At 70.5% G+C, this 454,051-nt stretch carries 422 protein-coding genes, 7 tRNA genes and 1 pseudogene (1 of these 430 cut by a window edge); 177 read left to right on the top strand and 253 right to left on the bottom strand.

Annotated elements, in window-relative coordinates; translation table 11 throughout:
* A protein-coding gene (locus tag JYK18_RS10195) for a GreA/GreB family elongation factor (RefSeq protein ID WP_206801850.1) crosses the window boundary here: on the top strand, window positions 1–342 show its 3' portion. 153 nt of this gene lie to the left of the window's left edge; 342 of the gene's 495 nt are visible here — the last part of the coding sequence; its start codon lies beyond the left edge, outside the window; it ends in the stop codon at window positions 340–342.
* 69 nt (window positions 343–411) lie between these two features.
* On the opposite strand, the gene JYK18_RS10200 is transcribed toward JYK18_RS10195, so the two are convergent.
* The 4 genes from JYK18_RS10200 to JYK18_RS10215 form a co-directional block, all read right to left on the bottom strand.
* Window positions 412–2,796, bottom strand: a complete 2,385-nt coding sequence (locus tag JYK18_RS10200; protein ID WP_206801851.1) for a Tex family protein — start codon at window positions 2,794–2,796, stop codon at window positions 412–414.
* A 450-nt stretch (window positions 2,797–3,246) separates the two neighbouring features.
* A complete protein-coding gene (locus JYK18_RS10205) occupies window positions 3,247–3,852 on the bottom strand; it encodes a response regulator transcription factor (protein ID WP_206801852.1) in 606 nt (201 codons plus the stop codon).
* The gene (locus JYK18_RS47970) at window positions 3,849–4,985 is read right to left on the bottom strand and encodes a sensor histidine kinase (RefSeq protein WP_206801853.1); all 1,137 of its coding nucleotides are present in this window, start codon (window positions 4,983–4,985) and stop codon (window positions 3,849–3,851) included. The genes JYK18_RS10205 and JYK18_RS47970 overlap by 4 nt, the downstream gene beginning before the upstream one ends.
* Window positions 4,982–5,740: a hypothetical protein gene (locus JYK18_RS10215; protein ID WP_206801854.1), complete on the bottom strand. Its 759-nt coding sequence runs from the start codon at window positions 5,738–5,740 to the stop codon at window positions 4,982–4,984. Before JYK18_RS10215 ends, JYK18_RS47970 begins: the two co-directional genes overlap by 4 nt.
* Window positions 5,741–5,881: 141 nt before the next feature.
* Between JYK18_RS10215 and JYK18_RS10220 the strand changes: the two genes are divergently transcribed.
* A complete protein-coding gene (locus JYK18_RS10220) occupies window positions 5,882–6,382 on the top strand; it encodes a pyridoxamine 5'-phosphate oxidase family protein (protein ID WP_206801855.1) in 501 nt (166 codons plus the stop codon).
* On the opposite strand, the gene JYK18_RS10225 is transcribed toward JYK18_RS10220, so the two are convergent.
* Window positions 6,339–7,124 (bottom strand): metal-dependent hydrolase, encoded by a 786-nt coding sequence (locus JYK18_RS10225; RefSeq protein WP_206801856.1) that lies wholly within the window; start codon window positions 7,122–7,124, stop codon window positions 6,339–6,341. The genes JYK18_RS10220 and JYK18_RS10225 overlap by 44 nt on opposite strands.
* Window positions 7,125–7,210: 86 nt before the next feature.
* Window positions 7,211–7,705: a GNAT family N-acetyltransferase gene (locus JYK18_RS10230; protein ID WP_307795848.1), complete on the bottom strand. Its 495-nt coding sequence runs from the start codon at window positions 7,703–7,705 to the stop codon at window positions 7,211–7,213.
* A 118-nt stretch (window positions 7,706–7,823) separates the two neighbouring features.
* Between JYK18_RS10230 and JYK18_RS10235 the strand changes: the two genes are divergently transcribed.
* From JYK18_RS10235 to JYK18_RS10245, 3 genes are read left to right on the top strand one after another with little or no spacing between them, the layout of a single operon-like run.
* The gene (locus JYK18_RS10235; protein ID WP_206801857.1) at window positions 7,824–8,060 is read left to right on the top strand and encodes a hypothetical protein; all 237 of its coding nucleotides are present in this window, start codon (window positions 7,824–7,826) and stop codon (window positions 8,058–8,060) included.
* Window positions 8,041–8,340, top strand: a complete 300-nt coding sequence (locus JYK18_RS10240) for a type II toxin-antitoxin system PemK/MazF family toxin (protein WP_307795849.1) — start codon at window positions 8,041–8,043, stop codon at window positions 8,338–8,340. Before JYK18_RS10235 ends, JYK18_RS10240 begins: the two co-directional genes overlap by 20 nt.
* The gene (locus JYK18_RS10245; RefSeq protein WP_206801858.1) at window positions 8,337–8,957 is read left to right on the top strand and encodes a DUF2238 domain-containing protein; all 621 of its coding nucleotides are present in this window, start codon (window positions 8,337–8,339) and stop codon (window positions 8,955–8,957) included. The genes JYK18_RS10240 and JYK18_RS10245 overlap by 4 nt, the downstream gene beginning before the upstream one ends.
* Here the strand turns inward: JYK18_RS10245 and JYK18_RS10250 are convergent.
* Window positions 8,929–9,921, bottom strand: coding sequence for an aldo/keto reductase (locus JYK18_RS10250; RefSeq protein WP_206801859.1), 993 nt, complete (start codon window positions 9,919–9,921; stop codon window positions 8,929–8,931). The genes JYK18_RS10245 and JYK18_RS10250 overlap by 29 nt on opposite strands.
* A 65-nt stretch (window positions 9,922–9,986) precedes the next feature.
* Between JYK18_RS10250 and JYK18_RS10255 the strand changes: the two genes are divergently transcribed.
* A complete protein-coding gene (locus tag JYK18_RS10255; protein WP_206801860.1) occupies window positions 9,987–10,418 on the top strand; it encodes an SRPBCC family protein in 432 nt (143 codons plus the stop codon).
* 117 nt (window positions 10,419–10,535) lie between these two features.
* Here the strand turns inward: JYK18_RS10255 and JYK18_RS10260 are convergent, their stop codons facing one another.
* Window positions 10,536–11,033: a hypothetical protein gene (locus JYK18_RS10260; protein ID WP_206801861.1), complete on the bottom strand. Its 498-nt coding sequence runs from the start codon at window positions 11,031–11,033 to the stop codon at window positions 10,536–10,538.
* A gap of 226 nt (window positions 11,034–11,259) precedes the next feature.
* Complete coding sequence (locus JYK18_RS10265; RefSeq protein ID WP_206801862.1) at window positions 11,260–11,718, bottom strand: hypothetical protein; 459 nt, start codon at window positions 11,716–11,718, stop codon at window positions 11,260–11,262.
* Between the two features lie 312 nt (window positions 11,719–12,030).
* Here JYK18_RS10265 and JYK18_RS10270 point away from each other — a divergent pair, with 312 nt between their 5' ends.
* The 6 genes from JYK18_RS10270 (at window position 12,031) to JYK18_RS10295 (ending at window position 17,883) form a co-directional block, all read left to right on the top strand.
* Window positions 12,031–12,903 (top strand): helix-turn-helix transcriptional regulator, encoded by an 873-nt coding sequence (locus JYK18_RS10270; protein WP_206801863.1) that lies wholly within the window; start codon window positions 12,031–12,033, stop codon window positions 12,901–12,903.
* Window positions 12,904–13,021: 118 nt separating this feature from the next.
* On the top strand, window positions 13,022–13,657 hold the full coding sequence (locus tag JYK18_RS10275) for a 2OG-Fe dioxygenase family protein (protein WP_307795850.1): 636 nt from the start codon (window positions 13,022–13,024) through the stop codon (window positions 13,655–13,657).
* A gap of 191 nt (window positions 13,658–13,848) precedes the next feature.
* Window positions 13,849–14,583 carry a GntR family transcriptional regulator gene (locus tag JYK18_RS10280; protein ID WP_206801865.1) on the top strand — a complete coding sequence of 245 codons (735 nt, stop codon included), beginning with the start codon at window positions 13,849–13,851 and terminating at the stop codon, window positions 14,581–14,583.
* 137 nt (window positions 14,584–14,720) lie between these two features.
* Window positions 14,721–15,713, top strand: coding sequence for a M14 family zinc carboxypeptidase (locus JYK18_RS10285; protein WP_206801866.1), 993 nt, complete (start codon window positions 14,721–14,723; stop codon window positions 15,711–15,713).
* 88 nt (window positions 15,714–15,801) lie between these two features.
* Window positions 15,802–16,641 carry a hypothetical protein gene (locus JYK18_RS10290; RefSeq protein ID WP_307795851.1) on the top strand — a complete coding sequence of 280 codons (840 nt, stop codon included), beginning with the start codon at window positions 15,802–15,804 and terminating at the stop codon, window positions 16,639–16,641.
* Window positions 16,642–16,809: 168 nt separating this feature from the next.
* Window positions 16,810–17,883 (top strand): aminotransferase class I/II-fold pyridoxal phosphate-dependent enzyme, encoded by a 1,074-nt coding sequence (locus tag JYK18_RS10295; protein WP_206801867.1) that lies wholly within the window; start codon window positions 16,810–16,812, stop codon window positions 17,881–17,883.
* Between the two features lie 7 nt (window positions 17,884–17,890).
* On the opposite strand, the gene JYK18_RS10300 is transcribed toward JYK18_RS10295, so the two are convergent.
* Genes JYK18_RS10300 through JYK18_RS10315 form a run of 4 tightly spaced genes read right to left on the bottom strand, consistent with a single transcriptional unit; the run spans window position 17,891 to window position 23,274 of the window.
* A complete protein-coding gene (locus JYK18_RS10300; RefSeq protein WP_206801868.1) occupies window positions 17,891–19,399 on the bottom strand; it encodes an SWIM zinc finger domain-containing protein in 1,509 nt (502 codons plus the stop codon).
* A 22-nt stretch (window positions 19,400–19,421) separates the two neighbouring features.
* Window positions 19,422–20,558, bottom strand: coding sequence for a YDG/SRA domain-containing protein (locus JYK18_RS10305; RefSeq protein ID WP_206801869.1), 1,137 nt, complete (start codon window positions 20,556–20,558; stop codon window positions 19,422–19,424).
* Window positions 20,555–21,781, bottom strand: a complete 1,227-nt coding sequence (locus tag JYK18_RS10310) for a hypothetical protein (protein WP_206801870.1) — start codon at window positions 21,779–21,781, stop codon at window positions 20,555–20,557. The genes JYK18_RS10305 and JYK18_RS10310 overlap by 4 nt, the downstream gene beginning before the upstream one ends.
* The gene (locus JYK18_RS10315; RefSeq protein WP_206801871.1) at window positions 21,778–23,274 is read right to left on the bottom strand and encodes an AAA family ATPase; all 1,497 of its coding nucleotides are present in this window, start codon (window positions 23,272–23,274) and stop codon (window positions 21,778–21,780) included. Before JYK18_RS10315 ends, JYK18_RS10310 begins: the two co-directional genes overlap by 4 nt.
* A gap of 107 nt (window positions 23,275–23,381) precedes the next feature.
* Between JYK18_RS10315 and JYK18_RS10320 the strand changes: the two genes are divergently transcribed.
* Window positions 23,382–24,365: a hypothetical protein gene (locus tag JYK18_RS10320; RefSeq protein WP_206801872.1), complete on the top strand. Its 984-nt coding sequence runs from the start codon at window positions 23,382–23,384 to the stop codon at window positions 24,363–24,365.
* 83 nt (window positions 24,366–24,448) lie between these two features.
* On the opposite strand, the gene JYK18_RS10325 is transcribed toward JYK18_RS10320, so the two are convergent.
* The 7 genes from JYK18_RS10325 to JYK18_RS10355 all read right to left on the bottom strand — a co-directional run bounded on the left by JYK18_RS10325 (window position 24,449) and on the right by JYK18_RS10355 (window position 29,806).
* A tRNA-Arg gene (locus JYK18_RS10325) sits at window positions 24,449–24,521 on the bottom strand.
* Window positions 24,522–24,580: 59 nt separating this feature from the next.
* Window positions 24,581–24,670, bottom strand: a tRNA-Ser gene (locus JYK18_RS10330).
* 85 nt (window positions 24,671–24,755) lie between these two features.
* Entirely contained in the window at window positions 24,756–26,717 is a 1,962-nt protein-coding gene (locus JYK18_RS10335; RefSeq protein ID WP_206801873.1) for an acetoacetate--CoA ligase, read from the bottom strand.
* A 10-nt stretch (window positions 26,718–26,727) separates the two neighbouring features.
* Entirely contained in the window at window positions 26,728–27,504 is a 777-nt protein-coding gene (locus tag JYK18_RS10340) for an ESX secretion-associated protein EspG (RefSeq protein ID WP_206801874.1), read from the bottom strand.
* Complete coding sequence (locus JYK18_RS10345) at window positions 27,497–28,615, bottom strand: WXG100 family type VII secretion target (RefSeq protein WP_206801875.1); 1,119 nt, start codon at window positions 28,613–28,615, stop codon at window positions 27,497–27,499. Before JYK18_RS10345 ends, JYK18_RS10340 begins: the two co-directional genes overlap by 8 nt.
* Entirely contained in the window at window positions 28,612–29,082 is a 471-nt protein-coding gene (locus JYK18_RS10350) for a hypothetical protein (RefSeq protein WP_206801876.1), read from the bottom strand. The genes JYK18_RS10345 and JYK18_RS10350 overlap by 4 nt, the downstream gene beginning before the upstream one ends.
* 79 nt (window positions 29,083–29,161) lie before the next feature.
* Window positions 29,162–29,806: a dienelactone hydrolase family protein gene (locus tag JYK18_RS10355; protein ID WP_206801877.1), complete on the bottom strand. Its 645-nt coding sequence runs from the start codon at window positions 29,804–29,806 to the stop codon at window positions 29,162–29,164.
* Between the two features lie 104 nt (window positions 29,807–29,910).
* On the opposite strand from JYK18_RS10355, the gene hisC reads away from it, so the two are divergent.
* Window positions 29,911–30,981, top strand: coding sequence for a histidinol-phosphate transaminase (gene hisC / locus JYK18_RS10360; RefSeq protein ID WP_206801878.1), 1,071 nt, complete (start codon window positions 29,911–29,913; stop codon window positions 30,979–30,981).
* Here hisC and JYK18_RS10365 read toward each other — a convergent pair.
* A complete protein-coding gene (locus JYK18_RS10365) occupies window positions 30,974–31,738 on the bottom strand; it encodes a sulfite exporter TauE/SafE family protein (RefSeq protein WP_206801879.1) in 765 nt (254 codons plus the stop codon). The two genes, hisC and JYK18_RS10365, sit on opposite strands and share 8 nt — an antisense overlap.
* A gap of 161 nt (window positions 31,739–31,899) precedes the next feature.
* On the opposite strand from JYK18_RS10365, the gene JYK18_RS10370 reads away from it, so the two are divergent.
* The 5 genes from JYK18_RS10370 to JYK18_RS10390 are packed head-to-tail and all read left to right on the top strand — an operon-like array spanning window position 31,900 to window position 36,803.
* Window positions 31,900–32,337, top strand: a complete 438-nt coding sequence (locus JYK18_RS10370) for an ATP-binding protein (RefSeq protein ID WP_206801880.1) — start codon at window positions 31,900–31,902, stop codon at window positions 32,335–32,337.
* Complete coding sequence (locus JYK18_RS10375; protein ID WP_307795852.1) at window positions 32,334–33,122, top strand: SigB/SigF/SigG family RNA polymerase sigma factor; 789 nt, start codon at window positions 32,334–32,336, stop codon at window positions 33,120–33,122. Before JYK18_RS10370 ends, JYK18_RS10375 begins: the two co-directional genes overlap by 4 nt.
* A 51-nt stretch (window positions 33,123–33,173) precedes the next feature.
* The gene (locus tag JYK18_RS10380) at window positions 33,174–33,992 is read left to right on the top strand and encodes a class I SAM-dependent methyltransferase (protein ID WP_206801881.1); all 819 of its coding nucleotides are present in this window, start codon (window positions 33,174–33,176) and stop codon (window positions 33,990–33,992) included.
* A 21-nt stretch (window positions 33,993–34,013) separates the two neighbouring features.
* Entirely contained in the window at window positions 34,014–35,840 is a 1,827-nt protein-coding gene (ligD, locus tag JYK18_RS10385) for a DNA ligase D (RefSeq protein WP_206801882.1), read from the top strand.
* Window positions 35,841–35,855: 15 nt separating this feature from the next.
* Window positions 35,856–36,803 carry a Ku protein gene (locus JYK18_RS10390; protein WP_206801883.1) on the top strand — a complete coding sequence of 316 codons (948 nt, stop codon included), beginning with the start codon at window positions 35,856–35,858 and terminating at the stop codon, window positions 36,801–36,803.
* Between the two features lie 11 nt (window positions 36,804–36,814).
* On the opposite strand, the gene JYK18_RS10395 is transcribed toward JYK18_RS10390, so the two are convergent.
* On the bottom strand, window positions 36,815–37,312 hold the full coding sequence (locus JYK18_RS10395; protein ID WP_206801884.1) for an FBP domain-containing protein: 498 nt from the start codon (window positions 37,310–37,312) through the stop codon (window positions 36,815–36,817).
* A gap of 88 nt (window positions 37,313–37,400) precedes the next feature.
* On the opposite strand from JYK18_RS10395, the gene JYK18_RS10400 reads away from it, so the two are divergent.
* The gene (locus tag JYK18_RS10400) at window positions 37,401–38,900 is read left to right on the top strand and encodes an adenylate/guanylate cyclase domain-containing protein (RefSeq protein WP_206801885.1); all 1,500 of its coding nucleotides are present in this window, start codon (window positions 37,401–37,403) and stop codon (window positions 38,898–38,900) included.
* Window positions 38,901–39,025: 125 nt separating this feature from the next.
* Here the strand turns inward: JYK18_RS10400 and JYK18_RS10405 are convergent, their stop codons facing one another.
* The 3 genes from JYK18_RS10405 to JYK18_RS10415 all read right to left on the bottom strand — a co-directional run bounded on the left by JYK18_RS10405 (window position 39,026) and on the right by JYK18_RS10415 (window position 42,171).
* A complete protein-coding gene (locus JYK18_RS10405) occupies window positions 39,026–40,027 on the bottom strand; it encodes a beta-ketoacyl-ACP synthase III (protein ID WP_307795853.1) in 1,002 nt (333 codons plus the stop codon).
* 297 nt (window positions 40,028–40,324) lie between these two features.
* Window positions 40,325–40,960, bottom strand: a complete 636-nt coding sequence (locus tag JYK18_RS10410; RefSeq protein WP_206801886.1) for a response regulator transcription factor — start codon at window positions 40,958–40,960, stop codon at window positions 40,325–40,327.
* The gene (locus tag JYK18_RS10415) at window positions 40,948–42,171 is read right to left on the bottom strand and encodes a sensor domain-containing protein (protein ID WP_206801887.1); all 1,224 of its coding nucleotides are present in this window, start codon (window positions 42,169–42,171) and stop codon (window positions 40,948–40,950) included. Before JYK18_RS10415 ends, JYK18_RS10410 begins: the two co-directional genes overlap by 13 nt.
* Before the next feature lie 80 nt (window positions 42,172–42,251).
* On the opposite strand from JYK18_RS10415, the gene JYK18_RS10420 reads away from it, so the two are divergent.
* The 3 genes from JYK18_RS10420 (at window position 42,252) to JYK18_RS10430 (ending at window position 44,708) form a co-directional block, all read left to right on the top strand.
* Window positions 42,252–43,361 (top strand): winged helix DNA-binding domain-containing protein, encoded by a 1,110-nt coding sequence (locus JYK18_RS10420; protein WP_206801888.1) that lies wholly within the window; start codon window positions 42,252–42,254, stop codon window positions 43,359–43,361.
* Between the two features lie 9 nt (window positions 43,362–43,370).
* Window positions 43,371–43,970, top strand: a complete 600-nt coding sequence (locus tag JYK18_RS10425; RefSeq protein ID WP_206801889.1) for a TetR/AcrR family transcriptional regulator — start codon at window positions 43,371–43,373, stop codon at window positions 43,968–43,970.
* Window positions 43,971–44,045: 75 nt separating this feature from the next.
* On the top strand, window positions 44,046–44,708 hold the full coding sequence (locus tag JYK18_RS10430; protein WP_206801890.1) for an NAD(P)-dependent oxidoreductase: 663 nt from the start codon (window positions 44,046–44,048) through the stop codon (window positions 44,706–44,708).
* Here the strand turns inward: JYK18_RS10430 and JYK18_RS10435 are convergent.
* From JYK18_RS10435 to JYK18_RS10450, 4 genes are all read right to left on the bottom strand, one after another.
* On the bottom strand, window positions 44,705–46,279 hold the full coding sequence (locus JYK18_RS10435) for a thiamine pyrophosphate-binding protein (RefSeq protein ID WP_206801891.1): 1,575 nt from the start codon (window positions 46,277–46,279) through the stop codon (window positions 44,705–44,707). The genes JYK18_RS10430 and JYK18_RS10435 overlap by 4 nt on opposite strands.
* Window positions 46,276–48,306, bottom strand: a complete 2,031-nt coding sequence (locus JYK18_RS10440; protein ID WP_206801892.1) for an acetate--CoA ligase family protein — start codon at window positions 48,304–48,306, stop codon at window positions 46,276–46,278. The genes JYK18_RS10435 and JYK18_RS10440 overlap by 4 nt, the downstream gene beginning before the upstream one ends.
* Complete coding sequence (locus JYK18_RS10445) at window positions 48,303–49,469, bottom strand: acyl-CoA dehydrogenase family protein (protein WP_206801893.1); 1,167 nt, start codon at window positions 49,467–49,469, stop codon at window positions 48,303–48,305. The genes JYK18_RS10440 and JYK18_RS10445 overlap by 4 nt, the downstream gene beginning before the upstream one ends.
* 300 nt (window positions 49,470–49,769) lie before the next feature.
* Window positions 49,770–50,570, bottom strand: a complete 801-nt coding sequence (locus JYK18_RS10450; protein WP_206801894.1) for an alpha/beta hydrolase — start codon at window positions 50,568–50,570, stop codon at window positions 49,770–49,772.
* 340 nt (window positions 50,571–50,910) lie between these two features.
* On the opposite strand from JYK18_RS10450, the gene JYK18_RS10455 reads away from it, so the two are divergent.
* Together JYK18_RS10455 and JYK18_RS10460 are read left to right on the top strand one after the other, a co-directional pair.
* Complete coding sequence (locus tag JYK18_RS10455) at window positions 50,911–53,865, top strand: AAA family ATPase (protein ID WP_307795854.1); 2,955 nt, start codon at window positions 50,911–50,913, stop codon at window positions 53,863–53,865.
* Between the two features lie 86 nt (window positions 53,866–53,951).
* Entirely contained in the window at window positions 53,952–55,133 is a 1,182-nt protein-coding gene (locus JYK18_RS10460) for a S8 family peptidase (protein ID WP_206801895.1), read from the top strand.
* A gap of 65 nt (window positions 55,134–55,198) precedes the next feature.
* On the opposite strand, the gene JYK18_RS10465 is transcribed toward JYK18_RS10460, so the two are convergent.
* The 5 genes from JYK18_RS10465 to JYK18_RS10485 all read right to left on the bottom strand — a co-directional run bounded on the left by JYK18_RS10465 (window position 55,199) and on the right by JYK18_RS10485 (window position 58,128).
* Window positions 55,199–55,774 carry a hypothetical protein gene (locus JYK18_RS10465; protein ID WP_206801896.1) on the bottom strand — a complete coding sequence of 192 codons (576 nt, stop codon included), beginning with the start codon at window positions 55,772–55,774 and terminating at the stop codon, window positions 55,199–55,201.
* Between the two features lie 216 nt (window positions 55,775–55,990).
* A complete protein-coding gene (locus JYK18_RS10470) occupies window positions 55,991–56,755 on the bottom strand; it encodes a hypothetical protein (RefSeq protein ID WP_206801897.1) in 765 nt (254 codons plus the stop codon).
* 181 nt (window positions 56,756–56,936) lie between these two features.
* Window positions 56,937–57,113, bottom strand: coding sequence for a hypothetical protein (locus JYK18_RS10475; RefSeq protein WP_206801898.1), 177 nt, complete (start codon window positions 57,111–57,113; stop codon window positions 56,937–56,939).
* Window positions 57,114–57,209: 96 nt separating this feature from the next.
* Window positions 57,210–57,902, bottom strand: a complete 693-nt coding sequence (locus JYK18_RS10480; protein ID WP_206801899.1) for a Crp/Fnr family transcriptional regulator — start codon at window positions 57,900–57,902, stop codon at window positions 57,210–57,212.
* A gap of 37 nt (window positions 57,903–57,939) precedes the next feature.
* Window positions 57,940–58,128, bottom strand: a complete 189-nt coding sequence (locus JYK18_RS10485) for a DUF1918 domain-containing protein (protein ID WP_153036700.1) — start codon at window positions 58,126–58,128, stop codon at window positions 57,940–57,942.
* 120 nt (window positions 58,129–58,248) lie between these two features.
* On the opposite strand from JYK18_RS10485, the gene JYK18_RS10490 reads away from it, so the two are divergent.
* The gene (locus JYK18_RS10490) at window positions 58,249–58,539 is read left to right on the top strand and encodes a DUF2277 domain-containing protein (RefSeq protein WP_206801900.1); all 291 of its coding nucleotides are present in this window, start codon (window positions 58,249–58,251) and stop codon (window positions 58,537–58,539) included.
* A 90-nt stretch (window positions 58,540–58,629) separates the two neighbouring features.
* Here JYK18_RS10490 and JYK18_RS10495 read toward each other — a convergent pair.
* Window positions 58,630–58,717, bottom strand: a tRNA-Ser gene (locus JYK18_RS10495).
* A 24-nt stretch (window positions 58,718–58,741) separates the two neighbouring features.
* Window positions 58,742–59,209, bottom strand: a complete 468-nt coding sequence (locus JYK18_RS10500; protein WP_206801901.1) for a MarR family winged helix-turn-helix transcriptional regulator — start codon at window positions 59,207–59,209, stop codon at window positions 58,742–58,744.
* Between the two features lie 531 nt (window positions 59,210–59,740).
* On the opposite strand from JYK18_RS10500, the gene JYK18_RS10505 reads away from it, so the two are divergent.
* Window positions 59,741–60,646, top strand: coding sequence for a neutral zinc metallopeptidase (locus JYK18_RS10505; protein ID WP_206801902.1), 906 nt, complete (start codon window positions 59,741–59,743; stop codon window positions 60,644–60,646).
* A 57-nt stretch (window positions 60,647–60,703) separates the two neighbouring features.
* Here the strand turns inward: JYK18_RS10505 and JYK18_RS10510 are convergent, their stop codons facing one another.
* The gene (locus tag JYK18_RS10510; protein ID WP_206801903.1) at window positions 60,704–62,239 is read right to left on the bottom strand and encodes a M28 family metallopeptidase; all 1,536 of its coding nucleotides are present in this window, start codon (window positions 62,237–62,239) and stop codon (window positions 60,704–60,706) included.
* 202 nt (window positions 62,240–62,441) lie between these two features.
* Between JYK18_RS10510 and JYK18_RS10515 the strand changes: the two genes are divergently transcribed.
* Complete coding sequence (locus tag JYK18_RS10515; RefSeq protein ID WP_206801904.1) at window positions 62,442–63,419, top strand: NAD(P)H-quinone oxidoreductase; 978 nt, start codon at window positions 62,442–62,444, stop codon at window positions 63,417–63,419.
* Between the two features lies 1 nt (window position 63,420).
* On the opposite strand, the gene JYK18_RS10520 is transcribed toward JYK18_RS10515, so the two are convergent.
* On the bottom strand, window positions 63,421–64,620 hold the full coding sequence (locus JYK18_RS10520; protein WP_206801905.1) for a cysteine desulfurase-like protein: 1,200 nt from the start codon (window positions 64,618–64,620) through the stop codon (window positions 63,421–63,423).
* A 90-nt stretch (window positions 64,621–64,710) separates the two neighbouring features.
* On the opposite strand from JYK18_RS10520, the gene JYK18_RS10525 reads away from it, so the two are divergent.
* The 7 genes from JYK18_RS10525 (at window position 64,711) to JYK18_RS10555 (ending at window position 70,029) form a co-directional block, all read left to right on the top strand.
* A complete protein-coding gene (locus JYK18_RS10525; protein WP_206801906.1) occupies window positions 64,711–65,271 on the top strand; it encodes a bacterial proteasome activator family protein in 561 nt (186 codons plus the stop codon).
* Window positions 65,272–65,373: 102 nt separating this feature from the next.
* Entirely contained in the window at window positions 65,374–65,922 is a 549-nt protein-coding gene (locus JYK18_RS10530) for a hypothetical protein (RefSeq protein WP_206801907.1), read from the top strand.
* Window positions 65,923–65,933: 11 nt separating this feature from the next.
* The gene (locus tag JYK18_RS10535; RefSeq protein WP_206801908.1) at window positions 65,934–66,332 is read left to right on the top strand and encodes a hypothetical protein; all 399 of its coding nucleotides are present in this window, start codon (window positions 65,934–65,936) and stop codon (window positions 66,330–66,332) included.
* Between the two features lie 205 nt (window positions 66,333–66,537).
* Window positions 66,538–67,305: a class I SAM-dependent methyltransferase gene (locus JYK18_RS10540; protein ID WP_206801909.1), complete on the top strand. Its 768-nt coding sequence runs from the start codon at window positions 66,538–66,540 to the stop codon at window positions 67,303–67,305.
* A 45-nt stretch (window positions 67,306–67,350) separates the two neighbouring features.
* Complete coding sequence (locus tag JYK18_RS10545) at window positions 67,351–68,301, top strand: ABC transporter permease (RefSeq protein WP_206801910.1); 951 nt, start codon at window positions 67,351–67,353, stop codon at window positions 68,299–68,301.
* Window positions 68,302–68,311: 10 nt separating this feature from the next.
* Window positions 68,312–69,127 (top strand): ABC transporter ATP-binding protein, encoded by an 816-nt coding sequence (locus tag JYK18_RS10550; RefSeq protein WP_206801911.1) that lies wholly within the window; start codon window positions 68,312–68,314, stop codon window positions 69,125–69,127.
* A gap of 2 nt (window positions 69,128–69,129) precedes the next feature.
* Complete coding sequence (locus tag JYK18_RS10555) at window positions 69,130–70,029, top strand: glycosyltransferase family 2 protein (protein WP_307795855.1); 900 nt, start codon at window positions 69,130–69,132, stop codon at window positions 70,027–70,029.
* Between the two features lie 85 nt (window positions 70,030–70,114).
* Here the strand turns inward: JYK18_RS10555 and JYK18_RS10560 are convergent, their stop codons facing one another.
* The 6 genes from JYK18_RS10560 to JYK18_RS10585 form a co-directional block, all read right to left on the bottom strand.
* Complete coding sequence (locus tag JYK18_RS10560; RefSeq protein ID WP_206801912.1) at window positions 70,115–70,561, bottom strand: hypothetical protein; 447 nt, start codon at window positions 70,559–70,561, stop codon at window positions 70,115–70,117.
* Window positions 70,558–70,920, bottom strand: coding sequence for a hypothetical protein (locus JYK18_RS10565; protein WP_206801913.1), 363 nt, complete (start codon window positions 70,918–70,920; stop codon window positions 70,558–70,560). The genes JYK18_RS10560 and JYK18_RS10565 overlap by 4 nt, the downstream gene beginning before the upstream one ends.
* On the bottom strand, window positions 70,917–75,329 hold the full coding sequence (locus JYK18_RS10570) for a DUF6531 domain-containing protein (protein ID WP_206801914.1): 4,413 nt from the start codon (window positions 75,327–75,329) through the stop codon (window positions 70,917–70,919). Before JYK18_RS10570 ends, JYK18_RS10565 begins: the two co-directional genes overlap by 4 nt.
* Before the next feature lie 60 nt (window positions 75,330–75,389).
* On the bottom strand, window positions 75,390–76,853 hold the full coding sequence (locus tag JYK18_RS10575; protein ID WP_206801915.1) for a hypothetical protein: 1,464 nt from the start codon (window positions 76,851–76,853) through the stop codon (window positions 75,390–75,392).
* A gap of 11 nt (window positions 76,854–76,864) precedes the next feature.
* Window positions 76,865–77,275, bottom strand: coding sequence for a hypothetical protein (locus tag JYK18_RS10580; protein ID WP_206801916.1), 411 nt, complete (start codon window positions 77,273–77,275; stop codon window positions 76,865–76,867).
* A 126-nt stretch (window positions 77,276–77,401) separates the two neighbouring features.
* Complete coding sequence (locus JYK18_RS10585; RefSeq protein WP_206801917.1) at window positions 77,402–78,178, bottom strand: ESX secretion-associated protein EspG; 777 nt, start codon at window positions 78,176–78,178, stop codon at window positions 77,402–77,404.
* Between the two features lie 118 nt (window positions 78,179–78,296).
* Here JYK18_RS10585 and JYK18_RS10590 point away from each other — a divergent pair, with 118 nt between their 5' ends.
* Window positions 78,297–78,542, top strand: a complete 246-nt coding sequence (locus JYK18_RS10590; RefSeq protein ID WP_206801918.1) for a hypothetical protein — start codon at window positions 78,297–78,299, stop codon at window positions 78,540–78,542.
* A 48-nt stretch (window positions 78,543–78,590) separates the two neighbouring features.
* Here JYK18_RS10590 and JYK18_RS10595 read toward each other — a convergent pair whose 3' ends face one another.
* The 3 genes from JYK18_RS10595 to JYK18_RS10605 all read right to left on the bottom strand — a co-directional run bounded on the left by JYK18_RS10595 (window position 78,591) and on the right by JYK18_RS10605 (window position 82,116).
* Complete coding sequence (locus tag JYK18_RS10595) at window positions 78,591–79,589, bottom strand: acyl-CoA dehydrogenase family protein (protein WP_206801919.1); 999 nt, start codon at window positions 79,587–79,589, stop codon at window positions 78,591–78,593.
* Window positions 79,590–79,630: 41 nt separating this feature from the next.
* Complete coding sequence (locus JYK18_RS10600) at window positions 79,631–81,592, bottom strand: glycosyltransferase (protein WP_206801920.1); 1,962 nt, start codon at window positions 81,590–81,592, stop codon at window positions 79,631–79,633.
* Between the two features lie 86 nt (window positions 81,593–81,678).
* A complete protein-coding gene (locus JYK18_RS10605) occupies window positions 81,679–82,116 on the bottom strand; it encodes a GtrA family protein (protein ID WP_206801921.1) in 438 nt (145 codons plus the stop codon).
* 94 nt (window positions 82,117–82,210) lie between these two features.
* Here JYK18_RS10605 and JYK18_RS10610 point away from each other — a divergent pair, with 94 nt between their 5' ends.
* From JYK18_RS10610 to JYK18_RS46575, 3 genes are read left to right on the top strand one after another with little or no spacing between them, the layout of a single operon-like run.
* On the top strand, window positions 82,211–83,593 hold the full coding sequence (locus tag JYK18_RS10610) for an FAD-binding oxidoreductase (RefSeq protein ID WP_206801922.1): 1,383 nt from the start codon (window positions 82,211–82,213) through the stop codon (window positions 83,591–83,593).
* On the top strand, window positions 83,590–84,345 hold the full coding sequence (locus JYK18_RS10615; RefSeq protein ID WP_206801923.1) for a decaprenylphospho-beta-D-erythro-pentofuranosid-2-ulose 2-reductase: 756 nt from the start codon (window positions 83,590–83,592) through the stop codon (window positions 84,343–84,345). The genes JYK18_RS10610 and JYK18_RS10615 overlap by 4 nt, the downstream gene beginning before the upstream one ends.
* The gene (locus JYK18_RS46575; RefSeq protein WP_242579055.1) at window positions 84,264–85,577 is read left to right on the top strand and encodes a hypothetical protein; all 1,314 of its coding nucleotides are present in this window, start codon (window positions 84,264–84,266) and stop codon (window positions 85,575–85,577) included. The genes JYK18_RS10615 and JYK18_RS46575 overlap by 82 nt, the downstream gene beginning before the upstream one ends.
* A 10-nt stretch (window positions 85,578–85,587) precedes the next feature.
* On the opposite strand, the gene JYK18_RS10625 is transcribed toward JYK18_RS46575, so the two are convergent.
* Window positions 85,588–86,505, bottom strand: a complete 918-nt coding sequence (locus JYK18_RS10625; protein WP_206801924.1) for a hypothetical protein — start codon at window positions 86,503–86,505, stop codon at window positions 85,588–85,590.
* A gap of 179 nt (window positions 86,506–86,684) precedes the next feature.
* Here JYK18_RS10625 and JYK18_RS10630 point away from each other — a divergent pair, with 179 nt between their 5' ends.
* Window positions 86,685–87,203 carry a YceI family protein gene (locus tag JYK18_RS10630; RefSeq protein WP_206801925.1) on the top strand — a complete coding sequence of 173 codons (519 nt, stop codon included), beginning with the start codon at window positions 86,685–86,687 and terminating at the stop codon, window positions 87,201–87,203.
* On the opposite strand, the gene JYK18_RS10635 is transcribed toward JYK18_RS10630, so the two are convergent.
* From JYK18_RS10635 to glf, 5 genes are all read right to left on the bottom strand, one after another.
* A complete protein-coding gene (locus JYK18_RS10635) occupies window positions 87,191–88,753 on the bottom strand; it encodes a hypothetical protein (RefSeq protein ID WP_206801926.1) in 1,563 nt (520 codons plus the stop codon). The genes JYK18_RS10630 and JYK18_RS10635 overlap by 13 nt on opposite strands.
* Window positions 88,754–88,817: 64 nt before the next feature.
* Entirely contained in the window at window positions 88,818–90,368 is a 1,551-nt protein-coding gene (locus JYK18_RS10640) for a hypothetical protein (protein ID WP_307795856.1), read from the bottom strand.
* Between the two features lie 73 nt (window positions 90,369–90,441).
* On the bottom strand, window positions 90,442–91,443 hold the full coding sequence (locus JYK18_RS10645; RefSeq protein ID WP_206801927.1) for a decaprenyl-phosphate phosphoribosyltransferase: 1,002 nt from the start codon (window positions 91,441–91,443) through the stop codon (window positions 90,442–90,444).
* Complete coding sequence (locus JYK18_RS10650) at window positions 91,440–91,955, bottom strand: phosphatase PAP2 family protein (protein ID WP_206801928.1); 516 nt, start codon at window positions 91,953–91,955, stop codon at window positions 91,440–91,442. Before JYK18_RS10650 ends, JYK18_RS10645 begins: the two co-directional genes overlap by 4 nt.
* Window positions 91,948–93,174, bottom strand: coding sequence for a UDP-galactopyranose mutase (glf, locus tag JYK18_RS10655; protein WP_206801929.1), 1,227 nt, complete (start codon window positions 93,172–93,174; stop codon window positions 91,948–91,950). The genes JYK18_RS10650 and glf overlap by 8 nt, the downstream gene beginning before the upstream one ends.
* A gap of 79 nt (window positions 93,175–93,253) precedes the next feature.
* On the opposite strand from glf, the gene JYK18_RS10660 reads away from it, so the two are divergent.
* A complete protein-coding gene (locus tag JYK18_RS10660) occupies window positions 93,254–95,218 on the top strand; it encodes a DUF6541 family protein (RefSeq protein WP_206801930.1) in 1,965 nt (654 codons plus the stop codon).
* Window positions 95,219–95,447: 229 nt separating this feature from the next.
* Here JYK18_RS10660 and JYK18_RS10665 read toward each other — a convergent pair whose 3' ends face one another.
* A complete protein-coding gene (locus JYK18_RS10665) occupies window positions 95,448–96,335 on the bottom strand; it encodes an LLM class flavin-dependent oxidoreductase (protein ID WP_206801931.1) in 888 nt (295 codons plus the stop codon).
* A 79-nt stretch (window positions 96,336–96,414) separates the two neighbouring features.
* Here JYK18_RS10665 and JYK18_RS10670 point away from each other — a divergent pair, with 79 nt between their 5' ends.
* Window positions 96,415–97,230: a Cof-type HAD-IIB family hydrolase gene (locus JYK18_RS10670; protein WP_206801932.1), complete on the top strand. Its 816-nt coding sequence runs from the start codon at window positions 96,415–96,417 to the stop codon at window positions 97,228–97,230.
* A gap of 86 nt (window positions 97,231–97,316) precedes the next feature.
* Here JYK18_RS10670 and JYK18_RS10675 read toward each other — a convergent pair whose 3' ends face one another.
* Window positions 97,317–98,051: a 1-acyl-sn-glycerol-3-phosphate acyltransferase gene (locus JYK18_RS10675; RefSeq protein ID WP_206801933.1), complete on the bottom strand. Its 735-nt coding sequence runs from the start codon at window positions 98,049–98,051 to the stop codon at window positions 97,317–97,319.
* Between the two features lie 43 nt (window positions 98,052–98,094).
* A complete protein-coding gene (locus JYK18_RS10680; protein ID WP_206801934.1) occupies window positions 98,095–99,750 on the bottom strand; it encodes a hypothetical protein in 1,656 nt (551 codons plus the stop codon).
* A gap of 220 nt (window positions 99,751–99,970) precedes the next feature.
* Here JYK18_RS10680 and JYK18_RS10685 point away from each other — a divergent pair, with 220 nt between their 5' ends.
* Window positions 99,971–101,914, top strand: coding sequence for a DUF6541 family protein (locus JYK18_RS10685; protein WP_307795857.1), 1,944 nt, complete (start codon window positions 99,971–99,973; stop codon window positions 101,912–101,914).
* 110 nt (window positions 101,915–102,024) lie between these two features.
* Entirely contained in the window at window positions 102,025–103,947 is a 1,923-nt protein-coding gene (locus JYK18_RS10690; RefSeq protein ID WP_307795858.1) for a DUF6541 family protein, read from the top strand.
* Between the two features lie 491 nt (window positions 103,948–104,438).
* Here the strand turns inward: JYK18_RS10690 and JYK18_RS10695 are convergent, their stop codons facing one another.
* The 8 genes from JYK18_RS10695 to JYK18_RS10730 all read right to left on the bottom strand — a co-directional run bounded on the left by JYK18_RS10695 (window position 104,439) and on the right by JYK18_RS10730 (window position 111,815).
* Complete coding sequence (locus JYK18_RS10695) at window positions 104,439–105,419, bottom strand: lysylphosphatidylglycerol synthase transmembrane domain-containing protein (RefSeq protein ID WP_206801936.1); 981 nt, start codon at window positions 105,417–105,419, stop codon at window positions 104,439–104,441.
* 29 nt (window positions 105,420–105,448) lie between these two features.
* The gene (locus tag JYK18_RS10700; protein WP_206801937.1) at window positions 105,449–106,693 is read right to left on the bottom strand and encodes an acyl-CoA reductase; all 1,245 of its coding nucleotides are present in this window, start codon (window positions 106,691–106,693) and stop codon (window positions 105,449–105,451) included.
* A complete protein-coding gene (locus tag JYK18_RS10705; RefSeq protein ID WP_206801938.1) occupies window positions 106,690–107,742 on the bottom strand; it encodes an acyl-protein synthetase in 1,053 nt (350 codons plus the stop codon). Before JYK18_RS10705 ends, JYK18_RS10700 begins: the two co-directional genes overlap by 4 nt.
* Complete coding sequence (locus JYK18_RS10710; protein WP_206801939.1) at window positions 107,739–109,136, bottom strand: AMP-binding protein; 1,398 nt, start codon at window positions 109,134–109,136, stop codon at window positions 107,739–107,741. Before JYK18_RS10710 ends, JYK18_RS10705 begins: the two co-directional genes overlap by 4 nt.
* The gene (locus tag JYK18_RS10715) at window positions 109,133–109,864 is read right to left on the bottom strand and encodes an SDR family NAD(P)-dependent oxidoreductase (protein WP_206801940.1); all 732 of its coding nucleotides are present in this window, start codon (window positions 109,862–109,864) and stop codon (window positions 109,133–109,135) included. Before JYK18_RS10715 ends, JYK18_RS10710 begins: the two co-directional genes overlap by 4 nt.
* The gene (locus JYK18_RS10720; RefSeq protein WP_206801941.1) at window positions 109,861–110,100 is read right to left on the bottom strand and encodes an acyl carrier protein; all 240 of its coding nucleotides are present in this window, start codon (window positions 110,098–110,100) and stop codon (window positions 109,861–109,863) included. Before JYK18_RS10720 ends, JYK18_RS10715 begins: the two co-directional genes overlap by 4 nt.
* Window positions 110,101–110,181: 81 nt before the next feature.
* Window positions 110,182–110,766 (bottom strand): HAD family hydrolase, encoded by a 585-nt coding sequence (locus tag JYK18_RS10725; RefSeq protein WP_206801942.1) that lies wholly within the window; start codon window positions 110,764–110,766, stop codon window positions 110,182–110,184.
* Window positions 110,745–111,815 (bottom strand): hypothetical protein, encoded by a 1,071-nt coding sequence (locus JYK18_RS10730; protein ID WP_206801943.1) that lies wholly within the window; start codon window positions 111,813–111,815, stop codon window positions 110,745–110,747. Before JYK18_RS10730 ends, JYK18_RS10725 begins: the two co-directional genes overlap by 22 nt.
* A gap of 197 nt (window positions 111,816–112,012) precedes the next feature.
* Between JYK18_RS10730 and JYK18_RS10735 the strand changes: the two genes are divergently transcribed.
* Window positions 112,013–113,119 (top strand): DegT/DnrJ/EryC1/StrS aminotransferase family protein, encoded by a 1,107-nt coding sequence (locus JYK18_RS10735; protein ID WP_206801944.1) that lies wholly within the window; start codon window positions 112,013–112,015, stop codon window positions 113,117–113,119.
* Entirely contained in the window at window positions 113,116–114,078 is a 963-nt protein-coding gene (locus JYK18_RS10740) for a Gfo/Idh/MocA family protein (RefSeq protein WP_206801945.1), read from the top strand. Before JYK18_RS10735 ends, JYK18_RS10740 begins: the two co-directional genes overlap by 4 nt.
* A 31-nt stretch (window positions 114,079–114,109) precedes the next feature.
* Here JYK18_RS10740 and JYK18_RS10745 read toward each other — a convergent pair whose 3' ends face one another.
* The 11 genes from JYK18_RS10745 to JYK18_RS10795 all read right to left on the bottom strand — a co-directional run bounded on the left by JYK18_RS10745 (window position 114,110) and on the right by JYK18_RS10795 (window position 128,336).
* Window positions 114,110–114,568, bottom strand: a complete 459-nt coding sequence (locus JYK18_RS10745; protein WP_206801946.1) for a hypothetical protein — start codon at window positions 114,566–114,568, stop codon at window positions 114,110–114,112.
* Complete coding sequence (locus tag JYK18_RS10750; protein WP_206801947.1) at window positions 114,565–115,197, bottom strand: hypothetical protein; 633 nt, start codon at window positions 115,195–115,197, stop codon at window positions 114,565–114,567. The genes JYK18_RS10745 and JYK18_RS10750 overlap by 4 nt, the downstream gene beginning before the upstream one ends.
* 397 nt (window positions 115,198–115,594) lie before the next feature.
* Complete coding sequence (locus JYK18_RS10755; RefSeq protein ID WP_206801948.1) at window positions 115,595–121,153, bottom strand: DUF11 domain-containing protein; 5,559 nt, start codon at window positions 121,151–121,153, stop codon at window positions 115,595–115,597.
* A gap of 85 nt (window positions 121,154–121,238) precedes the next feature.
* Window positions 121,239–121,880 carry a DapH/DapD/GlmU-related protein gene (locus JYK18_RS10760; protein ID WP_206801949.1) on the bottom strand — a complete coding sequence of 214 codons (642 nt, stop codon included), beginning with the start codon at window positions 121,878–121,880 and terminating at the stop codon, window positions 121,239–121,241.
* Complete coding sequence (locus tag JYK18_RS10765; protein ID WP_206801950.1) at window positions 121,881–123,080, bottom strand: glycosyltransferase family 4 protein; 1,200 nt, start codon at window positions 123,078–123,080, stop codon at window positions 121,881–121,883. It lies immediately after the preceding gene.
* A 38-nt stretch (window positions 123,081–123,118) separates the two neighbouring features.
* Window positions 123,119–124,066, bottom strand: a complete 948-nt coding sequence (locus JYK18_RS10770; protein WP_206801951.1) for an NAD-dependent epimerase/dehydratase family protein — start codon at window positions 124,064–124,066, stop codon at window positions 123,119–123,121.
* Between the two features lie 38 nt (window positions 124,067–124,104).
* Entirely contained in the window at window positions 124,105–125,244 is a 1,140-nt protein-coding gene (locus JYK18_RS10775) for a DegT/DnrJ/EryC1/StrS aminotransferase family protein (protein ID WP_206801952.1), read from the bottom strand.
* Window positions 125,245–125,350: 106 nt separating this feature from the next.
* Complete coding sequence (locus JYK18_RS10780) at window positions 125,351–126,070, bottom strand: ESX secretion-associated protein EspG (RefSeq protein ID WP_206801953.1); 720 nt, start codon at window positions 126,068–126,070, stop codon at window positions 125,351–125,353.
* Between the two features lie 15 nt (window positions 126,071–126,085).
* Window positions 126,086–127,345 carry a hypothetical protein gene (locus JYK18_RS47490; protein WP_206801954.1) on the bottom strand — a complete coding sequence of 420 codons (1,260 nt, stop codon included), beginning with the start codon at window positions 127,343–127,345 and terminating at the stop codon, window positions 126,086–126,088.
* Between the two features lie 5 nt (window positions 127,346–127,350).
* A complete protein-coding gene (locus tag JYK18_RS10790; protein ID WP_206801955.1) occupies window positions 127,351–127,962 on the bottom strand; it encodes a DUF3558 domain-containing protein in 612 nt (203 codons plus the stop codon).
* Window positions 127,959–128,336: a hypothetical protein gene (locus JYK18_RS10795; protein WP_206801956.1), complete on the bottom strand. Its 378-nt coding sequence runs from the start codon at window positions 128,334–128,336 to the stop codon at window positions 127,959–127,961. The genes JYK18_RS10790 and JYK18_RS10795 overlap by 4 nt, the downstream gene beginning before the upstream one ends.
* Before the next feature lie 226 nt (window positions 128,337–128,562).
* Here JYK18_RS10795 and JYK18_RS10800 point away from each other — a divergent pair, with 226 nt between their 5' ends.
* The 3 genes from JYK18_RS10800 to JYK18_RS10810 all read left to right on the top strand — a co-directional run bounded on the left by JYK18_RS10800 (window position 128,563) and on the right by JYK18_RS10810 (window position 133,158).
* Window positions 128,563–129,192 carry a DUF4360 domain-containing protein gene (locus JYK18_RS10800; RefSeq protein ID WP_206801957.1) on the top strand — a complete coding sequence of 210 codons (630 nt, stop codon included), beginning with the start codon at window positions 128,563–128,565 and terminating at the stop codon, window positions 129,190–129,192.
* Window positions 129,193–129,352: 160 nt separating this feature from the next.
* A complete protein-coding gene (locus tag JYK18_RS10805) occupies window positions 129,353–129,985 on the top strand; it encodes a DUF4360 domain-containing protein (protein WP_206801958.1) in 633 nt (210 codons plus the stop codon).
* An 86-nt stretch (window positions 129,986–130,071) separates the two neighbouring features.
* Window positions 130,072–133,158: a BTAD domain-containing putative transcriptional regulator gene (locus tag JYK18_RS10810; RefSeq protein WP_206801959.1), complete on the top strand. Its 3,087-nt coding sequence runs from the start codon at window positions 130,072–130,074 to the stop codon at window positions 133,156–133,158.
* On the opposite strand, the gene JYK18_RS10815 is transcribed toward JYK18_RS10810, so the two are convergent.
* Together JYK18_RS10815 and JYK18_RS10820 are read right to left on the bottom strand one after the other, a co-directional pair.
* Window positions 133,121–133,627 carry a nuclear transport factor 2 family protein gene (locus JYK18_RS10815; protein WP_307795859.1) on the bottom strand — a complete coding sequence of 169 codons (507 nt, stop codon included), beginning with the start codon at window positions 133,625–133,627 and terminating at the stop codon, window positions 133,121–133,123. The two genes, JYK18_RS10810 and JYK18_RS10815, sit on opposite strands and share 38 nt — an antisense overlap.
* A complete protein-coding gene (locus JYK18_RS10820; RefSeq protein ID WP_206801960.1) occupies window positions 133,624–134,235 on the bottom strand; it encodes a TetR/AcrR family transcriptional regulator in 612 nt (203 codons plus the stop codon). Before JYK18_RS10820 ends, JYK18_RS10815 begins: the two co-directional genes overlap by 4 nt.
* A gap of 78 nt (window positions 134,236–134,313) precedes the next feature.
* Here JYK18_RS10820 and lhgO point away from each other — a divergent pair, with 78 nt between their 5' ends.
* Window positions 134,314–135,492, top strand: coding sequence for an L-2-hydroxyglutarate oxidase (lhgO, locus tag JYK18_RS10825; RefSeq protein WP_206801961.1), 1,179 nt, complete (start codon window positions 134,314–134,316; stop codon window positions 135,490–135,492).
* Window positions 135,493–135,563: 71 nt separating this feature from the next.
* Here lhgO and JYK18_RS10830 read toward each other — a convergent pair whose 3' ends face one another.
* The 7 genes from JYK18_RS10830 to JYK18_RS10860 form a co-directional block, all read right to left on the bottom strand.
* Window positions 135,564–136,514: a DUF3558 family protein gene (locus JYK18_RS10830; RefSeq protein WP_206801962.1), complete on the bottom strand. Its 951-nt coding sequence runs from the start codon at window positions 136,512–136,514 to the stop codon at window positions 135,564–135,566.
* Window positions 136,511–137,473: a DUF3558 family protein gene (locus tag JYK18_RS10835; protein ID WP_206801963.1), complete on the bottom strand. Its 963-nt coding sequence runs from the start codon at window positions 137,471–137,473 to the stop codon at window positions 136,511–136,513. The genes JYK18_RS10830 and JYK18_RS10835 overlap by 4 nt, the downstream gene beginning before the upstream one ends.
* Before the next feature lie 4 nt (window positions 137,474–137,477).
* Entirely contained in the window at window positions 137,478–138,743 is a 1,266-nt protein-coding gene (gene serS, locus JYK18_RS10840) for a serine--tRNA ligase (protein ID WP_206801964.1), read from the bottom strand.
* Entirely contained in the window at window positions 138,736–139,665 is a 930-nt protein-coding gene (locus JYK18_RS10845; RefSeq protein WP_206801965.1) for a haloalkane dehalogenase, read from the bottom strand. Before JYK18_RS10845 ends, serS begins: the two co-directional genes overlap by 8 nt.
* A 33-nt stretch (window positions 139,666–139,698) precedes the next feature.
* Entirely contained in the window at window positions 139,699–140,151 is a 453-nt protein-coding gene (locus JYK18_RS10850; RefSeq protein ID WP_206801966.1) for a DUF350 domain-containing protein, read from the bottom strand.
* A gap of 64 nt (window positions 140,152–140,215) precedes the next feature.
* Window positions 140,216–141,379 (bottom strand): glutathionylspermidine synthase family protein, encoded by a 1,164-nt coding sequence (locus tag JYK18_RS10855; RefSeq protein WP_206801967.1) that lies wholly within the window; start codon window positions 141,377–141,379, stop codon window positions 140,216–140,218.
* A gap of 1 nt (window position 141,380) precedes the next feature.
* On the bottom strand, window positions 141,381–141,935 hold the full coding sequence (locus JYK18_RS10860; RefSeq protein ID WP_374195005.1) for a hypothetical protein: 555 nt from the start codon (window positions 141,933–141,935) through the stop codon (window positions 141,381–141,383).
* A 154-nt stretch (window positions 141,936–142,089) separates the two neighbouring features.
* Between JYK18_RS10860 and JYK18_RS10865 the strand changes: the two genes are divergently transcribed.
* From JYK18_RS10865 to JYK18_RS10895, 7 genes are all read left to right on the top strand, one after another.
* Window positions 142,090–143,187 (top strand): septum formation family protein, encoded by a 1,098-nt coding sequence (locus JYK18_RS10865; RefSeq protein ID WP_206801969.1) that lies wholly within the window; start codon window positions 142,090–142,092, stop codon window positions 143,185–143,187.
* Window positions 143,187–143,537 (top strand): metallopeptidase family protein, encoded by a 351-nt coding sequence (locus JYK18_RS10870; RefSeq protein ID WP_206801970.1) that lies wholly within the window; start codon window positions 143,187–143,189, stop codon window positions 143,535–143,537. The genes JYK18_RS10865 and JYK18_RS10870 overlap by 1 nt, the downstream gene beginning before the upstream one ends.
* Before the next feature lie 63 nt (window positions 143,538–143,600).
* On the top strand, window positions 143,601–144,071 hold the full coding sequence (locus JYK18_RS10875; RefSeq protein WP_206801971.1) for a YkvA family protein: 471 nt from the start codon (window positions 143,601–143,603) through the stop codon (window positions 144,069–144,071).
* 44 nt (window positions 144,072–144,115) lie between these two features.
* A complete protein-coding gene (locus tag JYK18_RS10880; protein WP_206801972.1) occupies window positions 144,116–145,066 on the top strand; it encodes an SDR family NAD(P)-dependent oxidoreductase in 951 nt (316 codons plus the stop codon).
* Window positions 145,063–146,658: an alkaline phosphatase D family protein gene (locus tag JYK18_RS10885; protein WP_206801973.1), complete on the top strand. Its 1,596-nt coding sequence runs from the start codon at window positions 145,063–145,065 to the stop codon at window positions 146,656–146,658. The genes JYK18_RS10880 and JYK18_RS10885 overlap by 4 nt, the downstream gene beginning before the upstream one ends.
* 20 nt (window positions 146,659–146,678) lie before the next feature.
* Window positions 146,679–148,010: a DUF2252 domain-containing protein gene (locus JYK18_RS10890; RefSeq protein ID WP_206801974.1), complete on the top strand. Its 1,332-nt coding sequence runs from the start codon at window positions 146,679–146,681 to the stop codon at window positions 148,008–148,010.
* 68 nt (window positions 148,011–148,078) lie between these two features.
* Window positions 148,079–148,486, top strand: coding sequence for a hypothetical protein (locus tag JYK18_RS10895; protein ID WP_307795860.1), 408 nt, complete (start codon window positions 148,079–148,081; stop codon window positions 148,484–148,486).
* 76 nt (window positions 148,487–148,562) lie between these two features.
* Here the strand turns inward: JYK18_RS10895 and JYK18_RS10900 are convergent, their stop codons facing one another.
* A complete protein-coding gene (locus tag JYK18_RS10900; protein ID WP_206801975.1) occupies window positions 148,563–149,195 on the bottom strand; it encodes a DUF4232 domain-containing protein in 633 nt (210 codons plus the stop codon).
* Window positions 149,196–149,276: 81 nt separating this feature from the next.
* On the opposite strand from JYK18_RS10900, the gene tenA reads away from it, so the two are divergent.
* Window positions 149,277–149,963 carry a thiaminase II gene (gene tenA, locus JYK18_RS10905; RefSeq protein ID WP_206801976.1) on the top strand — a complete coding sequence of 229 codons (687 nt, stop codon included), beginning with the start codon at window positions 149,277–149,279 and terminating at the stop codon, window positions 149,961–149,963.
* A gap of 1 nt (window position 149,964) precedes the next feature.
* Here the strand turns inward: tenA and JYK18_RS10910 are convergent, their stop codons facing one another.
* Window positions 149,965–150,579, bottom strand: coding sequence for a histidine phosphatase family protein (locus JYK18_RS10910; RefSeq protein WP_206801977.1), 615 nt, complete (start codon window positions 150,577–150,579; stop codon window positions 149,965–149,967).
* Window positions 150,576–151,484 (bottom strand): prephenate dehydratase, encoded by a 909-nt coding sequence (gene pheA, locus JYK18_RS10915; protein WP_206801978.1) that lies wholly within the window; start codon window positions 151,482–151,484, stop codon window positions 150,576–150,578. The genes JYK18_RS10910 and pheA overlap by 4 nt, the downstream gene beginning before the upstream one ends.
* A gap of 86 nt (window positions 151,485–151,570) precedes the next feature.
* Here pheA and JYK18_RS10920 point away from each other — a divergent pair, with 86 nt between their 5' ends.
* From JYK18_RS10920 to JYK18_RS47495, 3 genes are all read left to right on the top strand, one after another.
* Window positions 151,571–152,182, top strand: coding sequence for a macro domain-containing protein (locus JYK18_RS10920; protein ID WP_206801979.1), 612 nt, complete (start codon window positions 151,571–151,573; stop codon window positions 152,180–152,182).
* Between the two features lie 142 nt (window positions 152,183–152,324).
* Window positions 152,325–153,257, top strand: coding sequence for a type I pantothenate kinase (gene coaA / locus JYK18_RS10925; RefSeq protein WP_206801980.1), 933 nt, complete (start codon window positions 152,325–152,327; stop codon window positions 153,255–153,257).
* Between the two features lie 152 nt (window positions 153,258–153,409).
* Window positions 153,410–153,541, top strand: a complete 132-nt coding sequence (locus JYK18_RS47495) for a hypothetical protein (protein ID WP_277992154.1) — start codon at window positions 153,410–153,412, stop codon at window positions 153,539–153,541.
* Between the two features lie 3 nt (window positions 153,542–153,544).
* On the opposite strand, the gene JYK18_RS10930 is transcribed toward JYK18_RS47495, so the two are convergent.
* From JYK18_RS10930 to JYK18_RS10945, 4 genes are read right to left on the bottom strand one after another with little or no spacing between them, the layout of a single operon-like run.
* Window positions 153,545–155,026 carry a hypothetical protein gene (locus JYK18_RS10930; protein ID WP_206801981.1) on the bottom strand — a complete coding sequence of 494 codons (1,482 nt, stop codon included), beginning with the start codon at window positions 155,024–155,026 and terminating at the stop codon, window positions 153,545–153,547.
* A gap of 19 nt (window positions 155,027–155,045) precedes the next feature.
* The gene (locus JYK18_RS10935; RefSeq protein ID WP_206801982.1) at window positions 155,046–156,221 is read right to left on the bottom strand and encodes a hypothetical protein; all 1,176 of its coding nucleotides are present in this window, start codon (window positions 156,219–156,221) and stop codon (window positions 155,046–155,048) included.
* Window positions 156,222–156,264: 43 nt separating this feature from the next.
* Window positions 156,265–156,984, bottom strand: coding sequence for a class F sortase (locus JYK18_RS10940; RefSeq protein ID WP_206801983.1), 720 nt, complete (start codon window positions 156,982–156,984; stop codon window positions 156,265–156,267).
* A gap of 1 nt (window position 156,985) precedes the next feature.
* On the bottom strand, window positions 156,986–157,456 hold the full coding sequence (locus JYK18_RS10945; RefSeq protein WP_206801984.1) for an excalibur calcium-binding domain-containing protein: 471 nt from the start codon (window positions 157,454–157,456) through the stop codon (window positions 156,986–156,988).
* A 112-nt stretch (window positions 157,457–157,568) separates the two neighbouring features.
* Here JYK18_RS10945 and JYK18_RS10950 point away from each other — a divergent pair, with 112 nt between their 5' ends.
* On the top strand, window positions 157,569–157,886 hold the full coding sequence (locus JYK18_RS10950) for a nucleotide pyrophosphohydrolase (protein ID WP_206801985.1): 318 nt from the start codon (window positions 157,569–157,571) through the stop codon (window positions 157,884–157,886).
* Here the strand turns inward: JYK18_RS10950 and JYK18_RS10955 are convergent.
* Window positions 157,883–160,591, bottom strand: a complete 2,709-nt coding sequence (locus JYK18_RS10955; RefSeq protein WP_206801986.1) for a hypothetical protein — start codon at window positions 160,589–160,591, stop codon at window positions 157,883–157,885. The two genes, JYK18_RS10950 and JYK18_RS10955, sit on opposite strands and share 4 nt — an antisense overlap.
* A gap of 129 nt (window positions 160,592–160,720) precedes the next feature.
* On the opposite strand from JYK18_RS10955, the gene JYK18_RS10960 reads away from it, so the two are divergent.
* The 4 genes from JYK18_RS10960 to JYK18_RS10975 all read left to right on the top strand — a co-directional run bounded on the left by JYK18_RS10960 (window position 160,721) and on the right by JYK18_RS10975 (window position 163,865).
* The gene (locus JYK18_RS10960) at window positions 160,721–161,941 is read left to right on the top strand and encodes a hypothetical protein (protein ID WP_206801987.1); all 1,221 of its coding nucleotides are present in this window, start codon (window positions 160,721–160,723) and stop codon (window positions 161,939–161,941) included.
* Window positions 161,942–162,009: 68 nt separating this feature from the next.
* Window positions 162,010–162,672: a DUF4328 domain-containing protein gene (locus JYK18_RS10965; RefSeq protein WP_206801988.1), complete on the top strand. Its 663-nt coding sequence runs from the start codon at window positions 162,010–162,012 to the stop codon at window positions 162,670–162,672.
* A gap of 10 nt (window positions 162,673–162,682) precedes the next feature.
* Window positions 162,683–163,312, top strand: a complete 630-nt coding sequence (locus tag JYK18_RS10970; protein ID WP_206801989.1) for a response regulator transcription factor — start codon at window positions 162,683–162,685, stop codon at window positions 163,310–163,312.
* 7 nt (window positions 163,313–163,319) lie between these two features.
* Window positions 163,320–163,865: a cysteine hydrolase family protein gene (locus JYK18_RS10975; RefSeq protein ID WP_206801990.1), complete on the top strand. Its 546-nt coding sequence runs from the start codon at window positions 163,320–163,322 to the stop codon at window positions 163,863–163,865.
* Here the strand turns inward: JYK18_RS10975 and JYK18_RS10980 are convergent.
* The 5 genes from JYK18_RS10980 to cutA all read right to left on the bottom strand — a co-directional run bounded on the left by JYK18_RS10980 (window position 163,862) and on the right by cutA (window position 172,021).
* Window positions 163,862–164,998 carry a GAF domain-containing protein gene (locus JYK18_RS10980; protein WP_206801991.1) on the bottom strand — a complete coding sequence of 379 codons (1,137 nt, stop codon included), beginning with the start codon at window positions 164,996–164,998 and terminating at the stop codon, window positions 163,862–163,864. The genes JYK18_RS10975 and JYK18_RS10980 overlap by 4 nt on opposite strands.
* Before the next feature lie 13 nt (window positions 164,999–165,011).
* A complete protein-coding gene (cydD, locus tag JYK18_RS10985; RefSeq protein ID WP_206801992.1) occupies window positions 165,012–168,377 on the bottom strand; it encodes a thiol reductant ABC exporter subunit CydD in 3,366 nt (1,121 codons plus the stop codon).
* Window positions 168,374–169,381 (bottom strand): cytochrome d ubiquinol oxidase subunit II, encoded by a 1,008-nt coding sequence (gene cydB, locus JYK18_RS10990; RefSeq protein ID WP_206801993.1) that lies wholly within the window; start codon window positions 169,379–169,381, stop codon window positions 168,374–168,376. Before cydB ends, cydD begins: the two co-directional genes overlap by 4 nt.
* Window positions 169,382–170,092: 711 nt before the next feature.
* Window positions 170,093–171,574 (bottom strand): cytochrome ubiquinol oxidase subunit I, encoded by a 1,482-nt coding sequence (locus JYK18_RS10995; RefSeq protein ID WP_206801994.1) that lies wholly within the window; start codon window positions 171,572–171,574, stop codon window positions 170,093–170,095.
* Between the two features lie 126 nt (window positions 171,575–171,700).
* Window positions 171,701–172,021 (bottom strand): divalent-cation tolerance protein CutA, encoded by a 321-nt coding sequence (gene cutA, locus JYK18_RS11000; protein WP_206801995.1) that lies wholly within the window; start codon window positions 172,019–172,021, stop codon window positions 171,701–171,703.
* Window positions 172,022–172,170: 149 nt separating this feature from the next.
* Here cutA and JYK18_RS11005 point away from each other — a divergent pair, with 149 nt between their 5' ends.
* Both JYK18_RS11005 and JYK18_RS11010 read left to right on the top strand, forming a co-directional pair.
* Window positions 172,171–172,770, top strand: a complete 600-nt coding sequence (locus JYK18_RS11005) for a TMEM165/GDT1 family protein (RefSeq protein WP_206801996.1) — start codon at window positions 172,171–172,173, stop codon at window positions 172,768–172,770.
* A gap of 145 nt (window positions 172,771–172,915) precedes the next feature.
* Window positions 172,916–173,500 carry a DUF998 domain-containing protein gene (locus JYK18_RS11010; RefSeq protein ID WP_206804154.1) on the top strand — a complete coding sequence of 195 codons (585 nt, stop codon included), beginning with the start codon at window positions 172,916–172,918 and terminating at the stop codon, window positions 173,498–173,500.
* Here JYK18_RS11010 and JYK18_RS11015 read toward each other — a convergent pair.
* Complete coding sequence (locus JYK18_RS11015; RefSeq protein ID WP_206801997.1) at window positions 173,481–174,107, bottom strand: IclR family transcriptional regulator; 627 nt, start codon at window positions 174,105–174,107, stop codon at window positions 173,481–173,483. The genes JYK18_RS11010 and JYK18_RS11015 overlap by 20 nt on opposite strands.
* A 7-nt stretch (window positions 174,108–174,114) precedes the next feature.
* On the bottom strand, window positions 174,115–174,969 hold the full coding sequence (locus tag JYK18_RS11020) for a hypothetical protein (protein ID WP_307796002.1): 855 nt from the start codon (window positions 174,967–174,969) through the stop codon (window positions 174,115–174,117).
* Window positions 174,970–175,075: 106 nt separating this feature from the next.
* On the opposite strand from JYK18_RS11020, the gene JYK18_RS11025 reads away from it, so the two are divergent.
* The 4 genes from JYK18_RS11025 (at window position 175,076) to JYK18_RS11040 (ending at window position 179,684) form a co-directional block, all read left to right on the top strand.
* A complete protein-coding gene (locus tag JYK18_RS11025) occupies window positions 175,076–176,248 on the top strand; it encodes a homogentisate 1,2-dioxygenase (RefSeq protein WP_206801998.1) in 1,173 nt (390 codons plus the stop codon).
* A 75-nt stretch (window positions 176,249–176,323) separates the two neighbouring features.
* The gene (locus JYK18_RS11030; RefSeq protein WP_206801999.1) at window positions 176,324–178,138 is read left to right on the top strand and encodes a substrate-binding and VWA domain-containing protein; all 1,815 of its coding nucleotides are present in this window, start codon (window positions 176,324–176,326) and stop codon (window positions 178,136–178,138) included.
* A gap of 8 nt (window positions 178,139–178,146) precedes the next feature.
* The gene (locus tag JYK18_RS11035) at window positions 178,147–178,842 is read left to right on the top strand and encodes a hypothetical protein (RefSeq protein ID WP_206802000.1); all 696 of its coding nucleotides are present in this window, start codon (window positions 178,147–178,149) and stop codon (window positions 178,840–178,842) included.
* A gap of 53 nt (window positions 178,843–178,895) precedes the next feature.
* Window positions 178,896–179,684, top strand: coding sequence for a DUF2470 domain-containing protein (locus JYK18_RS11040; RefSeq protein ID WP_206802001.1), 789 nt, complete (start codon window positions 178,896–178,898; stop codon window positions 179,682–179,684).
* Here the strand turns inward: JYK18_RS11040 and JYK18_RS11045 are convergent.
* From JYK18_RS11045 to JYK18_RS11055, 3 genes are read right to left on the bottom strand one after another with little or no spacing between them, the layout of a single operon-like run.
* Entirely contained in the window at window positions 179,671–180,159 is a 489-nt protein-coding gene (locus JYK18_RS11045; protein ID WP_206802002.1) for a hypothetical protein, read from the bottom strand. The genes JYK18_RS11040 and JYK18_RS11045 overlap by 14 nt on opposite strands.
* On the bottom strand, window positions 180,156–181,211 hold the full coding sequence (locus JYK18_RS11050) for a MerR family transcriptional regulator (protein ID WP_206802003.1): 1,056 nt from the start codon (window positions 181,209–181,211) through the stop codon (window positions 180,156–180,158). The genes JYK18_RS11045 and JYK18_RS11050 overlap by 4 nt, the downstream gene beginning before the upstream one ends.
* Before the next feature lie 38 nt (window positions 181,212–181,249).
* On the bottom strand, window positions 181,250–181,714 hold the full coding sequence (locus tag JYK18_RS11055) for a PPOX class F420-dependent oxidoreductase (RefSeq protein WP_206802004.1): 465 nt from the start codon (window positions 181,712–181,714) through the stop codon (window positions 181,250–181,252).
* Window positions 181,715–181,751: 37 nt separating this feature from the next.
* Here JYK18_RS11055 and JYK18_RS11060 point away from each other — a divergent pair, with 37 nt between their 5' ends.
* Window positions 181,752–182,552: a CPBP family intramembrane glutamic endopeptidase gene (locus tag JYK18_RS11060; RefSeq protein ID WP_206802005.1), complete on the top strand. Its 801-nt coding sequence runs from the start codon at window positions 181,752–181,754 to the stop codon at window positions 182,550–182,552.
* On the opposite strand, the gene JYK18_RS11065 is transcribed toward JYK18_RS11060, so the two are convergent.
* Both JYK18_RS11065 and JYK18_RS11070 read right to left on the bottom strand, forming a co-directional pair.
* On the bottom strand, window positions 182,549–183,310 hold the full coding sequence (locus JYK18_RS11065; protein WP_206802006.1) for a DUF899 family protein: 762 nt from the start codon (window positions 183,308–183,310) through the stop codon (window positions 182,549–182,551). The two genes, JYK18_RS11060 and JYK18_RS11065, sit on opposite strands and share 4 nt — an antisense overlap.
* A gap of 93 nt (window positions 183,311–183,403) precedes the next feature.
* Window positions 183,404–183,967: a DM13 domain-containing protein gene (locus JYK18_RS11070; RefSeq protein ID WP_206802007.1), complete on the bottom strand. Its 564-nt coding sequence runs from the start codon at window positions 183,965–183,967 to the stop codon at window positions 183,404–183,406.
* 134 nt (window positions 183,968–184,101) lie between these two features.
* On the opposite strand from JYK18_RS11070, the gene JYK18_RS11075 reads away from it, so the two are divergent.
* Together JYK18_RS11075 and JYK18_RS11080 are read left to right on the top strand one after the other, a co-directional pair.
* Window positions 184,102–185,289: an arginine deiminase gene (locus JYK18_RS11075; RefSeq protein ID WP_206804156.1), complete on the top strand. Its 1,188-nt coding sequence runs from the start codon at window positions 184,102–184,104 to the stop codon at window positions 185,287–185,289.
* A 150-nt stretch (window positions 185,290–185,439) separates the two neighbouring features.
* The gene (locus JYK18_RS11080; protein WP_206802008.1) at window positions 185,440–185,991 is read left to right on the top strand and encodes a ferritin; all 552 of its coding nucleotides are present in this window, start codon (window positions 185,440–185,442) and stop codon (window positions 185,989–185,991) included.
* A gap of 61 nt (window positions 185,992–186,052) precedes the next feature.
* On the opposite strand, the gene JYK18_RS11085 is transcribed toward JYK18_RS11080, so the two are convergent.
* The 5 genes from JYK18_RS11085 to JYK18_RS11105 all read right to left on the bottom strand — a co-directional run bounded on the left by JYK18_RS11085 (window position 186,053) and on the right by JYK18_RS11105 (window position 189,505).
* Window positions 186,053–186,904, bottom strand: coding sequence for a hypothetical protein (locus JYK18_RS11085; RefSeq protein ID WP_206802009.1), 852 nt, complete (start codon window positions 186,902–186,904; stop codon window positions 186,053–186,055).
* The gene (locus JYK18_RS11090) at window positions 186,901–187,413 is read right to left on the bottom strand and encodes a SigE family RNA polymerase sigma factor (RefSeq protein ID WP_206802010.1); all 513 of its coding nucleotides are present in this window, start codon (window positions 187,411–187,413) and stop codon (window positions 186,901–186,903) included. The genes JYK18_RS11085 and JYK18_RS11090 overlap by 4 nt, the downstream gene beginning before the upstream one ends.
* A gap of 211 nt (window positions 187,414–187,624) precedes the next feature.
* On the bottom strand, window positions 187,625–187,972 hold the full coding sequence (locus JYK18_RS11095) for a DUF952 domain-containing protein (protein ID WP_206802011.1): 348 nt from the start codon (window positions 187,970–187,972) through the stop codon (window positions 187,625–187,627).
* Window positions 187,972–188,853, bottom strand: a complete 882-nt coding sequence (locus JYK18_RS11100) for a DUF5926 family protein (RefSeq protein WP_206802012.1) — start codon at window positions 188,851–188,853, stop codon at window positions 187,972–187,974. Before JYK18_RS11100 ends, JYK18_RS11095 begins: the two co-directional genes overlap by 1 nt.
* 94 nt (window positions 188,854–188,947) lie before the next feature.
* On the bottom strand, window positions 188,948–189,505 hold the full coding sequence (locus JYK18_RS11105) for an NUDIX hydrolase (protein ID WP_206802013.1): 558 nt from the start codon (window positions 189,503–189,505) through the stop codon (window positions 188,948–188,950).
* Between the two features lie 40 nt (window positions 189,506–189,545).
* Between JYK18_RS11105 and JYK18_RS11110 the strand changes: the two genes are divergently transcribed.
* A complete protein-coding gene (locus tag JYK18_RS11110) occupies window positions 189,546–190,724 on the top strand; it encodes a cytochrome P450 (RefSeq protein WP_206802014.1) in 1,179 nt (392 codons plus the stop codon).
* Here JYK18_RS11110 and JYK18_RS11115 read toward each other — a convergent pair.
* Both JYK18_RS11115 and JYK18_RS11120 read right to left on the bottom strand, forming a co-directional pair.
* A complete protein-coding gene (locus tag JYK18_RS11115; RefSeq protein WP_206802015.1) occupies window positions 190,708–191,649 on the bottom strand; it encodes a DUF4328 domain-containing protein in 942 nt (313 codons plus the stop codon). The genes JYK18_RS11110 and JYK18_RS11115 overlap by 17 nt on opposite strands.
* 2 nt (window positions 191,650–191,651) lie before the next feature.
* Entirely contained in the window at window positions 191,652–191,987 is a 336-nt protein-coding gene (locus JYK18_RS11120) for a rhodanese-like domain-containing protein (protein WP_206802016.1), read from the bottom strand.
* An 87-nt stretch (window positions 191,988–192,074) separates the two neighbouring features.
* Here JYK18_RS11120 and JYK18_RS11125 point away from each other — a divergent pair, with 87 nt between their 5' ends.
* Both JYK18_RS11125 and JYK18_RS11130 read left to right on the top strand, forming a co-directional pair.
* A complete protein-coding gene (locus JYK18_RS11125) occupies window positions 192,075–192,695 on the top strand; it encodes an L-2-amino-thiazoline-4-carboxylic acid hydrolase (RefSeq protein WP_206802017.1) in 621 nt (206 codons plus the stop codon).
* Window positions 192,692–193,231 carry a PadR family transcriptional regulator gene (locus JYK18_RS11130; protein WP_206802018.1) on the top strand — a complete coding sequence of 180 codons (540 nt, stop codon included), beginning with the start codon at window positions 192,692–192,694 and terminating at the stop codon, window positions 193,229–193,231. Before JYK18_RS11125 ends, JYK18_RS11130 begins: the two co-directional genes overlap by 4 nt.
* Here the strand turns inward: JYK18_RS11130 and JYK18_RS11135 are convergent.
* From JYK18_RS11135 to JYK18_RS11170, 8 genes are all read right to left on the bottom strand, one after another.
* On the bottom strand, window positions 193,194–194,795 hold the full coding sequence (locus tag JYK18_RS11135) for a cation acetate symporter (protein WP_206802019.1): 1,602 nt from the start codon (window positions 194,793–194,795) through the stop codon (window positions 193,194–193,196). The genes JYK18_RS11130 and JYK18_RS11135 overlap by 38 nt on opposite strands.
* On the bottom strand, window positions 194,792–195,106 hold the full coding sequence (locus tag JYK18_RS11140) for a DUF485 domain-containing protein (RefSeq protein WP_242580427.1): 315 nt from the start codon (window positions 195,104–195,106) through the stop codon (window positions 194,792–194,794). The genes JYK18_RS11135 and JYK18_RS11140 overlap by 4 nt, the downstream gene beginning before the upstream one ends.
* Window positions 195,107–195,228: 122 nt before the next feature.
* Complete coding sequence (locus tag JYK18_RS11145) at window positions 195,229–197,016, bottom strand: cation acetate symporter (RefSeq protein WP_206802021.1); 1,788 nt, start codon at window positions 197,014–197,016, stop codon at window positions 195,229–195,231.
* Window positions 197,017–197,046: 30 nt separating this feature from the next.
* Window positions 197,047–197,580, bottom strand: a complete 534-nt coding sequence (locus JYK18_RS11150) for a hypothetical protein (RefSeq protein ID WP_206802022.1) — start codon at window positions 197,578–197,580, stop codon at window positions 197,047–197,049.
* A gap of 2 nt (window positions 197,581–197,582) precedes the next feature.
* Entirely contained in the window at window positions 197,583–198,413 is an 831-nt protein-coding gene (locus JYK18_RS11155; RefSeq protein ID WP_206802023.1) for a LytTR family DNA-binding domain-containing protein, read from the bottom strand.
* Window positions 198,414–198,497: 84 nt separating this feature from the next.
* Window positions 198,498–199,889: a glycoside hydrolase family 16 protein gene (locus tag JYK18_RS11160; RefSeq protein WP_206802024.1), complete on the bottom strand. Its 1,392-nt coding sequence runs from the start codon at window positions 199,887–199,889 to the stop codon at window positions 198,498–198,500.
* 128 nt (window positions 199,890–200,017) lie between these two features.
* Window positions 200,018–200,863, bottom strand: coding sequence for a S49 family peptidase (locus JYK18_RS11165; protein WP_206802025.1), 846 nt, complete (start codon window positions 200,861–200,863; stop codon window positions 200,018–200,020).
* Window positions 200,864–200,872: 9 nt separating this feature from the next.
* Window positions 200,873–202,240 carry a sensor histidine kinase gene (locus JYK18_RS11170; RefSeq protein WP_206804157.1) on the bottom strand — a complete coding sequence of 456 codons (1,368 nt, stop codon included), beginning with the start codon at window positions 202,238–202,240 and terminating at the stop codon, window positions 200,873–200,875.
* A 161-nt stretch (window positions 202,241–202,401) separates the two neighbouring features.
* On the opposite strand from JYK18_RS11170, the gene JYK18_RS11175 reads away from it, so the two are divergent.
* Window positions 202,402–202,692, top strand: a complete 291-nt coding sequence (locus JYK18_RS11175) for a hypothetical protein (RefSeq protein ID WP_206802026.1) — start codon at window positions 202,402–202,404, stop codon at window positions 202,690–202,692.
* Here the strand turns inward: JYK18_RS11175 and JYK18_RS11180 are convergent, their stop codons facing one another.
* From JYK18_RS11180 to JYK18_RS11190, 3 genes are all read right to left on the bottom strand, one after another.
* Window positions 202,693–203,544: an Fpg/Nei family DNA glycosylase gene (locus JYK18_RS11180; protein ID WP_206802027.1), complete on the bottom strand. Its 852-nt coding sequence runs from the start codon at window positions 203,542–203,544 to the stop codon at window positions 202,693–202,695.
* 3 nt (window positions 203,545–203,547) lie between these two features.
* Complete coding sequence (locus JYK18_RS11185; RefSeq protein ID WP_206802028.1) at window positions 203,548–203,988, bottom strand: DUF983 domain-containing protein; 441 nt, start codon at window positions 203,986–203,988, stop codon at window positions 203,548–203,550.
* 94 nt (window positions 203,989–204,082) lie between these two features.
* Window positions 204,083–205,519, bottom strand: a complete 1,437-nt coding sequence (locus JYK18_RS11190; protein WP_206802029.1) for a sigma-70 family RNA polymerase sigma factor — start codon at window positions 205,517–205,519, stop codon at window positions 204,083–204,085.
* A 201-nt stretch (window positions 205,520–205,720) separates the two neighbouring features.
* On the opposite strand from JYK18_RS11190, the gene JYK18_RS11195 reads away from it, so the two are divergent.
* Both JYK18_RS11195 and JYK18_RS11200 read left to right on the top strand, forming a co-directional pair.
* Window positions 205,721–205,796, top strand: a tRNA-Gly gene (locus JYK18_RS11195).
* Between the two features lie 658 nt (window positions 205,797–206,454).
* Window positions 206,455–207,048, top strand: a complete 594-nt coding sequence (locus tag JYK18_RS11200; protein ID WP_206802030.1) for a lytic polysaccharide monooxygenase — start codon at window positions 206,455–206,457, stop codon at window positions 207,046–207,048.
* 63 nt (window positions 207,049–207,111) lie between these two features.
* Here JYK18_RS11200 and JYK18_RS11205 read toward each other — a convergent pair whose 3' ends face one another.
* From JYK18_RS11205 to JYK18_RS11220, 4 genes are all read right to left on the bottom strand, one after another.
* Window positions 207,112–207,522 (bottom strand): Imm7 family immunity protein, encoded by a 411-nt coding sequence (locus JYK18_RS11205; protein ID WP_206802031.1) that lies wholly within the window; start codon window positions 207,520–207,522, stop codon window positions 207,112–207,114.
* Between the two features lie 69 nt (window positions 207,523–207,591).
* Window positions 207,592–208,152 carry a PIN domain-containing protein gene (locus JYK18_RS11210; RefSeq protein ID WP_206802032.1) on the bottom strand — a complete coding sequence of 187 codons (561 nt, stop codon included), beginning with the start codon at window positions 208,150–208,152 and terminating at the stop codon, window positions 207,592–207,594.
* Entirely contained in the window at window positions 208,149–208,613 is a 465-nt protein-coding gene (locus tag JYK18_RS47500; protein WP_206802033.1) for an excisionase family DNA-binding protein, read from the bottom strand. Before JYK18_RS47500 ends, JYK18_RS11210 begins: the two co-directional genes overlap by 4 nt.
* A gap of 54 nt (window positions 208,614–208,667) precedes the next feature.
* Window positions 208,668–209,264, bottom strand: coding sequence for a hypothetical protein (locus tag JYK18_RS11220; RefSeq protein WP_242579057.1), 597 nt, complete (start codon window positions 209,262–209,264; stop codon window positions 208,668–208,670).
* 236 nt (window positions 209,265–209,500) lie between these two features.
* On the opposite strand from JYK18_RS11220, the gene JYK18_RS11225 reads away from it, so the two are divergent.
* On the top strand, window positions 209,501–210,871 hold the full coding sequence (locus tag JYK18_RS11225) for a M28 family peptidase (protein WP_206802035.1): 1,371 nt from the start codon (window positions 209,501–209,503) through the stop codon (window positions 210,869–210,871).
* A 4-nt stretch (window positions 210,872–210,875) separates the two neighbouring features.
* Here JYK18_RS11225 and msrA read toward each other — a convergent pair whose 3' ends face one another.
* Window positions 210,876–211,490 (bottom strand): peptide-methionine (S)-S-oxide reductase MsrA, encoded by a 615-nt coding sequence (gene msrA, locus JYK18_RS11230; protein WP_206802036.1) that lies wholly within the window; start codon window positions 211,488–211,490, stop codon window positions 210,876–210,878.
* Window positions 211,491–211,554: 64 nt separating this feature from the next.
* Here msrA and JYK18_RS11235 point away from each other — a divergent pair, with 64 nt between their 5' ends.
* Genes JYK18_RS11235 through JYK18_RS11250 form a run of 4 tightly spaced genes read left to right on the top strand, consistent with a single transcriptional unit; the run spans window position 211,555 to window position 215,478 of the window.
* On the top strand, window positions 211,555–212,202 hold the full coding sequence (locus JYK18_RS11235; RefSeq protein ID WP_206802037.1) for a hypothetical protein: 648 nt from the start codon (window positions 211,555–211,557) through the stop codon (window positions 212,200–212,202).
* Window positions 212,199–213,086, top strand: coding sequence for a hypothetical protein (locus JYK18_RS11240; RefSeq protein WP_206802038.1), 888 nt, complete (start codon window positions 212,199–212,201; stop codon window positions 213,084–213,086). Before JYK18_RS11235 ends, JYK18_RS11240 begins: the two co-directional genes overlap by 4 nt.
* The gene (locus tag JYK18_RS11245; RefSeq protein WP_206802039.1) at window positions 213,083–214,216 is read left to right on the top strand and encodes an acyltransferase; all 1,134 of its coding nucleotides are present in this window, start codon (window positions 213,083–213,085) and stop codon (window positions 214,214–214,216) included. The genes JYK18_RS11240 and JYK18_RS11245 overlap by 4 nt, the downstream gene beginning before the upstream one ends.
* Window positions 214,217–214,269: 53 nt before the next feature.
* Window positions 214,270–215,478 (top strand): hypothetical protein, encoded by a 1,209-nt coding sequence (locus JYK18_RS11250; RefSeq protein WP_206802040.1) that lies wholly within the window; start codon window positions 214,270–214,272, stop codon window positions 215,476–215,478.
* Here the strand turns inward: JYK18_RS11250 and JYK18_RS11255 are convergent, their stop codons facing one another.
* Window positions 215,479–217,131, bottom strand: coding sequence for a hypothetical protein (locus JYK18_RS11255; protein ID WP_206802041.1), 1,653 nt, complete (start codon window positions 217,129–217,131; stop codon window positions 215,479–215,481).
* Between the two features lie 205 nt (window positions 217,132–217,336).
* Between JYK18_RS11255 and JYK18_RS11260 the strand changes: the two genes are divergently transcribed.
* From JYK18_RS11260 to JYK18_RS11285, 6 genes are read left to right on the top strand one after another with little or no spacing between them, the layout of a single operon-like run.
* Window positions 217,337–218,731 (top strand): flagellar basal body-associated protein FliL, encoded by a 1,395-nt coding sequence (locus JYK18_RS11260; RefSeq protein ID WP_206802042.1) that lies wholly within the window; start codon window positions 217,337–217,339, stop codon window positions 218,729–218,731.
* A complete protein-coding gene (locus JYK18_RS11265; protein ID WP_206802043.1) occupies window positions 218,732–220,252 on the top strand; it encodes a class I SAM-dependent methyltransferase in 1,521 nt (506 codons plus the stop codon).
* The gene (locus JYK18_RS11270; RefSeq protein WP_206802044.1) at window positions 220,249–221,013 is read left to right on the top strand and encodes a trans-aconitate 2-methyltransferase; all 765 of its coding nucleotides are present in this window, start codon (window positions 220,249–220,251) and stop codon (window positions 221,011–221,013) included. The genes JYK18_RS11265 and JYK18_RS11270 overlap by 4 nt, the downstream gene beginning before the upstream one ends.
* A complete protein-coding gene (locus tag JYK18_RS47975) occupies window positions 221,010–222,617 on the top strand; it encodes a glycosyltransferase family 4 protein (protein ID WP_307795861.1) in 1,608 nt (535 codons plus the stop codon). Before JYK18_RS11270 ends, JYK18_RS47975 begins: the two co-directional genes overlap by 4 nt.
* Window positions 222,610–223,179, top strand: coding sequence for a hypothetical protein (locus JYK18_RS11280; protein WP_206802046.1), 570 nt, complete (start codon window positions 222,610–222,612; stop codon window positions 223,177–223,179). The genes JYK18_RS47975 and JYK18_RS11280 overlap by 8 nt, the downstream gene beginning before the upstream one ends.
* Complete coding sequence (locus tag JYK18_RS11285) at window positions 223,179–224,945, top strand: glycosyltransferase family A protein (protein ID WP_206802047.1); 1,767 nt, start codon at window positions 223,179–223,181, stop codon at window positions 224,943–224,945. The genes JYK18_RS11280 and JYK18_RS11285 overlap by 1 nt, the downstream gene beginning before the upstream one ends.
* Window positions 224,946–225,252: 307 nt before the next feature.
* On the opposite strand, the gene JYK18_RS11290 is transcribed toward JYK18_RS11285, so the two are convergent.
* The 5 genes and pseudogenes from JYK18_RS11290 to JYK18_RS11310 form a co-directional block, all read right to left on the bottom strand.
* Window positions 225,253–225,699 carry a hypothetical protein gene (locus JYK18_RS11290; protein WP_206802048.1) on the bottom strand — a complete coding sequence of 149 codons (447 nt, stop codon included), beginning with the start codon at window positions 225,697–225,699 and terminating at the stop codon, window positions 225,253–225,255.
* 104 nt (window positions 225,700–225,803) lie between these two features.
* A pseudogene (locus tag JYK18_RS11295) lies at window positions 225,804–227,013 on the bottom strand (SulP family inorganic anion transporter).
* Between the two features lie 35 nt (window positions 227,014–227,048).
* A complete protein-coding gene (locus JYK18_RS11300; RefSeq protein ID WP_206802049.1) occupies window positions 227,049–227,717 on the bottom strand; it encodes a response regulator transcription factor in 669 nt (222 codons plus the stop codon).
* On the bottom strand, window positions 227,714–228,859 hold the full coding sequence (locus JYK18_RS11305) for a sensor histidine kinase (protein ID WP_206802050.1): 1,146 nt from the start codon (window positions 228,857–228,859) through the stop codon (window positions 227,714–227,716). Before JYK18_RS11305 ends, JYK18_RS11300 begins: the two co-directional genes overlap by 4 nt.
* A 75-nt stretch (window positions 228,860–228,934) precedes the next feature.
* Window positions 228,935–229,765 carry a helix-turn-helix transcriptional regulator gene (locus tag JYK18_RS11310; RefSeq protein ID WP_206804158.1) on the bottom strand — a complete coding sequence of 277 codons (831 nt, stop codon included), beginning with the start codon at window positions 229,763–229,765 and terminating at the stop codon, window positions 228,935–228,937.
* 110 nt (window positions 229,766–229,875) lie between these two features.
* On the opposite strand from JYK18_RS11310, the gene JYK18_RS11315 reads away from it, so the two are divergent.
* On the top strand, window positions 229,876–231,300 hold the full coding sequence (locus JYK18_RS11315; protein ID WP_307795862.1) for an MFS transporter: 1,425 nt from the start codon (window positions 229,876–229,878) through the stop codon (window positions 231,298–231,300).
* A 5-nt stretch (window positions 231,301–231,305) separates the two neighbouring features.
* Here JYK18_RS11315 and JYK18_RS11320 read toward each other — a convergent pair whose 3' ends face one another.
* On the bottom strand, window positions 231,306–232,292 hold the full coding sequence (locus JYK18_RS11320) for a LysR family transcriptional regulator (protein WP_242579059.1): 987 nt from the start codon (window positions 232,290–232,292) through the stop codon (window positions 231,306–231,308).
* Window positions 232,293–232,454: 162 nt separating this feature from the next.
* Between JYK18_RS11320 and JYK18_RS11325 the strand changes: the two genes are divergently transcribed.
* Window positions 232,455–233,012 carry a hypothetical protein gene (locus JYK18_RS11325; RefSeq protein ID WP_307795863.1) on the top strand — a complete coding sequence of 186 codons (558 nt, stop codon included), beginning with the start codon at window positions 232,455–232,457 and terminating at the stop codon, window positions 233,010–233,012.
* Here JYK18_RS11325 and JYK18_RS11330 read toward each other — a convergent pair.
* Window positions 233,000–233,569 (bottom strand): hypothetical protein, encoded by a 570-nt coding sequence (locus tag JYK18_RS11330; protein WP_206802052.1) that lies wholly within the window; start codon window positions 233,567–233,569, stop codon window positions 233,000–233,002. The two genes, JYK18_RS11325 and JYK18_RS11330, sit on opposite strands and share 13 nt — an antisense overlap.
* 76 nt (window positions 233,570–233,645) lie before the next feature.
* Between JYK18_RS11330 and JYK18_RS11335 the strand changes: the two genes are divergently transcribed.
* Window positions 233,646–234,161, top strand: coding sequence for an RNA polymerase sigma factor (locus JYK18_RS11335; RefSeq protein ID WP_206802053.1), 516 nt, complete (start codon window positions 233,646–233,648; stop codon window positions 234,159–234,161).
* Window positions 234,158–235,036, top strand: coding sequence for a VOC family protein (locus JYK18_RS11340; RefSeq protein WP_206802054.1), 879 nt, complete (start codon window positions 234,158–234,160; stop codon window positions 235,034–235,036). The genes JYK18_RS11335 and JYK18_RS11340 overlap by 4 nt, the downstream gene beginning before the upstream one ends.
* A gap of 4 nt (window positions 235,037–235,040) precedes the next feature.
* Here JYK18_RS11340 and JYK18_RS11345 read toward each other — a convergent pair whose 3' ends face one another.
* Window positions 235,041–236,813 carry a gamma-glutamyltransferase family protein gene (locus tag JYK18_RS11345; protein ID WP_206802055.1) on the bottom strand — a complete coding sequence of 591 codons (1,773 nt, stop codon included), beginning with the start codon at window positions 236,811–236,813 and terminating at the stop codon, window positions 235,041–235,043.
* A 20-nt stretch (window positions 236,814–236,833) separates the two neighbouring features.
* Entirely contained in the window at window positions 236,834–237,406 is a 573-nt protein-coding gene (locus JYK18_RS11350; protein ID WP_206802056.1) for a TetR/AcrR family transcriptional regulator, read from the bottom strand.
* 77 nt (window positions 237,407–237,483) lie between these two features.
* Here JYK18_RS11350 and JYK18_RS11355 point away from each other — a divergent pair, with 77 nt between their 5' ends.
* Entirely contained in the window at window positions 237,484–238,371 is an 888-nt protein-coding gene (locus JYK18_RS11355; RefSeq protein WP_206802057.1) for a DMT family transporter, read from the top strand.
* On the opposite strand, the gene JYK18_RS11360 is transcribed toward JYK18_RS11355, so the two are convergent.
* Window positions 238,310–239,620 (bottom strand): UDP-glucose/GDP-mannose dehydrogenase family protein, encoded by a 1,311-nt coding sequence (locus JYK18_RS11360; protein ID WP_206802058.1) that lies wholly within the window; start codon window positions 239,618–239,620, stop codon window positions 238,310–238,312. The genes JYK18_RS11355 and JYK18_RS11360 overlap by 62 nt on opposite strands.
* A 142-nt stretch (window positions 239,621–239,762) precedes the next feature.
* Here JYK18_RS11360 and JYK18_RS11365 point away from each other — a divergent pair, with 142 nt between their 5' ends.
* Window positions 239,763–240,521 (top strand): SDR family NAD(P)-dependent oxidoreductase, encoded by a 759-nt coding sequence (locus tag JYK18_RS11365; RefSeq protein ID WP_206802059.1) that lies wholly within the window; start codon window positions 239,763–239,765, stop codon window positions 240,519–240,521.
* Here the strand turns inward: JYK18_RS11365 and JYK18_RS11370 are convergent.
* On the bottom strand, window positions 240,518–242,149 hold the full coding sequence (locus JYK18_RS11370) for a TM0106 family RecB-like putative nuclease (RefSeq protein ID WP_206802060.1): 1,632 nt from the start codon (window positions 242,147–242,149) through the stop codon (window positions 240,518–240,520). The genes JYK18_RS11365 and JYK18_RS11370 overlap by 4 nt on opposite strands.
* A gap of 33 nt (window positions 242,150–242,182) precedes the next feature.
* Window positions 242,183–243,085, bottom strand: coding sequence for an RICIN domain-containing protein (locus JYK18_RS11375; protein ID WP_206802061.1), 903 nt, complete (start codon window positions 243,083–243,085; stop codon window positions 242,183–242,185).
* 120 nt (window positions 243,086–243,205) lie between these two features.
* Between JYK18_RS11375 and JYK18_RS11380 the strand changes: the two genes are divergently transcribed.
* Window positions 243,206–243,670, top strand: coding sequence for a DUF6474 family protein (locus JYK18_RS11380; RefSeq protein WP_206802062.1), 465 nt, complete (start codon window positions 243,206–243,208; stop codon window positions 243,668–243,670).
* 62 nt (window positions 243,671–243,732) lie between these two features.
* On the opposite strand, the gene JYK18_RS11385 is transcribed toward JYK18_RS11380, so the two are convergent.
* The 5 genes from JYK18_RS11385 to JYK18_RS11405 are packed head-to-tail and all read right to left on the bottom strand — an operon-like array spanning window position 243,733 to window position 249,070.
* Entirely contained in the window at window positions 243,733–244,701 is a 969-nt protein-coding gene (locus tag JYK18_RS11385) for a glycine betaine ABC transporter substrate-binding protein (RefSeq protein WP_206802063.1), read from the bottom strand.
* A complete protein-coding gene (locus JYK18_RS11390; protein ID WP_206802064.1) occupies window positions 244,698–245,480 on the bottom strand; it encodes an ABC transporter permease in 783 nt (260 codons plus the stop codon). Before JYK18_RS11390 ends, JYK18_RS11385 begins: the two co-directional genes overlap by 4 nt.
* Window positions 245,477–246,673, bottom strand: a complete 1,197-nt coding sequence (locus tag JYK18_RS11395) for an ABC transporter ATP-binding protein (protein ID WP_374195006.1) — start codon at window positions 246,671–246,673, stop codon at window positions 245,477–245,479. Before JYK18_RS11395 ends, JYK18_RS11390 begins: the two co-directional genes overlap by 4 nt.
* Window positions 246,660–247,307 (bottom strand): ABC transporter permease, encoded by a 648-nt coding sequence (locus tag JYK18_RS11400; protein WP_206802065.1) that lies wholly within the window; start codon window positions 247,305–247,307, stop codon window positions 246,660–246,662. Before JYK18_RS11400 ends, JYK18_RS11395 begins: the two co-directional genes overlap by 14 nt.
* Window positions 247,304–249,070 (bottom strand): BCCT family transporter, encoded by a 1,767-nt coding sequence (locus JYK18_RS11405; RefSeq protein ID WP_206802066.1) that lies wholly within the window; start codon window positions 249,068–249,070, stop codon window positions 247,304–247,306. Before JYK18_RS11405 ends, JYK18_RS11400 begins: the two co-directional genes overlap by 4 nt.
* Window positions 249,071–249,391: 321 nt before the next feature.
* Here JYK18_RS11405 and JYK18_RS11410 point away from each other — a divergent pair, with 321 nt between their 5' ends.
* The 5 genes from JYK18_RS11410 to JYK18_RS11430 all read left to right on the top strand — a co-directional run bounded on the left by JYK18_RS11410 (window position 249,392) and on the right by JYK18_RS11430 (window position 254,485).
* Window positions 249,392–249,943: a hypothetical protein gene (locus tag JYK18_RS11410; protein ID WP_307795865.1), complete on the top strand. Its 552-nt coding sequence runs from the start codon at window positions 249,392–249,394 to the stop codon at window positions 249,941–249,943.
* Between the two features lie 45 nt (window positions 249,944–249,988).
* Window positions 249,989–250,765, top strand: coding sequence for a YcnI family protein (locus JYK18_RS11415; protein WP_206802067.1), 777 nt, complete (start codon window positions 249,989–249,991; stop codon window positions 250,763–250,765).
* Window positions 250,762–251,301 (top strand): copper resistance CopC family protein, encoded by a 540-nt coding sequence (locus JYK18_RS11420; protein ID WP_206802068.1) that lies wholly within the window; start codon window positions 250,762–250,764, stop codon window positions 251,299–251,301. The genes JYK18_RS11415 and JYK18_RS11420 overlap by 4 nt, the downstream gene beginning before the upstream one ends.
* Window positions 251,298–252,320, top strand: a complete 1,023-nt coding sequence (locus JYK18_RS11425; RefSeq protein WP_206802069.1) for a copper resistance D family protein — start codon at window positions 251,298–251,300, stop codon at window positions 252,318–252,320. Before JYK18_RS11420 ends, JYK18_RS11425 begins: the two co-directional genes overlap by 4 nt.
* 113 nt (window positions 252,321–252,433) lie before the next feature.
* Complete coding sequence (locus tag JYK18_RS11430) at window positions 252,434–254,485, top strand: tetratricopeptide repeat protein (RefSeq protein ID WP_307795866.1); 2,052 nt, start codon at window positions 252,434–252,436, stop codon at window positions 254,483–254,485.
* A gap of 187 nt (window positions 254,486–254,672) precedes the next feature.
* Here the strand turns inward: JYK18_RS11430 and JYK18_RS11435 are convergent, their stop codons facing one another.
* Window positions 254,673–255,560, bottom strand: coding sequence for a phosphotransferase enzyme family protein (locus JYK18_RS11435; RefSeq protein ID WP_206804164.1), 888 nt, complete (start codon window positions 255,558–255,560; stop codon window positions 254,673–254,675).
* Window positions 255,561–255,602: 42 nt separating this feature from the next.
* The gene (locus JYK18_RS11440) at window positions 255,603–256,913 is read right to left on the bottom strand and encodes a helix-turn-helix transcriptional regulator (RefSeq protein WP_242579061.1); all 1,311 of its coding nucleotides are present in this window, start codon (window positions 256,911–256,913) and stop codon (window positions 255,603–255,605) included.
* 405 nt (window positions 256,914–257,318) lie between these two features.
* On the opposite strand from JYK18_RS11440, the gene JYK18_RS11445 reads away from it, so the two are divergent.
* Window positions 257,319–257,630 carry a hypothetical protein gene (locus JYK18_RS11445; protein ID WP_206802071.1) on the top strand — a complete coding sequence of 104 codons (312 nt, stop codon included), beginning with the start codon at window positions 257,319–257,321 and terminating at the stop codon, window positions 257,628–257,630.
* A gap of 13 nt (window positions 257,631–257,643) precedes the next feature.
* Window positions 257,644–258,045, top strand: a complete 402-nt coding sequence (locus JYK18_RS11450; RefSeq protein ID WP_206802072.1) for a hypothetical protein — start codon at window positions 257,644–257,646, stop codon at window positions 258,043–258,045.
* 331 nt (window positions 258,046–258,376) lie between these two features.
* Here the strand turns inward: JYK18_RS11450 and JYK18_RS11455 are convergent, their stop codons facing one another.
* Together JYK18_RS11455 and JYK18_RS11460 are read right to left on the bottom strand one after the other, a co-directional pair.
* Window positions 258,377–259,621: an MFS transporter gene (locus JYK18_RS11455; RefSeq protein ID WP_206802073.1), complete on the bottom strand. Its 1,245-nt coding sequence runs from the start codon at window positions 259,619–259,621 to the stop codon at window positions 258,377–258,379.
* Window positions 259,608–260,939: a GH1 family beta-glucosidase gene (locus JYK18_RS11460; RefSeq protein WP_206802074.1), complete on the bottom strand. Its 1,332-nt coding sequence runs from the start codon at window positions 260,937–260,939 to the stop codon at window positions 259,608–259,610. The genes JYK18_RS11455 and JYK18_RS11460 overlap by 14 nt, the downstream gene beginning before the upstream one ends.
* A gap of 173 nt (window positions 260,940–261,112) precedes the next feature.
* Here JYK18_RS11460 and JYK18_RS11465 point away from each other — a divergent pair, with 173 nt between their 5' ends.
* Window positions 261,113–261,745 (top strand): TetR family transcriptional regulator, encoded by a 633-nt coding sequence (locus JYK18_RS11465; RefSeq protein ID WP_307795868.1) that lies wholly within the window; start codon window positions 261,113–261,115, stop codon window positions 261,743–261,745.
* Between the two features lie 12 nt (window positions 261,746–261,757).
* Here JYK18_RS11465 and JYK18_RS11470 read toward each other — a convergent pair whose 3' ends face one another.
* Window positions 261,758–262,945, bottom strand: a complete 1,188-nt coding sequence (locus tag JYK18_RS11470) for an amino acid deaminase/aldolase (RefSeq protein WP_206802075.1) — start codon at window positions 262,943–262,945, stop codon at window positions 261,758–261,760.
* Between the two features lie 255 nt (window positions 262,946–263,200).
* On the opposite strand from JYK18_RS11470, the gene JYK18_RS11475 reads away from it, so the two are divergent.
* Window positions 263,201–264,508: a D-arabinono-1,4-lactone oxidase gene (locus JYK18_RS11475; protein WP_206802076.1), complete on the top strand. Its 1,308-nt coding sequence runs from the start codon at window positions 263,201–263,203 to the stop codon at window positions 264,506–264,508.
* Here JYK18_RS11475 and JYK18_RS11480 read toward each other — a convergent pair.
* The 5 genes from JYK18_RS11480 to JYK18_RS11500 all read right to left on the bottom strand — a co-directional run bounded on the left by JYK18_RS11480 (window position 264,505) and on the right by JYK18_RS11500 (window position 272,438).
* Window positions 264,505–265,155, bottom strand: coding sequence for an SDR family oxidoreductase (locus tag JYK18_RS11480; RefSeq protein ID WP_206802077.1), 651 nt, complete (start codon window positions 265,153–265,155; stop codon window positions 264,505–264,507). The two genes, JYK18_RS11475 and JYK18_RS11480, sit on opposite strands and share 4 nt — an antisense overlap.
* 22 nt (window positions 265,156–265,177) lie before the next feature.
* Window positions 265,178–265,819, bottom strand: coding sequence for a hypothetical protein (locus JYK18_RS11485; protein WP_206802078.1), 642 nt, complete (start codon window positions 265,817–265,819; stop codon window positions 265,178–265,180).
* Window positions 265,820–266,047: 228 nt separating this feature from the next.
* The gene (locus JYK18_RS11490) at window positions 266,048–268,318 is read right to left on the bottom strand and encodes a serine/threonine-protein kinase (RefSeq protein WP_307795869.1); all 2,271 of its coding nucleotides are present in this window, start codon (window positions 268,316–268,318) and stop codon (window positions 266,048–266,050) included.
* Window positions 268,315–270,489: a serine/threonine-protein kinase gene (locus JYK18_RS11495; RefSeq protein ID WP_206802080.1), complete on the bottom strand. Its 2,175-nt coding sequence runs from the start codon at window positions 270,487–270,489 to the stop codon at window positions 268,315–268,317. Before JYK18_RS11495 ends, JYK18_RS11490 begins: the two co-directional genes overlap by 4 nt.
* Entirely contained in the window at window positions 270,486–272,438 is a 1,953-nt protein-coding gene (locus JYK18_RS11500; RefSeq protein ID WP_206802081.1) for a serine/threonine-protein kinase, read from the bottom strand. Before JYK18_RS11500 ends, JYK18_RS11495 begins: the two co-directional genes overlap by 4 nt.
* A gap of 104 nt (window positions 272,439–272,542) precedes the next feature.
* Here JYK18_RS11500 and JYK18_RS11505 point away from each other — a divergent pair, with 104 nt between their 5' ends.
* Genes JYK18_RS11505 through JYK18_RS11520 form a run of 4 tightly spaced genes read left to right on the top strand, consistent with a single transcriptional unit; the run spans window position 272,543 to window position 277,040 of the window.
* Complete coding sequence (locus JYK18_RS11505; protein ID WP_206802082.1) at window positions 272,543–273,601, top strand: CoA ester lyase; 1,059 nt, start codon at window positions 272,543–272,545, stop codon at window positions 273,599–273,601.
* Window positions 273,598–274,452: a CoA ester lyase gene (locus JYK18_RS11510; RefSeq protein WP_277992157.1), complete on the top strand. Its 855-nt coding sequence runs from the start codon at window positions 273,598–273,600 to the stop codon at window positions 274,450–274,452. Before JYK18_RS11505 ends, JYK18_RS11510 begins: the two co-directional genes overlap by 4 nt.
* Before the next feature lie 38 nt (window positions 274,453–274,490).
* Window positions 274,491–275,771 (top strand): aminotransferase class I/II-fold pyridoxal phosphate-dependent enzyme, encoded by a 1,281-nt coding sequence (locus tag JYK18_RS11515; protein ID WP_206802083.1) that lies wholly within the window; start codon window positions 274,491–274,493, stop codon window positions 275,769–275,771.
* 39 nt (window positions 275,772–275,810) lie between these two features.
* Window positions 275,811–277,040, top strand: a complete 1,230-nt coding sequence (locus JYK18_RS11520) for an MFS transporter (RefSeq protein ID WP_206802084.1) — start codon at window positions 275,811–275,813, stop codon at window positions 277,038–277,040.
* Here the strand turns inward: JYK18_RS11520 and JYK18_RS11525 are convergent.
* The 8 genes from JYK18_RS11525 to JYK18_RS11560 are packed head-to-tail and all read right to left on the bottom strand — an operon-like array spanning window position 276,991 to window position 285,333.
* Window positions 276,991–278,373, bottom strand: coding sequence for an amidase (locus tag JYK18_RS11525; RefSeq protein WP_206802085.1), 1,383 nt, complete (start codon window positions 278,371–278,373; stop codon window positions 276,991–276,993). The two genes, JYK18_RS11520 and JYK18_RS11525, sit on opposite strands and share 50 nt — an antisense overlap.
* A gap of 16 nt (window positions 278,374–278,389) precedes the next feature.
* A complete protein-coding gene (locus JYK18_RS11530; RefSeq protein ID WP_206802086.1) occupies window positions 278,390–279,154 on the bottom strand; it encodes an SDR family NAD(P)-dependent oxidoreductase in 765 nt (254 codons plus the stop codon).
* Complete coding sequence (locus JYK18_RS11535; RefSeq protein WP_206802087.1) at window positions 279,151–280,587, bottom strand: aldehyde dehydrogenase family protein; 1,437 nt, start codon at window positions 280,585–280,587, stop codon at window positions 279,151–279,153. Before JYK18_RS11535 ends, JYK18_RS11530 begins: the two co-directional genes overlap by 4 nt.
* A complete protein-coding gene (locus tag JYK18_RS11540; RefSeq protein WP_206802088.1) occupies window positions 280,584–281,342 on the bottom strand; it encodes an ABC transporter ATP-binding protein in 759 nt (252 codons plus the stop codon). Before JYK18_RS11540 ends, JYK18_RS11535 begins: the two co-directional genes overlap by 4 nt.
* Window positions 281,339–282,103, bottom strand: a complete 765-nt coding sequence (locus JYK18_RS11545) for an ABC transporter ATP-binding protein (RefSeq protein ID WP_242579066.1) — start codon at window positions 282,101–282,103, stop codon at window positions 281,339–281,341. Before JYK18_RS11545 ends, JYK18_RS11540 begins: the two co-directional genes overlap by 4 nt.
* Complete coding sequence (locus JYK18_RS11550) at window positions 282,093–282,899, bottom strand: ABC transporter permease (protein ID WP_206802089.1); 807 nt, start codon at window positions 282,897–282,899, stop codon at window positions 282,093–282,095. Before JYK18_RS11550 ends, JYK18_RS11545 begins: the two co-directional genes overlap by 11 nt.
* Entirely contained in the window at window positions 282,896–283,843 is a 948-nt protein-coding gene (locus tag JYK18_RS11555) for an ABC transporter permease (protein WP_206802090.1), read from the bottom strand. The genes JYK18_RS11550 and JYK18_RS11555 overlap by 4 nt, the downstream gene beginning before the upstream one ends.
* A complete protein-coding gene (locus JYK18_RS11560) occupies window positions 283,840–285,333 on the bottom strand; it encodes an ABC transporter substrate-binding protein (RefSeq protein WP_206802091.1) in 1,494 nt (497 codons plus the stop codon). Before JYK18_RS11560 ends, JYK18_RS11555 begins: the two co-directional genes overlap by 4 nt.
* Before the next feature lie 83 nt (window positions 285,334–285,416).
* On the opposite strand from JYK18_RS11560, the gene JYK18_RS11565 reads away from it, so the two are divergent.
* The 3 genes from JYK18_RS11565 (at window position 285,417) to tcmP (ending at window position 288,779) form a co-directional block, all read left to right on the top strand.
* Window positions 285,417–286,169 carry a FadR/GntR family transcriptional regulator gene (locus JYK18_RS11565; protein WP_206802092.1) on the top strand — a complete coding sequence of 251 codons (753 nt, stop codon included), beginning with the start codon at window positions 285,417–285,419 and terminating at the stop codon, window positions 286,167–286,169.
* Window positions 286,170–286,173: 4 nt separating this feature from the next.
* On the top strand, window positions 286,174–287,226 hold the full coding sequence (locus JYK18_RS11570; protein ID WP_307795870.1) for a patatin-like phospholipase family protein: 1,053 nt from the start codon (window positions 286,174–286,176) through the stop codon (window positions 287,224–287,226).
* Window positions 287,227–287,414: 188 nt separating this feature from the next.
* The gene (gene tcmP, locus JYK18_RS11575) at window positions 287,415–288,779 is read left to right on the top strand and encodes a three-Cys-motif partner protein TcmP (RefSeq protein ID WP_206802093.1); all 1,365 of its coding nucleotides are present in this window, start codon (window positions 287,415–287,417) and stop codon (window positions 288,777–288,779) included.
* Between the two features lie 8 nt (window positions 288,780–288,787).
* Here tcmP and JYK18_RS11580 read toward each other — a convergent pair whose 3' ends face one another.
* The gene (locus JYK18_RS11580) at window positions 288,788–289,537 is read right to left on the bottom strand and encodes a DUF5131 family protein (RefSeq protein WP_206802094.1); all 750 of its coding nucleotides are present in this window, start codon (window positions 289,535–289,537) and stop codon (window positions 288,788–288,790) included.
* 197 nt (window positions 289,538–289,734) lie between these two features.
* Here JYK18_RS11580 and JYK18_RS11585 point away from each other — a divergent pair, with 197 nt between their 5' ends.
* Window positions 289,735–290,148 carry a PPOX class F420-dependent oxidoreductase gene (locus JYK18_RS11585; RefSeq protein ID WP_206802095.1) on the top strand — a complete coding sequence of 138 codons (414 nt, stop codon included), beginning with the start codon at window positions 289,735–289,737 and terminating at the stop codon, window positions 290,146–290,148.
* Here JYK18_RS11585 and JYK18_RS11590 read toward each other — a convergent pair.
* The 3 genes from JYK18_RS11590 to JYK18_RS11600 are packed head-to-tail and all read right to left on the bottom strand — an operon-like array spanning window position 290,134 to window position 295,414.
* Entirely contained in the window at window positions 290,134–291,192 is a 1,059-nt protein-coding gene (locus tag JYK18_RS11590) for a PLP-dependent aspartate aminotransferase family protein (protein ID WP_206802096.1), read from the bottom strand. The genes JYK18_RS11585 and JYK18_RS11590 overlap by 15 nt on opposite strands.
* Window positions 291,193–291,241: 49 nt before the next feature.
* Window positions 291,242–292,192: an SGNH/GDSL hydrolase family protein gene (locus tag JYK18_RS11595; protein WP_206804169.1), complete on the bottom strand. Its 951-nt coding sequence runs from the start codon at window positions 292,190–292,192 to the stop codon at window positions 291,242–291,244.
* Window positions 292,193–292,210: 18 nt separating this feature from the next.
* The gene (locus JYK18_RS11600; RefSeq protein WP_206802097.1) at window positions 292,211–295,414 is read right to left on the bottom strand and encodes a penicillin acylase family protein; all 3,204 of its coding nucleotides are present in this window, start codon (window positions 295,412–295,414) and stop codon (window positions 292,211–292,213) included.
* A gap of 172 nt (window positions 295,415–295,586) precedes the next feature.
* Here JYK18_RS11600 and JYK18_RS11605 point away from each other — a divergent pair, with 172 nt between their 5' ends.
* The 5 genes from JYK18_RS11605 to JYK18_RS11625 all read left to right on the top strand — a co-directional run bounded on the left by JYK18_RS11605 (window position 295,587) and on the right by JYK18_RS11625 (window position 300,070).
* A complete protein-coding gene (locus JYK18_RS11605) occupies window positions 295,587–295,961 on the top strand; it encodes an FKBP-type peptidyl-prolyl cis-trans isomerase (RefSeq protein ID WP_206802098.1) in 375 nt (124 codons plus the stop codon).
* A gap of 186 nt (window positions 295,962–296,147) precedes the next feature.
* On the top strand, window positions 296,148–298,271 hold the full coding sequence (locus JYK18_RS11610) for a serine/threonine-protein kinase (RefSeq protein WP_206802099.1): 2,124 nt from the start codon (window positions 296,148–296,150) through the stop codon (window positions 298,269–298,271).
* Between the two features lie 16 nt (window positions 298,272–298,287).
* Window positions 298,288–298,926 (top strand): hypothetical protein, encoded by a 639-nt coding sequence (locus JYK18_RS11615; protein WP_206802100.1) that lies wholly within the window; start codon window positions 298,288–298,290, stop codon window positions 298,924–298,926.
* On the top strand, window positions 298,923–299,258 hold the full coding sequence (locus JYK18_RS11620) for a hypothetical protein (protein WP_206802101.1): 336 nt from the start codon (window positions 298,923–298,925) through the stop codon (window positions 299,256–299,258). Before JYK18_RS11615 ends, JYK18_RS11620 begins: the two co-directional genes overlap by 4 nt.
* Before the next feature lie 20 nt (window positions 299,259–299,278).
* Window positions 299,279–300,070, top strand: a complete 792-nt coding sequence (locus tag JYK18_RS11625; RefSeq protein WP_206802102.1) for a hypothetical protein — start codon at window positions 299,279–299,281, stop codon at window positions 300,068–300,070.
* 156 nt (window positions 300,071–300,226) lie between these two features.
* Here the strand turns inward: JYK18_RS11625 and JYK18_RS11630 are convergent.
* Window positions 300,227–300,309, bottom strand: a tRNA-Leu gene (locus tag JYK18_RS11630).
* 133 nt (window positions 300,310–300,442) lie between these two features.
* Between JYK18_RS11630 and JYK18_RS11635 the strand changes: the two genes are divergently transcribed.
* The 9 genes from JYK18_RS11635 to JYK18_RS11675 all read left to right on the top strand — a co-directional run bounded on the left by JYK18_RS11635 (window position 300,443) and on the right by JYK18_RS11675 (window position 311,548).
* A complete protein-coding gene (locus tag JYK18_RS11635; protein WP_206802103.1) occupies window positions 300,443–301,747 on the top strand; it encodes a DUF3662 and FHA domain-containing protein in 1,305 nt (434 codons plus the stop codon).
* A 102-nt stretch (window positions 301,748–301,849) separates the two neighbouring features.
* Window positions 301,850–302,314, top strand: coding sequence for an FHA domain-containing protein (locus JYK18_RS11640; RefSeq protein WP_153028404.1), 465 nt, complete (start codon window positions 301,850–301,852; stop codon window positions 302,312–302,314).
* A complete protein-coding gene (locus tag JYK18_RS11645) occupies window positions 302,311–303,753 on the top strand; it encodes a PP2C family serine/threonine-protein phosphatase (RefSeq protein ID WP_206802104.1) in 1,443 nt (480 codons plus the stop codon). Before JYK18_RS11640 ends, JYK18_RS11645 begins: the two co-directional genes overlap by 4 nt.
* Window positions 303,753–305,207, top strand: coding sequence for an FtsW/RodA/SpoVE family cell cycle protein (locus tag JYK18_RS11650; RefSeq protein WP_206802105.1), 1,455 nt, complete (start codon window positions 303,753–303,755; stop codon window positions 305,205–305,207). The genes JYK18_RS11645 and JYK18_RS11650 overlap by 1 nt, the downstream gene beginning before the upstream one ends.
* Window positions 305,204–306,673 carry a penicillin-binding protein 2 gene (locus JYK18_RS11655; RefSeq protein WP_206802106.1) on the top strand — a complete coding sequence of 490 codons (1,470 nt, stop codon included), beginning with the start codon at window positions 305,204–305,206 and terminating at the stop codon, window positions 306,671–306,673. The genes JYK18_RS11650 and JYK18_RS11655 overlap by 4 nt, the downstream gene beginning before the upstream one ends.
* A gap of 4 nt (window positions 306,674–306,677) precedes the next feature.
* Window positions 306,678–308,027: a serine/threonine-protein kinase gene (locus JYK18_RS11660; RefSeq protein ID WP_206802107.1), complete on the top strand. Its 1,350-nt coding sequence runs from the start codon at window positions 306,678–306,680 to the stop codon at window positions 308,025–308,027.
* Window positions 308,024–309,988 (top strand): Stk1 family PASTA domain-containing Ser/Thr kinase, encoded by a 1,965-nt coding sequence (gene pknB / locus JYK18_RS11665; protein ID WP_206802108.1) that lies wholly within the window; start codon window positions 308,024–308,026, stop codon window positions 309,986–309,988. The genes JYK18_RS11660 and pknB overlap by 4 nt, the downstream gene beginning before the upstream one ends.
* A gap of 4 nt (window positions 309,989–309,992) precedes the next feature.
* Window positions 309,993–310,400: a YciI family protein gene (locus tag JYK18_RS11670; protein ID WP_206802109.1), complete on the top strand. Its 408-nt coding sequence runs from the start codon at window positions 309,993–309,995 to the stop codon at window positions 310,398–310,400.
* An 8-nt stretch (window positions 310,401–310,408) separates the two neighbouring features.
* A complete protein-coding gene (locus JYK18_RS11675; RefSeq protein WP_206804170.1) occupies window positions 310,409–311,548 on the top strand; it encodes an RNA polymerase sigma factor in 1,140 nt (379 codons plus the stop codon).
* Here the strand turns inward: JYK18_RS11675 and JYK18_RS11680 are convergent.
* From JYK18_RS11680 to JYK18_RS11690, 3 genes are all read right to left on the bottom strand, one after another.
* The gene (locus JYK18_RS11680; protein ID WP_206802110.1) at window positions 311,532–312,941 is read right to left on the bottom strand and encodes a caspase family protein; all 1,410 of its coding nucleotides are present in this window, start codon (window positions 312,939–312,941) and stop codon (window positions 311,532–311,534) included. The two genes, JYK18_RS11675 and JYK18_RS11680, sit on opposite strands and share 17 nt — an antisense overlap.
* A 1-nt stretch (window position 312,942) precedes the next feature.
* Window positions 312,943–313,296 carry a hypothetical protein gene (locus JYK18_RS11685; RefSeq protein ID WP_307795871.1) on the bottom strand — a complete coding sequence of 118 codons (354 nt, stop codon included), beginning with the start codon at window positions 313,294–313,296 and terminating at the stop codon, window positions 312,943–312,945.
* 99 nt (window positions 313,297–313,395) lie between these two features.
* Entirely contained in the window at window positions 313,396–314,037 is a 642-nt protein-coding gene (locus JYK18_RS11690) for an aminodeoxychorismate/anthranilate synthase component II (protein ID WP_206802112.1), read from the bottom strand.
* Window positions 314,038–314,184: 147 nt separating this feature from the next.
* Here JYK18_RS11690 and JYK18_RS11695 point away from each other — a divergent pair, with 147 nt between their 5' ends.
* A complete protein-coding gene (locus tag JYK18_RS11695; protein ID WP_206804171.1) occupies window positions 314,185–315,501 on the top strand; it encodes a pyridine nucleotide-disulfide oxidoreductase in 1,317 nt (438 codons plus the stop codon).
* Window positions 315,502–315,507: 6 nt separating this feature from the next.
* Here the strand turns inward: JYK18_RS11695 and JYK18_RS11700 are convergent, their stop codons facing one another.
* Together JYK18_RS11700 and JYK18_RS11705 are read right to left on the bottom strand one after the other, a co-directional pair.
* On the bottom strand, window positions 315,508–315,663 hold the full coding sequence (locus JYK18_RS11700) for a hypothetical protein (RefSeq protein WP_194239994.1): 156 nt from the start codon (window positions 315,661–315,663) through the stop codon (window positions 315,508–315,510).
* A complete protein-coding gene (locus tag JYK18_RS11705; protein WP_307795872.1) occupies window positions 315,663–316,526 on the bottom strand; it encodes a class E sortase in 864 nt (287 codons plus the stop codon). The genes JYK18_RS11700 and JYK18_RS11705 overlap by 1 nt, the downstream gene beginning before the upstream one ends.
* A gap of 141 nt (window positions 316,527–316,667) precedes the next feature.
* On the opposite strand from JYK18_RS11705, the gene crgA reads away from it, so the two are divergent.
* Window positions 316,668–316,934, top strand: coding sequence for a cell division protein CrgA (crgA, locus tag JYK18_RS11710; protein ID WP_153028395.1), 267 nt, complete (start codon window positions 316,668–316,670; stop codon window positions 316,932–316,934).
* Window positions 316,935–317,000: 66 nt separating this feature from the next.
* Window positions 317,001–317,429 (top strand): PH domain-containing protein, encoded by a 429-nt coding sequence (locus tag JYK18_RS11715; protein ID WP_206802113.1) that lies wholly within the window; start codon window positions 317,001–317,003, stop codon window positions 317,427–317,429.
* Here the strand turns inward: JYK18_RS11715 and JYK18_RS11720 are convergent.
* On the bottom strand, window positions 317,412–318,404 hold the full coding sequence (locus tag JYK18_RS11720) for a rhomboid family intramembrane serine protease (protein WP_206802114.1): 993 nt from the start codon (window positions 318,402–318,404) through the stop codon (window positions 317,412–317,414). The two genes, JYK18_RS11715 and JYK18_RS11720, sit on opposite strands and share 18 nt — an antisense overlap.
* A 48-nt stretch (window positions 318,405–318,452) precedes the next feature.
* Window positions 318,453–318,998, bottom strand: a complete 546-nt coding sequence (locus JYK18_RS11725; RefSeq protein WP_206804173.1) for a peptidylprolyl isomerase — start codon at window positions 318,996–318,998, stop codon at window positions 318,453–318,455.
* Between the two features lie 92 nt (window positions 318,999–319,090).
* Between JYK18_RS11725 and JYK18_RS11730 the strand changes: the two genes are divergently transcribed.
* Window positions 319,091–319,783, top strand: a complete 693-nt coding sequence (locus JYK18_RS11730; RefSeq protein WP_206802115.1) for a hypothetical protein — start codon at window positions 319,091–319,093, stop codon at window positions 319,781–319,783.
* Window positions 319,784–319,840: 57 nt separating this feature from the next.
* Here JYK18_RS11730 and JYK18_RS11735 read toward each other — a convergent pair whose 3' ends face one another.
* Both JYK18_RS11735 and JYK18_RS11740 read right to left on the bottom strand, forming a co-directional pair.
* On the bottom strand, window positions 319,841–320,293 hold the full coding sequence (locus tag JYK18_RS11735; RefSeq protein ID WP_206802116.1) for a hypothetical protein: 453 nt from the start codon (window positions 320,291–320,293) through the stop codon (window positions 319,841–319,843).
* Between the two features lie 165 nt (window positions 320,294–320,458).
* Window positions 320,459–320,983 carry a DUF2020 domain-containing protein gene (locus tag JYK18_RS11740; RefSeq protein ID WP_206802117.1) on the bottom strand — a complete coding sequence of 175 codons (525 nt, stop codon included), beginning with the start codon at window positions 320,981–320,983 and terminating at the stop codon, window positions 320,459–320,461.
* A 47-nt stretch (window positions 320,984–321,030) separates the two neighbouring features.
* Between JYK18_RS11740 and JYK18_RS46600 the strand changes: the two genes are divergently transcribed.
* A complete protein-coding gene (locus JYK18_RS46600) occupies window positions 321,031–321,816 on the top strand; it encodes a hypothetical protein (RefSeq protein WP_242579069.1) in 786 nt (261 codons plus the stop codon).
* On the opposite strand, the gene JYK18_RS11750 is transcribed toward JYK18_RS46600, so the two are convergent.
* Window positions 321,810–322,253, bottom strand: a complete 444-nt coding sequence (locus JYK18_RS11750; protein ID WP_206802118.1) for a DUF4262 domain-containing protein — start codon at window positions 322,251–322,253, stop codon at window positions 321,810–321,812. The two genes, JYK18_RS46600 and JYK18_RS11750, sit on opposite strands and share 7 nt — an antisense overlap.
* 110 nt (window positions 322,254–322,363) lie before the next feature.
* On the opposite strand from JYK18_RS11750, the gene JYK18_RS11755 reads away from it, so the two are divergent.
* Complete coding sequence (locus JYK18_RS11755) at window positions 322,364–323,002, top strand: PAS domain-containing protein (RefSeq protein WP_307795873.1); 639 nt, start codon at window positions 322,364–322,366, stop codon at window positions 323,000–323,002.
* Window positions 323,002–323,952: a pyridoxal-phosphate dependent enzyme gene (locus JYK18_RS11760; protein ID WP_206802120.1), complete on the top strand. Its 951-nt coding sequence runs from the start codon at window positions 323,002–323,004 to the stop codon at window positions 323,950–323,952. Before JYK18_RS11755 ends, JYK18_RS11760 begins: the two co-directional genes overlap by 1 nt.
* Here JYK18_RS11760 and JYK18_RS11765 read toward each other — a convergent pair.
* Entirely contained in the window at window positions 323,949–324,722 is a 774-nt protein-coding gene (locus tag JYK18_RS11765) for a sporulation protein (protein WP_206802121.1), read from the bottom strand. The genes JYK18_RS11760 and JYK18_RS11765 overlap by 4 nt on opposite strands.
* Before the next feature lie 84 nt (window positions 324,723–324,806).
* Here JYK18_RS11765 and JYK18_RS47980 point away from each other — a divergent pair, with 84 nt between their 5' ends.
* Together JYK18_RS47980 and JYK18_RS11775 are read left to right on the top strand one after the other, a co-directional pair.
* Window positions 324,807–326,729: a helix-turn-helix transcriptional regulator gene (locus JYK18_RS47980; protein ID WP_206802122.1), complete on the top strand. Its 1,923-nt coding sequence runs from the start codon at window positions 324,807–324,809 to the stop codon at window positions 326,727–326,729.
* 215 nt (window positions 326,730–326,944) lie between these two features.
* Window positions 326,945–328,123, top strand: coding sequence for an aromatic acid exporter family protein (locus JYK18_RS11775; protein WP_206802123.1), 1,179 nt, complete (start codon window positions 326,945–326,947; stop codon window positions 328,121–328,123).
* Here the strand turns inward: JYK18_RS11775 and JYK18_RS11780 are convergent.
* From JYK18_RS11780 to JYK18_RS11790, 3 genes are all read right to left on the bottom strand, one after another.
* Window positions 328,120–328,341, bottom strand: a complete 222-nt coding sequence (locus JYK18_RS11780) for a nitroreductase/quinone reductase family protein (protein ID WP_242580515.1) — start codon at window positions 328,339–328,341, stop codon at window positions 328,120–328,122. The genes JYK18_RS11775 and JYK18_RS11780 overlap by 4 nt on opposite strands.
* Window positions 328,301–328,373: transfer RNA gene (locus JYK18_RS11785), tRNA-Ala, on the bottom strand. The genes JYK18_RS11780 and JYK18_RS11785 overlap by 41 nt, the downstream gene beginning before the upstream one ends.
* 35 nt (window positions 328,374–328,408) lie before the next feature.
* Window positions 328,409–328,594, bottom strand: coding sequence for a DLW-39 family protein (locus JYK18_RS11790; RefSeq protein WP_113695284.1), 186 nt, complete (start codon window positions 328,592–328,594; stop codon window positions 328,409–328,411).
* Between the two features lie 135 nt (window positions 328,595–328,729).
* Here JYK18_RS11790 and JYK18_RS11795 point away from each other — a divergent pair, with 135 nt between their 5' ends.
* The gene (locus JYK18_RS11795) at window positions 328,730–328,963 is read left to right on the top strand and encodes a CsbD family protein (protein WP_206802125.1); all 234 of its coding nucleotides are present in this window, start codon (window positions 328,730–328,732) and stop codon (window positions 328,961–328,963) included.
* Window positions 328,964–329,076: 113 nt separating this feature from the next.
* On the opposite strand, the gene JYK18_RS11800 is transcribed toward JYK18_RS11795, so the two are convergent.
* The 10 genes from JYK18_RS11800 to dnaN all read right to left on the bottom strand — a co-directional run bounded on the left by JYK18_RS11800 (window position 329,077) and on the right by dnaN (window position 341,134).
* Window positions 329,077–329,577, bottom strand: a complete 501-nt coding sequence (locus tag JYK18_RS11800) for a hemerythrin domain-containing protein (protein ID WP_206802126.1) — start codon at window positions 329,575–329,577, stop codon at window positions 329,077–329,079.
* Window positions 329,578–329,668: 91 nt separating this feature from the next.
* Window positions 329,669–330,406, bottom strand: coding sequence for a hypothetical protein (locus JYK18_RS11805; protein WP_206802127.1), 738 nt, complete (start codon window positions 330,404–330,406; stop codon window positions 329,669–329,671).
* Between the two features lie 1,091 nt (window positions 330,407–331,497).
* Window positions 331,498–331,571 (bottom strand) — tRNA-Ile (locus JYK18_RS11810).
* Window positions 331,572–331,621: 50 nt separating this feature from the next.
* Window positions 331,622–332,416: a DUF3566 domain-containing protein gene (locus JYK18_RS11815; protein ID WP_206802128.1), complete on the bottom strand. Its 795-nt coding sequence runs from the start codon at window positions 332,414–332,416 to the stop codon at window positions 331,622–331,624.
* A gap of 31 nt (window positions 332,417–332,447) precedes the next feature.
* Window positions 332,448–334,958, bottom strand: a complete 2,511-nt coding sequence (gyrA, locus tag JYK18_RS11820; RefSeq protein WP_206802129.1) for a DNA gyrase subunit A — start codon at window positions 334,956–334,958, stop codon at window positions 332,448–332,450.
* 39 nt (window positions 334,959–334,997) lie between these two features.
* Window positions 334,998–336,965, bottom strand: coding sequence for a DNA topoisomerase (ATP-hydrolyzing) subunit B (gyrB, locus tag JYK18_RS11825; protein WP_206802130.1), 1,968 nt, complete (start codon window positions 336,963–336,965; stop codon window positions 334,998–335,000).
* A 199-nt stretch (window positions 336,966–337,164) separates the two neighbouring features.
* Window positions 337,165–337,680: a DciA family protein gene (locus JYK18_RS11830; RefSeq protein ID WP_206802131.1), complete on the bottom strand. Its 516-nt coding sequence runs from the start codon at window positions 337,678–337,680 to the stop codon at window positions 337,165–337,167.
* A 227-nt stretch (window positions 337,681–337,907) separates the two neighbouring features.
* Window positions 337,908–339,065 (bottom strand): DNA replication/repair protein RecF, encoded by a 1,158-nt coding sequence (gene recF, locus JYK18_RS11835; protein WP_206802132.1) that lies wholly within the window; start codon window positions 339,063–339,065, stop codon window positions 337,908–337,910.
* A gap of 10 nt (window positions 339,066–339,075) precedes the next feature.
* Window positions 339,076–339,966, bottom strand: coding sequence for a phosphogluconate dehydrogenase (NAD(+)-dependent, decarboxylating) (gnd, locus tag JYK18_RS11840; RefSeq protein ID WP_206802133.1), 891 nt, complete (start codon window positions 339,964–339,966; stop codon window positions 339,076–339,078).
* A 34-nt stretch (window positions 339,967–340,000) separates the two neighbouring features.
* Entirely contained in the window at window positions 340,001–341,134 is a 1,134-nt protein-coding gene (gene dnaN, locus JYK18_RS11845; RefSeq protein ID WP_206802134.1) for a DNA polymerase III subunit beta, read from the bottom strand.
* Window positions 341,135–341,989: 855 nt separating this feature from the next.
* Between dnaN and JYK18_RS11850 the strand changes: the two genes are divergently transcribed.
* On the top strand, window positions 341,990–342,595 hold the full coding sequence (locus JYK18_RS11850) for a CGNR zinc finger domain-containing protein (RefSeq protein ID WP_206802135.1): 606 nt from the start codon (window positions 341,990–341,992) through the stop codon (window positions 342,593–342,595).
* Window positions 342,596–342,649: 54 nt separating this feature from the next.
* Here the strand turns inward: JYK18_RS11850 and dnaA are convergent, their stop codons facing one another.
* The gene (gene dnaA, locus JYK18_RS11855) at window positions 342,650–344,332 is read right to left on the bottom strand and encodes a chromosomal replication initiator protein DnaA (RefSeq protein WP_206802136.1); all 1,683 of its coding nucleotides are present in this window, start codon (window positions 344,330–344,332) and stop codon (window positions 342,650–342,652) included.
* 529 nt (window positions 344,333–344,861) lie between these two features.
* On the opposite strand from dnaA, the gene rpmH reads away from it, so the two are divergent.
* From rpmH to JYK18_RS11900, 9 genes are all read left to right on the top strand, one after another.
* The gene (rpmH, locus tag JYK18_RS11860) at window positions 344,862–345,005 is read left to right on the top strand and encodes a 50S ribosomal protein L34 (protein WP_113695296.1); all 144 of its coding nucleotides are present in this window, start codon (window positions 344,862–344,864) and stop codon (window positions 345,003–345,005) included.
* Window positions 345,006–345,022: 17 nt separating this feature from the next.
* Window positions 345,023–345,427: a ribonuclease P protein component gene (rnpA, locus tag JYK18_RS11865; RefSeq protein WP_206802137.1), complete on the top strand. Its 405-nt coding sequence runs from the start codon at window positions 345,023–345,025 to the stop codon at window positions 345,425–345,427.
* Window positions 345,418–345,738, top strand: a complete 321-nt coding sequence (gene yidD, locus JYK18_RS11870; protein ID WP_153037746.1) for a membrane protein insertion efficiency factor YidD — start codon at window positions 345,418–345,420, stop codon at window positions 345,736–345,738. Before rnpA ends, yidD begins: the two co-directional genes overlap by 10 nt.
* Window positions 345,739–345,742: 4 nt before the next feature.
* Window positions 345,743–346,903 carry a membrane protein insertase YidC gene (yidC, locus tag JYK18_RS11875; protein ID WP_206802138.1) on the top strand — a complete coding sequence of 387 codons (1,161 nt, stop codon included), beginning with the start codon at window positions 345,743–345,745 and terminating at the stop codon, window positions 346,901–346,903.
* A gap of 26 nt (window positions 346,904–346,929) precedes the next feature.
* Window positions 346,930–347,484 carry a R3H domain-containing nucleic acid-binding protein gene (locus JYK18_RS11880; RefSeq protein WP_206802139.1) on the top strand — a complete coding sequence of 185 codons (555 nt, stop codon included), beginning with the start codon at window positions 346,930–346,932 and terminating at the stop codon, window positions 347,482–347,484.
* A 124-nt stretch (window positions 347,485–347,608) separates the two neighbouring features.
* Window positions 347,609–348,307 carry a tyrosine-protein phosphatase gene (locus JYK18_RS11885; protein ID WP_206802140.1) on the top strand — a complete coding sequence of 233 codons (699 nt, stop codon included), beginning with the start codon at window positions 347,609–347,611 and terminating at the stop codon, window positions 348,305–348,307.
* A 115-nt stretch (window positions 348,308–348,422) separates the two neighbouring features.
* Window positions 348,423–349,091, top strand: a complete 669-nt coding sequence (gene rsmG / locus JYK18_RS11890) for a 16S rRNA (guanine(527)-N(7))-methyltransferase RsmG (protein WP_206802141.1) — start codon at window positions 348,423–348,425, stop codon at window positions 349,089–349,091.
* Window positions 349,092–349,154: 63 nt separating this feature from the next.
* Entirely contained in the window at window positions 349,155–350,069 is a 915-nt protein-coding gene (locus JYK18_RS11895) for a ParA family protein (RefSeq protein WP_374195007.1), read from the top strand.
* The gene (locus JYK18_RS11900; protein ID WP_206802143.1) at window positions 350,066–351,049 is read left to right on the top strand and encodes a ParB/RepB/Spo0J family partition protein; all 984 of its coding nucleotides are present in this window, start codon (window positions 350,066–350,068) and stop codon (window positions 351,047–351,049) included. The genes JYK18_RS11895 and JYK18_RS11900 overlap by 4 nt, the downstream gene beginning before the upstream one ends.
* 119 nt (window positions 351,050–351,168) lie before the next feature.
* Here the strand turns inward: JYK18_RS11900 and JYK18_RS11905 are convergent, their stop codons facing one another.
* Window positions 351,169–352,113: a D-alanine--D-alanine ligase gene (locus JYK18_RS11905; protein ID WP_206802144.1), complete on the bottom strand. Its 945-nt coding sequence runs from the start codon at window positions 352,111–352,113 to the stop codon at window positions 351,169–351,171.
* Between the two features lie 28 nt (window positions 352,114–352,141).
* Entirely contained in the window at window positions 352,142–353,464 is a 1,323-nt protein-coding gene (locus tag JYK18_RS11910) for a PLP-dependent aminotransferase family protein (RefSeq protein ID WP_206802145.1), read from the bottom strand.
* Between the two features lie 197 nt (window positions 353,465–353,661).
* Between JYK18_RS11910 and JYK18_RS11915 the strand changes: the two genes are divergently transcribed.
* Window positions 353,662–354,297 carry a GNAT family N-acetyltransferase gene (locus JYK18_RS11915; RefSeq protein WP_206802146.1) on the top strand — a complete coding sequence of 212 codons (636 nt, stop codon included), beginning with the start codon at window positions 353,662–353,664 and terminating at the stop codon, window positions 354,295–354,297.
* Window positions 354,298–354,423: 126 nt separating this feature from the next.
* Here JYK18_RS11915 and JYK18_RS11920 read toward each other — a convergent pair whose 3' ends face one another.
* From JYK18_RS11920 to JYK18_RS11975, 12 genes are all read right to left on the bottom strand, one after another.
* Window positions 354,424–355,563: an N-acetylmuramoyl-L-alanine amidase gene (locus tag JYK18_RS11920; RefSeq protein ID WP_206802147.1), complete on the bottom strand. Its 1,140-nt coding sequence runs from the start codon at window positions 355,561–355,563 to the stop codon at window positions 354,424–354,426.
* 252 nt (window positions 355,564–355,815) lie between these two features.
* Entirely contained in the window at window positions 355,816–356,139 is a 324-nt protein-coding gene (gene trxA / locus JYK18_RS11925; RefSeq protein WP_153036660.1) for a thioredoxin, read from the bottom strand.
* 30 nt (window positions 356,140–356,169) lie between these two features.
* Complete coding sequence (gene trxB / locus JYK18_RS11930) at window positions 356,170–357,162, bottom strand: thioredoxin-disulfide reductase (RefSeq protein ID WP_206802148.1); 993 nt, start codon at window positions 357,160–357,162, stop codon at window positions 356,170–356,172.
* A 135-nt stretch (window positions 357,163–357,297) separates the two neighbouring features.
* A complete protein-coding gene (locus JYK18_RS11935; RefSeq protein ID WP_206802149.1) occupies window positions 357,298–358,095 on the bottom strand; it encodes a hypothetical protein in 798 nt (265 codons plus the stop codon).
* Complete coding sequence (sigM, locus tag JYK18_RS11940) at window positions 358,092–358,742, bottom strand: RNA polymerase sigma factor SigM (RefSeq protein WP_206802150.1); 651 nt, start codon at window positions 358,740–358,742, stop codon at window positions 358,092–358,094. Before sigM ends, JYK18_RS11935 begins: the two co-directional genes overlap by 4 nt.
* Before the next feature lie 43 nt (window positions 358,743–358,785).
* Window positions 358,786–360,339 carry a protein kinase family protein gene (locus JYK18_RS11945; protein ID WP_206802151.1) on the bottom strand — a complete coding sequence of 518 codons (1,554 nt, stop codon included), beginning with the start codon at window positions 360,337–360,339 and terminating at the stop codon, window positions 358,786–358,788.
* A 110-nt stretch (window positions 360,340–360,449) separates the two neighbouring features.
* The gene (gene murJ / locus JYK18_RS11950; RefSeq protein WP_374195008.1) at window positions 360,450–362,267 is read right to left on the bottom strand and encodes a murein biosynthesis integral membrane protein MurJ; all 1,818 of its coding nucleotides are present in this window, start codon (window positions 362,265–362,267) and stop codon (window positions 360,450–360,452) included.
* A 904-nt stretch (window positions 362,268–363,171) separates the two neighbouring features.
* On the bottom strand, window positions 363,172–363,981 hold the full coding sequence (locus JYK18_RS11955) for an amino acid ABC transporter permease (RefSeq protein ID WP_206802152.1): 810 nt from the start codon (window positions 363,979–363,981) through the stop codon (window positions 363,172–363,174).
* Window positions 363,978–364,622: an amino acid ABC transporter permease gene (locus JYK18_RS11960; RefSeq protein WP_206802153.1), complete on the bottom strand. Its 645-nt coding sequence runs from the start codon at window positions 364,620–364,622 to the stop codon at window positions 363,978–363,980. The genes JYK18_RS11955 and JYK18_RS11960 overlap by 4 nt, the downstream gene beginning before the upstream one ends.
* A 2-nt stretch (window positions 364,623–364,624) precedes the next feature.
* Window positions 364,625–365,548 carry a glutamate ABC transporter substrate-binding protein gene (locus JYK18_RS11965; protein WP_206802154.1) on the bottom strand — a complete coding sequence of 308 codons (924 nt, stop codon included), beginning with the start codon at window positions 365,546–365,548 and terminating at the stop codon, window positions 364,625–364,627.
* A gap of 109 nt (window positions 365,549–365,657) precedes the next feature.
* Window positions 365,658–367,823, bottom strand: a complete 2,166-nt coding sequence (locus JYK18_RS11970) for a DUF6049 family protein (protein WP_206802155.1) — start codon at window positions 367,821–367,823, stop codon at window positions 365,658–365,660.
* Window positions 367,820–368,350: an NUDIX hydrolase gene (locus JYK18_RS11975; RefSeq protein WP_206802156.1), complete on the bottom strand. Its 531-nt coding sequence runs from the start codon at window positions 368,348–368,350 to the stop codon at window positions 367,820–367,822. Before JYK18_RS11975 ends, JYK18_RS11970 begins: the two co-directional genes overlap by 4 nt.
* 101 nt (window positions 368,351–368,451) lie before the next feature.
* On the opposite strand from JYK18_RS11975, the gene JYK18_RS11980 reads away from it, so the two are divergent.
* From JYK18_RS11980 to JYK18_RS11990, 3 genes are all read left to right on the top strand, one after another.
* Window positions 368,452–369,912 (top strand): CCA tRNA nucleotidyltransferase, encoded by a 1,461-nt coding sequence (locus JYK18_RS11980; RefSeq protein WP_307795874.1) that lies wholly within the window; start codon window positions 368,452–368,454, stop codon window positions 369,910–369,912.
* A 91-nt stretch (window positions 369,913–370,003) separates the two neighbouring features.
* The gene (locus JYK18_RS11985) at window positions 370,004–371,311 is read left to right on the top strand and encodes a sensor histidine kinase (RefSeq protein WP_206802157.1); all 1,308 of its coding nucleotides are present in this window, start codon (window positions 370,004–370,006) and stop codon (window positions 371,309–371,311) included.
* Window positions 371,305–372,168 (top strand): class I SAM-dependent methyltransferase, encoded by an 864-nt coding sequence (locus JYK18_RS11990; protein WP_307795875.1) that lies wholly within the window; start codon window positions 371,305–371,307, stop codon window positions 372,166–372,168. The genes JYK18_RS11985 and JYK18_RS11990 overlap by 7 nt, the downstream gene beginning before the upstream one ends.
* Before the next feature lie 66 nt (window positions 372,169–372,234).
* Here the strand turns inward: JYK18_RS11990 and JYK18_RS47505 are convergent, their stop codons facing one another.
* The 12 genes from JYK18_RS47505 to JYK18_RS12055 form a co-directional block, all read right to left on the bottom strand.
* Window positions 372,235–374,151, bottom strand: a complete 1,917-nt coding sequence (locus JYK18_RS47505) for a TNT domain-containing protein (RefSeq protein WP_206802158.1) — start codon at window positions 374,149–374,151, stop codon at window positions 372,235–372,237.
* Between the two features lie 84 nt (window positions 374,152–374,235).
* Entirely contained in the window at window positions 374,236–377,877 is a 3,642-nt protein-coding gene (locus tag JYK18_RS46615; protein WP_242579070.1) for an ADP-ribosylglycohydrolase family protein, read from the bottom strand.
* A 3-nt stretch (window positions 377,878–377,880) separates the two neighbouring features.
* A complete protein-coding gene (locus JYK18_RS12010) occupies window positions 377,881–379,947 on the bottom strand; it encodes a YrhB domain-containing protein (protein ID WP_206802159.1) in 2,067 nt (688 codons plus the stop codon).
* The gene (locus JYK18_RS12015; protein ID WP_206802160.1) at window positions 379,920–382,043 is read right to left on the bottom strand and encodes a YrhB domain-containing protein; all 2,124 of its coding nucleotides are present in this window, start codon (window positions 382,041–382,043) and stop codon (window positions 379,920–379,922) included. Before JYK18_RS12015 ends, JYK18_RS12010 begins: the two co-directional genes overlap by 28 nt.
* A 2-nt stretch (window positions 382,044–382,045) precedes the next feature.
* A complete protein-coding gene (locus JYK18_RS12020; RefSeq protein WP_206802161.1) occupies window positions 382,046–383,821 on the bottom strand; it encodes a TNT domain-containing protein in 1,776 nt (591 codons plus the stop codon).
* A 67-nt stretch (window positions 383,822–383,888) separates the two neighbouring features.
* The gene (locus JYK18_RS12025; protein WP_206802162.1) at window positions 383,889–384,323 is read right to left on the bottom strand and encodes a hypothetical protein; all 435 of its coding nucleotides are present in this window, start codon (window positions 384,321–384,323) and stop codon (window positions 383,889–383,891) included.
* A 9-nt stretch (window positions 384,324–384,332) separates the two neighbouring features.
* Window positions 384,333–384,773, bottom strand: a complete 441-nt coding sequence (locus JYK18_RS12030; protein WP_206802163.1) for a hypothetical protein — start codon at window positions 384,771–384,773, stop codon at window positions 384,333–384,335.
* A gap of 3 nt (window positions 384,774–384,776) precedes the next feature.
* Window positions 384,777–385,211: a hypothetical protein gene (locus JYK18_RS12035; RefSeq protein WP_206802164.1), complete on the bottom strand. Its 435-nt coding sequence runs from the start codon at window positions 385,209–385,211 to the stop codon at window positions 384,777–384,779.
* Window positions 385,211–393,400, bottom strand: a complete 8,190-nt coding sequence (locus tag JYK18_RS47510; protein ID WP_206802165.1) for a toxin glutamine deamidase domain-containing protein — start codon at window positions 393,398–393,400, stop codon at window positions 385,211–385,213. The genes JYK18_RS12035 and JYK18_RS47510 overlap by 1 nt, the downstream gene beginning before the upstream one ends.
* Before the next feature lie 15 nt (window positions 393,401–393,415).
* The gene (locus tag JYK18_RS12045; RefSeq protein WP_206802166.1) at window positions 393,416–393,754 is read right to left on the bottom strand and encodes a WXG100 family type VII secretion target; all 339 of its coding nucleotides are present in this window, start codon (window positions 393,752–393,754) and stop codon (window positions 393,416–393,418) included.
* Complete coding sequence (locus tag JYK18_RS12050) at window positions 393,754–394,413, bottom strand: YbaB/EbfC family nucleoid-associated protein (protein WP_307795876.1); 660 nt, start codon at window positions 394,411–394,413, stop codon at window positions 393,754–393,756. Before JYK18_RS12050 ends, JYK18_RS12045 begins: the two co-directional genes overlap by 1 nt.
* Before the next feature lie 92 nt (window positions 394,414–394,505).
* A complete protein-coding gene (locus JYK18_RS12055) occupies window positions 394,506–395,798 on the bottom strand; it encodes an MFS transporter (protein WP_206802167.1) in 1,293 nt (430 codons plus the stop codon).
* A 216-nt stretch (window positions 395,799–396,014) separates the two neighbouring features.
* Here JYK18_RS12055 and JYK18_RS12060 point away from each other — a divergent pair, with 216 nt between their 5' ends.
* Window positions 396,015–396,596, top strand: coding sequence for a YqgE/AlgH family protein (locus JYK18_RS12060; RefSeq protein ID WP_206802168.1), 582 nt, complete (start codon window positions 396,015–396,017; stop codon window positions 396,594–396,596).
* Here the strand turns inward: JYK18_RS12060 and JYK18_RS12065 are convergent.
* A complete protein-coding gene (locus JYK18_RS12065) occupies window positions 396,565–396,993 on the bottom strand; it encodes an SdpI family protein (protein ID WP_206802169.1) in 429 nt (142 codons plus the stop codon). The two genes, JYK18_RS12060 and JYK18_RS12065, sit on opposite strands and share 32 nt — an antisense overlap.
* Before the next feature lie 65 nt (window positions 396,994–397,058).
* Here JYK18_RS12065 and JYK18_RS12070 point away from each other — a divergent pair, with 65 nt between their 5' ends.
* The 3 genes from JYK18_RS12070 to JYK18_RS12080 all read left to right on the top strand — a co-directional run bounded on the left by JYK18_RS12070 (window position 397,059) and on the right by JYK18_RS12080 (window position 401,928).
* A complete protein-coding gene (locus JYK18_RS12070; RefSeq protein ID WP_206802170.1) occupies window positions 397,059–398,078 on the top strand; it encodes an esterase-like activity of phytase family protein in 1,020 nt (339 codons plus the stop codon).
* Window positions 398,079–398,261: 183 nt separating this feature from the next.
* A complete protein-coding gene (leuS, locus tag JYK18_RS12075) occupies window positions 398,262–401,099 on the top strand; it encodes a leucine--tRNA ligase (protein ID WP_206802171.1) in 2,838 nt (945 codons plus the stop codon).
* Between the two features lie 91 nt (window positions 401,100–401,190).
* Window positions 401,191–401,928, top strand: coding sequence for an SDR family oxidoreductase (locus JYK18_RS12080; RefSeq protein ID WP_206802172.1), 738 nt, complete (start codon window positions 401,191–401,193; stop codon window positions 401,926–401,928).
* Here the strand turns inward: JYK18_RS12080 and JYK18_RS12085 are convergent, their stop codons facing one another.
* From JYK18_RS12085 to JYK18_RS12095, 3 genes are all read right to left on the bottom strand, one after another.
* A complete protein-coding gene (locus JYK18_RS12085) occupies window positions 401,929–402,675 on the bottom strand; it encodes a TetR/AcrR family transcriptional regulator (protein ID WP_206802173.1) in 747 nt (248 codons plus the stop codon).
* A 69-nt stretch (window positions 402,676–402,744) separates the two neighbouring features.
* Window positions 402,745–403,029: a hypothetical protein gene (locus JYK18_RS12090; protein ID WP_206802174.1), complete on the bottom strand. Its 285-nt coding sequence runs from the start codon at window positions 403,027–403,029 to the stop codon at window positions 402,745–402,747.
* A 310-nt stretch (window positions 403,030–403,339) separates the two neighbouring features.
* The gene (locus JYK18_RS12095; protein WP_206802175.1) at window positions 403,340–405,253 is read right to left on the bottom strand and encodes a DUF2339 domain-containing protein; all 1,914 of its coding nucleotides are present in this window, start codon (window positions 405,251–405,253) and stop codon (window positions 403,340–403,342) included.
* 98 nt (window positions 405,254–405,351) lie between these two features.
* On the opposite strand from JYK18_RS12095, the gene JYK18_RS12100 reads away from it, so the two are divergent.
* The 3 genes from JYK18_RS12100 to ptsP are packed head-to-tail and all read left to right on the top strand — an operon-like array spanning window position 405,352 to window position 408,702.
* Window positions 405,352–406,221, top strand: a complete 870-nt coding sequence (locus tag JYK18_RS12100; protein ID WP_206802176.1) for a ribokinase — start codon at window positions 405,352–405,354, stop codon at window positions 406,219–406,221.
* Window positions 406,222–406,257: 36 nt separating this feature from the next.
* Window positions 406,258–407,061, top strand: a complete 804-nt coding sequence (locus JYK18_RS12105) for a hypothetical protein (RefSeq protein WP_242579071.1) — start codon at window positions 406,258–406,260, stop codon at window positions 407,059–407,061.
* Window positions 407,062–407,064: 3 nt separating this feature from the next.
* Window positions 407,065–408,702 carry a phosphoenolpyruvate--protein phosphotransferase gene (gene ptsP / locus JYK18_RS12110; protein ID WP_206802177.1) on the top strand — a complete coding sequence of 546 codons (1,638 nt, stop codon included), beginning with the start codon at window positions 407,065–407,067 and terminating at the stop codon, window positions 408,700–408,702.
* Here ptsP and JYK18_RS12115 read toward each other — a convergent pair.
* The 5 genes from JYK18_RS12115 to JYK18_RS12135 are packed head-to-tail and all read right to left on the bottom strand — an operon-like array spanning window position 408,686 to window position 413,056.
* The gene (locus tag JYK18_RS12115; protein WP_307795878.1) at window positions 408,686–409,300 is read right to left on the bottom strand and encodes a DUF1707 domain-containing protein; all 615 of its coding nucleotides are present in this window, start codon (window positions 409,298–409,300) and stop codon (window positions 408,686–408,688) included. The two genes, ptsP and JYK18_RS12115, sit on opposite strands and share 17 nt — an antisense overlap.
* Window positions 409,297–410,064 carry a DUF1707 domain-containing protein gene (locus JYK18_RS12120; RefSeq protein ID WP_206802178.1) on the bottom strand — a complete coding sequence of 256 codons (768 nt, stop codon included), beginning with the start codon at window positions 410,062–410,064 and terminating at the stop codon, window positions 409,297–409,299. Before JYK18_RS12120 ends, JYK18_RS12115 begins: the two co-directional genes overlap by 4 nt.
* Window positions 410,065–410,121: 57 nt before the next feature.
* On the bottom strand, window positions 410,122–410,754 hold the full coding sequence (locus JYK18_RS12125; protein WP_206804180.1) for a response regulator transcription factor: 633 nt from the start codon (window positions 410,752–410,754) through the stop codon (window positions 410,122–410,124).
* Between the two features lie 14 nt (window positions 410,755–410,768).
* Window positions 410,769–411,911 (bottom strand): MacS family sensor histidine kinase, encoded by a 1,143-nt coding sequence (macS, locus tag JYK18_RS12130; RefSeq protein ID WP_206802179.1) that lies wholly within the window; start codon window positions 411,909–411,911, stop codon window positions 410,769–410,771.
* On the bottom strand, window positions 411,908–413,056 hold the full coding sequence (locus tag JYK18_RS12135; protein WP_206804181.1) for an AI-2E family transporter: 1,149 nt from the start codon (window positions 413,054–413,056) through the stop codon (window positions 411,908–411,910). Before JYK18_RS12135 ends, macS begins: the two co-directional genes overlap by 4 nt.
* A gap of 310 nt (window positions 413,057–413,366) precedes the next feature.
* On the opposite strand from JYK18_RS12135, the gene JYK18_RS12140 reads away from it, so the two are divergent.
* Together JYK18_RS12140 and JYK18_RS12145 are read left to right on the top strand one after the other, a co-directional pair.
* Window positions 413,367–414,311, top strand: coding sequence for a hypothetical protein (locus tag JYK18_RS12140; RefSeq protein ID WP_206802180.1), 945 nt, complete (start codon window positions 413,367–413,369; stop codon window positions 414,309–414,311).
* Window positions 414,312–414,514: 203 nt separating this feature from the next.
* A complete protein-coding gene (locus JYK18_RS12145; RefSeq protein WP_206802181.1) occupies window positions 414,515–417,772 on the top strand; it encodes a chaplin family protein in 3,258 nt (1,085 codons plus the stop codon).
* A gap of 67 nt (window positions 417,773–417,839) precedes the next feature.
* On the opposite strand, the gene JYK18_RS12150 is transcribed toward JYK18_RS12145, so the two are convergent.
* A complete protein-coding gene (locus JYK18_RS12150; RefSeq protein ID WP_206802182.1) occupies window positions 417,840–418,619 on the bottom strand; it encodes a dioxygenase in 780 nt (259 codons plus the stop codon).
* A gap of 137 nt (window positions 418,620–418,756) precedes the next feature.
* On the opposite strand from JYK18_RS12150, the gene JYK18_RS12155 reads away from it, so the two are divergent.
* The 3 genes from JYK18_RS12155 to JYK18_RS12165 are packed head-to-tail and all read left to right on the top strand — an operon-like array spanning window position 418,757 to window position 420,915.
* Window positions 418,757–419,344, top strand: a complete 588-nt coding sequence (locus JYK18_RS12155; protein WP_206802183.1) for a PadR family transcriptional regulator — start codon at window positions 418,757–418,759, stop codon at window positions 419,342–419,344.
* Window positions 419,345–419,395: 51 nt separating this feature from the next.
* The gene (locus JYK18_RS12160; RefSeq protein WP_206802184.1) at window positions 419,396–420,088 is read left to right on the top strand and encodes a hypothetical protein; all 693 of its coding nucleotides are present in this window, start codon (window positions 419,396–419,398) and stop codon (window positions 420,086–420,088) included.
* A 59-nt stretch (window positions 420,089–420,147) separates the two neighbouring features.
* The gene (locus JYK18_RS12165) at window positions 420,148–420,915 is read left to right on the top strand and encodes an SDR family oxidoreductase (RefSeq protein ID WP_206802185.1); all 768 of its coding nucleotides are present in this window, start codon (window positions 420,148–420,150) and stop codon (window positions 420,913–420,915) included.
* Here the strand turns inward: JYK18_RS12165 and JYK18_RS12170 are convergent.
* The 4 genes from JYK18_RS12170 to JYK18_RS12185 all read right to left on the bottom strand — a co-directional run bounded on the left by JYK18_RS12170 (window position 420,900) and on the right by JYK18_RS12185 (window position 425,103).
* Window positions 420,900–421,304, bottom strand: a complete 405-nt coding sequence (locus JYK18_RS12170) for a VOC family protein (RefSeq protein WP_206802186.1) — start codon at window positions 421,302–421,304, stop codon at window positions 420,900–420,902. The two genes, JYK18_RS12165 and JYK18_RS12170, sit on opposite strands and share 16 nt — an antisense overlap.
* A gap of 42 nt (window positions 421,305–421,346) precedes the next feature.
* A complete protein-coding gene (locus JYK18_RS12175) occupies window positions 421,347–422,834 on the bottom strand; it encodes an alpha/beta fold hydrolase (RefSeq protein ID WP_206802187.1) in 1,488 nt (495 codons plus the stop codon).
* A 31-nt stretch (window positions 422,835–422,865) separates the two neighbouring features.
* Window positions 422,866–423,951: a serine hydrolase gene (locus tag JYK18_RS12180; protein ID WP_206802188.1), complete on the bottom strand. Its 1,086-nt coding sequence runs from the start codon at window positions 423,949–423,951 to the stop codon at window positions 422,866–422,868.
* A 96-nt stretch (window positions 423,952–424,047) separates the two neighbouring features.
* On the bottom strand, window positions 424,048–425,103 hold the full coding sequence (locus JYK18_RS12185) for an amidohydrolase family protein (protein ID WP_242579073.1): 1,056 nt from the start codon (window positions 425,101–425,103) through the stop codon (window positions 424,048–424,050).
* A 32-nt stretch (window positions 425,104–425,135) separates the two neighbouring features.
* Here JYK18_RS12185 and JYK18_RS12190 point away from each other — a divergent pair, with 32 nt between their 5' ends.
* Window positions 425,136–425,732, top strand: coding sequence for a TetR/AcrR family transcriptional regulator (locus JYK18_RS12190; RefSeq protein WP_206802190.1), 597 nt, complete (start codon window positions 425,136–425,138; stop codon window positions 425,730–425,732).
* Here JYK18_RS12190 and JYK18_RS12195 read toward each other — a convergent pair.
* A complete protein-coding gene (locus JYK18_RS12195) occupies window positions 425,724–426,404 on the bottom strand; it encodes a TetR/AcrR family transcriptional regulator (RefSeq protein ID WP_206802191.1) in 681 nt (226 codons plus the stop codon). The two genes, JYK18_RS12190 and JYK18_RS12195, sit on opposite strands and share 9 nt — an antisense overlap.
* A gap of 68 nt (window positions 426,405–426,472) precedes the next feature.
* Here JYK18_RS12195 and JYK18_RS12200 point away from each other — a divergent pair, with 68 nt between their 5' ends.
* A complete protein-coding gene (locus JYK18_RS12200; RefSeq protein WP_206802192.1) occupies window positions 426,473–427,579 on the top strand; it encodes an NAD(P)/FAD-dependent oxidoreductase in 1,107 nt (368 codons plus the stop codon).
* Here the strand turns inward: JYK18_RS12200 and dnaB are convergent.
* The 12 genes from dnaB to JYK18_RS12260 form a co-directional block, all read right to left on the bottom strand.
* Window positions 427,576–429,018, bottom strand: a complete 1,443-nt coding sequence (gene dnaB, locus JYK18_RS12205) for a replicative DNA helicase (RefSeq protein ID WP_206802193.1) — start codon at window positions 429,016–429,018, stop codon at window positions 427,576–427,578. The two genes, JYK18_RS12200 and dnaB, sit on opposite strands and share 4 nt — an antisense overlap.
* Before the next feature lie 360 nt (window positions 429,019–429,378).
* Complete coding sequence (locus JYK18_RS12210) at window positions 429,379–430,173, bottom strand: ESX secretion-associated protein EspG (RefSeq protein ID WP_206804182.1); 795 nt, start codon at window positions 430,171–430,173, stop codon at window positions 429,379–429,381.
* A gap of 78 nt (window positions 430,174–430,251) precedes the next feature.
* Complete coding sequence (locus JYK18_RS12215; protein WP_374195009.1) at window positions 430,252–431,634, bottom strand: hypothetical protein; 1,383 nt, start codon at window positions 431,632–431,634, stop codon at window positions 430,252–430,254.
* Window positions 431,635–431,637: 3 nt separating this feature from the next.
* The gene (locus tag JYK18_RS12220) at window positions 431,638–432,285 is read right to left on the bottom strand and encodes a DUF3558 family protein (RefSeq protein WP_206802194.1); all 648 of its coding nucleotides are present in this window, start codon (window positions 432,283–432,285) and stop codon (window positions 431,638–431,640) included.
* Window positions 432,285–432,638: a hypothetical protein gene (locus JYK18_RS12225; RefSeq protein ID WP_206802195.1), complete on the bottom strand. Its 354-nt coding sequence runs from the start codon at window positions 432,636–432,638 to the stop codon at window positions 432,285–432,287. The genes JYK18_RS12220 and JYK18_RS12225 overlap by 1 nt, the downstream gene beginning before the upstream one ends.
* Before the next feature lie 154 nt (window positions 432,639–432,792).
* Entirely contained in the window at window positions 432,793–433,248 is a 456-nt protein-coding gene (gene rplI, locus JYK18_RS12230) for a 50S ribosomal protein L9 (protein WP_206802196.1), read from the bottom strand.
* Window positions 433,249–433,262: 14 nt separating this feature from the next.
* A complete protein-coding gene (gene rpsR, locus JYK18_RS12235) occupies window positions 433,263–433,511 on the bottom strand; it encodes a 30S ribosomal protein S18 (protein WP_113695352.1) in 249 nt (82 codons plus the stop codon).
* 34 nt (window positions 433,512–433,545) lie between these two features.
* Window positions 433,546–434,049 carry a single-stranded DNA-binding protein gene (locus tag JYK18_RS12240; protein WP_153036613.1) on the bottom strand — a complete coding sequence of 168 codons (504 nt, stop codon included), beginning with the start codon at window positions 434,047–434,049 and terminating at the stop codon, window positions 433,546–433,548.
* Between the two features lie 17 nt (window positions 434,050–434,066).
* Window positions 434,067–434,387: a 30S ribosomal protein S6 gene (gene rpsF, locus JYK18_RS12245; RefSeq protein ID WP_206802197.1), complete on the bottom strand. Its 321-nt coding sequence runs from the start codon at window positions 434,385–434,387 to the stop codon at window positions 434,067–434,069.
* A gap of 80 nt (window positions 434,388–434,467) precedes the next feature.
* Window positions 434,468–435,352, bottom strand: coding sequence for a hypothetical protein (locus JYK18_RS12250; protein ID WP_206802198.1), 885 nt, complete (start codon window positions 435,350–435,352; stop codon window positions 434,468–434,470).
* Window positions 435,353–435,470: 118 nt separating this feature from the next.
* The gene (locus tag JYK18_RS12255; protein ID WP_206802199.1) at window positions 435,471–436,343 is read right to left on the bottom strand and encodes a hypothetical protein; all 873 of its coding nucleotides are present in this window, start codon (window positions 436,341–436,343) and stop codon (window positions 435,471–435,473) included.
* A gap of 122 nt (window positions 436,344–436,465) precedes the next feature.
* Entirely contained in the window at window positions 436,466–437,287 is an 822-nt protein-coding gene (locus JYK18_RS12260; RefSeq protein WP_206802200.1) for a hypothetical protein, read from the bottom strand.
* Window positions 437,288–437,385: 98 nt separating this feature from the next.
* On the opposite strand from JYK18_RS12260, the gene JYK18_RS12265 reads away from it, so the two are divergent.
* Both JYK18_RS12265 and JYK18_RS12270 read left to right on the top strand, forming a co-directional pair.
* The gene (locus JYK18_RS12265) at window positions 437,386–438,162 is read left to right on the top strand and encodes a deoxyribonuclease IV (RefSeq protein ID WP_206802201.1); all 777 of its coding nucleotides are present in this window, start codon (window positions 437,386–437,388) and stop codon (window positions 438,160–438,162) included.
* Complete coding sequence (locus JYK18_RS12270; protein ID WP_307795879.1) at window positions 438,159–439,496, top strand: glycosyltransferase 87 family protein; 1,338 nt, start codon at window positions 438,159–438,161, stop codon at window positions 439,494–439,496. Before JYK18_RS12265 ends, JYK18_RS12270 begins: the two co-directional genes overlap by 4 nt.
* Here the strand turns inward: JYK18_RS12270 and JYK18_RS12275 are convergent.
* On the bottom strand, window positions 439,456–441,021 hold the full coding sequence (locus JYK18_RS12275) for a glycosyltransferase family 87 protein (protein WP_206802202.1): 1,566 nt from the start codon (window positions 441,019–441,021) through the stop codon (window positions 439,456–439,458). The two genes, JYK18_RS12270 and JYK18_RS12275, sit on opposite strands and share 41 nt — an antisense overlap.
* A gap of 46 nt (window positions 441,022–441,067) precedes the next feature.
* Window positions 441,068–442,138, bottom strand: a complete 1,071-nt coding sequence (locus JYK18_RS12280) for an ROK family transcriptional regulator (protein WP_307795880.1) — start codon at window positions 442,136–442,138, stop codon at window positions 441,068–441,070.
* 55 nt (window positions 442,139–442,193) lie between these two features.
* Between JYK18_RS12280 and JYK18_RS12285 the strand changes: the two genes are divergently transcribed.
* Window positions 442,194–443,252 carry a Gfo/Idh/MocA family oxidoreductase gene (locus tag JYK18_RS12285; protein WP_206802204.1) on the top strand — a complete coding sequence of 353 codons (1,059 nt, stop codon included), beginning with the start codon at window positions 442,194–442,196 and terminating at the stop codon, window positions 443,250–443,252.
* Window positions 443,253–443,296: 44 nt separating this feature from the next.
* Window positions 443,297–444,169 carry an amidohydrolase family protein gene (locus JYK18_RS12290; RefSeq protein ID WP_206802205.1) on the top strand — a complete coding sequence of 291 codons (873 nt, stop codon included), beginning with the start codon at window positions 443,297–443,299 and terminating at the stop codon, window positions 444,167–444,169.
* Between the two features lies 1 nt (window position 444,170).
* Here the strand turns inward: JYK18_RS12290 and JYK18_RS12295 are convergent, their stop codons facing one another.
* Complete coding sequence (locus JYK18_RS12295) at window positions 444,171–446,822, bottom strand: transglycosylase domain-containing protein (RefSeq protein ID WP_307795881.1); 2,652 nt, start codon at window positions 446,820–446,822, stop codon at window positions 444,171–444,173.
* A 79-nt stretch (window positions 446,823–446,901) separates the two neighbouring features.
* Window positions 446,902–447,306 carry a DUF5318 domain-containing protein gene (locus JYK18_RS12300; RefSeq protein ID WP_206802206.1) on the bottom strand — a complete coding sequence of 135 codons (405 nt, stop codon included), beginning with the start codon at window positions 447,304–447,306 and terminating at the stop codon, window positions 446,902–446,904.
* A gap of 265 nt (window positions 447,307–447,571) precedes the next feature.
* Between JYK18_RS12300 and JYK18_RS12305 the strand changes: the two genes are divergently transcribed.
* Entirely contained in the window at window positions 447,572–448,147 is a 576-nt protein-coding gene (locus JYK18_RS12305) for a PadR family transcriptional regulator (protein ID WP_206802207.1), read from the top strand.
* A 52-nt stretch (window positions 448,148–448,199) separates the two neighbouring features.
* Window positions 448,200–449,285: an inositol-3-phosphate synthase gene (locus JYK18_RS12310; protein WP_206802208.1), complete on the top strand. Its 1,086-nt coding sequence runs from the start codon at window positions 448,200–448,202 to the stop codon at window positions 449,283–449,285.
* A 46-nt stretch (window positions 449,286–449,331) separates the two neighbouring features.
* Here the strand turns inward: JYK18_RS12310 and JYK18_RS12315 are convergent, their stop codons facing one another.
* Window positions 449,332–449,976 carry a hypothetical protein gene (locus tag JYK18_RS12315; RefSeq protein ID WP_206802209.1) on the bottom strand — a complete coding sequence of 215 codons (645 nt, stop codon included), beginning with the start codon at window positions 449,974–449,976 and terminating at the stop codon, window positions 449,332–449,334.
* A 155-nt stretch (window positions 449,977–450,131) separates the two neighbouring features.
* Here JYK18_RS12315 and JYK18_RS12320 point away from each other — a divergent pair, with 155 nt between their 5' ends.
* Both JYK18_RS12320 and JYK18_RS12325 read left to right on the top strand, forming a co-directional pair.
* Complete coding sequence (locus tag JYK18_RS12320; protein WP_206802210.1) at window positions 450,132–450,560, top strand: hypothetical protein; 429 nt, start codon at window positions 450,132–450,134, stop codon at window positions 450,558–450,560.
* On the top strand, window positions 450,560–450,988 hold the full coding sequence (locus JYK18_RS12325; protein WP_206802211.1) for a hypothetical protein: 429 nt from the start codon (window positions 450,560–450,562) through the stop codon (window positions 450,986–450,988). The genes JYK18_RS12320 and JYK18_RS12325 overlap by 1 nt, the downstream gene beginning before the upstream one ends.
* A gap of 7 nt (window positions 450,989–450,995) precedes the next feature.
* Here JYK18_RS12325 and JYK18_RS12330 read toward each other — a convergent pair whose 3' ends face one another.
* On the bottom strand, window positions 450,996–452,381 hold the full coding sequence (locus tag JYK18_RS12330) for a carotenoid oxygenase family protein (RefSeq protein WP_206802212.1): 1,386 nt from the start codon (window positions 452,379–452,381) through the stop codon (window positions 450,996–450,998).
* Between the two features lie 71 nt (window positions 452,382–452,452).
* Between JYK18_RS12330 and JYK18_RS12335 the strand changes: the two genes are divergently transcribed.
* Window positions 452,453–453,127 (top strand): TetR/AcrR family transcriptional regulator, encoded by a 675-nt coding sequence (locus JYK18_RS12335; protein WP_206802213.1) that lies wholly within the window; start codon window positions 452,453–452,455, stop codon window positions 453,125–453,127.
* Here the strand turns inward: JYK18_RS12335 and JYK18_RS12340 are convergent.
* On the bottom strand, window positions 453,124–453,762 hold the full coding sequence (locus JYK18_RS12340; protein ID WP_206802214.1) for an HAD family phosphatase: 639 nt from the start codon (window positions 453,760–453,762) through the stop codon (window positions 453,124–453,126). The genes JYK18_RS12335 and JYK18_RS12340 overlap by 4 nt on opposite strands.
* Window positions 453,763–454,051: the final 289 nt, after the last annotated feature.

Genomic DNA, 454,051 nt, shown 5'->3' on the forward strand with positions numbered 1-454,051 from the left:
GCGGACGTGATCGAGCGCGCGGAGACCACCGCGTTCATCGACCGGCGCATCCGCGAGGTGACCGACCTGCTGACGCACGGCAAGAGCCAGACGTCAGCGGCCAAGGAAGGCCTGCTGCCGGGCGGGACCGAGGTGACCCTGCGCTTCGCCGACGGGGACGAGGAGACCATGCGGGTGGTCGACTTCGCCGATGAAGCCACCGCGCCGGACGCCTCCGCGCTGACCAGCGACAGCCCGTTGGGGCGGGCCCTGGTCGGCCGCAAGAGCGGCGACACGATCACGTACCGCACCCCGGGTGGCGACCTGAGCGCGGAGATCGTCGCGCTGAAGCCCCCGGCCTGATCGGCGCACCCGTCCGGCACTTCCCCAGGCCCCGCGCACCCGGTGCGCGGGGCCTGAGCGTGCTTCGGGTCAGCGGTAGCCGGCGCGCTTGAGCGCGTCGGCCAGTGCGCCGCCACCACCGCTGTTGCCACCGCGGTTGTTGCCGCCGCGGTCGTTGCCACCGCGTCGCTGGCCACCACCACCGCCGCCGCCCTGACGCCGCGGCTGCTGCTGACGGCGTTCGTTCGAGCCGCGTTCGGTACGGCCGCCCGGGGTGGGCTCGTCGTCCAGGCGCAGCGTGAGCGAGATGCGCTTGCGCGGCACGTCCACGTCGAGCACCTTCACCCGCACGATGTCACCGGGCTTGGCCACCTCGCGCGGGTCCTTCACGAAGTTCTTCGACATCGCCGAGACGTGTACCAAGCCGTCCTGGTGCACACCGACGTCGACGAAGGCACCGAACGCCGCGACGTTGGTGACCACGCCTTCCAGCGTCATCCCCGGCTTCAGGTCGGACAGCTTGTCCACCCCGTCGGCGAAGGTGGCGGTCTTGAACGCCGGGCGCGGGTCGCGGCCCGGCTTGTCCAGCTCGGTCAGGATGTCGGTGACCGTCGGCAGGCCGAAGGTGTCGTCGACGAACTTCCGCGCGTCGAGCTGCTTGAGCACCGGCGAGTTGCCGATCAGCGCGGGCAGCTCCTTGCCGGTGGCCGACAGGATGCGGCGGACCACCGGATAGGCCTCGGGGTGCACCGCCGAGCTGTCGAGCGGGTCGTCCCCGCCGGGGATCCGGAGGAAGCCGGCGCACTGCTCGAAGGCCTTCGGCCCCAGGCGTGCCACGTCCTTGAGCGCGGTGCGCGAGCGGAAGGGCCCGTGCTGGTCGCGGTGCGCGACGATGCTGTCGGCGAGGCTGGAGCCGATCCCGGACACGCGCGTGAGCAGCGGCGCGGACGCGGTGTTGACGTCCACGCCGACGCCGTTCACGCAGTCCTCGACCACCGCGTCGAGCGAGCGCGACAGCGAGATCTCGGACAGGTCGTGCTGGTACTGCCCGACGCCGATGGACTTCGGGTCGATCTTGACCAGCTCGGCCAGCGGGTCCTGCAGGCGGCGCGCGATGGACACCGCGCCACGGATGGACACGTCCAGCGAAGGCAGTTCCTGCGCGGCGAAGGCCGACGCCGAGTACACCGAAGCGCCCGCCTCGGAGACCATCACCTTGGTCAGCTTGAGCTCGCTGAACTTCTTGATCAGGTCGCCGGCCAGCTTGTCGGTCTCGCGCGAGGCAGTGCCGTTGCCGATGGCGATCAGTTCGACGTTGTGCGCGTGCGCCAGCTTGGCGAGCTTGGCCAGCGCCTCGTCCCAGCGGTTGGCCGGCTGGTGCGGGTAGATGGTGTCGTGGGCGACCACCTTGCCGGTCGCGTCGACCACGGCCACCTTCACCCCGGTGCGGAAGCCGGGGTCGAGGCCCATCGTGGCGCGGCTGCCGGCCGGCGCGGCGAGCAGCAGGTCGCGCAGGTTGGCGGCGAACACCGCCACGGCGTCGTCCTCGGCCGACTGGCGCAACCGCATCCGCAGGTCGATGCCCAGGTGCAGGAGGATCTTCGTGCGCCACGCCCAGCGGACGCAGCCGAGCAGCCAGCTGTCGGCCGCGCGCCCCTTGTCCGCGACGCCGAAGCGCTGCGCGATCCGCACCTCGAACTCGCCGGGCCCGGCGATGACCTCGCCCTCCGGGGTCTCGTCCGGCTCCATGGTGAGGTCGAGGATCTCCTCCTTCTCACCGCGGAACATGGCGAGGATGCGGTGCGAGGGGAGCTTGGTGTACGGCTCGGAGAAGTCGAAGTAGTCGGCGAACTTGGCGCCCTCTTCCTCCTTGCCCTGGCGCACCTTCGAGCTGAGGCGGCCGCCGGTCCACATCTTCTCGCGCAGCTCGCCGAGCAGGTCCGCGTCCTCGGCGAAGCGCTCGACCAGGATCGCGCGCGCCCCGTCCAGCGCGGCCTGCGCGTCGGCGACGCCCTTGTCGGCGTCGACGAAGGCGGCCGCGGCGGCCTGCGGATCGGTCTCCGGCTGGCTGAGCAGGCCGTCGGCCAGCGGCTCGAGCCCGGCCTCGCGCGCGATCTGGGCCTTGGTGCGGCGCTTGGGCTTGTACGGGAGGTAGATGTCCTCCAGGCGCGCCTTCGAGTCGGCGGCGAGGATCTGCGCCTCGAGCGCCTCGTCGAGCTTGCCCTGCGAGCGGATCGAGTCGAGCACCGCGGTGCGGCGGTCCTCCAGCTCGCGGAGGTAGCGGAGGCGGTCCTCGAGGGTCCGGAGCTGGGTGTCGTCCAGCATGCCGGTGACCTCTTTGCGGTACCGCGCGATGAACGGCACCGTCGAACCGCCGTCGAGCAGCCCCACCGCGGCGGTGACCTGCCGCTCCGCCACGCCGAGCTCCTCGGCGATCTTGCGCTCGATGCTGACCGTGCCACTGGAAGTAGCCAAAACCCTGAACCGCCTCTACCTAGTACCGACTGCGCGGAAGCATTCTCCCCACTGCCCACGCCGCCCGGCCACCCTATCCCGCGGCGGCGACGGTCCCGGGAAATCGACGCGAGTTGTCCACAGTTGGGCCCACCTGTGGACAACTCCTGGGGACAGTCGGCGGAGCCGCTATGGTTGATTTCAGTAGCAGCGAGCGCGCGCAGTCCGCGTGCCGAAGCGTGAAGATGATCGATCCGCCGACCCGCGAACGCAGACGCGGGATGGCGTGCGCCCTGGTAGACCACGGCCGCGCCGCCTTCGGCCAGCAGCCGCTACCCGTGACGATGATCGATCCCCGTCCAGCACCACGATGCCCTCCTGCGTGCCGAATGAGGCCACGTACCCGGTGCATCTCCGTGACCCAAGAAATGAGGAATTCCGTTGCCACACTTGGTTTTCTCCCGGACGCGACTACAGCCAGCCCGCGTCCCTGGCGATGCGGATGGCGTCGATCCGGTTGCGCGCGCCGACCTTGCCGATGGCGTTGGACAGGTAGTTCCGCACGGTCGCCGGGGACAACGACAACCGCCGGGCTATCTCGCCGGTGGCGATACCGCTGTCGGCGGCACGCAGGACGTCGGTTTCGCGCGGGGTCAACGGGCTCGAACCGGTTTCCAGCGCCATCGCCAGCAGTTCCGGGTCGATCACGCGCTCCCCCGCGGCGACCCGCCGGACGCCGTCGGCCAGGGTTTCGGCCGGGGCGTTCTTCACGATGAACCCCCGGACGTGCGCGGACAGCGCCCGCAACAGGTGCCCCGGCTGGTTCATCCCGGTCAGCACCAGCGTCCGGCAGTCCGGCAACTGCTCGTGCAACGCCTCCGCGGCGCTGAGCCCGTCGAGCCCCGGCAGGCCGATGTCCAGCACCGCCACGTCCGGGCGGGTCCGCAGCGCCGCCGGCACGATCTGATCGCCGCGGTCCAGCTCGGCCACCACCTCGACGCCGTCCTCCATCGCCAGCAGCGCGGTCAGCGCGCCGCGGATCATGTGCATGTCCTCGGCGATCAGGACCCGGATCACGTTGCCTCCCGCGGAATCTCTACCGACAACCGGAACCGGCCGTCGCCGGTGTGCTCGGCCACCGCCGAACCGGACAGCGCGGCCACCCGGTCCGACAACCCGGCGAGCCCGCTGCCTTCCCCGAACCCGTCGCCCGCGCCGTCGTTGACGATCTCCAGTGCGTACCGGCCGTCCCGCGTCCGCCCGGTGATCGCGCACCTGCTGGCCTGGCTGTGCCTGAGGATATTCGTCACCCCCTCGCGCAGGGCCCAGGCGAGCGTGGCGTGTACCCGGTCGGGCAGTTCGTGCGGGGGTGGCAGGTCCAGCTCGATCCGCGCGTCGATGCCCGCCGCCGCCAGCAGGGCCGCCGCGCCGTCGGTCTCCTTCGGCAGCGACGCCACGTGCTCGTCCCGCGTCACCGCCCGCACCCCGCGCAGGGCCTCCTGCGCCACCTCGACCAGGCTCTCGATCTCCGCCTTCGCCTTGCCGGGCTCCTGCCTCAGCAGGCGGATGGCCAGATCCCCCTTGAGCGACACCGCGAACAGGCTCTGCCCCAGCAGGTCGTGCAGGTCGCGGGAAAGGCGCAGCCGCTCCCGCTCGGCCGCCAGCTCCCCGAGCTCGGTGCGAGCGGCCTGGAGTTCGTCGACCAGCCGGACCAGCCGTGCCGCGCCGTAGAGGGCCACGGCGATGATCGAAAGGAGGATCCCGGACAGCACCATGTAACCGAACTGGAGCACGTCGTCCTCCGGGCCGGCCTGCAGCGCCGAGGAGACCGCGGTGACCACCAGCGGCACGGCGGCCACCGGCACCGCGCACCGCCGGGGCACCACCATCAGCGCCGACGCGGCGAGCAGCACCTGCGCGTCCAGCCACGGACTGCCGAACCAGACGAACGGGAGGTACGCCAGCACCGCCATCGCGGCCAGCGTCCACTGCCAGCCGGCCGGGCGGTCGCCGCGGGCCGCGGCCATGCTGTGCCGCACCTCCAGCGCGGCCAGCAGCAGCCCGAGCGCGATCGGGATCACCGCCGGGTACTCCGTCGGCGGGGTGGTCGGGGTGCCGACGATGGTGAACACCGGTGGTGCGACCGCGATCGGCAGGTTGACCACGACCAGGAACAACCCGGTCCGCCGGGTGGTCCAGAAGGGGTTCACCGATCGCCGTCCGAAGCGCTCAGCCCGCGCGCGATCCGGCGGCGCACCGCGGTCAGCGTGGCCCTCGACCGCAGGGCCAGCGCCCGCAGTTCGGCGTCGGCGGCATCCGGGTTGCCGGTCAGCGCGGCGGCGCGGGTGCCCTGCTCGACGATGCCCTCCAGCTCGACGCCGACGGTGCGGCGCACGTCCCGGTCGATCCGGATCCGCTCGCGCACGGCGGCCTGGTCGGCCAGTTCGAGCCGGGCTTCGTGCAACTGCCGCGCGGTGGCGATCACCCAGGTCAGGAGGGCCAGCGACAGGGCGAGGAACAGGGCGTCGAGCACCAGCGAGATCGCCCACTCCAGGTGCCCGGAGACCGAGGCGAGCGGCACCAGCGCGGCCGCCACCCCGGCGAAGGTGAAGAAGGACAGCGGCGGCGGGATGACCAGCAGCACCGAGGCCGCGAGCGCGTAGAGCGCGCCGAGCCAGTCGATGCCCGCCACCGGGATGGCGCTGATGATCAGCGCCATCATCACGCCGACCGTCCACAGTGAGCGCGGCGGGCGCTCGCCGCGGGCGGCGTAGAGCACGTTCCGGATGTGCGGAGGGAGGTAGCAGATGGTGAAGATGAGCGCGGGCAGCACGCGCACGGTGTCGATCGGCACGGTGGCCACGCGGTAGATGGTCAGCACCGGGGCGACGGCGCCGTAGAGCACCACGCCCACTGTCGCCAGCCGGATCATCCGGCTCGACCGCTGCTGATCGTTCAGCTCCATCACCCGTGATCGCCCGAGGGGCCGCCAGAATAGGCGGACCGGCTCCAGCGGGGCCAGGGCGTAGATCACTCCGGCCAGCTTGCCAGCGCCTCTCGCCGAACGGGCAGATGCGGATGTACCCGGCGCGGCATGATGTTCGTCATGGACGGACCCAGCTTCGACCTGCCGGGCTTCCTCGCCGAGCGCCTCCGCCCGGCGAGCGTGGCCACCACCGGCCGGGCGGGTGGACCGGCGCTGGCGACCATGTGGTTCCTCGCCGAGGACAACCGCTTCTGGTTCAACACCCCGAACGACCAGCCGAGCCCGTTCCTCGCCGCGGCACGGGCCGGGCGCGAGGTCGCCGTGCTGGTGTCGACCTTCGACCCGCCCGGCGACGTGCGGCAACTGCGCACGACCGGCCCGGCGCGGATCGAGGCCACCGACGCCGAGCGGCTGCGCCGGCTCTACCTCCGTTACGTTCCACAATGGACAGACGAGTGGGCGGCGCACGCGCTCTCGCCGAAGTTCACGCTGTGGTCCATGTCGCCGGAACGCGGGATGGCGGTGGCCTTCCCCGACCTCGCCGACAGCCCGACCTTCCGCTGGTCGGAGCCGCTGGTCACGGGACCGCCTGCACCTCGGCGGGACTCGTCAGCCGGGTGAAGTTGTCCACCAGGAACTCCCACACGCCGGGCACCAGCAACACGGCCAGCACCAGGAACACCGGGAAGACCAGGCGGTTCTCCACGTTCTTGCCGGTGCGGAACCGCAGCTTGCGCGGCGGCCGGATCTCGTACCAGGTCTCGCCCTTGATCAGCAGCGGGAACAGGAACGGGCAACCGGATTCGGTCAGCGAATCACCGAGGCAGTGCGTGAAGCAGCCCGCCGCGACCGCGATGCCCAGCCAGCCGGAGATCTGCTCCAGCTCGCCGAACGCGTCCGGCCCGACGCTGAAGATCCACCAGACGATCGCCACCCCGGCCACCGGGAGCACCCAGTCGCCCAGCGCGTCCTCGGCCAGCAGCAGGCCGAAGATCACCACGCCGGCGACCGCCCAGTGCCCGCCCGCTTCGGTGCCCCACGCGGTGAGCAGGCCGAGCGCGGCGGCGAACAACACGGTGTGCGACAGGTGCCGGTGCGTACCGGTCCGCCGTTCGTCCTTGGGCCCCTTGGTCACCTTGTAGAGCGCGGCCGAGGCCCGGCGCAGCAACCACGACAACCCGCCGGTGATCGGCCCGAGCAGCTTCGACGCCCGGGCGCCGGGGTGGTCGAGATCGGGCAGCAGGGCGAAACCCGCGGTGGTGGCGGCGAACGCGACCGCCTGGTGCACCGTGCCCGCGCCGACCACCGGCGCCAGTCCCAGCCCCGCGCACCAGCCGGTGAGCGCGTGCGTCCGCCCCATCATTTCCGCGCATCCCCCAGCAGTCCCGGCAGCCCCTTCAGTCCCACCATCTAACCGGGAATCGGCCGGGCGTCACACCACCGGGTGAGTCAAAGCCCCTTGCCGAACCAGTGCTCGGCGTACGGATCGTCGCCGTAGGGCGGAATCGGCTGGTAGCCGCGCCGGGCGTAGAGCGCCCGCGCCTCGACCAGGTCGTCACGGGTGTTGAGCCACATGGACTTCGCGCCGAACTCGCGTGCCGCGTCCTCGGCCGCGCGCATCAGCACCCCGGCGCACCCGGACCCGCGGTGGGCGCCGTCGACGAACATCCTGGTCAGCTCGGCGATCTCCGGGGAGTACACCCGGACCCCGACGCACCCGGCCACCTCGCCGTCGAGCCGCGCGAGCAGGAATGCGCCGGTCGGCGGCGCCAGGTCGTCACTGGGGAAGTCGATCATGATCTGCTCGACCTCGCCCGGTTCCATCGGCCGCCCGTAGTACCTGCTGCCGATCTCGTCGTAGTAGCGGAACAACGCCCGCAGCGCTTCGGGCTCGGTGGGCGCGACGCGGGCCACCGACCAGTTGAGCAGCTGGTTTCCAGTCACAGTGCCGATTGTCGGACGGTCGTCCACCGGTTTTTCGCCGCGGCGCCCACCCGCCCCCGCCACGCCGTCCGGCCACGCCGTCCACCGGCGCCACGAACCGGCGTCGTAGCATGGCGCGATGTCGAAGCGCCTTGGCCTCAACCTGCCCGACGACACGCACGCGCAGATCAAGGCCCGTGCGGACGCGGCGGGCGTCTCGGTGCACTCGTGGATCATCGCCGCGCTCGAGCGCGAGAACTTCCGCCAGCTCTGCCAGGACACCAACGACTGGTGGGCGAACCGGCCCGAGGCCGCCGAGCGGCAGGTCGCCGAATACCGCCTCCGGCAGGGCGGCCGTGACTCCTCCGCCGCGTAGGGGCGAGATCCGGCGGGTCGCCGGTGACTCCGGCCGCCGGGTGCTCGTCTACTCGGGCAACATGTTCAACGACCTGCCGGACGTGCCGTACGTGATCACCATGGAGATCACCTCGGTACCGGAACCGATGGACGTCGCGCTGGCCGACGGCGCGCGGGTCGCCTACACCCGGCTGGACCACCTGCCGAAGTCGCTGCTCGGCGACCGGCTCGGCACGGTGCCGCACGAGGTGATGGAGCGGATCAACACCCGGCTGTTCATGGTGCTGGCCACGCAATGATCCGCCGCGCCGAAGTGCTCATCGCGCTGGCCGTGGTCGCGGCCGCGCTGCTGTGGTCGGGGATCGGCGCGAAGAGCCCGCTGACCTGGTTGCTCGAAGTGGTCTGGATCTTCATCGGCGGGGCGCTGCTGCTGGTCTACCGCAAGCGCTTCCCGCCGACCCGGCTGCTGCTCTGGTTGCTCGTCTTCCACGCGCTGGTGCTCTGCTACGGCGGCCACTACACCTACGCCGAAACCCCGCTCGGCAACTGGGTCCAGGAAACCTGGGGCACCTCGCGCAACCACTACGACCGGTTCGCGCACGTCGTGCAGGGCTTCGTGCCCGCCATCCTGGTGCGTGAACTGCTGCTGCGGCTGACCCCGCTGCGCCGGGGCGGCTGGACGTTCGTGCTCACCGCAAGCGTTTGCCTCGCCTTCGCGGCCTGCTTCGAGTTCGTCGAATGGGGTTCGGCCGTGGTGCTCGGCGGTGGCGCCGACGACTTCCTCGGCACCCAGGGCGACATCTGGGACACCCAGTGGGACATGTTCCTCTGCCTGTGCGGCGCCGTCGCGGCCCAACTGCTGCTCCGGCGCCCGCACGACCGGCAGCTCAGTGCTCTGAGTCCAGGTGCTCCATGAGCGGTTCGGGGTAACGCGGTCCGGCGGCGGCACCGGCGGGCACGGCGCCCTCGATCGCGGCGAGGTCCTCGTCGGTCAGTTCGAGGTCGACCGCGGCCAGCGCTTCGGTCAGCCGCTCCGGCTTGCGCGCGCCGACCAGCGGGATCACGTGCTCGCCGCGGGTGAGCACCCACGCGATGGCCACGGCCGCCGGCGTGGCGCCCTTGGCTTCGGCGACCCCGCGCAGCGCGTCGGCGAGTTCGAGGTTGCGGCGCAGGTTCTCGCCCTGGAAGCGCGGGCTGATCGCGCGGAAGTCGTCGGCGGGCAGGTCGCGCCCCGGGGTCCAGTGCCCGGACAGCAGTCCGCGCGAAAGCACGCCGTACGCGGTCAGGCCGATGCCGAGTTCGGCGCAGGTCGGCAGGATCTCGCGCTCGATGTCGCGTGACAGCAGCGAATATTCGATCTGGAGGTCCGCGATCGGGTGCACCGCGGCCGCCCGGCGCAGGGTCTCGGCCCCCACTTCGGACAGTCCGATGTGCTTGACGTACCCGGCTTCGATCATCTCCGCGATGGCCCCGACGGTCTCCTCGATCGGCACCGCCGGGTCGAGGCGGGCCGGGCGGTAGATGTCGATGTGGTCGACGCCCAGCCTGCCCAGCGAGTACGCCAGCGCGTTCTTCACCGCTTCGGGGCGGCCGTCGAAGCCGAGCCAGTCCCCGGACGGGCCACGCAGCGCGCCGAACTTCACGCTGATCACGGCCTTCTCCCGGCGACCGCGCAGCGCCCGCTCGATGAGCAGCTCGTTGTGCCCGGCGCCGTAGAAGTCACCGGTGTCGAGCAGCGTGATGCCCGCGTCGAGCGCCGCGTGGATGGTGGCGATCCCGTCGTCGGCGACGGCCGGGCCGTAGAGGTCCGACATGCCCATGCACCCCAGTCCCAGCACGGGGAGCTCGGGGCCGGTGGTGCCGAGTGAACGGGTGCGCATCACAGACTCTCCTCCATCGGTCGACAGGCGCACACAGTAATTGCCCCGGCGGGTAACCTGCGCCGGTGGCCAAGGTGAGCGTGTCGGCTCGAATCGCTTCGACGCCGGAACAGACCTGGTCGGTGGCGGCCGACCTGACCAGGTTCGACGAATGGCTGGTGCTGCACGAAGGCTGGCGCAGCCCGATCCCGCCGGAGATCACCCACGGCACCACGTTCACCTCGGTGGTGTCGGTAAAGGGCTTCCGAAACCGAATCACCTGGCGGGTGGACAGCTACGACGAACCGAGCGCGCTGTCCATCTCCGGGGACGGTGTCGGTGGTGTGCGCATCGCGCTGGCGCTCGGGATCCGGCCGGTGGCCTCGGGCTCGGAGGTCAGCATCGACGCGGACGTGCGGGGAAAGCCGGTGTTCGGCCCGGTCGGCATGGCCATCAGCCGCGCAGTCCGCGGCGAGCTACGACGCTCGATCACCAACCTGAGCGCCCTGATCGGCTGACGCCCAGCCGCCCGACTCAGCGAATCATCGGCTGACGCCTGGCCGCCTGACCCAGAAAATCGCCGTGCTGACCGCGCCAATCGGCCAGCACCCGGCCCACCGCCCCGGCCCATCGCCTCAGCAGATCAGCGGCCAGAGCACGCACTTCGTCGTCGTGGTCGTCGGGGGTTTATTCGACGTGGTGGTGGTCGTGGGGTCCGTGCCGCCGCCGGGGTCGGTCGTTTCGTTCGTCGTCGTGGTGGTCGGCTTCTTCGAGGTGGTCGTCGGCGGGGTGGTGGTTTCCCGCTCGCGGGTGGTGGTCTCTTCCTCGTACCAAGCGCCCCCGCCCGGCACCAGTTTCGGTTCGTCGGACGCGACCGTGGCCTCCGGGCCGGCCACCCCGCTGGGCGTGCGCGCCGGCGGCTGGACGATGCCGACGTCCTCGACGATGGTTTCCGCGCGGTGTTCCGGCGACGGCGCGTGGACCACGCGGACCAGCAGCGCGGCGATCCCGCACCCGATCACCACGGCGGCCATCACGGACAACAGCTGCAACCGCGAACGCGATTTCGGCCGGCGTCTGGCGTCCCAACCCTCGCGTTCCAGCAGCTGCGCGACCGTCACTTCGTGTTTCACGCGGAGACCCCTCGAGGTAGAAGACGCGCAGAGACCGTCTTTTTACCGGAAACCAGGGCCTGGTGGGTGCATTTCTCACAAAGTCGGACCAAGATACTAGGCCGAACGTTGTCACGCAGCCTCAACCAGACGGATCCACCCTATCGGGCTGACCCTCCGTGGTTGATGACCCTCCGTTACATCACCGCTGGTGACGGACTCGCGGACACCCGCGAGTCCGCCGGAGTCAGCCAGCGGCAAGGGTTTCCGGCAGTTCGGCCGGTACGACGCAGCCCGGCACCAGGTCGGTGGTGGCGGTGAATCCCGGACCGTCCAGGAAGTGCGCCGAGGCGAACCCGGTCCGCCCGTCGAAGGTGCCGCGCAACCAGAGGTCGTCGCCGTCCACCGCCGTGCCGGAAACCCAGCAGTGAGCGGCGAACCGGCCTCCGCCGGCGACCAGTCCGACCTTCGCGCAGGCCGGTTCGGGGCAGTCGCGGACGTTCAGCGCCGCGGTGCCACTGAGCGAAAATTCGACACTCGGCAGTTCGCCGAGGGCCAGTTGCCCGACCGGGGCGCTCGGCGCCGGGTCACCGGAGGCGGGCTCCGCGGTCTGCGGCCAGAACAACAGGAGAACCAGAAAGCCGACGAGCAGTGCGACAACTGCCGCGGCGCGAACCAGCGACCCTAACCGGAGTGCGACGAGCATGATCAGTCCTCTCCGCCGGGCGGCGCCACCGCGGGGGTGCGCTGACGCCGAAGTGGTGGGATCGACAGGGTTAGCATCCCGCATCGCACGCCCGCTGTGCAATTCCCAAAACGTCGATCCCGTAACGAACTGCCCAACAAGAGCAACCCACCGCACCCTGTTCACTCGGTCAGCCCAGTGCTTTCGCTTCAGACACGCATTAGCCGACCCCAATCACGCTCGACCGCCGTGGTGTACGCTCCCGCTCTGGGATTCCCACGAGGTACATCCCTCAGCGAGATAGTCACCGGCGGCACTCCCCAACGAGGTCCCATGGCAACGATCCAAGGCCCGGTCATCCCGCGGCGGCGCATCGCCGAGCACCTGCGCCGACTGCGCGAGGAAGCCGGGCGCACGCTCGAAGAGGTCGCCTCGGAGCTGTTGATCTCCACTTCGAAGCTGTCCCGGCTGGAGAACGCCCAGGGCAGCCCGCAGTCGCGGGATGTCAGGGACCTGATCCGGCTCTACGGCATCGAAGGCACCGAACTGGCCGACAAGCTCATGCGCTGGGCGCGCAACGCCGGCAAGCAGGGCTGGTGGGCCGACTACTCGCAGACCCTGCCCAGCGGCCTCGACTCGCACATCGCCTACGAGACCGAGGCCTCGGTGGCCAGGGTCTACACCATTCCGATGCTGCCGGTGCTGTTGCAGACCCCCGCCTACATCCGGGCCATCTACCGCAGCGCGGAACCCTGGTGGTCCGACCACGACATCGAAGAACTGCTCAAGGTGCGCCTGCTGCGGCAGTCCGCGCTGACCTCCCGCGAGAACCAGCCGCCGCTCAAGCTCATCGCGATCACGCACGAGTCGAGCGTCCACCAACTGGTCGGCACCAAGGAGATCATGCGCGAGCAGCTGGACCACCTGGTCGAACGCTCCACCGAGCCGAACATCGAGTTCCGGATCTTCCCGTTCTCGTCCCCACCGCTTTTCACCAGCACCTGCATGTACGCGTACTTCGAATACAGCGACGCGATGGATCGCGACGTGGTCAACGTCGAAACCCACGCCGGATTCCGCTACATCGAAACCACCGAACAGGTCGGCCAGTACCGGCGGTACTACGAAGACCTCTACAACCACTCACTGCCACCGGAAGAAACACGCGCACTGATCCGTTCGGTGCAGGAGAAACTGTTCTCCTAGCCCTTCCGGCCAGGCACCCCGACATTCACTGGAAAACACCATGATTCCTGGTCTGCTGCCGAGACTCGACCGTGAAGCCGTTGAGCTGGCTCGGAAAACCCTCAGCCGTGAGGGTTATGTGGTCATCACCGATCGCGAACTCGGCCTGCCCGGTTCCGTTCGGGAGAACATCCACCGCGACTTCTTCCAGAGCGGAGTGCTGCGGAACTACCCCGGTGACATCCCGGCCGACCGCGAGCGCGCCCGCGACGTGATCCGGTACGACTGGCACGGCGACGAATTGAGCCTGCGCGAACACGACTGCGTCGCCATCGACAGGCGCGGTGACTGGAGTTCGGAGCGCCGGGAATTCGAGCAGGTACCGCTGCTCGGCCACGCCGATTGCGCCAGCTGGATCCACGCGGCGATCTCGCTGGTACCCGAGCCGCGGCGCCAACCGCGCGGCACCTTCGGTGTCAACCTGTTCCGCACCCACACCAACGTGGTCACCCGGCCGCACCAGGACGAGGAGGAGTTCATCTTCGTCTACGTGGTGGACAAACGCGGCAGCGGCGCGGAAACCGTGTTGCTCGACGTCGAGTCGGACGCGGTGGTCCTCGAGGAAACGCTGGACCCGGGTGATCTGCTGGTCTTCGAAGACAGCCGCTTCCGCCACGGCACCACACCGATCATTCCGCCCGTAATCGGTACAGCCCGCCGCGACGCACTGGTCTGCACCATCAACTTCCCGCACACGTACCCGCTCGAAGACTGAGCTCGAACCCCGGAGGACGCACTCAGAGTTCAAGTCCTCCGGGGTGAAGTCATCCATTGGGAGTAGTGCGGCCGTCAGAAAACGCGTGAACCTCCGGCGCGGAAGCACCGGAGGTGGAAAGTTCGCTGCTAAAGTCCGAACAACTGTGCCACTTACGTGTGTGCTGACACCCACACAGACCCGGGACGTGCATGCCGGACAACACTGACGGAACTCCGAAATACCACCAGATCGCGAACAGCATCCGCCAGCAGATCATCACTGGCGAGCTGAAGCCTGGGGACAGCGTGCCGTCGGAGCGCCGCCTCGAAAAGGACTGGAACGTCGCCAGGCCGACGGCCGCGGACGCACTGCGCCTGTTGCGACATCAAGGATACGTGGAGAGCCGCCACGGTTCGGGCACCTACGTGCGCGCCGATCTCCCCGGCGGTCACGGGCGCCGGTTCGCGCAACCGCGCACGATCGACGTGAGCTTCAGCGGCGTGCTCGAGGTGCTGCTGGCCGAGGAGACCTCGGTGCCTTCGCACGTCGCCGACGCGTTCGGCCAGCATGCCGACGTGCCCGCGGTGCGGCGGCAGGTGCTCGTCAACGACGAGAACGGCACCCCGTCCGAGCTGCGCACCTCGTGGTTCACCAAGGAGCTCGCCGAGCAGGCGCCACTGCTGCTCGACCGCACCAAGTCACCAACCACGATCGACGAGTACGTGACGGCGCAGACCGGCCGCAAGCCCTCCTACGGCCGCGACCAGGTGTCCGCCCGGCTCGCCACGGCGAACGAACAGGCGCGGCTGACCCTGCCGAACCCGTCGGCCGTGCTCGAACAGCACCTGATCCTGTTCGACGCCGAGGGCAACGCCATCCGGTTCGACGAATCGGTGTACCCCGCCGAGGTGTGGAAGCTGCTCTACCCGTACCCCCTCTCCTGACCTTCCCCGGTTGATCAGTGGACTAGGCCACCTTACAACAGAGGTGGCATAGTCCACAACCCGGAGTCGCCGTCCCGGCACTGATCGCGATCATCGGCGGTTCCGGCGGGCGGGTCGCGCTGGCAGACTCGGCTGCCATGAAGCGGATCATCGGCGTACTCGCCGCTCTCGTGTTCACCACCGCGGTCGCCGCACCGGCCCAGGCCGCCGGGGAACGCAAGCTCGACCCACGGCCCAGCACGGCGAAACTGGCCTGGGAACTGCAGAAGCTGCCCTGGCAGAGCCACGGCAGAGTCCAGGTCGGCAAGATCGGCAAGTCCAACGAAGGCCGCCCAGTCTGGCACGCCAAGGTCGGCACCGGCCCGCTGCGCATCCTCTACGTCACGCAGCAACACGGCGACGAACCGCTCGGCACACCGGCCGCGCTGGAGTTCCTGCGCCAGGTCGGCACCGGCAACGGGAGTTGGCAGCGCAAGCTCCGTTCGCAGGTCACCGTGGACATCGTGGTCCGCGCGAACCCGGACGGGCACGAGCGCGACTGGCGCTTCAACTACGACCCGGACGCCGATCCCGAGTACGGCGAAAAGGGCAAGGGCTACGACATCAACCGCTACCACGACCCGGCAGTGGCGCCGGAGGACAACCCCGCCACCGAAGCGGGTCTGATCCAGCGGCACGCCGCGGCCTTCAAGCCGTCCATCGTGGTCGACTACCACATGCAGGGCCGCTACCGCGGTGACGACGGGCGCGAGATCACCGCGTCCGCGATGTGGCCGACCCACCCGGATGTGGAGCCGGCCGCGGTCGACTACGCCAAGCAGCTCACCGTGCTGGCCCAGCGGGCAATGGACGCCGGTGGCGGCAACGTCTCGCAGTACCCCGGCGGTGACTACCAGGGCATCGCGCGCAACGGCTACGGCCTGACCGGCGCCGGCAGCGTGTTGATCGAGCTGAGCGACATGGGCCCCGAGCACGAACAGGCGCAGATCCGCTCGGCGCTGGCGGCCATGCTGGCCATCGCGAAGGGTGCCGGTGACGGCTCGGTCGACGACATCGACCCGGCACTGGCCGAGCAGATCCCGCCGCGGGGTGCCCCGATCGGGTCGGCGGACGCTGCGCACCACCACTGATTCAGGCAGGGTTGAAGAGGGCTGCGAGCCGCGAAACCCCCGGAGTACGGTCCCGCGTTACCAAGTGACCAGAACTGGGGTGTATATCGTGATCAGTTTTCGCAAACTGGCTCCGGCCTTGGCCGCGGCCACCATGGCCGCAGCCCTCTTCGCGCCGCCCGCCGCCGCGGCGATCGACCTCCCGCCCGGCATGACGGCCAGCTACCTGACCATCGACCGCGCCTCCGGCAAGAGGGTGGCGCAGGACGAGCACGTGCAGTTCCGCTCGGCGTCGTTGGTCAAGGTGCTGATCGCGCTCGACTACCTGGAAACCCTCGGCGCCGGGAACCCGATCCCGCCCGCCGACGCGGCGCTCATGCAGCCGATGCTCCGCAGCAGCGCCAACGACCCGGCCAGCGAACTGTGGGTGCGCGGCGGTTCCGGCGCGGTGGTCGACCGGATGGTCGCCAAGCTCGGGCTGACCGACACCGCTCCCCCGGCCGACCCCGGCATGTGGGGCTTCACCGCGACCAGCGCGGCGGACATCGCGAAGACGTACGAGTACATTTTGGACAGTGCGGACGCCGGGCACCGCGACTTCATCATGGGCCACCTGCGCGCGTCGACCAAGTGCTCGGACGTGTGGGACCAGTCGTGGGGAATCCCGAGCGCGGTGAGCGATCCGTGGGCGGTCAAGCAGGGCTGGTCGGCCTGGGGCGAGGCACCGCCCGCCGGCGAGGAGTGCGCGGGCGGGCGCGGCGACCTCGCCCCGGAAGGACCGTCCACTTCGGACGTCGACCTGACCAGCCCGCTGATGCACACCAGCGGCACCGTCGGCGGCAACGACGAGAAGATCGTGGTGGTGTTGACGTTGCAGGCGAAGGACACCCCGTTCCGCGAATCGGCCAACCGGATTACCGAACTCACCAAAACGGTCGTTTCCTCCTGAACCTTCCACTGACCGGTCGTCATTGACGATCTTCCCAGAAATGGCTTACCCGATCGGAAATGCGGGAATTCCCGCCGGGCGGGTTATGGTGCCGTATGCGGAGGATGGGATGGGCCGGGTGGACACGATGAAACAGCCGCGCGACGACGGCCGCCGCGTGCCCGCGAGGTGAACCGGCGCCGGGCGGATTTCACGTCGTCGCTCTACCTGGGCATGCGGCACGCGAGCACGGAACTGCCCGGCTGGTCGGCGCTGACCACCGGGCGGCCCGCCGTGCTGGGGCTGCCCCCGATCGCCGAGGGCGTGGCGAAGGCGCTGGCCGAGTTGCAGGGCACGGAGACGGCGTTGCTCGCGCGCTCGACCCTGCACGCCTTCGCCGACTCACTGGAGGTGCTCGCCGGGGAGCAGACCGGGATCGTGCTGGACGTGGCCGCCCACCCGGTCGCGCGCTGGGCGGTCCGGCGGGCGGCCGGGCTGGGCCGTCCGGTGCTGCGGATCCCGCACCAGGACCTCGGTTCACTGGCCGCCGCGCTCGACCGGCTGCACGCGCGCGGGCTGCGGCCGCTGGTGGTCGCCGACGGCGTGTGCGGTGGGTGCGGGAAGCCGTTCCCGCTGGCCACCGCGGCCAGCAGGCTGCCGGCCAAGAACGGCCTGCTGCTGCTCGACGACAGCCAGTCGCTCGGCCTGTTCGGCGACCGGCCGGGGCCGGGTCACCCGTTCGGCGACGGCGGTGGCGGTTCGTTGCGGCTGGCCGGTACCAAGGGCCCGGTGGTGCTGGTGTCCTCGCTGGCCAAGGCCTTCGGCGCGCCGATCGCCGCGATCGCCGGGCCCGCCGTGCTGACCGAGAAGATCCGCAAGCACGGCGGCAGCGCCATGCACGCCAGCCCGCCGTCCACAGTGGACATCGCGGCGGCGGCGCACGCACTGCGGTTGAACCAGGTGGAGGGCAACGCGCTGCGGGAACGGCTGGCCGCGCGCGTCCGGTTGCTCCGGCGCACCTGCGGGGAGCAGGGCCTGCCGCTGTCCGGCGGGTTGTTCCCGGTGCAGGCAACCCCGCCGGTCGCCGCGCGGCGCGGCAAACGGCTGCTCGACCGGCTGGCCGCGGCCGGCATCGACGCGTTCCTGCGCCGCGACTGCCGCGGGGGCACGGCGCTGGCGCTGATGGTCACGGCGTCCCACACCCCCGGTGAGATCACCGAAACCGCGGCGGTGCTCAGCGCCGCGTGGAACCGCGAGGAATGATTCTTTTTCAGAGCCCGGCTTTGCGCAATTCGTCGAGGAACGCGGGCTTGCGCTCGTTGTCGCGGCGCAAACCGTCCACGTAGTCGTCGAACTCCTCGTCGCTTTCCAGGAGTTCGTGCACCCGGCGAAGTTTTTTCAACAGCACCACGGCCTGGCGGTAACCGTCGCGGCTGGCCTGCTTGACGCAGTCGGCGGCGAGCAGGCGGTAGACCCCGGCGACCTCGGCGGGCCGGTCCTCGGCGACCCGGTCGGCGACGCGCAGCCAGGCCGACTGCGAGCAGCCGAACTCGGCGGCGGCGTCCCACGCCTGCGTGGCCTCGTCCTCGGCGAGGAGGACGTCGATGAGCTGGTCGGCCTGGCGCTCGCGGGCCGAGGCGCGGAGCACCCGGAGCACGCGCTTGCGGGGTTCGGGCCAGGTGCCGATGCGCTCGCAGAGTTCCTTGAGCTGGTCGTAGGCCTGTTTGGTGGGCGAGCGCCAGAGGAAGCGCTCGAGCACCGCGGAGGCCTGCGCCGGGCGGTCGGCTTCGAGGTGCACGCCGACCAGGAACTCGGCCAGCTCGCCGCAGCGGGTGGCGGGGAGTTCGGTCATGCTGTGCTCGGCGCGCTCGATCGCCTCGTCCACGCGGCCGGCGTCGTAGAGCGCCTTGGCGATCCGGACGTGGTCGACGCGGGGGTCCTCGGCGAGCAGGCTCACGAGTTCGTCCACGTCGCCGAGCGCCTCGACGGCCTGCTCGCGGAACTTGCGATCGTCGCCGGCAAGTTCGACGAGGTGGCGGAGCCCGTCCTCGCCCAGTGCCTCGGCGAAGGGGCGGATCTCCAGCCAGCCGGGCAGCTTCTTCTCGAAGCCGGCAATCCACTCGGGCAGTTGTTCGGGGGCGTCGGGGACGCAGGCGCGCGCGTACAGCGCGATGGCCCGGAGGAGGTGAGCGGCCGCGGCGCCGGACTCGTCGTCGATGTCGGGCGCCACCTCGGCCATCACCTCGACGGCCCGCCGGATGAGGTCGCGGTTCGCGTTGAGGTCCTCCTCGAGCAGGTCCAGCACGTCGCGCGCGTCCTCGAGGAACACCTGTTCCTGGGCGAGCGCGTCGACGCGTCCACTCAACGTGCCGGTCTGCTTGGCCATGGCCCGGAGGGAGAGGCGCCTGAGCAGCGAGGCGTCCCTGGCCGCCTCGTTGGCGACCAGCTCGACGAGCTCTTCCTTGTCGAGTTCGTCGAGGTACTTGCGCACGAGCCCCTGATCCCCGACCGGTTTGACCCCGCGCAGCCACGCCAACCCCACGGCGACGGCGTGCTTGCAGAAAGCCCCGTCGGCCGCGAAGGGACACGTGCAGCGGGCCTCCACGGTCCCCTGGCGCTGCTTGAGCCCCACCCGATACGGCTCCGACCCCACGACGACGGCGGTCACCCCGTCGACCAGGCCGCCGAGGTCCTCCACCTTCCCCACCATGCCCCGGCCCCGCTGGAAGACAGCATTACCGGCAAGGGCGCGGAGCTCGTCCTCACTGAACCAAGTCACGTCCACCATTGAACCAAGCCCCTCAACCGTGTCGAGCCCGGTGATAGTCCACGTGCTCCTGCTTCACCACGTGGTCGGGGTGCTGGGCCAGCTGCCTCGTGGTGCCGTCCAGAGTGAAGGAAAGATCGCTTTGGAGCACCACTTCGCCGTGGTCGAAGCGCACGTGGCAATTCGGGCACAGGCAGAGCACGTTCTCCGACTCGTCGGGTCCGTTGTGCGGTCGCCCCAGCGCGCGGATGTGCGCGCCTTCCGAGTATCCGCGTCCCTGGACGGTCAACCGGATCCCGCACAGCTGGCAGGTGTGGTCGTGGATCTGCTTGACGAAGTCGGCGACTGCCGTGTTGCGCACGACCCGCTGCACCTCCGTGGTGCGGCGGACGGGTTTCGCATTGCCCACCGGAGCGACCGGCTTGACCTCGACCAGGTCGTCCGGCCGGAACTTGGTCAACCGGAAGCGACAGACGGTGAACCCGCTCCGTCCCGTTGCCAGCCAGCTCTCCTCGACCCGGAAAAGCCCGTCGTAGCTGCACCCCGTTGCCTTGTTGCCGCGGATCACCCGCACCGGCGTGCCGAAGAGCGCGCTTGTCTGCAGAGCCGCATTTCCGTTGCTGGCGAAGGTCTGGTCAGCGATTTGCTGGCCGTTTTCGCCTCGGCCGCCTTCCCCGGTGTAGGTGATCTCGTCGCCGTAGTCCTCGTCATCTTCATAACCACCGGAAACGACGATCGATTCCGCGCCGTCGCGCCTGTTGCCGACGATCCCACCCTGCGGGTTCCGATGAACTCCCCGATCCGACGCCTCCTGGCGATCGACAAACGTGGTGCCCTCCGGCACCCCGTCGATCTCGCCGCGCACCACCACGGCCTTCTTCTTGCTGGCCTTGGGCCGCCGATCGTGGACGGCAAAGCCCAGGCTCTTGACCTTCGCCACCACGGTGGCCTCGCCGCCGCTGAACTCCGCTGCCCTGAGCGGCACCCCGGTGGCGTATTTGTGCGCCACCCCGAGCAACGCCTTGGAGTCGTACTCGCTACCCGACTCCACCACGAAGTAGCGAAGGGAGGCTCGAAAGCCGTACTGGCCCAAGAACTTTTCGCGCCCCAGGTCGTCGTACTCCGCCATCGCGTCGAGCACGTTGTCCCGCGAGATGTCCGCGATGCTCATGCGACGGCCTCCCGCAAGACATCCGCGAGGTCGTTCTGGAAGGTCTGCGAAGAACAGAAGGTGACGCGCCCTGAGTGGGTCACCCCCGTCGACGTCTCGGTGATCATTTCCTGCGGGCCAACCACAAAAGCTTCTCCCGCGTCGGCAAAGTGCATCCTGAGCTCGGAAAGGTAGGTGACCACCTGACTGTACCCCTCACGAATATAGCTCGACTCCGAGCTCAACTTGCACTCAACGACAACGGTGAATCGCCGCTTCCGTTCGATCAACAAGAGGTCGGGCGCCTTCACCTTCCCCGATTGGCGCACACCGGCCGTCGCGGCGACGTAGGGCTCCTTCACCTTGGCCCGCCTCCAGATCGCCCCTGCCTCGAACCACAACTCCCACGAGCCACCACCGGGATCGACGAGCTCGAAGGCCGGGCCTGGCTTCTTCGCGCCGGAGAGCGGTCGAAGGCTGAAGACCTGCCAGCTCAACTGCCGTACGGCCCCCAACACGAGGCCGAGAACGCCGAGGTGGAACAACCGGTAGCGGAGTTCGTCGTCCGGCTCGATCTGCTCTCGGGACAGGCGAAGCAGATCTTGGGTGTCTTCCAGACGCAGCAAATCGGCGAGCTGCGACGTGTGTCGCCAAAGCGCCCCAGATCGGCCGAGAGCGGAGAGCGTCACGCGGTCCGGAATCGCCAAGGCGGTCGAGCCTGCGCCAAGTTCAGCTGAGGCCTCGTGGAGCGCCGCCAGCTGTGGCTGCACGTCCTTGTCGATGTCCCTCTCCACCCGCGCGGCGTCGTCCTGCACCTTGGGCAACCGGTGCGCCACCCAGTGGAACACCGAGACCGCGATCGGATCAGAACGCCGGGTTCGGGTCCGGCCTTCGAAGGTTCGCGGCGACCAACCGTGTCGGCGCGTGGCCACCCAATCCGTGCCCGAGCTCGGCGCGCTTCCGCGGTAGCGCAGCCGAGTCGAGGTGACCGGCAGCTCGGCCAACCACTTGTCAGCCGTGGTTGGCAGGTGCGGGATCACCTCCAAGCACCTTTGGAAGAGAATCCGATGGGCCCGTCGTCGCACGTCGTCGTCGGACCAGCGGCGCCCATCATCATCGGCCACCGCGGCGAGCCCGGCGAACAGCGCCCCTTTGCCCGACCAGTACCGAAGGAGTTCCTGAACGCCCTCCCAGGGCAGGGCCAACCGCCGCGTTCTGGTCTTCCGGCTTTCCCTGTCGGTCACCGCAAGCCGCCGAGCTTGGTCTCGATCCAGTCCCACTGGTCGCCGAGCACGTCGGCCTGCCGGAGCGTCTCTTGCATGCGCGCGAGTGACTCGTCGTCCAGCGTGGCCAGCCAGGTCCCCATCCCCATGAGGTAGGCCTCCGCAATGCGCTGCCGGAGCTCGGTCGGTGAGGTGGCCAGGTCCTTGGCGTCGAGGTACTCGGGTATCGACAGCAGCGCCGCCGGCCCCATTTCGACGCCAGACAACCCCACGTGCGCACGGTAGAGGCGCTGCAACACGGAAATCAGCTCCGTCTGCACCGGGTCTTCCAACGGTGTGGGCAAGGCGGAAAGTCGGTTCCTCAACGCCTGGCTGAACCCCTCCGTCGAGGGCATTTCGATGGGCACGTGCGCAAAGCGGCGTCCCAGCGCCAGCCCGAAGCGGAACACCCGTTGCGCATCAACGGCGTTGTAGGTGCCGAACATGCGCCATTCCTTGCCGGCGAGGTAGTGCACCGCGCCCTGACCGTTGTCCGCGGTGTCGGACCGGAGCAGCTCAGCACCGATCACCTCGCTCTTCGGGCCGTCGGCCCAGCCCAGGAAGATCGGACTGGACTTGGGATCACCGCTCACCCGGCCGACGATCACCGTGTTGCCGGTCAACCAGGTGAACAGCGCGGAGAAGATGCGGTCCAGGTCCGCGCGGTTCGCCTCGTCCAGCACCAACCACCGGTCTTCGGCGATCGCTTCCAGCACGTAACCAGGGCTGAACCGGAGCTTGGAGTTGTCGTCGACCGTTTCACCGCCGACCAGTTCTCGGGCACTCCACGATTCGTCCGGCGTCACCACGAGGTAGTCGTGCGCCATGGTCATCCCGTAGCGCTCCGGCTCCTTGGCCACGTCGTCGATCACTTCACCGACCAACTGGGTCTTGCCGGTTCCCGGCGGTCCGACCAGCATTACCGCACTGCGCGAAGCCACCGCACCACGCAGCATCCGGCGGGTTCGGTCGTCGATAACCAACGGCTGGTCAGTGGCGCGCAGGGATCGCCCCGGCCACTTCCTCGCCGGTTGGGCCTCGACGCGCTCAACCCGGAGCGACAGGTGCCCGGCCAACTCGGTCACCTGCCCGGCGTACTCCTCCTTATCGGCCTGCATGGCCAGCCAGGAAGACGCCCACCCGCCGGCGGAACGGCGCACCAACACCAAGGCAGCCGGCACTCCGCCGCTGCTCAGGTAGCGCTTGGTCGCCTCCTGCACGGCTGCGAGTTGGTCAGCATCTTTGACCACCACAGCCAGCAGAACAGCGTGGTTCGCTGGCACCGACTGGACCTGACTGGCCAATTCAGCAGCGCGATCGACCGCCACCGCGTACACCTGGTGGCGCGGGAGTTGGATCAGCGTCGCGAGCACGTACTCGAACTCGGCGAACTTGGTGGTGCTCGGCGAGTCAAGATCAACGTCATCGAGTGCCGCGCTGAGCTCGCCCGCTTCCCCCGCGTGTGGATCAGTCATGGCCCGACCGTACTGGCTCTGCACCCGCTCAGCGGTCAAGACGCAACTCCTAGTCGAAGCTATGATCACACCCAAGCGTGACGGGGACCGCAGGGGTGTGAAGTTCAGTGAACGAGAGCGAATTCTTCGACCAGTTGCGTAATTTACGCACCGCAAACGGTCGAGCGATTCACAAACCCCTGCTCCTGCTGTGGCTCTTTGCCCGCCAGGTCAAGAACAAGACGACCCAGACCACCTACGCCGAAGCAGAGGAAGCCGTCGGCCAGCTCATTGACGAGTTCAGCCCAGCCAGCCAGCGCGGTCAGCGCGATCGAGCCGCAATGCCTTTTGTGCACCTGGAACGCAGTCTCTGGAGCTTGCAAGACGGAGCCGGCAACCCGATCCCGCCCACGCCGTCCCGGACTGGCAGTTGGTTGCGCGACAACTCCGCCCGTGGCCGGTTGCGCCCCGAGGTGGCTGATCACGTTGAACGACCGCAAACGCTCTCAACGGCAATAAAGTTGCTGTTCGAGCTCTACCTCGACGAGCACCAGGCCGACCAGATCATCAAGGCGGCGGGCCTGCACCGGGTCTACCGCCAGAAATCTCCGGTGGTCGCCCTGTCCACCACCACCGCAACGAAGCCGATCAAGTCAGTCATCGACACCACGGACTACGACGGTCGTCTTCGGCGCCACGCGTTCGAGTGGCTGGCCGAGTTGAACGAGGAGCACGGGGGCCGCATTCCGTTCGGTCTGCTGCAGGAGTTCAGGTTCGAGGGCAAGCGGATCGCCCTGATGGACCAGCAGGCCGGCATTCGCAAGCCGAAGGAGCTCAGCGCGGCGTTGTCGCTGCGGACCTCTTACACGCCGCCGAGCAAGCAGCGCCCGTACGAGGACGAACTCGATGAGAACGGCCTCATCCGCTACTACATGTACCGGGGCACCGATCCGCAGCACTTCCACAACGTGGCCATGCGCCGGGCCTTCACCGAGAAGCGGCCGATGATCTGGTTCAAGGGCGTGGCGAGCGGTCTCTACGAGCCGCACTTCCCACTCCTGCTGACCAAGGACGAGCCGGAGAACCTGCGCTTCTTGATCAGCTTCGCGTGATCCCGCGGTAGCGCTTTCGAGGGACCGACACAAAGAAAAGAACCCCCTGTTGCCAGGGGGTCCTTCGCTGTCTCAACCAGACGCGCGCCCGAAGGGATTCGAACCCCTAACCTTCTGATCCGTAGTCAGATGCTCTATCCGTTGAGCTACGGGCGCTCGTGTTCAGTTGTGCCGGTCGGACGACCGGGTGTGGGGCTCGGCGAACCGAACTCCAGCGGAGGCTCCGGGATTTGAACCCGGGAGGGGGGGTTACCCCCAACCGCATTAGCAGTGCGGCGCCATAGACCAGACTAGGCGAAGCCTCCCAGGTCGAACGACCACTGCTCGTAAAGATTACACACCGCCCCCCGGTCGCGTGAAGGCACCCCCCGAACCTGCCGTATCCGCAGGTCAGCGGGCAGCCAGGGCCACGAACGGGGTCAGCGCGTCCGGGTTCAGCAGGGCGTCGCGGCTCACCGCGCGGTCCGGGGCCACGCCGGACAGGATCTTCTTCACCGGCACCTCGCACTTCTTGCCGTTCAGCGTCCTCGGCACCTCCGAAACCACCACGAACCGGTCCGGTACGTGACGCGGCGACAATGCGCTGCGCAGCTCTTTCCGCAGCGAGGGCTCGACCTCCTCCAGCGACGCCCCCGGCGCCAGCACCAGGAAGCACAGCAGCTCCCCCTCGGCGCCCGCGGCGGAGGTGTCGATCACCAGCGAGTCCGCGACCTGCTCGAAGTTCTCCACCACCCGGTAGAACTCCGCCGTCCCCATGCGGACGCCACCGCGGTTCAGCGTCGAGTCACTGCGGCCGTAGATCACCGCCGAGCCGCGGGATGTGATCTTGATCCAATCTCCGTGGCGCCAGATGCCCGGATACACGTCGAAGTACGCCTCACGCAGGCGACTGCCGTCGGGATCGTTCCAGAAGAACACCGGCATGGACGGCATCGGCTCGGTCATCACCAGCTCGCCCACCTCCTCGACGACCGCGTTCCCGGCTTCGTCGAAGGCCTGCACGGCGGCGCCCAGCGACCGGTTCGACAGCTCACCCAGCCACACCGGCGTGTCCGGCGACGACCCCACGAACGCCGTGCACAGGTCCGTCCCGCCCGAGACCGAGCAGATCTGCACCTTCCGCCCCACCTCGTCGGCGATCCAGCGGAAGCCCTCCTGGCTCAGCGGCGCTCCGGTCGACCCGAGTGCGCGCATCGCCGTCAGGTCGTAGTCGCGCGACGGCGAGATGTGCGCCTTCAGGCAGCTCTGGATGTACGGCGCCGACGTGCCGAAGTAGGTCACGCGGTGCTGCTCGGCCAGGTGCCACAGCGCGTTCAGGTCGGGGTACCCGGGACTCCCGTCGAACAGCACGATGGTCGACCCCACCAGCAGCCCGGAGATCAGGAAGTTCCACATCATCCAGCCGGTGGTGGTGAACCAGAAGAACCGCTCACCCGGCCCCAGATCGCTCTGCAGCGCCAGCGCCTTCAGGTGCTCCACGACGATGCCGCCGTGCCCGTGCACGATGCCCTTCGGCAACCCGGTGGTGCCCGACGAATACAGCACCCACAACGGGTGCGCGAACGGCACCGGCTCGTAGGCCAGCTCGGCGCCGGCATGCGAGGCCAGCAGGTCGTCCCAGTCGTGCGTGCCGGCCAGCGGCCCGCCCGCGTAGTCGACCAGCACGGTCGCCTTGAGCCCCGGGATCTCCTCGCGCAGCTCGGTCACCGTCGGCCGCGTGTCGAACCACCGGCCGTTGTACGCGTAGCCGTTCACTGCGATCAGCACGACCGGCTCGATCTGCGCGAACCGGTCCACGATGGCCCGCACGCCGAAGTCCGGCGAGCACGACGACCACACCGCGCCGAGGCTGGCCGCGGCCAGGAAGGCGATCAGGGTCTGCGGGCAGTTCGGCGCGAGCGCGACCACGCGGTCGCCCTTGCGCACGCCCAGCTCCTTCAACGCCGACCGCGCGGCGGCCACCTTCGCGCGCAGGTCGCCGTAGGTCAGCTGCGACGCCAGCCCGTCCTCGCGGTGGAAGATCACCGCCAGCTCGTCGTCGGCCTTGGGCGCGCCCGCGACCCCGGGGCTCAGCGCGTGCTCCGCGTAGTTCAGCGTGCCGCCCTCGAACCAGCGCGCGGTCGGCATCTCACCGGAGAGCACCTCGGTCGGCTCGTCGTGCCAACGAACGCCCAGGTACTCCGCGGTCGCCGACCAGAAGTCCGCGGGCTCGCTGGTGGAGAACTCCCACAGCGACTGGTAGTCCTCCGTCGTGACACCCCGGTTGTCCCGCAGCCACCTGCGGAAGTCCTCGACCTTGGTGTCCCGGTTCGCATCCGGCCGCCACAGCACTTCAGGGGTGTCGCTGGTCATGCGGCGGAGCCTAGCTACCGACGAGCTCCCCGACCATGTCCTGAGCCCACACCCTCAGCCGTACGGGGTCGACCGGCGTCGCGGTGAGCCAGCCGCCACGCGTGCGCAGCGCGTACCGGCCCTCCTCGGTGTCCACCCAGTTGACCACGCTCCCGGTCCGCGACCAGCGGCCCGACCGCCCGCGCACACCGGCGCCGATCTGCCCGCCACCGGTGCGCCCGGTCAACAGCTTCAGCAGGACGCCCGCCTCCCCACCGCGGACCCCGCTGTCCTCCAGCCTGCCGAGGAACCCGGACCGGCCGTCGCGCTCACCTTCGGCGCAGGCGTCGTGGAAGTCCTCCACCCGCACGTTCGCCGGACCACCGGGTGCCGCGGGCAGCGGCTTGAGCGCGTCGAGCATGGTCGCCACCAGCATCGGCTCGCGGACCACGCCGACCCGGACCTCCCGGCCGACCACCTCGGCGGTCGCGGCGCCCTGCCGACCCGCGGCCGAGAACGACCGGACTTCACCGCCGTCGCCCGCGACGTGCAGGTCGAGGCGCAGCTCGCTCTCACCGAGGATCTTCAGCGCCTGCACCAGGTCGGGCGCGGGATAGTCCAACGTGCCGAGGTCGCGCGCGCTCAGTTCGGCGTCGGCCGCCTCGGCCTGCCAACGGCGTGCGGCGACCGTGCGCCCGACGTGACCGATGCCGAGCACCGGAGGCGGTTCACCCAGCCCGAGCCGCGTCCACAGCAGGAAGAACTCGTTGGGGTAGAGCCGAATCCACCCGGTTTCCGGATCACGCACGGCGACGCGGCCCCTCTTCCCCGAGCACCGGCGGCGCGACCTTCAGATCGGCCGCGAAGATGTTCTCCTCCTCCTGGAGGTACCCGGGCAGCTTGTGCTCGACGTCTTCCTGCCGCGCCCCACCGGCACCCATCGGCATCGCACCCATCGGCATCCCGGCCATACCGCCCCGCGGGGCAGCGGAGGCGGCAGCAGCGGGAGCGACACCGGGGCCGGGGGCACCAGGGTGGCTGCCCGCCCGGCCGCCCGGCGCCGGGTCCTGCATGGCCCCGCCGACCTGGGCACCCCCACCGCCGACCATCGGCACCGGCGTCGCGGGCGCCGGCTCACGCGGCGCGTAACCGCCGATCACGCCGTCGATCGGGCCGTCGCCGCCGGTCACGCCACTCGCGCCGGTCGAGTCGTCGGGCTGCTCGGGCTCCTCCTCCGGTTCGGGTTCCGGCTGCTTGGGCTGGTCCGGCGGCACCTCGGGATCGCGGTAGATGATCGGGTCGCCGGCCGGCGTGCTGAACTCCGGGACGGTGCCGTAGACCTCGTAGGAGTCCTGCTGGAACTGCTTCATCACGTCGGCGGCCCGCTGGTGCAGTTCGTCGCTGCCGCGGCGGCCCTCCTCGTCGTCCGCGACGAGCTCCGGCCCCGCCGAGAACGACATCGCCGCCGTGCCACCGGCAGGCATCGGGTACGGCAGCACGGTCATCCGCGGTTCGGGCATCGCGTTCTGCGCCACCCGCACGTTCTCCGCCTGCCTGGTCACGCACGCGCAGACCTCGGTCGCCCGGACGCCCGTCTCGTCACACCAGGCGGAGAGCCGTTCCACGGTCTCCTTGGTCTTCTCCGCGCCCGCCCCGGTCCAGCCCTGGCTCGCCTTCGCCATCGCGGCGCGGAGGTCGTTGGCGATCTCGGTCAGCTTGTCGCCGATGGTGGCCCAGGTCGCGGCGACCGTCTGCGCGCCGACGAGGTCCACCTCCTCGTGCACCATGGTGTACAACTCGGGGTGCTGGTAGGTCAGCCAGTCCACCGGGGTGCCCAGGTCACCGCCGACGGGGTCGGGCTCGTCGGGTGGGTAGGGCGAGGGGTAGGGCAGGCACTGGACTTCGTCGGGGCGGTTCACTTCGCCTCACCGCCGTAGCCGTGCACGTCGTCCAGCCTGCGACGCGCGTCCGCCAGCAGGTCCTGGGCGTCGGCATCGGTGGTCTTGAAGTTCTTCCGCGCCGCGCGCACGGTCAGTTCGAGGTCGTTGAGCACGCTGCCGAAGTCCTGCAGCACCGGCGTCGCCGCCGAAGTGGCCGCCTCGCGCAGGCGCTCGCTCATCGTGCGGCCGACGAAGTTGGCACCCAACCGCAGCGGCACGTCCAGCTCCTGCGAATCCCGGACGAGCTGGTTGACCGTGGCCTGGATCTCGGCGAGCGCGCCGAGCAGGCCCTCCGCGGCCTCGTCGCTGAGCTGCAGGCTCCCCTTCTTGGCCTGCATCTTGACGTCCCGGACCTGGCCGGCGATCGGGACGAGCGCCCCGCCGGCCGCCGGCGCGAAGGCCGGCGGCGGGGTGCTCGAACCCGTCGGTTTGTTCACAGCAGCCATTTCGAATCCCCACCCTGCGTGACACTCAAAGCTGAACTGTACCGGGCTTGGACGCGGGCGGGGACCCGTTCGCTCCCGGTCAGCGCAGATGCGCGTCGAACCAGCTCAACGTGCGTTGCCAGGCTTCCGCGGCGGCCCCCGGATCGGCGTCGAACCGGTGGTTGGCGCCCGGGTAGCGGACCACGTTCGTGGCCACCTTCGACGAAGCGGCGACCTCGCGCAGGCGCTCCACCTCGGCCACCCCGCTCTCGTCGCCGGAGTCGCCGTAGATGCCGAGCCACGGACTGGTCAGCTTGCCCGCGATGTCCACCAGCGCGGGCAGGTCGTTCGCCGAGGACTGCCCGCCGACGCTGACCGCCGCCCCCAGCTTCCGGCTCGAGGCCACCACCAGCGCGGCGGTGCCGCCGAGGTCGAAGCCCACCACGCCGAGCAGATCGGCCTGCACCCCGCGCTCGACCAGCCAGGCGAGCGTGATGTCGGTGGCGGCGAGCACGTCCTGCCCGGTGAGCTTCCCGTTCTGGGCGCCGTCGTAGATGTGCGGGGCCACCGCCAGCCAGCCCTCCTCGGCCAGGCTGGACACCAGGAAGCGCACGCCATCGGTGACGCCGTCCGCTTCGTGCAGCACCACCAGTCCGCCGCGGACCACGCCGTCGGGCTCGGCGAAGGTCAGGCGCAGCGCGCGGCCGTCGGCGCGCCGGTAGTCGTCGGTGTGGGTTTGCGTCATGCGCCTACTCAACCACTGGTGGGTGAACGTGAGTCAACCTCAACCTGCGGATCCAGCCGGGTTAACGTGGCAGGAGCAGACCAAGTGACCCACGAGGAGCCTTGATGTCCACTCCGTCCGTCGTGCCGACCCGCGCCGGTCTCGAGTCGCTGCCGAAGTACGTGCCCGGCCGGTCCGTGCCGGGAGCGATCAAGTTGGCCAGCAACGAGGTTCCGGCTGGTCCGCTGCCCAGCGTCGCCTCGGCGATCGCGGCGTCGGCGGCTGACATCAACCGCTACCCCGACATGGGCGCGTGGGCGCTGGTCGACCGGATCGCCACCCGGTTCGAGGTGCCGCAGGAGCGGATCGCCGTCGGCTGCGGTTCGGTCGCGCTCTGCCAGCAGCTGATCCAGGCGCTGTGCGAACCGGGCGACGAGGTGATGTTCGCCTGGCGTTCGTTCGAGGCCTACCCGATCCTCACCCAGATCGTCGGCGCCACCGCGCTGCCCCTGCCGCTGGACGCCGGGCACACCCACGACCTGGACGCCATGCTCGCCGCGATCACGCCGAAGACGCGGCTGGTCTTCGTGTGCAACCCGAACAACCCGACCGGGACCGCGGTGCGCCGTCCCGAGCTGGAGCGCTTCCTCGACGCGGTGCCGCCGCACGTGCTGGTGGTGCTGGACGAGGCCTACCGCGAGTTCGTCACCGACCGCGAGGTGCCGGACGGCCTGGAGCTGGCCGCCGGACGCGGGAACGTGGCCGTGCTGCGCACCTTCTCCAAGGCGTACGGGCTGGCCGGGCTGCGGGTCGGGTACGCGGTCGCGCCGGAACACATCACCGCCGCGCTGCGCCAGGTCTACATCCCGTTCAGCGTGAACTCGCTGGCCCAGACCGCCGCGATCGCCTCGCTCGACGCCGAGGAGGAGCTGCTGGCGCGCTGCGCGAAGATCGTCGCCGAGCGCTCGCGCGTGCGCGACGCCCTGCTGGAGGCCGGCTACCAGGTCCCGGAGACGCAAGCGAACTTCGTCTGGCTGCCGCTGGGCGAGAAGACCGTCGACTTCGCCGAGCACGCCCTGGCGAACAAGGTGATCGTGCGCCCGTTCGCCGGCGACGGCGCCCGCGTGACCATCGGCCACCCCGACGAGAACGAGGCCTTCCTCGCCGCCGCCCGGTCGTTCCCGGCGCTTACCTGAGCACCAGCTGCACGATCGCGGCGATCCCGACGGCCACGATCACCCCGCGCAGCACCACCGGGGACAGCTTCCGCCCGATCTTCGCGCCGAGCAGGCCGCCGAGCACCGAGCCGGCGGCCAGCAGGCCGACCACCGCCCAGTCGACCGGGGCGACGAAGGCGTAGATGGTGCCCGCCACCACGTTCACCACGGCGGAGAGCACGTTCTTGATGCCGTTGATGCGCTGCACCGGATCGGACAGCAGCATGCCCATGCAGGCCACCATCATGATGCCCTGCGCGGCGGTGAAGTAGCCGCCGTAGATGCCGACGAGGAACAGCAGGAAGAGCAGGAGCGGGCCGTAGGTCCTCTCCGGCTTTTCCTTGCGTTCCCGGCGCGCGCTCACCCAGCCGGCCACCTTCGGCTGGATGATCACCAGCACCACGGCCAGCCCGACGAGCACCGGCACCACGGTCTCGAAGGCGTCCTTGGGCAGGGCGAGCAGCAGCATCGCGCCACCGACCGCGCCGAGGAAGGACGCGACGCCGTAGATGGCGAGGCGCTTGCCCTGCCCGCGCAGCTCGTGCCGGTAGCCCCAGGCACCGCTGATCGTGCCGGGGGCCAGCCCGATCGCGTTGGAGGTCGTCGCGGTCACCGGCGGATAGCCGAAGGCGACCAGCACCGGGAAGGTGACCAGGGTGCCCGAACCGACGACCGCGTTGATGGTGCCGGCCCACACCCCCGCCAGCGCGATCAGGATCGCATGCCACCAAGTCACTGGGTCATCACAACCGGCACCCTAAGCATCGGCAGGCTCGTGCACGCAGCGGGTGTGTTCCGCTAGACAACGTGATGAGCGTCCCAGGAGGATCGGTACGGGTTTCGGGATTTCGCTCGCGGGGTAGCAATGCTTCGCAACGGTCGAGTGACGAGGTGGACGTGACGAACGGCAAACAGCCCGCGTTGGACGAGATCGGGCCGTTGGACGACATCGAGGTACGACTGGGCGCCGATCTGGCCCACCTGCCGATCATCCGCGCGCTGGTCTCCAATCTCGCCGTCCGCGCGGACTTCGATCTGGACACCATCGCCGACCTCCGGCTGGCGATCGACGAGGCCTGCTCGACGTTGATCACCCGTGCCCAACCCGGCAGCCTGCTGACCTGCCGCTTCGTGCTCGAAGACGGCCAGCTGCGCTTCCGCGGCACGGTGCCGTCGGCCGACGGGGAAGCACCGAGCACCGGCTCGTTCGGCTGGCGCGTGCTCACCACGCTGGCCGATTCGGCGGCCAGCTGGGTGGACGAGCCCGCCGGTGGTGAGCAAGTAGTCCACATCGAACTCGCCAAGCGTCGCGCCGACGTACGGCCGGGCGCGTGACGGGTATCCAGCCGCCGGACACCAACGGGTACGAGCACCTCGCACCACTGTTCGGCGAGATGGCCGCGCTGGCCGTAGACGATCCGCGGCGCGGTGAGGTGCGCGACAAACTGGTGACCGGGTACCTGCCGCTGGCCGAGCACATCGCCCAGCGCTTCGCCGGTCGCGGGGTGGCCAAGGAGGACCTGGTCCAAGTGGCCAGGGTCGGCCTGATCAACGCGGTGGACCGGTTCGACGCCGAACGCGGCTTCGACTTCCTGTCCTTCGCCGTGCCGACGGTGATGGGCGAGGTGCGCCGGCACTTCCGCGACACCGGCTGGGTGATCCGGGTCCCGCGGCGGCTCAAGGAACTGCACCTGACGATCAGCAACGCCAGCACCGAACTGGCGCAACGGCTGGGCCGCGCGCCCACGCCGAGCGAGCTGGCCTCGCACCTCGGCATCGACAAGGACGAGGTGTACGAGGGCCTGGAGGCGGGCAACGCCTACCACTCGATGTCGCTCGACGAGGTGCTCTCGGGGGACACCGACAACGTCTCGCTCGGCGACACGCTCGGCGAGGAGGACAGCGCGCTCGCGGACGTGGAGAACCACGAGATGCTCCAGCCGCTGATCCGCGACCTGCCCGAGCGCGAGCGGAAGATCCTGGCACTGCGGTTCGTGCACAACCTGACGCAGACGCAGATCGCGGAGAAGATCGGCGTCTCGCAGATGCACGTCTCGCGCCTGCTCGCCCGCACGCTCACCCAACTCCGTGAAGGGCTCAGCCACCGCCCCGGCGAATGAGAGTACGCTCGATTCACAATGTTGTGAAACTTGTGATTGGGGTGATGGAGCATGGTGCGAGTGCAGCTCACCGGGACCAAGGAGACGATGCTCGCCACGCTCTGGGGGCGGGCCCTGGACAGCCGGGCGGCGCGACCGGTGCTCGGGGACACCGCCGCGGACGAGGCGATCAGCAGGCTGGACTACGACTTCGGCAAACTGATGAAGCCCAGCATGGCGCTGAGCGTGGCGATGCGGGCGAAATCGATCGACGCCTGGGCGCGCGAGGCGCTCCAGGCCCAGCCGGGGGCCACCGTGCTGCACCTCGGCTGCGGCCTGGACACCCGGGTCTTCCGGCTCGACCCACCACCGGAGACCCGGTGGTTCGACGTGGACTTCCCGGAGATCGCCGAGCTGCGCCACCAGCTGTGGCCCGAACTGGACGAGCGGCCCGGCTACCGGCTGATCGCCTCGTCGGTGACCGATCCGGCCTGGCTGGACGAGGTGCCTGCCGACAAGCCGGTGGTGGTCGTCGCCGAGGGCCTGACCATGTACCTGCGCGAAGCCGAGATCGAGGCGCTGATCCGGCGGATCGTCGACCGCTTCCCGTCCGGTGAGTTCGTCTTCGACCTGTTCAGCAAGCTGGGCATCAAGGCGCAGAAGATCAACCCGGTCGTGCGCAAGAGCGGCTCGACGCTGTACTGGGGCGTGGACGACTCGCGCGAGCTGGAGCGCTTCGGGCTCGAACTGGTCGACGAGCACAACGCGGCCCAGTTCGCGTCCGAAGAGGACCTGCCGAAGGTGGGCGTGGTGCCCCGGCTCCAGCTCAAGGCGTTGCGGTGGTTCCCCGCGGTGAACAGGATGGGGCGCATAGTCCGCTGCCGGTTCTGACAGTTTCGCGGGGGTACGCCGATGAACGTCCAGCGTGAGCCGATGCTGGCCACGTTGTCCGACCGCCCGTTCACCGATCCGAACTGGATCTTCGAGCGGAAACTGGACGGCGTACGGGCGCTGATCGTCCGGGAAGGCGGTGGCGAGCCGCAGCTGTGGTCGCGCAACCAGAAGCTGATGAACGGCGCCTACCCGGAGATCGTCGCGGCGCTGGCCGAGCAGGGCGGGCCGGACTTCGTCGTCGATGGCGAGGTGGTGGCCTTCGACGACCAGGGGCACACCAGCTTCGCCCGCCTGCAGCACCGGATGCACCTGCGCGACCCGAAGGCCTCGGTGGCCACCGGGATCGAGGTCTTCCTGTACGTGTTCGACCTGCTGGCCTTCGGCGGGATGGAAGCCACCAGCCTGCCGCTGCGCCAGCGGAAGCAGCTGCTCGCGGACGCCTTCGACTTCGACGACCCGCTGCGGTTGTCCGAGCACCGGGACACCGAGGGCGAGAAGTTCCTGGCCGAAGCCCGCGACGAGGGCTGGGAGGGGTTGATCGCCAAACGCGCCGACGCGCCGTACCGCGCCGGGAGGTCCTCCGACTGGCTGAAGTTGAAGTGCGTGCGCGAGCAGGAGGTGGTGATCGGGGGGTACACCGACCCGACCGGCACCCGGGCGGGATTCGGCGCGCTGCTGGCTGGGTACTACGAGGGCGAAGTGCTCCGGTACGCCGGCAAGATCGGCACCGGGTTCGACCAGCGCACGCTGCGCGAGCTGCACGGGCGGTTGCGGGAACTGTCCAGACCGGACTCCCCGTTCACCGGCGAGGTCCCCGAGCGGCGGCCGCACTGGGTCGAGCCGGAGCTGGTGGTGCAGGCGGGGTTCGCCGAATGGACCTCGGACGGCCGGATGCGGCACGCCCGGTACCTCGGGCTGCGGACGGACAAGGCACCGCGGGAGGTGGAGAGCGAGATGCCCACCCTGGACGTGAAGACCACGCGCCTGGACAAGGTGTACTACCCCGCCGACGGGGTGACCAAGGGCGAGGTGATCGAGCACTACCGGACCGTGGCCGAGGTGATGCTGCCGCACCTGCGCGCCCGCCCGCTGACCATGCGCCGCTACCCGCACGGCGTCGGCGGGGAGAACTGGTTCCAGAAGGAAGCGCCGTCGCACTGGCCGGATTGGATGCGCACCGAAGACGTCCCGCAGCACGACGGCCGGGACACCACCCGCCACGTGTTCGCCGAGGACCCGGCGACCCTGGTCTACCTGGCGAACCAGGCCGCGCTGGAGTTCCACATCTGGACCTCGACCTGGGACGCGCTGGACCACCCCGACCTGGTGGTGATCGACATCGACCCGCCGAACGGGACCGCGGTGGACTCGTTGCGCGAGGTCGCGCGGGCGGTGCGGGAGCTGTACAAGGCCGTCGGTCTGACCGCGTACGTGCAGGCCACCGGCGGTCGCGGGTACCACGTGGTGGCTCCGCTGGACCGCAAGAGTCCACATGAGACCGTGGTCGCGTTCGCCCGCGAGGCGGCGGACTTCCTGGCCTCGAAGGCGCCGGCCATGCTCACCACGGAGTTCCGGAAGAACAAGCGCGGCAAGCGCATCTTCCTGGACACGGCGAGGAACGGGTACGCGCAGACCTTCGTCGCGCCCTATTCGCTGCGCGGACGCCCCGGCGCCAGGGTGGCCACCCCGCTCGACTGGGACGAGCTGGGCCGGACCGAACCAGATGCCTACGACATCCCGAAGCTGCGCCGCCGCCTGGCGCAGAAGGAAGACCCCTGGCAGGACATGCCCGAGCACGCGGGCTCGGCCGAGGCGGCCAGGGCGCAGCTCGCAGAGTTCCGCTGAGTTCTGGAGGCTCGCATGGCACGACCGATCTGGTCCGGCGCGGTGAACTTCGGCCTGGTCACGGTGCCGGTCGAGTTGTACAGCGCCACCGAGGACCACACCATCCACTTCCGCCAGTTCGAACGTGGCACCTCGGACCGGATCCGGTACCGCCGGGTGAACGAGCGCACCGGCAAGGAAGTCGACTACAGCGACATCGTCAAGGGCTACGAACTCGACGACGGTGACTACGTGCTGATCGAGCCGGAGGAACTGGACGAGATCGCGCCTGGCCGGTCGCGCGCGCTGGACATCGAGGCCTTTGTGGACCTCGACGAGATCGATCCGGCCTACTTCCAGAAGACGTACTGGCTCACGCCGTCGAAGGAGGAGTTCGACCGCGCGTACACGCTGCTGCTGGCCGCGATGGACAAGACGAACAAGGCGGCGATCTCGAAGTTCGTCATGCGGGGCAAGGAATACCTGGCCGCGGTGCGGGCCGGCGACGGCGTGCTGGTGCTGAACACCCTGCACTTCCCCGCCGACCTGCGGGATCCGTCGAAGGAACTGCGCAAGCTGCCGTCGAAGCAGAAGCCACGCGGCAAGGAACTGGACATGGCGGTGGCGCTGGTCGACTCGATGTCCGAGCCGTGGAAACCCGAGGACTACGAGGACACCTACACCGCGCGGGTGGAAAAGCTGGTGCGGGACAAGAAGGCCGGGCGCACGGTCACGCCGGAGGAGGAGCCCGCCCAGGCCACGCAGGTGGTGGACCTGTTCGAGGCGCTGTCGAAGAGCATCAAGGGCCGGAAGCCGTCGACCGGCAAGCCCTCGACGGACCTGTCTTCGCTCAGCAAGTCCGACCTGGACAAAATGGCCCGTGAGCTGGACATCAAGGGCCGCTCGAAGCTGAGCCGCGCCGAACTGGAGAAGGCGGTGAAGAAGGCCTCCACCAGTTCGGGCAAGCAGAAGAAGGCGTCCTGACCACCCCGGTCTCAGCGGGTTTCCAGCACCTGCGCCACGAACCGGTGCAGTTTCCCTTCCAGCCGTTCGATCCGCTCGTCCAGCGTGACGGTCTCGTTGGGCTGCGGCGTGTCCGGTTTGAGCTTCCCGCGCAGGTAGTCCGAGCAACGCAGGTTCGCGCAGATGTACAGCCCGAGCGTGTTGCCGTCCTTTCCGGACTTGCCCGCCCGCCGCGCGGAGAAGAGCGCCACGTCGATCAGGCCGTGCGTGGTCGTGCACAGTCCGCACATCCCGCTGCGCAACCGGCTCTTGGGCGGGTCGGTCGCCCGCAGGGACATGCCGATCACCTCGCCGTCGTGCCGGGCCACCAGGTACGCGCGCTGCGGCGCCCGCGGGTCCCGCCAGGCCAGGAAATCCAGGTCCGACCAGCGGATCTCCTCCGTCCGGGCCGGTAGCGTCAGCCCCTTCGCCTCGCCTTTCGAGCAGTTGACGAACGACGCCCTGATCTCGGGCTCCGTGAGCGGCTCCACCGCGTTTCCCCTTTCGCGTCCAACGACCGGCCAGGGTAATTTCCGCTGCGCGGCGCGGCCACGCATTTTCTCTCCGTACGATCACCATGTGCGCACCAGCCGCCTCCGCCAGAGCCTTCCTCCGCGGTTCCCCCTGTTGTTGCGCACCAGCCTCGGCTTCGCCGCGCTCGGCGTCGGATCCAGCGTGTGCGGTTCGGGCGTGGTGTTCCTGCTGCTCGCGCTGCAGGGCATTCCGCACGACGTCGGCGAGCACGGCTGGACGATGGCCATCTGCGCCGCCGCGTACACGCTGTTCTCCCTGCTCGCCGGTTCACTGTGGACAGCGCTACTGCAGCGCCGGACCGCCGTCTGGTTCCTGTTCGACCGGGAACCCACCGAGGACGAGGTTCGCCGCGCGCTCCGCATCCCGATCGATCTCGCGCTGGTCAGCGGCACTTTGTGGCTGACCGGCTCGCTGGTGCTCGGCACGCTCGCCTGGGTGCTGGGCTCGGTGTGGGACGCGATGGGCGTCGGGCTGATCATCCTGCTCGGCGGCCTGACCACGGCCGGCCTGACGTACCTGCTCGCCGAGCGGCTGGCCCGCCCGGTGATGACGCTGGCGCTGAAGGCCCGCCCGGCCGACGGCACGCTCTCGGTGACCGTGCTCACCCGGCTGGTGCTGACCTGGGCGCTGGCCAGCGGCGTGCCGATGCTCGGCGTGCTGCTCGTGGTGTTGCCGCCGAACCTCGGCACCCGCGATCCGGGCCCGAGCCTGGTCCTGCTCTCGGCGCTCGGCCTGGTGATCGGGGCCATCACGACCGCACTGCTGGCCCGCTCGGTCGCCACGCCGTTGCACCAGCTCAAGGTCGCGCTGGACCGCGTCGCCCGTGGGCGCACGGACGTGCGCGTCCCGGTCGACGACTCCAGTGAGATCGGCAAGCTCCAGGCGTCGGTCAACGACATGGTGGACGGGCTGCGTGAGCAGGCCCGGCTGCGTGATCTGTTCGGCAGGCACGTGGGCGCGGACGTGGCGCGGCACGCGCTCGAGTACGGCGCCTCCCTCTCGGGGGACGTGCGCGAGGTGACCGCGCTGTTCGTGGACGTGGTCGACTCGACGGCGATGGCGTACCAGTCGCCGCCGGTCGAAGTGGTGCGCAAGCTCAACCGCTTTTTCGCCTCCGTGGTCGACGCCGTGGGCACGCACGGCGGATTGGTCAACAAGTTCCAGGGCGACGCGGCCCTGTGCATCTTCGGTGCGCCGACGCGGCTGGCTGATCCGGCGACGGCGGCACTACAGGCGGCCCGGTCCATCCGGGACTCCGTCCGCGAAGCCGGTGAGTTGGACCTGGGCATCGGCGTGGCCAGTGGCCGGGTGTTCGCCGGGCAGCTCGGGTCGAGTAGTCGGTTCGAGTACACGGTGATCGGTGACGCGGTCAACGAAGCGGCCCGGCTCACCGACAGCGCGAAGAAGGTGCGCCACCGGATCCTGGCCAGCCAAGTCGTTGTCGAAGCCGCCACCACCACCGAACGAGGTCGCTGGCGCCGTCACCGACGCCTGCAACTCCGCGGACGACAACAGCCTACGGTCACCTACACACCGACTGCCTGAATCCGCCCCGAGTTGTCCACAGGTGGGGTGGTTGTCCACAGATTTGCCCCGGCCGGGGCCGACGCGTTCCGCCGAGGCGCGCTGCAGCGCACAGTCAGGGAGTGCTCCGAGAAATCAGAACGGCCTCACGCCGTCGCCAAGGTGGGCCAGCGCAACAACGTCGCGCCCCAGGTCAGGCCGGCGCCGAACGCGCTCAGCAGGACCCGCTGACCGGCGATCAGCGTGCCGTCGCGCTGCGCGTCGGCCATCGCGAGCGGGATGGACGCGGCACTGGTGTTGCCGGTCCGCTCGATGTTCACCACGAGCGCGTCCTGCGGCAGGCCGAGGTACTTCGCGGTGGCCTGCAGGATGCGGATGTTGGCCTGGTGCCCGATGAACCGGTCCACGTCGCCGACGGTCCAGCCCGCCTGGTCCAGCACACTGCGCGAGGCCTCGGCCATCCGCGTACCGGCCTGCCGGAACACGGCCTGCCCGTGCATGTCGAGGAAGTAGTCGTGCGGGTTGTCCGACCGCCGCTGCTTCGCGCCGCCGGCGGGGACCATCAACAGGTCCGCCAGCGCACCGTCGCTGTGCAGGGCGAACGGGCCGAGCGCGCCGAGTTCGTCGGCGTCGCCGGCCCGCAGCACCACGGCACCCGCGCCGTCCCCGAAGATCGGCACGGTGCCGCGGTCGTCCGGATCGACCAGCGTGGTGAAGGTGTCCGCCCCGATCACCAGCACCCGCCGCGCGATCCCGCCCGCGATGAACCCGCTCGCGGTCGCCAATGCGTAGAGGAACCCGCTGCACACAGCGTTCACGTCGACCGCGTTGACCTCACCGAGGCCGAGCCGGGCGGCCACCTGCGGCGCGCTGGCCGGGCACACCTGGTCCGGCGTGGCGGTAGCCAGCACCACCGCGTCGACCTCGGTCGACCCGGCCGAGTCCAGCGCCTGCCTGCCCGCGGCCACTGCCATGTCCACAGTGGACGTTCCAGCCTCGGCCACCCGCCGCTCGGCGATGCCGGTACGGCTGCGGATCCACTCGTCGGAGGTGTCGAGCCGGGCGGCGATCTCCTCGTTGGCGAGCACGCGCGGCGGCAGCCACGCGCCGAGTCCACAGAGCACGGCGGCCACTACAGATTCCTCCACCGGCCAGAGGGAGGGAAAACCTGGCCGCTCCTCTCTTTTAAGACCTACCTCTCGGTATACCGGTGGGTTGTGTCCCAGGTCTCAATTCGAAGAAATTTCGCATTCCTTGCCGGGGTACCGGAATGGTCATTCGTCCCGCGCGATTCACGATCACCGGAACCAGCGTGGCCTCAGTGTTCGACGGGAACGGGCGGGAGGAACAGGTCCGCGAGGTCGCCGGGCGCGTGCGTGACGGAGCCCACCCGCGCCGGGTCGGCGCGGGCATCCGGGAAGTACGACAGCACCGCGGGCCGGGAGTCAGCCGAGGAAGGCCAGTACCGCCAGTACGCGCCGGTGCCCGGTCTCGTCCGGCGGCAGGTCGAGCTTCGCGAAGATGTTGCCGACGTGCTTGTGCACCGCCCGATCGGTGACCACCAGCCGCCGGGCGATCTCACCGTTGGCGAAGCCCTGCGCCATCAGTTCCAGCACCTCGCGCTCACGCGCGGTCAGAGCGGCCAGCGGGTCGTGGCGCTTCGTCAGCAACTGCGCGACCACTTCCGGGTCCATCGCCGTGCCGCCACCGGCCACCCGCTCGAGCGCGTCCAGGAACTCCGCCACCCGGGCGACCCGGTCCTTCAGGAGGTACCCGACCCCGCCCTCCCCGCTGGAAAGCAGCTCACCGGCATAGGTCTGCTCGACGTACTGCGAAAGCACCAGCACCGGCGAGCCCGGCGTCTCCTTCCGCACACGCAGCGCGGCCCGGACGCCCTCGTCGGTGAACGACGGCGGCAGCCGGACGTCCACAATGGACACGTCGGGCCGGTGCCGCGCCGCCGCCTCGATGAAGGCCGGGGCGTCGGTGACCGCGTCGACCACCTCGTGGCCGGCGGTGCCCAGCAGCAGTTTGAGGCCTTCGGCCAGCAGGACGTTGTCCTCGGCGATCAGGACGCGCACGGGCAGTCCATCGCCACCACGGTCGGGCCGCCCACCGGGCTGTCCACCACGAACTGCCCGTCCAGCGCGGCGATCCGGCGCCTCATCCCGGCCACGCCGGTTCCCCTCTCCTCGCTGATGCCGCCGCGCCCGTTGTCCAGCACGACCACGCTCAATGTATCGCCGATGCGGGTGACGGTGACCTGCGCGCCAGTCGCGCCGCTGTGCTTGACCACGTTCGTGAGCGCCTCGTTCACCACGAAGTACGCGGCGGCCTCCACCGGGGCGGGCACCTTGCCGAGCGAGGGCACATCCAGTTCCACCGGCAGCGGGCAGTTCGCCGCGACCGCGGCCAGCGCGCCCTCCAGCCCCCGGTCGGCCAGGATCGGCGGGTACATCGAGCGCAGCACCCCGCGCAGTTCGGTCATCGCCTCCTCGGCGCCCTCCCGTGCTTCGGCGAGCAGGGCGGCGACGGCCTGCGGATCCCGCGCGAGCTGCTGTTCGGCCAGACCCAGCCGCATCGCGATGGACACCAGCCTGGCCTGCGTGCCGTCGTGCAGGTCGCGTTCGATGCGCCGCAGTTCGGCACCGTGGGCGTCGACCGCACCGGCCCTGGTCTCCTCCAGCGTCTCCACCCGCTCGGTCAGCTTCTCCCTGGCCGACGGCGCCAGCAGCAGCCCCGAGACGCGGGCGCTCAGGTCGGCGACCAGCGGGGCCACGAACACCGCCAGGCCGAAGCACAGCACGAGCTGCACCAGTCCGAGCCCGGCGGCGCTGCCCCAGCTGGTCACCGGGATGTTCGCGATCACCCGCATCGGGTCGTCCTCCGGGAACAACCACCACAGCGAGATGGCGGGCACGGCGATCAGCGGCAGCACCGCGAGGCTGGTGCCGAACGTGCCCAGCACCAGCCCGCTCAGCATGTTCGCCGGCAGCCAGCGCAGATCGCGCAGGGTGGCCGGGTCGGCGAGCTGCGCGCGCAGGTCACCGTCGGACCGCTCGTGGCCGGGGATCTCCCGGCCGAGCCGGGCGCCGGCCCGCCGCCGCTCGAAGTCGGCGGTCCGGCCGAGCCACCGCAGTTCGTGCGGCAGCGCCACCAGCCCGATGCCGAGCAGGCTCACCGCGGCGGTGAAGAGCATCACCGGCAGCATGAAGGCGGTGACGATGCCCGTACCCAGGGTGCCGAGGCAGTACCGGAAGGCCGCGACCGCACGCCGCCACAGGTTGTCCATACCGCTGATTCTTCACCGCCTCACCCCCTCAGCGCGGTGGGACTGGCTACACCATTCGCCGCGGAATCTAGGCTCGGTGCATGTCGACTGGGGACGTACTGACCACGCGTGCGCTGAACCGCGCCACCTTGAGCCGTCAGCTGCTGCTGGAGCGGGAGCGGATGTCCGCGTACGACGCGGTGGAGCACCTCGCCGGGCTCCAGGCGCAGTCCCCGTCTCCGCCGTACTTCGCGCTGTGGACGCGGCTGGTCGGCTTCCAGCCGGACGAGCTGGCGCAACTGCTGCTCGACCGCCGGGTGGTCCGCATCGTCACCATGCGCGGCACCGTGCACCTGCTCACCGCACGCGACGCGCTCGACTGGCGGTCGCTCACCCAGCCGATCATGGAGACCGATCTCCGCGGCAACACCCAGCACTCCCCGCACTGGCAGGACCTGGACTTCGCCGCCGTGGCGGCACACGCGCGAGAACTGCTCGCCGAGGAGCCACGATCGGCCAAGGTGCTCGGGGAGGCACTGGCCGAGCGGTGGCCCGGACGCGCGCCGTCCTCGCTCACCCAGGTGGCCAGGAACCTGCTGCCACTCGTGCAGATCCCGCCGCGCGGTCTGTGGGGCAAGTCGGGCCAGCCCACCTACGTCACGCTGGACGACTGGATCGGCGAGGCCATTCCCTCGAACCCATCGCCGGAGGACTTCGTGCTCCGCTACCTGCGCGCGTTCGGTCCGGCGAGCGTGCAGGACGTGCAGGCCTGGTGCGGCCTGACCAGGCTCGGCGAAGTAGTCGATCGGCTGCGGCCGCGACTGCGCTCCTTCCGCAACGAGGCCGGACGCGAGTTGTTCGACCTGCCCGGCGCCCCGCGTCCGGATCCGGACACCCCGGCGCCGGCTCGCTTCCTCGGCGGTTTCGACCAGAACGTGCTCTCCTTCGCCGACCGCACCCGCGTGCTCAGCGAGGAGTACCGCAAGCGGATCTTCACCAAGAACGGGCTCATCCCGCAGGTGGTGCTGGTCGACGGCTTCGTGTGCGGCCGGTGGAGCCTCGGCCGGGACAAGGGCATCGCCACGCTGGCCGTGGAACCGTTCGAGAAGATTTCCAAAAAGGACATCCGGGCGCTGGAAAAGGAGGGCGCGGAGTTGCTCCGGTTCGCCGAACCCACCGCGAAGGGCCACGATTTCCGGATCGATTGGTAGCGTCTGATCATGCCCCGTCCCAGCGTGGAAGCCGAGCGGCGCGCGCAGATCCTGCGGGCGGCGTGCGCGGTCATCGCGGACAAGGGGTTCGCGCGGCTGCGAGTGTCCGATGTGGCGGTGGCGGCCGGGGTCAGCGGCGGCACGGTGCACTACTACTTCGACACCAAGCAGGATCTGGTGCACGCCGCGTTCGAGGACAACTACACGCGTTCCCTGCAACGGCGTCGGTGGATCCTGGACACCACCGACGATCCGGTGCAGAAACTGCGCCTGGTGGTGGATTCGTACCTGCCCGACGGCGACGAGACGACCGAGGCCTGGAAGGTCTGGGCGGAGCTGTGGTCGCAGGGCATGCACCAGCCGGAGCTGCGCGAACTGCACGACCGGATGTACGGCGACTGGCGGCGCATCGTGGCCGGGGTGATCCGCGACGGGCAGCGCGGCGGGCAGTTGCGGCCGGGCAACGCTGTGCACCTGGCGAACATGCTCATCTCGATGATCGACGGCCTCGCCTACCAGGTACTGCTCGGCTCGACGGCGATGCCGGTGAGCCGGATGCGGGCCACCTGCCTCGCCTTCCTCGACGATCTGAAGGTTCCCTCGGGGTAACTGACTTTCGTTGCAGTAACGGATTTTTCCTGAATACGTTCGGTGCGGTCCGCGACGAACGAGAGGAAGAACCGGATGAGCGCAATCGTGGTTTTTGGGGCCGGCGGCCGGGCGGGCCGGGCCATCCTCGCCGAGGCGACCAGGCGGGGACACCGGGTGACGGCCGTGGTGCGGGATCCGGCGAAATACCCCGACCTGGCCGCGGGGACGACCGACGGCACGGGCGATATCAGCGTGGTCGCCGGGGACATCGGCAGTGCGAGCAGCGTCGCCGGGGTGGTGGCGGGACACGACGCCGTGGTGCACGCTGCGGCCGCATTGGCTCGACCGGCCGACCTGGTTTTCGCCGAGGCGGCGTTGGCGCTGCTCGACGGGTTGCCGCGGGCGGGGGTCAGCCGGCTGGTGGCCATCGGCATGGCCGCCAACCTGGAGGTCTCGCCAGGGGTGCGGCTGATGGACGAGCCGGACTTCCCGGCCGAATACTTACCGTTCGCGCTGGGGCACACCGCCGGGTTGCACGTGCTGCGAGCCGCGCCGGCCGAGGTGGACTGGGTCATGCTCACCCCGCCGATGGTGCTCGACGAGGGCCCGTGCACCGGCCGCTACCGCACCGGCGGCGACGAGGTCCTCACGCCCGGCGAGCCGGGTCACCTGTCCTACGCGGACCTGGCGATCGCCGTACTCGACGAGATCGAAACGCCCAAGCACCACCGCACCCGGATCGCCGTCGGCGACTAACCACGCAGGTGGATCACCGTGGGGCGGTCGGCGTCGAAGGCGTCGTGGAGGACCTCGGTGAGGCCGTCGTAGTCGGGCAGGGTGAGGCCGTGGCAGCCCAGGGACCGGCCCAGTTCCGCGAAATCGGGGCTGGGCAGGTCGACGGCGAGCGGGAGGTCACCGCGTTCGGCCATTTCGTCGCGGATCTCGCCGTAGCCGCCGTTGTCCACCACGAGCACCGGCAGCGGAAGTTGGAGAGCGGCGGCCGCGGCCAGTTCCGCCACGGTGAACATGATGCCGCCGTCACCGTGGAGAGCCGCGACTCGCGCGGTCGGGCGTCCCACGCGGGCGCCGATGGCGGCGGGCAGGCCGTAGCCGAGGGTGCCGAGGCCGGTCGGGTACAGGAAGGAGCCGGGGGTGTAGCGCGGCAGGTTCGACAACGCGCCGTAGTAGCAGACCATCGCGCTGTCGGCGGCGAGAATGCCGTCGCGGCCCAATGTTTCGTCGAGGGCGGCGAGGATCGGCAACCACGGGCCGCCCTGTCGCGTCGCCTCGGCGAAGATCTGCTGGCGCCAGCGCGCGACCCGCTCAAAAGAATCCGAAATAGAAACTCGGGTGATGCCGTCGAGCAGGGCGCGCAGCGTGCTCGCGGCGTCGCCGACCAGCGGCACGTCCGGATTGGCGTTGGTCACCACGCCAGCCGGATCGATGTCGATGCGGATCAGGCGACCGGGAAAGCGCAGCGGGCCGTTCCACAGGTCGGCGGGTGCCAGCTCGGTGCCGACGGCAAGCACCACGTCGCAGTCGGCGGTGAAGTCCGCGGCGGACAAATGATGCAGCCCGGCGCCCAGTGCGCAGGCGTGGTCCTCGGGCAGGATTCCCTTGCCGTTGGCCGAAGACAGCACCGGGGCGCCCAGGCGGGCGGCGAGTTCGGCGAGTGGTTCGGCGGCACCTCGCGCACCACCGCCGACCAGCACGCCGGGCCGTTCCGCCGCGTTCAGCAGTTCGAGCGCCCTGGCCAGCGCTTCCGGCGCGGGTACCGGCCGCGCGACCGGGATCGGGGGCACCGGGTCGACGTCGTCCGCCTCGTCGATCAGGTCGAGCGGGAGTTCCAAGTGGACGGGACGCGGCCGTCCGGATCCCAGCTGCGCGAACGCCTGCGCCACCGCGGCCGGAAGCTCGGCCACGCTGGTCACCCGGTGGCTGCCCGCGGTGACCGCCGCCATCGCGCCGGTCTGGTCGCGCACCTCGTGCAGGATTCCGTTGCCACGCCCGGGATGCCGTACCGGCGGGCCGGGCGAGATCACCAGCACCGGCACCGAGTCGGAGTACGCCTGCGCGGCCGCGGTGGCCGCGTTCAGCACGGCCGGACCGCTGGTGGTCAGGCACACGCCGGGCTTGCCGGTGACGCGTGCGTAGCCGTCGGCGGCGAAACCGGCGCCCTGCTCGTGCCTGGTCAGCACGTGCCGGACGCCGTACCGGCCGAGTTCCGCGTAGATCCCGAGGTTGTGCGTGCCGGGAATGCCGAACAGCACCTCGACGCCGTGCGCGGCCAGCGACTCCACCAGCGCGGCTCCACCGCTGAGCTTCACGTGCGTTCCTCTCCGGCCCTGGTGAGCAGCGCGTCGACGGCGACCACACCGTCGGCGCCCACCCGCACCGGGTTCAGTTCGATCTCGGCCACCGCTGCGCAACCGGCCAGCACCGAGGAGACCGCCGCTACCGTCTCGGCCAGCGCCTTCACGTCCAGCGGTTCTCGCCCGCGCCAGCCGTCCAGCAGCGGATAGCACCGGAGCCTACGCAGCATCGTCATCGCGCGCTCGGTGTCGACCGGGCCGAGTTCGATGGTGGTGTCGCGCTGCAGTTCCGCGTCCGTACCCCCGGCGCCGACCAGCACCAACGGCCCGAACGCCGGATCGCGCCGGGCGCCGATGATGATCTCCACTGTGGACTCGCGGGTGTCCATCTCCTCCAGCACGTACCGGCCGGGGCCGAGCTTGTGCAGCATGTCCTCCAGCGTCCACACCGCCGACATGGCATCCGTCAGCCCGAGCGCCACCCCGCCGGAATCGCTCTTGTGCGCGAGGAAGTCCGCCTTGAGCGCGTACGGCGGTTGCAGGCGTTCCGCGGCGGCCAGCAGGCTTTCGCGATCGGTCACCGCTTCACCGGCGGGGAACCGCACCCCCGCCGACGCCACCAGGTCGCGGGCGGCGAGATAGCCCTCGCCGACCGGGGCGGCGCTGCCCCACACGAGCGGCAACGGCCACGGCGGCGCGAACTGCGAGGCGGTGCCGAGCGCGCCCGCCGCCGCCTCGACGGTGTGGTACGTCGGGACGCCGCAGTCCCGCAGCGCGCGCACCGCGTCGGAATCGGCCGACATGCTGTGCACCACCACCGGGATCCCGGTGCGGTGCACGGCGAAGCCGAGTTCGGCGACCACCCCGAGTTCGGTCTCGCGCAGCGTCGGCGTGTCCTCGCCGTAGCTGCCGAAGTACCCGGTGAGCAGCACCGAATCCACCTCGCCGCTGCCGGTCAGCTCGCGCACGACGCGGGCGTAGCTGCGCAGGTCCTGCTCGCCACCGCCGGCCAGGTCGATCGGGTTGATCGAGTTCGCCGCGTCCGGCAGGCCCGCTTCGATCCGGGCCGCCAGCACCGCGGGCAGCGGCGTGACCCGCAGGCCGGCGCGCGCGGTCACGTCGGCGGCAACCGCGCCCTGTCCGCCGCTGTCGCCGACGATGGCCACCCGCTTGCCCTTGGGTCGCGTGGTCAGTTGCAGGTAACGGGCCAGGTCGACCACCTCGGCCGGGGTGCGCACGCGGACCGCGCCCGAAGCGCGGCAGGCCGCGTCGACCACGTCGAGCGAGGAGGTCAGCGCGCCGGTGTGCGACCTCGCCGCTGTCCGCCCGGCGTGGCTCTCGCCCACGGTCAGCACCACCACCGGCTTGTCGGCCTCGGTCAGCCGGGTGATCGTGCGGACCAGCTCGCGGCCGTCGCCGAAGCTCTCCGCGTAGATCGCCACCACGCGCGTGGACTCGTGCTCGACCAGTTCGCCGACCATCTCCTCCAGCGTCAGGTCCGCCTGGCGGCCCACCGAGACGAACCGCGAGACGCCGATGCCCGCCGACGCGGCGAGCCCGGCCAGCTCCAGCCCGACCTGGCCGCTCTGCGAGACGATGCCGAGCGCACCCGGTTCGAACTGGCCCCAGGCCAGCTCCAGCTGGGTTTCCGCGTCAAACAGGCCGAGGCAGGCCGGGCCCAGCAGCCGCGCGCCGCCCGCACGCACCCGGCGCGCGAGCTCGTAGTCGTCCTCGATGCCGTCGCTGATCCCGACCAGGCCGCGGGCGCCCAGCTCCAGCGCTTCGTCGACGATCTCCGGGACCGCGCGGGCCGGCACGCTGAACACCACCAGCTCAGGCGGTTCCGGCAGGTCACTGAGACTGGCGTAGGGCACGCGGCCGACCACGGCGCCGCCGCGGGAGTTGACCAGGTAGACGCGGCGGCGGTCCTCGCCGGTCAGCGCGCCCCTGGCCAGCCAGTGCCCCCACTTGGCCGGGTCCGCGCTCGCGCCGACCACGGCGACCGACGCCGGATCGCTGAAGGGCCGGGGTTCCTCGCTCATGCCCTGGCCAGCCTTCTGGCGATGACCAGCCGCTGGATGTCCGAGGTGCCTTCCTCGATCTCTTCGAGCTTGGCGTCGCGCATCCACTTCTCCACGAGGAATTCCTGTGAGTAGCCCCAGCCGCCGAGCGTCTGCACAGCCGCCCAAGTGCACCACATAGCGTTCTCCGAACCAACCAGCTTGGCCGACGCGGCCTCGGCGGTGACCGGTTCCCCGGCGTCGAACAGCCGGGCCGCGCGCTGCGTGAGCAGGTGCGAGGTGTCCACCTTGACCGCCATGTCGGCGAGCCGGAAGGCTACCGCCTGGTGCTCGATGATCGGCACCCCGAACTGGATCCGGCGGCCGGCGTAGTCGAGCGCGAGGTCCAGCGCGGCGCGGGCGAGGCCGGTGGTGGCCGCGCCGATCAGGATGCGCGAGGCGTCGAAGGTGCGCATCAGCCCGTAGAAACCCCGCCCCTCCTCGCCGAGCCGGTCGGCCACCGGCACACGGACGTCGTCGAGGAAGACCTCCGCGTTCACGATCGCGCGCTGGCCGAGCTTGCGCATCGGCTTGCCGACGGACAGGCCGGGGGTGTCCCGGTCGACCACGAACGCGGTCACGCCCTTGGCCCCGCGCCCGGGATCGACCGTGGCGAACAGGACGAACCACTTCGCGTAGGGCGCGTTGGAGATCCACGCCTTCTGTCCATTGAGGACGTAACTGTCGCCGTCGCGGACGGCGCGGGTGCGCAGCGAGGCGGCGTCGGAACCGGCGTCGGGCTCGGTGACGGCGAGCGCGGTCAGCGGCGGATCGTCGCCGGTGAGCGGGGTGAGCCAGCGGTCGCGCTGCTCCGGGCTGCCGAGTTCGAGGATCGGGTCGGCGAAGAAGCCGTTGGAGGTGATCAGGTTGCCGATGCCGATGTCCCCGTGGCACAAGGCTTCCTGCACCAGCGACTGGGTGACCAGATCGGTCACGCCGCCACCGCCGGCGGACTCCGGCAGCATGAACGAGGTCAGGCCGACCGCGGCCGCGCGGCGCCACAGCTCCAGCGGCGATTCGGTCTGCGCGTCGTCGACCGCCCTGGCGATCGGGCGGATCTCCCTGGCCGCGAACTCGGTGGCCAGCTCGCGGAACTGGCGCTGCTCCGGGGTCAGCGGCACGGCGTCGCGAAGGACGTGGGGCATCGGCTTTCTCCTGTCGACGACGGCGGCGAGAGGATAGTTAACTGACGGATCAGTTATTCTCGAGGGTCACCCGCCAGGCCGACGCCTGTCAAGGGCTGAGGGGCCACTGCGGCGAGACCAGCACCGCGGGCGGCCTCGCGGGCAGGCAGCGCGGGAACGAGGCAACTGTCCCGGCGATCAGTGCGAGAACGAAGGCGGCCGCGCCCCACGATTAGCGCGAGAACGGGACGGAAACCACGGCGGTGGTCAGTGTGGGGCGACGCAGACACCATCCGCCGTCGCGGCGGTTGAGGGGGATCGCTAAGGGGTTACGACGGCATCGATCAGTTGGGGGCCATCGAGCAGGGAGCGGTCGTTGTGGTCCGCGCCGTGAACCGGGACGGCGCGTGCCCGGCCCGCGGCCGCCACCTCGATGCTCTGTTCCGGCGGCACAATCGAGTCCGCATCCCCGTAGATCACGACGACGGGGGCGTTGATGCGCCGAACATCCTCGGCCACCGGGAAGCGGTCCCACATCATCGACCGCACCGGGAGGAAGGGGTACTGCAGCTCTCCCACCGACGGCAGGTCGACGAACGGCGAGCGCAGGATCAGCGCCGCGGGCGGGTGCTCCGTCGCCAGCTTCGTCACCAGCGAGCACCCGAGGCTCTCGCCGTAGTACCGCAGCCGGTCCGCCGCCACGCCCTCGCCGACGAGGAACCGGTGCGCCGCGCGGATGTCCTGCGTAAGCCCCTCCTCGCTCGGCGAGCCCGGGTTGCCGCCGAAACCGCGGTAGTCGAAGAGCAACACGCTCAGCCCGCGCCCCGACAACGCGCGCGCCAGCGGCGCCCGCATCGACCGGTCACCGGCGTTGCCGGGCGCGACCAGCACGGTGAACCCCGTGTCCGGTCCGCGCGCCGGCACGAACCAGCCGCCCAGTCGCAGGCCGTCCTCGGTGTCGAAGGTGACGTCCCGCGCGCCCGGCAGGACCGACGCCGCCGGCGGCACCGCACCCGGTGAAGGCAAGTAAATGATCTTGCGCTGGAACGCGTACAACAGGGTGACCAGGAGCAGCGCCACCGCGGCCAGACAGCCCAGTCCGATCAGCCACGGCCGCCACATCGGCTCAGTGTGCCATGTGGCCACCGTGGCAAGAGTGTTATTCGATATTCACCCGAACGTGTGGGTCCGTACGTAGGAATTTTGGTCGCTTACTGGACGTGACATCTCGCCTCACACGTCCGAGGGAGTTACCGCCGGAACAGGTGAAGAACACCAGTTGACTACTCAGTGTCATCCGGGGTCCACCGGAAGTCGGCAAAACGGTGACATTCCGTTCCGAATCGACCTTTTCACCAGGAGATTCGCCGGGCTGTACAAGGTTTACCCGGGGGTGCCGGACTGCCTAGGCTCCGCTCAGCGCGGTGACCTGCCCCAGTCACCCGTTGTCGAGGAGCGAGCCATGATGTGGATGGCCCAACGCCCTGCAACCGCCGTGCCGACGGTGCCGCTGATGCCGCCGTTGTCGTCGGTGCTGTCCGTGCGGACGAGTTCACCCGTGCTCGTCGGCCGGGACACCGAGCTGACCACGCTCGTCGAGCTGGTCACCGAACGCCCGTCGGCCGTGCTGCTGGAAGGCGAAGCCGGCATGGGCAAGACCCGGCTGGTGCAGGAGCTGCTGCGGCGGCCCGAACTGGCGGGCACGCGCGTGCTCACCGGCTCGTGCCAGCCGCTGCGAGAACCCTTTCCCTACGGCCCGGTGCTGGAAGCGCTGCGCGGGGTCGCCGATTTCCCGATCGGGCCGCTGAGCCCGGTGGCCGGCGTGCTCCGGCCACTGCTGCCGGAGATCGCCGACCTGCTGCCGCCGCGCCCGCAACCGCTGGCCGACACCGCCGCCGAACGGCACCGCGAGTTCCGCGCCATCCGCGAACTGCTCGGCGCCTGCGGTCCCGCGCTGCTGGTCATCGACGACCTGCACTGGGCCGACGAGCGCACGCGCGACCTGCTGTGGTTCGTGCTGTCGCGCCCGCCGGAGCAGCTCGGCGTGGTGGTCACCTACCGCAGCGAGGACCTGCGCACCGGTGGCCCGCTCGGCGTGCCGTACCGCCCGGCCGAGGGCGTGCGCGCGGCCCGCGTGCAGCTCGGCCCGCTGGACGTGCCCGCGGTGCGCATGCTGGCGTCGACCATTCTCGACGCGCCGCGCGTGGCCGAGGAGTTCGCCGCGAAGCTGCACGAGAGCACCGCGGGCATCCCGTTCGTGGTGGAGGAGACCCTGCGCGCGCTGCGCGGTCCGGCCGGTGCGGTCGAGGTCGATCGCGCCACCGGGCACCGGCTGCTGGACAGCCTCGAAGTGCCGGTGCTCCTGCGCGAGGCGATGACCGAGCGGATGAGCACGCTGTCCGACACCTCGGTGCGCGTGGCGCGCTCGGCCGCCGTGCTCGGCGTGCCCGCCGAGATCTCGCTGCTCGGCGCGCTGGCCGGGTTGCGCGGGCGGCCGTTGTCCACCGCGCTGGCGCAGGCGCTGGACGCCGGGGTGCTGCGCGAGGTGACCCGCGACCGCTACGGCTTCCGGCACGCGCTGGCGATGAAATCGGTCTACGACGCGATCAGCGGCCCGGAAAGACAGTTGCTGCACGCGCGCGCGATGCGGGCGCTGGCAGCTACCGAACCCCCACCACTGGTGCAGCTGGCCGGGCACGCGAAGGCGGCCGGTCGCATCGGCGAATGGCAGCGGTACGCCGAGGCGGCGGCGGACCAGGCAGTCGAACTCGGTGAGACCTCACTGGCCATCGACGCGCTGCAGGCAGTGCTCGACGGCACCACGCCCGCGGCCGAGGACGCGGGCCGGATGGCCGAAAAACTCAGCCGGGTGGCGTTGCGCGGGCTGCGCCCCGACGTCACCAGGACGCTGGAGAAGGTGATCGGCCAGTACGAGCTCTCCCCGGTGGTGCGCGGCACCATTCGGATGAACACCGGCCTGCTGCTGGTGCGCAAGAGCGGTGAACTGTCCCGCGGGCGCGCCGCCGTGCAGAAGGCCATCGACGAACTCGCCGGCGACCCGGAACTCGCCGCCCGCGGCATCAACCTGCTGGCCCAGCCGATCGACGGCACCACCCCGCTGGCCTGGCACCAGCGCTGGATGGACCGCGCGCGCCAGGTCCACGACCAGCTCGACGACCCCGAACTGCGGCTGGCGCTGACCGCCGACCGCATCGCCGGGCGCGCGCACATCGGCGACGGCTCGGCGTGGGACGAGTTCGAGCGGTTCAAGTCCGAGGCGGGCGAGGTCGCGGTGACCGTGGCCGAACGCGTGCAGCAGGCGCGGTTCTGGTGCAACCTCGCCGACGCCGGCGCCTGGGTCGGCCACTTCGACCGCGCCGCGCTCCTGCTCAAGGACGGCCTGCGCATCGCGAACTGCGCCGGCGCGCTCTTCGTCACCGGCAACGGCCAGTCCACCAGGGCGCGGCTCGACTGGCTGACCGGCAACTGGTCCGGGCTCGCCGAATCCGCCGAAGCGCTGCGCGAGAAGTACCGCGACCTCGCGGCGATCACCTCGGAGTCGGCGCTCGTGCTGGCCGGGCTCGCGTGCGTGCGCGGTGAGTTCGAGGAAGCCGAAAAGCACCTGGCGGCAACGAACCTGCTCAACCCCGACCAGGGCGTGATGACCGTGGTGCTCAGCGCGGCGGGCATGCTCTCGCGGGTGCGCCTCGCCGCCGGTGACCTGCCCGGCGCGTGCGCGGCGGCCGACCACGGCATGGCGACCGCGCGGCGCAAGGAGATCTGGGTGTGGGCGGCGGAGTTGGTGCCGTCCGCGGTCGACGCCTACGTGCACGCCGGGCGCCTCGACGACGCGGAGCGGGCGATCGAGGACTTCGCCAGAGGCATCGCCGGGCGCGACGCACCGGCGGCCTCGGCGGGACTCGCTTCCGCCCAGGCCGTTTTGCTTGCCGCACAAGGGAAGCACGCGGAAGCCGCGGAACGCTTCGCGAGCGCGCGCGAGCTGGCGGACGCGATGCCGATGCCGTACCTGGCGCACTGGGCACGGGAACGCGGTGCGCTGTCCCGTCTCGAAGCGGGTGACACGAGCATCGCGCTCACCGAATTGAGCGCCGCCGCCGACGGTTACGAAACGCTCGGTGCGGCGCGTGACGCGGGCCGGTGCCGCCACCGGTTGCGCGAACACGGCGCCTGGGCCCCGTCACAACGCGGCAGGCGCGGTTACGGACAGCAATTGTCGCCGCGCGAGAAGGAGGTCGCGGAAATGCTCGCGGCCGGGCGCACCAACCGGGAAATCGCGAACGGCCTATTCCTGTCGCCACGCACCGTGGAGCAACACGTGGCGAATGTGCTGCGAAAACTCGGCGCGCGGTCACGCACCGAAGTCGGTCGGAAAACTTCTTTAAATACGTACCCCTAGTGAAAGTTTTGCGGATTGTTCGCCTGGTGGCCCCGGGTGAGGATTTTTCGTGAGGGACCCCAGCCACCGGATCGAACGGAGTACCCATGGTGAACATCCGCAAGCCCCTGTACGTGGGCCTGCTGGCCGCGGTGACCGGCCTGACCGTCGCGGTCGGCGGAACCGCCACGGCCCAGCAGCCGGAGGGGCAGATCAAGGGCGCCGGCAGCGAAGCCGCCATCGCGGGCAGCTACGTGGTCAAGCTGAAGGACCAGATCGGCATCAGCTCGGTCGACGGCACCGCGGCGGAGTTGACCGCGAGACACGGTGGTTCGGTCGGCCACACCTACACCGCGGCGCTGCAGGGCTTCTCGGTGAACATGAGCGAGAAGCAGGCGAAGCGGCTGGCCGCCGACCCGCGGGTGGAGTACGTCGAGCAGAACGCGGTGCTGACCATCCAGGGCACGCAGAACAACCCGGTGTGGGGCCTGGACCGGATCGACCAGCGCAACCTGCCGCTGAGCAAGACCTACACCTACCCCAACGGCGGTGAGGGCGTCACCTCGTACATCGCGGACACCGGGATCTACCTGCAGCACCCGGACTTCGGTGGCCGTGCGACCAGCGGTTACGACTTCATCGACAACGACACCAACGCCTCCGACTGCCAGGGCCACGGCACGCACGTGGCGGGCACCGTCGGCAGCACGACCTACGGGGTGGCCAAGTCCACCAGCCTGGTCGCGGTGCGCGTGCTGAACTGCTCCGGTTCCGGTTCCTACGCCCAGATCGTGGCCGGCATCGACTGGGTGGCCAAGAACGCGAAGAAGCCCGCGGTGCTGAACATGAGCCTCGGCGGCGGTGCGGCCTCCACTGTGGACACCGCGGTGCGCAACGCCAGCAACGCCGGCGTGACCGTGGTGGTGGCGTCCGGCAATTCCAACGCGAACGCCTGCAACTACAGCCCGGCCCGCGCGCCGGAGGCGATCACGGTGAACGCCACCGACTCCAGCGACAACCGCGCGAGCTTCTCCAACTACGGCACCTGCTCGGACATCTTCGCGCCGGGCGTCAGCGTCACCTCCACCCGCAACGGCGGTGGCACGGCGTCGATGTCGGGTACGTCGATGGCTTCGCCGCACGTGGCCGGTGCCGCCGCGATCTACCTGTCGGCCAACCCCTCGGCCACCCCGGCCCAGGTGCAGACCGCGCTGAAGAACGCCGCGACCAACAACGTGGTGAAGAACCCGGGTTCCGGTTCGCCGAACAAGCTGCTCTACGTCGGCTGATCCGTCCACGCACGACACCGGCCCGCCGCATTTCCCCTGCGGCGGGCCGGTTCTTGTCGTGGCGGCTAGCGGCCGCCCCTGGCCTGGGACACCATCTGGTCGAACACCGGGCCGATGAACTGCTCCACCTGGTCCTCGAACTGCTCGACCGGGTTCTTCGGTTTGGGCTGGGTGGTTTCCGGCAGGTCGTCACGGGCCTCGCCCGCGCTCGCCGCGGCCGGCTTCTTCTTCTCGGGCTTCTTCTTCGTCTCCGAGGCGGCGACCACCGCGGTGGCCGGCTTGGGCGCCGCCTTCGGTTCCGTCGGCGGCGTTTCCGGTTGCACCGGCGGCTTTTCCACCACCGGCTCGGGCTGGGTGACCACCCGCGGCGGCGCCTGGACCGGCGCCTGCGCGGTTTCCAGCGGCGTGGGCACCGATTCCACCCCGTGCGTGCCGAGCCAGCCGACGAAGAACAACGCCGCGGCCGCGCCCATCACCAGTGCGGCGTGGCGCAGGCCACCGCGTTCGGCCGGGTTCGTCGGCTCACCGGCGCGGCGGCCCGCTTCGCTCGCCCCGATGATCCCGGTGCGGTCGTGCAGGTTCGCGGGTGCGGGCGTGCCACTGGGGAGCCGTCCCTGCCGCTGCCGAAGAGTCCGCGTCACCAGACCAAACCTCCGATGCTTGGTGTCACCGGCTTTGCGCCGACAGTGACCACGCGAGTGAGGCGAAGCTACCAGCGCGTTCAGCCCGGGCGGAACCGCACCCGCCCCACTTCCACGGCCGGTGCGCCGAGAACAACTCGATCGGGTGACGAGGAAATCGGTGAGCCGGCGGGCCGTTCGCCCCCCTTCGGCGAACGGACCGCCGGCTCAGCTCGTTCAGTGGTGCTGGTTGTTCTGACGCAGGTGCGCGATCAGCCGTTCCCGCAGGGCGGCACCGGCGGGCTCCACCGCGGGCTCCGCCCGGTGCTTCGGCGGGTGGGAAATGGTCGGGATCCGCTCGTGCTCCACGTCGACCCCGGCGAGCAGGCGGGCGGCCAGTGCCGGATCGCCGCTGGTGACCAGCCTGCCCAGGGCACCGCGGTGCATCTGCCCCATGCGGAGGCGGCCCCGCGGGTGCCCGGCGCGGCCGCGCACCGCGGGGTCGACCCGCAGCCGCACCACGCAGGGTCCAATGTGGAGCGCGGGGTCGGCGGTGAAGAACTCCAGCTGCGCGTTGAGATCCGCCTCCGCGTCGGCGTAGTCGGAAATGTCGTAACCGGCGGAGATCCGCCGCAGGAACGCGGCCAGTGCGGGCCGCACGGTGGCCGCCGCGTCGCGCACGCGGCGCCGCACCACCTGGCCGGGGCTGTCCACCCGGCAGGTGCAGCGCACCTCGGCGTCGAAGAGCAGGTCCGGGTCCTCGGCGGGCAGTGGTTCGGTGAACCCGAGTTCGTGGTCGGCCAGGTCCACCACCCACGACCGCAGGTAGTTGCCCAGCCAGGCGTCGGGGACGCGCCCGTCGGCGTCCACCACCACCGGTTCCCCCTCACGGGGTTCGAGCACCAGGGCGGTGCCGCGCCGCGGCGGCGTGATCGGCGCGAACAACCGGACCGCACGGGGGCGGCGCACTTCCAGGATCGGGTCGAAGGTCGGATCCGCCACCAGCACTCCATTCTCGGAAAAGCGCCAACGCACCATGCGGACCGGAAATGAATCTCCGGTCCTGCGCTGAATGCCGTACGCGGCCAGTCTCAAAGAGAGTAGTGGGAAAAAACAAGGCCATACCGCTGGCAAAAAAGATGACGTTTCGGGGACAACTACCGCCGAGCGGAAGCGGGACCGCTCACCGGCCGTCGGCCTGCTCGTACACCGTCGGCGCCACCGGGGTGTAGCCCGCCGAAACCGGTTCGCCGAAAACCGGGTTGAGCTGCACACCGAGCACGAAACCACTGATCAACCCGACCAGCAGGGCGGTGGCGACAATCCTGATCATCACCGCCGGGGCGCACATCATTCGCATCGGGAATCACCTTTTCCGGTAGCCATTTACCGTCGCAAGATCACGATATCCCGGCTACCGGAAACCTTCTGCGTCAAATGACGTGCAACGCGGAACTCAGCGCGCACCCTCGTCCAGCACGGCCCGCAGGGACGGCACGTGCACCCGGATCCAGCCCCGGCCGGTGGACACCACGCCCCGCCGCCGGAGTTCCTCCAGCACCCTGGTCACCGAAACCAGTGACGCGAGCACCATGTCCGCCAGTTCTCGCTGAGTCAAGCGAATCGTCACCAGTTCCCCGGATCGGCTCTCCGCGCGCGCCAGTTCGAGCAGGCACTGCACGGTGCGTCGCCGGGTGTCGAGGCGGTGCTGGTGGCGGTGGAGATCGCTGTCGCGCAGGCGGGCCACCGCGTTGGTCAGCACCGGCCAGGCGATGCGGGGCCGTTCGCGGCACAGCGCGGCGAATCGGACGGCGGGCACCACCAGCGCGCGGACCTGCCGCAACACCTGGACCGTGGCGGAAACCGGGCCGCCGTCGACCGCCGCCATGTCGCCGACGATCTCACCGGCACCGCGGCGTGTGAGGACCGTCCGGTTGCCGCTGGAGTCGGCTCGGTAGACCTCGACCAGTCCGCCGTAGAGCACGAATACTCCATCGGCGGCTTCGCCTTCGCGACAGAGCGTAGCCGGACGGGGATAGGAGCACAGCGCGCCCGCGCCCGCGAGCGCCTGCCGGTCGGGGGGCTCCAGCGCACCCCAGAAGGTGTTCGGGCCGGCCTTCGGGAGCGGATCCCGCCAGGTCACGGGCATGACGGAGTTCCCCCTCCCGCCGGCCGGTGGCGCCCGCTCAGGCGTCCCGGTTGCGCACCACGGAGTCGGCTCCGGGGCTGACCAGCGCTTCGTGCCCGTCGGGGAAACGCACGCGGTAGGGCGGCGTGCCGTCCGCGCCGAGCACTTCGACGATCTCGGCGAACCGGTCCTGCTGGCCGACCACCCGGCCGTGGGTCAGCAACTGGTCGCCGACGCTTGCCTGCATGGTTCCTCCCATCTTCGCCGGTTGTTCCAGAATGCCCGGTGAGCCGTCGCGAGCACAGGGTGCGCCAGGGTGAACTGCGTTTTCGAGCCACTCCCGAGCCCGGCGACGTACCCTGGTGCCATGTGCCGCAACATCACGAACCTGCGTGGTCTGGAGCCGGTCGCCACGGACGACGAGATCCAGGCCGCGGCCGAGCAGTACGTCCGGAAGGTCGGCGGGGTCAGCTCCGTCTCGAAGAACAACCGCGAGGCGTACGAGACCGCCGTCGCCGAAATCGCCGCGGCGACGGAGAAGCTGATCAACGCCCTGCCCGCGCGGCGGAAGCCGCCGGCCGTGGTGCCCCCGCTGCGGCGGCCCGAGGTGCAGGCGCGGATCGCCGCCCGAGAGGCAGCGAAGGCCGCTCAGGGCTGATCGCGCGTTTCACTTCCGGTACCGGCGACGCCTGATTCGGAAGCTTTCTGAGCGGTCCGTCCGACCGATTCCGGTGGCGACTCGACCCCATGGCGGAAGCGGAGGGATTTGAACCCCCGGTTGGTTTCCCAACGCTCGCTTTCAAGGCGAGTGCATTCGGCCGCTCTGCCACGCTTCCCTGCCCCGAGCCTAGCGCCTCGCCCTACCAGGCGCCCCCGAGGTGGTTGTTCACCCGGCTGAACGCCTCCCCCAGCACCACCTGCTCCTCTTCGGTGAGCAGATCGATCAGGTGCGCCCGCACCCCCGTCACGTGCGTGGGGGCCGCCCTCCGCAGCAGGGCCCGGCCGCTCTCCGTGAGCACCGTGACCACCCCGCGCCGGTCCGCCGGGTCGCGTTCGCGCTGGACGTGGCCTTCGTGCTCCAGGCGCCCCACCTGGTGCGACAGCCTGCTCTTCGTCGACCCCAGCATGGCCGCCAGGTCCGACATCCGCGCCCGGCCGTCCTCACTCGCCGACAGCGCCACCAGCACCTCGTAGTCGATGAGCGAGAGGTCGTGCTCCTCGGCGAGCTCCCGGTGCAACCGCTGCCGCAGGTGCAGGGTGGCGACGATGTACGACCGCCAGGCGAGCATCTCGCGCTCGCTCAGCCACCGCGGCTCTTCCTCGCTCATGCTACGCAGAGTAGATCCCGCACCCGCCTCCTCCGCAGCGGGGATCTTCCGCCGAAAGTGGCTGCCGAAACGGTTGTCTCACCGCCGTCGGAGGCGCATTCTGGTCGCAAGCGGATGGCACGACCCGAACCGCGGCACACCGGCCAGGCGCGCCGGGACGGGCCTCCACCCGGGAGAGGGTTAGGTGGTGCAGTGACGGATGATTCCTCGCGGTTGACCGACGGCTGTGTCCCCACGACCGGGGCGGCCCGATTGGCGACCAGGTCGTGATTGTGAACAGTGCGAGCGCGGGTATTCCACGTGCGCTCGGGTCTTGAAACGCGCATTTCGGCGTCGTTCGAGCTCGTGTTCGGTGTGGCCTCCGTGCCCACACCGCCGGTGCTCAACGCCGGCCCGGCACTGCGGCCGACCGCGTTAGTTTTTCCATGACAACCTCGGTAGTCCTGGGTGCACGCCCCCGCTGCGGGTGCGTGCACCCAGGCTTTTTTCTTGCCCAGGCGGGGTTTCCCGGCGAGGACTAGGCTTTGCCGCGTGCGATTCGACGAAGGTGCGGGCCTCGACCTGTCCGAGGTCTCCGATCAGCGTGGCGGCGGCGGGATCGGCGGCCGGGTCGCCCTCGGCGGTGGTGGGCTCGGCGTGCTCGGCCTGGTGGTCTACTTCCTCCTCGGCCAGTTCGGCGGGGTCTCGCCGAGCGGCTCCGGGTTGTCCGGCATCGGGTCCGGCCAGCAGACCGACAACACCTCGCTCTCCTCGGAGTGCCGCACCGGCGCCGACGCCAACCGGAACCAGGACTGCGCCACGGTCGCGGTGATCAACTCCATCCAGGACTACTGGGCCGCCGAGTTCGCCCGCTCCGGCCAGACCTACCGCAAGGCCACCACGAACTTCTTCAGCGGCGGCGTGCGCACCGGCTGCGGCAGCGCCAGCTCCGACGTCGGCCCGTTCTACTGCCCCGCCGACTCCGAGGTCTACATCGACCTCGCGTTCTTCCAGGAACTCCGTTCGCGCTTCGGTGCGCAGGGCGGCCCGTTCGCCGAGGCGTACGTGCTGGCCCACGAGTACGGCCACCACGTGCAGAACCTCAACGGCACCTCCGACCGCGTGCGCAGCCGCAGCGGCCCCGCCTCCGACTCGGTCCGGCTGGAACTCCAGGCCGACTGCTACGCGGGCGTCTGGGCCAACCACGCCACCACCACGCCCACCGAGACCGGCAGGCCGCTGGTCACCGAGATCACCCAGGACGACGTCAAGCGCGCACTGGACACCGCCGCCCGCATCGGCGACGACTACATCCAGCGCGAACTCGGCGGCGGCCGGGTGGACCAGTCGAAGTTCAGCCACGGCAGCTCGAAGCAGCGCGAGAAGTGGTTCACCACCGGCATCACCACCGGCGACCCGGCCCGCTGCGACACCTTCAGCACGCGCGACCTGGGCTGAGCGCACGAAGAGGGGGCCGTGAGCACCTGGCTCACGGCCCCCGGAAACCACTGCCGATCAGGCGGCGACGTCGTGCGTGTGCTCGGCGTGTGCCGAGAAGCTGCGCTGCGCCTTCCGCTGGTCAGCGGTCGCCTTCTTGTTCTTCGCGCCCTGCGGGCCGACCCCGTTGACCTCCTCGGTGCTGATGCCGTAGGTGGCGGTCACCCAGGCCAGCGCGTCGGAGTTGCGGTCGAGGGCCTTGCGGTCCACGTTCCCGAGGTTGTCGCACGGCTGGTGGTAGCACGGGTCGTAGGCCACGCCCGCCTTGCCGCCCCACTTCGCCGCCTGCGCCTCGGTCTTGATGCCCTCGGCACCGGTGAACAGGCCACCGGCCGGGATGCCCAGCGCGATGAAGCCGCCGTAGTCGGAACGGCCGCTGAAGTCGGTGTCCTCCACCGGGATGCCCTGCGAGCCGAGGTAGCCGACGAACTGCTGCTCGATCTGCGCCGAACCGTACGGGCCGGGGCCCGAACCCTCACCGGCCGAGTCGTCGCCGTCGTAGGCGAAGTACGCCGCGTTCGGCGAGCCGATCATGTCGAAGTTGAGGTACAGCGCGATGTCCAGCTGCTGCTCGAAGCTCAGCTGCGCGGTGTAGTAGTCCGAGCCGACCAGGCCGAACTCCTCGGCACCCCACCAGGCGAAGCGCACCGCGTTGTTCACCTTCGGGCTGCCGCCCAGCTGCAACGCGGTCTCCAGCAGCCCGGCCGAGCCGGTGCCGTTGTCGTTGATCCCGGCGCCGCCCGGCACGCTGTCCAGGTGGGCACCGGCCATCACCACGTTGTCCTTGCGGCCGGTCTTGGTCTCCGCGATCACGTTGTAGGTGCTGCGCTGCTCCTGGATGGTGCGCAGCTCCAGGGTGACCGAGGCGCCGTTCTGGCTCGCCAGCGACTCGCCGGCGGCCTTGGTGATGCCACCGGTCGGGATCTTCGCCGCGGTCGGGTCACCGAGCGTGCCGTTCAGGTCGCCGTCGGTGTTGTTGTAGATGACCGCGCCGACCGCACCGGCTTCCGCGGCGGCCTGCTGCTTCTGCGCGAACGAGCACGCCCCGCGCGAGACCAGCACGATCTTGCCGGTCACCCCGCTGTAGTCGGTCGCCTCGCAGCCCGGCGTGGCGTCCGACGGGACCACGGCCAGCGGTGCGGTGATGCCCCCGACCGGCGTGGACGGGCTGTAGGTCATCACGATCACCGGCACGTCCGCCCCGGCCACCTTGAGGCTCTCGGCGAGCGTCTCGGAGTAGGTGAACGGGAACTGCTGCCGGGTCACGGTGAAGCCAGCGGACTCCAGCTTGGCGGCCACGTACTCGGCGGACTTGTCGTAGCCCGGCGTGCCGGCGGCCCTGGTCCGGCCGTTCTGGTCGGAAATGCGCTGGAGGGCGATCAGGTGCCGGTTCACGCCACCTACGTCGACCTTCTTCACCAGCTGCTTGGCCAGTGCAGGCCCGTCCGGCACCGCCTGCGCCTGCGCGCCTGCGGCCGGGGCGGTGCCCAGCGCCAAGCCCGCGCAGGCCGCCAGAGCGACCGCGGGCGCGAGCTTTTTTCTCACGGATGACATCGAGCGGTTCCCCAATCTCACGTGGAATCGGCAGCCGGCTCCGCATGTCCCCCGACACAGCCGGTTGCCGCAGTGCGCATCACCTTCAGGTGTTTTCCGTTCCCGGTCAAGATGCATTCGTTGGATTCCGGGACAGTAACCGTTTAACCGCCGTTTACGGGCGCTGGTAACGAATTGACATTGTGGGTTTATGGTCGACGGTATGCACGCGATCACGATCACCGAACCAGGCGGACCGGAGAACCTTCGCTGGACCGAGGTCCCCGACCCGGAACCAGGCAGCGGGGAGGTGCTGGTGGAGGTCGCCGCCAGCGCGGTCAACCGCGCCGACCTGCTGCAACGCCGCGGGCTGTACCCGCCGCCGAAGGGCGCCAGCGAGATCATCGGCCTGGAGTGCTCCGGGGTGATCGCCGAACTCGGTGAGGGCGTCGAGGGCTGGTCCGTCGGCGACGAGGTGTGCGCGCTGCTGGCGGGCGGCGGCTACGCGGAGAAGGTGGTGGTGCCCGCCGGGCAGCTGCTGCCGGTGCCGGGTGAGGTCAAGCTGATCGCCGCCGCCGGGCTGCCCGAGGTGGCCTGCACGGTCTGGTCGAACGTGGTCATGCACGCGGGACTGGCCGAGGGCGAGGTGCTGCTGGTCCACGGCGGCGCGGGCGGCATCGGCACGCACGCGATCCAGGTGGGCAAGGCGCTCGGCGCCACGGTGGCGGTCACCGCGGGCTCGGCGGACCGGCTCGACCGCTGCCGCCAACTCGGCGCCGACCTCACCATCAACTACCGCGACCAGGACTTCGTCGAGGTGCTGCGCGCGGAAACCGGCGGCGCGGACGTCATCCTGGACAACATGGGCGCGTCCTACCTCGGCCGCAACGTCGACGTGCTCAAGCCGGACGGACGGCTGATGGTGATCGGCATGCAGGGCGGGGTCAAGGGCGAGCTGAACCTCGGTGCGCTGCTCGGCAAGCGCGCCAGCGTGACCGGGCTCGGGCTGCGTGGCAGGCCGGTCGAGAACAAGGCACGCATCGTCAGCGCGGTCCGCGAGCACCTGTGGCCGCTGGTCGAGCGCGGTGAGGTGGCGCCGGTGGTGGACCAGGTGCTGCCGATGGCCGAGGCGGGCACCGCGCACGCCGCGCTGGACGAGGGCGGCGTGTTCGGCAAGATCCTGCTGGCCGCGCGCTCCTGAGTCAGCGCAGTTCTTCGAGGACGCGCACCAGCTGGTTGATCTCGAAGACGTTGGAGTAGTGGGCGAGGCCGATGCGGACCGCACCGCCGACCTCGCCGACTCCCAGCGCCCAGAACACCCCGCTGGTGCCGTCGTCGGCGAACGCGCAAAGTCCCTGCGAGGCAAGGTATTCGGCCACTTCGGGCGACTTCTTGCCGGCCACGGTGAAGGCGAGCGACGGGATCCGGCGCATCGCGTCGCCGATCACCATCACGTGCCGCAGCGAGCGCAGTTCCGTGCTCAGCTGGGCGAGCAGGCCGGCGTGGTACGACTTCGCCGAACCGAGCGAGGTGACCAGCTTCTCCCGCCGCGAGCCGATCGCGGCGTCGTCCAAACCGGACAGGTAGTCCACCGAGGCGACCAGCCCGGCGAGCAGCGGGTAGGCGTGCGGGCCCAGTTCGAGCCGGGCCGGGCCGCGCGCGTTGGCCTCCAGTGAGGCCGACGGCAGCCGCTCCAGCAGTTCCGGATCGCGGAAGACGAGGGCGCCGACCGCGGGCCCGCCCCAGGCCTGCGCCGAGACGACCATGATGTCCGCGCCCAGCTCCTGCAGGTCCAGCGGCACGAACGGGGCCGCGTAGGTGGCGTCCACCACCACCAGCGCGCCGACCCGCTTGGCGAACTCGATGATCGTCGGCACGTCGGGGCGGGTGCCCACCGAGCCCGACGCCAGCGTCACGGTGACCACCTTGGTGCGCGCGGACACCAGGTTCTCGTACTGCCAGGCGGGCAGTTCGCAGGTCTCGATGTCTATCTCGCCCCAGCGCACCACCGCGCCGACGCGCTTGGCCGCCCGCCGCCACGGCGCCAGGTTCGCCTGCTCGTCGAGCCGGGAGACGACCACCTCGTCGCCGATGGTCCACCGCTCGGACAGCGCGTCGACCAGGCGCTGGATCAGCACCGACGCGCTCGCGCCGAGCACCACGCCGGTCGGTTCCGCGCCGACCAGGTCGGCCACCGCCCGCCGGGCCGCGGACACGATGCTCTCGGCGCGCTGCGAGGCCGGGAAAGCGCCCCCGGGCCCGGAAACCGGGGCCCGCATCGCCGTGGAGACCGCCGAGGCCACCTGCTCGGGCACCAGCATCCCGGCCGCGCCGTCGAAGTGAATCCAGCCATCACCCAGTGCGGGGAACAACCCGCGAATCCGAGCGACGTCGAAGGCCATGGGCACACGGTACGGAGCCCGGGAATCACCGTGTGCTCCGGGGTTGGCCTGGGAACCGCGTGACCAGCCACGGACCAGTAGGCTCGGGGCATGACCGAGCCGAATTACCCGAAAGCAGACACGAACGGCGAGTCCGCCCAGCACGTCGTGGTGGTCGGGCCGGACGGGTCCCCGGTCGGCACGGCCAGGATCGCGCCGAGCGAAGAGGCCGAGCAGAGCGAAACCGTCGGTGACCTCGTCGAAGAGCCCGCCAAGGTGATGCGCATCGGCACGATGATCAAGCAGCTGCTCGAAGAGGTCCGCGCGGCACCGCTCGACGACGCCAGCCGCAACCGGGTCCGCGAGATCCACGAGACCTCGATCAAGGAGCTGGAGCAGGCACTCGCGCCGGAGCTGCGCGACGAGCTGGAACGCCTCGTCTCGCCGTTCACCGAGGACACCACGCCCACCGACGCCGAACTGCGGATCGCGCAGGCGCAGCTGGTCGGCTGGCTGGAGGGGCTGTTCCACGGCATCCAGACCGCGTTGTTCGCCCAGCAGATGGCCGCGCGGGTGCAGCTGGAGCAGATGCGCCGCGGGCTGCCGCCGGGCGCGTCGGCGGGCGGCGACAACCCCGGCCCCGGCATCAGCGGCACCGGCCAGTACCTCTAGTCGGTCAACTACAAACCGTTGATCTTGCTACTTGGTCAACGACCAACATAGACTCGGTTCCCCCCGTCGATCGGTTCCCCACCACGACGAAGGGAACCGAAGATGCGGAACGCAGTCCGCGCCCTGGCCGTCGCGCTGATCGTGGCGCTGGGCGCGTCGGCGGGCGTCAGCCCGGCCGTCGCGGAGGTGCAGCGGGTCGCACCCGGCCCGCTGCCCAGTGACACCGGCGAAGCCGCGCCCCAGGTGTACGAGGTCGTGGCGAACATCCCGGTCGAGCTCACCAACGACGAGCAGGCCGCGGGCAACTGGGTGCGCGGCGAGTTCGAGAAGCGCGGGTACATCTGCCTCAAGTGCTACGCCGACGTGGCGCCGAGGGCGGACGTCGGCAAGTGCCTGTCCGGCATCGCCGCGGCGATCGGGTTCAACCTGTTCGCCGCGGGCAAGGTGCTCAAGCTGTGGAAGCTGGTCAAGGACCTCGGCGGGCCGCGCAAGATCGTCGACCTGATCAACAAGGCCTTCGCGCGCTCGAAGGAGCAGGACAAGGACGCGCTCGACGCACTCCGCGAGGTGTTCGAGGAAGCCGGCCAGGGCGTCGGCGCGATCGCCGCGGAGGTGCTCAGCATCGACGGGATCCTGGACAACTGCTTCTAGGGGGTGGGGCCATGCGCGGCCTGGACGGCCCCGCGCTCGCGCTGTTCTACGTGCTGCTCCCGGTGGCCACGCTGGTGGTGTGCGCGCTCGCCGTGCGCACCACCGTGCGGGCTCGTGCCGGGGGCAGCACCTGGGGTGACTCGGTCATCTCGGCGCAGGAGCGGTGGCTGCCCACGCGGCTGGCCGTCGCCTTCGCCGCGTTCGTGCTCACCGCCCTGGTTTCCTCGCTGGTCCAGGACGTGGCGCGGCCCACCATCACCGAACTCGTCGTGGTCGGCGCGCTCGCCGCCATCCCGTTCACCGCGCTGGACTCCTCCGCGCGGCAGCGGCGCACCGTTCCCGCCCTGGTCTCCGGCGCCGCCGCGGTTCTCGTTCCCGCGGGGCTCGGCTGGCTCTTCGCCGCCGGCTGAGCCGGCGGGCCGGGGAAATAAGGCGCCCTATAACGCAACTACCGGTTCACGGCGAGTCGGCGCGTGCGTACACTCCTGGCTTTCGGCGCGGCCAAGGCATCGGGGCGATTGGGGGCCCCACCTGCCGAGCCTGCGAACGAGGGAGGCCCCTGCGGTGCGCGAAAGAATCCATCAGCTGCTCAGAGGTGAAGCAGTGCGCCGGTCGATGCGCGAGAAGTTCCTCCGCGCCATGGCCGAGGTGATGGAACCGTGGCAGAACGAGCAGCGCGAACGCCTCGACCGGCTCGAACACGAGCTGCGCCAGGACGCGAAACACGCCTTCGACCGCCTGGTCGAGTTCGAAATCCGCAGCAGGCGGGACATCGTCTACGCGGCCGACCAGGAGGCCGCGATCGAGGCGAACCGCTTCGTGCGCAACCACATGCCGACCGCCCCGCACTTCGGCGACCCGCACGCCACCCTGGAGCACGCGCTGTCGCTGGCCCCGGCCGAGGGCATGGCGCTGGAGTTCGGCGTCTACACCGGGACCACGCTGAAGATCATCGCCGCCGCGCGCGCCGGTGAGGTGTACGGCTTCGACTCGTTCCAGGGCCTGCCCGAGGACTGGCGCAACGGTTTCCCGGCGGGCACCTTCACCGTCGACGGGCTGCCGGACGTCTCCGGCGCGGAGCTGGTGCCCGGCTGGTTCGACGAGACGCTGCCCAAGTTCCTCGACGAGCACCCCGGCCCGGTGGGCTTCCTGCACGTGGACGGCGACCTGTACAGCTCGGCGAAGACCGTGCTGGACCTGGTCGGCCCCCGACTGGTCGAGGGCAGCATCGTGGTCTTCGACGAGTTCTTCAACTACCCGGGCTGGCAGCGGCACGAGTACCGGGCGTGGATGGAGTACGTCGGCGCGACCGGCGTGGAATTCACCTATGAGGGTTACACCTACTCCGACGAGCAGGTCATCGTCCGCATCGGCGGGCGGTGAGGGCTGGTCTCAGTCAGGTCGAGCCCGTCGGTACCCTCGTATCTCGTGCACGCCACCAGCACCATCGAACAGGTTCCCGCGCCCCCTGCGGTCTCCGACAGCCGCACGTTCAAGCGCGCCATCCGCGATCTCAAGCAGGGCTACGCCAATCGTGAGCTCTGGAGCCATCTCGGCTGGCAGGACATCAAGCAGCGCTACCGCCGCTCCGTGCTCGGCCCGTTCTGGATCACCATCAGCCAGGGTGTCATCGCGCTCGGGCTCGGGGTCCTCTACGCGGTCCTGTTCGGCGCGCCGGTGGCGACCTTCCTGCCGTACGTGGCCACCGGCCTGATCGTCTGGACGTTCATCAGCGGCTGCCTCACCGAAGGCATGGAGTGCTTCATCTCCAACGAGGGGCTGATCAAGCAGCTGCCCTCGCCGCTGTCGGTGTACGCACTGCGCACGGTGTGGCGCCAGATGCTGATGTTCGCCCACAACATCATCGTCTACGTGGTCATCATGCTGATCTACGTCGGGACGCTGAGCGGGCCGTACACGCTGACCGGCGACGGCACCTGCGGTGGCGTGAACACCGCGTGGACCTGCCACCCCGGCATCGGCTTCGACATCCTGCTGGCCATCCCCGGCTTCATGCTGGTGGCGCTGAACGCGGGCTGGGTGACCATGCTGCTCGGCATCATCTCCACCCGCTTCCGCGACATCCCCCAGGTGATCAACGCGCTGGTCCAGCTGCTGTTCTACCTGACCCCGATCGTCTGGCCGCTGGACCAGGTCAGCGCCGTCGGCGGCAACCGGCACCAGCTGGCCGAGACCGTGCTGCCGATCATCCAGCTCAACCCGATCTACCATCTGGTCCAGGTGGTCCGCGCGCCGCTGCTGGGCCAGCACCTGAGCATCTACAGCTGGCTCGCGGTCGCCGGGATGGCGATCGTCGGCTGGGCGCTGGCGCTGGTCGCCATGCGCAACTACCGTGCCCGCGTCTCGTATTGGGTGTGACAGGAAACCAATGGTCAGCATTGAAGTTCGCAACGCCTACGTCGACTTCCCGATCTTCGACGCGAAAACCCGGTCGCTGAAGAAGAAGGTGATCGGGAAGGTCGGCGGCAAGATCGGCACCGGCAGCCGGATCCCGATCATCGAGGCGCTGCGCGACGTGACGATCTCGCTCTCCGAGGGCGACCGGGTCGGCCTGGTCGGGCACAACGGGGCCGGCAAGTCCACCCTGCTTCGCCTGCTGTCGGGCATCTACGAGCCCACCCGCGGCTCGGCCCGCGTGGTCGGCAAGGTGGCGCCGGTGTTCGACCTCGGCGTCGGCATGGACCCGGAGATCTCCGGCCTGGAGAACATCATGATCCGGGGCCTGTTCCTCGGCATGACGCGCAAGGAGATGGAGAAGCGGGTCGACGACATCACCGAGTTCACCGAACTCGGCGACTTCCTCCAGATGCCGCTGCGCACCTACTCGACGGGTATGCGGGTGCGCCTGGCGCTGGGCATCGTCACCTCGATCGACCCGGAGATCCTGATCCTGGACGAGGGCATCGGCGCGGTGGACGCGGCGTTCATGGCCAAGGCGCGCGACCGGCTCAAGGACCTGGTCCGCCGGTCCGGCCTGCTGGTCTTCGCCAACCACTCCGACGAGTTCCTCGCCGAGTTCTGCGATTCGGCGATCTGGATGGACGAGGGTGAGGTCAAGCAGCACGGCTCGCTGCGGGAGGTGCTCACCGCCTACAAGGGCCGGGACCCCTTCCAAAACCTGAGCCCCGAGGTGCTGGAGCGGATCGGGCAGGCCCCGGTCCTGAGCGGGAACGGCGGCGAGTAGACGTGGAGCAAGCGCTGGCGGCGGGTTCGGTGGTGGCCGTGGTGGTCACGCGCCACCGGCGTGAACTGCTCGCGGACTCACTGAAGATCATCGCCGCGCAGACGCGGCCGGTGGACCACCTGGTGGTGGTGGACAACGGGCCGGACCAGTCCGCCGAAGACGTGGTCGCCGGTTTCCCGTTGCCGTACACGTACCTGCCCTCCCACCGGAACCTCGGTGGGGCGGGCGGGTTCGCGCTGGGCATGCTGCACGCGCTCTCGCTGGGCGCGGACTGGGTGTGGCTGGCCGACGACGACGGCAGGCCTGCCGACGAGAACGTGCTGGCGGTGCTGCTGAAGGTCGCCGAGGAGCGCGACCTCGCCGAGGTTTCGCCGGTGGTGTCGAACATCGAGAACCCGGACAAGCTGGCGTTCCCGTTGCGGCGCGGCCTGACCTGGAAGCGCTCGGCTTCGGAGCTGGGCGAGGACTTTCTGCCGGGCATCGCCTCGCTGATGAACGGCGCGTTGTTCCGTTCGTCCACTTTGGACGTTGTCGGCGTGCCGGACCTGCGGCTGTTCTTCCGGGGCGACGAGGTCGAACTGCACCGGCGGCTGGTGCGCTCGGGGCTGCCGTTCGGTACCTCGCTGCGCACCACCTACCTGCACCCGGACGGCTCGGACGAGTTCAAGCCGATGCTGGGCGGGCGGTTCCACGCGCAGGACCCGTCGAACGAGGTGAAGCGGTACTACACCTACCGGAATCGCGGGTACCTGCTGTCGCAGCCGGGGATGCGGAAGATCGGCGCGCTGGAGATCGTCCGGTTCGGGCTGTACTTCGTCGGCGTGAAGCGGGACCCGAAGGCTTTCGTGCAGTGGCTGAAACTGGTGCGGCAGGGGCAGCGGGAGCGCTTCTTCCGCTACTGAGGCTTCTCAGGTGGTGTAGGGGGTACAGCCCCCGGTTCGAGCTCGACGGAGACCCACTGGCCAGGGGTCGCCGGTTCTCATCGCATCATTCCTCGCGGTACGGCGAGGGCCAGTTCGGCTCGACGAACAGGCCCGGCCCGGCCAGCTCCCGATGGGCGTCCACTGTGGACCCGACGTACAGGTAGAAGTCGTTGCCCACGTGCGCGTAGAACCGGTCGTCGTCCTCCAGGCGGCACCAGATGCCCGCCTCCCGCAGCATCGCCCGGCACACCTCGACCGCCTCGTCCAGCGAAAGCCACTGCCCCTCGCGGATCGCCGCGTCCTCGCCTTCCAGGCCGCGGACCCGCACCCGCGTCACCCCGGAAAGCTCGGCCGCGGTCCGCACCGCCTGCAGGTACAACCCCTCGACGCGCTCGTACTCAGCGCGGTCGACCAGCTCCCCGATGTCGGAGTACGCGGTCCACTCCTCCGGGTCGTGGGCCTCGCCGTACTTCGTGACCTTGTACTGGTGACCGCGCCGGCTGGTTCTCATCGCTTGGGGGTGAAGGTTTGCGGCAGCACGCCGGAATCCCAGAGCGCGTCGAGGTGGTCGAGCAGGGCCATCAGGTCCTTGTCCCGGAGAGCCCGCAGTTCCGCCGACTTCTCCCCTGGATCGTCGAACTCGAAATCCGGGTGGAGCGGCGGTCCCGTCGACGACGCGTAGCGGCGGCAGTTCGCACACCACACGTACGACATGGCGACCCGGCGCGGCCCGTCGTGGTCGTAGAGGTACCGGCGCACGGCCTTCTTGCCGCACGCCGGGCACACGCGCTCCACCGCCTCGGTGAGCGGCGGCGCCGAGCGCCCCAGCGCCTCGATCTCCCGCGGTGAGTAGGTCCGCCACCGGCTCATGACCGGCCGGTCCTCCGGTTGAATTCGGCCAGCATGCGCTGACCGTACTCCTCGGCCTGCGCCTCGGTGCCACCGTGACCCCAGAGCCGTCGCGAGTCCTGGTGGTAGATCTCGTGGAACAGGCTGGCGATCGCGGTGTCGCGGTTCTCCAGGCCCCGATCGGTGATCTCGATCAGCGGCCGCCCGCGCGGACCGGTCATCGGGACGTCCGGATCACGCGGGTCCACACCGGCGTTCGCCGGGGAACGGGCGTAGGCCGGTCGCCCGTCCGGCCCGATGATCTCGGGTACGTGCACGATGTCGTAGTCGCGCACGCTCATCCCGGCCCGCCCGAGATCCATCCTCAGCTGGTTGATCCGGCAGGGCGTCAGCCCCAGCGGATCGGCGAACACGGTGGTGTTGGGCACGTAACCGTGCGGGTTGAAGCCACCGGCCAGCCCCAGCGGGTCGCTCGAGTAGTAGTTCCCCAGCGCGGTGTCGTAGTACCGGAAGAGGTTGTACTCCAGCCCCGTCTCCACGTCGTGGTACTGCCCGGGGAAACCGAACGGCGTGCCCGGTGCCTCCTCCGCCCGCTTCCCCCAGGCCGTGCTCGTCCGCCGCCAAGCGAGCCTGCCGTCGTCGGTGATCAGCTCGGCCGGGGTACCGAGCAGATCCGTGACGATGGAGTAGAACTGCTCGTCGAACCATTCCGCCGAGCCGGGCGAGGTGGACCGCTCGAACTGGACGAGCGGCGCCACGCCACCCGGTGCCCGCTCCCAGGTGGTCGTCCGGACCGGGGCGAGGTCGTCCCGCCAGTGGGACTGCTCGGCCAGAGTCGTTCCGTCCCAAGCGAAATCCACCTGCTCGCGCACCGATCCGTCGGCGGCGAGGCGTTGCTTGGCGATCCTCCTGCCGAGCGGGTCGTACCGGTAGCGCCACCTCGTGCCGTCCGGGGTCACGACCCCGGTCAGCCGGTCCTGCGCATCCCAGGAGTACTGCCAGCTCGCCGGTTTCGCCGAGAGCCGCTTCTGCTGCTTCGCCACGACCCGGCCCTGTGCGTCGTGGTGGAGGCTGACCCCGCCCGCGGCACGGAGGCGGCTGCCCTCGTACTCACGTGCTTCGGGCTGCGCGGGTGCCCCGGCGGTGGCGATGTTGCCCGCCGCGTCGTACGAATACCGCTCGATCGAAGCGCCGTCGACGCCGGTGATCCGGCCGACCGGGTCGAGCTGGAACCGCCGCGTCCCGGCGAGGTGGTCGTCGATCGAGCTGACGTACCCGTCGGACCGGTAGTGGTACCGCCGCCGCTGCAACACCTGAGCCCGCGGGTTCGTGCCGCCCACCACGGACACCGTCTGCGATTCGAGCCGGCGCCCGGTGTCCCAGGTCTGGGCCACCACGGTGCCCGAATCGAGCAGCCGCTCCACCTCGTGCCCGGTGACGTCGTAGCCGAAGCTCAGCGCGTGCCGCGCGGTGGTCAGGCCGACCGGCTGGTGGTTGGCGTCGTAGGTCCAGGTGCTCTCGACCCCGCCGGGGGTTATGCGGGCCACCCGCCTGCCGATGACGTCGTACCGGGAGGTGACCGTGCGGCCGTTCACCGACTCGGTCAGCACGCTGCCCCGGACGTCACGTGTGTAGCTCAGCTCGGCATCCGGGCTCGTCGCGCGGACGAGCCGCCCGGCCGGGTCGTACTCGAACCTGGTGACCTCGCCCGCCACCCACTGCTCGATCACGTTACCGAGGGCGTCACGCACCAGTTCCGTCGTTTCACCGACGCCGTTGGTGCGGGCGATCAGGCTGCCCGCCGCGTCGTAGCGGTAGGTGAGCTGCCTGCCGTCGAAGTCGGTCTCGCTGACCACGTTGCCCGCGGCGTCGTAGGTGTACTGCCAGACCGCGCCGTGGGCGTTGGTCACCGAGATCAGCTGGAGCGTTTCGTCGTAGGCGAACCACACGGTGCTGCCGTCCGGGTCGGTGCGGCTCGCGGGCAGGTCGAAGTGCGTGGTGCTCATCCGCGTCACCCGCCCGGCCGGATCGACGTGCTCCACCTGGTTGCCCTCGCCGTCGTACCGCCACCGGTCGACCCCGCCGTCGGGATAGGTCCGCGTCAGCGGCCGCCCCTCCACCGTCCAGGTCAGCGTGGTCACCGCGCCGAGCGGATCGGTCACCGAGCTGACCCGGCCGAACTGGTCCCTGGTGTACCGCACGGCCGCCCCCAGCGGGTCCACCGTCGCCACGGCCAGGCCCGCGGCGTTCGTCTCCACCCGGCGCTCCCCGCCCGCGGCGTCGGTCATCGAAGTCAGGTGGCCGCGCTCGTCGTAGGCGTACCGGGTGGTCGCCCCGGCCGGATCGGTCAGCGCGACCAGGAGCCCGCGGTGGTCGTAGTCCTGCCGCCAGACGGCGCCGTCCGGCGCGATGACCGTGGTCGGCCTGCCGAACCGGTTGTACTCCGACAACGCCTGGCTGCCGTCCGGCCGGGTCAGCGCAACCAGGTTGCCCGCTTCGTCGTAGGCGTACCGGGTGGTGCGCCCGAGCGGGTCGGTGCGCGAGCGCAGCTGGTCGAGTTCGTCCCACTCCTGCGTCGTGGTGTGGCCGAGCGGATCGGTCTCGGCGATCACGCGCCTGGCTTCGTTGTAGCGGTAGGTGGTGGTGCGGCCGAGCGCGTCGGTGAACCTGGTGAGCAGGTTTTCGGGTTCGTAGGTGAAGGTGCCGTTGAGGAAACCGCCGGAACCCTGGTTGGCCACGCACCGCCCGTCCCCGTCGTACAGGTAGCGGTACCACTCGCCGTTGCGGTCGGTCCACCCGACGATGCGACCGGCGTGGTCGTAGTCGAACCGCATCGCCGAATTCGACGAGTTGATCACTTCGGCCAGGTGCCCGGTGTCGTGGTAGGTGAAGCGCACCAGCGAAATGTCGTCGCCCGCGTCGCTGTGCAGCCGCAGTTCGCGCACCCGGCCGTCACGGCTGTCCACCTCGATCCGGTAACCGCCGTCGTGCCGCACCGAAGTCGGCATTCCCGAGTCTTCGCGGTCGAAGTGGATGCGGACGCCTGCCCGGTTTTCGACCGCACCGAGCCAATGCACCCGGTCCCGGCCCGGTTCGAAGTGCAGCACATCGGCTTGCTGGGGCCGGGTGATCGCGAATCCCGTCGCCGTGCGGGCCAGCGGCCAGCGCGGTCCGACCCGGGGCAGCACTTCGCCGTCGACCGGCGGGTCCGGGTAGACCAGCAGCATGCCGTCCTCACCGACGTAGACCACGCCCTCGTCGTCGAACTCCAGCCGTTGGTCCATTGTGGACGCCCAGGACCGGCCGAAGAGCTGCCCGGCGCGGTACGAGGAAACGTGGGTTCGCCGCAACACCAGCGGCAGCACCGCGTCGAGGCGCACGTCGGTCTGCCCGAGCACCATCTCCCCGGTGACCACGTCGATCGGGTCGTTGCAGGTTTGCCGGTCCTGCTCCGGCGTTTTGGTGTCGTCCGCGTCCTTCGGGCGGTTGTTCCCGTTGCCGCGGTCCGACTGGCCGGGACCGTCCTTCGTGGGTGTCGTCCCCGGTGTGTCCGCGCCGGACGGGGTGTCCGTCGAGTTCGGCGTGGTGTCCGGGGAATTCGGGGTGGTGTCCGGGGTCTTGGTGGTGTTCGGCTTCGCGCTCGACGGGGTCGTGCTGCTCCCGGGTTTCCCGCCCTTGCGCAGCATTTTCGACAGCTTCTCGATGATCTCGCCGAGTTTGTCGATGATCTTGCGGATCTTCGGCGAGACGTTGCCGATCGTCTTGACCAGTTTGCGGATGAACTCGCTGATCTTGTTGATGGTCTTCGTGATCGCCGTCGTGGCTTGGACGGCGATCACCGGGGTGGCGAAGCCGAGGGTGCCCGCGGCTTCCAGGGCCCAGGTGATCAGCTTGCCGACGAGTTCGGCCACCAGGTCGCGCACCAGCTCACGCACGGCGGCGACGACGGTGCCCATGATCATCACGCCCGCCGAGATACCGTCGGCCAGCGAGGCGGCTCCGGCGAGGGCGTCGGCCTGCTCGGCGGCCGCGCCTCGGTAGGCCTCAGCGCCTTCGCCCTGCCAGCCCGCCGTGCCGTTGGTGACCTCGTTCCCCAGGTCTCCGGCGATGGCGTTGACCTCGGCGGCGACGTTCGCCCAGGTGTCGGAGAAGGACTGGATCACCGGCGGATCACCCGCCAGCCAGTCCAGCGCCTCCTTCAACGGCTGGACGTGCTCGATCAGCCAGGACACGCCGTACGACGCCAGCGTGCCGATCGGATCGACCACCAGCGAGAGCACTTCGAGCCCGACGCCGACCGCGCCGAGTCCGGCTTCGACCCACGAACCATCGGACACACCGTTGGCCAGATCGACCGCGGACTCCGCGATCCCGATCCCGGTCACCCCGGTCGTCTGCGACTGCGCCTGCGCTACCAGCGGATTGCTCATCCGTCCCCCTCAGCGACACCTGAAGGGTATGACGGTCAGCGGGGTACCCGCGGTTCCCGTTTACTCGCCGATCACCGGGGGTGCGGTGCGCTGGTCGGTGCCGAAGATCTCGTCCGGGTCGCCTTCGAGCAGGTAGGCGGGCCGGGTGTGTTCCTGGTCCTCCTCGCCCTGGCCACCGCGGCCACCGGCACCACCCATGCCACCGCCCATACCGGCACCACGACCGGCGGCGGCCCCACCGGGACCACCCATGCCGCGACCAGCGGCCTCGGCCGCACCGACCCCACCCGGCTTCGCCAGGCCGGCGCCGGAGGACGCACCGCTACCGCCACCGCCGGGGCCGAAGCCCGGGGTGCCCGCGCCGCCGCCACCGCCGCGGCCGATCTTGCTGTTGTAGTCACCGGACCCGCCACCACCGGGCCCGAACTGGTTCATACCGCCCATCGGCATCGGCGCGTACGGGCTGGGGTTGCTGGTGTTGAGGTTCTGCCCACCGGGGTTGCCGAAGTTCGGCGGCTGGTAGCCGGCCGGGTTCGTGTTCGACGGCAGCGAACCGGCGCCGATCTTCGACCCGTCCTGCATCGGCGGCGGGGTGCCGATCGACCCACCACCGATGCCACCGGAACCCGAGCCACCCCCGGCACCGGGACCGCCGCCGGGGATGTTGCCCGCCGAACCGCCGGTGAAACCGGAACCGCTGGTGCCGTCGTTGCCGTTGCCCCCGGGCGGGGTGACCGTGCCGCCGCCACCCGCGTCGTACTTCGGCGGCTCGGCGAACACCGGCTGCTTCGACGCGGCCTCGTACAGCTCCTTGTCGTAGTCCGCCATCACGCCGGCGGCTTCGGTGTGCGCCTGCTGGCTCTTGTGGTAGGTGTCGATGGAGTCGTTGATGTTCGACATCAGGTCGAGCGGGTTGCCGCCCCACTTCTCCATCTCGGTGTTCCAGTCGAACGGGATCTCCTCGGGCATCTTGTTCTTCGCCCGGGTGGCCGCGTCCGCCTGCTGGAACATCACCTCCGAGGCCAGCTTCGCGTTCTCGGAGTTGCCGTCCGACCAGGTGGCCAGGCTGCTGAAGTACTTGCGCGCGGAGCTGGCGCCCTCGCCCTCCCACGCGCCCATGGACTTGTTGACCGCGTCACCGAGCGAGGTGGCGAAGTCCTTGAAGTCCTTGTGCAGCTGGTGGTAGGCGTCGGAGACCTGGACGATCTGCTCCGGCTTGAGGTTGTTGTTCACGTACCCGCTGATCTGGGCGTGGTCGTGACCGAGGTAGTCGGCGTCGGACGGCTTGAGGCCCTCGACGTACTGGATGTCGCTGTTCGAGGACAACGTCTTCACGTTGTTCTCGCCCATCTTGTCGGCCTCGCCCTGCGCCTTCATCCTGGCCTGCATCTCCAGGATCGGGCCGAGCAGCCAACTGTCCTTCGGCACCCCGTTGGCCGCCTGTTCCTGCAGGTAGGCATCGCGCTGCGAGGGCGACATCTCCTGCAGTTCCTGCGGGGACTTCGGCGCGGACGGCGTGGTCATCTCGGTTCCCCTCAGACGTTGTAGGTGGCCACGTCGGACTGGGCCGTCGATTCGGTTTCGTCGTAGATGCCCGCGGCGCGCTGGAGGGCCTCGGTGGCAGCCACGAGCACCTCGTCGAACTGCTTGAGCACCACGTTCGCCGAGCCCACCTCGTTGTCCGCGCCCTTCTGGTCGTGCGCGGCCACGGTGTGCCCGTAGTCGTGGCTGCCGAGTTGCGGCACCTGGCTCAGCGTAGTGTTGAAGACCATCTGCGCCTTGAGCCGGTCGCGCATCTTGGTGATCGAGTCGATCAGGTCGTGGACGGCGCCCTCTTCGATCTTGAAGCCGCCGGTCTTGGCCGCTTCGACCAGCTTCTGGGTCTCGGCCTTGGTGGAGGCGATCGCATCGGCGTTCATCGAACCCGCGAGCGGCTTCATGCTCATGAATGCGCCTTCAGCGGGAATCATCCTTGCCCAACCCTTCACTGCCGACAGCTGTGCCCACCGGGATTCTACTCAGCACTCCGACGCCGGTGAATCACGAACGGTTCCGCGTGCAAATGAGTGCGCTCACAGATAGCCCTCGAGCTGCTGGAACAACTGCTGGGCGATGCGCGCGTTGTCGGCCGGGGCGTAGGTCAGCCACTGCTGGCCGTCGGCGGCCTGGCGCATGGTGCTGAAATAGCGGCCGTCCTCGTTGTCGAACCAGGCGACCGGGGCCAGGTTCACCGCGGTGCCGTCCTGCGCCCGGACGAAGGCGGTGAACTGGCCGATCCGCTTCTTCGGCTTCTCGAAGATCCGCTCGACCGCGCGCAGCTGCGGCGGCGCCGACGAGTGCGAGCGCGGTGCGGCGACCCCGGCGAACGGGTCGTAGCCGTCCTCGCGCGGGCGCTTCGGGCGCGCGGCCGGCTTGGCGATGGTCACCGACTGGCCGGGCCCGGCCGGGGTCATCGGCAGCAGGTCGACGATGGCGGGCACCACCCCGGTCGGGCGCGCCTCCTCGAACACCAGGAGGTTCTCGTCCTGGCGGACCATCACGCCGAACTGGCCGTTGGTGGCGGACCGGGCGAAGAGCCGCTTGCCGCCTTCGAGCTGGGCGGCCGCGGTGATCGCCACCGGTGACCGGACGAAGGTGCCGAGCGCGATCTCGACGTCCCCGTCGAGGCGGCCGCGGCGCAGCACACCGCGGGACTCCAGGTCGCGGAAGACCGCGTCGCGGACCTGCTTGCGCTGGGTGTGCGTGGTGCCGATGTGCGGCACCTGGAACGGGAAGGGCGCGCGGCCGAGGCGGGTGTGCTCGAGCAGGATGTCCACCGCCGCCAGCGACAGCGAGAACGAGTGGGCCATTTCCTCTTCCCCCGTTTTGCGCGCGGAACTTCTCGCCACAGCACGTTAGCCCACCCACGCGCTCCGCTGTCAGCGAACCGCCTTGTCCGTGCCTGATCAACGCTGCTGTGCTGGTCCCATGAGCGAATCCAGGCCCGCACTCGTCGTACACCTGGCCACCGGCGGCGAGCCGCTGGTCTTCGCCCTCGAACCGGAGGTCGACCTGGTCGAGTTCCAGAAGCGGCTCCGGCTGCAGCTGGAGCACGGTTCGGTGGACTCGGTGAAGACCAAGGAGGGCACCACCGTCTTCGTGCACTACGGCAAGGTCGCCGCCGCCTACGTCGAAGACCTCCAGCGCAAGGGCAAGGTCTTCGGCTTGCATTGAAGACGGCGCGCAGCGCTCCGTTGGGGGTGGCGGCGGGCGACGGGCGGGCTAGACGAGCAGTTCGAGCAACGCGGCCTTCGTCTGCGGGCGCGAGGCCGCGATGAGGGTGAACACCGACTCGCGGGCGAGCCGCTGGGGGTGGTTCGCGCGGAGCACGCTGGTGCTGCCGGTGGCGGTGACCAGCACCCCGGCCGCGCGGAAGGCGAGTTCGGAAGCCGCCGCGCGAGCCGGGTACAGCAGTTCGAGGTCCGCCATCCCGGCGTCGAGGCGCCCGCGGACGTCGTCGAGTTCGGCGCGCAGCTTCGCGGCGGGCTCGGTGGCGCCGAGCAGCCGGATGATCCGATCGGCCAGCCCGCACGCGACGCACCCGTTGAGCCGCGAGCCGACCACCTGCCCGGCGAGCATCTGCTCGTGGGTGATCTCGCTGACCACCTGGTTCGACGGCAGCTCGTAGCCGTCGAATTCGAGCCGGACGGTGCCGGTGGCCTGCGCCGCGACCAGGTCGAGGCCCTCGACGCGCAGCGTGCGCCCGGCGGCCGGTTCGACCAGGCCGTTGATCACCTGGTCGCCGTCGCGGGCGGAGACCTGGAGCAGGTCGACCGCGCCCCAGCCGCTGACGAACGGGGCCTCGCCGTGCAGCCGGAACCCGCCGTCGACGCGTTCGGCACGCAACCGCGGCACCGGCGGGATGGCCCCGGCGAAGGCGACCCCGAACCGGGTCTCGCCCTTGAGCGCGGCGGCGAGGTGCTGGTCGCGCAGGTCGGTGTTGGGGGTGGACGCGAGCGAGAGCACCACGCCGTGGTGCTGCATCCAGGTGAAGGTGGTGCTCAGGCAGCCGCCGGCGAGCGTCTCCAGCACGGCGACGATCTCGGGCAGTTCGAGGCCGGGGCCGCCGATCTCGGCGGGGGCGGCGAGGCCGTAGAAACCCTCCTCGGCGAGCAGGTCGAAGTGCTCGCGCGGCACTTCGCCCGCGGCGTCGACCGCGTTGGCGGCCGGGAAGAACACCTCGTCGGCGATGCGCCGGGCCCGCTCAAGGAAATCGCCCATGGACTTAGGCTAACCTAAGTCCATGGGCGAGAATCACTAGCTCAGAGCTCGTAGAGACGCGTCCAGTTCTCGCGGCTGGTCAGCTCGGGCATCGCGCGCTTGTACTGCTCCTGCACCGCGGCGCCCTCCTTCCGCAGTCGCTGCAGCACCTTGACGCCGCGCTTGCCCAGCTCGAACATGCGGTCCCGGTCGTACTTGCGGACCCGCACACCCTCCTGCGAGGCGTCGGTCACCACGGCGGTGTCGAACAGCGAGATGTGCCACCAGGAGGCCTCGTCGTTCGGGACCGCGCCAAGGCCGAACCGGTGCCTGCCGAGCAGCCGGTCGATGATGCGCTTGAGCAGGATGACGCGCTGCAGGCTCGGCCGCGGCGCGGCGTTGATGATGCCGATGTCCGCGGACGCGATGCCCGGCACCTCGGTGGCCTTGTGGCGCTTGGTCTCCGGGTACTCCTCGCGGATCCGCCGGATCTCCTTCATCGCCGCGACGCCACCGTCACGCAGGATCTCCGGGCCCTCGAGGAAGTCCTCGACCGCCTTGATCAGCGTGGCCGACAGGCCGTACTGCATGCCCAGCAGGTACCGGACCAGCTGCGCCACCAGCACGCGCGAGAGCAGGTTCAGGTTGAACGGGCTGTGCAGCGCGGCGGTGATGATCGAGTTGCGCAGGTTGAAGTACCGGTGCCACTCGTCCCAGTCCTTCCAGCCGAAGTCGGCGTGCCAGACGCCGGCCCCGGGCAGGGTGACCGTCGGGAAGCCCTTGCCGCGGGCGCGGTAGCTGTACTCCGCGTCGTCCCACTGGAAGAAGAACGGCAGCGGGTAGCCGATCTCCTTGACCACCTCGTACGGGATCAGGCACGACCACCAGCCGTTGTACCCGGCGTCGAGGCGGCGCTCCTGGCGGTTCGGCTTGCCGGTCTCCTCGTCCACGCCGAGCAGGTCGGCGGTGTCCAGCGAGTGCTCCACCGGCTGGCCGGGCTCCAGCGTGTTCAGCCGGGCGTACTCGGCGCCGACGTGCAGCTGGTCCGGGTGCAGCAGGTTCAGCATCTGGCCGCCGACGATGATCGGGTTGGCGGCGCGGTTGGAGAACGCGGTCAGCCGGATCACCAGGTCCGGCTCGAGCAGCACGTCGTCGTCCATGAACAGGACGTTGGCGTGCTCGGTCTCGGTGTGCCCGGCGACCTCGTACAGGCCGCGGGTGAACCCGCCCGCCCCGCCGAGGTTCGGCTGGGTGATGTAGTGCAGCTTGTCGCCGAGGTCCTTGACCACCTGGGCGAAGCCCTCGCGGGTCTCCACCCGGTCGGTGCCCTGGTCGGCGACGTAGATCGCGTCGAGGGTCTCCAGCGAGTTGAGGTCACCGGCCAGCGCCTGCAGGTTCGACAGGCAGTCGTCGGCGCGGTTCATCGTGCAGATGGTGACCGCGGTCGGGCGGATCTGCTCCGGCGAGTCGACCGTCCAGCGCACGCGCTCCACGGTCAGCCGCTGGCCGGACTCGGTGGACAGGTCCAGCCACAGCGCGCCGCCGTCGTAGAACTTGTCGATCTTGGCTTCCAGGGTGACCTGGGTGTGGTCCGCGCCGGTGATCTCACGGGCGGTGACCGTGCGGTGCTCGCCCTCGAAGTCGGAGGCGCCGACGGTGAGCAGGCCGTCACCGGTGACGGTGGCCTCCACCCGCACCTTGTCCGCCGTGGTCCAGCGCTGCCAGTAGCTGGCCGGGAACCGGCCGAAGTAGGTGTTGCCGGACACCTTCGCCGACGGTTCGAGGGTGACCCCGCCGCGACGGCGGGCGGCCACGCCCAGCGTCACCTCGGCGTAGAGGTCCTTCGACACCACGTCGGACGGGCCGGCGAACAGGCCGCGCTGCGCGAGCAGCCGATCCTGGGGGGCGCGCTCGGAGAACACCGTCTGCTCCTCACCGGAAGCGTTCGGGCGGGTACCGTTCGGCGCCGCCGGGTCCTTGACCGCCGCGCCGCCGGGCTGTCCGGTCACTGCTTTACCGGGCATTAATCCTCAGTCCTCCAAGGGGGATTCCAACACGCGGTCACAAAGTACAGGTTGAGTCTGTGAAGTCTTCACAGACGGTCACTGAGTCACGACTTCTCGCGAAACACGACCCACTTGAGCATCACGAAGTTGATGGTCGTCGCCAGGCCCTGGGCGATCACCCAGGCCAGCGCGACCCGCCAGCGGAAATCGGGGAGCAGGCTCAACGCCAGCGCGTTCGCGCCGACGTTGACGAAGAACGTGACCGTGTAGAGCAGGACGAAACCGCCGACCTGCCCGGCCCCGCCGGTGCTGCCGGCGGTGAAGGTGAACCGGCGGTTCAGGAAGTACGCGGTGGTGGTACCCGCGATGAAGCTCACGGCCTTCGCCAGGTGCACCCAGGTCCCGGCTTGCAGCAGCAGCCAGTAGAGGCCGGAGTCGACCAGCGCGCAGAAGCCGCCGATCAGCACGAACCGGACGAGCTGGCCCACTAATCCGGGCGAGGCCGATCGGTCCGGGACCGCCTCTGGCTCGGTTGACACCACCGCGCTACCTCATCGACCTGGGGTCATTGACGGCAGCCAGTGTAGAAGCGGTTGGTTAAAGGCCCGTGATGGGGCGGTGGCTACCCTGGTCCGGGTGAGCCATCCGAGCCCGAAACTCCAGACCGAGCGGCGGACACTGACCGGCTGGGGGCGCACCGCGCCGACCGTCGCCGAAGTGCTGAGCACGCCCGATGCCGACCTGATCGCCAAGGCGGTGGCCCAGGCGGGCGGCCGCGGCGTGATCGCGCGTGGCCTGGGCCGCTCCTACGGCGACCCGGCGCAGAACGCCGGTGGCCTGGTGGTCGACATGACCGCGCTGAACCGCATCCACTCGATCGACCCGGACAACGCGCTGGTCGACGTGGACGCCGGGGTGAACCTCGACCAGCTGATGCGCGCGGCGCTGCCGCACGGGCTGTGGGTGCCGGTGCTGCCGGGCACCCGGCAGGTGACCATCGGCGGGGCCATCGCCAACGACATCCACGGCAAGAACCACCACTCCGCGGGCAGCTTCGGCAACCACGTGCGGTCGATGGACCTGCTCACCGCGGACGGCCAGGTGCGCACGCTGACGCCGGAGGGTCCCGAGGCGGAGCTCTTCTGGGCGACCGTGGCCGGGATCGGCCTGACCGGGATCATCCTGCGCGCGACCATCGCGATGAAGAAGACCGAGAGTGCGTACTTCGTGGTCGACGCGGACCGCACGGACAACCTGGACGAGACGCTGGAGCTGCTGACCAACGGCTCCGATCGCAACTACGACTACTCGATGTCGGTGCCGGACCTGATCTCGCGCGACGGGCGGCTGGGCCGGGCCACCTTCTCCCGCGGTTCGCTGGCCAAGCTCGACGAGCTGCCGCCGAAGCTGCGGGCCGACCCGCTGAAGTTCGACGCGCCGCAGCTGCTCACCCTGCCGGACGTGTTCCCGAGCGGACTGGTCAACAAGTTCACCACCACGCTGGCGGGCAACCTCTGGCTCCGCACGGTGCCGAAGAAGGGCGTGCGCGGCAAGATCCAGAACCTGACGCAGTTCTACCACCCGCTGGACATGCTCAGCGAGTGGAACCGCGGCTACGGCTCGAAGGGCTTCCTGCAGTACCAGTTCTCCGTGCCGTTCGGCGCCGAGGAGCAGCTCAAGGGGCTGTGCCTGCGGATCGCCGAGTCGGGCCACTACTCGTTCCTGAACGTGTTCAAGCGGATGGGTGACGCCAACCCGGCGCCGCTGTCCTGGCCGTCGCCGGGCTTCATGCTCAGCGTGGACTTCCCCATCCGGGGTGATCTCGGCCGGTTCTGCACCGAGCTGGACGAGCACGTGCTCGCCGCCGGCGGCAGGCTCTACACCGCGAAGGACTCGCGCACCGCGCCGGAGACCTTCGCGAGGATGTACCCGCGCCTGGACGAATGGCGCAAGATCCGCAATTCCGTTGACCCCGAGGGCGTGTTCGCGTCCGACATGAGCCGGAGGCTGGGACTTTGATCGACGCCGTGGGAAACCCGCAATCGCTGCTGCTGCTCGGCGGCACCTCGGACATCGCGCTGGCGATCGCCGAGAAGTACCTGAGCGCCGCCCCGCTGCGGGTGGTGCTGGCGGCGCGGCCGTCCGAGCGGCTGGAGGCGGCCGCGCAGCGGCTGAAGAACGCCGGGGCCGAGGTGTCCACGGTGAACTTCGACGCCAAGGACACCGCCTCGCACCCGGCGGTCGTCGAGCAGGCCTTCGCCGGTGGTGACATCGACGTCGCGGTGGTCGCGTTCGGGCTGCTCGGCGACGCCGAGGAGCTGTGGCAGGACCACCCGAAGGCCGTCGAGGCGGCCACGGTGAACTACACCGCCGCGGTCTCGGTGGGCGTGGCGCTGTCGGAGAAGCTCAAGCAGCAGGGCCACGGCACGGTCATCGCACTGTCCTCTGTGGCCGGTGAGCGGGTGCGCCGGTCGAACTTCGTCTACGGCTCCACCAAGGCCGGTTTCGACGGCTTCTACCTCGGCCTCGGCGAGGCGCTCGCACCGCACGGGGTCAAGGTCACCGTGGTCCGCTCCGGCCAGGTCCGGACGAAGATGACCGAGGGCATGAAGGACGCGCCGCTGACCACGAACGTCGAGGACGTCGCGGCCACCGCGGTCGACGCGGCCCGGCGCGGCAAGGACCTGGTGTGGTCGCCCGCGCCGTTCCGGTTCGTCATGTCGGCGCTGCGGCACGTGCCCCGGCCGATCTTCCGCAAGCTCCCGCTCTGAGCAACTACCTGCACCGGGCGCTCGGACCCGGCGCGCACGCCCGCGCGCTGGTCCGGCCCGGGGAGTCCGTGGTGTGGGCGGGGTTCGCGCGCACGCACTACTACGACATCCAGCATCTGACGCCGACGGGGGAACCGAAGCGCGGCGTGGTTAGCCGGGGGCTGGGCGCGGTCGGCGGCTTCGCCGGTGCCGTGGTCGCCGGCGTGCTCGACGGCGCGGACAACGGAACGGACAAGCCGCCGCCGGCGGACGTGCTGGTGTCCGGGCCGCGGGCGGGCTGCCTCGCGCACCAACACCTGAGCGCGGTGCCGTCGATCAGCCGGGCGCTGCTGCGGTTGTGGGTGCTGACCTCGCAGCGGCTGGTGGTGTTCACCGAACGCGCGCCGGTCGAGGCTTCGCCGGTCGAGGATTCGCTGCTGGGCAAGGCTTCGCGGTTCGGCAAGGGGCTGGCGAAGATCGGCCGGATCATCACCGACACCCGGGCCAAGTTCGGGGACAACCTCGAAGGGGAACCGGTCGCGCCCAAGGACTTCGTGCTCGCGGCGGAGATCCCGGCGGCGCTGATCGCCGGGGCCCACGGCTCGCGGGTGTCCCTTGTGGACGGTTCGGGGATCGACTTCGTGCGCGGGGTGACCGGACCCGCTTGGGAGACCTCGACCGCCGAGTACGAGCTGAAGACCGTCACCAAGGAGATGACCGGCCACTGGCTGCACCCGGGAGAACGGCTGGTGCTGGCCTGCGCGCCGATCAACGGCTACACCGGCGTGGTGCTGGACGGCGAACTCCGGCTGCCGCACGAACCGCTCGGCGAGGTGCCGGAGGTCGAGCTCGGCAGGCTGAAGTGGCCGCGCCCGGCCGACCGGACTTCCCAGGCCGGGGGCGAGGACTGGGTCGACGACCCGACCGTCGCGTTCTGGGCGCACGCCACGCGCCCCGACCAGCACGCGGTGCGCTTCGCCGACCACTTCGCCCACACCCGCGGCGACGCGCGGCTGACGCTGACCTCGCACCGGGCGGCAGTGGTCTACCCGACCCGCCTGCTGGCCGACGCCGACGCCGACAGGAACCCGTTCACCACATTCGGTGAACTGCCCGCGTCCAGCATCCGCAGCCTGAGCGCCGAGATCGTCGGGCGCACCCTGCCGTCGGCGCCGGTCATCCGGCTCGACTTCGCCGACGGCTCCACGCTGCTGGTCCGCGACCCGCTCACCTCGCGCCGCCTCGGTACGTGAATCCGCAGGGTCATTCGCGCGCCAAGCCGAGGAACTCCTGCTGCTCGCGGTCGTAGCGCTGGGTCAGGCCGTTGCCGTAGCGGTCCCACCAGTTCTGCACCTGACCGCCCTGGCGGGTGGTGGTGTCGCCGTAGATCTCGCGGTCGTACTCCAGGCGCGTGTCGCGGAACTGCTGCTGGAACTGCTCCGAGGACAGGCCCTGGATGTGCTGGATGGTCTCCGGGGTCAGCTGCCCGCTGCGCACGATGTCCGCGCCCGCCATGGAGTTCAGGATCGCCTGCACACCGCCGACGCCGCGCATGTGCGCCCCGGACATGATCGCCGCCTGCACACCGGCGTCGGTGAAGTTCAGCGCGCCCGCCTGCCGCGCGCTGTCCGACATGTGCCGGGTGACCACGGCGATCTCCTCGGCGCTGCCCTGCCCGTGCAGCCGGCGCGCCTCCATGATCTCGCGGTAGGCGGTGCCGTTGCCCTCGCGGAAGCCGTACGCCTCCTGCCGCCCGCCCTGCTCGCCGGACGCGCCCTCGGACCGCATGATCGACTCCACCACGCGCGGGTCGAGCTGGTCGGGGTTGCCACCCGCCGCGGCCCCGCCGCCCTGCGCCTGGGCCAGCTGCACCTCGCCGTTGCCGCCACCGTAACCCTGCGCGGTGGCGCGGTCGGCGTCGTCGTAACCGTCCACAGCGGACTTGAGCTTCTCGGTCAGGTCCTCGACCAGGTTGACGAACCGGCTCAGCCCGCTGACCAGCTGCTGCTGCAGGTTCGCGTTGGCGCCGGCCACCGAACCGCCGATCTGCGCGAACGCCAGCCCGTCGAGCACCAGCCGGTCGAGGTCTCTGGTGGTCTCCAAGGCCGTGGATCCCAGCTCGCGCACGGTGCTGGTGATGCTGCGGACCTCGGCTGGCTCGATTCGGTACTCTCCGGCCACGGGGACTCCTCTCGATCCGGCTTGGCATCCGGTTTGACCACGTCGAGAATTCACCAAATCGTGGCGCTCCCGGACGGCCGAATTACCCACCGGGGCGGCGGCACATCCACCGATCGGCTGACGGCGGTTCCACCGGCTCCCTAATGGATTTCCGGTCGCCGCCGGGAAATCATGGCGGTATGACCGTCGAACTGCCCGCTCCCGGCACCTACCGCATCGATCCGGCCAGTTCGGTGGTCGGCCTGGCCGGCCGTCACCTGTTCGGGCTGGCCCCGGTGCGCGGCCGGTTTGCCATCCGGGCGGGCACCATCCAGGTCGCCGACCCGATCACCGACTCGCTCGCCGAGGCGTCCATCGACGTGGCCAGCTTCGACACCGGCAACAGTCAGCGCGACAACGAGGTCCGCTCGCCGCGCTACCTCGACGCGGGCCGGTTCCCGCTGATCGAGTTCATCTCCGGCCGGGTGGCGGTGGACGACGGGGCGTGGAAGCTCACCGGCGAGCTGACCGTGCGGGAGACCACGCGCGAGGTCGCGCTCGACATCGAAACCGCTTCACGCGCCGGAGACGGCTTCACCGTGCGAGCGCGGACGAAGGTGAACCGCACGGACTTCGGCGTCACTACCCTGCGGGGGCTCGGGGGCAGCGTTTTCGAACTCACCCTCGACGTCACCGCGACCGCTGCTCACCAGGGCTGACCGGTCGGCCGCGCGTTCGCGGCGGAGACCAGGTACAGCTGCTGCGTGCCCGACCAGGGTGAGCTGATCGTCCAGCTCGCCAGCGCGGTCGGCGGCGGGGCGTCATGGGTGACTTCGAGGACCAGGTCGGTGTCCGCCGGGGCGATCGAATGGTCGAAGAACCGGAAGTTCAGGTCGATCAGCGCCTTGCCCAGCGCGCTCGCCCGGCTCTCGCTCTCGGCGATCGCGGGCGCCACCGCACCGCGGTCGGAGAACAGGTCGACGATCGGGCAGTCGCACGCGTACGCCAGCGCGCCGATCTCGCCCGCGCTGTGCACCTTCCGGCCCTGCGCCACCTGCGCCAGCTGCTCGCCGATCTCCAGGTACTGCTCCGACGCGGCGTGGTTGCTGGTCAGCGGCGCGTACTGCCGGGGCAGCCCGGGCGCCAGGTAGACCGCGACGGCCACCGCGGCCACCACCGCCGTGCCCACCAGGCCCGCGCCGGCGAGCACGCGCTGCCGGAACGCCTCGCCGTCCACCGAGGCGACCGCGGCCGCCAGGAACACCGTGGTAGCGGCGATGCTCGGACCGTAGTACCAGTGGTACGGCGGCACGTTCAGCCACGCGTAGGCCAGGTAGTGGGCGAAACCGGCCAGCGCGAGCACACCGAACGGCAGGATCCGCCGGGCGGTGTCGCTGCCGCGCACCAGGAGCGCCAGCCACAACAGCACCAGCATCCCGGCCAGCACGACCGGCAGGAACGACAGCACGGTCTGCGCCGGGTAGTCGCGGAAGTACAGCAGCGGGCCGTTGGTGAAGCTCCACTCGCCCCACGACCGCTGCAGCGTCTTGATGATCACCGTGTCCGGCACGGCCGAGCCGAGCGCGAACCAGCTGATGGTGAACCACGGCCCGGCCACCGCCAGCGCGGCGAAGAAGGTGCGCCAGATCCCGGTCCAGAACGACCGCCGCGCGACGAAGATGACCAGCGCCATCACCAGCAGGTCGAGCCGGATCAGCGCGAGCACGCCGAGCACCAGCCCCAGCGCCACCGGACGGCGTTCGGTGGCGAACACCAGCGCCCAGACCACCGCCGCCGCGCCGAGCGCGATCTCCAGCCCGATCGACGAGATCAGCAGCGGGTTGATCGTGGTCAGCGCGACCGCCAGCGGGGCGAACCAGTTCGGCAGGCCGATCCGGTCGCCGAGCCGCCGCAGCCCGAGCGCCAGTAGCACCTGCGCCAGCACGAAGAGCACCGCCGCGGCGATCACCGCGTCCCGCAGCACCAGGGTCAGCGCGGCCAGCGAGAGCACGTTCATCGGCGAGGTCGCGGTGTTGGCCACCCCGTCCGCGATCAGCCCCCAGTGGCCGTGCATGGCGAGGTTCTTCGCGTACGACAGCGTGATGTACGTGTCGTCGATCAAATGGGGCTTGGCCAGCGCGAACACCACGGTGGACACCGCGGCCACCCCGGCCGGGAAGTACCAGAACCTCGCCGAGCGCGGACCCGGTCTGCCGCCCGAGTCCGGCGTCGTGACGGACTCGGCGGCTTCGGGTAAGGCGCTACGCATCGCTGAAGAGTGTAACTCCTGCTGTGATCGGTCCGTTATCTGCGCGAGATTAAGTTCCGGTTACCTACGGCCGAGCGGCCGGGACCAGCGAAAAGTGCCCGACGCCCTTCGCCGCCGAATGCACCGTCCAGCTGTCCGGGCCGACGGCCGGACCCGAGGCGTACTTCAGCTCGTACTGGATCGGCTCCGGCTTGATCGACCGGTCGAAGAAGAGGTAGTTCACCCGCAGCGCGAAGCTGGTGATCGGGTTGGCCTCGGCGATCCGCTTCTCCACCTTGTCCACCACGCGACCGCGGTCGGAGAACTCGTCGACGATCTTGCACTCGCAGTAGTAGGCCAGCGTGCCGATCTCACCCGGGCTGGACACCGTGGCGCCGTCGAGGCGTTCGCCGAGCGCCTTGCCGACGCGCGCGTAGTCCGGCGCGCTCGCCCAGTTGCCGAAGATCAGCGGCGACTCCCACGGCACGCCCGGCTTGGCGACCACCGCGATGTTGCCCAGCAGCGCCAGTCCGACCAGGCCGAGCGCCAGCGCGGGCGGCCGCGACTCCAGCCGCTCCTGCTCGCGCGAGCGGGCCAGCCAGAAGGCCAGGATGGCCACGCCCGACATGCTCAGCGAGACGATCGGCGCGACGAAGTACCAGTGGTACGGGCCTACGCCCATCAGCGTGTACACGCCGTAGTAGACGACGCCGCCGGCACCGAGCGCGGCCAGCGGGCCGATCTTGGCCATCTCTTTAAGGCCCCCCCGCCCTCCCTCTAACTTCTCCCACCGCACCGCGAACCGCACCAGGAACCAGCTGACCAGCACGAACAGCCCGGCCAGCGCGGGCGCGAAGGCCACCGCGGTGACGATCTTGCGGCCGGTGAAGTACATCACCGGGCCGGTGAAGAAGCTCCACTCGCCGAACAGCCCGCCCTGCAGCTGCTTGATCACCAGGGTGTCCGGCACCGCCGAGCCGAAGGCGATCCAGCTGAACAGGTACCAGGGCCCGGCCACGGCCACCGCCGCGAGCACCGCCTTGACCAGCTTCCGCCGGATCGCGGCCGAGGAGAACGCCAGGATGAGCACAAAAACGACCAGGTCGAGCCGGATCATCACGGCCAGCCCGGCGATCGCGCCGAACCACACCGGGCGGCCCTCGACGGCGAACACGGTGAGCAGGATCAGCGCCGCCGGGATCAGCAGCACCTCCAGCCCGATCGCGGAAAGCACGAACGGGTTGAGCAGCACCACCGCGATGCCGAGCACGCCGGCGAACGAGGGCAGCCGGAGCGCGGCGACCAGACGCATCCACGCCCAGCCGATCACCGCGCCGGCGGCCACGGTGACCAGGCCGAGCGCGATCACCGGGTGCGCGTCGCCGAAGATCCGGGTGAGCAGGGTGGCCAGCGCCAGCAGCAGGATGTTCAGCGGGGAGGTCGCCGAGTTGGCGTGCTCCCCGGCGATCAGGCCCCATTCGCCGTGCACCGCGAGGTTCTTCGCGTACGCCAGGGTGATGTACGCGTCGTCGGTCAGGCTGTCCTTGACCACCAGGAACAACGCCGCCGTGGCGACCACCGCGAACACCGGCAGCCACCACGCCGCCCGCACGTGGTCGCGGACAGAGGTGGTCACCTCAGCTTCGCCAGTGTTCGAACCCGCCGAGATCGGCTCCACCGTCTGCCCTATCGACATGTGTGTCTTCCGTTTACAAGTAGTAGGCCAAGCCCAGCGTGACGACCCAGGTCACGCCGAGAACCTGCAGCACCCGGTCGCTGAGCGCGATCTCCTCCGGCTCACCGGCCTTGCCGCCGTCGACGTCGACGGCGTACCGCAGCACGGCGACCACGAACGGCACCATCGAGACCACCGGCCACACCGAACCGTCGGCGCGCTCACGCAGCTCGAACGCCCACAGGCTGTAGGACATGATCAGGATGGCGGCCGAGGTCGCCCAGACGAACCGCAGGTAGCTCGCCGAGTACTTCTTCAGCGAGGAGCGGATCTTCGCCCCGGTGCGCTCGAAGAGCATCACCTCGGCGTACCGCTTGCCCGCCACCATGAACAGCGAGCCGAACGCGGTGACCAGCAGGAACCACTGCGAGAGCGCGATGCCGGCGGCGACACCACCGGCGATCGAGCGCATCAGGAAGCCCGAGCCGACGATGGCCAGGTCGATCACCGGCTGGTGCTTGAGGCCGAAGCAGTAACCGAGCTGCACGGCTTCGTAGACCACCAGCACGATCGACAGCTGCGGGCTGGCCAGGAACGAGATGCCCAGCCCGACGGCGAAGAACGCCACCGCCGAGACGTAGGCCACCGGCACCGGCACGATGCCCGCCGCGATCGGCCGCTTGCACTTGGTCGGGTGCGCGCGGTCGGCTTCCACGTCCACCGCGTCGTTGATCAGGTAGATCGAGGACGCCACCAGCGAGAACGCCACGAAGGCGATGGCCGCGTCGAGCAGCACACCCCCGTTGCCGAACTGCGCCGCGGTGAAGGGCGCGGCGAAGACCAGCACGTTCTTCACCCACTGGCGCGGGCGCGCGGTCTTCAGCACCCCCTTCGCGGTGCCCAGCGGGCCACGGCCCTTCGCGGGCGCGACCGGCTCCGGTTCCGGCGCGTCTTCGGCCGTCTCCAGTTCGTCGGACAGGGTGGGCTTCTCCTCCACCTTGTCCTTCTCGTCGGTTCGCTCGGTTGCTTCACTCATCTTTGCTTCAGCTTCCGTCGGATGAGACCGCCGACGACCCCGCCCAGTGCCGCTCCGGCGAGCACGTCCGTCGGGTAGTGCACGCCGAGCACGAGGCGTGAGGCCAGCATCGGCGGCACGAGTGCAGGCACGAGGTTACGCCCGGTCAGTCCGGAGTAGAGCACCGCCGCCGCCGTGGTGGAGGTGGCGTGCGAAGACGGGAAGCTCAGCTTGCTCGGGGTGCCGACCAGCACCTCGACGCTCGGGTGCTCCGGTCGCGGGCGGCGGACCACCCGCTTGACCGCGATGGACGCGGCGTGCGCGCCGACCACGCCGGCCGCCGCGACCAGCCAGTCCCGGCGCCGTTCCTTGTCCACCGCGGCGCCGACCAGGCCGAGCGCGAACCAGCCCGCGCTGTGCTCACCGAAGTGGCTCAGGCCGCGAGCGGCCTTCACCGTCACCGGGCGCTTGATCGCGCCCTGGACCTTGGCGAGGACCTTGACCTCGGGAGCGGGCTCGTTCCGCTCAAGCATCGAGCGACCCGTCGAGGGGGGCACCGTCGGTCAGGTGCGGGGCGATCTTGTTGTCGAACGCGGTCAGCGCGGAGCCGATCGCCATGTGCATGTCGAGGTACTTGTAGGTGCCGAGGCGGCCGCCGAAGAGCACGTTGCGCTCCTTGGCCTCGACCTTGGCCAGCTCCCGGTACTTCTCCAGCTTGTCGCGGTTCTCCGGGGTGTTGATCGGGTAGTACGGCTCGTCCTTCTCGTCGGCGAACCGGGAGTACTCGCGGAAGACCACCGTCTTGTCGTTCGGGTAGTGCTTGCGCTCCGGGTGGAAGTGCCGGAACTCGATGATCCGGGTGTAGGGCACTTCCTCGTCGTTGTAGTTGACCACCGAGGTGCCCTGGAAGTCACCGGCCTGCACGACCTCGGACTCGAAGTCGACCGTGCGCCAGGTGAACCGGCCCGCGGAGTAGTCGAAGTAGCGGTCCAGCGGCCCGGTGTAGACCGTCGGGGTGCCCGCCGGGATGGCCTCGCGCACGTCGAAGTAGTCGACGTTCAGCCGCACCTCGATGTTCTCGTGCTCCGCCATCTTCTCCAGCCACGCGGTGTAGCCGTTGACCGGCAGGCCCTCGTAGGTGTCGTTGAAGTAGCGGTTGTCGAAGGTGTAGCGCACCGGCAGGCGGGTGATGATGTTCGCGCCGAGGTTCTTCGGGTCGTTCTCCCACTGCTTGGCCGTGTAGCCGCGGATGAACGCCTCGTAGAGGGGACGGCCGATCAGCGAGATCGCCTTCTCCTCGAGGTTCTGCGCGTCCTCGGTGTTGAACTCCGAAGCCTGCTTGGCGATGAGCTCGCGCGCCTCGTCCGGCGTGTGCGACTTGCCGAAGAACTGGTTGATCAGCGCCAGGTTCATCGGCAGCGGGTAGACCTGCCCCTGGTACTTGCCGAACACCCGGTGCTGGTAGTTCGTGAACTCGGTGAACTGGTTCACGTACTCCCACACGCGCTTGTTCGAGGTGTGGAACAGGTGCGCGCCGTACTTGTGCACCTCGATACCGGTTTCCGGCTCCGCCTCGGAGTAGGCGTTGCCGCCGATGTGGCCGCGGCGTTCGAGCACCAGCACCCGCTTGCCCAGCTGGGTGGCGGCTCGCTCGGCCACGGTCAGGCCGAAGAAACCCGACCCAACCACGATCAGGTCGTAACCGGCGAATTCGTGTTCAGTAATCTTGACGGGGTTCGTCTGCGCGCTCACGGGCGCCCAGGGTACTCACGTACTCCGGACGGACTGCGCCCCGCCCAGTTCCAGCCCCTTGAAAACACCGTAGGAAGCCGTGCCAACACCGGATACGTTCTGGACCTCCCTGAGCACGATCAGTGTCTACCTGGTCGTGCTGGCGGTGCCGGGCGGCTTGATCGGGATCGGCGCCGGCCTGCGGGGCTGGGCCCTGGCCGGACTGGCGCCACTGTTCACCTACTTTTCACTGGGCTCGGCCGGGCCGTGGCTGTCGATGGCGGGCCTGCCCTACAACACGGCCACCGCCGCCGCCTTCTCCCTGCTGCTGGCCGGCCTCGCCTTCGGCGTGCGGATGCTGGCCCGCTCGCGCGGCTGGGTGTCGAAGGTGCCGCTGCCTCGGGGGCCGCACTGGACCAAGCGCGCGCACGCGGCGGTGATCGGCTGCGTGCTGCTGGCCACCGCGCTGTCGATGATCGTGGTGCTCTCCGCCGCCGACGGTGCCAGCTCGGTCTTCCAGCGCTGGGACACCGTCTACCACGCGAACGGCATCCGCTACATCGCCGAGACCGGCGACGGCTCGCTGGTCGGCATGTCGACCATCAACTGGTACCCGGACGGCTCCTTCTACCCGAACGCCTACCACCTGGTCGGCGCGCTGGTGTACTCGATCTCCGGCGCCTCCATCCCGGCCGCGCTGAACGGCATCACGGTGCCGATCGCCGGCATCTTCGCCCTGGCGCTGGCCGCCACCATCCGCCAGTTCGGCGGGCGCGCGGCCTTCGCCGGCAGCGCCGCCATCGTGGCCGGGGCGGCCACCACCGGCGCCTACGAGTCGGTGTCGAGCGGGCTGCTGCCGTTCGCGCTGGGCATCGTGCTCACCCCGCTGGCCGCGGTCGCCCTCCAGCGGTTCCTGACCCGGCCGGACGTGGAGTCCGGCATGGTGTTCGCGCTGACCATCGTCGGGCTGCTCCTGGCGCACTCCAGCGCCCTGTTCGGCGCCATCCTGTTCACCATCCCGCTGCTGCTCCAGCGCTGGTTCCGGCGCGAGGGCGTGTGGTGGCGCGACCTGCTGCGGATGGTCCCGGCCGGGCTCGCCGCGCTGGTGCTGGCGGCGCCACAGGTGCTCGGCGCGATCGCGTTCACCTCCAGCTCGTACCCGTACATCCCGTGGGCGTCGGACATCCCGGTGTCCTCGGCGCTGGCGCAGCTGCTGACCTTCCGGCAGGTGCTCCAGGAACCGCAGATGGTGCTGTGCGTGCTGCTGGTGGCGGGCATCCTGACCGCGCGGGCGCTCGGCGCCATGCGCTGGGTGGCCTTCTCCGCGCTGCTGCTGTCCGGCACCTTCGTGCTGGTCGCCTGCTACGGCGCGCTGCCGTGGGTGATCTCGTTCTCCCGGCCGTGGTGGAACGACCGGTACCGGCTGATGTCGCTGGCCGCGATCCCGTTGTGCCTGCTCGCCGCGCACGGCCTGGCCGAACTGCAGCGCCTGCTGGCCAAGGTGGCCGCGGGCTGGGACTGGGTCAAGGCCCGGCCGCGGCTGCCCGCCCGGATCGGCGTGGCCAGCGCGGTGCTGCTGGTCAGCGTGCTCGCGGTGGGCACCAACGGCTTCTACACCACGGCGAACGCGACCGCGGTGGCGTACGCGTACCACAACGGGCCCGAGTCGATCGGCCGTCCGGTGCCGGTCACCGACTTCGAGGTCGACGCGATGCGGGAGATGGGCAAGTTCGCCGTGCCCGGCGAGAAGGTGCTCAACGACCGGCTGGACGGCACGGCCTGGCTGTTCGCCATCTCCGGGGTGCGGCCGGTGGCCGGGCACTACGACCCCGGGGTGGCGCCGCCGGACGCCACCTTCCTGTCGAACCACTTCCGCGAGTACGACACGAACCCGGACGTCCGCGCAGCTGTCGAGCGGCTGAACGTGCGGCACGTGCTGCTGGGCTCGGGCTCGATCAAGCCGGACGTGATCCGGGCGCCGGGGCTGCGCGACCTCGACGGGCTGCCGTTCCTGGAGAAGATCTACGCGAACCCGGACGCGATGATCTACCGCATCCTGCGCTGAGCTCTCCCCCGCGAAGCTTTTACCCGCGAAACGGAGAGACCTCCGCGTGGCCGGGCCGCCCCTTGCCCGTCGGCGCCACACGGAGGTCGTCTCGCCCCCCATCACCCCCGGGGTGATCCTTCGAGCCCGGGTACTCACCCGACTCAGTCTGTCCCGCCTACTAAAACGATGACTCCGGAGACCGGTAATCGGTTTCCTTCTCGACCCAGCGTCACTCGATCGAGTGAACTTACCGACCCTGCAGTCGCGGCAGGACGTCAGCGGCGACCTGTTCGAGCACGGCCTCCCGGCCCTCGTACCAACTGCTCGACCGCGGCCAGTGGGACACCACGTCGGTGAAGCCCAGCTCCTGCGCGCGCCCGGCCGCGTCGGTGAAGGCCTCCACGCTGCTCAGCGAGAAGACCGGCGCGGCGTCCAGGCTCAGGTAGCGGTCGATCGCGTGGTGCTCGCGACCCGCCGCGGCGAGGATCTCGTCGAACTTCGCCACCTTCTCGGCGACGCCCGCCCACCACCGGTCCTGGTCGTCGGTCTTCTGACCGGTGGTCACCCAGCCGGAGCCGAACCGGGCGGCCAGGCGCATGGTCCTCGGCCCGTTCGCGGCGATCAGGAACGGCAGCCGCGGGCGCTGCACGCAGCCGGGCAGGTTCCGGGCGCCGCGCGCGGTGTAGTACTCGCCGGGGTAGTCGAACTTGTCCTGGGTCAGCAGGCCGTCGAGGGCTTCGACGAACTCGGTGAAGCGGTCGGCGCGCTGGCGGTCGGTCAGCTCGGCCTCGCCGATGGCCACCGCGTCGTAGTGCGCGCTGGTCACCCCGGCGCCGACGCCGAGCAGCGCGCGGCCGTCGGACACGTCGTCGAGGGTGATCAGCTCGCGCATGAACGGCACCGGGTGCCGGGCCACCGGGGAGGCGACCAGGGTGCCGAGGCGGATCTTCTCGGTGACCGTCGCGGCGGCGGTCAGCGTCGGGATGGCGCTGAACCACGGGCCGTCGACGAGGTCCCGCCAGCCGAGGTGGTCATAGGTCCAGGCGTGGTCGAAGCCGTACTCCTCGGCGGCCCGCCACTTCGGCTCGGCCGCCCACCAACGATCTTCGGGAAGGATCACAATGCCTACTCGCACCAGCTCAGCGTAGGGGCGAAGCGGTGGGTGACCATGCCGGGTCGCGCCCCGATCAGGTGCGCTCTGGAAAACTGGGGGCGTGGAGAAACCCCTGCTGATCGCGTCCGACATCGATGGCACCCTGCTCTCGCCGCTGGCCGAGCTGACCGCGCGCACGCTCACCGCGCTCCGGCGCGCCGCCGCGGACGGGGTGCCGGTGGTGCTCGCGAGCGGTCGCCCGCCACGCTGGATCCCGCCCGTCGCTCGCCCAGCCGGTCTAACCGGTTACGCAGTGTGTTCGAACGGTGCGGTGATCTACCACATCGGCAAGGACGAGGTCGTCGAAGTCCGCGGGCGGCTCGAACCGGTGCAGCTGATCGACTACGCGAAGGAGGTCGAGCTGGCGATCCCGGGCTGCAAGTTCGCCGCGGAGCGCGTCGGCAGGCGGGCGGTCGACCCGGAGATCCACAACTACGTGTACGAGACGGGCTACCGCAACCCGTGGGGCGACGGCGAGGGGTTCTCGGTCCCGCGCGCCGAAACGCTCGGGCACCCGGCGGTCAAGCTGCTGGTGCGGCACCAGGGCATGACCTCGGACGAGATGGCGGCCGCGGCGCGCGAGGTGCTCGGGGACGCGGTGGACATCACGTACTCGTCGAATGCGGGGCTGATCGAGCTGGCCGCGCCGGGCATGACCAAGGGCAGCGGGCTGGGCTGGGTGACCGAGCGGCTGGACGTGCCGGCCGACCGGGTGGTCGCCTTCGGGGACATGCCGAACGACATCGACATGCTGCGCTGGGCGGGCCACGGCGTGGCGATGGCGAACGCGCACCCGGCCCTGCTGGAAGTCGCCGACGAAACCACCGCCCCGAACTCGGAAGACGGCGTCGCCCAAGTCCTGGAACGGTGGTTCTGACGCGGTCCCCGATTGCTATGAGTGGGGCATTACTTGCAATCAACGCAAGTAATGCCCCACTCATAGCATTGGGCTGAGGCGGGGGGTCACTCCCGGCGGGCGTCCAGGGCGGCAGCGGCTTCCGGGGTGGGGGCCGTGCCGCCCAGGTGCGCGGGCAGCCACCACCGCTCGTCCTCGGTGGCGGGTTGTTCCGGGTAGTCGGCCTGCACGCGGTCCAGCAGCGCGCTCATCCGCGCCCGCAGGTCCTTCGTCAGCACCTCGGCGTCGTCGTCGGGGCCCGGGCTGAACGGCTCCCCCGCCAGGATCGAGATCGGCACGTGCCGCTTCGTCAGCGTGCGCGGGCGCCCCTTCGTCCACAGGCGGTGCGTGCCCCACAGCGCCATCGGCACCACCGGCACCCCGGCCTCGGCGGCCATCCGCACCGCGCCCGACTTGATCTCCTTCACGGTGAACGACCGGCTGATCGTCGCCTCCGGGAACACGCCGACGACCTCACCGGCCCGCAGCCGCGCCACCGCCTCCCGGTACGAAGCGGCCCCGGCCGACCGGTCCACCGGGATGTGGTGCATCCCGCGCATCAGCGGCCCGGCCACCTTGTTCGCGAAGATCTCCTGCTTCGCCATGAACCGCACCAGCCGCTTGGCCGGTTGCGCGCCCAGCCCGCAGAAGATGAAGTCCAGGTAGCTCACGTGGTTGCAGGCGATCACCGCGCCACCGGTGGCGGGGATGTGCTCCGCCCCGGCCACGCGCAGCTTGTTGTCGAGCACGCGGAACATCAACTTGGCCGCCAGCACGACGGGCGGGTACACCAGTTCAGCCATACCGGTCAGGTTACGCGACCGTAGGTTACTGTCCAGTTCGTGTTCACGGGCAGGGCACGTAGGTGAACCGCGGATCCGCGTCCAGCCGCTCGATCAGCCGGGCTGCCTGCTCGGCCCTCGGGTACACGGCGATCCACTGGTCGGTGCCCTCACGGCGGAAGGTGGCCACCGAGTACAACGCCGCGTACGCCGGATCGGCCCCGCAGCGCTGGCGGTCGGCGTAACCGTTGCCGGTGGTCACCGCGAGCGCCGGACGCCTGCCGTTGACCACGTAGTCGTAGTCGTTGGCGATGTGCCCGACCGGCCCGAGCGCCTCGTCACGCCGCCCCTCGCGGGCGATGTGCTCGTCGGTCAGGCCCAGCACGTCGACCACGACGATCTTGGTGCCCGCCCGGTACGACAGCGCGCCGTTGGCGTAGGTGCTGATCACCGTGCCCGGTGGCAGCCGCTCCCCGAGCCACGAGCCGATCTCCTCCATCTGCCCGATCTTGTGCCGCCACTCCCGCATCAGCGGCAGCGCCGCCGGGCTCATCGCGGACACCAGGAACGACAGCAGGCACAACCCCAGCGCGACCGCGGGCACCAGCTTCCCGCCGACCGGCTGCGTGCGCGGCCGCGGCGACGGCACGCTCCCGGTCACCACGCCGTACGCGGCCACCGCGCCCACGGCGAACAGCACCGGCACCGGCGCCAGCAGCCGCCACGCCGGCATCCAGTCACCACCGACGTAGGTCATGAACAGCAGGTACGCGCCCCCGAGCGCGAAGATCAGCCAGACCACCGACCGGCCGCGGCGCTCCTCGGCGGACATCTCCCGGCGCCGCCGCAGCAACGCGGTCATCGCGGCCACGGCGATCAGCAGATACCCCTGGTGCACCAGGGAGAACGAGGACAGGTACTGCCCGCCCTGCGCCAGCTGCCAGTCGAGCGAGCCGCCGACCTTCGCCGCCACGGCGTTCGGCACCAGGTGCCCGTAGTAGGTCACCCGCCAGGCCGTCCACGGCACCACCAGCACCAATGCGCCCAGGGTGAACCCGCCCGGCCCCCACCAGGTGACCCGCCCGCGCGCGGCCGCGTTGACCAGCCACAGCCCGGCGACCACGGCCAGCACCACCCCGTCCGGCCTGGTCATCGTGGCGAGCGCGACCACCACCCCGGCGACCACCGCGCGCCCCGCCGCAAGCGCGTGGCACATCACCAGCGCGAGCAGGATGAACAGCGGGGTCTCCAGCCCGGACGGGCCGTACGCGGCGAGCCCGGTCGCGCCCGCGGTCAGGATCGCCGCGGCGACACCGAGTCCCGGCGTTTCGGTGACGATCCGGTTCACCGTGAAGTACGCGGCGAGCACGCAGCCGAGCGCGCACACCACCCCGAGCGCCGAAGCGGTGACCACCACGTCGAAACCGAACAGCGTCTTCGGGATGGCGACCAGTACCACCCAGAGGAAGTTCGAATAACCCTCGACGCGTTCCCCCGCGTTGAACACCGGGCCGTGGCCTTCGGCGATGTTCTGCGAATAGCGGAAACTGATGAACGCGTCTTCGGCAACCGTGGCGAACAACAGTTGGTGAATCAGCGACAGGACGAGCGTCAGCGACAACGCGGCCACCCGCCACGTCTTCACCGCGTTGATCGACCGCCAGGCCGCGAGCACGCCGAAAGCGAGCGCCAGCCACACGCCCAGCACTACGAAGACCACCAGACCCTCACCCTCCGCCGCAGCACCGCCCCCATCCGGTGGGTCACGTAAAGGTATCGAAATTCGACCTGGAACGTTTCATTCCACCCATTCGAGGCAACCACACCACCCGGCCGGGCGTGAACCGCACGTATCGCCGGGGAAACCGGGGAGTTTCGGCGACACTCGAATTTCCGTTTCCCGCCGGGAGACCGGCGGCCTCACCAGGTGCGGGTGGGTTGTGCCCATTTCCACGTCCGGCTGGTCCACGCTGGGACCGGTCTGCGCTTTCCTGCTGGTGCTCGGCGCACCGGGGTTGCTCGTCGGCGCCGCCGCCGGGCTGCGCGGCTGGCGGCTGGCCGGGCTGGCGCCGCTGCTCGGGTACGCCGTCGGCGGTGTCTTCGGACCGCTGCTGCCGCTGCTCGGGCTGCCGTTCAACGGGTTCTCGTTCGTCGCGTGCACGCTGCTGCTCACCGCGGTGGCCGCGGCCACCCGCCGCTACCGCCGTGACGCCGTCCACGACCGGGTGTGGACCCCGCGGGCGCACGCCGGGGTCGCCGCCTGCCTGCTGCTCGCGGCCGGGATCGGCGCGTACGCGGTGTACAGCGGGCTCGGCGGCATCAACGCGATCCCGCAGGGCTTCGACGCGCCCTTCCACGCCAACGGCATCCGCTACATCGCCGAGAGCGGCGACAGCGGCCTGTTCGGCCTCGGCTCGCTGCACTGGTACGACGACGGCCTCTTCTACCCGAACGGCTACCACCTGCCCGCCGCGCTGGTCTTCCAGCTCACCGGCGCCACCGTGCCCGCGGTGCTGAACGCGCACACCATGCTCTCCGGCGGGCTGCTGGCGCTGTCGGTGGTGACCATGGTCCGGCACTTCGGCGGCCGTGCCGTGCTCGCCGGCGCGAGCGCGCTGACCTCGGTCGGCGCCACGATGGTCACCTACGGCGCGTGGAGCAGCCCGCTGCTGCCGTACACCCTGGCCGTCGCGCTGACGCCGCTGATCGTCGTCGCCGGGCACCGGTACCTGCTGCGCCCGGCGCTCGACACCGGGCTGGTGCTCGCCGCGGGCGCGGTGGCCCTGCTCGCCATCCACTCCAGCGCGTTGTTCGGCGGCCTGCTGTTCGTGGTGCCGCTGCTCGTGCAGCGCTGGCGCACGCTCGGCCGCGACCTCCTGGCGCTGCTGCCGGTCCTGCTCGGCGGCGGGGTGCTCGCGCTGCCGCACCTGCTCGGCGCGCTGAACCTGGCCGGGAACTTCACCTACACCGGCTGGGTCGCGAACACCACGCCCACGCAGGCCGTCGGCGAACTCCTGTTGTTCTCGCACAATTCACTCGACCCGCAGCTGCTGCTGGCCGGTGCCGTGGTGCTCGGGCTGATCGGGTTCCGGCGGCTCGGCGACCTGCGCTGGCTCGCCGGGTCGGCCGCCGTGTTCGGCGTGCTCTACCTGCTCGTGGCGACCTCGGACCACCCGCTGGTGATGGCGATTTCGCGGCCGTGGTGGGACGACAAGTTCCGGCTGGTCGCGATGGCCGGGCTGGCCATGTGCGTACTGGCCGGGCACGGCATCGCCGAGGTCCAGCGCGTGCTGCGCGAGGTCGGCGGCCGGTTCGCGCCACGGGTGGCCGGCGCGCTCGCCGCGGTGGTCGTGCTCGGCGGTTTCCTGGTCGCGTCCCAGGGCGCCTACCTGCGCAACAACGCCGACTACGTGGCGCTGACCTGGGGCAACACCGCACGCAAACCGGATGCGGTCGTGGTGGTCACGCCGAACGAAGCCGCCGCGATGCTGGAGCTGGGCAAGCGCGCCAAGCCCGGTGAATGGGCGATGAACGACTGGTTCGACGGCAGTGTCTGGACCTACGCGATCGGCGGCGTGCGCACAATCATCGCCCACGACGAGCGCGCGGGCAGGCAGGCCGACACCGAGCTGCTCACCCAGCACTTCGCCGAGTACGGCACGAACGCCGCCGTGCGCGACGCGGTCGAGCGCCGCAACCTGCACTGGGTGCTGGTCACCGCGAAGGCGGGCGAGGCCAACGCGACCAAGCGCTCCCCCGGCATGGCCTCGCTGGAGGGGTTGCCGTTCCTCGAAGTCGTCTACCGCAACCCGGACGCGACGCTCTACCGGATCCTCCGCGCGGACGCACCGGGGGAGACGAACGTCGTAGCGGCACCGGGGTGATCGGCAGTACCAGGCCCCGAATCGGGTGAACACCGGCCTCGTTAGGCTCACCCGAGATTCCGCGCGGAACCACCTAGCCCGGGGGAAGTGTGCCCACCAGTACCAGCCCAGTGTTCGACGCCCTCACCATCGCGCTCTACGCGCTGGTCATCTTCCTGCCGGGTCTGCTGACCGGGTTCGCGGCCGGGCTGCGCGGCTGGGTGCTGGCGGGCATGGCGCCGCTGTTCACCTACGCCATCGGCGGGCTGGCCGGGCCGTGGCTGGCGGCCATCGGCCTGCCGTTCAACGTGCTCACGTTCGTCATCGCCACAATCGTGTTCACCGGTGTGGCGTTCGGCCTGCGGTGGCTCGTTTCGCGGCGGTCCCGGCCGGAACCGGACGCACCGCTGTGGGCCCGCGCCGGCCACCTGTCCGTGCTGGCGTGCCTGCTCCTCGCGGGCGCGGTCGGCATCTTCACCGTGTGGCGCGGGCTGGTCGAGCTGGACGCGATCTCGCAGGGCTTCGACGCGGTGTACCACGCGAACGCGATCCGGTACATCGCCGACACCGGCGACGGCAGCCTGTTCGGCACCAGCCTGACGAACTGGTACGCCGAGCGCGGCGGGCTGTTCTACCCCAACGCCTACCACCTGATCGGCACGGTCGCCTACCAGCTCAGCGGCGCCACCATCCCGGCCATCATGAACACGAACACGCTGCTCCTGCCGGGGTTGCTGTCGCTGTCGCTGGTCGCCGTGGTGCGCGAGTTCCGCGGGCGCGCGGTGATGGCCGGCGCGGTGGCGCTGGTGGCGATCGCGCCGACCGCGGTGATGTACCAGTCGATGTCGCGCGGGCCGCTGCTGCCGTTCCTGCTCGGGCTGGCGCTGACCCCGCTGGGCACGGTAGCGCTGCACCGGTACCTGGTGCGCCCGGCGCTGGACACCGGGCTGGTCTTCGTGCTCGCCGCGGTCGGGCTGCTGACCGTGCACTCGTCGACGTTGTTCGCCGGGATCGTGTTCGCGTTGCCGATGATCGCGCAGCGGTGGCTTTCGGCCCGCAAGTGGAAGCCGATCGGGCGGGACCTGCTGGCGCTGCTGCCGATCGGCGTGGCCAGCATGGTGGTCGCCGCGATGCAGTTGTTCGGCGCGATCGGGCTGGCCAGCGGGGACGTGCCGTACTGGGGCTGGCCGAGCCAGGGCACCACCGGTTCGGCGCTGGGCACGCTGCTGAGCTTCCAGCACGACATGCCGCGGCCGCAGATCTGGCTGGCCGCCGCGTTGTTCCTGGGGCTGGTGTTCTTCCGGAAGCTGAACGGGCTGCGCTGGATCGGCGGCACCGCGCTGGTGTCCGGGTTGCTGTACATCGCGGTGTCCTCGTCGAACCATCCGCTGGTGATGGCGATTTCCCGGCCGTGGTGGGACGACCCGTACCGGTTCGTGTCGATGGCCATGGTGCCGCTGGTGGTGATCGCCGGGCACGGGCTGGCCGAGCTGGCGACCTGGTTGAAGGACGGCATCGCGCGGTGGCGCTCGGCGACGTGGCTCGCCCCGGTGACCGCGGTGGTGGTGCTGGCCGGGTTCGTGGGGATCACGAACGGCCTGTACACAGGCGCGAACACCGGCTGGGTGACGCCGGGGTACGGCAACGGGCCCGGGGTGGACAAGCACAAGCTGCCGGTCAGCCCGGACGAGGCGCAGGCGATGTTGGAGCTGGAGAAGCGCGCGCAGCCGGGTGACTGGGTGATGAACGACCGCTTCGACGGCGGGGCGTGGGTGTACGCGATCAGCGGGGTGCGCGGCGTGGCCGGGCACTACGACCAGGCCCTCCCCCCGGCCGACGCGCTCCTGCTGGCGGACCGCTTCCGCGACTACGCCACCGACCCGGCCGTACGGGCCGCCGTGCAGCGGCTGAACATCCGCTGGGTGCTGGTCGGCCAGTACGGCTACCCGCCGGAAGCGACGCGGCAGAAGGGCCTCGTCGGTTTGGACGGGCAGCCGTTCGTGAAGCTGGTTTACCGGAACGCGGACGCTTCGCTGTACCAGCTGACCCCGTAGGCCGCGGGGCTCGCCACCGGCCATGTCACGAATGAGGTTTTCTCAGTAGCGACCTCGGCGCTCCGCTGTGCAGCGGGCACCCGCGCAGGATGGTGGCGGTCAGGCGAGGTGGGGTAGCCGATCGGGCGGCGATATCGAGCGCGGCACGACAGGTGATCACGGAGAGCCTTCGCGGTCGGACTTGATCTTCACGGATTCAGTCCTGGCGAGGCTCTCCGTGCTATCTCACCCCACCCCCAAAACCCACTACTGAGAAAGCCACATTCGTGACACCGGGAGGCGGGGCGGCGCGGCTTCGCGCAGTGAAAGCCACATTCACAGCGGGCCCTCGGTGGCCACCCGCCCGAGCGGTGGCCACCCGCCGGAGCGCACCCAAAACCCACCCCTGTGGACGGAGTTATCCACAGGGGTGGGCGCGGTTGGGGATAAGCGGGTTTCCCCTGCTCAGGGCATATATAACAGCGTACCGACCGGGCAGTACCCCACAGGGGTCAGGCGGTGGCCGTCCGGCGGGCCTGGAGGCGGGCGGTCAGGGCCGCGCCGCCCGCGGTGATGAGGTCGGCGACGGTGAACATGACCCGCGAAGCCACCGCGAAAGCCAGCGCCTGCGGGCCCGAGATCGCCGTCGCGGTCAGCACCGCGACCATGGCGAACTCCCGCGCGCCCACCCCGCTCGGCAGGATGAACGCGAACGTGCCCGAGGTCATCGCGATCGCCATCGCGCCGATGCACAGCACAAAACCGCCGAAACCGGGCGCACCCACCGAGTTCGCCAGCAGCCACAGGTGCGTGCCCTGCAGGGCGTACACCAGCACCAGCGCGCCGAACACCTTGCCGATCAGCTTGTACGACAGCTGGTGGTCCAGCGGCGGACGACGCAGGATGCGAAGCACCAGCGAAGTGCCCCAGGTCAGCACCTTCGGGTGCAGCGCGGTGAAACCGACCGGCAGCAGGACCAGCAGCCACCACGCGTGCGGGCTGTTCGCGAACACCGCGGGCATCGCCAGGATCGACAGCACCAGCGCGGCGACCACGCCGACCCCGAGGTGGATCAGCGACGCGGTGAAGATCCGGGCCCGCGCGAGCCCGGCCTTGCGGCCCAGCTCCATCTGCAGCAGATACGCCCACACCGAACCGGGGATGTACTTGCCGAGCGAACCGACCAGGTTGATCTGCGCGCCCCGCGCGTACCCGATCGGCTTGCCCAGCTCGTCGACGACGATCTGCCAGGCGTACACCCCGACCGCGATGCTGCCGACCAGCGCGACCAGCGACAACGCCGAGGACAGCCACGGGATGCCCTTCATGGTCACCCAGAACTCGTCCCAGCTGGTGATCAGCGAACGAGCGGCGAAGAAGATGACCACGGCGATCGCCAGCCACCGGGCGGCGTCGATGAGCTTCGCCTTGGTGGACTTGGGCGCCTTGCCTGCCACCTCGACGGCGGTCTCGTCGGGCTCGACGGTCGTCATCGGTCGTCGTGTCTCCTCGTCGGGCGTGCTCACACCTGAACACTCACCAAGCGGCTGAACTCGGCCAGCAGGTCGTAACCGTCCCAGACGGCGGAGAAACTGAGCGCGGATCCGAACGGAACGATTCGATCCACGCCGCGCCCCGCCAGTTCGGTCGCGAACTCAACCAATTCCTCGCGGCCGAACCCGAATTGGCTGACGGTTTGATCTTTGCGCACCACAATCGGCACCAAGTCGATGAGAGTACGCACACTCGCCGAGCCGAACGTGCCCGCCCCCAGCCATTCACGCGGCAGCGAGGACGGATCGGCCAGTTCGAGGGTGGCGACCGCGTTGCCGTCGAAGGTCATCGAGGTGACCAGCCCGTCGACCGCGGCACCGTAGGCCGAGACCCGCTTCTGCACGGCCATGGCCGGTTCGGTGACGTGCTGCTTCGCCGCGAGCACCTCGGACAGCAGCCTCCGGAACTCGACCCCGGCCTCGGCGGCCAATGACTCGTCCCCCACCCAGAAGATCGCACGCGGCGAGGAGCAGGCGGCCTGGTCGAACCAGTACGAGTCGTTGTAGAAGCCCTCGGCGGCACCCCGGCGCTCGGCCTCGGACGCGGCCCGCCACCCGTCGACCGAGATCACCGCGAACGAGGACCGGTCCGGGAAGGTCAGGTCCCGCGCGTGCGGCGCCAGCGGGTACTGCCGCAGCGCCTTCACCGAACCGTCGCCGCCCCAGATCACCCGCAGGTCGGCGGCCAGCGACAGGGCGCCGCTGATCTCGTCACTGCGGTCGTAGGTGATCATCCGCTGGGTCTGCGTGATCAGCGCGGCGGTTTCCGGGTCCACTTCGGACAACGCGGCGTTCAGCGCGGTCAGCACCTCTTCCGCGGCCCCCGCCGAACGCGAGGAAACGCGCACCACGTTGTGGTTCCCCGCCAAAGCGGACAACGCCCACGAATAGACGAAAATGGTGTCCACATTGGCCGGTGGCACGTGGAAGACCAGCCCGCGCGGGAACCGCAAGGCGCTCTCGTCGTCCGAAGCGAGCCGCCCCAGTGCCTTCTGGATCTCCGCCTTGCGCAGGAAGAAGCCGAGCGAGGCCAGCTCCGGGTACCGGCGGGCCACCGCGGGCGCGAGCAGCTTGCGCGCGAACTTGGTGAGGAACTCGACGACGCGCGGGTCGCCGACCTTCAGGCGGCCACCGTCGGGCTCGGCCTGGAGCCGGTCGACCAGCTCGCCGACCGCAACCGAGTCACCAAGGGGAAAACGCTGCGTGAGGCTCATGCCGCCTGCCCCGAGAAGGTGTCCGAGCAACCGCGGGCCTCGGCCTTGGGCAGCCTGCCCAGCACCGAGAAGTGCTTGCCGGGCCAGTCGCCGTCGTCGATGCCGTTGTACACCCCGAGGTCCTCGGTCAGCAGGACGTGACCGGGGTACGAACGCGGCAGGGTGCTCACCACCTCAATGACGCCCGGCTTGCCGACCGGTTGCTCGGCCCAGGTCTCCGGGTCGCGGATCACCACGTCGGCGAAGTCGGGGCAGTACAGCGAGCCGCCCGACGGCCCCTCCAGGAACACCGTGCCGATCTGCTCGATCATCCCGTAGTAGTTGTAGATCTGGTGCAGGCCGGTGTCCTCGCGGAACCGCCTGCGGAACTCGTCGTTGTCCACGGACCGGTCGATCAGCTTCTTCCAGCCACCGGAGTGGATCAGGATGCCGTTGGACAGGTCGAGCCCGTTGTCCCTGGCGACCTCGTACAGGTACAGCCACACCATGAAGGTGAAGCCGAAGATCAGGAACGGCTGGTCGCCGTGGCGCTCCAGGAAGCCCTTGACCGCCTCGACGTCCGGCTTGTCGTTCTCGTCGAGCACGTAGACGTGCTTGCGGCCGAAGTTGGCCATGCCCAGCACGCCGGCGCCACGCGCGGAGAACGACCGGCGGTTCTTGATGATGCCGACGGTGTCCACCATCAGCATCGGCAGCCGCTCGCCGCCGAGCACGGTCTGCAGGGTGGCGCCCAGCTGCTTGGTCTGCGCGCCGGCCGCCTCCTTGTCCAGGTAGATCCGCGAGGCGCCGGACCCGGTGGTGCCGGACGAGGTAAGCGTCTTGAACACCTCGGCGTCCGGCACGCTCTTCAGGTCGTGCGTCTTGAACATGCGGACCGGCAGCCACGGCAACTCGGCGATCGAGCCGAAGGACGCGTCGCGCGCGATGCCCAGCGAGGACAGGATCCGGTCGTACCCGGCCGAATTGGCCCGGTGGTGGGCGGTCAGTTCGGCCAGCTGCGGCAGCAGCGTCGCCTCCCGCTCCGCTTGGGACAGCGTGAACACGCTCATACCTGGCTCTCCAGCGTCCGATAGTCGATCTTGCCGCTGGCCAGCAGCGGCACGGTGTCCAGGGGACGCACGTCGAAGCCGCTGGTGTGCAGGTGCAGCCGCTCCGACAGGGCGCGGGACGCCGCCTTGCAGGTGTCCCGGTCGGCGCCTTCGGCGAACAGCACGACCTTGTCCCCGGCCGCGACCGCCGCCACCACGTCGATCCCCACCGAAGCAGAACGCACGGCCTGCTCGAGATCATCCAGGCTGACCCGGTTGCCGAAGACCTTGCCGATCCGCTTGAGCCTGCCGGTGATGAACAGGTAACCGTCCGCGTCGAGGTACCCGAGGTCGCCGGTGGCCAGTTCGCCGCCGTACTCGTCGCCCGCGGCCAGCTCGCCCTCGTTCTCCGCGTACCCCATCATCACGTTCGGCCCGCGGTAGAGGACCTCGCCGACGATCTTCGGGTGCGTGGTCTCCTCGCCGTCGTCACGGCGGATGGTGAACTTGCCGCCGGGCAGCGCGGGACCGACCGAGCCGAGCTTCTCGGCGAGCCGGTCGGCGGGCACGGTGGAGATCCGGGGCGCGGCCTCGGTCTGGCCGTACATCACGTACATCCGGCCGCCGACCGCGCGGATCTTGTCGTTGAACTCGGTGATCAGGTCGCTGCGGAGCTTGCCGCCCGCCTGGGTCAGCGTGCGCAGGCTCGGGTACTTCTCCGGGTCGAACTTGAGCCGCCGGAGCATTTCGTAGTGGTACGGCACCCCGGCCAGCGAGGTGCACTTGTGCTCGTCGACCGCGTCCCAGAAGCCCCGGCCGAGCACCCCGGACGGCTCGACGACCACCGTCGCGCCGCGCACCAGGTGCGAGTTCAGCACGGACAGCCCGTAGCTGTAGTGCAGCGGGAGGCTGGTCGGCGCGACCTCGTCGGCGTCGATCTCCAGCACCTCGGCGATGGCGTCGGCGTTGGACAGCACCGCCGCCCGCGAGAGCCGGACGAGCTTGGGGTTGCCGGTGGAACCGCTGGTCGGCAGCAACACGGCGAGGTGCGGGTGCGGTTCGACGCCGTCGAGCGCCTCACGCACCCAGTGGCCGTCGGTCAGCGCGTACCCGGCGGGCGCATCGGCCTCTGGGGCCTGCAACACGGCCGCGGGCCGGAAGCGCTCGATCAGCCCGGCCAGCACGTCGGCGTCCAGCGCCGGGTCGATCAGCGCGATCGCCCGGCCCGCCTCGAAGGCGGCCAGGTACCGCAGCACGCTGTCCAGGTCGACCGAGGTGCGCGCGAACAGCACGCCCGGCGGCAGCAGTTGCAGCCCGGCGGCGAGCCGCGCGACCTCGTCGGTGAGTTCCGCTCCGGCTAGCGTGCGGCCCCCGGCCGCGTCGATCAGCCGAGCACCCGCACCCAGCAGAGTCACAGAACCAAGCCTCCATCGATGCCCAGCACCTGACCGGTGATGAACGAAGCCTCGTCGCCGGCCAGGAAGCGGATCGCGGCGGCGACCTCCTCGGCCTTGCCGAGCCTGCCCAGCGGGGTGCTCTGCGCGTTCGACGCGCGCACCTCGTCGGTCAGGCTCTCGGTCAGCGCCGTCTCGATCACGCCGGGGGCCACCGCGTTCACCCGGATGCCGGATCGTCCCAGTTCCTTCGCCGCGGACTTGGCGATGTTCGCCACCGCGGCCTTGGACGCCGCGTACACGGTCTGCCCGGCGCTGCCGTACTCGCCGACCACGGAGGCCAGCACCACGATCGAGCCGGTCTTCTTCCGCATCATCGCGCGGGCGGCCGCCTGCACCGTGTGCAGCGTGCCCGCCACGTTCGTGGCCAGCGTGCGGTCGACGTCCTCGGCGCGGATCATGCCGAGCAGGCCGCCCTCCATGATCCCGGCGTTGGCCACCGCGATGTCGAGCTGCCCGTGTTCCTTGGCCACCCCGCGCACCAGCGAGGCGATCGCCTTCGGATCGGTGACGTCCAGCGCGAGCCCGCTCACCGCGCCGCCGACCGAGTCCGCGGCTTCCTTGGCCGCCGACTCGTCACGGCCGGTGAGCACCACGGTGGCGCCCGCCTCGGCGAGCGCCCGGACCGTGGCCAGCCCGATGCCGCGGGTACCGCCGGTGACCAGTGCGACCTTTCCCGAGAGCGTCACGCCTGCTCCTGCAGCTCCTTGACCATGTCAACGGCCACCTTGAAGCTGCTCATGTCGATCACCTGGTCGGTGTCGAACTGCACGTCGAACTCGTCCTCGATGGCGGCGACCAGCGCCATGTGGCCGACCGAGTCCCACGCCTCGATGTCGCGGTACTTGAGGTTTTCGACGTCGACCCCGTCCTCGAGCTGGAGAGCCTCGACGAAGACCTCTTTCAGCTTGTCCTGCACAGCCATGTCTACCTGGCACTTCCTTGTCGAATAGAGCCTTCGCGAACGAGGCCGATGACCACCGACGACGGTACCAACCCCGGCGGTTCAGCCCGCGAGCGCGGGCAGCAGCTCACTGAGCGTTTCGAGGTAGGTGTCCGCGCCCTCCGGCCGGAACTTCAGCGAGTCGTTGCGCACGATCACGCTGCGTGCTCCGGCGGCGTGCGCGGCCTCCACGTCGTGGTAGGTGTCGCCGACCAGCACGGCCTCGTCGGCCGTGACGCCGTGGTGCTTGAGCACCGCGTGCACGCCCTCCGGGTCCGGCTTGAGCCGGGCGACGTCCTCCCGTCCGATGACGAACAGGCCGTCCGCGAGGTTGCCCAGCGCGTCGAACACGCAGTGCCGTGAGTTGCGCGTCACGATCGCCAGCTTGTACCGGCCGGTCAGCGCTTCGAGCAGCTCGCGCGCGCCGGTGGTGAACTCACCGCGCGGCACCGACTCGCGCTCGTACCGCGTCACCACGTCGAGGCCCTCGGTGTTGCCCTCGTCGAGGAACCGTTGGAACAGGTCGCCCAGCTTGGCGTCCGGGTCGAGGCCGAGTTCGGCGCGCAGGCCGGCGAAGTCCACCGGGAGGCGGAACAGCGTGCCGTCGAAGTCGAACGCGATCGCGCTCAGATCTGCTTGGCTGCCCATTCGCCTTCCTTGACCAGCTGGTAGCCCATGTCGATCATGCGGACCCAGTACAGGTCGTCGGGCAGCGGGTTGTACACGGCGGGCTTCTCGGCGAGCTGGTTGCCCAGGCCGAGCTGGATGTACATGTCGGGCATGTTCAGCCCGGCGTGCGCGAAGAAGTTGCTGGTGGTGAAGAAGCGGCCGACGTTGATCTCGGTGACCATCGGCACGCCCTGGGCGTTCTCCTTCATGTCCACGCAGAACACCCCGCTCGGCTTGGCCGAGACCGCGCGGACGGCCGCCTCGCCGATCTTGTTCACGTCGTCGCGGTTGACCGTCTTGGCCACCGACGGCGAGGAGCTCTGCCCGCTGGGGGTGAGGTTGCCGAAGATGTACTCGATCCGGGAGCGGGCCTGCGAGGTGATCAGCTCGCCCTCGTGCCACAGGCTCTGCCAGGCGAACTCCTCGCCGGGCAGGTACTCGCTGGCCATGAAGTCGCCGTAGTCGAGGCCGCGGAAACCGCGCCAGTAGTCGATCCAGGCGTCGCCCTGATAGTAGGAGTTGATCGGCAGGCTGCCCCGGGAACCGGCACCGCGAATGGCCCGCAGCCACACCCTCGGATTGATCTTGAGCAGTTCTTCCAGCGCGCCCTTGAGATCGGACTGGGAATCGATCTTGACCGCTTCCGGCACCGAAACGCCGTTGGCCTTCATGTGCGCGTTGAAGGCCATCTTGTCGTGGCAGAGTGCGATGGCACCGGCGTCCGGGAGGAACGTGGGGGCGTTCAGCCTGTCCCGGTGCTCGGCCAGGAAGCCGACCTCGACGTCGGGCTGCGGGTGCACGAAATCGATTCGCTCGGCCTCGATGACGCGGTTGATGGCGTCCACGTACCCGGCGTCGGAGACCGGCGGGACCAGGTACTTCGCGTCCACGTTGAGCAGCTCGAGGTGGTACGGCTTGATGTCGGTGCCGACCACCGAGTACTCGTTCGGCGACACGGCGAGCGCGTCCCGGAAGTTGTAGGCGGCCGAGCCACCGGCGCCGGTGATCAGAATGCGTGCACTGCTCATTTTGTGTGTGTTCGCCCTTATTGCTCAGGCCCGCGCACCAGGGCCGAGGCGGCAGCGGGAAGCCACTTGCGACCGGCGGGTATCGTGACGCCCGCGTCAGTGCCAGCACCGGTGCCGACCCAGGGGGCTACTAGCCATGCCGAGGCACGACTGTACCTGACGCGCCAGATGTGTCCGCCGAGGTGAAAGACTGCTGCATGATCCCCATTACCGTGGTCGACGTCCGCGACGCGGAGGACCTGGTCGTCGAAGTGCTGCGATCCGGCGCCATCGCCCAGGGCCCGATGGTCAAGCGATTCGAGGAAGCCTTCGCGGCCGTTTCCGGCACCAAGCACGCGGTGGCGGTGAACAACGGCACCACCGCGCTGGTCGCCTCGCTCCAGGTGCTGGACCTGCAGCCGGGTGACGAGGTGATCACCTCGCCGTTCACCTTCGTCGCGACCCTCAACGCGATCCTCGAGGCGGGCGCCACGGTGCGCTTCGCCGACATCCGGCGCGACGACTTCGCGGTCGACCCCGACGCGGTGGCCGCGGCCATCGGCCCGCGCACCAAGGTGCTCATGCCGGTGCACCTCTACGGCCAGACCGCGGACATGGGCAAGCTGGCGCCGCTGGCCGCCGAGCGCGGGCTGCACCTGGTGGAGGACTCGGCGCAGGCCGTCGGCGCGACCTTCGAGGGCCGCCGCTCCGGCTCGTTCGGGCTGGGCTGCTTCTCGCTGTACGCCACCAAGAACATCACCACCGCCGAGGGCGGCGTGATCACCACCGACGACGACGAGCTGGCCGACCGGCTGCGCGTGCTGCGCAACCAGGGCATGCGCGCCCGCTACCAGTACGAGGTCGCCGGGCACAACTACCGGATGACCGACCTGCACGCCGCGGTCGGCATCCCGCAGCTGGAGAAGCTGGACACGATCACCGCGGCCCGCCAGCGCAACGCGAAGCGGCTCAACGAGGGCCTGGCCGGTACGCCGGGGCTCGAACTGCCGCAGGTGCTGCCCGGCCGTGAGCACGTCTGGCACCAGTACACCGTGCTGGTCGGCCCGCACGCGTTCCTCTCGCGCGACGAACTGGCCGCGGCGCTGACCGAGCGCGGCATCGGCAACGGCATCTACTACCCGAAGGTCGTCTTCGACTACGACTGCTACCGCGGGCACGAGCTGATCCCGGACGCGAACCTGGACAGCGTGCCGGTGGCGCGGTCGGTGGCCGCGCAGGCGCTTTCGCTGCCGGTGCACCCGAAGCTCACCGACGACGACCTGGACAAGATCATCGAGACGGTTCGCGAGGTACTCGGCGCATGACGCACCGCATCGCACTGGTGGGCACCGGCACCATGGGCTCGCTGCACGCCCGGGTGCTGTCGCAGAACGAGCGCGTGGAGCTGACCCGCGTGATCGATCCGCGCGAGGAGGCCGGGCGCAAGGCGGCCGAGCGCTTCGAGACCCGGTGGACCCCGGAGATCGGCGAACTGTCCGATGTGGACGCCGTGGTGCTGGCCGCGGCCACCGAGGTGCACCACCCGCTGGCGCTCGAGGTGCTGGCGCAGGGCAAGCCGCTGCTGGTCGAGAAGCCGGTGTCGAACAGCCTGGAGTCCTCGAAGGAGATCGTCGAGCTGTCGGCGGCCAAGGACATCCCGCTGATGTGCGGGTTGCTGGAGCGCTACAACCCGGCGGTGATGACCGCGCGGGCGCTGGTCAACGAGCCGATCCACCTGATGGCCCGGCGGCACGGCCCGTACGCGCCGCGGATCAAGACCGGGGTGGCCTGGGACCTGCTGGTGCACGACGTGGACATCGCGATCCAGTTCTTCGGCGGGCAGACCCCGGCGCGGGTGACCTCGGGGGCCGGGTACTTCCACCCGTCGTCGGTGGAGGGCGCCGAGGACACCATCGAGACGGTGCTGACCTTCCCGACCGGGCTGGCCACGGTGTCCGCCTCGCGGCTGGGGCAGCGGAAGGTGCGCTCGCTGGTGGTGTCCGAACTGGACCGCCTGATCGAGATCGACCTGCTCCGGCGCGACGTGACCATCTACCGCCACGTGTCGCACGACTCGGCCAGCTCCGACGGCCTCGGTTACCGGCAGCAGACCGTGATCGAGATCCCGGAACTGGTCACCGCGCGCGAGCCGCTGGCGACGCAGCTGGACCGGTTCGTGGACCTGCTGGAGGGCAAGATCGACGCGGCCGCCGAGCGCGACTCGATCCTGCCGTCGCACCAGGTGGTGGCGACGGTGAAGGAAACCGCCTCGACCCCGGCGTGACGCCGCGACCGGGCGACGGCTGGTCTTGGGATCAGCCGTCGCCCGGTCCGGTTTTGTGGTCGCCCGGTCCGGTATTGCCGTCGCCCGGTCCGGTATTGCCGTCGCTCGGTCCGGTTTTGCGTTCGTAGGCCTCTTCGGCCAGTGACCGCCCCATCAGCCCACCGAAGACCCCGGCGGCGACGCCCGCGACCACGCCGGCGACCGGGCTGACCACCAGGCTCGGCAGGACCCCGGACACCACCGACGCGGCGAACCCACCCAGGCCGGTGGCGGTGGCCCGGCTCATCGGCCGGTGTTCGTGGTCGAGGTGGTAGTAGTCCTCGACGGGCTCCACCACCGGTTCGGGTCCGGGGACGCGCTGGTGCAGCCAGGTGTCGTTCGGGATGACCATGAACCGGGTGGCCTGACGCTTGCGGCGCAGCCCGGCCCGCTCGACCGCGGCCCGCACGACCTGGTTCATCGTCCGGGGGGCCGCCAGGATGGCGGTCATTTCTGCTGGGCCAGGTCGCGCAACTTCTTGGCGACCTCCGGGGAGACGTCGATCTTGCCCGGCAGCTTGATCTTGACCTTCTTGTCCTTCGCGAGGTCCTTGCGGATCGAGTCGACCTCGCCCTTGGCCTCGGCGAGCTTGGTCTTCGCGTGGGACAGGGACTTCTCCGCCTGCGAGACCGACTGCTCCGCCTCATCCAACTTGGCGACGGCCTTGTCCAACTTCGCGGCCTTCGCGGCCTTCGCGGACTTCTCGGCCTTCTGCTCGCCCTTCTTCTCGGACTTGGCTTCAGCCTTCTGCTCGCCCTTCTTCTCCGATTTACCTTCGGCCTTCTTCTCGCTCTTGGCTTCGGCAGGCTTGTGCTGCTGAACCACGACCGGCTTGCCGGATTCGGCGATCACCGTTTTGGTGCCGTCGCTGACGATGGCGTAGGACTTCGCCGAGGGACCGGTCGACGTAGCCTCCGCACTCACCGACGGCTGCGCGGCGGCCTGCACTATGACCGGCTTTCGCACCACCTTCTCCACCACCCGGCGCGGCCGCTCGGCCACCTGTTGCACCCGCGGCTCGGACTTACCGTGCTCGGCCTTCTGCGACTCACCCTGCTTCGTCGGCTCGGCCTGTGGCACAGGGGCGGGCCGCTCCGGCGGGGCGGGCTGCGGCGCAGGCTGGACCGGGGCGGCAGGCTGCGCGGCCGGCGGCTGCGGCCGGCGGCTGCGCGGCCGGGGGCTGGGCGGCGGGCGGTGGAGCCACCTTCCCCTGCTGCGGCGCCGGATCCGGAGCGGGGGCCAGGGCCGTGAGCGCCGGAACCGCCTGCGCGGCACCGGCCTCCGGCTTCTCGTCCTCCGCGGTCATCGCGCTGACCGTGGACGCCCCGATCGTCGCGGTGACCAGGCCGGCCATCCCGTAGACCGCGGCGCGCTTCAGATTGCTCGACTTGTTCATCGACCCCACCTCGTCGATCCAGCACTGACGACGTGAGCCTGAACCGCCCCGGTCCAGCGCGGATACATCCGCGGTACACCACTAACCCCGCCGCGACCGCCGTCCCGCGAACAGCAGGCCGAGACCGCTCACCAGCAACCCCACACCGATCATCAACGGCGTCCACACCTGGGCCCCGGTCTTGGCCAGCGGCGGCTGGTGCGGCTTCGGCCCCACCGGCGGCGGCGTGCTGTCGTCGACGACGGTCACCTTCGCCGTACCGGTGTCCGTGACCGGCTTGCCCGGCTGTTCGGTGTCGGGTGTGCCGGTGCCCGTCGCCACGTTCACCAGGTCACCGCTCCGCGGCGCCGTCGTGGTGCACGTCCACTCCCGGCTGGCACCGGGGTCCAGCCGGTCGAAGGTGCGGGCGCAGACGGGCAGCGTGGTGTCGGTGACCACCACCGGAGCCAGCGCGACGTTGCCGGTGTTGGTCGCGGTGAGCGTGAAGGTGACCGTCGCCCCCGGCTCGACCCGGTCCGCCGACGCGGTCTTGGTGACGTCGAGCCCCGGCTTCGCCACCTTCGCCACGGCGTCGTCCGAGCTGTCGACGGGTTTGCCGGTCGGGTCGTTCCCGGTCGCGGTGACCGTGTTCGTGATGTCCTGCTCGCCCATGGTCACCTCGCAGGTGACCGGCTCGGCTTCCGCACCGACCGCCAGCGACCCGATCGCCACAGCGCAGCCCGGTGCCACCTCGTCGGCCAGCCGGACGTCGGTGAGCGGCACGTCGCCGGTGTTCTTCACGACCACGGTGAAGGTGACCTTCTGGCCGGGCAGCACCGGCTTGGCCGGACCGGTCTTGGTGACCGTGATGCCCGGGCCGATCACGTCCACCTCGGCCTCGTCGGTGTCGGTGACGCGCTGCCCGATCGGATCGGTGCCGGTGACCGAAGCGGTGTTGGTCACGTCCTCGCTGACCACGATCGTGCAGGTCCGCGTCTCGGTGGCACCGGCGTCGAGCCGCGCGAGGGTGAACCCGCAGGCCGGGGCCTTGTCGTCGGTGACGGTGACCGCGGTCAGCGGCACGTCGCCGGTGTTGGTCACGGTGATCGTGTAGGTGACCTCGTCGCCGGGCCGCACCTGACCGGGTTCGACCGACTTGTCGATCTCGACGCCGGGATGGATCACGTCCACCACGGCATCGTCGGAGCTGGTCACGTCGGGCCCGGTCGGCGGCGTCCCCGTCACTGAGGCGACGTTGGTGACGTCGTCCTCGGGCGCGGCCATCGTGCACGTGTAGGTGCTGGTGCCCTGCGGTTCGAGCACCTCGATCGTCTTGGCGCAGTCCGGCGCGATGGCGTCGGTGACCTGGACGTCGGTCAGCGGCACGTCCCCGGTGTTGGTCACGGTGATGGTGAAGGTGACCTGGTCACCGGCGTGGAACGGCCCTTCGTCGGCGGTCTTGGTGATGCCGATGCCCGGGTGCTGCACGACGAAGGTGGCGTCGTCGGTGTCGGACACCGAGCGCGAGGTCGGATCAGTCCCGGTCACTGAGGCGGTATTCGTGAACCCGGCCGCACCGGCCGTCACCGAACACGTGTACGTGGTCGAGCCATCAGGCGCAAGCAAACCGATTTCCCTGGCACACGAGGGAGTCTGATCGTCCACAACGGACACAGTCGACAAAGGCACATCACCGGTGTTCGTCACGGTGATGGTGAAGGTGACCTGATCGCCCTCCCGCACCGCTTCCGGCGCGACATCCTTCGTGATGGTGACCGCCGGGTGGATCACGTCCACGGCGGCATCATCGGAATCGGTCACCACCGGTCCGGTCGGTGGTGTGCCGGTGACCGTGGCGACGTTGGTGACGTCGTCTTCGGGTGCGGCCATCGTGCACGTGTACGTGCTGGTGCCCTGCGGTTCGAGCACCTCGATCGTCCGGGCGCAGTCCGGCGCGACGGGGTCGGCGACCTGCACGTTCGTCAGCAGCACGTCGCCCGTGTTGGTCACGGTGATCGTGAACGTCACCTGGTCCCCGGTGCGGAACGGGCCGCCCTCGGCGGTCTTGGTGATCTCCACCCCGGGCCGCTGCACGACGAAGGTGGCGTCGTCGGTGTCGGAGACCGGGCGCGAGGTCGGGTCAGTCCCGGTCACTGAGGCGATATTCGTGAACCCGGCCGCACCCGCCGTCACCGAACACGTGTACGTGGTCGAGCCATCAGGCACAAGCAAACCGATTTCCCCGGCACACGAAGGAGTCTGATCGTCCACAACGGACACCGAAGACAACGGTATGTCACCGGTATTCGTCACCGTGATCGTGAACGTGACCAGGTCACCCTCCCGCACCGCCTCCGGCGACACGTCCTTCGTGATCGTCACCGCCGGATGAATCACGTCCACCACGGCATCATCGGAATCCGAAACCGAGCCGCCGATGGGGTCAATCCCCGAGGCCGTCGCGGTATTGGTGAAATCCTCCGCAGGAGCGGACATAGTGCATTCGTAGGTCTGGACACCCCCCGGAGCCAAAGTGCCGATCGTCCTGGCACACGCCGAAGCCACCGGATCCGCCACCGAAACCCCGGAAAGCGGCACGTCGCCCGTATTCGTCACCGTGATCGTGAACGTGACCTCATCACCCTCCCGCACCAAGGAAGGTTCCGCCGACTTCTCCACCTGGATACCCGGGTGGATGACGTCCACCACGGCGTCGTCCTGACTGGTCACTTCCGCGCCCGTCGGTGGCGTGCCGGTGACCGTGGCGACGTTGGTGACGTCGTCCTCCGGCGCGGCCATCGTGCAGGTGAAGCTCGTCGAGCCCGCCACCCCGAGGTACCCGATCTCCCTGGCGCAGTCGGCCGCGAGCGGGTCGGTGACCTCGACGGTGGTCAGCGGGACGTCCCCGGTATTGGTCACCGTGATGGTGAAGGTCACCTGGTCACCGACCCGGAACGGGCCGCCCTCGGTGGTCTTGGTGATCGAGATCCCCGGCTGCTGCACCACGAACGTCGCGTCGTCGGTGTCGCTCACCGGGCGTGCGGTCGGGTCGGTGCCGGTCACCGAGGCGGTATTCGTGAACCCAGCCGCACCCGCCGTCACCGAACACGTGTACGTGGTCGAGCCATCAGGTGCAAGCACACCGATTTCCCTGGCACACGAAGGAGTCTGATCGTCCACAACGGACACCGAAGACAACAGCACATCACCCGTGTTCGTCACCGTGATCGAGAACGTGACCAGGTCACCCTCCCGCACCGCCTCCGGCGACACGTCCTTCGTGATCGTCACCGCCGGATGAATCACGTCCACCACGGCATCATCGGAATCCGAAACCGAACCACCGATGGGGTCAATCCCCGAGGCCGTCGCGGTATTGGTGAAATCATCCGCAAGAGCGGACATAGTGCATTCGTAGGTCTGCACAGCCCCCGGAGCCAAAGTGCCAATCGTCCTGGCACACGCCGAAGCCACCGGATCCGCCACCGAAACCCCGGAAAGCGGCACGTCGCCCGTATTCGTCACCGTGATGGTGAAAGTGACCTCATCGCCCTCCCGCACCAAAGCGGGCTCAGCCGACTTTTCGATCTGGATCCCCGGGCGGATCACCGTGACCGTGGCGCTCGCGGTGTCCGTGGCCTGCTGCCCGACCGCGTCGGTGCCGGTCGCGGTGACCGTGTTCGTGGTGGTCACCGCCGGGTTCCCGGTGCAGGTGAACTCGGTGGACGCGCCCGGCGCCAGCGCGCCGAGCGTCCGGCCGCACGCGGGCGTGGTGTCGTCGGTGACCACCACCGGGTCCAGGGCGTTGCCCCCGGTGTTCGTCACGGTGATCGTCCAGGTCACCTGCTCACCGGCGTGGATCACCGCCGGGTCGGCGGACTTCCGCACGTCGATGGCGGGCGCCGCGATCGGTACCGGCGCGTCACCGGAATCGGTGACCTGCTTGCCGAGCTGGTCGCTGCCGGTCACCGTCGCGGTGTTCACGTTGTCCGGCAGCGGTGCGGTCCCGGTGCAGGTGAACTCGGTGGAGGCGCCCGGCGCCAGCGTGCCGGGCAGGCCGCGCGCGCAGTTCGCCGTCTTCGGGTCGGTGACGGTGAGCGAGGACAGCGGCGCGTCGCCGGTGTTGGTCACCTTGATGGTGAAGACCACCTGCTCACCGGGGGTGTACGCGGCCTTGTCCGCGGACTTGGTGAGCTCGATCGCCGGGTTCAGCACGTCCACCTCGGCGGTGGCGGTGCCTTCGAGCGGGTCGTCGAGCGCGCTGGTCCCGGTCACCTTCGCGGTGTTGGTGAAGTCGGCGCCGCCCGCCGTGCCGGTGCAGGTGTAGCTGGTGCTCTGCCCGCCGCCGAGCGTGCCGATGGTCTTCGCGCACGACGGGAACAGCGGATCGGCGACCCGCACGTTGGACGCGGGCGCGCCGCTCGGATTCGTCACCGTGATGGTGAAGGTGACCTGGTCACCGGCGTGCACGGCCTTCGGCTCGGCGGTCTTGGTGATCTGCAGTTCGGGCACCGGCGTGGAGAAGGCCAGGTTCTGCGCGAGGTAGGCGTCGCCGCCGGTGCTGAAGCTCATCTTCGCGCTGGTCGCGCCCGCCGGGATGTTGCCGGTGGTGAACGACTTCGCGTCCACGCTGAAGTTGTTCTTCACCGCGGGCGCGGTGGCGCCCTGGCCGTTGGAGATGAAGAAGTTCGACGCGTCACCGGTGTCCGGTTCGAACTCCGGTTGGTCGTTGATCGCGAACGTGTCGCGCGGCAGGCCCCAGTCGCCCTCGTAGGCGGTCACCCCGACCCGCGACTCCGGCGAGGTGGCGCGGAAGCCGGTGATGTTCACGCTGGTGGTCGGGTCCGAGCTGTTCTGCCGCACGTGCCCGTCGTAGATGAACACCTCGCGCTTGGCCGGGGCGTAGGCGGGGTTGCGCTCCGGATAGGCGTAGACCACCGCGATCGACCAGCCGCCCATGCAGCCGAAACCCTTCGGCGCCCACACGTTGCCGACGGTCAGGTCCAGCGCCGAGCCGGTCGGCGCCCCGGCGAACGCCGAGGTCACGTCGGCGTAGGCGGAGTAGTACTGGCCACCGCTGTAGGTCGACGACGGGTCCTCGGTGTAGGAGGCCGGGCTCACGTCGACGGCCTTCGCGCCACCCACCGAGAGCCGGACCGCCTGGCCTGCCGGCGTGCCCGGCGGCAGGACCGCGGGCGTGTTGCCGTTGCGGACCTGGCACATCTTCACGGTCGACGGCCGCCCCGGCGAGCTGTTGTAGACGCCGGTGTTGCCCGCCCAGTTCAACCGGGCGAACTTCACCTGGGCACCGGGCGGAATGGTCACCGACGCGCGGCTGGAGTCGAAGGTCCCGGCGTCGGAGTCCACATCGGACCACTGCATGAAGAAGTTGTCGTTGACCTGCGTGGTGCTGCGGTTCGCGCTGCTCACGCAGTCCGCCGGGGAGTTGCCGGAGCCGGTGGCCGGCGCCCCGTCCGCGGGCACCGGGCAGCGCAACGACCCGTTCCCGGCGTAGAGGAAGTCGCCGTAGACGGCCTCGTTGAAGTTCAACGCGAACGGCTTCACCACCGCGGCGGCAGCGGGGGTGGTGAACGCGACAAGGCTCGAAACGGCGAACAGCACCGCGAGCACAACCCGGCCGAACCGGCTCACTGTGGACACGACGACCACTCTCGTTGTGATCCACAGTGGACTCAATCACCCTGGCAGGGTTATTGAACGGGGTTCACCTGCCAGGGTGAGGAGATCACTCGGCCGGGTCGGCCTCGCTGAAGTCACCGGCGGGCGCTCCCCACGACCCGACCGCCATCCCGCGCTCCTCGGCGAGCTTGCGACGCCGCTCGTTGTCCTCGCGGACGCGCTTGACCTCGCTCTCGATGTACTCGTCGTCGTAGCGCTGGAACACCCTGGCCGGGTTGCCCGCCACCAGCGACCGGGCGGGCACGTCCTTGGCCACCACCGAGTTCGGCTGCACGGTGGCGAAGTCGCCGATGGTCACCCCGGCCATGATCACCACCAGGCCGCCGATGAAGCAGCCCTTGCCGATCTTGACCGGCTTGCGCTCGATCAGGTCGCTGCCCGAGTGGTTCTGCAGCGTCATGTTCGCCAGCCAGCTCGAGTGCGTGAACACCAGCGTGTTCACCCCGATGCTGGTGTGCTCGCCGATCTCCATCCCGCCCGAGGCGTCCAGGATGGTGCCCTCGCCGATCCAGCAGTGCTCGCCGATCTTCAGGTTCTCCGGGCTGACGATCTTCGCCCGCTGCCGGATCCGGGTGGTCTCCGGCAGGCCGAACAGCTTCGCGCGCTCGGCGTCGTTCATGTACTCGCCGACCAGCTCGGTCAGGATCTGCGGGCGCAGCCGGTTGCTGCGCTCGTCGTCGAAGAACATTCAGCGGCCCTTCGGGGTCGACTCGGCGATCAGCTTCTCGAAGGTGCGCAGGTGCTCGTCGGTGACCACGTCGAGGCCGAAGTTGTCCCGCACCATCGCGCTCTGCCGCTTCGCCAGCTCGGCGCGCTTCTCCGGGTCGTCCAGCAGGTCGATCACCGCTTCGCCGACGGCCTCGCTGTTGTCCGGCGGCACGATCAGGATGTTGTCGCCGTTGCGCAGCTCGATGCCCGGGTAGTTGTCCAGGGTGGTCGAGGTGATCGTCGCGGTGCCGGACAGCATGGCCTCCAGCGAGGCCGTGCCGCAGCCGCCGTTGAGGTCGTGCGTGACGATGTCGGCGGCGGCGAAGTACGAGGGCACGTCGGCCTTCGGCACCGCGCCCTTGACGATGAACTTGTCCGCGATGCCCAGTTCCTCGGCGCGCTTGATGAACGCGTCGTGGTAGACCCGGCCGACCACGATCACCTTGGTGTCCGGGTGCTTCTCCAGGATCGCCGGCATGGCGTTGACCAGCGGCATCCGGTCGCGCAGCGGGATCACGTGGCCGAGCGAGACGATCAGCGGGCCGTCCCCGATGCCGTTCTCCTCGCGCACGTCCCTGGTCAGCGGCTTGTCGAAGTGCCCGGTGTCCACCGCGATCGGGAAGTACTCCGAGTTCGCGTCGCTGGTGCCGTAGCGCTTGACGCAGTAGTCCACGCCCAGCTTGTCCAGGATGACGTACCGCGGCTTGATGATGCCGAGGATGGGCCGCACCAGCAGCGCGTCGAGCATCCGGAACACCGAGCTGTACAGCTTCTTGTCGCTGATCAGCAGGGTGTGGATGGTGACGACCACCGGGATGCCGCGGCGGCGCGCGTACAGCCCGACCATCCAGGACAGGTCGAAGAACTGCCCGTGCAGGTGGATCACGTCGGGCTGGAAGGCGTCCAGCATCTTGAACAGCTTGCGCCAGTTGCCCGGCCGGACCGACGCGAAGGTCATGTCGAAGTCGATCGACAGGCCCAGCTGCGGCATCTTCATCGCCGGCAGCCGGACCACGCGGTACCCGTCGCGTTCCTCCTCCGCCGGTGCGTCCTGGTAGGCGGCGGTGATGGCGAGCACGTTGTTGTCGCCGGCCGCGTACTGCTCGGCCAGCGACGCCGACATGTGCGCGCTGCCCCCCACCCGAGGCGGGAAGAAGTTGTTGACCACGACGATGTTCATCGAGCGCCCCTCTGCCGATCCGGCCGGTGGTAAGCCCATCAGCCGGCGGCCTGGCTCATGTGCAGCTTGACCAGGTCGTGCATGCCCTGCTCGACCGGGATGGTCGGCTCCCAGCCGAGGACCTCCTTGGCCCGGCTGATGTCCGCGGCCCGGCGCGAGACCAGCACGTCGCGCTCGTTGAACTGCGGCTCCACCTGCACGCCGACGGCGTCGATGAGGATCTTGGCCAGGGTGGCGATGGAGGTGTCGATGCCGGTGCCGATGTTGATCGGCAGGTTCGACTTCTCCGACTCGAGCGCGGCGACCACGGACCGGGCCAGGTCGTGCACGTGCACGAAGTCCATCGACTGCTCGCCCTTGCCGTCGATGATCGGCGGCTGGCCGTTGCGCAGGCGGGTGATGAAGTGGTTGATCACCGAGGTGTAGTACGCCTCGCTCTTCTGGCCGGGGCCGTACACGTTGAAGAAGCGCAGGGCGTTCCAGGACAGGCCCTTCTGCCGCTCGTAGAAGCCGAGCAGGTCCTCACCGGCGCGCTTGGTGATGCAGTACGGGGTGAGCGGGCGGAGCGTGTCGTTCTCGTGCATCGGCAGACGCTCCGGGTCGCCGTAGACCGAGGCGGTCGAGGCGAACACCAGGCGCTGCACGCCCTCGTCCGCGGCGGCGGCGAAGACGTTGTGGTTGCCGGTCATGTTGATGTCGACCGACTCGTGCGGGTCGGCGATCGACTTGTTGATCGACACGGTGGCGAAGTGCACCACGTGGGTGCAGCCGCGCATGGCCTCACGCACCGCACCGCCGTAGCGGACGTCCTTCTCGACCAGCTCGAGGTTGCCGGTGGCGGCCCACTCGTTCATCCGCTCGCGGTCGCCGCGGGTCATGTTGTCGAAGGCGCGGACGAAGTAGCCGCGCTCCATCAGCATCGGGATCACGTGCCCCGCGATGAAGCCGCCGGCGCCGGTGAACAGGACCGTCTTCTTTTCGGACATGGTGTGCGTTTTCTCCTGTTGCTGGTTCGTCCGCTGGATCAGGAAAGCTCGGTGACGACTTCGGTGACCGCCTCGATCACCCGGCTGACCTCGTCGTCGGTCAGGTTCGAGTGCATCGGGATGGCCAGGTGCCGCTTGAACGCGTCCGCCGAGACGGGCAGCTGCTGCTTCTGCCCGTAGATCGGCTGGACGTGCGAAGCGTAGGTGCCGAAGTTGCAGCCGACGCCGCGCTCGCGCAGCCGCAGGGCGACCTTGTCGCGGCTGATCTCGGGCGCGATGGTCAGCACGTAGGCCTGCCACGGGTGCTCGCGGTCCGGCAGCGCGACGGGCACCTCGACGCCGTCGAGCGAGGCGAAGCCCTCGTGGTACTGCTTCGCGGCCGAGCGGCGCACGGAGAGCAGATTCGGCAGGCGGTCCAGCTGGACGTTCATGATCGCGGCCTGCACGTCCGACATGCGGAAGTTGTAGCCCAGCTCGTGGAAGCTCGGGATGGGCAGTTCGTCGCTGCCCTCGCGGCTGAACGCGGGCTCGATGCCGTAGGTGTGCAGCTTGCGCGCGTGCGCGATGAGGTCCTCGCGGTCGGAGACCAGCGCACCGCCCTCACCGGCGGTGATGCCCTTGCGACCGTGGAAGGAGAAGGCGGCCAGGTCGGCCAGGCTGCCCGCGGGGCGGGTCTTGTAGGTGGCGCCGGCCGAGCAGGCGGCGTCCTCGAACAGCCACAGGCCGTGCTTGTCGGCGATCGCGCGGTACTCGTCGAAGTCACCGGGCTGGCCGAACACGTCCACCGCCAGGATGCCGACGGTCTTCGGCGTGATCAGCGACTCGATCGAGGCCGGGTCGGCGCTCCAGATGTCCGGGCGGATGTCGGCGAAGACCGGGGTGGCGCCGGCCTGGAGCACGGCGTGGCCGGTGGCCGGGAAGGTGTAGTCGCCGACGATGACCTCGTCGCCGGGCTGGACCCCGAGCACCTTGAGGCCGAGGAAGAGCGCGGTGCCGCAGTTGCTGGTCGCCAGCGCGTGCTGGGTCCCGACCGCGGTGGCGAAGCGTTCTTCGAACTTGCGGCAGGTGGGGCCGGCCCCGGCCAGCCATCCGGACCGGAAGACCTCCGCGACCGCGGCGAGCTCTTCCTCCCCGACGGTCGGCTGGCCAAGGACGATCGGATTGGCGCTGTCAGACATACCTCTCCCATTGCACGAGGACGGGTCGCAGTGTATTAGAGCGCCGCTGGAGTCCGAGCAGCCCCGTACCTCGACGCACCGACCTGGGGGAAGGTTGCCCGGAGTGTCACAGGTCGCGCCGCAGCTGGTCGAGCAGGCGGATGACGTCGGTGGTTCCGGCCGGCGCCAGCTCGATCCGCTCGTCCGAGGGTAGCGGCGTGATCCGCATGGTCCAGCGGCCGTCGGCGTTGTCGTACACGCGCACCGGGTGCGGGCTGCGGCGGCGGGTGCCGTTTTGCCGGGTTTCGGCGTAGAACTCGGCGACGCCGTACTGGGGCAGGGAGGCCACGCGCTGTGCCCGGAGCACTTCGGTGCCGGGGACGACCGGGTCGAGGAGCTCGCTGCGGAGCACGCTGATCGGCTGCTCCGGGGGCTTGCGCCAGTCGGAGAGGACGTCGGCGAGCAGGGCGCTGAGGTCCTCGCGCCAGAAGGTCCGGATCCAGACGTCGTCGTCCTGGCGGGCGGCGATCAGGCCGAACCAGGAGCAGCGGGCGGCGAGCACGCCCATCGGACGGCGTTCGCCGGTGTGGGAGACCCAGCCGTAGCGGGCCTCGGGTGGGGTGCTGAGCAGGGTGGCGACGGCGTGGAGGTCGGGTTCCTCCTGGTCGGTGGGGGTGCCGTAGCGAGCGCGTTCCTCGGCGAGCACCCGGTCGGCTTCGGCGCGGCCGTCGGCGTCCAGCCAGACCGGTTCCGGGGCGAGCACCAGGTGCGGGTCGCCGCCGGTGACGTCGGTGACCAGTGCGGCGAGGCGGTCGGCGAAGAAGTGCTCGGGCTCGGCGAACCACACGACGATCGCCCCGGTTCAGCCGCCGATGACGGGCACGGCGGCGGGGAGGCCGGTGCGCGGGTCGATGACCTTCTTGCCGTCCTCGGCGGGTTGGAAGTGCTTGTCCTCCGGGACCCCGTAGCGGCGCTCGTGCTCCCCGTCGTCCGCGGCGGCGGGGCGGGTGGGGGCGGGGGTGCCGGGGAGGGGGGTGGTTCTGGAGGTGGGTCTGGTGGGTGGTGGGGAGGTGGGTGCTTGGGTGCCGAGTGGCTGGGTGGGGCGGTGGGGGGTCGCTTGGCCTGGGTTCGGTGTGCCGGGTGCTGGGACGCCGGGGGCCGAGGTGCCGGGGCGTGGGGCGGGGGTCCCGGGTGCTGGAGTGCCTGGTGTTGGAGTGCCGAGGCGTGGGGCGCCGGGGGTGGGGGTGCCGGGGCCGGTCGTTGGTGGGGCCACCGTCACGCCGGGACTCGGGGTTTGGGCCGGAGGTGGCGTCGGGACCGGAGTGGCCGGGGTGGGGGTGGCCCCTTCGATCGGGACGGCGACAGCGGCCTGGGTACCGGAGCCGGGCTGCGTGCCCGAGTCGGACTGCGGGCCGGAACCGGGCTGGGTGCCTGTGCCGGGTTGCGGGCCGGGCGCGGGCTGCGTACCGAGGCCGGGCTGGCTGCCGGGGGCGGGCTCGGCGGCTCCAGCTTTCTCCGGGAGTGCCGAGGCGTCCGATGAGGACTGTCCCGGCGCGACATCCGAATCGGACGGTCCGCCACCCGTGCCGCCGGTCACCGGCTCCGCCAGTGCGATCGACACCTCCGGCTGGCTGATCTCGCCGTAGCTGGTCGGCATCATCTCGGTGTTGTAGGTGGAGTGGTTGGCCCACAGTTCCATGGCCGCCACGTTGCGCTGGGCCACCGAGTTCGCCTCGCTCACGAAGGCCTCGTAACTCGCCCCGGCCGACCCGAGGGTCATCACGTTCACCATGCTCGACGGCGCGGCGGGCACCGGCGGCACCGGCTCGACCGAGTTCTTCGCCAGCAGGAACGAGTCCACCTGCCTGCCCAACAGGTCCTGCGCCACGGTCAACGCCTCGGAGGCCCCCGCGTGCTGCGCGCTCAAGGGCCCGGCCCCCCGCTCCGCAGCCCCCGCCGCGTCCCCGGTCCACCCCTCCTCCAACGCCGCCGCCACCGCCGCGATCGACGCCGCCAGTTCCTGGTACTCACCCGCGACCGAATTCAGCACCGTCTGCGTGTCCATCAGTGGTCCCGGCCCGGTGGCGTTGGCGAAGTTCTCGTAGATCTCCTGCCCGTTCATCGCCGTCAGGCCCCCTCTTTGATGGTTTGCAAGATCGCCTCGGCCACGTTCTTGGCCCCGAGACACGAATCGTTGCTCGGCGGCGTCACCACCGAGGATTCGAAGAACAGGCTGTCGTTGACCCCCACCACCAGCTTGCAGTCGCCGCTCGCCCGGTAGTCCACCAGCGCGACGTAGACCCCGGGATAGCCGTCGACCTCGGTCGGCTCGAAGTAGCCGCCGTCCCACCATCCGGCGTCCCGCAACGCGTAGATGTTGCCGAGGCCGGTCGGTACCTTTGTCGCATAGCTGACACCAAGGCTGGTTCTGCCGGAACCGACATTCCAGATGCAGCTGGAGCCGAAGTCGTGCTCGTTGATCCGGCTGGAGGTCACGTTGAACTCGGCCTGTCGCGCGGCGGTCAGGCTCGAACAGGGATCGGCGACGAACTTCGCCGGGTCCAGCGGCTCCTTCACCTTCGGGACCACGGAATCCGGCGGCGCCGGAAGCACCGGCGGCGCGGACCCCGGAGCGGCGAGGGGCGCGGGTATCGCCCGCCCCGAAACAGGCGATCCGCAAGCTGCAATCGGCAAGACCGTAACCAGCAAAAGGGCGAGACCGAATCTTCGGAAGATCATCGAACGAACACCGCTCCGGTTTCGTCCTCCTGGGCGACGTAACACCCGGCGGCTTTGCACAACTGATCCAGATAGGCTTGCGCGTAGTCACGCATCGCTTTGTTGTGCGAGATGGCGAGCGCGATGGACATGACCGTCGCCTTCGCCTGAGCGCCTGCGGGCCCGTCCTGGGATGGCGGGACAACCGTCGAAGCAGCCAAGGAAAGCATCTGGTTGTTGTCGTCGACGCGGCCCAGGATGTCTTCGAGCTGGCGTATTCGATCAGCGAGGGCGTCGGCGTCGAAGGTGTATCCGGCCGCCATCTCGACCCCCCTCAAGATCGAATTTGCTGTATCGGTTCGATTACCATAGGTGAACACCGCATTGAACGACAACCCCTGCGCAGCATTAGTAAACCCATTTCGTAATCTATGCCGAGCTCCACTAGGTACGCGGCCGCGGGACTACGGCCAGGCGTCCGAATGGGTGCAGTGGGGATGATTTCGATGCACCAAGTGCAAAACATGGGCCCGTTCAGCGGAGTGCCGGGGGAACTGGCCCCGATACCCTGAACCACCGCCGCCACGATTAGTTGTTCAAGACGCATCAGAAGGGTGCATCATGTTCACTGCGCTGGCTGCCAGTGCCCTTGCCCTCTCGGCGATAACCACCCCCGGTTCCGTCGCACCGGCGGAGGCCCCACCGGAACAGGTGACGATCAGCATCGTCACGGTGAACGGATCGGGTTGTCCGGCTGGGACATCCGCGGTCGCGGTGTCACCCGACAACACCAACTTCACCGTCACCTACAGCGACTACCTCGCGCAGACCGGGGCCGGCTCCTCCCCCATCGAATTCCGGAAGAACTGCCAGCTGAACCTCCGAGTGAACTACCCGCAGGGCTTCACCTTCGGCATCGCACAGGCGGATTACCGCGGCTTCGCCCACCTGGCCAAGGGCGCCTACGGCTCCCAGCGGGCCAACTACTACTTCCAGGGCCAATCGGCCAATGCCACCGAAGTGCACCCCTACAACGGCCCCTACAGCGACAACTGGCAGGCCACCGACAAGACCGACTTCGCCTCCATTGTGTACGCACCCTGCGGCGAAGTGCGCCACCTCAACGTGAACACCGAACTGCGGGTCAACGTGGGCACCTCGGACCCCAAGACGACCACCAGCTTCATGTCCATGGACTCGACCGACGGCAACGTGGACACCAAGTACCATTTCTCGTGGAAGAAATGTTGAGAATCCACCACTCACCACCATTGCTCAACCCTGCCCTTTTCCGCCGACGATAAACCACAATAAAAAAGGCACCCGTTTAGCGGAATTGCGGTAGCGGTCGGCGCGCTAGCATTCAGGAACCGCCGCCACCTGGAGTTGAAATCCCCGGAAAGGTGTGCACATGTTCAGCGCGCTGGCCGCTACCGCATTGGCAATGTCCATCGTGATTCCGCCGGGTGGGGCCCCCGGCACCACACCGCCGCCAGACCATTTCACGATCGACGTGGTCACCGTCAACGGTTCCGGCTGTCCGGCGGGCACCGCCGCCGTCGCCGTGTCCCCGGACAACAAAGCATTCACCGTTACCTACAGCGATTTCCTGGCCCAAGTGGGTGTCGGCGCGGCCCCCACCGACTTCCGCAAGAACTGCCAGCTCAACCTCCGGATCAACGCGCCGTCCGGATTCACCTACGGAATCGCGCAGGCCGACTACCGCGGTTTCGCCGCACTGGCGAAGGGAGCGTCCGGAACCGAACGGGCGAACTACTATTTCCAGGGAATGTCGCCGACCGCCTACACCAGCCACACCTACAACGGGCCGCTCGAGGACAGCTGGCAGGCAACGGACCAGACCGAGCTCATTTCGATCGTCTACTCGCCGTGCGGCGAGAAGCGGCACTTCAACATCAACACCGAACTGCGGGTCAACGTGGGCACCTCGGACCCCAAGACGACCACCAGCTTCATGATGATGGACTCGACCGACGGCAACTTCTCCACCACGTACCACTTCGCCTGGAAGACGTGTCCATGACCTAGAGCCGCTGGGGGGCGGGATATCGGCGGCGTTTCCCGTCCCCCAGCACCCTCCCCGGCACACCACCCGGGGAGGATGAGCGGGTGCGGTTCGGCATCCTCGGCCCGACGGAGGTCCTCACCGCCACCGGCGACCCGCTGCCGGTGGGCGGGCCGCGGGTGCGCGCCCTGCTCACGCTGCTGCTGCTCGACGCGGGCCGGGTGGTCTCCGCCGAGAGGCTGCTCGACGGCCTCTACGGCGAGCGGCCGCCGTCGAACCCGGTGAACGCCCTGCAGTCGCAGGTGTCCCGCCTGCGCCAGGCCGGGATCTCGGTGGAGCTGCTGCCCGCCGGGTACCGGCTCGACGCGGCCCAGGTGGAGGCACTGGACGCGCACCGGTTCGAACAGCTCGCGGACCACGGCCGCCGCGCGCTGGCCGCCGGGGACCACGCGGGCGCCGCCGCGCGACTCGGGGACGCGCTGGCGCTCTGGCGTGGTCCCGCGCTGGCCGACGCGCCGTTCGCCGCGGCCGCCGCGGCCCGGCTGGAGGAACTGCGGCTGGCCGCGCTGGAGGACCGGATCGACGCCGACCTCGGCACCGGTGCGCACCAGGCACTGGTCGCCGAACTCGGCGCGCTGATCGCCGCGCACCCGTTGCGCGAACGCCTGCGCGGTCAGCTGGTCCGCGCGTTGCACGCCGGGGGCAGGCGGGCCGAGGCGCTGGCCGCGTTCGAGGACGCCCGGCGCACGCTCGCCGAGGAACTGGGTGCCGACCCGTCACCGGAGCTGGCCGCGATCCACCTGGCCGTGCTGCGCGCCGAAAACCCGCCCGAACCACGGAAGAACACGCTGCCCGCCGCGCTGACCAGCTTCGTCGGCCGGTCCGTCGAACTCCGCCAAGTGGGCACGCTCCTCGGCGACGGCAGGCTGGTCACGCTCACCGGTCCCGGCGGAGCGGGCAAGACCCGGCTGGCGATCGAGGCCGCGCGGGCCTGGCCCGCCGAGACCTGCCTGGTCGAACTGGCCCCGATCGACGCCGACGTCGCGCAGGCCGTGCTCAGCGCACTCGGCCTGCGCGAGGGCACCTTTCCCGCCGACCGCCCGGCGACCCCGCCCGCCGACCGCCTGGCCGCCGCGCTGGCCACCAGGAACCTGCTGCTGGTGCTGGACAACTGCGAGCACGTGGTGGACGAGGCCGCCGAGCTCACCGCCCGGCTGCTGGCCGCCTGCCCGGCGCTGCGGGTGCTGGCGACCAGCCGCGAGCCGCTGGCGATCACCGGGGAGACCACGCTGGCCGTGACCCCGCTGCCGGTGGCCCCGCCGGGTGTACCGCCCGCCGACGCGGTGACCTACCCGGCCGTGCGGCTGTTCGCCGAACGAGCCGCCGCCGTGCGCCCCGGCTTCACCGTCGACGACCGGACCGTGGGCGACGTGCAGCGCGTCTGCGCGGCCTTGGACGGGCTCCCGCTGGCCGTCGAACTCGCCGCCGCCCGCGTCCGCTCGCTGCCGCTCGGTGAAATCGCCGTGCGCCTGGACGACCGCTTCACCCTGCTTTCGCGCGGCGATCGGACCGCCGCCCCACGCCACCGCACGCTCCGCGCGGTCGTCGAATGGAGCTGGGACCTGCTCGAACCCGAGGAGCAAACGCTTGCGCGTCGCCTCGCGGTGTTCGCGGGCGGGGCCACCGCGGACGCCGTCGCGGCCGTCTGCGGTGCCGGGGAGATCGGCGAACTGGCCGAGAAGTCCCTGGTGGACCTCGGACCGGACGGCCGGTACCGGATGCTCGAAACGATCAAGGCCTTCGGCGCGGAGAAACTCGCGGAGGCTGGCGAAACCGAGCAGCTGCGACGCGCCCACGCCGAGCACTTCCTCGCCTTCGCCGAAACAGCCGAGCCACACCTCCGCAGCGCGGACCAGCTCGACTGGCTCGCCGCGCTGGACGCGGACTACGAGAACCTGCTCGCCGCGTTGCGCTGGGCCACCGACACCGATCCGGCGCTGGCCCTGCGGCTCGTGGCGCCGTTGTGCACGTACTGGTGGATGCGCGGGCGCCGGTCCGAGGGCTCGATGCTCAGCCAGGACGTCGCGCTGCGCGTCGGCCCCGAACCGCCGCCCGGCCTGCACGACGAGTTCGTGTTGTGCGTGGGCAACGCGGCCATCGGCACGCCGGCGCACGAGCAGCTCGCCCCGCACCTCGAAGCGGTCCGCCGGTTCGCCCGCGACTGGCGCGAACCGCCGCGGTACCCGATGGTCGCGATGGTGGTCGGCCTGGTCGCCGGGCCGCCCGATCCCGGGACCCCGGCCGACCGCCTCGGGCCGGAGGGCTTCGCGGGTGATCCGTGGAGCCAGGGCCTCGCGCTCATGGGCACCGGCCTCAAGCGCATGCTCCAGGGCGACAACACCGAGGCCGAACGGCTGCTCAGCGCCGCCGTCGACGCCTACCGCGCGCTGGGTGAGCGCTGGGGCCTGTCGCTCGCGCTGAGCCACTACGCGCTGCTGCTCGGCAGGCGCGGCGACCTGCCCGCCTCGGTGTCGCTGTCCGACGAGGCGCTCGCGCTGACCGAGCTGATCGGCGCCACCGACGACACCACCGAGCTGCTCTACCAGCGCGCCGACCGCCGCCGGGTGCACGGCGACCTCACCGGCGCGGAGGCCGACTACGAACGCGCGATCGCGCTGGCCCGCCGAGCGGGCACGCCGGACGCGCTGTCCTCGGCGTACCACGGGCTCGCCGACATCGCCCGGCTCCGCGGCCAGTTCGCACTGGCCCGCGAACTCCTCGCACGGTCACGCGCGGAATGCCCGGTCGCCGGGTTCACGCAGGAGATGATCCACGCGCAGTTGCTGGTCACCGAGGGTCGGATCGACGAGGCCACGGGTGCCGTCGAAGCAGCCGAGCTCCGGTACCGCGAAGCACTCGCCGCGCCGGTCAGCGCCCGCGACCACACCGCGGCGGCCGACGCCGTCGACGGCCTCGCCGGGATCGCCCTGCGCCACGGCGATCCGGAACGGGCCGCGTTCCTGCTCGGCGCCGCGGTCGCCCTGCGCGGGGTCGCGGTCGCCGGTGACGCCGACGTCGCGCGCGTCTCGGCCGCGGTCCGCGAGCACCTCGGTGACGAGACCTTCGACCGGGCCTACGCGCGCGGGCAGTCGCTCAGCCCGCCCCTGGCGCTCGACGCCGCCGGGGCATGACCAGCGGCAGGGCGAACCTGTCCCCGGAACGCACCATCCCGATCAGCGGTTTGACCAGTGCGCCCAACGCTTTCGCCGCGGCCGGGCGGTCGTTGCGGCGGGCCAGTTCCGGGCCGAACGCGCCCATCAGCTCGACCAGCGCGGGCAGCGGCCGGACGAACAGGGTCAGCTCCCGGATCAGCCCGTCGTCGTCGAGCCGCGCCACCGCCGACTCCTCGATCGGCACGCCGTTGATCCGTCCCGTGTAGACCAGCGCGCGGGTGTGCTCGTCGCCGGTGTCGGTGTGGAACCGCATGCCCTCGATCTTGGTGAAGGCGACCGCGACGATCCGCGCGATCTCGTCCTTGCCGGTGAACCGCAGGCGGTCGGTCAGCGGGGAGATCAGCACCGCGTCCTCGGCGAACGCGCTCATCACCAGCTCCAGGTCCGCCTTCTCGCCGCCTTCGCGGTAACGCTCGGTCGCCGTCACGGTGCCTCCTCGGGTAATTCCGTCAGCCGCCGCAGCCCGTGCCACAGCAGGTCGGTGGTCAGCGCGACCACGTGCGCGCGCGGCAGGTCGCGGTTGTGCCACCACCAGCCGGCGATCGCGTTGACCGCGCTCTTGTAGGTCTCGGCGAACAACTCGTTCGCGCGCGTGCGGTCGAGGTCGGTGCGCAGCGGCACGATGGCGAACAGCTCGGCCAGCTTCTCCGTGGCACGGGCCTGCGCCCGGCGGTGCACCTCGGCCACCGCCGGGTCCACCGGCGCCTCGGCGAAGATCATCCGCCAGCCCTGTTCGTGGTGCTCGATCCAGCCGAAGATGGCGTCCACCACGGTGGTGAACAACTCCTCGGCGTCCCCCGGTTCCGGTAGTTCGCCCCAGGCCGCCTGCAGTTTGTCCACTTCGGACTGCAGCAGCCCGGAGTACAGCTGCGCCTTGGCCGGGAAGTGGTCGTAGAGCACCGGCGTGCTGATCCCGGCGCGGGTGGCGACCTCGCGCATGCCCGCGCCGTCGTAGCCGCGCTCGGCGAACACCTCCGCCGCCGCGGCCAGAATGCGCTCCCGGCGCTCCACCCGGCTCAACCGCTTACCTGACATCGGTTAGGTACTGTACCTGACGCTCGTTAGGTTGACGCGTGCGGAGTCACCGGAGCGCCTCACGTACGCTGCGGGACCGTGCGCAAGAACGTTGTTGTCATCGGCGGCGGGATCATCGGACTGGCCACGGCGTGGGAACTGACCCGCCGCGGCGACCAGGTCACCGTGCTGGAGAAGGAAGACCACTGGGCAGCCCACCAGACCGGGCACAACTCGAACGTGGTGCACGCCGGGTTGTACTACAAGCCGGGCTCGTTCAAGGCCCGCATGTCGGTGGCGGGCAACCGGTCGATCATCGACTTCGCCAAGGAGCACGGCGTCGGCGTCGAGGTCTGCGGCAAGCTGGTGGTGGCCACCTCCGACGCCGAGCTGCCCGCGCTGGGCGTGCTGGCCCAGCGCGCCGAGGCCAACGGCGTGCCGGCGAAGCTGATCAGCGCCGAGGAAGCCCGCGACTACGAGCCCGAGGTCGCCTGCGTCAGCGCGCTGCGGGTGGAGTCCACCGGCATCATCGACTTCCCCGGGGTCTGCCGCGCGCTGGTGCGCCTGCTCGAAGAAGCCGGCGCCGACCTGCGGCTGGGCACGCCCGCGCTGGGCATCCGCAGCCGGGGCTCGAAGGTGGAGGTCGCCACCGGCACCGAGGTGCTGCGGGCCGACGCGCTGGTCAACTGCGCCGGGCTGCACTCGGACCGGATCGCGCGGCTGGCCGGGCTGACCCCGAAGGCACGCATCGTGCCGTTCCGCGGTGAGTACTACGAACTGCGCGAGGACCGCCGCCACCTGGTGCGCGGGCTGATCTACCCGGTGCCGGACGCGTCGCTGCCGTTCCTCGGCGTGCACCTGACGCGGATGCTCGACGGCAGCGTGCACGCCGGGCCGAACGCCGTGCTGGCGCTGCGCCGCGAGGGGTACCGCTGGGGCGACATCTCGCCCGCCGACCTGGCCGAGGTGGCGCGGTTCCCCGGCATCTGGCGGCTGGCGAAGAAGTACGCGTACCCGATCGGCCTGGACGAGGTGCGCCGGTCGTTCTCGAAGAAGCGGTTCGCGAACAGCCTGGCGAAGCTGGTGCCGGCGGTGCGGCCGGAGGACATCGTGCGCCACGGTTCCGGGGTGCGGGCGCAGGCGCTGCTGCCGGACGGCTCGATGGTCGACGACTTCCTGATCGAGACGGCGCCGAACCAGGTGCACGTGCTCAACGCCCCGTCCCCGGCGGCGACCAGCGCGCTGGAGATCGCCAAGCACGTGGCCGACCAGGTCTGACGGGCCTCAGCCCAATGCTATGAGTGGGGCATTACTTGCGTTGATTGCAAGTAATGCCCCACTCATAGCATTCAGGCGGGCAGGTTCGCGGTGATCAGGGGGGCGGCCTTCTTGACCTCGTCGCAGTAGGGGCCGTTGTCGCTGTCGGCGCGGTTGATCAGGACGGCGGACTTGTCGTCGTAGGCGAGCATCGCCGAGCACGCGCGGTCCCCGCCGGGGTGCAGGGCCCAGGTGCGCCCGCCCGCGTCGAAGGTCTCGCCGGACGCCTTGTAGTGGTAGTCCAGCTCGTCGGCCGAACGGTCCGGCGAGACCATCACCGTCAGCACGTCGAACTCGCTGTTCCCGGACACCTGCCACTCGCAGCCCCCGGGAAGGCTGGCGACCCAGCCCTTCTCCAGCTTGCGCGGGTTCGGCCGGAGGCTCAGCTCGTCGGCCTGGGACTGGGTGAGCAACGCGCAGCCGTCCACCGAAGCCAGCGGGCTCGGCGCCGGGGGCGGTGGGGCGGGCTGCCCGCCGGGCAGCTGCGACGCGACCAGCTGCACGGCCTCGCGCACCGGCTCGCAGGACTTCTCCGGCGTCCGCCGATCCCCGGAACCGACAAATACGAACGATCGTGCGGACAGTTCGGTGGCGTAGGTGCAGTAGCTCTCGCCCAGCAGCTCGTCCAGGTACCGGGTCCAGGTGAACCCGCCCAGCTCGACCGTCTCCCCGGCCTTCGAGCCGCCGAAGTAGTCACGCAGGCTCATGTCGGTGCTCAGACCCACGCTCACCGGGTCACGCCGGTCGTCGGTGGCCTGCTTCCACTCGCAGATCGGCGGCAGCTCCAGCTTCGGGTTCGCCGGTTTGCCCACCCCCGGCTCGACCAGGTCCAGCCGCTTCACGTGCTCGGGTGTGAGCAGCGCGCACGGGTCGTTCGCGACCGGTTTCGGCGGCGGCGCACCAGGGAGCGCCTGGCCGGGCACCTTCGCCGCGCAGCCACCCGCCAGCACCAGCACCGCGGCCAGCGCGACGAACCGCCTCACGAACCCGGCAGCTTCGCCGCGACCAGTGGCGCGGCGGCCTTCGCCAGCTCGCAGGACTTGCTCTCGTCGGCGAAGTTGCTCGACATGATCGCCACGTGCGAGGTCTCCGAGGTGGCCGTGGCCACCCGGCACATCCCGTTGATCTCGGCCGGTTTGTCGTAGACGTTCCACCGGCGGCCCCCCAGTTCCTCCTCGGCGTCCGGTTTCTCCCCCGCCGCCGACTCTTCCACCGACTGGTCGTTCTCGAAGGTCACCGTGATGTCCTCGCGGCCGCCGCTCTCGTCGGCCGGTGACCACTGGCAGCCGTCGGAGGTCTCGCCGGCGGGGAACGGCTTCACGCTCGACGCCAGCAGGCCGATCTGCTCGGCTTCCTGCGTGGTGAGCGTCGCGCACGGGTCCTGCCCGGCCAGCGGCGACTCCTGCTTCGGCGGCGGGGGCGGCGCCGGCGCGCCGCCGGGCAGCTTCCCGGCGACGAACGGCGCGGCCAGCTTCGCCACCCGGCACGGGTCCCCGTCCCCGGAGAAGTCGCTGCTGCCGACCCGGATCCAGCTGGTGTCCGGGAACTCGACCACCAGGTCGCACAGCGACTCCAGCACCACGCCCTGGTACACCTGCCACGGCAGGCCGCCCGCCTCGAACGAGGTGTCCGCCACCGCGCCCGCCATGTACTCGCGCACGGTGACCTCGGGCGTGCTGATGCCGACGTCGACGCTGCCGCCGTCCTTGACCGTCCAGCGGCAGCCGTGCGGGATCCTGCGCTTCACCTCGGCCGGGTAGTACTGCGGGTTCTCCAGCTCCAGGTACGCGATCTGCTCCGGGGTGAAGATCTCGCACGGCTGCAGCGCGGCGAGCCCGGTGAGCAGCGGACCGTCCTGCGCCGGCCGCGCGCTGCCGCCGACCTGCGTGGTGCAGGCGGTCAGCAGCAGGGCGGCGGCGAGCAGGACGGTCCGGCGGAACATGCGCTCACCGTACTGGGGAGAGCACCTCACGACCGGCGAAATAGGGTCGAAGGGCCTCGGGAAGCCGGATCGAGCCGTCCAGCTGCTGGTGGTTCTCCAGGATCGCCACGATCCACCGGGTGGTGGCCAGCGTGCCGTTCAGCGTGGCCGCGGTCTGCGGCTTGCCGTTCTCGTCGCGGTACCGCACGCCGAGCCGCCGCGCCTGGAACGTGGTGCAGTTCGAGGTCGAGGTCAGCTCGCGGTAGGCCTGCTGCGAGGGCACCCACGCCTCGCAGTCGAACTTCCGCGCGGCCGAGGTGCCCAGGTCGCCGGTGGCGGTGTCGATCACCCGGTAGGGCACCTCGATCTTGGCCAGCATCTGCTCCTCCCAGTCGAGCAGGCGGGCGTGCTCGGCCTCCGCGTCCTCGGGACGGCAGTAGGTGAACATCTCCACCTTGTCGAACTGGTGCACGCGGATGATGCCGCGGGTGTCCTTGCCGTACGACCCGGCCTCGCGGCGGAAGCAGGACGACCAGCCGGCGTACCGGGCGGGCCCGTTCGACAGGTCGAGGATCTCGTCCGCGTGGTACCCGGCGAGCGAGACCTCCGAGGTGCCGACCAGGTACAGGTCGTCGTCGCGCAGCCGGTAGACCTCCGACGAGTGCGCGCCGAGGAACCCGGTGCCCGCCATGATCTCCGGGCGCACCAGCACCGGGGTGATCATCAGCGTGAAGCCGTTCTCCGCGGCCTGCGCCGAGGCCATGTTCAGCAGGGCCAGCTGCAGCTGCGCGCCGACGCCCTTGAGGAAGTAGAACCGCGAACCCGACACCTTCGCGCCGCGTTCCATGTCGAGTGCGTCGAGCCCCTCGCACAGCTCCAGGTGGTCCTTGACGCCGAAGTCGAACTCACGCGGCGTGCCGACGTGCTTGAGCACGGTGAAGTCCTCTTCACCGCCCACCGGCGCGTCGGCGTGCACCACGTTCGGCACCAGCCGGTGGAGCTCCTCGAACTCCTCCGAGGACTGCGACTGCTCGGCCTCGGCGGCCTTCACCTGCGCGGCCAGCTCCTTGCCCCGGGCCAGCAGCGCGTCGCGCTCCTCACCCTTCGCCCGGCCGATCTGCTTGCCGAGCTGCTTCTGCTCGGCGCGCAGGGAGTCGGCACTCGCGATCGCGGACCGGCGGCGGGCGTCGAGGTCGAGCAGTTTGCCGACCACGCCCTCGTCCTCACCACGGGCGCGCTGCGACGCGCGCACGGCTTCCGGGTCTTCGCGGAGTGTCCTGGGGTCAATCACGAGAGGTGAGCGTAGTCGCAGGCCCGGCGACGAAACCCGCCACCACCCGCCCCAGCTCGGCGCCCGCGTCCTCCTGGAGGAAGTGACCGGCCCCGCGGATCGTCGGGTGGTCCAGCCCGGCGGCGCCGCGGAGCTTGCGCACCTCGGGCTCCCAGCCGGCGGTGATCGGGTCGCTGTCGGAGAAGGCGGACAGGATCGGCAGGTCGGCGGTGGTCAGCGTGGCCAGGGCGAGCCGGTTCGCCGCGCTCGCCGGGTCGTCCGGGGTGATCGGCACCAGGCCCGGCATGGCCCGCGGGCCCGCCTTGTACATCTCGTTGGGGAACGGCGCGTCGTAGGCGGCGCGCTCGGCGTCGGTCAGCTTGGTCTTGGTCCCGGCCTGGACGAACCGCGCGATGTCCATGATCTGCGCGTTCTCCATCACCTTGCGGAAGGCGTGCCATTCGGCGGGCATGTCGTGGTCGCCGGTGGGCAGGCCGGTGTTGGCCGCCACCACCCCGGCCACCCGGCCGAGGTTCTCCGCGGCCAGGCGCAGCCCGATCAGGCCACCCCAGTCCTGGCCGACGATGGTCACGTCGCGCAGGTCCAGCGCGTCGAAGACGAGTGACCTGACCCACTCCACGTGCCGGGCGTAGGAGTGGTCGACGATGTCGGCGGGCTTGTCCGACCGGCCGAAGCCGACCAGGTCGGGCGCGATCGCCCGGAGGCCGGCGTCGGCCAGCACCGGCAGCACCTTGCGGTAGAGGAACGACCAGGTCGGCTCGCCGTGCAGGAGCAGAACCGCCGGTCCGTCCGGCGGCCCCGCCTCCACGTAGGACATTCTGACGATGCCGCAGGCAGGGTCTTCCAGGTCCGCGTAGAACACGGGGAAGTCGAAGTCGGGCAGGTCCGTGAACCGGTCGTCCGGTGTCCTCAGCAGGCGCACGTCTCCCACGCTAGTGGAAGGCGGACCCTGCTATCAGCTGATGCCGACGGCCACCACAAGACCGAGGGCGAGGTGCGCGGCCGCGACCACGACGCTCGCCGGGGCGAACTTCTCGCTTTCGATGGTGGAGCCGACGTCGATCCGGGTGGCCCACTCCAGCAGGCGCACGGCCAGCACCTGGACCACGATGCCGAGCAGGCCGTAGACCAGCGAGGTGATCAGGCCCTCGGTCAGGTCGCTGGCCGAGTTGAAGATCGCCACCACCACGATGAACGCCATCGACAGCAGCCCGGAGGCGGTGACGATCACGGCGTTCGGCAGCCCGCGGCGGACCAGGTCGGACAGCTTGCCCGGGGTGGTCCAGTCGATGGCGTAGAACCCGATCAGCATGAGCAGCAGGCCGATCACGCCGTAGAGCAGGATCGCGCCGATGCCGCGGACCAGGTCCGAGCCGAAGGTCTCGGACAGGGCGAGAGTCGTCGTCACAGGTACTCCCAGGTGCTAGGGCGGGTGATCAGCGCGGATTGTGCCTGATCACCCGATTCGCGCGTTACTCGGGGATGCGGTGCGGGATGAACGCGGCGCCGTCGTCGGTCACCAGACCGGCGGTTTCGCGGATGCCGAGGCCGGCCGCGTTGTCGCCGACGATCCACGCGCCCAGCGCCGGGCGGAAGCCGTCGAACTCGGGCAGCGGGTCGAACGCCTGGTAGACGTAGCCCTCCGCGCCGTAGACCCCACCGGTCTGCGTCTCGTAGCCGGTGGCCACGATCTGCACGTTGGCGCCTTCACGGCCCAGCTTCGGCTTGCGCACGTACTCGGTGAGCAGGCCGGGGTCGTCGTTGAAGGCGGGCAGCAGGTTCGGGTGCCCGGGGTAGTTCTCCCAGAGGATCGCCAGCAGCGCCTTGTTCGACAGCAGCATCTTCCACAGCGGCTCGACCCACAGCGTGCGCGGCAGCGACTCGACCGCGTAGCGGCCGAACTCCTCCTCGACCACCCACTCCCACGGGTAGAGCTTCACCAGCGTGTTCATCGGGGCCTCTTCGAGGTCGACGAACCGCTTGAGCACCGGGTCCCAGCCGACCTCCTCGATGGCCAGGCCGACCGTGTCCAGCCCCGCCTCGGCGGCGGTCTCCTGCAGGTAGGAGGTGGTGATGTGGTCCTCGCCGGTCGGGTCGGCGGTGGACCAGCTGAAGTGCAGCTCCTTCGACGGCAGCAGCTCGCCGACCTCGGCCCAGCGCTCGACCAGCTTCTCGTGGATGGAGTTCCACTGGTCGTCGTCCGGGAAGACCTCGGTCTTCCAGTACCACTGCACGACCGCGGCCTCGAGCAGCGAGGTCGGGGTGTCGGCGTTGTACTCCAGCAGCTTGGCCGGGCTCTTGCCGTCGTAGCGCAGGTCGAAGCGGCCGTACACGTGCGGGTCGCGGCGCTTCCACGACTCGGCGATGTGCGGCCAGACCCACTCCGGGATGCCGAAGTCGCGGTAGCGCTCGGTCAGGATGACGTTGTCGACCGCTTCCAGGCACATCGAGTGCAGCAGTTCGACGTCGGCCTCGACCGAGAGCACCTCGTCCATCGGCAGCACGTAGTGGACCGACTCGTCCCAGTAGGGCCGCGACTGCCCGCTGCCGTACCGCGCGGGCGTGCCGAACACCAGGCCCTGCTCCTCGACGGTGCGCTGCCAGTCCCGCCGGGGAGTGCTGGTTTCCCTGTGCAAGTCAGGAGCCCCCGCTCTTGCCGGTGCCGCTGGAGCCCTTGTTGCTGATGCCGAAGCCGCCGCGCTGCACCGACTTGCCGGACTTGGTGGTCACGTTGGCGTTCGAGGGCGCGGTGTAGGACCCGCCGCTGATCTTCTGCCCCGGCGCGCCGGTGCCGCCGTAGTTGTAGTGGTACTGGTTGTAACCACCGCCGGGGATGGGGATGAACATGAACCCGGTGCTGTGGTTGTAGTACCCGCCGTGGCTGGTGGCGTAGCCCTCGTCGCAGTAGTCGTCGTTGTCGGTGACCACGTCGTCGGAACCGACGCAGGTCGCGGTGACCTCGTCCGGCGTGGCCGCGATGTACCAGGCGGCGACCAGGCCGACCAGGCCCACGGTCACCCCGCTGCCGATCAGCACCTTGCGCTTGGTGGACGCCTTGCGCTCGGCTTCGGCGCGCGCCTGCTGTTCGGCGATCTCCCGGTCGCGCTCGGCGGCGAGCGCCTGCCTGCGGGCCCGCTGCTCCGCCAGGGTGGGTTCGCGGGGAGTGGTGTTCTCCGCGTCCTGGAAGCGCATGGATCCGCGCCTTGGCTGGTCGGGGGGCTGCGCTCCCCCAGGTGTGTTCTCCGTCATCGAGCGCTCCGTAACCGCTGGCCAACCGCACTTCGCCCTGCCCACACTAGTCACCCGAATGCTGGCGCATTTGGGCGGCGCAGGCATCATGGAGTAGATGTCTGCCGAATCGGAACGGTTCCGTTCCCGGAACGAACGCTTGCGGACCTGGCTGCTGATGGCCGGGGTGTCGCTGGGCGCGATCATCGCGCTCTCGCTCAGCGTGCTGTTCTCCTGGGGGAACGAGGACATCACCGGTGGTGGCGGCGGTGGCCGCTCGGAGGCCGAGAAGGCCGCGCGCGAGGCCTTCCACTCTCCCCCCGGCAGCTGCCTGACCTGGGAACTCCCGGACGCCGGCGACGCGAAGAAGGTCGGCTGCGAGCAGCCGCACCTGTTCGAGGTGTTCGGTGTGGTGGACGTCGCACCGCAGTACCCGCCCGGCGTGCCGTCGCCGGACCTGGCGCAGTGGCGCAAGCTCGGCGAGGAGCGCTGCGGCGAAACCGCCGAGACGTATCTGGGGAAACCACTCGACCCGAAGGGCAAGCTGTCGATCGGCGTCCTCCACCCGAGTGAGCAGGAGTGGGCAGACGGTGACCGCCAGTTGCGGTGCGGGCTCCAGTGGGCCGCGCCCGGCGGGCAGCTGCAGAAGCTGACCGGCAAGGCGGCCGACGAGGACCAGTCCAACGTCTGGCAGGTGGGCACCTGCCTGGCGCTGACCGGCAAGACCGTCGGCGACCCGATCGACTGCGCCCAGCCGCACGCCTACGAGATCATCGGGCTGCTGGACCTGGCGGACAAGTTCGACGGCGACGAGGTGCCCTCGGAGGACGACCAGAAGACCTGGCTGGACACCGAGTGCAGCAAGATCGCCGAGGAGTACACCGGCGGGGCGAACCTGACCGAGAAGAAGCTCATCCTGACCTGGGACCTGCGCGAGGCCGAGAGCTGGGAAGCCGGGTCCACCAAGGTCAACTGCAAGGTGGGCGCGAAGCTGGAGGACGGCAGCGGGCTGGCGCCGGTCACCGGCAGCCTGCACTCCGACGGCCAGGCGCCGAAGACCTCCACCGCCACCCCGGAGCCGCCGCCGACCTCCGCGGTCCCGGCCGACCCGAACGCGGGCAACGAGCCGCCCGCCGACAACCACGAGCAGGTTCCGCCGTCCGGCGTCGAGTCGCCGCTGCCGCCGGACACCCCGCAGCCACCGCCGGGGACCTGATGCCGGTCGAGATGACGCTCGCGCGGTTCGAGGAACTGGTCGCCGAGGCGCTGGACGAGGTCCCGCCGCAGTTCGCCGCCGCGATGGACAACGTGGTGGTGCTGGTCGAGGAGTTCAACGACGAGGAGCCGGGCATCCTCGGGCTCTACCACGGGATCGCGCTGACCGAGCGCAACTCCGACTACGGCGGGGTGCTGCCGGACCGGATCTCGATCTACCGGCAGCCGCTGCTGGCGATGTGCTCGTCGGAGGCGGAGGTGGTCGAGGAGGTGCTGATCACCGTGGTGCACGAGATCGCCCACCACTTCGGCATCGACGACGCCCGCCTGCACGAACTCGGCTGGGGCTGAGTAGGAACACCTAGGGGACTTGCCGGATGACCGCACACCCGGCGGTTCGGGACAATGGGGGACATGACCGGCATTTTCTGGATCGACATGGTGTTCGGCCTGGTGCTCGGCCTGTTGCTGCTCTGGCCCGCGCTGCTGCTCGCGCTGGTGGTCTGGCGGCCGAGGGGCAAGCTGCTGCCCGAGGCGGTGCGGCTGCTGCCCGACGTGCTCCGCCTGCTGCGCAGCCTGGCCGCCGACAAGAGCATGCCGGGCGGGGTGCGGATCCGGATCAGCCTGGTGTTCGCCTACCTCGCCTCGCCGATCGACCTGGTGCCCGACTTCGTGCCCGCGGTCGGCAGGCGTGACGACGCCATCCTCGCCACCGCGACGCTGCGCTCGATCGCGCGCCAGGTCGGCATGGGCCCGATCCACCACCACTGGACCGGCAGCCCGCAGGGATTCGCGGTGCTCCGGGAACTCTGCGATCCCGAGGTGATCGCCGCGCGCGAGCCCGACTACGCCGAACGGCCCACGAAGCCGACGCAGTACCCCTGACCGGAGCGCTGCGAAACCGCGTCGGGCCTGGCACGGTATTAGCCGTGAGCGTGCTCCCGAGAGTCCTGGACGTGGTCGCGGATCGCGCCGTCGTTCCCGGTTACACCAAACTGGGTTTCCTGCTGCGCCAGCGGTTCTGGGACCCACTCCCACCGGATGCCTTGCGCGGCAAGCGGGTGCTGATCACCGGGGCGAACTCGGGGCTGGGCAAGGCCGCGGCCACCGGGATGGCCCGCCTCGGCGCCGAGGTGCACCTGGTGGTCCGCAGCGCTGAACGCGGCGAACAGGCCAAAACGGACATCCTGGCCGAGGTGCCCGGCGCCCCGGTCGAGGTCGACCGGTGCGATGTGTCCGATTTGGACGACGTGCGCCGGTTCGCCGCCACCGTCACCGAGGTCGACGTGCTCGTGCACAACGCGGGCACGATGCCGCCGGAGCGCACGGAAACCGCGCAGGGCAACGAGGTCACCCTCGCCACCCACGTGCTCGGCCCGCACCTGCTGACCGAGCTGCTCACCCCGGCCCTGCGCGCGGGCGAACCGGGCCGGGTCATCTTCGTCTCCTCCGGCGGCATGTACTCACAGCCACTGCGCGTCGACGATCCGCAGTACCGCGAGGGCGAGTACAACGGCACCAAGGCCTACGCCAGGACCAAGCGCATGCAGGTGGTGCTCGCCCGGCTCTGGGGGCGGCGGCTGGAGTGCGACGGGATCGCCGTGCACAGCACCCACCCCGGCTGGGCCGCCACCCCCGGGGTGACCGACTCCCTGCCCGGCTTCGCCAAGGTGATGGGCCCGCTGCTGCGGGACGCCGAGCAGGGCGCCGACACCGTGGTCTGGCTGGCCGCCGCCGAGGAGGGCGGCCGCGCGGAGACCACCGGGCAGTTCTGGCACGACCGCGCGCCGCGTCCGGCGCACTACCTGCGGCGAACCCGCGAAACCGCCGCGCAGCGCGAAGCGCTCTGGCAGTTCTGTGAGGAGCGGACGAGAAGATGACCGAGCTGGTGCTGGGCCCGCTGCTGCGGCATGTGAACGAGGATTCCGCCACCGTCTGGGTGGAGACCGACGGCCCGTGCACCGTGCGCGTGCTCGGTGCCGAGGCACCCACCTTCGAAGCGGGCGGCCGCCACTACGCGCTGGTGGTGATCACCGGGCTCGAACCGGCGACCAGCACCGCGTACCAGGTCCGGCTGGACGACGAGGTGGCCTGGCCGCCGCCGGATTACACCCGCCCCGCTCCCCGCATCCGCACGCTGTCCGAAGAGGACGGACGATTCCGGATCGTCTTCGGGTCCTGCCGCAAACCGAGGGAGATGCCCTCGCTCGGCTACGACGCACTGGTCGCCTACGCCCGCCGGATGGCCGTGCTGGACGAGGCCGAATGGCCGGAATCCTTGCTGCTGCTGGGAGATCAGGTCTACGCCGACGAGACCACCGAGCAGATGCGGGCCTGGCTGCGCACGAAGCGGGACACCAGTGAGCCGCCGGGCAACGAAATGGCGGACTTCGAGGAGTACGCGCGGCTCTACCACGAGGCGTGGCACGACGACTGGCTGCGCTGGCTGCTCTCCACCGTGCCCACCTCGATGATCTTCGACGACCACGACGTGCGCGACGACTGGAACACCTCCGAGACCTGGCGCCACCAGATGGCCCGGCTCGACTGGTGGCCCCAGCGCATCCAGGGCGCGCTCGCCTCGTACTGGATCTACCAGCACATCGGCAACCTCTCGCCGGCGGAACTTGCCGACGACCCGATGTTCCGCCAGGTCACCAAATCCGGCGAGGACAACCTGCCCGCGCTGCGGGAGTTCGCCCGCCAGGCCGACGCCGAGGCCGACGGCAAGAAGGGCGCCCGGTGGTCGTACCGCCGGGACTTCGGCCCGGTCCGGCTGCTGGTGATCGACACCAGGGCGGGGCGCCTGCTGCACGACGGCCACCGGTCGATGGTCGACGAGGACGAGTTCGCCTGGATCGAGCACAACGCCGAGGGCGAGTACGACCACCTGCTGATCGGGACCTCGCTGCCGTGGTTGCTGCCCCGTTCGCTGGCGCAGCTGCAGTCCGCCAACGAACGGGCCTGCGAACGGCCGGGGTGGCGCGGGCGGATCGCCGAATGGGTCCGCCAGACCGGCGACCTCGAGCACTGGTCGGCCTTCCGCACCTCGTTCGACCGGCTCTCCGACCTGATCAGCCGCACCGGCCGGGGCGAGCGCGGGCCGGCGTCGATCTCCGTGCTCTCCGGCGACGTGCACCACGCCTACATCGCCAAGGCCGGGTACACCCCGGAGGTGCCCGCCGCGATCAACCAGCTGACCTGTTCCCCGCTGCACAACACGGTGCCCTGGTTCATGCGGCTGGTGTTCCGGCTCGGCTGGTGGCGCTCGGCGGAGAAGGTGGCCGACGCGCTGGCCCGCCGCGCCGGGGTGCCACCGCTGCCGCTGCACTGGACGCGCACCTCCGGCCCGCACTTCGGCAACGCCATCGCCACCATCGACGTGGACGGCCGCACCGCGGTCGCGTTCCTGGAACAGTCGGGTGAGGCCGGGTTGACGCGCCTGCCGCTGGTCCGGCTCACTGAGCGCTGACCCCGGCGAAAGGAACCCCGTTGTCCAGTGTGGTCGAACGCATCCGCGAAACCCCGGCCGAGCAACGCCAGGCCGAGATCGTCGAGGTGCTGGTGGACGCCTTCGACGAGCTGATGCGCGCGGACGCGGGCGCCTTCCGCCGCAAGTTCCGGAAGATGGCCGCCGCGCCGTTCGCCTTCTACCGCGGTTCGGCCTGCCTGTTCTACGCCGACATGGCCGCCGAGGGCGACCGCTGGGCCGACGACCGCACCAGCCGCGTCTGGATCGAGGGCGATCTGCACGCGGAGAACTTCGGCACCTACATGGACGCCGCGGGCGCGCTGGTCTTCGACATCAACGACTTCGACGAGGCCTACCTCGGCAGCTTCACCTGGGACCTCAAGCGGCTGGCCGCCTCGGTGGCGTTGATGGCCTGGGGCAAGGCCATCTCCGACGTGGACATCGAGGCGCTGATCGGCACCTACCTGCGCAGTTACGTGCGGCAGGTGCGCGAGTTCGCCGACCGGCCCGGTGACGAGATGTTCAAGCTGCAGCTGGACAGCACCGAGGGCCTGCTGCACGACGTGCTGCTGCAGGCGCGGCTGTCCACCAGGGTCGGCCTGCTCGACCAGGTGACCGTGGTGGAGGACTACGACCGCCGGTTCCGCCTCGGTCCCGGCGTGCGCGAGCTGGACCCGGCCGAGCGCGCCACCGTGGAACGCGCCTACGAGTCCTATTTGGACACCATCCCGGCCGGCAAGCGGTTCGGCAGCGGCACCTACCGGGTCAAGGACGTGGTGGGGCGCAAGGGCTTCGGCATCGGCTCGGCCGGGCTGCCCGCGTACAACATCCTGGTCGAGGGACCGACCCAGGCGCTGGACAACGACGTGGTGCTGTCGATGAAGCAGAGCAACGTGCCCGCGCCGAGCCGGATCGTCAACGAGGACCGCATCCGCGGGTACTTCCGGCACGAAGGTCACCGCACCGCCGTCTCGCAGCGCGCGCTCCAGGCGCACGCGGACCCGTGGCTGGGCTACACCGAACTCGACGGCACCGGGTTCGTGGTGGCCGAGCTCTCGCCGTACGTGACCGATTTGGACTGGTCGGAGCTGACCGAGCCGGAGGAGATGGCGCCGGTGCTGGACTACCTCGGCCGCGCCACCGCGAAGATGCACTGCGTGGCGGATTCGGACTCCGAGCAGACGCTGGTCGAGTTCCAGTGCGAGGAGGCGATCGCGTCGGTCATCGGGGACCAGGAGGACGCGTTCGTCAAGGAGCTGACCGAGTTCGGCACCGCCTACGCGGAGCTGACCCGCGATGATCACCGGTTGTTCGTCGACGCGTTCCGGAACGGCCAGATCCCCGGCGTCTGAGCACGGGAAGATCTCAACCCGCCCGTTTGCCTGTACACGCAGGTCAGCGGGTGGCTAAATACCGGATCGTGGGCGACGACGATGCCACCGCCACCCAGCTGTCGAGGGGGCAGGTGCTGGCCGGGGTGGTCGGGTTCGTGCTGGGCGGTTCGGTGCTCGGCACGCTCTGGGCGCTGTCCGGTTCCGAAACCGGGCCGGCGGCCGACGCGCGGGCGGCCTGCGCCGCGCTGACGCGGCTCGGTGACCTGCCCGACCCGGCCGAGGGGCGGCCCACCTTCGGCAGCCTGGCGCCGGGCACGCTCGACCGGCTGGCCGCGGCGAAGTCGCTGGCCGAGGCCGCGGCCGAACTGCAGCCCGCCTACGAACCGCTCGCCGACCACATCGACGGGGTGAACCGCATGGTGGTCAGCCTCAACTTCGACGCGGGCGGCCGGTGGCACTTCAGCCAGGCGACCGAGATCTGCTCGCGGACCTGAGCCCAGCGCCTCCCGACGATTGCTATGAGTGGGGCATTACTTGCGGTGAATGCAAGTAATGCCCCACTCATAGCAATCAGCCGGTGATCGTCTTGACGGTGAGCTGGTTGCCCGGGATCTGCTCACCCGCGCAGCCCGTGCCCTCGAACGGCACGATCTTGTACGCCGTCTCCTGCGGTGGGTAGACCTTGATGCCGGTCACCTCCGTCGGCTGGCAGGTGCCGGGGTCGTAGTTGCGGACCTGCACGAAGCCCACGTCGGCCGAGGCCTTCTCGCCGGGGGCCAGCTCGATCGCCTCGCCCTTGCTGCCCTCGCGGAAGGCGGCCGGGCCGACCTGGTGCTCGTCGCTGCCCGCGGCGTAGGAGACGCCGGGGAAGCCCTGGATGGTGCAGGTGCGCTTGCCGGCGTTGATGAACTCGAGCTGCCGGTAGACCGTGCCCGCCGCCGCGTCACCGCCGCCGAGCGTGATGGTCAGGTCGGCCACCTTGCACAGCTTCTCGTTGCCCGCGGCGGGTGCTTCCCCGCCCGGTGAGGCAGTGCTCTCGGTGGTGGTCGGTGGCGTCGTGGTGGGCTCGGACGTCGGTGCCGCCGAACTGCTCGGCGTGCTCGCCGCGGGTGCCGCGGTCTGCGGGGCCTGCTCCCCGCAGGCCGTCAGGGCGAGGCCCAGCGTCACGAAGGTGGCCACGGTGGCCCAGTTGCGATTTTTCATGTTGTCCCGCCTCCCCGTTACCAGGTGACTACCCCGTAGACGTGCCGACCACACCCGAGGTTGCGCCGGTAGGTTCGTCACATGCCCGGATTCTGTGACGAAGCGTGGCGGCACACGGCGAAGCTACAACAGTCCGTGTTGACCCACCCGTTCAACGAAGAGCTGGCAGCGGGCACCTTGTCGCCCGAACGGTTCCAGTTCTACCTCGCCCAGGACGCCCGTTACCTGATCGGGTTCGGCCGCGCGCTGGCCGTGGCCGCGACCCGCGCGCCCGACCCCGAGGACCTCAGCTTCTTCGCCGGCGCGGCCCGTGAAGCCGTGGTGGTCGAGCGCGCCCTGCACGAGGGTTACTTCGAGAAGTTCGGCCTGACCGAGGCCGAGCTCGACGCCATCGAGACCTCACCCACCTGTTTGGCCTACACCTCGTACCTGCTCGCGGTGGCCCAGGCGGGCAGCTACCCGGAGCTGATCGCCGCGCTGCTGCCGTGCTTCTGGATCTACCAGCACGTCGGCGAGCACATCCTGGCCAACCAGGCCGACGGCGCCGAGAACCCGTACCAGGCGTGGATCGACACCTACGCCGACGAGGAGTTCGCCGTCGCGGTCACCAGCTGCCGCGAAGCGGTCGACCGCGCCGCCGAATCGGCTGACGCGGTGACCCGATCGCGCATGCTTTCCGCGTTCACCCGGGCGTGTGAGTACGAATGGCTCTTCTGGGACTCGGCGCACCGGATGGAGGCCTGGCCGACCGCCCACCTCCGCGGATAGCTCAGACGGGGTCGTCCACCCAGCGCAGGCAGTGCCAGCCGCCCTCGACCGACTCCAGCTGCACGATGCCGGTGTTCGGGATCAGGCTGGAGTCGGCCAGCTCGGGCAGCACGTTGTCGCACAGCCATTCGGCGGCCAGCCGGATCGAACCGCCGTGCCCGACCAGCACCACCACCCCGTCGGCGTCCGCGGCCTCGTGCTTGGCGCGCAGGTCGGCGACCGCCTTCCGGTACCGGTCGCGCACCTGCGTGCCGGTCTCCCCGCCGGGCAGCGGCACGTCCAGGTCGCCACCGGTCCACGCGTGCATGACCTTGGCGAACGCCTTCAGCGCGTCCTCGTCGGCGCGGTCCTCCAGGTCGCCGACGTTGATCTCGTGCACCCCTTCGACCGGCTGCACCCGCATGCCGAACACCTCGGCCACCGGCGTGGCGGTCTGCTGCGCCCTGGTCGCCATCGAGGCGTACACCGCGCGCACCGGCTCGCCGGCCAGTCGCCGCGCCAGTGCGGCGGCCTGCTCCCGGCCCAGCTCGGTCAGCGGCGGGCCCGGCAGCGCGGTGTTCAGCGTCTTGAGCACGTTCGACTCGCTCTGCGCATGCCGGATCAGGTACAGCTTCACGCCAGTTCTCCTCTCCGGACCGCGGCCACCCAGTCCACGGCTCCGGTGAAATCGTCGTTCGCGGCGCCCGGCTGGATGGTCGCCGCCACCTGGTCGGCCCGCGGGTGCGAGCCGAGGAAGCGCAGGCCGGAGCAGCGCCGCCGCAGCGCGGCCAGCGCGTCGCCGATGCGCGGTTCCGAAATATGCCCTTCGAAGTCCATGAAGAACAGGTATTCGCCGAAGTTTCCCTTGGTCGGCCGCGCGTCCAGCCGGGTCAGGTTGATGCCGCGGGTGGCCAGTTCGGTGAGCAGCTCGGCCAGCGTGCCGGTCCGGTTCGCGGCGGCGGCCACGATCGAGGTGCGGTCGGCCCCGGTGGGCTCCGGCAGCGCGCCCGGCGGCTTCAGCAGCAGGAAGCGGGTCCTGGCGTCGCGCACGTCGGCCACCTCGGTCGCCAGCACGCGCAGCGGGTAGTGCTCGGCGGCCACCGGCGCGGTCACCGCCGCGTCGAACTCCCCCTGCTGCACGGCCACCGCGGCGGCCGCGGTCGAGGCCGCCGCCACCGGCCGCGCGTCCGGCAGGTTCACCTCCAGCCACTGCCGCACCTGCGCGAGCGCGTGCGGGTGGCTGGCCACCGTGCGGATCGGCTGGTCGTCCGCCCTGGCCAGCACGGTGAAGTGCACCGGGAGCAGCGCCTCGGCGCAGGCCACCAGCAGCTCCTGCTCGGCCAGGCCGTCCAGGGTCGCGGTGACCGGGCCCTCCACCGAGTTCTCCACCGGTACGCAGGCCGCGTCGGCCTCCCCTTTGCGCACCGCGGCGAGCGCCGCCGGAATGGTCTCCACCGGGAGCAGTTCGTCGTCAACGGTCAACGTGCGAGCGGCCTGCTCGGTGAAAGTCCCCTGCGGGCCGAAATAGGCGATTCGAGACACACGGCAAGGCTACGCACCCACTTTCACTCGCATAGCCGGTAGGCGCGGCGGTTACGCGCACCGCCGTTTTTTGCGATGCTGGGGGCGTGACCGCACATCCGGGCACACACGCCGGCCGCCAGAGTTCGCCAGCCAGTTTCTCCGCGAGCAAACCCGAACTGGTGTTGTGTGCCGTCGACGAACCGCTCGCCCGTGCCTGGCGGCACGTGGTGGACACAGTGGACGGTCCGGTCCGGATCCACCGCGGCTCGGTGCTGGACGTCCCCGCCCAGGCCGTGGTCAGCCCGGCGAACTCGCTCGGCTGGATGCGCGGTGGCGTCGACGCGGTCTACTCGCAGGCCTTCCCGGAGGTCGAGCAGCACGTGCGCAGCGCGGTGCTCGCCTACCACGGTGGTGAGCTGCCGATCGGTGAAGCGCTGGTGGTGCCGACCGGCGAGCCGGCGCCGGCGTGGCTGATCAGCGCGCCGACCATGCGCGAGCCGGGTGAGGGCCTGCCGCCCGACACCGTGCACCCGTTCCTCGCCGCCCGCGCGGTGTTCCGGCTGTGGCGCGACGGGCAGTTCGAGCACGGCGGCGAGATCCGGCACGGCGTGGAGACGCTCGCCATGCCCGGGCTCGGCACCGGAGTCGGCGGAGTGGCGCCCACCACGTGCGCCCGGCAGGTCGCCGCCGCGTGGTCCGAGGTCTTCCCAGGCTGAGGCCGGGTTCGGCGGGCAACTCCGGGCGGCGTGGACTTCGTCACAGCGCGTTTGCCCTCGGTAAGCCCTACCGTTAGATCGACGTTGTAACCCACGTCGATTTCATGCGGCGCAGCCGGCCTCGACGCCGAGGGGAGTGCGGATGCCACGGGTTCGTGAGCTCAGCCCCTATGTGGAGCTACACCGCGATCAGTGGCGGGAGCTGCGCAGATCCACCCCGTTGCCGCTCACCGCGGACGAGTTGCTCCGCCTGCGCGGGCTCGGTGAGCAGGTCGACCTGGCCGAGGTGGCGGAGGTCTACCTGCCGCTGTCCCGGCTGATCAACCTGCAGGTCGCCGCCCGGCAACGGCTCTACGAAGCGACCACCACCTTTCTCGGTGAGGACTGCCGCGGCACCAAGGTGCCGTTCGTGATCGGCATCGCGGGCAGCGTGGCGGTCGGCAAGTCGACCACCGCGCGCATCCTCCGCACCCTGCTCGCCCGCTGGCCGGACCACCCGCGCGTGGACCTGGTCACCACCGACGGCTTCCTCTACCCGAGGGTCGAGCTGATGCGGCGCGGCATCATGCACCGCAAGGGCTTCCCGGAGAGCTACGACCGGCGGGCCCTGCTGCGCTTCGTCACCGAGGTCAAGTCCGGGGCCGAGCGGGTCAGCGCGCCGGTCTACTCGCACCTCGCGTACGACATCCTGCCCGGTGAGGAGCAGGTGGTGGAGCAGCCGGACATCCTCATCATCGAGGGCCTCAACGTGCTCCAGCCCGGCCCGCGGCTGACCGTGTCGGACCTGTTCGACTTCTCCATCTACGTCGACGCGCACACCGACGACATCGAGCGCTGGTACATCGAGCGGTTCCTGAAGCTGCGGCACACCGCGTTCGCCGACCCCGCCTCGCACTTCCACCACTTCGCCGGCCTGCCGGACGACGAGGCCCGCGCCGAGGCCCAGCACCTGTGGCGCACCATCAACGAGCCGAACCTCATCGACAACATCAAGCCCACCCGCCCCCGGGCCACGCTGGTGCTGCGCAAGGACGCCGACCATTCCATCAACCGGGTCCGGTTGCGGAAGTTGTAATTACCCCGGTGGAATTCGACGCTGCGTTGTCCTTCTCGGCCGATCGGACGAGGAGTTCGCAGGTGCACTAACCGGTTGGCCGATACCGGGGCGGACCCGCCCCGGCGACCCTGGACTAGGAATCACATCCTGACCAGGGAGGAGGCGCGGCCATGTTCACGACCATCATGACTTGGGTCGGCGCGATGTTCGGTGTCGCGGTTCTGCTGGTGATGGCCGCCGGGGCGTTTTTCGTCGATTTCGATGACACCGCGGACCGCAAGGTCAAAAACGGCAAGTCGTGAGGTTCAGCCGAGCGCGGTGAGCGCCCGCTGATAGTTCTCGATATCCAGCGCGATTCCGTCCTCGGATTCGTGGGCACTTTCCCGTAGCACGCCCCGCAGCCGGTCCAGCACGGCCGACCGGTCCAGCCCGCTGTCCCGCAGCGTCCGCGCGGCCGCCCAGACCTCGGGCGGCTCGTTGTCCCACAGCTGGTGCACCACCATCGCCTTGGTGCCGATCAACTCGGCCGAACCGGCGTCCAGCGCCTCAGCGGCGACCGCCTCGTGCAGTTCGGGGTGCTCTCCGAGAACCAGGAGGACCCGGTCGTCGGGGTCGGCGGGGTCCAGGTCGACCTCTTCGTCACCGATGGTCGTATGCGCTTCGGGCAGCGCGAACCGCCGCCGCTCCAGCACCGCTTCGACGTCGTCGTCCTCCTCGACACCGTCGAGGTACGGGTCGCTGTCGTCGTAGAGGCTCTCGACCATTTCGAGCAGCTCGTCCAGCGCGTCCTCGGACAGCCCGCGCTCGTCCGCCCGCCAGCGGATCCAGGCCTCCAGCAGCTCCGGGGACAGCTCCGCCGGCAGCTCGTCGGCCATCATCAGCAGCAGCTCCGGGCCGACGTGCAGTTCCCAGCGCGGCTCCTGCTGCTGGGCGAAGGCGACCAGCCACTCGACCAGCTCGCGGTGCTCCTCGGTTTCCTCGACCTCGGGGTTCGCGGTGAAGAACCGCCCGATGACCTGGTCGAGGTCCACCTTCACGTCCTGCGGCGGCTCGTCCGGGATCGCGCCCAGCGTCCGCAGCCGCGCGATGACCAGCCCTTCGACCGCGAGGTGCTCGGGCAGCATCGGGTCGGTGCGGAGGAGCGCGTCGGTGAGCGCCAGCCGGGCCTCGGGCCCGGAAATCCGCTCCAGGGTGTCCTCCTCGTCGAGGTTCTCGCGCAGTTCGGCGAGCACCCCGGCCGGGTCGTCGATCACCTCCAGCTCGTCGACCACCCCGCCGAGCCCGATCAGCGCCAGCACCCCGTGATCCGCTTCGCCGGCGCGGCTGAACGTGCAGAGCACGATGTGCTGCTCGCCGAACCGGTCGCGGCACAGCCAGCACTCCCCCGGCTCGGCCCGGCCGATCTCCGCCGTCCAGGCCGGCGGCTGCTGGCCGGTCTCCAGCACCTCGACCAGTGCGCGGGCGGCCGCGTCCGCGGCGTCCCCGTGCGTGGCGAACCACCGCAGCCCGGCGAGCAGGTTCACCGCGCCGGGGCCCGGGTGGCGGCGCGCGTAGTCGATCAGCTCCAGCAGCTGTTCCAGCGTGGTCTTCTTCCGCCGGTGGTCGTGCGGCGGGGCCGCCACCTCGGCGGCGAGCAGCTCGATGCCGAGCAGGTCCTCGTCCGGCCCGATCTCCGCGAATTCGGCCAGGACCGCCCGGTAGAAGCCGGTGTCCGCGACACCGCCACCCGACGGCTTCTTCTTGCCACCGGTTGATTTCTTCTTGCGACCACGGCTCACGGGGCTCATGCGGTCATCGTTCCACGGATCACCGACGATCTTTCGGCAGGGCGATCCGCGCGTTGCGGAGCTCGGCGATGAGCCGCGTTTTCCGCTTGTGCTCGGTGACCAGTTCGGCCAGATATTCGCCGAACTCCTGGGCGACTCCGGCGCGGCGGTACAACCCACGCAGTTTCCGCAGTTGCTTCGCCGCGTGCTGGTAGTGCCCGGCGTCGCCGTACGCGATCAGCTCGGTGACGTGGTCGCGGTAGACCGGCAGCACGTCGGCCGGGTGTTCCCGCGCGCGGAACTCGGCCACGCGGAGCCGATCGGCCAGCGAGGCACCGTCGCGACTCACCAGTTCCCATGCCTCGTCGTACTTTTCGGCTTCGATGAGCTCGTCGAGATCGGCCGGTTCGGGCGGGTTCTCGGTTTCCGGCGCCGGGCGGGGGCGCGGCAGTTCGGCGGGCTCGGCCGGCTCGGCGGGCTCGGTCACCTGCGCGCTGACCACCGGCCCCTTGCCGCGCACCAGCGCCTTCGCCGCGTGCGCGATCGCCTCGCTGTGCCGCCCGGCGTCGCGCAGCACGCGCACGATGCGCAGGCTCACTTCGCGGCTGGGCAGTTTCGCGGACAGGATGGCCACCAGCGCGTCGACGTCACCGGAGATCTCGGCCAGTTCCTCGCGCAGGCGCGCGGCCACCGGCGCGCGCCTGCGGTCGTCGTCGCCAATGGTGTCCACAAAGGACTTGATGCGCTTGATCCCGTTGTCGCCCAGCGACTTCGCGAAGGCACGCAGGTCGAGCACCGGCCAGCCGGGCCGGTCGAAGGTGACGCTGAGGATCCAGTCGGCGAGCGCTTCGGGCGGCGGCGGGTGCGCCACGCAGGCCCGCGCGTAGAGCGCCACCGCCCGCCGGAGCTGACCGGCGGACTCCTCTCCTCGCGCGAACGCGTCCCCGATCTTGTCCATCGCCCGTTTGGCCAAGGGCGCCAGATCGGCCCGCGTGCCGGCGTCGAGCAGCCGCTGCAGGGTGTCGAGCACCGGCTCGATGCCGTGCTCGGTTTCCTCCGCACCCTCGGCCTCGGCCAGCTCGGCGGCCCGTTTGCGGAGGCGTTCGCCCAGGTCGGGGTCCCGCTCGGCCTGTTCGTGGAGCAACGCGGCGAGCGTGGGGACGTCCAGTGTGCACAGGTACTCGAGCAGACCGGGGGAATCGGGATGCGCAGTCATCGGCACACATTCTCGGGCATTAGCCCGAATGCGACGCCGAGGATCACCGGAATGCCGTAGTCGACTTGAGCCGGTAGGCCTCGGTGAACCGGCCGTAGGCGATCACGTTGTCCGCGTACTCGCGCGAGTCGCGGTCGAACGCGCCACCGCAGGTGATCAGCCGCAGCTCGGGCTGCGCGGTGTCGCCGTAGACGTCCTCGGACGGGAAGGCCGACTTCGGGTGCCGCTCGACCCGGTACACGGTGAACACCGCGCTGATCCCGTCACCGCGGTGCACGGTGACCCGCGAGCCGACGCGCAACTCGGCCAGCCGCGAGAACACGCCCGGCACGTGGTTGTAGTCGACGTGCCCGGCGATCACCGACGGCCCGACCTCACCCGGTGTCGGGCTTTCGGTGTACCAGCCCGCCGTCGTGGCGTCACCGGGCACCTGGAGCGCGCCGTCCGACTGCAGGCCGAGGTCCATGATCTGTCCGGTGTGGACGTTCAGCTCCGGGATCTCCAGCGTGGCGGGCTTTCCCGGCGGCAGCACCTTCACGTCGAGTCGTTCGGTGCTCACCTCCGGCACGCTCGGCGGCGCGGGCGCGGCGGCCAGCGTGGACGAGGACGAGACCGGCGAGGGCGTCTCGGCCACCGGCGCCGCGGCGGAGAACGGCGCGGGGTGCTGTTCGGGCGTCGGCAGCACGAAGAGGATCACGCCGACCGCGATCACCACCACCATGGCCGAAGCGCAGGCGCCGGCCACCTTCCAGCGGGCCGTCATCTCAGCGCCCGGCTCTGCGGCGGTTGACCAGCACCAGCGCGGCGCCCCCACCCAGCAGGGTCAGCCCGCCCAGCCCGGCGAACGCGCCGAGCGAGGAGCCGTCGTCCGCGCCACCGGTGTCCACCCCGCCCGACGGCGTCTTCTTGACCTGGGGTTCGCCGAAGTGCGATTCGCAGGCGTACCCGTCGTCGTCCGCGTCCAGCCCGTGCGGATCGCTCGGGTCCTTCGCCCATTCGGCCTGCGCCTCGGCCTGGGTGGCGAAATCGGCGCAGTCCTTGTCCTTGCCGGTGGTGCTGGTGATCGCCGGGCTGGACGAACTGCTGCTGCTACTGCTGGTGGCACTCGATGACGACGAGGGTTTGGCGGGCGGCTGGATGCCCGGCGGGATCGTGGTGTCCTGTGCCAGCGCGGGGCCCGCGCCGAGGACGAGGGTGGTCAGCACAACACCGGCGGCGAAGCGGAACGGGCGCATCGAACGGATCCTCCGGACGGACCTGGATTCGGCGGATGGTTCCGTTTATCGCCGCGCGGTTCGGGGTGTTACGCGCGGCTGCCCGCCCGGCGGGGCGTGATAGGCAGTGCCGGTGACCATCGAAGATCTGATCCAGCGGCTCCGCGAGTTCGCCGACGCACGCGACTGGGAGCCGTTCCACACGCCGAAGAACCTGGTGATGGCCCTGTCCGGGGAGGCGGGTGAGCTGACCTCGCTGTTCCAGTGGCTGACCCCGGAGGAATCGGCGAACTGGCGGTCGGATCCGGAGCTCGAGGCGAACGTGCTCGACGAGATCGCCGACGTGACGCTCTACCTGGTCAGGCTGGCCGACGTGCTCGGCATCGACCTCTACGAGGCCGCCGCCGCGAAGATCGAGCGCAACGAGGTCAGATTCCCCCGAAAGAGTTAACGAGCCGCCTTCACCCGGTTCCGGCCGCGACGGGGTGCGGGCACCTCCTGGGGTTCGGGGTGGTCGTGCCGCTGCTCCTCGGTCGGCAGGTCGGCGAGGAGCTTGCGGGCGAGCCGCGGCCCTTCGCGGACGACCAGCGCCTCGGCGCGTTCCCCCTGCACGGGCAGGTGGGTGGCGCCGAACAGGACGGTCCGCCGGTCGATCACGGCGATCTTGCGGTGCGCGGTCCGCGCCCGGACCACGGTCACCCCGCGCCCGCGCAGCGCGCGGATCAGCGGGTTGCCGTCCGGCCGCAGCACCGCGTACACGTCGACGCCGCGCTCGACGGCGGCGGCCACCGCGGTCAGCAGGTCCGGCACCTCCTCCTCGTTCCACGGCGCCCAGAGCCACACCGACTCCCGCGCCATGGCGATGTGCTGGGCGACTTCAGCGGCGGTGCCGGGGGCGAGCAGGTCCGCCGCCTGCCGCACCTCGATTTCCTGCTGCAGGCGCAGCGCGTTGACCGCGCCCAGCGCGCTGCCGATCGGCGCGGCCTTGACCGCACCGAGGTCGGCGAGCAGGTAGAGGCGTTCGCGGGCGGCCGCGGTCCCGGCGGTGAGCAGGGTGCGCTGGACCGAGTCGGTGGCGCTGAGCAGGTCGACCGCGACCGCGTCGAAGCGCAACCCGGCCAGCGCGCGGGCGGTGCCCGCCACCGCGGAAAGCGCGGGGTCGGCGTCGCGGACCGCGGCGAGTTGCACGCCGAGGCGCTGCGGGTAGCCGGTCAGCAGGCCGAAGGATTCGCCCTGTCCGCCGTGGAGCTCGGTGAGGCGCCCGGCGAGCAGGCCGCCGATCGGGGACCAGCCGCTGGCCCGCTGGTAGGGGCGGCACAGTTCGGGCAGGGCCAGCGTGTCGACGAGCACGATCTCGGGTGCCTGGTGGTCGCCGTCGAGGAAGCCGTAGCTGACGGCGTTCGCGAGTGCGCGTTCGCCGGTGTACTGCCGCCGGAGCACGACGCAGCCGTCGTGGCGCTGCGCGTCTTCGCGGGTCTTGATGCCGCAGTGCGCGAAGACGTTCGTGGCCAGCCAGGTGCGCACGGCGGCGTTCTCGGTCAGCTTCGCGGGCCGGACTTCCGGGCCGGGCAGGCAGAAATCGCCGAACAGCACCGCGGTCTCCCCGGCCCTGGCCACCGCGAGGAGCACGTCGGCGGCCCGCAGCGCGGCGGCGCGGTCGACCAGCACGACGTCGAAGTCCCGTTCGGGGATCGTGTCGGTGACCAGCACCCGCTGGGTGGCGGCGGTTTCCGCGTCGAACTCCCGGTGCTGCTGGATGACCTGCTCGGTCAGCCACACCAGCCGCTTCTCGAGTCTCTTCCGCCGGAGCGCGCGCTCGTCGGCGCCGGCACGGAGGGTTTCGCGTTCCTCGTGCAGTTCGGACAGCGAGCGTCTGGCCTGGTCGGCGTGCCGTTGTCTGTCCTCTTCGGACACTGCACCGGCGGCGCGGGCCTTGAGGATGTGCCGACGCAGCGCGACCACCTTCAGGTAGGCGTCGCTCTCCACGCGGGCGGCCTCGTCCAGCACGCGCTCGGCCTCGGCGAGTTCCTGGTCGAGGCGGGTGATGTCGGCTTCGGTGATCGGATGCGCGGCGGCGAGGTGTTCCTCGATCAGCTCGCTGACCCGCGCCTGCTCGCGGAGCAGCCGCCGGTCGGCGGGTTTCACCTTGGACAGGTGGCGTTCCGGGGTGAGGCGTTCGAGTTCGGTGATCAGCTCGGCGGCCTGGGCGAGCTGGCCGCGCTCGTACTCGACCTTGCCGCGGTCGACCCTGGCCGCGCGCAACGCGGCCTGCGCGTCCTCCAGGTGGGCGGTGGCCACGCGGTGGAGTTCGCTGGTCTCGGCGAGCTCGGCCTCCAGTCCGCCGATGCGGTCCTCGTGCTCGATGCGCTCGGCCAGCGCGCGGAACTCGTCGTGGTCGTAGCCGGCCAGCTGCTCGTCCACAAAGGACATGCGGGCGATGACCTTGTCGAGCTCCGCGAGGTCATCGAGCACGGCGGTCAGCTCGGGATCGGCGGGGGGCCGCTCGGGCGCGAACTTCTCGGCGAGCGCCTCGTCGGCGGAGAGCACCAGGACGCTCTTGCCTTTCTGAGCCAGCTCCTCGACCGCCTTACCGAGCACGCGCGTAACCCCGGTACCGGGCGGCGCCCACACGAGACGAACGCCGGGGCTGAGACATGCCCGATAAGCGGCGGACTGCTCCTCGTTGAGTCCTTCGATCGGGGCCACCGGCTCAGCCTCAGCCGTCGGCTCAGCCTCAGCCGCCGAGCCAGCCTTGGCGACCGGGTCCAGCTCACCAGCCGCGAGCCGATCGGCCAGCGGCGCCTCCGCCAGCCCCAGCAACCCGTCGGCCACCCTCCGCCGCAAATCCCGCGGCGACCGAACCTCGGCCCACACCCGGTCGCACCCCCGAGGCAACGGCCCGGCCACCCGCAGCCGCAACACCCCGGCGTGCACGCGGTACTCCTGGACCGGCACCGAAACCCCACCGGCCGCCCCGGCCACGCACAGGCGGACCAGGTGCTCGCGACCGATCCAGCGGCCACGCAGATCCGCCGCATACCAGTCACCGGCGGCCAGCGGCCGCACCTTGCCCAGCACCAGCCAGCCGCCGCCGTCCCTGGCGTGCCCCAGCTCCGCCACGACCGCCCGGGCGGCCTCCTCCCGCCAGTCCGCCATCCCACTCCCGTTCAGCCGACGCTCACCGGTCCGACCACCGAGTAAACCAAGAGTGCGGGTGCTTTTACACAGAGTAACCCGATGGGGCGATCCCGCTGACTACCATCGGTCGGGCCGAGCAGTGGCCAGATGACCGCGCCGTCCGAGGGGAACATGGAAAAGACGATCGCCGCCGAACTCGCCAACGCCACCGGGAGCCGGGAACTCGACCGGCTCTGCGAACGGCACGCCCAACGGCTCTTCGACGAAGGCGTCGAACCCGACTTCACCGTCGAATCAGCGGATTTCGCCGGTGACGGGCTGCTCATCTGCGCCGACCGCTACTGGCGACTCCGGTTCCTCGACCGGCCGACGGTGGAAACGGCCACCCGGTGCGCGCGCTGGCTGGCCGCGCACGTCGCGAGCGAGGTCCGTACCCCGATCGCCGAGAAGTGGTCGCTCGGCTATGCCTTCATCACCAGGGACAACGTCGAGTCCGGCGCGGAGGTGGAGCACGCGACCGGCGCACTGGTCAACGGTGTGGACAACTCCGCGGAGATCGCCTACTTCGCCACGCTGTACCACGCGGGCAAGTTCCGGGCGAACTTCAACTGCGAGGAACTCGGCGAGTTCCTCAATTCCTCGCTGCTGGCCCTCGCGGCGGGCGAGTTGCGCACTGGTTCGCTGTTCGTCGCCCTGGAATCGTTCGCCGCGTTCGGCAGACACTCCGTCACGTCGGAGCACGCGGTCCGGCTGTTCGAGAAGGCCTGGAACGCACCTGGTCGCACGCTGGCGGTGATCGACATCTGCCTGAACGGGCTGTGGTGGAGCCGCCCGTTCGACCGGCAGGGCGAGTTGCTCCGCACCCACGCCACCGAGGCCGTCCAGCAGTACCCGGAGAACCACATCTTCTTCTACCGCTTGGCCTCCGCTCACCGGATCTGCGAAGAATTCGACGAGGCGCTGCGCAGCATCGACACCGCACTGCGACTGCTCCCGGCGATGGGCAGTCGAGGGAGCCACGGCCAGCTCCAGGAGCAGTACCTGGCCGAGCGGAACGCGATCCGGACGGAGCAGGGGCGCGCCCGCTGGGTGGCCGAACAGCAGGAACTGCTGGCCGAGTTGAAAGCGGAGAACGCCGCGCTGCGGGACACCGTGCAGTCGTCGCCGGTGCGGATGGTCGAAGTGGTCGCCGTGTTCACCGCGGCCATCGCGTTCGCCGTCGGGTCTCTGCAGGTCACGCTCAACGGCGCGCTCTCGAAGGGCGACCGGTTCGTGCTGATCGCCACGCTCGGCGCCGGCCTGCTGCTGTTCGCTCTGCTGATCGTCGGATTGACCTGGTTCATGACCCGTGTTCGGCGCAGGAGGTGAAACGCGGCCGATTCCACCGGCGATGAGCAGGCAGTGCGGTAGCTGACCGGCGTCTTCTGGGGGAAGTCATGACCGAACAGCAGTCGCCCACCCGGCCGGTGCTGCCGTTGCGCGGGGCGGCGACGGCGGCCAGTGCGCTCATCGTGCTGTCCGCGCTCGCCGGGGTGGCGGTGACGGTCACCGACTGGCACACCTCCTCGGTGGCCGACGCCTACATCGACGACAACGCCGGCCTCACCATCGCGGACCTGCGCGCCGCCGAGCGGCTGGCCTCGGCGGCCGCCTGGGTCTACCTCGGCATCACGCTGCTCGCCGCCTGCCTGTTCCTGCTGTGGACCTGGCGCGCCCGCGCCAACGCCGAAGCGTTCTCCCCCGCCCGCCACCGCCGCGCCCGCGGCTGGGTGCTCGGCGGCTGGTTCTGCCCGGTGGTGAACTTCTGGTTCCCGTACCAGGTGGTCGCCGACATCGAGAAGGCCAGCCGACCGGTCGCCCGCGCGGAGACCGACCTCGCCCACCTCCCGCCGAGTCCGCTGGTCGGACGCTGGTGGGCGGTGCTGCTGGCCAGCCTGCTGCTCGACCAGTACGTGGTTCAGGTGGTGTTGCGCACCGTTTCCGCCGAGTCGCTGCGCGAGGCGGCCCGGCTGACCACGGTCGCCACCGCGCTGCAGGCGATCGCCGCCGGCATGGCGCTCCTGCTCGTCCGGCGCATCACCGTCGCCCAGGCCGCGTAACCTTCGAAGCGTGCCGATCCAGGTCCTGCTCGTCGACGACCACGAGGTGGTCCGCCGCGGGCTGCGCGATCTGCTCGGCGACGAGCCGGACATCGAGGTGATCGCCGAAGCCGGTGGCGTGGACGAGGCGCTCGCCCTCGCCACGCACCTCGAACCCGACGTCGCCGTGGTGGACGTGCGGCTCGGCGAAGGCAGCGGGGTGGAGCTGTGCCGCGAACTGCGGTCGCGGCCGAACCCGCCGCAGTGCCTGATGCTCACCGCCTTCGACGACGAGGAGGCGATCGTCGGCGCGATCATGGCCGGTGCCGCCGGGTACCTGCTCAAGCAGGTGCGCGGGCAGGACGTGGTCAACGCCGTGCGCGAGGTGGCCGCGGGCCGCTCGCTGCTCGACCCGCTGACCACGGCGAAGGTGCTGGAGCAGATGCGCCACCCGCCGGAGGACGAACTGGCGGAGCTGACCGAGCGCGAGCGCAGCATCCTCGAACTGATCGGCGAGGGCCTGTCCAACCGGGAAATCGCCGAAAGGCTGTTCCTGGCGGAAAAAACGGTGAAGAACTACGTCACGTCGGTACTGGCGAAGCTCGGCATGCAGCGGCGCACGCAGGCCGCCGCGTGGATCGCTCGCCGGGAAAAGCACTAGGGGGACCATGGCCACCGCGCTCGTCGTCGGCGACATCCAGCGAGGCATCACGGACGGTTACCCGTTCACCAAGGTGGTCGTGCCGCCGCTGACAGAACTGCTGCCACGTGCCCGTGCCACCGGTGCGCTGGTGGTCTTCGTGCGCACCGCGTTCCGGGTCAATCGCGCGGATCTGCCGCCGGAAGACCAGGTTCTCACCAGCTTTTTCGAGGCAGGCGACAGTTTCCACGAAGGTTCGCCCGGCACGGACATCGCTCTCCCGGTCGCCGACGAGGACGTGATCGTGCTGAAGCGGCGGGCGAGCGCGTTCGCGGGCACCGACCTCGACCTGGTGCTCCGCGCGCAGGGTGTCACCAAGCTCGCCATCACCGGGGTCGCGACCGGCGCGATGGTGGCGGCGACCTGCTACGACGCGGCCGATCGCGGCTACGGCGTGACCGTGCTCCGCGACGCCTGCGCCGACGCCGATCCGTCCATTCACGACTTCTTCGTGGACAAGGTGTTCCCCAGCCGGAACTTCGAAGTCACCACCTGCGCCGACTGGCGGCCCTAGCCCAACGGCAGGTCGAACGCCACCAGCGTGCCCAGGCTCGGTGAGGAGTTCAGGTAGAACTTCCCACCGGAGGCGTCGGCGCGTTCGGCGAGGTGACGAAGACCTCGTTTGGCCACGTCCTGCGGGACGCCGGAACCGTTGTCCCGAACGCGCAACCGGATCTCGTCGGCGTCGCGGTACAGGGTCACGCGGGTTTCGCTGGCGCCGGAGTGCCTGACCACATTGGACAGTGCCTCGCGGAGCGCGGCGCGGATGTGGTCGGCGCGTTCGGCCGGGATGTCGGCGAGTTCGCCGGAAAGTTCCAGGGTGGGCGGGAAGCCGAGGAGTTCACCGGCGATCCGGACCTCGGCGCGCGCGGATTCGGCGAGATCGGTGGCGGGCAGTTGTTCCTGCTCCGGCTCGGGTGAACGCAGCGCGCGGACGGTGCCGCGGATCTCCTCGATGGTCTCGTCGAGCTGGTCGATCGCCTCGCCGAGACGTGCTTCGTCGGCCCGCGCGAACCGTTTGCTCATCCGCCGCCGCACCCGGTCGAGCTGCATCCCGGCGGCGTAGAGGCGTTGCACGATCACGTCGTGCAGTTCGCGGGCGATGCGCTCGCGTTCCTGGTACAGCGTCACGCGGTGGCGCGCGTTGGCCCCCTCGGCGAGGGCGAGCACCACGCCGGCCTGCGTGGCGAACGCGGTCAGCACCTCGACGGTCTCTTCGGAGAACGGCTCGCTGCCGTGTTCGCGGTATACGGTGAGCACGCCGAGCCGTCGCCCGCCGCTGCCGAACGGCGCCGCGGCGAATGGGCCGAACCGGGCGAGTTCGCCGGGCACGTACGGGGCCGTGCGCGGGTCGGTGGTCACGTCGGCAGTGACCACGGACTCGGCTCCCTGCGCGACGCGACCCGCCGCGGACTCGGCGGGCAGGACCAGGCCGAGCACGTTCTCGCCGGTGCCGCCCGCGACGGCTTCGACCACTACCTGGCCGTCCTCGGTGCGGACCATCAGCAGGCCGAGGTCGGCGCGGGCGAGTTCGGCGGCGTGGCGGACGACGGAACCCAGCACCGCCGCCGGGTCGTCGCCGGACAGGGCGGTGGTGGTGATCTCGGTGGCGGCCGAAAGGGCGCGCGCGGCAAGTGTGGGGTCCATCAGCGTCAACAAGTTAAACACCGCTTCGCGACAGCACGTGCACTCGGCCGTCCCGCACGTCGAGGTGCAGATCCGCGACGGCGGCCTCTTCCATGCGGTGCGTGACCCAGATCACGGTCTTGCCTGCGAGGGCCTCGGTGAGCCCGGCGCGGACCTCGTAGGCGGTCTGCTCGTCGAGGTGCGAGGTCGGCTCGTCGAGCAGAACGAGATCACTGCTCTCACTGGAGAGCACTGCTCTCGCCAACGCCACCCGCTGCCCCTGACCACCGGACAGCCCGGCCCCGCCACTGCCCAGCAGGGTTTCGGCGGGCAGGTCGGCGAGACCGGCGGTGGTGAGCGCCGCGCGCAGTTGCTCGGAAGTCGCGTGCGGGTCGGCAAGACGCAGGTTCTCGGCGACGGTGGTCGCGACGAGCCCGGGTTCCTGCGGCGCCCAGGCAATCGCGGCGGGCGTGCGCACGCTGCCACGTTCCGGCGCGAGGAAGCCCAGCAACAGCGCGAGCAGACTGGACTTGCCCGCACCCGACGGTCCGGTGATCGCCACGGTCGCTCCGCGCGGAATGGTCAGCGTTACGTCCTTCAACACCGGCTCCGCCGCACCCGGCCACCGCACGTCGACACCAGTCAGCTCGACGTCATCGGCGTGCTCGGGCCCCAGACCATCCGACGCGGTCACGTCGACACCGTCTGCATGCTCAGGCCGCAGACCGCCCGGGGCAGTCACCTCAACACCGTCGACGTGCCTCGATCGCGGACCGTCCGGGGCGGTCAGCACCGCCGCGAGCCGGGTACGGGCGCGGCGTAATTCATCCCAGTGTTGAGCGACCGGCGGCAGTTGCAGGAGCACCTCAGCGAGGGCCAGCGGCACCAGGGCGACGATCGGCGCAAGCACCGGGTTCAGCGTGCCGTCGGCCGCAGCGGCCACGGTGGCGGCGACCGCCGCGCCGCCCATCGCGAGCACCACCAGCGCGTCGGCGGCACCGGCGCCGAACGCCTGCCGCCGCGTGCCCGTGGTCAGCTGGTCGTCGGCGAGCGCGAGGGCCTGCCGCTGCCGCCGGTAGGCGCCGAACGCGAGCAGTTCCGCGGCACCTTCGAACAGCGTGAGGACGCGCGCCGCCACGTCCCGCCGCCCCTCGGCGAGTGCCGAGGTCGAGCGGCGTTCGAGCAGGAGGGCGAGTGCGGGCGCCAGCAGTCCGGCGACCAGCGCCGCGACCGCGAGGTAGAGCCCGGCGATCGGCAGCACGGCGGTCTGCACGGCCACCGCGCCCGCCACCACCAGCACCGCGACCAGCGGCGGCGAGACCACCCGCGGCAGCAGGTCGCGCACGGTGTCCACATCGGACACCAAGCGACGCTGGCCCTCACCGTCGCGCAGCGCGCTGGTGCCGACCGGGCCGATGCGCACCAGCGCGCGCCACAGGTCGACGCGGAGGCTGGTGGCGGTGCGGAAGGCACCGTCGTGGGTGGCGAGCCGTTCGAGGTAGCGGAGGCCGGCGCGGGCGAGGCCGAAGGTGCGCACACCGACCACCGCGACGGTCAGCGTGAGGATCGGCGGTTGCTGGGACGCCTTGGCGATCAGCCAGCCGGAGGTCGCGGTCAACGCGATCCCGGCGAGGAACGCCGCGGCACCGAGTCCCGCTCCGGTCAGAAACGCGCGGTCGGTGAGGCGGCGGAGGCCGATCGGCTTGGCGTCGGGCTCGGCCGGTGCGTCCGCGGCGACGGTCATGGCCGCTGGTTCGTCCTCGGCGAGCGAAGTCAGCCGGTCGTGGGCGGCGATCACCACGGTGGCCCCACCCGCGGCGACCGCCTTGATCGCCTTCATCACGCGGCGCGCCGACGCGGCGTCGAGGTGGGCCGTCGGCTCGTCGAGCAGCAGGAGCCAGGCGCCGTACCGGGCCCGCAGCAGCGCCCTGGCCACCGCCACCCGCTGCCGCTGGCCAGTGGATAGGTGGCTGACTGGCTGATCCACTTGGCCACTCAGCCACACAGCCACCAGGACACCGAGCAACTCGTCCTCTGCCGGTTCGACGTCCTGGTCAGCCAGTGCGAGCCGGAGTTCCTCGCGAACCGTGCCGCCGGTGAACGCGGGCGACTGCGGCACCCAGGCGACCTGGCGGCGCCAGTGCGGCAGATCGGCTTCGGCGAGCGGCTGGCCGTCGACGGTGACCGCGCCCGATTCCGGTTGCACAAAACCGAGCAGAGCGGCGAGCGTGGTGGACTTGCCCGCGCCGCTCGGCGACCGCAGCCAGGTGATCTCGCCGGGGTCGGCGGTGAAGGTCTCGCCGTCGGGCGCGAACCCACCCCGCCGGCGCACGCGCAGGTCGCGGACCTCGATTTGTCCTTTGTGGAGCTTCCGGGCGCCGGGGTCGGGCACCGGTTCGGCGAGCACCTCGGCGACGCGGCGCACCGCCTCGACCCCGTCTTCGCTGGCGTGGAAGGCGGCACCGGCGTTGCGCAGCGGCTGGAAGCACTCGGGCGCGAGAATCAGCACGCCGAGGCCGATCGCCAGGGTCAGGTCGCCGGAGACCAGCCGGACCCCGATCACCACGGCGACCAGTGCCACGGAAAGCGTCGCGGCCAGTTCGAGCACGAAGGCCGAGGAGAAGGCGACGCGCAGGGTTTTCAGGGTGTCGCGGCGGTGCCGGTCGGAGACCTCGCGCACGACTTCGGCCTGCGCCCCGGCACGGCGGAACGCGGCGAGGACCGGCAGCGCGCGAATGAGTTCCAGCAGGCGGCCGGACAACCGGTGGGTGGCTTCGGTCGCGTCGCTCACCCGGTCCGCGGTGTACTTACCGACCAGGATGGCGAACATCGGCAGCAGCGGCAGGGTCACCGCGATCAGCACCGCCGACGGCCAGTCGGCGAACAGCACCGCGGCGCCCGCGCCGAGCGGGACCACGGCGGCGGTGACCAGTGCGGGCAGGTACGTGGTGAAGTAAGCATCGAGCGCGTCGAGGCCGCGGGTGGTCAGCGCGGTCAGTTCGCCGGTGCCGCGGGCGGCGATCCACTCCGGACCGAGTGCCGCGGCGTGGTCGACCACCTTGGCGCGCAGCTCCTCCTTGGCGCCCGCCGCGGCGCGGGCGGAGACCACCCGCACCGCCCAGCCGACCAGCGCGCGTCCTCCCACGGCGCCGAGCAGCCAGGCGGTGCGGCCCCCGATCTCACCGTCGCCCCCGACGATCGAGGCGAGGATCGAAGCCAGCAGGAACGCCTGCGCCACCAGCAGCGCGGCGTTGGCCGCGGCGAGCACCGCGGCGGTGGCCAGTGCCCGGCGCGCCACCGGCGAAAGGGAAGGCAGCGCGCCGAGCGGGCCGGGTCCCGGCCGCACTTTGTCCACTGTGGACAACTTCTTGGCGGGAAGGGTGGTGCGGCCGGGAGTCATGGGGTGTGCACCGGGGGGATGTGGTGGGTGCCGATGCGCTTGCGGAAGACCCAGTAGGTCCAGCCCTGGTAGATCAGCACGGCCGGGGCGCCGAACGCGCCGACCCAGGTCATCACCTGCAGGGTGTACGGGCTGGAAGCGGTGCCGTCGATGGTGAGCGTGTTGGCCGGGTCGCCGGTGGAGGGCAGGACGTCCGGGTAGAGCGCGCCGAACAGGGTGATCGCGGCGGTGGCGATGAGCACGCCGAGCGCGGCGAAGGCCTGCCCGTCACGATCGGCGGCGAGGCGGAGCCAGGCCACGATCGCCGACAGCACCGCGATGGCGAGCGTGATGACCGTCCACAGTGCACCTTCGCGGAGCTGGACCATGGCGAGGAAGCCGAACATCGGCAGCAGCGCGAACGGCATCGCCCGGAGTGCGACGGTGCGGGCGCGCTCGCGGAACTCGCCCTCGGTCTTGAGCGCGAGGAACGCGGCGCCGTGGACCAGCGAAAACCCGGCGAAGGCGAGGGCACCGAGCGCGGTGTCCCAGCGGACGGCCTCCCAGGGGCTGCCGATGCGGTCGCCGTTGGCGTCGAGCGGGAGGCCGAGCATCGTGGTGGCGAGCAGGAGGCCGACGCCGAGGGGCGGAAGCCACGAGCCGAGCACGATCACGCGGTCCCAGGTGCGGCGCCAGCGGTCGGAGTCGACCTTGCCGCGGTACTCGAAGGCCACGCCGCGGCCGATCAGCGCGAGCAGGATGATCAGGACGGGGAGGTAGGCGCCGGAGAGCAGGGTCGCGTACCAGCCGGGGAAGGCGGCGAAGGTCGCGCCGATCGCGACGATCAGCCAGACCTCGTTGCCGTCCCAAACCGGCCCGATCGTATTGATCATCACGCGGCGCTCGGTGTTGTCACGACCGAGCCACGGCAGGAGCATGCCGACGCCGAAGTCGAAGCCCTCGAGGAAGAGGTACCCGAGCCAGAAAACCGCGACGATGATGAACCAGACGGTCTCGAGATCCATTTCAGCTCACCGCCTTCGGAGTGGTGGTCTTGGCCATCCGCAACCCGATCTTTCGGGCACTGGTCTTCTGGAGGCCGGTCGTTCGGGCACCGGTCGTCTGGAGGCGGGGATCAGTCGCCACAGAACCGACCGGCCTGGGCACCATCGCCAGGCGCCCGGCCGTCAGTGACGCGCGGCGCCCAGCTGCCGACCACGTTGTGCCACGTGAAACCTGTTTTCCCCAAGTTGTGCACAACGACCGCACTTGTCCACAGAAACCTGTGGACAGCCCCGCCCCGGCGCCAGCGCCGATAGGCTGGACCTGGGAACGCCCCCCTGGGATGGGCGGGGGTTGCTCGGCGGTGGGGTGTGGACCGCGGGGTTGGGGGGCGGTGGGGTGTGGGCTCGGCGGGAGTGGTTCGGGAGAGTGCGGGGTGGTCGGGAGGGTGGCCGCTTGGCGCGAGGCTGGCAGGGTCTCGGTCCGGCGCGAAGTCGGGCGGGGCGCGGCTTGGCACGAGGCCGGGAGGGTGGTCGCTCGACCCGAGGTCGGGATGACCGCGGCTCGGCGCGAGGCCGGAAGTGTGGCCACCCGGGGCGAGGCCGGAAGGGGCGCCGCACGGCGCGAGCGCGAAAGAGTCGCGGGTCGGCGCGAGGCCGGAAGGGGCGCGGCTGGCGCGGTGGGGAGCGGCGGTCCGCCGGTGGGGGGCATGGGTGTCTGCATGGTGGTCGCCTTCAGTACGCGAAGGAGAGGGCTTTGTCCTCGTCCGGAGTGGTTGGGGGTTTGGGGGGCATGACGCCTTCGATGCCCCCGCGCACGTACTTCCGCAGCAGGAACACCTCCACCACGCCCAGCACCGCATAGACCACGGTGAGGCCGATCAGCGACACCCACACCTCACCCGCGCTCAGGTTGGACACCGCCGTCGCGGTGAACATCCAGACGCCGTCGACGCCGGTGGGGTTGGGGACCACCACGAACGGCTGGCGCCCCATCTCGGTGAAGATCCAGCCGGCGCTGTTCGCCACGAACGGGGTGATGATGCCCAGCAGCATCACCCTCGGGAACCAACGGCTCGACGGGATCCGCCCCTTCCGGGTCAGCCACAGGGCCAGCACCCCGAGCCCCGCCGAGATCGCGCCGAAGCCGATCATCGCGCGGAAGCCCCAGTACGTCACCGGCAGGCTGGGCACGTAGTCGATCGGCTGCCCGGCCAGTTCGCCGAGGCGCGGGTCGTCCGGATAATTGGTGCCGTAGCGCGCCTGGTACTCCGTGACCAGGTCCTCGACGCCCTTCACCTCGGTACTGAAGTCGTTGTGCGCCAAGAAGGACAGCAACGCGGGCACGGTGAACGTCTTCACGTCCTCGCACTGCGCGTCCGCCACGTCGCCGATCGCCAGGATCGAGAAGCTCGCCGGGGCCTCCGTATGACACAGCGCCTCCGCCGAGGCCATCTTCATCGGCTGCTGCTCGAACATCAGCTTGCCCTGCAGGTCACCGGTGATCGCCAGCGCCGCGAAGGCCACCACGCCGACCCAGCCACCGAGGCGGATCGACGAGCGCCACACCGCGCGGTGCTCGTCCTCCGCCGAGCGCTTGCGCCACAGGTGCCAGGCGGCCACCCCGACCACGAAGGCCGCGGCCACCGAGAACGTGCCCGCCACCGTGTGCGGGATGGCGGCCAGCGCGGTGTTGTTCGTCAGCACCGCCCAAATCGAGTTCATCGTCGGCCTGCCGTCGACGAACTCGACGCCGACCGGGTGCTGCATCCACGAGTTCGCCGCCAGGATGAAGTACGCCGACGCGACCGTGGCCAGCGAGAACGCCCAGACGCAGGCCAGGTGCACCTTCTTCGGCAGGCGGTCCCAGCCGAAGATCCACAACCCCAGGAAGGTCGACTCGACGAAGAAGGCGACCAGGCCCTCCATCGCCAGCGGCGCGCCGAACACGTCCCCGACGAACCGGGAGTACTCGCTCCAGTTCATCCCGAACTGGAACTCCTGCACGATCCCGGTCACCACGCCCATGGCGAAGTTGACCAGCAGCAGCTTGCCCCAGAACTTCGTCATCTTGAGGTAGCGCTCGTTCCCGGTGCGCACCCAGGCCGTCTGCATCCCGGCGACCAGCAGCGAAAGCCCGATGGTCAGCGGGACCATCAGGAAGTGGTAGACGGTGGTGATGCCGAACTGCCACCGCGCGAGTTCCAAGACCTCCACGAGATCAAGCCTCGTCGCGGGCGCGGGCACCCGCCAGTTCAAACAGTCCTGTTCACCCCAGGACCAAAGTCCCGCCCGCCCGTCGCCCACCACCACCCTCAACGGAGCGCTGCGCGCCAGGTCTGATCAACGCGTTTCTTCCTCCAACCACGTCAAGTAGGCGGGGCTGCCGCCGGTGATCGGTACCGCGATCACCTCCGGGGTGTCGTAGGTGTGGTGTTCGAGCAGGTGCGCGGTCAGCTCCGCGGCCCGTCGCGCGGTGGTCTTGATCTCCACCCGCCACTCCTGGTCGGTCTGCACCGCACCCTCCCAGCGGTAGACGCTGGTGACCGGGCCGACCACCTGCGCGCAGGCGCCGAGCCGGGCTTCGATCGCGCCTGCGGCCAGTGCGCCGGCCGCCTCCTCGCTGTCGGTTGTCGTGGTCACGACGACGTTCTCGGCAGTCATGAATTCATTTTACCTCGACCGGAAGAATTATGTTTGGCGCGGCGAAAACAATTTGTCACGGCTACTCAAACGCCGATTCGCGATTCCCATCTGCTGGCCATTTCCACCACTCCCCTTTATCGTTGAAGTGAAAGGGGGCGAACGCCGCGATGTCAGCCGCGATACTGGCTCTGATCAGCACTTTTGGCCTGGTCTTCGCCGTCGAACTGCCGGACAAGACGCTCGTCGCCACCCTGGTGCTGACCACCCGTTTCCGGGCCTGGCCGGTTTTTGCCGGGGTGGGCGCCGCGTTTGCCGTGCAGAGCACCATCGCGGTGTTGTTCGGCAGCGTGCTGACGCTGCTGCCGGAAACGCTGGTTTCCGGAATCGTCGCGGTGATGTTCGGGGTCGGCGCCTACTTCCTGCTCCGCGAGGGCTTCGCCCCGGCGGTGGACGGCGAGGAGGACGCCTCGCGCAGCGGCCCCGGCCCGGTCACCTTCCTGCGGTCCGCGATGACCTCGTTCGGGGTGCTGTTCGCCGCCGAATGGGGTGACGCCTCCCAGCTCGCCACGGCCGGGCTCGCGGCCAGGCTGGGACAGCCGGTGGCGGTCGGCGTCGGCGCCTTCTGCGCGCTGGTCGCGGTCGCCGGGATCGCCGTGTTCATCGGGCAGAAGGTGCGCAACCGGATCCGGCCGAAGCTGATCCAGCGGGTCGCGGGCTTCGTCTTCACCGCGTTCAGCCTCGCGGCGCTCTGGCAGACCTTGAGCTGACCCGAGCCCGACCCAGCGTCCCCGCGAAGGTCTCATTCGCATAACATGACTGGCTCGTGTCTGTTCTGCGAAGCCGAGGTGAACACGAGTGAGCACGCTGCCCTCCCGCGAGGCCGGTCCGCACGGCCGCATCGCGCTCGCCGGCATGGGCGTCGCCGTGCTCATCGCGATCCACCTGCACATCCAGCTGTCCGGCCAGGTCAGCCCGCTGTGGCGGACGCTGTCGGAGTACGTGAACGCCGGTGCCGCGCCGAGCTTCGGCGTGATGTGCCTGGCGCTGGCGGCCGGCTCGCTGGCCCTGCTGATCGGCATCGCCCGGGCGCGGCGCGGCGGCGCGGTGCCGGTGCTGCTCGGGCTCTGGTGCGCCGGGCTGGTGGTGTGCGGGCTGTTCCCGGTGGACCCGGACGGCGCCGCGCGCACGCTCAGCGGTCAGATCCACAACGGCGGCGCGGTGCTCGCCTTCCTCGCCCTGCCGCTCGCGGGCTGGCTGCTCACGCGGCGCTCGGACAGGCAGTGCCCGTGGGAACCGCGCCGGACCACGATTCGACGACTCGCCGTGGCCAGCGCGGCCACGCTCGTGGTGGTGCTGGCCAGCTTCGCCTGGATCATGAGCACCGGACCGGCTGATCCGGTGGTCACGCTCGGCCTGTTCGAGCGCGTGCTCTTCGCCGTCGACCTGGCGCTGCTGCTGACGATGACCCGGCCGCTGCTCAGCTCAGCACGCCGGTGAGCGCGGCGGCCGCCTCGACCACCTTCGGTCCGACGGCGGTCGCGTCCAGCGGGTCCAGCGAGATCACCCCGATGCTGGCGCGCAGCCCGGGCAGGCCGCGCACCGGCGCCGCCACCCCGGACGCGCCGGGCTGCAGCTCGCCGGTGGTGGCCACCCAGCCGGGCTCCCCGCGCAGTGTGATCGCCTTGCCCGCGGCACCGGCCGTGACCGGGTGGCGGCTGCCCACGCGGTAGGCCACGTGGAAGTTCGTCCACGACGGCTCGACCACGGCGATCGCCTGCACCTGCTCCCCCTCGGCGACCGAGAGGTGCGCGGTGGCGCCGACGGCCTCGGCGAGGTCGCGCAGCACCGGCTGGGCGGCCTGGCGCAGCTGCGGCAGCACCTGACCGGACAACCGCAGCAACCCGACGCCCAGCCGCACCTTCGACCCGTCCCGCCAGACCAGCCCGCGCTCGGCGAGCGGTACCAGCAGGCGGTAAACCGCGGGCCTGCTCGCCCCGATGGCGACCGCCAGCTCGGAGATGGTCGCGGCCTCGCTGCCCGCGTCGGCCACGGCCTGGAGCAGGGCCAGGCCCCGCTCCAGGGTCAGCGAGCCCTCGCGACTCATCTCCGGCTCACAACAGGCCCAGGCCCTTCAGGTCCTCCACCGGCTCGTCCAGCGAGGCCGAGGCGTAGGACCCGAACAGCTCGCGGACCGCCTTGGCGGCCGGCTCGGACAACGCGGTGGCCTCCTTGGCCAGCGCCTCGCCGTCGGTCTCCTCCAGCGCCGCGCGCACGTCCTTGCCGGACAGGCAGCGGGCCGCGGCGACCAGCAGGTTGAGGAAGCCGTGGTGGGCGAAGCCGGTGTCGGCGTCCGCGTGCCGGACGGCGCGGTGGAGGCTGTTGGTGGCCTTGAACGAGGACCCGGTGTGCGCGCTGACCACGGCCAGGAAGTCGGCCACCTCGTCCACGCTGGGGAAGTTCTCGCTGGACAGCCCGCCGCAGCGGATCTTCGGCCGGCTGCCGTGCTCGATCACCTTGCGCACGCCGTCCAGCCAGCCGACCCCGCGCCGCGGCTCGACCACCCGGATGACGTCCTCCGGCACGAACTCGGAGACCCGCTCCAGCCAGACCTCGTCCACGTCCGACGGGGCGGGCATCTCGACCATGCGGAGGTCGAGCAGTTCGTCGCGGGATTCCACGATCGAGATCGCCTTCGGCACCCCGCCGAGACCGGTGTCGATGATCAGCGACAACGGCAGCGGGGTCTTCGGCTTGATCTTGATCAGCTCGGTGATCAGCTCCGGCAACCTCGACGCCTGGCACAGGAACAGGCCGACGAGACCCGCGTGCGCACCCGCCCTGGTCTCCAGGTACGAGCGCAGGGCTTCGGGCATCGCGGCGTCTCCCGGCGGGAAGAGCGCGGAGTCGTCGACGAGCCGGGCGAACAGGGGCGGAATTCCGCGGGGGCCGGGGGGCGTGAGTTCCACTGCGCTTGACACGACTGACACGCTAGTAGCGTACGACATGAGGACAAACACGTCCGTAAAGCGGACACGATTACCAGTGTTCAAGAACGCCTTCCGGGAGGGGCCCGTGCCTTACTACCGCCGAGTCGGGGAGATCCCGCACAAGCGGCACACCCAGTTCCGCTCGCCACAGGGCGGCCTCTACGCCGAGGAACTGATGGGCGTCGAGGGGTTCTCCGCCGACTCCGCGCTGCTGTACCACCGCAATCTGCCCACCGCGATAGTGGACGCGGTCGCGGTGCCGGACGAGCGCGGCCAGCTGAACCCGAACCACCCGCTGAAGCCGCGCAGCTTCCGCACCCAGGACCTCAAGTTCACCGCCGACGCCGACGCGGTGACCGACCGCCGCCGGTTGTTCGGCAACGCCGACGTGACCATCGGCTTCGCCGTGGCGACCGTGCCGAGCCCGCTATACCGCAACGCGGCCGGGGACGAGCTGTTCTACGTCCAGGGCGGCAGCGGCGTGCTGGAGACCATCTACGGCGCGCTGGAGATCGGCGACGGCGACTACGTGGTCATCCCGACCTCGTGCACCTACCGCGTGGTGCCGCGCGAGCCGCTGCAGTTGCTCACCATCGAGGCGCGCGGGCACATCGGCCCGCCGAAGCGGTACCTGTCGAACAAGGGCCAGTTCCTGGAGCACGCGCCGTACTGCGAACGCGACATCCGGGGCCCGTCGGCGCCGATGCTGGCCGAGGGCGAGGACGTCGAGGTGCTGGTGCGCCACCGCGCCGGGCTGACCCGCTACACCTACGCCAACCACCCGTTCGACGTGGTCGGCTGGGACGGCTGCCTGTACCCGTGGGTGTTCAACATCGACGACTTCGAGCCGATCACCGGCCGCGTGCACCAGCCGCCGCCCGTGCACCAGACCTTCGAGGGCCCGAACTTCGTGGTGTGCTCGTTCTGCCCGCGGAAGGTGGACTACCACCCGGAGTCGATCCCGGTGCCGTACAACCACGCGAACGTCGACTCCGACGAGCTGATGTTCTACGTGCGCGGCAACTACGAGGCGCGCAAGGGCTCGGGCATCGGCATCGGCTCGCTCTCGCTGCACCCGTCCGGCTTCACGCACGGGCCGCAGCCGGGCGCGGCCGAGGCGTCGATCGGCGCGGACTTCTTCGACGAGACCGCGGTCATGGTGGACACCTTCGCGCCGCTGGACCTCGGTGAGGCGGCCGACGCGTCGGAGGACCCCGGGTACGCGTGGACGTGGTCGGGACGCGGTCCCAGCCGCTGATCGTAACGACAAGGTTTCCCGTTCTCGCGTGCTTTCCGGGCATGATGGTTTCCCGACCGCGCGCGGAGGTTCGAAATGACCTTGTCCGGCCAGGAAAGTCGAAGACGCAAGCGCACTTGGTCCTTCCTCGGTGCGATCGTGCTCGCCGCCGGGCTGATCGTCACGCTCCGCCTGGTCACCGCCGACGAGGGTGACCAGGCGGAGGAAGTCAAGTGCGGTGGGGAATCCGTGCAGCTGCGCGTGGCCTCGTCGCCGGAGAAGGCGGGCATCGTCAAGCAGCTGGCGAGCGAGTACAGCGGGCGCACGGTCGCCGGGACCTGCGTGGACGTGCTCGTCCAGTCGAAGAGCTCGGGCGCGGCCATGCAGGCGCTGTCCGCCGGGTGGAACGAGGCGGTCGACGGCCCGCGTCCGGACGTCTGGACGCCGGCCGCGTCCGGTTGGGCGACGCTGCTGCGACAGCGGCTCGCCGCGCAGGACCGGCCGGACGTGCTGCTCGAGCAGCAACCGCCGTCGCTGGCCAACGCGCCGCTGGTGATCGCCATGCCGAAGCCGATGGCCGAGGCGCTGGGCTGGCCCGGCCGCGGCATCGGCTGGCGCGATCTGGCCGCACTGGCCACCGATCCGGCGGGCTGGGCGAAGTACGGGCATCCCGAGTGGGGCGCGTTCCGGCTCGGCAAGACGAACCCGAACCTGTCGACGTCCGGGCTGAACGCCACCATCGGCACCTACTTCGCGGCCACCGGCACCTCGTCGGACCTGACCGCGCCGGACCTGGACAAGCCGGAGGTGAAGGCGTTCGTCGGCGGGGTGGAGCAGTCGATCGTGCACTACGGCGACACCACGCTCACCTTCCTGACCAACCTGCTGCAGGCCGACGACCGGGGCGCGGCGCTGTCCTACATCTCCGCGGTGGCCGTCGAGGAGAACTCGCTGATCGGCTACAACCAGGGCAATCCGACCAACGACCCGGCGAAGCTCGGCCAGCACCCGCGGCCGAAGGTGCCGGTGGTGGCGGTCTACCCGGCCGACGGCACGCTCAACTCCGACCACCCGTACGCGGTGCTGAACTGGACCGACGACCTCCGGCGCCAGGTGGCCGCCGACTTCCTCGCCTTCCTGCAGTCGGGTGCCGCCCAGCAGCGCTTCCTGGACCAGGGCTTCCGCAGCTTCGACAACAAGCCGGGCCCACAGGCCACCGTGGACAACGGGGTGACGCCGGAGGTGAAGCTGAACGTGATCCGGCCACCCAGCCCGCCGGTGCTCGACCTGGTCCTCAAGTCGTGGTCGGAACTGCGCAAGAAGGCGAACGTGCTGCTGGTGGTGGACGTGTCCGGCTCGATGGGCGACTCCGCCGAGGGCACCGGGAAGTCCAAAATGGACTTGGCGAAGCAGGCGGCGGTGAGCGCGCTCGGCGAGTTCGGCGACCGGGACCAGGTCGGGCTGTGGATGTTCTCCACCAAGCTCGACGGCGACCGGGACCACCGCGAGCTGGTGCCGATCGGGCCGGTGGGCCAGGACGGACGGCGGGACGCGCTGCGGTCGAGGTTGGAAGGCCTTGCGCCACAAGGCGGAACGGGTCTCTACGACACCTCGCTCGCCGCGCACGAGTACCTCAAGGCGAATCTCGCGCCGGACGCGATCAACGCCGTGGTGGTGCTCACCGACGGGCGCAACGAGGACCCCGGCAGCCTCGACATCGACAACCTGATCAGCAGGCTCCAGGTGGAAAGCGGCAGCGAGACGGTGCGCATGTTCACCATCGCCTACGGCAGTGACGCCGATCAGGACGTGCTCAAGCGGATGGCGGAGGCGACGCAGGCGGCGGAGTACGACTCGTCCAAGCCGGACACCATCAACCAGGTGTTCACCGCGGTCATCTCGAACTTCTGAGGCACCGCATGGGATTCCGCGAAGAGCTGCGCGAGCCGTGGGGGTTGCTGCTGGCGGGCACGTCCGCCGGGGTGGCCTGGGCGGTGCAACTGCCGCCGGTCGTCGCGGCCGGGGTGGGCGTGGCCGTGCTGGTCGCCAGGGCGGCGTTGGCGGTCGACCGCAAGCCGGTGCCGGAACCCGCGCTCACCGGGGAGGAGGCCGGTTACTACGAACGCGCTGAGCAGGCGCGGGAGAGCTTCGCCGCGATCGGCGCGACCCTGCCGCCGGGACCGCTCGCGGAGCAGGTTCCGCTCATGGCGTCGATGGTCGCGGAGACCGCGGCGAGCCTGCGGCGGCTGGCGGAACGCTCGTCGGCCACTCGCGACGCGCTGGACCGGATCGACACGGCGGAACTGGCCGCGGAGGAGAAACGACTCCGCCGACGCGGGACCGACGAGGCGACGTTGCGGGCGCTGAACGCCGTCCGCGACCAGCGTGCGGTCGCGAAACGGCTCACCGATCTGCGCGCGAAACTGCTCGGCGAACTGCACGCCGGCACGCTCGATCTGGAGAGCTTGGTAACCCGGGTGGTGGAACTTTCGGCGACCGCCGACCCGGCCCCGGCGGCCGGGGCCTCGCTCGACGGCCTCGCTGAACAGCTGGAAGCCATCCGGCGCGGGGTGGTGGAAGCCGACGAAGCCGCCCGGCGGGTGCTGGGTTCGTGACCCTTTGCAAACCGGGGACAACAGGTTAGCCTCACCTAAGTAGGAGGTGGACCTTGACCGAGCCCACGACCGCGACGCGCCGCCCGCCGGCGCCGAATCCCGCCGAGCGCGCGAAGACGATCGCGTCGCGCGACTGCCCGGCGACGCTGGTCCCGTCGGTGGACCGCGGTGAGCACGACGGCAGCCGGGTGGTCCCGGTGCTGCACCACGTGCACGCCAGCGGCAGTGTCAGCCTGCTCCTGCCCGATGGACATCCGCTGGTGGAAGCCGCCGCGGAAACACAGCGCGGCGAGTTCGGGGTGATGCTCGAACTCGCCGACCACGCCCCGGTGCCGCTGCGCGAGCCGATCCGCGGCCTGCTCTGGATCACCGGGTGGCTGCGCCCGCTGGACCCGCCCGCAGCGCGGGCGCGGGCGGTGGCGATCGCCGTCGACCGGCCGGACCACCGGCTGCTCGACGTCAACCACGGGCTCACCATGCTGCGCCTCACCCCGGCGTCGCTGGTGCTCGCGGACGCCGACGGCACGCACTCGCTGCGGCCGCACATGTTCAGCGCGGCCACGCCCGACCCGTTCCACGACTACGAGGCGCGGTGGCTCCAGCACCTGGAGAACGAGCACGCGGACGTGGTCGAGCAGCTGGGCAGGCACCTGCCGGAGGAGTTGCGCGGCGGGCTGATCCGCCCGCTCGGGCTCGACCGGCACGGCCTGCGCCTGCGGGTCGAATCCGCCGCGGGCGACCACGACGTGCGGCTGGCCTTCTCGCAGCCGGTGGACAGCCCGCCGCAGCTGGCGGTGGAGATCCGGCGGCTGGTGGGCTGCCCGTTCTTCAGCGAGGGCTAGGCGCGGAGGCGCGGCGCGTGGTGTCCCGGTCGGTGATGGCTTGGCCCACCTCGCGGATGGCCGTGCGCAGGGTGTCGCCGTAGGGCCCGGTCGGCAACGCGGAGCTGCGCTGCTCGGCGTGCCCGATGTGTTCGGCCGCGGCCTGGAAAGCGCCGAGGCGGCGGAAGTTGTCGGCCAGGTTGAGGTGCAGGCTCGGGTAGAAGCCCGCCACCTGGAGACCGGCGTCGTGCTGCTGGGCTCGTTCGTCGGTGAGGGCGTCGGCGGCGTCGAGGGCGCGGACGTCCCACACGAGCGCTTCGGCCGGATCGTCGTACAGGTCGGCCAGGTAGTGCGCCAGCGTGCACCGGTGGAACGGATCCCCCGCCGCGCCGATTTCCTGCCAGACGGTCAGCAGGTCGCGCCGGGCCGTCGTCACGTCACCTTCGCGGCCGCGGACCACGGCCGCGCTGATCGTTTCCATCGTGGGGTCGGTCATGGCTGGGTTCCGTCCTTCCGGCAGGGCATGACAAGGGTGGTGAGGTCGCCGTCGTCGGCGGACCGGACCGTGGCGGGCTGGTCGGCGCCGCGCAGGTCGAGCATCAGGTCGGGGCCGATGGCCTGGCTCAACGCCGGGTACAGGGTGGTCAGCTCGAACCAGACCACCAGCTCGGCACCCGTCGCGGAGCCGTCGAGCGGTACTTCGCCGTCGCCGATCAGCAGGCTCGGCCGACCGGACACCCGAATCCCGACCGTTTCCGGCGCGCGCTGCTCCAGCACGCGCATGACCTGCTGCTTCCCGAGCGTGACGCGATGCGTGACCGGCGGGAGCGAGCCGAGCAGGAGCCGGTAGTCCGGGAACTCCTCGGTCAGCAGGCGGCAGTGCAGGACGACGTCGTCGGCCGTCCGGAGGCCGACGGTCCGCTCGCCCGCCTCGATCGTCACCACCGAGCTGCGCCGGAGTTGCGCACTCGACGCCCGCAGGTCGTCACCGGCGAGGGTGCCCGCCCACGAACCGGTCGGCGGCCGGGTGGGCACCACCGTGCGCAGGGCGAGCCGGTACCGATCGGTCGCGACCAGGGCCAGCGCGCCGTCGTCGGTTTCCAGGCGCACGCCGCCCAGGACCGGGATTTCGGGGTCCGTGGTGGCCAGGACCTGGTCGACGGCCGCGGCGAGGACCGGGCCCGGCACCACGCAGATGGTCAGGCGCGGCTCCTGGCCGAGGGCGGCCTTGAGCGTCGCGGCGGCCCGCCGGACCTCGGTGGCTTCGGCGGTCACCTTGGCGACCTGCTCGTCGATCAGCCGCGCGGCTTCCTCCGCGTCCGCCGCGAAGAACTCGCTGATGACCGGCAACGGCATGCCGATCTCACGCAACCGGCGCAGCTGGGCCGCGTGCGCCAGTTGCGCTTCGCGGTAGAGCCGGTAGCCCGTCCACGGATCGACCCGGTCGGGGTGGAGCAGGCCGGCGTCGTCGTAGAACCGCAACGCGCTCGCGGTCAGGCCGGCGCGCTTGGCGAACGCGCCGATCGGCATCAACTCGGGGTCGGTCACCCCGTCATCGTGGGCCTTCGACCAGCTCGAAGGTCAAGTCAGTCGGCGAGTTCCGGCGGGAAGCCGCCGGTGGCGATCGGGCCCCAGCGCTCCGGGGTGATCCGGATCAGCGACTTGCCCTGCTGCCGCATGGCTTCGCGGTACTCGTCCCAGTCGGGGTGCTCACCGGAGATCGCCCGGAAGTAGTCGACCAGCGGCTCCACCGCCTCGGGCAGGTCGATCACCTCGGCCGGGCCGTCGACCTGCACCCAGGCGCCGTTCCACTCGTCCGAGAGCACGCACATCGACGCGCGCCGGTCGCGGCGGAGGTTCCGCACCTTCGCGCGCTGCGGGTAGGTGGCGATCACGATCCGGCCCTCTTCGTCCACCCCGCAGGTCACCGGCGACAGCTGCGGGCTGCCGTCGGCGCGGCGGGTGGTCAGGATGCCCTGGTGGCGCGGGCGCAGGAAGTCGAGCAGCTCGGCGCGCTCGACCGGGGTGTTGGTGGCGATGGTGCGAGGCATGACCTCGACGCTATCGGGCACCGGGTAGCTTGCGCGAATGCGCTCCTGGTTGATCAGCGACCGCCCGGCGTACCCCGAGGTGGTCACCGACCCGGCTCAACGCCGCGTGCTGAAGTTCGAGCTGCTCATCGTCTTCGGCATCACGCTCGGGCTCTCCGGCGCCAGGAGCCTGCTGTCGCTGCTGGACTCGCTGCTGCGGCCCGAACCGCTCAACGAGCAGCAGGTGGCGCTCAACGTGCCGCAGGCCGCGGCCGGGCTGATCGACCTGCTCAAGCAGTTGCTGAGCGCGCTGCAGCTGGTCGGCTGGGGCGCGCTCGGCGTGTACCTGCTCTACCGCGGCGGGATGAAGCTCGCCGAGGTCGGGTTCGATCGGACCCGGCCGCGGCGCGACCTGGCCTGGGGCGTCGGGCTCACCGCGTTGATCGGCATTCCCGGGCTGGTGCTGTACTTCGTCGGCTGGCAGCTCGGCTTCAACCTCGCCGTGCAGCCGTCCACGCTGACCGAATCGTGGTGGCGGCCGATCACGCTGACCCTTTCGGCGTTCGGCAACGCCTTCGCCGAAGAGGTGCTGGTGGTCGGCTACCTGCTGACCCGGTTGCGGCAGCTCGGCTGGCGGGAGAACTCCAGCCTGTTCGCCGCCGCCGTGCTGCGCGGGTCGTACCACCTGTACCAGGGCCTCGGCGGGTTCGTCGGCAACCTGGTGATGGGGCTGGTGTTCGGCAGGCTGTGGCAGAAGACGAACCGGCTCTGGCCGCTGGTGGTCGCGCACACGCTGCTCGACGTCTTCGCCTTCGTCGGGTACGCGTTGCTGCGCGGCAAGGTGTCCTTCCTGCCCTAGTGGCAGTGGCCGTGCCTGCCGAGGGTTTCCTCGGGGGTGGCACCGGGGCGGGTCCACTGCGGCACGGGGCGGCTGTCCGGGCCCCAGGTGGCGGTCCCGTCCGCGGCCGAACGCCAGTACCAGCACGGGGTGTTGCCCTCGGGCCAGCCGTCGGGCTTGTCCTCCCACGCCTCGCCACGGCCGTAGGGCGTCATGTCGAGCAGGCCGAAGGATCCGTTGGCCACCTCGTTGCCGCGGCCGGTGGTGGAGTAGGTGAGGAAGGTGCGGTCGCCGTCGCGCAGGAAGCACGAGAGGGAGGCCATCTCACCGCCGACCGGCGCGGGCACGTCGCGCACCGAGTACCAGGGGTCCGTGTAACCCATGAACTCCACGAAGGGCGCCACCTCGTCCCACCCGCCTCTGGTCACCACGGCGAACGAGACCCCGCGTGCCTTCAGGTAGACGGCGGAGTCCCGCAGGTGCCAGATCATGTTCGTGCAGCCCTCGCACTGGCCCTGGTGCGGCGCGCCCTCATGCCACATGTGCTGGTAGACCACGAGTTCGCCGCGGCCGTCGAAGAGGTCGGTGAACGGGACGGGGCCGTTCGCACCGACCACTTCGACCGTGCCGTCGAACTCCACCATCGGCAGCCGGCGGCGGGCCGCGGCGATCGCGTCGGCCTCGCGGGTGTGTGCCTTCTCGCGGGCCAGCAGCTCGTCGCGGGCGGCCTGCCAGGTCGCCTGGTCGACCACGGGCGGGCGGCTGGAGTCGTTCGGCATGGGGTTCTCCGTTCTTGTGGTGTGTTCTCGCACCGAACCTACGAACGGACCCCCGCCGGATCGACTCCCGCGATGCGCCTTTTTCAGCGAATTTCAGAGAGCCAGCGGTGCCGAGCCGAACGCGACGTTGAAGCGGTCGCACCAGATGACCACCGACTGCAGGCCGGTCAGCTTCGCGTCGGCCGGGATGGCGTAGTTCTGGTTGCCGTCGGTGGCCTTGATCTTGCCGAGCTTGACCACGGCGCCGTCGTCGTACTTGCCCCACTCGCCGCCCGCGGTGGCCGCGCTGAGCCACACGTGCACGTCGGGGCCGTCGGAGGTGGAGAAGCCCTCCAGGCGCAGGACGCGGTTGCCGTCGCCGAGGTCGACCACGCGGGCCTTGCCGCTGGTGTCGTGCTCCTGGCTGACGAACTCGCCGGTGGCCAGGTCCTTCGGCTCGGGCGGTTTCGGCGGTTCCGGCTGGGCCGACCGCGCCGGCTGCTCCGGTGCGGTGGCGACCGGCTGGGGAGGTGCCTGGCTGGTCACGGCGACCGGCAGGGCTTCGTCCACCGTGCTGCGGGTGAACGCCTTCCACGGCTGGAAGGCCCACAGCCCGGCGGCGGCCACCACCAGCCCGATCCCGAGCGCGGCCAGGAGGAACTTCTTCTTGCGCGACATGCGTTCACTCTGGGCCACCGGCCGCGCGGCGAGAAGACTCCCGCCGCTTACCGAACCATTACCGCCGCCACAGTGATTAGTCTCAGCATGTGACCGTCGAGCGAGCGACTGCCGAGACCGTGACCGCGCCACTGGTGGAGAGCGAGGTCGGGCCGCTGCGCTCGGTCCTGCTGCACCGGCCGGGTGCCGAGCTGAAGCGCCTCACCCCGCGCAACAACGACCAGCTCCTGTTCGACTCCATCCCGTGGGTGGACCGCGCCCAGGAGGAGCACGACGCCTTCGCCGAGGTGCTGCGCGGGCGCGGGGTCGAGGTGCTGCTGCTGGCCGAGGTGCTGCGCAGCGCGCTCGACGACCAGCGCGCGCACGCCGCCGGGGTGCACGCCGCGGTGGACGACCGCAGGCTCGGCGCCGAACTGGCCGACGTGCTCCGCTCGCATCTGTCCTCTGTGGACCCGGCGACGCTGGCCGAGGTGCTGATGGCCGGGATGACCTTCGAGGAACTGCCCGCCGCGGAAGGCGCCTCCCTGGTCCGGAAAATGAACCACCCGCGTGATTTCGCCGTCGACCCGCTGCCGAACCTGTTGTTCACGCGTGATTCCTCCGCGTGGATCGCCAATCGGGTGGCTATTTCCTCACTGACCATGCCCGCGCGGCGCCGGGAAACCGCGGTGCTCGACCTGGTGTACGCCTACCACCCGCGGTTCCGGCAGGCCGCCCGTGCCTACGGCGCGCATTCCGCGCCGATCGAAGGCGGCGACGTGATGCTGCTGGCGCCGGGCGTGGTGGCGATCGGCGTCGGCGAACGGACTTCGGCGGCCGGTGCCGAATCGCTGGCGCGCTCGGTGTTCGCCGACAACCTGGCGCACACCGTGCTGGCGGTGCCGATCGAGCAGTCGCGGGCGACCATGCACCTGGACACCGTGTGCACCATGGTCGGCACCGACGCAGTGGTGATGTACCCGCTGGCCAGGGATTCGCTGGTGGCGTACACGCTGTTCACCGGGGACGACGGTGCATTGCGGGTGGAGGGCCCGGAACCGTTCCTGACCGCGGCCGCCAAGGCGATGGACATCGACCGGCTGCGGGTGATCGACACCGGCCTCGACGCGGTGACCGCGGAACGCGAGCAGTGGGACGACGGGAACAACACGCTCGCCGTGGCGCCGGGCGTGGTGGTCGGGTACGAGCGCAACGTGGAGACCAACGAACGCCTTGAGGCGGCCGGGATCGAGGTGCTGCGCATCGCCGGGTCGGAACTCGGCTCGGGGCGCGGCGGGCCGCGGTGCATGTCCTGCCCGGTGGTGCGCGACTCGCTCCGCTGAGTCATGCTGAAATGCGCGGCAACGCATGAATGGGATTAGGTTAGGCTAAACAAAATTAGTTCGGCCTTCTTTTGGGAATGGTAACCTAATGGGGCGAGAATCACCAGCCACAATTGGAGATAATTGCCCGGCTGGGTTACCGTTGAATACATGGCCCTCACCAAGAAGAATCCGCGTTCGAAGTTCTACGAGCTGCTCCAGCAGCAGGTGCACAACGAGTTCAACGCCTCCCAGCAGTACATCGCGCTGGCGGTCTGGTTCGAGAACGAGGACCTGCCGCAGCTGGCGAAGCACTTCTTCCGGCAGGCGAACGAGGAGCGCAACCACGCCCTCGCCCTCGTGCAGTACATGCTGGACACCGACCACCACGTCGAGATCCCGGGCACCGGCGACGTGCGCAACGACTTCACCGAGGTGCGCGAGCTCGTCGAGCTGGCCCTCGAGCAGGAGAAGGAGGTCGCGGCCGACATCAAGACGCTGGCCAAGGCCGCCCGCGACGAGGACGACTACATCGCCGAGCAGTTCGTCCAGTGGTTCCTCAAGGAGCAGGTGGAGGAGATCTCCGCGATGTCCACCCTGCTCACCATCGTCAAGCGCGCCGACGGCAACCTGTTCGAGGTGGAGAACTGGCTCTCCCGCGAATCGGTCGGCGACGGCGGCGACGACCCGCTGATGCCGCCGGTGGCCGGCGGCGCCATCTGATCGGCCCTCGAGGGCTGACCGCTCGACCGGACCCGGGTGCTCCCAGTGGGAGCGCCCGGGTTCACTCGTAGCAGTCCTGGTAGCTGTCGTCGAGGTAGACGTGCTCGACCACGGCCGTCTCGCCGACCACCAGGCGGTAGCGGTAGCCGTTGCCGATCGGCACCACGTCGCCGTTGGGGCCGGTGGTCGCCTCCGGATAGGTCTTCTGGAGCTGGTCGCGCGTGGTGCCCGCGCCGACGCCCTCCGGGGTGGTCGCGGGCACCGACGGGTTGATGTACACCACGCCGCGGTTCGGCGAGACCACCACCGAACCGCCGCTGGGCACCCCGGTTCCGCTGAAGAAGTAGCTGGTGCAGCCGCCGTCCACGCCGCCGCTGTTCTCCGGCGTGAAGTTGATGCCCGCCGAGGACGCCTGCTCCATGGTGGTGTTCAACCGCAGCTTGCCGTAGCCGCCCGGGCCGATGACCGGGACCGGCGGCCCTGCTTTCGGCGTGGCGGCGGGCGCGTCGCTGGCCGTCGCGGTCGGCGGCGGCATGGACGCGTGCCCGGGGTGCGGGTTCGGCGGGGGTTGCGGCGGGGGCGCGGAACCCGGTGGCGGGCTGGTCGGCGCGGGCACCGGGATCATCGTGGCGCTCGGCCCGATCTGCAGGCTGGGATTCGGGCCCGGCGGCTGGGCCACCGGGGGCGGTGTCTCGTGCCGGAACCCACCGCCGGTCAGCGCGAACCCACCGGCGACCAGCGCGACCACGCCGAGCGCCCCACCGGCCACGGACATCCGGCGACGGCGGACGCGGCGCCGTTTGGCCCCGGCCACGATGAGCTGCCCGGCATCGGGCGCGGGACGCAGTCCGAGGCGTTCGTCGTCGAACAACCGGCGCAGTTCACCGGCCAGTTCGTCGTCGTCTGCGCTCATACCGCTTCCCTCCCTCCGGTTTCTTCCACCGCGGGCTTCAGCTTCAGCCGCAGGGAGGCGAGCGCCTTGCTCGCCTGGCTCTTCACCGTGCCCTGGCTCACGCCGAGTGACGCCGCGATCTCCGCTTCGGACAGTCCTTCGTAGTAACGCAGCACCACCACCGCGCGTTGCCTCGGCGGCAGTGCGCGTAGCGCCTGCCACAGCGGCTCGTGCTCGAACGGGTCGGCGTGCTCGAAGGGCTGGGCGTCGGGGATGTCGGCGACCAGGTTCTCGCGCTTGGTCCGCCGCCAGCGGCTGATGTGCGCGTTGGCCATCGAGCGGCGGATGTAGGCCATCGGGTCGCCGGTCTTGCGCTGCACGTGGGTCCAGCGGGAGCCGATCTTCTCCAGCACCGTCTGGACCAGGTCGGCGGCGTCGTGGGGGTTGCCGGTCAGCGCGTGGCCGTAGCGCATCAGGCCGGGCAGGTTGGCCGAGACGAATTCCCCGAAGTCAACGAGGTCGCCCGACACCGCCAATCCCCTCTCCTGGCGCGCCTCGACGACACGGCTCCCGGCCAGCGAAAGGGCTGGCGCAACCGGCGCGCACGCGGTCACCGTATCGCCTCCAATCCCGGTGAGCGCTCTCGACCGCTTCCCACCACCGTCTGACTCACGCATCCGCGCCCCCGCAGGTTGTCCGTCGGTTCGAAGGACGCACCGACGGGTGACGCGTTGTGGCGCGTTACCGGTTCGCGATGGCCGGCGGGAGGTGGAAGCGGCCGTCCGGGCCGGGCGGGAACTCGTGCACCGCGACGACGGCTTCGCGCGGGATCGGGCCGTAGACGTGCGGGAAGCGCACGCCGGCCGGGTGCGGCGGGTCGCCCTCCTCCCAGCGCAGCGGCACCCCGAGGCGGGCGGGGTCGATCTCGAGCAGGACGAGGTCGGTGCGCCCGGCGTAGAGCGCGTCCGCGGGCAGGTGCGCGGTGCCGGGGTCGGAGCAGTGGATGAAGCCGACGGCGTCGAGCGAGGGCGCGGTGTAGGCGCCCTCGCTCGCTCGCCAGTCCTGCTCGGTGCAGATGTGGAGGAGCACTAGCGGATGGTGATCTGGCGGCCGATCAGGCCGTCGCGGGCGCGGCGCTCGGCGGCGTTGAGGGGCTCCTCGTCGAGCGAGGCGAGCGCCTTGTCCAGCCGCTCGCCGAGCTGCTTCGCGGGCTCGGCCCATTCGCGGGCGTGGGCCTCGGGGTCGAGGTCCCAGACCGGCACGAGCAGGCCGTGGGCCCGGAACGAACCGGCGTAGCGCGACTCCTCGCCGAGGCCGATCTCACCGGCGGCGGAGAGGCGGGCCAGCGCCTGGAGCACCTTGCCCTCGGGTTCCGGGCGGACCCAGCGCAGGTGCGCCTTCTCGCCGGCGTCGACCCAGTAGGCGCCGGTGCCGAGGCGCTCGGAGGGCATGATCGCGCCGTTCGCGCGTTCCAGCGACAGCGCCACCTCGCCCTCGGCCTCGGTGCCCTCGGGCAGCCACCAGGCGAAGTCGGTGTGCATCCGGACGTCGAGCTCGGCGGCCGGGTCGAGCAGGTCCTGGAGGCGCTCGCCCTCGCCGCCGGGGGTGATGGTGTCGGGCACGGAGAGCACGTCGCCGTCCTTGGCCTCGAGCGCCCAGCGGATCGACCGGCCGATGTCGCGGCTGACGTCGGTGGAGCGGGTCTGCACCTGGAGGCCGACGAAGGCCTGGCCGTCGGAACGCACGAACGCGGCGGCGGCCATCGGCAGCACGGTGCCGAGCACGACCTTGCGCCCGTCGGTGTCCTTGAGCGGCAGCTCGACCGTCGCGGACGGGACGAACTCACGCAGCGCGATCAGTTCAGGCTCCGCCGCCAGCCCCTCGAACGGCTGCCCGACGAAGACTTCGCGAACCTTCTTGGGCGCCCCGTCCTTCTTCTTGGGCCCCTTCTTGCGCGCCGCCTTGCCCACAGTTCCTCCTCGCGTTCGGTCGGGCCGACGGTACCGAACGGTTACGCTCGGCGGGTGTTCGACCCGAGCGATGTCGCGTTCCTCGGTGGTGGGCTCAGCGGTGGAACGCGAGGACGTGGAGGAGCGCGACCTGCGAAGCAGCGCCGAGGATCTCGCCGTTGGTGATGCGGTCCCGGACCGTATCGAGCGGCAACCAGGCGACTCGCTCGGCTTCATTGATGTCCTGGGGCGCGCCGACGTACTCGGACTTCCGCGCCACGTACAGCAGGTTCTCGGCATCGGCACTGCCCACCATCGGCTGCAGGCTGCCGAGCGGCTCGATGTCGAGCGGGCGCCAGCCGGTCTCCTCCTCGACCTCCCGCGCGGCGGTCACCGCGGGGTCCTCGTCCGGGTTGACGTAGCCGCCGGGTAGCTCCCACACCCACCGGTCGATGATGAACCGGTGCCGCCACAGCATGAGCACGCGGTCTTGGTCGTCGAGCACCGCCATCACCGCGGCCTTGGGGATGCGGAGCACCCACTGCTCGAAGGTCACCCCGTCGGGTAGCTCCACCGACGCGATGCTCAACCGCAGGCGCCGGGTGTCGTCGATCAGGCGCTCATCGTGGATCTGCCACAGTGTCCGCTCTTGCCCATCCGCGTCGGTGGCCACGTGACGACATGGTACGGCCAGGTGGAGCTACAGTCGGCGGGTGTTTGACCCGAGTGATGTCGCGTTTCTTGCTGATCCCTATCCCGCCTTTGCTGAGCTTCGGGCGCAGGGGCCGGTGCATCACCATGACGGGCTCGGACTGGCGGTGGCGGTCTCGCACAAGGCGGCGTCCTCGGTGCTCAGGCATCGTTCGCTCGGTCGGATCTGGCGCGACGCCACACCCGCCGAGCAGTTCGTGTCCTTCAACCTCCTGCACCGCAACTCCCTGCTGGAGAACGAGCCTCCCGCCCACACGCGGCTGCGGCGCCTGGTGTCCTCGGCGTTCGCCCGCGGGCACGTCGAGCGGCTCAGGCCCCGCGTCGAGGAGGTCGCCACGCAGCTGGTCGACAACCTCGCCGCGCGCATTCGTGACGAGGGCCAGGCCGACTTCCTCGCCGAGGTCGCACAACCCCTGCCGGTCGAGGTGATCGCCGAGTTGCTCGGGGTGCCCGACGCCGACCGGCCGCTCCTCGTGCCGTGGTCCAACCACATCGTGAAGATGTACGAGTACGGCCTCCCCGACGACAAACGGGCTCAGGCCGAACGAGCGGCCGGGGAATTCGTCGACTACCTCCGGAAGTTGTCCGCCGAGCGCGCGGCCGACCCGGGCGACGACCTGATCAGCGACCTGGTGCGCGTCCGCGACGACGACAACGGCAAGCTCTCCGACGACGAGCTGGTCGCCACCGCCGTGCTGCTGCTGATGGCCGGTCACGAGGCCACGGTCAACGTGCTCGGCAACGGCCTCCGCGCCCTGCTCGACCACCGCGACCAGTGGGAACGCCTGCCGTCGAGCGTCGACACCGCGGTCGAGGAGGCCATCCGGTACGACTCGCCGCTGCAACTGTTCGAGCGGACCGCCACCGAGGACGTGGAGATCGCCGGGTTCCGCCTCGAAGCGGGCCAGAAGGTCGGCGCGCTGCTCGGCGCCGCGGCCCGTGATCCGGAGGTGTTCGCCGAGCCGGACGCCTTCGACCTCGACCGCTCGCCGAACCCGCACCTCGGCTTCGGCGCGGGCATCCACTTCTGCCTCGGCGCGCCGCTGGCCAGGGTGGAGATCGCCGCCGCGTTCCGCGCGCTGACCGCGCTGCCGGAACTCGAACTCGCCGGGGAACCGCCGCGTCGGCCGGAGTTCGTGATGCGCGGCTACCGGGAACTACCGGTCACCGGGGTGCGGTAGCCGGCCGGGCGGGCCGCAGTTCCGGCGAAGGCGCGCCGCTCACGCTGAGCACGCGCAGGTGCCGCAGCCTGTCCTCGCCGACCGGCGCCAGCAGGCCGGTCATCCGGCGGACCAGCAACGCGGTCAGCACGGCCAGCGCGGCCGCGGAACCGTCGGTCATCACGGCCAGCAGCACCCCGTCGGCCTGCGCCTGGACACCGTCGCGCAGGCGCCAGATCACCGAGACCACCAGCAGGACCCCGTTCAACGCCCAGGTCCCCCACCACGCGAGCACCAGCCGCGACGGGCGCGGGCGCTCGGTGCCGGGCCGCCGCAGCACTGCGTGCTCGGTCTCGGCGACGATCGAACCGGCCATCACCAGGTTCGGCCCCGGCACGAAGAACCCGACCACCACCTGCCACGGCGGCCGGGGCGGGCGCTCCCCCAGCTCGTCGGCGGCGACCACCCGCGCCACCAGCAGCCACCACAGGCTGATCCCGGCGGCGAACAGGGCGAGCACGAAGGTCAGCAGCGCGGCGGTGAGCACCAGCGCGTCGGAGGTGCCGACCAGGTCGGCGTCGAGCGCGGAGTCGCGGCTGATCAGCAGCAGCACGTACCGCCAGCCCTCGGCGAGCGCGGCCACCGCGGCGAACCCGGCGAGCACCCACAGCAGGACGGTGGCGTTGCGGGCGAGCGCGCGCAGCCGCTGGGCCGGGCGCGGCGCGTTCGACGGGGTGCCGGGCACCGCCGTCGGCAGCCGCCAGACCACGTTCGGGAAACCCCAGCGCGGCGGCACCCGGTAGGCGGGCGGGCCGTAGTAGCGGTGGTCGACCGCGCGGCGGCGCGGTGACGGGCCGTACGGCGGGGTCGCCACCCAGCGCACCCGCTGCCGCACCGGTGGCCGGTGCGGGTGCGGGTACTGGGGCGGGTGGTGCTGGGGGTGCACGCTCACACCACCTGCGGCTCGGCACCCTGGTCGGTGACCATCGGCCTGCCGTGCGCGTGCCAGGACTGCATGCCGCCCGCCACGTTGACCGCCTCGCGGCCCTGGCCGTTGAGCCAGGCCGCGACGTTGGCCGAGCGCACGCCGCTGCGGCAGATCACGAAGAGCTGGTCGGCCGCGGGCAGTTCGGCCACGCGGCCGGGCAGCTCGCTCATCGGGATGTGCACGGCGCCGGGGGCGTGCCCTGCGGCCCATTCGTAGTTCTCGCGGACGTCGAGCAGCGCGAACTCGGCGGGCAGCTCGGGCACGTCCACAGTGGGCACTTCAGCAGGGTTCACCACGCCACCATGCTCGCACGAAGCCACGTTCAGCGCGTGTGAACAGGGCAGCACTGGTCTTGATAGACAAACTTGTCTATCGTTACCGGCATGACCGACCTGAACGACCCGAGAAGCTGGTTCGTCGAACCGTTCTTCTCCGCTCTGCTCGACGGCGTACCGGACGCGGCGGAGGTCCGCGCCCGGCTCGAACGCGAAACCGAGGACCTGCTCGACCAGACCGAAGACCTCGTCGTCGACGAGGCCGCGCGCAGTCACGTGGTGCTCACCGCGTACGCCGTCGCCGCCTACCGCTGGCTCGACGGCCGCGTGCCCGACCCGCTCGAAACCGTGCGCCAGGTGGTGGTCGGCCAGTTCGGCGACTGGCTCGCCGACACCGTGCGCGCCGACCTCGACCGCGCGCCCGATCCGTTCGCGGCCATGGTCGAGAACGTGCGCGAACAGGAGAAGTCCTTCTACGGCAAGGGATTCGCCTGGGAACGGGTGACCGACGACAGCCGCGCCTACCTGGGCCGCGCACACCGCTGCGTCTACCACGACGCGAGCACCCGGCTCGGCGCGCCGGAGCTGACCGCGGCCGTGTGGTGCGAATGGGACAAGCCGATGCTGGCCGCGGTCGACCCGGATCGGCACGGCCTGCGCGCCGAACGCCCGGTGACCATCGGCTACGGCTGCGACCACTGCGACTTCGCCTTCGAGCGGACCACGTGAACGTCCGGCTGCTGGTGCTCGCGCTGCTCGCGGAACGGCCGCGGCACGGGTACGAGATCCGCAAGTGGCTCGTCGACAGCCACGCCGAGAAGTGGGCGGCGGTCAAGCCGTACTCGGTGCACCACGCGCTGACCCAGCTCGCCAAGGAGCGGCTGGCCGAGCTGGACCGGGTCGAGCCGACCGCCCGCCGCGACCGGTCGGTGTACACGATCACCGACGCCGGCCGCGAGGAACTGAAGCGGCTCACCAGGAAGCTCTGGGGACAGCTACCCAACGCCTACCCGGCGAGCGTCTACCTGCTGCTGACCTTCGTCGACGTGCTTCCGCCCGCGGAAGTGCGTTCGCTCGCTGAGTCGCTGGCGCACTCGTTGCGCGCGCAGCTGGCCGACTGGGAGACCGGCCAGGCGGCGAAAGCACCGCTTCCGCCGCTCTGGCAGGCCATGTTCGACAACGGCCGGGCGCACCTGCGCGCCGACCTGGAACTGGTCGAAGCGGTGCTCAGTGCGGAATCGCTTTCTCCGCCCCCGCCCCGGTGAGGGAACGGACCTCCATCTCCGCGTACTTGTCCTCGTTGTGCTCCTTGGACAGGACCGTGCCGAGCCAGCCGAGGAAGAACGAGACCGGGATCGACACCAGGCCCGGGTTCTGGAGCGGGAACCAGTGGAAGTCCACGCCCTTGATCATCGAGTTCGGCAGACCCGACACGGCGGGCGAGAAGATGATCAGCACCACGGTGACGGTGAGCCCGCCGTAGATCGACCACAACGCGCCGGAGGTGTTGAACCGCTTCCAGAACAGCGAGTACAGGATCGTCGGCAGGTTCGCCGAGGCCGCCACCGCGAAGGCCAGTGCCACCAGGAACGCGACGTTCTGGTCCTTCGCGAGAATGCCGCCGACGATGGCGACCGCGCCGATCACCACCGCGGTGATCCGGGCGACGCGGACTTCGGCGTTGCTGTCGGAGACCTTGCCCTTCTTGATCACGTTGGCGTACACGTCATGCGCGAACGACGCCGACGCCGTGATCGTCAGACCCGCGACCACGGCGAGGATCGTCGCGAACGCCACCGCCGCGATGAACCCGAGCAACACCGGACCACCCAGCGCCTGGGCCAGCAACGGCGCCGCCGAGTTCTCCTTGCCCGGCGCCTTGTTGATCGCGTCCTTGCCGACGATCGCACCCGCGCCGTAGCCGAGCACCAGGGTGAACAGGTAGAACAGGCCGATCAGCGCGATCGCCCAGACCACGGACTTCCGCGCGTCCTTCGCCGTCGGCACGGTGTAGAAGCGCATCAGCACGTGCGGCAACCCGGCGGTACCGAGCACCAGCGCGATGCCCAGCGACAGGAAGTCGATCTTCGAAGTCTCCGAAACCCCGTAGCGCGCACCGGGGTTCAGGATCGATTCGGAGCCGAGGCGCTGGACCGCGCTGCCCAGCAACTCCGAGAGGTTGAAGCCGTACCGCGCGAGCACCCACACCGTCATCGCGAAGGCACCGGTGATCAGCAGCGCGGCCTTGATGATCTGCACCCAGGTGGTGCCCTTCATGCCGCCGACCAGCACGTAGATGATCATCACCACGCCGACCACGGCGATCACCACGGCCTGCCCGGCGGTGTTGGAAATGCCCAGCAGCAAGGAAACCAGGATGCCCGCGCCGGCCATCTGGGCGAGCAGGTAGAAGAAGCTCACCGCCAGCGTCGAGGTCGCCGCCGCGGCGCGGACCGGGCGCTGCTTCATCCGGAACGCCAGCACGTCGCCCATGGTGAACTTGCCGGTGTTCCGCAGCAGTTCCGCGACCAGCAGCAAAGCCACCAACCAGGCGACCAGGAACCCGATCGAGTACAGGAACCCGTCGTATCCGTAGACCGCGATCGCCCCCGCGATCCCGAGGAACGAAGCCGCCGAAAGGTAGTCACCGGCGATCGCGACACCGTTCTGCGGACCGGAGAAAGCGCGACCCGCGGCGTAGTAGTCCGACGCGGTCTTCGTGTTCCGCGACGCCCGGAACACGATCACCAGCGTGACCACCACGAAAGCGCCGAAGATGCTCATGTTCAGGATCGGGCTCGAGCCCTGAACACCCTGTGCGAGGTTCATTTGGCCGCCCCCTCGACGTCCTCGCGGATCTGGTCCGCGACCGGGTCGAGGTGGCGGTTCGCGTGCCGCACGTACAGCCCGGTGATCACGAAGGTCGAGACGAACTGCAGGAGCCCGAGCACCAGGCCGACGTTGATGTTGCCGACCAGCTTGGTGGACATGAAGCCCTGCGCGTAGGCCGCCAGCACCACGTAGAGCAGGTACCAGCCGAGGAACAGCACGGTCATCGGGAAGACGAAGGCACGCAGGCGTTTGCGGAGTTGCCGGAATTCGGGACTGGCCTGAACTCGCTTCCAGTCGGCTTCGGTCATCGGTTCGCTACTGCTCACAGGAGACCTCCCTCGATCAAGCGGCTTGCCGAGGATCATCCTCCTGACGGGGGAGTTGTGCAGGGCACACGATCAGGGGAACGGGGTAACCGTCAGTAGAATCGTTACTTCCGGTGGCGCCCGCGGCCGGTGCGCGCCTTCTCCTCCGCCTGACCGAACCGCGCCACCGCCCGGTCCCGCATGAAGCCCAGCGGATCCGGCGCGTGCAGGCGCAGCATCACCGCGTTGAGGTCGTCCGGCACCCGGTGCGCGGTCGCCTTGCTGACCACCATGGTGGCGACGAACGCGGCGGGCACGGTGAACAACGCGGGCTGCACGGTGAACCACGGCGCCCAGCCACCGGTGTAGCCGCTGATGATGTTGACCGCGAGCGAGCCGAGCACCAGCGTGCCGCCGACCACCATGCCGGCCAGCGCCCCGGTCCAGGTCAGCTTCCGCCACCAGATGCCGAGCAGCAGCATCGGGCTGAAGGTGGACGCGGCCAGCGCGAAGGTCATGCCCACGCTCAGCGAGAGGTCGTCCTGGCGCAGGGCCAGCGCGATGCCCAGCGGGGCCAGCGCGACCAGCACGGCGGCGAGCCGGAAGTCGCGGACGCGACCGGGCAGCACGTCGGTGGACAGCACCCCGGCCACGCTGACCAGCAGGCCGGACGCGGTGGAGAGGAAGGCGGCGAAGGCACCGGCGGCGGTCACCGCGCCGAGGATCTGCCCGCCGAGCCCGCCCAGCATGGCCGACGGCAGCATCAGCACCGCCGCGTCGGTCCGCCCGGTGACCAGCAGCTCCGGCACGTACAACCGGGACAGCGCGCCGAGCAGCGCCGGGAACAGGTAGAACAGGCCGAGCAGCAGCAGCACGTGCACGGTGGTCCGGCGCGCGGCCTTGCCGTCCGGGTTGGTGTAGAAGCGGACCAGCACGTGCGGCAGGCCCATGGTGCCGAGGAAGGTGGCGAACATCAGCGAGTACGTGCTGAGCAGGTCGGTCACGTCGTCCGAGGCGGGCAGCAGCCAGGTCGCGTTGTCGGTCACCGCGCCGGCCACCACCGGTACCGGCGACCCGGCCGGGAAGCGCAGCTTGGTGCCCTCGCCGACCTCCGGCTGGACCTCCGGCGACCAGAACACCACGCCGTCCGAGCGCATCCCGTCCACCACGCCGTCGGCGTAGAGCACGGTCGGCACGGCGACCTCCAGCTTGACCGGGGTCTGCACGTCGACCGTGGTTTCCTCGGTGAACACCGGCGGCGCGGGCGTGCCGAGCGAACCGGCGGTCGGCCCGGCACCACCGCCGATGAACACCACGCACAGCACGAACGTGGGCGCCGCGATGGCGAACAGCTTGAGCCAGTACTGGAACGCCTGGACCACGGTGATCGCGCGCATGCCGCCGGCGATCACGTTGATCGTCACCACCACGGTCACCACCACCGCACCGGCCCAGGCGGGCGTGCCGAGAATGGTGGTCAGCCCGAGTCCGGCGCCCTGGAGCTGCGGGACCATGTAGAGAATGCCGATGAACACCACAAAAGCGGTGGAGAACCGGCGCAGCGCCATCGAACCGAGCCGGGCTTCGAGGAAGTCCGGCAGCGTGTAGGCGCCGGACCGCCGCAGCGGCGCGGCGACGAAGAGCATCAGCGCCAGGTAGCCCGCGGTGAACCCGATCGGGAACCACAGCGCGTCGGCACCCTCCTTGAGCACGATGCCCGCGACCCCGAGGAACGAGGCCGCCGACAGGTACTCACCGGAGATGGCGGCCGCGTTGCGCCGGGACCGCACGGTCCGGCGGGCGACCAGGAAGTCGTGCGTGCTGCTGGCGAACCGCGACGACCGGTGGCCGAGGTAGAACGTGACCATGCCGACCAGCACGATGCCGGTCAGCGCCCACGGGTTCAGCTGCACTCGAAGATCCTCGCACGTGAGGCGTGGAAGTCAGTTCTCGATCATGTCGACGAAGGCCCGCTCATGGCGTTCGGCCAGCCGGTTGTACCACAGGCCGACGCCCAGCAGCAGCGGGAACGGCGCCACGCCGAGCAGCAGCCACGCCACCGGCACCCCGATGACGCGCAGCCCGGCGAACCCCGGCGACAGGAAGAACGCCAGCGGCAGCGCGCCGAGCACCACCACCACCAGCAACCCGAGCAGCAGGCCGGTGCGCAGCTGCGCCTTGACCAGGTCCTTGATCAGCAGTTCGCCCCAGCTGGTCTGTTCCTCCAGCTCGACGCGGGCGCGCAGGGCGTTCGACTGCTTCGGGCCGGACAGCACCACCCGCTGGCGGCGTGGCCGCGCGTGGTGCTCCGGTTCGTGCGTGCCCTCGGGCAGCGAGCCGGACGGCACCGGCTCGGTCTTCGAGGTGGGCAGCGGTTCGACCCGGGGCGGTGGCTGGCGGCCGAGGTTCTTGCCCAGCGTCGGGTCGGGCTCGCGCACCCCGCCGATCTGGCGGTACGGGTCCCCACCGAGGGTCATGGCTAGCTGTTCCGCGAGGAGCCGACCAGCCGATCCTTCAGCTCACGGGTGTGCCTGCGGCTCACCGGCAGCAGTTTCTCCTCGTTGCCGATGACCACCTGGTAGCCGCCCTGGCCCATCCGCAGCTCGGTGATCAGCTGCAACGCGACCAGGTAGGACCGGTGGATCCGGACGAAACCCGCCTTCTCCCACCGCTCCTCCAGCTGGGCCAGCGGGATCCGGACCAGGTGGCTGCCGTCGGTGGTGAACAGGCGCGCGTAGTCGCCCTGCGCCTCGACCCAGCGCACGTTGGCGCGCGGGATGAGCTTGGTGTTGCCCGCCAGTTCGACCGCGATCACCTCGTCGTCGGTCTTCACCGGCTCCTGCCCGGCGGGCGCGGCGGGCGCGGGCGCGGCCTGCAGCGACTGCAGCACCCGCTTGATCGCCTTGTCCAGGCGTTCCTGCTTGCACGGCTTGAGCACGTAGTCGACCGCGCCGAGGTCGAAGGCGTTCACCGCCTCCTCGGGGTGGCCGGTGACGAAGACCAGCACCGGCGCCGGGTTCAGCGTGGCGAACACCCGCGACATCTCCATGCCGGACAGGCCGGGCATGTTGAGGTCCGCGAACACCGCGTCCACCGGGGCCATGCCGCGGTCCTTGCGGTAGCGCACCTCGGCGTCGTCGGAGGCGAGCAGGCGCAGCGCGTCGGTGGCGTCGGTGCAGGTGAAGATCCGCCGGATGTGCGGATTGTTCTCCAGGCAGTGGGCGAGTTCGGACAGCCCGTGCGGTTCGTCGTCGACGGCCAGCACCAGCAGACCCGGAGCGTCTTCTTGAGTACTCACAGTGACAAGCATCCTGCCTAGTGAAAGTGGCGATGTCCAGCCTCAGTTATAGGCGACGTGGGAGCGGATGTCTGCCGCCCCCACGTCGCCGATCGGTCACGGTGCGAAGGTGAACCAGTTGACGTTGACGAAGTCCGACGGCTGCCCGCTGCGGAAGCTCAGGTAGACGTCGTGGGTGCCGGTGACCCCGCTGATGTTGGCCGGGATCGTCTGCCAGCTCTGCCAGCCGCCGGTGTTGCCCACCGAGAACGACCCGATCGGCGGATTCGACAGGCTGTCCAGCCGCACTTCGACCAGCCCGCTCACCCCGCCGCCGGCGCCCGAGGCGACGCGCGCCTTGAACTGGGTGGCCGTCTGCGAGCCGAACCGGATGCCGTTGTACCTGGCCCAGTCGCCGTTCGCCGCGGTGGCCACGTTCTGGCCGCCGCCCGCGTCGGTGGTGGTCTGCGTGCTCAGGCCGTTCTGCTGCTGGAAGTTCTCGGCCTGGATGGTGCCGTAGGCGTCGGTGCCACCGGGATTGCTCCCGCCGCCGCCCCGCGTCCACGCCGCCACGTAGTCGACCACCATCGGGCGGCCCGGCACGGTGGCCGCGGTCGGCGTGCCGAAGCCGGCCACGCCGTTCGGGAAGGCGCCGCCCATGGCCACGTTCAGGATGATGAAGTACCCGGCGTGGCTGGTCATGTTGTTCCACGTGGTCGCGTCCAGCTGGTTCTGGCTGACCTGGTGGAACTGCTGCCCGTCGACGTACCAGCGCAACTGGTTGGGGCTGGTGCTGCGGTCCCACTCGAAGCCGTAGGTGTGGAACCCGGACTGGCAGGTGGACCCGGGGCAGGCGCGGCTGGCGCCGATGCCGTTGTTCTCGTTGCACGGCCCGCCGGGCGCGGTGCCGCAGTGCAGCACACCCCAGACGGAGTTGATGCCGTTGACGTTCTCCATGATGTCGTACTCGCCGATACCGGGCCAGTTCCACCAGTTGCCGCGGTAGGGCGAGCCGAGCATCCAGAACGCCGGCCAGTAGCCCAGTGCGGCGTCGCCGGTGACGTTCGGCATCTGCAACCGGCTTTCGACGCGCAGCACGCCGTTCTCCGGCGCCTTGAAGTCCTGCTTGTTGGTCTCGATCCGGGCCGAGGTCCAGTTCCCGGCGCCGTCGCGCAGCGGGGTGATGCGCAGGTTGCCGCCACCGTCGAGGCTGACGTTGGCGGGGTTGTTCGTGTGCGCGGCGATCTCGCCGGTGCCCCAGTTCGCGGGCCCGCCGGGGTACCCGTGGCCGAGGCTGAACCGCCAGTTGTTCTGGTTGGGCAGGGTGCCCGCGGCACCGTCGAAGTCGTCGGCCCAGACCTGCGTCCAGCCGGTGGGTGGCGGCGGAACGGACGCGCCGGCGGGCGCGGTCAGGGGCACGGTGATCAGCGCGGCGCCGACGATCGCGGCGCCGAGCGCCCGGGTGAGGCGCTTTCTTGCGGGTGCTGGGGAGTGGGGAGGAACGGGCATGGGGGTGACCTCCTTGTCAACCCGTACCAGTGGGGAGAGTGGTTTTGTTGTGGCCAACAACAAAGACAGGGTTAAAGAAACCCCAGCTCCCGACCCGGTGTCTGTAGCCCGTTCAGGTAAAAAAGGACTTAGAGGCCGAAGCGGGCCCACGCCGCCTTCGTGGAGACGGCGTCGAGCACGGCCGAAGCGGCGGCCGGCGCGCCCAGGCCGAGCTTCGCCAGCAGCGGCTTCTTCGGCTCGGCGATGGCGATCTCGGCGTCGGGGTAGCGCTCGGCGAGCACCTCGCGCAGGTTGCCGACCCCGTCGATCAGGCCCAGCTCGACGGCGTTCGCGCCCAGCCAGACGTCCCCGGTGAACAGCTCTTCGCCACCCTTGAGGCGCTCACCGCGGCGCTCCTTCACCCAGGTCACGAACAGCTCGTGCAGCTGCGAGTGGAGCTTCTTCAGCCACTCGACGTCCTCGGGCTTCTCCGGGCTGAACGGGTCGAGGCGCGACTTGTTCTCCCCCGCGGTGTGCAGGCGTCGCTCCACGCCGAAGCGCTCGAGCAGGCCGGTGAACCCGAACCCGCCGCTGATCACGCCGATCGAGCCGACCAGCGAGGTGCGGTGCGCGAAGATCTCGTCGGCCGCGCAGGCCAGCCAGTACCCGCCCGAGGCCGCGACGTCCTCGGCGAAGGCCAGCACCGGCACGCCCTTCTTGTCCGCGAGCTGCCGGATCCGCTCGGCGACCAGCCCGGACTGGGTGGGCGCGCCACCCGGCGAGTTGATCAGCAGCGCGACCGCCTTGAGCCGCTCGTGGTCGAAGGCGCGGGTCAGCGCGGACTCCACCGCGGACAGGTTGATCGCTCCCCTGGTCAGCGGCGAGGCCTGCGGGGTGATCACCCCGTGCAGCTTCACCACCGAGACCACGTCCTTGCGCTCGCCGCGCTCGGCGAGGCCGGGGATCCGGGAGGTCAGCTTGTCCGTCACGCTCATGCCGCCACCCTACCGGCGGTCGGCGGTGGGCCGTCCTCCGTCGCGTGACGTGGGCGGACGGTGCCGCGCGGCGTGGCTGCGGCCCCGCTGCGGCTGCACCACCGGCTGGTGTACGACGGCGGCGGGCACCGAGTCGGCGGCGGGCTCGCGGTCCTGCGGGGACTCGGTGTACTCCGGCACGCTGGCCCGGACCCCGCGCGCGTACTTCGGCACCCGCAGGGTCACCTTCATGCCCGCGCCCGGCGCGGTTTCCACGGTCAGCGCGTACTCGTCGCCGAAGAGCTGGCGCATGCGCTGGTTGATGTTGCCGAGGCCGACGTGCGCGCCGGTCTGGTGCGAGTCGTGCAGTTCGGACAGCCGCGCCGGGTCCATGCCGACCCCGTCGTCCTCCACGCTGATCAGCGCCTCGTTGCCGTGGTCCTGGGCGATCACGGTGACCGTGCCGCCGTTCGGCTTGTTCCACAGCCCGTGCTTGACCGCGTTCTCCACCAGCGGCTGGATGATCAGGAACGGCACCACCACGGAGAGCACCTCGGGCGCGATCTTCAGCCGGACGTTGAGCTTGCCGGCGAACCGCGCGCTCTCGATGGTCAGGTAGCGGTCGATGTTCCGCAGTTCCTCGGCGAGCGAGGTGAACATGCCGGAACTGCGGAAGATGTAGCGGGTGAAGTCGGCGAACTCCTGGAGCAGCTCGCGCGCCTCCTCCGGATCGGTGCGGATCAGCGAGGAGATGGTGTTCAGCGCGTTGTAGACGAAGTGCGGCGAGATCTGCGCCCGCAGCGCCTTGACCTCGGCCTGCTGCAGCTGGAGCTTGGAGTCCTCCAGCCGCGCCAGCTCGAACTGGGTGCGGACGAACTGCGAGACCGCGTCGGCCATCTCGACCAGCCGCTTGCCGCGGGTCCGGCCGACCACGATCAGCACCGCCTGGGTCTGCTCGTCGACGATCAGCGGCACGATCACCGCGGTGCGCATCAGGCAGTTGCCGCGGTGGTTGCAGGGCAGCTTCTCGTGCCCGACCACCTCGCGCCGGTGCCGCCGGATGGTCACCGCGATCGCGTCGCGCAGGTCGTCGTAGTGCTCGTTGGCCTCGCCGTCCCAGGACAGCAGGGTGCCGTCGCGGTCGGTGATGCCCACCGCGACGCACTTGAGCGTCTCCAGCATCTGGGTGGTGATCCGGTCGGCGGAGTTCCCGTCGAGGCCGCGCCGCAGGTCCGGCGTGGCCTTGGACATCCGGCGGACGGCTTCGAGCACGGCGTCGTCGACGAAGCTCGCCGGACGGCGGCTCCGGACGAGCACGACGATCAGCAAGATCACCGCGACGGCCGCGACGCTCCACGGGATGATCTGCGCGAGTGGCAACCCGGACACGGCGTTTATGCTCTGCGCTCCGGCATCCGGGTGCAAGGGGCTTTCCTCCACTTTCTGTGCATGATCAACGACACGGCGCTACCCATTGTTACACCGGTGGGGGACGCCGCACCGCTGACCTGGTGGTTCGCCGGATGTCGGGCCGCCGGCCCCGGCGGCACGCTCGGTGCATGACAAAGCGATCACGGAAGCTCCTGGTGGGTGCGCTGGCCGCCGGACTGGTCGCGGCGGGCGCGGGCCCGGTCACCGCGGCGGCCGATCCGGTTCACGCTGCGTTGAGGACCACCGTCACGAACGGGTTCCCCGGTGCACTCGTTCAAGTGCGCGACGGCGAGCGCCCTACCTGGAGGACGAGGACTGGGGGTACCAACTACCTGCTCACCGGGCTGGTCGTGGAGGCCGGACACGACTTCGGCACCGAACTGCGGTCCCGCATCCTGGCGCCGCTGGGCCTGGAGTGACTACTTGAGCAAGCGCGAGAGCCGCCGGTCGGCCAGGAGTTTGCCGCCGGTCTGGCAGGTCGGGCAGTACTGGAAAGCCTTGTCCGCGAAGGAGATCTCCCGGACGGTGTCCCCGCAGACCGGGCACGGCAGCCCGGCGCGGGCGTGCACCCGCAGCCCCGAGCGCTTCTCCCCTTTGAGCCGCGCGGCGGCCTGGCCGACCGAACGCTCCACGGCGTCGGTGAGCACGCCGGAAATCGCCCCGGACAGGCGGTCCAGCGCGTCCTCGGAGAGCTTGCCGGTGGTCGCGTAGGGCGAGAGCTTCGCGGTGTGCAGGATCTCGTCGGAATAGGCGTTGCCGATGCCGGCGATCAGGGACTGGTCGGTGAGCGCGGTCTTGAGCCGCTCGGTGCGGCCCTTGAACAACTCGGCCAGCTTCGTCCGGTCCACCGTCAGCGCGTCCGGGCCGAGGCGGGCGATGCTCGGGATCTCGGTGGGATCGCGGGTGATCCACACCGCGAGCCCCTTCTTCGTCCCGGCCTCGGTCAGGTCGAACCCCGGACCGGACAGGTGCACCCGCAGCGCCAGCGGCCCCTTGCCGGGCTTGGGCGGGGTCGGCGAGAGCGAGTCGGACCAGCGCAGCCAGCCCGCCCTGGCCAGGTGCGTGACCAGGTGGATGCCGTCGCAGTCGAGGTCGAGGTGCTTGCCGAACCGGCCGGCCGCGGTGACCTCGCGCCCGTGCAGTTCGGTCCACGCCGGGCTGACCGTCTTCAGCACCGTCATCGAGGCCACGTCGACCCGGCTGACCGCCCGCCCGACGGCGAACTCGCGCAGGTGGTGCGCCAGCGCTTCGACCTCGGGCAGTTCGGGCACGTTCTACTCCACCGGGTGCAGGGGCCCGTCGAAATCGGGCAGCGAGTGCTTCTGGATGGTCTTGGCGATCCGGCTCATCTCGCCGCGCACGGTGAACATGCCGCGCACGGTGCCCACCCAGCGTTCCGACGGGCGTTCACCGGTGGCGTCGCCCTCGGTCTCGGCGACCACGGTCCACGGCCGCCGCAGGATCCAGCGCAGCGGGAAGAAGATGATGATCAGCAGCAGCGCCAGCAGCACCCAGCTGGGCACCACCACGTCCTCGGGCATCCACACCACCAGGATCACCGCGAGCACCACGGTCACGAACAGCATCGCGATGCCGGGCGCGTGGCTGCCTGCCACGTCGTGCTCGAAATCGTCCGCGGTGGCCGGTGGACGCCACTCCAACTGGCTCCGGAGAACCCATTCACGACCGTCGGCACCATGTACCAGGCGGTTCATCCACAGCCTCCAGGCGAGCAGCGCGGTATGAGCCCGACCACGGTACCGCGAGCCGCTCGTCCAGCGCGAGATCGGAAAGTCACCCGGTGGTCGCTCAGGGTGTCGATGCGGTCACGTCGTCGCTGGTGCCGGTGGGTTCCTCGGTCTGCTCGGGGGCATCGTCGCTGCTCGTGGGCTTGATGCTGCTCGTCGGCGCGGGGAGCTTGGAGGTGGCCGGCTCGGAGGTCTCCGGCGCGGTTTCAGTGGTGCTCAGGGTCTCGTCCGGGTAAGGCTCGACGTCGTCGCGCGGGGTGTTGCTCTCGTCCGGGTTGTTCGGGTCGGTCACCATCGGCTCGTCGCCGGGGTCCGTGGTGCCCGGGAGGTCGCGCTCGCCGGGCAGGACCACCCCGTCGGCCGAGCCGCCGGGCAGCGCGGGCAGTTCACCCGGCCCCGGCTGCGGCGGCGCCGGCTGGTGCGGCTGGCCCGGCAGCGGGGACGCCTCGTTGTGCAGGGACTCGGTGGCGATCATCGGTGGCCGCGGCGCACCCGGCGGCGGCACCACCGCGGGTTCGGCGGCGATCAGTTCCTGCCCGGCAAGACCCGGCAGGCCGAGGCGGAACGGCTGCGCCGTCTCGTCCACCATCGGGCCGACCGCGACCCCGACCACCCCGGCCGCCGCCGTCGAGGCCAGCGCCATGCCGACCTTCATCTTCGAGCCGACCAGCAGTCCCTTGAGGCCCGCCAGCAGCCCGCCCGCCTGGAGTCCCTCGAGGGTGAGCGCGGAAGCGGGCAGCAACAGCACGATCACCCCGGAATGAGCCCGCAGCGAGGAGCAGACCTCCCGGAGCTCGTCCGCGGTGGCGCGGCAGGAGGCGCAGCCGAGCAGGTGCGCCTGGATGCGGCGGGCTTCGGTGCCGGTGACGCTGCCGGCGGTGTAGCCGCCGAGCTTCTCGATCACCGCGCGGCAGCCGTCGGCACCGCGGTGCACGGAGAGGTGGGCCTGGAGGTAGGCCGCGCGCAGGCCCTGGCGGGCGCGGCGGGCCAGCGCGGCTGTCGCGTTCGCGCTCAGGCCGAAGTGGGGTGCCACCACCGCGGGCTGCTCACCCTCCACTTCGGTCTGCCAGAGCACGGTGCGCCAGCGCTCGGGGAGGCTGGTGAAGGCGCGGGTGATCAGCGTGTGCTCGGCGGTGCGCGCATGCGCGTCGGCACCGGCGCCGGCGCGGTGGGTCAGCTCGTCCTCGGAGACCGGAACATCGCGGCGGGCGCCGTGCCACTCCCAGGACACGCGCCGGGCGACGGTCAGCAGGTAGGCGCGCACGTTGTCCCGCGGGCCGGAGCCGCGGCGGAGGGCTTGGAGCACGCGGAAGAAGGTCTCCGCCGTGATGTCCTCGGCCTCGGAGCGGTCCGACGCCAGCCCCAGCGCCAGCCGCCGGACGGCGGCCGCGTGCAGCTCGAACAGCTCGCCGAAGGCCGCGTCCTCGCCGTCGCGCAGGCGCTGCAGGAGCGCGGGCTCCGCACTGAGCGGAGGCGGCGCCGTACTCTGCTCGGTCATCCAGCCAGGCACCTCCCCGCCAAACGCTAACCCGTTCGGTTGAATGTGGACACCATACGGAGCGAACTCGTGGCCGTCACCCCTCGTGCGCCAAGGGTAACCAAAGAGCCACAGTCCGGGTGGGTAAAAGTGCCCCCTCGTGGGTCGCCGGTCCCGGGCCGTTGTATAGTTTGCACCGCACCGGCGGAGATCGCCGGGTAAGCGGATGTAGCGCAGCTGGTAGCGCATCACCTTGCCAAGGTGAGGGTCGCGGGTTCGAGTCCCGTCATCCGCTCCACACTCTTCGTGTTGCGTGTTCGGTGGGGCTTCGCCCCACCTTCCCCGGTTGGCGTGTGTCGCCTTTTTGTGGGGGCCTAGCCCCCACACCCCAGCCGGGGGGATCCCCCGGACCCCCATCGTGGTGGTTGGGTTTGCGCCTCGGGTTCCCCATCGTGGTGGTTGGGTTTGCATCTCGGTCTCCACCTCTGTGGCTGGGTTTTTGCCTCGCCCCCACCGCGGTAAGTGGGTTTGCGCCTCGGTCCCCATCTCAGTGGCTGGGTTTCGCCTTGCCCCCCACCGTGGTGATTGGGTTCGCACCTCGGTCCCCCACCGTGCCGCTTGGGGTTGTGCTTCGGGTTTCTCTGTTGCGGTGCCTGGGGTTGCCTTCGCCGTGGGCTTGACGTTGTGAGCGTTGGGAATTCACCTGGATGTTGTGGGAGTGGTGTGGTAGTGACGGGATGGTGGGTTGATCACTGGTTGTGGCGAATGTCGGGTTTTTCCTGTGGGGGTGCGGCCGATTGGGCGCGGGGTGAGCGGGCGGGGGTCACTGGTGGTGCGGATGGATGGCTTGGTCTAGTCCAATTGTGTTGTGGTCTAGACCATGGTGACAGTGGTCACCTAGACTCGGTGGACCCAGCTCCCCCGTTTTCGCTTCGCTTATCCACCAAGGAGTAAGCATGGCCAAGAAAATCCTGGGCAGAATCGCCGCGATCGCGGCCGGCGCCATCGCCCTGCCGGTGGTGCTCGCCGGCGTGGCGCAGGGCCACGGCTACACCACCAACGCCCCGAGTCGCGCGCTCCACTGCAAGACCGGGGCGGTCACCAACTGCGGCCCGATCCAGTGGGAACCGCAGAGCGTCGAGGGGCCGAAGGGCTTCCCGGCCGCCGGTCCCGCCAACGGCAAGATCTGCGCCGGCGGGCTCGGGCAGTTCGCCCAGCTCGACGACCCGCGCGGCGGCAGCTGGCCGGCCAAGCAGGTGAGCAGCGGGTCGAACCTGACCTTCAGCTGGACCCTCACCGCGGCGCACGCCACCACGTCGTTCCGCTACTTCATCACCAAGAACGGCTGGAACCCGAGCGCGCCGCTGACCCGCGACCAGCTGGAGAGCCAGCCGTTCTACTCGGTGCCGTTCGGTGGCCAGCGGCCCGGCTGGACCGTCACGCACACCGGCAAGCTGCCCGCCAAGTCCGGCAGGCACCTGATCCTCGCCGTGTGGGACATCGCCGACACCGGCAACGCGTTCTACCAGTGCGCGGACGTGCAGTTCTGAGTTGATCCCCGACTCCGGGGCGGATCGGCCTGCCTCCCTGCTGCGGCCGGTCCGTCCCGGGTTTCAGAATTCGGCGTAGGCGTCCTCGTCGACCACGGTCGGCACGACCGGCGAGAGGAACGGGTCGGCGCACTCGGTGACCTGGCCGCGCACCATCCGGTACACGCGGAACTCGTTGCCGTGCGCGAAGTCCTCGTCGTCGTGGACGTGCAGCAGCCCGTACGAGGCCGGCGCCAACTCCCCGACGCGGATGAACAGGTGCAGCAGTGAGGCGCCCACCGTGCTCGGGCGCTTCAGCACCCCGCCGAGGTGCAGCACCGGCACGCCGTTGGCGTAGCGCAGGTCGACCAGCTGCGCGTTGCCGAACTCCCGCACCACGCGGCCCACGCGTTCGACCGCACGTTCCAGCAGCCCGTCCGGTTCGTCGCCGTCCGCACTGACCTGGATCGTCACCCACCCGTGGTATTCGAACATGTCAAGAGCCTAATTCCAGCGGCTACGCGGGCTCTTTGAAGGGTCGTGGTCGGGGAGTTCACCCCCAGATCACGAATTCGCCCGGCTGAGTTCTGCCACCGACCTGGTGAGGCCGTCGCGAGCCAACCGGTGCAACACGTCCGCCGCGGTGCCCGGGGGTCGGCGCCAGGCATCGGCGAGCCGCTGCACGCAACCCCAGACGACGTGGGCGTTGACCCCGATCAGGTCCAGCACCAGATCGTCCGCGCTCTTCGGCTCGATGTCCCAGGCGGCCAGCACGTCCGCCGGGAAGTCGCGGAGATTGCCGGTGACCAGCACCTGTGCTCGCGCCTTGATCGCGGCGGCGAGCACGTGCCGGTCGTCGGGATCGGGCAGTTCGATCGCCGGGATCAACGGCTCGTAGCCGACGACCAGGCAATCGCGCACCGCGGTGATCATCAGCTTGCGGGTCCGGTCGAGCTGGGCGGGGTCGAGATCCGGCCGGTTCTCGGCGAGGTTGCCGAAGACCTCGTCAAGGATCCGGTCGGACCACTTGGCCTGCACCAGACCCGACTGGGCCAGCCGGATCAGCAGATCGCGCAGCGTGCTCGGGTACAGCACGCAGGCGTCGTAGAGAACGACGAAGCTCACCCAGGCTGGTCCATTTCCTGGGTGAGCACCGCCAGTTCATCAGCGGCCTCCCGGCGGCGGCGATCGTCGTCCCGGAGGTAGTCGAGCAACGAATCCGCGCGGACCCGTCGATGCTTGCCGACCAGCCGGAACTCGATCTCGCCCGCGTCGAGCAGGCCGATCAGGTACGGACGCGAAACGTTGAGCAACTCGGCCGCCTGCTGAGTGGTCAGTTCGGCGTGCGCGGGCACCACCGAGACCCCGTGCCCGGCCGCCATGTGCGCCAGGATCGTGGCGAACAGTTCGACCGCGGCCCGCGGCACGACCAGTTCTCCGCCGTCCTCCTCGTCGACCCGCACCCGGACGGTGTCCGGCCCGTCCGGGTGCTTCGCCAGATAGGCCTTCACCTGCTCCAATGCCGCGTCGGCGGTGGTGATCTCCTGTTCTCCGGGATGCGTTGAAGCCAAGCTCGCGAGACTCATGATCACACCTCCTATTCGAATTATCCGCAACAAACGAAGCAGACGCAACCACGCCTACGCGACCGGCTCCCAGAGGGTGAGGAAGGCGGCGGCTTCACTCCGGATCCAGTGGTCCAGCCGGTCCCGGTCGCGGCGGCCCAGGGTGTACGCCTTCGCGCGGCGCACGTCCAGGACCAGGGGGTCGCCGCCGTGGGGCAGGAGGTCTTTCATCCTCAGCTCCATCAGGCGCAGCGCCAGGTGCGCCGCGTCCCTGGTCAGCGGCTCCTCCTTGAAGTACAGGTGCACCGCGTGGTCCTGCCCCGCCTTGGTGCGGAGGCCGAACTGCGGGGTGATCCCCACCTCCAGCGCGCCACACCGCCAGCGGGCGCGGCCGACGTTCAGCACCGCCGGTTTCCGCCGCCCCAGGTAACGCAGCCAGCCGTCGGCCACCGCCCGGTAGTGCGGCGCCGAGCGCGGCGTGGCGTTCGCGACCAGGATGTCCATCGCGGCGGCGTCCATGTCCGCCTCCCGGCCGGTGCGGATCGCCGCCGCCGCGCGCCGGTAGAAGTCGAAGCCCGAGGGCTCCGGGTTGTCGTACATCCGCCGTTGCCGCCGCACCAGCGTGGCGCGCTTGGCGCCCGCACTGCTGCTGCAACTGACGAAGGTGGGCAAGGTTACATAGGCCACAGCGCCCTCCAGCTCTCCCGCGCGACTGCCTCAAGTATAGAACACATGTTCGAAAAATGCCCCTCTATCTGGGGATTTACCGCGTTCGAACACGCCTCACCCACGCCCGGGGCAACCGGGCGCCGCCGGGCATGCCGACGTTCGGCGGTTGTCCGGATTTCGCCCGGTTTCATAAGGTTCGGCCAACGCTGGGGAAACATCCGACCGTTTGGGGGCCGCTGATGGCTGGGATTCGACGTCGCGACGTGATGACGGGCGCGGTCGCGCTCGCCGGTGCCGCGGCCATCGGGCTGAACCCCGCGACCGCCGCGGCGGCGGGCAGGCAGCGCCCGGGCGCCGCGGCCAAGCCGGACCTGGCCTTCGGCGACTACCCGGTGGTGGCCAGGGTCCGGGCGCAGCGCGCGCTCGAACACCTCAAGGTGCTCAGCGACCAGATCGGCCCGCGCATCGCGGGCACCGCCGGCGAGCTGAAGGCCCGCGACCACATCGCCAGCACGCTGTGGAAACTGCGGTACCAGGTGACCGTGCAGCCGTTCCCGGTCGCGGACAAGTTCCTCGGCCGGATCCGGGTCGGCGACGAGACCTGGCAGACCGGTTCGTCCCCGCAGGGCGCGCAGAACGCCACCTTCTCCGGTGAGGTGGTCGACGTCGGCAGCGGGGCGGCGGACAGCTTCCCCGCCGACGTCACCGGCAAGATCGTCTTCTACGCGGGCGTCACCAACAACGCCACCGCCTACCAGCTCGCCGCCGAGCGCGGGGCCGCCGCGGTGCTGATCGGGCGGCTGAGCGCGACCGCCGACCGCAAGCTGTCGGCCTTCTCCCCGACCATCCCGACCCCGGTGACCATCCCGGTGCTCGGGCTGGCCCAGGTGCAGGCGGAGAAGCTGCGCGCCAGGCTGAAGTCCGGCAGCACCTCGCTCGAGCTGTCATCGGACCACTACACGAACCTGACCTCGTACAACGTGATCGCCGAGCGCCCGGCCACGGTGCCCAGCGCGGACCAGGGCGTGGTCATGATCTCCGCGCACTACGACAGCGTGCCCGGCTCCCCCGGCGCGAACGACGACGGCAGCGGCACCGTGCTGTGCCTCGAACTCGCCCGCGTGCTGCGCTACCTGCCCACGCGCAAGGCGGTGCGCTTCGCGCTGTGGGGTTCGGAGGAGTACGGGCTGATCGGCAGCCGGTACTACGTCAACAACCTGCCCGACGCCGAGGCGAAGCGGATCGCCGGCTGCTTCCAGAACGACATGGTCGCCACCAGCTACGACCCGGCGACGGTGTACTGGCTGCTCTCGGTCGACGGGGCCGACAACGCGGTGACCCAGGCCGTCGGCGCGGCCGCGGAACGCCTCGGCTACGACCCGCGCGTGCAGGGCCCGGTGGCCCGCGGCTCCAGCGACCACGTGCCGTTCTTCGAGCGGGGCATCGCCTCGGGCAACTTCAGCTGGCGCGGGGAATCCGGCCCGGCCGCGCTGGAGCCGACCTACCACACCCCGGAGGACACCATCGCCGACAACGTCAGCCTGGAGCGGCTGCAGGTGTCGCTCGAACTCATCGGCGCCGCCGCCTACGACCTGCTCCGGCGGGAGTGAACGGTCAGCTCTGGGCGCCGAGGCCGACCGGGCAGGAAACGCCCGTGCCGCCAAGGCCGCAGTAGCCGTTCGGGACCTTGTGCAGGTATTGCTGGTGGTAGTCCTCGGCGTAGTAGAACTCGCCCAGCGGCGCGACTTCGGTGGTGATCGCGCCGTGGCCGGCCGCGGTCAGGGCGGGCTGGAACGTCGCGCGCGAAGCTTCGATCTCCGCGCGCTGCGCGTCGTCGGCGTAGTACGCCGCCGAGCGGTACTGCGTGCCGACGTCGTTGCCCTGGCGCATGCCCTGCGTCGGGTCGTGGCCCTCCCAGAACACCTTCAGCAGCTGCGCGTACGAGACCTCGGCCGGGTCGAACACCACCAGCACCACCTCGGTGTGCCCGGTCAGGCCGCTGCACACCTCTTCGTACGTCGGGTTCGGGGTCTCGCCGCCGGCGTAGCCGACCGCGGTCGAGTACACGCCCGGCGTCTGCCAAAACAGGCGCTCGGCGCCCCAGAAACAGCCGAGGCCGAACACCGCCGTGCGCAGGCCCGACGGGAACGGCGGCTGGGTCCGGCGGTCGGTGAACACCGCGTGGAATTCGGGGGTGACCAGGGGTTCGGTGCGGCCGGGAAGCGACATGGGACCACTGTACGCACCCCGGTCGAGCCACTCCCGGAGCTGATCACGCACCATGAGAGCCACCATGGGTAACCGGGGAGGCAAACGCAGCGTGGTCGTCACGGCCGCGCTCCTCGTCGTTCTCGCGATCCCGCCGACGGCCGCGTGGCTGGCGTGGGGCAGCGGCGCGAACCCCGACCGCGAGGTCCAGCCGACCGAACTGGCCGACCCCGAACCCCGCCGCCCCGGCCCGCCGCCGCTGCCGCTGGTCACCCCGCCCGGCGACCTGTTGATCGACCGCGCGAGCCGGCTCTCCTCGCTGGTCTCCTACCAGCTGTTCAGCCAGGAGGAACTCGACGAGCTGGTGGCCACCGGGGTGGCCGTGGCGCACCTGCGGATGACCCGCGAGAACGGGGTGAACCTCCTGCTCAGCCGGTTCACCGCGCGCGACGACGCCGAGCCGGAGGTGACCAAGGAGGCGCTCGACGGCATCTACGCCGCGGGTGGGCACCAGCGCGTCGAACCGGCGCCGGCCGGGGTGACCGTCCGCCGGTTCACCGAAGCACCCGACGCCCCGACCGTCTCGTACCACGCGCACTACGTCCGCGGCCGGGACGTGCTGCGCATCGACGCCAGCGGTGAGGGCGGACTGGTCGGCGAGAAGATCGACCAGGCCTTCGGCGCGCTGCTCGGTGAACAGACCGAGGCCTTCCCCGCCGGGGAGCCGCGATGAGGACCCCGGTGATCCTGCTGTCCGCGAGCGCGGCCGTGCTCACCGCGTACGGCTACCTCTTCGGCCAGTGGGCTGACCTCCACGACCAGCGCTTCGGCCTCCTCGACGTGACCAGGGAGTGGATCGCCCGCCCGCTCGGGCTCGGTGAGGACTTCGGGCCGCTCGGGCTGATGCTCCTGCTGGTCGCCGCCGGGTACGCGGCGGCGGCCGGGCGCGCGCCCGGTGAGCTGTACCCGCTGGCCGCGCTCGTGGTCGTCGCCCACCTGCTGCCGCCGACCGCCGGGCTGGTGCCGCTGGGCTGGGTGGCGGTGCTCGCGCTCGTGGGCTTCCTGCTGGCCAGGGGGACCGCGCTGCTGCCGGCCCGGTTCCGCTGGACCGGCCAGCTGGCGCAACTCGTGCTCGCGCTGAACGCCGTGGCGCTCACCGACTTCGTGCCCGACCTGCCCGCCGCGGCCGCCTTCTTCCCGTTGTTCGTGGTCGGCCAGCTGCTGCACACCAATCGCGCCGGGCTGCTGCCCGCGTGGGCCTGCGGCCTGCTGATCGCCGCCGCGCTGGCGGTGGTTTCGATCGCCGACCGGGTGGTGCCCGAGCTGGACGGCTGGTGGTACCCGCTGGCCGCGACCTACGCCGTGCTGCTCGGCGCGGTCGCCTTCCTGCTGGCCGGGCCCACCGCGGACCGGATCGCGGCGAACCCGGTGGTCGGCTGGCTCGCCGACCGGGTGTGGTGGCTCATCCCGCTCTACGCCGCCGTCGGCCACCCGCTGGCCGAACTGCTCCCCCACCCGGCCGGGATCCTGCTGGCCGTCGCCGGCGTCGGACTGCTCGCCGAGTGCGGCCACCGCGGTGCCCGGCTGCTCGTCCAGCGCACCAAGGAGGCGGTGTGACCCAGACCGCCGAACGACCGGCGCCGGCCGAGGCGCCCGCCCGCGGCTCGCACTACATGCACGGGCTCGACGTGCTGCGCGTGATCTGCTCGGTCGCGGTGCTCTACAACCACGTCGCGGGCTGGGCGAAGATGCGCGGGGCCGGCGATTTCTGGATCGCGGACCTGATCGAGGGCGGCGTGGTCGACTCGCTGCACCTCAACGAACTGCTCGGCTTCGTCGGCGTCGGCACGTTCCTGGTGATCAGCGGTGTGGTGGTGACGCACGTCAGCACCCGCGAGACGCCGGGGCAGTTCCTCGCGCGGCGGGCGGTCCGGCTGTTCCCCGCGCTGTGGGTGGCGATCCTGCTGGCCTGGGTGCTGGCGCTGACCGGCGCGCTCGGCGTGAACCACCCGCCGGACTTCGGCGACCTGCTGCTCAACCTCGGCCTGCTCAACTACAGCTTCGCGGACGCGTCCACGCTGCTCGCGGTCACCTGGACGCTGACCGTGCAGGTGGTCTTCTACCTGCTCGCGGCGGCGACCATCCCGCTGCTGAAGCGGTGGCCGTGGCTGCCGCCCGCGATCGCGGCGGCACTGGTTTCGGTGCTGATCTCGTTCACCAACAACCCCACCGAGGGCGGTCCGGCGAGCCTGCGCATCATTGCCTCGTTCCTGCCGGTGCTGTTCCTCGGGCAGCTGGTGATGCTGGTGCGCGGCAAGCGGCTCGCCCCGCTGCCCGCGATCGCGCTCGGCCTGGTGCACCTGTGGCTGGCCGCCCGCGCGGCGGCCACCTGGAGCGGCACCCCGGACGGCCCGGCCTACGTCCGCACGCTGGTGCTGATCCTGCTCCTCCTGCTGTTGTGCACCAGGGCGAACGGCCGGATCGCGCGCTCGCGGGTGATCAAGGTGCTGGCCGACCGCACCTACGCGGTCTACCTGCTGCACTTCGCGGTGGTGCTGGGCACGCTGAACCTGCTCGCCGATCCGCTGGGCTTCTGGCCCGCGCTCGGCATCGGCCTTACTGTGCTCGCCATCACAACGGAACTGCTGCACCGGTTCGTCGAGCGCCCCCTGGCGCGGGGTTTCCGCCGCTGGGAGGCCCGGCGGGCCGAGCGCAAGCGAGAAATCACCCGATCCAGCGACCGGTAACCTGCCGATAGGGCACACTGGTCCCGCTGAACAGACCGACCATGGAGCATGCGATGGGCTGGCAGGAAGAGCTGCGGCTGCTCGACGCCAAGCTGGCCGACGGCAGCCTGACACCGGCCCAGCACCGCAAGATGCGCGACGAGCTGCTGGCCGCGGCTTCGGGCGGGGGCTCGACGTCCCCGGTGGCCGCGCCGCGGCGCGAGTCGACCGATCCGGCGATGCAGGAGACCACCGTGCTGCCCCGGATCCCGGTGGCCGGTCAGCCGATGCCGGCCGGCCAGGCCAAACCGCCGCCGCACGCGGTGGCCGGTGGGCGGCCCGCGCCGAAGGTGGTGGAGAGCAGGCCGACCCTGCCGCTGGGCAACCAGGAACCGAAGCAGCCGCCGAACGCGGCGGCGCTGCTGGCCGGCGACCGGCCGACCACCGCGCCGAGCCCGGCCGACCAGCGGGCCACCGAGGCGATGGCCGTGCCACCGCGTGGCCTGGCCCGCGGGCGCAGCGTGCTCTCCCCGGTCGCGGCCCACCAGCCGACCCGGCCCTACGCCACCGAGGCGCAGCGCAGCTGGACCACGCCGCCGCCGTCCTACGAGTACGACCAGGACGACCACGCCCCGCGCCGCAGCGGCCCGACCTGGCTGTTCCTCGCGGTGGGCGTGCTGCTCGCCGGTGGTCTGCTGGCCGGTGGCGTGTGGTTGCTGTCGAAGGACGAGCCCGCGAGCAACGCCGCGGCCCCGCCGCCGCCGTCGGCCCCCGCGCAGTCGAGCGAACTGCCCCCGCCGCCCGCGGACCTGCCGCTGGAGCAGCGCCTGCCCGAACTGCCGGGCACGCAGAACGCGAACAACTCGACGATGGCGATCGACAAGGGCACCGAGCTGAAGCTGTACGCGCCGGAAACGGCGAACATGTTCAAGCAGAACGGCGCCAGCGAGGTGGTCTACCGCTCCAGCTCCGACGGCACCGACGGCTACCTGGTGATGGTGGTGCCCGCCGGTTCGCCGGAGGGCGCCAAGAACATCGCCGACCAGTTGCGCAAGGCCGCGTCGGAAACCGGGTTCACCCAGCTCAACCTCGGCCTGCCGCCGGGGAAGAGCGCGCTGGCCGGCTCCAACACGGTCGGCCGGATGAACGCGACCTGGTACACCTCGGAGAACCTGGCCGTCGCGGTCTGGGTCTCGCAGGGCTTCGACAAGCAGCAGTTCGCGCTGGGCGAGCGGCTCAAGGGCACGCTGGCCAAGGTCGAGACCGCGCTGCCGCCGAGCTGATCAGGGGGTCTGCCCCGGCCGCAGCCGGTCCCCGCACGAACCGCGCGGGTCGGCCCGGCGGTCGTGGTTGACCCGGTTGGTGACCACGGCGGCGTAGTCGCGGACTTCCTGGAGCTTCGCCATCGACGGCACGGCGTCCTTGCGCACCCAGTCGCCCTTGGGGCCGCCCTCGAAGAGCGGGTAGTAGTCGCGGTCGAGGCGGGCGTCCTCGGTGATGCCGCTGATCTGCGACCACGGTTCGTGCGAGTGCACGAAGGTCGGCTTCACCTCGTCGAACACGTAGTCCCGCAGCCGGTCGTGCCGCCCGGACCCGGCGAGGTCGGCGATGCGCGCGTGGGTCAGGCCGACCAGGTCGACCACGCGCAGCCTGCTGGTCAGCGCCGTTCCGCCGACGTCGGGCACGAGCAGCGTGCCAGACCCGGGCGGGACCCCGAGCACGTCGGCGTACCCGTTGAACACGCGGCCGTAGCGGTCGGCGACCAGGCACACCGGCACGATCGGTGCCTCGACGTGCTTCTCGGTCGACTCGGCGAAGGCGGCGACCGTGGGCAACGCGGCCAGCACCACCACCCCGATCACCGCCAGCCGCCGCAACCCGCGCACGAACGCCACCGCCTCGGCGAGGACGAAGACCAGGAGCAGCGCGGCGATCGGCCAGAACGGCGTGGCGAACCGGAGTTCCCCGCCGGGTTCCGGGCCGAGCACGCAGAACACCACCGCCGCCAGCCCGAGGAACAACAGCAGCACGCTCAGCGCGTCCCGCCGCCCGGACCCCTTGGCCAGCAGCACGCCGATCCCGGCCGCCAGCACCAGCGAAAGCCACGCCCCGGCATACGCCAGCAGGTCGCCGGCGAGCGCGAAGGTGTCCAGTCCCGGGAAGTCCTGCCCCTTCGCGACCGCGGTGTTCGGCACCAGCCGGTCGAACGTCAGGTACCGCCAGAGCAGGTAACCGCCGTACGGCACGGCGAACACCAGCACCGAGACCGCCCCCGCGCCCAGCGCGTTCGGCAGCCGGTACCGGCGCGCGAACAACTGCAGCGCCAGCGGGTACGCGATGACGTACAGCGCGCCGTCCGGCCGGGTCAGCGCGGCGAGCGCGGCGAGCAGCCCGGCCCCCACCACGACCGAGGTGCGGGAGAGGTCGTTGCCCGGCAACGCGCGCAGGATGATCGCCGCCAGCCAGCTGACCGCCAGTGCGTAGAGCGAGTTCTCCAGTCCGGACACCACCCACATCACATAGGACGGGATGAGCGCGAGCACCGCGCCGGCGCCGAAGGTGAGCAGTGCGGGCCGCTTGGTGAACCCCTTCGCCGCGTGGTGCAGCGCGGCAAGCACACCCGCGGTGGCGAGCAACCCGAGCAGTTTCGGGTAGAGCACGTAGTCCGGGATGCCGAACCAGACGCCGGTGTCGAAGAGGCCGAGCAGTTTGCCGAGAACGTGCAGGAGCAGCCAGGCCGGATTGGAGAAGCCTTCGACGGCGTCCCCGCCGGGCTGCAGCACCGGGCCCGCCCCGTCGGCGATGTTCCTGGCGTAGGCGAAGGTGATCGCCGCGTCGTCGATGAGCCAGTCGCCGTAGAGCAGACCGTGCGCGGCGACCAGGAGGGTGCCGCCTCCGACCGCGGCCCAGCAACTCCACCCACCGAAAACGGTCAAGTCGCGGTCCTCCCCCTTCCGGCCCGAATACACTCGCTTATCACTTGCCGAACGCTCGGCATTACGCGCTGGTTGTCACCCGAAGGAAGTCCGGCCCGATCCGAGGGCCGGTCACCCGGGCGTGCACAATGGCGCAGGTCACCGCACCAGTAGTCGCAGGCGGCCGTTACCAAGATCCGGACCGCCGGAAGAGAGGGGCCAGAGGGTGTCCTGGCAGGAGGAGCTCCGCAAGCTGGACGAGGAACTCGCCTCGGGCCGGCTTTCCGCCGATGACTACCGGGTACGCCGGGATCAGGTGCTCTCCTCGGCGGTCTCGCCGGGTGAGAACCCGGCCTCCGGTGGGTTCGCGCAGCCGCAGGCGCCGCAGCAGCAGCCGATGTTCCAGCCGCAGCAGCAGCAACCGCCCCAGCAACCGCAGCAGCCCCAGCCGGGCGGCGCGGACGCCACGCAGGTGGTGGCACCGGTGAGCCCGCCGCACGGCACGCCCATGGGCACGGGCCAGCCGAACGCGGCCGAGGCCACCCAGATCGTGCCGAGCGCCGATCCGGGCGCCGACCGCACGCAGGCCGTGCCGCGCTGGCAGACCCAGGCCCCGCCGCAACCGAACTACCAGCAGCCGGGCTACCAGCAACCGCAGCAGCCGCAGCCGAACTCGCCCGCCGGTGGGTTCGCGCAGCCCGGGTACCAGCAGCCGGGACCGCATTCGGGCGGCTTCGCCCAGCAGCACCCGCAGCAGCAGCAACCGCAGCCGGGCTGGAACCAGCCCGACGGCGACCTCAGCCCGCCTTGGGGCGGCTCGGAATTCCCGCCGCTCTCGCCGGCGTCGAGTTCGGAGTGGACCCGCCAGGGCCCGGAACTGTTCGAGGAGTCCAGCGGGAAGGGCAAGGGCGGCAAGGTCGCCCTGCTCGCGCTGGTCGCCCTGCTGGTGGTCGGTGGCCTGGTGACCGGCGGCATCCTGCTGTTCTCCGGCGACGAGGAGCCGGTGACCCCGCCGGTGGCGCAGTCCACCGCGCCGCCGCCCGGCCCGCCGAGCCCGGCCCCGCCGACCAAGAGCTCGCCGAAGCCGGTGGACAAGAACGCGCCGCTGATCGAGCGCATCCCGCTGCCCCCGGGCACCGCGGACAGCGGCAGCGGCAAGCTCGAACTGGCCCAGCTCGGCGAGAAGTCCATCATGGACGGTGAGATGGTGTCCGCGCTGAACAGCAACGGCGCCACCGAGGCCGCCTGGCGCGGTTCGGTCAAGGGTTCGGACGCGAGCAGCCCCTACCCGGACAAGTTCTCCATCACCGCGGTCCGGCTGCCGGACGCGGAGAAGGCGCAGGCCTCGCTCGCCGCGATCACCGGCCGGATGGACGACCTCAGCTACATCTCGGTGAAGGACCCGCTGGAGAACATCCCGTCGGACGTCCAGTTCTACAAGGACGTCAACGAGAAGAAGGCCGCCTACTACGGCGTCTGGGTTTCCGACGACGTGGTGATCCAGGTGCACGTCTCGCTGGACCCGCTGCCCTCGCCGGCCAACGACGCGGAGGCCGCGATGAGCGGGAGCTGGCAGCGCCAGGTCATCGCCACCCTCGGCAACTTCCCGGTGTCCGGCTAAGTGGTTGCCCGGCTCACCACGGCGCTGGCCGGCGCGATCGTGGCCGGCGCCGGGGACCGGTCGGCGCTGAGCGACGAGCTGCACTTCGCCGCCGAAGCGCCGGCGGAACGCGTGCACCTGGACCGCGGCCGCGCGAACCTGGTGCGCGCACTGGACCTGCCTGCCCGCGCCAAGGTGCTGCACCTGGGCGCGGGCAGTGGTTCGCTGACCCGCTACCTGGCCGAGTCGGTGTCCGAAGTGGACGCCGTCGAGCCGGACGCCGCACTGGCGAAGATCATCGAGGACCGCACCGCCGGGTTGACCGGGGTGCGGGTCCTGTCCGCGATGCCCGACGGCCACTACGACGTCGTGGTCGCGGTCGGCGTGCTGGAAACGTTGCTGGAACTCGGTGAGCGCACGGCTTTCCTGCGTGCTGCCCGCGACCGGCTGGCTCCCGGCGGCACGCTGTGCCTGGCCGTGGAGAACCAGTTCGGCGTGCGAAACCTCGCCGGCGCACCGGATCGGCACACCGGCCGCCGCTGGGACGCGGTCGAGGGGCACCCGTTCGGCGGGCCCACCCGGCTGATCGCCCGGCGCCCGCTGGGAAAGCTGCTGGGCGAAGCCGGTTTCGGCACCGCGCGCGTACTCGGCTGCTTCCCCGATTTCCGGTTCACCCGCGTGGTTTTCGACCGCGAACTGCTCGCCGCGCACCCGCGGCTGGCGATCGAACTACCCCGCCTGCCCAGTCCCGACGAGGGCGTCGACGCCCCGCGCCCGGTCGACGAGGCGAAGGTGTGGGCGCAGCTGGTCGAAGCCGGCCAGGCCGAGGACGCCGCGAACGCCTTCCTCGTGCTGGCCACGGTTTCCGGCGCCTCCCCGCTGTGGCCCGAAGGCAGGCTGGCGAAGTACTTCAACACCGATCGCGCGGCCCGGTGGTGCACCGGCGCGGAGGTGACCCGGCACGAGGTCCGGCGCGAACCGCTGCTCGCGCCAACCGGCGACGGCCCGGTGTCGGTGCAGGCGTGGACCGACCCGATCCACGACGGCCCGACCATGGTCGGCGTGCTCGCCGAACAGCCTTGGCTGGCCGAGGAACTGCTGACCGCCTGGCGTGGTCTGGTCCACGAGCACGCGGCCGCGCTCGGCCCGGCGCTGTGGGACCTGCTGCCGCACAACATCGTGGTCACCGGCGACGGCGCGCTGTGGCCGATCGACCTGGAATGGCGGTTCGCCGAGGCGGACCCGGCCACCGTGGTGGCGCGCGGCCTGCTGCTCACCGCCGAACGGCTCGCCGGGCTGGCGTGGCCGGGCGCCGGCCCGTCGAGCACGGTGCGCGACCTGGCCGCGTGGCTGGGCGCACTGCTCGGCGTGACGCCGGACTACGTCGAGGAAGCGGTCGACCGGGAGGCCCGGTTCCAGGCGATCGGGGTGCACGGGGGCACGCCGACCGAACACACGGAGAGCACAATACGGGCGGCTTGGCGCGGACGGCTCGCCGAAGCCGTGGCCGTGCGGGACGAACTACCAGGGGTGGATGGATGAGCGAAACGCTGGACGAGACCGTCGCGCGCGTGATGGCGGGCGTGAACACCACGATCGCCGACGGCGACAGCATGTTCGCCGGCAGCACCGAGCACTACTTCAGCGTGTCGAAGGACGCGCTGCGCGCGGTGCTCGCCGCGCTGCAGGTCACCGGGCGGCCGGAACCCAAGCGGCTGCTGGACTTCGGCTGCGGCTACGGCCGGGTGCTGCGCTCGCTGCGCGCCGCCTTCCCGTCGACCGAGCTGATCGCGTGCGACATGGATCCGACCGCATTGGCCAGCTGCGCCGAGGCGTTCGGCGCGCGAGCGATCACCGGCGCCCCGGACCCCGACCACATCGAGCAGGTCACCGACGTGGACCTGATCTGGTGCGGTTCGGTGTTCACCCATCTCGACGCCCCGCAGTGGGGTCCGCTGCTGCGCTACTTCTCGCGCGCGCTGGCCCCCGGCGGCGTCGCGGTGGTCACCACGCACGGCCGCCGGATGGCGCTGCGCGCCGAGGCCGGCCACAACTACGGCCTGGACGCGCGTGCCACCGATCGCGTGCTCGCCGCGTACAAGGCCTGCGGGTTCGGCTACAACGACTACGTCGGCTACGACGGTTACGGCATCTCGCTCAGCTCGCCCGGTTGGGCGGTGCAGCGCGCGCTGGAGGCACCCGACCTGCGCCTCGCCGGGTACGACGAGGCCGCGTGGGACCGCCACCAGGACGTGATGGTGCTGGTCAAGGACGCCAACGCGACGCTGAAGGCGGACCTGTGAGCGACGGTCCCAGAGTCCACTTCGAACTCGACCACCCGCCCGCCGAGTTCGTGGTGCCGGGCGACGTCCTGCCGGTCAGCGGCTGGGCGCTGCTGGACGGGTTCGCGCCGAGCTTCGCCGAGGTGCTGGTCGACGGCGCGGCACCGGTCAGCGCGCGCATCCGCATCCCGCGTGCCGACGTGGCCGCCGGGTTCCCGAACTACGGCGAGGCAGGCACCTGCGGGTTCGAGGCCCGCGTGGCGCTGGACCTGCCGCCCGGCGCCGAGCACCGGGTGTCGCTGCGGGTCCGGCTGCGCCACCACGAAGCCGGTGAGTGGACCTCCCCCGCGCGCTACTGCACGGTCCGCAATCCCGCGCGTGACACCGACGACGAGCAGCTCGCGGCCGCGCTGCGCACGCGCTCGGGCAGCCTGCTGACCCAGGTGCGCGCCGAGGCCGATCCGCGCCACGTGCTGGTCTTCTCGCACGGGCTGCACCTCGGCGGCGGTCAGCTGTGGTTGCAGGAACTGCTGAACGGGCTGGTCAAGCAGCACGGCTGGCGGGTCACCGTGGTCACCCCGGTGGACGGGCCGCTGCGGCAGGACTGCGCCGATCTCGGCATCGACGTGCACCTGACCCGGCCGTACCAGGTGGACACCGTCGCCGCGTACGAAGGCCACGTCGCCGAGCTGGCCCTCATCGCGAAGACCTCCGGCGCGAGCGTCGCGCTGGTCAACACGATCACCGCGTTCCCCGGGGTTGACGCGGCCCAGCGCGCCGGGCTGCCGGTGACCTGGGCGGTGCACGAGAGCTTCCCGCTGGGCACGTTCGCCTACGAGACCTGGCGGGCGGGGATGAACCCGACCGTGCGGGCGCGCTGGGAGCAGTTGTTCGCCGAGGCGGACCAGCTCACCTTCGTCGCCGACGCGACCAGGGAGATGTACGAGCGGTACAGCCCGGCCCACCGCGGCCGGACCATTCGCTACGGCTCGCCGATGGTGCGCTTCGACGGGCGGACCAGCGGCCGGGTGCGGCACGAGGCACGCGAGCGGCTCGGCCTGCCGCCGGACGCGCTGGTGGTGCTGAACGTCGGGATCATGGAGCCGCGCAAGGGCCAGGCCGGGCTGATCGCGGCGATGGACCGCGTCCGGCGGCGGCACCCCGAGGTGCTGCTGACCGTGGTCGGGTACCACGACTCGCAGTACGGGCTGGCCACCGCGGAGCTGGTGCGCCGGATGGGCCTCGGTGACTGGGTGAACCTGGTCGAGGTGCAGCGCGACCCGGTGCCGTGGTTCCAGGCGGCGGACCTCTTCGTGAACAGTTCCGATCTGGAGTCGCTGCCGCGGTCGATCCTGGAGGCGGTGTGCGTCGGGCTGCCGGTGGTGGCCAGCGACGTGTTCGGCGCGCGGGAGATCGTCGCCGACGGCCGCACCGGCTGGCTGTTCGAACCGAACGACGTGGACGCGCTGGCCGTCGCCCTGCTGCGGGCGCTGGAAACCCCGGCGCGGGAGCGGGCGGAGATCGCCGCGGCGGCCTTCGCCGAACTGTCCGGCTGGCTCGATCCGGCGGGTTATGCCGCCGAATACTCGCAGGTGCTGGAATGCTTGGGGACCAATGATGACTGACCGTGAATTCAGCACGTTGCCCGGACCGGTGCGCGCCGAGCTGACCCGGCTGCGGGCCGAGCGCGAGGTGTACACCGCCGAACGCGACCGCCTGCGCGGCGAGCTGGCCGAGGCCGAGGCGAAGCTCGCCGAGGTCACCGCGGAGCGCGACGAGCTGGCCGAGACCCTGAACGGCGAACGGTCCGAGGAGCACCTCGCCTCGCTCACCCGCCGTGCCGACGAGGCGGAGGCCGAGGCACGCGAGCAGACCGCGGAAGCCGAGGCCCAGCGCCAGGAGACCATCGCCGCCAGGGCCGAGCGGGACACCCTGCGCGCGGAACTGGCGGCTACCCGCGGTGAGCGCGACCGGCTGCGCCTGACCCTGCTCGACGCCGAGCTGAGCCTGGCCGGGCAGCCGATGCCGGTCCGCCGCGCGCCGGGTGGCCCGGAGTCCGACGAGCGCGCCGCCCAGCTGGCCGCCGAGGTCGCCGAGTTGTCGAACGAGCTGGAAGCGACCAGATCCACGATCAGCTGGCGCGTCACCGCGCCGCTGCGAGCCGTGCGGAAGCGGACCGCGCGCTGATGGTGGACCTGTGCTTCGTGTCGGGGATCGGCGGCTCGGTCTTCATCGACGAACTGCTCGACGTGGTCGCCGACGCCGTCCAGCGCGCCGGTGGCCGCGTGCGGACCGCTGCGGGCCGGTTCCCGGAACCCCGCGCGGACACCGTGTACGTGACCGTGCCGCACGAGTACTTCATCCTCACCCCGGAACACCTCCAGCCGACGCCGGAGCAGCTGGCCCGCACGATCGGGTTCTGCGTGGAGCACCCCGGCACGCTGTCGTTCGAGCGGACCGCGAAGTACCTGCCGAAGCTGGCGTGCGGGGTGGACATCAACCTCGACTCCACCGAGGAGCTGCGGCGGCAGGGCAACCGCGTCGAGCACTTCCAGCTCGGCTACACCCCGCTGTGGGACCGCTGGGGCGGTGACCCGGACAGCCCGCGCGAGGTGGACGTCACCTACCTGGGCACCGAGGAGCGGCGGCGGTCGCGGCTGATCGCGTCGTACTGGCGGGACCTGGAGGGCCTGCGCTCGCGGTTGCTGGTGCCACCGCACGAGATGATGGGCCCGGCGCGGGTCGACTTCCTGCCGGGCTCGGCGAAGCACGAGCACCTGGCGAACTCGCGGATGCTGATCAACCTGCACCGCGGCACCACGGTCGCGCTGGAGTGGGTGCGGGTGCTCGAAGCGCTGTGCAACGGGTGCGTGGTGCTGACCGAGCCGTCGGCGGACCTGGACCCGCTGGTGCCGGGTGAGCACCTGGTGGTCGCGCGGCCGGAGGCGCTGGGCGCCGCGGCGGCGGCGCTGGCCACGCAGCCGTCGCGCGAGCGGGACCTGCGGCTCGCGGGATACGACTTCGTGCGGAACAAGCTGGACCTGCCGGGGTCCGCGCAGATGTTGATGGACCTGGCCGCCGGGCTGGTCACGGGCTCGTCGGAACTGGTCGAGACGCCGCTGACCCGGCTCGCGGTCGGGTCGCGCTCGGCGGCGGAGTCGCTGTCGGTGGAGACCCCGGCGTGGGACGTCCGGTTCGCGCCGGGGCCGCACGGGCCGTCCGGGGAGTCGGACCCCTCGGCGTGCGCGATGGCGGTCGACCGGATCCGGTACGCGCGCCGGGCCGCCACGCGGCAGTGGATCTCGGGCACGCCGGTCTTCGCGGACGCCTCGCGGGCGCCGGTCGACGTGCTGCTGGTGCGGCGGCCCGGTGAGCCGGACCCGGTGGAACTGGCCGGTGACCTGCTCAACGGCACGGTGCTGCCGCGCCGGGTCCTGGTCGGCGAGGACGGTGCGCTGACCAGTTCGGCGGCGCGGCCGTTCGACGTGCTGGAGCAGGAGTTCGCGCTCGGGCGCGGGTACACGCGGAACGCGCTGCTGGAGCGGTCGGACGCGCCTTGGCTGCTGGTGGTGGACGCCGGTCTGCGTGCTTCGCCGGTGCTGCTGGAACGGCTACTCGAAGCGGGGACGGACGTGGCGCACTGCCTGATCGGCGATCCGGTCGAGGGCCTGGTTGCCGCGCTGCCCGCCGAGGCCCGCCGCCTCCGGCGGCTGCCGTACCTGGGGTGCGGGTACCTGGTGCACCGCTCGGTGGTGGACACCCTCGGCGGGTGGACCGAGGACCCGCTGTTCGACGAGCTGGAGGACCACGTGTTCTGGCGCGGCGTGGTCGACGGGGGGCACCGGAGCACGCTGGTGCAGCAGGTCCTGCTGCGCCGGATGCGCCCGGATCCCGCCCCGCGCCCGGTCGACCTCGACCCGCACCGCGTGTGGGCGGCTGTTCAGGCTGGTTAGGCCGCCGGGTCGGCCGATCGGGTGAGGTCGGCCGACGCGCGGAACGCATCCCACTCCCGTGCGCCTCTCTGAAGGAGCATCCGAGGGAGAAGGGAGGCGGCCATGTGGGTGGAGATCACCGTCGTCGCCGTGCTCGGGGTGGTGTTCCTGGTGCGCCTGGCAATGCAACTCCGACGAGACTGAAGCCGGGTCGCGGCTGGTCAGGCGCCCGCGGGCCGCGGTGCCGGTCGGGCCGCAGCCGGTGTCGGTCGGGCGGCGCAGGCCAGGTCTCGGCCGGTGCCGGTCGGGGCGTGGCGTGGCGGTGCGGTCAGGCGGCGGCGGTGGCGGTCAGTGCGTCCCGGTACCAGTCGGGCATGTGGGCCTCGTCGCGCGGGAAGCGGTGTTGCTCGACCTCGACGTCCTGGGAGCCGAGCGGCTCGCGGAAGGCGGGCTCGACGCCATCGTTGTACTGCATGGTGAAGTGCTCCGGCCCGTCCAGCACGTAGCGCGCGGCGAACCAGGTGCCCTCACCCTCGCGGTACATCCCACCCCGCAGGTCCTGGAAGCGGTGCCACGCCTCGACCGGCGGCTCCCACACCTCGGTCTCGCCGTTCCCCCCGGTCAGCCCGGTCCGGACATCGATGTGCGTGCCGACCTGGCGGTATTCGATCTCCAGCCGCTGCCAGTCGGCGGGGAGCGCGGCGAGCACGGTGCTCGTCAGCTCCTCGATCTTCTCGCCCTGCTGGTCACTGTCGAGCGTCGGCCATGCGGCCATGGATCCGGTCCCCTCATGATCGAACTACTGTCCGAAGTGACCATATCGCTCCATTGGCGTAACCGCAGCGTTTTCAACGTGAGCTTTGTGACTTTGGGTGAGATTCAGCCGGATGCGGAAAATTCGCCGCTCAGGCGCTTGTGCAGGACGCCGCTCGGCTCGTTCAGGCCCAGGATGGTGACCGTTTTGCCCCGGCTCGCGTACTTCCTCGTGACCGCGTCGAGCGCCGCGACCGAGGAGGCGTCCCAGATGTGCGCGCCGGACAGGTCGATCACCACCCGGTCCGGGTCGCCGGCGTAGTCGAACCGCTGCACCAGCTCGTTGCTGGAGGCGAAGAACAGCTCGCCGGTCACCGCGTAGACCACCTCCCCGCCGTCCGGATCGGTGACCGCGGTGACCTCGACCAGCCGCGCCACCCGGCGCGCGAAGATCACCATCGCCAGGATCGAGCCGACCACCACGGCGACGGTCGCCACCATCACCGAGGTCTCGCCGAGCGGCATCCGCCGCAGCGTGCCCGGCGCGATGCTGTGCCAGTCGAAGGTGCCCACCGACACCAGCACCATCACCGCCACCAGCGCGGCCATCGGGATGTCCGAAACCAGCGGCCCGAACACGATGCACAGCACCATCAGGAAGGCCCCGGCGAGAAAGGTGGACAACCGCGTCCGCGCACCGTTCTTCACGTTGATCATGGTCTGGCCGATCATCGCGCAACCGCCCATGCCGCCGAAGAAACCGGTGACCACGTTCGCGATGCCCTGCCCGACGGCCTCGCGGGTCTTGCCGGACCGCGTGTCGGTCAGCTCGTCGACCAGCTTCGCGGTCATCAGCGACTCCATCAGCCCGACCAGCGCCAGCGCGAACGCGTACGGCGCGATCAGCCCGAGCGTGCCCCAGGTGAACGGCACCTCCGGCACCCCGGGCACCGGCAGTGATGACGGCAGTTCGCCCCGGTCGCCGACGGTCGGCACGGCGATGCCCGCGCCGATGGTCAACGCGGTCAGCGCGACGATCGAGACCAGCGGCGCGGGCACCGCCTTGGTGAGCTTGGGTCGGCCAGTTCGGGCAGCTGGGCCAGGAAGATCAGGACCGCCAGCGAGTTGACGAAGCCGACCATCACGCTGCGCGGCACGAAGCGCACTCGAAGCCGTGCTCCCGCGAGATCGGCGCGATCACCAGTGCCACCGCCCCGGTCGCGGCGGAGATCATCGCCGGGCGGCCGCCGGCGATCGCGATCACCACGGCCATGGTGAACGAGGCGAACAGGCTGACGCTCGGATCGACGCCGGCGATGATCGAGAACGAGATCAGGTGACGCGGCGGTGGGGGTCACCGAACGCTACCCGTCACGCCCCGCGCGGCTTCACCAAGCCCGACTCGTAGGCCAGCACCACCAGCTGCGCCCGGTCGCGCGCGGCGATCTTGGTCATGATCCGGCTGACGTGCGTGCGCGCGGTGGCGGTGGAGATCACCAGGTGCTCGGCGATCTCGTCGTTGGACAGCCCGCCCGCGACCAGCGCCAGCACCTCGCGCTCCCGGTCGGTGATCTCGCGGATCGCGCCGGTGTCCACCCGGCGGTGCTCAGGCCGCCCGACGAACTCGGCGATCAGCCGCCGGGTCACCGTCGGCGCCAGCAGCGCCTCCCCCGACGCGATCACCCGCAGGGCCCGCAGCAGTTCCACCGGCTCGGTGTCCTTGAGCAGGAACCCGCTGGCCCCGGACCGCAGCGCCTCGTAGACGTACTCGTCCACGTCGAAGGTGGTCAGCACGAGCACCTTGACCCCGTCCAGCTCGGGGTTCACGGTGATCCGCCGGGTGGCCTCCAGCCCGTCCGTGCCGGGCATGCGGATGTCCATCACCACGATGTCCGGCCGCTCCCGGACCGCCAGCTCGACCGCCTCGGCCCCGTTCCCCGCCTCCCCGCAGACCTCGAACCCGTCCTCGGTCTCCAGCAGCACGCGGAACCCGGCCCGCACCAGCGCCTGGTCGTCGGCCAGCACCACCCGGATGGTCATTCGCCGTCCCTCCCGTCCACCGGCAAGCGCAGCCGGACCTCGAACCCGCCGTCCACCGGACCCGCGTCCACGCTGCCGCCGAGCGCGTCGGCCCGCTCGCGCATCCCGCGCAGCCCGTTGCCGATCCTGGGCGGGGTCGCGCCCATGCCGTTGTCGCGCACCCGCAGCTCCAGCCGCCCGCCGGAGCGGCCGAAGTGAACGTCCACAGTGGACGGCTGGTTGGCGTGCCGGACCACGTTGGTCAGCGACTCCTGCAGGACGCGGTACGCGGCGCCGTCGATCGGCGCGGGCAGCTCGCCCGGCTGGCCGTGCACCCGCACGGCGAGCCCGGCGGTCCGCGCGTGCTCCAGGAGTTCGTCCATCTGCGCCAGCCCGGCGACCGGCCCGCGGTCCTGCCCCGACCGCAGCACGGCCAGCGTGGCCCGCAGGTCGACCAGCGCCGAGGCACTGGCCTCCTTGATGTTGAGCAGTGCTTCCTTCGCCTGCTCCGGCCGCCGGTCGGCGACGTGCACGGCGACCCCGGCCTGCACGTTGATCATGGCCAGGCTGTGCGCGACCACGTCGTGCACCTCGCGCGCCACCCGCAGCCGTTCCTGCTCGGCCAGCCGCTGCTCGTGCTCGCGGGCCTGGTCCCGCGCGGCGCGGGTGGCCTCCCGGCGCGCCCGGACCGCGGCGCCGATGCCGACCATCGCCAGCGCGGCCGCGGCCAGCGCCCCGGACGCGGGCGAGGGCACCGCGTTGCCGCTGGACACCACGTACGCCGCGTACATCACCACCAGCAGCGAGCCGCCGGCGATCGCGCCGGCCAGCGCACCGCGGACGATCGTCAGCACGAGCAGCGAGAACGCCGAGGCCACGCTCACCGGCCCGCCGGGGTAGTCCGACCAGTAGTAGGTCATCGCCAGCACGGAACTGAGCGCGAAGACCACGATCGGGAACCGGCGCGCGACCACCAGCGGCAGCACCGCGGCCGCCAGCCAGGCGTAGCCCAGCGGGTCGAGCGGGCGGAACGGTTCGGCGACCGGGTCCCATTGGTTCTGCCAGCGCGACGCGGCGCTGGTGACGCCCAGCACAAAGATCAGCAGCAGCCCGGTCAGGACCAGATCGGCCCAGCCCGGTACCCGCCTTCGACTCCCCGTCACCACCTTTGAAAAGCTACGGCACCGGATGGACCAGCACGTCCGTTCAAAAGCGGCTGTTGGATTACGACGTGTGCGTTACGTGAACGCCGGGAGCTTCGCGGCGGTTTCGTCGTCCGCCGGGGTGAACGTGACCAGTCGCAGTTCCGACCGGCAGCCCAGCCACAGGTAGGTGGCGTCGAAGGCGAGCAGGCCCGCCTCCGGGTGCCGGTAGCGCTTGGTGAAGTTCTTCGGCGCCGCGACCTCGTGCCGGTTCCACATCACCTCGAACTCCGGCGACTCCGCGCGCAGCCGCTTGACCAGGCACTTCCAGCTCGGTTCGGTGAGGTGACTGGCCATCGCGGCGCGGAACTGGGCCACCGACGCGGGCATGTTGTCGGACCAGCCGACGATCCGGGCGCGCCAGTCCGGCCGGGTGAACGCCAGCAGGATCGAGTTCCGCTCGTCGACCGGCACGTCCGCGACGTCCATCAGCCAGTCGTACCCGCGGTTGAAGGCGAGGATGTCGGTGCGGGTGTTCTGCACGATCGCCGGGAACGGCTCCAGCTTGGTCAGCATGCGCTCCAGCCCCGGCGACATCACCGGGCAGTCCGGCGTCGTCGTGCGCGCGACGTCGGCCAGGGTGAACAGGTGGGCGCTTTCGTTGCGGTCCAGCCGGAGCGTGCGGGCGATCGCGTCCAGCACCTGCTCGGAGGCGCGGATGTCGCGGCCCTGTTCGAGCCAGGTGTACCAGGTGACGCCGACCCCGGCGAGCTGCGCGACCTCCTCGCGGCGCAGGCCCGGCGTGCGGCGGCGGGTGCCGTGCGGCAGGCCGACCTCCTCCGGCGCGATCCGCGCCCGCCTGCTGCGCAGGAAGTCGGCGAGGGCGCGGCGGCGGGCGGCACCCGGCCGCGGCGGCGCGTCGATCATCGTGGTCACCCGTCCACCATGACACCGCCGCGAGCCGGGTACCAGGTAGTCCCGCTACCAGGATGAGCACGGTCTGGTACCCGGCTGAGCCCGCGCCGAACCTGGGTTCCGTGACCACCACCCCGATCCGGCGGCCGCCCATCCCCGCGGCCGGCCCGCTGTCCACCGCCGGGCTGACCACCGTGCTGCTCGGCATGGCCCTGCCCCTGCTCGACTTCTTCATCGTCAACGTCGCGCTGCCCACCATCGACGCCGATCTCGGCGCCTCCACCGCGACGCTGGAACTGCTGGTCGCCGGCTACGGCACGGCGTACGCGCTGCTGCTGGTGATCGGCGGCAGGCTCGGCGACGCGTTCGGCAGGCGGCGCCTGTTCCTCGCCGGGCTCGCCGCGTTCACCCTCACCTCGCTGCTGTGCGGCCTCGCACCGACCGCCGAAGCACTGGTCGCGGCCAGGATCGCGCAGGGCGCTTCGGCCGCGATGCTGATGCCGCAGGTGCTCTCGGTCATCCAGGCGGGCACCTCCGGCGAGCGCCGGTCCCGTGCACTCGGCCTGTACGGCGCGGCGGGTGGCATCTCGATGGTGGCCGGGCAACTGCTCGGCGGCCTGCTCATCCACGCCGACCTGGCCGGTTCCGGCTGGCGGCCGATCTTCCTGGTCAACGTGCCGATCGGGCTGGCCGGGCTGGTGATCGCCCGGCGCACGATCCCGGAGAGCCGGTCGCCGCACCCGCTCGGCGTGGACGGCCGGGGCACCGCGTTGTTCGGCCTGGCCATGCTGGCGCTGCTGATCCCGCTGCTCGAAGGCCGCGCGCTCGGCTGGCCGGGCTGGATCTGGGTGCTGCTCGCGGTGTGCCCCTTCGCCATGGCCGGGTTCGTCGTGACGCAGCGGCGGAGCGAGCGCGCGGGCAAGGTGCCGCTGCTGCCGCCGTCCGTGCTGCGCTCCCCCGGCCTCGGCCGCGGCCTGCTGCTGGCGTCCCCGTTCTTCGCCGCGTTCTCCGGGTTCATGTTCGCCTTCGCGGTAGCCACCCAGGACGGGCTCGGGCTCGGTCCGCTCGGCTCCGGGCTGGCGATGAGCCCGCTGGCCGTCGGCTTCCTGGTGTCCTCGCTGGTCAGCAGCAGGCTGGTGGCCCGGTTCGGGGTTCGGGTGATCACCTACGGCACCGGCTTGCAGGCACTGGGCGTGCTGGTGCTGGCGGCGACCACGCTGGCCGCCTGGCCCGACCTGGACGTGCTCGCGTTCGCCCCCGGCCTGCTGCTGACCGGACTCGGTCAGGGCGCGGGCATGACCACGGTGTTCCGGGTGGTGCTGGCGCGGGTGCCCGCCGATCGCGCCGGGGTCGGCAGCGGGGCGCTGACCACGGTGCAGCAGACCTCGATGGCGCTCGGCGTGGCCGCCTTCGGCACGTTGTTCGCCGTCGCCGCCGAACCGTCGGTGCTCGGCATGCGGAATGCGTTCGTGCTGATCATGACGATTCAGGCGGTCACTTCACTGCTGCTTTCCCTTTTCTCGACGAAATTGCCGGACCCGCGCTGACGAATTCATTCCCGCCATTCCGAGTGCTGGAGCAGCAATGCGTCCCAGAGCAATTTCACCGCCGGGGACTGCTCACCCCGGCGGGCGAATGCGCCGACGAGCACTTCCAGTCGCGGGTCGAGGTCGTTGACCACCGGAACGACGCGCAGGCCGCCGCCCTCGGGGATCCGCCCGTCGGTGGCGGCCTCACCGATGCCGCGGGTGACCAGCATGCAGCCGCGCACCAGCCCGGAGTGCAGCAGTTCGAACCCGTAGTTCAGCGTGTCGATCTCGGCGGCCACGTCCAGCTTGTCGCGGTAACCGGAGCCGAACCAGCCGCGCAGCACCTCCGCGATCAGCCCGGTCGCCGAGATCACCAGCGGCAGCGTGTGCAGTTCCTTCGCCCGCAGCACCGGCCCCGGCAACTGGGACTCCGGCAGGTTGGTGATCACCGAAAGCCCGCTGCGGCGCCATTCCAGCACCTCGCAGTCGGCGAACTCCTCGCCGCCGGAGGTGACCACGCTGCCGCAGACCACGTCCGCGCGCTTGTCCGCCAGCGCGGGCAGGAGGTCCTTGGTGCGCAGGTGGAGGAAGCGCAGTTCCACGCCCAGCCGGGACAGTTCACCGGCGATCTTCTCGCTCACGCTGGTGACAAAACCGAGGGTGAATCGGGTGGTGCCGACGGTCAGCGTTTCACCGGTGCGGCGGCGGCCCTCGTCGATTTCGTCGAGCCAGTCGGCGAGCGTGCGCCGCGCGCGTTCCACCATCGCCTTGCCGGTCTCGGTGAACAGCACGTCCTGCCCGCGCCCCTGCTTGACCACCAGCGGCTCCCCGCAGAGCTCGCCGAAATTGCGGTTGAGCGTGTCCAGCTGCTTCTGGATGCTGGACTGGGCGCGGCCGAGCGCGCGGGCCGCACCGAGCGCGGTCCCGGTATCACGGACGGCGATCAGGGTGCGCAGCTGATCCATGGTGGTGTCCAGCAACGATTGCGGGCTCTGGAGCAACCGATTCATAGGGCGGAGTGTAGACCCGGCGAAACTGATCCCGGCACCACTTGAACAAATCTGGAAATTACTTACGACAATTACTTCTCAGCACCACCCGTTCCGTGCCAGTATTTCGCCCGCCACTGATGGCGCCCCCTTACTTCCAGGCCGTCGAGGAGAAACACGCCCGTGACCCACCCACCGATCGCCGCGGCCGAGCCCGTGGCCCCGGCCCGCCGCCCCGGCACGATCACCGCCCTGCTGGGCACGGCCGCGGCCGCGGCCGTGTCCGCGATGGCCGGTGCCGCGGTGGTCCTCACCGGCGGCGCGGAACTGGCGGCGGAGAACGTGCGCTCGGTCTTCGACCAGCTCGCGCCCGAGTTCGGCCTGTCCGGGATGAGCGCCGCCGACGTCCAGGAGCTCTCCGGCCCGCTGTGGCAGGAGATGATCGACTCGCGCACGACCAGCCTCGCCGCCCGCGGCGTGATCGCCGCCTTCTTCGCCCTGTGGGTGCTCGGCTTCGCGCTGTGCGCCGGCAAGGCCGCCACCTGGGCCAGGGTGCTGGTCACCATCGGCTCGGTCCTGCTGGTGCTGACGCACCTGCTGATCGTCTCCGACTACCCACCGGGCGCGGTGGGTCCGCTGGGCTGGGTCGCCGTGGCGACCGGCCTGGCCGCGGTCGTGCTGTGCTGGTTACCGGCCAACAACCGGTACGCACGCGCCGCGAAGCTCGCTCACCGGCCCTGAGGGGGGTCGTGAGTGGTCAGTTCCCACTCACGAGGTAGAGCGAGACGCAGGTCGGGCCGGGTCGCCGCATAGCGGTAGGCCCGGTCCTTCGCTGTCCACGGCACCGGACCGGAGACGGCCAGCACCCGCCGGGCCCGGCGCAGCCCGCCCGGCGTGTGCAGCTGCTTCAGGTCGTTGCCGAGCACTTCGGCGAAGGCGATCGGCGCGGTGTCCTCGTCGACGAACAGGTCCGTCCACAGCGACTCCAGGATCGCCTCCGGCGGCTTCGGCGCCTCCAGCCGAAGCCGGTAGTTCGCCCAGAACTCGCTGGTGAGACCCGGTTCGAGGGCCCGCCGGATCTCCACCGTCACCGGGTACGCGTCGAGCAGATCGAGCAGGCCGAAACCGAGCAGCAGCCGCGCGTAGCCGGTCAACTGAGGTTCTTCGAGCAGCTCCCGTGCCCATTCGTGCGCGACCTCGTCGGCGTCCAGTTCCTCACCGCGCGCCAGCCACACCCCGTCGGCCTCGACCACGTCCCGGTCGGCGAGCCAGGTCCGCACGCGTTCGACCACGTCCATCCGGCCAGTGTGCTCTCCCGGAGGAATTTCGGCGCGAGGGCGTCGGAGCACCGGCCCGCCGGACGACGATGGGGGTGTGAACGAACCCAGGGTGCACCGGGACCCGGCGTTCGCGCTGCTGGAGCTGTACGACGCGGCGTTGCCGGAGGTCTACGGCTACCTCCTGGCCAGGTGCGGGAACCGGGTGGTCGCCGAGGAGCTGACCTCGGAGACCTTTCTCGGCGCGGTCCGCGCGTGCCGGTCGGCGGGCGCGGCGCCGGTGTCCGTGCCCTGGTTGATCGGGGTGGCCAGGCACAAGCTCGCCGACCACTGGCGCCGCCGCGCCCGCGAGGAACGCGGGTTGCGGCTGGTGCACGACGTGCAGCCGGAGACCGTCGATCCGTGGGACGCCGAACTCGACGTGCTGCGGGCCCGCGAGGTGCTCGGTTCCCTCGGCGCCCACCACCAGGCGGCGCTGAGCCTGCGCTACCTCGACGGCCTGCCGGTGCCCGAGGTCGCCGAGCACCTCGGGCGCACCGTGCACGCCACCGAAGCCCTGCTGGTCCGGGCGCGATCCGCGTTCCGCCGCGCGTATGAGGAGGGAGAGTCGTGACCGATCCCTTCGACGCTCTCCGCCGTGCGCCCGAGCCGGTCGCCCCGGATCCGCGGTTCGCCGACGAACTGCGCGACCAGCTGCGTCGCGCGGTGCTGAACGGAGGAGAGATGACCACCACCGAAACCACGCCACAGGCCCAGGTGCGCTCGCTGACCCCGTACCTGGTGGTGACCGACGCCCGCCGCGCGCTGGACTTCTACGTCGAGGTGTTCGGCGCGACCCGGCGGGCCGACCCGATCGTGATGGAGGACGGCCGGGTGGGGCACGCGGAACTGGCCATCGGCGACACCGTGCTGATGCTCGCCGAGGAGTTCCCCGAGCTGGGCAACGTGGTCGCGCCCGAGGGCGGGCCGCTGATCCGGGTCGAGGTGCCGGACGTGCGTGCCTCGGTGGCCCGCGCGGTCGAACTGGGCGCCGAGGCGCAGGGCGGGGTGGAGGACCGCGGGCACGGGCTGACCGGGCGCATCAAGGACCCGTTCGGCCAGCGCTGGCTGATCAACCCGGCGCCGGCGCGCCCGTTCGAGGACGGCCCGGAGATCCGGCACGGGCACGCCCTGTACTTCACCTTCCAGGTGCCCGACGACACCGCCGCCAAGGCGTTCTACGGCTCGGTGCTCGGCTGGCAGTTCACCCCCGGCTCGGTCCCGGACGCCTGGGGCATCGAAGGCCACGGGCTGCAGGGCGGGCTGTGGGGCGGGGACCGCCAGGTCGGCTGGAAGCTGATGTACGCGGTGGACGACCTGGCGGCCGCGGTCGACCGGGTCCGCGCGGCGGGCGGCCGGATCGTCGAGGGCCCGAAGCAGGAGCCGTACGGCCTGACCGCCGACTGCGTCGACGACCAGGGCATCGAGTTCTGGCTCTGGGAGGCTTGAACCTTTAACGTCCGACGGCGTACCCCTGCATGCCGCGGGGGTTCGCCGCCGCCCGTAGCACGCCGTTCTCGTGGGACACCGCGGAAAGGCGGCCCAGTCCCCAGGCGCCGCCGTCGACGACGTGGTGTCCCCACGCGGTCAGCTGGTCCATTGTGGACTGGCCGAGCCGCGACTCCACCACGAGCTCGCGCGGGCTCCACGACCGCGGGTAGAACGAGCTGGGGAAGGCGGTGGTGTGCCAGTTCGGCGCGTCGATGCTCTCCTGGAGGTTGAGCCCGCCGAGCGTGTGCGCCAGCCAGAAGCACAGCTGCCACTGGTCCTGCTGGTCGCCGCCCGGGGTGCCGAAAGCGATCCGGGGCTCGCCGTCGCGCAGCGCCATCGACGGCGACAGCGTGATGCGCGGGCGCTTGCGCGGCGCCAGCGAGTTCGGCAGGCCCTGCTCCAGCCAGAACATCTGACCCCGCGAGTCGAGGCAGAAGCCGAGTTCGGGGATCGCCGGGCTCGACTGCAGCCAGCCGCCGGACGGGGTCGCGGAGACCAGGTTGCCGAACCGGTCGGCCACGTCGATGTGCACGGTGTCGCCGCGGGTCTCGCCGGTCGGCATGACCGTCGGCTCGCCGACCGCGCCCACCGCGGCGGTCACGTCACGCAGGGAGTCGAGGATCTTCGGCAGCCTCGGCGTGCGCCCGCCGGGTGAACCCGGCCGCAGTTCGCCGCTGGCCTCGTCGCCGATCAGTTCGCGGCGCTGGGCGGCGTACTCGCGGGACAGCAGGTCGTCCAGCGGGACGTCGCCGGAATCGCCGTACCAGGCTTCGCGGTCGGCGAAGGCCAGCTTCGCCGCCTCGACCGCCAGGTGCACCGTGCGCGCGGTCGGCTTCCCGTCCACATAGGACAGCTCGTCGCGCAGGCCGTCCAGCAGCAGCACCTGCTGCGCCAGCGCGGGTCCCTGGGTCCAGCCGCCCGCCTTGACCAGGCTCCAGCCGTCGAGGTCGACCACCACGGCGTCCTCGTAGGTGGCTTCCCAGCTCGCCAGGTCGTCGCCGGTGAGCAGACCGGCGTGGTCGCGGCCGGAGTCGTCGCGGAAAGCCTTGCGGGAGAAGGCGTCCACGTACTCGGCGACAAATCCCTGCGACCAGGCGCGGCGGGCGGCGTCGATCTGCGCCTCGCGACCGCTGACCGCTTCGGCCTCTTCGAGCAGCCGGGTCCAGGTGCGCGCCAGGGTCGGGTTGCGGTGCACGCCCTTGGCGGATTTGCCGTCCGGCAGCCAGATCTCGGCCGAGGTGGGCCAGTGGTCGGTGAACAGGTCCGCCACCAGGTCGATCGTCGCGCTCACGCGGTCGACCAGCGGCACGCCGTTTTCCGCGTACGAGATCGCGTAACCGAGCACCTCGCGCAGCGACTTCGTGCCGTGGTCGCGCAGGAGCAGCAGCCAACCGTCCCAGGCACCCGGCACGGTCGAGGGCAGCAAACCGCTGCCGGGGATCAGGTCGAGGCCGAGGTCGGCGAAGTGCTCGGGCGTCGCGGCCGCGGCCGACGGGCCCTGCGCGGCGAGCAGGCGCGGGGTCGGGTCGTCCGCGGTGGTGAACAACGCGGGCACCTGCCCGGCCGGGCCGCAGAGGTGCGGTTCGGCGACCTGGAGCACGAAGCCCGCCGCGACCGCCGCGTCGAAGGCGTTGCCGCCGCTCTCGAGCACCGCCATGCCGGTGGCCGAGCCGAGCCAGTGTGTCGACGCCACCATGCCGTATGTGCCGGTCAGCTCCGGCCGAGTCGTGAACACAGGGCCGATAGTACGCGTTGCTAACGGTTTTGCTGAGCCCCGATCAGCCCGGCGGCGATCGCCCTGGCCGAGCGGACCGCGCCAGGGACCAGGTCCAGCGAACCGGCCACGGTCGCGCCTTCGAGCAGGATCAGCAGCGCACCGGCCAGTTCGACCGGCTCCGGCAGACCGGCGCGCTCGGCCAACTCCCGCAGGTAGTCGCGCAGCCAGCGCTTCTGCTCGGCGATCACCCGGCGCCCGGGGTGGTCGCCGTCCGGCAGTTCGGCGTGGGCGTTGACGAACGCGCAACCCCGCGGGTTCATCGTGCGCATCCAACTGTCGAGCGCGTCGAAGACCAGGAGCAGGCCGTCGGCCGGGGGCGCGTCGCCGACCACCGCGTGCACGTGGGCCCGCCAGCGCTCGTCACGGCGGCGCAGGTAGTGCCCGATCAACGCGTCCTTCGAGCCGAACCGGGCGTAGAGGGTCTTTTTCGTGACCCCGGCTTCCCCGGCGATCAGATCCACGCCGACCGCGTGGATCCCCTGGTCGTAGAAGAGTTTTCCGGCGACCTCGAGCACCCGCTCGGCCGCCGGCGTCAGTTCCGTCGCAGCCATGACTTGACACTACACCGTTCTGTCTACCACTCTCGAATGGGTAAACAGATCGGTATACCCCGTTTCGAGGAGGGTGGATGCGCACCGGCTTCGTGCTGATGTGGAGCTCCGGGTTCGTCGGTGCCGCGCTCGCCGCCGGTACGGCGAGCACCGCCACCACACTGATGTGGCGGTGCCTGGTCGCGGCGGTGTTGATCGGCGGCTGGTGGTGGCTGACCCGGCGGCGACGGCTGGGCCTGCGTGAACTCGGCCTGCAAGCGCTGATCGGCCTGCTGTCCCAGTGCGTGTACCTGTCCGGCATCTTCTGGTCGGTCGACCTTGGCGTGCCGTCCGGCACGGCCGCGCTGGTCGCCGCGCTGCAGCCGATCGTGGCCACCGTGCTCGGCCAGTTCGTGCTCGGCGAGCACGCTTCGAAGGCCCAGTGGCTCGGGTTGGCGATCGGGCTGGGCGGGGTCGCGCTGGTGGTCGGCGGCGACCTCTCCGGTGGGAACGCGCCCGCGCTCGCCTACGCGCTGCCGGTGCTGGCCATGCTCGGCCTGGTCGCGGCGACCCTGCTCGAACGCCGCGCCGGCGTCTCCGTCGAACTGGGCGACAGCCTGGCCATCCAGTGCGTGACCAGCGCCGTCGTGTTCACCGGCGTGGCCGCCGCGAGCGGGCAGCTGGTGCCGCCGGCGAGCGGTTCGTTCTGGTTCGCCATCGGCTGGGTGGTGGTGCTGTCCACCTTCGGCGGTTACGGCTTCTACTGGCTCAACCTGCGGCGCGGCTCGGTGACCTCGGTGTCCAGCCTGCTCTACCTGACCCCGCCGACCACCATGCTGGCCGGGTTCCTGCTCTTCGACGAGACGCTCGACGTGCGTGGCCTGCTCGGCGTCGCGGTCTGCGCGCTCGCCGTGTTCCTGGTGCTCAGGAAACCGCGGTCTTCGGGAAAAGTGCCTCCCGAGCCCGCCCGATGCCCTGCCAGCTGAGGCCCGCGTCGAGCACGCGCCGCGGTTCGAGCAGGTTCCGGGTGTCCACCACGGCGTCGCCGTCCATCAGCTCGGCCAGGTACTCCCAGTCGAGCCTGCGGAACTCGGCCCACTCGGTGAGCACCACGACCGCGTGCGCGCCCTTGGCCACCTGGTAGGCGTCGTCCACCACGGTCATGCCGGGCAGTTCGCCGCCGACCGCCGGGTCGTAGGCGGTCAGCTCGGCACCGTGCGCGGCGAGCACCGAGGCGACCGCCAGCGCGGGCGAATCGCGCAGGTCGTTCGTGCCCGCCTTGAAGGCCAGGCCGAGCAGGCCGATCCGGGCGCCGTTCAGCGTGCCGCCGACCGCGCCGGCGATCTTCGCGATGATCCGGTCGCGCTGGGCCACGTTCTCGTCGATCGCCGCGCGCAGCAGGCCGAACTCGAACCCGGCCGCCTCGGCGATCCTGGTCAGCGCGTGGGTGTCCTTCGGCAGGCAGGAGCCGCCCCAGCCGGGGCCGGGCTTGAGGAAGGACCGGCCGATGCGCCGGTCGTAGCCCATGCCCTCGGTGACCGCCTCGATGTCGGCGCCGAGGCGCTCGCACAGTTCGGCGATCGCGTTGACGTAGGAGAGCTTGGTGGCCAGGAAGCAGTTCGCCGCGTACTTGACCAGTTCCGCGCTGGCCGCGTCGGTGACCACGGCGGGCGCGGCGAGTTCGTCGTAGAGCCCGGCCACCCAGTGCGCGGCGGCCAGGTCGTCCGAGCCGACCACGATGCGGTCCGGGTGCAGGAAGTCGGACACCGCGGTGCCTTCGCGGAGGAACTCGGGATTGGAGACCACCGGCACGTCGTCGCGGCCGAGCAGGTCGCGGATCCGCCGCGAGGTGCCCACCGGCACGGTCGACTTGGTGATCAGCGCGCAGCCGGCCGGGACGACGTCGCCGATCTCGGCGGCCACCGCCTCCACCGCCCGCAGGTCGGCGGAACCCCCGGCCCCCATCGGCGTCGGCACGCACAGGAAGATCCCATCGGCGGTGGCGACCGCGGTCCTGGCGCCCACCACGAAGGACAGCCGTCCGCTGGTCAGCCCCCGGCCGACCAGTTCGGCCAGTCCCGGCTCCAGGATGTCCACCCGCCCGGCGGCGAGCCGGGCCACCTTCGCCGCGTCCACGTCGACGCAGGTCACCTGATGACCGATCGACGCCAGGCAGGCGCCCGTGGTCAGTCCTACGTATCCGGTCCCCACCACCACGATCCGAGCTGGACTCATGTCGTGAAGGTGACAGCCGGAGTTGACCGCGAAACCAACAGCAGCGAACACACCCGCGTACTCCTGCGGACGGGTGGGGTGGACGAGATGCGAACGAGCGTTAACCTGGTGGCGTACTCGGGCAGGAAGGACACAGCAGACCATGCAGATCACCGACACCGCGGCCGTAGTCACCGGAGGCGCGTCCGGGCTGGGCGGGGCCACCGCCAAGGCGCTGGCGGCCGGGGGCGCGAAGGTGTTCGCGCTCGACCTCGCCCCGTCGATCGCGAAGGCGGACCAGGTCGAGGGCATCACCTACGTCGAGGCCGACGTGACCGACCCGGAGCAGGTCCGCACCGCGGTGGCGCAGGCCGCCGGCTCCGGTTCGCCGCTGCGCGTGGTGGTCAACTGCGCCGGGATCGGGCCGTCCGCGCGGATCCTGTCCAAGAAGGGGCCGCACGACCTGGACTTGTTCCGCAAGGTGATCGAGATCAACCTGATCGGCACGTTCACCGTGGTTACCGTGGCCGCCGAGGCGATCGCCAAAACCGAGCCGCTGGAGCACGACGCGCGCGGGGTGATCATCAACACCGCTTCGGTGGCCGCCTTCGACGGGCAGATCGGGCAGGCCGCCTACGCCGCGTCGAAGGGCGGGGTGGTCGGGCTGAACCTGTCGGCCGCGCGGGACCTGGCCTCGCAGGGGATCCGGGTGATGACCATCGCGCCGGGCATCATCGACACCCCGATGCTGGCCACCGTCAGCGACGAGTTCCGGGCGAGCCTGGCCGCCGGCGTCCCGTTCCCGAAGCGGCTCGGGCAGCCGGAGGAGTACGCCAAGCTGGCCCTGTCCATCATCGACCACGACTACCTCAACGGCGAGGTCATCCGCATGGACGGCTCGCTGCGGATGGCTCCGCGCTAAAGATCGCCCATATACGGCACGTTCTGCGCTTCGTCGCTCATCCAGCGGCGGAGCGTGTACGTGGCCATCACGTCGTCCTCGTTGTACCGCAGGATGCGTTCGGCCTGTTCGGGACGCGGCTCGTCGCCGTCCAGGCCGACCGCGTCCCGGTACCAGCGCATCGAGGCCTCACCGCTGGCCTCCGGGTCGCGCCAGCTGAAGCCGGCCACCGGGGCGATCACCTTGAGCCCCTTGCCGTGCGAGCAGAGGAACTGGTCGGACACCAGCTGGAACAGGTCCACCCACTCCTCGGAGTCCACAAAGGACTGGATGTCCGAGCGCGGCGGGATGCCGTCCTCCCCGGCGAAGCGCTTGACCGTGCCGAAGAGCCAGCGGTTCTCGGCGAGCGCGTTGTAGCAGTAGGCGCGGAAGGTCAGCCCGGCCTTCTCGGCGCGCTGGCGCACCTCGGTCAGCCAGCCCCAGAACTCGGCGAACGAGCGTGCTTCGTCCGTGGTCGGCAGCGGTTCCCAGGTGGCGAAGGCGTGGTACCCGTGCGGCACGCCGATGTCCGCGCCGGACAGGAAGCAGCCCCACAGGTAGGCGCCGGAATCGCCGAAGCTCTCCATGTCCACGTCGACTTCGACGTCGGCCCGCGGCACCTCGACCCGGTCCACCTTGCGCACCACGTTCAGATCCGCCAGCCACGCCCTGGCCAGCATCACCGAGTTGCCGAAGGACTCCCCGGTCAGCGGCACCGGCGGGCCCTCGGCCGGGTCCAGCGCGGCCAGCTTGTCCACAGTGGACACACCGGCGCGGCGCAGCTCCACGCCGTCCTCCCCGCGCACCACCAGGCTGACGTCCCTGGCCGCGAGCAGCTGGTCCCCGCAGATCGGCCACCACGGGCAGTGGCGGCATTCGAGCACCCGCGACGGCTGCGCGAGCGGCTCCTCCCCGGCGGCCGCCGCCTTCGCCACGGCCAGCCGGTCGGCGAACCGGGCGTCGTACTCGGTGAGCGCGCCCCGGCCGCCGGGCCAGGTCTGCGCGTTGAGGTCGTGCCACACCACCACGTCGGCGTCGAGGCCGATCACGCCACCGAGGGCACGCGGATCGGCCAGCCCCAGCTTCTGCAGCATGCGGCGGATGTGCGCCAGGCGCAGCTGGTCACGCGGGTGCGAGCGGACCTTGCGCGCCGGATCGGGCGTGGCGTTGTCCGGGTCGAGATCGGTCAGGCCGGTGGTCATCGCGCCTTCACCGCGGTCGGTGATGCGGTGGCGGACCACCAGCACCGGCACGTAGCCGTCCGCGGTGCGCACCAGCACCTCGACCCCGCCGCGGCGGCCGCCGTCGAGGTCCACCGGCAGCAGCGCGCCCCAGATGAACGGGGTGCGCGTGGCCAGCGCGGATTCGGTCAGCGCGACCCGGTCCGGCACCGGCAGGTCGCGCGGCACGCTCGCCCAGCCCTCGCCGATGGCCGCGATCAGCCGCCGGGCGATCTCGTCGCGGTGGGCCGCGGCGTCGGCGATGCGCTGGGCCGCGGACGGGTCCTGCGGGGCACGCGGCACGTCGCGGACCGTCGGGTCGTGGTCGAGGTGCACCCGGCGGCGGCAGCGCGTGACGGCCCCCGCGTCCAGCAACACCTCGTTTTCCATCCCCCTACTCTAGGTCGGGGGTACGACAGAAGATCACGCGCCGTCGGTCTGGAAGACCTGTTCCCTGCCGCCGGTGCACTCGCCCTGCATCAGCTGGACACCGGGATCGGTCCGGGCCGCCATCACGCCGATGCACCAGCGCGCACCGGCCACCGAATGCATCCGGTAGCCCCCGTCGACCGGTTCCAGCGTGAACGTCTGGTCCGGTCTGCCGTTCTCGCAGTCTCCCCCGGCGAGCAGCACTTCGCTGTAGGTGCCGCCGCGGTCGACGGTCAGGCAACCGGGCCCCTTGTCCGGGTGCTGCAGATGGACGCGCACCTGGTCGCCCGGCAGCCGTTCCAGGCTGATCGGCGGGAAGGCGAGGTCGCAGGGGTGCTGCCCGAACACCTCGCGATCGGAACCCTCGGTCAGCTCCGGGCCCTCGCCCACGCACATTTGGGTGTGGGCCACGCGAATCGGCTGGGCCGGTGGCAGCGAGGGCGCCATTTCGCTGGCGGGTGGTGGCTGCGCGGCCGGGCGTTCGGGGTCGGAGCCGGTGGTCATCACCACGATCACCACGGCGATCACCGCGACCGCGGCCAGCGCGACGAGCGCGTACCCGAGCCGGCGGCGTTCCGGTTTCGACTCCTCCGCCGCCGGTTCCGCCGGGGTTTCCGTGCCGACCGCGAGATCCGCGCGCACGGCCAACCAGCGCTCGGTGGTTTCGGCGTCGGCGCCCGCGGCCTGGAGGAACGCGTCGACCAACTCCGCGCGCGGCAACCTGTCGCGGGCCAGTGCCGCGCTGATCGTCGAGCTGGGCAGGACGAGCCCGGCCTGCTCCGCCCGGCGTTCCAGGGCGCGGTAGCTGTAACCGGTGCGGATCCGCACCTGGCGCATGGCTTCGACGAACGCACCGGCGTCCGTCGCGGTTCTTGGGTCCGGCCACTCTCCCGGCACCGCGCTCCCTTCCCCAGCGTCGGCCGACGATTCTAGGGGCAAAGCGTGCCGACGTGCTCCGATTCGGGACGGGCAGTAAGTTCACGGCAGGACACCGGTGGGCACGGAAGGTGACGAGCGATGGGCCGCAAGAAGATCGAGAAAGAGGCCGAGGGTCTGTTCACCCCGAGGAAGGCCCGCAACGCCATCGCGGTGGCGAAGGTGGTCGGACCGGCGGTGATCCCGGTGGTCGCGCCGTTCGCCGTGCAGGCGGCCGGGGCCGCGCGCGACGCCTACGACCGCTACCAGGCGCGCAAGCTCGGGGTCGACGTCGGCAGGCTCGGCGAGTTCACCGGCCGGGGCGCGCGGTTGCACGCGCGGATCGCCGGGGTCGGCGAAGGACTGGACGAGCTGCGCGCGTCGTCGAAAGCCACCGACGAGGACACGAAGTTCGCCGACAAGGCTGCCGGGACGCTCCAGCAGCTGGCCGCCTCGGTCCGCGCCTCGGAGCGCATGCCCACCGCCCGGCGGAAGGCGGCGCACCGGGCCGTGGCCAGCGAACTGGACCACCTGGAGGGCCAGCTCCTGCACCGCCTCGGCATCTGACCCCAATGCTATGAGTGGGGCATTACTTGCGTTGATTGCAAGTAATGCCCCACTCATAGCATTCAGCCGGCGGTGACGAAGCCCTTTTCGACCATCCAGTCCCTGGCGACGACGCCCGCGTCCTGGCCTTCGATGTCCACCTTCTTGCCCAGCTGGATCATCTGGTCGTTGGTCATCTCGGCGGCCACCGGCCGCAGCACGTCGGCGATCTCCGGGTGCGCGGCGAGGTAGTCCTGCCGCAGCGTCGGGCAGACGTTGTACTGCGGGAAGAACTTCTTGTCGTCCTCCAGCACCGCCAGGTTCAGCCCGGCGATCCGGCCGTCGGTGGTGAAGACCTCGCCGAAGCGGCAGGTGTTGTTGGCGATCGAGGCGTAGATCGCCCCGGTGCCGAACTGCTTGACCTCGGTCGACGGGAAGTCGTAGGTCTTCTGCACACCGGGGAAGCCGTCCTGGCGGCTGGCGAACTCGGTTTCCACGCAGAACACCGCTTCGGCCGGGTTCTGCTTCAGGAAGTTCGTCATGTCCGTGGTGGTCTTCAGGTTGTGCTGCTGCGCGAAGTCCGCCGTGGTGGCGAAGGCGTAGGTGTTGTTCACCGGCGAGTAGTCCAGCCAGCTGATCCCGTTCTGCTCGAGATCCGCCTTCTTCACCGCGTCGTACTGCGCCTGCTCGTCCGGGATCGGATCGGTGTTGCCCAGGTAGTTGATCCAGCCGGTGCCGGTGTACTCCCAGCTCATGTCGATCTCACCGGCGAGCAGCGCCTGCCGCGCGTTCGTCGAGCCCTTGATGTCGGTCAGGTCGGTGACGTCCATCCCGGCCGCCGACAGCGCCAGCTCGGCCATGTAGCCCAGCAGGATGTTCTCGGTGAAGTCCTTCGAGCCGACCGTGACGTCCACGCCGGCCAGCGACGGCACCGCCTTGATCGAGCCCGGCCCGACCGCGAACGGCAGCGCGGCGTTGGTCTCCAGCCCGCAGGCGCTCACCGAAACGGCCAGCAGTGCGGCGCACAGCGTCGCCTTGATGCGGCGTTTCATCGCAGCCCCTTCGGTCCCAGGTATTGCTCGGCGACCGCGCCGAGCCAGTCCACGATCAGCGCCGTGCCCACCGCCAGCACCGCGCCCACCACGATCACGCGGTTGAGCTGCAGCTTGTAACCGGTGTCGATGAGCACGCCGAAGCCACCGCCGTTGACGAAGACCGCCAGCGTCGCGGTACCCACCGCCAGCACCAGCGCGGTCCGCAGCCCGGCGAGGATCAGCGGCACGGCCAGCGGCAGTTCGATCCGCCGCAGCACCGCCGAGGAGGACATGCCGATGCCGCGGCCGGCGTCGATCAGCGCCGGGTCCACCTGCTGCAGCCCGACCATGGTGTTGCGCAGGACCGGGAGCAACGAGTAGAAGGCCAGCGGGATGGCGACCACCCACAGCCCCTCCCAGCCGGTCCACAGGAAGAACAGCACCAGCACACCCAGCGCCGGCGCGGCCTGCCCGATGTTCGCGATGGCCAGGAAGAACGGCGCGGCGGGCTTGGCCCAGCGCCGGGTCAGCGCGATGCCGAGCGGTACCGCGATCACCACCACCATGGCGGTGACCACCACGGTGATCAGCAGGTGCTCGCCGAGCGTGGTGAACAACGTGCTCGCGTTCAGCGTCTTCTGCTCGTTCGGCTTCAGCTCGCTGGAGAACACCCACGCCAGCACCGCGCCGACGATCACCACGACCACCAGCGGCTGGGCGAACAACCGCACCCGCTCCGCGCGCGCCGAGCCCGATTCGGTGGTGAACCCCGAGGTGTCGGTCTGCGCCGTGGTCATGCTTCGTCCCCGTGCTCGGCCCGCAGCTGCCGCACCGTCTCCATCACGGTCTCGATGTCCACGCCGCCGACGTACTCACCGCGCGTCCCGGTGACCACCGCGCGGCCGCCTTCGGTGAGGATCGCCTCCAGCGCGTCCTGCAGGGTCGACTGGGTGCTCACCGAGTCGCCGATCGGGCGGGCGACCGCACTCAGCGAACTCGCCGCGGCCAGGTCGCGGACGTGCACCCAGCTCTGCGGGCGGCGCCGGTCGTCGAGCACCAGCGCGTAGGTCTTCTTGGTTTCGCTCAGCTTCTTGCGCACCTCGGCGGGCGAATCGCCGATCGCCACGGTGAGCAGGCCGTCGTCGCGGTAGTCGATGTCCCGCACGCGCAGCAGGGTCAGCTGCTTGAGCGAGGCACCGGCACCGACGAACCCGGCCACCGTGTCGTTCGCCGGGTTCGCCAGGATCGCGTCCGGGGTGTCGTACTGCAGGATCGTCGACTGGTCACCGAGCACGGCGATCTTGTCGCCGAGCTTGACCGCCTCGCTGAAGTCGTGCGTGACGAAGACGATCGTCTTCTTCAGATCGGTCTGCAGCCGCAGGAGCTCGTCCTGCAGGTTGCCGCGGGTGATCGGGTCGACCGCGCCGAACGGCTCGTCCATCAGCAGCACCGGGGGGTCGGCGGCGAGCGCGCGGGCCACCCCGACGCGCTGCTGCTGGCCACCGGAGAGCTGCCGGGGGAACCGGTCGCGGTACTGGGCCGGGTCCAGCCCGACCAGGTCCATCATCTCCTCGACCCGGTTGGCGATCTTCTGCTTGTCCCAGCCGAGCAGGCCGGGCACCACGGCGATGTTCTGCGCGACGGTGAAGTGCGGGAACAGGCCCGCCTGCTGGATGGCGTACCCGATCGTGCGCCGGAGCTGGTCCGGGTTGAGCGAGAGCGCGTCCTTGCCGCCGATGGTGATCTTGCCCGAGCTGGGCTCGATCAGCCGGTTGATCATCCGCATGGTGGTGGTCTTGCCGCAGCCGGACGGCCCGACGAAGATCACGATCTTCCCGGCGGGCACCACCATGGAGAAGTTCTCCACCGCGGGCTTGGCCTGCCCGGGGTACCGCTTGGTCACCTGCTCGAGCTGGATCTCCACCCCGGAGACCTCTTCGCCGTTCTCGACGGCGGTCGCCGACGTTGCCACGTTCTCAGCCACGGACACCCCTTGAGATGGTGAATCGGGAGATCAGGAAGTACACGCCCTCGAGGAGCAGCGCGAGGATGACCACGCCGATCGTGCCGACCAGCGCCTCGTTGACCGCGTTGGCGCTGCCCGCGCGGACCAGCCCGGAGAACACCTCGTCACCGAGGCCGGGCCCCTTGGCGTAGGCGGCGATCACCGCGATGCCCATCAGCATCTGGGTAGCCACCCGCATCCCGGCCAGGATGGCCGGCCAGGCGAGCCGGAGTTCCACCCTGGTCAGCACGCCGAACCGGCTCATCCCGATGCCCTTGGCCGCGTCGGCGATCGCCGGGTCGACCCCGCCGAGGCCGACGATCGTGTTGCGCACGATCGGCAGCAGGGCGTAGAGCACGAGCGCGATCACGGTCGGCTCGGTGCCGAGGCCGACCACCGGGATCAGCAGGCCGAGCAGCGCGAACGACGGGATCGTCAGCACCGCGCTGGCCAGCGCGGTGGCCACGGCCGAGCCGATCGGGGAGCGGTAGACCGCCACCCCGATCAGCACGCCGAGCACCGCGGCGATGATCGTGCACTGTACGACCGCGCTCACGTGCAACCACGCCTCGAGCGAGATCCGATCCCACCGGTCGGCGACGAACTCGAAGAGGTTCACGGCCGGCGGCCCTTGAGCAGCCGGCGCCGGGGACGGGCGCCCCCGTTGGTGCGCTCCTCGTGGATCTCTTCCAGTGACCTCATCATCTCGTCCTCCCGCAGCACGAGCGGATCATGGCGCAGATCGCGCCAGACGGCGATACAGAGACCGATCATCACCACCACGAACGGCACGGCGATCAGGATGGTCAGGTTCTGCAACCCGGTCAGCCCCTCGTCGCCGCCGACCAGCAGCATCACCGCCGAGACCGCACCCATCAGCACGCCCCAGAAGATCACCACGTTCTTCTTCGGGTGCACCGAACCGCGTTGCGACAGCGTGCCCATCACCACCGACGCGGCGTCCGCGCCGGAGACGAAGAAGATGGACACCAGCACCATCACCAGCACCGCGATCGGGATGAACCACGGCAGCGTCTCGAGCAGCTCGAAGGTGGCCGATTCGGCACTGCCCGCGCCGGCGATGTCCACGCCGTTCTGCTGCCGGTCGATCGCCGCGCCGCCGAAGATGGCGAACCAGACCAGGCTCACCACGCTCGGCACCGCGATCACGCCGATGATGAACTGGCGGATGGTGCGGCCGCGCGAGATGCGCGCGATGAACATGCCGACGAACGGCGTCCACGAGATCCACCAGGCCCAGTAGAAGACCGTCCAGCCGGACAGCCAGGTCTGCATGTCCTCGCCACCGGTGGCCCCGGTGCGGCCGGACATCTCGGCCAGCTCGCGGAAGTAGTCCCCGATCGCGCCGGGCACCAGGTTGAAGATCAGCACGGTCGGGCCGACCACCAGCACGAACACCGCCAGCACCGCGGCCAGCACCATGTTGATGTTGGACAGCCACTGGATGCCCTTGGCCACCCCGGACACCGCCGAGGCGATGAACGCGATGGTCAGGATGGCGATGATCGCCACCAGCACGCCCTTGCCCGGGTTGTCGATCCAGCCGACCGCGCCGAGCCCGCCGCCGACCTGCAGCGCGCCGAGGCCCAGCGAAGCGGCCGAGCCGAACAGCGTGGCGAAGATCGCCATCACGTCGATCGCCTTGCCCAGCGGGCCCTCGGTGCGGCGCTTGCCGAGCAGCGGCGCGAACACCGAGCTGATCAGCTGGCTGCGGCCCTTGCGGAAGGTGCTGTAGGCGATCGCCAGGCCGACCACCGCGTAGATCGCCCAGGGGTGGACGGTCCAGTGGAACAGCGTGGTCGCCATCGCCGTGTGCACGGCCTCGTCGGAGCCGGCCGCGGCGGTCCCCGGCGGCGGGCTCGCGAGGTGCGAAACCGGTTCGTAGACACCGAAGAACATCAGGCCGATGCCCATTCCGGCGCTGAACATCATGGCGATCCAGGAGGAGGTCCGGAATTCCGGCTTCTCCTTGTCCTGGCCCAGCGGAATGCGGCCGTAGCGGCTGATCGCCAGGCACACCGCGAACAACACGAATCCGGTCGCGGTGAGCACGAATGCCCAGCCACCGTAGGGAATTACCGCTTTGTTGAGCAGTGTCTTGGCGACCGACGCCAGACTCGTCGGGGACGAGACGCCCCAGGCGATGATCGCGAGCGCGAGCACCGCGGCGACGCCGAAGACCACCTTGTCGGTCTCGGCCGGCCGGTCCGCGGCCAGTTCGAGCGGGACATGCTCATCCGGGGCATGGCCTGCACCGGTGGTGTCCGGCGCGTTCGCGAGATCGTGGGTGTCCGCGCTGTGCGCGCCCGCGACCTCGACCTCCTCTTCGCCTGGTTTGCCGTCCTGCGAACCCGTAGTCATATGCGCACGCCGACGAATCGGCGCGACCTCCCTCCGGCCGGAAGTAACCCGTTTGGTGCAGCACCCTAACCCGTACCCCGTACGCGGCGTGCCCCGAATCGCTGACCGGGTCAAGCCGCCATTGGGTGCGACTACATTTGCGGATCACCCCCGAATCGGCAAGCACAGGGGCGTGACAATCGGAACCCGATTTATCGCCGCAGCCGGTTTCACCTGCGATAACCATGAAATTCTCCTTCTTCCGCGCACCCCGCCGATACACTGCGTTCAAGAGTCGGGATGGGCTTCGCCGACCGTGGGGCGGTCCCATACGCTGGTCTGGTGAGCCGACCCCGCCCTGAACACAGCGCGTTACGCGTTGTACGCGGGTTGTTGCTCGCGGCGGCTTCCGCGGCACTGGCGACCACCGCTCACGTGCTGGCCGACGGCGAGATCCCGAGCCCCACCTTCACCCTGCTGCTGACCGCCCTGATCGGGTGGCTGGCGACCGCGCTGGCCGAGCGGACCAGCGGCCTGCCCGGCATCCTCACCGTGCTCGGCTCGGCGCAGGTGGTGATGCACTTCGCCCTCACCGAACTGGGCGGGCACGCGCAGACGCACGGCGGCACCGGCGTGATCAGCGGCACGGTGCCGATGACCGCGGCGCACTCGCTCGCCGTGCTCGGCACGGCGGTGCTGCTGGCCCGCGCCGAAGCGCTGCTGCGGGTGGCGGTGGCGAGCCTGCGGTTGCTGCTGCCGGTGGTCTGGTCGCCGGCCCCGGTCCACGATGGACCCGTCCGCCCGGTGACCGTCCACCCCGAACTCTCCGCCGGGGCGATCCCGGTGTTCCTGCGCACGGTGCTCGGCCGGCGCGGCCCGCCCCTCGCTGCCTGAACCCCTTTTCCTCATCACCACTTCTATTCAGGAGCGAACACTTTCATGTCGACAAAGCGTTTTGTGCAGCGTGCCGCGGTGCTCGCGGGCGTGGCCGGGCTCACCGGCCTGATGGGTGCCGGGCTCGCCTCGGCCCACGTCACCGCGGACTACTACGGGCAGGAGCCGCAGAAGGGCGGGCGCGGGCTCATCGTGCTGCGCGTGCCCAACGAGGAGGCGGACGCCGGCACCACCAAGGTCGAGGTCGCCTTCCCGGCCGAGTACGGGATCACCTCGGCCCGCACCAAGCCGGTGCCCGGCTGGTCCGCCGAGATCACCAAGGCCACGCTGCCGACCCCGGTGAAGAACGGCAAGGGCGCCGACGTGGCCGAGGTGGTCAGCAAGATCACCTGGACCGCGCAGGGCGACGCCAAGATCGCCGCCGGATCCGGGGAGTACCAGGAGTTCGAGTTCAACGCCTCCACCCTGCCGTCCACTGTGGACACTCTGGTGCTGCCGGCCACGCAGACCTACGAGAGCGGCAAGGTGGTGGCGTGGGACGCCCCGCCGCCCCCCGAAGGCGGTGCGGAACCGGAGCACCCGGCGCCGACGATCAAGCTGGCCGCCGCGAGCAGCGGTGGTGACCACGGCCACGGTGCCGGGGCGGCCGACTCCGGTGAGCAGGCCTCCGGGCACAACGAGGCCTCGGCCGCCGCGGGCACCGACAACACCGCGCGCTGGCTCGGCGGGGTCGGCCTCGCCGTCGGCGCGCTGGGCCTCGGCGTCGGTGCGGGCGCGACCATCCGCGCCCGTCGCGGTTCGGCCCCGAAGGCGGACGCATGAGGCGGCTACTGGTCGCGGTGCTGACCGCGACGGCACTGCTCGGCCTGGCGTCCCCGGCGCTGGCGCACAACGTGCTCGTCTCCTCCGACCCGGCCAAGGGCGCGTCGCTGCAGGAAGGTCCTCAGCGCGTGACGCTGACCTTCGACCAGTACGTGCAGTCGGCCGACGTGAACCAGGTCGCGGTCACCGGACCCGACGGCTCGCAGTGGGCCGAGGGCGCGGTCGAGGTCAAGGGCAACGTGGTGACCGCACCGCTGCGCCCGCTCGGCCCGGCCGGCGAGTACACGCTCGGCTTCCGCATCCTGTCCGCGGACGGGCACGCGGTGAGCGACGAGATCAAGTTCACCCTGGCCAAGGCGGGCACCGGCACCCCGGCGGCGGCCGACGCGGCCCGCTCCGGCGGGACCGGCGGCGGCGCGGCGGACGGCGACTCCGGCGGGGTGCCGCTGTGGGTGTGGATCGCCGGCGCGGTGGTGCTGCTCGCGCTGGGCCTGGTGTTCGCGCTGCGAGCGGGTAAGGAACCGACGAAGTCATGACACAGGCCGAGACCACCTCGCGAATCCGTTACGCCACGCTGTTCTGCGTGGTCGCCGCCGCACTGGTCGGCGCGCTGATCGGCGTCGCGCTGTCGGCGACCGCGCCGATCCCCGGCGTGACCGAGGTGAGCGAGGTGGTCTCGGTGGCCATCCCGATCGTGCGGGTGCTGCTGGACATCGCGGCCGTCGCCACGATCGGGCTGTCGCTGTTGTCCGTGCTGGTCGGGTACGACCGGCCGAAGCTGACCGAACCGGTCCTGCGCGTGGCGCGGCCCGCCGCGGTGGCCAGCGCGTTGATCTGGTCGGTCACCGCGTTCGTCGCGCTGGTGTTGCAGACCGCGGAGTTCCGCCCGCAGAACGAGACCATCGGCGCGGGCGACGTGTGGGACTACATCGTGCAGATCGGTGCCGGCAAGGCGCTGCTCGTGGTCGGCGTGCTGGCACTGCTGCACGCCGGGCTCGGTGTGCTCGCGCTGCGGCACGGGGAGAAGGTGCCCGCCGAGGTGCGGGTCGGGCTGGGCCTGTTCGCGCTGCTGCCGCTGCCGGTCACCGGGCACGCGTCGAACTGGGACTACCACGACTACACGATGATCTCGATGGAGCTGCACGTGATGAGCGCCGTCGCCTGGACCGGCGGGCTCGGCGCGATGGCGGTGCTGCTGGTCGGGAACCGGACGCTGCTGGCGCACGCCCTGCCGCGGTTTTCCAAGCTGGCCACGCTCTGCCTGCTCCTGTCCGCGGCGACCGGGCTGTTCAACGGGATCGTCGAGATCAACCTGAACCCGACGATGGACCTGTTCACCGGCCTGTTCACCACCCCGTACGGCCAGCTCGTGCTGTTGAAACTGGTGTGCACCGGGGTGATCGCGCTGTTCGGCGCGCACGTCCGCTGGCGCCTGATGCCGAAGATCGTCCGCCACGAGCGCACCGCACTGGCCCTCTGGGCGACGCTCGAACTGACCGTGATGGGGCTGGCGTTCGGCTTCGCCGTGGTGCTCACCCGCGCGCCGGTGGCCTGATCGGCCCAGCCGGGCTGGGCCGAAAGGTCGCATCTCGGCGACTGCCTTGCCGTGGGCGGAACCCGCCCGCCACGCTCTCCGTCAGCACGCGTGTGCACAGCGGAGGAGCAGGTGTGACTACCGGCCAGGGTTCGATGACCACCGCACCGGCGCCCCGGCGTTCGCCCGAGGCGGAACCGGCAGTGCCGCGGGAGCTGGAGCAGCCGCCTGCCCACTTCACCAACCGCACCGATCAGCTGGCCGCGCTCGACGCGTTGCTCGACGCCCCGCGCGACCGGCCGGTGGTCCAGGTGATCTGCGGGCTCGGCGGCATCGGCAAGTCGGCGCTGGCGCGCCAGTGGGTGCACCGGGTCCGCGCCCGCTTCCCCCGCGGTCAGCTCTACGCCGATCTCGGCGCGTTCAACGCCACCGGCCCCACCGATACGGGTGAACTGCTGAAGCGCTTCCTGGTGGCCTTCGGCATCGACGGCAAGAAGCAGCCCGCCGGGCTCGACGAGCTCAAGGCGCTCTACCGCTCCGAGACCGCGGGCCGCCCGCTGCTGGTGGTGCTCGACGACGCGGTCTCCTCCGAGCAGGTGGCCCCGCTCATCCCCACCGCGCCCGGCAGCATCGTGGTGGTGACCAGCCGTTTCCGCCTCGGCGGGCTGCGCGCCAGCCATGGCGCGCGACGCCTCGACCTGACCAAGTTCGAGCACGGTCACGGCGTCCAGCTGCTCTCCGCGATCGTCGACGACGAGCGCACCGGCGAGCCCTCGGTCCACCTCACCGACATGGTCAAGTTCTGCGACGGACTGCCGATCGCCCTGCACGTGCTGGGCGTCAAGCTGGCGAACCAGCCGCACCTGTCCGCTGCGCGCGCCGCCGCCCAACTGGAACGATTGCGGTTGGCGGCATTGGCGGACCACAAGGAGAACCTCTCGGTGACCAGCACCTTCGACCTCTCGTACCAGGACCTGTCCCCAGACGCGGCCCGGCTCTACCGCGCGCTCGGCCTGCACCCGGGCCCCGAGTTCGGCCTGGGCGCGGCGACCGGCGCCGCCGAGCGGTCGATGGACGACACCGAGGTGCTGCTCGGTGAACTCGTCCAGTCCGGCCTGCTCGACGTGCGGCAGGACCGGTTCAGCTTCCACGACCTGGTGCGGATCCACGCCGAGGAGAAGGCCGCCGAGGCCGGTGAGGCCGACGCGGCGCAACGCCGCATCCTGGAGTGGTACCTGCGGGCTGCCCGGCGCACCGAGGACACGTTGACCGTGCCCGACCAGGACCGCATCCCGTACGAGTTCGGCGACCGCGGGCCGGACCCCGAGTCGCTGCCCGGCAACGACGACGCGCTGCCCTGGCTCGAACGCGAGCGGCCGAACCTGATCGCCGCCATCCAGACCGCCGCGCGGCAGGAGCTGCCGGAGCTGGCCTGGCAGCTCGCCGCCGCCATGTGGCCGCTGTTCCTGCTGCGCAAGCACTACCGCGACTTCCTCACCATCAGCCAGCTCGGCGTGACGTGCGCCGAGCAGTGGGGGAACGTCTCGGCGAAGGCGCTGATGCTGAACCGCGCGGGGGCCGCCTGCCGGGGGGCCGGGCGGTTCGACGAGGCCGTCGAGTACTACACCGCGGCGAAGGAAGCCCTGGCCGACGGCGGTGACCAGGCCATCGCGGTCCGGTCGATGGAGGGGCTGGGCCTGGTCGCGCTGGCGCGGGACCGGGTCGACGACGCATTGGCCCACTTCGAGGAGAACCTGACCTACGCCCGCCGCCTCGAACGCGCGCACGACGTGAACCTCGCGCTGGTCAACCTCGGCGTGACGCTGGTCAAGGCCGGGCGGGCGACCGAGGCGGTGGACCGGCTGGAGCAGGCCAAGTCCCTGCTCGACGCCCAGGGCGACGAGTACAACCGGGCCCGCGCCCAGATCGACCTCGGCCGCGCGCTCGCCTGCGACGAACGGTTCGACGAAGCACGCGCCCAGGTCGAGGCCGCCCTCGCGACGATGGAATCGGCCGGTTCCGCCTTCGAACAGGCCCGCGCGATCCACGCCCTCGGCGATGTGGCGAAGCTCGCCGGCGATATCGCGGAGGCGAAGTCGCGTTACGAAGCGGCGTTGCCCATTTACACAGAGCTCAACCGTCCCGAGGCGAAACCGCTCGCGGAAGAGCTCCGCTCACTCGCCTGAGCAGGCCAGATGATCTTCGATCGGGTTCGCGGTGGCCGTGTGTAATCGGCCGCCGTTCATTCTGAGTAACGAATCATCTAAGTGGGGTGATCAGTCGGGCCGAATTCACTGGGCGCAGCACGACTCGGGAACAGAAACGACGAACGGTCATTCACCGTCGCTGAATGTCCACGATTTTTACCGCCGTTCAGCGGTACCGACTCCATCGGGTACCGGTGCGCCCGGCCCGCAGGTCGGCCAGCCGCATCCGCAGCTGCCCCCGGACGTACGGGTGGCTGCGCAGGATCGGGAGCACGCTGGTGGTCAGCTTCAGCTCGCGGGCCGCCCGCAGCGCCGGGAAGCCGGACCAGCGGGTCACGTCGAAGCCGTAGCCCTCGACCAGCTCGCGGTAGCGCCCGGCGGGGTCGCCGAACCGCTCGCGGCCGACGGCCAGCGGGATCAGGTCCCATTCGGGCGGGCCGACGCAGGAGGAGTCGAAGTCGCACAGCACCGGCCCGTCCGGCCCGGCGATCACGTTGCCGGGGTGCGCGTCCCCGTGCACCAGCGCCTTCGGCAGGGCGAACTCGACGTCGGCCAGCTGGGCTTCCACCTCGGCGCACCGGTCCAGCAGGAACCGCCGGTCACCGGGCGCCAGCTCCTCGGCGTCGGCCACGCGGGCGCGGACATCGTCCAGCGGCGCCCACTCGCCGACGCCGTCGGGGGCTTCGAGCCGGTGCACCTCGCGCAGCAGTGAGGCCAGGTCCGCGGCGGTGCCGTGCCCGGCCTCGCCGGGCACCCGCTCCCACACCGTCACCAGGTGTTCGCCCAGCTCGATGGGCTGGGGCAGGTCACCGAACAGGCGGATCGCCGGTACCCCGTGCCGGGCGAAGTGCCGGGCCACGGTGACCACCTTGTAGGCGCGGTGCCGCAGCGTCCGCGACCCGACGATCCGCACCACCACGGGCGCGTCCGCCAGCGAGTAGACCGCGTTGTTGGTGAACCGGAGCAGCCGCGCGCCGCGCGCTCCCACGCCGAGCAGGGCGCACGCCTCAGCGAGCGCCCCGTCCAGCTTCTCCCTGGTGAACCGGCCGTCCACGACGGTCTCCAGGGTCGTCGCCACCGGTCCTGCCCGCCTCGCTCAAGCGGCGTAGAACGCGTTGATCCGGTCGGCGAGGTCGCGCGCGTCGGCGTTGTTCCGGCGCCGCTCGGCCTCGACCTTCAGCGGCATCATCCGGTCCTTGATGCGCGCGGACTTGAGCCCCTCGGCCGCGTCCAGCGCCTTGCCGCCCACCTTCGCGCCCTGGTCCAGGTCGCCTTCGAGCAGGTGGTTGGTGGCCAGCGCGCTCAGGTTGAACACCCGGCTGCGGGCCATGTCGTCGCCGTAGGCCTCGACCGCCCTGGTCAGTGCCGGGATCGCGTACTTGGTGTGCTCGACCTTGCCCTCGATGGCCAGCGCGGTGTGCACCGTGCCGATCATCGCGTAGACGTCGGTCTCGTTGAAGAACTGCACCCACGACTCGGCGCTGGCGATGTCCGCGCGGGCGAACTCGTCCTTGGTCCGGCCGAGCAGCTTGACCGCCTGCTCCTCGTTGCCCATCATCGCGTAGGCCCAGGCCTGGTTCGCGCAGAGCACCGAGATCGCCAGCTCGGAGCCCGATTCCTGGGCCGCGATCTGGCCCAGCTGGAACAGCTTGAGCGCGTCGTTCGGCGCGTCCTGGTGCAGGTAGACCCGGCCCATCCGGTAGAGCACGTTGGCCACCAGCGGGTTGTTGTCACCCTGCTTGGCCAGGTCCAGCGCGTTCGCGAAGTGCCCGCGCGCCGAATCGACCAGGCCGGTGTCGAACGAGGTCCAGCCGGCCAGGCTGTGCAGGTCGGCCAGCGCCACGTAGAGCCGCGACTTGACCAGTTCGGCCCCGCTCGACTCGAGCATCTGCTGTCCCCAGGACAGCTGCGCGACCACCGCGTCGCGGCAGAAACCGCCGCCGTACTGGTAGTCCAGCGCACGCAGTGCGCGGGTGGCTGCCTCCATCTGCCGGACGTCGGTCATCCCGATCCGGCCGGGCGCCGGTGTCCTCGCGGGACGCGTCGCCCAAGCCTCGGACGCCGGTCCGAAGACCGCTGCACCCATGGTGACCTGCGCGGCGTGCGCGAGGAACTTCCGCCGTTTCACGGACTCGTCCTCCTCAGCCTGCTGGCCGTCGGCGTTGCCGACGACCTGTATCGCCGTGGCCTCGTCGTAGGCGAGGCCCATGTATCCCCTGGCGACACCCAGGCCGTCGGCGATCCGCACCAGGACGTCGTAGGCCATCACCTGCCGACCCTTGAGGATCTCCGACACCTCGGACTGCGACTGGCCGGTCATCGCGGCGATCTGGCGCTGCGATACCCCGTGCTTGCGCAACTGGCGGTACACCGAGCTGATCTCACGAGCGGCGAGCGCCTCTCGCATCTCCGGCTGCTCCCAGGCAGTCGGCGGGATGGGATGACCAGCTTGTCCCGGCTGGGACTCAGTGCTGTTCATGGCGTCCATTCGCGCCCCCTCACAGTCCGTCGGGCGTCTGTCCACAGCGTAGGCACACCTATTCAACCGTGCGAAACGCCGATTGTTGAGTCTGATCGGCCCGGCCGAACTCCGCCGACCGCTTATCGTGGAACTCTGGCCGGTCGCCGCTATGACGGCGATCCAGCCTTCTTTCCGCCTCGCTTTCACCGCAATGTAGATCGCAGTTCTCCGTGAGCACTCCGGCACCCCCGGTGATCACGGACAGCGACCGCCAGCGGCCGCCCCTCACGGAGAGCTACGAAGGCCCGAGAAGACCCGGAATTGCGAGCGACGAGCAGAGCGGAGTAGCCGGTGGAGTTCCTGGACTCGATCCCCACAGGTCGTACGGCCACCGTGTCCCCTGTGCGTGCCTCCGTCCCGCGCGCCGTGCCCCAGGCGGTCGACCCGCGCTCGGCGAACCTCCGCCGGCACGAGGGTGGCCAGACGGTCTGGCGCGTGCAGTGCGGTGACCTGATCAACCGCGAGCGCTGCGTCACGGTGTTCGTGGACGACAGCCAGGTCGTGCTCGTCGGCCCGCCCGGGGAAACCGCGCGGATGACCGGCAGCCAGCTCGGCCAGCTCCGGACCGCGCTCAACGAAGCCGCCAAACTGGCGGAAAGGTAACGGTGAGTTCCAGGTGGACCAGATCCTCGGACAGGTACTCCGCAATGCCGTGTGGGAGCGCCTCGACATGCTCTCCGATCTCGCCAACCGCGCGGACGCGCAGTCACTGGTCTCGGTGGCCCGTTCCGAGCTGCCCCGGCTGACCGAAGGCTGGCGCGCGATGCTCCGGGCGCACGAACCCGACGAGCGCGGTGACTGCCCCACCTGCTCGACCCGCTGGCACCGCTGCAAGGCGCCGTGCTCGGTGTGGCAGGTGGCCCACGAGCACCTGGTGGCCGGCGGCCTGGCCACCCAGCCCGACGTGAAGGGCCGCCGCTCGGTGCCTGCCCAGAACCGCGCGGTGCCCGCCCCGGCCCGCACCCCCGGTCGCCACGCACTGGTGACCTCGCCGAGGCAGGCGGTCGCCACCACCTGAGGTTTCCCCACCGGTGCGCCCGATCCCCCGCGGGCGCCCCCGACCGGCGGTCGGCTCATCCGTACCCCCGAGCGAGATGAGTCGACCGCCCCCCAACTCCCCGATCCCCATCGGTGCTTCTGCGATTAATCGCAAAATTAGTGAGAATCCGCTAGCCAGAGCAGTAATCGAACGCTAACGTGAAGCTCAAGCCCACGGGCGCAAAATTGCACAACGCAACCCGTGGTCATCCCGCCCTGACGCGGGCCCCGAGAACCCCGCGGACCGGTGCCGTTGCACTCCCCCTCCCCCGACCGGCACCGGTCCGCGGTCCCACTTCCCGGAACTCTGATCAGCGCACTGATCGGATGCGGGTCACCCCGGCCCCGGCGAGCAGCGTGGCCACCGCGGACGCGGTGAACAGGCCCGGATAACCGCCGAGGCCGGCCAAGATCGCCGTCGCCAGCAGCGGCGCGACCACCTGCGGCAGCGCGTTCGCGATGTTCACCACGCCGAGGTCCTTCGCCCGGTCCTGCGCGGCGGGCAGCACCTGGGTCAGGATCGCCATCGCCACCGCCCAGTAGGTGCCGAAGCCGACGCCGAGCAGCGGGGCCGCGGCCAGTGCGGCGCCCCAGGTCGGCGAGAAGGCGAGCAGCAGCGCGGCCAGCGCCATCGCGGACGACGCCCCGACCACGTACGGCTTGCGGCGGCCGGACCGGTCCGACAGCACGCCCGCGCCCAGCGCGCCGACGATCAGCGCGACGCCGTACAGGCCCATCAACACCAGCAGTCCGGTGTCCGGATCCGGGTGGCCGACCGCGTCCTTGAGGAAGAACAGCAGGTAGAGCGTGCCGAGCGCGTTGCCGAGCCCGATCAGGAAGTGGCAGCTCCACGCCCGCGCGAAATCCGGGTGCCGACGCGGCGAGATCCACATCCGGCGCGGCAACTCCCGCAGCGAACCCGCCGGGCGCCAGGCGGCGGGCAGCACGGTGTCCGGGGTCCGCAGCACGAACGCCGCCGCACCGGCGAGCACCACGAGCGCGCAGGCGAGGTAACCGCCGGGCAGGCTGGTGACGAGCACGGTGACCAGCACCGCGCCGAGCACCGTGCCGAACATCTGGCTGATCCCGATGAAGCCGCCGATCTGCGCGCGCTGGCCGACCGGCACGCGGTCGGGCAGTGCGGAGGTCAGCATGGCGAGCATGCCGTTCAGCCCGGCCTGGACCAGGCACCAGCCGAGGGTCATCAGCACCACGTTCGGCGCGACGGCCAGCAGGACGAGCCCGGCCGTGCCGAGCAGCGCGCCCGCCACGGTCCACGGGTGGCGACGGCCGAAGCGCGAGGTGGTGCGGTCCGACAGCAGCCCGATGGCCGGATTGGCGACCAGCGAGACGAGCGCGCCGACACCGGTCACGATGCCGAAGACGAGTTCCTTGTTCGCCGCGTCGAGCAGTTCCGCCTGACGCGGCAGCAGCACCTGGATGGGTGCGTAGAAACCCAGCCACAGCCCGAAGTTCGCGAAGAACAGCAGGGCGGTCCAGCCGGGGCGGACCCGGGTGGTCGGTTCGGCGAGCGCCTCCGGCCTAGCGGTGGTCATCGGCCGCGATCAGTTCGCGGAACCAGAAGTACGAGTCCTTCGGGGTGCGGACCTGCGTCTCGTAGTCGACGTGGACCAGGCCGAACCGGGGCGCGTAGCCCTTGGACCACTCGAAGTTGTCGAGCAGGGACCAGACGAAGTACCCGCGGACGTCGACCCCGGCGTCCATCGCGGTGCGGACGGCCCGCAGGTGCTCGCGCAGGAAGTCGATGCGGGCGACATCGGTGACGCGGCCGTCCGGCGTGACCTCGTCGGCGAAGCTGCAGCCGTTCTCGGTGATGTGGATCGGCGGGAGCCGGTCGCCGTAGCGCTCCTTGAGCTGGAGCAGGAGTTCGCGGAAGGCGTCCGGCACGATCGGGGAATCGTTGGTGGTGAGCGGATACCCCTCGACCGGCCGGAGTTCGAACGGCAGCGGATTGCCCTCGCCCGGCCCGGCGGCGCCCTGCGGTTCGTAGTAGTTGACGCCGTAGAAGTCGAGTGGCTGCGCGATGACCGGCAGGTCGTCGGCGAAGCCGGCGGGGAGGTGCTCGTGGAACTCTTCCGGATAGCTGCCGAGCAGCACCGGATCGGCGTAGAGCCGGTTGAGCAGCGCGTCGAGCCGCCGCGCGCCTTCGACGTCGGCGGCGGAGTCGGTGGCGGGCCAGATCGGCGAGTGGTTGTTCGCCGTGCCGACGGACTTCGCGCCCGCCGCGCGCAACGCCCTGACCGCGAGGCCGTGCGCGAGGTGCTGGTGGTGCGCGGTGGGAATCGCGCCGAGCAGCAGGGTCTGGCCGGGCGCGTACTCCCCGATGGCGTAGCCGAAGATCGACATGACCATCGGCTCGTTGAGCGGGATCCACATCTTCACCCGATCGGCGAAGTGCGTGCCGAGGATTTCGGCGTACTCGCCGAAGCGCTCGGCGGTGTCGCGGGCGAGCCAGCCGCCGGCGTCTTCGAGCGCCTGCGGGGTGTCCCAGTGGTAGAGGGTGGCGACCGGGTCGATGCCCGCCGCGCAGATCTCGTCGAGCAGGCGGTCGTAGAAGCCGATGCCGCGGGGTTCGGGGGCGCCCTTGCCGGTGGGCTGGATCCGGGGCCAGGCGAAGGAGAAGCGGTAGGCGTCGACGCCGAGCCGCGCCATCAGCGCGACGTCCTCGCGGTAGCGGTGGTAGTGGTCGGCGGCGGTGCGCGCGTGCTCGCCGTTCGCGATCTTGCCCGGCGTCGCGGTGAACGTGTCCCAAATGGACGGTCCGCGCCCGTCCTCGGTGACCGCGCCCTCGATCTGGAAGGCCGAGGTGGACACGCCCCAGCGGAAGCCGGGCGGGAAGTTCAGGTTCTCCACCAGCTACTCGCTTTCGCCGTTCGGTGTGGCGCCGAGCTAATGTGAATAGTTCTCATATCCTAACCCGTTCCCTCGACCGGGGGGAAGGGTTCGTACGCGGTAGGGTCCTGACCAGCGGGGAGCGACATCGGCAAGATCAAGTGCCGGGGCGTTGCGGCTGGGAGGAGCAGGACGTGTCCGAGAACAAGGCACACGGGGAAACCACCGCACTGCGCCGGCAGCCGGTGCAGCAGCGCAGTGCCAAGCGGGTGGAGCAGATGCTCGACGCGGGCGCCGCGCTGATCGACGAAATCGGGTACGAGTCGCTGACCACCACGCTGATCGCGAAGCGGGCCGGGGTCGCGGTGGGTTCGCTGTACCAGTTCTTCCCGGACAAGCGGGCGGTGGTGCAGGCGCTCACCCAGCGGAACCTGGACAAGTTCATGGCCGCCATCGGCGAGCGGCTGAACGGGGTTTCGCACTCGCACTGGTGGGATGTCGTGGACTCGATCCTGGACATCTACCTGGACATGCACCGGAACGTGCCGGGTTTCTCGAAGGTCCACTTCGGCGATGTCGTCGACCGCCAGCTGCTGGACGAAAGCCGGGACAACAACCGCGTGATCGCGGACGCGCTGACGGAACTGCTGTCGAACTACCTGGACGTGCCGCAGGAACGCCTGTGGTTCGCCATCACCATCGCCAACGAAGCGGCGGACTCGCTGCTCAAACTCGCCTTCCACCGCGACCCCAACGGCGACGCCGAAGTCGTGGAGGAAACGAAGTACCTGATCAAAACCTACCTGGCCAGCCGACTCGGCGAGTAGGTCCACAGTGGACTAGCCGAAGCTCTGCCCCTCGCCCCGATACGTGGGAACGGTCTGCTCCACCCGATCCCCCTGAACCAGGTGGTAGTGCGTGAACCGCTCCGCCAGTTCCCCAGCTTTCGCGTGGCGCAGCCAAACACGATCACCGACGTGCAACCCGCGCGCCCCACGCCCGGCAACCGGGGTCTGCACCTCGCCCGCACCTTCCAGCGCCAGCAACTTCAACCCCGTGGGCAAATAGGGCGAAGGCAACCGCGTGGCTTCAGCCGGTCCGGAAGCCACGTAACCACCCGAAAAAAGCGTCGCGATCGTGCGGGTCGGCTTTCGCACCACCGGCAGGGCGAAGATCGCCGCCGGGCGGGGGTGGAAGCGGGTGTACCCATCGAACAACGTCGGCCCCAGCAGGCCCGAGCCCGCGGCGATTTCGGTGACCGAGGCGTCCGAACCGGTCACCTCCAGGCTGCCGGTCCCGCCGCCGTTGACGAACTCCAGGTCCGCGACCTCCCGCACCGCCCGCACCGCGGTCCCGCGGCGGCGCAGCAGCTCGGCCGCCGACTTCCGCTGCATCCAGCGCACCGCCGCCGACTGGAGCCGTCCGCCGGCCGCGTCCGGGAAACCGGCGATCTGCCCTTCGTAAGCCATCATGCCGACCAGCCGGAACCCCGGCCGCGAGGTGATCGAAGCGGCGAATTCCTGGGCCTGGCGCGGGGTGAACACGGGCGACCGCCGGGTGCCGACGTGCAGCGCGCGCATCGGCCGCCACGACGCGTCGAGTTCCAGGCAGACCCGGATCTCCGGGTGCTCCAGGCCGAGCGCGGAGTCGACCAGGTCCAGGTGCGCGGGCGAGTCCACCATGATCGCGATGGCCGCGCGGGCCCGGTCGTCGGCGGCCAGGCGGCGCAGCGCGGCGTGGTCCACCGTCGGGTAGGCGACCACCACGTCGTCCGTGGTCCCGGTCTCGACCAGCCACAACGCCTCGGCCAGCGAGTAGCACATCACGCCGCGGAACCCCGGCTTCGCCAGCACGCGCTCCAGCAGCGTCCGGCAGCGCACCGACTTGCTCACCACGCGGATGGGCCGGGTCGCCCGCCGCACGAGGTCGTCGGCGTTCGCGTCGAACGCGGCGAGGTCGACGATCGCCAGCGGCGGATCGAGGTCCTTCGTCGCCAGGTCGAACGCCGTGGCGTCTGGGAGGTTCACCCCCAGTACGGTACGACAAACAGGCTTGAAACGCGAATACTATTCACTTATCGTTCGTTGAGTGGTTGCGATCGGAAGTGTGGTGGGGGTATTCGGTGGATCCAGGTTTCCGCTGGGCGTGCGGCCGGGAGACCTGCGTACCGGAGTCGTACTCGGGTCTTCCGGCCGTGCGTCCAGCGGGAAGCTGGGCCGCCGAGACCCCCGGCAGACTTCCGATCGTGACCACTTAGGCCATCAAGCGACGGGACTCAGTTGATGACACGGTGGACGAACTGGGCCGGGACCGCAACGGCCAGCCCGCAACGCGTGCACAAACCGCGCAGCGTCGCGGAAATCGCCGAAGCCGTGACCGACGCCGCGGTGGACGGCCGCCGGGTGCGCGCGCTGGGCAGCGGCCACTCGTTCACCCCGATCGCGGTGGCCGACTCCGACGCCATCAACCTCACCCAGTGGACGGGCCTGGCCTCGGCCGACCTCGACGCCAAGCGGGTCACCGTCCGGTCGGGCACCACGCTGCGCGAGCTGAACACCGAACTCGACCGGCTCGGCCTGGCGATGACCAATCTGGGTGACATCGACGCGCAGACCATCGCCGGGGCCATCTCCACTGGCACGCACGGCACCGGCGCGAAGTTCGGCGGCATCGCCACCCAGATCGCCGCGCTGGAACTGGTGCTGGCCGACGGCACGGTGGTCGGCTGCTCGGCCGAGCGGCGCCCGGAACTGTTCGACGCCGCCCGCGTCGGCCTCGGCGCGCTCGGCGTGATCAGCACGGTGACCCTGCAGTGCGAACCGGCCTTCGTGCTCGCCGCCGAGGAACGTCCGGAACCGCTGGAGGGCGTGCTCGAAGCGTTCCACGACCAGGCCGACGCCAACGACCACTTCGAGTTCTACTGGTTCCCGTACGGGCGGAACGCGCTGGTCAAGCGCAACAACCGGCAACCGGCGGGCACCGAGCCCGAGCCGCTGAGCCGGGCCCGCCAGTTCGTCGACTACCGGATCATGGAGAACACCGCGTTCGGCGCGCTGTGCCGGATCGGCCGGACCGTGCCGGGCCTGGTCCGGCCGCTGGGCCGACTCGCTTCGTCGGTGCTGTCCGCGCGCGAGTACAGCGACACCTCGCACCGGGTCTTCGTCACCCATCGGGGCGTCCGGTTCGTCGAATCGGAGTTCGCCATCCCGCGTGAATCCCTGCACGACGTGCTCGGCGAGCTGCGCGCGCTGGTGCCGAAGCTCGAGACGCCGGTGGCCTTCCCGGTGGAGGTGCGGGTGGCCGCCGCCGACGACATCTGGCTGTCCACCGCGTACGGCCGCGACTCCGCCTACGTCGCCATCCACCAGTTCGTCGGCATGCCCTACCGCGAGTACTTCGCCGCGTTCGCGAAGATCGCCGGCGCGGTCGGCGGGCGGCCGCACTGGGGCAAGATGCACGACCTCGACGCGACCGTGCTGCGCGAGCGGTACCCCCGCTTCGACGACTTCCTCAAGGTGCGCAAGGACGTCGATCCCAGCGGGGTGTTCACCAACGGCTACCTGGACCGCGTGCTCGGCCCGACGACCTAGATGCGTTCGAGGGCCTCGTCGATCGGCGTGTGGCCTTCGACCAGTTCGAGGGTGTGGTGCACGGTCCGCGGTTCGTCCAGCAGGGCGACCAGCACGGCGGCCACGTCGTCGCGGGTGACGGTGCCGTAGTCGACCGATTCGGCGAGGTGGACCTGACCGGTGCCGGGCTCGTCGGTGAGCCTGCCCGGCCGCAGGATGGTCCAGTCGAGGTCACGCGTCCGCAGATCGTCCTCGGCGGCGGCCTTGGCCTTCAGGTAGTTCGAGAAGACCTCGTCCATGTCCGGGTCGTCGGCGCGGTCCAGCCCCATCCCGCTGACCTGGAGGTGCCGCCGCACCCCGGCGCGCTGGGCGGCCTCGGCGAACAGCACCGCGGCCCCGCGGTCGACGGTGTCCTTGCGGGCCGACCCGCTGCCCGGACCGGCACCGGCGGCGAACACCGCGGCGTCCGCGCCCTGGAGCACCTCGGTGACCGCGTCCAGCTCGGCGGTCTCCAGGTCGAGCACCACCGGTTCCGCACTGGAGTCGCGGAGGTCGGCCGCCTGCTCCGGCTTGCGGATGATGCCCACCGCCTGGTCACCGCGCGCGGCGAGCAACCGCTCCAGCCGCAGCGCGATCTGTCCGTGTCCGCCGGCAATCACAACTCGCATGACCCCGACCCTATGCGGAGAATCAGTCGACGGCAGCGGGGAGATCGTGGGCCAGCAGCAGCTCGTAGGCCACCTCGTTGACCCAGCGGGAGATCGGGTCGCCGGTGACCAGGAGGCGCTCGCTGTGCCCGAGCAGGTCGGTCTCCACCGCGGCCTCCTCGTCGGCGGTCAGCACGGCCATGCCGTAGGTGCGGGCCCGCGGCAGGCAGTTGTCCACGTAGTCCTCGGTCAGCGTGGCGGCCGAGGGCAGCACCATCGCGGTCTCGCCGTAGCGGGCGAACGGCACCAGCGCGGCCAGGCCGGTCCGCCAGTGGCGCTGCACGGAGAGCACGCCGACGATCTCCACCGCGGCGGCCGGCGCGCTGGCGACGAACTCGGGCCAGGTCCAGGTGTCCACCACGGCGCGGTCGGTGACCGGCGCCACGCCCATCGCGATGCGCTCGGCGTGCGCCACCGTGCGCAGCCGCGCCACCAGGTTCACCTTGCGGCCCAGCAGCCGGATCTCCGGCAGCACGACCCCGTGCCAGCCGAGCTTCGCGGCGGCCTCGGTGGCCAGCTCGTCGGGCGTCGACGGCAGCTGGTGCGGCGGCACGACGCGGCTCGGCAACGACCGGGTGCCGTTCGCACCGCCGGTCACCGCCACCTCTCCTGGTGTCACCGCCACGGGTCCGCCTCCTCTTTCCTTCTCGCCCAGTCCCAAGTCATCCGCGCCTCGTGAAAAGAGGCACATGAATTTGGTACCAGGGCGGTCCGGGGATGGCGCCACGTCAACCGGTCACCTGCGATCGGCGGCAGTCAGCCATCGGTGACCGGTCGACGGGCGGTCATCCGACTTCGGCCCGGCGGTGCGGCCAAGCGGGTGAGACCCCGCTGAACGGTGGGTTCGCCGGGCTCAGTTCCATTCGGCGGAATTGAGGATCCGGTCCAGTCCCGGCACGTTCCACTCGTCCGCGATCACCACGTTCGCCGACGGCACGAACCAGATTCGCTGGGTGATCCGGACACCGGTCGCACCACCGGCGGAACCACGCGGAACGCATTCCACGGTCCACCGCTCGAACCGGGCTTCCCGGCCGCCGACCTGCGCCGCGGCGCTCTCCTCCAGGGTGGATTCACCGTCCTGCCACAGGTCCTTGCGGCCGGCCGCATTGCAGGCGCGACCGTTCGCACTGCGGCGATAAGGCTTTCCCGGTTCGTATGCGGGCTGTTCGGAATTCGCTTTTGTGTTGTCGGTCACCATGAAGTACGGGCAGTTGAAGTACTTCACCGGATCGGCGCATTCCGCGGCGTCGACGATCACTTGTTCCAAACCCTGGGAGCGCCGGGTCCAGGTGGCCGGTCCGGCAATCGTGAGCGGGCCCACATCGAGCTTTTCGCCCGGCCGCACGGGCGCGCTCGACGGCGCCGAGGACGGCGGCTTCGCGTCCACCTTGGCCAGCAGCGCGGGCGCGAACAGCCCGCCGAGCGCGGTGTAGGAGACCTTGCGATCGCTGACCCCGCACGCGGTCGAGCCGCCGAAGGACTGCATCTCCACGGTGAACTCGACGCCGTCCGGCGTGAGCATCGCCTCGAACGGACGGCCGACGGACTCCGCCTGGCGCAGCGTGTCGACCGGGATGGTCGGGGTGCCACCCCGTTCCTGGCACGGGTCGCCCTCCGGCCAGATCGTCCCGGCCAGTTCCGCCATGCCCGGCGCGGTCAGCTTCTCCGGCGCGAACAGCTTGTCCAGCGAGATCAGCTCGCCGGTGCGCAGGTCGAAGGTCATCGCCGAACTCTCGAAGGTCCAGGTGGAGTGCGGTGGATTGGTCACCCGGTGGTCGTAGCGAACGGACAGCAGCTCGTCGTTCTGCAGGCCGATCACCGGTTCGTTGCCGACCACCGGCGGGCCACCGGTGTTCGGCCCCCAGTCCGGGGCCGACCGGCTGATCTCGGCGACCCAGGCGTCCACCGGCGCGCGCAGTGCGGCGTTGATCCGCTCGGTCACCGCCGGATCCGCGCCGCCGCTCACGCTGAGGAACTGGGCGTTCACGTCCACAGTGGACCCCGGCGCCCGCTCGGTGGTGGTGCTGGTGTTGACCTGCAAGGCCACGTTCTGGACCACGGGCGGTGGCGGGTCCTCACCGGAGTTCGTCACCACCACGATCACGCCGGTGCCGACCAGTGCCGCGCCGGCCAGGATCGCGCCCGCCTTGACCAGCACCCCGCCCCCGGCACCCGCCGCGACCACCCCACCGGAACCGGCGACGGCGGCCGTTCCCGCGCCCGCCGGGGCCAGCACCGAAGCCCCCGCGAGCATGGCCAGCGGCGACAACGCGAGCAGGGCACCCGCGCGCTGGGCGAGCCTGCCCCAGCCGCGTTCCTCCCAGTCCCCGCCGTACGCGGCGACCGCGGTCGACTCCAGTTCGGTCAGGAAGGCGTCGGCGGAGGCGGGCCGTTCGGCCGCGTTCTTCGCCATGCCGCGCGAGATCAGGCCGCGCACCGGTTCGGGGGCTTCACCGAACGGGATGGGCGCGTACTCGTGGAGGTTGCGCAGGACCTCCGTGCTGTCCGCTTCGAACGGCCGGTGCCCGGCCACACACTGGAAGAACACGCACGTCGCCGCGTAGACGTCCGTCGCGGGCGAAGCGGCCGATCCGGCCCACTGCTCCGGCGCCATGTAGGCGGGCGTGCCCACGGAAAGCCCGGACTGCCCGGCGAGCACGGCGATGCCGAAGTCGACCAGCTTGCTCTGGCGCCGGGTGTCCACCAGCACGTTGTCCGGTTTGTAGTCCCGGTGCACGATGCCCGCGTGGTGTGCGGCGGACAGACCGAGCAGCGAACCCTTCAGCACCGCCAGCGCGGCTTCCGGTTCGAGGGCGCCGTCGCTGGTCAGGATCGCGCGCAACGGCACGCCCGGCACGGCCTCCATCACGATCGCCGCGCCCTCGGGCGTCTCGATGAACTCGTGCAGCCGCGCCACATGTGGACTGACCACTTGGGACAGAACGCGGGCTTCCTGCCGGAACGCGTCCACCAGCCGTGGATCGGTCAAGTGCCGCGAGAACAGGTACTTGATCGCCACGGTGTGCCCGGTGCTGTCCTGCCTGGCCAGCACGACGCGGCCGAAACTGCCTTCCCCCAGGCGGTCCACCTCGGTGAACCCCGGCAGCGCCCACTCGCTCACCGCCACGTCGCACCCTCCAGGATCTTGTCCAGACCGGGCGTGTTCCAGTCGTCCGCGAAGATGATCCCCGTCTTCGGGAGCGTCCACGACCGTTCGACAAAATCCGCGCCACCGGAACAGGTGATGCGCCACTCCTCGTAGGCCGCCTTCTTCGTGCCGACGGGGCGCAGCTCCTGCTTGAGCCGCTCGGCGCCGGTGATCAGCTGGTCCGGCGCGGGGGTGCACGGTTCGCCGGGCTGGTGCTCGACCGCCGAGCGGTAGTAGATCCGCACGCCGGGGCAGCCGTCCTGAACGCAGTCGGCGGCCCGCGCGAGCAGCCTCCCGGTGGCGGATTCGTTGGACAGCCGCCACTCCTGCGGCACGGTCAGCGTGAACGGCCCGAGGTCGAGCCGCTGGTCGGCCGATGGGGCCGCCGCGCCGGTACCCAGCAGCTGGGCGGCCTCGGGCGCCATCAGATCGGTCAGGTCGGTGTAGGGCACGGTGACCGTCTGGTGGTCGCAGGCCATCGGGCCGCCGAAGGCCGAGCCGTAGACGTCGAACTCGACCGCGTCGGCGGCGAAGATCGCCTGCACGGCCGGATCGCCGTCACCCGCGGTGTAGGGCTCGGTCAGGTGCCTCGGCTCCATCGGCTCGTGCTCGGTGTTCCCGCCGCAGAAGCCGCCGGGCGAACGGGCCAGCAGCCGCTCCTCCAGCGCGGTCGCCCCGGCCTGGCCCGCCGCCGCGTCGGGGAAGACCTTGGGCGCGTCGATCGCCTCGCCGGTCTTCAGGTCCACGGTGACCCCGCGAATGCTGAACCCGCCGCGGTTGCCGAACTGGGTGGAGTCGATCCGGCGGGTGTACTTCACCGAGATCACCTTGTCGTCCTGGCGCCGGATCTCCGCCTGGGTGCTCAGGTGCGGGGTGTCGGTCGCCGGATCGGGGTTGACCTCCCGGACGTACTCGATCCAGCCGTCGACCGGGGCCATCAGCGCCTGGTTGACCCGCTCCTGCACGGCCGGGTCGGCGAGGCCGCCGATCGCCACGTACTGCCCGTTGAAGTCGTAGGTGCCGAAGTTCTCCGTGCGGTTGAGCACGTTCGCGGTCATCGCCACCTGCTCGATCGCGGGTGGCGGGGGCGGCGGCGGGTCGTCGCCGGTGGTCGTGTTGACCACGATGACCGCGCCGGTGCCGACCAGTGCCGCGCCGACCAGGATCGCGCCCGCCTTGACCAGCACCCCGCCACCGGCACCCGCGGCGACCACGCCGCCGGAGCCCGCGACGGCACCAGCGCCCGCCGGCGCGAGCATGGTGGCACCGGCCAGCATCGCCAGCGGGGACACCGCGAGCAGCGCGGCCGCGCGCTGGGCCAGCCGCGTCCAGCCGCGGTCCTCCCAGTCCGGCCCGTACGCCGCGACCGCGGCGGATTCCAGTTCGGCGAGGAAGATCGCCGCGCTGCCGGGTCGGTGGGCCGGGTCCTTGGCCATACCGCGCTCGACCAGCTGCCACAGCGACTCCGGCACCTCACCGAACGGGATGGGCGCGTAGATGTGCAGATTGCGCAGGGTGTCGCGGTCATCCGCCCGATAGGGCCGGTTTCCGGTGACGCACTGGAAGAAAACGCAGGTCGCCGCGTAGACGTCGGTGGCGGGCGTGGCCGCTTTCCCGGCCCACTGCTCCGGCGCCATGTACCCCGGCGTGCCGACGGACAGCCCGGTTTCCCCGGCCAGCACGGCGATGCCGAAGTCGACCAACTTGCTCTGCCGGTTCGGCTGGACCAGCACGTTGTCCGGTTTGTAGTCCCGGTGCACCACCCCGGCGGTGTGCGCGGCGGACAGGCCGAGCAGCGAACCCTTCAGCACCACCAGCGCCGCCTCGGGCGCGAGCTGCCCTTCCGCGGTGAGGATCGCGCTGAGCGAGACGCCCGGCACAGCCTCCATCACGATCGCCGCGCCCTCGGGCGTCTCGATGAACTCGTGCAGGCGCGCCACATGCGGGCTGACGACCTGCGAGAGCACGCGGGCCTCCTGCCGGAACGCGTCCACCAATCGCGGATCGCCCAGGTGCTCGGCGTACAGGTACTTGATCGCCACCTCGGCGCCGGTGCCGTCCTGCCTGGCCAGCACCACGCGGCCGAAACCGCCTTCCCCCAGCGCTTTCACTTCGGCGAAGCCGGGGAGCGTCCAGTCGCTCACCGCCAGACCGCCTTCGCCAGCGCGTCCTCCAGTTCGGCCACGCCCCACTCGTCCTCGATCACCACGTTCTTCGACGGCACGAACCAGATCCGCTGCGTCAGCTCCGCCTTGCTCTCGGTGGAGCCGGGTTCGACGCACTGGACGGTCCACTTCTCGTAGGTCGCGTCCTGGTCGCCGACCTTCACCGTGGCGCTGTCGACCAGTGCGGCCGCGCCGTCCTGCTTGAGGTCCTTGCGCCCGACGGCGTTGCACGCGCGGCCGTTCGCGCTGCGGCGGTACGGCTTTCCCGGTTCGTACTTGGGTTGCTCGTCGCTGGCCTGGGCGTTGTCGGTGACCAGGAAGTACTTGCAGTTGTAGTAGCGCTTGGGGTCCGCGCAGCCGGTGCCGTCCACCACCACCTTCTCCAGTCCCTGGTTCTGCTGGGAGAAGCGGGTGGGCAGGCGGAGGTTCAGCCCGCCGAAGCGGAACGCCTCGTCCTTCGGCGGCGGGGTCGTCGTGGTCGGCGCGGGCGGCACCGACCGCTGGTCGGGGAGCAGTTTGAGAACCTCCGGGGCGAGCAGGTCGGTCATCCGCGCGTACGGGAGCACGACGGTTTCGGATTGGCAGGCGAGCACGAAGACCACGCCGTCCGGCGCGAGCGCGAGCACGAGTTCGTCGGACGTCAGGGTTTCGTCCGGGCACCGGCGTTTGAGGTCGATCCGCTGGGACAGCTGGGTGAGACCGTTGTCGGTCACCGCGTCCGGGGTCAGCAGTTCGCGCACGCCAAGGGGTTTGCCCTCGTCGAGGGCGATGGTGACGGTCCGGGTGTAGGGCTTTTCGTCGCCGCCGGTGTTGTCGTAGCGCACCGAAAGCAGTTCGTCGGTCTGGAGCACGATCTGCGGTTTCGAGGTCCCGTCCTGGCGCAGCTTCTCGCGGTGGTCGTCGAACGGCCGGCGCAGCGCCTGGTTGACCCGCGAGCCGACGAGGAGGTCCTGGTAACCGTGCACTTGGACGATGTCGCCGGTGATGGTGAAGGTTCCTACGCGCTCGGACACCGGTTCCACCGCGACGGTCAGCACCTGCTGGAGGGCCTGCGGCGGCGCGGCGGGCGGCGGCTCCTCCTCCGCGGTCACCACAAAAACCACGCCGGCCGCGAGCACCGCGAGGCCGAGCACCACGGCACCGCTCTTCAGCAGGAGGCCGCTCGCCGGTGCCTCGGCGGGGTCGGCCGCCAGGATCGCCCGGCCGCGGCGCTCCCACTTCTTGCCGTAGGTCTCGGTCGCCACGGCTTCCAGCGCGTCGGCGAACTGCTCGGCGCTGCCCGGCCGGTACGCCGGGTCCTTCGCCATGCCCCAGTTGAGCAGGCCCCACAGCGGTTCCGGCACCTCGCCGAACGGGATGGGCGCGTAGCGGTGGAGGTGGCGCAGCGCGCCCGGATCGTCCGCTTCGTACGGTGGGTGCCCGGTGAGGCATTCGAAGAACACGCAGGTCGCGGCGTAGATGTCGGCGGCGGTCGTGCCGGACTCCCCGGCCAGCGCGGCGGTGCCGAAGTCGACCAGCTTGGTCTGGCCGTCCTCGGTGACCAGCACGTTCGCGGACTTGAGGTCGCGGTGGACCAGGTCGGCGGCATGCGCGTCGGCGAGGCCGAGCAGGGTGTTCTTGAACACGGCGAGCGCGGCTTCCGGCGGCAGCGCGCCGTTGTCGTGGAGCACGCGGTGCAGGGAGACGCCGGGCACGGCCTCCATCACCAGCGCGCGCGAGAACTCGATGAACTCGTGGAGGCGGACCACGTACGGGCTGTTCAGCTGTTGCCAGGCGGCGGCTTCACCGCGGAATTCGTCGAGCGGGAACCAGTCGAAGAGGTACTTGACCGCGACCACCGCGCCGGTGCTGTCCTGGCTGGCGAGCACCACCCGGCCGAAGTTGCCGTCACCGAGGGACTCCAGTTCCGTGAACCCCGGCTCACTCACCCCGGCCTCCTTATGTCCCCCACTTGGAGGTGACGTACACCGCAGCGGTTCCCGGCAACCAGAGTTAGGGTTACCCGTCGGTACGCCAACCCGTTGGAGGTTCGATGCGCTCGCCGAAGGACTTCTTCGCGCCACTCGCCGTCGGCGCGCCGGAGCCGGTGCGGCAGATCCCCGCGCTGCCCTCGCGCATGATCCACTTCTTCGACCCGAGCAACGCGAAGATGGCGGCGAAGGCACCGGAGATCGCCAAGAAGGTCGACGTGCTGCTCGGCAACCTCGAGGACGCGGTGAAGGCCGACCGCAAGGAGGCCGCGCGCACCGGGCTGGTGGAGATCGCCAAGGCCAACGACTTCGGCGCCACGCAGCTGTGGACCCGGGTGAACAGCCTCGATTCGCCGTGGGTGCTGGACGACCTGATCACCCTGGTCACCGAGATCGGCGACAAGCTCGACGTGATCATGGTGCCGAAGGTGGAAGGCGCGCAGGACATCCACTACGTCGACCGGCTGCTGGCGCAGCTGGAGGCGCGGGCCGGGCTGACCAAGCCGCTGCTGGTGCACGCGATCCTGGAGACCGCGTCCGGGGTGGCCAACGTCGAGGAGATCGCCGGGGCCAGCCCGCGCATGCAGGGCATCTCGCTCGGGCCCGCCGATCTGGCCGCGAGCCGCCGGATGAAGACCACCCGGGTGGGTGGCGGACATCCGGGTTACCTGGTGCGCACCGACCCGGTCGGCGAGGACCTCAATGCCGGGCGCACGACGTACCAGCAGGACCTCTGGCACTACACGGTCGCGCGCATGGTCGACGCGTGCGCGATGCACGGGATCCTGCCGTACTACGGGCCGTTCGGGGACATCCGCGACGTGGTCGGCTGCGAGGACCAGTTCCGCAACGCGTTCCTGCTCGGGTGCGTGGGCGCGTGGAGCCTGCACCCGGCGCAGATCGACATCGCGAAGCGGGTGTTCTCGCCGTCGCCGGAGGACGTGGCGTGGGCGCGCCGGGTGATCGCCGAGATGGGTGACGGCACCGGCGCGGTGATGATCGACGGGAAGATGCAGGACGACGCCTCGGTGAAGCAGTGCCGGGTGGTGGCGGAGCTGGCCGACGCGCTGGCCGCCTCGGACCCGGAACTGGCCGAGGCCTACCGGGAGGCCCAGTCTTGAGACCACGCAGGTCCGTGCTCTACATGCCCGGCGCGAACGAACGCGCGCTGGAGAAGGCGAAGACGCTGCCGGCGGACGCGCTCATCCTCGATCTGGAGGACGCCGTCGCGCCGGACGCCAAGGAGGCGGCCCGGGAGCGGGTGTGCGCGGCTGTCGGTACCTATGGTTCGCGCGAGGTGACGATCCGGGTCAACGGCCTGGACACCTCGTGGCACGACGCCGACCTGCGTGCCGCCGCCCAGGCCGGTCCGGCCGCGGTGGTGGTGCCGAAGGTGAACTCGGCGGCCGAGGTGCACAACATCGAGCGGGCGCTGGAACTCGGCGGCGCCCCCTCGCACACGAAGATCTGGGCGATGCTGGAAACCCCGGTCGCCCTGCTGCACGCGGCGGAAATCGCCGCGGCTTCGGAGCGGCTGACCGTGCTGGTGATGGGCACGAACGACCTGCAGAAGGAGTTGCACGCGGAGTTCGTGCCGGGCCGGGCGCCGCTGCTGGGCGGGTTGTCGCTGGCCCTGCTGGCCGCGCGGGCCACCGGCAAGGTGATCCTGGACGGCGTCTACAACGACGTGAAGGACGTCGAGGGCTTCGAAGCGGAATGCCTGCAAGGCCGCCAGTTCGGCTTCGACGGCAAAACCCTGATCCACCCGGCGCAGCTGGAGCCGTGCAACCGGATCTTCGCCCCCTCGGAGGCCGAGATCGCTTCGGCGCGGAAGATCACCGCGGCCTTCGAAGAGGCACGGGCGGAAGGCAAGGGGGTGGTCACGGTGGACGGGCGGATGATCGAAAACCTGCACGTGGAGAACGCCCGCCGAATCCTGGACCTGGCCGAAGCCATCAGCAAGGCGGAGTAGGCGCCGCTGCCTGACCTGGCGGAACGGGCGGGGAGAGGATGGCCGACAATCAGGGCGAAGACGGCCCCTCCCCGTTAGGAAGCACCTTGACCGATCTCACCGCGTTGCGGGCAGAGCACGAGCGGCTGTGCGCCGAAGGACTGAAGCTCGACCTCACCCGTGGCAAGCCATCGCCCGATCAGCTCGATCTGTCCACCGCGCTCCTCGACCTCCCCGGCAGCGCCGGGTTCAAGGCGGCCGACGGCACGGACACCCGCAACTACGGCGGCCTCCAGGGCCTGCCCGAGCTGCGTGAGATCTGGGGCGAGGTGCTCGGCATCCCCGCCGAGCGGTTGATCACGGGTGGCAACTCCAGCCTCGCGCTGATGCACGACACCGTGGTCGCCGCGTTGCTGAACGGGACCACCGACGGGCCGGCCTGGGCTGGCCAGCCGATCAAGTTCCTCTGCCCGGTGCCCGGCTACGACCGCCACTTCGCCATCTGCCAGCAGTTCGGCATCGAGATGATCCCGGTGCCGCTCGGCGACAACGGCCCCGACCTCGCCGAGGTCAAGCGCCTGGTCGCCGAGGACGCGCAGATCAAGGGCATGTGGTGCGTACCGAAGTACAGCAACCCGACCGGCACCTCCTACTCCGCCGAGGTGGTCGCCGAGCTGGCCGCGATGCCGGCCGCCGCGGCCGACTTCCGGCTCTTCTGGGACAACGCCTACGCGGTGCACCACCTGAGCGACGCCGAGGTGGAAATCGCCGACGTGCTCCAGCTGGCCGCCGAGGCCGGTCACCCGGATCGCCCGTTCGTGTTCGCCTCCACCTCGAAGATCACGCTGGCCGGGAGCGGGGTGTCGTTCTTCGGCGGCTCCGAGGCCAACGTGAAGTGGCTGCTCGCGCACCTGAGCAAGCGCACCATCGGCCCGGACAAGATCAACGAGCTGCGGCACGCGCGCTTCCTGCCGGACGCCAAGAGCGTCACCGAGCACATGCGCCGCCACCGCCACATCGTGCAGCCCAAGTTCGACCTGGTGCTCTCCATCCTGGAGGCCGAGCTGGGCGCGGTCGACGGCGTGACCTGGACCAAGCCCGAAGGCGGCTACTTCATCAGCCTCGACGTGCCGGACGGCACCGCCAAGCGCGTGGTCGAACTGGCCGGGCAGGCGGGCGTCAAGCTGACCCCGGCCGGCGCGACCTTCCCGCTCGGTGCCGACCCGCGCGACCGCAACATCCGGCTCGCGCCGACCTTCCCGAAGATCGAGGAGGTCGAGGCAGCCACGCGCGGGCTCGCGGTCTGCGTGCGTCTCGCGGTCGGCGAAACCCAGGCTTAACTGGTGGCCACATCTCCCCGAGCGAAATAGCTTGGAGGAATGGGGAAACTGGGGGCTGATTTCGCCAAGCTCTGGTCGGCCAGCGCGGCGACCAACATCGGTGACGGTGTCGCGCTGGCCGCCGGCCCACTGCTGATGGCATCGCTGACCAGCGATCCCCGGCTGGTCGCGGCCGCCGCCTTCGCCCAGCAGCTGCCGTGGCTGCTGCTCTCGCTGGTCAGCGGTGTGTTCGTGGACCGCCTGGACCGGCGCAAGCTGATCGCCGCGGTGAACGGGTTCCGCGCGCTGGTGATCGGCGGGCTGGCCGTGGCCATCCAGGCCGACGTGGCCACGGTCTGGCTGATCTACCTCGCCTTCTTCCTGGTCGGCACCGCGGAAACGCTGGCCGACAACGCCGCCAACGCGATGATCCCGGCCGTGGTGCCGGAACCCTTGCTGCCCAAGGCGAACGCCCGGCTGATCGCGGTGCACATGGTGGCCAACCAGTTCGCCGCGCCCCCGCTGGGCGCGGCGTTGTTCGCGCTGGCCGCGGCCGTGCCGTTCGGCGTGAACGCGGTGATGTTCGTGATCGCCGGGTTGCTGGTGCTCGGCATCAAGGGCGGGCAGCGCACCGGCCCGCCGCCCGAGAAGCGGCCGATCCGCACCGAACTCGCCGAGGGCGTGCGCTGGCTGGCCAACCACCGCGTGCTGCGCATGCTCGCGGTGACCATCTGCCTGATGAACGTGACGCTGATGGCCGCGTTCGCGATCCTGGTGCTCTACGCCCGCGAACGGCTCGGCCTCGGCGAAGTCGGCTTCGGTGTGCTCCTCACCGCGACCGCGGTCGGCGGCCTCATCGGGACCGCCATCGCCGCGCCGCTGCAGGCGCGCTTCTCGAACACGGCGATCCTGCGCGTCGGCCTGACCATCGAGACGCTGACCCACGTCGGGCTCGCGCTGACGCAGACGGCCTGGATGGCCGCGGTGATCCTGGTGGTCTTCGGCGTGCACGGCTCGCTGTGGGGCACGATCGCCATCTCCTGGCGCCAGAAGGTGGTCCCGGACCAGCTGCGCGGCCGGGTGCACAGCGCCTACATGGTGTTCTCCGTCGGTGGCGCGGCACTGGGCTCCCTGGTCAGCGGGCCGATCGCCGGCGAGTTCGGCATCACCGCGCCGTTCTGGGGTTCGGCGGTGGTGATGGCCGTGGTGACCGCGGTGGCCTGGCGCTCCCTGAAGCTCGTCACACGGGCCAAGGACGTTGCTCCGGCCGAACCCGCTCCACAACCGTAGCCAGCCGCAGCACGCCGAGGTCGTCGAAGCGGCGGCCCGAGATCTGCAGCCCGATCGGCAGGCCTGCCGCGGTGTACCCGCAGTTGACCGACACCGACGGCTGGCCGGACATGTTGTACGGCACGGTGAACGCGATGTGCTCGAACGGCTTCTCGGGATCGTTCGTCGGCGAGGCGTACTCCGCCGGGGGCGCGGCGACCGGGCAGGTCGGCGAGAGCACGAAGTCGTACGGCTCGGTGGCGCGCAGGGTGACCGCGTTCATCGTGTCGATGCAGGAGAAGCCGCGGTACCCGGTCAGCGCGTCGACGCCGTCCGCCGCACGCGCCCAGTCGGCGATGTACGGCAGCACCTTCGCCTGCCGCTCGGCGGACAGCGCGCTGATGTCGGACCAGGCGCGGATGCGCCAGAACACGTCGAGGCCGTTGAGCAGATCCCTGGTCAGGAACGGGTCCACCGGCTCGATCACCGCGCCCGCCTGCTCCAGCCGTCGCGCGATCTCGGTGACCGCGGCGAGCGTGGCCGGCGCGACGGACAGCCCGGCACCCGGATCGGTGTGCAGACCGATGCGCAGGCCGCGCACGTCGAAGTCCAGTGCGTTCCACGGGATGTCCGCCGGTGGCAGGCTCATGTGGTCGCGGGCGTCCGGCCGGGCGAGCACGTCCATCAGCAACGCGGTGTCGGCGACCGTGCGGGTCATCGGCCCGGCGACCCGGCCGATGTACGGCGGATCCACCGGCACCCGGCCGAAACTCGGCTTGAGCCCGACCAGACCGCACCAGCCGGCCGGCAACCGGATCGAGCCGCCGATGTCCGTGCCGACGTGCAGCGGGCCGTAACCCGCGGCCGCCGCCGAACCCGCGCCCGCACTAGATCCACCCGGGGTTTTCGAGACGTCCCAAGGGTTCCGCGAAGCGGTGTGGAAGCTGGACAGGCCCGAGGTCAGCATGCCGTAGTCGGGCATGGTGGTCTTCGCCAGCAGCACCCCGCCGGATTCGCGGACGCGGGCCGCGACCGGCGCGTCCTCCGGTGCGGGCCGCAGTTCGGTGGCGGCCGTGCCCAGCGGCACCGGCGTGCCCTCGGTGGCGATGTTCTCCTTGAGCGTCAACGGAACGCCGTCGATCGGGCCGAGCGGCTCCCCCGCCTGCCAGCGCGCCTCGGACTCCTTCGCGAGCGCTCGGGCGGACGACGGGTCGTAGGCGTAGAGCGCGTGCAGTTCGGGCTCGCGTGCTTCGATGCGGTTGAGCACCGCGTCGGTCACCTCGACCGGGGAAACCGTGCCCGCGCGGAAGGCCGCGACGAGTTCGGTGGCGGGGAGATCGGGCAGCTCGGTCATGCGATGTCCTCCAAACTCAAGCGGGTGGGGTGAAGCGGCCGTCGACGGCGGTCCAGCCGCCGTCCACCGCGAGCACCGAGCCGGTGACGAAGGTCGACGCGTCGGAAGCCAGGTAGACCACCGCGCCGGCGAGTTCCTCCGGCTTCGCCCACCGGCCGAGCGCGCCCTTGTCGGCGTAGGCCCGGTACCAGTCCGCGTCGGCCTTGATCTGCGCGGTGAGCGGGGTTTCCACCACGCCGGGCGCGATCGCGTTGACCCGCACCCCGGCCGGGCCGAACTCGGCGGCGGCCGTGCGGAACAACTGCACCAGCCCGGCCTTGGTGGCCGCGTAGACGCCCTGCCCCGGTTCGACCGTGGTACCGCGGATCGACGAGAAGCCGATGATGCTGCCGCCCCCACGCTCCACCATGCGCGCGCCGAACGCCCGCACCACCTCGAAGGTGGCGCCGAGGTTCAGCCCGACCACCCGCTCGAACTCCTCGCGCGAGTAGTCGAGCAGGCGCTTGCGCACGTTCATCGCGGCGGTCAGCACCACGATGTCGACGTTCCCGAGGTCGGCGGCGGCCCGGTGCACGGCGTCGCCGTCGAGCAGGTCGATCTCGTAGGACTCGCCGCCGATCATCTCGGCGGTGGCGATCGCGGTCCCGGCGTCGCGGTCCGCGCAGACCACCGAGGCCCCCTGCGCGGCCAGTGCCTTCGCCGCTTCACGGCCGATCCCGCTGCCCGCGCCGAGCACCACCGCGTGGCGCCCGTCGAGCCGGAACAACTTCTCGTAGTTCACGGGCGGATCACCGCCATCCTGGTCACCGTCAGCTCTTCGACGGCGAACCGCGGCCCCTCCCGCCCGATGCCGGAGTCCTTGACCCCGCCGTAGGGCATCGTGTCCGACCGGAACCCCGGCACCTCGTTGACCACCACACCACCCACTTCCAGCTGGTCCAGCGCCCGGAACGCGGTGTGCAGCGAGCGGCTGAACACGCTCGCGTGCAGCCCGTACCGCGACGCGTTGACCAGTTCGAACGCTTCGTCCACATCGGACACCCGACGCAGGCAGACGACCGGGCCGAAGATCTCCTCGGCCCAGCAGTCCGCGTCTTCCGGCACGTCGGCGAGCACGGTCGGCCGCACGATGCCGCCCTCGGCGCCCCCGCCGCCGAGCACCTTCGCCCCCGCCTCGACCGCCTGGTCCACCCAGTCCAGCACCCGCCGCGTCGACCGTTCGTCGATCAACGCGGACACCCTCGTGGTCTCCTCGCGCGGGTCGCCGATGACCACCTCGCCGAGGCGCGCGAGCAGTTTCGCGGTGAACTCGTCGGCCACCGAATCGACCACCAGCAGCCGCTGCACCGAGATGCACGCCTGGCCAGAGGCGTAGAAACCACCGCGCAGCACGGCATCCGCGGCGGCGTCGAGATCCGCGTCCTCGGCGACCACCAGCGCCGCGTTGGACCCCAGTTCCAGCAACGTCTTGCGCGGCGCGGCATCACGCGCGATCCGGTGCCCGACCGCCGCCGAGCCGGTGAACGACACCGCGCCCACACGCGGATCGGTGACCAGCGTCGAGCCCACCTCGACGTCCCCGGTGACCAGCTGCACCATCGACACCGGCGCGCCCGCCTCCTCGGCGGCCTCGCGCACCAGGTGGACCAGCCACAACGTGGCCAGCGGGGTGGCGGGCGCGGGCTTCGCGATCACCGGGCACCCGGCTGCGATCGACGGCGCGATCTTGTGCGAAGCCAGCAGCAGCGGGTAGTTGAACCCGGCGATGCCGACAACCACGCCGATCGGCTTGCGGGTCCAGAACCCGACCAGGCCGTCCCCGGAGGGCAGCAGGTCGAGCGGCACGGTCTCGCCGTGCAACCGCGCCACCTCCTCGGCGGCGGCCTCCCAGGTGACCAGCGTGCGCGCCACCTCGACCCGGCAGTCGACCAGCGGTTTCCCGGTTTCGGCGACCAGCAGTTCGACCAGTTCGTCCTGGTGGGCGGCCAGCCGGTCGCGCACACCGGTCAGCACCGCGCGCCGCGTGCGCGAGGGCAGCGCGGCCACCGCCGGTGCCACCGCCACCGCTTCGTCCAGCGCCCGCGCGGCCAGTTCCGCCGTGCCCACCGGGGCCTCGGCGACCACGCTCCCGTCGAACGGGAACCGCACCGGCTCGGTGTCCGAAGTGGACACCCAGCCGGTACCGATCGGCAGGCCGTCCGGATACCGCATCATTTCTCCCCGATTTCGCTCAGTACCTTGCGCAAGGTGGGCGCCGCCGCGATCAGCTCGCGGGTGTACTCGTGCTCCGGCGCGTCGTAGACCCGGTCCACCGGGCCCAGCTCGACGATCTCCCCCGCCCGCATCACCGCCACCGTGTCGCAGAGGTGGCGCACCACGGACAGGTCGTGCGAGACAAACACCAGCGTCAGCGCGAAGCGGTCGGCGAGCTCGGCGAACAGGTCGAGGATCTGCCCGCGCACGGACACGTCCAGCGCGCTCACCGCCTCGTCGGCCAGCAACACGGCGGGCCGGGGCGCCAGCGCGCGGGCGATCGAGATCCGCTGCCGCTGGCCGCCGGAGAACTGGTGCGGGTAGCGCTGCCCGGCATCGGCGGGCAGCCCGACGGCGTCGAGCAGTTCGGCCACCCGATCGGCTCGGTCGGCGGCCCGGCCCAGCGGCTCGGCGATGATGTCGCGCACGCGCATCCGCGGGTTCAGCGAGCCCATCGGGTCCTGGAAGACGATCTGCAGCGAGGACCGCAGGAAGTGCAGCCGCCGCTCCGGCACGCCGTCGATCCGCTGCCCCTGGAAGCGGATCTCGCCCGAGGTCGGCTGGTCCAGCGCGGCCAGCAGGCGGACCAAAGTGGACTTGCCGGATCCCGACTCGCCGACGATGCCGAACCGCTGCCCGGCCTCGACGGTGAACGACACCCCGCGCAACGCCTCCACCCGCTGGTACGCGCGCCGCAGCTCCCGCACTTCGATCATCGCCGCGCCTCCAGGTCCGACGCCGCCAGCAGCTTCTTCGTGTAGTCGTGCTCGGGCGTCAGGAACACGTCGCGCACCGGCCCCTCCTCGACGATCCGGCCGTCCAGCATCACCAGCACGCGCTGGCACACCTGGGCGACCACGGCCAGGTCGTGCGTGATGAACAGCAGCGCCTTGCCGTCGACGCCCGCGCGGATCAGGTCGAGGACCTGCGCCTGCACGGTGACGTCGAGCGCGGTGGTCGGCTCGTCGCAGATGAGCAGCGAGGGGTTGTTGGCCAGCGCGATCGCGAGCACCACGCGCTGCCGCTGACCGCCGGAGAGCTGGTGCGGGTAGGCGCGGGCGATGCGCTCGGGCTCGGGCAGGCGCACCTGGTCGAGCAGGTCGAGCGCGGCGCGCTGGGCGGACCGGCGATCCGGCCGCGTGCGGTGCACCCGCATCACTTCGGCCACCTGCTTGCCGATCCGCATCGACGGGTTCAGCGCGGTCATCGGCTCCTGGAAGACCATGGCCATTTCGCGCCCGCGAAGTCCGCTCAGCTCGCGCTCCGAAGCGCCGAGCAGGTCGCGGCCGTCGAGTTCGGCGGTGCCGGTGGCGGTCACGCCGTGGGGCAGCAGGCCGAGCACCGCCGCGGCGGTCAGCGACTTGCCGGAGCCGGACTCGCCGATCAGGCCGACCCGCTCGCCACTGTCCACAGTGAACGAAACGTCGTGGACGAGGCCGTGGCCACCGGTCTCGATGGAGAGGTGCTCAACCCGCAACACGGCGAACCTCCAGCTTCGGGTCGAACCGGTCGCGCAAGCCGTCCCCGAGCAGGTTGAAGCCGAGCACCGCGATGGCGATCGCGATCCCCGGCACCAGCGCGAGCCTCGGCTGCACGGCGAGCAGTTCCTGCGACTCCTGGAGCATCCGCCCCCACGACGGCGTCGGCGGCCGCGTGCCGAAACCGAGGAACGACAACGCCGCCTCGGCGAGCACGGCGATCGCGAACGACACCGACGCCTGCACGATCAGCAGGCCGGAGATGTTCGGGAACACGTGCCGCACGGCGATGTGCCACTTCGAGCGCCCGCCGGCGCGGGCGGCCAGCACGTATTCGGTGTTCATCACGCGCAACGTGCCGGAGCGGGCGATGCGCGCGAACGACGGCACGGTGGCGATGCCGATCGCGATCATCGCGGTGAGCGTGTCGGCGCCGAACACCGCGCCGAACAGGATCGCCAGCAACAGCGCGGGAAAGGCGAGCACCAGGTCGTTGACGCGCATGATGAACTCGCCGAGCCAGCGCTTCGACATCCCGGCCAGGATGCCCAGCGGCGTGCCGATCACCGCGGCCACCCCGACCGCGACAACACCGACGTAGAGCGTGGTGCGCGCGCCGACCATGATCTGGCTGGCCACGTCGCGGCCGAACTTGTCGGTGCCGAACAGGTGCTCGCCGGTCGGGCCGAGCAGGCGTTCCCCGGCGCTGACCACCAGCGGGTCGTAGGGCGTCCAGACGAACGAGAGCAGGGCCGCGAGCACCACGAGCCCGACGAGAACGCCGCCGATCTTCACCGCGCACCTCGCAGTTTCGGGTCGAGCACGGTGTAGAGCACGTCGACCAGGAAGTTCACCAGCAGCGCGCCGGCCACCAGCACCAGCACGATGCCCTGCACGGTCAGCAGGTCACGGGCGGACACCGCGTCCAGCAGCATGCTCCCGAGGCCCGGCAGCACGAAGACCCGTTCCACCACCACCGCCCCGACCAGCAGCGTGGTCAGTTGCAGGCCCAGCACGGTGACCACCGGGATGGCCGCGTTGCGCAGGCCGTGCCGGATCAGCGCCTGGCCCGGCATCAGCCCCTTCGACCGCGCGGTCCGCAGGTAGTCCTCGCCGAGCACGTCCAGCACGGACGACCGGACGTACCGGGTGAGCACCGCGCCCTGCACCACGCCGAGCGACAACGCGGGCAGGATCAGCCCGCGCAGGAACTCGCCGGGGTCCTGGACCGGCGGGGTCCAGCCGCCCGACGGCAACCACTGCAACCGCACCGCGAACACCTGCACCAGCAGGATCCCGGCGAGGAAGGCGGGCACCGCGATGCCGAGCTGCGACGCCGCCGAAACCACCGTGCCGCTGGCCCGGCGGTGCCGGACCGCGGCCAGCACGCCGAACGGAATCGCGATCAGCACCGCGACCAGCATGCCCGCGCCGACCAGCCACAGCGTCACGCCGAGCCGGTCGGCCAGCTCGGGCCCGATCGCGTCGCGCGTGACGTAGGAATTGCCGAAGTCGCCGGTGAGCACGCCGCCCATCCAGTCGAGGTACTGGGTGACCAGCGGCCGGTCGATGCCGAATTCGGCGCGGGTCTGCGCGAGCAGTTCCGGGGTGGCGTTGACGCCGAGCGCGACCTGGGCCGGATCGCCGGGCAGCACCGCGGTGAACACGAAGACCACGATCGAGGCGGCGAGCAGGCTGACGGCGAAGATCGCCGTGCGCCGCAGGATCCGGGCGGTCACTCCGACCTCCCCAGGGTGGTCAGGTCGAACGACTCGCTGACCTGGTTGCGCACCAGGCCGGTCACCTTCTTCTTGGCGGCGACCACGTTCGGGAAGAGGAACAGCCAGTCCGCGGCGGCGTCGGCGGACAGCGTCCGCGCCACCTCGCGCATCGCGGTCACCTGCTCCTCCGGCGTACCGCGATCCGCCTGTGCCAGCAGGTCCTGGGTCGTCTTGCTGTCGTACCCCCAGTAGAACGACGGCCTGCCGAACGTGGTGATGTCGCGGGCTTCCACGTGCTGGATGATCGACAGGTCGTAGTCGTGGTCGGTGAACACCTGCTTGAGCCACACCGCCGGGAAGTCCAGCGGTTCGATGGTCACCGAGACGCCGACCTCGGCCAGTTGCGACTGGACCACCTGCGCGCTGGAGATCGCGTACGGCAGGTTCGGGATGCGCAGCCGCAGGTTCAGCTGGGGCTTCCCGGCCTCGGCGAGCAGGGCGCGCGCCTGGTCGGGGTCGTGCGGGTAGGCCGCGGAAAGGTCCTCGTACCAGGGATCGGTGGGCGGGACCATGCTGCCGATCAGCGTGCCGCGCCCGGCCCACGCGGTGTCGAGCAGCGCCTTGCGGTCGATCGCCAGCGTCAGCGCGCGGCGCACGCGAACGTCGTTCAGCGGTTCCTTCTTGTTGTTGAAGGCCAGCACCACTTCGCTGTTCGTGGTGCCCTGGATGACGTTGAACCGGCTGTCCGCCTCGAACTGCGGGATCGAGTCGGGCGCGGTGATCGTGCCGATCACGTCGATGCCGTTGCTGAGCAACGCGTTGTTCAGCGCGGTCGGGTCCTTGTAGTACTTGAGGTACACCGTGCGGTAGGCGGGTTCCGGACCGCGGAAGCGCTGGTTCGCCTGGAGCACGATCGAATCCCCGCGCCGCCGCGACGTCACTTCGTACGGACCGGTGCCGACGGGTTTGTTGGCCAGGTCGGCGATGCCGGTCGGGGTGAACATGGCGCCGACGCGGCTGGCCATGTCGAACAGCCAGGCGTTGCTCGGCTTGGTCAGCACCACCCTGGCGTGCAAGGGGTCGAGCACCTCGACCCGGTCCACCACGTCCATTTTGGACTTGATCGAGATGGTCCAGTCGGTCTTCACCCGGTTGATCGAGAACCTCACGTCCTCGGCGGTGAACTCGGTGCCGTTGCTGAACAGCACGCCGGGCTTGAGGGTGAAGTCGTAGACCAGCCGGTCCGGGCTCACCGTCCACGAGTCGGCCAGCAGCGGCACGACGCGGCCCTGGTCGTCGAGCTTCACCAGGCCCTCGTAGACGTTGTAGAGCAGGGCCTGGGGAATGGCCGCGCCGTCGGTACGGGTGAAGTCGAAGTTCTGCGGTTCGGCGGCGAAGCCGACCGCGAGCGTGGACCCGTCGTCCGGCACGAACGCGGACGAACCCGCCGAGCAGCCCGAGGCCACCAGCAGCAGCGCGAGCGCCGCGGCGAGAAGTCGGGCTTTCATCGCTCTCCCAACCTAGTAGACTGGTCGGACCAGTAATCGGTAGAAAAGCACCGTCCCTCGCGACAGGTCAAGGGGTGCCCAGGATGGAGTTCGAGCCGGTCGCCACGGTCCGCGCTTACGAACGGGTCGTCGAGCAGGTGGAACAGGCCGTGTTCAGCGGCCGCCTGAAGGTCGGGGAACGGCTGCCCAGCGAGCGCGAGCTGATGGCCCAGTTCGGGGTCAGCCGGTCGACCGTGCGCGAGGCGCTGCGCGTGCTCCAGGCCGGTGGGCTCATCCGCTCGAAACCGGGTGATCCGCGGGGGCCGGAGATCCTGCCCGCGTCCCCGGTGCACCTGCACAAGTCCATGCACCGGCTGGCGCGCGCGGAGGGCATGAGCCTGGCCGAGCTGCTGCAGTTCCGGATGTTGCTGGAGGGTTCGGCGTACCTGCTGGCCGCACGGCTGCGCACGGACGAACAGCTCGCCGAACTGGACGCGGCGATGGCGGCGATGACCGCCGCGGCCGACCTCGGGTACGAGGAGTTCAGCCGCGCCGACATCGCGTTCCACGAGACGATCGCGCGAGCCACGCAGAACACGCTGATCGTGGTGTGCGGTGAGGTGGTCCGCGGCATCGTGCTCGACCTGATCGAGGACAAGCTTTCGCACGCGGACGACCGCCGCGCGCTGATGTCGGCCTGGCTGACGCACCACGGCGAGGTGCTCGACGCGGTCCGACTCCGCGACGGCGAGCGCGCCCAGCGGCTGGCGCGGCGGGCGATCTTCGACCATTACGCCGATTACGTTCCGCTGGCTGATCGACCCCTGTTGTTCCCCTTGCTGGACACGGCAGAATGACCGGGTGAGCACTGAGGGGGTCGGGCTTTGCCTGTCCGGTGGCGGATACCGCGCGATGCTCTTCCACACCGGGGCGCTGTGGCGGCTCAACGAACTCGGCGTGCTGTCGCGGCTCGGCGTGATCTCCAGCGTCTCCGGCGGGTCGATCGCGGCGGGCGCGCTCGCGAAGGCGTGGCCGGAACTGGACTTCCAGGACGGGGTCGCGGCGAACTTCGTGCCCGCGGTGGTGGAACCGTTGCGGCGGCTGGCCGGCCGGAACATCGACGTGCGCGTGGTGCTGCGGGGACTCCTGCTGCCGGGGCGGTCGATCGGCGACGAGGTGGTCGCCGTGCTGCGCAAGTACCTGGTCGGGGACCTGCGGATGAGCGAGCTGCCGGAGTCGCCGCAGTTCGTGTTCAACGCGACCAACCTGCAGAACGGCGAACTGTGGTGGTTCTACCGCGACAAGGAACCCCCGACGGCGGCCGGTGAGCCGATCCTGCTGGCCACCGCGGTCGCCGCGTCCTCGGCGTTCCCGCCGTTCCTGTCGCCGGTGGTGGTGCCGACGAGCGCGACCGAGCGGGAGAGCGGGCTGCCGGAGAAGGCCATGCTGAGCGATGCCGGGGTGTTCGACAACCTCGGGCTGGACCCGGTGGTGCCGCGCTGCGAAACGGTGCTGGTCAGCGACGCCGGGCAGAAGTTCGAGTTCCAGCCGCGGGTGAAGCGGAACTGGGTGCCGCACCTGCTCCGGGTGCTCGACGTGATCGACAACCAGGTGCGGTCGCTGCGCAAGCGCACCCTGATCGAGTCCTATGTGGACCGTGACGCGACCGGGACGTACTGGGCGGCGGCCAGCGACATCGACGACTTCGAGATGCCGGACACGCTGCCCGCGCCGAAGGAGAAGTCGGAGCAGCTGGCCGCCACCCCGACCCGCCTGCACCGCATGGCCCCCGAGCTCCAGCGGTCCCTGATCAACTGGGGCTACGCGGTGACCGACGCGGCCATGCGAAAGCACATCCTGCGGGACGCGGCACCCCCGAAGGGCTACCCGTACCCGGAGTCCCCCCTCGGTTGAGATCCGCGGCCTTGACCTCCGGCGTCCAAGGCACGCGCGGTAGACGGAGTCAGATCGGATCCGAGAAACAGACCCGACGTGAGCGAAGTCCGCCCCCTTGGAGGATCACGGCCGGTGCCACCTGTCTGTAACGTCGGCAGTCACAGACAGCGATACCCCGGTAATCCAGTTGGCGAGGGGTGAGACAGTTGGACAAAGGTGATCAGCTTGTAAGCCCAGAAGAGCCCCGTATCGAAGGCGATGCCACAGCCGACGAACTGTTCGACTACGCGTTGGCTGGAGAGACGGCCGGGGAGACCAGCGTCGAAGCTGGAGTCGACCGGGACGCGTTCTTCGTGTCGAAGAAGGCGGCTGCTGTCTTCAAGCACAGTCTGCTGAAGAGCTACTTTCCGCGATTCGCTGGAAAGACTGGTTCCACGGAGTTGAACAAACGCCTCGTCTATGTCGACACCCATGCGGGCCCCGGGAAGTACGAGGACGACACTCCGGGCAGTCCACTCCTCATCGCCGAGAACGTGACCGGAATGCTGGGTGCCTCGGGGCGAGCGCATCGGGACATCGCCTGCATGTTCGTCGAGGCGCGTCCCAGTCACTACCGACATCTCACCGAGGTGCTCGAGGAGCACATGCCCCTCAACGCGTTGTGGAAGACACGAAGAGGCAAAGCCAGCACCTACCTGGCCGAGGCGCTCGAATTCGCTGCGGATTCACCGCTGTTCATGTTCATCGATCCCTACGGCTTGGGACCAAGCTTCGACGAGGTCGTACGGATACTCGCACGTCCCCGCACCGGCCGGGGCAGCAAGACCGAGATACTCCTGAATTTCATCTCGATGGCCTTCTCCCGCGCCGGGGGCTACCTCAAGGTCAGCGAGCCGACACGACAACAGTTGACGACCCTGGAACGCCTGGACACCGTTCTAGGAGGAGATTGGTGGCGCGAGATCTACTTGTCTTCCTCCTCCGGTGGCTCAGCGGTCAGCAAACTGGCCCAGGAGTACGCCACTCGTGTCTGCAACGCGGTTGACCACCGCCCGCGGTCCGGCGTGAGACAGCGTTGCCGAGCAACTTTGATCCCGGTCCGCAACACGTTGGAGCAGGATGTACCGGTCTACTGGCTCGTGCACTTCACATTTCATCCGCACGGCGCGTGGTGCATGGCCGAAGCAGCGGCAAAAGCCAACCTGGCCTGGCGTCATACCAACCATCAACTGTCGCTCATGAAGGCGCTCACCCAGGACACCGGACAGGGAGATCTGTTCGGTGAGCTGCTCCCTCAAGCCTCCGAGGACACGCGCGCCCGTGCCGAAGAGAAGCTCCAGCAACAGTGGCTGGACATCATCACTGGCAACCTTCTCAGGCTCGTCGGCACGCGACCGCAGCTCGATGTGTGCGATGACATGGCGGAGATTTTCGGCGCCACGCTGGGGTTGGCTCACGGCAAACACTTGAGGAAGGCATGGGATCAGTTAGCCGACGAAGGCGTGTTGATCGGTAGAGACCGACGAAAGCCGCTGGAGAACCAGATGATTCGCCGAGCTCGACTCGACTGACGACGACGTCACTGCAAGCTGGCCGGCCGAGGCATCTCGTTCCAGATTTGGCCATCCAGTTCGCGGCCGCCCGCCTTCGGCGTGCGACCGCCCCACTGCTTGTGGAAGAACGCCACATCCGCTTCCTGACAGGCATCGCGGATCTCGCGCACCCAAGCGGGGTCGACAGAACGCGCCTTCGGACCGGACTCGCCACCTGTGATGACCCAGTCGATGCCATCGAGGTTGAGACCGGTTACCGGGCCCAACAACGGCTCGCACGAGAGAAATCGAACAGCAGCGGGCACAGCTCGAAGATCATCCACCCGACCGAGTTGATCTTCGGTCTCGACACTTACCCCCATCCACACATTCGGTGGCCATTCGAGCTTGTCCGCCAACTTGCGCAGACGTGCCGACCGCTTGGTCAAAACCTGGTAGGTGTGTTGTGGAGTCCCGGCCATGACGTCGAAGACCTGGCGCACGAAATCCAGGGGAACTTTGGCGTGGAACAGATCGCTCATGGAGTTGACGAACACGACCCTCGGCGTGCGCCATCGGTAAGGCTGGTCGAGGGTGTCCGGATGGACTGTGACGGCGAAGCCAGGGCCAGAAGTACGCGGGTCGCCGTCGTTCTGATATTTCGGCGTACCCATGGCTTTGAGCCGTTTGGCGAGGGCAAGCGCGTAGCAGTTGTCACATCCAGCGGAGATACGGTCACATCCCGTTGTGGGGTTCCAGGTGACCTCGGTCCACTCGATCGTCGAGCGACTGCTCACGACTGCTCCTTGATCGTCATGCGGCACGGCTCAGTCATCCACGGATCTTACGAGAGTCCGTAACGAATCCCCGCAGGCTAGAGGCGTGGCGCCACTGAATCGAGTGCTGCTTGACGGGGTAATAACCAGGGTCGGGGCCGTCGTGCGTCCCCGCTGAGTTGACCTCCAGTTAAGTGGAACTCCTAGGCTGCGATCCCATGACCTACACCGCAGCCGAACGCGAGTACCTGCGCGGGCAGGGCCTCGGCCGCCTGTCCACCATCGGCCCGGACGGCGGGCCGCAGACGCGCCCGGTCGCCTTCCGGCTCAACGACGACGGCACCATCGACATCGGCGGCCCGGCCAACGAGACCAGTCGCAAGTACAAGAACGTCCAGGCGCGCCCCGAGGTCTCGTTCCTGGTCGACGACATGACCCCGGACGACCCGGCCGAGGTGAAGCCGGGTTGGGGCCGCGGGGTGGAGATCCGCGGGCGGGCGGAGCTGGTCACGCTGGACGTGCCGCCGGTGGCACCGGAGTTCTTCAGCAAGGAAGTGATCCGTGTGCACCCGGAGCGGGTGATCTCCTGGCACCTCGAACGCGACCAGGACCTGCGCTCACGTGCGGTCTAGGACCTCCCGCAGGTCGCGCCACAGGTCTTCGGGGTCTTCCAGGCCGACGGAGAAGCGGATCAGGCCGGGCGGTACGTGCGCGTCGCCGGCCAGCCAGGCTCGGCGTTCGACGCAGCTTTCCACGCCGCCCAGGCTGGTGGCGTGGCGGATCAGGCGGAGCCCGCCGCACACCGCGTCGGCCGCCTCGGCGCTGTCGAGTTCGAAGGCGATCATCTGGCCCGAACCCGGGTACCGCACGCGCGTGACCTTCGGGTGCGTGCCGAGGCGGTCGGCCAGGAGTTCCGCGCTGCGCGAAGCCTCGGCCAGCCGGACCGGCAGCGTGCGCAGGCCGCGCAGGGCGAGGTACGCCTCCAGCGCACCCGGCGTCGCGCCGTTGCGGGTGCGGGCGTCGCGCAGGGCGGTCGCCAGTTCCTCGTCCCTGGTCACGGTCAGGCCGAGCAGCAGGTCGCTGTGCCCGCCGATCAGCTTGGTCGCGCTGTGCACCACGATGTCCGCACCGAGGTCGAGCGGCTGCTGGCCGAGCGGGGTGGCGAAGGTGTTGTCCACCACCACCTTCGCCAGGTGCCCGTCGGCGGCCCGCGCCACCGCCCTGATGTCGATCACGTCGAGCGTCGGGTTGGTCGGCGACTCCAGCCAGACCAGGTCGGCCCACTCGGCAGCCGCCGTCCACGCGGACAGGTCCGACGGCTCCAGCTCGACCGCGCGCAGGCGCCCGTTCTTCGCCGCGTGCCCGAGCAGGCCGCGCGTGCCCGCGTAGCTGAACCGCGGCACGGCCACCTCGGCGCCGACCGGCAGCAGGTCGATCACCGCCGCCGCGGTGGCGATGCCCGAGGCGAAGGCGGTCGCGTGCCCGCCTTCGAGCCCGCCGATCGCCTCCTCCAGCGCGGTCCAGCTCGGCGTGCCGTCCTCGCGGGAGTACGCGCGCGCCCCACCCGCGTGGAACGTGCTCACCGGCACGATCGGCGTGTTCAGCGGCTCCCCCGGCTCCTGCGGCCGTCCGGCCGCCACCGCCCGGGTTCGGGGTGACCAGTCTGCTAAGTCCACCCGGCCAACCTAACCGCAGGTCAGCACCCCCGCGACGGGCAGGGGCGGACTAGTGACCGTGCACACTCGCGACCGCGTCGGCGGACGCCACCGGCCCGGCGTACGTCGGTGCCTTCAGCTTGGCCGGGCTCTTGCCGGTCAGCTGCGCCTGCACCTCGGTGGCCACGCCGATCATGCCGGACCGCCGCGGGTGGTAGTTCAACGCGGCGAGCAGGTTGATGTCCTTGCCCTGGATCCACGCCGCCCCGCCGGGCGCGCACGCGTCGTGCCCGAGCGACGCCGGGTACATGTCGACGAAGGTGGTGTCGCCGTCCTCGGCGGCGGCCTTGGCCAGCGCGGCGTTCAGCGCCTGCTCCACGCTGTCCAGCCAGCGCAGGTCCCCGTCGGCGAAGGGCAGGATGTTCGGGCAGGTCCCGGTCGGCGGGCCGATCCGCGGGTAGCCGACCAGCACCACCTTCGCGTCCGGCGACCGCTCGTGCACGCCTTCGAGCACCTCGGTCACCCGCGTGCCGGTCTGCTCGATGCGCTGCTTGATCGTGTCCACCCCGTCGACGGTGAACTTCTCCCGGCACGGCGAACCGGTCGGGTCCTGCTCGCGCAGCGGCGGGCACTCCCCGACCAGGGTGCCGAACACGCCGTAGTCGTTGCCGCCGATGCCGATGGTCACCAGGTCGGTGTCCTCGTCGAGCGCGTTGAACTGCGGCGGGTTCGAACCGAGCGGCACGGACTGCGCCTCGGTCATGTTCGTGGTGTCCGCGCCACCGCAGCTGACGTCGGTGAACGAGTCCACGTCGAGGTTGCGCGCCAGGTAGGACGGGTAGTTGTTCGTCGACCTGGCGCAGCCCAGCGGATCCAGTCGCATGAACGGGATGAGCGGGCCCGAGGTGTACGAATCCCCGAGCGCCACGTAGTCCTCATAGGCGGGGGTGGCCGAGGCGGCCCCGGTCCCCGCGGTGATTCCGGTCAGCAGCACAGCGGCGACCAACGCGCCTTTGCGAATGGACACGCCCGATTCCCCTCAGTAAGCGTACGACTCCAGTTCGTACAACGAGTATCCGTAGTCGGTGCCGCGACGGACACCCTCCATTCGCAGGTAACGCGCGTCGGTACGGGTGAAAGTGAGCGTGTCCACGCCGCCGTCGCCGTTGACCACGGACTTCACCTCGCGCCAGCTGCTCCCGTCATTCGACACCAGCAGCCGGTAGTCACGCCCGTAGGCGGCCTCCCAGCGCAGGACCGCGCGCGCCACCGGCCGCACCGAGCCGTAGTCCACGGTGAGCGACTGCCGGTCAGACCAATCGCTGGCCCAGCGGGTGTTCAGCTTGCCGTCCACCGCGTTGGCGGGCGGCGAGTTGTACCAGCCGGTCTCGTGGCTGGTGGCGGACGCCTTCGCGCCCAGCGCGGTGTTCGACACGTCCGCGCCGCGACGGGCGGCGAACTCCACCACCTGCTGGTAGGTCGGCCGGTTCTGGGTGCTGATCTTGTCCTGCGTGATGCCGCCGAGCGGGCGGTGGATCAGCGAGTCGGCGCACCACTGGTCACCGGCCGAGCAGTCGCCGTCACCGGGGTAGACCTCGTTGATCGGCTGCGCGGCGGCCTGCTTCACGGTGTTCAGCAGGATCGTCCGGCACGCGGCCACGTCCCCGCCGCCGCAGTACTCGGCACCGAGCGGCCCGGCCACCTGGTCACCGAGGATCGCCCGGAGGTCCTTGTGCACGTAGCCCCACCAGCCCGCCTGGTACGCGGAACCCTGGTGGCCCTGGCCGACGTGCTTGCCCGGCACCTCGTTCTGCCAGCCCGACGGTGATTCGTTGATCTTCAGCACGCCGGTCATCGCGTTGAAGGCGGGCGTGCCGAGCCCTGGCTCGAACTGGGCACGCACCAGCAGCGGCCACCACGCGTCCATGATCTTGATCGCGTCCGCGTCGGCGTAGGCCTTGCTGCCGGGGCTGGTCTCCGCCCGCAGCGCGCCCCGGCCCAGCCAGTCCTTCAGCTTGGTGAGCGCGGCCGCGGCGGCCGGATCGGTGACGGCGGCGGTGTCGATCACCCGCAGCAGCTGCGGCAACACCTTCTCCGCCCGCAGGTCGGCAAGCCCGGCTTCGGCCATCGCCTGGGTCAGGTTCACCCTGGTCACCTTGGTGCCGCTGCTGATCAGCGCCTTGACCCGGCGGTCGAGCAGATCACCCCGGTGCACCGCGGACTTCTCGTAGCCGCTGGCCGCGTAGTCCTTGGCCTGCGCGTTGTTCCAGCTGATGTAGTAGTCCTGGTTGATCGAGTTCGGGTGCTGCTCGAACGGGGTGTAGTCGGCGCGGTTGGTGGCCGCGTTCCAGTTCCGCCACTCCAGCCCGGCGCCCGCCCTGATCGGCATGCTCGGATCGGCGGCCGGGTGCCGCACCGGGTTCGCGCCCGAGTTGTAGTAGGCGGTGTCCTGCGCGTCGGCGTAGAACCAGTTGAACGTGTAGTTGATGTGCGAGGCCGCGCGCTGGAAGTCCGCCGCCGACTTCACCGCGTCGGGGTCGTTGAACTCCTGGAACCCGATCAGCGCGTCGACCTCGTGGAAGTAACTGCTGCGCAGTGCCGCGTAGGCGACCGGCTTGCCGTCGACGAGCGCGCGGTGCGTCACCGGCCCGTACTGGGTGCGGAAGGCCCGCAGCGTGTACGAACCGGCCGGGGTGCCGTCCGCGATCGTCGGCTTCCACGAGTTCTTGCGCTCGATGATCTCCATCGGCGTGCACTGGCCGTTGAACAGGTAGGCGTTGGATTCCTTGGTGGCCGGCGCGCCCGAGGGGTCGCACAGCTCCAGCGCGTAGGTGTCGATGATGTCCTGGTTCGCGCTCGTCGCGCTCCACGAGTAGTCCTGGCCGCGGCCGAGCAGCACGTACAGGCTGACACCGGCGAACGAGGCACCGCGCGCGCTGATCCCCGGACCCTGGAGCTCCTGCAGCATCAACAGCTGCGGGGCGAAGTAGCTGGTCTGCGGGCCGAACACGGCGACCGGGTGGCCGCTTTCGGTGTGCTGCCCGGACACCACCAGCGCGTTGGACATGCCGTGCTTCTCGGTGAGCAGGTTCGCCGGGAGCACCCCGTCGGCGAACATGTCGCGAGCCGGTTCCTGGTCGGCGGGCGCGGCGGGCTTGGCCGAAGCGCCCTGGCCGCCGACTTCGTCGAAGACCGTCTGCTGCGGACTGACCGAACCCGGTTGCGGCATCGCCACGCCCTGCGGGTTCGCCGGGGTCTTGCCGTACGGGAAGCTCTGCCCGGCGTGCAGCGTGTTCACCGTCTCGGGATCGTTCTCCGCGCGCAGGCCCTTCCAGACCTTCTCGCCCTCCTCGACGCCGTAGCGCTCCTGGATGGCCAGCTTCGCGATCGCGGCCTGGACCTCGCCGCCGCCACCGCCGCCGAACTGCGCGCCGACCACCGAGGACAGCACCACCATGTCGGTCAGCTTGAACGGCTCGATCTTGCCCGCGTTGGTGATCGCGTCGACGTGCCCGGTCAGCACGTACTCACCGGGGAAGTAGCGGCCGGCGTGCGATTCGCTGATGTACTTGTTGATGCCCTCGACGTACGAAGTCGCGTCGGCGAAGCCCTGCGCCCCGCGCGGACCCGAGTTCTTCACCTCGTCGATCTGCCGCTGCAGTTCTTCCTCGGTGTAGGGCGCGCTCGCGAAGAACGAGCGCTCCAGGTCGCGGTTGCCCTGCGCGCCACCGGCGAACGAGGACAGCTGACCACGGCCGACACGGCGCATCACGTCCATCAGCCACAGCCGGTCCTGCGCGGCGGCGTACCCGGCGCCGAACTCGGTGCCGGACCGCGTGGTCCCGGTGATGTGCGGAACGCCGGTCGCCTTGTCCCGCACGATGGTCACGTCGGACCGGGGCTTGATCGTGCTCTCCACCTGGTCCGGTGGCACGCCGAAGGAGGCGTCGTTGAAGAACTTGCCGATGGTGTCGGTGGTCAGCCCGCGGTAGTTCGCGCCGAGGTCGGCGTACTTGCCGAGTTGGTCGGCGGAATGCGCGGGCCGCGTGCCGAGCGCCTTGTGGGCGAGGATCTCGGCGAGCGTGGCGTTGCCGTTCTGACCCGGCGGCAGGATGTCACCGCACTGGCCGAGGCAGAAGTCGATCGGTGGTGGGGCCTGGGCGGTAGCCACCTGCGGTGGCACGACCACCAGCGTCGCCGCCAGTGCCCCCAGCCCGAGGAACGTCCCGATTCGTCGGCGCATGCCACCGGCTCCCTTCGACGGTGTGACGTGGAGCACCGTACGCAGGAGTAACCACGTTTGTGAATACCTCTCACATTCTGTCGTCCCGACGGAGTATCGCCACCTCCGGCGCGAACCGGGGCCATCGCCTACGGTGGGTCCACTTGTGGGAACGAACAGGGAGGAACGCGGTATGGCACTGGAGAAGCCCGCGGTCGACGCCCCGGAGGGCCCGCCGCCCGCCGAGCTGACCGTGCACGACCTGACCGAGGGCGACGGTCCGCAGGCGCAGGCGGGCAGCACGGTCTCCGTGCACTACGTGGGGGTCGCGTACTCCACCGGGGAGGAGTTCGACGCTTCGTGGAACCGCGGGCAGACGCTCGACTTCCCGCTCGGCGCCGGGTACGTCATCCCGGGCTGGGACCAGGGCGTCGCCGGGATGAAGGTGGGCGGCCGCCGTCGCCTGACCATCCCGCCTCACCTGGCCTACGGCGACCGCGGTGCCGGCGGCAAGATCAAGCCGGGCGAGACGCTCATCTTCGTCGTCGACCTGGTCGGCGTCAGCTAGCCGGAACTGGAACGCGGTCGGCGGCACGGTCGGTTTCGACCGTGCCGCCGACCGCTTTCTGCATGCACCCGAACCTCGCCCGTGTGAAGAAGCTTGTCCTTCGACGGGATCCGGCAGTACCTTCTGTGCGTCACATGTGACAACATTCTTCGCTCTGTCACTTGTGCCTGATCAAGGGGGACGCACATGACATCACCGGACTGGATGCTGCCCGGATTCACCGAAGTGGCGCCGCTCGGCGCCGGCTCCTTCGGGCGCGTGGTGCTCGCCCGGCACGACCAGTCCGGGACCGAGGTGGCGATCAAGTACCTTTACGCGCGCTACCTGACCGAACCCGAGCACGTCGCGCGCTTCCGCGAAGAGGCGCGACAGGCGGCGCGGGTGATCAGCCCGCACGTGGCCAAGCTGCACGAATTCGTCGAACGCCCGGAAGGCGCGGCGATCGTGATGGAGGCCGTGCCGGGGGTGTCGCTGAAGGCGGTGCTGGCCGAAGGGCCGCTCGAACCGGAAGCCGCGCTCGCCGTGCTCAAGGGTTCGCTGCTCGGGCTGGCCGCCGCGCACGCGGCGGGCACCGTGCACCGCGACTACAAACCGGACAACGTGCTCGTCGGCGCGGACCGGCAGAGCAAGCTGGTCGACTTCGGCCTGGCCGTGCTCGCCGGTTCCACCGGTGTCCCGGCGGGCACGCCCGCGTACATGGCGCCCGAGCAGTGGTCCTACTCCGTGGCCACGCCGTCCACCGACGTCTACGCGGCCACGTGCGTGTTCTTCCAGAGCGTCACCGGGGAACGGCCCTACGCCGCCGACGATTCGACCGTGCTGCGCGATCTGCACGAGTACGCGCCGATCCCGTTCGGCCAGGCGCCGGAACCGATCCGCGAGCTGATCAAGCGCGGCATGGCGAAGAAACCCGAGCAGCGACCGGCGAACGCCGCCGAGTTCGTGTCCGAAGTGGAGCAAGCGGCCCGCGCGGGATACGGCGAGGACTGGGAAAACCGCGGCCTCTCGCGGCTGGCCGGACGCGCGGCGGCGCTGATGGCGTTGTCGCCGGTGGCGATGCTGGCGGCCGCGGCACAACTCGCCCCGGCCACCGGCGCGATGATCGGCAGCGGCACGGCGACCACCGTCGGGGCGGGCGCGGGCAAGGCCGTTCTCGGTACCACCGCGGGGAAAGTGATTGCCGGGATCGCCACGCTGGCGGTGCTCGCCGGGGCCGGCGCAGCGGTGATCATCGCGAACCAGGACGACGATCCGGCACCCCCGGAACCCACGCCGATCGCCGCGCCCGCCGCGCAACCCGGCCCGCGGTTCACCGTTCAGGACGCCACGCGCGAGGTGCCGGACACGGCGATCTCGGTGCGGGTCCAGCACGGCCAGGTGACCGGACTGCCGAACGCCGACCTCGAGCGCAAGGTCAACGAAGCGCTGCGGCAACCGGACGAGCGGTTCGGTGGTTACCTGGTGTCCTCGCTCGGCCCGGAGACGCCGTCCGATTCCAGCGGGACCGCGCAGTTCCGGATGCAGGGCCCGCGGCTGGTCTCGCTCCGGCACGACTTCACCACGCCGGGCAGCAACTACGCGGTGCCGCCGATGTCGATCACCGTGGACCTGGAAACCGGCGAGATCGTGGAGATCTCCGACTTCCTCGCGGACGTCACCGATTCAGGCGCGGAGAAGCTGCAGGAGCGGATCGCCGGGCGCATCGCCGACTGCCCGGACTTCGAGCCGTTCTCGGCGGACAGCTTCCGCGCGGTGCGCAGCATGCCGCCGGTGGTCCAGCCGATCGCCGCACCCGACGGGCTCGACCTGATGCTGAACCTCGGGCAGACCTGCGGCGTCCGCGAGATCGTCGTGCCGTACGCCGAAATCGGCGACCTGCTCAACCCGGAGTTCGCCGCGAAGCTGCCGCCGGGCACGGTGCCCGCCACGCCGCCGACGCCCAAGAGCTCGTCGAAGCCGTCGGGCGCGGAATCGGTGCCGCACACGGTCGAGGGCGCGGCGATCGTGCTCGACCGGTACTTCCACGGCGTCGGGGCGAAGAACACCACCGTGGTGTGCGAGATCAGCGCGCCGGCCTGGGACGATGAATCCGGTTCGTGCCCCGAGCTGTTCCAGGTGCTGTTCGACCACCTGTCGCCGCAGGACCTGGCCAAGGCCAAGGCCGCGAAGACCGATCCGGGCAAGCTCCGCGCCGACGGGCCGAACCGGATCATCGCGCCGCCGTCGGCGCTGGTGCGGATGACCGGCATCGACGACCAGGACGGGTTTGTCCTGGAGTGGCGGCAGAACACCTGGTTGATCGTCGACTGAACGAGGGGGAACGAGGATGAGCGACGACGAAGAAGCCTGGAGCCTCGCGGATTCGTGGGACTACGGGGACGAACCCGCGGCGGCACCGGCACCGGAAACCGGTGGGCCACCGGTGACCGTGACCGGCTCCCGGGTCCGGCTCGCGCCGGACTGGCGGGAGCGGATCGATCCGCGCTCGCTGCACACCGAGGTGGTCACCGCGGCGAACCAGGCGGCCGCCGAAGCCGCGCTGCGGAACCCCGCGCCGGTGCGGGAGCCGGTCCGGCCCGATCCGGCCACCGACCCGATCACCCCGGCCGACGCGCTGCGCCTGCTCGACTCGGTGCAGGCCGAGCTGGACGCCTTCGCCCGCCAGGTGGCGGCGTTCGACCACCGGCCGGAATGGGTGGACAGCGAGGGCGGGCACGTGTCGGGCTCCAGCGCGCACGGCGCGATCCGCGAGTTCGAGATCGACGCGAAGTGGGCCCGCAGCGCCCCGAACACCGAGATCGAGGCGGAACTCACCGAAGTGCTGACCCGGTTGCACGACAAGGACGACCCGGCCGCATTGCTCACCGGGCCGCAGACCCCGGCGGTCGCCGAACTGCGTGCCCTCACCGCCGACCCGAGGGCGCTGCTGCGCCGGGTCGGCCTGCTGAAGGGACCGTCGGCATGACCTTCGACCCGAACCGGCCGAGCGCCGCGGACATCCGGGTCGCGCTGGGCGACCTCCGGCACGACGCCCAGGTCTGGGACGACGCGCAGGAACTGCTCGCCGCCCCGCGGCAGGCCGCGCAGAACCTGAAGCTGCCCGAGGGCGCGCTCGGTTACGTCGGTGCCCCGACCGGCCTCGCCGCGGACATCGAGGCCGCCCGGGCGCAGCTCGCCTCGATGCTCACCCAGGCCGAGGCGTACTTCGGCACGGTCGCCGGCCAGCTGCGCAAGGCGGCGAACGCCTACGAGGCGGACGAGCGCAACCACCTGCACGAACTCCACAAGTACTACTGAGCGGCCCGGGGGAACCTCTGATGGAAATGCAGGTCACGCCGAACGTGGACCGCGTGCTGCGGGAGGCCCAGGCCTACCGCGAGAAGGTGCAGAAGGCGCTCGACGACTTCGTCCGCGAGGTGCACGAGCAGCTCGCGAAGATCCCGGATCTCCTCGACCGGCTGGTGGAACCGGTCAGGAAGCAACTGGCGGCGCTGGAGAAGCTGATCAAGCAGCTGGCGGACAAGGTGGCGCCGCTGTTCACCCACATGGGCTCGCCGTCGACCCTGCGCGAGACCGCGGACGGCTGGAGTGAGCGGGTCAACACCAAGCTGGCCGCCATCTCCGACGACGAGCTGCTCCGGCTGACCGCCGCCCACCGGTGGCACAGCGACGCGGCCACCGCCTACCGGCAGCTGATCCCGATCCAGCAGAAGAAGCTGGACGAGGTCGCCGACCTGGCCGCCGAGCTGCGCTCGAACCTGCGTGCCATGGCCAACGCCATCGAAAGCTTCTGGACCGCCGTGGCCCTCGGCTTCGCCAGCTGCGCCACGGCCGTCGCGGGCATCGTCATCGCCACCCAGACCACCGGCGGCCTCGGCACCCCGCTCGCCGTGATCGGCCTGGTGTCCTCCGTGGTCAGCGAGCTGCTGGACCTGATCACCACCGCGGTCGAAGGCGTGCAGACCCAGTTCCAAACCGCCGAGGACGCCCAAGCCGCCATCACCGAAAAGCTCACCAACCTGGGCACCACCTGGCCCAAAACCACCACAGACCTCTCCGACGCCTCCATCAGCGACAAGGACCGCTCCCTCTGGCGCCTGAACACCTAGCCCCACACCTGTGGGATGCCTCATAACCACCAACCAACGCGCCCACGCTGGGTCAGCACCCACCGCACCGCGGGGGTTTGGGGGCTCGGGCCCCCAAGAAAAGTAAGGAAAACGGGAAGAGGCCCCCCGGCGGCAGCCGGGGGGCCTCGAACAACGTGGGCGAGGAGGGAGTTGAACCCTCACGTCCTTTCGGACACACGGACCTGAACCGTGCGCGTCTGCCATTCCGCCACTCGCCCGAGTGCTTCACTGCGACAGCGAGAGCAGCCTATCAGGCTGGTTGAGGCGGTTTCACCGGGGGCCGTGTAGAACCGCCCGCACCCGGATAGGATCGGTGCGGAAGCACAGACGCGTGAGAGGAGGGTGTGCCCGGTGGGCCGCGCTAAGCGTTTTGATCGGCGCCTGGAGGGCCTGGTAGGCAACACCTTCGCGCGCATGTTCGGTGGCAATGTCGTCACGCAGGAAGTGGCGCAGGCACTGGAGCGTGAGAGTGAGGACAACGTTCGTGAGCTGGCCGGAGGCCGTGAGCTCGCGCCCAACCACTACATCGTGTCGCTGGGCCCGACGGATCACGACCGCATGGCCGGGGACGAACAGCGCGTCACCAAGGTGCTCGCCGAAGCGGTGGCGGAGCATCTCGCCGAGCAGGGGTGGGACACCTATGGTGACGTCGTAGTTTCGCTCGAGCGCAACGAGGCGCTGCATACTGGACAGTTCAAGACACGCTCGTCCGTCGATCCCGATGTCAAGGCCAGTGAGATCACCGCCCCCGGCAACGGAAGTCCTGGACGGTCAGCACGACCCAGCAACGCAGGAGACCCAGCAATGAGTCAGCCCCCCGGCTACGGCCAATACGACCAGGGTGACCCGTACGGCCAGCAGGGCCAGTACGGCTACGGACAGCAGGGCCAGCCCGGTTACGACCAGGCCGGCTACGGCGGCCAGCAGGGCGGCTACGACCAAGGCGGCTACGGCGGCGGCCAGCCCGGCTACGACCAGGGCGGTTACGGCGGTCAGCAGCCCGGGTACGACCAGGGCGGCTACGGCGGTGGCCAGCCGGGTTACGACCAGGGCGGTTACGGCGGTGGCCAGCAGCAGCCCGGGTACGACCAGGGTGGCTACGGCGGCCAGCAGCCCGGCTACGACCAGGGCGGCTACGGCGGCGGTCAGCCGGGTTACGACCAGGGTGGCCAGCAGCCCGGCTACGACCAAGGTGGTTACGGCGGTCAGCAGCCGGGTTACGACCAGGGCGGCTACGGCGGTGGCCAGCCCGGGTACGACCAGGGCGGTTACGGCGGCGGTCAGCAGCCGTACGGCCAGCCCGCCGCGCCGGACCCGTACGCGCAGGCCGGCTACCAGCCGCCCGCCACGCAGAGCGGCAACCGCCAGCTCGCCGCGAGCCTGCAGCTGGACGACGGCTCGAACCGGAGCTACTCGCTCAAGCAGGGCGGCAACGTGGTCGGCCGCGGCCAGGACGCCGACTTCCGGCTGCCGGACACCGGCGTCTCCCGGCGGCACCTGGAGATCACCTGGGACGGCCAGAGCGCCACGCTCGCCGACATCGGGTCCACCAACGGGACCACGGTGAACGGCACCCCGGTGCAGACCTGGCAGCTGGCCGACGGCGACGTGATCAGGGTCGGTCACTCGTCGCTGGTGTTCCGCACACAGGGCTGACGTAGGCCCCGTCCGACCGCTCCCGCAGAATGTGAGTCCGCGGGAGCGCTGTGACGTACCGGCGTCATCGCAAGAAGCCGCACTGAGGAGCTGACACACAAGGTGCCAGAGCTGGTCGTTCAACTGACCAGGGTGGGATTTCTCGTCCTGCTCTGGCTGTTCGTGCTGGCCGCGCTTCGGGTGGTCCGCTCCGATCTGTACGCGGCCTCCGGCCTGCGCGTGGCGTTGCCGAGCCTGCGCCGGAACAAGGAGAAGAAGCCACCGCGTGGCGGGAAGGTGCCCCGGCAGATGGTGGTCACGCACGGGGCGCTGGCCGGCACGCGGATCGCGCTGGACGGCCGCCCGATCCTGATCGGGCGCGCCGACGACTCGACCCTGGTGCTCGACGACGACTACGCCTCGACCCGGCACGCGCGTATTTCACTGCGCGGGGAAGACTGGTACGTGGAAGATCTGGGCTCGACGAACGGGACCTACCTCGACCGGGCTAAGGTCACAGCACCCCTCCGAGTACCTCTCGGGGTCCCCATCCGGATCGGCAAGACGGTGATCGAGCTTCGCCCATGACCCTCGTCCTCCGCTACGCGGCCCGCAGCGACCGTGGCCTGGTGCGATCCAACAACCAGGACTCCGTCTACGCCGGCCCCCGCCTGCTCGCTCTGGCCGACGGCATGGGCGGGCACGCCGCCGGTGAAGTCGCCAGCAAGGTCGTCATCGCCTCACTGGCCCCGCTCGACGACGACGAACCCGGTGACGACCTGCTCTCGCAACTGCGCGACGCGGTCGCCGCCGGCAACGGCGCCATCGCCGAACTGGTCGCCAACGACCCCGACCTGGACGGCATGGGCACCACGCTCACCGCCGTGCTGTTCTCCGGTTCGCGGCTCGGCCTGGTGCACGTCGGCGACTCGCGCGCCTACCTGCTGCGCGACGGGCAGTTCACCCAGATCACCCGCGACGACAGCTTCGTCAACGAACTGCTCGAACAGGGCCGCATCACCGAGGAGGAGGCGGCCACCCACCCGCAGCGGTCGCTGCTGCTCAAGGCGCTGACCGGGCACGAGGTGGAACCGAGCCTGACCGTGCGCGAGGCCCGCGCCGGCGACCGCTACCTGGTCTGCTCCGACGGGCTGTCCGGCATGGTCAGCGACGAGACCATGGCCGAGGCCATGCGCATCCCGGACCCGCAGGACTGCGCGGACCGGATGATCGAGCTGGCGCTCAAGGGCGGCGGCACGGACAACGTCACGGTGATCATCGCCGACGTGGTGGACGTCGACTACGGCGAGAACGCGCCGATCGTCGGCGGGGCCGCCGGTGACGGCAGTGACGACTTCAACCACCAGGGCGACTCCCCCGCCGCGCGGGCCAGGGCGCTGACGCAGCCCCAGCCCCAGCCGCGGCGCCAGGACACGCCACCGCCCCCGGACCCCAAGGCCAAGCGGCGGAAGCTGTTCCGCATCTTCGGCGTGCTGATCCTGGTGCTGATCGTGCTCGCCGCCGGGGTCATCGCGACCAGGTACTGGGTGCTGAGCCAGTACTACGTCGGCGCGGGCGCGAACGACGAGGTGGTCATCTACCAGGGGGTTTCCGGCAGCGTGCTGGGTCTGGACCTGCAGGAGCAGGTGGAGGACTCGTGTGCGCCCGGCGCCAACCTGTGCGACCGCCTGCTGCTGTCCGACCTGCAGGAAGCCCCGCGCGAGGACGTGCGCAACGGGGTGCGGATGGACAGCCTCGCCGCGGCCCGCGACTACATCGACTCGCTGTGGGACAAGCGGCTGCCGATCTGCCCCGAGCCCCCGAGCCAGGGCGGCGGCATCCCGGGCGAGGTCCCGGGCTCCGGCGGCGGCCTGATCGGCGGCTTCGGCGCGCAGCAGCAGACGCCGGTCCAGCCGCCCCCGTCCGAATCGGCGCCCCCGCCCGAGCAGTCCTCCGCGCCGGTGGACCCGCCGAGTCCGGATCGCCCGGGGGTGGACTGCCGGCTCGCCACGGGCGGCGTCCGCTGATGGGCCAGCCCAACTCCGATCCCGCCGGTCAGTACGTCACCAATCCCCCGCGTGACCTGCCGACCCGCCGCGGAACGGAACTGGCGATGCTCGGCTTCGCCTCGTTCATCGTCACCGCGGCGTTCATGCTGGTGGAGGCGAACCAGGAGCAGGAGCTCAGCTTCGCCATCCTCTGGTACGGCCTGGCGTACATGGCGATCCTCACCGTGGCGCACCTCGCGGTGCGCAAGTGGGCGCCGTACGCCGATCCGCTGATCCTGCCGTGCGTGGCCCTGCTCAACGGGCTGGGCCTGGTGATGATCTACCGGATCGACCTGGCCAGGGCGGAGAAGGCCCTCCAGGCGGGCAAGGAGTTCTCGGCGAACGCGCCGAAGCAGGTGATGTGGACGGTCGTCGCGCTGGCGCTGTTCCTGGCCGTGCTGCTGCTGATCAAGGACCACCGCACGCTCACCCGGTACGCCTACACCTTCGGCCTGGTCGGCATCATCGCGCTGGCCCTGCCCGCGCTGCTGCCCAGCTCGTTGTCCGAGGTCAACGGCGCGAAGGTGTGGCTGAAGCTCGGCATCTTCTCGATCCAGCCCGGTGAGTTCGCGAAGATCCTGCTGATGATCTTCTTCGCGTCCTTCCTGGTGTCGAAGCGCGATCTGTTCATGGCGGCGGGCAAGCGCGTGCTGGGCATCGAACTGCCGCGCGCGCGTGACCTCGGGCCGATCCTGATCGCCGCGGTGGCCTGCCTCGGCATCCTGGTCTTCGAGAAGGACCTCGGCACCTCGCTGCTGTTCTTCGGCGTGGTGCTGATGATGCTCTACGTGGCCACCGAGCGGATCATCTGGGTGATCCTGGGCCTCGGGCTGTTCTTCGGCGGCTGCCTCATCGCCTTCCAGCTGTTCACGCACGTACAACAGCGTGTGGCGAACTGGATGGACCCCCTGGCCACCTACGACGACCCCGGCGGCGGCTACCAGATCGCCCAGGGCCTGTTCGGCCTGGGCACCGGCGGGGTCGGTGGCACCGGCCTCGGCGCCGGCCGCCCGGAGATGGTGCCCGAGTCGAGCACCGACTTCATCACCGCGGCGATCGGCGAGGAGCTCGGCTTCATCGGGCTCTGCGCGATCCTGATGGTCTACCTGATCCTCGCGATGCGCGGGATGCGCAGCGCGCTGGCCGTGCGCGACACCTTCGGCAAGCTGCTCGGCGGCGGCCTGTCCTTCGCCATCGTGATGCAGCTGTTCGTCATCGTCGGCGGCGTCACCAAGCTGATCCCGATGACCGGTATCACCACCCCGTTCCTGTCCTACGGTGGTTCGTCGCTGCTGGCGAACTACATCCTGGTCGCCCTGCTGCTGCGGATCTCCGACGCCGCGCGGCGCCCGCAGACCAGTGCGAAGCCGCGCCCGCAGCAGCAGGCGCCGCTGGCCGAAGCCCATACGGTGATGGTGGAGCGACCGAAATGAACACACCACTGCGCCGCGTCGGCGTGACCATGCTCGTGATGCTGCTGCTGTTGCTGGTGAACGCCACCTACGTGCAGTTCATCAAGGCCGACGACTACCGCACCGACAGCCGCAACGCCCGCGTCCTGCTCGACGAGTACTCCCGTCAGCGCGGCAAGATCATCGCCTCGTCCAACGGCCAGGTGCTGGCCGGCATCGAGCCGACCGACGACAAGTACAAGTTCCTCCGCACCTACCCCGGTGGCGCGATGTACGCCCCGGTCACCGGCTTCTACTCGATCCGGTACGGCGCCGGCGGCATGGAGCGCGCCCAGGACGAGGTGCTCAACGGCTCCGACCCGCGCCTGTTCGTGCGGCGGCTCTCGGACATGGTCACCGGCCGCGACCCGCGGGGCGGGAACGTGTCGCTGACCATCAACCCGGCCGTGCAGAAGGCCGCCTACGAGGGCATGACCAAGAAGGGCTACACCGGCGCGCTGGTGGCCATGGACCCGAAGACCGGCGAGATCCTGGCCATGGTGTCCACCCCCTCCTACGACCCGAGCGGGCTCGCCTCGCACGACGGCAAGGAGCAGGAGAAGGCCTGGACCGGCTTCGACGCCGACCCGAGCAAGCCGATGCTGAACCGGGCCATCTCGGAGACCTACCCGCCCGGCTCCACCTTCAAGATCGTCACCACCGCGGCGGCGCTGGAGGACGGCATGAAGCCGGACAGCCAGGTCACCACCGCGGCCAACGTGAAGCTCCCCGGCACCAACGCCGACCTGGAGAACTTCGGCGGCGCGACCTGCCAGGGCAGCACGCTCAAGGACGCGCTGGCCTACTCGTGCAACACCGCCTTCGCCGAGATCGCCGGTGGCCTCGGCAAGGACAAGCTGACCGAGACCGCGGAGAAGTTCGGCATCGGCCAGACCGATCTGACCGTGCCGATGCGGGTCGCCCCGTCCGGTCTCGGTGACCTGGCGGGCAAGCCGCAGCTGTACCAGAGCGGGATCGGCCAGCGCGACGTCCGGCTGACCCCGCTGCAGGTGGCGCTGCTGTCCTCGGCGGTGGCCAACGGCGGGACCGCGATGAAGCCGCAGCTGATCAAGGCGCTGCTGGCCCAGGACCTGTCCGAGATGGAGAAGATCAGCCCCGAGGAGCTGACCGGCGACCCGGCGATGTCCTCGGCCAACGCGGCCATCCTGCGCGACATGATGCTCGCGTCGGAGGCCAACACCAAGGGCGGCGGCAAGAACGACGCGCTGAAGATCGCCTCGAAGACCGGCACCGCGGAGCACGGCAGCGATCCGAAGGCCACCCCGCCGCACGCCTGGTACACCGCCTTCGCCCCGGCCGACGACCCGAAGATCGCGCTCGCCGTGATCGTCGAGTCCGGTGGGGACCGCGGCCTCGCCGCGACGGGTGGCACGGTGGCCGCCGAAATCGGCCGGTCCGCCATCGCCGCCGCGCTCGGGGGTGGATGAGCCGATGCTGTCCACGGGTCAGCTGCTCGCCGAGCGCTACCGGCTCACCAGCCGGATCGCGGTCGGCGGCATGGGTGAGGTCTGGCAGGCCAGCGACACCCGGCTCGACCGCACCGTGGCGGTGAAGGTGCTCAAGGCGGAGCTGTCCGGGGACGCGGAGTTCCTGCACCGGTTCCGCACCGAGGCCAGGACCACGGCCTCGCTCAACCACGCCGGGATCGCCGCGGTGCACGACTACGGCGAGACGGTGGCCGACGAGCTCAGCATCGCCTACCTGGTGATGGAGCTGGTCGAGGGCGACCCGCTGGCCGGGATACTGGCCAAGCAGGGCCGGATCTCCCCCGAGTTCACCCTGGACCTGCTGGAGCAGGCCGGGCGCGCGCTGCAGGCGGCGCACGAGCGTGGGCTGGTCCACCGCGACGTCAAACCGGGCAACATCCTGGTCACCCCGGCCGGTCAGGTGAAGCTGACCGACTTCGGCATCGCCAAGGCGGCCGACGCGGCGCCGGTCACCCGCAACGGCATGGTGATGGGCACCGCCCACTACATCGCGCCGGAGCAGGCGCTCGGCCACGCCGCCGAACCCGCCAGCGACGTCTACTCGCTGGCCGTCTGCGGGTACGAGTGCCTCACCGGGTACCGGCCGTTCCTGTCCGAGAACGCCGTGACGGTCGCCATGATGCACATCCGCGACATCCCGCCGCCGCTGCCGCCGGACGTACCACCCGGTCTGCGCGCGCTGATCGAGGCGACGCTGGTCAAGGACCCGCGGCAGCGCTACAACAACGGCGGTGAGTTCGCCAACGCGGTGGCCGCGGTGCGGGCCGGGCGGCCGCTGCCCACGCCGCTGGGGCTGGCCTCGGCCTACGCGCAGGCTTCCGGCCAGCCGTTGCCGGTAAACTCGCACGCGCCGGTCGGTCCCGTTTCGCACCCGGCAATCCAGCCGGTACCGCCGCCGGCGCACCAGCCCGGCCCGGCTACCGGGGTCGGGCCGATGGTCCCGCCGCGGCGGCGCAGTCACACCGGTCTGTGGATCCTGCTGGCCCTGGTGATCGTCGCGGTGCTGGTGGCGGCCGCGCTGGTGGTCCCGAAGCTGCTCAGCGGCTCCGGGCGCGACACACCGTCGGGGAACGTCGAGACCAGCGAACCGGTGGGTGAACCGGGGTACGAGCCGACGGTGGAACGGCCGGCGAAGCCCAGCCAGGGCCCGCCGCACCACACGCCCCAACCGGGGCCGGGTCAGAACGAGGACGGGGACAACGCAACCGAGGGTTCGGTGCGTTCACCCGGAGACGACGGCTTGCCAGGGATGATGGACCCAACATGGATGGAACGGAACGGCACGCACCGATGAGCACACCCCGACTGCTCTCCAATCGTTACGAGCTCGGCGACACGCTCGGCTACGGCGGCATGTCCGAGGTTCACCATGGGCATGACGTACGGCTCGGCCGCGAGGTCGCGATCAAGATCCTACGGGCCGACCTGGCCAGGGATCCCCAGTTCCAGGAGCGGTTCCGGCGGGAGGCGCAGAACGCCGCCGCGCTGAACCACCCGGCCATCGTGGCCGTCTACGACACCGGGGAGACGCAGACCGAGTACGGTCCGCTGCCCTACATCGTGATGGAGTACGTCTCCGGCCGGACGCTGCGCGACATCGTCAAGACCGAGGGTCCGATGTCGCAGAAGCGCGCCATGGAGGTGATGGCCGACGTCTGCGCGGCGCTGGACTTCTCGCACCGGCACGGCATCGTCCACCGCGACGTGAAGCCGGCCAACGTGATGATCACCACCAACGGCGCGGTCAAGGTGATGGACTTCGGCATCGCCCGCGCCATCCACGACGGCCAGTCCGCGATGACGCAGACCGCCGCGGTGATCGGCACCGCCCAGTACCTCTCGCCGGAGCAGGCGCGGGGTGAGTCGGTCGACGCCCGCAGTGACGTCTACGCCGCGGGCTGCGTGCTGTACGAGCTGATCACCGGGGAGCCGCCGTTCACCGGTGACTCGCCGGTCGCGGTCGCCTACCAGCACGTCCGTGAGGACCCGAACCCGCCGTCGTCGGTGAACCCGGCGGTGTCGCCGGAGCTGGACGCGGTGGTGCTGAAGGCGCTGGCCAAGGGGCCGGCGAACCGGTACCAGTCGGCCGCCGAGATGCGCTCGGACATGGTCCGCACGCTGTCCGGCCAGCACCCGCTCGCGCCGATGGTGATGTCGGAGGACGAGCGCACGCAGGTGATGAACAGCCGTCGCCCGCCGGCCGCCTACGACGACGGGTACGCCGCCGACGAGTACGACCCGGTCGCCGAGGACCGGGCAAGACGCAGCAAGCGCAACAAGATCCTGGCCGCGCTCGCCGTGGTCGGCGTGCTGATCGTGGCCGCGGCGATGTACTTCGCCGGCGTGTTCGACCAGAAGGCCGAACTGGTCGCGATCCCGTCGGTCAAGGGCCAGCAGGAGGCGACCGCGCTGGACGCGCTCCGCTCGGCGGGCCTGCAGCCGGAACGCGAAGAGGTCATCTGCAAGGCGCCGCAGGCGGGCGCGCAGCCGCCGTGCACCAGCGACCAGATCAACAAGGTCGTGTCGACCAATCCCGAGGTGGGCGTCGAGGTCGCCAAGGGCTCGGTGGTGAAGGTGCAGATCGGCACCGCGCCGAAGAAGGTCAAGGTGCCCGACCTGGTCGGCAAGGAGCAGGGTCCGGCGGCCGACGAGGCCAAGCAGGCCGGGTTCGAGATCGACACGAACGTCGAAGAGGTCGAGACCAAGGACCCGAACGAGTACGGCAAGGTCATCGAGCAGAACCCGCGCTCCGGCGTCGAGGCCGAGCAGGGCACCTCGATCAAGCTGACCGTGGGCAAGCGGCCGAACCAGGTGCTGGCGCAGAGCCAGGTGGGCAAGAAGTTCAGCGAGGCGAAGAAGGCGCTGGAGGACCTGAAGCTCAAGGTCACCCGCAAGGACGTCACCTCGGACAAGCCGAAGGACGAGGTCGTCGCGCAGAACCCGGTCGGCGGCACGGTCGACGAGGGCACCACGATCACGCTCGAGGTGTCCACCGGGGCCAAGGAGCAGATCTCCATGCCCGACCTGCAGGGCGCGACCCTGGAGCAGGCGAAGAAGGAACTCAAGGAAGCCGGCTGGAACGGTCAGCTGGTCACCCTCGAGGACGAGGTGAACGACGAGGACCTGGAGGGCCGGGTCACCAACAGCGACCCGACCAGCGGCAGCACGATCACCAAGGACCAGACGGTGACGCTGTACATCGGCAAGCAGAACCGGCCGGGTGGTCCGTCCATCCCGGGTCTGCCCGGCAGCTAGCCGCATGCCCAGGTACCTGCTGCTCAAGCACTACCGCGGTGCGCCGGCGGCGGTCAACGACGTGCCGATGGCGGAGTGGGCGCCGGAAGAGGTGACCGCGCACCTGGCGTACATGCGTGCTTTCGCCGACCGGCTGAAGGAGACCGGCGAGTTCGTCGACCACGCGGCGCTCTCGCCGCAGGGCACGTTCGTCCGGTACGACGGTGAGGGCCGCCCGCCGGTGACCGACGGGCCGTTCGCCGAGACCAAGGACCTCATCGCGGGCTGGATGGTGCTCGACGTCGACAGCTACGAGCGCGCCGTCGAACTGGCCGGGGAGCTGTCGGCCGCGCCGGGAGCGGGTGGGAAGCCGATCCACGAGTGGCTCGAACTGCGGCCGTTCTACGGTGAGCCGCCGATCGTCACGGAGTGACCGGCCGGGTGGACGAGGCACTGCTGCGCGGTCTCACGCCGAGCGTGCTCGGGATCCTCGTCCGCCGCGGTGCCGACTTCGCGGCGGCCGAGGACGCCGTGCAGGACGCGCTGGTGGAGGCGATCCGGGTCTGGCCGACCGACCCGCCGCGGGATCCGAAGGGCTGGCTGGTCACCGTCGCGTGGCGCCGCTTCCTCGACGCGACCAGAGCGAACACCGCCCGACGGCGGCGCGAGGACCTGGTGGACGAGGAACCGGCGCCCGAGCCGGGGTCCGCCGTGGACGACACGCTCCAGCTGTACTTCCTGTGCGCGCACCCGTCGTTGACGCCGTCGTCCGCGGTCGCGCTGACGCTGCGCGCGGTCGGCGGGCTGACCACGCGGCAGATCGCGCAGGCCTACCTGGTGCCCGAGGCGACCATGGCGCAGCGCATCAGCCGGGCCAAGCGCACGGTGTCGGGCATGCGGTTCGTCCAGCCCGGGGACGTCGGCACCGTGGTGCGCGTGCTCTACCTGGTGTTCAACGAGGGCTATTCGGGTGACGTCGACCTGGCCGCCGAAGCGATCCGGCTGACCAGGCAGCTCGCGGCGGTGATCGACCACCCGGAGGTGACCGGGCTGCTCGCGCTCATGCTGCTGCACCACGCCCGGCGCGCCACCCGGACCACGCCGGAGGGCAGCCTGGTTCCGCTCGCCGAGCAGGACCGCACCCGGTGGGACACCGGTGCCATCGCCGAAGGCGTGGACCTCCTGCAGGCGGCGCTGGCCCGCGACCAACTGGGCGAGTTCCAGGCGCAGGCGGCCATCGCCGCCCTGCACGCCGACGCCCCCACCGCCGCGGAGACGGACTGGGCGCAGATCGTCGAGTGGTACGACGAGCTGGTGGAGCTGACCGACAGCCCGATCGCCCGGCTCAACCGCGCCGTAGCCGTCGGGGAAGCAGATGGCCCACGCGCGGGCCTCGCCGCCCTCGGTGAGGTGGATGCGTCGGTGCCGCGGCACACCGCCGTCGCCGCCCACCTCCACGAACGAGATGGGAACCTGGGCACAGCCGCACGCCTCTATGCGGAAGCCGCCGAGAAGGCCACGAGCCCGGCGGAACGGGAGCACCTGACCAAGCAGGCGGACCGCCTCAACGCCGCCTTCTGAACAACGCATACCCCGAAGCGACAGCCACCAAGACCAGGGAAACCACTGCGGACGTGATGGTGCCCAGACTGGTCCCGGTGGAATTGGGCGCCAACGGTCCATAAATCGACATGATCGTGCTGACCACGAAGACGAACCAGAGCAGGCCGGTACGGATGCCTGCGGTCTTCCGCGCGATCTCCGGGAAGGCTTCGAACAGGCCCATCGGCCGTCCGGCCGCGGCCCGCGCCCTGCGCACCCGGCGGCTCAGGACGTATCCGCAGAGGACCGCGACCACCAGCATCACGATGCCGACCGACAGATCTGGATTCTTCTGCTGCGGCGTGTCACCGCCGAAGATCGCGCCCGCGACGGCGCCGATACCGAAACTGACCCCGATACCCGCGCCGAGCCACAGCAGCCAACTCGATACCACGTATCCGACCTGGCCGGCCGATGCGGAAGCTTCCCGCTCAGCAGGCGCGGGGACCGGTGCCGTTGGCTCCGGGAGTGGCTCGACCGGAGTCGGCTTCGGCGCCCTCGGCTTCGACGCGGGCTGTGAGACCGCCGGTGGTGCGGGTGCCGGTGGTGCGGGTGCCGGTGGTGCGGGTGCCGGTGGCGTGGGTGCGGGTGGCGTGGGTGCGGCCGCCCTCGGCGGCGGTACCTCGGGGGCCGGGGTCCGTCGCAGCACGAGTCCACCGCTGGTGTCCCCGGCCGACATCTTCGGCTGCGGCAGCGAACGCCGAGCCAGTGCCGCCTGAACCGAGCGAAAGGCCTGGTTCACGTCGAGCGGTTGGCCGGTCAGCCGCGGACCGTCGACCAGCAGCTTGAGCAGTTCCCCGGTGAACGCGGTGTTGCGCTCGCCCGGCGGCGACAGGGACTTCTTGTTCTTGGGCGCCGAGGTGATCACCGACGTACCGGAAACGGCGATCTCCGCGGCCTCCACATCGGAGCCGGACATGGTGCCGACCGCGATCCCGGAGTAACAGCAGTCCAGGATGAGCAACTTCATCCTGGCCGGGCTGTTCGCGATCACCTCGCGGAAGACGTCGAACGGCACCGCGGTCGTGTCCAGCTCCTCCGGATCGGTCTCCCACACGGTCAGGTACAGCGTGTCCCGCACGGGATGACGCTTGCCGTGTCCGGCGTAGTAGACGAACAGCACGTCCTCCGCCTGTGACGCGCTCTCCCTGAGCCGGCGGATCAGGCTTCGCTGGGATTCGGGCGTGTGCACCGTCCGGCAGCTCGCCTGTGCCAGGATCCCCGTCCGAGAATCGGTGAGCGCGGCGGCCAGATCGGTCAGGTTGTTCGCCACTGCGGGCAGGTTCGGCAACCGGTCGTGGTGCTGGAAGTCGCTGGTGCCGATCAGTACCGCTCGCGAAAGCGCCGGATCGGGCAGGAACGGCGCGGGCATTTCACCGGCCGTCCTCGAGGAACTTCTTGGCGGTGGCCAGCACTTCGGCCGCGTCGTCCGGCGAACCGCACTCCAGCTCCAGTTCTTCGCCGGAGTCCGGTCGTTTCACCACCAGCCGGACTCGCTGGGCACCCCGCCGGTGTTCGAGCCAGCCGAACAACGAGGTCACCAGCTGGGTCAGCACCCCGCTGCCCAGCACCACCGACAGGGCCTCGATCTCCCCGCCCATTTCGCCCGGGCGCGTTGCCGCATCGACCAGGTCGACCCGGCCGCGCAACTCGTCCTCGTCGCGGAACCATCGCACCAGTGCGCGAAGTTCCTCGTCCGGTGCAAGAACTCTGGCCGCCGGCTCCACCGTTTGTCCCCTCGTGTCCCATTCGAAGGGGAGAAACGTACCCAGCGACCAGCGTCCGTAGAACCTCCGAACGGGCGACTGACGCTAGTCCGATCGTGCTCAGGCGATGGCGGCCTTCTGGAGGGCCCGCGTCGCGCCTTCCAGGTCGCGGACGACGGTGTCGGCGACCGGGTGGCCCGCGCCCGCCATCCAGTTCGCGAGCATCCGGTGGCCGCCTTCGGTGAGGACGGATTCCGGGTGGAACTGCACGCCTTCCAGCCGGAGGGACCGGTGGCGCATGCCCATCACGATCCCCGACTCCGTCTTCCCGGTGACCTCGAACTCGTCCGAGATGGTGTCCGGGAGCACGGTCAGCGAGTGGTAGCGGGTGGCGGTGAACGGGTCCGGCAACCCCGCCAGCACGCCGGCGCCCGAGTGGCCGACGCGGCTGGTCTTCCCGTGCAGCAGTTCCTCCGCGCGGTCGACCGTCGCGCCGAAGGCGACGCCGAGGGCCTGGTGGCCCAGGCACACACCGAGCATGGGCAGGTCCCGCGAAGCGCATTCGCGGACGACTTCGATACTCTGACCAGCGCGTTCCGGCGTCCCCGGCCCGGGAGAGACCAGCACGCCGTCGAACTCGCCGAGGCGCGAGACGTCGACCACGTCGTTGCGCCAGACCGTGCAGTCGGCGCCGAGCTGGGCCAGGTACTGGACCAGGTTGTAGACAAAACTGTCGTAGTTGTCGACGACGAGCACGCGCATGCGCCCCAGCTTAGCGGCGCCCACATGCTGGACGGTACGCCAGATCACAATGAAAATTAGGTTCGCCTTACCTTACCGTGGAAGCGTAGGCCCACCTGCGACTCGAACGAGGTAAGTGCATTGAACCGTCCACTGCGCGTGGCGATCATCGGCGCCGGCCCGGCCGGTATCTACGCCGCCGACATCCTGGACAAGTCCGATACACCCACCCACATCGACCTCTTCGAGCGCATGCCGGCCCCGTTCGGGCTGATCCGCTACGGCGTGGCGCCGGACCACCCGCGCATCAAGGGCATCGTGAACGCCCTGCACAAGGTGCTCGACCGCCCGGGCATCCGGCTGATCGGCAACGTCGACTACGGCACCGACCTCAAGCTGGACGAGCTGCGCGAGTTCTACGACGCGGTCATCTTCTCCACCGGCGCCTCGGCCGACCGCCCACTGGCCATCCCCGGCATCGACCTGCCGGGCAGCCACGGCGCCGCCGACTTCGTCTCCTGGTACGACGGCCACCCGGACGTGCCGCGCACCTGGCCGCTCGAAGCGACCAGCGTGGCCGTGCTCGGCGTCGGCAACGTGGCGCTGGACGTGGCCAGGGTGCTCGCGAAGACCGCCGACGAGCTGCTCAGCACCGAGATCCCGCCGAACGTCTACGAGGGTCTCAAGACCAGCCCGGTCACCGACGTGCACGTGTTCGGCCGCCGCGGCCCGGCGCAGGCCAAGTTCACCCCGATGGAGCTGCGCGAACTCGACCACTCGCCGAACGTCGAGGTGATCGTCGACCCGGAGGACATCGAGTTCGACGAGGGCTCGATGACCGCGATCCGCGCCTCCAAGCAGGTCGACATGGTGGTCAAGACGCTGCAGGAGTGGGCCATCCGCGAACCGGGCGACCGGCCGAAGCGGCTGCACCTGCACTTCTTCCACTCGCCGTGCGAGGTGCTCGGCGACGGCCGGGTGACCGGCCTCCGCACCGAGCGGACCGAGCTCACCGGCGACGGCAACGTCCGCGGCACCGGCACCTTCCACGACTGGGACGTGCAGGCCGTCTACCGCGCGGTCGGCTACCTCTCCTCGCACCTGGCCGAGATCCCGTTCGACCACGTCACCGGCACCGTGCCCAACCAGGCGGGCCGGGTGCTCGACATCGACGAGAACCAGGTGCCCGGCGTCTACGTGACCGGCTGGATCAAGCGCGGTCCGGTCGGCCTGATCGGGCACACCAAGGGCGACGCGGCGGAGACCATCGCCAGCCTGCTCGCCGACGCCGACACGCTGACCGGCGCCACCCGCAACGAGCCCGACGCCATCATGGACTTCCTGGTCGACCGCGGCGTGCCGTTCACCACCTGGGACGGCTGGGGCAAGCTCGACGCGCACGAGCGCTCCCTGGGCGAGCCGCAGGGCCGCGAGCGGGTGAAGGTGGTCGAGCGCGAGGAGATGCTGCGGGTCAGCCGCGGCTGACCCGCCTCACTGCACCGCGACGTCGTTGAACGGCAGCAGCGGTTCCAGCCACGGGAACACCACGAACATCAGCAGGGCGATCACCGCGAGCACCAGCACCACCGCGGTGATCGCCCGCACCGCGAGCGGGCCGGGCAGGCGCCGCCAGATCCAGCCGTACATCACGCTTCCCCGATCGCCTTGAGCAGTTCCGGATACCCCGCGCCCGGCGCCTTGGCCAGCTGCTTGACCAGCGCGCCGTGGATGATCAGCCGCTCCCGGTCGGAGAACTGCGGGTGGCAGGTGGTCAGCGTGATCAGCGGCGCGCGCATCGCCGGCGGGGTGACGCTGTTCGCCCGGTAGGGCACCGGCGCGACCGCGTCCCCGCGGTCCGGCGTGACGATCCGGCGGCCGACGGTCTCCTCGTAGTCGGGCACGTCCCGCAGCGTCGGCACGCCCGCGCACTTCGGGTCCCGGCCGCGGCCCTCGGCCCAGCCGTCCAGCTCCTCCGGCTTCGGCAGCATCCGGTAGACGAAGAAGTCCGACGCCGTCTCGACCACCAGCGCGTCGCACGAGTTCAGCAGGTCCAGGTCGTTGAACGGGGCGCCCTTGCCGACCCGGTGCCCGGCGACCGCGAAGTTGCCCGGCTCCCCCGGCCACGCGGTGCCCTTGTAGTGCCCCGGCCCGACCTCCAGCGCGGCCGCGCCGACGCCCTCCTGCACGGTGAACCGGTAGTCCGGGCCGAACGCCGGGATGTAGAGGCGGGCGAACGCCTCGCCGTCGGCGGGGTCCAGGTGCAGTTGCCGCTGCGGTTCGGCCCACCGGTCGTCGAGCGTGGCCTCCGCCTTCGCCTGCTTCTCGGCGGAGAACCAGTCGGTCACCACCAGCTCGTAGGTGACGAAGAGCAGCACGACGATACCGAGCGTTATCAAAACTTCACCGGACGTGCGGACCGCGGTCCGCCAGCGCGGATCCGGGCGCTCCGCCGTGCTGACCGGGCCGGAATCGGGCCCGACGAGCTCGCGCTCGTCGTCGGACACCGCCACAGGGGCTCCTCTCAGACCAATCTCGGCCGGACGGAGTAGTCGTCCCCCGTTCTTGCCCGGCCTCGATTACGTTAACGTGTTGGGGTGGCCCTGGTTGCGCACCGGCCCACCCGAACGAGCCCATGAGCAGCGAGGACTCCGATGCCCAAGTCCAAGGTCCGCAAGAAGACCGCGTACACCCCGCCTGCCGACCGGCGCACGCCGGTGAAGGTGCGGGCCGCCGGTCCGTCGCCCATGATCTACAAGATCGTGATGTTCGGCCTGATGCTGCTGGGGCTGGCCTGGCTCGTGGTGAACTACCTCGCCAGCGACAAGATCGCCTTCATGACCGAGCTGGGCAACTGGAACTTCGCGATCGGTTTCGCGCTGATGATCTCCGGGCTGCTGATGACGATGAAGTGGCGTTGATCGGCCGAATGGCGGCTTGACAGCGAATTACAACCGTGTGACTAGTCCCCAGTGTGGATAAGCCCTGTGGATAACCCAACGGCAAGCTGGGCCCCGCGAGCGGCGCTCGTCGGGGTCGGCTGGCTGCTCGCCGCCCTCTCCGCCGCCGCGGCCGTGCTCACCGGCCTGTCCGGCGACCGGGCGGGCCCGGTGCTGTTCGGCGTGGCCGCGCTCGCGCTGGCCGGGTTCGCGGCCAACGGCAGCGCCATCCGGCCGAAGCTGAGCGCCGACGCGCACGGGGTCCGGGTCCGCACGCTCACCGGCGACCACCGGCTCGAGTGGTCCCAGGTCCGGGTGCGCCTGGTGAAGACCCGCCGGCTCGGCCGCGAGGTGCCCACGCTCGAGATCGAATGCGAGGACATCCCGCCGCACCTGCTCGTGCTGGGCTGGCTGGAGCTGGGCACCGACCCGCGCGACGTGCTCGACGTGCTGAGCGCGCTACGCGCTCGAGGGTAGCCCCGCCGGGTCCTGGCAGACGATCTCCTGGGTCCCGTCGGCGTTGCGCACCAGCGAGCACACCTGCCCGGCCAGCTGCAGGTCTCGCACCACGATCAGGGCGGCCAGCGCCAGCGCGATCACCAGCAGCGCGACCACCTGGTAGACCAGCTGGTTCTTGGCCGGCGCGTAGACCAGCGCCGCCACCGCGACCGCGCCGACCACGAAGCCGCCGAGGTGGCCGAGGAACGAGATGTTCGGGATGGAGAAGGTCAGCACCAGGTTCAGCCCGATGGTCACCAGCGCCATCGTCGGGTTCAGCTTGAGCCGGAACACCGCGATCAGCACGCCGCCCATCAGGCCGAAGATGGCGCCCGACGCGCCCACCGTCGGCTGCCCGACCCGGCCGAAGACGAACTCCGCCGCCGAACCGCCGAGCAGGGACAGGAAGTAGACGGCGATGAACCGGCCGCGACCGAGCAGCACCTCGACGTCCCGGCCGAGCACCCACAGCGCGAGCATGTTCATCGCGATGTGCAGCAGCCCGAAGTGCAGGAACCCGGAGGTGACCAGGCGCCACCACTCGTCGAAGAAGGTGATGCCGTACGGCCACAACGAGCCCTGCGTCATCAGTTCGGCGCCCGAGTTGTCCATCGGGTTCTGCGCCTGGAAGACGGTGGCGATGAACACCAGCACGTTCACCGCGATGAGCACCGGCGTCACGATGGGTCGCTGGACCCGGGCGCCCGCCACCGTGCGGGCGCCGTAACCGGCCGCCCGGTACTGCGCGCGCTGGGCGCGGTCCTGGGCCTGGCCCGCCTGGACGCAGTCGACGCACTGGGAGCCCACGGAGGCCTCGCGCAGGCAGTCGGGGCAGGCTGGCCGCTCGCAGCGGACGCAGCGCAGGCCGGTCTGCCGCTTGGGGTGCCACCAGCAGGTGGGCAGGGCCTGCTCGTAGGCGGGCCCTGAAGGCGGGGGATACGGGGGCTGAGTCACGATATGTCCAACTTACCCGCATCCACCCCCTGCTTCAGCGCCCGCGGATCAGCCCAGCGAGATCCGCTCGATGACCACGTCGTTCAGCGGGCGGTCCGCCGGCCCGGTGGCGGTGTGCGCGATCTGGTCGACCACGTTGCGCGACTCCTGGTCGGCCACCTCACCGAAGATGGTGTGCTTGAAGTTCAGGTGGGTGGTCGGCGAGACGGTGATGAAGAACTGCGAGCCGTTGGTGCCGGGGCCCGCGTTCGCCATGGCCAGCAGGTACGGCTTGGTGAACTGCAGTTCCGGGTGGAACTCGTCGCCGAACTTGTAGCCGGGGCCACCGCGGCCGGTGCCGGTCGGGTCGCCGCCCTGGATCATGAAGCCGTCGATCACGCGGTGGAAGATCGAGCCGTCGTAGAACGGGCCCGAGTTCTCGCCCTTGGCGTTGGGCTGGGTGTAGTCCTTGGAGCCGTCGGCCAGGCCGGTGAAGTTCCCCACCGTCTTGGGCGCGTGGTCCGGGAACAGGTTCAGGTTGATGTCGCCGTGGTTGGTGTGCAGCGTCGCCTTGCGCGCGCCACCGGCGGGGTTGCTTTCGGTCACGGGGCCAATCGTGCCATCTGCGGCGGGATCCGCGGAAAAGGGGCACGATAGGTTAAGGGGAACCAGACAGATGCCAAACGAATCGACGGAAGGTGAAGGCCATGACCCGGGCCTCAGAAGCGGTGGGTGAGTCGGTGAAGACCGGGCTGTCCACGGCACGCAAGCGCGCGGTGGAAGCAGGAACCCAAGCCGCTCAGGCAGCCGAGCTCCGGCTCGCCGAAGGCGCCGAAGTGGCACGCAAGGAAGGACGCCGCGCGCGCAAGAAGCTGGCCAAGCAGGCCAAGAAGACCGGCAAGGACCTGGCGCGCAGCTCGAAGACCGCCCGCAAGGAGGCCGCCGAGCGCATCGCCGAGATGCGCAAGCCCGGCCGCAAGGCGAAGAAGGCCGCGATCAAGGCCGCGAAGTCGGCAGGCGAGTCCAAGCGCCGGGGCAAGAAGGACTTCAAGGCGGCCAAGAAGGACTTCAAGGCCGCGCTGGTCGAAGCCAAGATCGCCGCCAAGGGCGAGAAGAAGAGCCGCAAGTGGCCGTGGCTGATCGGGATCGCCGTGGTGGCGGCCGGTGCCGCGCTCGCGCTGCGCTCCAAGCCCGAACCGCCCATCGCTCCCGCTCCGCCGCGCACCGGCGGTGACGGCAGCAAGCCGGCCCCGAAGCCCTCGACCGAGGCGCCGAAGGCCGCGACACCGGCACCCAAGCCCGCGCCGACCCCGGCACCGGGCAAGACCGCCCCGCCGAAGGCGCAGGGTGCCAACGGGCAGCAGGCCCAGCGCACTTCGGGTACCGAGAAGAAGAACTGAGCACGCGAAAAGGCCCCCGGGACGTCTCCCGGGGGCCTTTTTCGATCAGTCAGCGCGTCACGCGGTGGCGGCGTGCTTGTCGATCAGCTTGCCCAGGCGGGGCAGCGCCTCTTCGACGTTCTTCTTGCCGTTCGGGCGCAGCTTGCCGTAGACCTTCTTGATGCTGTCGCGGCTGCTCTTGTCCGCACGGGCGTCGGTGACGCCCAGCAGCGCATCGGCGGCCTCGTCCGAACGGCCGGACAGGTAGGCACCGAAGTCGGCGCCGCCCTTGGCCTTGTAGTCGCCGTAGAACGGCTCCAGCGCACCGGCGAAGTCGTCGAGCAGGGTGTCGACGGCGGCGGGGATGATGCCCGGCTTGATCTTCTTGACGGCCGCGTAGCCGGTCTTGACGACCGCGCCCGAGACACCGCCCTTGTCCGAGACCTCTTCGTCAACCAGGTTCTGCAGGTCGGTCACGACAGCCGGACGACGACCGGAGTCAAGCAGGATTTCCTTCAGGGTTTCAGCCACGGCTTCATATCCTTCATGTGAATCGAATTAACCGACTGTGTCCAGCCTTCACGCCCGGTAGCGACCGGCGTTTCCGGCTGACTGTGCGCGAGTCCTCGACGCCTGCGCGTGGCGGCCAGGGTAATACAAGATCAACTTGCGCCGGTGAGTGGGAACCCGTATTGCCTACCAGCCCAACGCCGCGATAGCTTGCTTGGCCACTTCGCGGGCTTTGACCGTCTGCCCCTGGTTCGTGGTGACGACAACGGCGTCACCGGCCTTGGCCACCGCGTAGACGGCACCCTCTCCCGCAGTCTGCATGCCACCCTGCCAGCCGGGCGGTTGGTCGGCGGGATTCGAGGTGTCGATCGGCGCGGCCTGGTCCACCACGGCCTTCGCAATTCCCGGCTCACCGCGGTACACCCGCGTGGTGAGCTGCAGTTTTCCGTTGAGGGCGTAGAAAAAGCAGGTCGGTGGTTGTTCGGCGGACAACCGTGTCTTCGACACGCGCTGCCCGTTCGCCCGCTCCACCGCGGTTTCCTCGAGGTACGGGCACTTCCCGTCGGCGGCGGGCTCGGGCGCCGGCGGTGCCACGGGCGCGGCCGAACTGGCCGGCGGCGGCGGTTCCGGCGGTGGCGCCGGTGCCTCCGGCGAGGAGCAACCGGCCAGCAGGCCGAGCGACACGGCGGCGGTGAAAACGAGTGGGCGCATAGCGCGGTCAGTCAACCAGAACCGCCGGACTCTGCCAGTATGGCCAGGTGCTCACCCCTGACCAGTACCTCGGCGTGGTCGCGGAACGCGTGCAGCGGTCCGGCGGTCAGTTGCGCCAGATCCAGATCGGTCCGGTCAACGCCGTGCTCGGCCTGTTCACCGAGTCGATCATGATGTCGACGATGAACTACGCGGTGGTCGCCGCGCCGCTGGCGGAGGTGACCGCCGCCGCGCTGTGGGACTTCACCGGGCACGCCACGCAGCACGCGCGCGCGAACGTGGTCGGCACGGTCGGCTGGACCGCCGCGTCGATCGTCATCGCCGGCCTGGTCGGCGAACGGGTGTACCCGGACGCGATCCAGGCCGCCACCGCGAAACCGGGCAACCAGTTCGGCGGGGAGACGCGCATGGTCGCGGTCGACCTGGCCGGCGGGCAGACGCACACCTTCACCGGCAGCAAGGTCTGGGGCGCCGCGATCCAAGGCTCGATCAAGGCGAAGATCTTCTTCACCTTCCCGCAGCCGGCTGAGGCGTACCAGCAGCTGCAGTGGCAGCCCCAGCAGCCGGGTTTCGGGCAGCAGGCACCGCAACAGCAGCCGTACGGCCAGCAGCCCTACGGCCAACCGCAGTCACCGCACGGGCAACCGCAGCCCTATGGCCAGCCCGGACAACCGCAGCAGCCGTACGGGCAACCGCCATCGCCCGGGCAGCAGCCCCACGGCCAGCCCGGCCAGCAGTTCCCCCAGCAACCACCACAGCAGCCCTACGGGCAGCCACAGCAGCCGTACCCGCCGCAGCAACCCGGGTACGGCCAGCCGCCCCGCGGTTACTGACCCAGCAGCGGCTGCCGGTCCACCGGCAGTGAATACCCCTCCTCCCAAGGGAAGTAGCCGCGCCGATCGTCGGTGACCACCTGCAGCGCGGGCACCGGCGACTGGAACAGGCGGTTGGCGTCGACCAGGTACGGCGTCGAATCGGGCACCGGGACCAGCGTGGCGCGGTGGATCCGCTCGTCGAAGGAGACCACCTTCCCGGCGTGCAGGCGCTCCCCGCCGAGCACCCGCTCGGCCAGTTCGTCCAGCATCACCGCGGTGTTCCCCTCACCGAACCCGAACATCAGCAGTTCGGGGTGGTCCAGCGCGCTCAGGCCCACGGTGTAGCCGAACGGCGCGCCCTCCGCCGCCCAGCCGTCCACGTACCGGACCGCCCACCCGGAGATCCGGATGAACTCCCACGTGCGGTCGTCCTCGTCGAGAATGGTGTTGTTCAAGACGCACCCCCGGAATCAGCTTCGAACCTTTGTTCGATACTACCGCGTGCCACCGACAGTTTCGGCAAGCTCACTGGACAATGCGTCCAACGTCTGTACATACTGTCCAGGTGACCGCCGATGCCGTGCTCAACGCCCTGCGCCCCGTGCTCCACGGGCTCGCTGCGACCTTCGGCCCGAACTGCGAGGTGGTGCTGCACGACTACCGCAGGCGCGACGCCTCCGTCATCGCCGTGGCGGGCAAGGTGACCGAACGAGCGGTCGGCGGCGCGATGAGCGAGATCGGCCTCGGCCTGCTCGCGCGCGGCAAGAACGCCGAGGACCAGCTGAACTACGTCACGCGCACCGCGTCCGGCAGGCTGGTCAAGTCCTCGACCATGCTGCTGCGCGACGAACGCGGTGAGGTCTTCGGCGCGCTCTGCGTCAACGTCGACATCACCGAGTTGCGGCACACCGCGGTGCTGCTGAGCGAACTGTCCGCTTTGGACGCCATCCCGGACGACACCACCACCTTCACCAACGACGTCACCGAACTGGTCCGCGCCGTGGTGCAGGCCGAGGAGCTCAAGCTCGGCCGCCCGGTGGACCGGCTGTCCCGCGCCGAACGCCTCGAGCTGTTCCGCGCGCTGGACGAACGCGGGGTGTTCGGCCTGCAGAAGGCGATGCCCGAAGTCGCCGCCGCACTGGGGATCTCCCGTGCGTCGGCGTACAGCTACCTGACCGAGATACGGAAATCCGGGGAGAACTGATGGTCACCATCGACGACGTCCAGGCCGCCGCCGCGAGATTGGCCGGCCAGGCCAACCGCACGCCGGTGCTCACCTCGCGCACGCTGAACTCGCTCACCGGCGCGGAGGTCTTCCTCAAGGCGGAGAACTTCCAGCGCGTCGGCGCGTTCAAGTTCCGCGGTGCCTACAACGCGATCGCCCAGCTCAGCACCGACCAGCTGGCCGCGGGCGTGTGCACGCACTCCTCGGGGAACCACGCGCAGGCTGTCGCGCTGGCGGCGCGCCTGCTCGGCACCAAGGCCACCATCCTGATGCCCGCCGACGCGCCGGGGTCCAAAGTGGACGCCGTCATCGGCTACGGCGCCGAGGTGCGCCGGTTCGACCGCTACACCGAGGACCGGTTCGCGCTCTGCGAGAAACTGGCCGCGGACAACGGATACGCGCTGATCCCGCCGTTCGACCACCCGCACGTGATCGCCGGTCAGGGCACCGCGACCCTCGAACTGCTCACCGAGCACCCGGACCTCGACGCGCTCGTCACACCGATGGGTGGCGGCGGGCTGATGGCCGGTGCCGCCACCGTGGCGAGCGCGCTGCGGCCTGGGCTCGAACTGATCGGCGTGGAACCCGAAGCCGGTGACGACCAGAAGCAGTCGCTGGCCGCCGGGAAGCTGATCTCCGTGCCGGTGCCGAAAACGGTGGCCGACGGCCTCGCGCTGCCGTCGCCGGGCGTGCTGAACTTCGAGATCATCCGCGAGCACGTCAGCCGGATCGTCACAGTCACCGACCCGGAGATCCTCGACGCGATGCGGTTCCTGTTCGAGCGCCTCAAGATCGTCATCGAGCCGAGCGGCGCCGCGGCGGTCGCGGCGCTGCTGGCCGAGCAGATCCGGTTGCCGGGCAAGCGGATCGGCGTGATCCTCTCCGGCGGCAACGTGGCCGCCGACCGGTTCGCCGCGCTGCTGGGTTAGAGCCAGCCGCTGCCCATCGGCTCGACGATCCGGTGCAGCTCGCCGGCCCAGTCGACCTGGTCGATCGTGCGGTAGTCCACGCGCAGCAGGTTGACCAGGTCGCGGCCGCTGGTGAGCAGCCCGGCCTTCTTGTCCGCCTCGAGCACCACGTCCATGCCGTCCGGTCCGGCGACGAAGCTGACTTCGAGCTGCTTCAGCCGCGGGTAGCGGGGCGAGCCGTGGAACTCGATCTCCTGGTAGAACGGCAGTCGCTGCCGGGTGCCGCGCAGGTGCCCGGCCTCGACGTCGGCCGAGTGCAGGCGGAAACCGAGGCTTTCCACCGCGGCCAGCAGCACGTGCTGGGCGGGCAGCGCGCCGACGCCGATCGGGTCGTTGTCGGTGGCGTCGATGGCACCGGCGATTTCCAGCGTGGTCCGCACGGCGACGGTGGTGCCGTGCAGCTGGCGGTTGTCGTAGAAGTTGATCGGGGTTTCCAGCGGCGCCGGCAGCCGGAACGGCAGTTCGATCGTCTGCCGCGGCCCGAGCGGCACGTTGCGGCGGACGTCGATACGGCCGAAGGTGCGGTGGACGTCGACCTCGCGATCACCGCCCTCGTGCTCCACGCGCGTGACGAATTCGACCAGCACGCCGGGGATTTCCTGCTGCACCTCCCCGCCGCGCAGGCGGATGACCCCCTCCAGAACGCCGCCCGGCTGCACGCCCGGAGTGAACAGTTCGGTCTCTACCTCGGCCCCGCCAACACCGACGGCGGCGAGCAGCTTCTTGAACATGCCGCGAGTCTTCCCACTTCTCCGCGTGGTGTCCACGATCGACACTGAGTCGTTCCTCAGGCGGCGCGGAATACCGTCGAACCCGTGCTCGAACGGGAACAGGCAGTGAGCGTGCTGTCGGCGCGGGGCGTCGCCGCGGAGTCGACGATCGCCTTCGCCGGGTTGCACCAGTTGCTCCACCCGCTCGCGGCGGAGGTCGACGCGCTGCCGCCGGTTCACCGCGACGCGCTCCGGACGGCGTTGGGGTGGAACGATTCTCCGTGCACGGACCTCGTGCTGTACACGGCGGTGCTGCGGTTGCTGGAGTCGGTGGCGCCGGTGGTGGTGGTCGTCGAGGAGGTGCAGCACTGGGATCCGTCCTCGGTCGCCGCCCTGCGCTTCGCCGCGCGGCGGGTGTCTCCGCCGCGGGTGACGATCGTGCTCGAAGGTTCGGCTCCGGCGGTCGTGGACGAATTCTCCCCGGACGAGGAACGGGCGGCGCGCCTCGAAGCCCGTTCGGCGGATGCCGGGCGGCGCGGGGGAATCGCGTCCGCCGCAATGGTTCTGCGCGAAGCCGCGCGGTGGTCGGAGGAACCGGAGCGGCAACGCCGTTCGGCGGCGGCCGCGTACCTCGCGTGGAAATCGGGGCAGCCGGACCTGGCCCGCACCCTGGTCGCGGAGGCGACGCCGGAACGTCACGATCCTTCCGTGGCACCGGTGCTGGACCGGTTGAAGGGCTTGATCGCGCTCGGGGACGGCGACCAGCTTTCCGCGCACGACCACCTGCTGCGCGCGGGGTCCGATCCCGGTTCGCTGTTCATGGCCGCCGCGGCCGCGCACCACGCGGGCCTGCCGCTGGCGCCGATCGCGTCGCGCATCACCGCGGCCGACCCGGAATTCGGGGCGTATGCGGAACTGTTGTCCCGGCTGAACGAGATGTCGGCGGTGGTCGACCCGTGGCAGCTGCGCGCCGCGGCCCCGACGGCGTTGCGCGCGAGCGATGCGCACCAATGGCTTTGGCCACTGGTGCTGAGCCTCTTCGGTTCGTCACCCCGCGCCGCCTACGACTTCGGCCGGGCGGCACTGGACGAGTTCAGCGCGAACGGCATGCACGCGGTGCTGGTGCTGCCCGCGGGGTGGCTGGCCGAGCTGGAGTTCGACCTGGGCCACTGGGACCGCGCGCGAGCCAGGGCGGAGGAGGGTATCAGGTCCACAGAGGACACCGGCCAGCGCACCCGGCGGGCGGATTTCCACGCCACCCTGGCTCTGGTGGCAGCCGCCCGCGGCGAGCCGTGCTTGGCGTCCGCTGTTGCCGCACGTGACCTGGCCGTCCCGGCGCACAACGAGCTGGCCGCTTCACGGGCGTTGTGGGCCATCGGCCTTTCCGAGCTGTCGAACGGGGATTTTCGTTCCGCCGCCGAGCATCTGACGTCGATCACCCACCCGTTCGTTCGTCGAATGGCTTCCGGCGACCTGATCGAATCCCTCGTTCGTGCGGGTGAAGTGGCCCAGGCACGGGCGGTGCTGGCGGCGTGGCTCCCCTGGGCCAAAGCGAGTCGGTCGCCTTTGGTGCACGGCCGCCTCACCCGCAGCCAAGCCCTGTTGACCGACGACGCGGACGACCACTTCACCGAGTCGGCGGTGCATTGCGAGGACCACCCATTCGAGCAAGCCAGAACCCAACTCCTACACGGCGAATGGCTGCGACGCACGCGTCGCCCTTCACAAGCCAGGCCGTTGCTGCGGGCGGCACTGGAAACCTTCACCCGCCTGGGCGCCGCCCCCTGGGAGGCCGCCGCCACCACCCAACTCCGCCCCACCGGCGGCGCCCGCCCGCACTCCGGTGACCTGACCACGCAAGAACTGCGCGTCGCCCGCCTGGCCGCGACAGGGCTGAGCAACCGGGAGATCGGGACGCAGTTGTTCCTGAGCCCGCGAACGGTCGGGTACCACCTGTACAAGACCTATCCGAAACTCGGCATCTCCACCCGATCCCAACTCCGCACCCTCGACCTCGACCGCCGTTGACCTCCGTCACCGAGCCGGTGACCAAGCGTGCCCTCTCTGGTCGAAAGAGGTGAAGCGAGCCCAATACCGATCGGTCATTCGGCGCCATTGACGCAGTGCAACAAAGGGGCACTGCCTTGATTGGGTGATTCGCAACTACTTTAAGCGAAGTGCCCTTGAACTGCGTGCCGTTACTGACCGGTGTTGATCCACTTCGTCCTGGGTAGTCCGGTGGCATGGGGCAGCAGCGGACGGAGGTGGCGCGCCAGGGTGTCCCGGCGCGGGTTCGGCAGTGGGTCGGGCGGGCGCGCTCCGACAGCCACGAGCGTCACACGTTGGCGCTCATCGGGAAGAGCGCGTTCGCGGCCGCGGTCAGTTGGGTGGTTGCGTATGACCTGATGCAGGCGCAGTCGCCGGCGTTTGCGCCGTTTTCGGCGGTTTTGATCATGCAGGTGACGGTGTACCAGTCGGTGGTGCAGTCGTTGCGGTACGTCGGGGCGGTGGCGGCGGGGGTGGCGCTGCAGTTGCTGCTCGGCTACCTCGCCGGGCCCGGGTTGCTGACGTTCGTGCTGGTGGCGCTCGCCGCGATGCTCATCGGGCGGTGGCGGCACCTCGGCACCCAGGGGTCCCAGGTGGTGACGGCGGCGTTCTTCGCTTTCTCCACCTACGTTTCGGCGAGTACCGACCTCGAACGGGTGACGCAGCTGGGGCAGATCATCCTGCTCGTGGTCATCGGCTGCGGCGCCGGCGTCCTGGTCAATCTGCTGATCATGCCGCCCATGCGCTACCGCAGCGCCGAACACGGAATTCACACGCTCGCGCATTCGCTCTGCGATTTGATCAGCGACGTCTACCCCGCACTGCGCGAAGGGTTGCTCGACGAGGAACGCACTGGCCATTGGCGTCAGCGCGCCGCTCAGTTGGGGCCGCTGGTGTCGCAAGCGCAGTCGTCCATGCACACCGCGAAGGAAAGCGTGTACCTCAATCCGCGGCGGATGTTCCGGCGGCACCGACACCACACCGAATTCACCGGTTACCAAGCGATCATCGACGCGCTGGAACGCGTGACCTACCAGATCGGTTCGCTGACGCGCAGCCTGAACCAGTGGCACGGCAACGAAAACCCGCGCGAGTTCCTGACGCGGTACGGGGATTTCCTGGCTGCCATCGCCGAAATCATGCAGACGTTCAGCGAACTCGACGAGAACCAGCTCGACGAGCAAACGCCGCGGCTCTGCTCACTCGCGGATCGTGCCCAGGACAAGCGCGACGACCTGGCGAACTACACCGACGACCTGCCACTGGACGATCCCTCACGTCCCTACGGAATCCTGCTCGCCGAAGCCACTCGCCTGATGGACGAGGCCCAGCACACCTGCGACGTCCTGCAGCACGCCGTGAACGAAAAGAACTAGCGCCCGGCATCCTTGCGCAGCACGACCAAGGGAATCCGGCGGCCCGCCATGGCTTGGTGCCCACCGGCACCCACTTCGACCGTCACGTCGGGATTGGCGACCAAATTGCGAAACCAGTCGAGGTCGCGCGGCGCACCACGGCTGGAAGCGAACACCACGCGCGCATGTCCATATCTGTGGAGCTGAGGGGAATCGAACCCCTGACCCCCGCCTTGCAAAGGCGGTGCTCTACCAATTGAGCTACAGCCCCGGGGCGAGCGACCGATGGCCGCTCGCGACCGAAGTTCAGTTGTTCGCCGCGTCCGAGGTCTTGGCCGGGGCGCTGCCGTTGGTGGAAACGGCGCCGAGCGGCTTGCCGGTCGGGGCGGTGGCTTCGCGCCAGAGGTCGGCTTCGGCCTTCGCGTCCTTGTTCCGCTTCACGACGAAAAGAACGCCGGCCGCGACGACCGCGAGCGCCAACAGCTTCTTCACCTGAGGCCCCTCTCCACGAACACCAGATAGTTGCTCTGCTTGCCCGGTCGATGCTACTGCACCACGCGGGTGCTCGTTTGCGCGGTCCACCTCCGGGTAGCCGGAGGAAGAACGGTCGCCGACAGGAGGGACGAGATGACCAATCGGGACGAACAGCAGGAAGGCGTCAAGGGGGCCGTCGAGGACGTGAAGGGCAAGGTCAAGGAGACCGCGGGCACCTTCCTCGGCAACGACGACATGCAGCGCGAAGGCCAGGCCCAGCAGGACAAGGGCCAGTCGCAGCAGGAGGTCGCCGACAAGGAGGACGAGCTGCGGCGCGCGAAGGAGAAGGCCAAGGTCGACGAGGCCCGGCAGCGAGCCGAGCAGTAAGACGAGGCCCGGCAGCGGGCTGAGCAGTAACCGGCCTGAACAACGGCGCGGAGCAGTAGCCGACCTGGACAAGGGCGAGGCACCGGGGCCCCGCCCTTGTTCCACGTGGAACCTCAGTCGACCCGGTCCTTGGTCTTCTCCACGACCAGGCGCACGTTCTCGATCCGGCCGCAGTTGGTCTTGAGCAGGGTTTCCCTGGCGACCAGGAACGCGGCCCCCAGCTTGTCCCGTTCCTTCTGCGGCAGTTCCTCGCGCGCGTCGTTGAGCAGGGTCTGCTCTTCCTCGTTGATGTGGTGGTTGAGCACCTCGGCGAGGTCTTCGAGCTTCTCATCGAAGTCGTCCCCCTCCAGGTCCTCGACCTTCAGGAAGTCCAGCAGCGCCTGGTTGATCTCGGCGTGCTCCTCCTCGCCGTGCTCGACCTCGTCGTCCTCCGACGCCTTCTTCGCCAGCTGGGGGTAGACCTCGCGTTCTTCGGCCTCGCCGTGCGCCACGAGCAGCTGGGAAAGGTCGTCGCGGAGCTTGGCCCGATCGGAGGACGAGTTCCGGAGCCCCCGCATCAGTTCTTCGAACCTGCGGTGGTCGTTCAGGATCAGTTCGACGACGTCATCGGACATCGAGGGCCTCCAAGGCGAGCCGGTGGTGGTCAGCTACGCCAGGAAGTGCCCCGCCGCCCCGGAAACGAAACAAAGGCGAGCAGCGAGAGCCTCAGGCCTCGTCCACGCGCCTGACGACGCTCCTGAAGCGCTCCAACAGGCGAAGAATTTGCTCTGGCAATCTATCCAACCGGAACCCGTACCGTTCCAGCAGATCTGCCACGCCTCGAATGGCACCGAAGATTCGTTCTGTCTCACCGCGCATCCGCGCCGTCCGCAGTGTCCGCAAGTATGGATCGAGCTGGCCAAGGAGGCCGCGCAGATCGCTGTCAGCACCAGGATAGTTCAGTCGGTCCCATGACCCGGGGCCTGCCGCGTACTCGAGAATCGCGTCGGCAAACTCTTCCAAAAAGATCTGCTCCTCTCGAAAGACCGCCGAGTAGGTGCGTCGCCGACGCCGGATCTCGCGAGCCACAGCCGGATCTCTGTCACGCCAGACTCCCACCCTGGACCGATCGACGGCCGCTTCCAGCCGCAGAAAACGTTGTTCAGCGGCCTGGCGCGAAGATACCGAGAGATGTTTGGCAATTTCTACCCAGCTCATCCCGGACTCACGAGCGCGCCGTAGCAGGTGGTACTCCGCTAACTCAACGTCCTTACGAGCGAGTGCCAGAATCTCAAGCGCTACACCGAACTCGCTGGGATCAGGACTCCGACCGCTTGAGTTGAGTTCTTCGATGATCGCAAGCGTCCTGCCGGGCTTATCCGCCCAGCGCATCACGCCAAGTTTTCGTGCTAGTTGAGCAGCTTTGCGCCTAAGGTCATCTTCTCGAGAAAAGCTCTGTGTCATGCCGTCATCTCATTCGGTGTCAACGGTCTGTTGACAGAATATGTCAACAGACCGTTGACGCACATGGCGCCCAACCCTCCACGCACGTTGATGATCTTGGGAAGCTGACAAGCGTCCCGAGTGTAAACCAGGCCATTCAACGTGGCGACAAACGTCGAACGAGGTCTTACAATGTGACCTGTCTCACTTTGAGGAGAAGAGTTTCAGGTTTCATGCTTATCGCTGCGGGTGGCTCCATCCCACGATGCATGTAACGCTCACAGATGGAGTACGACCCACCTAGAAGACCTCGTCGACACACTGGCTGCGCATCGACGAGGCATCCTCAGTCCTCGGTGGCTTGTCGGCTTGCCATCCAGATGGCCACCGAGGTGAGCAACACGCGACAGACCCTGGCGATCCACGTCAGGGTCTCGTTGTGTGAGACCTCTGCGAAGAGTTCCAGCACTGTTGCGGCACCCTGCGCGACACGGAGCACTCGGACCTCGCGATCCGGTTTGTTCTTGCCTTCTGCATCTCCCCCGTTGCTCGGAGGGGACGAAGGGTCGGGCGTGTCGGTCACTTGACCTCACTTCTGTCACCTGGCAACACGCCAGGAGCGCGCCGTTCGCGCCATGGCGAACGAACGGAGGGCCGACAGGTGAGCATGAAGACTCGCTCGACCTCGAAGACGATACAGGGCGACCGTGACGGAGGGCACCCGCCGCCACCCCCTATCGAGCATCGAGGCGCTCTTTGGTGGCATTGGAGCGATGAACGGTCAGTGAACTCACCGTTGGCGATAGTGCGCACTTATCCCCGGACCACAATCCGGCTCGCTGCCCGATCCCGCTGGTCAGGCAGCAGACCACGCCGAGCCGTAGAGCATCACCAGGGGTAATCCCAGGGTTGCCTAGGGCACAGTTTTCACCTGCCGGAAAGTTACTCTGAGTCATAGAGCTTGCGAGAACGTGCGTTATAAAGCTCCCCCACATGGGGGAAGAAGTCAGCAGCTTGCCGCCGTCGCCCCCGTGAACTCCCCAGCGCGCAGGGTCCTCTGCCCGGAAACGAAACAACCCCCGCCACCAGGTGACGGGGGTTCGTTCTCAGGGTGGGCCCACCAGGACTTGAACCTGGGACCTCTTCGTTATCAGCGAAGCGCTCTAACCGCCTGAGCTATGGGCCCTGGGAACGAGAAGAAGACTACCTGATGCCCTTCCCGTCCCGTACACGGGGTCACTCCCGCTCGGAGAGGGTCACCTCCAGGCCGCCCGCGAGGTCGGCGGAGACGTTGTAGATGAACGCGCTGACCGTGGCCAGCGCCGACAGCAGCACGATGTTGATCGCGCCGATGATGGCCGCGATGCCGAACACGCGACCGGCGCTGATCAGCGGTTCCGACGCGGTGGTGGTGCCCTCGCCCTGGACCAGCGAGGTGTAGGTGCCGTTCAGCTTCTCCCACACGCCCATGCCGTCGAGCACGGTGTACAGCACGCCGACCGCGACCAGCCAGACGAAGAACAACGCCACGCCGAGCACCAGCGACAGCTTCAGCACCGACCACGGGTCGAACCGCTTGATCTGCAGGCTCGCCCGCCGCGGCCCCCGGCCCGGCCGCCGCAGGGCGGTCGGGGTGGGGCGCTTGCCGCCGCTCGGCCGGGCCACCGCCGACGGTGCTTCGCCACCGCTGTCCCCGCCGAACAGCCGGGCGGTGGCCGAACCGGTGGCCAGCGGCTGCTCGCCACCGGCTGGGGTGTGCTCGTACTGCACCGGCGGGGGCGCGGCGGCGGGCTGGGCCTGGGTGGTCTCGGTCGCCACCGGCCACTTCTCCGCAACCGTCGCCTCACTGCCGGAGTCCGAAGACGGCGCCGCCGACGTGGACGCGGCGGGCGCCGGGGTCTCGGCAGGCGCCGGTGAAGCCGGTGCCGAGCCGTTGCCCTCGTCCTTCGCCACGCGCTGCCACGGCGGCGTCGCCGGCCCTGCCGCCGTGCCGTTCGATCCGTGGTTCTCGGGCTTGTCGGATGGTGTCACGAAGCGTCAGTCCTTACCGAGTCCGGAACCACTACTCCTGTGGCTCCTGCGTGTCGTCTCCTCCGGCCGCACCGTTGACGTCTGACGGCTCGTCCGCGTTGCGCGCGACCGCGAGAAGGGTGGTCCCGTCCCCGAGGTTCATCAGTCGCACGCCCTTCGTCTGCCGCCCGGCCTTGCGCACCTGCTCCGCCGGCGTGCGGATGACGCCGCCACTGGAGGTGATGGCGTAGAGCTCGTCGTCGACATCGACGATGAGCGCTGCCACCAGCCTGCCACGGCGCTGGTCGTGCTGGATGGTCAGAACGCCCTTGCCGCCGCGGCCCTGGATCGGGTAGTCCTCGATCGGCGTGCGCTTGGCGTAGCCGCCGTCCGTGGCCACCAGCAGGAACTTGTCCGGGGCCACCACGTTGATGCCGAGCAGTTCGTCACCGTCGTTGAACCGCATGCCCAGCACGCCCGAGGTGGCGCGGCCCATCGGCCGCAGCGCCTCGTCGGTGGCGTGGAAGCGGATCGACTGGCCGTCGGAGGAGACCAGCAGCAGGTCGTCCTCGGCCGAGACCAACACCGCGCCGACCAGTTCGTCGCCCTCGCGGAGGTTGACGCCGATCAGCCCGCCGGAGCGGTTCGAGTCGAAGTCGGCCAGCTTGGTCTTCTTGACCAGGCCCTTCCTCGTGGCCAGCACCAGGTACGGCGCGACCTGGTAGTCCTTGATCTGGATGACGCTGGCGATCTGCTCGTCCGGCTGGAAGGCCAGCAGGTTCGCCACGTGCTGGCCGCGCGCGTTCCGGTTGGCCTCCGGCAGGTCGTAGGCCTTCGCGCGGTAGACCCGGCCCTTGTTCGTGAAGAACAGGATCCAGTCGTGCGTGGAGCAGACGAAGAAGTGCTGGACGATGTCGTCCTGCTTGAGCGTGGCGCCCTGCACGCCCTTGCCGCCGCGCTTCTGCGAGCGGTACAGATCGGTTTTCGTCCGCTTGGCGTACCCGGTCCGGGTGATGGTGACAACAACGTCCTCGACCGCGATCAGGTCCTCGATGGAGACCTCGCCGTCGAACGGGATGATCTGCGTGCGCCGGTCGTCGCCGTACTTGTCGACGATCTCGGTCAGCTCGTCCGAGATGATCTGCCGCTGGCGCTCCGGCTTCTCCAGGATGTCCTTCAGGTCGGCGATCTCGGCCTCGATCTTGGCCAGTTCGTCGATGATCTTCTGGCGTTCCAGTGCGGCCAGCCGGCGCAGCTGCATGTCGAGGATGGCGACCGCCTGCACCTCGTCCACGTCGAGCAGCTCGATCAGCCCGGCCCGCGCCTCCTCGGCCGACGGCGACCGGCGGATCAGCGCGATCACCTCGTCGAGCATGTCCAGCGCCTTGACCAGACCACGCAGGATGTGCGCGCGTTCCTCGGCCTTGCGCAGGCGGTACTTCGTCCGGCGGACGATGACCTCGATCTGGTGCTTGACGTAGTGCCGGATGATCTGGTCGAGCCGCAGCGTGCGGGGCACGCCGTCGACCAGCGCCAGCATGTTGACGCCGAAGTTGTACTGCAGCTGGGTGTGCTTGTAGAGGTTGTTCAGCACCACCTTGGCCACCGCGTCGCGCTTGAGCGTGACCACGATGCGCATCCCGCGCCGGCTGTTCGACTCGTCGGCGATGTCCGCGATGCCGGTGAGCTTGCCGTCCCGGACCAGGTTGGCGATGTTCTCCACCAGGTTGTCCGGGTTGACCTGGTAGGGCAGCTCGGTGACGACCAGGATGGTGCGCCCCTTGGCGTCCTCCTCGACCTCGACCACCGCGCGCATGCGGATCGAGCCGCGGCCGGTGCGGTAGGCGTCCTCGATGCCGGCGTGCCCGAGGATCAGGCCCTTGGTCGGGAAGTCCGGGCCCTTGATCCGCTGCAGCAGCGCGGCGAGCAGCTCGTCCTCGCTGGCCTCCGGGTTCTGGAGCGCCCAGATCACCCCGTCGGCGACCTCGCGCAGGTTGTGCGGCGGGATGTTCGTCGCCATCCCGACCGCGATCCCGGAACCGCCGTTGACCAGCAGGTTCGGGAACCGCGCCGGCAGCACGTCCGGTTCCTGGGTGCGGCCGTCGTAGTTGTCCGAGAAGTCGACGGTGTCCTCGTCGATGTCGCGGAGCATCTCCATCGCCAGCGGCGCGAGGCGGGCCTCGGTGTACCGCATGGCGGCGGCGGGGTCGTTGCCCGACGAGCCGAAGTTGCCCTGGCCGTCGATCAGCGGGTTCCGCATGGACCACGGCTGCGCGAGGCGGACCAGCGCGTCGTAGATCGCCGAGTCACCGTGCGGGTGGTAGTTGCCCATCACGTCGCCGACCACGCGCGAGCACTTGTTGTACCCGCGGTCGGGCCGGAACCCGGAGTCGTACATCGAGTACAGGATCCGGCGGGCGACCGGCTTCAACCCGTCGCGCACGTCCGGCAGCGCCCGCGACACGATCACGCTCATCGCGTAGTCGATGTAGGAGCGCTGCATCTCCTGCTGGATGTCGACCGGTTCGACGCGGTCGTTCTCCGGCGGCAAGGTTTCCGTCATCTGGTCCTTCTATGGTTCAGGAAAAGTCCGTGGCGGGGACTACACGTCGAGGAAGCGGACGTCCTTGGCGTTGCGGGTGATGAACGAGCGGCGGGCCTCCACGTCCTCGCCCATCAGGACCGAGAACAGCTCGTCCGCGGTGGCCGCGTCGTCCAGGGTGACCTGGCCGAGCAGCCGGTTGGCCGGGTCCATCGTGGTCTCCCACAGCTCTTCGGCGTTCATCTCGCCGAGACCCTTGTAGCGCTGGATCGCGTCGTCCTTGGGGAGCTTCTTGCCCGCCGCGACGCCCTCGGCGATCAGGCCGTCGCGCTCGCGGTCGGAGTAGGCGTACTCCGGCTCCTGCCGGGGCCACTTGATCTTGTAGAGCGGCGGCCGCGAGAGGAAGACGTGCCCGTGCTCGACCAGCGGCCGCATGAAGCGGAACAGCAGGGTGAGCAGCAGCGTGGTGATGTGCTGGCCATCGACGTCGGCGTCGGCCATCAGCACGATCTTGTGGTACCGCAGCTTCGCCAGGTCGAACTCGTCGTGGATGCCGGTGCCCAGCGCGGTGATCAGCGACTGGACCTCGGTGTTCTTCAGCACCCGGTCGATCCGGGCCTTCTCCACGTTGATGATCTTGCCGCGGATCGGCAGGATCGCCTGGTACATCGAGTCCCGGCCCTCCTTGGCCGAGCCGCCAGCCGAGTCACCCTCGACGATGTAGAGCTCGCACTCCTCCGGGTTGGTGGAGCGGCAGTCCTTGAGCTTGCCGGGCAGCCCGCCGATCTCCAGCGCGCCCTTGCGGCGGACCAGGTCGCGCGCCTTGCGGGCGGCCATCCGCGCCTGGGCGCTGGAGATCGACTTGTTGATCACCGTCTTCGCTTCGGCCGGGTTGCGCTCGAACCAGTCGGCCAGCCACTCGTTCGTCTTGCTCTGCACGAACGACTTCGCCTCGCTGTTGCCCAGCTTGGTCTTGGTCTGGCCCTCGAACTGCGGTTCGGCCAGCTTCACCGAGACGATCGCGGCGAGGCCCTCGCGCACGTCGTCCCCGGTGAGGTTGCTGTCCTTCTCCTTGAGCAGCTTCTTGTCGCGCGCGTACGCGTTGACGATGCGGGTCAGCGCGGCGCGGAAGCCCTCCTCGTGGGTCCCGCCCTCGTGCGTGTTGATCGTGTTGGCGAAGGTGTACACCGACGGGGTGAACCCGGTGTTCCACTGCATCGCGACCTCGACCTCGAGCCCGTCGCCCTTGGCGTCGAAGGAGATCACGCTGGAGTGGATCGGGTCCTTGCTGCCGTTGATGTGCTTGACGAAGTCCTCGAGCCCGCCCGGGTAGCAGTAGACGCGCTCCTTGACCCTGGCCTGCTGGCCGGAGGCGTCCTCTTCGGTGTCCTCCTCGGCCACGCGCTCGTCGCGCAGGCTCAGCGTGAGGCCCTTGTTCAGGAAGGCCATCTCCTGCAGGCGCCGGGCGATGGTCTCGGCGTTGTAGGTGGTGGTCTCGAAGATGTCCGGGTCGGCCCAGAAGGTGACCGTGGTGCCGGTGCGGTCGGTCTCGCCTGCCTCGGTCAGCGGGCCGGGCACGGACTTGTCGTAGTGCTGGGTCCAGATCTTGCCGCCGAGGTGGATCTCCACGTCGAGCGCGGTGGACAGCGCGTTCACCACGGAGACGCCGACGCCGTGCAGACCGCCGGAGACCGCGTAGGAGTCGCTGTCGAACTTGCCGCCGGCGTGCAGCACGGTGAGCACGACCTCGACGGTCGGCTTCTGCTCCTTGGGGTGCATCTCCACCGGGATGCCGCGGCCGTCGTCGATCACCCTGACCCCGCCGTCGGCCAGTAGAATGACCTCGACCTTGGTCGCGTAGCCGGCCATCGCCTCGTCGACGGAGTTGTCCACGACCTCCTGGACCAGGTGGTGCAGGCCGCGTTCGCCGGTCGAGCCGATGTACATGCCGGGGCGCTTGCGGACCGCTTCAAGACCCTCGAGCACGGTGATGGACGATGCGTTGTAGTCGTTCTTGTTCGCTGTCACCGGCGTGTTTTCTCCTCGTCTCGAGCAGCGCGGTCATCCCGCTACGAACATGGTACTTGGCCACGTCCGCTCACATGCGGCAAGGACACCTCTGATTTCGTCACAGAGCCACGAACTCGACGCGGGTCGACTCGGGCAATGGTTCAGCAGTGCTCCGCACGCTCTCGGGGCAATGAGTCAGCCCCGAGTCAAGCCCTTCTCACCCGTATGTGTCACGCGGGCCGCGGCCGGAGACGTGCCGGGGACCCTTTCGCCAGCTCGGCGCCGTCGGACCCTGGATGCGCATGCGCTTGACCACGCCGTTCCCGACCCCGGCGGCGATCTTGCCGAGCAGCTGGCCCTGCAGCAGGCGGAGCTGCGTGGCCCAGGCGGTGGAGCTGGCGCGCACGGTCAGCTCGCCGTCCTTGAGCGCGACCGGCTGCGCGTGCTCGGCCACCTCCTCCCCGACCAGGCGGGCCCAGCGGCCGAACACCTGACCGGAGGCGAGCCGCCCGTTCCAGCCGCGTTCGACCGCGATCCGGGAGACGATCCGCCCGAGCGGCTGTGGATCGCGGGAGTCGGCACCGGGCCCGGACCACCGGCGGCGGCGCGGGTCCTGGCGGGTGCCGGTGACCGGCCGCTTGCCGAGCGGGGTCTTCCGCGCCTGTGCCTTCGCGCGCGCGGCGTCCAGTGCGGCCCGCGCGAGGTCGCGACCGGACTGTGGACTACCATTCACATTCGGCGCAGCGGCAATGTCACTGTCCGTGCTCGAAGTCGGCGCCCCATCCGTGGACTCGCCCACGTGAGGGCCAGCAGACCGCCCATTTGGCCGTGCGGTCACTCGTCGCGATAACTGGTTCACGGTGTTATCCACACTATCCACAGGTTTGTCCCCAGATAGGTGGGCAACCGCTGTGGTCGCGGTCACCCCGGGTCGCTGGCTTGATCTTGAACGGGTGGCCGTCAGGCAAGGCGCACCTCTCCCTCCGTGACGGAGAAGCGCCGCCCGGTCAGTTCCTCGGGCACGTCCTCCGCCACCGCCGCGGTCACCAGCACCTGCTCGGCGGAGGCGGCGACCTCCGCCAGGCGCGCGCGGCGACGCCGGTCCAGCTCGGCGAAGACGTCGTCGAGCAGCAGTACCGGCTCGCCCGCCTCGGCGCGCAACAGCTCGTAGGAACCGAGCCGCAGCGCGAGGGCGAACGACCAGGACTCGCCGTGGCTGGCGTAGCCCTTCGCCGGTGCCGCACCGAGCACGAGGTCCAGCTCGTCCCGGTGCGGCCCGACCAGACTTACCCCGCGTTCGAGCTCCTGGGCGCGCGACTCGCCGAGCGCGGTCACCAGAATCTCCGTCAGCTTGCCGACGTCAGCGCGTTCACCAGCGGGAACGCCGTACCCGGCCGGAATGGCCTCGCCCAGGCTCGACCGGTAGGAGATCAGCGCGGGACGGGAGTCCGGCGCCACCCCCTGGTAGGCGGCCGAGGTGTGCGGGGCCAGGTCCGCGACCAGGTCGAGCCGCCCGGCGAGCAGCTGCGCGCCGACCGTGGCCAGGTGGTTGTCCCACACCTCCAGCGTGCTCAGCGCGTACGGGTCCTCCCGCGCGCTGCCGCGCTTCTTGCCGGTGGTCTTGAGTAGCGCGTTGCGCTGGCGCAGGACCCGCTCGTAGTCCGACCGCACCCCGGCGTACCTCGGCGCGCGCTGCACCAGCAGCTCGTCGAGGAACTTGCGGCGTTCACCGGGATCGCCGCGGACCAGGGCCAGGTCCTCCGGGCAGAACAACACCGTGCGCAGGATGCCGAGCACGTCGCGTGGTTTGCCGACCGCGCCCCGGTTCACCCTGGCGCGGTTCGCCCGGCCGGGGGTGATCTCCAGTTCCACGGTCAGCTCGCGGTCGTCGTTGACCACGGCCACCCGCACCAGCGCGCGCTCCTGCCCGTGGCGGACCAGCGGCGCGTCGGTGGCGACCCGGTGCGAGCCGAGCGTGGCCGCGTACCCGATCGCCTCGATCAGGTTCGTCTTGCCGCGGCCGTTCTGCCCGACCAGCACGGTCGGACCCGGTTCGAGCGGCAGGTCGGCGTGCTCCCACGAGCGGAAGTCCGTGACCTGCAGATGACGGAGGTACACCGCGACCGGCTCAGCCGCCGGCCTTCTTCACCGCGTGGCCGCCGAACTGCTGGCGCAGCGCGGCCACCGCGCGCATGGCGGACGAGTGCTCCTGGCGCGAGGCGAACCTGGCGAACAGCGCGGCCGAGATGACCGGCGCCGGCACCGCGTTGTTGATCGCCTCTTCGAGCGTCCACCGGCCCTCGCCGGAGTCCTCGACGTAGCCTTCGAGGTCGTCCAACTCCGGGTCCTCGTCGAGGGCGCGGACCAGCAGGTCGAGCAGCCAGGACCGGACCACGGTGCCCCGCTGCCAGCCCTTGATCACCGAGGGCACGTCCTCGACCACGTTCGACGCCTCGAGCAGTTCGAAGCCCTCGGCGAACGCCTGCATCAGGCCGTACTCGATGCCGTTGTGCACCATCTTCGCGTAGTGCCCGGCGCCGACCGAGCCCGCGTGCGAGAAGCCCTCCTCGCGCGGACCCTCCGGCCGGAGGGCGTCGAAGATCGGCATCGCGCGCTCGACGTCGGCGGCGGCACCGCCGACCATCAGGCCGTAACCGTTCTCCTTGCCCCACACCCCGCCGGACACCCCGACGTCGAGGTAACCGACGCCCTTCGCGGCGAGCAGTTCGGCGTTGAGCTTGTCGTCGGTGAACTTGGAGTTCCCGCCGTCGATCAGGATGTCGCCCTCGCCGAGCAGGTTGCCGAAGGCGACCACGGTCTCGCGGGTCGGCTCACCGGCGGGCACCATCACCCAGACGATGCGCGGCGCGGCCAGCTTCGAGACCAGGTCCTCGAGCGAGGTCGTGTCGCTGACCTCGGCGTTGCGGTCGTAGCCGAGGACCTCGTGCCCGGCGGCCCGCAGCCGCTCGCGCATGTTGAAGCCCATCTTGCCGAGCCCGACCAGCCCCATCTGCACCATGAATCTCCCCTTCGCTCCGTTCGGTGGCCGACGCTCAGCCCGGCAGGCGGACCGGCATCAGCAGGTAGAGGTACCCGGGCACCACGTTGCCCTCCTCGTCCGCGGGCTTGATCAGCGCGGGGCGGTTCGGCGTGGTGAAGGTGAGCTCGGCGCGGTCGGCGTGCAGCGCGCCGAGGCCGTCCACCAGGTAACCCGGGTTGAAGGCGATGGTCACCGCCTCCCCCTCGTAGTCCACCGGCAGCTCTTCCTCGGCGCTGCCTTCGTCGTCCCCACCGGCGGAGAGCCGGAGGAGGCCTTCGGAGAACTCGAGCCGCACCTGGGTACCGCGCTCGGCGACCAGCGAAACGCGCTTGATCGCCTCGGCGAGCGCGCCGACGCCGATCACCGCGCGCGAGGTGTGGCTCGCGGGCAGCAGCTGGCGGTACGGCGGGAACTCGGCGTCGAGCAGGCGGGTGGTGGCGTACCGGCCGGAACCGGAGAGGCCGAGCAGCCCCTCGCCGCTGGCCAGCGCGAGCTTGACGGTGGCCCCGCTGCCGCCCATCGACTTGGCGGCCTCGGCCAGCGTGCGCGCGGGCACCAGCACCGCGGCGTCGGCCAGCCCCTCGGCCGGCTTCCAGGTGAACTCGCGCATGGCGAGGCGGAAGCGGTCGGTGGCGACCAGGGTGACCGCGTCGCCGGAGATCTCCAGCCGCATCCCGGTCAGCATCGGGAGCGTGTCGTCCTTGCCGGAGGCGACCGCGACCTGGGCCACCGCCTGGCCGAAGACCTCACCGGCCAGTTCACCGGCGAAGGCGGGCTGGGCCGGGAGCTGCGGGTAGTCCTCGACCGGCATGGTCGGCAGGCTGAACTTGGCGTTCCCGCAGGTGATGGACGCGCGGGCGCCGTCGACCGAGATCTCCACCGGCTGCGCGGGCAGCGCCTTGGTGATGTCGGCGAGGAGGCGGCCGGAGACCAGCATGCGGCCGCCGTCGGCGATCGTGGCCGGGACGCCCACGGTGGCGGAGACCTCGTAGTCGAACCCCGAAACGGTGAGCGCGTCGCTCTCGGACGAGTCGGAGGCCTCCAGGAGTACTCCGCCCAGTACCGGGACGGGAGGCCGCGACGGCAGGCTTCTCGCCACCCAGGCGACGGCGTCTGCCAGCCCGTCGCGCTCGACGCGGATCTTCATGCGCTCATCCTTTCGCGATAGCCGGGCCCCTCCGGCCCGAGAAGATCGACAACCGCCTCTGGCGTGCGCCCGGCTTGCGGCGGCGGCACGCGGAGACCTCGCCAGCGTGGTGTGCGGTCCGGGTGGCGGTGACGAGCACCGACGGGCGGACCTGGTGTGGGTACTCACGTTAGAGCGTGACCCGGCTCGGCGTCACCCGGCCCACCCTGTCGACAAAACGATCAAGCGACAGCCTCGGTGCGACTTGTCCCCAACTTCGAGCTGCCCCTGTTTTTGGTTTTTTCCTAGAAGAGAAATTCACAGTGACAGTAGTAAGGGGTGTGGATTGTGTGGACAGCGCTCGTTGTCGCAGCGTGTACGGCGCGGCGGGCTGTGGACACCGGTGGTGGCGGATCGGTGGACAGACTCGGCCGCCCGTGCACAACTCGGCGGCGCGCGCGATCCATCCACATCTGTCCACAGTTGTCCACACGGCTGTCCCCAGCTGTGCGCTGATTTGTACCCAGGCGGTGCACGGGCGGCGGCCGCGAAACTCGTGACGGAGATCGCTCTCCAGGGTGATGTGGACAGTTTTGTGCACTTCCTGTGCATGGCCTGCCCCCAGCCTGTGTTTTTCCTGTGGAGAAAGGGAAAAAGAGCAGGTGGGACCCCTGGGGACTAATTTTCCCTTGTGGGGCAAGAAGATCCGCGACGCGTCGCGTACGCCACTTCGCCCGCGTACGCGCCCTACGCGCGTCTCGCGGGCTCTCGCCGCTTTCGTTGGTGTGCAAGCGCTTCGCGTGCGTACGCGGCATCAGACGCCCCTCGCGTAGGTAACCGCTTTTACCGGTGTTCGTAACTTACTATAGTAGTTACATGGATCTCGGCACCAGATTGATCACCGGATCGGACGGCCAGACCTTCCCGTTCGATCCGGGGGCCTTCTTCCTCGAGCTGCTCCTCACCGGCGGGCCGGAAGCGGATCAGCGGTGGGAGCTGTTGCGCGGGACCGCGGACCTGGCCGGCTGGCTGGTGGACTCGCGGCTGGCGCTCACCGCGCCGATCGACGCCGACGACGTCCGCATCCGCCCGGCCGAGCTGCGCGACATCAAGCAGTTCCGCGACACGCTCTGGACCGTCGCCCACGTGGTGGCGGCCGCGGAGGAACCGAACGAGGACGAACTCGAAATCATCAACGCGGCGGCGGAGTCGTCACTGCGGCCGCGGATCGCGCTCGACACCGGCGTGTGCGAATGGGCCACGCCGATCACCGGCACCCAGGTGCTCGGCACCGCCGCCCGCGAGGCGATCGACGTGATCGGCGGTGACCGGATCGACCGGCTGCGTGAGTGCGAGGCGGAGGACTGCGCGCTGGTTTTCCTGGACACCTCGCGCCCGGGCAACCGGCGCTGGTGCTCCATGCAACGCTGCGGCAACCGGCACAAGGTGAAGGCCTACCGCGCGCGGCACGCCAAGGAGTAGTACTGAGCTACTGGGTTGCTGCCGCGTGATGCGTGATGCGGAGTGGTGCCGGGACTACTGACGCGCGCGCTGCTTGATGCGCGAGGTCAGCTCCTGCACCTGGTCGTAGATCCGGCGGCGCTCGGCCATCTCCTTGCGGATCTTCTTCGCGGCGTGCATCACCGTGGTGTGGTCGCGGCCGCCGAAGGTCTGGCCGATGCGCGGCAGCGACATGTCGGTCAGCTCGCGGCACAGGTACATGGCGATCTGCCGCGCGGTGGCGAGCGCCTTCGTCTTGCCCGGCCCGCACAGGTCGTCGAGCGAGACGTCGAAGAACTCGGCGGTGACGCCCATGATGGTCGGCGCGCTGATCTCCGGCGCCTGCGAATCCGGGATCAGGTCCCGCAGCACGATCTCGGCGAGGCCGACGTCGACCGGCTGCTGGTTCAGCGAGGCGAACGCGGTGACGCGGATGAGCGCGCCTTCGAGCTCGCGGATGTTCGCTTCGACCCTGGCGGCGATGAACTCCAGCACCTCACCGGGCACCGCGAGCCGGTCCTGCGCGGCCTTCTTGCGCAGGATGGCGATGCGGGTCTCCAGCTCGGGCGGCTGGATGTCGGTGATCAGGCCCCACTCGAACCGCGTGCGCAGCCGGTCCTCCAGGGTTTCCAGCCGCTTCGGCGGCCGGTCGGAGGAGACCACGATCTGCTTGTTCTGGTTGTGCAGGGTGTTGAAGGTGTGGAAGAACTCCTCCTGCGTGCCTTCCTTGCCCTCGAGGAACTGGATGTCGTCGACGAGCAGGATGTCGATATCCCGGTAGCGGCGCTGGAACGCCACCTTGCGGTCGTCGCGCAGGGAGTTGATGAAGTCGTTGGTGAATTCCTCGGTGGAGACGTACCGCACGCGCATCCCGGGGAACAGCCGCTGGGCGTAGTGCCCGACCGCGTGCAGCAGGTGCGTCTTGCCCAGCCCGGACTCGCCCCAGATGAACAGCGGGTTGTACGCCCGCGACGGCGCTTCGGCGACGGCGACCGATGCCGCGTGCGCGAACCGGTTCGACGCGCCGATGACGAAGGTGTCGAAGGTGTACTTCTCGTTCAGGCGGGTCTTCGAGGTCTGCGGCTGCGCGGGCGCGGTGTAGGGCTGGCCCGCCACCGGCTGGCCGGAGAAGGTCGGCCAGATCTCGTGCACCGCGGCGAGCGCCTCGCCCTCTTCGTCGACCTCTTCTTCCCCGTCGTCGATCGGCTCGGCCTGGTCGTGCGAACGGGCCAGCTCGGCGGGGTCGGGCCGGGGGCTGCGGGTCGGCGGCATGCCCGGGGGCATCGCCGAACCCTCCAGCGGCGGCGCGGGTGGCGCGGCGGGCGGGCCCGGCATGGGCCGCGGTGGGTGGGGACGGGGGCTCGGCGGTCGCGGAGCGGAACCGTTGTCCACCCGTCCGGGTGGGGGCGCGTACCGGCTGGGTGGAGGCGGGCTGGCGCCACCGCCCATCGCGCCGTCGGTGGTTTCCACCTTGACCGCGAGCGAAACCTCCCGGCCGAGGCGGCGGGAGAGCGCGTCGGTGATCGCGCCGCGCAGGGCCCGTTCGATGGCTTCCTTGGCGAAATCGCTCGGAGCGGCGAGCAGTGCGGTGCCGTCCAGCAGGCCGATCGGCCTGGTCACGCGCATCCAGGCGCGCTGCTGGGGGGAGAGCGTGCTGTCGGACAGTTCGCGTACGACCTGCTCCCAGACCACACCCAGGTTCAACTGGTGGTCGGACACCTGCTCTGCTCCCCTCCCCTCGTCGACCCGCGGTTCACCCACACGGAGCGCTCTACCCTATCCCCACGCCGAACCCGCGCAGCAGGTATCCACAAAGTTGTCCACAACTGTGCACTAATGTACGGCGACGCCCAGCCGCCTCACCCGGCGGCCCGCACGGCGAGCGCCAGCACTGGTGAGGCAAGAGAAAAGGCACGCTAACAAGCCCGCTTCGATGCCACAAGATGTCGTCGCGGGCAAGCTTTTCACGGTGCACGGCGTGTCGCCATTCGACTCTCGGCCGTCGCCCGCCCGGCCCGCGAGGGGTGGTCGCGGTGTGTTATCCAGGGGCCGGTTTCGGTGTCACCGGGCCGGGTGCGTACTCTCGTAAGGTCTCCCGCAGGCAGCGGGTGCGTTTCGCGTGCCCGTGTTCTTCCCGCTACCGAGGTGGGGTCGCGGCCGTGCTGGAGACGAACACACACGTACGCGCTCGCCCGGTTTCACGTCTGCTCGCAGGCGTCGGCGAGTCAGAGAGCAGGAGAAGTCGACCGTGGCAAAGGGTAAGCGCACCTTCCAGCCGAACAACCGCCGACGCGCGCGGACCCACGGGTTCCGGCTGCGCATGCGGACCCGTGCCGGCCGGGCCATCTTGGCGGCCCGTCGTCGCAAGGGCCGTCAAGAGCTGTCCGCCTGATTCCGGCGGGGCCCGCCATGTTGCCGGCCACCGCTCGACTGCGGCGGAGCGAGGACTTCCGTTCGGTCATGCGCGGTGGCGTCCGGGCCGGACGCAAACGCCTGGTGGTCCACGTGATCCCGGGCGACGCGGCAGGCGCCACGGGCAGCAGGGCGGGCTTTGTCGTGAGCAAGGCCGTCGGGAACTCGGTGGTGCGCCACCGGGTCTCCCGTCGGTTGCGTCATCTCGTATCCGCGCGGCTCGGAACACTTCCGGGCGGTAGCTCGTTGGTCGTTCGGGCCCTGCCTGCCGCTGCCACCGCCACCAGCGCGGAACTCGGTTCGGATCTCGACTCGGCGTTGCGCCGGCTCGGCCTCCTGCCCGGTTCCGCGGGCGGGGCACGCAAGGAACCACCTTCGCGCGAAGACGGGCCATCGGTGTGAGCGAAACACGAACAGATGAGGCCGGCCAGGCCCCTGCGCCGCGGCCTGGTCCCGTCGCGTGGGTTCTTCTGCTCCCGGTGCGCTTCTACCGCAAGGCCATCTCCCCCTTCCTGCCGCCCAGCTGCCGGTTCTACCCCAGCTGTAGTGCCTACGCGCAGGAAGCACTGACCCGGCACGGCGCCGCTCGCGGGAGCTACCTCGCGGTGCGCCGGCTGCTGCGCTGCGGGCCGTGGACCCCTCCCGGCCGGGACCCGGTACCCGAGGTCTTCACCTGGCGCCATCACCGACCTGGTACATCTACCGAGGAGTAGTTCAGTGCTCGACTTCATCTACTACCCCGTGTCCTTCATCCTGTGGTGTTGGCACAAGGTATTCGGGCTGGTGTTCGGCGAGGCCAGCGCCGTGGCCTGGGTGCTGGCGATTATCTTCCTGACCTTCACCGTGCGCGGCATCATGTTCAAGCCGTTCGTGAACCAGGTCCGGTCGATGAAGAAGATGCAGGACTTCGCGCCGGAGATCAAGAAGGTCCAGAAGAAGTACGCCAACGACAAGCAGCGCCAGGCGCTGGAGATGCAGAAGCTCCAGAAGGAGCACGGCGTCAACCCGCTCGGCAGCTGCCTGCCGATGCTGCTGCAGATCCCGGTGTTCATCGGCCTGAACCACGTGCTGCGGATGTTCACGGTCAACCCGAACGGCGGGGAGAAGACCGAGAACTACTTCTTCGACAAGGGCGGCGTCGAGTCCTACGTCAACGCGAAGCTGTTCGGCGTCAACCTCGGCGACGCGATCCACAACACGCAGATCCTCGCCGGCGAGGCGGCTTCCAGCGGCTGGCACTGGTACGTGGCGCCGGTCGCGATCCCGCTGATGATCGTCGCGTCGATCGCCACCCACCTGACCGCGCGTCACTCGGTCGCCCGCCAGAACCCGGCGTCGGCCACCCAGCAGACCGCCATGATGAACAAGCTGACGCTGTACGTCTTCCCGCTCGGTGTGCTCGTCTTCGGTGCGCTCTTCCCGATCGGTCTGCTCATCTACTGGCTGGCGAACAACGGCTGGACCCTGATGCAGCAGCGCCTGGTCTACACCAAGATCGACCGCGAAGAGGAGAAGAAGAAGGCCGAGGCGATCGAGAAGCGCAGCACCGCCGCGCCGAAGGTCGGCCAGAAGCCCAAGGTCGGGCAGAAGCCGGTGCAGCAGAAGAAGACCCCGGCCGCGCAGTCCGGTGACAAGCAGCAGGGACAGCAGGGGCAGAAGAAGAAGGCGGGCTCGCCGCACGGGTTCGCCCAGGGCGGCGGCAGCTCGGCGAAGAAGGGGTCCGGCGCGGCGAAGAAGCCGGCGCCGAAGGGGAACTCCGCCGCCGACTCGACCTCGGCCTCGTCCTCGAACGCGAACTCGAACTCGACTGAGAACGGTTCGGGTGTGCCCGGCCTGATCAGCGACTCAACGAAGAAGTCTGGCCGGAAGCGCCGCTGAGCGCGGGCTGGAGAGGAGACATGAGCATGGCGGAAACGGCCGAAGCGGTCGGTACCGAAGCGGAAACCGAAACCGAGGTCGCCGAGGCGCCCGCGGCTTCGCCGAAGAACGGTGCGGATGACGACCTCCTGGTGAAGGAGGGCGACATCGCGGGCGACTACCTGGAGCGCCTGCTGGACCTCCTGGACTACGACGGCGACATCGACCTCGATGTCGAAGCCGGCCGGGCGATCGTCAGCATCGACGGCGGCGAGGACCTGGAGAAGCTGGTCGGCTCGCGGGGCAACGTGCTGGAGGCCCTCCAGGAGCTGACCCGGCTGGCGGTGCAGCAGGAGACCGGTTCGCGGAGCCGGCTGATGCTGGACATCGCGGGCTGGCGGGCGGACCGCCGCGAGGAGCTGCGGGAGCTGGGCCGGTCGACGGCGGAGTCGGTGCTGTCGAGCGGGGAGAAGGTTCGACTTCAGCCGATGAGCCCGTTCGAGCGCAAGGTCGTGCACGACGCGGTCGCCGCGATCGACGGCGTGCGGAGCGAGAGCGAGGGCGAAGACCCGAAGCGTCGCGTGGTGGTCTCCCCCGCCTGATCTGTTTTTCGAAGCGGCCCGCCGGATCCTTCCGGCGGGCCGCTTTGCGTTTCACGTGAAACTGGCGCGGCCACCCGCAGCAGCTGGTGGCCAACCGGTTGGGTGGGTGCGGCGTCTTGTGGAGATGACCGGTGACAGGGATCTGCGGTGGGACGGCTGCGTCAACGTTCGTGATCTCGGCGGGCTGGGGTCGATCCGCCGGGGCGCCCTGGTGCGCATGGAGGAGCCGACCCGGTTGAGCGAGGCCGGGTGGGCGGCGGCGTGGGAGTACGGGGTTCGCACGATCGTCGACCTTCGGAACGACGACGAGCGCGCGCCGGATCTGGCGCTGCGGCCGGCGGGGATCGAGGTGGTGCGCGCGCCGTTGGATCCGATCGGCGCGCCCTTCTACGAACACTGGGTGAAGGTCGACGGCCTTGGCTCGCCGCTCCACTACCCCGCGCTGCTCGCCGAGCATCCGGAGTTGGTCGTCGCCGCGGTGCGTGCGGTGGCGACGGCGGCGCCCGGCGGCGTGGTCTTCCACTGTGCGGGCGGCAAGGACCGGACCGGATTGCTGGCGCTCGTGTTGCTCGCGTTGGCCGGAGTGGCGCCCGCCGAGATCGTCGCCGACTACTTGCTGACCTACGAGCGGATGAAGCCGCGGTACGACGAGCTCGGCGCCCGCGACCAACTGACCGCCGTCCGGGAGTTGCTCGCCAAGCACAGTACGACCATCGAGGACTCGCTGACGTCCACCATCCGCGCGCTCGCGATGCCGGGCTTCCTCCTCGACCACGGTCTGTCCGAGGCCGACCTCACGGCACTCCGTACGCGTTTCACGTGAAACTTGACGTGGGATCGTGCACATCTGCGGGTGCGTCGCGCGGTATTGACGTCTTCTTCGGGGACAATCGAGGCACGTCGTTTCACGTGAAACGGCGACCGAAGAGGAGTTCTGAGTGGGTGTGGAAGACGTCATCGGCACGCCGGCGGCGGCAAAGCAGGTCTTCGGGGAGCGACTCCCCCTCGCCGAGCGGTTTACCGCGATGCTCGCGGAGCACGGGGTCGCGCGCGGGTTAATCGGTCCGCGTGAAGTTGAGCGCCTCTGGGACCGCCACGTCTTGAACTCCGCGGTGATCGGCGAGAGGATCAACACCGCCGCCCGCGTCGCCGACGTCGGGTCCGGCGCCGGCCTTCCGGGGGTTCCGCTTGCGATCGCCCGGCCGGACCTCGATATCGTGCTCATCGAGCCGATGGCGCGGCGCGTCGACTGGCTCACCGAAGTCGTGGACGAGTTGGACCTGTCGTCCGTCACCGTGGTGCGTGGCCGGGCGGAGGAGAAAGCCGTCCTGGCCGTCGCGGCGGAGCGCGATGTGGTGACCGCGCGAGCGGTCGCTCCCCTGGCGAAGCTGGCCGGTTGGTGCCTGCCCCTGGTGCGCACCGGCGGCACGTTGCTCGCGCTGAAGGGATCGAGTGCCGCCGAGGAGATAACGCGAGACCGACTCGCGGTGACCAAGGCCGGTGGTGGTGAGGCGACGGTGGCGGAGTGCGGTGGCGGTCTGCTCGAGGTGCCGACCACCGTGGTGCTGATCCCCCGGGTCTCGCCGGAGAAGAAGCGCCGTCGTTGAGGAGATGTTCCACGTGAAACGAACCCAGAACAGCTCGCCCCTATCGAGGAGGTGCTTCGGCCGGTGAACCCACCGTCGTCAGCAAACACCGGACATGACGTGGGATGGACCCCGATTGCGGAAGAAGCCATGCGTGCCGCGCGGGTCCTGCACCCGGAGTCCTACCAACTCCCCAAGCCGGATCGCCGCCGCGTGCTCACGGTCGCCAACCAGAAGGGCGGGGTCGGCAAAACAACCAGCGCGGTGAACCTCGCCGCCGCCCTCGCGGTGCACGGGCTCAAGACGCTCGTGGTCGACCTCGACCCGCAGGGCAACGCCAGCACCGCGCTCAACGTGGAACACCGCTCGGGCACGCCCTCGGTCTACGAGGTGCTCCTCGGCGAGGTGACCCTGGCGGACGCCGCGGCGGTCAGCGAGCAGTCCCCCAACCTCTTCTGCGTGCCCGCCACGATCGACCTCGCGGGTGCCGAGATCGAGCTCGTCTCGATGGCGTCCCGGGAGACGCGCCTCAAGGAGGCGCTGACGAGCGACGCGATCGACCAGCTCGGTGTCGACTACGTCTTCATCGACTGCCCGCCGTCGCTCGGCCTGCTCACGGTGAACGCGATGGTCGCCGCGCAGGAGGTACTCATCCCGATCCAGTGCGAGTACTACGCGCTGGAGGGGCTCGGGCAGCTGCTCAGCAACATCGAACTGGTCCAGCAGCACCTGAACCGCGAGCTGGCCGTGTCCACCATCCTGCTCACCATGTACGACGGGCGCACCAAGCTCGCCGACCAGGTGACCCAGGAGGTGCGCAACCACTTCGGTGAGGTCGTGCTGAAGACGGTCATCCCCCGCAGCGTGAAGGTCTCCGAGGCGCCCGGCTACGGCCAGACGATCCTCGCCTACGACCCCGGTTCACGCGGGGCCCTGAGCTACTTGGACGCGGCGCGTGAGATCGCCGAGCGCGGTGTGAAGAACGGTGAGAAGCAATGAGTGCCGAACGCAGAGGGGGCCTCGGGCGCGGCCTCGCCGCCCTGATCCCCACCGGCCCGGTCAACGCCGAGGGCAAGCCGGTCGACCTGAAGCCGGTCAGTACCGACAACGGCCAGAACGGCACGGCGGCGGCTCCCGCGCCGGGTGGTGAGGTGGCCGGCGCGGTCTACCGCGAGGTGCCGCTCAGCGCGATCAAGCCGAACCCGAAGCAGCCGCGGCAGGTCTTCGACGAGGAGGCGCTGGCCGAGCTGGAGCACTCGATCCGCGAGTTCGGGCTCATGCAGCCCGTCGTGGTGCGGCAGCTCTCCGGCGACGAGTACGAGCTCGTCATGGGCGAGCGGCGCCTCCGGGCGTCGCAGCAGGCCGAGCTGGAGAAGATCCCGGCCATCGTCCGCCAGACCGCCGACGAGGCGATGCTGCGTGACGCGCTGCTCGAGAACATCCACCGCGTCCAGCTCAACCCGCTCGAAGAAGCCGCCGCGTACCAGCAGCTGCTCGACGAGTTCGAGGTGACCCACGAGGAGCTGGCGGGCCGCATCGGCCGCAGCCGTCCGGTCATCACGAACACCATCCGCCTGCTGAAGCTGCCGTTGCCGGTGCAGCGCCGGGTGGCCGCGGGCGTGCTTTCCGCCGGGCACGCGCGCGCTCTCCTGTCGCTGGAGAACCCGGAGGATCAGGAGGATCTGGCCGCCCGGATCGTCGCCGAGGGCATGTCGGTCCGCGCGACCGAAGAAGCGGTGACGCTCAAGAAGAGCGAGACGCCGCGCAAGGCGAAGCCCGCTCCCCGCAAGCCGATGCAGGCGCCGGGGTTGCAGGACCTCGCGGTGCGGCTCTCCGACACCTTCGACACCCGCGTCAAGGTCGACCTCGGCCGCCGGAAGGGCCGCATCGTGGTCGAATTCGGGTCGGTCGACGATCTTGAGCGGATCGTCGCGCTGATGGATCCGAATGCGACAAATCGGACAGCGGAATCCGATTAGGGATCACCCCGGGGCGTTTCGTCACGGTGATGATTTCCCAGCGTTGATCCACGAGCACGCAGCGGCATCGAAGATCGCGCCGCCGGATCGGTCCGATCCGGCGTTCGGTCAGCGTGGGTTCAGCGCTTGATCGCGCGGTCGACGAGCTCGGCGAAGACGGCGCCGAGCGAACCGCCGCCGGCTTCGATCGCCATCGGCACGGTCGAGGTTTCGGTGAGCCCCGGCGAGAGGTTCACTTCGAGGAAGTGCACGGTCCCGTCGGCGCCGACCACCGCGTCGGTTCGCGAGATGTCGCGCAGTCCGAGCAACTGGTGCGCCGCCACCGCGAGTTCACCGACCGCCTTCGCCGATTCCTCGGAAAGGCGGGCCGGCGCGAAGAAGTCGGTCAGGCCGGCGGTGTAGCGAGCGGTGTAGTCGTACACCCCGCTCTCCGGCACGATCTCCACCGCGGGCAGCGCGGTCGGACCGGTTTCGGTTTCGACGACCGCCACGGCGACCTCGACGCCATCGACAAAGCGCTCCGCGAGCACGGTGTCCCCGTAGGCGAAGCAGCCGACCATCGCGGCGGGGAGTTCCGCCGCGTCGCGCACCACCTGGGTGCCGAGCGCCGAACCGCCCTGGTCCGGCTTGAGGATCAGCGGCAGGCCGAGGCGGTCCACCATGGCGTCGAGCACCGCCTGCGCGCCCAGTTCGCGGAAGGTGCTGTGCGGCAGCACCACCCAGTCCGGCGTGGCGAAGTCGGCCTTGGCCAGCAACGCCTTGGCGGTCGGCTTGTCCCAGGCGCGACGGCAGCCCTGCGAGCTGGTGCCGACGAACGGCACCTCCAGCATCTCCAGCACGGTCTGCACCGAGCCGTTCTCCCCCTGGCCGCCGTGCAGCGCCACCACGGCGGCGTCCGGCCGCTGGGTGCGCAGCCGTTCCAGCAGCCCGGCGTCGGTGTCCCACTCCTCCACGGTCAGCCCCTCGGCGCGCAGCGCGGCGGACAGCCGCCTGCCCGACCGCAGGGAAACGTCGCGTTCGTGGGACAGACCGCCAGCGAGCACGGCAACGGTGCGTTCGGCCACCGGGGAACTCCTCAGGTTCTGTGGATCGTCAGGCGGTGTCGGGCGAGGGGTTCTCCGGCCCGGACACCGCGCGGGGGTTCACGCTACCGAAGGTGCGCATGAGGTCCATTTCGGATTCGAGCACGGCGGCGAGCCGTCGCACGCCCTCCTTGATGCGCTCCGGCGTCGGGTAGCAGTAGGACAGGCGCATCTGCCTGCTGCCGAACCCGTCGGCGTAGAAGCCGGTGCCCGAGGCGTAGGCGACCCGTGCGGTCACCGCGCGCGGCAGCATCGCTTTGGTGTCAACGCCTTCCGGCACGGTCACCCACACGTAGAACCCGCCGTCGGGGTGCGTCCACGAGCAGCCGGGCGGCATGTGCTGTTCCAGCGCGGAAAGAATGGCGTCGCGGCGTTCGCGGTAGTTCTCGCCGAACGTCTTGATCTGGCCCTTCCAGTCGTGCGTGGCCAGGTAGCGCGAGACGACCAGCTGGTTCAGCGTGGGCGGGCACAGCGTGGCGGACTCCGCCGCGAGCACCAGCTTCTCGCGCACGGCGTGCGGCGCGAGCACCCAGCCGACCCGCAGGCCGGAGGCGAAGGTCTTGGAGAACGAGCCGAGGTAGACCACGTTGTCCGGGTCCATCGAGCGCAGCGCCGGATAGGTCTGGCCGTCGAAGCCGAGCAGGCCGTACGGGTTGTCCTCGACCACCAGCACGCCGTGCTCGCGGCAGATCTCCAGGATCTCCGCGCGCCGCTCGACGGCGAGCGTCACGCCGGCGGGGTTGTGGAAGTTCGGGATGGTGTAGAGGAACTTGACCCGCTTGCCGTGCGTGCGGCACTGGCCGAGCGCCTCGCGGAGCCCCTCGGGGACCAGGCCCTGGTCGTCCATCGCGACGTGCACGACCTCGGCCTGGTAGGCGGCGAACGAGCCGAGCGCGCCCACGTAGGACGGGCCCTCGGCGATCACCACGTCACCCGGGTCGCAGAACAGGCGGGTCACCATGTCCAGGCCCATCTGGGAGCCGACGGTGACCACCACGTCGTCGGGGTGGGCGCTGATGTCCTCGAGCGCCATCACCTCGCAGATCTGCTCACGCAGTGCCGGAACGCCGTGCGCGGAGCCGTACTGCAGCGCCACCAGCCCGTCGTTCGCGATCAGCTCGGCCATCTGGGACGACAGCGAGTCGAGCGGGAGCGCGGCCAGGTTCGGCATGCCGCCGGCCAGGGATACCACCTCGGGGCGGCTGGCGACCGCGAACAGCGCTCGGATCTCCGAGGCCGTCATGCCCGCGGTGCGCGCGGCGTAGCGCGACAGGTGCGGGTCGAGGTTGTGGTGGCCGCTCTGCGGCTGTCTGGCGGGGCGCTTTTCGCTCATCGGGCACTTCGCAAACGATGTCGGCCGGCATGATCAGTGCTACTCGTTCGTAGATCCATCGAGTGTAACCATCCCCTCTTCGGGAGCTCGGCTCTTCCGGTGCTCATCACATCCGCCTATCCTGTGATCTCGGGCCGGTTTGCTCTTGCGATGAACCGCGTCCCGCATCGGGTTCGTAACTCAGGGGAGGTCGTCGGGTGTCGCGACGCGTCGTGGGCGTCACGCTGGACAACCTGGACCAGGTTCCCCTGCACTGCCGCCGGTGCGTGTACTGGGAGGTCGCGCCGCACCTGAAGGCGCAGGCCGAGGAGTTCGGCGAGACCGAGGTCGAGAAGGAAGCCTGGGTGTCCAGCGTGCTGCTGGAGTGGGGTTCCTGCGGCCGGATCGTCTACAGCGACACGCTGCCGATCGGCTTCGTGCTCTACGCCCCGCCGAACGCGGTCCCGCGGGCGAACGCCTTCCCCACCTCGCCACCCGCCCCGGACGCGGTCCTGCTCACCGCCTTCCACATCGCCCCCGAATTCCGCGGCGGCGGCCTCGGCCGGATGCTGGTGCAGTCCGTCGCGAAGGACCTGACCCGCCGCGGTGTGAAGGCGATCGAGGCCTTCGGCGCCACCGAACCGGCCCCCGGCGGGGAACACGCCTGCGTGCTGCCCGCCGAGTTCCTCCAGTCGGTCGGCTTCAAGACCGTGCGCCCGCACCCCAAGTTCCCGCGCCTGCGCCTGGAACTGCGGTCGGCGATCTCCTGGAAGGAAGACGTCGAAGCCGCGCTGGAGCGCCTGCTCGGCCAGGTCACCATCACCACCGCGGAACCCAGCGTCGCCCGCTCCTGACCCCGAGTTGTCCACACTTTGTGAACAGTGTGACGACTTGTCCACAGGGTTGTGCACAGTTGTCCCCACCCTGGGCACGGAAAACGGCCCGACCGGCATCGGTCGGGCCGTTCTCGTTGTGGAAGCTCAGTCGGCCTTGGCGAGCTCGTAGGCGAGCACGTCGGCGAAGGTGAAGGTGCCGGTGGGCTGGTCACCCTCGCCCAGCAGGTACAGGCGCTTCACGGCGATCAGGATGCCCTCGGCGACCACGTCGCGGAAGGCGGGCTCCGACATCCGCCGCCGGTCGTCGGGGTTGGTCAGGTAGCCGATCTCCACGCGGACCGCGGGGCACCGGGTCAGCCGCAGGATCTCCCACGTCTTCGGGTGCGCGCGGCAGTCCAGCATGCCGGTGCGCGCGGCCAGCTCGCGCTGGATGAAGCCGGCGAGCAGCTCACCCACCGTCGAGCTGGTGCCGTTGCCGGTGCCGTAGTGGAAGCTGGCCACGCCCTGCGCGTACGGCGACTGGTTCTGGTCGCTGTGCAGCGACAGGAACAGGTCCGCGCCGGCGTCGTTGGCGAAGGCCGCGCGGTCGGCTTCGGCGGGGCTGTGGTCCGGACCCCGCGAGATCAGGGCCTCCATGCCGGTGGCCTTCATCCGGCCTTCGAGCCGCCGGGCCAGGTCCCAGGCGATGTCCGCCTCGCGCAGGCCGCCGACCGTCACGCCGCCGTCCTGGCCGCCGTGCCCGGGGTCGATCACGATGCGCTTGCCGCGCAGCCGGGGGCCGGATCGCCGGACCTGCTCCTGCTCGCGCAGGAACACCGGGCGGCCACCGCGGGCACGCGGGGAGAGCTGGCGCAGCGCGCGGACCGTGCCGCCGCCGCAGATGCCGTCCACCACCAGGCCGTAGTCGCGCTGGAAGGTGCGCAGCGCCTGCTCGGTCTGGGGGCCGAACACCCCGTCGGGGCGGCCGGCGTCGAAGCCGAGCTCGGTCAGCCGCTCCTGCAGCGCGAAGACGTCGTCCCCGTGCACCGGCGCGGAGATCAGGTACGCCAGCGGGCGGCTGCCCAGGTGGTAGCTCGACCCGCGCAGCGCGCGGTAGGTGGCCGGGCCGACGATACCGTCGGTGATCAGGCCGCGACGCTGTTGGAACGCCCGGACGGCTTGTTCCACCGCCGCGTCGAAGGAGCCGGGTGACCCGTTCACCGGGGGCAGCAGCTCCAGCGCGGCCAGCATCGACCTGATCTCGGCGACATCGGGACCGGCGTCGCCGCGGCGGAGTACCCGCATGCACTCCTCGCTCTTCCTTGGGCGCCGGATCGGCGCTGGGCGAATTTTCACTGGGCAGCATGACCCAGGGGTTCTATTGTGCCCTGCGAACTCTCGGTGAGCGCGCAGGGTTGCCTAGCGTGCTCCCGGTCATCAGACCGGGTAACCGGTTCATCGTCGCCGGGCCCGCTGGTGTGACGCGTGGCGCGGTGCGGGTCGTGAAAAACCCGGGTGACCCGCATCATGCGATACGGGTCACCCGGGTGGGTTGGTTCAGAGCACGTCGGACAAATCCGAGAGCAGGGCCGCCTTCGGCTTCGCGCCGACGATCTGCTTCACCGGCTTGCCGCCCTGGAACAGGATCAGCGTCGGGATCGACATGACCTGGTAGTCACGCGCGGTGTTGGGGTTCTCGTCGATGTCGAGCTTGGCGATCGTCAGCTTGTCCTTGTGCTCCGCCGCGATCTCCTCGAGCACCGGAGCCACCATGCGGCACGGGCCGCACCAGGTCGCCCAGAAGTCCACCAGAACCGGCTTGTCGCTGGTCAGGACGTCATCGGTGAAGCTCTTGTCAGTGACCTTGACCGTGTCGGTCATCTTCTCTCCTTTTTCGGTGGATCCGGAAAGTCAGTTGCTCGCGCCGTAGCCGCCGCCGACCAGCTCGGGCGCTTCGGCGGCCTGCTCGGTCACCGCGTGCTCCGCCAGCCAGCGTTCCGCGTCGATCGCCGCCGCGCAGCCCGAACCCGCCGCGGTGATCGCCTGCCGGTAGGTGTGGTCGACCAGGTCGCCGGCCGCGAACACCCCGTCGATGTTGGTGTAGGAGCTGCGCCCCTTGGTCACCACGTAGCCGTTGTCGTCCAGGTCCACCTGGCCGCGGACCAGCTCGCTGCGCGGGTCGTGCCCGATCGCGACGAAGAAGCCGGTCACGTCCAGTGTCGAGGTCTCACCCGTCCGGGTGTCCTCCAGCTTCAGCCCGGAGACCTTGTCCTCGCCGGCCACGCCGGTGATCGCCTGGTTCAGCGCCCACTTGATCTTGTCGTTCGCGCGGGCGCGCTCCAGCATGATCTTCGAGGCGCGGAACTCCTCGCGGCGGTGCACGATGGTCACCGACTTCGCGAACTTGGTCAGGAAGGTGGCCTCCTCCATCGCGGAGTCACCGCCGCCGACCACGGCGATGTCGTGGTCGCGGAAGAAGAAGCCGTCGCAGGTGGCGCAGGACGAGACACCGCGGCCGAGCAGTTCCTGCTCACCGGGAACGTGCAGGTAGCGCGCGGCGGCACCCATCGCCAGCACCACGGCCCGCGCGGCGTAGCGCTTGCCGTTGACCGTGACGTACTTGATCTCCCCGGTCAGGTCGAGCGCCTCGACGTCCTCGGCCCGCAGGTCGGCGCCGAAGTGCTTGGCCTGCTCGCGCATCTCCTCCATCAGCGCCGGGCCCTGGATGCCGTCGCGGAAGCCGGGGTAGTTCTCCACCTCGGTGGTGGTCATCAGCGCCCCGCCGAACTGGGACCCTTCGAACACCAGCGGGTCCAGCTGCGCGCGTGCCGCGTACACCGCCGCGGTGTAGCCGGCGGGACCCGATCCGACGATGATCAGGTTCCGAACGTCCTCTGCAGCCACCCTTTGCCTCCGCTCGTAGTAGCCGTGTACCTGGCCTAACACGATCGTAGGTCGCGGTGTTCCCGCGGGGTGACGCACACCGCAGCTGACGAGAAAGGGCGGCACCCGCCTGGGTGCCGCCCCTGCTCACACGCCCTATTTTCCGCCGACCGTCTTGTCCATCACCTTCGCGCAGTCCGTGGACAGCGCGACCAGCTGGAACTGCCCGATCGTGCCCGGGGTGAGGATCACCAGCGTGGCCGGTTGGCCGTCGATGGTGGCACCGCGGATGCCCGCGGGCTTCACCGCCGGGTCGAACCCGTTCTCGGCCAGGCACTGGTCGACCCGCTCGCGGGTGCCCAACGGCCCGTAGTCCATCTTCCCGGTGGACCCGAGTATCTCGCCGATCGGGATGTTGTCCTGCTGCAACGCCAGCGGTGGCTCGTTCGACCCGGCCCCTGGCGGCGGCTGCGCCACCGGGGGCTGACCGGCGCCGTCGTTGCCGCTACCGCCCGGGACCGCGATGGCGATGGCCGCGATGGCCGCCGCCGCGATGCCGACCACTCCCGCGCCCCAGCCCGCGATCTTCGCGCGGCGCCTGCGGCGGGCGACGTCGATGCCGACCACGGGAGCGACCGGCGGTGCCATCGGCTCCGGCGCCGCCGGACCGGCGTTTCCCGCCGACCGTGCCATCTCCTCGGCGAGCGCGGCGTCCAGCCGGGCGGCGAACTCCGCCGGCATCGGCTCCACGTCGGCGTCGCCGAGGGAGGCGAGGTCGGCCGTGGTGGACTCCAGCGCCTCGATGATCGCCGACGCCTCGGCGTCCGCGCGGACGAGCGGCCACAGCTCGGCCGCCTCCCGTTCATCGAGCACTCCCGCGTGCAGGTCGGCGAGCACGTCGACAGACCAAGGCGGGCCAACGGCCCCGCCAATCCCCCGACTCTCGTCCGTCATCGTCCCTCCCTCTGACCCTGCGTCCCGAGCGGACGCGTCACACGCCGCTCGGTGCGGTCATGTTTGCTTTCGTTAGTTGGGACGCCGGGTTCCGCGTCGGGGTTCCGCAGATGTCCGAGAACCTTGGCGAGCTTGGCGCGACCTCGCGCACACCGGCTCTTCACGGTTCCCTGTGCGATCCCGAGCATTTCCGCGGTTTCGGCCACCGAGTAGCCCTCCACGTCGACGAGCACGATCGGGGCGCGCTGGTCCTCGGGGAGCTGGTCCAGCGCCTCCTTGATGACCAGGCGGGTCTCCCGCTCGGACATCGAGTCACGCGGGGTGGCCGGCTCGTTGTGGCTGGTCTCGGGCAGGGGGACGGTGGGCCGCGCCTGGCGGCGGCGGACCCGGTCGAGGCAGGCGTTCACCACGATGCGGTGCAGCCAGGTGGTCACCTGGGACTCGGCCCGGAAGTTGCCGGCCGCGCGGAACGCCGAGATGAAGGCGTCCTGCAGGGCGTCGGCCGCTTCCTCGGGATCTCGCAGGGTGCGCAGGGCGACGGCCCACATCCGGTCACGATGTCGGCGGACCAGCTCACTGAAGGCATGCGGATCGCCCGCGGCGTGCGCCGCGATGAGGGCGGCGTCCGTGGGAGTTGCAGCGGTCACTCGTGAGAGCCTATCGACTACCGCTTCCCCCACACGAGGGACACTACGCGGCGGACACGAACTCCAGATCGTTGATCTGGGTGACGTGCTTGTCGCCGTCCGTGCCCAGCTTCGTGATCCACACGATCACGTACCGCCCTTCGGCTGGTTCGGACAGCTTGACCTCGGTGTCCGGGCCGCTCAGCTCCCCCGAGCCGACCAGGCGGGTCTCGGCGAACTTCGGGTTCTTCTTGTCCGCGACCCGGATCTCCACCGTGCTGCCGGGGCTCGCCGCGGCGATCTTCACCGCGCTCAGCTTCACCGACTGCTCGAAGCTGTTGAGCAGGCCGACGCCGGGCTTGAGGTCCGGGAACTGCTGGCGGTACTCGTCGGTGCGCCAGAACGTCTCGCGCTTGCCGTCGAGCACGTTCTTCGCCCGCGCCGGGGCGTCACCCTCGCCGCTGGGGTTGTAGACGTTGACCGTCTGCGGCTTCACCGGCGGGCCACCGGCCTGCGGGTTGTCCGGCGGGGGCGCCGGGTTGCCGCCGGGCTCGGGCGCGGCGGTGGGCGTCGGCTCGGCGACGTTGACCGTGGGGCCGCCCGAATCGGGGCTCTCCTGGAAGAACGAGATGGCCAGCATGCCGAGCCAGGCCAGGATGCCGACCGCGGTCACCACCAGCACGGTCACGCCCAGCGCCAGCTTGCGCCGCCGCGCGGAGTCCTTGACCGGCTTCTTCGTGGTCCAGATCGCGCCGTCGGCGTCGGCCTCCTCCTCGGGCGGGGCGCCGACCTGCTGGATCAGCTGGGTGCGCTCCTCTTCCTCGGCGGCTTGGTCGAGCACCGCGAGAATGGCCGAGCTGGTGCGGATGCCGCCGTGCCCGCCGTCCTCGATGGTGCGCACGGCCAGCGACGAAAGCGTTTGCGGCACCCGCGGCTGCAGCGAGCGCGGCGGCACGATGCGCCCGTTCGGCGCGTGCGGGGCGGTCGGGATGGCCGGCGGGCCGCCCGGCAGCGCCCAACGGCCGGTGAGCAGGAGGTACAGCACACCGCCGATGGCCTTGACGTCGTCGCGCAGGGTGGCGTCGGGCAGCGGGCCGGGGAAGGCGAGGCGCAGCGCGCCGTCCGGGGTGAGGCGCAGCCGCTGCGGGTGGTCCAGGCCGAGCACCAGCCCGGACTGGTGCGCCTGCTCGACGGCCTGGGCCAGCGCGCCGACCATGCGGGCGGCGGCACCCGGCTCGACCGGCTTGTCCGCCACCAGGTCGACCAGGTCGCTGCCCTTGGTCCATTCGGCGACCACGATGCCCAGCAGGCCCTCACTGGAGGTGATGCCGTTGCCGAGGTTCAGCACATCGAGGACGCGGGCGACCCCGTCGTGGCTGAACTTGGCCGCGTGCGCGGCGCGCTCGAGGGTGCGCCGGGCCAGCCGCGCGGCGTCCGCGTCGGCCGGGTCGCCGACGAGCAGGGTCAGCGCGACGTCACGCCGGAGCTGGCCGTCGCGAGCGCGCCAGAGGTGGGCGTCGGCCCGCTCGTCGATGCCGAACTGGGCGAGCAGGCGGTAGCGGCCGTCGCCGACCACGGCCCCAGGTGCCAGCGGTCCGCTCCGGGCACGGGCTCCCACCTTCCCCGCACCCCCTTCTTTCCGGCTCGTGTCCACCGACTCTCCTGCATTTCTTCAACCGAGGGTACGTGACCGTGACACGAGCACTATGCCGATCCACGCCGTAATCGTTACCCACGCTTGATCAACCGGGTGATTCTCGAGGTCGCCGGCTTCAGCTCCTCGACCTTCAACGCCATCAGCACGCCGAACGAGACACCGATGCCGACCACGCCCTGCAAGATCAACTTCACCCAGGCCTGCAGGGTGACACCGAGCGCGTCCGGCACGATCATGCCGACCAGCCACGCGGCGCCCACGCCGGCGGCACTGGCCACGACGGTGAACAGGATCACCCCCAGTACCCGTTTGCTGCGCAGGTTGCCCAGTCGCACCCACAGCCAAACCTGGCCCATCATCGCGCCGATGACAAACACGAGCGAGTTCACCATCATCACGCCGAGCACGATGTGCTGCGGCGCGAGCAGGGTCGTGGACAGGTAGAGCAGCGGGATCTTGACCCCGGTCATCACGACCATGATCAGCGTCGGCGTGCGGGAGTCCTTCATCGCGTAGAACACCCGCATCTGCAGCATGACCAGCGCGTACGGCAGCAGGCCGAAGGCCGACACGGCCAGCGCCTGGCCCAGCCGCTCGGCCGAGGCCACATCGCCCTTGCCGAGGGTGAACAGCGCGATGCCGATCGAGGTGCCCGCCACGGTCATCACCGCGGAGATCGGCACCAGCATCACCGTGGAGATGCGCGAGGCGTAGGACAGGTCGGCGACCAGCTTCTTCGTCTCGCCGTCGGCGGCCGCGCGGCTCATCCGCGGCATGATCGCGGTCAGCAGCGAGACGCCGATGATCCCGTACGGCAGCTGGAAGAGCAGCCAGGCGTTCGAGTAGATCGACACCCCACCGGCCTGTCCGCTGGTCAGCACGTTGGTGTTGATGATCATGCCGATCTGGCTGATCGCCACGTAGGCGAAGATCCAGGTGGCCAGGCCGCCGAACTCCTTGAGCCGCGAGTCGAGGCCCCAGCGCCACTTGAACTTGAAGCCGGACCGCTTCAGCGCGGGCACCAGGAACAGGGCCTGCACGGTCATCGCGGTCAGCACGCCGAGGCCGAGCACCAGCACCTTCGGCTCGGACATCTTCGACGGCACCAGCGTCGGATCGCCGGGCAGGATCGCGTAGAGGCCGATGGTCACGAAGATGACCAGGTTGTTGATCACCGGGGCCCATTGGGCTGGGCCGAAGATCTGCTTGGCGTTCAGGATCGCCGAAAGCACCGCGAACAGCCCGTAGAACAGCAGGCCGGGCAGCAGCAGGTAGGCGAACCAGGTGGCCAGCTCCGAGTTGGCACCGCCGCCCTCGGACATCAGCAGGCCGGTGACCTGGGGGGCGAAGGCGACCGAGAGCAGGGTGCCGAGCAGCAGCACCGTGGTCGCCATGGTGAGCAGGCGCTGCGTGTAGGCCTCGCCGCCGTCTTCGTCGTCCTGCGAGCGGACCAGCAGCGGGACCACCACGCTGGTCAGGACGCCGCCGAGGAGCAGCTCGTTGATGATCAGCGGCAGCGTGTTGGCGACGGTGAACGAGTCGTAGATGACCCCGAGCGAGGCCACCGCGCCGAGCATGATTTTCCAGGCGAACCCGGTGATCCGGCTGGTCAGCGTGGCGATCGCCATCCGGCCGCTGGACTTGGCCAGCGACGGCGCCGCGCCGCTCGCGCCACCGCTGGGCTGCGCCTCGGTGGGCGCGACCCCGTCGGAGATGCGCGGGAGGAACCGGGTGGCGTACTCGTCGTACGGCCGGTGCATGTCCGGGTCGGCGGTGGGCCAGCGCGCGCCGGGCGGGAGGCCGCGGTCGACCGGGATGAGCTGGGTGTACTCGACCCGGGGGCGCACGGGTGGCGGCCCGTCGGGACGGTCGCGGTTCCAGGGGCGCACCGGCCCCTCCGGCCGCGGCGGCCGCTGCTGAATCGGCGGCGGCGGTCGAAGCGGCCCGCGCCCGGGCTGGCCCGGCTGACCGGACTGGCCGGGCTGACCCGGTTGACCGGGCGGGCCCGGCAGATTCGGCTGCGGGAGGTGGCTGGTCGGCGCCGGCGCGCCGGGATGCTCGACCGGGAGGGGACGGGCCCCGGAACGTCCGCCCGGGTCGGGTGGACCCGGGCGCACGGGGGGCTCGACACGGGTGCGCTGATCCGGCGGGCCGGGTCGGCCGCCTTGATCAGGCCGCCCGTCCTGGGGCCGCCCGTCCTGCCGACCGGGGCCGCGCTCCGGCGGACCGGGGCGTTCTTGCGGCGGGCCGGGACGGTCCTGGCGCACGCGCTGATCGGGAGACCCCGCGCGCCCGCCGTGGTCGGTGCGTGGGCGTTGGTCCGGGGCGGGCCTGCCGTTCGGGCGCCGGTCGTCTTGGGGCCAGTCCGGGCGCGGGGTCTGGCGGCTGGGCTGCTGGCCCGGCGGCGGCGTCTGGCCAGGGCCAGGGCCAGAGCCGGGGCCAGCGCCAGGGCCGGGACCCGGGCCGGGGCCGGGGCCGGGGCCAGCGGGTGACGGGGGCGGCGGTACCGGCATCGCGCGCGTGGGCGGCGGAGCCTTCCGCACCGGCACCTGCCGCGTGCGGCCGTCGGTGGGCGTGGGCCGTTGCGCCCGGACCGGTGGGACCCGGTCGGGCGGTGGCTGATGTCGCTCCGAACGCTCGGGTCGAGGCGGCGTGGCCTGGGGTGGCCGGTCAGACCGCTGTCGCCCGGGTCGCTCCGGTGGCGAGCCCGGCTCTCTGTCCAACACGTGCCCAATCCATCGGCGGCCTACTCAACGATGCCCAGGGTAATGGCCCCGGGGTGTCCCGTTCGAATTACCGGGACTTCACCGTGCGCTCACCCCGGCGCTCCAACCACCGGGCGAACCGCGACAGAGCGTAGTTGGCCGCGAAATAGATCGCGCCGATGACGAGGTAGGTCTGGATGAGCAGCTGGTTCTGGTAGTAGCCGATCAGCACCTTCCCGCTGAACAGCAGCTCGGCGTAGCTGACGAAAAAGCCGAGCGAAGTGTCCTTCAGCACCCCGCCGGTCTGGCTGACCAGCGACGGCACCACCCGCCGCAGCGCCTGCGGCAGGATGACCAGCCGCATCGACTGGCCGTGGCTCAGCCCGAGCGCCGCCGCGGCCTCCCCCTGGCCGCGGTCCAGCGACAGGATGCCCGACCGGAAGATCTCCCCGAACTGCGCCGAGCTCGACACCGCCAGCGGCACCACCAGCTTCCACAGCAGCGGCAGGTCCAGCCCGAGGCTCGGCAGCACGAACAGCACCACGTAGATCAACAGCACGGCCGGGATCACCCGGACCGTCTCCATGTACACCCGCGCGATACCACTGATGAACACGTTCCGTGACACGCGTGCCACGGCCAGCAGCAACCCCGCCAGCCCGCCGATGCCCGCGGACAACGCCGCCGCGAGCAGTGTCTGGCCGAGCGCGGTCAGCAGGTAGCGCCAGTTCGGCCACTGCGTGTAGGGCGCCCACTTCTTCCAGTCCAGCTCACCGTTGATCGCGAACTGGCGCACCGCCAGCGCGAACAGCAGCGCGCCCCCGAGCACGCTGACCGCGGTGGCGATCCGGATCCGGCGCCGGGCCCGCGGCCCGGGAGCGTCGAACAACACGTTCACCGGTGGATCACCAGCCTCCGCTCCAGCAGCCGGGTGACCGTGGTGATCACCAGCGCGAGCAGCGCGTAGACCACCGCCGCGCCGGTGAAGATCAGGATCGGCTCGGCCTCGACCAGGTTGACCCGGTTCGCCGCGGTGCTCAGCTCGACCAGCCCGGCCCCGGCCGCCAGCGCGGTGTTCATCAGCAGCATCACGGTGAGGTTCCCGAGCGGCTGCACCACCGAGCGCAGCGCCTGCGGCAGGATCACCCACCGCAGCGACTGGCCGAAGCCGAGGCCGAGCGCCCGCGCCGCCTCGGCCTGGCCGGTGGCCACCGTGTTGATCCCGGTCCGCAGCGCCTCGGCGTAGTAGGCCGCCGAGTACATCGACACGGCCAGCACCGCGGTGGTGAACAGCTCGAACTGGATCCCCAGCTTCGGCAGACCGAAGACGAAGAACAGGATCCAGAGCAGCAGCGGCACGTTCTGGAAGATCTCCACGTACGCCGTGCCGAACAGGCGCAGCGGCTTCACCGGCGACACCCGGAAGGTGACCACGACCAGCGCGATGGCGAGCGCACCGACGAACGACAGCGCGGTCAGTTCGACGGTGGTCACCACCCCCTCGGCGAAGGCACCGGAGTTGTCGAGCAGAACGTCCAAGGTCAGGAACCGGGAACGGAACCGATGGCGGGCGCGGCCGGCGGCTCACCGCTCACCACGGTGCCCAGCGAGTCCTTCCACACCTGCTGCCAGATGCCCGCCTGCTGCAACTGCACCAGCCAGTCGTTGACGAACTTCTTGAACGCGTCGTCCCCGTGCTTGAGGCCGATGCCGTACGGGTCCTCGGTGAACGGCTCGCCGACGATCTGGATCTTGTCGTTGAGCCGGGCCGACGCGGCGAGCAGCGTCAGGTCCTGCACGTACGCCTCACCGCGGTTCTGCTCCAGCGCCTGCACGCACTCCGGGTCGGTGGCGAAGCTGACGATCTCCGCGTTCGGCGCCTGCGCCTTGATCGCCTCGATGCCCGGCGTGTTCGCGCCCGCGATGACCTTCTTGCCGTTGAGGTCGGCCGGCTTCTTGATCGCCGACTTGTCCTTCATCGTGGCGATCGCCTGGCCGGACATCAGGTACGGGCCGGCGAAGGCCACCTTCTCCGCCCGCTGCGGGGTGATCGTGTAGGTCTGGAAGACCACGTCGACCGTGCTGTTCTGGAGCAGCGCCTCCCGCGTCTCCGAGCTGGAGTTGACGATCTTCGCGTCGGGCGTGCCGATGATGTACTTGGCCAGCAGCTTGCCCAGGGTGGCGTCGAAGCCCTCGGTCTCGCCGGTGGCCGGGTTCTGCTGGGACAGCAGCGGCGCGTCGAGCGAACCGCCGATGAGCAGCTGACCCCGCTGCTTGATCGACGCCGCGGTCGGGCTCGCCGCGATGGCCTCGGCTGACGCGATCGGCGCGCGGTCGATGATTCCCTGACCGGCACCGGGCGCGCCGGGCAGCGCACCGGGTTCGGACGAGCAGGCGGCCGCCGTGCTCAGGGTGGCGATGGCGCAGGTGAGCACGAGCATCCTGCGGGTTTTCAGCGCTGCCATGGTCGTCTTGACCCCTCACCATTCATGAAACCGATTCACGGTCCACTGGGAATGGTTCCGAAGAATGGTCCAGTCCACCCATCGGCGTCAAGGAGTTACCGTGGGTAAATTACGCCCGGTCCTTCCCGCGCACGCGCCGGTAGATGCGCCTGCCGGACAGCAGCAGCAACGCCGCGCCGGCCACGATCGTGACGATCAGCGTGATCAGGCCGAACTGGGTCGAGTTCAGCTCCATCCGGGCCGGCGCGCCCAGCGGCGTGCCGCCCGGCGTGCTCAGCGAGACGTCCACGCTGAAGTGCCCGGTCCGCAGCGCCTCGGCCTGGATCAGGTGCGGCACCGAACCCCGGGCGGGCAGTGGCCGGTCCGGGATCTGCTCGGGCCGCAGCCCGGTGAAGTTGTTCAGGTTGATCCGCACGGTCACGCCGACCGGCAGCGAGTTCTTCAGCGTCACCGGCAGCGGTGAGGTGTCCGAGGCCAGCGAGATCTGCTGCTTCGGGGTCTCCACGGTGACCTGGCCGCGCAGCGAGTCGAGCTGCCCGCGCGCGTCACCGGCGGAGGCCAGGGCGCCCGCGGTGTCCGCCCGCCAGGCCGTCGACGAGGCCCGCATCAGGCCGGACCGGATCGGCTTGATCAGGTCCTCCGGCTCCACCTGGGTGGTCGCGTCCCCGGTCAGCGAGCTGCCGAAGTCGGCGGTCTCCCGCTCGGTCTGGTTCAGCGAGCCGACCACCTGCTGCGGCAGTTCGGCCGGGGCTTCCTTGGCGCCGTAGTCCATCTTCGCGGTGCCCTTGACCGGCTTCGCCAGCTCTTCGAGCAGCGGCTTCGACGAGACCATGCCGAGGTTGGCGTAGTCGCCGATGGTGCGCAGCAGCAGGGTCAGCTCGTCGACCGGCGCCGACCAGCGGCGCGGCGGGGCGAGCAGCAGCGGCGAACCGCCGGTGTCGGACTGCGCGCCGGTCTGGAAGGCGAGCACGGCGAGCGCGTTCTGCGCGGCCACGTCCGGGTCGTCGGCCGGGGTCAGGTTCGCCGCCGCCACGCCGTTGGCCGGGCGGTTCGCCGCCATCGACCGGCTGAGCAGCGGGTCCAGCGCCACCCCGCGCAGGTTCGTGCCCTCGATGGTGGCCGGCGCGGTCAGCGGGCGGTTCGAGACCAGCTGGTCGGACTCGGCGAGCACGGTGGTCACCCGCGCGTCGGCGAGCGCGCCGAGCGTGGTCGAGTCGAGGCCGCCGTTCGGCCAGAGCACGCCGGGCAGCGGCTTGACCCCGAGCAGGCGCTCGAACAGCGAGGTGTTGTCGACCGCGGTCTTGGCCAGCCGCGGGTCGCCGTCGGTGACCTTGGCCAGCGCGGGCAGGTCGGCGTCGGCGTAGGGCAGCTGCAGGGTGCACGAGTCCTGGAGGACCTGGCGCAACGAGGTCAGCCAGCGGGTGGCGGTCTCGTTGCCGCGGCCGGGCGCCTGCCCGCCGTCGGCGGTGCGCACCAGGTAACCGCCGGCCATCTTCTCGACGGTTTCCAGCAGGTCGGGGTCGATCGCGAAGCACATCGAGTCGAACAGCCGGGTCTCGCCCTTGACGTTCTTCGCGGCGGTGACCAGCGCGTCCAGGCGCCCACCCGGGGCGAGGTCGATGGCCAGCTGGTCGTCCGAGAGCACCAGCGTGCCGCCGAACGGCGCGGCCACCACCCGCGGGCGTGTGTCCGCGATCGGCCACAGCACGGACAGCTCGGTGGGGCGCTCCGGCTTGGCGGGCGCGCTCTGCCCCGGCACCCCGAGCACCGGCAGCAGCATGCTGAACGCGGCCAGCCTGGCCTGCCCGCCGAACTCCGGCGTGCCGTTCACGTTGACCAGCAGCGGGTACACGCCCGGCTTGCTGACCAGCGGCTTCGCGTCACCGCCGAGCGGGACGGTGATCTGCAGCGGGACCGTCTGGCCCGGCTCGACCACCTTCGCGACGTCGGCGTACTTGGTGATCGCCGCGTCGGTCGGCGGCGCCTCCGCCAGTGCCTCCCCGAGCTGGCGGGAGGTGGTCTGGCGCTCACCGAACTGCAGGCGCACCTGCACGTCGGTGATCCGGCGGTCACCGGTGTTGGTCACCTTGCCGGAGACGGTCAGCGTCGAGGAGGTGGACACCAGCAGGCGCGGGTTCATCTCGTCGATGTCCAGCCGCAGCCGGTTCGGCGCGTCCGGCCCGGGCTGGGCCTGGGCAGCACTCGCCGGAACTCCGATGAACGCCTGCACTACCAGTAGAAACGCGGTCAGCGTGGCCGAGGCCAGCCTTTTCACTCGGGGACTCCCTCTGCGGAGGAGTGGGAAGCTTGTTCGGCGAACAGTTCACGGGCTTTGCGGACCAGCGTGCGCTCGTCGGCGTAGGCGAGCTTGGCCTCCAGCTCGGCGATCGGGACCCAGGCCACCTCGGTCACCTCGACGTCCTCGTCGGACAGCTCACCGCCCGCCGCTTCGAGCAGGAAGTGGTGCACGGTCTTGTGCACGCGCCGCCGCTCGGCGACGAACCAGTAGTCGATGGTGCCCAGTGGCTGGAGCACGTGCGCGGAAATTCCGGTCTCCTCCTTCACCTCGCGCATCGCCGTCTGCTCGGTGGTCTCGCCGTCTTCGATGTGCCCCTTGGGGAGCGACCACAGCAGTTTCCCGCGGCGGTCGAGCCTGCCGATCAGCACCGCGTGCTCCCGGTCGGCGTCGACCACCAGCCCACCGGCCGAGGTCTCGTCCACCGTGGTCAGCCTCCTGCCGCGGCGGCGCCGGGACCGGCGTCCCGGTTTGGCGCCACCGGAGCGACCGGCCGATCCAGGCATGCTGCGATGCTAGAGCAACACCGCGCGCCGGTACGCTGGCTTCTCGTGTCCGTGTTGATCTGTGCGTGTAGTAAGTGCACCGTTTTCGTGGTGGGATCCCAGTGAACGAACTCGTCGTCCAGCGGAACGCGGTGATCGAGCTGATGCGGATCTCGCCGGTGGCCGATCAGCTCGCCGATCGCTTCGCCGCCGCGGGCCACCGCCTGTACCTGGTGGGTGGCAGCGTGCGCGACGCGCTGCTCGGCCGGCTCTCCCCCGACCTGGACTTCACCACCGACGCCCGGCCGGACCAGGTGCTCGCGCTGGTGGCGGGCTGGGCCGACGCGGTGTGGGACGTGGGCATCGCCTTCGGCACGGTCGGCGTGACCAAGGGCGGCTCGCAGCTGGAGATCACCACCTTCCGCGCGGACAGCTACGACCAGGTCAGCCGCAACCCCGAGGTCACCTTCGGCGACACCATCGAGGGCGACCTGCTCCGCCGCGACTTCACCTGCAACGCGATGGCGATCGAGTTGCCGTCAAAGACCTTTGTCGACCCGCACGGCGGCCTCGACGCGGTGCGGCTGAAGGTGCTCGACACCCCGGCCACCCCGCAGGAGTCCTTCGGCGACGACCCGCTGCGCATGCTCCGGGCCGCGCGCTTCGTCTCGCAGCTCGGCTTCGAGCCCGCGCCCCGCGTGGTCGAGGCGATGACCTCGATGGCGGGCGAGATCAAGCGGATCACCGCCGAGCGCGTGCAGGCCGAGCTGTCGAAGCTGATCACCGGTGCGCACCCCCGGCTCGGGCTGGAGCTGCTGGTGGACACCGGGCTGGCCGACCACGTGCTGCCCGAGGTGCCGGGAATGCGCCTGGCCATCGACGAGCACCACCAGCACAAGGACGTCTACCAGCACTCGCTGACCGTGCTGGACCAGGCGATCGGGCTGGAGCGCAAGGACGACCCGGAGGCCGGGCCGGACCTGGTGCTCCGGCTGGCCGCGCTGCTGCACGACATCGGCAAGCCGGCCACCCGCCGGTTCGAGGACGGCGGCGGCGTCAGCTTCCACCACCACGAGGTGGTCGGCGCGAAGATGACCCGCAAGCGCCTGCGCGAGCTGAAGTACAGCAAGGAGATCGTCGAGCAGGTCTCCCAGCTGGTGTTCCTGCACCTGCGCTTCCACGGGTACGGCAAGGGCGAGTGGACCGATTCGGCGGTGCGGCGGTACGTCACCGACGCCGGTCCCCTGCTGGACCGGCTGCACAAGCTGGTCCGGGCCGACTGCACCACGCGCAACAAGCGCAAGGCGGCCGCGCTGCAGCGCACCTACGACGACCTGGAAGCCAGGATCGCCCGGATCGCCGCCGCCGAGGACCTGGCCAAGGTGCGCCCCGACCTCGACGGCAACGAGATCATGAAGCTGCTCGGCCTGCCCCCTGGCCCGCTGGTCGGCAAGGCGTGGAAGTTCCTCAAGGAGCTGCGCCTCGACCGCGGTCCGCTGGAGCACGACGAGGCGGTGGCCGAGCTGCGCCGCTGGGCGGCGGAGCAGGGGATCGACCCTCCGGAAGCACCGCGGGCGGACTGACTAGAACATTCGGCCGATCTTCTCCGGCTGTTGATCCGAATGCCGATCGGATGAACGATACTCACTTCCCCACCAGGTGAGATGGAGAAACATGCGCCGCCAGGGACCGCCCCAGCAGGCCAGCTTCCTCGTCACCCTGCTCCGGCGGGGTGCACCGGCCATCGCGACCGCCAGCAGCGAACTGTCGGACGAGGTCGCGGACCCGACCCCGATCAGAGCCCTGCGCCGGATCTCGGCGATGGCCGCCCCGGTGGACCCGCGCGCCAGCGACGGGCTGCTGCTGCGCGCTGGTCGATATGTCGCCTTCGTGCCGATGGTCTACCGGCTGATCGCGGTCCCCGGCGCGCTGGCCGCGTTCCTCAGCGCACACGGCGGCACCGGCGCGGCACCGGTGATCACCGTGGCCGTGCTGTCGATCCTGCTCAACGCGTACGGCGTGCGGTGGATGCTGCGCTCGGCGCCGTTCCGCAGCGACCGGGCCGCGGTGCTGCTGACCGTGGACGCGGTGTTCACCGCGCTGGCGAACCTCGCGGTCGCCGCACTGGTGCCGCCCGAGGTGTACCTCGAGGCGATCGGCGTGCCCGGCAAGCACCTGCTCGGCACGGTCGCGCTGTTCACCCTCGCGCTCGGCCTGCCGTACGGGATCGGCCTGCTGCTCGGCAGCATCCCGCTGCACCTGCTGATGAGCTGGGCGAACACCGGCTCGGTGACCGCCGACGCCGCGTTCGCCGGGCTGGGCACGATGGCCGGGGTACTGCTCACCGCGTCGGGTGCGCTGGTGCTGATCGGCCTGGGCACCCGGCTCGCGCTGGCCTACGGCATCCGCAACGGGCGGGAGGCCGAACGCGCGCGCCAGCACCGGCTGATGCACGACACCGTGCTCCAGACGCTGGAGTCGCTGGCGCTGCCCGGCCAGGGCACCGCTGAGGAACAGCTCGCCGAGGTCCGCCGGCTGGCCCGCGCCGAGGCGGTCGAGGTGCGCAAGTACATCGAAGCGGCCGCGAACGAGGGCGGCCGGCCGCTCGGCGAGAAGCTCGCGTCGCTCGCCGCGGAAATGGCCCGCGACGGTCTCCGCGCGCAGGTGGTGATCGCCGAACTGGACGAGGACACCCTGTCGGAGGTCCGCCAGATCGCCATCCGGGACGCCGTGCGCGAGGCCATGCGCAACACGATGAAGCACTCCGGCACGGACAAGGTGCTGGTGCGGGTCGAGGAGCGCGACGGCGGCATCGCGGTGATCACCCGCGACCACGGCACGGGGTTCAGCTCGGAGACCCGTCCGCCCGGCTTCGGCATCAGCGAGTCGATCACCGCGCGGCTGGCCGAGGTCGGCGGCAAGGCGACGGTGGAATCCACGCCGGGCAACGGGACGCGCGTGACATTGTGGGTGCCGTGCTGACCGACACCACCCACGAAATCCTGGTCGCCTGCTTGACCGCACTGCGGGACGAAGACCGGCCGAAAGCCGCCGTGCTCGCCGGTCAGGCCGCCAAATCCGGCGCCCTGCTCGGCGCGGAACTGGCCCGCTACCTCGACACCGACCCCGACAGCCACGTCTACGACCAGCCCGCCGCGTTCACCTCGTTCATCCGCGGCGGCGGCAACGTCAACCTGTACGAACAGCTTTCCCGGCGACTCGCCGCGTTGTACGACGACCGCCGCCCGGACGCTCTGCTCGACCTGGGCGTCGGCGACGGCCTCGCCCTGGTGCCCGCGCTCGCGAAGGCGGAACACCGGCCTTCGCGCATCGACCTGGTGGAGCCGTCCGGCGCGCTGCTGGAGACCGCCCGCGAACGGGTGGACGACGCGCACGCCCGGCAGGCCACCGCGCAGGAGTTCCTCGCCGAGACCGACCTCTCCTGGGACCTCGTGCAGGCCACCTTCGCGCTGCAATCGCTGGAACCGGACGACCGGTCGGCGGTGTTCGGCGCGCTGCGCGAACGCACCGGCGAGCTGGTGCTCGCCGAGTTCGACGTCCCGGACGTCACCGAGAGCAGCCCGGAACACCTGGCCTCGCTGGTGGTCCGGTACGAGCGCGGGATCGCCGAGTACGGGCACGACGGCAGCCTGGTCGCGCAGGGCTTCCTGATGCCGATGCTGCTGGGCCTGATCGTGCCGGGTGGGGTCCGCAACAACTGGGAGCAACCCGCCGAGGACTGGGGCAAGCAGCTGACCGCGGCCGGTTTCGGCGAGATCGAGATCAGCCCGCTGGCGGACTACTGGTGGTCGCCCGCCGTGCTGATCCGCGCCCGGTGAGCCGAAAAAGACGACCCTGTCTCGGGTGTAATACGGCGTATTACGCCCGAGACAGGGTCGTGAAATTCAGGCGCTGACCTTCTCCATCGCCTTGGTCTCCACGTGCTGGCCGAGCGGGCGCGGCAGCAGGTACGCGATCGCGCCGCCGGGCAGCGCGCCCCACGGCACGGTGATCCCGGTGAGCACGCGCAGCGGCCGGTGCAGCACGTAGATGTGCTGCTCGCGCTCGCGTTCGAAGGCGAGCGAGGTCTCCGGGAACCGGACGTGCTCCGGGTGCACCAGGTTGCCCGCCTCGTTGCCGAAGCGCTGGACCACGGTCCCGGCGGGCAGCACCACCATGCGCTTGGCGCGGAAGAAGTTCAGCGGCGGCTCGCCCCGCAGCGGCAAGATCGGCCAGTCCGTCGGGTGGCCGGACTCGGCCTCCTCCGGCTCCCGCGCCAGCGCCGGGTAGAGCACCATCGTGCCGACCAGGTGCCGGGCGGCGTCCTGCACGTGGTCGAACGGCACCGGGTCCACCGGTTCGCCGCCCTCGAACCGCGCGACCTCCCAACGGCCGCCGATCCGGCGGAGGCACCAGGCACCGTCGGCGGGTTCGCCGATCCGGTAGCGCGAGGCGGGCACGCCCAGCTCGGCGAGCCTGCGGTGCAGCACCTCGAGCACTTCGGCGGCCCGCAGCTTCGGCAGGCCGTCGCCGTCGCGCTCGCCGCGGGCGTGCTGGTCAGGGCCGGGCAGGTCCTCTTCGGACTGCGGCGGGTACGGCTTGCCCAGCACCTCGGCTTCGGCGGTGTGACGCAGTTTGTCCGGCACGTACGGCGACCGGTGCAGGTTCGCCCGGATGTGGTCGACCAGCTCGGGCTCCGGCGGCACCCCGTACTTGCGCAGGTAGTGCGGTACGGCGGCGGGCCAGATCCAGGTGCCGTCGGTGTGGAAGGCGTCCGGCACGTCGGGGCGGCCGTGCGGGGAGAACACGTCGGGCAGCGGCACCGGGCGGCCCGAGGCCACCGGCGACCGGTAGAGGTAGTCGAGCACGCGGCGGACCTCGTCCGGCGGCAGCGGTGGCCGGTTGACCACCGGCTTCTCGCCCTCGGTGTGGCTGTCCACCACCTTCGCCTGGCGGAACACCACGTCCAGCGGCAGGCCCGCCTTCGCGGCCAGCCAGTCCGGGACGTGCTTGCGGTCGCGCGGGAACAGCTCCAGCTCGGCCTGGTAGGCACGCGCGCCGGGGCGCCCGCCTTCGCCGGGGGCCAGGCGCCAGTGCGGTTCGGCGTCCACGTCGAAGTCGAAATCGAAGTTCGAGGTGGAGTCCAGGGTGAAGGTGCCCTCGAACCAGGTGCCGGTCGACGGCTGGTACATCGCCGACCGCAACAGGCTGAACAACTGCCCCAGCTCGGCCGGCGGCGACAGCGAGACGACCAGGTCACCGGCGACCGCGCGGACCTCCAGTTCGGCGTACCCGCCGACCTGGCGCAGTTGGGCGCCGACGCGCTCCCAGCCGTCCGGGAGGACCTTGAGCATGGTGCGGCCGATGCCACGGAGCAGGGCGTTCGCGTCGCCGGTGCCGCGTTCCGGGCGCGGGGCGTCGGCGGCGATGAAGTCGTGGCGTTCCTGCCAGAGCGCCTCGATCTCCTCGGGCTCGGCGGTGGTGGTGAAGTCGGTCAGGCCCAGCTCGCGGGCGCGGTCCTCGTCCTGGCCGGTCCACCGCAGCGTCAGCGCCTCGCCGTTCTGCGGGGCGACGCGGAAGATCTCGTCGGCGAACAGGCAGTGGGTCTGCACGCTGAACGTGCTCGCGGCCTCGGCCTCGGGCACCACCTTCGCCGGGCGGCCGTTCCACTCGGTGTCGAAGTCGGCCGGCGCTTCCTCCCCCGGTTGCGCGACCAGCAGCACGGTGCCGTCCGCGGTCGAGCGCTGGGCCCGGAACACCCCACCGTGCCACACCGCGTAGAGCGAGTCCGGCCGCTCAGCGGCGTCTATTCGGTAGCGCACGCCTCTGTCCCCCTTGTGTCCCCTCGGTGAGATCCGAGTCAAATCTAGTCGGCCGCCCGTCGCGTGTTCCACGTGGAACCATGATCACGAGTTCGGGTACTTCAGCTCCCAGAGCGAATGCGCCGGCGGCTCCGGGCCGAACTCGGCGAGGGCGTCCGCGACCAGTTCCTCGATCGCGCCCCGCAGCTCCAGGTGCTCCAGCCAACTCGGGCGGAGGTGCGACGGGCCGTACAGCGCGCCGGCGATGTTGCCGCAGATGGCGCCGGTGGAATCGCTGTCCCCGCTGTGGTTGACCGCGGCGAGCAGGGCGTCGTCGAGGTTGTCGGTGGCCAGTGCGACGTAGACGGCGATGGCCAGCGCGCTCTCGCCGATCCAGCCGCCGCCGTCGATCGTGGCGATCTTCTCCGGCGTCGGCGGGCCCTGCTCGGCCAGCCGGACCCCGGTCCGCAGCGCCGTGGTGGTCTCCTCGTGGTGCTGCCAGCGGGACAGCTGCCGGAACGCCTCCTCCACCGCGCTCGGCAGGGACCCGCCGTCGATCAGGTGCCGCACGATCACCGCCAGCGCGCCCGCCGACAGGTACCCGGTGGGGTGGCTGTGCGACAGCGCCGCGGCCATCGCGCCGACGCTGAACACCACGCCCGGATCGCCCGGCCAGAGCGCGGCCGGGGCCGTCCGCATCACCCCGCCGCAGCCCTTGGACGTGTTGAGCTGGTGGGTGAACGTGCCCATCCGGCCGTTGTTGCCGTACGACATCAACGCGGTCAGGCAGGTCTTGCCGGGGGCGCGGCGGCTGAACAGCTCGCGGTGCGTGATGAGCCAGCCGTCCGGTTCGAGGCTGGGGTTGTGCGGGCCGCGGCAGTCCTCCCAGGCGAGGTCCTGGGTGTGCAGCCAGCGCTGGTAGGCGCTCTGCACGAAGTGCTCCAGCCCGGTCTGCCCGCCCCGGCGCAGGTGCGCGTGGCCGCGGATGAGCCCTTCCAGGGTGAACAGGGTCATCTGGGTGTCGTCGGTGATCTTGCCGAGGCCGCCGAACGCGGGGACCAGATCGGTGATGCCGTCGGGGCCGCGCAGCTCGCGGATGATGTCGATCGGCTCGAACTCGTCGGCGGCGCCGAGGGCGTCACCGATCGCGCCGGCCAGGATGCTGCCGAGGAAGCGCTGGTCGCGAGTGGGCTTCGGGGTGCGTTCGGGCTGGATCTCGGGCTGGATTTCGGGCAGTGCCAAGAAGTCGGTCGCGGGTAGCTGTGGCGGCGGCGCCGTCGCGGGGCGGAGGGTGGTCGGGTACTTCTGGCCCCAGATCGGCGGTTCGGGCCCGAACTCGGCGAGGGCGTCGGCGATCAGGCCCTCGATGACCTCCCGCAGTTCCAGCTGCTCCAGCCAGCTCGCGCGGATCGCGTCCGGGCCGTACAGCGCGCCGACGATGTTGCCGCAGACCGCGCCGGTCGAATCGCTGTCGCCGTCGTGGTTGACCGCGGCGAGCAGGGCTTCGTCGAGGCTGTCGGTGGCCAGCGCGACGTAGACGGCGATGGCCAGCGCGCTTTCCCCGGTCCAGCCGCCGCCGTCGATGGCGGCGATCTTCTCCGGGGTCACCGGGCCCTGGTGCGAGAGCTTGATCGCCACGTCCAGCGCGGCCAGCGTCTCGCTGTCGTCGGTGCCCTTCAGCCGGGTGATCGCCTGGTCCACCGCGTCCGGCAGGGAACCGCCGTCGAGCAGGTGGGCCACGATCACCGCCAGCGCGCCCGCCGAGAAGTACCCGGTCGGGTGGCTGTGCGTGATCATCGCGCTGAACACGCCGGTCTCGAAGACGTCCGGCCACAGCGCGGCCGGCGCCGCGCGCATCACGCCGCCGCAGCCCTTCGAGTCGTTCAGGCTGTGCGTGAGCGTGCCGCCCTGACCGGTGGCGCCGAACTCCTTCAGCGCGTTGTAGCAGGTCGCGCCGGGGGCACGGCGGTCGAAGAGGTCGCGGTTGGTGATCAGCCAGCCGTCCGGGCCGTCGGTCTTGTTCTCCGGGCCGCGCGACTTGAGCCACGAGACGCCCTGCGTGTGCAGCCACCGCTGGTAGGCGTCCTGCATGAAGTGCTCGCGGCCGCGCTGACCGCCCGCGCGCTGGTGCGCGTGCGCGCGGATCAGACCTTCGAGGGTGAACAGGGTCATCTGGGTGTCGTCGGTGATCCGGCCGAGGCCGCCGAACGCGGGCACCAGGTCGGTGATGCCGTCGGGACCGTGGAGCTGGCGGATGCGCTCCATCGGGTCGAACTCGCGGGCCGCGCCGAGCGCGTCGCCGACGGCGCCGGCGAGAATGCTGCCGCGGAACCGTTCTTCCCTGGTCAATGCCGGTGGCGGGATGGTCTCCGGGGTCTCGGTTTCCAGCGCGGCGAGCAGCGAGGTCCGCGCGCGGTGTTCCTGCGGTTCGGCGGGGCCGGTTTCGGGTGCTTCGACGGCCGGGACCGACGGTGGGTAGCGCGGTCCCCACTCCGGTGGCTCGGCACCGAACTCGGCGAGCGCGTCGTCGGCGATCTGCTCGATGACGTCCCGCAGTTCCAGCTGGTCCAGCCAGTTCGGGCGCAACTGCTCGGGGCCGTAGAGGGCGCCGACGAGGTTGCCGCAAATCGAAGCCGTCGAGTCGCTGTCGCCGCCGTGGTTCACCGAGACCAGCAGGGCGTCGTTCGGGTTGTCGGTGACCAGCGCGGCGTACAGCGCGATCGAGAGCGCGGTCTCGCCGACGCCGCCACCACCGAGGGTCGCGGTCTTCTCCGGGGTCGGCTCACCGCGGGCGGCGAGCGCGATCGCCGCGTCGATGGCGGCCGAGGTCTCCTCGTGGCCCTTCCAGCCGACGAGCAGTTCCCGGGCGGAGGCCAGCGCGGCGTCCAGGCTCGCACCGCGGACCAGCTGGTGCACCATCGCCGCGAACGTGCCGGCGGGCAGGTAGCCGCTCGGGTGGCTGTGGGTCAGCGCCGCGCTCATCACGCCGATCTCGAAGGCGTCGGCGGGATCGTCCGACCAGATCGCCGCGGGCGCCGCGCGCATCACGCCGCCGCAGCCCTTCGACTCGTTCAGCGGGCGCTCGACCGTGCCCATCGGCACCCCCGAGCCGTAGCCCTTGAGCGCGAAGAAGCAGGTCTGCCCGGGGGCGCGGCGGTGGTGCAGCGGTTCGTGGGTGATCAGCCAGCCGTCCGGCTGCTCGCTGACGTCCTGCGGTCCGCGTGCCTTGTCCCACGGCACGCCCTGCGTGTGCAGCCAGCGCTGGTAGGCCAGTTGCAGGCCGTACCGGAGATCGGTCTCGCCGGTGTGCCGCTGCTCGGCGTGCGCGCGGATCAGCGCTTCGAGGGTGAACAGCGTCATCTGCGTGTCGTCGGTGATCATCCCGATGCCGTGGTAAGCCGGGATGAAGTCGAGGATGCCGTCCGGGCCGGTCATCGCGCGGACGCGTTCCATCGACTTCGACTCGATCGGCGCGCCGAGCGCGTCCCCGACCGCCCCGGCGAGCAGGCTGCCGCGCCAGCGCCGGGGATCGACGCCGCCGGTCGGTTCCGGCGTCCAGTCGGCGACCGGTTCCGGTGTCCAGTCGGCGACCGGGTTCCGGGTCAGGAAGCGGCGGCCGCGGGCGTCGGTGCCGACGAAGAGCTCCACCCGTTCCACGCGGACCGCGTCACCGGGAGCCGCCGCCTGCTGGCGGCGCACCAATCGCGCCAGCACCGACAGTTCGTCGTCGCTGAGCCACTCGTCCATGCGCTACCCCCGCGGGTATCTGGCTTCCCACTCCCCCTGCGCCGACGGCTCGCGTGCCACGCCGAAGCGGTGGAAGTGGTAGAAGGCGTCCCCGGCGACGTTGTCCACCAGGCCCAGCTGCGGCAGCCGCGCCACCCACTGCTGGGGCAGGCCGGGCACGCCGCGCTGCGCGCCGACCAGCATCCCGGTCAGCGCGGCGGTGACCGCCGAACTGCCGGACGAGTTCGCGGCCAGCAGGATCGCGCCGCCCGGGTCGTGCCCGCGCTTGGCCGCGGCGAAGAACGCCCGCAGCAGCACCGAACGCGGCGACCGGCCGTCACCGATCGATTCGAGCTGGGCGGTTTCGTCACCGGACCAGTCGTCACGCAGCTTGATCACCGTGGCGAGCTCGGCCCGCAGCGAATCGTGCTCCGGCAACGAGTTCCGGATCTCGCCGAGGAGCGCGTAGACCGGCTTGGCCAGCTGGTCCGGCAGGCCCTCGGCCGGGCTGAGCACGCCCCACAGCACGCGGACCAGCAGATCGGCGCATTCGGTGAGGTCCGGGCCCGCCGCCGCGCCGATCAGCTCGTGCGCGATGGCCTGCGAGTACGCCACGTCGATGCCCTCGACCGGGGTGCCACCGGCGACGGTCGCCGCCAGTGCGGGGGCGAGCAGCGCGGCGAACTCGGCCGGCGCCGGGCCGGTGCCCGCGGTCGCCTCGTTCAGCCAGCTCTCCGGCCTGCCGACGCGCGGCAGCGACGCGGGGACCTCGGCGGTGTCGTTCACCGGCGGCAGGCCGCGGATCACCGCTTCGGTCTGGAACAGCAGCTGCCGGGTGAGGCCGCCGCGCTCCAGCTCACCGCCGGTCCAGCTGCCGTGCTGGTCGGCCTGCGCGCCGATCGAGTCGCCCAGCGCGAAGCCGACGTAGGCGCCGGCCACCCGGTTCCAGCGGAAGTTGCTGCCCTGCTGGGTGGAGATCCGCTTGAAGAACTTGCCGAAGTGCCACGGCTGCGGGGACGGCGTGCCGTCGGTGGCGCGGTGCTCGACAAAACCGGCCGCCCACAGGTCGTCCGGCCAGCTCACCGTCGCGCCGGTGACCGGAGCGCGCAGGTTGCGGAACCACCACGCGTACGCCCGCGCGTACTGGAGGCATTCCGCCTCGGTCAGCAGGTAGCCGTACTGCCGGGCCTGCTCGGCGGCGAACGGCAGGTGCCCGGTCAGGTAGCGCGGCGGGTCGACGCCGAACTCGGCGACCAGCGCGTCCACCGTCTCGACGACCTTCGCGGTGTATTCGGCGGGCGCGCCGGGCACCGGCTCGGGGCCCTGGTCGTCGCCCAGTTCGGGCAGCACGTGGTGGCGCACCAGCTCGGCGCTGTACGTGCCGGGGTCGAGCAGCACCGAACCGCCGCCGCCCTGCTCCTGGAACAGCCGCCGCAGCGTTTTGCGCGTCCACGACTTCACCTCGGCGGGCACGCGCACCGGCGAGGTGTACGCGGTGTTGTCGCCGACGTCGAGCACCTCGCACTCGGTGAGGTGGCGGTAGTAGGTCTGGTCGTCGAGCCAGCCGACCGAGCGGTACTGCCAGAGCTTCTCGGCGTTCGTGAGCGGTACCGGGAAGCCCATCTTCAGCGGCCCGACCTGGTAAGCCGGGTTCGGCTGGACGGCGCCGTCGGCCGATTCGCGGCGCAGGATCGCCTTCTCCGGCGGCGCCAGCTTCGGGAACGCGGCCTGGTCGAAGTCGGAATCCACGACCGGCGTCCAGGTGGACGGGCCCTCGTCGGCGACGGCCCTCGGCGGGTTCGGCACGGCCATCGCGGCCGCGTTGTGCCGCACCTCGCCGCCGTCGTCCGGCACGAAGAGCACCGGGGTCGGGAACAGACCCTTGCTGATGTCGCTGCCGTCGAGGAAAGCGGCCGCGTTGTAGGGCACGTTCCAGCCGTCGCCGTTGCGGACGACGTACTCGCTGCGCACACGCAGCGCGTCGCCGCCGTCCTGGTCGCGCAGCCACGCCTCGACGCGGCCGATCGCCTGCTCTCGCGTGCTCTGGGTCATCTCGTTGGTGCTCACGATCGCGGGTACCGCCTCGCCCATCCTGAAGTGCTCTCGAATACCGGGCTGTACTGGTCGAAGTGCCAGAAGGCGTCGCTCGCCAGGTGCTCCACCAGGTACCGCGAGCGCAGGCGCGACACCCAGGGCAGCCCGGGCAGGCCGACGCGCGCCCCGATCAGCGCCCCGGCCAGCGCGCCGGTGAGCGGGCGCCTGCCGTCGTGCGTCACCGACCGGTGCAGCGCCAGGTCCGGGTAGTTCTCGTAGCCGCTGACCGCGCTGAGCACCTCGGACAGCACGGTGGCGGTGTCCGTTCCCGGCCCGAAGCCGGATGGCTTGGGCAGCAGCGGGATCTTCGACGTCGCGTCCATCGTCATCAGGCCCCGGTTCACGGCGTGCCGCAGCGCGTCCCAGGAGTTCCCGGTGAACAGCGCGCGCGCCGAGGTGACCGGCGGGCACACCTTGTCCTTGGTGAGCAACCGGTCGAACAGGGTGGCCAGGAAGGCGGCCGCCTCGATGTCGAACTCCGAGCCGTGAGTCAGCGCGGCGAGTTGCCGGGCCGCGCCGGCGACCCCGCCGGTGATTCCTTCGCCCGCGTAGCCGTTGGTGAGCGCGGCGGGCAGCGCGACCAGCAGCGCGCCCGGGCCCTTCGCGGTGCCCGGCCGTTCCTGCGCCAGGTCGCGGAGGGCGGCGAGCTCACCGGCGTCCGGTTCGGTCTTGGTCCGCAGCTCGGGCACCTGGGCCAGCCAGCCGTCGACCGGACCCGGCACCGGTTCGCCCTGCGTGTGCAGCCAGCGCAGCAGGCCGCGAGCCGCCGCGACGGCGAACTGGCCCTCCTGCTCCGGGTCCTCGCGGTGCGGGCTGCGGATGATGCCTTCGGTGAGGAACAGCAGCTGCTGGGTCAGCGGGCCCAGCGGCACGTCCTCGCCGAGCGTGCCGTGGATGCCCAGCGCCTCGCCGACGGCGAACCCGGCGTACGCGCCGGTGATCCGGTGCCAGCCGTGCTTGAACCCGGGATTGCCCTGCTCGAAGTACTTGCCGAAGGTGTTCAGCCGCGGCACGGCCTCGCCGTTGTCGCCGTAACCCGGTTGCAGGCCGTTCGACGCCAGGTCAACCGGCCAGCGGCCACCGTCGTCGAGCCGGACGCGCTCGCGCCAGGTCCGCCCGAGCACGGTCAGCCGGATCTCTTCGTCGGTCAGGTCGTACCCGTTGCGGCGGGCCCAGTCGACCGCGTGCGTCGGCGGGGAGACCGGCGTCGGCAGGGCGATCTTCGCGGCGGCCTCGGCGGCGAAGGTCTTGATCTCCTGGCTGGCGGCCAGTCCGGTGAGCTTCTTGTCCACGGTCTGCTTGAACCGCGGGTAGGTGGCCAGGATCGCGGTCAGCTCGGCGCCGGTGACCTGCTGGCGGTACTGCGGTCCGCCGTCGAGGTTCAGGTTCGGCGCGGGGTCCAGCTTCATCAGCGTGGCCAGGTCGACGTGCCACCAGCGGTGCGCGTGCTCCGGCAGGTGGCGCGGGTCGCTGTACGTGAGCAGCCGGTGTTCGCGCTGGTCATAGGCGGTGCGCGGGACGCGGTCGTTGTCCGCGATCGGGATGAACACCTCGGTGCTGACCAGGCCGATCAGGAAGCGCTCGCGGTCCAGCCAGCCGGCGTCGTGGAAGGCGAGCAGGTACTCCAGCGGGTTGCGCGGGCGTTCGCGGCCCAGCCGTAGCGGACCCGGCAGGTAGTCCGGGTTCTCGCGTTCCTCGTCGCCGTCGGAGCCGTCCGGCAGGACCTGCTGCCAGCCACCGACCGCGGCCAGCGGCACGCCGAGGTGGCTGAGCCCGGAATCGCGGAACTCCCGGTCGACGATCTCCTTCCAGTGCTCCCGGCCGGGGTAGCGCGCGGGGATGCTCAGCCCGCCGGGGTGCGGCGCGGCCTGGCGCACCTGCCCGTCCGGCTCGCGCACCACCATGTTCGGCGGCGGGAAGATCTCCTTGCCCGCGTCGCCCCCGTCCAGGTAGGCCACCGCGTTGTAGGGCACCGACCAGCCCTCGGGCACCCGGCGCACCTTGTCCGTGTCGACCCGGACCGTGCGCTGGTCCGGCCCGTGCACGGCACGAAGCCAGTCCTCGACCCTGGCTACCGCTTCAGCCGCTTCCACGCTCAGACCGTTCCTTCCAGACTTCCGTCACTGGTGTGCTCGGTGATCGTCCTGGGGAGAACGTAGGCGATCGCTCCCCCGGGCAGGTTCGCCCAGGGCACGGTGATCCCGGTGATCACGTACAGCGGGCGGGCCAGCCGATACCGGCGTTCCGCGCTTTCCCGCTCCAGCGGCAGGGAGGTGGTGGGGAAACGCACCCCGGTGTGGTGCACCAGGTTGCCGTGTTCGTCACCGAAACGCACGACAACCGTACCCGTGGCGAGGCGGATCAGGCGCTTGTTCCGCAACAACGTCAGCGGCGGTTCGCCGTCGACCGGCTGGATCGGCCAGTCGGCGAGCTCGCGCGCGGTCTCCAGCGGGCTCTCTGCCCCCGCGGTGATGCGCGCGGGGTGCAACAGCACCGCGCCGAGCAACTGCTGCGCGGCGCTTTCCACCCGGCTGAAGTACACCGGGTCGACCGGCTCGCCGCCCTGGTAGCGAGCCACTTCCCAGCCCTGCTCGGTGTGCTTGAGGCTCCACGCGTCGTCCACGGATTCACCCAGTCGGTAGGCGTTCGGCCAGGCGCCGGCCTCGTCGAGGCGGGCGCGCAGCGTCGCCAGCGTCTCGGCGCCGTCCAGCTCGGGGCCGACCTGGGTTTCCAGCTCGGCGGCCAGGTCGCCGGTGCTCGGCTCGAACTGCTCGGGGTCCGGTTTCGGCCGCGGCTCACCGAGCAGGTCGGCGGCGGCGGTCAGCCGGTGCAGGCGGTCCACGTGCGGGGTCTGGTACCGCTGCGCGCGGATGTGCTCGACCAGCTCCTGGTCCGGGGGTGTGCCGTGCTTGCGGAGGTAGTGCGCCGCCGACGCGTGCCAGATCCACCGGCCGTCGGTGTGGTAGCGCTCCGGCACGTCCGGCTCACCGTCCGGGGCGAAGATGTCCGGGCCCGGCTGGTCGCCGATCAGCACCACCGGCGAGCGCTCGAGGTAGTGCAGGACCGCGAGCGTCTCCTCCTCGGGCAGCGCGGGGCGGTCGACCACCGGACGCTCACCGGGGATGTAGGCGTCGACGATCCGCGCGTGCTGGAAGCGCACGGCGAGGGGTAGGCCCGCCTTCTCGCGCAGCCACCGCGGCAGGTGCTCGTCCTCGCGGGGGAACTCCTCGAGCTCCTTGGCGAAGGCGGTGCGGGTGGGCAGCCCGGGCCGGTCCGGCGGGCGCTTCCACTCCGGCGGGCTGAGCAGGTCGAAGTCGAAGTCGAACTGGTTGCCGCGCAGGGTGTACCGCGCCTGCAACCAGGCCCCGACGCCCTTCTCGTACATCCCGGCGCGCAGTTCGGAGAGCAGCTCCCCGACCGCGGGGGGCGCGGACCAGAAGAGGGTGCCGTTGTCGTCGGTGGAGCTGACCTCGACCTCGGTGTACCCGCCGAGCTGGCGGAAGTCGACGGTGACCGTGCCGTGCTCGGGGCGCAGCGGGACCAACGCGCGCCCGAGGTCGATGAGCAGCTTGCCGCGCTCGTCCTCGGACAGCGGCTGGGCGGGCGGGGTGGCGGCGGAGCTGTTCACGTCGATGCGGACCTGCCACAACGCGGTCAGCTGCTCGGGCGTCGCCTTGTCGATATAGCCACCCGCGTCGCCTTCGGGAATGCCCAGCTCGGCCGCGCGCTCGGCGTCGTCCTTGCTCCACGACAGCAGGAAGTGCGGGGCGGTGAAGCCCGCCACCTGGAACTCCTCGTCCTTGTAGGTGGCGAACGCCTGCAACCAGGCCCGGCCGGCCAGGCCCTGGTGCAGCTCATGCGGCTGGGTCATGCGGTGTTCCTCGAGGCTGGAGAGCTGTCCGTACCTTCCCATGATTCGAGGTCGCCGTGTGGCGCCTTCACACATTCCCGCGGCGCACCGAGAACCCAGGAGGCTCCCCAGCCGCCCGCCGGGCTAGTTCGTCCTCCCACATGGCGAAGGTCCGCCGTCGCAACGACCGGATCAGCGCGCGTTCCTGGTCGGTGAACCGCCGGTTCTCCGCGTCCTTCTGCGCGAACAACGCGTCGATCGTGTCGTACAGCTCGAAGATCGGCCCCTCGCCCGTCAGCGTGTACGCCCGCAGTATCTCGGTCTCCTCGATGAAGTCGGCTTCGGTGAGCGTGCAGATGTCGCTGTCCGAGGTGGCGCCGACGACCTTCGAGATCGGTCCGTTGGCCGGGTCGAACTCGCCGGTGTCCAGATTGAGCAGCCACCCTCGGCGCCCGTCCGCGGTCCATTCGATCTTGAACGTCCGGCCGAAGTACTCGTAGTAGCGCGGTGGCGGGGTGTTCACGAGCCCTCATCAGCGCCTGCGGCGAACCGTGAAACTCGGCGGCTCGCCAGCCGCCCGCCGGGCGAGTTCTTCTTCCCACATGGCGAAGGTCCGGCGTCGCAACGAGTTGATGTGTGCCATTTCCTCGTCGGTGAGGCGCCGGTTCTCCGCCCGCCGCTGCCTGTGCATCGCGTGGATGTTCTCGTAGAGCTCGAAGATCGGTCCATCGCCGGTGAGGTGGTCCGCCCGGATGCGTTCGGTCCGCTCGATGAACCGTTCCCGGCTGAGCGAGTGGATGTCGCTGTCGGAGGTCGCGCCGCGGACCGCGTCGATCGGCCGGTCGTCGCGGTCGAACTCGCCGGTGTCCCAGTTGAGCAGGTAGCCGGCTTCCTCGCCGTCGGGTGTCGCGTCCAGCACGAAGGTCCGGCCGAAGTACAGGTGGTACCACGGCGCGTCGATGGGCGCTCTCATGCATCAGATGTTCTTGCGGCGAACCGAAAAACTCGGTGCTTCCCCGGCCGCCCGCCGGGCGAGTTCGTCCTCCCACATGCCGAACGTCCGCCGCCGCAGCGCGCGGATCAACTCGAGTTCCTCGTCGCTGATCTGCCGGTTCTCCGCCTCCGCCTGGTCGTAGAGCCCGTCGATGGTCTCGTACAGCGCGAAGATCGGCCCGTCCCCGGTCAGCTCCTGCCGGACCCGCTCGGTCCGCTGGACGAACTCTTCCCGGTCGAGCGCGCTGATGTCGCTGTCCGAGGTCGCGAAGAGCACCTTCTCGATCGGCCCGTGGTTCGGCTCGAACTCGCCGGTGTCCCAGTTCAGCAGGGAACCGGCGAGCCCACCGTCCGGAGTGGAGTCGATGACGAAGGTGCGCCCGAAGTACAGGAAGTACGACGGTGTCTCGATGGTCATCACTCAGTCCTTCTGGTGTAGTTCCGCTGCTCCGTCTCCGAGCCACCCGCCGACCGGAACGCTTCACCGAACCGGATCCGCTCCTCGTTGAGAATGGCCGCGGCCAGTGCGCGTTCCTCCGGGGTCAGCACCCGCTTGCCCTTCTCGTTCTTGTCGCGGCTCTCGTCTTCGTTCGCTACGGCCTGGAAGTCACGCCGGACTTCGTAGAGCGCGTGCTCGTAGTCGGCCACGTCGTCGATCGCCTTGACGTGCAGCCGCAGCTCGGCGATGTGGTAGTTCCCGTCGCCGAGGTCCAGCCGGACGTTCATCTGCAGGTCGCGGTAACCGCTGCCCTGCGGTTTCACGAACCGGTCGGAGAAGTCGACCACCTTGATCTTCGAACCGTCTCGGCGGCTTTCCTCGAGCACCTTGGCCAGCCCGTCGTACGCCTGGTCGACGGTCCGGTACTGGACGATCGAGCCGACCAGGTCGTTCAGCTTGTTGGCGTGGCCGTCGTAACCATCGACCTTGTCCCCGGCACGCACCTTGCTCTTGGGCACCAACCGCGACTTGACCTCGACGCCCTCGGCACCCCCGGCGATCAGTTGCGCGAACTCGCGCAACATCGCGTTCTTCGCGTCCCAGTCCTGGTACAGGCCGTCGAGGTACTCGCGCTGGTAGTCGGGGTCCTCCCTCTTGGACTCGTCGAAGCCCGGCTGCAAGAGATCCTTGGGCTTGACCTTCTCGACTTCCTTCTTGGCCGCGTCCGAAAGCTTGGCCTGTTCCTCGGTCAGGGCGCTCGGCGCCGGTTTTGGGTCCGCCTCGTAGGAGTCGGCGAGTGCCTCGGGGCCGCCGCGGTAGTCGCGCACCTCGCGGACGCAGGACTCCAGCACGTCCACCGCGCCGTCGTACTTCAGCACGTTGCACAGCGTCTGCGGCCGCGCGAGCAGCGAGTTCTCCAGGAACGGGGTATCCCGCAGGATCCTCGCCACGGCGGGGCCGGTGTCCTTGTCCAGCATCATCGCCCGGATCGCGTCGCCGATCGGGAGCGGTTCGCCGTTGACCTTGACGGTGGCTTCCGGGTCGCGCTCGGTGATCCGGTTGCCCTCCTCGATCGCCTGCCGCACGCGATCTTCCCGCAAGTAGCTCTCGATCTCCTCGCGCGTGGGCAGCGGCCGCTCGTTCTCCGGCGTGGAGTCCGAAGTGGACTCCCGGTCCGGGGTGTGGTCCGGAGTCGGGTCGGTGCCGGGGGTCGCGTCCTGGTCCGGCGTCGGGTTGTCGCCCGGTGTGGGGTCGTTGCCCGGCGTCGGGTCCTGCTTCGGGGGTTCCGCCATGCCGTAACCGCGGTCCCCGGCCGGGGTCAGGTCCGGCACGGTGTGCGAGACCGACGGCACCGGCCGCCCGTCCGGCCCGATCCGCGACGGCCGCACCTCGTACCCCGAGCGCGGCGGCAGCCCCGAACCCGCGGGCGGGTTGTTCTGCTGGAACGCGATCCGCGGGTCCACCGGGGCATCCGGCTTCTGGAACGCGATCCGCGGATCCACCGGGGCGTCCGGCTTCGTCACCGGAACCGGCTGCGTGGTGTCCGCCGACGACGCCGTGTCGGTGTCGGTCTTGACCTGCTGCTTCTCGTTGTGCAGCTCGACCGCCTTCGCCGGGTCGAACGGCATCGTCTTCAGGTCGACCGGCGGGTGCGGCAGGCTCATCAGCGAGTTGCTCTGCGGATCGATGAACGCCACGCCTTCCTTGGTGTTCACCACCTCCGCCACGTGCCCGTAGGTGTTCCCGTCGTTCCCGACGTACTGCACCGCGATCACCGCGCGCGAGCCGATCGGCTGGTCCCGCATGTGCCGGATCACGTCGTCGTAGTCGCTGTGCCCGCGCCAGTCCCCGCCGCCGAGGTTCTCCCGCACGTAGTCGAGCGTGCCCATGGACGCCATGTCCTCGGGCAGCAGCCGACCGGCCTCCGCGTCGATGCCGCCGAGGCGCAGCGCGTGCGCGACCATGCCGCGCGTGCAGTTCGTCTGGTACCCGTTGGCGAACGCGTCCGGCGAGTGGAAGTTCGGGTTGACCCCGGCCATCTCCGGGTGCCGCTCGGCGATGTACTTCGCCTGCTGGTTGGGGTTCGCGGTGTCGGCGTGGATGGCCGGTTCGCCCGGCGGGTTGGTCGCCCGCGCCAACGGCGACCAGTCGTGGTCGCCGAGCTGGCTGGCGTCCATCGACGGACCGTCGGGGCCCTGGTCGGCACCCGCGTAACCACCGTCTTCGTTGCCGCTGAGCGCGTCGGTGATGTTCCGCTGCGGCGACGGTTCCGGCGTGCTGCCTTCCGGCGGCGGGGTGAGCGTGGTGAGGCTGTCGAACGGCGACGGAGTCGCCTGCGCCCGCGCCGCGTTCTCCCGCTCGTTCGCCGCGCACTGCTCGCGCCGGTCCGCCATCTGCTGCTCGGCGTCGGCCTTGTCGACCCAGCGCGGATCGCCCTCGACGATCTCCTCGGCCCGGATGTACACCTTCTCCTGGCCGGTCGCCGGGTCCTTGATCAGCCGGTTCTCGTGGACGAACAGCTGCGTGGCCGGCTTGCCGAGCGACTCGCCCTCGCCCCGGTTCTGCGACAGCTTCTCCACGTCGCGGAAGGTCTTCGAGTCGATGTGCATCTCGACGTCGGGGCCGAACTTGGTGCCCTGGTCCGGCGAGAGCTTCTTGCTCGCGCTCACCGGCGTCGTCTCGATCGCGGTCTTCCCGACCGGGTACTGGTCGCGGAACTGCTGGATCTTGACCGGGTCGCCGCCGAGGTTGGCGCCGCGGATCAGCTCACCGGGCGTCGGCTCGATCTTGTTCAGCGCGCTGACCAGCGCCCGGACCTGCTGCTGCGACCGGTCGAAGTCCGGGTGGCCGGGGCCTTCGCGGTGCGCGGCGTTCGCGGTCGAGTAGAAGTCGTGACCGGTGTAGCCGCGGATCGCGGTGGCGTCCTCATCGGACAGCCGGGCGTACTGCGGATCCGTGTCGCGGGCCTTGACCGCGTCCGCGGTGACGGCCTCGTGCCTGCCCTCGCCCAGGAACGCGTCGGCGATGGCCCGGTGGTCGTCCGGGGTGGCCTCGAAGTCCGGGTCGAACAGGTACTCCTGGTCCGGCCGCCGGTTGTCCGGCTCGACCAGGTCCCCGAGCGTCTCGGGGGTTTCGGGCGTGGCCGGGGTTTCGGGGGTCTCGGGAGTCTCCGGGGTCTCCTGGCTCCGGTCGTGGTCCACCGTGTCGGCGGCGTGGTCCGGCGTCGGCCCGTCGCCCTGGTGGTACGGCAGCGTGGCGACGCTCGACGGCGGGTTCGGCAGGTCCGCGAGGCGGTTGCTCTGCGGGTCGACCAGCGCCAGGCCGTGCTCGGTGTTGACCGCGGTGACCAGGTGGCTGACCACGCGCTTCGGCGAGTTCGGGTCGGCCGGGTCGCTGGGCGCCTCGTACTCGTAGGCGAGCACCGACCGAGAGCCGACCGGGCGGTCGGCCAGGTCGCTCAGCGCGGAGTCGAAGTCGTTGTGCGCCTGCCACTCGCCGCCCAGCTTCTGCTGGACGTGGTCCAGGTTGCCCTGGTGGCTGACCTGGTCCGGCGGCACCGGTCCGGCGGTGCTGTCCTCGCCGCGCATGCGCCCTTCGAAGGCGACCACGGACTCACTGGAGTTGGTGCGGTAGCCCTGTTCGAGCGCGTCGAAGCCGTGGAAGTTGAGCGAGTTGACGTGCTGCGCCTCGGGCAGCGTGTCCCGCAGGAAGCGGACCTGCTGCTCCGGCGAGTTCGTGGTGCCGGCATGGATCGCGGGCACGCTCGGCGGGTTGGACGGCTGGGCCAGGCTGCCCCAGCCGTCGTCGGGCTCGCCGCGGTTCTCCGGCGGTTCGGGCGCGGGTTCCGGGGTCGGCGGCGTGGGGTCGGACGGCGTGGGGTCGAAGGAGCCGCCGCCGAGCGCGTTCGCGATGTCGTTGTTCCTCGACGGGGCCTCGGCCACTTCGCGCGCCTGGTCGGCGCTGAGCTGGCGGCGCTCGTCCATCTTGTCGCGCACGGTGTCGGGGTCGAGGTAGCGCGGATCGTCCGGGCCGATCTCCTCGGCCTCGATGATCCAGGTGTTGCCGACCTTCTCGTTCCTGGTGACGAGCAGCTGGGTGCCGGGCTTGAACAGCACCTCGCCTTCGCGCTTCATGCCGAGCTGGTCGATGTCGCGCCCGGTCTTCGACAGGATGCGCAGCTCCACCTGGCCGCCGAACTTGCTCTTCGGCATGGAGTCGGTGACCTTGCTGGAGCTGTTGAACTGCGTCTCGACGGCGATCTCGCCGACCTTGTACTGGCCGGCGAGCAGCTCCGCGGCCCGGCCGAGGAGGCCCACCTTGCGGGAGACCAGGCCCTCGTGCGGGGGCAGCTCGTTGAGCCCTGACGCGATGGCGTTGGCCTGGCGGACGGAGTTCGGGAAGTTCTCGTCCTGGTTGCGGAGGGACTGGTTGAGCTGCTCGAAGATGTCCGGGCGGGTGTAGGTGTGGACGGCGTAGGCGCCGTCGTCGGACATGTCCTTGAAGCGCGGGTTCTCGGCGCGGCGCTCGTAGGCCTCCCGGCGGGAGGTCTCGTGGGGCAGCTCGGCGTTGTTGTCGTGGCCGTCGGAGCGCATCGTGTCCATCTGCGCGTCGGCCACGGCCTGGACGTCCTCGGGACGGTTGGACCGGAAGTTCGGGTCCGTCACGTAGTCCTCGCGGACCCGCCCGTCGTCGTCGGACCGCTGGTCGTCGGACCTTTGGTCGTCCTGCTTGGGCGCGTCCTGCTCGGGTGCGTCCTGGTCGCCCTTGTCCTGGTCAGCCTTGTCGGGCTGGTGCTGGTCGGGCTGGTTCTGGTCAGGCTCGGCCTGGTCCTGCTTGGCCTGGTCCTGCTCGGGCGTGCGCTGATCGGACTCGGGCTTGCCCTGCTCGGGCGCGGCCCGATCGGCCTTGGGCTGCTCGGGCGCGGCTTGGTCGGTCCTGGCCTGCTCGGGCGCCTTTTGGTCGGCCTTGGGCTGTTCCGGCGCAGCCTGGTCGGACCTGGGCTGCTCGGGTGCCCGTTGGCCGGGCGTGGCCTGCTCCGGTGCCTTCTGCTCCGGCGTGCGCTGGTCCGGCCTGGGCTGCTCGGGTGCGCGCTGGTCGGGCCTCGGCTGTTCCGGGGCGCGCGGCGTCGGCGACTGCTGCGGGATGTCCGGCCGGGTGGCCGGCGGACCCTGCTGCTGCGACGGCACCTGGTTCGGCTCGAGCGAAGGCTTCTGCCAAGCGTTGAACGGCTGGGGCGGCCCCTGCCGTCCGGGCGGCGGACCCTGCGGCGGGAGCTGCTGCCCACCCGGCCGCGGCCCCTGCGGCGGCATCGGCGGACGCCCACCGGGCCCAGGCTGCTGCGGTCCGCGCTGAGGCGGCCCCTGCTGGAAACCCGCCTGCGGCGGACGTGGCGGCGGCGGTCCCTGCGGCGGGAACGGCGGACGCCCCTGCGGCCCCCGAGGCGGCTGCTGCTGAGGCGGCCCCTGCCGCCCCGGCGGCGGCTGGTCGAGATTGCCACGCGTCGGCTGGTACGGCCCCTGTCGCTGGGGGCCCTGTTGCTGGGGACCACCAGGTCCCTGTTGCTGAGGAGGTCCACCGGGGCGCTGGTGCCCACCAGGTCCCTGCTGACCACCGGGCGCGTGCTGTCCACCGGGCCCGGGCTGTCCACCGGGTCCAGGACCGCCGGGTCCCTGCGGGCGCGGCCCACCCGGGCCTTGTTGCGGAGGTCCACCATGCGGTCCCCGCGGACCCGGCTGCTGCTGCGGCGCGCCACCCGGGCGCGGTCCCGGCGGCGGAGGCGGTCCCTGCGGGGGACGCGGTCCCTGACCGTTCGGACGGCCGCCCGGTTGCGGCTGGCCGCCACCCTGCTGCATCGGCGGCGGAGGCGGCGCGAAGCCACCGCCACCCGCTTGCTGCTGAGGCCCCATCGGCGGCGGCGCACCCTGCGGCGGCCCATCTGCCCGAGGCGCCCCCGGCGGTGGGAAACCCCCGCCGGTGAAGCCCGCGGCGGCCACCGAATCCTGATTGCGCGGCGGCCCGCCCTGCTGGGGCCCGAACCCGCCACCCTGCTGCGGGTTGTACCCGCCGCCGGGGTTGCCACCGCCCTGCTGTGGGGGTGCCATGCCGTAGCCGCCGCCACCGCTGTTGCTGCCGCCGCTCTGCTGCGGCGACATCCCATACCCGCCACTAGACGACGAGGGCGAAGGCGAACTACCACCCGACGACCCGCCGGACGGCGAGCCGCCCGAGCCGCCCGAGCCGCCCGGGCTGCCGCCCATGGAGCCGCCTGCCGGGGCACCGCCCGCGGGCGCGCCACCCGCCGGGGCACCTGCGGCGGCTTGCTGCTGAGGCGCTCCACCCGACTGTTGCTGGCCGCCATCACTGGAGGCGGCCGGGGAGTGCTGAGGCTGCGGCGCCGACGCGGGCGACGGGGATGAGGACTGCTGGCCGGCGCCGGTGTCGGAACGCTCCATGGTCGCCGCGGACGCCTGGCCCACGTGATCCGAGCGCCCGCCCGGGGAAGGCGAGGAATCCGGGCTGGAGCCACCCGAGGACGAGCCCGAAGAGCCACCCGCCGACGACGAGCCGCCGGACGGAGAACCACCCGAGGAGGAGCCTCCGGACGAAGAGCCTCCGGACGAAGAGCCTCCGGAAGACGAGTCGCCCGAGGACGAGGAGCCGCCCGCAGGGGAGCCGCCGGACGAAGAACCGCCGGCAGAGGAGCCGCCGGAGGTGGAGTCGGCTGCGGAGTACGGCGAGCCGCCGGAGGAACTGCCGTTGCTGGACGAGCCGCCGGAGCCTCCGGAGGAGTTGCTGGAGCCCGAGTCACCCGAGCCGGAGCTGCCCGACGAAGAGCCCCCGGATGAGGAGCCTGCGGACGAGCCACCCGAGCCGGAGTCGCCCGAGGACGAGCCGCCGGAGGACGAGGAGCCGCCCGAGGAAGAGCTGGAGGACGAATCGCCCGAGGAGGAGCTTCCGGAGGACGAGCCGTTAGAAGAGCCCGAGGAACCTGAGGAGTCGCCGGAGGAAGAGCCGTTGGAGGAGCTCGACGAACCGGAGGAGCCCGACGAATCCGAGGAGCCGGAGGAACCCGACGAGCTGGAAGAGTCCGAGGAACCAGATGAGCCGGAGGAACCCGAAGAACCAGACGAGCCCGAGCCGGAAGAACCGGAACCCGAGCCGGAAGAACCCGAATCCGAAGAGCCCGAGGAACCGTTGTCCCCCGTGTCCACGTCTGGGGTGTTCACATCGGGGGCGTTCGCCGCTCGGATGCCGTCGATGTTGCCCTTCGCCCCGCCGGCGGCGCCTTCGGTCGCCCCGCCTGAGGCGCCCATCAGCACGTCCGAGGCACTCAGGTTCCCCAGTTCCCCGGTGACCGCCGCCTCGCCGATGGTGGTGGCGGCGCCTTCCACCGCACCCCGCGTCGCGCCGCGGATGGCGCCGTCGGCGATCTGGCCGCCGACGCTGTCCGACACCCCCCGCGTGGCCCCCTTCGGGATCGCCTCGCTGGCCGCGCCGACCACACCTTCGACCGCACCGCCGATCGCGGCGTCCTTGGTCTTGTCCCAGTCCCAGGACTTCCGGTCCCCGGAGGCCATCTGCAGCCCCTGGATCCCGGCGTCCAGCGCCACCCCGGTGGCCACGTTGATCAGGACCTCTTTGAGGACCCGCTTCAGCACTTCCTGCGCGATCTTCTTGAACCCCTGCTGCATCAGCTTCTGCAGCAGCTGCCGGAAGATCATCTGCACGGTCATCCGGGTGGCGATCTGCGCCGGCACGATGCCCGCGGTCGACCCGCCGAAGGTGACCGCCGCCGCCGCGATCATGCTCGCGATCGAGATCGCCAGCATGATCAGCGAGGCGATGATCATGTACTTCGTGTACTCGACGTCCAGCGCCGTGGCGTCGCACGAATCACCGAGTGCCTGGCAGGCCTCGGCCAGTGACTTGAAGTACGCCTCGTCGCCCTCGACGAACTTCTTCCACGCCTCGGCGAACTGGTCCGCGCTCTGGCCGGTCCACGCGCCGAGCACCTCCTGCGCGCCACCGGTACCGATCTCGGCGGCGGGGTTGATCGCCTTCGCCGCCGTGTGCCAGGCGTCCCGGAGGCTCCGCAGCTTGTCCTCGTCGCCCTCGGGCCAACTCTCGCCGACGACGATGGGCAGCAGCCACTTGACCTCGTCGGGCATCTCCATCCCCACGGGTCAGACGCCTCCGCCCTCTTTCAGCACACCCCGGACCGTTTCGTCGGCGCCTTCCATGCTCTGCACGGCGGTTTCGACGTTCGTTTTGAGCGCGCGGATCCCTTCGACGATCGAAGTGAACGCCTTCACCGCGCCTTCGGCACCCGGCACGTAGTCCTTGGCGAACTCCTGGCCCGACTCGTCGTCGCCCCAGCAGGCGCCTTCGGCGGCCAGCGCGTCGGCGAGCGCCTTGCCCGCGTCCTCGAGCTGGTCCGCGGCGATGTTCAGCTTCCCGGCGGCCGAGGTGGCCGCGTCCGGGTCGAGGGTGAAGCCCTGGCCCCCGGCTCCTCCCGCACCCATCAGCGGTTCCCCCTGGTGAGCCAGCTGTCCGGCGGCTCTTCCTCATCCTCGACCGGTGCCGGTCGCGCCCGGCGCGTGGTCGGCTTGGGCTGCGGCATCGAGGGCGGCGGCGGAGGCGGAGGTGGCGGCGGGGCCGCGGCCGCCGGCGGGGGCGGCGGGGTCTGCTGCTGGCGGTTCTGGAAGATCGAGCCCTCGTCCTCGAAGGACTCCGGCCGCGCCTCCGGCTCCGGTGCCGGCGGGGTGAAGTCCGGAATGGACGGAACCAGCCCGGCCAGCGAGGGGGCGTCCTCGAACAGCTCGTTCAGGTCCGGCATGCCCTCGGTCAGCGGCGACATCAGGTCCGCCACCTGCTGCTTGACCTGCAACCCGCCGGTGCGCACCACTTCCAGCACGGAGGCGGCGAGCGCGGCCGGACCGCCGCTGCGCTCGAACGCGGTGGGCGCGAAGTCCAGTTTGCTCAGCACGCCGTTGGCGTCGATGGTGGCGCGGACCAGCCCGTCCTTGGAGGTGACCGTGGCCGAGGCTTCGGCGGCCGCGGCCTGCGCCTCGCGCAGTTGCTCGGTCTGCCGGTTGAACTGCTCCAGCAGGCCGTCGACCCGGTCCTTCATGGCGGCGTTGCGCGCCTCGAGCCGGGCTCGATCGTCCCCTGGCGTGGTCACAGTGCCCCCGAATCAAGCGAAAAAGATGTGCTGGCGCCACCCTAGTCGTTGCCCTGGAGCAGTACGGGCGGGTTCCAGCCAACGAGGACCGATCATTCGCTAGTGCGAATCGAGGAGCGGGTGACCGCCAGATAGCCCAATGCGCCCACCCCGTAGACCGCCGTCGCGACCAGGAGGACACCGGGCGCGCGGCCGTCCAACGGCGCCACGAGCGCGGTCACCACGACGGCCGCGACCTGCGTGATGGTGAACAACGCGTCGTAGCAGGCGAACACCCGGCCGCGGACCTCGTCGCCGACGTCCTGCTGGATCGCCGCGTCCACGCACAACTTCACCAGCTGCCCGGCCACCGCCAGCGTGAACGACGCCAGCAACACGGTCGGCAGCACCAGCGGGAGCCCGAGTCCGGCGAGCGACGCGGCCGCGAGCAGCAGCCCGGCGGTGATCACCCGGCGCGGACCGAACCGCGCCACCAGCCGCGGCGTCACCAGGCCGCCGAGCAGCAGACCGGCACCGGCCAGCAGGGCGAGCTGACCGAGCCCGGTCAGCCCGGCGCGCAGCAGCCCGTGGTCGGTGAAGGAGAACCGCATCAGCAACACGGTGAGCAGCAGCGAGATGCCGAACCCGACGCGGTGCGCGAACAGCCCCAGGAAGCCGGCGCGGACCGACGGGGTGCGCAGGACCGCGCGAGCACCGTCGGCCAATCCCCTGGCCACCGCCAGCACCGCCACCGCCGGTTCATCCACAGTGGACGGTCCGAGCTCGCCGCGGGCGAACCGCGCGGCGATCACCGCGGCGACGAGTGAACCGGCGATGGCGCACGCGGTGGTCCACGCCGAGCCGACGTCGTCCTGTCCCAGCACCGCGCGCAGGGCGATCGCGCAGCCGCCGCCGAGCACGGCCACGATCGAACCGAGCGTGGTGGCGAGCGCGTTCGCGCCGACCAGCTTCGCGGGCGGCACCACGTGCGGCAGCGAAGCCGACAGCCCGCAGCCGGCGAACCGGGAGATCCCCATCACCACCAGCGCGAGCGCGAACAACGGCACGCCCTCGGTACCCAGGCCGACCGACAACGCCGACATCCCGATCGCCACCGCGCGCAGGAGGTTCGCCACCACCAGCACCTGCCGCCGGTCCCAGCGATCGAGCAGCGCGCCGGCGAACGGGCCGAGCACCGAATACGGCAGCAGCAGCGCGGCGAACCCACCGGCGATGGTCAGCGCGTCGGCCGCGCGTTCGGGGTTGAACAGCACCGCGCCGGCGAGTCCGGCCTGGTAGACGCCGTCACCCCACTGCGAGGCGAAACGGGAGAGGAGCAGCCGCCGGAACCCGGGCGGCGCGAGCAGTTCGCGGACGCCGCTGCGTTCGGTGCCCGCGGTCACCACCCCATGCTAAGGGCGGTGACCAAGTTGGTCGGCCGGCGCACTTTGGTCGCCTCTCGGCGGCTAGGCGCAGTGTGGCTCCAGCCGGACGGTATTCCACAAAGGCGGTTCTTCAGTGAGCCCGGGGGACACGGAAGTGCGCCGACCACTGGGCTCAACGGGCCAGGCGCCGTTCTTGTTCCCGCGTCCGCGCACCTTTCCCGCCACGGGAGTGGGATCATGGGCGACGTGCGAGCGGACGCCGAGGTGGAACCGGGATCTTTGCTGGTCGCTGCCCCCACCATGTTCGACCCCAATTTCCGGCGGACCGTGGTGTTCGTCATCGATCACCGCGACGAGGGCACGCTCGGCGTGGTGCTGAACCGGCCGAGCGAGGTGCCGGTGGACGACGTGCTCCCGGTCTGGGGCCAGCACGTGGTCGAGCCGCAGTCGGTTTTCGTCGGCGGGCCGGTGGAGAAGAAGACGGCGTTGTGCCTGGCCGCGCTGCGCACCGGGCAGGACGCGGCGAGCGTGCCGGGGGTGATCGCCGTGCGCGGGCCGGTGGCGCTGGTCGATCTGGACGCCGACCCGGACGCGCTGGTGCCGAAGGTGCGCGGGCTGCGGGTGTTCGCCGGGTACGCCGGCTGGGATTCCGGGCAGCTGGCCGGGGAGATCGCCCGCGGGGACTGGCTGATCGTGCCCGCGTTGCCCAGCGACGTGCTGGCCACGCCGAACCGGGACCTGTGGGGCCAGGTGCTGCGGCGGCAGGGCGTGCCGACCGCGCTACTGGCTACGCACCCTGGGGACCTGCAGCGGAACTGAGCGCACCGCACCCGCCCGCGCCACAGGCACAACCGGAGCAACCGGACGGAACGGGCTTGGGTTCCGGCACGCCGAGCGCCGCCCGGTTGCCGAGCACGCCGCCCGCGGCCAGCAGGACCAGCGTGCCGACCACCCCGACCACCGCGGCGATGATCACGCCGCCGACGGTGGGCATGAACAACGCGGCGATCCCGGAGAGCACACCGATCGCGCCGCCGACCATGGTCGGCAGGCCAGCCACCTTGTTGCCGACGCGGAAGGCCTCGTCGCTGCGCCCGGTGGCGGCGGTGCGCACACCGGCGCCGCGCTCCCTGGGCAGCCGCTCGCGCCAGCCGAGGACTCCGCCCCAGCCGACCAGGACACCGAAGACGATGGGGATCAGCGCGACTACCAGCACGCATCGAGCATAAGCGTGATGGCTCGGCAACCTGCTGGACACCCTGATCCGCTGTGCTGCACGCCATGCTCAAGCGCCTGATCGGCACCGCGCTGACCGCGGTCGTCTCGCTCGCCCTGCTCACCCCGGCCGCCCAGGCGGGCGACCAGCGCGTTCGCCTGCTCGGCGAGCAGACCGTGCCGCACGGCCTGCTCTTCGACGGCACCACCGTCGGCGGGCTCTCCGGCATCGACCGCGACCCGCGCACCGGCGAATACGTGCTGGTCAGCGACGATCGCACGAACGCCCGCTTCTACACCGCCAAGATCGATCTCGCCGGCGCGGTCCAGTTCACCGGCGTGCACCACTTCAAGCGCCCGGACGGCTCCCTCTACCCGCCGCAGGGCGTCGACCCCGAGGAACTGCGCGTCGACCCGTGGCTGGGCACCTACTACTGGTCGCAGGAAGGCGACCGCACGCCGACCGTGCTGCTTGACCCGTCGGTCCGCGAAGCCCGGCGTGACGGTTCTCACCTGCGGGAGCTGCCGCTGCCCGAGGACGTGAAGATGAAGCCGGAGTCGGGGCCGCGGCAGAACTACGGGCCGGAGGGGATGACCTTCGCCGGGCACGGGGCGCTGGTGGTGACCGCGTTCGAGGGGCCGCTGCTGCAGGACGGCCCGGAGGCGACCACCGAACGCGGTGCCGTTTCGCGGATCCTGGTGCAGGGCCGCTACGGCCCGGTGTTCGCCCAGTACCGGTACCAGCAGGAGCCGATCTTCGCCGCGTCGAACCCGCCGGGTGCCTTCGCCAACAACGGCGTCACCTCGATCCTGCACCGCGAGGGCGACCGCTTCCTGATCATGGAGCGCTCGTTCGTCACCGGCGTCGGCAACAAAGTGCGGATCTTCGAGATCGACCTGCTCAAGCCGGGGAAGAAGAAGCTGGTGACCGACCTGTCCACCCTCGGGTTGTCCACTGTGGACAACGTGGAGGGGATGACCTGGGGACCGCGGCTGCCCTCCGGTGAGCGCAGCCTGGTGCTGGTCAGCGACAACAACTTCGCCGCCACCCAGGTGACCCAGGTGATCACCCTCGCGCTCCGGTGACGGTGCGGTGACGGGCTGGCGCAAACGCGCTGGCCATGGCGGCTATCATGGGAGTCATGAACACGGCTCGGCTGCTTCTTGGCCTGCCGCGCTGAACCGACGGACGGTTGAGCGCGGCGACCCCTCACGCCTTTGGCGGAGGGGTCGAGTTGTTTCTGGAGTGCGACACGGAGGACACGGGCCATGACCGAGGCGACGCCGGACACCCCCCAGCACCGCTACACCGCGGCGCTGGCCGGGAAGATCGAGCAGCGCTGGCAGGACTACTGGGCCGACCACGGCACCTACCACGCGCCGAACCCGGTCGGCGCGCTGGCGAACCCCGATGCCGACGTGCCCTCGGACAAGCTGTTCGTGCAGGACATGTTCCCCTACCCCTCCGGCGCCGGCCTGCACGTCGGGCACCCGCTGGGCTTCATCGCCACCGACGTGTTCGCCCGGTACCACCGGATGATCGGCCGGAACGTCCTGCACACGATGGGCTTCGACGCCTTCGGCCTGCCCGCCGAGCAGTACGCCGTGCAGACCGGCGCGCACCCCCGCAAGACCACCGAGGAGAACATCGAGACCTACCTGCGCCAGATCCGCAGGCTGGGGCTGGGTCACGACGAGCGCCGCCGGGTCTCCACCATCGACCCCGAGTACTACCGCTGGACCCAGTGGATCTTCCTGCAGATCTTCAACTCCTTCTACGACGAGAAGCAGGGCAAGGCGCGCCCGATCGTCGACCTGGAGACCGAGTACGCGCAGGACAAGCGCCGCACGCCCGATGGCCGCAACTGGTGCGAGCTGACCCGCGCCGAGCAGCGCGACATCATCGACTCGCACCGGCTGGCCTACATCTCCGAGGCGCCGGTGAACTGGTGCCCCGGCCTGGGCACGGTGCTGTCCAACGAGGAGGTCACCCCGGACGGCCGCAGCGAACGCGGCAACTTCCCGGTGTTCCGCCGCAACCTGCGCCAGTGGATGATGCGCATCACCGCCTACGCCGACCGCCTGGTCGACGACCTGGACCGGCTGGACTGGCCGGACAAGGTCAAGGCGATGCAGCGCAACTGGATCGGCCGGTCGAACGGCGCCAGGGTGTCCTTCGCCGCCGGTGACGCGAAGATCGAGGTGTTCACCACCCGCCCGGACACCCTGTTCGGCGCGACCTACCTGGTGCTGGCGCCCGAGCACCCGCTGGTCGACCAGCTGACCACCGAGGCGTGGCCCGATGGCGTCGCCCCGGCGTGGACCGGCGACGCCGCCACCCCGGCCGAAGCGGTGGCCGCGTACCGGCTGGCCGCCTCCCGCAAGTCCGAACTGGACCGGCAGGAGAACAAGGACAAAACCGGCGTGTTCACCGGTACCCACGCGGTGAACCCGGCCAACGGCGAGCGGATCCCGGTTTTTGTCGCCGACTACGTGCTGATGGGGTACGGCACCGGCGCGATCATGGCGGTGCCCGGCCAGGACCAGCGCGACTGGGACTTCGCGGAGAAGTTCGGGCTGAACATCATCCGGACCGTGCAGCCGTCCGAAGGCTTCGATGGCAAGGCGTTCACCGGCGAGGGCGCGGCGATCAATTCCGGGTTCCTGGACGGCCTGGGCGTCGACGAGGCGAAGAAGATGATCATCTCGTGGCTGGAGGAGCACGGCCACGGCCACGGCACCGTGCAGTACAAGCTGCGCGACTGGCTGTTCTCCCGCCAGCGCTACTGGGGCGAGCCGTTCCCGGTGGTCTACGACGAGGACGGCCGCGTGCACGCGCTGCCGGACAGCCACCTGCCGGTGGAACTGCCCGAGGTCGACGACTACTCCCCGAAGACCTTCGAGCCGGACGACCCGAACACCGAGCCGTCGCCGCCGCTGTCGCGCGCCGACGACTGGGTCACCGTCGAGCTGGACCTGGGCGACGGCGTGAAGACCTACCGCCGCGACACCAACACCATGCCCAACTGGGCGGGTTCGTGCTGGTACCAGCTGCGCTACATCGACCCGGAGAACGCCGACCGGTTCGTCGACCCGGAGAACGAGAAGTACTGGACCGGGCCGCGCCCGGCCGAGCACGGTGCCGAGGACCCCGGCGGCGTCGACCTGTACATCGGCGGCGTCGAGCACGCCGTGCTGCACCTGCTGTACTCGCGGTTCTGGCAGAAGGTGCTGTTCGACCTGGGCCACGTGAGCTCGGACGAGCCGTACCGGAAGCTGTTCAACCAGGGCTACATCCAGGCCTTCGCCTACACCGACTCGCGCGGCTTCTACGTGCCCGCCGAGGAGGTCGAGGAGCGCGACGGCAAGTACTTCCACTTCGACCAAGAGGTCAAGCAGGAGTACGGGAAGATGGGCAAGAGCCTGAAGAACGTGGTCACGCCCGACCAGATGTCGGCGGACTACGGGGCCGACACCTTCCGGTTCTACGAGATGTCGATGGGCCCGCTGGAGCTGTCGCGGCCGTGGGCGACCAAGGACGTGGTCGGCTCGCAGCGCTTCCTGCAGCGGCTGTGGCGGCTGGTGGTGGACGAGACCACCGGCGAGCCGCGGGTGTCCGAAGTGGACCCCACCGAGGACGACCGGCGGCAGCTGCACAAGACCATCGCCGGGGTCCGCGAGGACTACGCGCAGATGCGGTTCAACACCGCGGGCGCCAAGCTGATCGAGCTGAACAACCACCTGACCAAGGCGTACGGCGCGGCCGAGACCACGCCGCGCGAGCTGGCCGAGGCGCTGGTGCTGATGCTGGCGCCGCTGTGCCCGCACGTGGCCGAGGAGCTGTGGCAGCGCCTGGGCCACACGGACTCCCTGGCGCACGGCCCGTTCCCCGGGGTCGACGAGAAGTACCTGGTCGACGACACGGTGGAGTACCCGGTGCAGGTCAACGGCAAGGTGCGCACCCGGGTCACGGTGGCCGCCGACGCGGACAAGGACGCCGTGCAGAAGGCCGCGCTGGCCGACGAGAAGGTCGTCGCGCTGCTGGCCGGTGGCGAGCCGCGCAAGGTGATCGTGGTGCCCGGCCGCCTGGTCAACGTGGTGGTCTAGCGCCAGGACGGAAAGCCGCCAGCTTCACCGGGCCGCTGACGATTCGATGGGTGTCGAACGAAGAACACCCATCGAATCGGAGGAACAAGCAATGTCGCTCGACGGCAAGGTGGCCCTGGTGACCGGCGGCAGCCGCGGGATCGGCGCGGCGACCGCGCTGCGGCTCGCGGCCGACGGTGCCGACGTGGCGCTGACCTATCGCGACAACGCCGACGCGGCGACCGAGGTGGCCGAGAAGATCAAGGCGGCGGGTCGCCGCGCGCTGGTGATCCGCGCGGACGGGGCCGAGGCCGCCGACTGCGTGCGCGCGGTCGAGGAGACCGTCGCCGAGTTCGGCAGGCTCGACGTGCTGGTCAACAACGCGGGCGTCGGCATGGTCGCGCCCATCACCGAGATGGCGCTGGAGGACATCGACCGGGTGCTCGCGGTGAACGTGCGCGCCCCGTTCCTCGCGGCGAAGGCGGCCGCGGCGCACCTCGGCCAGGGCGGGCGCCTGATCACCATCGGCAGCTGCGTCGCCGAGCGCGTGCCGGGGCCGGGCATGTCGCTGTACGCGCTGACCAAGACCGCGATGGTCGGGCTGACCAAGGCGCTGGCCCGCGAGCTGGGTGCGAACGGGGTGACGGTCAACCTGGTGCAGCCGGGCCCGACCGACACCGCGATGAACCCGGCGGACGGCCCGTACGCCGCGGACCAGGCCGCGATGACCGCGGTCGGGCGCTACGGCACGCCGGACGAGGTGGCCGCCACGGTGTCGTTCCTGGCCGCGGAGAGCAGCCGGTACGTCACCGGCACGGCGGTCTCGGTCGACGGCGGCCACGCAGCCTGATCACCGCGGCAACACCCCGATCTCCCTGGCCAGGTCGGCGAGCATGGCGTCGAACAGCACGTCCGGCTTGGTCACCGGGATCGGGTAGTTGCCGAACACCTCGAGCGTGACGTGGCCGTAGATCCGCGCCCAGAACTGGATCATCAGGTACGTGGTGCCCAGGTCCAGCTTCTCGGCCGGGAAGTCGAGGCCCGATTCGCTCAGCACGGAGAGCAGGTCCCCGCGGTAGGCGGCGAGGTCGTCGCGCAGTTCCGCGGGGACCGCTTCGTCCGAGGGGGTGTCCAGCTCGTGCGTGGCGAGCAGGTGCCCGGCGGTGGTCAGGAAGATCCGGCCGAACGGCTCGTCCGCGCGGCTCAGCGTGGCGGCGCTGCTCGGCGCCGAACCCACTTCGCCGGTCGGGGACGCGAAAACGAGGGTGAACTCGCGCGTGTGCGTCAACGCCCAGTGGCGGAACCCGCGGCACAGCGCGAAGAGCTGCACGGCACCGTCGTCCTCGGCGAGTTCGGCCACCTCACCGGCCAGTTCGTCGCCCAGGTCGCCGACGATGTCCAACCGCAGGTGCGCGAGCAGGTCGTCACGTGAACCGTAGTAGCGGTACAGCGCGGGCGCGGTGATGCCCAGCTCCCTGGCGATGGCCCGGAGCGTGACCGCTTCGGGTCCGTCGGCCACCAGCAGGGCCCGCGCGGTCTGCCGGATCTCGTGATCCGTCGCGGAGCGTGCGCGCCCCCGCCGGGTTGGCCTGCCCATTCCTCACCCCGCTGGAGTTCGGTTCACTCGGTCGCGGGCAGTCTAGGTGGGCAGGGCGCTACCGCTCACTCACGCGCGGCGAAGGTGTCCGGCCACGCGGTGGCACCGGCTGGCCAGCCAGGCCGACCCCGCGGCGCCGGGCAGGCCGATCAGCGCGTGCACCACCCAGGCGCCGAGCAGCGACGGCCCGCCCCAGGTCCCGCTCTGGTCGGCGTCGGGATCCCAGAACACGCCGTAGGTCACCACCCGCACGATGAGGAAGGCGGCCAGGCCGAGCAGCAGCACCTGCAACCCGGTGAGCAGCGCGGCGAGCAGGAGCTTGAACGGGTGGCGGGACTTGGTCGCGGCGGTCATGGGGAAAACGCTAGGCACGCGGCTGACCTGCGGGTACCTGGTGAACCCCCGAACCGGGGTGGGGAAAACCCGGGGCGCCGCCGGCACCGATCACTCGGGGGGCTACGTGATCGGTGCCGGCGACCCGATGCCGTTCCGCCGGCCGAGGCCGCTGGTCGGGCAACGCCCCCGCGCGAACGCGGTGGCGTGTCTGGAGAGCTGAACCCCACCGGGAAGTGACGTCCGGGTGGGGAAATCACTCCGAACGGGTGACGCTCGGCTAGCACTCGCCTGATTGTCGCATTCGGGAGCGGATAAGTTACAAAGTCCTTCACATTCGCATAGATCCAGTGGGGTCGTCTTGGGCTGAACGGGTCGCGCTGACCAGCCTGGCGTACCGCGTACCTGCGGCGAGCAGCACCAATCCGGCCCCGAGGAAGGCGCCGACGCGGGCCATGCCGTCGAGCGAGGAGAGGTCGAACAGCACCAGCTTCGCCAGCGCGGCGGCGACGAGCACCAGCCCGGTGATCCGGAGCGCCTTCCGGCGGAGGCCGCGCAGCAGCAGGACCAGCGCGGCGACCGTCCACGAGACGGTGATCAGCGCGTGGCCGATCAGGAAGCCGAGTTCGCCGTCGACCAGCAGGCGCACCGGGTAGAGCACGGTGCCCGCGGCGCCGTAGAGCACCGCCATCCCGGCGACGACCGCGACCAGCGGGGTCACCGACTTGGCCGCCTCGGTGCGGAACGCCGCCACGGCCAGCAGCACCGCGGCGAGCGCGATGAGCGGCGAGACCGCGGCCGCGGTGATCAGCACGTCGGTGGCGGGACCGGTGCGCGGCACGCGCAGCAGCAGAATCGGCGAGGCGGCACCGGCCATCGCGGTGAGCAGCCCGGCCACCCCGAAGGCGGCACCGGCCGCCACCATGCCCTTGCTCTTCAGCCGGATCGCGACGGCGGCCAGTGCGATCGCTTCGGCCAGCACCACGATCACCTGCGACTCACCGGAGAGCGCGACCGCCGTGGTCTCGAAGGCGAGCACCGACGCGAGCACGCCCGCGGTCATCGCGACCCCGGAAGGCAAACGCTTGCGCCCGCCGATCCAGAGGCCGGTGAGCACGACGGTGAGGCCACCGGTGAACGCGGCGGCGAGCGGGCGGTCGAGCAGGAACGGCAGCAGCATCGTCGGCAGCGGTGCCACCGCGAGCAACGCGATCGGCGTGACGTCGGCGCGGTGGAGCGCGGTCGTCGCGGTGGCCGTGGCGAGCACGAGCAGCGAGGTGAGCAGCGCGAGCACGGCCACACCGAGGCTCGGGCCGGTTTCGAACCAGGCACCGGCGGCGAACGAGACGGTGAGGGCGCTGCCCGCGATCGGCGGCAGTCCGGCGGCCAGCACCACGCCGGGCCACTCGCGGCTCAGCTGGATCGGGGCCGCGGCGACCGCCAGGATCAGCAGGAAGGTCATCAGCGAGACGGTGAAACCCGAGGTGAGGACCGGCGCGCAGACCGCGCAGCCGAGCAGCACGAAGACCGCGAGGCCCTGCGCCTTCCAGTACCCGGCGAGCGCCAGCCCGCCGACGGCGACGACCAGCCCGAGCAGCAGGCCCGCCCAGGACGGCAGCAGTTCGAGGAAGGTCGTGGCCGCGACGATGTCCGCGTAGAGCACGGCGACGCCGGTCGCGGCGAGCGCGAAGGCACCGGTGCGGGCGGCGGGGTTGCGGTGCAGCCAGACGCCGAGGCCGGCCAGCGTCCCGCCGAGCGCGGCGCCGAGCACCACGCGCGGCACCGGGCCGACCCAGCCACGCTGGATGGCGAGCACCAGCAGCAGCACGACGCCGAGCAGGGTGACCGCGCCGCCGATCCAGGCGAGCACCTTGCTGCCGGCGCCGTCCTTGGCGAGCTTGTCGGCCAGCGACGGCTTCGGCGGGCGGGGCTGGTAGGGGTGCTGCTGCTGGTAGTGGGGCTGCCAGCGCGGCATCGGAAACGGCGGCACCAGCCCCGGCGGCGGCGTGCCCGGGGGCGGCGGCATCGGCGGCTCCTGGGCCGCGGTGGGCGGCGTGACCGGCGTCGGCTCGGGTGCGGGCGGTGGTTCCGGCGCTTGCTCCGGGGACGCCTCTGGGGATACCTCCGGCGGCTGTGCCGGGGGCAGGGCGCGTAGTTCGGCGCCCAGGGTGCTCAGGCGGTCGGCGATCTCACCGAGTGCGTCGGCGATTCGCGGCAGGGGGTCGGTCGCGCTGGGAGTGCCCATGCGTCCAGGGTCGGCCGCGCGGCCCCGGCGCGGATCCGTAGCTCTACTCAAACCACCATGACGATTGGGTGACGGGCCACCCTGGCAGGCTGGGTGCCATGACCGCTGAAGTCCTCGTCGCCGGGTCGATCAACGCCGACCTGGTGGTCACCGCCGATCGACGGCCCGGCGCGGGTGAGACCGTGCTCGGCGGCGACACCGTCCTCCTCCCCGGCGGCAAGGGCGCCAACACCGCCGTGGCCGCGTCGCTCATCGGGGCCCAGGTGGCCATGGTCGGCGCGGTCGGCGACGACGCCAACGGCCGCCTCCTGCTCGGGTCGCTGCGCGAAGCCGGGGTCCGGGTCGACCTCGTCCGCACGGTGGACCGGCCGACCGGCGCCGCCTACATCGTCGTCACGCCGGACGGGGAGAACTCGATCCTCGTCTCGCCCGGCGCGAACGGCGCGCTGGAACCGTCCTCGGTGGACGGCGCGTTCGACGGCGCCCGGGTGCTCGCCGTCTCGATGGAGATCCCGCTGCCGACGGTGGAGCACGCGGTGGTCGCCGCCGCCGAGGCCGGGGTGCGGGTGCTGCTGAACCTGTCGCCGGTGGCGAAGGTCAGCCCGCGCACCCTCAACGCGGTCGACGTCCTGCTGGTCAACGAGCACGAAGCCGCCTGGCTGCTGGAATCCGACGACGCCGACCCCCGCGGCCTCCTGGAGCTGGGCCCCTACTCCGCGGTTGTCACCAGGGGCGCGAAGGGCGCGCTGGTGATCACCGCCGACGAGGTGGTCGAGGTGCCGTCGCCGAAGGTCGAGGCGGTGGACACCACCGGCGCCGGGGACGCCTTCACCGGCGCGCTCGCCGCGTCGCTGGCCGAAGGCGCCTCCCTCGCCGACGCCGCCCGCCTGGCGGTGAAGGTCGCCGCCATCTCGGTGACCCGCTCCGGCGCACAACCCTCCTACCCCCGCGCGGGCGAACTCGACTGAGGGAATTCGGCCCACCCGCGCGGCGTTCCCCGAAGGGTGAGCTTCGACGCGGCGTGGCGCCAGGGGTACGTGGCCCGGCTCGCGGCGGTGGTCGCGGCCAGACGCCCCGGCGAACTGGAGCTGATGCCGCTCGACGACACCGTCGCCGCGCTCGGCCACCAGGGCGAGGTCGAGCTCGGGCACCAGGAGGTCCCGGTCGACGACATCGTCGGCACGATCGCGCGCAAGGGTGACTTCGACCGCCGGTTCCGCCCGCGCAACCGCGCCCTCCGCGACCGCTGGGAGCGGCTCGCCGACGCCACCAGCACCGAACCGGTCCGGCTGGTGCGCCTCGGGCAGATGTACTTCGTCGAGGACGGGCACCACCGCGTCGCGCTCGCCAGGGCACGCGGCATCGTCAGCCTCGGCGCCCGTGTCCGCAAGATCTGCACCATCTCCTGCGCCACCCGCTGCTTGACCGTGGCGGACCTGCCGGTCAAGGCCGCCGAGCGGGTGTTCCTCGAACGCGTCCCGCTGCCCGACGACGTGCGCTGGGGCCTCTGGCTCGACCACCCGGCCGACTGGCTCCGGCTCGCCGACGCCGCCGAGGCCTGGGGCTTCCGCCACCGCCTGCACGACCGGGTGCGCCTCGCCGAGACCTGGTGGGACCAGGAGGTCCGCCCGGTGGTCGCCGGGCTCGCGTTGCGCGGCGTCGAGCCGTACGACGTCCGCGCCTACCACCGGGCGTTGCGCGAACGCGAAACCCTCGGCGCGACCAGCTTCGACGACACCGTGGTCGCGCACATCCGGCACCGGCTGATCGGGGACTACACTGGTCCGCCGTGGCACGGTATGGTCTAGACCATGTCGTCGACGAAGCTGTCTGGGGTCGCGGTCAGTCCCGGCCGCGCGAGCGGTCCGGTGGTCCGGGTGGCCGAGCCGCTGGGGGCGCCCCCGAGCACCCCGGCCCCGCCGGATCCCGCCGCCGAGGCCGCGCGGATCGAGCCCGCCGCCCAGCTGGTCGCCGCCCGCCTGGAGAAGCAGGCCGAGACGGCCACCGGTGAAGCCGCCACGATCCTGCAGACCACCGCCGCGATGGCCGCCGACCCGACGCTGGTCAGCCAGGCCGAAGGGCTGGTCGAGAACGAGCGCCTGCCCGCCGCCCGCGCGGTGCACCAGGCCGCCGAGGGCTTCGCCGAGATGCTCGCCGCCGCCGGTGGGTACATGGCCGAGCGCGTGCGCGACATCCACGACATCCGCGACCGCATCGTCGCCGAACTGCTCGGACTCGCCCCGCCCGGCGTGCCCGAGCTGGCCGGGCCGAGCGTGCTGGTCGCCCGTGACCTCGCCCCCGCCGACACCGCCGGGCTCGACCCGGCGAAGGTGCTCGCGCTGGTCACCGAAGAGGGCGGCCCCACCAGCCACACCGCGATCCTCGCCCGTGCGCTCGGCATTCCGGCCGTGGTCGCCGTCCGAGGTCTGCTCGCGTTCGAGGCCGACGCGCTGATCGTCGATGGTGACACCGGCGAGGTCGAACCGGCCGACGCGAACGCGCCGATCCTGGCGGCGACCGCGGGCGGACCGGCCGAGTGGGACGGCACCGGCGTGACCGCCGACGGCCACCGGGTCAAGGTGCTCGGCAACGTCGGTTCCGCGGCGGACGCGCGGGCCGCGGCGGACGCGGGCGCCGAAGGGGTCGGCCTGTTCCGCACCGAGTTCTGCTATCTCGACGCCAGCACCGAACCGACGGTCGAGGCGCAGCGTGCCGCGTATGCCGCCGTGCTCGCGCCGTTCCAGGGCAAGCCGGTCATCGTCCGCACGCTCGACGCCGGTGCCGACAAACCGCTCGCCTTCCTCTCCCCCGACACCGAGCCGAACCCGGCGCTCGGCGTGCGTGGCCTGCGGATCGCCTTCGACCGGCCGGAAATCCTCGACCGCCAGCTGGAGGCCATCGCGCTGGCCGCACAGGACTCGGGCGCCGAGGTGTCGGTGATGGCGCCGATGGTGGCCACCGCCGCCGAAGCCGCCTGGTTCGCCGAGCGCGTGCACGCGGCGGGCATCGCCAGGGCGGGCGTGATGATCGAGATCCCGGCTGCCGCGCTGGCCGCCCGCGAGATCCTCGACGCCGTCGACTTCGTGTCGATCGGCACGAACGACCTCGCCCAGTACACCTTCGCCGCGGACCGCCAGCTCGGCGCGGTCGCCGCGCTCAACGACCCGTGGCAGCCCGCGCTGCTGCGGTTGATCGCGCTGATCGGCAAGGCGGCCAGTGAAACCGGCAAACCGGCCGGGGTCTGCGGGGAGGCGGCGGCCGATCCGCAGCTCGCGCGCGTGCTCACCGGGCTCGGGCTGACCAGCCTGTCGATGAACGCGCCCGCGGTGCGCGCGGTCGGCGCGAGCCTGGCCGCGGTCACCCGCGAGGAGTGCGAGGCCGCGGCAGCCGCGGCGCTCGCCGCGGCCGATCCGGTGGCCGCCCGTCAGGCGGTCAAGAACTCCAGGTGACGCGCCACGGCAGGCGCACCTGGACCCGCCCGAAGCGGTAGTAGCGCGGGGTCCGGATCTCCACGGACCCCGCGAACAGCGACCCGGACAGCACGAACTTCGGCCGCCCGGACGCGTGCTCGAACTCGGTCCGGTCGGTCAGCGTGCCCGCCTTCACCTTCAGGTCCGCTGTGGACAGTGAGGCGCCGGTGGGTAGCAGCAGTTCCACCGAGCCGGCCGCCACGCTCAGCTCGATGCGCACCTCGGCCTGGCTGAACTCGGCCTCGGTGAAGTCCAGTTCGGTCGAGCCCATCTGGTTCTGCACCAGGATCTCGTGCGGGACGCGCCAGCGCCCGGTTCGCCGCGAGCTGCCCATCAGCGTCCGGAGCACCAGCCGGTCCCGGCGCGCGGGCACGGTGCCGTTGACCCCGTGGTGCACCAGCCCGGGCAGATCGGTGAGCACCCGGTTCAGCTCACCGCGGGTGCGGGCGGCCAGCGCCAGGTCGGTGCGCGCGGTGAACTCCTCCAGGTCGAGCAGCCCCTGCCCGACGGCCTTCTGCAGCAACGCCGCGACGTGGTCCCGTTCGGCGTCGGAGACGCGCAGCTCCCGGTCACTCACCAGCGGGAACGGCGGCCGTTGCGCACGACCAGCGGGCCGCCGTGCACCCGCCCGGTCACGATGATGGTCGGCGAGCCCGCCGCGGGCTGCCGCTTGCGCTTGTCCTCCACCGAACCCCACTTGACCTCGGTGATCGAGTTGAGGTCCACGCCGGCCTCCTCCGGGACGACCAGCTCGACGCCGCCCCACTTGGTGTCCAGCTCGATGTAGACCACCGGCGAGGTGAGCACGGCCTCGGTGAAGTCGAGCTTGGTGCTCGCGTACTTGTTGCGCACCCGCAGGTGCGACGGCACCTGCCACTGCCCGCTGCGCTTGAGGTTCGAGCCGTGCGCGCGCAGTTCGAGCGGCTTGCCCGAGGGCGGCGGCGCGTACGGGTGCGGGGGCGGCACCGGCGCGGGGGCCGCTCCGGCGGCCAAGACCGGAGCGGCGTCTCGATGCACCAGCCCGGGCAGGTCCGCGAGCACGGAGTTCAGCTCGCCGCGGGTGCGGGACGCCAGTGCCTTGTCGGTGCGTTCGGTGAACTCGTCCAGATCGAGCATGCCCCGGCCGATCGCCTTCTGCAGCACCCCGACCACGTGCTCGCGTTCGGCGTCGGACACCCGCAGGTCGCGCGGGCTGAACTCCTTCGGCGACGGCGGTGCTTCCGGCGCTTCCGGCGCCGCCGGTGTCTCCACCGCCGTCTTCTGCTCCGCCTCGGCGACGGTGTCCTTGTCGCCGTCCGACTCGGCCGGTACCGGTAGCTGATCGGTCTGCGGCTCACCCATGCGGTCCATGCTAGATCCGGGGTCCGACCAGCGGATCGGGGATTTTCCCCGACCTTTTCAGTCCGTGTCCAGGCCGTGTTCGATGGCGTAGCGGGCCAGCTCGACCCGGTTGTGCAGCTGGAGCTTCCGCAGCGTCGACTGCACGTGGTTCTCCACCGTGCGGTGCGAGATCACCAGCTTCTCGGCGATCTGCCGCGCGGTCAGTCCTTTCGCGACCTGCCGCAGTACGTCGGTTTCGCGCTCGGTCAGCCGCGGGGGTTCGCCGCTGGTGGCCGGCGCGTCCGCCATCCGCCGGTACTCCCCGAGCACCAGGCCCGCGAGCCCGGCGGTGAACACCGTGTCGCCCGCCGCGGTCCGGCGCACCGCCTCGACCAGCTCCGCGGACGACGCCGACTTCACCAGGTAGCCGGAGGCACCGGCCTTCACCGCTTCCAGCACGTCCTCGTGCTCACCGCTCGCGGACAGCACCAGCACGCGGGTCTCCGGCAGCGCCGCGGTGATCGCCCTGGTCGCGGCCACGCCGGAGGTCTCGCCGAGGTTCATGTCCATCAGCACCACGTCCGGGCGCACGGTCTTGGCGATCCGGATCGCCGCGTCGCCGTCGGGCGCGGTGGCCAGCACCTCGAACCCGTGCTCGCCGAGATCCCTGGCCACCCCGTCCCGCCAGATCGGGTGGTCGTCGACCACCATCACCGAAATCGCGCTCACCCCGAGGCTCCCTTCGGCACGCGGATCTCCCACTCCGTGCCCGCTCCGGGCGCGGTGTCCAGGCTGATCGTGCCACCCAATCCGGTGACCCGGTCCTGGATGGACTTGGCCACGCCCAGCCGGCCTTCGGCGCGGGCCCGGTCCAGCCGTCCGTCGGGAATGCCGGGACCGTCGTCGCGCACCGATACGATCACCTCGTCCCCGAGGTCCTCCAGGAGCACCCACGCCTGGGCGCCCTCGGCGTGCTTCGCGACGTTGGCCAGTGCCTCGCGCACGGCGTCGGCCAGTTCGGTGGTGACGTGGGCGGGCAGCGAAACCGGACCGGCCGGGCCGGAGATGTGCACGGTCGACGTGCCGAGCAACTGCAACGCCGCGCGCAGGTCGGCCGTCTCGTCCGTGGGCCGCGTCGGCTCGGTGGTGACCAGCGCGCGCAGCGCGATCTCCTGCTCACCGGCCAGTTCCGCGAGTTCCGCCGCCTCGCCGCCCAGTTCGGCACCGCGCTTGCGGACGCGCGCGAGCACCTGGAGCACGCTGTCGTGGATCGACCGCGCCAGCCGTTCGCGTTCCGCGGTGGCCGCCTCCGTGCGCAACGCCTGGGCCAGCGCCGAACCGGAGCGCCGTGCGGTGCTCGCGGTCATCCCGATCAGCAGGCCGCTGGCCACCAGCAACACCCCGTCCCGGGCCACGTCGACGGTGAACTCCCCGCGCGCGAGCCCGGTGCACAACGCGATCACCAGCCCACCGGCCAGCCCGCCGACCGCGCCGAACCGGGCACCGGCGACCAGCGGGGGCACGGCCGCCCAGACGGTGGTGATCAGCGGAGCCGCCGCGGCGGCTTGCGCGTCGGACAGGATCCACGGCGAGGTCAGCACCAGGAACGCGGTGAACCCCACGTCGGCGACCACCAGCCAGCGCCACCGCCACCGCAGCGCCTCACGGGCGTAAACCAGGCTGGTCAGCACGGTCCAGGCGGCCATCACGCCGAGCACCAGCCAGGCGAGCCAGGCGCGGCGGTACTCGTCCTGGTGCACCACGCCGATCCCGGCGGCGAACAACCAGGTCAGCACCCGCAGCCCGATCGCGCCCCACCACAGCGGTGAGGCGAGGTCACGCGGGGTGGGGCCGAACCGCGCGGTCACTGGTCCGGGTCGTCGCTGTCGTCGGTGGCCTTCGTGTTCGGCTCGGCGCTCTGGTCCTGCAGCACGTCCACGTCGGCCGGATCGGGATCGCGTTCGTGCAGCAGCGACTTGATGCCGGAGTTGAGCACCGCCAGCAGCGGCACGGCGAGCAGCGCCCCGGCGATCCCGGCGGCGACCAGGCCCGCGGTGATCGCCAGCACCACGGCCAGCGGGTGCAGCTTCACCGCCCGGCCCAGCAGCAGCGGCTGCAGGATGTGGCTTTCCAGCTGCATCACCAGGATGACCACGCCGAGCACAATCAGCGCGGTGACAAAACCGTTGGTGACCAGCGCGACCAGCACCGCCACCGCGCCGGTCAGCACGGCGCCGATGATCGGCACGAAGGCACCGAGGAAGACCAGCGTGGCCAGCGGGATCACCAGCGGTACCCCGAGGATCCACAGCCCGATGCCGATGCCGACCGCGTCCACCACGGCCACCGCCGCGGTCGCGCGCACGTAGCTGACCAGCGAGGCGAAGCCGCGGCGACCGGCCACGTCCACCCGGTTGCGCACCTGGCGCGGCACGCCGCGGGTGAGGAAGGTCCAGATCTGCTCGCCGCCGGCCAGGAAGAAGATCAGGATGAACAGCGTCAGCACGAACCCGGTGAGCACCTCGCCGACGGTGCCCGCGGTGGTCAGCGCGCTGTCGGTGATGGTGGCCTGGTTCTTCTTGAGGAAGTCGATGGCCTGGTTGATGAAGTCCTGGATCTGCGTCTGCCGCAGGTGCAGCGGACCGTTGACCAGCCAGTCCTCGATCTGGTCGAGGCTGTCGGTGAGCTGCTGCTGCAGTGCGGGCAGGCCGCTGGTGAACTGCGCGACGACGAAGGTGAGCAATCCGCCGAGCAGGCCGAGCCCGCCGATCAGCACGATGCCCGCGGCCAGTCCCCTCGGCAGCCCGGCCTTGACCAGCCAGCCGACGCCCGGCGCCATCAGCGCGGCCAGCAGCAGCGCGATGGACAGCGGGATGACCACCACCGACAGGTAGCCGACCAGCCAGACGATCACGTACAACGCGGCGATCACCACGAGGAACCGCCAGGCGAGCGCGGCGCCGATCCGCAGACCGCGGGGAACGACGGTGGTCACGTCGAGCTCGACCGGCAGTCCGGGGTAGTCGGGGGCGGAAACGGCGGGCTTCTTCTCCTGCTCCGGCACATCCGACAACTTAGTCGGCGGGCGGGCAGGCCAGCAGGCAGACGGCCGGAAACGCCGCGCTCGATCACCCTCGGTGAGAGCCGGCGACACCGTGTGCTTTTCACACGATCGGGCCATCAAGGCGGTTCGAAGTCGCGTTCGCGGGGTCCCTTGGTCCAGTCTCGGTGTCGCGCCAACGGAACGTGATCACCTCACACCCTGAGTATCCGAGTTCGGATGCCTGGCGCCCGGAACACCCCAGACCGAGGAGTGCACGCAGGTGGCGGAAGTGGCGGCGAACCAGCGAGGCGCGAAGCGCGCCGGTCGCTGGACTTCGCGCGCCCTCCTGGTCGCCGGTGGTGTGCTCGCCGGCACCGCGGCCGCCTGGGCCTTCGCCACCGGCGCCTCCGCCGCCGACGCCCCGGTCGCCCCCGAGACCGACACCGCCGATCTCACCCCGGTCACCGACGCCACCGTCCAGGGCCTGGATGACCTCACCGGCGGTGTCTCCGAACTGACCGGCGACACGGCCGGTGCCGCCGCCCTCGCCACCGAGGTCCCGTCGACCGGGTCCTCCCGCGCGGTGCGCGAAGACGTCACCACCGCGGTCGAGGAGTTCACCAGCGAGGCCGTGGTCCGCCCGGTCGAGCGCACCCTCGGCGCCTTCGAGCGCATCGCGCGCCAGCCCGAGGACGCGCCGAAGGTGATCGAGCAGACGCTCACCCCGGCCAACCAGGGCGTGCAGGACTTCGGCAAGAAGTTCTGGGACTTCCTCCAGCCGAAGGGCGCGGACGCGCTGGCCGAACTGCCCCGGCTGCCGCTCGGCGGTGCCGACCCGGTGGTCCCGGAGCAGCCGGTGGCGGTGGTCCCCGACGCGGCCACCGACGTCTACACCGTCGCCGTTCCGGCCGGACCGCAGCAGGACGGCTCCTGGGTCGCCGGTTTCGACGCTTCGGGCGTCGCCGGTGCCACCGACGAAGGCGGCGCGGAAGACCGCGACCTGCCTTCCCCCTTCTCCCCGTTGCGCGCGCCGCTGGCGCCGCTCACCGTGCCCACCGTTCCCGGTGGCGGCAACTCCGCCGGCGGGCACTTCGACGGGCTGCTGATCGGCGTTCCCGCCGGTTCGGCCGCCGCTTTCGACACCGCTCCGATCGGCTCCGTCCGGTCCGGTGTCCGTCACCTCATGGTGGAACCGGGCGCGCAGCCCGGCGTCACGCCTGACTGATTCCCGCGCGGGGTGAGGACGGTTCGCGTCCCCCGCCGGTCACCTTTCCCGTGCCGGTAGTGCGCGTTCTCTCCTGAGTTCACCCCGCGGTTTCCCGCGGTCGCTTCCGACCGCAGCCCTCCTCCCGCACGCAAGCTGCAGAACGCAGGTTGCCAGGGAGCCACGAACCCGCAAGGGAACCCAAGGAAAAGGAGAACCCCTCAATGCAGACCTGGGCGAAGCGCGGCATCAAGACCGCGCTGGTCACGGGTGGTTTGCTGATGCTGGGTACCGGCATCGCTTCTGCCGACGAGAGTGTCAACCCCGACAGCCCCGCCGGCCCGCTCGACGCGAACCTGACCATCCCGGTTCAGATCGAGAAGAACGCGCTCGGCACCCCCGTCGGGCAGGCCAACCTCCCCGGATACAAGGGTGAGATCAGCACCAAACCGGTCACCAAGCCGCTCAAGGGCGTGACCGACCCGCTGCAGAAGGCCGCCGCTCCCGCCTCGAAGGCGACCGCCCCGCTCGCGGGCGTGACGGACAAGGCCACCAGCGCGCTTTCCTCGGCCACCAACAAGGCCGGTGCCTCGCGCACCACGCAGGACGTTTCCGGGCTCGACATCGACCAGACCGATGACGTGCTCAAGGGCAACAAGGTCGACCTCGACGTCACCGCGCCGATCCAGATCTGCGGCAACGCGATCGGCGTCATCGGGGACGCGGTCATCGAAGACGCGGACTGCGGCACCCAGTCGTACTCCAACGACGAGAACACCACCACCGACGGCAAGTACTCCGGCCTGGCGGGCAACGTGGTCGCGCTGGACTGGGCGCTGCCCATCCAGATCGCGGGCAACGCCGGCGGTGTCGCGGGCGGGTCCGGCTACACCTCGGGCAGCGCGGAGCAGGAGGTGACCGAGACCGGCGACATCAGCACGGACGGCACCGGCTCCGGCGCCTCCGGCAACGTGGTGGCCCCGCAGTTCGCCACCCCGGTGCAGGTCACCGGCAACGCGGCCTCGTGGATCCTCGGCAACGCCTACAGCGAGTTCGACGCCGAGACCGAGGCCGAGTCCGGCGGCTGGATCCAGACCAACGGTGACGGCGGCGCGGCCACCGGCAACGTGGTCGGTGTGCCGATCGCGCTCCCGGTCAAGGTCAACGGCGTGGCGGCGGGGGCATGGGGCTCCGACGCCGACACGGTGTCGCACTCCGAGGCCGACGCCACCGCGGGTGACACCACCCCCGGCCTCAACGACATCCCCGCCTACATCACCACCGAAGGCGACAAGGCGTTCCTGGCCGGGACCGTGGTCCAGCCGCAGGGCGCGCTCGTCGCCAACGTCGCGGGTGTCGCGGCGTCCTGGATCGGCAACGCCACCACCGGCAACGCCCAGGACGACGACTACGCCGGCGCCGGCTCCTCGTCCAGCGAGGTCGAGGCCGGTGGCTTCTCCAGCACCACGGGCCAGGACGGCGCGGGCTCGGGCAACATCGTCGACCTGCCGGTCGCGGTCCCGGTCGAGGCCTTCGGCATCGGCGGCACCTACATCGGCAACGCGCACGCCGCGCACGACAACGAGACCGACGCCAAGGCCGGTGAGGGCACCTACACCACCGGTGACGGCTCCTTCCTCGCCGCCAACACGGTGACCGGGCAGCCCGCGCTGACCGGTGAGGTGTTCGGCATCGGTGGCTCGCACATCGGGAACGCCTCGGGCACCTCGACCGAGACCAAGACCGTGCAGGCCGGTGGGTACAACGGCAGCACCGGCAACGACAGCTCCGGCTCGGGCAACATCGTCCAGGTCCCGCTGGCCGTGCCCGCCGAGATCTTCGGCGTCGGCGGCTCGTACATCGGGCAGGGCGAGGGCACCGCGTCCGAGACCAAGGAGATCACCGCCGGTGGCGGTGGCAACACCGACGACGACAACGGGTTCGGCAGCTCGAACCTCGTCGCCACCCCGCTGGCCGTGCCGGCGCAGGTCTTCGGCATCGGCGGCTCGCACATCGGCCGCGGCACCGGTGAGGCCACCACCGACACCCAGGTGACCGCCGGCGACGACGTCAAGGCGACCGGCAGCGAGGCCGGCGCCGCGGGCAACATCGGCTTCGTGCCGGTGGCGCTCCCGGTGCAGGTCCACGGCATCGGCGGGTCCTTCATCGGGACCGGCTTCGGCACCAGCGAGAACCTGACCGACGCGGTGGCCGGCGGCGACGCCACCACCGACGGCCAGGACGCGGCCGTGGCGGGCAACATCATCCAGGCGCCGTTCGCCGGTGCCGCCAACGTGTTCGGCTCCTCGGCCGGGCTGGCCGCGCTCGTCGGTGGCGACACCGCCGAGAACGACGTGGTCGCGCAGGCCGGTGGCGACTCCGAGACCAACGGTGACGGCAGCGGCCTGGGCGGCAACGTGATCAGCGCGCAGGGCCTGCCCATCGCGCAGGTCTTCGGCGACGCGGTGGCCGCGGCCGCCAAGGCCACCGGCTCGGCCTCGAACACCACCGACGCCACCTCCGGTGGGGACATCACCACCTCGGGCGTCGACGGTGCCTTCTCGGGCAACATCCTGGACGTGCCGGCCGCCGCGGTCGCGCAGGTCTTCGGCAACGCGGTCGCCGCCGCCGGGGTGGCCGACGCCACCGCCGACAACGTGACCAGCGGCAAGGCCGGTGGCGACACCACCACCGCGGGCACCATGGACAGCGTGTCCGGCTTCGACGGGCAGATCCCCGTCGGCGTCGTGGCGCAGGTCTTCGACGTCCCGCTGGCCCTGCTGGGGGTGGCGAACGCCGAGGCCACCAACGCCACCGACATCATGGTCGACAACCGCGAGCCGCAGATCGACCTGGGCATCGACGGTTCGGAGCTGCCGCTCGACGCGGTGCCCTCGCTGAACTGGCCGTCGCTGCCGGGCGTGCCGGGGGTTCCGACCGGACTGGGCCGCGACGGCGGCATGGGCCTGCCCACCAACGGGCTGCCCACCCCGGGCCTGCCCTCGGTCCCGTCCCTGCCGGGTCTGCCGTCCCTGCCGGGTGCGGCGGCGCAGCGCAACGACGCCCCGATGCCGTCCGTGCCGGGCGTGCCGGAGCTGGGCACCGTGACCGACCTGCCCTCGACCGGCACCCTGCCGATCGAGCTGTCGGGCGTGAGCCTGGACTCGGTCAACGTGTTCGGTGGCGGCCTGCCGACCGACGCGCTGCTGGGTGGCGGCCTGCCGACCGACGCGATCCTCGGCGGTGGCCTGCCCACCGACGCGGTCCTGGGTGGCGGCCTGCCCACCGGTGACGTGACCGGCGGCGTGCTGCCGACCGACGCGCTGCTGAACGGCGGCCTGCCGGTCGACCCGGCCACCGTCATCCCGATGGCCACCGAGCGCCAGGACGTGCCGACCGCCGACGTGCCCGCGATGGCGCAGGTCGACGGCCCGCTGAACGTGTTCCAGCGCATCCTGTCGGTGCTGACCGGCGGCAAGTGAGCTGACGCGCAACTGAACGAAACCGGGCCCCGGAGCAGCCAGCTCCGGGGCCCGGTTTTTTGGTGTGTCAGCCCAGTTGCACGGACCGCTTCGCCAGCCCGTACCAGAACCCGTCGATCACCGTCTTGGGCGCGCCACCCGCTTCGCCGCCCGCGCCGAGCGAGACGAACAGCGGTGCGAAGTGCTCGATCCGCGGGTGCGCCAGGCCGGGGGCCGGTGCCTTGTGCGTGAAGTCGAGGATCGCGTCCACGTCGTTCTTCGCCAGCACCTGCGCGCCCCAGTCGTCGAATTCGGCGGACCACGCGGGCGGTTCGTGGTCGGCGTCGCGGTGCATGTCGATCCCGCTCAGGTTGTGCGTGAAGAAGCCGCTGCCGATGATCAGCACACCCTCGTCCCGAAGCGGCGCCAGCTTGCGGCCCAGGTCGAACAGCTGCGCCGGGTCGAGCGAGGGCATGGAGATCTGCAGCACCGGCACGTCGGCGTCGGGGAACATCTCCACCAGCGGCACGTACGCGCCGTGGTCCAGCCCGCGTTCCGGGTCCTCGTGCACCGGGGTTTCCGCCGAGCGCAGCAGCTTCCGCACCTTCTCGGCCAGCGCCGGTGCCCCGGGAGCGCGGTACTGGACTTGGTAGTAGCGCTCGGGGAAGCCCCAGAAGTCGTAGATCAGCGGCACCGTGGTGGTCGCGCCGATGGTCAGCGGCGCCTCCTCCCAGTGCGCCGACACGATCAGGATCGCCGTCGGCCGCGTCAGCCCGGCCGACCAGTCGGCGAGCTGCCGGGTCCACGTCACGTTGTCGGCGAGCGGCGGCGCGCCGTGGCTGAGGTAGAGCACGGGTGCGGCGGTCATGGCGGTCTCCCGGACAGTACTGGTTGAAAATTCAACTATACGCCTCGTCCGGGGGTGGTGACCATGCGCTGGAGCACAGTCACCGGCACGGGGTACGGGGCCTCTACGCTGAGGTCGTCCATCAAGCGGGAGGGTGCATGTCGGCGACGCGGCTGCTGGTGCTCGGTGCGGTCCGCGGGTTCGGCCGGGCCCACGGTTACCTGGTCCGCACCGAACTGCTGACCTGGGGCGCCGACGAGTGGGCCAACGTCAAATGGGGCTCGCTCTACCACGCGCTGCGCCAGCTGGCGAAGGACGGACTGCTGCGCGCGATCGACGTGCCCGAGTCGGGCGACCGCGTGGACTACGAGATCACCGAAGCCGGTGACGAGGAGTTCTTCCGCCTGCTCCGCGAAGCCCTGCGCCAGCCCGAACTCCGCCAGGACATGCTGACCGCCGGACTGGCGCTGCTGCCCGCGCTGCCCAGGGACGAGGCCATCGAGCTGCTGGAAAAACGGCTGCACGCCTTGGAAAGCGGCCGCGCGGACATCATCGAGCAGACCAGTTCGTGGGCCGATCCCGGGCACGTGCAGGAGCTGTTCGACCTCTGGGTGCACAACACCAGCAGCGGTGCCGACTGGACGCGCGGCCTGATCGATCGGCTGAAGGCGGGCGCGCACACGATGGCCGGGGAGGACCCCACCGGCTTCGGCATGCCGGGCACCTGGACTCCGACCCAGGTCTGAGCTACCTCCGTCCGATGTGGACGGAAGTGGAATGCCGGAGGGTCGACCGGCATGAGAACCCTGTTGCCCGGAGCCGTTTCCCTGCTGCTGGCGCCGCCGCTGCTGCTCGCCGGCGTGCTGCTGCGCCTGCCGCACGACCTGTTCTTCCCCGCCCAGCTCGCCGCCTTCGCGCACGAACCGGACCGGGTGTTCGCCGCGTACAGCTGCTTCCTGCTCGGGATCGTGGTGCTGTGGCCGGGGATCCTGCTGCTGGCCCGCCGGATCGGGGGTGGTTTCGGACCGTGGGGTTCTTGGGGCGCAGTCCTGGTCCTGTTCGGCCTGTTCGCCCGCGCCTTCCACGCCGGGATCGACCACCTCGCCTTCCAGTTGGTGCGCGTGCTCGGCCTGGACACCGCGACCCGGGTGGTCGCCGAGTCCTACGGTGCCTACCACGTGCTGCGGGTGTGCACCGTGCCGATGATCTTCGGCTGGGTGGTGCTGGCGATCGGGGCGTGGCGGTCGCGTGCGCTCGGCCGGGTCGGCGCGGTCGCGCTCGGGGCGATGACCGCGATGCCGGTCGGCGTGCTGAAGGGCACCGAGTGGCTGTCGGTGGTCGCGGCGGTGGGCTTGTGCGTCGCGCTGGTACCGCTGGGCGTGCGCGTCCTGCGCGAGTGCACGTGGCCCGCTCCCGCGGTGGTGGCGCGGTGGAGCGCGCTCGGCGTGGGCACCGTGACGGCCCTGTACTTCCTCGGCCAAGTCGGATAACCCCTGGCTATCACACCAGGTCTTGGACACCTTTCCGGCGCCGCCGCAGCATGGGAACCATGGAACTCACGGGAAAGACCGCAGTGGTGACCGGGGCGTCGCGGGGTATCGGCCGCGCGGTGGCGGAACGGCTCGCGGGAGCGGGCGCGCTCGTCGCGGTGCACTACGGGAGCAACGACGCGGCGGCCGAGGAGGCGGTCGCGAGCATCGAGCGGGCGGGCGGCCAGGCCTTCGCCGTCCGCGCGGAACTCGGGGTGGACGGTGATGTCGACACGCTGTTCGCCGGTCTCGAACGCGGCCTGGCCGGGCGGAAGCTCGACATCCTGGTCAACAACGCGGCCATCGTCTCCGGGAAGCTGGACGAGGTGACGCCCGCCGAGTTCGACCGGCTGTTCGCGGTGAACGTGCGGGCCCCGTACTTCATCGTCCAGCGGGCGGTCCCGCTGCTCGCGGACCACGGCCGGGTGATCAACGTGTCCTCCGGCGTCACCCGGATCGCGTTGCCGGAAACCGCGTACGCGATGACCAAGGGCGCGCTGGACGTGCTCGGCCGGAACCTGGCCAACCAGCTCGGCGACCGCGGGATCACGGTGAACACCGTCGCGCCGGGGGTCACCGAGACCGACATGAACAGCTGGCTCGACCACGAACCGGAACGCGGGAACGCGATGGCGGCGATGGCCGCGCTCGGCCGCATCGGCCGGCCGTCGGACATCGCCGCCGCGGTCGCGTTCCTCGCTTCACCGGACGCCGGGTGGATCACCGGCAACTGGCTCGACGCCAGCGGCGGCCTCTTCCTCGGGCCGCGTCCTCAGCCCGCGTCGTAGGTGCTGAAGGTCCACTCGTAGCCCTCGGGGTCGTGCACGCGGAACCGGTAGGTGCCCCACTCGGTGGCCGCCGGCGGCCAGATCACCTTCGCCCCGGCGGCGCTCGCCTTGGCGTACAAGGCATCCACCTCCTCCTCGGAACCGAGCCGGATCCACAGGCCGTGCCCGACCGTCTCGCCCTTCAACGCCGCCCGGTCGTACCCGGCTTCGTCGGTGAACAGGGTGAAGCTGACCCCGGGCCCGTACCGGAGTTCGGCGTGCCCGATGCCGCCGTGGCCGTCGGAAAAGCACATGGTCTGCTCGAACCCGAAGGCGCGCTGGAACCAGTCCAGCGCGCCCTGGGCGTCGCGGTAGCCGAAGTAACCGTGGAGGGTGGCGGAAGTCGTCATGACCCCAGTCCACCAACGATCGCGGCCGGTTTCGTTCCGCGTTCAGTCGGCTCGGCAGGTGAGGTCCTCGGCGGGCAGCTTGCCGTCGGCGAAGTAGGTGTTGACCGCGTTCTCCGCGCAGGTGTTCGGGAAGTGGCCGAACACCGCGTGCACCCGGACGTCCTGCAGGGTGACCAGCTTCGAGCCGCTCATCGCGTGGTGCAGGTCGACGCCGCTGTCGTACGACGTGCGGGTGTCCCCGGTGGCCTGCACGATCAACGCGGACGCCGAATTCCGCACCACGGTCGGCTTTTCCGCGGGCGGCGCCCAGAACGCGCAGGCGGTGATGCCGTTGGCGAAGGCACCGAAGACCGGCTGCTCGGCCCGCGAGCGCTGGATGTTCCGCCAGTAGTACTCGGGGTCGCGCTGCTCGACCTTGTCCCCGCACAGCACCGCGGACTGCCCGGACATCTGCGTCTCCGGGGTCGGCCGGTAGATGACCTCCAGCGTGCTCGTCAGCGCGGGGTTCGGCTCCACCTGCTTGCCGTCGGCGGCGTCGACGAGCTGCCGCACGTCGGCGGCCAGCGCCGGGTTCGCCCGCGGATCGGCCAGCGAGATGAACACCACGATCGGCAGCGCGTGCTGGTCGAGCTCGTACTGCCCGATCCGGATCGGCCGCTCCGCCGACCGCCGCACCAGGTCCTCCACCACCGCCCTGACCTCCTTGCCGGTGGTCCCGAGGTGGTACTCGGCGTCGCGTTCGGCGGTCCACTCCGCCCATTCGTCCAGCGCCGCCTCGTTCGGCTCGCCCATGTCCTGGAACATCCTGGTGCCGTAGCGCTTCGAGTCGACCGCGCTGTCCAGCACGAAGCGGTCGCTGTGGCGCGGGAACATCTGCGTGTACACCGAACCCAGGTAGGTCCCGTACGACCAGCCGAAGTAGTTGATCTTCCGCTCACCCAGCGCACCGCGGATCACGTCCATGTCGCGGGCGGTGTTGCGGGTGGAGATGTGGCGCAGCACGTCGCCCTCGGTCTCCGCGCACTGCCGCGCCAGGTCCGCCTGCAACCGCACGGTCCGGTCGAAGCTCGCGCGGTCCGCGCCCGACGAGCGCAGCATCAGGCCCACCGGCCAGCCGCAGTCGACCGGGTTCGACCGGCCGATCCCCCGCGGGTCCATGCCGATCAGGTCGTACTTCGCGGTCACCGCCGGCGTCATCGCCTGCTTGACGCCGACCATCATGTCCAGCCCGGGACCACCCGGGCCGCCGGGATTGGACAGCATCACCCCGCGCCGCTGCCCGGGATCGGTGGCCTTGATCCGCGAGATCGCCACGGAAATGGTGCGGCCACGCGGATCGGCGTAGTTCAGCGGCACCTTGACCTCGGCGCACTGCGCGCCCGCCTCGTCGAGTGCCTTGTGGTCGCAGGACTTCCAGTCGAGCTTCTGGTGGTGGAACCGGGCCAGGCCGTTGTCCGCCACCGCGGTGCCCGCCAGCAGGGTGGCCCCGCTGACGGCCACCGCGGCCACCAGTGCGCCGAGCTTCTTCATGTCGTTTCCTTTGCTGTCCGAAGTGGACTGTTCAGGCCGCGCAGACGGCGGCGTCGACGGCCCGCAGCACGGCGGCGGAGCCGGATTCGGTGTCGGTGACCTGGTTGACCGCGACGTTCACCGCGCGGCCGTCGGTGGTGGCCCCGCCGCGGGTGCGGAAGCCGGGAATGCTGCCGCCGTGGCCCCAGAACTCCACGCCGCAGGACACCGGGACGCGGATCAGGCCGAGGCCGTACCCGGCGCCGGGGAAGATGTCGGCGGGCACGGTCCGCTTCATCTCGGCCAGCTGCGCCGGGGGCAGCAGCTCCCCGGACAGCAGCGCGGTGAAGAACCGGTTCAGGTCCTGGCCGGTGGAGACCATGGCGCCGGCCGCCCCGCCCCACGACGGGTCCTGCCGCGTGTAGTCGACCCGCTCCCCGCCGACCTCGTGGTAGCCGCGGGGGTGCGGGCCGTGGATCCCGGTGTCGCCGGGCATCGGGTAGTAGGTCGAGTGCAGGCCGAGCGGGAGGATGACGCGGCGGTTCAGCTCCGTGGCCAGCGGCCGCCCGGTGACCCGTTCGACGAGCAGCCCGGCCAGGACGTAGTTCGTGTTGGAGTACTCCCACTTCGCGCCGGGGTCGAAGTGGGGCGGCAGGGTCATGGCCAGCCGCGCCAGCTCGTCCGCGGTGCGGTACCGCCAGCGGGTCTCGACCGGGTCGAGCTTCTCCAGGTAGTCGGCCAGCCCGCTGGTGTGCTGGAGCAGGTGCCGCACGGTGATCCGCCGGTCGCCGCGGACCGCGCCCGGCAGGTACTGCTCCACCGGGCGGTCGAGCTCGACCCGGCGTTCCGCCACCAGCTGGAGCACGACGGTGGCGACGAAGGTCTTGGTGTTGCTGCCGATCCTGATCCGGGCCCGGTGCGGGAACGGCTGCCCGGTGCGCAGGTCACCCGCGCCGCTGGTGACCTCCCGGCTGCGGCCGCGTTCGCTGAGCACGGCCTGCGCCCCCGGTACGCCCTCGACCCGGACCAGCCGGTCCAACTCCTGCTGGAGCGGCGGCGACGGCGCGGCGGCGGCCGGTACCGCACCCGCCACCACGGCGGCCAGTCCGAACACCACCGCGAAAGTGCTTGCACGCAAGGGAATTCCTCCTCGGAAGCTCGATGCTCACGAGGTTATGGATCTTCCGGGGGCGCGCCCAGGACAGCACTACCCCGACTCTTGGTGGGGCTGGCCCTACTGCTCGACGCCGCCGAGCCAGCTACGGCGGATGGCCCGGGTGGCGCGGATGTCGGCCAGCGGGTCGCCGTCCAGCAGCACCAGATCGGCGCGCTTGCCCGGCTCGACCACGCCCCGGTCGGTCAGCCCGAAGTGCTCGGCGGGCAGGCAGGTGGCCGCGCGCACCGCGTCCACAGTGGTCAGTCCCGCGGCCACGAGCAGTTCGAGTTCCCGGTGCAGGCTCTCGCCGAACGCGGGCTGGAACGGGATGCCGGGCTGGTCGTTGGCGTCGCTGCCGGCCAGCACCGGCACGCCGGCGGCGTGCATCGCGCCGACGCTGCTCTCCGCCGCCCGGTACGCGTCGGGCACCCCCATGGTCTCGGCGACGCCCTCCATCATCACCAGCGTCGGCACCACGACGCGCCCGTCGGCGGCCATGCGCGCGACGTCGGCATCGGTTACCGGGCGGCCGAGCGGGACGTGGGTCAGCACGTCCGCGCCGATGTCCAGGCCGAGGGTGTAGGCCTCGGGAACAGTCGCGTGGGCGACCACCGACAGCCCGCGCGCGTGGGCTTCGTCGGTCAGGGCCCGTGCCACGGCCTCGCTGGGCCCGCCCTCGCCGGGGCCTTCGAGCACGAGCTTGAGGTAGTCGGCCCCTTCGGCGAGGCGATCGGCCACGAACCCCGGTGCCTGCGCGGGATCGCGCACCACCGCCGATTCGGCCATGCCGGGCACCTTCGCGTGCGGTCCGCCCGCACCGATGGCCGGCGTGCCCGCGCTGCGGATCTCGGTGCCGCCCGCGGCGCGCAGCTCGGCCAGCAGTTCCGCGGGCCAGGTGGCCATCGCCAGCCCGGTGGTCACGCCGTGGGCGAGCAGCCGGTCGAGCGCGTCGCGGTCGCGGGGGTGCAGGTGCGCGTCGATGAACCCGGGGAGCAGCACACCCCCGGCCCCGTCGACCACCTCGGCCCCGCTCTCTTCGGAGCCCAGCACCGGGCCGTCGATCACCACCGTGCGCGGTTCGGTCAGCTCCCGGCCGTCGAACACCCGTACGTTCCGCAGCGCCACCCTGGACATGGAACCGAGCCTAGCCATGGTTGGCTGACCGGGTGACCAGGTTGACGCGGGCGCAGCAACAGCAGCGCACCCACGAACGGCTGCTCGAGGCCGGGGGCGCGGTGTTCGCGCGGCGTGGTTTCCTCGCCGCGACCGTCGAGGAGATCGTGGTCGAAGCCGGTTACACGCGGGGTGCGCTGTACAAGCACTTCGACGGCAAGGAAGGCCTGTGGCTGGCGATCACCGAGGCCAGGGCCGAGGACCACCTGCTCGACCTCGGCACCCGCCTCGACCTGGTGTCCGATCGCGACGAACTGGTGGCGGCGCTGGTGCCGGGCGGTCCCGCGTTCGGTGAGGACGTGCCCCGGTGGAGCGTGGCCACCTACGAGTTCTCGGCCTGGCTGGCCGGGCAGCCGGACCTCGCCGCGACCGTGGTCGCCACCCAGCGGCAGCGCGAGGCGCGGATCGTCGAGCTGCTCGACCGGACCTGCGCCCGCCTCGGGGTCCGGCCCAGCATGCCGTTGCCGCGGGTGGTGGTGCTGATCGGTGCCCTCGGCGGCAGCCTCGCCCTGCGCCGCGCGATCGACCCGGCGGCCGACGTGCACGCCGTCGCGGCCGACACCCTCGCCGCGGTGTTCCCGTCAGCGTGAGATGCGGGCTTCGATCCCGTCGAGCACGAAGTCGAGGCCGGTCCGGAAGGTCTCGTCGGCGTCCAGGTGCGGACCGTCGCGCACCATCGACTCCAGCGCGGGGAACTCGCCGGTGGCGAAGGTCCGCTCCAGGTAGGGCCCGTAGGTGTGCTGCCACTGCTCCTTGTCCATGCCGGAGGCCCGCTCGGCACGCCGTTCGGTGATCTCCCGGCGCACCGCGCCGAACACGTACGCGTTGACCGCGGCGACCGCCGGGACGACGGTGTCCAGGTCGACGCCCGCCATCGCGGCCAGCACGGCGTTCCCGCTGGCGAGCGTGTTGGGTCCGAGCTGGGGACGGCCGCCGAGCAGGTCGGCAAGCCATTCGTGCTGGTGGGCGACCCGCCGGGTGCTGGTGGCCAGTGCGCCCAGCACCTCGCGCCAACCGTCGCCGGTGGGCCGGATCTCCGCGTAGACCGCGTCGACCATCAGGTCGAGCAGCTCCTCCTTGGTGGCGATGTAGCCGTACAACCGCATCGGGCCGACGTCCAGCGCCCCGGCGACCTTGCGCAACGACACCGCGTCGAGCCCGTCCGCGTCGGCGAGCCGGATCGCCGCGCGCACGATCCGCTCGCGGCTCAGCGGGGCCGGTACCGGCCGGTCCGGCGGCTCCGGCCGCTCCCACACCAACATGACCCGGACACTACAACGCCCGGCTTGATACAGTGTATTTGCCAATACAGTGTATCGAAGGGGTGGCCATGACCATCGCGATCGTCGGAGCCGGCCTGGGCGGCCTGCTCCTGGCCAGGGTGTTGCGGGTGAACGGCATCGAGTCCGTGGTGTACGAACGGGAGTCGGCACGCGGTGCGCGTGGTCAGGGCGGCATGCTCGACATCCACTCCGGCCAGCGGGCACTGCGCGACGCGGGGCTGCTCGACCAGTTCTTCGCGATCGCCCGCGGGGAAGGCCAGGACATGCGCCTGCTGGAGCCGGACGGCACGCTGCTGCTCCAGGAGGACACCCCCGAGGGCGCGCCACTGCTGCGACCCGAGGTGGACCGCGCCGACCTGCGCGACCTGCTGCTCGATTCCCTGCCCGAGGACGTGGTGCGGTGGGGGCACGCGTTCGAATCCGCCGGTGACGGCGTGGTGCACTTCGCCGACGGCCGCAGCGCGGACTACGACCTGCTGGTCGGCGCGGACGGCGCGCAGTCGAGGGTCCGCGCGCTGGTCACCGACGCCCGGCCGGTGCATCTCGGCCAGAACGTCGTCGAGATCGGCATTCCCGACATCGACCACACCCACCCGGACCTCGCGGCGATGGTCGGCCGCGGCAACTACTGGGTGCTCGGCGACGGGCTTTCCCTGGCGGCGCAGCGCAACGGCGACGGCCGCGTCCGCATCGGCCTCAGCTTCTACCGCACGCCCGAGGACTGGTTCGCCACCAGCGGGATCCCGTTCGACGACCCGGCCGCCGCCCGGGCGCGGCTGGTCGAACTGCTGCCCGGCTGGGACCCGGGGATCACCGCGCTGATCGAAGCCTGCGACGACACGATCGTGGCGCGGTCGATCACCACGCTCCCGCCCGGCCTGACCTGGCCGCCGACGCCGGGCGTGACGCTGATCGGCGACGCCGCGCACCTGATGCCACCGGTCGGCGAGGGCGCCAACATGGCCCTGCTCGACGGTGCCGTGCTCGGTCTCGCCCTGGCCGCCCACGACGACCCCGCCACCGCCGTCGCCGAGTACGAACGCGAGATGTACGCCCGCACCGGCGCGGCGGCCCGCATGTCCGCCGAGATCCAGGAACTACTGACCGCCCCGGACGCGAGCCGGAAGATGCTCGCCTTCTTCCAGCCGTCCTAGCTCTGGGCGAGGTCGGCGAACCGGCTGTAGTGCAGCTGGTGGGCGACCACCACGGTGCTGGTCGGGCCGGCGCGGTGCTTGGCCAGGATCAGGTCGGCCTCCCCGGCGCGCGGGTCGTCGCGTTCCCAGGCGTCCGGGCGGTTGATCAGCAGCACGATGTCCGCGTCCTGCTCCAGTGAGCCCGACTCACGCAGGTCCGAGAGCATCGGGCGCTTGTCGGTTCGCTGTTCGGGACCACGGTTCAGCTGGCTGATCGCGACCAGCGGTACCTCGATCTCCTTGGCCAGCAGCTTCAACTGCCGCGAGAACTCCGAGACCTCCTGCTGCCGCGACTCGACGCGCTTGCCCGAACTCATCAGCTGCATGTAGTCCAGCACCACGAGCTTGAGGTCGTTGCGCTGCTTGAGCCGCCGGGCCTTGGCGCGGATCTCCATCATGGTCATGTTCGGCGAGTCGTCGATGAACAGCGGGGCCTCGCTGATCTCGCTCATCCGCCGCGCCAGGCGGGTCCAGTCGTCGTCGGACATGCGGCCACCACGCATGTCGGCCAGCCGGATCTTGGCCTCGGCCGAGAGCATGCGCATGACGATCTCGGTCCGGCTCATCTCCAGCGAGAAGATGACGCTGCTCATGCCGTGCGTGATCGAGCACGACCTGGCGAAGTCCAGCCCCAGCGTCGACTTCCCGACACCGGGACGGGCGGCGACGATGATCATCTGACCCGGGTGCAGGCCGTTGGTCACCTCGTCCAGGTCGGCGAAGCCGGTCGGGATGCCCTGCGCCGAACCACCGCGCGAGGCGATCGCGTCGATCTCGTCCATGGTCGGCTGGAGCAGTTCCTCCAGCGCCACGTAGTCCTCGCTGGTGCGCCGCTCGGTCACCTCGTAGATGGCCGCCTGCGCGCGGTCGACCACCTCGTCGATGTTGCCGCCCGCGTTGTCCTGGTTGGCGCCGTAGCCGTACTGCACGATCCGCGTGCCCGCCTCGACCAGCCGCCGCAGCACCGCCTTCTCGGCGACGATCTCCGCGTAGTACCCGGCGTTCGCCGCGGTGGGCACGGTGGCGATCAGCGTGTGCAGGTACGGCGCACCGCCCACCCGGCCGAGTTCGCCGCGACGCTCCAGCTCGGCCGAGACGGTGATCGGGTCGGCGGGCTCACCCCGGCCGTAGAGGTCCAGGATGCACTCGTAGACCGCCTGGTGGGCCGGCCGGTAGAAGTCGTTCGGCCGCAGCTCCTCGACCACGTCGGCGATGGCGTCCTTGGACAGCAGCATGCCGCCGAGCACCGACTGCTCGGCCGCCACGTCCTGCGGGGGCTGCCGGTCGAACTCGCCGCCGCCACCGCGGCCACCACCGCCGCCACCGGGTCCCGGCCCGGGGTCCGGCGGACCGGGGTCTTCCGGCTCGTAGCCCGCTCCCCGGTCATCGGTCATGGCCACCGCCGAAGCCTCCTTCACACCCACCAGCCAGCTCGAACGTGTGTTCGAGTGTACGTCAAGTTTCCCCGCACGCTAGATCGCGCGGCGGGCCGTCGCCAAATCCGCCTGTGGACAACCTGTGGATTACTTGGGGATGCTGTCCACCAACCAATCACAGGTGCCCGCCAGGCTGTGGACAGCTTGGGGGCAACCGGTGATCACTCAGCGAAAGTCCCAGGTCAGCACCGGTGTGCCCGGTGTGGAAAAACTCGTTCGGCGTGTCGCGGTGAACCGATCGTTCGGCGTGTCGTCCCCGGGCCGCGCCTCGGTTGTGGACAGCCCCTGTGGACAACTCGCTCGGCTATGTGAGTGAAGCGCAGGTCAGCCGCTCAGCCGGGCCTGCGCGGCCCGCAGCCGGCCCGCGAGTTCCTGCGGCGTGGCCGGGGTGAAGGCGATCGACGGCTCGCCGGCCCCCGGCACCTCCTCGGTCAGCCAGCGGCCCTCGACGGTGTCGATGTAGTTGACCGGCCGGTCGATCCGCTGCCGCCTGCCGGACCGGTTGCGCACCGCCACGTACAGGCTGCCGCCGCCGAGCCGTCGCAGGCTGAGCACGCGCCGCAGCTCCTCGGCTTCGACCGCGCCCGCGTTCGGCCGCGAGTCGCGCATCACCGAGAAGTTGTCCTCCGAGGGCGCCGGGCCGCGGCGGTTGCCGGTGGCCTCGCTCTTCGGCACCACCAGGCGGTTGCCCTTGCCGGGCGCCAGGTTCGGGATCTGCGCGAGGAACTCGGTGAGCACCTCCTCGGGCCGGACCGAGGCCAGCACCACGCCCTCGGCCTCCGGATTGCGCGCGAGCACGAACGCCTCACCGCCGGCGGACCCGGCGAGCAGGGTGTACTTCAGCGGCTTGCCCTCGAACCCGCCGTCCACCCAGGCGAAGTACTCCAGCTGCGGCCGGGCGATCGCCTCGACCACCGCGATGAAGCCGGGGTCGATCCCGCGCCGCCCGGCCAGGCCGTAGCGGGCCAGCTCGGCGTTGGTCCGCTCGTCCTCCGCGCGCTGCGCTTCCTCGCTGAGCCAGACCGGCGTGCTGGAGAGCACCGTGTGCGGTTCGCCGTCCCGGCGGCGGATCAGGTTGAGCAGGGTGCCCGTGGTCAGCGTGACCTGCTTCTCCAGCAACTTCGCCATCCCCTAGTAGTCGACGCAGGTCGCCCGGCCCGCGCGAAGGCGGACCGGGCGAAAAAACCGAATCGGATATTACTCGCCGATCACCGGCGGAGCGGTCAGCTCGTCGGTACCGAACACCTCGTTCGGGTCGTCGCCGAGCAGGAAGCGCGACTGGCGCTCCTCGTCTTCGGCGCCCTGGCCGCGGCCACCACCGGCACCCATACCGCCCATGCCCATGCCGCCGCCCATGCCGCGCGCACCGGCGGCACCGGCTGCTGCCGCGCCGCCCATCGCGGCGCCGCCCATGCCCATGCCCTTGCCCGCTCCGGCACCGGCGCCCGCACCCGACTGGCCACCGGGCCCGAAGCCCGCGCCCGCACCGGCACCACCGGCGCCGATGTTGCCGCCGCTGCCCGGTCCGAAGCCACCACCGCCGCCGGGGCCGAAGCCCTCGGCACCGGGGATCTCCCCCGCGCCGCCCGGCCCGAACCCGCCGGAACCACCGGGGCCGAACCCGCCGGCCGACGGGATCTTGCCCGGCGTGTACCCGGCCGCGCCGGTCCCGCCGTCCCAGGCGGGCGGCTTGTACCCGGGGCTGCCGGGCCCACCGGGCACGTCACCCGGGTTGTAGCCGGGGATGTTGCCCGGGGTGTACCCACCGCTGCCCGGACCGCCCGCGCCGGGAATGTTCCCGGGGGTGTAGCCGCCGCTGCCGGGGCCACCGCCACCGGGGATGTTGGCGCTCGGGATGTTGCCCGGGGTGTACCCGCCCTTGCCCGGCCCGCCGCTGTTCTCGCCGCCGCCGGTGTCGTTGCCGTTCTTGTCCTTGCCGTCGCCGTCGCCGTCGTCCCCGCTGCCGTCCCCGTTCACGTCGACGGCCTGCACCTGGCCGGACATCGCGTTGTAGGTCGGCATGCCCTGGCCGTTGTCCCCGCTGGACTTGAAGTACGCGTTGAACGCGTCGACGTTGGCCTGGCCCTTGGTGTTGTACTCCTCGATCGCGCGGTCGGTGTCGGTCTCCCACGGCGTGATGTCGTTGAGGAACCCGCTGTCCGGCGGCTCCTTCGGCACCTCCTGCACCTTGGAGTGCACCGTGGTGAACGCATTGAACTGCTCGCCGAGGTACTTGTCGCTGTCATCCAGCTTGTCCTTGGAGTCCTGCATCCACACCTTGAGCGGGTGGCCGCCGGACTTCGCCGCGTCGCCGGAGGTCCCGGTCCACGCCGCGTCCATCTCCGCGGTGAGCTGGTCGATGGTGGAGATGCGGGTCTCGTAGTTGCCCTTGAGGCGGCCGGCCGCGCCCTGCCCGTCGGACAGCGACTGCGGGCCCTCGCCGGTGGTGATCTGCTGCCAGATCTGGTAGCAGTCGATCTTGCGGTCACCCTCGCCCGTGCTGAAGCTGCCGGACTCGTCCTGGGTGGCCGCGCCGTAGGCGGCCGCCCCGGCGACGATCGGGATCAGGAACAGGACCATGGCTCAACCGCCCTTCACGGTGTCGATCATGGCGCCGGCGGTCTTCTCGACCACCGGGCACGGCTGGGACTTGTCCGGACCGGAGCCGATCCGCACCGAGACGAACGCGGCGAACTGGTCGTTCAATCCGACGTACATCCCGCAGGAACCACTGGCGCGCTGGTCGGTCTGCGAGGCGAAGACGGCCGGGTACCCGCCGATCTCCTGCGGCTCGAAGTAACCGAACTCGTCCTTCTGGTCGTAGATGTCGCTCAGCCCGTTCGGGTTCTTCTCCTGGGCGGCGATCTCGACCCGGTTGGTGTCCTCCGCGGTGAACTTCCAGCTGCAGCTGGGGCCGGTCGCGGCCTGGCGCGGGGTGCCGTCGCCGAGGCCGAGTTCGGAGAGCGCGGAGGACGAGAGCGTGGCGCAGACGTCCCCGGTGAACTTCGCGGTGTCGATCGGGGAGGACACCTTCGGGGCCGATCCGGTGGAGCCGCCGGGGGCGGAGCTCTCCTCACCGGACGGCGAGCTGGAGGCGGGGGGCTTGCCGCCGGGCACGGTGGCGGTCGGGATGTCCCCGGCGCTGCCCTCGTTGCCCCCGCCGCAGCCCGCGAGCAGGGCACCGGCGGCGAGCGCGGCGGTGGTCAGACCGACAAGACGCTGGCTGTTCATCAGGCCTGCTCACCCGTCTTCTTCAGCGCGGCCTCGGTGTCGGCCTCCTTGTTGGTCATGCTGTTCTTCGCCGCTTCCAGCGCGTCGATGTAGTTCGTCACGTAGTCGCGCATCTTCTGGTTCTGGTCCATGAACGCCTTGACCGAGGGACCGGCGAGCTTGGCGAAGTCGCCGCTGGCGAACTCCTTGCCGGGTGCCTTGACCGCGGCCATCAGCTCGGCGTCGGTGTAGTCGTTGTCCAGGTCGTCCAGCAGGTCTTTCCACTTCTTGATGACCGCGTCGATCTGGTCACCCTGGAAGGTGAACCCTCCGCCGTTGCCCCCCGGCGCGGACATGCTGACTGGGCCAGTCATTCCGGTTCGTCCCCTTTCGACAACCCCGAGTACCCCACAGTTGAGTTCCGGTCGTCAACCACTCTGACGTGCCGACGGCGCAAGCCGTTCCCCACGTATATACGCCAAAAGGGCCGCGCTCCGGGTGGAGGGCGGCCCTTTTGCGTACCTGGCGTTACTTGGCGACGACCTCGAGGCGGAGGTCGGCCTTCACGTCGGGGTGCAGCCGGGCGGTGACCTGGTGCTTGCCGACGGTCTTGATGTGCTCGCGCAGCTCGATCACGCGCTTGTCGAGCAGCGGGCCACCGGCGGACTTGATCGCCGCGACGATGTCGTTGGTGGTCACCGAGCCGAACAGCTTCTTCGAGCCCTCGGCCGCCTTGGCGGACAGCTGGATGTGCCCGAGGTTCTCCAGCGCGGTCCGCACCTCCTTGGCGTGGTCGAGGTCGCGGATCCGGCGGGACTCCTGGGCCCGGCGGATGGTCCGCACGTTCTTCTCCGCGCCCTTGGTGGCGGGAATGGCGTACCCACGCGGCAGCAGGTAGTTGCGCGCGTAGCCGTCCTTGACCTCGACGAGGTCGCCGGGACCGCCCAGGTTCGCCACGTCAGTGGTGAGAATGATCTTCGCCATGATGTGACCCCCCCTTAGCGTGCGGTCGAGGTGTAGGGCAGCAGCGCCATCTCGCGGGAGTTCTTGACCGCGATGGCGACGTCACGCTGGTGCTGGCTGCAGTTGCCGGTGACCCGGCGGGCCCGGATCTTGCCGCGGTCGGAGATGTACTTCCGCAGCAGGTTGGTGTCCTTGTAGTCGATCGCCTCGGGGCGACCCTTCTTCTCGGCCTTGCAGAAAACGCAGACCTTCTTCTTCGGCTTACGAATGGGTGGCTTGGCCACTGTCGACTCCTGGAATAGCTAAGTAATGAATGGATCAGAAGGGGGGCTCGTCGTTGAAGCCGCCACCGCCGCCGCCTCCGGCGGGCGGGGCCGAGCCCCACGGGTCGTCGGCCGGGGCGCTCCCGCCGCCCTGGCCACCGCCGAAGCCGCCACCACCGCCGCCGCCGCTACCGCGGCTGACCTTGTTGACCTTGGCGGTGGCGTAGCGCAGCGAGGGGCCGATCTCGTCGACCTCGAGCTCCACGACCGTGCGCTTCTCGCCCTCTTTGGTCTCGAAGGACCGCTGCTTGAGCCTGCCCTGCACGACCACGCGGGCACCGCGGGTCAGCGACTCGGCGACGTTCTCCGCCGCCTGGCGCCAGATGTTGCAGCGCAGGAACAGGGCCTCGCCGTCCTTCCACTCGCCGCTCTGGCGGTCGAAGGTGCGCGGGGTCGACGCGACGGTGAAGTTCGCGACGGCCGCACCGGACGGGGTGAACCGCAGCTCCGGGTCGGAGGTCAGGTTGCCGACCACCGTGATGACGGTGTCTCCAGCCATGGGCTCGTACCCCTCCGTCAGGCCTTGACGGCCGGCTTGGCGGCGCGCTTGACCTCGCGGCGCATGACCTTGGTGCGCAGCACCGACTCCTGCAGCGACAGCTGCCGGTCGAGCTCCTTCACGGCTTCCGGCGTCGAGTTCAGGTCGAGCACGGCGTAGATGCCTTCGGCGTGCTTCTTGATCTCGAACGAGAGCCGGCGGCGACCCCAGACGTCGACCTTCTCGACGTCCCCGCCCGTGGTGCGGATCACGTTCAGGAACGTGTCCAGCGTCGGGGCGACGGTCCGCTCGTCGAGGGTGGGATCCAGGATGACCATTACCTCGTAATGGCGTGACACAACCACTCACCTCCTGTGGGCTCACGGCCATGGAACTTCCATGGCAGGAGGGTTTGTCAGGAGGAGACTGTACCCGCCGCCTACGACGCTTTCCGCAGCACCCAGGTCCGGACCAGCGCGGCGGTCACCCCGGCGAGCGCGACCACGGCCAGCAGCATCGGCAGCTGGACGCTGTTGCTCTGCTGCCCGGGGGCGGCCAGCGCGTCGGCGTTGCCCGCGTTCTGCACCTCGGGCGCCTGGGTGGTGTTCGGGTCCGCGCCGAGGATGCCGAACTCGGGCGAGGTCGGACCGGGGGCGGCGGAGCCGTAGCGCGCGCCGGGCGGCAGGGCGACACCGGGCGTGGCGGCCGGGATGTTGCTGTAGTCCGGCGGCGGCGCCATCGTGCTGCCGGTGCCGAGCGGCAGCGTGCCGGGCACCGAGCCCTGGTTGCCGCCGGTGCCGGGCTGGCTGCCGGTGGACCCGCCGGGCTGCGTGGTCGGCTGCTCGCTGGTCGGCTCGCGGTAGTCGCTGGCGTAGGCGGTCAGGCCGCAGTTGCCCGCGACCTTCTTCTCCACGTTGGCGAGCGTCTTCTTGCGGTCGATGCCCAGGCCCCACGAACCGGTGTCCTCGAGCGCCTTGGCCACCGCGAGGCCGATGGCCGAGCCGGAGACCTGCGTGCTGGACACGCCCGAGCCGACCTGGCCGACCTCGATCGAGGCGACCTTCGCGATGTCGTTGGCCGCCCAGTCACCGACGGCGAGCGTGCCCGCTTCCTGCGCGCCCGCCTTGACCAGCGCCTTGACCGAGGCACCGGTGATCGCCACGGTGTCGCCGCTCACGCCGGTGACCCCGGCGGTGCAGCTGCCCGCCTGCAGCGTGGTGGCCGCGGCGGTCCCCGTCGACAGTGCCAGCCCGCCGGTGGTGAGAGCGGCGATGGCCGAGGCCGTCAGTACCGAGCGGAAGGTCTTGGTCAGTCGGTGCCGCACGAGCGCTGTCCTCCGGTTCGGGGATTTCGGGAGATTCGGAAGGCGTCACACAAGATAACGAGCCGGGTACGCAAAAGATACTCGCTTGTGTGGATCTTGCTTACCGGAAGGGTGGTTTTTACGCGGCGACCTTGCGCAATACCCAGGTGCGCACCAAGGCCGCGGTAACTCCGGAAAGCGCCAGCACCGCGAGCAGTACCGGGAGTCCGGTGCCTTCGGTGAAGCCGCCGCTGGGCAGCGCCTCGGCGCCGCCCGCGTTCTGCACCGCGTCGGGCGCGACGGGCTGCCCGTCCGCGCCGAGAATGCCGAACTCCGGGGCGTAACCCGGGATCTGGCCGCCGTAGCGAACACCCGGCGAAGGGCTGTAGATACCGGCGGTGGCCATCGGGATGGTGCTGTAGTCGCGCATCGGCGCGAAGCCGGTGGAGAAGTTCGTCGGCAGGTTCGCGAACGCGGGCACGCTGCCGCCGAGCACCTCGCTGTTGGACTGCGGGATCGGCACGACCGCGCCACCCGGCCCGGTCTGGGGCGCGCCACCGGTGCCGGGGCTGCTGCCCGGCGGGGTCTGCGGGCTGCCCGGCTTGCTCTCCGGTGCCTGCTGCCCGCCGTTCAGCACGCCGACGGTGCCGCTGTGCACCCCGTCGACCACGCCCTTCGTCGCGTCCGCGATCGGCGCGCCGACGCCGGGCACCGGGGCGACCACGGTGTCGATCACCGTCACGGTGACCTTGCACAGCCCGCCGAGCAGGCCGTCGACCACACCGGTGAGCACCTTGGTGGCCTCGTTGACGATGCCGAGGTTGAGCGGGATGCCGAGCAGGGGTGTGGTGCCGAGAATGGTGTCACCGGGTTTGGCGGTCACGGAGCTGCCGCACGGCACCTTCTTCGTGTCGGCCGCCGACGCGGTGGCCGGGGTGGCGATCGCGGCCGAGCCCGCCAGTAGGAATGTCGCCGCCCCCACGGCGGCCGTTCGCTGGATCTGCCTGCGCATCGCCAAAGCCCTCTCACCCTGCCCATGCCCTGCTCCCCGGTTCAACGACGGTAACCGGGTCGGGTGACGGTGCGCGCGCCGAAGAACCCGTGCGAACGGGTGGAATCGGCGGTTACGGAGAGTCAGGCGGCGCGGCGGCGGAGCCAGGTCCTGGCCAGCAGCGCGGCCACCACGACCACGGCGAGCACCGCGATCAGCAGCGGCACCCGCTGGGGCGGGGTGGCACCGGGCAGCGCTTCGGCGGTGCCGGAGTTCTCCGCGAGGACCTGCGGCGGGAGCTGCTCGCCGAGGTTCGGCGCGGCGGGCGGGGTGACCCCGGGCGGGATGACCGGGCCGATCATCGCGGCCGGGCCGATCAGCGCCTGGCCGAGCGGCAGGAAGCTGGAGTCGATCCCGCTGCTCGCGTCGCCGCCGGTGCCGTCGCCACCGCCGGGATTGGTCTCGACCGGACCCTCGACCGGCGGGTCGTCCTCGGTCGGCGGCTCGGGCTGCGGCTCCGGCTCTGGTTCCGGGGTGTCGTCGCCCGGCGGGAGTTCGGCATTGTCGCCACCGAGCAGGCCCTGCGTGGTCGCGCCGACGGCGTTCCCGGCGGTCTGCGTGGTGTCGCAGAGATTGCCCGCGGTGTCCGCCACCAGCCCGGTCTTGCTGATGTCCAGCCCGTCGAGCGCTTCCTTCACCGGGAGCGACAGCAGCGGCTTGTCCTTGCCGTTGCCGCCGGGCGACTTCGAGCTGAGGCCGAGGTCGAGCAGGCCGGGTGCGTTCGCGGCGGCACCGAGGTCGACGGTCAGCGGCTTGCCGTTCGCGCCCTTGAGCGTGGCATCGCATTCGCCGACGATCACCGGATCGACGCCCTCGGCGGCGTTCGCCGTGCCGGGCAGCGTGAGCGCGGCGGACATCGCCACCATGAAGCCGACCGCACCGATCCGATTCGCGTTCCTGCTCATGCGTCGCCTCCCTGTTCACGCACCGCGCTCAAAAGGTAGCCCATGAACGTGATCGGCGGTGCTTCGAGTGGGAAGTTTTCCGCCGGTACCGTGCTCCCATGCAGATCGGTGCGCATGTTCGTGACGACGACCCGTTGCCAGCGGCCAGGGAACGGGGCGCCCAAGTGGTGCAGTTCTTCCTTTCCGACCCGCAGGGCTGGAAAGCCCCGAAACGGCATCCGAGCGCGGACGAGATTTCGGCGGACGAGATCGAGGTCTTCATCCATTCGCCGTACCTGATCAACGTGGCCTCGCTGAACAACCGCATCCGCATCCCGTCGCGCAAGGGCGTGGCGCAGCACGCGGCCGGTTCCGCCGAGGTCGGCGCGAAGGGCCTGATCGTGCACGGCGGCCACGTGCGCAAGGGCGAGGACCCGGCCGAGGGACTGGCGAACTGGCGCAAGCTGTTCGAGCGGCAGGCCGAGAGCGGCGGGTTCGCGGTGCCGATCCTGATCGAGAACACCGCGGGCGGCGACGGCGCGATGACCAAGGACCTGGAGATGATCGCCCGCCTCTGGGACCAGGTCGGCGAGTTCGGCGCGGGGTTCTGCCTGGACACCTGCCACGCCTACGCGGCGGGCTGGGACCTCGACGGCGTGGTGGACCGGGTCAAGGCCATCACCGGCCGGATCGACCTGGTGCACCTCAACAACTCGCGCGACGAGTTCGGCTCCACCCGCGACCGCCACGCGAACGTGGTCGGTGGCGACGGCACCATCGATCCCGAGGTGCTGGCCGAGGTGGCGCGCACCGCGGGTGCCCCGGTGGTGGTGGAGACGCCCGGTGACGGCCAGGCCGCCGACATCGCCTACCTGCGGGAAGCCACAGCCCGGTGACCACCAAGAAGCTCAGCCGCGCCGCGCTCGCCGTGCTGGTGGTGCTGTGCGGCGTGACCATGGCGCTGGGCTTCGCGAACAAGGACCGCTGCACCGGCCCCGAGTTCGACGTCTGGGGCCGCAGCGGTCCGGACTACACCCAGCGCAGCTACGCCGACGTCTGCTACTCCGACATCCAGCACCTGTGGATCGGCCGCGACATCGACCGGCACGTGTTCCCCTACGTCGACGGCGCGCTGGAGGACGGGCAGCTGACCGGCGGCTCGGTCGAGTACCCGGTGCTCACCGGTGTGCTGATCTGGGCGGGCGCGTTCTTCGTCGACACCGACGCCGGCTTCCTGCTCGCGTCGGCGCTGCTGCTGGCGCCGTTCGGCCTGCTCACCGCCTGGCTGCTGGGGAGAATGGCGGGCTGGCGCTCGCTGTGGTGGGCGATCGGCCCGCCGCTGGTGCTCTACGCCTTCCACAACTGGGACCTGCCGGTGGTCGCCGTCGCGGTGGCCGCCTTCTTCGTCACGCTGTTCGGCAAGCGGCCGCTGCCGCAGCGCGCCGCGATCGCCGCGGTCCTGCTCGGCCTGGGCTTCGCGCTCAAGCTGTACCCGGCGATCTTCGTGATCCCGCTGGCGCTGTACGTGCTGACCAACGGCGAACGCGAGGACAGCCGCTACGACGTCCGCGGCGCGTTGCGGGTGGTCGCCATCGCGGCGGGCACCGGGGTCGCCGCGAACCTGCCGTTCATGCTGGCCGGCTTCGAGGGCTGGTGGGCCTCGTTCGAGTTCCAGGGCGACCGGAAGGTCGACGTGTCGACCAACTCCATCTGGTTCTGGGCGTTCCGGCCGCTGTCCGATCCGGACAACGAGACCTTCCAGAGCGTGATGAACGTGGTCTCGCCGACGCTGATGCTGGCTTCGTTCGCCGTGGCGTGCGTACTCGGCTGGCAGCGCTACCAGCGCGACGGCGGGTACCCGCTGCTCCCGGTCTCGGCCGCGATGCTGTGCGGATTCCTGTTGCTGCACAAGGTCCACTCGCCGCAGTACACGCTGTGGCTGCTGCCGATGTTCGTGCTGCTGCGGATCCCGTGGGGCTGGATCGTCTCCTACCTGATCGCCGACCTGGCCATGGGCATCGGCATCTTCCGCTGGTTCGCGGTGCTGGGCGAAGGGGCGGGCGTCGGCATCTACGACGGGTTCGCCGCGCAGGCGGTGGCGATCGGCGTCTGGGGCCGGGCCGCGTTGCTGGTCGCCCTGTTCTTCGTGTTCCTGCGGGCCGAACCGGTGGTCCGTGAGCGGCCCGGGGTCACCGACTTCGCCCGGTCAAGGCTGGTGACCTGCGGGTGAACACCCCGCCCTGGTAGACGACCACGTCCCTGGCGCGGTCGAGCACACCGCCGGTCGGGTCGTCGTCCCCGGCGGTGCGCACCGGGTCCTTGTCCGGGCGCCGGATGTCGCGGATGACCAGCACGCACAACGCCAGCACGGCCAGGTCGCGCACCACCACTGTGCCGAGGAACCAGCCCTCGGGCAGGCCGCGGTTGTCCTCGCCGAGGTAGAAGAACATGCGGGGGGCCCACACCAGCGCGTCGAGCACCATCCAGCCGAGCAGCAGCCGCCACCGCGGGAGCGCCAGCACCGCCAGCGGCACCAGCCACAGCGAGTACTGCGGGCTCCACACCTTGTTCGTCAGCAGGAACGCGGCCACCACCAGGAACCCGAGCTGGGCGAACCGCGGCCGGATCCGCGCGTTGAGGCCGAGGAAGGCGATGCCGGCGCAGCAGGCGAGGAACAGCACGGCGGTCACCGTGTTCAGCCAGACCGGGCTCTCCCCGGACCGGAGCACACCGTCGAAACCCGACCAGCCGGTGAAGTGGGAAATGACGTTGTACAGCGAGTCCGGGTCCATCCCGCGTTCGCCGTTGAGCCGGAAGAACTCGCGCCAGCCGACCGGGTAGGCCAGCGCGATCGGCAGGTTCACCGCCAGCCACGCACCGGCCGCGGTCAGCGCGGCGGTGGTCCACGCGCGGACCTTCCCCGCTCTGATGCAGAGGATGAGCAACGGCCCGAGCAGGAACAACGGGTACAGCTTCACCGCCGCGCCCAGGCCGATCAGCAGTCCGGCGAGCATCGGCCGCCGCCGCGACCAGGCGAGCACCCCGCCCGCGGCGAACGCGGTGGCGAGCGTGTCGAAGTTGGTGAACGCGTGCACCAGCACCAACGGGGACACCGCGACCAGCGCGGCGTCCCACGGTCGCCGGCGGTTGGTTCTCGCCACCGCCCACACCGTGGCCAGCCAGGCGATGGCCAGCCACAACGCGGAGATGTTGAAGTAGATGGCCACCGGGATGGCCCCGGGCAGGAAGCCCGCGTCGGCGCCGGAGAGCCAGGCGTCGGTCAGCTTCGCGTTGACCCACTGGAACAACCCGGACAGCACCGGGTACTCCATGTACCGGATCTGCGCCTCGGAGGTGCCCTCGTTGTCCACCCAGCTGGTCTTGTACGGGAAGGCGCCGGGTTCGTTGAGCCGTTCCGCGCTGTAGAGCGGGACCACGTCCGAGTAGCACATCGCCACGTACGGGCGACCCGAGCGCCAGTCGAGCTCCTGGCTGCCGTCCTCGCCGGGGTACTGCTGGATGCACGCGGCCTTGCCGAACCAGCTCAGTGTGAGACCCACCACCGCGAGCAGCAGCGCCACGCGCAGCGGGGACCAGAACCAGTGCCTGCCCAGCGCCGCGTGCTCCCCCACCGGACCGCCGAACGGGCGGGTCGCCCCGGCCGCGAGCGCGCTGGTGTGGCTGGGCAGCACTCTGTGCGCCGCGTCCAAGGAGACCGGGTCGGTCACGGTGGTCTGCTCGGGCTCGGTGGGCACGGGCCGGATGGTATCCACGCCGACGGTGACGCGCCGGTGAACCTCGCTAGACGCCCGGCTCGGCGTAGAACCGGGCCAGCACCTCGGCGGCGGCACCAGCCGCGACCAGGCGATCGTCGTGTTCGGCGAGCACCAGGTCGATCTTCTGCCACCCGGGCAGCGGCAGCGAGGCCCGCAGCTGGGCGTCGATCCGATCCCGGTACAGCTCCGGCCGGTCACGCACAGCGAGCACGATCTGCTCCAGGTCGAGCAGCTGCACCAGGTCGACCAGCCCCACCCCGAGCAGCCGCGCGGCCTCGCCGGGATCACCGCGCCGGACGGCGGCGTTGTGCAGCACCTCGATGCAGCCACGGCGGCCGCACGGACAGCGCGGGCCGTCGTGCGCGATGGTGGTGTGCCCGAACTCCCCCGCGTTGGTGCGCGGCCCGCGGTAGACCCGGCCGTCGATCAGCAGCCCGGCGCCGATCCCGGTGCCGACCAGCACCACGGCCACCGCGCGCGCCGGGGTCTCCGCCCGCCAGGCGTACCCGGCGGCGGCCGCGTTCGTGTCCTTGTCCAGCAGCACCGGCAGCCCGGTGGCCTCGGTGAGCAGGTCCCGCAGCGGCACCTCGTGCCAGCCGGGCAGGTTGGTCGCCTCGCGCAGCACGCCGGTGGTGTGGTCCAGCGGCCCGAGCGCGCCGACGCCGAGGCCGAGCAGGGTGTCCACCCGCAGACCGTCCACACAGGACTTGATCGCGGCGATGGCGTCGGCCGGGGTGAACGCGTCGGGCAGGTCACGGGTCTCTTCCGCGACCACCGCGCCGAGCAGGTCGGTGCGCACCACGCGCAGTTCGTCCCGGTCGAGCTGGGCGCCGAGCGCGTGCCGCGCGCCGGGCCGGATGCGCAGCCGCGTGCGGGGTTTGCCGACCCCGCGCGACGGTTCGCGCTCCTCGTCGAGAATGCCCGCTTCGAGCAGGGCGGGCACGATCTTGGAGACGCCCTGCTGGGTCAGCCCGCTGCGCTCGGCCAGTTCGATCCGGCTGAGCCCGCCGGCGCGGCGGATCTCGCCGAGCAGCAGCGCCTGGTTGTGCTCGCGCAGGCCGCGCAGGTTCACCCCGGCCCTGATCTCGGTCTCCACCGGCTGATCCTCGCACGTCTTGCCATTAATCAACAGTGTTGTTTTAATGAGGACCATGGCTGACTTGCGAGCGGGAATCATCGGCTACGGCACCGGCGGACGGGTGTTCCACGCCCCGCTGGTGGCCGCGACCCCCGGCCTGAGCGTCGCGGCGATCGTCACCGGCAACGCCGCGCGCGCGGAGCAAGCCGCTGCCGACCACCCCCGCGCGGAGGTCCTCGGCGACGCCGACGAGCTGTACTCGCGCGACCTCGACCTGATCGTGGTCAGCACGCCGAACCGGACGCACGTGCCGCTCGCGCTGCAGGCCATCGAGCACGGCGTGCCGGTGGTGGTGGACAAGCCGTTCGCGCCGACCGCCGCCGAGGGGCAGCGGGTGATCGACGCGGCCGCCGCGGCCGGCGTCGGGCTCACCGTGTTCCAGAACCGCCGCTGGGACTCCGACTTCCGGACCGTGCGCAAGGTGCTCGAATCCGGTGAACTCGGTGACGTCTTCCGCTTCGAATCGCGGTACGACCGCTGGGTGCCGAAGCTGCGCGACAGCTGGCGCGAGTTCGCCGACCCCGCCGAGGCGGGCGGGCTGCTCTACGACCTCGGCGCGCACATCGTGGACCAGGCGCTCCAGCTGTTCGGCCCGGTCACCGAGGTCTACGCCGAACTCGACAAGCGGCGTGAGGGCAGCGCCGTGCACGACGACGTCTTCGTCGCGCTGACGCACGAGAACGGCGTCCGCTCGCACCTGTGGACCTCGGCGCTCGCAGCCACGCTGAACCCGCGGTTCCGGGTGCTCGGCAACCGCGCCACCTTCACCAAGTACGGCCTGGACGTGCAGGAACCGCAGATCAAGGCGGGCATGAAGCCGGGACAGGCGGGCTGGGGCGTCGAGCCGGAAAGTGATTACGGCGTAATCGGCACCGGAGACGACACCCACCGCGTACTGACCGAAACCGGGCAGTACGAGCAGTTCTACGCCGAGGTCGCGGCCGCGCTGCGCGGCGAGGGCGCCTTCCCGGTCGACCCGGCATCCGCGGTGGAGGCGCTCGCGGTGATCGAAGCGGCCGGGGTGTCCGGAGTGGAACGACGCGTGGTGCGGACCCCACCGCGGAAGGGGTAGCACGCAGTAGGGATTCGAGCGCCGGGATCACGGACAGTCAAGGGATGACCCCCGTGGACCTGGCGTTCCTGCACGCCACCGTCATCGACGCCACCGGCGGCCGCCCGCGGCCGGACGCGACGCTCGTGGTGCGGGACGGCCGGATCACCGCGCTCGGGCGGTTCGGCGACACGCACGTGCCGCGCGGGGTGCGGAAGGTGGAGCTGCCAGGGAAGTTCGTCGTGCCGGGGTTGTGCGATGTGCGGGTGCACGGCGGTGACCCGGCCCTGTTCCTGGCGAACGGCGTCACCACGGTCCGGCCGCCGCTGCCGCCGCGCCGGGTTCCGCTGGACCCGGCGGAGTTCGTGCGCCCGCCCTCGCCCCACATCCCCACGCTCTCGCGCTACTCCGTGCTCGACCGGCCGTCGCTGCTCTCGGCGGACGACTACCGGCTGAAGTACCTGTCACCCACCGAGCGGGACGGCTGGCGGTGGGCACTGGAGAAGCTGCGGCGGAAACCGGACCGGGCCGCGTTGTTCGCGCACCGGCTGCGGTTCACCGGCGCACTGCACCGGGCGGGCGTGCCGCTGCTGGCCGGCACGGACACCGGGATGCCGTGGGTCTTCCCGGGTTTCGCCCTGCACGAGGAACTCGCGTTCCTGGTCGAGGCGGGGTGCACGCCGATGCAGGCGCTGCAGGCGGCGACCAGGGAACCGGCGCGGTACCTTGGCCGCTCGGCCACCCACGGCACCATCGCCGTCGGCAAGGTGGCGGACCTGCTCGTCCTGGACGCCGACCCGTTGCTGGACATCCGGAACACCCGCAAGGTCCACTCGGTGCTTTCCGGCGGCACGCACCTCACCCCGACCGCCAGGGCCCAGCTGCTGGTGACCGAAAAATGGGGCGCTGCCCGGCAGGCAGCGCCCCATTCGCGGTGATTCAGTTGTCGTCGGGATCTCGGCCGTTGGCCGGGTCACCGTTCCCGTGGCCGGGCAGCCCCGGAATGGACGGCTTGCCCGAACTGCTCGGCTTGCCCGACGGCTCCTCCTCCGGCGTCGACGGCTCCGTCGACCCGCTCGGCGGGGCCGACGACGGCGGCGCGCTCGGCTGCTGCGACTTCGACGGGTTCGACGGCGGGGCCGTCGGCACCGTGCGCCCGATCAGCTTCACGTCGGAGAACTTCTCCTTCGGCTTCCCCTTCAGGTAGCCGTCCATGAACTTCTTCCAGATCTCGCCGGGCAGGTCCTTGCCGTAGATCTTCTTCTTGTTCGCCATCCGGATGACCTTGTCGGCCTCCGTGCCCACCCAGGCGCTCGCCGAGACGAGCGGTGAGTAGCCCACCATCCACGCCTGCGAGTTCTCGTTGCCCAGGCTGTCCGGCTCGCCCTGCTTCGGCGTGTACTGGTGCGTCCCGGTCTTGCCGGCGCAGTCGTACCCGCCGGCGCAGGCCAGCTTCGAGTACGGCAGCACCGGAACCAGCGACTTCGTCACGTTCCCGGCGATCTGCTTGCTCTTCTCCGGGTCGTTCTCGGCGAACGCGGGCTTGTCGTTGACCTCGGCCTCGTAGACCACCTCGTCGCGCGAGTTCAGCACCTTCGAGACGAAGTGGTAGTCCCGCTGCATGCCGTCCGCGGCGAAGGTCGCGTAGGCCGCCGCCATCTCGGCGGGCGTCACCTCCGCGCCCCGGCCACCACCGATGGAGAGGTTGTTGTCGGCGTCGGTCAGCGGGGCCTTGACCCCGGCCTGGTGCGCCGCGTCGACGACCTCCTCGACCCCGGTCTGGCGGGCCACGAAGTCGTAGAACACGGTGTTGACCGACTTCTCCATCGCCTCCGCGACCGAGCACTGCGCACTGCAGTCCACGCCCTCGGAGTTGCGCACGGTGGCGTTCTGGATCTTCCGCGGCGACGAGCCGTCGTAGGTCTCACCGAGGCCCTTGCCCGTCTTCAGCAGCGCGACCAGGTCGAACGGCTTGAACGAGGAGCCCGGTGGTCTCGCGGTGTTGGCCCAGTCGCGCTGGTCCTCCTTGGTGTTCGGCCCGCCGTAGTAGGCGAGCACGCCACCGGTCTTCGGATCGATTGCGACCAGTGCTTCCCGCAGGTCCTGCGGCTGGTCCTTCATCACCTCGTCGACCGTCTTGATGGCCAGGTCCTGCGCCTTGGGGTCGACCGTGGTGTAGATCTTGTAGCCACCGGACTGGATCTTGTCCTCGGTGATGCCCTTGGACTCCAGCTCGTCCACGATCCGGTTCTTCACCAGCAGGTTCGGCCCGGTGATGGTCTGCTTGCGCACGTCGTCCAGCGGCCGCGGCTCGGGGAAGGTGGCCTGCGCGCGCTCGGCGGGCGTCATCCACTGGTTCTCCACGATGCGGTCCATCGCCACGCGCCAGCGCTCCTCGGCCACCGCGCGGTTCTCCGACCGGCCCGGCTGCTGGATCAGCCCGGCCAGCAGCGCGGCTTCGGAGGTGGTCATGTCCTTGGCGTCCTTGCCGAAGAACGACTGCGCCGCGGTCTGGATGCCGTACGCCCCACGACCGAAGTAGATCGTGTTCAGGTACGCGGTGATGATCTCGTCCTTGTCGTACTGCTTGTTCATCTTGAAGGACTTGACCAGCTCGGTGGCTTTACGGGTGAGGGTGCCCTCGTCGTTCTCGGTGGCCTTCTTCACGTACTGCTGGCTGATCGTCGAACCACCACCGACACCGCCGGTGACCTGGTTGTAGACCGCCCGCAGGATGCCGGTGATGTCGAACCCGGAGTTCGTCTCGAAGGTGGCGTCCTCGGTGGCGTAGATCGCCCGGCGCACGTTCTGCGGGATCTGCTCGGGTTCGAGCATCACCCGGTTCCCGCCCTGCGGGATGTCCTTGCCCAGCTCCGACTCGTCGGCGAAGTAGTAGGTGACCACCTTGTCCTGCTTGGCGGCGACCTCCTGCGGCGTGGGCACGTCGACGGTGAAGTAGAGCACGGTGAACGCCGCGGCGGGCGCCACCACGAACAGGCCGACGAGCACGTAGAGCACCCGCCGCACCCGCTTCCAGCGGCGGCGCTTGCGCATCGCCGGGCTCAGCTGCTTCTTGTCACCGCTGTCACTGCCGTCACCGTCGGCGCCGAACTCGTTGAACGCGGCCTGGTTGTCGTCGGCGGGCCAGCTGTCGCGGCGGTCGTAGTCGTCGTAACCGTCGTCGGGGAAGCCGGTGCCGTTGTGCTCGTGGTGCGTGATCAGCTCGGGCTCGCGCTCCGGCGTCGGCGGCACGAAGCTCGTCGGCTCCTCCTGGCGCGGGGGCTGCTGCTGGCGTCGCGGGGGCAGCGGGGGCTGTCCCGGCGGCGGCGGCCGGTACCCGCCACCGTGCTGCTGGCGCGGGGGCGGCGGCTGCCGGTCCTCCTGCGGCCAGCCGGGCTGACCGCCACCGGCGGGCGGGCCGTTGCGCGGGCGGCCGCGGCCGCCCTGCTCACCCGGCCACTGCGGTTCGTCACCGGCCGGCCACTCGGGGTTGCCGCGCCGGGGGGCGCGGTTCTCGCCACCGGGCCACTGTGGGTTGTCCCACTGCCCCGGTTCCTCTTCCGGCCACCCTCGGCCGTACTGATCATTCACGGAAAGGCCTCCCAGATCGGCGTTTCGGGGGACGCCGTTCTGTGGTCATCGGTTCTCGCTTGCCCCTGTGACGCTGGGATCACTGCCCGGCCGACCTCCGCGGCCGGGTGCGTGGTTGTGGTTGTCCGGTCCCAAGGACGTATGACTGCACCAGGTGGTTCCAGCCGCACGTCCGGCAGACCTCAACCACGTACACGGTGAACTCGGCGAAATGGTTGGCCATTCTCGCCAGTTCTTCCGGAGCCCGCGCCGAACCCGAGGCGTGCTTCAGCTCGTCGCCGTACACCCAGGAGACCTCGGTGAGCAGCTCCCTGCGGCACACGGGGCAGTCCGCCTGGCCGGGGCTGCCGTGGAACTTGGCCGCCCTGAGCAGGTACGGAGTCGCGTCGCACACCTCCGCGGTGCCGACGCGCCCCGAGTAGACCTCGGCGAGCAGCGCGCGGCGCTGCAACGCGTAGTCCACGATCTGCCGGTGGGTTCGCACGCTGACAGAGTACGTGTCCCGGCCACCGCGACGATGAGCCGTTCTGCCTAGCGCTCCGCGGCCCGGCAGCGACACGCCGACGGGCTGATAACGCTCTGATGAATTCCACTGGTGTGATTCGGCGCCCAACGGGTGATCGGCAGGGTTAGCTACGCCACTCCGATGTATCGGCGCGATATAGTGGACCGGTAGGTTCGGCGCGCGGATGGAGTAATACGGAGCAACGCCGTGGCGCGTCGTTTGTTCCCGGAAGGGGGTGACCGGCGTGCTGGAGTTCGCGGTGCTGGGACTGCTGCACGAGGCACCCATGCACGGTTACGTGCTGCGCAAGCGGCTGCACGAAACCCTCGGCATGTTCCGCACCTTCTCCTACGGCTCGCTGTACCCGACCTTGCGGCGGTTGCAGCGGGCGGGCTTCATCGTCGAGGAGGCCGGCGAAGCCCCGGCGCCCGATCCCGCCGCTCGAGCACAGAGCCGTGCGTGGGCGGCCCGCCGCGGGAAGCGGGTGTACAAGCTGACCGCCGAGGGCAAGGAGCGGTTCGCCGAGCTGCTCGGTGACGCCGGTCCGCAGACCTGGGACGACGAGGGTTTCGGCGTCCACCTCGCGTTCTTCTCCCGGACACCGGCCGACGTCAGGATGCGCATCCTGGAAGGTCGCCGCCGCCGGGTCGAGGAGCGGCGCGAGGGACTGCGGGCGGCCATGGCCAGGGCCGAGGAGAGGATCGACCGCTACACCCGCGAGCTGCACCGGCTTGGCCTGGAAAGCAGCGAACGAGAAGTGCGCTGGCTCAACGAGCTGATCGCGCACGAGCAGGCCGAGCAGCGGGCGCAGGAGCCCTGAGCGGCGCTCGGTCACTACCTACGTGAAGAACGAAACCAAAGGAGAATCCGGCATGGGCGAGAACCGCCGCAGCGTTCGGGTGGCCATCGTTGGCGTCGGCAACTGTGCCGCATCGCTGGTGCAGGGTGTGCAGTACTACCGCGACGCCGATCCCGCCTCGCGCGTGCCCGGTCTGATGCACGTCCAGTTCGGCGAGTACCACGTGCGCGACATCGAGTTCGCCGCCGCCTTCGACGTGGACGCCAAGAAGGTCGGGCGCGACCTGAGCGAAGCCATCGTCGCCAGCGAGAACAACACCATCAAGATCGCCGACGTCCCGCCGCTCGGGGTCACCGTGCAGCGCGGGCACACCCTCGACGGGCTCGGCCGGTTCTACCGGGAGACCGTGGAGGAGTCCGACGAGCAGCCTGCCGACGTGGTCGCCGTCCTGCGCGAGGCCGAGGTCGACGTGCTGGTCTCCTACCTGCCGGTGGGCTCGGAGGAAGCCGACAAGTTCTACGCGCAGGCCGCCATCGACGCGGGCGTCGCCTTCGTCAACGCGCTGCCGGTGTTCATCGCCTCCGACCCCGAATGGGCGAAGAAGTTCACCGACGCGGGGGTCCCGATCGTCGGCGACGACATCAAGTCCCAGGTCGGCGCCACCATCACGCACCGCGTGCTGGCGAAGCTGTTCGAGGACCGCGGGGTGCAGCTCGACCGCACCATGCAGCTCAACGTGGGCGGGAACATGGACTTCCTGAACATGAAGGAGCTGGAGCGGCTCGAGTCCAAGAAGATCTCCAAGACCCAGTCGGTCACCTCGCAGGTCGATCGGGACCTCGGCAAGGGCAACGTGCACATCGGCCCGTCCGACTACGTGCAGTGGCTCGACGACCGCAAGTGGGCCTACGTCCGCCTCGAGGGCCGCGCCTTCGGTGACGTGCCGCTGAACATGGAGTACAAGCTCGAGGTCTGGGACTCGCCGAACTCGGCGGGCATCATCATCGACGCGGTGCGGGCCGCGAAGATCGCCAAGGACCGCGGCATCGGCGGGCCGATCCTGTCGGCCTCCTCCTACTTCATGAAGTCGCCGCCGGAGCAGTACGACGACGCCACCGCGCGCGACGCCGTCGAGAAGTTCATCGCCGGCGAGAACTGACCGTGACGACGGTGGCTTCCGGGACGCCCCGGAAGCCACCGTCGCGTCACGCGAACGGCGAGCAGGACACCCGGCCGATCGCGGCGTGCCCGCGCGGGCTGTCGTCGGCGCCGTAGAGGTAGACGTGCATGGCGGTCAGGTCGAGGCCGCCGTGGCCGTCCTTGAGCGTCTCGCGGAAGACCACCTTCGCCTTGGCCGCGGCGCCGTGCAGGGTGCCGTTGATCCAGACGGTCGAGTTCTCCTCGATCGGCTTCGGCGGGGTCACCCCTCTGATGTTGCGGATGGTGAACTGCGCGTACGTGGTGCCGGTGGCGGTGCCCTCGCAGGTCACCGCGTACTCGCCGGTGCGGATGCGCTGCCGGTTCGCGGTGACGAAGGCGTCCAGCTGGAAGCTGTCGCCCTCGACCTTGACCAGGTTCTTCTCCACGTCCTCGTCGTGCACGCAGGACGCGGTCGCCTCGCCGTAGCGGACGACGCCGGTCTGGCGCACCTCGGCGGAGGTGACCAGGTTCTCGCCGTAGACGTCGCAGTCGGCGAGCGGGCCGACCGGGGTGACCTGCCCGTTGCTCGCGGGCACCTGGGCCACCCCGGCGTTCCCCACCCCGTCCTCACCGACCGCGTGGGCGGGTGCCGCGAAGCCCAACGCCGCGACGACCACCGCGCCCGTGACCCCGATTCGCCGAATGAACATCACAGCCCCTTTCCCTTGCTGAAAGCCGGTGCCGGCACCAGGTAGTCGCGAGCGGGCGGACCCCGTTATCGATCTCCAGCGGTGATCACCCGTCAGAGGCGGCGGGTTCGCTCGTTCGTGCCCGCGGAACCGGGTCAGGTCAGTAGGTTGGCCCGATGAGCGAGACCCACGAGGAGCTGATCCAGCAGCTCGGCGGCGCGTTGCTGGACCTGGTGCCCGAATCGGGCTGGCGGCGGATCGACCTGGTCAGCTCGATGACCGCGGCGGCGCGGCACCTCGTCCTGACGGTGATCAACGCCGACGGCTCGCGGCCGTCGATCGCCCCGCCGGAGGAGCTGAACACGATCCTGGCGAAGCTGCGCACCCTGCTCTACCAGCCCGGTCGTGGCACCTGGTTCTCCGCGCGGATCTCGATGAACCCGCCGGGGCAGATCTTCTTCAACTACAACAACGACCACGAGCCGGTGCGCACGCCGCCGATGGAGCCGGCCCACTACGCCGAGGACCTGCGGGTGTTCCCCAGGGATCCCGAGCACATCCCCGCCTGGCTTCGCGCGAAGCTGGCGACCGAAGGGGCGAACTGATGCCGATGCCCGTGGTGCCGCTGAACGCGGCGCAGGCCAACCAGCTGCTCAAGGAGTTCACCACCTGGATGGTGCACTCGGCCCCGGCGGACTGGGAGCAGCTCTTCCTCACCTACCGCTCGGTGGGCGACTACGTGGAACTGACCGGCCAGGTGATCACCGTGGTGGGTTCGGCGAGGTCGTGGACCCCGCCCGACGGGGCCGTTGGCTTCTTCGCGGACCTGCGGGACGGCATGGCCAAACCGGGCGAGGGCGCCTGGACCACCCTCCGCTACCACCTCGCGCACCCCGGCGGGTACTCCGCCGAATACGACTGGGACGGCGAACCCGACTGGGACCACGTGCCGCCGGCGGAGTTCTTCCGGCAGGAGAGGGAGCGCTACCCGCGCACGGGCGAGCACGCGGGCTGGCTGCTCGCGCGCGGGTAGCCCACCGCTAAGCCGGGTCCCAGTTGCCGTGGAAGCCGTTGGGGACGCGGTCCGGCAGGTGCACGGCGCCGACCGTCTCCAGCGTTCCGGCGTCCAGGATGGTCAGATCGCTCTTCTGCGTCGCGGCGTCGTAGACGAAACCGAGCAGCACGCCGTCGTCCTCACCGGCGTCCACAGTGGACGGCACGAAGACGAACTCGCCGACCTGGCTGCCTTCGCCGAATTCCCGACGCTGCACCGAGCGCTGCCACAGATCGTGCTTGAGCAGCGCGCCCGACGACTTCGATCCGTCCCTTGTGGACACCGAGTAGCCGAAGCGGTGCTGCCGCCCGACCAGTCGCTCGTCCACCCGCGGGAACTCCTGCCCCTGGTCGTCGAGCCGCTCCTCGAGCACCTTGCCCGCGGTCAGGTCCACCGTCCACCGGTCCAGTGAAGGCGGTCCCTCGGCCGGGCCCTGCAGTTCGGTGTCGAACATCTTCGGGTGCCGGACGACGTCGAGCACGATGCTGTCGCCGTCGTCGTAGGCGTTCATCGGGTGGAACACGTAGCACGGCTCGACCTCGAACCACCGCACGTCGCCGTTGCCGCCTTCCCGTGGCATCACGCCGATCCGCGCCGGGTAGTCCGGGTTCCAGCGGTACGGGAGGCCGGCGTTGCCGGTGATCCGCTCGCGCAGCACCGCGCTGACCGGGTCGGGCACCTTCACCTTGCCCACGAACGCCGACACCACCAGCCGCGCCGGCGTGCGCAGGATGGCGGGCACCGACGCGGCGACCGCCTGCTCGGTGTGGAAGGTGACCGGGAGGTCGTAGAAGACCACGTACTTCTCGGTCAGCGAGAAGTCGTGCATCATCGGCGATCCGGTGACCTCGATGTCGACCGTGCGCCGCGCCCGCCCGGCCGCGTCGATCACCGAGTACTGCACCTTGTTGCCCCAGCCGAAGAAGTACGACACGGCGTGCAGCTCACCGGTCGCCGGATCGCGTTTGGGGTGGGCGGTGTAACCGCCGGGCAGGGTGCCGTCGAAGTCGCAGGCACCCACCGTGTCGAGCTCGTCGGTCAGTTCGAAGTTGGGCACGCCGCCCTCGATCAGCGCGAGGGTCTTGCCCGCGTGGCCGATGACGTTCGTGTTGGCGCCCATGGACGAACCCCCGCGCACCCAGCGGTTGCGGTACCACTCGGCGCGGCCGTCGCGCAGCCGCACGCCGTGGACCATGCCGTCACCCATGAACCAGTGGTAGGTCGCGGGATCCACCTCGGACAGCGGGTTCGGCCCGTTGCGCAGGTAGCGCCCGTCGAGCCAGTCCGGCACGTGCCCGGTGACGCGCAGTTCGGTGATCGTGTGCTCGCGGCTGACCGGAGCGAAGTTTCCGTCGAGGAACCTGTTGCCCATCGTTGGCCCCCTAGTGGCTCATAACGAGGTTATGTCCTCTTGTATAACAAGGTTATGAGATACTGGCAAGCATGTCGCCCAAACCCGCCGCCGAGGTCAAGGCCGCGCTGCTCGACGCCGCGATCCGGCTGCTCGCGCACGGCGGCCCGGAAGCGCTGCAGGCGCGCAAGCTCGCGGCCGAGATCGGGGCGTCGACCATGGCCGTGTACACCCACTTCGGCGGGATGGGCGCGCTGGTGGACGAGGTCGCGCGCGAGGGCTTCCGCCGGCTTTCGGCGAACCTCGGCGAGGTCCGCGACACCGACGACCCGGTGGCCGACGTCCTCACCCTGGCGCTGGCGTACCGGCGGACCGTGGTGGAGAACCCGCAGCTCTACGCGGTGACCTTCGGCCAGAGCCAGCCGAACGGGCAGAAGGTCGCGCCGGGCGACATGACCAGCGAAGAGAGCAGGCGGCACCTCAGCGAAGAGGGCATGGAGGCGTTCGGTTACCTGGTGCGCGGCGCGGACCGGGTGATCAAGGCGGGCCGGTTCCGCCCCGCCTCGGAGTTCGCCGTCGCCGCGCAGCTGTGGAGCGCGGTGCACGGCTACGTCACCCTGGAGGTCGCGGGCCACTTCGGCGACGGCGACAACGGGGTCGACCAGGTCCTGATCCCGCTGGCCCTCGCGCTGGGCGTCGGCCTCGGTGACGACCTCGAAGCCGCGACGCGGTCCGCGGAAGTCGCGATCGAGGCGTGGCGCGGTTAGGCGTCCAGTGCCGCCGGGAGCTCGGTGATGTCCGCCAGCACCTGGGTCCGCTCGAGCACTTCGGGGTCGGGCGGGAAGTGCGGGTTCGGCACGGCGTAGACCGTCATGCCCGCGGCCAGCGCGGACTTCAGGCCGTTCGTGGTGTCCTCGACGGCCGCGCAGTTCGCCGCGTCGACGCCGAGTTGCCTGGCTGCTTCGAGGTACACGTCAGGCGCGGGTTTGCCGGCGTCGACCTGCTGGCTCGACAACGCGACGCGCACCAGCCCAGTCAGCGAGGTGGCTTCGAGGAATGCCTGGATCAGCACCGGCGGCGAGGAACTGGCGATGGCCACGGGATACCGCTCGCCCACCGCGCGGACCGCCTCCGGCCCGCCCGCGATGATCGGCGGCCCCTCGGCGTAGCGCTGCCGCATGCCGTCGATCACCACCTCGGCGACCTCGTCCGCGGTGAGCTCGACGCCCAGTTCGTCGACCAGGTGGCGTGCCCATTCCGGGGTGCTCATGCCCTGCAACGCCCTGGTCGTCCCGTCGGCCCACACGCCCCCGTGCGCGGCGACCACCGAGCGCCGCACCTCGTCCCAGGTGCGCTCGGAGTCGACCAGTACCCCGTCGAGATCAAAAACCACCGCGTCCACGGGAGCGACGCTACCGGTTGGGCGGGACCACCGACGCGAGCTCGCGCCACGACACGACACCGGGACGGCCGTTGACGAGCACCGCTGGCGAGCATCTTCGTGGCCCCGGCGGACTTGCCCAGGATCCGGCCGGTCTCGTCGAACGCCTCCATGCCCAGTCCGCCCGTGTAGAACGCCAGCGCGCGCTGGGTCAGCTCGGGTCGCCGATATGACGAGCGCGGGCCAGGAGAGGTAGCAGCGCTCCCTGTGCGCGGGGTTACTTGGACATGCTCAGCATATTTAGTTAGCA

This window comes from Amycolatopsis sp. 195334CR, from assembly GCF_017309385.1.
Lineage (GTDB): Bacteria > Actinomycetota > Actinomycetes > Mycobacteriales > Pseudonocardiaceae > Amycolatopsis.

What these genes read in the sequence shown, in the direction of transcription:
- JYK18_RS10525 (WP_206801906.1), top strand. Translation starts at nt 64,711, where the DNA reads ATGACCGAGCCGAATTACCCGAAAGCAGACACGAACGGCGAGTCCGCC.
- JYK18_RS11225 (WP_206802035.1), top strand. Translation starts at nt 209,501, where the DNA reads ATGGCTGGGATTCGACGTCGCGACGTGATGACGGGCGCGGTCGCGCTC.
- JYK18_RS12060 (WP_206802168.1), top strand. Translation starts at nt 396,015, where the DNA reads ATGGGCGACGTGCGAGCGGACGCCGAGGTGGAACCGGGATCTTTGCTG.
- JYK18_RS10285 (WP_206801866.1), top strand. Translation starts at nt 14,721, where the DNA reads ATGAAGCGGATCATCGGCGTACTCGCCGCTCTCGTGTTCACCACCGCG.
- JYK18_RS10515 (WP_206801904.1), top strand. Translation starts at nt 62,442, where the DNA reads ATGCACGCGATCACGATCACCGAACCAGGCGGACCGGAGAACCTTCGC.
- JYK18_RS11565 (WP_206802092.1), top strand. Translation starts at nt 285,417, where the DNA reads ATGGAGTTCGAGCCGGTCGCCACGGTCCGCGCTTACGAACGGGTCGTC.
- cydB (WP_206801993.1), bottom strand. Translation starts at nt 169,381, where the DNA reads ATGGATCTCGAGACCGTCTGGTTCATCATCGTCGCGGTTTTCTGGCTC.
- JYK18_RS10875 (WP_206801971.1), top strand. Translation starts at nt 143,601, where the DNA reads ATGACCGGCATTTTCTGGATCGACATGGTGTTCGGCCTGGTGCTCGGC.
- JYK18_RS10575 (WP_206801915.1), bottom strand. Translation starts at nt 76,853, where the DNA reads ATGACCACGCCGTCCGCGCCGAAGTCCCCGCAGGAACTGCAGGAGATG.
- JYK18_RS10540 (WP_206801909.1), top strand. Translation starts at nt 66,538, where the DNA reads ATGCGCGAGAAGTTCCTCCGCGCCATGGCCGAGGTGATGGAACCGTGG.
- JYK18_RS11440 (WP_242579061.1), bottom strand. Translation starts at nt 256,913, where the DNA reads ATGCGAGAGGCGCTCGCCGCTCGTGAGATCAGCTCGGTGTACCGCCAG.
- JYK18_RS10835 (WP_206801963.1), bottom strand. Translation starts at nt 137,473, where the DNA reads ATGTTCCGCCGGACCGTCCTGCTCGCCGCCGCCCTGCTGCTGACCGCC.
- JYK18_RS11765 (WP_206802121.1), bottom strand. Translation starts at nt 324,722, where the DNA reads ATGTTCAAGAAGCTGCTCGCCGCCGTCGGTGTTGGCGGGGCCGAGGTA.
- JYK18_RS10590 (WP_206801918.1), top strand. Translation starts at nt 78,297, where the DNA reads ATGAGCGAATCCAGGCCCGCACTCGTCGTACACCTGGCCACCGGCGGC.
- JYK18_RS11730 (WP_206802115.1), top strand. Translation starts at nt 319,091, where the DNA reads ATGACCCGGGCCTCAGAAGCGGTGGGTGAGTCGGTGAAGACCGGGCTG.
- JYK18_RS12175 (WP_206802187.1), bottom strand. Translation starts at nt 422,834, where the DNA reads ATGAAGAAGCTCGGCGCACTGGTGGCCGCGGTGGCCGTCAGCGGGGCC.
- JYK18_RS12100 (WP_206802176.1), top strand. Translation starts at nt 405,352, where the DNA reads ATGACCGCTGAAGTCCTCGTCGCCGGGTCGATCAACGCCGACCTGGTG.
- JYK18_RS11205 (WP_206802031.1), bottom strand. Translation starts at nt 207,522, where the DNA reads ATGTTCGAATACCACGGGTGGGTGACGATCCAGGTCAGTGCGGACGGC.
- JYK18_RS10725 (WP_206801942.1), bottom strand. Translation starts at nt 110,766, where the DNA reads ATGGGCAGCCAAGCAGATCTGAGCGCGATCGCGTTCGACTTCGACGGC.
- JYK18_RS11650 (WP_206802105.1), top strand. Translation starts at nt 303,753, where the DNA reads ATGGGCCAGCCCAACTCCGATCCCGCCGGTCAGTACGTCACCAATCCC.
- leuS (WP_206802171.1), top strand. Translation starts at nt 398,262, where the DNA reads ATGACCGAGGCGACGCCGGACACCCCCCAGCACCGCTACACCGCGGCG.
- JYK18_RS10315 (WP_206801871.1), bottom strand. Translation starts at nt 23,274, where the DNA reads ATGACTGATCCACACGCGGGGGAAGCGGGCGAGCTCAGCGCGGCACTC.
- JYK18_RS10775 (WP_206801952.1), bottom strand. Translation starts at nt 125,244, where the DNA reads ATGTCTGACAGCGCCAATCCGATCGTCCTTGGCCAGCCGACCGTCGGG.
- JYK18_RS11285 (WP_206802047.1), top strand. Translation starts at nt 223,179, where the DNA reads ATGGTGGACCTGTGCTTCGTGTCGGGGATCGGCGGCTCGGTCTTCATC.
- JYK18_RS11135 (WP_206802019.1), bottom strand. Translation starts at nt 194,795, where the DNA reads ATGAACCTCGCACAGGGTGTTCAGGGCTCGAGCCCGATCCTGAACATG.
- JYK18_RS11425 (WP_206802069.1), top strand. Translation starts at nt 251,298, where the DNA reads ATGACACAGGCCGAGACCACCTCGCGAATCCGTTACGCCACGCTGTTC.
- JYK18_RS11880 (WP_206802139.1), top strand. Translation starts at nt 346,930, where the DNA reads ATGGCGGAAACGGCCGAAGCGGTCGGTACCGAAGCGGAAACCGAAACC.
- JYK18_RS10530 (WP_206801907.1), top strand. Translation starts at nt 65,374, where the DNA reads ATGCGGAACGCAGTCCGCGCCCTGGCCGTCGCGCTGATCGTGGCGCTG.
- JYK18_RS11045 (WP_206802002.1), bottom strand. Translation starts at nt 180,159, where the DNA reads ATGACCGACCCCACGATGGAAACGATCAGCGCGGCCGTGGTCCGCGGC.
- JYK18_RS10355 (WP_206801877.1), bottom strand. Translation starts at nt 29,806, where the DNA reads ATGACGCAAACCCACACCGACGACTACCGGCGCGCCGACGGCCGCGCG.
- JYK18_RS11380 (WP_206802062.1), top strand. Translation starts at nt 243,206, where the DNA reads ATGGGCCGCAAGAAGATCGAGAAAGAGGCCGAGGGTCTGTTCACCCCG.
- JYK18_RS10705 (WP_206801938.1), bottom strand. Translation starts at nt 107,742, where the DNA reads ATGAGCGTGTTCACGCTGTCCCAAGCGGAGCGGGAGGCGACGCTGCTG.
- JYK18_RS11680 (WP_206802110.1), bottom strand. Translation starts at nt 312,941, where the DNA reads ATGCCCGCGCCGTTCCTGCCCGATCCGGCGCTTTCGCGAGCGGTACTG.
- JYK18_RS10960 (WP_206801987.1), top strand. Translation starts at nt 160,721, where the DNA reads ATGACCGCGCCGTCCGAGGGGAACATGGAAAAGACGATCGCCGCCGAA.
- JYK18_RS11160 (WP_206802024.1), bottom strand. Translation starts at nt 199,889, where the DNA reads ATGCCCGTTCCTCCCCACTCCCCAGCACCCGCAAGAAAGCGCCTCACC.
- JYK18_RS11660 (WP_206802107.1), top strand. Translation starts at nt 306,678, where the DNA reads ATGCTGTCCACGGGTCAGCTGCTCGCCGAGCGCTACCGGCTCACCAGC.
- JYK18_RS11270 (WP_206802044.1), top strand. Translation starts at nt 220,249, where the DNA reads ATGAGCGAAACGCTGGACGAGACCGTCGCGCGCGTGATGGCGGGCGTG.
- JYK18_RS11645 (WP_206802104.1), top strand. Translation starts at nt 302,311, where the DNA reads ATGACCCTCGTCCTCCGCTACGCGGCCCGCAGCGACCGTGGCCTGGTG.
- JYK18_RS11620 (WP_206802101.1), top strand. Translation starts at nt 298,923, where the DNA reads ATGACCTTCGACCCGAACCGGCCGAGCGCCGCGGACATCCGGGTCGCG.
- JYK18_RS11670 (WP_206802109.1), top strand. Translation starts at nt 309,993, where the DNA reads ATGCCCAGGTACCTGCTGCTCAAGCACTACCGCGGTGCGCCGGCGGCG.
- JYK18_RS11420 (WP_206802068.1), top strand. Translation starts at nt 250,762, where the DNA reads ATGAGGCGGCTACTGGTCGCGGTGCTGACCGCGACGGCACTGCTCGGC.
- JYK18_RS11885 (WP_206802140.1), top strand. Translation starts at nt 347,609, where the DNA reads ATGACCGGTGACAGGGATCTGCGGTGGGACGGCTGCGTCAACGTTCGT.
- JYK18_RS11615 (WP_206802100.1), top strand. Translation starts at nt 298,288, where the DNA reads ATGAGCGACGACGAAGAAGCCTGGAGCCTCGCGGATTCGTGGGACTAC.
- JYK18_RS11850 (WP_206802135.1), top strand. Translation starts at nt 341,990, where the DNA reads ATGGATCTCGGCACCAGATTGATCACCGGATCGGACGGCCAGACCTTC.
- JYK18_RS10550 (WP_206801911.1), top strand. Translation starts at nt 68,312, where the DNA reads ATGGTCAGCATTGAAGTTCGCAACGCCTACGTCGACTTCCCGATCTTC.
- JYK18_RS11700 (WP_194239994.1), bottom strand. Translation starts at nt 315,663, where the DNA reads ATGTACGGCTGGATCTGGCGGCGCCTGCCCGGCCCGCTCGCGGTGCGG.
- JYK18_RS12260 (WP_206802200.1), bottom strand. Translation starts at nt 437,287, where the DNA reads ATGAGCAGGAACGCGAATCGGATCGGTGCGGTCGGCTTCATGGTGGCG.
- JYK18_RS10595 (WP_206801919.1), bottom strand. Translation starts at nt 79,589, where the DNA reads ATGGGCGATTTCCTTGAGCGGGCCCGGCGCATCGCCGACGAGGTGTTC.
- JYK18_RS11300 (WP_206802049.1), bottom strand. Translation starts at nt 227,717, where the DNA reads ATGACCATCCGGGTGGTGCTGGCCGACGACCAGGCGCTGGTGCGGGCC.
- ligD (WP_206801882.1), top strand. Translation starts at nt 34,014, where the DNA reads ATGAACGTCCAGCGTGAGCCGATGCTGGCCACGTTGTCCGACCGCCCG.
- JYK18_RS10450 (WP_206801894.1), bottom strand. Translation starts at nt 50,570, where the DNA reads ATGTGGCGGCCGTGGCTGATCGGACTGGGCTGTCTGGCCGCGGTGGCG.
- JYK18_RS10535 (WP_206801908.1), top strand. Translation starts at nt 65,934, where the DNA reads ATGCGCGGCCTGGACGGCCCCGCGCTCGCGCTGTTCTACGTGCTGCTC.
- JYK18_RS11235 (WP_206802037.1), top strand. Translation starts at nt 211,555, where the DNA reads ATGGGTAACCGGGGAGGCAAACGCAGCGTGGTCGTCACGGCCGCGCTC.
- JYK18_RS12255 (WP_206802199.1), bottom strand. Translation starts at nt 436,343, where the DNA reads ATGCGCAGGCAGATCCAGCGAACGGCCGCCGTGGGGGCGGCGACATTC.
- JYK18_RS10490 (WP_206801900.1), top strand. Translation starts at nt 58,249, where the DNA reads ATGTGCCGCAACATCACGAACCTGCGTGGTCTGGAGCCGGTCGCCACG.
- JYK18_RS11280 (WP_206802046.1), top strand. Translation starts at nt 222,610, where the DNA reads ATGACTGACCGTGAATTCAGCACGTTGCCCGGACCGGTGCGCGCCGAG.
- JYK18_RS10280 (WP_206801865.1), top strand. Translation starts at nt 13,849, where the DNA reads ATGCCGGACAACACTGACGGAACTCCGAAATACCACCAGATCGCGAAC.
- JYK18_RS12030 (WP_206802163.1), bottom strand. Translation starts at nt 384,773, where the DNA reads ATGAGAGCGCCCATCGACGCGCCGTGGTACCACCTGTACTTCGGCCGG.
- JYK18_RS12045 (WP_206802166.1), bottom strand. Translation starts at nt 393,754, where the DNA reads ATGGGTGCGGGAGGAGCCGGGGGCCAGGGCTTCACCCTCGACCCGGAC.
- JYK18_RS12265 (WP_206802201.1), top strand. Translation starts at nt 437,386, where the DNA reads ATGCAGATCGGTGCGCATGTTCGTGACGACGACCCGTTGCCAGCGGCC.
- JYK18_RS10600 (WP_206801920.1), bottom strand. Translation starts at nt 81,592, where the DNA reads ATGCCCGGTAAAGCAGTGACCGGACAGCCCGGCGGCGCGGCGGTCAAG.
- JYK18_RS12325 (WP_206802211.1), top strand. Translation starts at nt 450,560, where the DNA reads ATGCCGATGCCCGTGGTGCCGCTGAACGCGGCGCAGGCCAACCAGCTG.
- cydD (WP_206801992.1), bottom strand. Translation starts at nt 168,377, where the DNA reads ATGACTCCCGGCCGCACCACCCTTCCCGCCAAGAAGTTGTCCACAGTG.
- JYK18_RS47495 (WP_277992154.1), top strand. Translation starts at nt 153,410, where the DNA reads ATGTTCACGACCATCATGACTTGGGTCGGCGCGATGTTCGGTGTCGCG.
- JYK18_RS11005 (WP_206801996.1), top strand. Translation starts at nt 172,171, where the DNA reads ATGTCAGCCGCGATACTGGCTCTGATCAGCACTTTTGGCCTGGTCTTC.
- dnaN (WP_206802134.1), bottom strand. Translation starts at nt 341,134, where the DNA reads ATGAAGATCCGCGTCGAGCGCGACGGGCTGGCAGACGCCGTCGCCTGG.
- JYK18_RS11030 (WP_206801999.1), top strand. Translation starts at nt 176,324, where the DNA reads ATGACCTTGTCCGGCCAGGAAAGTCGAAGACGCAAGCGCACTTGGTCC.
- JYK18_RS12085 (WP_206802173.1), bottom strand. Translation starts at nt 402,675, where the DNA reads ATGGGCAGGCCAACCCGGCGGGGGCGCGCACGCTCCGCGACGGATCAC.
- JYK18_RS11070 (WP_206802007.1), bottom strand. Translation starts at nt 183,967, where the DNA reads ATGTCGCGCAAGAAGAAGTTCCTCCTGGCCGCGCTCGGGATCGGGCTG.
- JYK18_RS11560 (WP_206802091.1), bottom strand. Translation starts at nt 285,333, where the DNA reads ATGAAAGCCCGACTTCTCGCCGCGGCGCTCGCGCTGCTGCTGGTGGCC.
- JYK18_RS12310 (WP_206802208.1), top strand. Translation starts at nt 448,200, where the DNA reads ATGGGCGAGAACCGCCGCAGCGTTCGGGTGGCCATCGTTGGCGTCGGC.
- JYK18_RS11365 (WP_206802059.1), top strand. Translation starts at nt 239,763, where the DNA reads ATGCAGATCACCGACACCGCGGCCGTAGTCACCGGAGGCGCGTCCGGG.
- JYK18_RS10580 (WP_206801916.1), bottom strand. Translation starts at nt 77,275, where the DNA reads ATGAGCATGAAGCCGCTCGCGGGTTCGATGAACGCCGATGCGATCGCC.
- JYK18_RS10305 (WP_206801869.1), bottom strand. Translation starts at nt 20,558, where the DNA reads ATGAGCATCGCGGACATCTCGCGGGACAACGTGCTCGACGCGATGGCG.
- JYK18_RS11015 (WP_206801997.1), bottom strand. Translation starts at nt 174,107, where the DNA reads ATGAGTCGCGAGGGCTCGCTGACCCTGGAGCGGGGCCTGGCCCTGCTC.
- JYK18_RS10980 (WP_206801991.1), bottom strand. Translation starts at nt 164,998, where the DNA reads ATGGACCCCACACTTGCCGCGCGCGCCCTTTCGGCCGCCACCGAGATC.
- JYK18_RS12330 (WP_206802212.1), bottom strand. Translation starts at nt 452,381, where the DNA reads ATGGGCAACAGGTTCCTCGACGGAAACTTCGCTCCGGTCAGCCGCGAG.
- JYK18_RS11175 (WP_206802026.1), top strand. Translation starts at nt 202,402, where the DNA reads ATGACAAAGCGATCACGGAAGCTCCTGGTGGGTGCGCTGGCCGCCGGA.
- JYK18_RS10760 (WP_206801949.1), bottom strand. Translation starts at nt 121,880, where the DNA reads ATGTTCTTCGACGACGAGCGCAGCAACCGGCTGCGCCCGCAGATCCTG.
- JYK18_RS10215 (WP_206801854.1), bottom strand. Translation starts at nt 5,740, where the DNA reads ATGGAGCTGAACGATCAGCAGCGGTCGAGCCGGATGATCCGGCTGGCG.
- JYK18_RS11140 (WP_242580427.1), bottom strand. Translation starts at nt 195,106, where the DNA reads ATGACCGAAGCCGACTGGAAGCGAGTTCAGGCCAGTCCCGAATTCCGG.
- JYK18_RS12145 (WP_206802181.1), top strand. Translation starts at nt 414,515, where the DNA reads ATGCAGACCTGGGCGAAGCGCGGCATCAAGACCGCGCTGGTCACGGGT.
- JYK18_RS10675 (WP_206801933.1), bottom strand. Translation starts at nt 98,051, where the DNA reads ATGGCTGAACTGGTGTACCCGCCCGTCGTGCTGGCGGCCAAGTTGATG.
- JYK18_RS12290 (WP_206802205.1), top strand. Translation starts at nt 443,297, where the DNA reads ATGACCCCCGTGGACCTGGCGTTCCTGCACGCCACCGTCATCGACGCC.
- JYK18_RS11080 (WP_206802008.1), top strand. Translation starts at nt 185,440, where the DNA reads ATGGCCCTCACCAAGAAGAATCCGCGTTCGAAGTTCTACGAGCTGCTC.
- JYK18_RS12165 (WP_206802185.1), top strand. Translation starts at nt 420,148, where the DNA reads ATGGAACTCACGGGAAAGACCGCAGTGGTGACCGGGGCGTCGCGGGGT.
- JYK18_RS11525 (WP_206802085.1), bottom strand. Translation starts at nt 278,373, where the DNA reads ATGACCGAGCTGCCCGATCTCCCCGCCACCGAACTCGTCGCGGCCTTC.
- JYK18_RS10585 (WP_206801917.1), bottom strand. Translation starts at nt 78,178, where the DNA reads ATGGCCCACTCGTTCTCGCTGTCGCTGGCGGCGGTGGACATCCTGCTC.
- JYK18_RS11655 (WP_206802106.1), top strand. Translation starts at nt 305,204, where the DNA reads ATGAACACACCACTGCGCCGCGTCGGCGTGACCATGCTCGTGATGCTG.
- JYK18_RS11125 (WP_206802017.1), top strand. Translation starts at nt 192,075, where the DNA reads ATGACCGACCTGAACGACCCGAGAAGCTGGTTCGTCGAACCGTTCTTC.
- JYK18_RS10485 (WP_153036700.1), bottom strand. Translation starts at nt 58,128, where the DNA reads ATGCAGGCAAGCGTCGGCGACCAGTTGCTGACCCACGGCCGGGTGGTC.
- JYK18_RS11505 (WP_206802082.1), top strand. Translation starts at nt 272,543, where the DNA reads ATGCGCTCGCCGAAGGACTTCTTCGCGCCACTCGCCGTCGGCGCGCCG.
- JYK18_RS12215 (WP_374195009.1), bottom strand. Translation starts at nt 431,634, where the DNA reads ATGGTCCTGTTCCTGATCCCGATCGTCGCCGGGGCGGCCGCCTACGGC.
- JYK18_RS11910 (WP_206802145.1), bottom strand. Translation starts at nt 353,464, where the DNA reads ATGAGCGAAAAGCGCCCCGCCAGACAGCCGCAGAGCGGCCACCACAAC.
- JYK18_RS10565 (WP_206801913.1), bottom strand. Translation starts at nt 70,920, where the DNA reads ATGAGCCGGTGGCGGACCTACTCACCGCGGGAGATCGAGGCGCTGGGG.
- JYK18_RS11190 (WP_206802029.1), bottom strand. Translation starts at nt 205,519, where the DNA reads ATGACCGAGCAGAGTACGGCGCCGCCTCCGCTCAGTGCGGAGCCCGCG.
- JYK18_RS10635 (WP_206801926.1), bottom strand. Translation starts at nt 88,753, where the DNA reads ATGCGTAGCGCCTTACCCGAAGCCGCCGAGTCCGTCACGACGCCGGAC.
- JYK18_RS11775 (WP_206802123.1), top strand. Translation starts at nt 326,945, where the DNA reads ATGGGGCAGCAGCGGACGGAGGTGGCGCGCCAGGGTGTCCCGGCGCGG.
- JYK18_RS10740 (WP_206801945.1), top strand. Translation starts at nt 113,116, where the DNA reads ATGACGCACCGCATCGCACTGGTGGGCACCGGCACCATGGGCTCGCTG.
- JYK18_RS11010 (WP_206804154.1), top strand. Translation starts at nt 172,916, where the DNA reads ATGGGCGTCGCCGTGCTCATCGCGATCCACCTGCACATCCAGCTGTCC.
- JYK18_RS11185 (WP_206802028.1), bottom strand. Translation starts at nt 203,988, where the DNA reads ATGAACCGCCTGGTACATGGTGCCGACGGTCGTGAATGGGTTCTCCGG.
- JYK18_RS10475 (WP_206801898.1), bottom strand. Translation starts at nt 57,113, where the DNA reads ATGCGAATGATGTGCGCCCCGGCGGTGATGATCAGGATTGTCGCCACC.
- JYK18_RS11200 (WP_206802030.1), top strand. Translation starts at nt 206,455, where the DNA reads ATGGCCAAGAAAATCCTGGGCAGAATCGCCGCGATCGCGGCCGGCGCC.
- JYK18_RS11385 (WP_206802063.1), bottom strand. Translation starts at nt 244,701, where the DNA reads ATGAAACGCCGCATCAAGGCGACGCTGTGCGCCGCACTGCTGGCCGTT.
- JYK18_RS10730 (WP_206801943.1), bottom strand. Translation starts at nt 111,815, where the DNA reads ATGAGCAGTGCACGCATTCTGATCACCGGCGCCGGTGGCTCGGCCGCC.
- JYK18_RS12315 (WP_206802209.1), bottom strand. Translation starts at nt 449,976, where the DNA reads ATGTTCATTCGGCGAATCGGGGTCACGGGCGCGGTGGTCGTCGCGGCG.
- JYK18_RS11760 (WP_206802120.1), top strand. Translation starts at nt 323,002, where the DNA reads ATGGTCACCATCGACGACGTCCAGGCCGCCGCCGCGAGATTGGCCGGC.
- JYK18_RS11360 (WP_206802058.1), bottom strand. Translation starts at nt 239,620, where the DNA reads ATGAGTCCAGCTCGGATCGTGGTGGTGGGGACCGGATACGTAGGACTG.
- JYK18_RS11520 (WP_206802084.1), top strand. Translation starts at nt 275,811, where the DNA reads ATGGGGAAACTGGGGGCTGATTTCGCCAAGCTCTGGTCGGCCAGCGCG.
- JYK18_RS47500 (WP_206802033.1), bottom strand. Translation starts at nt 208,613, where the DNA reads ATGAGTCTCGCGAGCTTGGCTTCAACGCATCCCGGAGAACAGGAGATC.
- JYK18_RS11610 (WP_206802099.1), top strand. Translation starts at nt 296,148, where the DNA reads ATGACATCACCGGACTGGATGCTGCCCGGATTCACCGAAGTGGCGCCG.
- JYK18_RS11370 (WP_206802060.1), bottom strand. Translation starts at nt 242,149, where the DNA reads ATGGAAAACGAGGTGTTGCTGGACGCGGGGGCCGTCACGCGCTGCCGC.
- JYK18_RS10250 (WP_206801859.1), bottom strand. Translation starts at nt 9,921, where the DNA reads ATGCGCACCCGTTCACTCGGCACCACCGGCCCCGAGCTCCCCGTGCTG.
- JYK18_RS10790 (WP_206801955.1), bottom strand. Translation starts at nt 127,962, where the DNA reads ATGATCTTCCGAAGATTCGGTCTCGCCCTTTTGCTGGTTACGGTCTTG.
- JYK18_RS10270 (WP_206801863.1), top strand. Translation starts at nt 12,031, where the DNA reads ATGGCAACGATCCAAGGCCCGGTCATCCCGCGGCGGCGCATCGCCGAG.
- JYK18_RS10440 (WP_206801892.1), bottom strand. Translation starts at nt 48,306, where the DNA reads ATGAGCGAGGAACCCCGGCCCTTCAGCGATCCGGCGTCGGTCGCCGTG.
- JYK18_RS10930 (WP_206801981.1), bottom strand. Translation starts at nt 155,026, where the DNA reads ATGAGCCCCGTGAGCCGTGGTCGCAAGAAGAAATCAACCGGTGGCAAG.
- JYK18_RS11625 (WP_206802102.1), top strand. Translation starts at nt 299,279, where the DNA reads ATGGAAATGCAGGTCACGCCGAACGTGGACCGCGTGCTGCGGGAGGCC.
- JYK18_RS11155 (WP_206802023.1), bottom strand. Translation starts at nt 198,413, where the DNA reads ATGCTTGTCACTGTGAGTACTCAAGAAGACGCTCCGGGTCTGCTGGTG.
- JYK18_RS11150 (WP_206802022.1), bottom strand. Translation starts at nt 197,580, where the DNA reads ATGACCCTCGGTGGGGACCCGTACCGCCAGATCGGCGGGGTGCGCGAG.
- JYK18_RS10645 (WP_206801927.1), bottom strand. Translation starts at nt 91,443, where the DNA reads ATGAGTGAAGCAACCGAGCGAACCGACGAGAAGGACAAGGTGGAGGAG.
- JYK18_RS11415 (WP_206802067.1), top strand. Translation starts at nt 249,989, where the DNA reads ATGTCGACAAAGCGTTTTGTGCAGCGTGCCGCGGTGCTCGCGGGCGTG.
- rnpA (WP_206802137.1), top strand. Translation starts at nt 345,023, where the DNA reads ATGTTGCCGGCCACCGCTCGACTGCGGCGGAGCGAGGACTTCCGTTCG.
- JYK18_RS12095 (WP_206802175.1), bottom strand. Translation starts at nt 405,253, where the DNA reads ATGGGCACTCCCAGCGCGACCGACCCCCTGCCGCGAATCGCCGACGCA.
- JYK18_RS11795 (WP_206802125.1), top strand. Translation starts at nt 328,730, where the DNA reads ATGACCAATCGGGACGAACAGCAGGAAGGCGTCAAGGGGGCCGTCGAG.
- JYK18_RS12195 (WP_206802191.1), bottom strand. Translation starts at nt 426,404, where the DNA reads ATGTTGGTGTGGGAGCGGCCGGAGCCGCCGGACCGGCCGGTACCGGCC.
- JYK18_RS46615 (WP_242579070.1), bottom strand. Translation starts at nt 377,877, where the DNA reads ATGGACGAGTGGCTCAGCGACGACGAACTGTCGGTGCTGGCGCGATTG.
- JYK18_RS10235 (WP_206801857.1), top strand. Translation starts at nt 7,824, where the DNA reads ATGTCGAAGCGCCTTGGCCTCAACCTGCCCGACGACACGCACGCGCAG.
- JYK18_RS10630 (WP_206801925.1), top strand. Translation starts at nt 86,685, where the DNA reads ATGACCGTCGAACTGCCCGCTCCCGGCACCTACCGCATCGATCCGGCC.
- JYK18_RS47510 (WP_206802165.1), bottom strand. Translation starts at nt 393,400, where the DNA reads ATGCCCGACGAGGTCAAGTGGCTGCTGCCCATCGTCGTCGGCGAGAGT.
- JYK18_RS11035 (WP_206802000.1), top strand. Translation starts at nt 178,147, where the DNA reads ATGGGATTCCGCGAAGAGCTGCGCGAGCCGTGGGGGTTGCTGCTGGCG.
- JYK18_RS11920 (WP_206802147.1), bottom strand. Translation starts at nt 355,563, where the DNA reads ATGCGGGTACTCCGCCGCGGCGACGCCGGTCCCGATGTCGCCGAGATC.
- JYK18_RS12185 (WP_242579073.1), bottom strand. Translation starts at nt 425,103, where the DNA reads ATGTCCAGGGTGGCGCTGCGGAACGTACGGGTGTTCGACGGCCGGGAG.
- JYK18_RS11540 (WP_206802088.1), bottom strand. Translation starts at nt 281,342, where the DNA reads ATGATCGAAGTGCGGGAGCTGCGGCGCGCGTACCAGCGGGTGGAGGCG.
- JYK18_RS10805 (WP_206801958.1), top strand. Translation starts at nt 129,353, where the DNA reads ATGTTCAGCGCGCTGGCCGCTACCGCATTGGCAATGTCCATCGTGATT.
- JYK18_RS47490 (WP_206801954.1), bottom strand. Translation starts at nt 127,345, where the DNA reads ATGAACGGGCAGGAGATCTACGAGAACTTCGCCAACGCCACCGGGCCG.
- JYK18_RS10425 (WP_206801889.1), top strand. Translation starts at nt 43,371, where the DNA reads ATGCCCCGTCCCAGCGTGGAAGCCGAGCGGCGCGCGCAGATCCTGCGG.
- JYK18_RS12200 (WP_206802192.1), top strand. Translation starts at nt 426,473, where the DNA reads ATGACCATCGCGATCGTCGGAGCCGGCCTGGGCGGCCTGCTCCTGGCC.
- JYK18_RS10445 (WP_206801893.1), bottom strand. Translation starts at nt 49,469, where the DNA reads ATGCCCCACGTCCTTCGCGACGCCGTGCCGCTGACCCCGGAGCAGCGC.
- JYK18_RS11455 (WP_206802073.1), bottom strand. Translation starts at nt 259,621, where the DNA reads ATGACCACCGCTAGGCCGGAGGCGCTCGCCGAACCGACCACCCGGGTC.
- JYK18_RS10860 (WP_374195005.1), bottom strand. Translation starts at nt 141,935, where the DNA reads ATGCGCTTCCAGGACGCGGAGAACACCACTCCCCGCGAACCCACCCTG.
- JYK18_RS10225 (WP_206801856.1), bottom strand. Translation starts at nt 7,124, where the DNA reads ATGATGGGGCGGACGCACGCGCTCACCGGCTGGTGCGCGGGGCTGGGA.
- JYK18_RS10560 (WP_206801912.1), bottom strand. Translation starts at nt 70,561, where the DNA reads ATGAGAACCAGCCGGCGCGGTCACCAGTACAAGGTCACGAAGTACGGC.
- JYK18_RS10865 (WP_206801969.1), top strand. Translation starts at nt 142,090, where the DNA reads ATGTCTGCCGAATCGGAACGGTTCCGTTCCCGGAACGAACGCTTGCGG.
- JYK18_RS10735 (WP_206801944.1), top strand. Translation starts at nt 112,013, where the DNA reads ATGATCCCCATTACCGTGGTCGACGTCCGCGACGCGGAGGACCTGGTC.
- JYK18_RS10650 (WP_206801928.1), bottom strand. Translation starts at nt 91,955, where the DNA reads ATGCTTGAGCGGAACGAGCCCGCTCCCGAGGTCAAGGTCCTCGCCAAG.
- gnd (WP_206802133.1), bottom strand. Translation starts at nt 339,966, where the DNA reads ATGGTGCAGATGGGGCTGGTCGGGCTCGGCAAGATGGGCTTCAACATG.
- JYK18_RS11250 (WP_206802040.1), top strand. Translation starts at nt 214,270, where the DNA reads ATGGGCTGGCAGGAAGAGCTGCGGCTGCTCGACGCCAAGCTGGCCGAC.
- ptsP (WP_206802177.1), top strand. Translation starts at nt 407,065, where the DNA reads ATGTCGTCGACGAAGCTGTCTGGGGTCGCGGTCAGTCCCGGCCGCGCG.
- coaA (WP_206801980.1), top strand. Translation starts at nt 152,325, where the DNA reads ATGCCACGGGTTCGTGAGCTCAGCCCCTATGTGGAGCTACACCGCGAT.
- JYK18_RS11515 (WP_206802083.1), top strand. Translation starts at nt 274,491, where the DNA reads ATGGCCGACAATCAGGGCGAAGACGGCCCCTCCCCGTTAGGAAGCACC.
- JYK18_RS11805 (WP_206802127.1), bottom strand. Translation starts at nt 330,406, where the DNA reads ATGACACAGAGCTTTTCTCGAGAAGATGACCTTAGGCGCAAAGCTGCT.
- JYK18_RS11405 (WP_206802066.1), bottom strand. Translation starts at nt 249,070, where the DNA reads ATGACTACGGGTTCGCAGGACGGCAAACCAGGCGAAGAGGAGGTCGAG.
- JYK18_RS10820 (WP_206801960.1), bottom strand. Translation starts at nt 134,235, where the DNA reads ATGTCAGGTAAGCGGTTGAGCCGGGTGGAGCGCCGGGAGCGCATTCTG.
- JYK18_RS12155 (WP_206802183.1), top strand. Translation starts at nt 418,757, where the DNA reads ATGTCGGCGACGCGGCTGCTGGTGCTCGGTGCGGTCCGCGGGTTCGGC.
- JYK18_RS10955 (WP_206801986.1), bottom strand. Translation starts at nt 160,591, where the DNA reads ATGGCGGACTGGCGGGAGGAGGCCGCCCGGGCGGTCGTGGCGGAGCTG.
- JYK18_RS10455 (WP_307795854.1), top strand. Translation starts at nt 50,911, where the DNA reads ATGATGTGGATGGCCCAACGCCCTGCAACCGCCGTGCCGACGGTGCCG.
- JYK18_RS12090 (WP_206802174.1), bottom strand. Translation starts at nt 403,029, where the DNA reads ATGACCGCCGCGACCAAGTCCCGCCACCCGTTCAAGCTCCTGCTCGCC.
- JYK18_RS11290 (WP_206802048.1), bottom strand. Translation starts at nt 225,699, where the DNA reads ATGGCCGCATGGCCGACGCTCGACAGTGACCAGCAGGGCGAGAAGATC.
- JYK18_RS10770 (WP_206801951.1), bottom strand. Translation starts at nt 124,066, where the DNA reads ATGTCCGAAAAGAAGACGGTCCTGTTCACCGGCGCCGGCGGCTTCATC.
- JYK18_RS10350 (WP_206801876.1), bottom strand. Translation starts at nt 29,082, where the DNA reads ATGGCTGCTGTGAACAAACCGACGGGTTCGAGCACCCCGCCGCCGGCC.
- pknB (WP_206802108.1), top strand. Translation starts at nt 308,024, where the DNA reads ATGAGCACACCCCGACTGCTCTCCAATCGTTACGAGCTCGGCGACACG.
- JYK18_RS12320 (WP_206802210.1), top strand. Translation starts at nt 450,132, where the DNA reads ATGAGCGAGACCCACGAGGAGCTGATCCAGCAGCTCGGCGGCGCGTTG.
- JYK18_RS10885 (WP_206801973.1), top strand. Translation starts at nt 145,063, where the DNA reads ATGACCGAGCTGGTGCTGGGCCCGCTGCTGCGGCATGTGAACGAGGAT.
- JYK18_RS12225 (WP_206802195.1), bottom strand. Translation starts at nt 432,638, where the DNA reads ATGACTGGCCCAGTCAGCATGTCCGCGCCGGGGGGCAACGGCGGAGGG.
- JYK18_RS10870 (WP_206801970.1), top strand. Translation starts at nt 143,187, where the DNA reads ATGCCGGTCGAGATGACGCTCGCGCGGTTCGAGGAACTGGTCGCCGAG.
- JYK18_RS11935 (WP_206802149.1), bottom strand. Translation starts at nt 358,095, where the DNA reads ATGACGGACGAGAGTCGGGGGATTGGCGGGGCCGTTGGCCCGCCTTGG.
- JYK18_RS11900 (WP_206802143.1), top strand. Translation starts at nt 350,066, where the DNA reads ATGAGTGCCGAACGCAGAGGGGGCCTCGGGCGCGGCCTCGCCGCCCTG.
- tenA (WP_206801976.1), top strand. Translation starts at nt 149,277, where the DNA reads ATGCCCGGATTCTGTGACGAAGCGTGGCGGCACACGGCGAAGCTACAA.
- JYK18_RS11535 (WP_206802087.1), bottom strand. Translation starts at nt 280,587, where the DNA reads ATGATGCGGTATCCGGACGGCCTGCCGATCGGTACCGGCTGGGTGTCC.
- JYK18_RS12010 (WP_206802159.1), bottom strand. Translation starts at nt 379,947, where the DNA reads ATGGGCGAGGCGGTACCCGCGATCGTGAGCACCAACGAGATGACCCAG.
- JYK18_RS11060 (WP_206802005.1), top strand. Translation starts at nt 181,752, where the DNA reads ATGCGCTCCTGGTTGATCAGCGACCGCCCGGCGTACCCCGAGGTGGTC.
- hisC (WP_206801878.1), top strand. Translation starts at nt 29,911, where the DNA reads ATGTCCACTCCGTCCGTCGTGCCGACCCGCGCCGGTCTCGAGTCGCTG.
- JYK18_RS11690 (WP_206802112.1), bottom strand. Translation starts at nt 314,037, where the DNA reads ATGCGCGTGCTCGTCGTCGACAACTACGACAGTTTTGTCTACAACCTG.
- JYK18_RS11965 (WP_206802154.1), bottom strand. Translation starts at nt 365,548, where the DNA reads ATGGCAGCGCTGAAAACCCGCAGGATGCTCGTGCTCACCTGCGCCATC.
- JYK18_RS11605 (WP_206802098.1), top strand. Translation starts at nt 295,587, where the DNA reads ATGGCACTGGAGAAGCCCGCGGTCGACGCCCCGGAGGGCCCGCCGCCC.
- JYK18_RS12120 (WP_206802178.1), bottom strand. Translation starts at nt 410,064, where the DNA reads ATGGGTGAGCCGCAGACCGATCAGCTACCGGTACCGGCCGAGTCGGAC.
- JYK18_RS10500 (WP_206801901.1), bottom strand. Translation starts at nt 59,209, where the DNA reads ATGAGCGAGGAAGAGCCGCGGTGGCTGAGCGAGCGCGAGATGCTCGCC.
- JYK18_RS11065 (WP_206802006.1), bottom strand. Translation starts at nt 183,310, where the DNA reads ATGCCGAACGACTCCAGCCGCCCGCCCGTGGTCGACCAGGCGACCTGG.
- JYK18_RS12125 (WP_206804180.1), bottom strand. Translation starts at nt 410,754, where the DNA reads ATGGTGGTCGACGACCACCCGATCTGGCGGGACGGGGTGGCCAGGGAT.
- JYK18_RS12070 (WP_206802170.1), top strand. Translation starts at nt 397,059, where the DNA reads ATGCTCAAGCGCCTGATCGGCACCGCGCTGACCGCGGTCGTCTCGCTC.
- JYK18_RS10700 (WP_206801937.1), bottom strand. Translation starts at nt 106,693, where the DNA reads ATGAGCCTCACGCAGCGTTTTCCCCTTGGTGACTCGGTTGCGGTCGGC.
- JYK18_RS10390 (WP_206801883.1), top strand. Translation starts at nt 35,856, where the DNA reads ATGGCACGACCGATCTGGTCCGGCGCGGTGAACTTCGGCCTGGTCACG.
- JYK18_RS10430 (WP_206801890.1), top strand. Translation starts at nt 44,046, where the DNA reads ATGAGCGCAATCGTGGTTTTTGGGGCCGGCGGCCGGGCGGGCCGGGCC.
- JYK18_RS10745 (WP_206801946.1), bottom strand. Translation starts at nt 114,568, where the DNA reads ATGACCGCCATCCTGGCGGCCCCCCGGACGATGAACCAGGTCGTGCGG.
- JYK18_RS11320 (WP_242579059.1), bottom strand. Translation starts at nt 232,292, where the DNA reads ATGAATCGGTTGCTCCAGAGCCCGCAATCGTTGCTGGACACCACCATG.
- JYK18_RS11585 (WP_206802095.1), top strand. Translation starts at nt 289,735, where the DNA reads ATGACCTACACCGCAGCCGAACGCGAGTACCTGCGCGGGCAGGGCCTC.
- JYK18_RS10945 (WP_206801984.1), bottom strand. Translation starts at nt 157,456, where the DNA reads ATGCGCCCGTTCCGCTTCGCCGCCGGTGTTGTGCTGACCACCCTCGTC.
- cutA (WP_206801995.1), bottom strand. Translation starts at nt 172,021, where the DNA reads ATGACTGCCGAGAACGTCGTCGTGACCACGACAACCGACAGCGAGGAG.
- JYK18_RS12170 (WP_206802186.1), bottom strand. Translation starts at nt 421,304, where the DNA reads ATGACGACTTCCGCCACCCTCCACGGTTACTTCGGCTACCGCGACGCC.
- JYK18_RS11800 (WP_206802126.1), bottom strand. Translation starts at nt 329,577, where the DNA reads ATGTCCGATGACGTCGTCGAACTGATCCTGAACGACCACCGCAGGTTC.
- JYK18_RS10720 (WP_206801941.1), bottom strand. Translation starts at nt 110,100, where the DNA reads ATGGCTGTGCAGGACAAGCTGAAAGAGGTCTTCGTCGAGGCTCTCCAG.
- JYK18_RS10245 (WP_206801858.1), top strand. Translation starts at nt 8,337, where the DNA reads ATGATCCGCCGCGCCGAAGTGCTCATCGCGCTGGCCGTGGTCGCGGCC.
- JYK18_RS11350 (WP_206802056.1), bottom strand. Translation starts at nt 237,406, where the DNA reads ATGGCTGCGACGGAACTGACGCCGGCGGCCGAGCGGGTGCTCGAGGTC.
- crgA (WP_153028395.1), top strand. Translation starts at nt 316,668, where the DNA reads ATGCCCAAGTCCAAGGTCCGCAAGAAGACCGCGTACACCCCGCCTGCC.
- JYK18_RS12080 (WP_206802172.1), top strand. Translation starts at nt 401,191, where the DNA reads ATGTCGCTCGACGGCAAGGTGGCCCTGGTGACCGGCGGCAGCCGCGGG.
- JYK18_RS11055 (WP_206802004.1), bottom strand. Translation starts at nt 181,714, where the DNA reads ATGCCTCGCACCATCGCCACCAACACCCCGGTCGAGCGCGCCGAGCTG.
- JYK18_RS12335 (WP_206802213.1), top strand. Translation starts at nt 452,453, where the DNA reads ATGTCGCCCAAACCCGCCGCCGAGGTCAAGGCCGCGCTGCTCGACGCC.
- JYK18_RS11985 (WP_206802157.1), top strand. Translation starts at nt 370,004, where the DNA reads ATGCGCCGCCAGGGACCGCCCCAGCAGGCCAGCTTCCTCGTCACCCTG.
- JYK18_RS11480 (WP_206802077.1), bottom strand. Translation starts at nt 265,155, where the DNA reads ATGCGAGTTGTGATTGCCGGCGGACACGGACAGATCGCGCTGCGGCTG.
- JYK18_RS10265 (WP_206801862.1), bottom strand. Translation starts at nt 11,718, where the DNA reads ATGCTCGTCGCACTCCGGTTAGGGTCGCTGGTTCGCGCCGCGGCAGTT.
- JYK18_RS11240 (WP_206802038.1), top strand. Translation starts at nt 212,199, where the DNA reads ATGAGGACCCCGGTGATCCTGCTGTCCGCGAGCGCGGCCGTGCTCACC.
- JYK18_RS10940 (WP_206801983.1), bottom strand. Translation starts at nt 156,984, where the DNA reads ATGACGGCCCGCTGGAAGGTGGCCGGCGCCTGCGCTTCGGCCATGGTG.
- JYK18_RS10975 (WP_206801990.1), top strand. Translation starts at nt 163,320, where the DNA reads ATGGCCACCGCGCTCGTCGTCGGCGACATCCAGCGAGGCATCACGGAC.
- trxA (WP_153036660.1), bottom strand. Translation starts at nt 356,139, where the DNA reads ATGACCGACACGGTCAAGGTCACTGACAAGAGCTTCACCGATGACGTC.
- JYK18_RS11475 (WP_206802076.1), top strand. Translation starts at nt 263,201, where the DNA reads ATGACACGGTGGACGAACTGGGCCGGGACCGCAACGGCCAGCCCGCAA.
- JYK18_RS10480 (WP_206801899.1), bottom strand. Translation starts at nt 57,902, where the DNA reads ATGCCCGTGACCTGGCGGGATCCGCTCCCGAAGGCCGGCCCGAACACC.
- JYK18_RS11600 (WP_206802097.1), bottom strand. Translation starts at nt 295,414, where the DNA reads ATGCGCCGACGAATCGGGACGTTCCTCGGGCTGGGGGCACTGGCGGCG.
- JYK18_RS12220 (WP_206802194.1), bottom strand. Translation starts at nt 432,285, where the DNA reads ATGAACAGCCAGCGTCTTGTCGGTCTGACCACCGCCGCGCTCGCCGCC.
- JYK18_RS12240 (WP_153036613.1), bottom strand. Translation starts at nt 434,049, where the DNA reads ATGGCTGGAGACACCGTCATCACGGTGGTCGGCAACCTGACCTCCGAC.
- JYK18_RS10510 (WP_206801903.1), bottom strand. Translation starts at nt 62,239, where the DNA reads ATGTCATCCGTGAGAAAAAAGCTCGCGCCCGCGGTCGCTCTGGCGGCC.
- JYK18_RS11330 (WP_206802052.1), bottom strand. Translation starts at nt 233,569, where the DNA reads ATGGACGTGGTCGAACGCGTGCGGACCTGGCTCGCCGACCGGGACGTG.
- JYK18_RS10220 (WP_206801855.1), top strand. Translation starts at nt 5,882, where the DNA reads ATGGACGGACCCAGCTTCGACCTGCCGGGCTTCCTCGCCGAGCGCCTC.
- JYK18_RS10765 (WP_206801950.1), bottom strand. Translation starts at nt 123,080, where the DNA reads ATGAACATCGTCGTGGTCAACAACTTCTTCCCGCCTCGGGTGGGGGGC.
- msrA (WP_206802036.1), bottom strand. Translation starts at nt 211,490, where the DNA reads ATGTCGCTTCCCGGCCGCACCGAACCCCTGGTCACCCCCGAATTCCAC.
- JYK18_RS10520 (WP_206801905.1), bottom strand. Translation starts at nt 64,620, where the DNA reads ATGGCCTTCGACGTCGCTCGGATTCGCGGGTTGTTCCCCGCACTGGGT.
- JYK18_RS12285 (WP_206802204.1), top strand. Translation starts at nt 442,194, where the DNA reads ATGGCTGACTTGCGAGCGGGAATCATCGGCTACGGCACCGGCGGACGG.
- JYK18_RS10570 (WP_206801914.1), bottom strand. Translation starts at nt 75,329, where the DNA reads ATGAGCAATCCGCTGGTAGCGCAGGCGCAGTCGCAGACGACCGGGGTG.
- JYK18_RS10965 (WP_206801988.1), top strand. Translation starts at nt 162,010, where the DNA reads ATGACCGAACAGCAGTCGCCCACCCGGCCGGTGCTGCCGTTGCGCGGG.
- JYK18_RS12150 (WP_206802182.1), bottom strand. Translation starts at nt 418,619, where the DNA reads ATGACCGCCGCACCCGTGCTCTACCTCAGCCACGGCGCGCCGCCGCTC.
- JYK18_RS11975 (WP_206802156.1), bottom strand. Translation starts at nt 368,350, where the DNA reads ATGCCTGGATCGGCCGGTCGCTCCGGTGGCGCCAAACCGGGACGCCGG.
- JYK18_RS10460 (WP_206801895.1), top strand. Translation starts at nt 53,952, where the DNA reads ATGGTGAACATCCGCAAGCCCCTGTACGTGGGCCTGCTGGCCGCGGTG.
- JYK18_RS11390 (WP_206802064.1), bottom strand. Translation starts at nt 245,480, where the DNA reads ATGACCACGGCGCAGACCGACACCTCGGGGTTCACCACCGAATCGGGC.
- JYK18_RS11740 (WP_206802117.1), bottom strand. Translation starts at nt 320,983, where the DNA reads ATGCGCCCACTCGTTTTCACCGCCGCCGTGTCGCTCGGCCTGCTGGCC.
- JYK18_RS11355 (WP_206802057.1), top strand. Translation starts at nt 237,484, where the DNA reads ATGCGCACCGGCTTCGTGCTGATGTGGAGCTCCGGGTTCGTCGGTGCC.
- JYK18_RS10380 (WP_206801881.1), top strand. Translation starts at nt 33,174, where the DNA reads ATGGTGCGAGTGCAGCTCACCGGGACCAAGGAGACGATGCTCGCCACG.
- JYK18_RS10695 (WP_206801936.1), bottom strand. Translation starts at nt 105,419, where the DNA reads ATGACGACCGTCGAGCCCGACGAGACCGCCGTCGAGGTGGCAGGCAAG.
- JYK18_RS12020 (WP_206802161.1), bottom strand. Translation starts at nt 383,821, where the DNA reads ATGACCCAGCCGCATGAGCTGCACCAGGGCCTGGCCGGCCGGGCCTGG.
- gyrA (WP_206802129.1), bottom strand. Translation starts at nt 334,958, where the DNA reads ATGACGGAAACCTTGCCGCCGGAGAACGACCGCGTCGAACCGGTCGAC.
- JYK18_RS10420 (WP_206801888.1), top strand. Translation starts at nt 42,252, where the DNA reads ATGTCGACTGGGGACGTACTGACCACGCGTGCGCTGAACCGCGCCACC.
- JYK18_RS11085 (WP_206802009.1), bottom strand. Translation starts at nt 186,904, where the DNA reads ATGAGCGCAGACGACGACGAACTGGCCGGTGAACTGCGCCGGTTGTTC.
- JYK18_RS11165 (WP_206802025.1), bottom strand. Translation starts at nt 200,863, where the DNA reads ATGAGCGTGACGGACAAGCTGACCTCCCGGATCCCCGGCCTCGCCGAG.
- JYK18_RS11310 (WP_206804158.1), bottom strand. Translation starts at nt 229,765, where the DNA reads ATGATCGACGCGCCGCCGCGGCCGGGTGCCGCCCGCCGCCGCGCCCTC.
- JYK18_RS10415 (WP_206801887.1), bottom strand. Translation starts at nt 42,171, where the DNA reads ATGGACAACCTGTGGCGGCGTGCGGTCGCGGCCTTCCGGTACTGCCTC.
- JYK18_RS12035 (WP_206802164.1), bottom strand. Translation starts at nt 385,211, where the DNA reads ATGACCATCGAGACACCGTCGTACTTCCTGTACTTCGGGCGCACCTTC.
- JYK18_RS10935 (WP_206801982.1), bottom strand. Translation starts at nt 156,221, where the DNA reads ATGACTGCGCATCCCGATTCCCCCGGTCTGCTCGAGTACCTGTGCACA.
- JYK18_RS10800 (WP_206801957.1), top strand. Translation starts at nt 128,563, where the DNA reads ATGTTCACTGCGCTGGCTGCCAGTGCCCTTGCCCTCTCGGCGATAACC.
- JYK18_RS10900 (WP_206801975.1), bottom strand. Translation starts at nt 149,195, where the DNA reads ATGAAAAATCGCAACTGGGCCACCGTGGCCACCTTCGTGACGCTGGGC.
- JYK18_RS10335 (WP_206801873.1), bottom strand. Translation starts at nt 26,717, where the DNA reads ATGACCAGCGACACCCCTGAAGTGCTGTGGCGGCCGGATGCGAACCGG.
- rplI (WP_206802196.1), bottom strand. Translation starts at nt 433,248, where the DNA reads ATGGCGAAGATCATTCTCACCACTGACGTGGCGAACCTGGGCGGTCCC.
- JYK18_RS12160 (WP_206802184.1), top strand. Translation starts at nt 419,396, where the DNA reads ATGAGAACCCTGTTGCCCGGAGCCGTTTCCCTGCTGCTGGCGCCGCCG.